Source organism: Micrococcus sp. iso_229, assembly GCF_058072725.1.
Window position 1 is genome coordinate 1,648,818 of sequence record NZ_CM176514.1, and the last position, 447,884, is coordinate 2,096,701.

419 protein-coding genes, 6 tRNA genes, 5 pseudogenes and 2 riboswitches (2 of these 432 cut by a window edge) are annotated in these 447,884 nt (G+C 73.4%); of the genes and pseudogenes, 164 read left to right on the forward strand and 266 right to left on the reverse strand.

Features of this window, described 5'->3' with window-relative positions; all coding sequences use genetic code 11:
* The 4 genes from AC3RKA_RS07555 to AC3RKA_RS07570 all read right to left on the reverse strand — a co-directional run.
* A protein-coding gene (locus tag AC3RKA_RS07555; protein ID WP_144824875.1) for an ABC transporter permease crosses the window boundary here: on the reverse strand, positions 1-1,076 show its 5' portion. It extends 76 nt beyond the left edge of the window; the window shows 1,076 of its 1,152 coding nt (coding positions 1-1,076); it begins with the start codon at positions 1,074-1,076; its stop codon lies beyond the left edge, outside the window.
* A gap of 5 nt (positions 1,077-1,081) precedes the next feature.
* Positions 1,082-2,602, reverse strand: a complete 1,521-nt coding sequence (locus AC3RKA_RS07560) for an ABC transporter permease (protein WP_002855168.1) — start codon at positions 2,600-2,602, stop codon at positions 1,082-1,084.
* A 162-nt stretch (positions 2,603-2,764) separates the two neighbouring features.
* Positions 2,765-4,624, reverse strand: a complete 1,860-nt coding sequence (locus AC3RKA_RS07565) for an ABC transporter family substrate-binding protein (RefSeq protein WP_144824827.1) — start codon at positions 4,622-4,624, stop codon at positions 2,765-2,767.
* A gap of 251 nt (positions 4,625-4,875) precedes the next feature.
* On the reverse strand, positions 4,876-6,354 hold the full coding sequence (locus tag AC3RKA_RS07570) for a phytoene desaturase family protein (RefSeq protein ID WP_144824826.1): 1,479 nt from the start codon (positions 6,352-6,354) through the stop codon (positions 4,876-4,878).
* Positions 6,355-6,419: 65 nt separating this feature from the next.
* Between AC3RKA_RS07570 and zupT the strand changes: the two genes are divergently transcribed.
* Positions 6,420-7,208, forward strand: a complete 789-nt coding sequence (gene zupT, locus AC3RKA_RS07575) for a zinc transporter ZupT (protein ID WP_063190250.1) — start codon at positions 6,420-6,422, stop codon at positions 7,206-7,208.
* Positions 7,209-7,223: 15 nt separating this feature from the next.
* On the opposite strand, the gene AC3RKA_RS07580 is transcribed toward zupT, so the two are convergent.
* Together AC3RKA_RS07580 and tpx are read right to left on the reverse strand one after the other, a co-directional pair.
* Positions 7,224-8,405 carry a S1C family serine protease gene (locus AC3RKA_RS07580; protein ID WP_489727052.1) on the reverse strand — a complete coding sequence of 394 codons (1,182 nt, stop codon included), beginning with the start codon at positions 8,403-8,405 and terminating at the stop codon, positions 7,224-7,226.
* A 2-nt stretch (positions 8,406-8,407) separates the two neighbouring features.
* Positions 8,408-8,908, reverse strand: a complete 501-nt coding sequence (gene tpx, locus AC3RKA_RS07585) for a thiol peroxidase (protein ID WP_489727053.1) — start codon at positions 8,906-8,908, stop codon at positions 8,408-8,410.
* 81 nt (positions 8,909-8,989) lie between these two features.
* Between tpx and AC3RKA_RS07590 the strand changes: the two genes are divergently transcribed.
* Complete coding sequence (locus tag AC3RKA_RS07590) at positions 8,990-9,892, forward strand: patatin-like phospholipase family protein (protein ID WP_489727054.1); 903 nt, start codon at positions 8,990-8,992, stop codon at positions 9,890-9,892.
* A gap of 24 nt (positions 9,893-9,916) precedes the next feature.
* Here the strand turns inward: AC3RKA_RS07590 and AC3RKA_RS07595 are convergent, their stop codons facing one another.
* A complete protein-coding gene (locus tag AC3RKA_RS07595; RefSeq protein ID WP_430753767.1) occupies positions 9,917-10,456 on the reverse strand; it encodes a PACE efflux transporter in 540 nt (179 codons plus the stop codon).
* Between the two features lie 129 nt (positions 10,457-10,585).
* Between AC3RKA_RS07595 and AC3RKA_RS07600 the strand changes: the two genes are divergently transcribed.
* Complete coding sequence (locus AC3RKA_RS07600) at positions 10,586-11,104, forward strand: ferritin (protein ID WP_489727055.1); 519 nt, start codon at positions 10,586-10,588, stop codon at positions 11,102-11,104.
* A gap of 146 nt (positions 11,105-11,250) precedes the next feature.
* On the forward strand, positions 11,251-12,198 hold the full coding sequence (locus AC3RKA_RS07605; protein WP_489727056.1) for a DUF808 domain-containing protein: 948 nt from the start codon (positions 11,251-11,253) through the stop codon (positions 12,196-12,198).
* A gap of 126 nt (positions 12,199-12,324) precedes the next feature.
* Here AC3RKA_RS07605 and AC3RKA_RS07610 read toward each other — a convergent pair whose 3' ends face one another.
* On the reverse strand, positions 12,325-13,158 hold the full coding sequence (locus AC3RKA_RS07610; RefSeq protein WP_489727057.1) for an alpha/beta fold hydrolase: 834 nt from the start codon (positions 13,156-13,158) through the stop codon (positions 12,325-12,327).
* Between the two features lie 126 nt (positions 13,159-13,284).
* On the opposite strand from AC3RKA_RS07610, the gene AC3RKA_RS07615 reads away from it, so the two are divergent.
* The 5 genes from AC3RKA_RS07615 (at position 13,285) to AC3RKA_RS07635 (ending at position 19,209) form a co-directional block, all read left to right on the forward strand.
* Positions 13,285-14,019: an NUDIX hydrolase gene (locus AC3RKA_RS07615; RefSeq protein ID WP_489727058.1), complete on the forward strand. Its 735-nt coding sequence runs from the start codon at positions 13,285-13,287 to the stop codon at positions 14,017-14,019.
* Between the two features lie 27 nt (positions 14,020-14,046).
* Positions 14,047-15,375: a quinolinate synthase NadA gene (nadA, locus tag AC3RKA_RS07620; protein WP_363739412.1), complete on the forward strand. Its 1,329-nt coding sequence runs from the start codon at positions 14,047-14,049 to the stop codon at positions 15,373-15,375.
* Positions 15,372-16,292, forward strand: a complete 921-nt coding sequence (gene nadC, locus AC3RKA_RS07625; protein WP_002855186.1) for a carboxylating nicotinate-nucleotide diphosphorylase — start codon at positions 15,372-15,374, stop codon at positions 16,290-16,292. Before nadA ends, nadC begins: the two co-directional genes overlap by 4 nt.
* Complete coding sequence (locus AC3RKA_RS07630; protein ID WP_489727059.1) at positions 16,289-17,461, forward strand: cysteine desulfurase family protein; 1,173 nt, start codon at positions 16,289-16,291, stop codon at positions 17,459-17,461. The genes nadC and AC3RKA_RS07630 overlap by 4 nt, the downstream gene beginning before the upstream one ends.
* 110 nt (positions 17,462-17,571) lie before the next feature.
* The gene (locus AC3RKA_RS07635; RefSeq protein ID WP_489727060.1) at positions 17,572-19,209 is read left to right on the forward strand and encodes an alkaline phosphatase D family protein; all 1,638 of its coding nucleotides are present in this window, start codon (positions 17,572-17,574) and stop codon (positions 19,207-19,209) included.
* Between the two features lie 92 nt (positions 19,210-19,301).
* Here AC3RKA_RS07635 and AC3RKA_RS07640 read toward each other — a convergent pair whose 3' ends face one another.
* From AC3RKA_RS07640 to AC3RKA_RS07655, 4 genes are read right to left on the reverse strand one after another with little or no spacing between them, the layout of a single operon-like run.
* Positions 19,302-20,309 carry a glycine betaine ABC transporter substrate-binding protein gene (locus AC3RKA_RS07640; protein WP_136940294.1) on the reverse strand — a complete coding sequence of 336 codons (1,008 nt, stop codon included), beginning with the start codon at positions 20,307-20,309 and terminating at the stop codon, positions 19,302-19,304.
* Positions 20,306-21,058 carry an ABC transporter permease gene (locus AC3RKA_RS07645; RefSeq protein ID WP_036316433.1) on the reverse strand — a complete coding sequence of 251 codons (753 nt, stop codon included), beginning with the start codon at positions 21,056-21,058 and terminating at the stop codon, positions 20,306-20,308. Before AC3RKA_RS07645 ends, AC3RKA_RS07640 begins: the two co-directional genes overlap by 4 nt.
* Positions 21,055-22,062: an ABC transporter ATP-binding protein gene (locus tag AC3RKA_RS07650; RefSeq protein WP_206480922.1), complete on the reverse strand. Its 1,008-nt coding sequence runs from the start codon at positions 22,060-22,062 to the stop codon at positions 21,055-21,057. The genes AC3RKA_RS07645 and AC3RKA_RS07650 overlap by 4 nt, the downstream gene beginning before the upstream one ends.
* Positions 22,059-22,700: an ABC transporter permease gene (locus AC3RKA_RS07655; protein WP_002855197.1), complete on the reverse strand. Its 642-nt coding sequence runs from the start codon at positions 22,698-22,700 to the stop codon at positions 22,059-22,061. Before AC3RKA_RS07655 ends, AC3RKA_RS07650 begins: the two co-directional genes overlap by 4 nt.
* Before the next feature lie 228 nt (positions 22,701-22,928).
* On the opposite strand from AC3RKA_RS07655, the gene AC3RKA_RS07660 reads away from it, so the two are divergent.
* Positions 22,929-24,230 carry a dicarboxylate/amino acid:cation symporter gene (locus tag AC3RKA_RS07660; protein WP_489727061.1) on the forward strand — a complete coding sequence of 434 codons (1,302 nt, stop codon included), beginning with the start codon at positions 22,929-22,931 and terminating at the stop codon, positions 24,228-24,230.
* Between the two features lie 73 nt (positions 24,231-24,303).
* Here AC3RKA_RS07660 and AC3RKA_RS07665 read toward each other — a convergent pair whose 3' ends face one another.
* Complete coding sequence (locus tag AC3RKA_RS07665) at positions 24,304-25,785, reverse strand: sugar porter family MFS transporter (RefSeq protein ID WP_489727062.1); 1,482 nt, start codon at positions 25,783-25,785, stop codon at positions 24,304-24,306.
* Positions 25,786-26,023: 238 nt separating this feature from the next.
* Here AC3RKA_RS07665 and AC3RKA_RS07670 point away from each other — a divergent pair, with 238 nt between their 5' ends.
* From AC3RKA_RS07670 to arfB, 3 genes are all read left to right on the forward strand, one after another.
* Positions 26,024-27,766 carry a bifunctional 3'-5' exonuclease/DNA polymerase gene (locus AC3RKA_RS07670; protein WP_489727063.1) on the forward strand — a complete coding sequence of 581 codons (1,743 nt, stop codon included), beginning with the start codon at positions 26,024-26,026 and terminating at the stop codon, positions 27,764-27,766.
* A gap of 137 nt (positions 27,767-27,903) precedes the next feature.
* Complete coding sequence (locus tag AC3RKA_RS07675) at positions 27,904-29,349, forward strand: MFS transporter (protein ID WP_489727064.1); 1,446 nt, start codon at positions 27,904-27,906, stop codon at positions 29,347-29,349.
* Entirely contained in the window at positions 29,342-29,797 is a 456-nt protein-coding gene (gene arfB, locus AC3RKA_RS07680) for an alternative ribosome rescue aminoacyl-tRNA hydrolase ArfB (protein ID WP_036316421.1), read from the forward strand. Before AC3RKA_RS07675 ends, arfB begins: the two co-directional genes overlap by 8 nt.
* 24 nt (positions 29,798-29,821) lie before the next feature.
* Here arfB and AC3RKA_RS07685 read toward each other — a convergent pair whose 3' ends face one another.
* The 3 genes from AC3RKA_RS07685 to AC3RKA_RS07695 form a co-directional block, all read right to left on the reverse strand.
* On the reverse strand, positions 29,822-31,288 hold the full coding sequence (locus AC3RKA_RS07685) for a serine hydrolase domain-containing protein (protein ID WP_489727065.1): 1,467 nt from the start codon (positions 31,286-31,288) through the stop codon (positions 29,822-29,824).
* A 33-nt stretch (positions 31,289-31,321) separates the two neighbouring features.
* Positions 31,322-32,329, reverse strand: coding sequence for a cation diffusion facilitator family transporter (locus tag AC3RKA_RS07690; protein WP_489727066.1), 1,008 nt, complete (start codon positions 32,327-32,329; stop codon positions 31,322-31,324).
* A 130-nt stretch (positions 32,330-32,459) separates the two neighbouring features.
* Positions 32,460-33,467, reverse strand: a complete 1,008-nt coding sequence (locus tag AC3RKA_RS07695) for an IS481 family transposase (RefSeq protein ID WP_489727067.1) — start codon at positions 33,465-33,467, stop codon at positions 32,460-32,462.
* Between the two features lie 127 nt (positions 33,468-33,594).
* On the opposite strand from AC3RKA_RS07695, the gene AC3RKA_RS07700 reads away from it, so the two are divergent.
* Positions 33,595-34,725, forward strand: coding sequence for a saccharopine dehydrogenase family protein (locus AC3RKA_RS07700; protein ID WP_063190259.1), 1,131 nt, complete (start codon positions 33,595-33,597; stop codon positions 34,723-34,725).
* Positions 34,726-34,753: 28 nt separating this feature from the next.
* Here the strand turns inward: AC3RKA_RS07700 and AC3RKA_RS07705 are convergent, their stop codons facing one another.
* From AC3RKA_RS07705 to AC3RKA_RS07715, 3 genes are all read right to left on the reverse strand, one after another.
* Positions 34,754-36,406, reverse strand: a complete 1,653-nt coding sequence (locus AC3RKA_RS07705; RefSeq protein ID WP_269600507.1) for an ABC1 kinase family protein — start codon at positions 36,404-36,406, stop codon at positions 34,754-34,756.
* A 43-nt stretch (positions 36,407-36,449) separates the two neighbouring features.
* The gene (locus tag AC3RKA_RS07710) at positions 36,450-37,772 is read right to left on the reverse strand and encodes a DUF4921 family protein (RefSeq protein ID WP_269600512.1); all 1,323 of its coding nucleotides are present in this window, start codon (positions 37,770-37,772) and stop codon (positions 36,450-36,452) included.
* A 70-nt stretch (positions 37,773-37,842) separates the two neighbouring features.
* Positions 37,843-38,853, reverse strand: a complete 1,011-nt coding sequence (locus tag AC3RKA_RS07715; protein WP_049160996.1) for an NADP-dependent oxidoreductase — start codon at positions 38,851-38,853, stop codon at positions 37,843-37,845.
* A 187-nt stretch (positions 38,854-39,040) separates the two neighbouring features.
* On the opposite strand from AC3RKA_RS07715, the gene scpC reads away from it, so the two are divergent.
* Positions 39,041-40,555, forward strand: coding sequence for a succinyl-CoA:acetate CoA-transferase ScpC (gene scpC / locus AC3RKA_RS07720; protein WP_489727068.1), 1,515 nt, complete (start codon positions 39,041-39,043; stop codon positions 40,553-40,555).
* 139 nt (positions 40,556-40,694) lie between these two features.
* Here scpC and AC3RKA_RS07725 read toward each other — a convergent pair whose 3' ends face one another.
* Both AC3RKA_RS07725 and AC3RKA_RS07730 read right to left on the reverse strand, forming a co-directional pair.
* Entirely contained in the window at positions 40,695-41,120 is a 426-nt protein-coding gene (locus AC3RKA_RS07725) for a DoxX family protein (RefSeq protein ID WP_002855230.1), read from the reverse strand.
* Entirely contained in the window at positions 41,120-41,539 is a 420-nt protein-coding gene (locus AC3RKA_RS07730; protein ID WP_002855232.1) for an organic hydroperoxide resistance protein, read from the reverse strand. The genes AC3RKA_RS07725 and AC3RKA_RS07730 overlap by 1 nt, the downstream gene beginning before the upstream one ends.
* A gap of 111 nt (positions 41,540-41,650) precedes the next feature.
* On the opposite strand from AC3RKA_RS07730, the gene AC3RKA_RS07735 reads away from it, so the two are divergent.
* Entirely contained in the window at positions 41,651-42,139 is a 489-nt protein-coding gene (locus AC3RKA_RS07735; protein WP_098470631.1) for a MarR family winged helix-turn-helix transcriptional regulator, read from the forward strand.
* Positions 42,140-42,171: 32 nt separating this feature from the next.
* Here the strand turns inward: AC3RKA_RS07735 and AC3RKA_RS07740 are convergent, their stop codons facing one another.
* The 4 genes from AC3RKA_RS07740 to AC3RKA_RS07755 form a co-directional block, all read right to left on the reverse strand.
* Positions 42,172-42,978: an alpha/beta fold hydrolase gene (locus AC3RKA_RS07740; protein ID WP_489727069.1), complete on the reverse strand. Its 807-nt coding sequence runs from the start codon at positions 42,976-42,978 to the stop codon at positions 42,172-42,174.
* Positions 42,979-43,004: 26 nt separating this feature from the next.
* Positions 43,005-44,015 (reverse strand): NADP-dependent oxidoreductase, encoded by a 1,011-nt coding sequence (locus AC3RKA_RS07745; RefSeq protein WP_002855256.1) that lies wholly within the window; start codon positions 44,013-44,015, stop codon positions 43,005-43,007.
* Between the two features lie 44 nt (positions 44,016-44,059).
* Positions 44,060-44,743, reverse strand: coding sequence for a type 1 glutamine amidotransferase domain-containing protein (locus tag AC3RKA_RS07750; RefSeq protein WP_049145882.1), 684 nt, complete (start codon positions 44,741-44,743; stop codon positions 44,060-44,062).
* Positions 44,744-44,857: 114 nt separating this feature from the next.
* On the reverse strand, positions 44,858-46,510 hold the full coding sequence (locus AC3RKA_RS07755) for an ABC-F family ATP-binding cassette domain-containing protein (RefSeq protein WP_095694799.1): 1,653 nt from the start codon (positions 46,508-46,510) through the stop codon (positions 44,858-44,860).
* Positions 46,511-46,720: 210 nt separating this feature from the next.
* Here AC3RKA_RS07755 and AC3RKA_RS07760 point away from each other — a divergent pair, with 210 nt between their 5' ends.
* From AC3RKA_RS07760 to AC3RKA_RS07790, 7 genes are read left to right on the forward strand one after another with little or no spacing between them, the layout of a single operon-like run.
* Entirely contained in the window at positions 46,721-47,809 is a 1,089-nt protein-coding gene (locus tag AC3RKA_RS07760) for a catalase family protein (protein WP_489727070.1), read from the forward strand.
* A gap of 53 nt (positions 47,810-47,862) precedes the next feature.
* The gene (locus AC3RKA_RS07765) at positions 47,863-48,558 is read left to right on the forward strand and encodes a hypothetical protein (RefSeq protein WP_002855262.1); all 696 of its coding nucleotides are present in this window, start codon (positions 47,863-47,865) and stop codon (positions 48,556-48,558) included.
* A gap of 1 nt (position 48,559) precedes the next feature.
* The gene (locus AC3RKA_RS07770) at positions 48,560-49,966 is read left to right on the forward strand and encodes a Dyp-type peroxidase (RefSeq protein WP_489727071.1); all 1,407 of its coding nucleotides are present in this window, start codon (positions 48,560-48,562) and stop codon (positions 49,964-49,966) included.
* Positions 49,966-50,352 (forward strand): hypothetical protein, encoded by a 387-nt coding sequence (locus tag AC3RKA_RS07775; protein WP_406905382.1) that lies wholly within the window; start codon positions 49,966-49,968, stop codon positions 50,350-50,352. The genes AC3RKA_RS07770 and AC3RKA_RS07775 overlap by 1 nt, the downstream gene beginning before the upstream one ends.
* A 30-nt stretch (positions 50,353-50,382) precedes the next feature.
* Positions 50,383-51,108: a histidine phosphatase family protein gene (locus AC3RKA_RS07780; protein ID WP_489727072.1), complete on the forward strand. Its 726-nt coding sequence runs from the start codon at positions 50,383-50,385 to the stop codon at positions 51,106-51,108.
* The gene (locus AC3RKA_RS07785; RefSeq protein ID WP_098470638.1) at positions 51,105-51,647 is read left to right on the forward strand and encodes a DUF3090 domain-containing protein; all 543 of its coding nucleotides are present in this window, start codon (positions 51,105-51,107) and stop codon (positions 51,645-51,647) included. Before AC3RKA_RS07780 ends, AC3RKA_RS07785 begins: the two co-directional genes overlap by 4 nt.
* On the forward strand, positions 51,647-52,429 hold the full coding sequence (locus AC3RKA_RS07790) for an SCO1664 family protein (protein WP_489727073.1): 783 nt from the start codon (positions 51,647-51,649) through the stop codon (positions 52,427-52,429). Before AC3RKA_RS07785 ends, AC3RKA_RS07790 begins: the two co-directional genes overlap by 1 nt.
* Positions 52,430-52,452: 23 nt before the next feature.
* Here AC3RKA_RS07790 and nhaA read toward each other — a convergent pair whose 3' ends face one another.
* The 4 genes from nhaA to AC3RKA_RS07810 all read right to left on the reverse strand — a co-directional run bounded on the left by nhaA (position 52,453) and on the right by AC3RKA_RS07810 (position 55,467).
* On the reverse strand, positions 52,453-54,297 hold the full coding sequence (nhaA, locus tag AC3RKA_RS07795; RefSeq protein WP_489727074.1) for a Na+/H+ antiporter NhaA: 1,845 nt from the start codon (positions 54,295-54,297) through the stop codon (positions 52,453-52,455).
* Positions 54,298-54,383: 86 nt separating this feature from the next.
* Positions 54,384-54,950 (reverse strand): mismatch-specific DNA-glycosylase, encoded by a 567-nt coding sequence (locus AC3RKA_RS07800; RefSeq protein ID WP_206397003.1) that lies wholly within the window; start codon positions 54,948-54,950, stop codon positions 54,384-54,386.
* A gap of 1 nt (position 54,951) precedes the next feature.
* A complete protein-coding gene (locus AC3RKA_RS07805; RefSeq protein WP_049159304.1) occupies positions 54,952-55,206 on the reverse strand; it encodes a Txe/YoeB family addiction module toxin in 255 nt (84 codons plus the stop codon).
* Positions 55,207-55,467: a type II toxin-antitoxin system Phd/YefM family antitoxin gene (locus AC3RKA_RS07810; protein WP_489727075.1), complete on the reverse strand. Its 261-nt coding sequence runs from the start codon at positions 55,465-55,467 to the stop codon at positions 55,207-55,209.
* Positions 55,468-55,793: 326 nt separating this feature from the next.
* Between AC3RKA_RS07810 and AC3RKA_RS07815 the strand changes: the two genes are divergently transcribed.
* The 3 genes from AC3RKA_RS07815 to AC3RKA_RS07825 all read left to right on the forward strand — a co-directional run bounded on the left by AC3RKA_RS07815 (position 55,794) and on the right by AC3RKA_RS07825 (position 58,432).
* Positions 55,794-56,718, forward strand: a protein-coding gene (locus AC3RKA_RS07815) for an IS5 family transposase (protein ID WP_489727076.1) whose coding sequence is annotated in 2 segments (ribosomal slippage) — positions 55,794-56,168 and positions 56,170-56,718 — 924 coding nt in all. Because the reading frame shifts where the segments join, the coding sequence is not laid out codon by codon here.
* Entirely contained in the window at positions 56,715-57,125 is a 411-nt protein-coding gene (locus AC3RKA_RS07820; RefSeq protein ID WP_060775243.1) for an NAD(P)/FAD-dependent oxidoreductase, read from the forward strand. Before AC3RKA_RS07815 ends, AC3RKA_RS07820 begins: the two co-directional genes overlap by 4 nt.
* A 185-nt stretch (positions 57,126-57,310) precedes the next feature.
* A complete protein-coding gene (locus AC3RKA_RS07825; RefSeq protein WP_489727077.1) occupies positions 57,311-58,432 on the forward strand; it encodes an L-dopachrome tautomerase-related protein in 1,122 nt (373 codons plus the stop codon).
* A gap of 226 nt (positions 58,433-58,658) precedes the next feature.
* On the opposite strand, the gene AC3RKA_RS07830 is transcribed toward AC3RKA_RS07825, so the two are convergent.
* Entirely contained in the window at positions 58,659-59,069 is a 411-nt protein-coding gene (locus AC3RKA_RS07830) for a four-helix bundle copper-binding protein (RefSeq protein WP_002855901.1), read from the reverse strand.
* Between the two features lie 286 nt (positions 59,070-59,355).
* Between AC3RKA_RS07830 and AC3RKA_RS07835 the strand changes: the two are divergent.
* Positions 59,356-60,361: pseudogene (locus tag AC3RKA_RS07835) on the forward strand (IS481 family transposase); the annotation flags it as partial.
* A 183-nt stretch (positions 60,362-60,544) separates the two neighbouring features.
* On the forward strand, positions 60,545-62,623 hold the full coding sequence (locus tag AC3RKA_RS07840) for an ATP-dependent nuclease (protein ID WP_136940313.1): 2,079 nt from the start codon (positions 60,545-60,547) through the stop codon (positions 62,621-62,623).
* Positions 62,624-63,137: 514 nt separating this feature from the next.
* On the opposite strand, the gene ychF is transcribed toward AC3RKA_RS07840, so the two are convergent.
* Positions 63,138-64,223, reverse strand: coding sequence for a redox-regulated ATPase YchF (gene ychF, locus AC3RKA_RS07845; RefSeq protein ID WP_136940314.1), 1,086 nt, complete (start codon positions 64,221-64,223; stop codon positions 63,138-63,140).
* A gap of 288 nt (positions 64,224-64,511) precedes the next feature.
* A complete protein-coding gene (locus AC3RKA_RS07850) occupies positions 64,512-64,994 on the reverse strand; it encodes an Hsp20/alpha crystallin family protein (protein ID WP_049160546.1) in 483 nt (160 codons plus the stop codon).
* Positions 64,995-65,221: 227 nt separating this feature from the next.
* On the opposite strand from AC3RKA_RS07850, the gene AC3RKA_RS07855 reads away from it, so the two are divergent.
* From AC3RKA_RS07855 to AC3RKA_RS07870, 4 genes are read left to right on the forward strand one after another with little or no spacing between them, the layout of a single operon-like run.
* A complete protein-coding gene (locus tag AC3RKA_RS07855) occupies positions 65,222-66,193 on the forward strand; it encodes an ABC transporter ATP-binding protein (protein WP_489727078.1) in 972 nt (323 codons plus the stop codon).
* On the forward strand, positions 66,190-66,984 hold the full coding sequence (locus AC3RKA_RS07860) for an ABC transporter permease (RefSeq protein ID WP_489727079.1): 795 nt from the start codon (positions 66,190-66,192) through the stop codon (positions 66,982-66,984). Before AC3RKA_RS07855 ends, AC3RKA_RS07860 begins: the two co-directional genes overlap by 4 nt.
* Positions 66,981-68,207 carry a sensor histidine kinase gene (locus AC3RKA_RS07865; RefSeq protein ID WP_489727080.1) on the forward strand — a complete coding sequence of 409 codons (1,227 nt, stop codon included), beginning with the start codon at positions 66,981-66,983 and terminating at the stop codon, positions 68,205-68,207. The genes AC3RKA_RS07860 and AC3RKA_RS07865 overlap by 4 nt, the downstream gene beginning before the upstream one ends.
* Positions 68,204-68,878 carry a response regulator gene (locus tag AC3RKA_RS07870; protein ID WP_489727081.1) on the forward strand — a complete coding sequence of 225 codons (675 nt, stop codon included), beginning with the start codon at positions 68,204-68,206 and terminating at the stop codon, positions 68,876-68,878. Before AC3RKA_RS07865 ends, AC3RKA_RS07870 begins: the two co-directional genes overlap by 4 nt.
* A gap of 20 nt (positions 68,879-68,898) precedes the next feature.
* Here AC3RKA_RS07870 and AC3RKA_RS07875 read toward each other — a convergent pair whose 3' ends face one another.
* The gene (locus AC3RKA_RS07875; protein WP_010080466.1) at positions 68,899-69,426 is read right to left on the reverse strand and encodes an O-acetyl-ADP-ribose deacetylase; all 528 of its coding nucleotides are present in this window, start codon (positions 69,424-69,426) and stop codon (positions 68,899-68,901) included.
* Between the two features lie 55 nt (positions 69,427-69,481).
* Between AC3RKA_RS07875 and AC3RKA_RS07880 the strand changes: the two genes are divergently transcribed.
* From AC3RKA_RS07880 to AC3RKA_RS07890, 3 genes are all read left to right on the forward strand, one after another.
* Complete coding sequence (locus AC3RKA_RS07880) at positions 69,482-69,919, forward strand: hypothetical protein (protein ID WP_095694819.1); 438 nt, start codon at positions 69,482-69,484, stop codon at positions 69,917-69,919.
* A gap of 65 nt (positions 69,920-69,984) precedes the next feature.
* On the forward strand, positions 69,985-71,244 hold the full coding sequence (locus tag AC3RKA_RS07885) for a DNA recombination protein RmuC (protein WP_336638955.1): 1,260 nt from the start codon (positions 69,985-69,987) through the stop codon (positions 71,242-71,244).
* A 139-nt stretch (positions 71,245-71,383) separates the two neighbouring features.
* Positions 71,384-73,084 carry an SLC13 family permease gene (locus tag AC3RKA_RS07890; RefSeq protein ID WP_489727082.1) on the forward strand — a complete coding sequence of 567 codons (1,701 nt, stop codon included), beginning with the start codon at positions 71,384-71,386 and terminating at the stop codon, positions 73,082-73,084.
* Between the two features lie 123 nt (positions 73,085-73,207).
* Here the strand turns inward: AC3RKA_RS07890 and AC3RKA_RS07895 are convergent, their stop codons facing one another.
* The gene (locus tag AC3RKA_RS07895) at positions 73,208-74,314 is read right to left on the reverse strand and encodes a 4-hydroxy-3-methylbut-2-enyl diphosphate reductase (RefSeq protein WP_489727083.1); all 1,107 of its coding nucleotides are present in this window, start codon (positions 74,312-74,314) and stop codon (positions 73,208-73,210) included.
* Between the two features lie 53 nt (positions 74,315-74,367).
* Complete coding sequence (locus tag AC3RKA_RS07900; RefSeq protein ID WP_489727084.1) at positions 74,368-75,456, reverse strand: hypothetical protein; 1,089 nt, start codon at positions 75,454-75,456, stop codon at positions 74,368-74,370.
* Positions 75,457-75,644: 188 nt separating this feature from the next.
* Here AC3RKA_RS07900 and xseA point away from each other — a divergent pair, with 188 nt between their 5' ends.
* Positions 75,645-76,958, forward strand: a complete 1,314-nt coding sequence (gene xseA, locus AC3RKA_RS07905; RefSeq protein WP_489727085.1) for an exodeoxyribonuclease VII large subunit — start codon at positions 75,645-75,647, stop codon at positions 76,956-76,958.
* Positions 76,955-77,242, forward strand: a complete 288-nt coding sequence (locus tag AC3RKA_RS07910; protein ID WP_036316619.1) for an exodeoxyribonuclease VII small subunit — start codon at positions 76,955-76,957, stop codon at positions 77,240-77,242. Before xseA ends, AC3RKA_RS07910 begins: the two co-directional genes overlap by 4 nt.
* A 146-nt stretch (positions 77,243-77,388) precedes the next feature.
* Here the strand turns inward: AC3RKA_RS07910 and AC3RKA_RS07915 are convergent, their stop codons facing one another.
* From AC3RKA_RS07915 to AC3RKA_RS07935, 5 genes are all read right to left on the reverse strand, one after another.
* Entirely contained in the window at positions 77,389-77,973 is a 585-nt protein-coding gene (locus tag AC3RKA_RS07915) for a type 1 glutamine amidotransferase domain-containing protein (protein WP_036383850.1), read from the reverse strand.
* Positions 77,974-78,101: 128 nt separating this feature from the next.
* Positions 78,102-79,019, reverse strand: coding sequence for a PPK2 family polyphosphate kinase (locus AC3RKA_RS07920; protein WP_489727086.1), 918 nt, complete (start codon positions 79,017-79,019; stop codon positions 78,102-78,104).
* Complete coding sequence (locus tag AC3RKA_RS07925) at positions 79,012-80,250, reverse strand: pyridoxal phosphate-dependent aminotransferase (protein ID WP_489727087.1); 1,239 nt, start codon at positions 80,248-80,250, stop codon at positions 79,012-79,014. Before AC3RKA_RS07925 ends, AC3RKA_RS07920 begins: the two co-directional genes overlap by 8 nt.
* Before the next feature lie 83 nt (positions 80,251-80,333).
* Positions 80,334-81,482 carry a glycine betaine ABC transporter substrate-binding protein gene (locus AC3RKA_RS07930; protein ID WP_489727088.1) on the reverse strand — a complete coding sequence of 383 codons (1,149 nt, stop codon included), beginning with the start codon at positions 81,480-81,482 and terminating at the stop codon, positions 80,334-80,336.
* On the reverse strand, positions 81,479-81,955 hold the full coding sequence (locus AC3RKA_RS07935; protein WP_036381048.1) for an NUDIX hydrolase: 477 nt from the start codon (positions 81,953-81,955) through the stop codon (positions 81,479-81,481). Before AC3RKA_RS07935 ends, AC3RKA_RS07930 begins: the two co-directional genes overlap by 4 nt.
* Positions 81,956-82,114: 159 nt before the next feature.
* Here AC3RKA_RS07935 and AC3RKA_RS07940 point away from each other — a divergent pair, with 159 nt between their 5' ends.
* Positions 82,115-83,950, forward strand: a complete 1,836-nt coding sequence (locus AC3RKA_RS07940) for a hypothetical protein (protein WP_489727089.1) — start codon at positions 82,115-82,117, stop codon at positions 83,948-83,950.
* A 64-nt stretch (positions 83,951-84,014) separates the two neighbouring features.
* On the opposite strand, the gene AC3RKA_RS07945 is transcribed toward AC3RKA_RS07940, so the two are convergent.
* The 3 genes from AC3RKA_RS07945 to AC3RKA_RS07955 form a co-directional block, all read right to left on the reverse strand.
* Positions 84,015-85,238, reverse strand: a complete 1,224-nt coding sequence (locus AC3RKA_RS07945; RefSeq protein WP_363677975.1) for a phosphotransferase — start codon at positions 85,236-85,238, stop codon at positions 84,015-84,017.
* Positions 85,239-85,260: 22 nt separating this feature from the next.
* The gene (locus tag AC3RKA_RS07950) at positions 85,261-86,172 is read right to left on the reverse strand and encodes a hypothetical protein (RefSeq protein WP_144825267.1); all 912 of its coding nucleotides are present in this window, start codon (positions 86,170-86,172) and stop codon (positions 85,261-85,263) included.
* Between the two features lie 77 nt (positions 86,173-86,249).
* Complete coding sequence (locus AC3RKA_RS07955) at positions 86,250-86,876, reverse strand: GNAT family N-acetyltransferase (protein WP_044659461.1); 627 nt, start codon at positions 86,874-86,876, stop codon at positions 86,250-86,252.
* Between the two features lie 57 nt (positions 86,877-86,933).
* Between AC3RKA_RS07955 and AC3RKA_RS07960 the strand changes: the two genes are divergently transcribed.
* Positions 86,934-87,599 carry a 5-formyltetrahydrofolate cyclo-ligase gene (locus tag AC3RKA_RS07960; protein ID WP_231862062.1) on the forward strand — a complete coding sequence of 222 codons (666 nt, stop codon included), beginning with the start codon at positions 86,934-86,936 and terminating at the stop codon, positions 87,597-87,599.
* 88 nt (positions 87,600-87,687) lie between these two features.
* Entirely contained in the window at positions 87,688-87,957 is a 270-nt protein-coding gene (locus AC3RKA_RS07965; RefSeq protein ID WP_095353601.1) for an FmdB family zinc ribbon protein, read from the forward strand.
* A 20-nt stretch (positions 87,958-87,977) separates the two neighbouring features.
* Here the strand turns inward: AC3RKA_RS07965 and AC3RKA_RS07970 are convergent, their stop codons facing one another.
* The 7 genes from AC3RKA_RS07970 to guaB all read right to left on the reverse strand — a co-directional run bounded on the left by AC3RKA_RS07970 (position 87,978) and on the right by guaB (position 98,039).
* Positions 87,978-88,211 carry a hypothetical protein gene (locus AC3RKA_RS07970; RefSeq protein WP_155932677.1) on the reverse strand — a complete coding sequence of 78 codons (234 nt, stop codon included), beginning with the start codon at positions 88,209-88,211 and terminating at the stop codon, positions 87,978-87,980.
* On the reverse strand, positions 88,201-91,965 hold the full coding sequence (locus AC3RKA_RS07975; RefSeq protein WP_489727090.1) for a DUF4011 domain-containing protein: 3,765 nt from the start codon (positions 91,963-91,965) through the stop codon (positions 88,201-88,203). The genes AC3RKA_RS07970 and AC3RKA_RS07975 overlap by 11 nt, the downstream gene beginning before the upstream one ends.
* A gap of 98 nt (positions 91,966-92,063) precedes the next feature.
* On the reverse strand, positions 92,064-93,683 hold the full coding sequence (guaA, locus tag AC3RKA_RS07980) for a glutamine-hydrolyzing GMP synthase (protein WP_153236572.1): 1,620 nt from the start codon (positions 93,681-93,683) through the stop codon (positions 92,064-92,066).
* Positions 93,684-93,705: 22 nt separating this feature from the next.
* Positions 93,706-94,254 carry a DUF3817 domain-containing protein gene (locus tag AC3RKA_RS07985; protein ID WP_141844125.1) on the reverse strand — a complete coding sequence of 183 codons (549 nt, stop codon included), beginning with the start codon at positions 94,252-94,254 and terminating at the stop codon, positions 93,706-93,708.
* Positions 94,251-95,216 carry an SURF1 family protein gene (locus tag AC3RKA_RS07990; protein WP_159833389.1) on the reverse strand — a complete coding sequence of 322 codons (966 nt, stop codon included), beginning with the start codon at positions 95,214-95,216 and terminating at the stop codon, positions 94,251-94,253. The genes AC3RKA_RS07985 and AC3RKA_RS07990 overlap by 4 nt, the downstream gene beginning before the upstream one ends.
* Positions 95,217-95,264: 48 nt before the next feature.
* The gene (locus AC3RKA_RS07995; RefSeq protein WP_002857600.1) at positions 95,265-96,401 is read right to left on the reverse strand and encodes a GuaB3 family IMP dehydrogenase-related protein; all 1,137 of its coding nucleotides are present in this window, start codon (positions 96,399-96,401) and stop codon (positions 95,265-95,267) included.
* 93 nt (positions 96,402-96,494) lie between these two features.
* Positions 96,495-98,039, reverse strand: a complete 1,545-nt coding sequence (gene guaB, locus AC3RKA_RS08000) for an IMP dehydrogenase (RefSeq protein WP_063190103.1) — start codon at positions 98,037-98,039, stop codon at positions 96,495-96,497.
* Between the two features lie 185 nt (positions 98,040-98,224).
* Between guaB and AC3RKA_RS08005 the strand changes: the two genes are divergently transcribed.
* On the forward strand, positions 98,225-99,658 hold the full coding sequence (locus AC3RKA_RS08005) for a dicarboxylate/amino acid:cation symporter (protein WP_061867093.1): 1,434 nt from the start codon (positions 98,225-98,227) through the stop codon (positions 99,656-99,658).
* A gap of 1 nt (position 99,659) precedes the next feature.
* Here the strand turns inward: AC3RKA_RS08005 and AC3RKA_RS08010 are convergent, their stop codons facing one another.
* From AC3RKA_RS08010 to groES, 3 genes are all read right to left on the reverse strand, one after another.
* Entirely contained in the window at positions 99,660-101,615 is a 1,956-nt protein-coding gene (locus AC3RKA_RS08010) for a BCCT family transporter (protein ID WP_185194416.1), read from the reverse strand.
* Positions 101,616-101,736: 121 nt separating this feature from the next.
* A complete protein-coding gene (groL, locus tag AC3RKA_RS08015; protein WP_489727091.1) occupies positions 101,737-103,344 on the reverse strand; it encodes a chaperonin GroEL in 1,608 nt (535 codons plus the stop codon).
* A 108-nt stretch (positions 103,345-103,452) separates the two neighbouring features.
* Positions 103,453-103,749, reverse strand: coding sequence for a co-chaperone GroES (gene groES / locus AC3RKA_RS08020; RefSeq protein ID WP_002857590.1), 297 nt, complete (start codon positions 103,747-103,749; stop codon positions 103,453-103,455).
* Positions 103,750-104,389: 640 nt separating this feature from the next.
* Here groES and AC3RKA_RS08025 point away from each other — a divergent pair.
* Positions 104,390-105,367 carry a hypothetical protein gene (locus AC3RKA_RS08025; protein WP_489727092.1) on the forward strand — a complete coding sequence of 326 codons (978 nt, stop codon included), beginning with the start codon at positions 104,390-104,392 and terminating at the stop codon, positions 105,365-105,367.
* A gap of 250 nt (positions 105,368-105,617) precedes the next feature.
* On the opposite strand, the gene AC3RKA_RS08030 is transcribed toward AC3RKA_RS08025, so the two are convergent.
* From AC3RKA_RS08030 to AC3RKA_RS08050, 5 genes are all read right to left on the reverse strand, one after another.
* The gene (locus AC3RKA_RS08030; RefSeq protein WP_002857584.1) at positions 105,618-106,373 is read right to left on the reverse strand and encodes an iron ABC transporter ATP-binding protein; all 756 of its coding nucleotides are present in this window, start codon (positions 106,371-106,373) and stop codon (positions 105,618-105,620) included.
* A complete protein-coding gene (locus AC3RKA_RS08035) occupies positions 106,370-107,458 on the reverse strand; it encodes an iron chelate uptake ABC transporter family permease subunit (protein ID WP_489727093.1) in 1,089 nt (362 codons plus the stop codon). Before AC3RKA_RS08035 ends, AC3RKA_RS08030 begins: the two co-directional genes overlap by 4 nt.
* A complete protein-coding gene (locus AC3RKA_RS08040) occupies positions 107,451-108,509 on the reverse strand; it encodes an ABC transporter permease (RefSeq protein ID WP_144824769.1) in 1,059 nt (352 codons plus the stop codon). Before AC3RKA_RS08040 ends, AC3RKA_RS08035 begins: the two co-directional genes overlap by 8 nt.
* Positions 108,506-109,570, reverse strand: coding sequence for a siderophore ABC transporter substrate-binding protein (locus AC3RKA_RS08045; RefSeq protein WP_144824768.1), 1,065 nt, complete (start codon positions 109,568-109,570; stop codon positions 108,506-108,508). Before AC3RKA_RS08045 ends, AC3RKA_RS08040 begins: the two co-directional genes overlap by 4 nt.
* 170 nt (positions 109,571-109,740) lie before the next feature.
* On the reverse strand, positions 109,741-111,072 hold the full coding sequence (locus AC3RKA_RS08050; RefSeq protein ID WP_489727094.1) for a THUMP-like domain-containing protein: 1,332 nt from the start codon (positions 111,070-111,072) through the stop codon (positions 109,741-109,743).
* Positions 111,073-111,132: 60 nt separating this feature from the next.
* On the opposite strand from AC3RKA_RS08050, the gene AC3RKA_RS08055 reads away from it, so the two are divergent.
* The 6 genes from AC3RKA_RS08055 (at position 111,133) to AC3RKA_RS08080 (ending at position 117,093) form a co-directional block, all read left to right on the forward strand.
* Positions 111,133-112,027, forward strand: a protein-coding gene (locus tag AC3RKA_RS08055; protein ID WP_489727095.1) for an IS5 family transposase whose coding sequence is annotated in 2 segments (ribosomal slippage) — positions 111,133-111,489 and positions 111,491-112,027 — 894 coding nt in all. Because the reading frame shifts where the segments join, the coding sequence is not laid out codon by codon here.
* Positions 112,028-112,082: 55 nt separating this feature from the next.
* The gene (locus tag AC3RKA_RS08060; protein WP_489727096.1) at positions 112,083-113,279 is read left to right on the forward strand and encodes a glutamate--cysteine ligase; all 1,197 of its coding nucleotides are present in this window, start codon (positions 112,083-112,085) and stop codon (positions 113,277-113,279) included.
* Between the two features lie 82 nt (positions 113,280-113,361).
* Entirely contained in the window at positions 113,362-114,537 is a 1,176-nt protein-coding gene (locus AC3RKA_RS08065) for a zinc-dependent alcohol dehydrogenase (RefSeq protein ID WP_098470683.1), read from the forward strand.
* Positions 114,534-115,565 (forward strand): NAD-dependent epimerase/dehydratase family protein, encoded by a 1,032-nt coding sequence (locus tag AC3RKA_RS08070; RefSeq protein ID WP_060775392.1) that lies wholly within the window; start codon positions 114,534-114,536, stop codon positions 115,563-115,565. Before AC3RKA_RS08065 ends, AC3RKA_RS08070 begins: the two co-directional genes overlap by 4 nt.
* Before the next feature lie 5 nt (positions 115,566-115,570).
* Positions 115,571-116,065: an ABC transporter substrate-binding protein gene (locus AC3RKA_RS08075; protein ID WP_489727097.1), complete on the forward strand. Its 495-nt coding sequence runs from the start codon at positions 115,571-115,573 to the stop codon at positions 116,063-116,065.
* A complete protein-coding gene (locus tag AC3RKA_RS08080) occupies positions 116,062-117,093 on the forward strand; it encodes a cation diffusion facilitator family transporter (RefSeq protein WP_489727098.1) in 1,032 nt (343 codons plus the stop codon). The genes AC3RKA_RS08075 and AC3RKA_RS08080 overlap by 4 nt, the downstream gene beginning before the upstream one ends.
* 8 nt (positions 117,094-117,101) lie before the next feature.
* On the opposite strand, the gene AC3RKA_RS08085 is transcribed toward AC3RKA_RS08080, so the two are convergent.
* From AC3RKA_RS08085 to galE, 13 genes are all read right to left on the reverse strand, one after another.
* Positions 117,102-117,632 carry a hypothetical protein gene (locus AC3RKA_RS08085; protein WP_489727099.1) on the reverse strand — a complete coding sequence of 177 codons (531 nt, stop codon included), beginning with the start codon at positions 117,630-117,632 and terminating at the stop codon, positions 117,102-117,104.
* 50 nt (positions 117,633-117,682) lie between these two features.
* Positions 117,683-118,774, reverse strand: a complete 1,092-nt coding sequence (gene tsaD, locus AC3RKA_RS08090) for a tRNA (adenosine(37)-N6)-threonylcarbamoyltransferase complex transferase subunit TsaD (RefSeq protein ID WP_136939909.1) — start codon at positions 118,772-118,774, stop codon at positions 117,683-117,685.
* A gap of 26 nt (positions 118,775-118,800) precedes the next feature.
* The gene (locus tag AC3RKA_RS08095) at positions 118,801-119,388 is read right to left on the reverse strand and encodes a GNAT family N-acetyltransferase (RefSeq protein WP_489727100.1); all 588 of its coding nucleotides are present in this window, start codon (positions 119,386-119,388) and stop codon (positions 118,801-118,803) included.
* On the reverse strand, positions 119,385-120,056 hold the full coding sequence (gene tsaB, locus AC3RKA_RS08100; RefSeq protein ID WP_206397556.1) for a tRNA (adenosine(37)-N6)-threonylcarbamoyltransferase complex dimerization subunit type 1 TsaB: 672 nt from the start codon (positions 120,054-120,056) through the stop codon (positions 119,385-119,387). Before tsaB ends, AC3RKA_RS08095 begins: the two co-directional genes overlap by 4 nt.
* Positions 120,057-120,066: 10 nt before the next feature.
* The gene (gene tsaE, locus AC3RKA_RS08105; protein WP_049160271.1) at positions 120,067-120,693 is read right to left on the reverse strand and encodes a tRNA (adenosine(37)-N6)-threonylcarbamoyltransferase complex ATPase subunit type 1 TsaE; all 627 of its coding nucleotides are present in this window, start codon (positions 120,691-120,693) and stop codon (positions 120,067-120,069) included.
* Complete coding sequence (gene alr / locus AC3RKA_RS08110; protein WP_489727101.1) at positions 120,690-121,895, reverse strand: alanine racemase; 1,206 nt, start codon at positions 121,893-121,895, stop codon at positions 120,690-120,692. Before alr ends, tsaE begins: the two co-directional genes overlap by 4 nt.
* The gene (locus AC3RKA_RS08115) at positions 121,892-123,469 is read right to left on the reverse strand and encodes an NAD(P)H-hydrate dehydratase (RefSeq protein WP_489727102.1); all 1,578 of its coding nucleotides are present in this window, start codon (positions 123,467-123,469) and stop codon (positions 121,892-121,894) included. The genes alr and AC3RKA_RS08115 overlap by 4 nt, the downstream gene beginning before the upstream one ends.
* Entirely contained in the window at positions 123,466-123,846 is a 381-nt protein-coding gene (locus AC3RKA_RS08120; protein WP_049160506.1) for a holo-ACP synthase, read from the reverse strand. Before AC3RKA_RS08120 ends, AC3RKA_RS08115 begins: the two co-directional genes overlap by 4 nt.
* A complete protein-coding gene (locus AC3RKA_RS08125) occupies positions 123,843-124,574 on the reverse strand; it encodes a hypothetical protein (protein WP_489727103.1) in 732 nt (243 codons plus the stop codon). The genes AC3RKA_RS08120 and AC3RKA_RS08125 overlap by 4 nt, the downstream gene beginning before the upstream one ends.
* Positions 124,571-126,700 carry a glycogen debranching protein GlgX gene (gene glgX / locus AC3RKA_RS08130; protein WP_222958480.1) on the reverse strand — a complete coding sequence of 710 codons (2,130 nt, stop codon included), beginning with the start codon at positions 126,698-126,700 and terminating at the stop codon, positions 124,571-124,573. Before glgX ends, AC3RKA_RS08125 begins: the two co-directional genes overlap by 4 nt.
* Before the next feature lie 98 nt (positions 126,701-126,798).
* Positions 126,799-128,094 carry a serine hydrolase domain-containing protein gene (locus tag AC3RKA_RS08135; protein WP_489727104.1) on the reverse strand — a complete coding sequence of 432 codons (1,296 nt, stop codon included), beginning with the start codon at positions 128,092-128,094 and terminating at the stop codon, positions 126,799-126,801.
* Between the two features lie 170 nt (positions 128,095-128,264).
* A complete protein-coding gene (gene glmS, locus AC3RKA_RS08140) occupies positions 128,265-130,136 on the reverse strand; it encodes a glutamine--fructose-6-phosphate transaminase (isomerizing) (protein WP_036335094.1) in 1,872 nt (623 codons plus the stop codon).
* A gap of 50 nt (positions 130,137-130,186) precedes the next feature.
* Positions 130,187-131,242, reverse strand: a complete 1,056-nt coding sequence (gene galE, locus AC3RKA_RS08145; RefSeq protein WP_002857537.1) for a UDP-glucose 4-epimerase GalE — start codon at positions 131,240-131,242, stop codon at positions 130,187-130,189.
* A 74-nt stretch (positions 131,243-131,316) separates the two neighbouring features.
* Between galE and coaA the strand changes: the two genes are divergently transcribed.
* The 3 genes from coaA to mscL are packed head-to-tail and all read left to right on the forward strand — an operon-like array spanning position 131,317 to position 133,556.
* Positions 131,317-132,327 carry a type I pantothenate kinase gene (gene coaA / locus AC3RKA_RS08150; RefSeq protein WP_002857535.1) on the forward strand — a complete coding sequence of 337 codons (1,011 nt, stop codon included), beginning with the start codon at positions 131,317-131,319 and terminating at the stop codon, positions 132,325-132,327.
* 3 nt (positions 132,328-132,330) lie between these two features.
* Entirely contained in the window at positions 132,331-133,074 is a 744-nt protein-coding gene (locus tag AC3RKA_RS08155; RefSeq protein WP_489727105.1) for a M15 family metallopeptidase, read from the forward strand.
* Positions 133,075-133,133: 59 nt separating this feature from the next.
* Complete coding sequence (gene mscL, locus AC3RKA_RS08160; protein ID WP_489727106.1) at positions 133,134-133,556, forward strand: large conductance mechanosensitive channel protein MscL; 423 nt, start codon at positions 133,134-133,136, stop codon at positions 133,554-133,556.
* Between the two features lie 94 nt (positions 133,557-133,650).
* On the opposite strand, the gene AC3RKA_RS08165 is transcribed toward mscL, so the two are convergent.
* On the reverse strand, positions 133,651-133,878 hold the full coding sequence (locus AC3RKA_RS08165; protein ID WP_489727107.1) for a hypothetical protein: 228 nt from the start codon (positions 133,876-133,878) through the stop codon (positions 133,651-133,653).
* An 8-nt stretch (positions 133,879-133,886) separates the two neighbouring features.
* Positions 133,887-135,242 carry a phosphoglucosamine mutase gene (glmM, locus tag AC3RKA_RS08170; protein WP_489727108.1) on the reverse strand — a complete coding sequence of 452 codons (1,356 nt, stop codon included), beginning with the start codon at positions 135,240-135,242 and terminating at the stop codon, positions 133,887-133,889.
* A 162-nt stretch (positions 135,243-135,404) separates the two neighbouring features.
* On the opposite strand from glmM, the gene AC3RKA_RS08175 reads away from it, so the two are divergent.
* Positions 135,405-136,205, forward strand: a complete 801-nt coding sequence (locus AC3RKA_RS08175; protein WP_065573558.1) for a peptidoglycan recognition protein family protein — start codon at positions 135,405-135,407, stop codon at positions 136,203-136,205.
* 65 nt (positions 136,206-136,270) lie between these two features.
* Here AC3RKA_RS08175 and AC3RKA_RS08180 read toward each other — a convergent pair.
* From AC3RKA_RS08180 to AC3RKA_RS08415, 48 genes and pseudogenes are all read right to left on the reverse strand, one after another.
* Positions 136,271-136,967 (reverse strand): annotated as a pseudogene (locus tag AC3RKA_RS08180) (polyphosphate kinase 2 family protein).
* Positions 136,968-137,107: 140 nt separating this feature from the next.
* On the reverse strand, positions 137,108-137,596 hold the full coding sequence (rpsI, locus tag AC3RKA_RS08185; RefSeq protein WP_002857521.1) for a 30S ribosomal protein S9: 489 nt from the start codon (positions 137,594-137,596) through the stop codon (positions 137,108-137,110).
* A gap of 41 nt (positions 137,597-137,637) precedes the next feature.
* Entirely contained in the window at positions 137,638-138,081 is a 444-nt protein-coding gene (gene rplM, locus AC3RKA_RS08190; protein WP_002857519.1) for a 50S ribosomal protein L13, read from the reverse strand.
* Positions 138,082-138,358: 277 nt separating this feature from the next.
* Entirely contained in the window at positions 138,359-139,252 is an 894-nt protein-coding gene (locus AC3RKA_RS08195) for a tRNA pseudouridine synthase A (RefSeq protein ID WP_489727109.1), read from the reverse strand.
* A 113-nt stretch (positions 139,253-139,365) separates the two neighbouring features.
* Positions 139,366-140,094, reverse strand: coding sequence for a 50S ribosomal protein L17, sunset domain variant (rplQ, locus tag AC3RKA_RS08200; RefSeq protein ID WP_002857517.1), 729 nt, complete (start codon positions 140,092-140,094; stop codon positions 139,366-139,368).
* 75 nt (positions 140,095-140,169) lie between these two features.
* Positions 140,170-141,168: a DNA-directed RNA polymerase subunit alpha gene (locus tag AC3RKA_RS08205; protein ID WP_002857515.1), complete on the reverse strand. Its 999-nt coding sequence runs from the start codon at positions 141,166-141,168 to the stop codon at positions 140,170-140,172.
* 132 nt (positions 141,169-141,300) lie between these two features.
* Positions 141,301-141,705 carry a 30S ribosomal protein S11 gene (rpsK, locus tag AC3RKA_RS08210; RefSeq protein ID WP_002857513.1) on the reverse strand — a complete coding sequence of 135 codons (405 nt, stop codon included), beginning with the start codon at positions 141,703-141,705 and terminating at the stop codon, positions 141,301-141,303.
* A gap of 83 nt (positions 141,706-141,788) precedes the next feature.
* Positions 141,789-142,157, reverse strand: a complete 369-nt coding sequence (gene rpsM / locus AC3RKA_RS08215) for a 30S ribosomal protein S13 (RefSeq protein WP_002857511.1) — start codon at positions 142,155-142,157, stop codon at positions 141,789-141,791.
* A gap of 274 nt (positions 142,158-142,431) precedes the next feature.
* Complete coding sequence (rpmJ, locus tag AC3RKA_RS08220; protein WP_002857509.1) at positions 142,432-142,545, reverse strand: 50S ribosomal protein L36; 114 nt, start codon at positions 142,543-142,545, stop codon at positions 142,432-142,434.
* A gap of 35 nt (positions 142,546-142,580) precedes the next feature.
* Complete coding sequence (gene infA / locus AC3RKA_RS08225; RefSeq protein ID WP_010080397.1) at positions 142,581-142,802, reverse strand: translation initiation factor IF-1; 222 nt, start codon at positions 142,800-142,802, stop codon at positions 142,581-142,583.
* Between the two features lie 202 nt (positions 142,803-143,004).
* A complete protein-coding gene (gene map / locus AC3RKA_RS08230; protein ID WP_081091271.1) occupies positions 143,005-143,847 on the reverse strand; it encodes a type I methionyl aminopeptidase in 843 nt (280 codons plus the stop codon).
* A 4-nt stretch (positions 143,848-143,851) separates the two neighbouring features.
* Positions 143,852-144,469, reverse strand: a complete 618-nt coding sequence (locus AC3RKA_RS08235; protein ID WP_049160468.1) for an adenylate kinase — start codon at positions 144,467-144,469, stop codon at positions 143,852-143,854.
* Between the two features lie 51 nt (positions 144,470-144,520).
* Positions 144,521-145,828 (reverse strand): preprotein translocase subunit SecY, encoded by a 1,308-nt coding sequence (secY, locus tag AC3RKA_RS08240; protein ID WP_489727110.1) that lies wholly within the window; start codon positions 145,826-145,828, stop codon positions 144,521-144,523.
* 165 nt (positions 145,829-145,993) lie between these two features.
* Positions 145,994-146,446, reverse strand: coding sequence for a 50S ribosomal protein L15 (rplO, locus tag AC3RKA_RS08245; RefSeq protein WP_012751036.1), 453 nt, complete (start codon positions 146,444-146,446; stop codon positions 145,994-145,996).
* Positions 146,439-146,663 carry a 50S ribosomal protein L30 gene (gene rpmD, locus AC3RKA_RS08250; protein WP_002857502.1) on the reverse strand — a complete coding sequence of 75 codons (225 nt, stop codon included), beginning with the start codon at positions 146,661-146,663 and terminating at the stop codon, positions 146,439-146,441. The genes rplO and rpmD overlap by 8 nt, the downstream gene beginning before the upstream one ends.
* A gap of 3 nt (positions 146,664-146,666) precedes the next feature.
* The gene (gene rpsE / locus AC3RKA_RS08255; protein WP_002857500.1) at positions 146,667-147,416 is read right to left on the reverse strand and encodes a 30S ribosomal protein S5; all 750 of its coding nucleotides are present in this window, start codon (positions 147,414-147,416) and stop codon (positions 146,667-146,669) included.
* Positions 147,413-147,787 carry a 50S ribosomal protein L18 gene (rplR, locus tag AC3RKA_RS08260; protein ID WP_002857498.1) on the reverse strand — a complete coding sequence of 125 codons (375 nt, stop codon included), beginning with the start codon at positions 147,785-147,787 and terminating at the stop codon, positions 147,413-147,415. The genes rpsE and rplR overlap by 4 nt, the downstream gene beginning before the upstream one ends.
* On the reverse strand, positions 147,787-148,320 hold the full coding sequence (rplF, locus tag AC3RKA_RS08265; protein WP_002857496.1) for a 50S ribosomal protein L6: 534 nt from the start codon (positions 148,318-148,320) through the stop codon (positions 147,787-147,789). The genes rplR and rplF overlap by 1 nt, the downstream gene beginning before the upstream one ends.
* Positions 148,321-148,350: 30 nt before the next feature.
* Positions 148,351-148,749, reverse strand: a complete 399-nt coding sequence (gene rpsH / locus AC3RKA_RS08270) for a 30S ribosomal protein S8 (protein WP_002857494.1) — start codon at positions 148,747-148,749, stop codon at positions 148,351-148,353.
* A 73-nt stretch (positions 148,750-148,822) separates the two neighbouring features.
* Complete coding sequence (gene rplE / locus AC3RKA_RS08275; RefSeq protein WP_002857492.1) at positions 148,823-149,398, reverse strand: 50S ribosomal protein L5; 576 nt, start codon at positions 149,396-149,398, stop codon at positions 148,823-148,825.
* Positions 149,398-149,739: a 50S ribosomal protein L24 gene (rplX, locus tag AC3RKA_RS08280; protein ID WP_002857489.1), complete on the reverse strand. Its 342-nt coding sequence runs from the start codon at positions 149,737-149,739 to the stop codon at positions 149,398-149,400. The genes rplE and rplX overlap by 1 nt, the downstream gene beginning before the upstream one ends.
* A 4-nt stretch (positions 149,740-149,743) precedes the next feature.
* Positions 149,744-150,112 carry a 50S ribosomal protein L14 gene (rplN, locus tag AC3RKA_RS08285; RefSeq protein WP_002857487.1) on the reverse strand — a complete coding sequence of 123 codons (369 nt, stop codon included), beginning with the start codon at positions 150,110-150,112 and terminating at the stop codon, positions 149,744-149,746.
* Positions 150,113-150,454: 342 nt separating this feature from the next.
* Positions 150,455-150,736: a 30S ribosomal protein S17 gene (gene rpsQ, locus AC3RKA_RS08290; protein ID WP_002857485.1), complete on the reverse strand. Its 282-nt coding sequence runs from the start codon at positions 150,734-150,736 to the stop codon at positions 150,455-150,457.
* A complete protein-coding gene (gene rpmC, locus AC3RKA_RS08295) occupies positions 150,733-151,002 on the reverse strand; it encodes a 50S ribosomal protein L29 (protein WP_002857484.1) in 270 nt (89 codons plus the stop codon). Before rpmC ends, rpsQ begins: the two co-directional genes overlap by 4 nt.
* Positions 151,003-151,006: 4 nt before the next feature.
* Complete coding sequence (gene rplP, locus AC3RKA_RS08300) at positions 151,007-151,423, reverse strand: 50S ribosomal protein L16 (RefSeq protein ID WP_002857481.1); 417 nt, start codon at positions 151,421-151,423, stop codon at positions 151,007-151,009.
* Positions 151,423-152,241, reverse strand: coding sequence for a 30S ribosomal protein S3 (rpsC, locus tag AC3RKA_RS08305; RefSeq protein ID WP_002857479.1), 819 nt, complete (start codon positions 152,239-152,241; stop codon positions 151,423-151,425). The genes rplP and rpsC overlap by 1 nt, the downstream gene beginning before the upstream one ends.
* Positions 152,242-152,243: 2 nt before the next feature.
* Positions 152,244-152,609 (reverse strand): 50S ribosomal protein L22, encoded by a 366-nt coding sequence (rplV, locus tag AC3RKA_RS08310; RefSeq protein WP_002857477.1) that lies wholly within the window; start codon positions 152,607-152,609, stop codon positions 152,244-152,246.
* A gap of 51 nt (positions 152,610-152,660) precedes the next feature.
* Positions 152,661-152,942, reverse strand: a complete 282-nt coding sequence (gene rpsS, locus AC3RKA_RS08315) for a 30S ribosomal protein S19 (protein ID WP_002857475.1) — start codon at positions 152,940-152,942, stop codon at positions 152,661-152,663.
* Positions 152,943-152,957: 15 nt separating this feature from the next.
* Complete coding sequence (gene rplB, locus AC3RKA_RS08320) at positions 152,958-153,797, reverse strand: 50S ribosomal protein L2 (protein WP_002857473.1); 840 nt, start codon at positions 153,795-153,797, stop codon at positions 152,958-152,960.
* A 37-nt stretch (positions 153,798-153,834) separates the two neighbouring features.
* Complete coding sequence (rplW, locus tag AC3RKA_RS08325; protein WP_002857471.1) at positions 153,835-154,140, reverse strand: 50S ribosomal protein L23; 306 nt, start codon at positions 154,138-154,140, stop codon at positions 153,835-153,837.
* Positions 154,137-154,772, reverse strand: a complete 636-nt coding sequence (gene rplD, locus AC3RKA_RS08330; RefSeq protein ID WP_002857469.1) for a 50S ribosomal protein L4 — start codon at positions 154,770-154,772, stop codon at positions 154,137-154,139. The genes rplW and rplD overlap by 4 nt, the downstream gene beginning before the upstream one ends.
* A gap of 4 nt (positions 154,773-154,776) precedes the next feature.
* On the reverse strand, positions 154,777-155,427 hold the full coding sequence (gene rplC, locus AC3RKA_RS08335; protein WP_049160459.1) for a 50S ribosomal protein L3: 651 nt from the start codon (positions 155,425-155,427) through the stop codon (positions 154,777-154,779).
* A gap of 20 nt (positions 155,428-155,447) precedes the next feature.
* Complete coding sequence (gene rpsJ / locus AC3RKA_RS08340) at positions 155,448-155,756, reverse strand: 30S ribosomal protein S10 (protein ID WP_002857463.1); 309 nt, start codon at positions 155,754-155,756, stop codon at positions 155,448-155,450.
* Positions 155,757-156,081: 325 nt separating this feature from the next.
* Positions 156,082-156,549 carry a DUF3817 domain-containing protein gene (locus tag AC3RKA_RS08345; RefSeq protein WP_269599407.1) on the reverse strand — a complete coding sequence of 156 codons (468 nt, stop codon included), beginning with the start codon at positions 156,547-156,549 and terminating at the stop codon, positions 156,082-156,084.
* Positions 156,546-156,686, reverse strand: a complete 141-nt coding sequence (locus AC3RKA_RS08350; protein WP_162838057.1) for a hypothetical protein — start codon at positions 156,684-156,686, stop codon at positions 156,546-156,548. Before AC3RKA_RS08350 ends, AC3RKA_RS08345 begins: the two co-directional genes overlap by 4 nt.
* A 127-nt stretch (positions 156,687-156,813) precedes the next feature.
* The gene (gene tuf / locus AC3RKA_RS08355; RefSeq protein ID WP_002857459.1) at positions 156,814-158,004 is read right to left on the reverse strand and encodes an elongation factor Tu; all 1,191 of its coding nucleotides are present in this window, start codon (positions 158,002-158,004) and stop codon (positions 156,814-156,816) included.
* 281 nt (positions 158,005-158,285) lie between these two features.
* Positions 158,286-160,400, reverse strand: coding sequence for an elongation factor G (fusA, locus tag AC3RKA_RS08360; RefSeq protein WP_049161600.1), 2,115 nt, complete (start codon positions 160,398-160,400; stop codon positions 158,286-158,288).
* Between the two features lie 118 nt (positions 160,401-160,518).
* Positions 160,519-160,989 carry a 30S ribosomal protein S7 gene (rpsG, locus tag AC3RKA_RS08365; protein ID WP_002854788.1) on the reverse strand — a complete coding sequence of 157 codons (471 nt, stop codon included), beginning with the start codon at positions 160,987-160,989 and terminating at the stop codon, positions 160,519-160,521.
* The gene (gene rpsL / locus AC3RKA_RS08370) at positions 160,989-161,363 is read right to left on the reverse strand and encodes a 30S ribosomal protein S12 (RefSeq protein ID WP_002854787.1); all 375 of its coding nucleotides are present in this window, start codon (positions 161,361-161,363) and stop codon (positions 160,989-160,991) included. The genes rpsG and rpsL overlap by 1 nt, the downstream gene beginning before the upstream one ends.
* Before the next feature lie 310 nt (positions 161,364-161,673).
* Positions 161,674-165,570, reverse strand: coding sequence for a DNA-directed RNA polymerase subunit beta' (locus AC3RKA_RS08375; protein ID WP_036334316.1), 3,897 nt, complete (start codon positions 165,568-165,570; stop codon positions 161,674-161,676).
* Between the two features lie 83 nt (positions 165,571-165,653).
* Complete coding sequence (gene rpoB, locus AC3RKA_RS08380; RefSeq protein WP_489727111.1) at positions 165,654-169,160, reverse strand: DNA-directed RNA polymerase subunit beta; 3,507 nt, start codon at positions 169,158-169,160, stop codon at positions 165,654-165,656.
* Positions 169,161-169,445: 285 nt separating this feature from the next.
* On the reverse strand, positions 169,446-169,832 hold the full coding sequence (gene rplL, locus AC3RKA_RS08385) for a 50S ribosomal protein L7/L12 (protein WP_002854784.1): 387 nt from the start codon (positions 169,830-169,832) through the stop codon (positions 169,446-169,448).
* A gap of 69 nt (positions 169,833-169,901) precedes the next feature.
* Entirely contained in the window at positions 169,902-170,423 is a 522-nt protein-coding gene (gene rplJ, locus AC3RKA_RS08390) for a 50S ribosomal protein L10 (RefSeq protein WP_002854782.1), read from the reverse strand.
* A 344-nt stretch (positions 170,424-170,767) separates the two neighbouring features.
* Entirely contained in the window at positions 170,768-171,475 is a 708-nt protein-coding gene (gene rplA / locus AC3RKA_RS08395; RefSeq protein ID WP_049161605.1) for a 50S ribosomal protein L1, read from the reverse strand.
* Positions 171,476-171,552: 77 nt separating this feature from the next.
* Positions 171,553-171,984 (reverse strand): 50S ribosomal protein L11, encoded by a 432-nt coding sequence (gene rplK, locus AC3RKA_RS08400; RefSeq protein ID WP_002854778.1) that lies wholly within the window; start codon positions 171,982-171,984, stop codon positions 171,553-171,555.
* A 132-nt stretch (positions 171,985-172,116) separates the two neighbouring features.
* Positions 172,117-173,001: a transcription termination/antitermination protein NusG gene (nusG, locus tag AC3RKA_RS08405; RefSeq protein WP_049161607.1), complete on the reverse strand. Its 885-nt coding sequence runs from the start codon at positions 172,999-173,001 to the stop codon at positions 172,117-172,119.
* A gap of 104 nt (positions 173,002-173,105) precedes the next feature.
* On the reverse strand, positions 173,106-173,357 hold the full coding sequence (gene secE, locus AC3RKA_RS08410; RefSeq protein ID WP_002854774.1) for a preprotein translocase subunit SecE: 252 nt from the start codon (positions 173,355-173,357) through the stop codon (positions 173,106-173,108).
* Positions 173,358-173,437: 80 nt separating this feature from the next.
* A tRNA-Trp gene (locus AC3RKA_RS08415) sits at positions 173,438-173,510 on the reverse strand.
* A 173-nt stretch (positions 173,511-173,683) separates the two neighbouring features.
* On the opposite strand from AC3RKA_RS08415, the gene AC3RKA_RS08420 reads away from it, so the two are divergent.
* Positions 173,684-174,892 (forward strand): pyridoxal phosphate-dependent aminotransferase, encoded by a 1,209-nt coding sequence (locus tag AC3RKA_RS08420; protein ID WP_049161610.1) that lies wholly within the window; start codon positions 173,684-173,686, stop codon positions 174,890-174,892.
* A 48-nt stretch (positions 174,893-174,940) separates the two neighbouring features.
* Here AC3RKA_RS08420 and AC3RKA_RS08425 read toward each other — a convergent pair whose 3' ends face one another.
* Complete coding sequence (locus AC3RKA_RS08425; RefSeq protein ID WP_049161611.1) at positions 174,941-175,639, reverse strand: LuxR C-terminal-related transcriptional regulator; 699 nt, start codon at positions 175,637-175,639, stop codon at positions 174,941-174,943.
* Positions 175,636-176,895: an ATP-binding protein gene (locus AC3RKA_RS08430; protein ID WP_002854768.1), complete on the reverse strand. Its 1,260-nt coding sequence runs from the start codon at positions 176,893-176,895 to the stop codon at positions 175,636-175,638. The genes AC3RKA_RS08425 and AC3RKA_RS08430 overlap by 4 nt, the downstream gene beginning before the upstream one ends.
* Before the next feature lie 96 nt (positions 176,896-176,991).
* On the opposite strand from AC3RKA_RS08430, the gene AC3RKA_RS08435 reads away from it, so the two are divergent.
* From AC3RKA_RS08435 to AC3RKA_RS08445, 3 genes are all read left to right on the forward strand, one after another.
* A complete protein-coding gene (locus AC3RKA_RS08435) occupies positions 176,992-178,056 on the forward strand; it encodes a PspC domain-containing protein (RefSeq protein ID WP_049161613.1) in 1,065 nt (354 codons plus the stop codon).
* 88 nt (positions 178,057-178,144) lie between these two features.
* Positions 178,145-179,176 carry a 6-phosphofructokinase gene (locus AC3RKA_RS08440; protein WP_049161616.1) on the forward strand — a complete coding sequence of 344 codons (1,032 nt, stop codon included), beginning with the start codon at positions 178,145-178,147 and terminating at the stop codon, positions 179,174-179,176.
* Positions 179,173-179,928, forward strand: coding sequence for a GNAT family N-acetyltransferase (locus tag AC3RKA_RS08445; protein WP_065573566.1), 756 nt, complete (start codon positions 179,173-179,175; stop codon positions 179,926-179,928). Before AC3RKA_RS08440 ends, AC3RKA_RS08445 begins: the two co-directional genes overlap by 4 nt.
* Before the next feature lie 13 nt (positions 179,929-179,941).
* Here the strand turns inward: AC3RKA_RS08445 and ygfZ are convergent, their stop codons facing one another.
* The 3 genes from ygfZ to AC3RKA_RS08460 all read right to left on the reverse strand — a co-directional run bounded on the left by ygfZ (position 179,942) and on the right by AC3RKA_RS08460 (position 182,809).
* Positions 179,942-181,138: a CAF17-like 4Fe-4S cluster assembly/insertion protein YgfZ gene (ygfZ, locus tag AC3RKA_RS08450; protein ID WP_489727112.1), complete on the reverse strand. Its 1,197-nt coding sequence runs from the start codon at positions 181,136-181,138 to the stop codon at positions 179,942-179,944.
* On the reverse strand, positions 181,135-181,815 hold the full coding sequence (locus AC3RKA_RS08455; RefSeq protein WP_049161620.1) for a nitrobindin family protein: 681 nt from the start codon (positions 181,813-181,815) through the stop codon (positions 181,135-181,137). Before AC3RKA_RS08455 ends, ygfZ begins: the two co-directional genes overlap by 4 nt.
* 187 nt (positions 181,816-182,002) lie before the next feature.
* Complete coding sequence (locus tag AC3RKA_RS08460) at positions 182,003-182,809, reverse strand: hypothetical protein (RefSeq protein ID WP_223246442.1); 807 nt, start codon at positions 182,807-182,809, stop codon at positions 182,003-182,005.
* Positions 182,810-182,910: 101 nt separating this feature from the next.
* Here AC3RKA_RS08460 and mshD point away from each other — a divergent pair, with 101 nt between their 5' ends.
* The 9 genes from mshD to asd all read left to right on the forward strand — a co-directional run bounded on the left by mshD (position 182,911) and on the right by asd (position 189,809).
* Positions 182,911-183,864, forward strand: a complete 954-nt coding sequence (mshD, locus tag AC3RKA_RS08465; RefSeq protein ID WP_049161623.1) for a mycothiol synthase — start codon at positions 182,911-182,913, stop codon at positions 183,862-183,864.
* Positions 183,865-184,001: 137 nt separating this feature from the next.
* Complete coding sequence (locus AC3RKA_RS08470; RefSeq protein ID WP_049161625.1) at positions 184,002-185,012, forward strand: NUDIX hydrolase; 1,011 nt, start codon at positions 184,002-184,004, stop codon at positions 185,010-185,012.
* Positions 185,013-185,087: 75 nt separating this feature from the next.
* Positions 185,088-185,444: a GNAT family N-acetyltransferase gene (locus AC3RKA_RS08475; RefSeq protein WP_002854752.1), complete on the forward strand. Its 357-nt coding sequence runs from the start codon at positions 185,088-185,090 to the stop codon at positions 185,442-185,444.
* Between the two features lie 91 nt (positions 185,445-185,535).
* Positions 185,536-186,606, forward strand: coding sequence for a hypothetical protein (locus tag AC3RKA_RS08480; RefSeq protein WP_489727113.1), 1,071 nt, complete (start codon positions 185,536-185,538; stop codon positions 186,604-186,606).
* Positions 186,599-186,979 carry a GntR family transcriptional regulator gene (locus AC3RKA_RS08485; RefSeq protein ID WP_216879512.1) on the forward strand — a complete coding sequence of 127 codons (381 nt, stop codon included), beginning with the start codon at positions 186,599-186,601 and terminating at the stop codon, positions 186,977-186,979. The genes AC3RKA_RS08480 and AC3RKA_RS08485 overlap by 8 nt, the downstream gene beginning before the upstream one ends.
* A 1-nt stretch (position 186,980) precedes the next feature.
* Positions 186,981-187,811, forward strand: coding sequence for a thymidylate synthase (locus tag AC3RKA_RS08490; protein WP_063188680.1), 831 nt, complete (start codon positions 186,981-186,983; stop codon positions 187,809-187,811).
* A 22-nt stretch (positions 187,812-187,833) separates the two neighbouring features.
* Complete coding sequence (locus tag AC3RKA_RS08495) at positions 187,834-188,394, forward strand: dihydrofolate reductase (RefSeq protein ID WP_036334313.1); 561 nt, start codon at positions 187,834-187,836, stop codon at positions 188,392-188,394.
* 1 nt (position 188,395) lies between these two features.
* On the forward strand, positions 188,396-188,626 hold the full coding sequence (locus tag AC3RKA_RS08500; RefSeq protein ID WP_002854749.1) for an NF038396 family protein: 231 nt from the start codon (positions 188,396-188,398) through the stop codon (positions 188,624-188,626).
* A gap of 10 nt (positions 188,627-188,636) precedes the next feature.
* Positions 188,637-189,809 (forward strand): aspartate-semialdehyde dehydrogenase, encoded by a 1,173-nt coding sequence (gene asd, locus AC3RKA_RS08505; protein ID WP_489727114.1) that lies wholly within the window; start codon positions 188,637-188,639, stop codon positions 189,807-189,809.
* Positions 189,810-189,975: 166 nt separating this feature from the next.
* Here asd and AC3RKA_RS08510 read toward each other — a convergent pair whose 3' ends face one another.
* From AC3RKA_RS08510 to AC3RKA_RS08540, 7 genes are all read right to left on the reverse strand, one after another.
* A complete protein-coding gene (locus AC3RKA_RS08510) occupies positions 189,976-191,175 on the reverse strand; it encodes a UDP-N-acetylmuramate dehydrogenase (protein WP_216879511.1) in 1,200 nt (399 codons plus the stop codon).
* Positions 191,172-191,663 carry a MaoC/PaaZ C-terminal domain-containing protein gene (locus AC3RKA_RS08515; RefSeq protein ID WP_216879510.1) on the reverse strand — a complete coding sequence of 164 codons (492 nt, stop codon included), beginning with the start codon at positions 191,661-191,663 and terminating at the stop codon, positions 191,172-191,174. The genes AC3RKA_RS08510 and AC3RKA_RS08515 overlap by 4 nt, the downstream gene beginning before the upstream one ends.
* On the reverse strand, positions 191,663-192,112 hold the full coding sequence (locus AC3RKA_RS08520; RefSeq protein ID WP_002854745.1) for an FAS1-like dehydratase domain-containing protein: 450 nt from the start codon (positions 192,110-192,112) through the stop codon (positions 191,663-191,665). Before AC3RKA_RS08520 ends, AC3RKA_RS08515 begins: the two co-directional genes overlap by 1 nt.
* A 40-nt stretch (positions 192,113-192,152) precedes the next feature.
* The gene (locus AC3RKA_RS08525) at positions 192,153-192,446 is read right to left on the reverse strand and encodes a hypothetical protein (RefSeq protein WP_049161645.1); all 294 of its coding nucleotides are present in this window, start codon (positions 192,444-192,446) and stop codon (positions 192,153-192,155) included.
* An 89-nt stretch (positions 192,447-192,535) separates the two neighbouring features.
* Positions 192,536-192,609 (reverse strand) — tRNA-Met (locus tag AC3RKA_RS08530).
* 60 nt (positions 192,610-192,669) lie between these two features.
* Positions 192,670-192,741: transfer RNA gene (locus AC3RKA_RS08535), tRNA-Thr, on the reverse strand.
* A gap of 87 nt (positions 192,742-192,828) precedes the next feature.
* A complete protein-coding gene (locus tag AC3RKA_RS08540) occupies positions 192,829-194,976 on the reverse strand; it encodes a DEAD/DEAH box helicase (RefSeq protein WP_489727115.1) in 2,148 nt (715 codons plus the stop codon).
* Between the two features lie 309 nt (positions 194,977-195,285).
* Here AC3RKA_RS08540 and AC3RKA_RS08545 point away from each other — a divergent pair, with 309 nt between their 5' ends.
* On the forward strand, positions 195,286-195,915 hold the full coding sequence (locus AC3RKA_RS08545; protein WP_269600825.1) for a hypothetical protein: 630 nt from the start codon (positions 195,286-195,288) through the stop codon (positions 195,913-195,915).
* A gap of 39 nt (positions 195,916-195,954) precedes the next feature.
* Here AC3RKA_RS08545 and AC3RKA_RS08550 read toward each other — a convergent pair whose 3' ends face one another.
* From AC3RKA_RS08550 to AC3RKA_RS08560, 3 genes are all read right to left on the reverse strand, one after another.
* Positions 195,955-197,163, reverse strand: a complete 1,209-nt coding sequence (locus AC3RKA_RS08550) for an amidohydrolase (RefSeq protein WP_489727116.1) — start codon at positions 197,161-197,163, stop codon at positions 195,955-195,957.
* A 67-nt stretch (positions 197,164-197,230) separates the two neighbouring features.
* Entirely contained in the window at positions 197,231-198,490 is a 1,260-nt protein-coding gene (locus AC3RKA_RS08555) for a cystathionine gamma-synthase (RefSeq protein WP_406905301.1), read from the reverse strand.
* A gap of 61 nt (positions 198,491-198,551) precedes the next feature.
* Complete coding sequence (locus AC3RKA_RS08560; RefSeq protein ID WP_060775021.1) at positions 198,552-200,117, reverse strand: pyridoxal-phosphate dependent enzyme; 1,566 nt, start codon at positions 200,115-200,117, stop codon at positions 198,552-198,554.
* Between the two features lie 162 nt (positions 200,118-200,279).
* Between AC3RKA_RS08560 and AC3RKA_RS08565 the strand changes: the two genes are divergently transcribed.
* Together AC3RKA_RS08565 and AC3RKA_RS08570 are read left to right on the forward strand one after the other, a co-directional pair.
* On the forward strand, positions 200,280-201,308 hold the full coding sequence (locus tag AC3RKA_RS08565) for a DNA-3-methyladenine glycosylase family protein (protein WP_396831560.1): 1,029 nt from the start codon (positions 200,280-200,282) through the stop codon (positions 201,306-201,308).
* Between the two features lie 203 nt (positions 201,309-201,511).
* Complete coding sequence (locus tag AC3RKA_RS08570) at positions 201,512-201,973, forward strand: hypothetical protein (protein WP_396831561.1); 462 nt, start codon at positions 201,512-201,514, stop codon at positions 201,971-201,973.
* Positions 201,974-201,988: 15 nt separating this feature from the next.
* Here AC3RKA_RS08570 and AC3RKA_RS08575 read toward each other — a convergent pair whose 3' ends face one another.
* Positions 201,989-203,767: an AMP-binding protein gene (locus AC3RKA_RS08575; RefSeq protein ID WP_489727117.1), complete on the reverse strand. Its 1,779-nt coding sequence runs from the start codon at positions 203,765-203,767 to the stop codon at positions 201,989-201,991.
* A gap of 232 nt (positions 203,768-203,999) precedes the next feature.
* A tRNA-Tyr gene (locus AC3RKA_RS08580) sits at positions 204,000-204,081 on the reverse strand.
* Between the two features lie 209 nt (positions 204,082-204,290).
* Between AC3RKA_RS08580 and AC3RKA_RS08585 the strand changes: the two genes are divergently transcribed.
* Both AC3RKA_RS08585 and AC3RKA_RS08590 read left to right on the forward strand, forming a co-directional pair.
* Positions 204,291-204,779, forward strand: coding sequence for a YajQ family cyclic di-GMP-binding protein (locus tag AC3RKA_RS08585; protein ID WP_002856881.1), 489 nt, complete (start codon positions 204,291-204,293; stop codon positions 204,777-204,779).
* Between the two features lie 40 nt (positions 204,780-204,819).
* Positions 204,820-205,323, forward strand: coding sequence for a hypothetical protein (locus tag AC3RKA_RS08590; protein ID WP_489727118.1), 504 nt, complete (start codon positions 204,820-204,822; stop codon positions 205,321-205,323).
* Positions 205,324-205,511: 188 nt separating this feature from the next.
* On the opposite strand, the gene AC3RKA_RS08595 is transcribed toward AC3RKA_RS08590, so the two are convergent.
* Positions 205,512-206,807 carry an MFS transporter gene (locus AC3RKA_RS08595; RefSeq protein ID WP_489727119.1) on the reverse strand — a complete coding sequence of 432 codons (1,296 nt, stop codon included), beginning with the start codon at positions 206,805-206,807 and terminating at the stop codon, positions 205,512-205,514.
* Positions 206,808-206,848: 41 nt separating this feature from the next.
* Positions 206,849-208,267, reverse strand: a complete 1,419-nt coding sequence (locus AC3RKA_RS08600) for an FAD-dependent oxidoreductase (RefSeq protein ID WP_489727120.1) — start codon at positions 208,265-208,267, stop codon at positions 206,849-206,851.
* A gap of 142 nt (positions 208,268-208,409) precedes the next feature.
* On the opposite strand from AC3RKA_RS08600, the gene rarD reads away from it, so the two are divergent.
* From rarD to AC3RKA_RS08615, 3 genes are read left to right on the forward strand one after another with little or no spacing between them, the layout of a single operon-like run.
* Entirely contained in the window at positions 208,410-209,429 is a 1,020-nt protein-coding gene (gene rarD, locus AC3RKA_RS08605) for an EamA family transporter RarD (RefSeq protein ID WP_060775015.1), read from the forward strand.
* A 9-nt stretch (positions 209,430-209,438) separates the two neighbouring features.
* Positions 209,439-209,930: a hypothetical protein gene (locus AC3RKA_RS08610; protein WP_489727121.1), complete on the forward strand. Its 492-nt coding sequence runs from the start codon at positions 209,439-209,441 to the stop codon at positions 209,928-209,930.
* A complete protein-coding gene (locus tag AC3RKA_RS08615; protein WP_136940352.1) occupies positions 209,927-210,424 on the forward strand; it encodes an HIT family protein in 498 nt (165 codons plus the stop codon). The genes AC3RKA_RS08610 and AC3RKA_RS08615 overlap by 4 nt, the downstream gene beginning before the upstream one ends.
* 43 nt (positions 210,425-210,467) lie before the next feature.
* Here AC3RKA_RS08615 and AC3RKA_RS08620 read toward each other — a convergent pair whose 3' ends face one another.
* From AC3RKA_RS08620 to AC3RKA_RS08645, 6 genes are all read right to left on the reverse strand, one after another.
* Positions 210,468-211,532 carry a polyprenyl synthetase family protein gene (locus AC3RKA_RS08620; protein ID WP_144824435.1) on the reverse strand — a complete coding sequence of 355 codons (1,065 nt, stop codon included), beginning with the start codon at positions 211,530-211,532 and terminating at the stop codon, positions 210,468-210,470.
* On the reverse strand, positions 211,529-212,929 hold the full coding sequence (locus AC3RKA_RS08625; protein WP_227448730.1) for a geranylgeranyl reductase family protein: 1,401 nt from the start codon (positions 212,927-212,929) through the stop codon (positions 211,529-211,531). Before AC3RKA_RS08625 ends, AC3RKA_RS08620 begins: the two co-directional genes overlap by 4 nt.
* Positions 212,926-214,866: a 2-succinyl-5-enolpyruvyl-6-hydroxy-3-cyclohexene-1-carboxylic-acid synthase gene (gene menD / locus AC3RKA_RS08630; protein ID WP_489727122.1), complete on the reverse strand. Its 1,941-nt coding sequence runs from the start codon at positions 214,864-214,866 to the stop codon at positions 212,926-212,928. Before menD ends, AC3RKA_RS08625 begins: the two co-directional genes overlap by 4 nt.
* Before the next feature lie 116 nt (positions 214,867-214,982).
* Entirely contained in the window at positions 214,983-217,118 is a 2,136-nt protein-coding gene (locus AC3RKA_RS08635) for a PhoX family protein (protein WP_489727123.1), read from the reverse strand.
* Positions 217,119-217,346: 228 nt separating this feature from the next.
* Positions 217,347-218,420: an o-succinylbenzoate synthase gene (locus AC3RKA_RS08640; RefSeq protein ID WP_489727124.1), complete on the reverse strand. Its 1,074-nt coding sequence runs from the start codon at positions 218,418-218,420 to the stop codon at positions 217,347-217,349.
* Positions 218,421-218,500: 80 nt separating this feature from the next.
* Positions 218,501-219,187, reverse strand: coding sequence for a hypothetical protein (locus AC3RKA_RS08645; protein ID WP_060775673.1), 687 nt, complete (start codon positions 219,185-219,187; stop codon positions 218,501-218,503).
* A 110-nt stretch (positions 219,188-219,297) separates the two neighbouring features.
* Between AC3RKA_RS08645 and AC3RKA_RS08650 the strand changes: the two genes are divergently transcribed.
* Positions 219,298-220,158 (forward strand): phosphatase PAP2 family protein, encoded by an 861-nt coding sequence (locus tag AC3RKA_RS08650; RefSeq protein ID WP_060775672.1) that lies wholly within the window; start codon positions 219,298-219,300, stop codon positions 220,156-220,158.
* A gap of 127 nt (positions 220,159-220,285) precedes the next feature.
* Here AC3RKA_RS08650 and AC3RKA_RS08655 read toward each other — a convergent pair whose 3' ends face one another.
* From AC3RKA_RS08655 to AC3RKA_RS08665, 3 genes are read right to left on the reverse strand one after another with little or no spacing between them, the layout of a single operon-like run.
* Complete coding sequence (locus AC3RKA_RS08655) at positions 220,286-221,776, reverse strand: dihydrolipoamide acetyltransferase family protein (protein ID WP_489727125.1); 1,491 nt, start codon at positions 221,774-221,776, stop codon at positions 220,286-220,288.
* Entirely contained in the window at positions 221,773-222,822 is a 1,050-nt protein-coding gene (locus AC3RKA_RS08660) for an alpha-ketoacid dehydrogenase subunit beta (protein WP_049159054.1), read from the reverse strand. Before AC3RKA_RS08660 ends, AC3RKA_RS08655 begins: the two co-directional genes overlap by 4 nt.
* Positions 222,823-222,824: 2 nt before the next feature.
* Positions 222,825-224,027, reverse strand: coding sequence for a thiamine pyrophosphate-dependent enzyme (locus tag AC3RKA_RS08665; protein ID WP_489727126.1), 1,203 nt, complete (start codon positions 224,025-224,027; stop codon positions 222,825-222,827).
* Between the two features lie 189 nt (positions 224,028-224,216).
* On the opposite strand from AC3RKA_RS08665, the gene AC3RKA_RS08670 reads away from it, so the two are divergent.
* Entirely contained in the window at positions 224,217-224,690 is a 474-nt protein-coding gene (locus tag AC3RKA_RS08670) for an Lrp/AsnC family transcriptional regulator (protein ID WP_036316705.1), read from the forward strand.
* Positions 224,691-224,712: 22 nt separating this feature from the next.
* Here the strand turns inward: AC3RKA_RS08670 and AC3RKA_RS08675 are convergent, their stop codons facing one another.
* Positions 224,713-226,011 carry an MFS transporter gene (locus AC3RKA_RS08675; RefSeq protein WP_454179769.1) on the reverse strand — a complete coding sequence of 433 codons (1,299 nt, stop codon included), beginning with the start codon at positions 226,009-226,011 and terminating at the stop codon, positions 224,713-224,715.
* A gap of 65 nt (positions 226,012-226,076) precedes the next feature.
* Here AC3RKA_RS08675 and AC3RKA_RS08680 point away from each other — a divergent pair, with 65 nt between their 5' ends.
* The 7 genes from AC3RKA_RS08680 to AC3RKA_RS08710 all read left to right on the forward strand — a co-directional run bounded on the left by AC3RKA_RS08680 (position 226,077) and on the right by AC3RKA_RS08710 (position 236,024).
* A complete protein-coding gene (locus AC3RKA_RS08680; protein ID WP_148408350.1) occupies positions 226,077-227,567 on the forward strand; it encodes an NCS2 family permease in 1,491 nt (496 codons plus the stop codon).
* Positions 227,568-227,669: 102 nt separating this feature from the next.
* Positions 227,670-229,916, forward strand: coding sequence for a S9 family peptidase (locus tag AC3RKA_RS08685; protein WP_454179767.1), 2,247 nt, complete (start codon positions 227,670-227,672; stop codon positions 229,914-229,916).
* Between the two features lie 255 nt (positions 229,917-230,171).
* Entirely contained in the window at positions 230,172-230,792 is a 621-nt protein-coding gene (locus AC3RKA_RS08690) for a hypothetical protein (RefSeq protein ID WP_206452070.1), read from the forward strand.
* Positions 230,793-231,201: 409 nt separating this feature from the next.
* Positions 231,202-232,179, forward strand: a complete 978-nt coding sequence (locus AC3RKA_RS08695; protein WP_206452071.1) for a 1,4-dihydroxy-2-naphthoyl-CoA synthase — start codon at positions 231,202-231,204, stop codon at positions 232,177-232,179.
* Between the two features lie 31 nt (positions 232,180-232,210).
* Positions 232,211-233,776 (forward strand): aspartate-alanine antiporter-like transporter, encoded by a 1,566-nt coding sequence (locus AC3RKA_RS08700; RefSeq protein WP_206452072.1) that lies wholly within the window; start codon positions 232,211-232,213, stop codon positions 233,774-233,776.
* A 66-nt stretch (positions 233,777-233,842) separates the two neighbouring features.
* A complete protein-coding gene (locus AC3RKA_RS08705) occupies positions 233,843-235,024 on the forward strand; it encodes an AMP-binding protein (RefSeq protein ID WP_206452073.1) in 1,182 nt (393 codons plus the stop codon).
* Between the two features lie 127 nt (positions 235,025-235,151).
* Positions 235,152-236,024, forward strand: a complete 873-nt coding sequence (locus AC3RKA_RS08710) for a 1,4-dihydroxy-2-naphthoate polyprenyltransferase (protein ID WP_206452074.1) — start codon at positions 235,152-235,154, stop codon at positions 236,022-236,024.
* A 57-nt stretch (positions 236,025-236,081) separates the two neighbouring features.
* Here the strand turns inward: AC3RKA_RS08710 and AC3RKA_RS08715 are convergent, their stop codons facing one another.
* The gene (locus tag AC3RKA_RS08715; protein WP_010080315.1) at positions 236,082-236,357 is read right to left on the reverse strand and encodes a DUF4229 domain-containing protein; all 276 of its coding nucleotides are present in this window, start codon (positions 236,355-236,357) and stop codon (positions 236,082-236,084) included.
* Between the two features lie 56 nt (positions 236,358-236,413).
* A complete protein-coding gene (locus tag AC3RKA_RS08720; protein WP_311795207.1) occupies positions 236,414-237,421 on the reverse strand; it encodes an IS481 family transposase in 1,008 nt (335 codons plus the stop codon).
* Between the two features lie 124 nt (positions 237,422-237,545).
* Between AC3RKA_RS08720 and AC3RKA_RS08725 the strand changes: the two genes are divergently transcribed.
* The gene (locus AC3RKA_RS08725; protein ID WP_206452075.1) at positions 237,546-237,950 is read left to right on the forward strand and encodes a PLDc N-terminal domain-containing protein; all 405 of its coding nucleotides are present in this window, start codon (positions 237,546-237,548) and stop codon (positions 237,948-237,950) included.
* Between the two features lie 15 nt (positions 237,951-237,965).
* On the opposite strand, the gene ccsB is transcribed toward AC3RKA_RS08725, so the two are convergent.
* The 5 genes from ccsB to AC3RKA_RS08750 form a co-directional block, all read right to left on the reverse strand.
* Entirely contained in the window at positions 237,966-239,066 is a 1,101-nt protein-coding gene (gene ccsB, locus AC3RKA_RS08730) for a c-type cytochrome biogenesis protein CcsB (protein ID WP_060973988.1), read from the reverse strand.
* Between the two features lie 2 nt (positions 239,067-239,068).
* Positions 239,069-240,766, reverse strand: coding sequence for a cytochrome c biogenesis protein ResB (resB, locus tag AC3RKA_RS08735; protein ID WP_216880282.1), 1,698 nt, complete (start codon positions 240,764-240,766; stop codon positions 239,069-239,071).
* Positions 240,763-241,518 (reverse strand): cytochrome c biogenesis CcdA family protein, encoded by a 756-nt coding sequence (locus AC3RKA_RS08740; protein ID WP_206452077.1) that lies wholly within the window; start codon positions 241,516-241,518, stop codon positions 240,763-240,765. The genes resB and AC3RKA_RS08740 overlap by 4 nt, the downstream gene beginning before the upstream one ends.
* Positions 241,519-241,534: 16 nt before the next feature.
* Positions 241,535-242,146, reverse strand: a complete 612-nt coding sequence (locus tag AC3RKA_RS08745; protein ID WP_002856341.1) for a TlpA family protein disulfide reductase — start codon at positions 242,144-242,146, stop codon at positions 241,535-241,537.
* A gap of 153 nt (positions 242,147-242,299) precedes the next feature.
* Positions 242,300-242,974 carry a histidine phosphatase family protein gene (locus AC3RKA_RS08750; RefSeq protein ID WP_044658894.1) on the reverse strand — a complete coding sequence of 225 codons (675 nt, stop codon included), beginning with the start codon at positions 242,972-242,974 and terminating at the stop codon, positions 242,300-242,302.
* A gap of 125 nt (positions 242,975-243,099) precedes the next feature.
* Here AC3RKA_RS08750 and AC3RKA_RS08755 point away from each other — a divergent pair, with 125 nt between their 5' ends.
* Positions 243,100-243,840 carry a hypothetical protein gene (locus AC3RKA_RS08755; protein ID WP_311795206.1) on the forward strand — a complete coding sequence of 247 codons (741 nt, stop codon included), beginning with the start codon at positions 243,100-243,102 and terminating at the stop codon, positions 243,838-243,840.
* Positions 243,841-243,846: 6 nt separating this feature from the next.
* On the opposite strand, the gene AC3RKA_RS08760 is transcribed toward AC3RKA_RS08755, so the two are convergent.
* From AC3RKA_RS08760 to AC3RKA_RS08770, 3 genes are all read right to left on the reverse strand, one after another.
* Positions 243,847-244,116: a glutaredoxin family protein gene (locus AC3RKA_RS08760; RefSeq protein ID WP_222958517.1), complete on the reverse strand. Its 270-nt coding sequence runs from the start codon at positions 244,114-244,116 to the stop codon at positions 243,847-243,849.
* 95 nt (positions 244,117-244,211) lie between these two features.
* Positions 244,212-244,310, reverse strand: coding sequence for a 30S ribosomal protein bS22 (locus tag AC3RKA_RS08765; RefSeq protein ID WP_005504750.1), 99 nt, complete (start codon positions 244,308-244,310; stop codon positions 244,212-244,214).
* A gap of 163 nt (positions 244,311-244,473) precedes the next feature.
* Positions 244,474-245,727 (reverse strand): acetoin utilization protein AcuC, encoded by a 1,254-nt coding sequence (locus AC3RKA_RS08770; RefSeq protein ID WP_002856333.1) that lies wholly within the window; start codon positions 245,725-245,727, stop codon positions 244,474-244,476.
* A 136-nt stretch (positions 245,728-245,863) separates the two neighbouring features.
* On the opposite strand from AC3RKA_RS08770, the gene AC3RKA_RS08775 reads away from it, so the two are divergent.
* Positions 245,864-247,339, forward strand: coding sequence for a TrkH family potassium uptake protein (locus AC3RKA_RS08775; protein WP_002856331.1), 1,476 nt, complete (start codon positions 245,864-245,866; stop codon positions 247,337-247,339).
* Entirely contained in the window at positions 247,332-248,009 is a 678-nt protein-coding gene (locus AC3RKA_RS08780) for a potassium channel family protein (protein ID WP_002856329.1), read from the forward strand. The genes AC3RKA_RS08775 and AC3RKA_RS08780 overlap by 8 nt, the downstream gene beginning before the upstream one ends.
* A gap of 15 nt (positions 248,010-248,024) precedes the next feature.
* Here AC3RKA_RS08780 and proC read toward each other — a convergent pair whose 3' ends face one another.
* The 4 genes from proC to topA are packed head-to-tail and all read right to left on the reverse strand — an operon-like array spanning position 248,025 to position 253,604.
* The gene (gene proC, locus AC3RKA_RS08785; protein ID WP_002856327.1) at positions 248,025-248,855 is read right to left on the reverse strand and encodes a pyrroline-5-carboxylate reductase; all 831 of its coding nucleotides are present in this window, start codon (positions 248,853-248,855) and stop codon (positions 248,025-248,027) included.
* Positions 248,852-249,739, reverse strand: coding sequence for a sugar phosphate isomerase/epimerase family protein (locus AC3RKA_RS08790; protein ID WP_489727127.1), 888 nt, complete (start codon positions 249,737-249,739; stop codon positions 248,852-248,854). The genes proC and AC3RKA_RS08790 overlap by 4 nt, the downstream gene beginning before the upstream one ends.
* Before the next feature lie 2 nt (positions 249,740-249,741).
* Positions 249,742-250,764, reverse strand: a complete 1,023-nt coding sequence (locus AC3RKA_RS08795; protein WP_002856323.1) for a Ppx/GppA family phosphatase — start codon at positions 250,762-250,764, stop codon at positions 249,742-249,744.
* Between the two features lie 5 nt (positions 250,765-250,769).
* A complete protein-coding gene (gene topA, locus AC3RKA_RS08800) occupies positions 250,770-253,604 on the reverse strand; it encodes a type I DNA topoisomerase (protein ID WP_002856321.1) in 2,835 nt (944 codons plus the stop codon).
* 380 nt (positions 253,605-253,984) lie between these two features.
* Between topA and AC3RKA_RS08805 the strand changes: the two genes are divergently transcribed.
* Entirely contained in the window at positions 253,985-254,632 is a 648-nt protein-coding gene (locus AC3RKA_RS08805) for a hypothetical protein (RefSeq protein ID WP_002856316.1), read from the forward strand.
* Positions 254,633-254,653: 21 nt separating this feature from the next.
* Here AC3RKA_RS08805 and AC3RKA_RS08810 read toward each other — a convergent pair whose 3' ends face one another.
* Together AC3RKA_RS08810 and trhO are read right to left on the reverse strand one after the other, a co-directional pair.
* Positions 254,654-256,330 carry a DUF7059 domain-containing protein gene (locus AC3RKA_RS08810; RefSeq protein ID WP_206480324.1) on the reverse strand — a complete coding sequence of 559 codons (1,677 nt, stop codon included), beginning with the start codon at positions 256,328-256,330 and terminating at the stop codon, positions 254,654-254,656.
* Positions 256,327-257,256 (reverse strand): oxygen-dependent tRNA uridine(34) hydroxylase TrhO, encoded by a 930-nt coding sequence (gene trhO / locus AC3RKA_RS08815; RefSeq protein WP_002856992.1) that lies wholly within the window; start codon positions 257,254-257,256, stop codon positions 256,327-256,329. Before trhO ends, AC3RKA_RS08810 begins: the two co-directional genes overlap by 4 nt.
* 93 nt (positions 257,257-257,349) lie before the next feature.
* Between trhO and AC3RKA_RS08820 the strand changes: the two genes are divergently transcribed.
* Together AC3RKA_RS08820 and AC3RKA_RS08825 are read left to right on the forward strand one after the other, a co-directional pair.
* Positions 257,350-258,123 (forward strand): GNAT family N-acetyltransferase, encoded by a 774-nt coding sequence (locus tag AC3RKA_RS08820; protein WP_036334901.1) that lies wholly within the window; start codon positions 257,350-257,352, stop codon positions 258,121-258,123.
* Positions 258,120-260,717, forward strand: coding sequence for a DEAD/DEAH box helicase (locus AC3RKA_RS08825; RefSeq protein ID WP_489727128.1), 2,598 nt, complete (start codon positions 258,120-258,122; stop codon positions 260,715-260,717). Before AC3RKA_RS08820 ends, AC3RKA_RS08825 begins: the two co-directional genes overlap by 4 nt.
* Here the strand turns inward: AC3RKA_RS08825 and AC3RKA_RS08830 are convergent.
* The 6 genes from AC3RKA_RS08830 to AC3RKA_RS08855 form a co-directional block, all read right to left on the reverse strand.
* Complete coding sequence (locus AC3RKA_RS08830) at positions 260,636-261,076, reverse strand: Rv3654c family TadE-like protein (RefSeq protein WP_489727129.1); 441 nt, start codon at positions 261,074-261,076, stop codon at positions 260,636-260,638. The two genes, AC3RKA_RS08825 and AC3RKA_RS08830, sit on opposite strands and share 82 nt — an antisense overlap.
* Positions 261,073-261,525, reverse strand: coding sequence for a TadE family type IV pilus minor pilin (locus AC3RKA_RS08835; protein WP_065572459.1), 453 nt, complete (start codon positions 261,523-261,525; stop codon positions 261,073-261,075). Before AC3RKA_RS08835 ends, AC3RKA_RS08830 begins: the two co-directional genes overlap by 4 nt.
* Entirely contained in the window at positions 261,518-261,751 is a 234-nt protein-coding gene (locus tag AC3RKA_RS08840) for a DUF4244 domain-containing protein (RefSeq protein ID WP_475464513.1), read from the reverse strand. Before AC3RKA_RS08840 ends, AC3RKA_RS08835 begins: the two co-directional genes overlap by 8 nt.
* A gap of 176 nt (positions 261,752-261,927) precedes the next feature.
* Complete coding sequence (locus AC3RKA_RS08845; protein WP_475464512.1) at positions 261,928-263,055, reverse strand: type II secretion system F family protein; 1,128 nt, start codon at positions 263,053-263,055, stop codon at positions 261,928-261,930.
* The gene (locus tag AC3RKA_RS08850; RefSeq protein WP_489727130.1) at positions 263,052-264,377 is read right to left on the reverse strand and encodes a TadA family conjugal transfer-associated ATPase; all 1,326 of its coding nucleotides are present in this window, start codon (positions 264,375-264,377) and stop codon (positions 263,052-263,054) included. Before AC3RKA_RS08850 ends, AC3RKA_RS08845 begins: the two co-directional genes overlap by 4 nt.
* Before the next feature lie 165 nt (positions 264,378-264,542).
* Entirely contained in the window at positions 264,543-265,352 is an 810-nt protein-coding gene (locus AC3RKA_RS08855; protein WP_336264788.1) for an NUDIX hydrolase, read from the reverse strand.
* A 36-nt stretch (positions 265,353-265,388) separates the two neighbouring features.
* Between AC3RKA_RS08855 and AC3RKA_RS08860 the strand changes: the two genes are divergently transcribed.
* Positions 265,389-266,594 (forward strand): NAD(P)-binding domain-containing protein, encoded by a 1,206-nt coding sequence (locus AC3RKA_RS08860; RefSeq protein WP_227448749.1) that lies wholly within the window; start codon positions 265,389-265,391, stop codon positions 266,592-266,594.
* 21 nt (positions 266,595-266,615) lie between these two features.
* Here the strand turns inward: AC3RKA_RS08860 and nth are convergent, their stop codons facing one another.
* Complete coding sequence (gene nth / locus AC3RKA_RS08865; RefSeq protein WP_098470750.1) at positions 266,616-267,422, reverse strand: endonuclease III; 807 nt, start codon at positions 267,420-267,422, stop codon at positions 266,616-266,618.
* A gap of 234 nt (positions 267,423-267,656) precedes the next feature.
* Here nth and acs point away from each other — a divergent pair, with 234 nt between their 5' ends.
* The gene (gene acs / locus AC3RKA_RS08870) at positions 267,657-269,597 is read left to right on the forward strand and encodes an acetate--CoA ligase (protein ID WP_227448750.1); all 1,941 of its coding nucleotides are present in this window, start codon (positions 267,657-267,659) and stop codon (positions 269,595-269,597) included.
* Between the two features lie 75 nt (positions 269,598-269,672).
* Here the strand turns inward: acs and AC3RKA_RS08875 are convergent, their stop codons facing one another.
* From AC3RKA_RS08875 to AC3RKA_RS08890, 4 genes are all read right to left on the reverse strand, one after another.
* Complete coding sequence (locus AC3RKA_RS08875; protein WP_489727131.1) at positions 269,673-270,155, reverse strand: GntR family transcriptional regulator; 483 nt, start codon at positions 270,153-270,155, stop codon at positions 269,673-269,675.
* Positions 270,127-270,312 carry a methionine/alanine import family NSS transporter small subunit gene (locus AC3RKA_RS08880; RefSeq protein ID WP_002854027.1) on the reverse strand — a complete coding sequence of 62 codons (186 nt, stop codon included), beginning with the start codon at positions 270,310-270,312 and terminating at the stop codon, positions 270,127-270,129. The genes AC3RKA_RS08875 and AC3RKA_RS08880 overlap by 29 nt, the downstream gene beginning before the upstream one ends.
* A 3-nt stretch (positions 270,313-270,315) precedes the next feature.
* Entirely contained in the window at positions 270,316-271,965 is a 1,650-nt protein-coding gene (locus AC3RKA_RS08885) for a sodium-dependent transporter (protein ID WP_060973804.1), read from the reverse strand.
* A gap of 119 nt (positions 271,966-272,084) precedes the next feature.
* On the reverse strand, positions 272,085-273,470 hold the full coding sequence (locus AC3RKA_RS08890) for a MarP family serine protease (RefSeq protein WP_336264790.1): 1,386 nt from the start codon (positions 273,468-273,470) through the stop codon (positions 272,085-272,087).
* Positions 273,471-273,644: 174 nt separating this feature from the next.
* Here AC3RKA_RS08890 and AC3RKA_RS08895 point away from each other — a divergent pair, with 174 nt between their 5' ends.
* Entirely contained in the window at positions 273,645-274,322 is a 678-nt protein-coding gene (locus AC3RKA_RS08895; protein ID WP_002854021.1) for a Crp/Fnr family transcriptional regulator, read from the forward strand.
* A gap of 35 nt (positions 274,323-274,357) precedes the next feature.
* Here AC3RKA_RS08895 and AC3RKA_RS08900 read toward each other — a convergent pair whose 3' ends face one another.
* Genes AC3RKA_RS08900 through sp36 form a run of 3 tightly spaced genes read right to left on the reverse strand, consistent with a single transcriptional unit; the run spans position 274,358 to position 275,914 of the window.
* Entirely contained in the window at positions 274,358-275,260 is a 903-nt protein-coding gene (locus AC3RKA_RS08900) for an NUDIX hydrolase (protein ID WP_489727132.1), read from the reverse strand.
* The gene (locus tag AC3RKA_RS08905; protein WP_060775056.1) at positions 275,250-275,750 is read right to left on the reverse strand and encodes a RidA family protein; all 501 of its coding nucleotides are present in this window, start codon (positions 275,748-275,750) and stop codon (positions 275,250-275,252) included. The genes AC3RKA_RS08900 and AC3RKA_RS08905 overlap by 11 nt, the downstream gene beginning before the upstream one ends.
* Positions 275,747-275,914, reverse strand: coding sequence for a Sp36 family protein (gene sp36, locus AC3RKA_RS08910; RefSeq protein ID WP_010080276.1), 168 nt, complete (start codon positions 275,912-275,914; stop codon positions 275,747-275,749). The genes AC3RKA_RS08905 and sp36 overlap by 4 nt, the downstream gene beginning before the upstream one ends.
* A 68-nt stretch (positions 275,915-275,982) precedes the next feature.
* Here sp36 and AC3RKA_RS08915 point away from each other — a divergent pair, with 68 nt between their 5' ends.
* The 4 genes from AC3RKA_RS08915 to AC3RKA_RS08930 are packed head-to-tail and all read left to right on the forward strand — an operon-like array spanning position 275,983 to position 282,882.
* On the forward strand, positions 275,983-278,166 hold the full coding sequence (locus AC3RKA_RS08915; protein WP_489727133.1) for a transglycosylase domain-containing protein: 2,184 nt from the start codon (positions 275,983-275,985) through the stop codon (positions 278,164-278,166).
* A gap of 5 nt (positions 278,167-278,171) precedes the next feature.
* Positions 278,172-279,140 carry a metallophosphoesterase gene (locus AC3RKA_RS08920; protein ID WP_489727134.1) on the forward strand — a complete coding sequence of 323 codons (969 nt, stop codon included), beginning with the start codon at positions 278,172-278,174 and terminating at the stop codon, positions 279,138-279,140.
* Between the two features lie 41 nt (positions 279,141-279,181).
* On the forward strand, positions 279,182-281,020 hold the full coding sequence (locus tag AC3RKA_RS08925; RefSeq protein ID WP_002854014.1) for an ABC transporter ATP-binding protein: 1,839 nt from the start codon (positions 279,182-279,184) through the stop codon (positions 281,018-281,020).
* Positions 281,017-282,882, forward strand: a complete 1,866-nt coding sequence (locus tag AC3RKA_RS08930) for an ABC transporter ATP-binding protein (protein ID WP_210078996.1) — start codon at positions 281,017-281,019, stop codon at positions 282,880-282,882. The genes AC3RKA_RS08925 and AC3RKA_RS08930 overlap by 4 nt, the downstream gene beginning before the upstream one ends.
* A gap of 39 nt (positions 282,883-282,921) precedes the next feature.
* Here AC3RKA_RS08930 and AC3RKA_RS08935 read toward each other — a convergent pair whose 3' ends face one another.
* From AC3RKA_RS08935 to purD, 3 genes are all read right to left on the reverse strand, one after another.
* Complete coding sequence (locus AC3RKA_RS08935; RefSeq protein WP_002854012.1) at positions 282,922-283,971, reverse strand: hypothetical protein; 1,050 nt, start codon at positions 283,969-283,971, stop codon at positions 282,922-282,924.
* 178 nt (positions 283,972-284,149) lie between these two features.
* A complete protein-coding gene (locus AC3RKA_RS08940; protein WP_002854011.1) occupies positions 284,150-285,097 on the reverse strand; it encodes a phosphoribosylaminoimidazolesuccinocarboxamide synthase in 948 nt (315 codons plus the stop codon).
* Positions 285,094-286,383 (reverse strand): phosphoribosylamine--glycine ligase, encoded by a 1,290-nt coding sequence (gene purD, locus AC3RKA_RS08945; RefSeq protein WP_206480327.1) that lies wholly within the window; start codon positions 286,381-286,383, stop codon positions 285,094-285,096. The genes AC3RKA_RS08940 and purD overlap by 4 nt, the downstream gene beginning before the upstream one ends.
* Positions 286,384-286,445: 62 nt before the next feature.
* Here purD and AC3RKA_RS08950 point away from each other — a divergent pair, with 62 nt between their 5' ends.
* Positions 286,446-286,715: a hypothetical protein gene (locus AC3RKA_RS08950; protein ID WP_002854007.1), complete on the forward strand. Its 270-nt coding sequence runs from the start codon at positions 286,446-286,448 to the stop codon at positions 286,713-286,715.
* 41 nt (positions 286,716-286,756) lie between these two features.
* Here the strand turns inward: AC3RKA_RS08950 and AC3RKA_RS08955 are convergent, their stop codons facing one another.
* Positions 286,757-287,386: a response regulator gene (locus AC3RKA_RS08955; protein ID WP_049158448.1), complete on the reverse strand. Its 630-nt coding sequence runs from the start codon at positions 287,384-287,386 to the stop codon at positions 286,757-286,759.
* Positions 287,383-288,759 carry a sensor histidine kinase gene (locus tag AC3RKA_RS08960; protein WP_044658865.1) on the reverse strand — a complete coding sequence of 459 codons (1,377 nt, stop codon included), beginning with the start codon at positions 288,757-288,759 and terminating at the stop codon, positions 287,383-287,385. The genes AC3RKA_RS08955 and AC3RKA_RS08960 overlap by 4 nt, the downstream gene beginning before the upstream one ends.
* A gap of 187 nt (positions 288,760-288,946) precedes the next feature.
* Between AC3RKA_RS08960 and AC3RKA_RS08965 the strand changes: the two genes are divergently transcribed.
* The 11 genes from AC3RKA_RS08965 to purM all read left to right on the forward strand — a co-directional run bounded on the left by AC3RKA_RS08965 (position 288,947) and on the right by purM (position 300,445).
* Positions 288,947-290,098: an ABC transporter permease gene (locus tag AC3RKA_RS08965; RefSeq protein WP_002854002.1), complete on the forward strand. Its 1,152-nt coding sequence runs from the start codon at positions 288,947-288,949 to the stop codon at positions 290,096-290,098.
* A gap of 80 nt (positions 290,099-290,178) precedes the next feature.
* Positions 290,179-290,976, forward strand: coding sequence for an ABC transporter ATP-binding protein (locus AC3RKA_RS08970; RefSeq protein ID WP_002854000.1), 798 nt, complete (start codon positions 290,179-290,181; stop codon positions 290,974-290,976).
* An 81-nt stretch (positions 290,977-291,057) separates the two neighbouring features.
* Positions 291,058-292,131: an asparaginase gene (locus tag AC3RKA_RS08975; protein WP_489727135.1), complete on the forward strand. Its 1,074-nt coding sequence runs from the start codon at positions 291,058-291,060 to the stop codon at positions 292,129-292,131.
* The gene (locus tag AC3RKA_RS08980; protein WP_489727136.1) at positions 292,128-292,529 is read left to right on the forward strand and encodes a sterol carrier family protein; all 402 of its coding nucleotides are present in this window, start codon (positions 292,128-292,130) and stop codon (positions 292,527-292,529) included. The genes AC3RKA_RS08975 and AC3RKA_RS08980 overlap by 4 nt, the downstream gene beginning before the upstream one ends.
* A 245-nt stretch (positions 292,530-292,774) precedes the next feature.
* Entirely contained in the window at positions 292,775-293,128 is a 354-nt protein-coding gene (locus AC3RKA_RS08985) for a peptidase inhibitor family I36 protein (RefSeq protein ID WP_489727137.1), read from the forward strand.
* A 68-nt stretch (positions 293,129-293,196) separates the two neighbouring features.
* A complete protein-coding gene (locus tag AC3RKA_RS08990) occupies positions 293,197-294,060 on the forward strand; it encodes a hypothetical protein (RefSeq protein ID WP_002853991.1) in 864 nt (287 codons plus the stop codon).
* Entirely contained in the window at positions 294,057-295,193 is a 1,137-nt protein-coding gene (locus AC3RKA_RS08995) for an efflux RND transporter periplasmic adaptor subunit (RefSeq protein WP_002853990.1), read from the forward strand. The genes AC3RKA_RS08990 and AC3RKA_RS08995 overlap by 4 nt, the downstream gene beginning before the upstream one ends.
* Positions 295,190-297,199, forward strand: a complete 2,010-nt coding sequence (locus AC3RKA_RS09000) for an ABC transporter ATP-binding protein/permease (RefSeq protein WP_002853987.1) — start codon at positions 295,190-295,192, stop codon at positions 297,197-297,199. Before AC3RKA_RS08995 ends, AC3RKA_RS09000 begins: the two co-directional genes overlap by 4 nt.
* A 74-nt stretch (positions 297,200-297,273) precedes the next feature.
* The gene (locus tag AC3RKA_RS09005) at positions 297,274-297,681 is read left to right on the forward strand and encodes a hypothetical protein (protein ID WP_002853986.1); all 408 of its coding nucleotides are present in this window, start codon (positions 297,274-297,276) and stop codon (positions 297,679-297,681) included.
* The gene (gene purF / locus AC3RKA_RS09010) at positions 297,678-299,291 is read left to right on the forward strand and encodes an amidophosphoribosyltransferase (RefSeq protein WP_489727138.1); all 1,614 of its coding nucleotides are present in this window, start codon (positions 297,678-297,680) and stop codon (positions 299,289-299,291) included. Before AC3RKA_RS09005 ends, purF begins: the two co-directional genes overlap by 4 nt.
* The gene (gene purM / locus AC3RKA_RS09015; protein ID WP_049159556.1) at positions 299,288-300,445 is read left to right on the forward strand and encodes a phosphoribosylformylglycinamidine cyclo-ligase; all 1,158 of its coding nucleotides are present in this window, start codon (positions 299,288-299,290) and stop codon (positions 300,443-300,445) included. Before purF ends, purM begins: the two co-directional genes overlap by 4 nt.
* A 98-nt stretch (positions 300,446-300,543) precedes the next feature.
* On the opposite strand, the gene AC3RKA_RS09020 is transcribed toward purM, so the two are convergent.
* The 3 genes from AC3RKA_RS09020 to AC3RKA_RS09030 form a co-directional block, all read right to left on the reverse strand.
* A complete protein-coding gene (locus tag AC3RKA_RS09020; RefSeq protein WP_489727139.1) occupies positions 300,544-301,533 on the reverse strand; it encodes a hypothetical protein in 990 nt (329 codons plus the stop codon).
* A 183-nt stretch (positions 301,534-301,716) separates the two neighbouring features.
* Positions 301,717-302,661 carry a Sir2 family NAD-dependent protein deacetylase gene (locus tag AC3RKA_RS09025; RefSeq protein ID WP_060775372.1) on the reverse strand — a complete coding sequence of 315 codons (945 nt, stop codon included), beginning with the start codon at positions 302,659-302,661 and terminating at the stop codon, positions 301,717-301,719.
* The gene (locus AC3RKA_RS09030) at positions 302,658-302,864 is read right to left on the reverse strand and encodes a DUF3073 domain-containing protein (RefSeq protein WP_002853979.1); all 207 of its coding nucleotides are present in this window, start codon (positions 302,862-302,864) and stop codon (positions 302,658-302,660) included. Before AC3RKA_RS09030 ends, AC3RKA_RS09025 begins: the two co-directional genes overlap by 4 nt.
* Before the next feature lie 294 nt (positions 302,865-303,158).
* Here AC3RKA_RS09030 and AC3RKA_RS09035 point away from each other — a divergent pair, with 294 nt between their 5' ends.
* The gene (locus tag AC3RKA_RS09035) at positions 303,159-304,577 is read left to right on the forward strand and encodes a M20/M25/M40 family metallo-hydrolase (RefSeq protein WP_489727140.1); all 1,419 of its coding nucleotides are present in this window, start codon (positions 303,159-303,161) and stop codon (positions 304,575-304,577) included.
* A 113-nt stretch (positions 304,578-304,690) separates the two neighbouring features.
* Here the strand turns inward: AC3RKA_RS09035 and AC3RKA_RS09040 are convergent, their stop codons facing one another.
* Positions 304,691-305,311, reverse strand: a complete 621-nt coding sequence (locus AC3RKA_RS09040; protein WP_363739942.1) for a response regulator — start codon at positions 305,309-305,311, stop codon at positions 304,691-304,693.
* The gene (locus tag AC3RKA_RS09045; RefSeq protein ID WP_489727141.1) at positions 305,308-306,660 is read right to left on the reverse strand and encodes a sensor histidine kinase; all 1,353 of its coding nucleotides are present in this window, start codon (positions 306,658-306,660) and stop codon (positions 305,308-305,310) included. Before AC3RKA_RS09045 ends, AC3RKA_RS09040 begins: the two co-directional genes overlap by 4 nt.
* A gap of 212 nt (positions 306,661-306,872) precedes the next feature.
* On the opposite strand from AC3RKA_RS09045, the gene AC3RKA_RS09050 reads away from it, so the two are divergent.
* Positions 306,873-307,409, forward strand: a complete 537-nt coding sequence (locus AC3RKA_RS09050; protein ID WP_489727142.1) for a hypothetical protein — start codon at positions 306,873-306,875, stop codon at positions 307,407-307,409.
* 82 nt (positions 307,410-307,491) lie between these two features.
* On the opposite strand, the gene clpB is transcribed toward AC3RKA_RS09050, so the two are convergent.
* Positions 307,492-310,086 (reverse strand): ATP-dependent chaperone ClpB, encoded by a 2,595-nt coding sequence (clpB, locus tag AC3RKA_RS09055; RefSeq protein WP_002853975.1) that lies wholly within the window; start codon positions 310,084-310,086, stop codon positions 307,492-307,494.
* 151 nt (positions 310,087-310,237) lie between these two features.
* On the opposite strand from clpB, the gene AC3RKA_RS09060 reads away from it, so the two are divergent.
* Positions 310,238-311,419 (forward strand): YihY/virulence factor BrkB family protein, encoded by a 1,182-nt coding sequence (locus AC3RKA_RS09060; RefSeq protein WP_036334112.1) that lies wholly within the window; start codon positions 310,238-310,240, stop codon positions 311,417-311,419.
* Between the two features lie 4 nt (positions 311,420-311,423).
* Here the strand turns inward: AC3RKA_RS09060 and AC3RKA_RS09065 are convergent, their stop codons facing one another.
* Entirely contained in the window at positions 311,424-312,311 is an 888-nt protein-coding gene (locus AC3RKA_RS09065) for a hypothetical protein (RefSeq protein WP_241179199.1), read from the reverse strand.
* 260 nt (positions 312,312-312,571) lie between these two features.
* Between AC3RKA_RS09065 and AC3RKA_RS09070 the strand changes: the two genes are divergently transcribed.
* The 3 genes from AC3RKA_RS09070 to AC3RKA_RS09080 are packed head-to-tail and all read left to right on the forward strand — an operon-like array spanning position 312,572 to position 315,025.
* Positions 312,572-313,393 carry an ABC transporter substrate-binding protein gene (locus tag AC3RKA_RS09070; RefSeq protein ID WP_002853969.1) on the forward strand — a complete coding sequence of 274 codons (822 nt, stop codon included), beginning with the start codon at positions 312,572-312,574 and terminating at the stop codon, positions 313,391-313,393.
* Positions 313,390-314,220 carry an amino acid ABC transporter permease gene (locus tag AC3RKA_RS09075; RefSeq protein ID WP_002853968.1) on the forward strand — a complete coding sequence of 277 codons (831 nt, stop codon included), beginning with the start codon at positions 313,390-313,392 and terminating at the stop codon, positions 314,218-314,220. Before AC3RKA_RS09070 ends, AC3RKA_RS09075 begins: the two co-directional genes overlap by 4 nt.
* Position 314,221: 1 nt before the next feature.
* The gene (locus AC3RKA_RS09080; RefSeq protein WP_002853962.1) at positions 314,222-315,025 is read left to right on the forward strand and encodes an amino acid ABC transporter ATP-binding protein; all 804 of its coding nucleotides are present in this window, start codon (positions 314,222-314,224) and stop codon (positions 315,023-315,025) included.
* Between the two features lie 89 nt (positions 315,026-315,114).
* Here AC3RKA_RS09080 and AC3RKA_RS09085 read toward each other — a convergent pair whose 3' ends face one another.
* Positions 315,115-315,708: a hypothetical protein gene (locus AC3RKA_RS09085; protein ID WP_002853955.1), complete on the reverse strand. Its 594-nt coding sequence runs from the start codon at positions 315,706-315,708 to the stop codon at positions 315,115-315,117.
* Between the two features lie 200 nt (positions 315,709-315,908).
* On the opposite strand from AC3RKA_RS09085, the gene AC3RKA_RS09090 reads away from it, so the two are divergent.
* The 3 genes from AC3RKA_RS09090 to trmB all read left to right on the forward strand — a co-directional run bounded on the left by AC3RKA_RS09090 (position 315,909) and on the right by trmB (position 319,061).
* On the forward strand, positions 315,909-316,655 hold the full coding sequence (locus tag AC3RKA_RS09090) for a DedA family protein (protein ID WP_044658857.1): 747 nt from the start codon (positions 315,909-315,911) through the stop codon (positions 316,653-316,655).
* A 5-nt stretch (positions 316,656-316,660) separates the two neighbouring features.
* A complete protein-coding gene (locus AC3RKA_RS09095) occupies positions 316,661-317,995 on the forward strand; it encodes a hypothetical protein (protein ID WP_002853952.1) in 1,335 nt (444 codons plus the stop codon).
* A 70-nt stretch (positions 317,996-318,065) separates the two neighbouring features.
* Positions 318,066-319,061 carry a tRNA (guanosine(46)-N7)-methyltransferase TrmB gene (gene trmB / locus AC3RKA_RS09100; protein ID WP_060775362.1) on the forward strand — a complete coding sequence of 332 codons (996 nt, stop codon included), beginning with the start codon at positions 318,066-318,068 and terminating at the stop codon, positions 319,059-319,061.
* 22 nt (positions 319,062-319,083) lie between these two features.
* Here trmB and AC3RKA_RS09105 read toward each other — a convergent pair whose 3' ends face one another.
* The 5 genes from AC3RKA_RS09105 to dnaK form a co-directional block, all read right to left on the reverse strand.
* Positions 319,084-320,151, reverse strand: a complete 1,068-nt coding sequence (locus AC3RKA_RS09105) for an alpha/beta hydrolase (protein WP_489727143.1) — start codon at positions 320,149-320,151, stop codon at positions 319,084-319,086.
* The gene (locus tag AC3RKA_RS09110; RefSeq protein WP_002853945.1) at positions 320,130-320,681 is read right to left on the reverse strand and encodes a heat shock protein transcriptional repressor HspR; all 552 of its coding nucleotides are present in this window, start codon (positions 320,679-320,681) and stop codon (positions 320,130-320,132) included. Before AC3RKA_RS09110 ends, AC3RKA_RS09105 begins: the two co-directional genes overlap by 22 nt.
* Complete coding sequence (locus tag AC3RKA_RS09115; protein WP_044658851.1) at positions 320,678-321,670, reverse strand: DnaJ C-terminal domain-containing protein; 993 nt, start codon at positions 321,668-321,670, stop codon at positions 320,678-320,680. The genes AC3RKA_RS09110 and AC3RKA_RS09115 overlap by 4 nt, the downstream gene beginning before the upstream one ends.
* A 68-nt stretch (positions 321,671-321,738) precedes the next feature.
* Positions 321,739-322,389: a nucleotide exchange factor GrpE gene (locus AC3RKA_RS09120; protein WP_044658850.1), complete on the reverse strand. Its 651-nt coding sequence runs from the start codon at positions 322,387-322,389 to the stop codon at positions 321,739-321,741.
* 158 nt (positions 322,390-322,547) lie between these two features.
* The gene (gene dnaK, locus AC3RKA_RS09125; protein ID WP_065572494.1) at positions 322,548-324,407 is read right to left on the reverse strand and encodes a molecular chaperone DnaK; all 1,860 of its coding nucleotides are present in this window, start codon (positions 324,405-324,407) and stop codon (positions 322,548-322,550) included.
* Positions 324,408-324,732: 325 nt separating this feature from the next.
* Here dnaK and AC3RKA_RS09130 point away from each other — a divergent pair, with 325 nt between their 5' ends.
* Positions 324,733-325,383, forward strand: a complete 651-nt coding sequence (locus AC3RKA_RS09130; RefSeq protein WP_002858398.1) for a Dps family protein — start codon at positions 324,733-324,735, stop codon at positions 325,381-325,383.
* A 77-nt stretch (positions 325,384-325,460) separates the two neighbouring features.
* Here the strand turns inward: AC3RKA_RS09130 and AC3RKA_RS09135 are convergent, their stop codons facing one another.
* Positions 325,461-327,755, reverse strand: coding sequence for an MMPL family transporter (locus AC3RKA_RS09135; protein ID WP_489727144.1), 2,295 nt, complete (start codon positions 327,753-327,755; stop codon positions 325,461-325,463).
* Between the two features lie 64 nt (positions 327,756-327,819).
* On the opposite strand from AC3RKA_RS09135, the gene AC3RKA_RS09140 reads away from it, so the two are divergent.
* The 5 genes from AC3RKA_RS09140 (at position 327,820) to AC3RKA_RS09160 (ending at position 333,615) form a co-directional block, all read left to right on the forward strand.
* Positions 327,820-328,296, forward strand: a complete 477-nt coding sequence (locus AC3RKA_RS09140; protein WP_489727145.1) for a MarR family winged helix-turn-helix transcriptional regulator — start codon at positions 327,820-327,822, stop codon at positions 328,294-328,296.
* Positions 328,293-328,805: a nucleoside/nucleotide kinase family protein gene (locus tag AC3RKA_RS09145; RefSeq protein WP_363739906.1), complete on the forward strand. Its 513-nt coding sequence runs from the start codon at positions 328,293-328,295 to the stop codon at positions 328,803-328,805. Before AC3RKA_RS09140 ends, AC3RKA_RS09145 begins: the two co-directional genes overlap by 4 nt.
* A 110-nt stretch (positions 328,806-328,915) precedes the next feature.
* The gene (locus AC3RKA_RS09150) at positions 328,916-332,194 is read left to right on the forward strand and encodes an MMPL family transporter (RefSeq protein WP_489727146.1); all 3,279 of its coding nucleotides are present in this window, start codon (positions 328,916-328,918) and stop codon (positions 332,192-332,194) included.
* Between the two features lie 63 nt (positions 332,195-332,257).
* On the forward strand, positions 332,258-333,259 hold the full coding sequence (locus tag AC3RKA_RS09155) for an aminotransferase class IV (RefSeq protein ID WP_489727147.1): 1,002 nt from the start codon (positions 332,258-332,260) through the stop codon (positions 333,257-333,259).
* A 77-nt stretch (positions 333,260-333,336) separates the two neighbouring features.
* Positions 333,337-333,615 (forward strand): DUF4235 domain-containing protein, encoded by a 279-nt coding sequence (locus AC3RKA_RS09160; protein WP_036317169.1) that lies wholly within the window; start codon positions 333,337-333,339, stop codon positions 333,613-333,615.
* A gap of 77 nt (positions 333,616-333,692) precedes the next feature.
* On the opposite strand, the gene mnhG is transcribed toward AC3RKA_RS09160, so the two are convergent.
* The 9 genes and pseudogenes from mnhG to AC3RKA_RS09205 all read right to left on the reverse strand — a co-directional run bounded on the left by mnhG (position 333,693) and on the right by AC3RKA_RS09205 (position 343,866).
* Positions 333,693-334,100: a monovalent cation/H(+) antiporter subunit G gene (gene mnhG / locus AC3RKA_RS09165; protein WP_363739900.1), complete on the reverse strand. Its 408-nt coding sequence runs from the start codon at positions 334,098-334,100 to the stop codon at positions 333,693-333,695.
* The gene (locus AC3RKA_RS09170; protein WP_002858379.1) at positions 334,097-334,435 is read right to left on the reverse strand and encodes an MrpF/PhaF family protein; all 339 of its coding nucleotides are present in this window, start codon (positions 334,433-334,435) and stop codon (positions 334,097-334,099) included. Before AC3RKA_RS09170 ends, mnhG begins: the two co-directional genes overlap by 4 nt.
* Positions 334,435-335,094, reverse strand: a complete 660-nt coding sequence (locus tag AC3RKA_RS09175; protein WP_126860396.1) for a Na+/H+ antiporter subunit E — start codon at positions 335,092-335,094, stop codon at positions 334,435-334,437. Before AC3RKA_RS09175 ends, AC3RKA_RS09170 begins: the two co-directional genes overlap by 1 nt.
* Complete coding sequence (locus AC3RKA_RS09180) at positions 335,081-336,712, reverse strand: Na+/H+ antiporter subunit D (RefSeq protein WP_126860395.1); 1,632 nt, start codon at positions 336,710-336,712, stop codon at positions 335,081-335,083. The genes AC3RKA_RS09175 and AC3RKA_RS09180 overlap by 14 nt, the downstream gene beginning before the upstream one ends.
* On the reverse strand, positions 336,709-337,269 hold the full coding sequence (locus AC3RKA_RS09185) for an NADH-quinone oxidoreductase subunit K (protein WP_126860394.1): 561 nt from the start codon (positions 337,267-337,269) through the stop codon (positions 336,709-336,711). Before AC3RKA_RS09185 ends, AC3RKA_RS09180 begins: the two co-directional genes overlap by 4 nt.
* The gene (locus AC3RKA_RS09190; RefSeq protein ID WP_126860393.1) at positions 337,266-340,364 is read right to left on the reverse strand and encodes a Na+/H+ antiporter subunit A; all 3,099 of its coding nucleotides are present in this window, start codon (positions 340,362-340,364) and stop codon (positions 337,266-337,268) included. The genes AC3RKA_RS09185 and AC3RKA_RS09190 overlap by 4 nt, the downstream gene beginning before the upstream one ends.
* Before the next feature lie 68 nt (positions 340,365-340,432).
* A pseudogene (locus tag AC3RKA_RS09195) lies at positions 340,433-341,794 on the reverse strand (MFS transporter); the annotation flags it as partial.
* Positions 341,752-342,333 (reverse strand): dCTP deaminase, encoded by a 582-nt coding sequence (gene dcd, locus AC3RKA_RS09200; RefSeq protein WP_002858370.1) that lies wholly within the window; start codon positions 342,331-342,333, stop codon positions 341,752-341,754. The gene dcd and the pseudogene AC3RKA_RS09195, both read right to left, overlap by 43 nt.
* A gap of 3 nt (positions 342,334-342,336) precedes the next feature.
* Positions 342,337-343,866 (reverse strand): hypothetical protein, encoded by a 1,530-nt coding sequence (locus AC3RKA_RS09205; protein WP_489727148.1) that lies wholly within the window; start codon positions 343,864-343,866, stop codon positions 342,337-342,339.
* A gap of 240 nt (positions 343,867-344,106) precedes the next feature.
* Here AC3RKA_RS09205 and AC3RKA_RS09210 point away from each other — a divergent pair.
* Both AC3RKA_RS09210 and AC3RKA_RS09215 read left to right on the forward strand, forming a co-directional pair.
* Positions 344,107-344,368 (forward strand): annotated as a pseudogene (locus AC3RKA_RS09210) (cation:proton antiporter); the annotation flags it as partial.
* A gap of 99 nt (positions 344,369-344,467) precedes the next feature.
* Positions 344,468-344,541 (forward strand) — tRNA-Gly (locus AC3RKA_RS09215).
* 73 nt (positions 344,542-344,614) lie between these two features.
* Here AC3RKA_RS09215 and AC3RKA_RS09220 read toward each other — a convergent pair.
* Positions 344,615-345,061 (reverse strand): DUF2087 domain-containing protein, encoded by a 447-nt coding sequence (locus AC3RKA_RS09220; protein ID WP_489727149.1) that lies wholly within the window; start codon positions 345,059-345,061, stop codon positions 344,615-344,617.
* A 260-nt stretch (positions 345,062-345,321) separates the two neighbouring features.
* Between AC3RKA_RS09220 and AC3RKA_RS09225 the strand changes: the two genes are divergently transcribed.
* Positions 345,322-346,302 (forward strand): AEC family transporter, encoded by a 981-nt coding sequence (locus AC3RKA_RS09225; RefSeq protein WP_049161209.1) that lies wholly within the window; start codon positions 345,322-345,324, stop codon positions 346,300-346,302.
* A 176-nt stretch (positions 346,303-346,478) separates the two neighbouring features.
* Here AC3RKA_RS09225 and AC3RKA_RS09230 read toward each other — a convergent pair.
* Positions 346,479-346,685 (reverse strand): annotated as a pseudogene (locus tag AC3RKA_RS09230) (diaminopimelate dehydrogenase); the annotation flags it as partial.
* Between the two features lie 156 nt (positions 346,686-346,841).
* Between AC3RKA_RS09230 and AC3RKA_RS09235 the strand changes: the two are divergent.
* Entirely contained in the window at positions 346,842-347,852 is a 1,011-nt protein-coding gene (locus tag AC3RKA_RS09235; RefSeq protein WP_324701571.1) for an IS481 family transposase, read from the forward strand.
* On the opposite strand, the gene AC3RKA_RS09240 is transcribed toward AC3RKA_RS09235, so the two are convergent.
* From AC3RKA_RS09240 to AC3RKA_RS09305, 14 genes are all read right to left on the reverse strand, one after another.
* Positions 347,849-348,442, reverse strand: a complete 594-nt coding sequence (locus tag AC3RKA_RS09240) for a hypothetical protein (RefSeq protein ID WP_136940393.1) — start codon at positions 348,440-348,442, stop codon at positions 347,849-347,851. The genes AC3RKA_RS09235 and AC3RKA_RS09240 overlap by 4 nt on opposite strands.
* A gap of 122 nt (positions 348,443-348,564) precedes the next feature.
* Entirely contained in the window at positions 348,565-349,044 is a 480-nt protein-coding gene (locus AC3RKA_RS09245; RefSeq protein WP_002858354.1) for a flavodoxin domain-containing protein, read from the reverse strand.
* A gap of 40 nt (positions 349,045-349,084) precedes the next feature.
* Entirely contained in the window at positions 349,085-351,184 is a 2,100-nt protein-coding gene (locus AC3RKA_RS09250) for an NHL domain-containing thioredoxin family protein (RefSeq protein WP_036335321.1), read from the reverse strand.
* A 94-nt stretch (positions 351,185-351,278) separates the two neighbouring features.
* Entirely contained in the window at positions 351,279-352,067 is a 789-nt protein-coding gene (locus tag AC3RKA_RS09255; protein WP_036335326.1) for a hypothetical protein, read from the reverse strand.
* 55 nt (positions 352,068-352,122) lie between these two features.
* On the reverse strand, positions 352,123-354,381 hold the full coding sequence (locus AC3RKA_RS09260) for a bifunctional copper resistance protein CopD/cytochrome c oxidase assembly protein (RefSeq protein ID WP_336265293.1): 2,259 nt from the start codon (positions 354,379-354,381) through the stop codon (positions 352,123-352,125).
* Positions 354,382-354,454: 73 nt separating this feature from the next.
* On the reverse strand, positions 354,455-355,867 hold the full coding sequence (locus AC3RKA_RS09265) for a Dyp-type peroxidase (RefSeq protein ID WP_002858348.1): 1,413 nt from the start codon (positions 355,865-355,867) through the stop codon (positions 354,455-354,457).
* Positions 355,854-356,465, reverse strand: coding sequence for a copper chaperone PCu(A)C (locus tag AC3RKA_RS09270; protein WP_206480348.1), 612 nt, complete (start codon positions 356,463-356,465; stop codon positions 355,854-355,856). The genes AC3RKA_RS09265 and AC3RKA_RS09270 overlap by 14 nt, the downstream gene beginning before the upstream one ends.
* A gap of 102 nt (positions 356,466-356,567) precedes the next feature.
* Positions 356,568-357,251, reverse strand: coding sequence for a copper resistance CopC family protein (locus AC3RKA_RS09275; protein ID WP_336265294.1), 684 nt, complete (start codon positions 357,249-357,251; stop codon positions 356,568-356,570).
* 110 nt (positions 357,252-357,361) lie between these two features.
* Positions 357,362-358,057, reverse strand: coding sequence for a hypothetical protein (locus tag AC3RKA_RS09280; protein WP_336265295.1), 696 nt, complete (start codon positions 358,055-358,057; stop codon positions 357,362-357,364).
* A 157-nt stretch (positions 358,058-358,214) separates the two neighbouring features.
* Positions 358,215-358,496 (reverse strand): HU family DNA-binding protein, encoded by a 282-nt coding sequence (locus AC3RKA_RS09285; protein ID WP_002858339.1) that lies wholly within the window; start codon positions 358,494-358,496, stop codon positions 358,215-358,217.
* A gap of 229 nt (positions 358,497-358,725) precedes the next feature.
* A complete protein-coding gene (gene rpsN / locus AC3RKA_RS09290; protein ID WP_002858338.1) occupies positions 358,726-359,031 on the reverse strand; it encodes a 30S ribosomal protein S14 in 306 nt (101 codons plus the stop codon).
* A gap of 1 nt (position 359,032) precedes the next feature.
* Positions 359,033-359,200: a 50S ribosomal protein L33 gene (gene rpmG / locus AC3RKA_RS09295; RefSeq protein WP_002858336.1), complete on the reverse strand. Its 168-nt coding sequence runs from the start codon at positions 359,198-359,200 to the stop codon at positions 359,033-359,035.
* A 1-nt stretch (position 359,201) separates the two neighbouring features.
* Positions 359,202-359,438 (reverse strand): 50S ribosomal protein L28, encoded by a 237-nt coding sequence (gene rpmB, locus AC3RKA_RS09300; RefSeq protein WP_002858335.1) that lies wholly within the window; start codon positions 359,436-359,438, stop codon positions 359,202-359,204.
* 468 nt (positions 359,439-359,906) lie between these two features.
* Positions 359,907-360,662: a VIT1/CCC1 transporter family protein gene (locus tag AC3RKA_RS09305; RefSeq protein ID WP_336265297.1), complete on the reverse strand. Its 756-nt coding sequence runs from the start codon at positions 360,660-360,662 to the stop codon at positions 359,907-359,909.
* A 168-nt stretch (positions 360,663-360,830) separates the two neighbouring features.
* Here AC3RKA_RS09305 and AC3RKA_RS09310 point away from each other — a divergent pair, with 168 nt between their 5' ends.
* Both AC3RKA_RS09310 and AC3RKA_RS09315 read left to right on the forward strand, forming a co-directional pair.
* On the forward strand, positions 360,831-362,114 hold the full coding sequence (locus tag AC3RKA_RS09310; RefSeq protein WP_489727150.1) for an NRAMP family divalent metal transporter: 1,284 nt from the start codon (positions 360,831-360,833) through the stop codon (positions 362,112-362,114).
* Positions 362,107-362,919 (forward strand): putative hydro-lyase, encoded by an 813-nt coding sequence (locus AC3RKA_RS09315; protein WP_336265300.1) that lies wholly within the window; start codon positions 362,107-362,109, stop codon positions 362,917-362,919. The genes AC3RKA_RS09310 and AC3RKA_RS09315 overlap by 8 nt, the downstream gene beginning before the upstream one ends.
* A gap of 22 nt (positions 362,920-362,941) precedes the next feature.
* On the opposite strand, the gene AC3RKA_RS09320 is transcribed toward AC3RKA_RS09315, so the two are convergent.
* The 5 genes from AC3RKA_RS09320 to AC3RKA_RS09340 form a co-directional block, all read right to left on the reverse strand.
* The gene (locus AC3RKA_RS09320; protein ID WP_489727151.1) at positions 362,942-363,649 is read right to left on the reverse strand and encodes a GntR family transcriptional regulator; all 708 of its coding nucleotides are present in this window, start codon (positions 363,647-363,649) and stop codon (positions 362,942-362,944) included.
* Positions 363,646-365,421, reverse strand: coding sequence for an acetyl/propionyl/methylcrotonyl-CoA carboxylase subunit alpha (locus AC3RKA_RS09325; protein WP_489727152.1), 1,776 nt, complete (start codon positions 365,419-365,421; stop codon positions 363,646-363,648). Before AC3RKA_RS09325 ends, AC3RKA_RS09320 begins: the two co-directional genes overlap by 4 nt.
* The gene (locus AC3RKA_RS09330) at positions 365,418-367,178 is read right to left on the reverse strand and encodes a 5-oxoprolinase subunit B/C family protein (protein WP_489727153.1); all 1,761 of its coding nucleotides are present in this window, start codon (positions 367,176-367,178) and stop codon (positions 365,418-365,420) included. The genes AC3RKA_RS09325 and AC3RKA_RS09330 overlap by 4 nt, the downstream gene beginning before the upstream one ends.
* A complete protein-coding gene (locus tag AC3RKA_RS09335) occupies positions 367,175-367,942 on the reverse strand; it encodes a LamB/YcsF family protein (protein WP_155934298.1) in 768 nt (255 codons plus the stop codon). The genes AC3RKA_RS09330 and AC3RKA_RS09335 overlap by 4 nt, the downstream gene beginning before the upstream one ends.
* 200 nt (positions 367,943-368,142) lie before the next feature.
* Positions 368,143-369,294, reverse strand: a complete 1,152-nt coding sequence (locus AC3RKA_RS09340; RefSeq protein WP_002855816.1) for a glutathione S-transferase family protein — start codon at positions 369,292-369,294, stop codon at positions 368,143-368,145.
* 12 nt (positions 369,295-369,306) lie between these two features.
* On the opposite strand from AC3RKA_RS09340, the gene AC3RKA_RS09345 reads away from it, so the two are divergent.
* Both AC3RKA_RS09345 and AC3RKA_RS09350 read left to right on the forward strand, forming a co-directional pair.
* A complete protein-coding gene (locus tag AC3RKA_RS09345) occupies positions 369,307-370,122 on the forward strand; it encodes an MBL fold metallo-hydrolase (RefSeq protein ID WP_136940401.1) in 816 nt (271 codons plus the stop codon).
* Positions 370,123-370,195: 73 nt separating this feature from the next.
* Positions 370,196-370,732: a universal stress protein gene (locus AC3RKA_RS09350; RefSeq protein WP_002855803.1), complete on the forward strand. Its 537-nt coding sequence runs from the start codon at positions 370,196-370,198 to the stop codon at positions 370,730-370,732.
* Between the two features lie 16 nt (positions 370,733-370,748).
* On the opposite strand, the gene AC3RKA_RS09355 is transcribed toward AC3RKA_RS09350, so the two are convergent.
* Positions 370,749-372,326, reverse strand: a complete 1,578-nt coding sequence (locus AC3RKA_RS09355) for a mechanosensitive ion channel family protein (RefSeq protein WP_065572513.1) — start codon at positions 372,324-372,326, stop codon at positions 370,749-370,751.
* A gap of 134 nt (positions 372,327-372,460) precedes the next feature.
* On the opposite strand from AC3RKA_RS09355, the gene hisD reads away from it, so the two are divergent.
* Both hisD and AC3RKA_RS09365 read left to right on the forward strand, forming a co-directional pair.
* On the forward strand, positions 372,461-373,777 hold the full coding sequence (gene hisD / locus AC3RKA_RS09360; RefSeq protein WP_002855799.1) for a histidinol dehydrogenase: 1,317 nt from the start codon (positions 372,461-372,463) through the stop codon (positions 373,775-373,777).
* Positions 373,778-373,787: 10 nt separating this feature from the next.
* Positions 373,788-374,156 carry an RNA-binding S4 domain-containing protein gene (locus AC3RKA_RS09365; RefSeq protein WP_002855797.1) on the forward strand — a complete coding sequence of 123 codons (369 nt, stop codon included), beginning with the start codon at positions 373,788-373,790 and terminating at the stop codon, positions 374,154-374,156.
* Positions 374,157-374,232: 76 nt separating this feature from the next.
* Here the strand turns inward: AC3RKA_RS09365 and AC3RKA_RS09370 are convergent, their stop codons facing one another.
* A complete protein-coding gene (locus AC3RKA_RS09370; protein WP_036334575.1) occupies positions 374,233-374,598 on the reverse strand; it encodes a hypothetical protein in 366 nt (121 codons plus the stop codon).
* On the opposite strand from AC3RKA_RS09370, the gene AC3RKA_RS09375 reads away from it, so the two are divergent.
* The 3 genes from AC3RKA_RS09375 (at position 374,597) to AC3RKA_RS09385 (ending at position 376,196) form a co-directional block, all read left to right on the forward strand.
* A complete protein-coding gene (locus AC3RKA_RS09375) occupies positions 374,597-374,854 on the forward strand; it encodes a hypothetical protein (protein ID WP_050773821.1) in 258 nt (85 codons plus the stop codon). The genes AC3RKA_RS09370 and AC3RKA_RS09375 overlap by 2 nt on opposite strands.
* Before the next feature lie 182 nt (positions 374,855-375,036).
* Positions 375,037-375,156: riboswitch (SAM riboswitch) on the forward strand.
* A gap of 73 nt (positions 375,157-375,229) precedes the next feature.
* Positions 375,230-375,754 (forward strand): flavin reductase family protein, encoded by a 525-nt coding sequence (locus tag AC3RKA_RS09380; protein WP_002855792.1) that lies wholly within the window; start codon positions 375,230-375,232, stop codon positions 375,752-375,754.
* A gap of 238 nt (positions 375,755-375,992) precedes the next feature.
* Positions 375,993-376,196, forward strand: coding sequence for a cold-shock protein (locus AC3RKA_RS09385; protein ID WP_002855790.1), 204 nt, complete (start codon positions 375,993-375,995; stop codon positions 376,194-376,196).
* Positions 376,197-376,400: 204 nt separating this feature from the next.
* Here the strand turns inward: AC3RKA_RS09385 and AC3RKA_RS09390 are convergent, their stop codons facing one another.
* From AC3RKA_RS09390 to AC3RKA_RS09405, 4 genes are all read right to left on the reverse strand, one after another.
* Positions 376,401-376,700 carry a hypothetical protein gene (locus AC3RKA_RS09390; RefSeq protein ID WP_060774867.1) on the reverse strand — a complete coding sequence of 100 codons (300 nt, stop codon included), beginning with the start codon at positions 376,698-376,700 and terminating at the stop codon, positions 376,401-376,403.
* Positions 376,701-376,830: 130 nt separating this feature from the next.
* Positions 376,831-378,825 carry an FMN-binding glutamate synthase family protein gene (locus AC3RKA_RS09395; protein ID WP_489727154.1) on the reverse strand — a complete coding sequence of 665 codons (1,995 nt, stop codon included), beginning with the start codon at positions 378,823-378,825 and terminating at the stop codon, positions 376,831-376,833.
* A 31-nt stretch (positions 378,826-378,856) separates the two neighbouring features.
* Complete coding sequence (locus AC3RKA_RS09400) at positions 378,857-379,438, reverse strand: acyl-CoA thioesterase (RefSeq protein WP_002858008.1); 582 nt, start codon at positions 379,436-379,438, stop codon at positions 378,857-378,859.
* Between the two features lie 19 nt (positions 379,439-379,457).
* Positions 379,458-383,102, reverse strand: a complete 3,645-nt coding sequence (locus AC3RKA_RS09405) for a bifunctional proline dehydrogenase/L-glutamate gamma-semialdehyde dehydrogenase (RefSeq protein ID WP_489727155.1) — start codon at positions 383,100-383,102, stop codon at positions 379,458-379,460.
* A gap of 131 nt (positions 383,103-383,233) precedes the next feature.
* Here AC3RKA_RS09405 and AC3RKA_RS09410 point away from each other — a divergent pair, with 131 nt between their 5' ends.
* Entirely contained in the window at positions 383,234-384,283 is a 1,050-nt protein-coding gene (locus AC3RKA_RS09410; RefSeq protein WP_002858004.1) for an agmatine deiminase family protein, read from the forward strand.
* Here AC3RKA_RS09410 and AC3RKA_RS09415 read toward each other — a convergent pair.
* A complete protein-coding gene (locus AC3RKA_RS09415; protein ID WP_216879477.1) occupies positions 384,249-385,535 on the reverse strand; it encodes an AI-2E family transporter in 1,287 nt (428 codons plus the stop codon). The genes AC3RKA_RS09410 and AC3RKA_RS09415 overlap by 35 nt on opposite strands.
* Before the next feature lie 46 nt (positions 385,536-385,581).
* Positions 385,582-385,686, forward strand: a riboswitch (TPP riboswitch).
* Between the two features lie 66 nt (positions 385,687-385,752).
* On the opposite strand from AC3RKA_RS09415, the gene AC3RKA_RS09420 reads away from it, so the two are divergent.
* The 7 genes from AC3RKA_RS09420 to AC3RKA_RS09450 all read left to right on the forward strand — a co-directional run bounded on the left by AC3RKA_RS09420 (position 385,753) and on the right by AC3RKA_RS09450 (position 393,405).
* Positions 385,753-386,820, forward strand: coding sequence for a thiamine ABC transporter substrate-binding protein (locus tag AC3RKA_RS09420; RefSeq protein WP_002858002.1), 1,068 nt, complete (start codon positions 385,753-385,755; stop codon positions 386,818-386,820).
* Positions 386,820-388,550 (forward strand): ABC transporter permease, encoded by a 1,731-nt coding sequence (locus tag AC3RKA_RS09425; RefSeq protein WP_002858000.1) that lies wholly within the window; start codon positions 386,820-386,822, stop codon positions 388,548-388,550. Before AC3RKA_RS09420 ends, AC3RKA_RS09425 begins: the two co-directional genes overlap by 1 nt.
* Positions 388,550-389,251, forward strand: coding sequence for an ABC transporter ATP-binding protein (locus AC3RKA_RS09430; protein WP_002857999.1), 702 nt, complete (start codon positions 388,550-388,552; stop codon positions 389,249-389,251). The genes AC3RKA_RS09425 and AC3RKA_RS09430 overlap by 1 nt, the downstream gene beginning before the upstream one ends.
* Positions 389,248-389,754 carry a TetR family transcriptional regulator gene (locus tag AC3RKA_RS09435; RefSeq protein WP_002857997.1) on the forward strand — a complete coding sequence of 169 codons (507 nt, stop codon included), beginning with the start codon at positions 389,248-389,250 and terminating at the stop codon, positions 389,752-389,754. Before AC3RKA_RS09430 ends, AC3RKA_RS09435 begins: the two co-directional genes overlap by 4 nt.
* A gap of 212 nt (positions 389,755-389,966) precedes the next feature.
* Positions 389,967-391,319: an RNase H family protein gene (locus tag AC3RKA_RS09440; protein ID WP_489727156.1), complete on the forward strand. Its 1,353-nt coding sequence runs from the start codon at positions 389,967-389,969 to the stop codon at positions 391,317-391,319.
* Positions 391,320-391,380: 61 nt separating this feature from the next.
* Positions 391,381-392,823 carry an alanine/glycine:cation symporter family protein gene (locus tag AC3RKA_RS09445; protein ID WP_489727157.1) on the forward strand — a complete coding sequence of 481 codons (1,443 nt, stop codon included), beginning with the start codon at positions 391,381-391,383 and terminating at the stop codon, positions 392,821-392,823.
* 189 nt (positions 392,824-393,012) lie between these two features.
* The gene (locus AC3RKA_RS09450; RefSeq protein ID WP_002857992.1) at positions 393,013-393,405 is read left to right on the forward strand and encodes a hypothetical protein; all 393 of its coding nucleotides are present in this window, start codon (positions 393,013-393,015) and stop codon (positions 393,403-393,405) included.
* Between the two features lie 138 nt (positions 393,406-393,543).
* On the opposite strand, the gene AC3RKA_RS09455 is transcribed toward AC3RKA_RS09450, so the two are convergent.
* Positions 393,544-393,798, reverse strand: a complete 255-nt coding sequence (locus AC3RKA_RS09455) for a DUF6480 family protein (protein WP_073116645.1) — start codon at positions 393,796-393,798, stop codon at positions 393,544-393,546.
* 258 nt (positions 393,799-394,056) lie between these two features.
* Here AC3RKA_RS09455 and AC3RKA_RS09460 point away from each other — a divergent pair, with 258 nt between their 5' ends.
* The 3 genes from AC3RKA_RS09460 to AC3RKA_RS09470 are packed head-to-tail and all read left to right on the forward strand — an operon-like array spanning position 394,057 to position 398,026.
* A complete protein-coding gene (locus AC3RKA_RS09460; RefSeq protein WP_098470813.1) occupies positions 394,057-395,205 on the forward strand; it encodes an acetyl-CoA C-acetyltransferase in 1,149 nt (382 codons plus the stop codon).
* 20 nt (positions 395,206-395,225) lie between these two features.
* The gene (locus tag AC3RKA_RS09465) at positions 395,226-396,827 is read left to right on the forward strand and encodes a fatty acyl-CoA synthetase (protein ID WP_489727158.1); all 1,602 of its coding nucleotides are present in this window, start codon (positions 395,226-395,228) and stop codon (positions 396,825-396,827) included.
* Complete coding sequence (locus AC3RKA_RS09470) at positions 396,824-398,026, forward strand: acyl-CoA dehydrogenase family protein (RefSeq protein WP_159833489.1); 1,203 nt, start codon at positions 396,824-396,826, stop codon at positions 398,024-398,026. The genes AC3RKA_RS09465 and AC3RKA_RS09470 overlap by 4 nt, the downstream gene beginning before the upstream one ends.
* A 9-nt stretch (positions 398,027-398,035) precedes the next feature.
* Here the strand turns inward: AC3RKA_RS09470 and AC3RKA_RS09475 are convergent, their stop codons facing one another.
* The gene (locus AC3RKA_RS09475; RefSeq protein ID WP_063188905.1) at positions 398,036-398,422 is read right to left on the reverse strand and encodes a hypothetical protein; all 387 of its coding nucleotides are present in this window, start codon (positions 398,420-398,422) and stop codon (positions 398,036-398,038) included.
* A 132-nt stretch (positions 398,423-398,554) separates the two neighbouring features.
* Between AC3RKA_RS09475 and AC3RKA_RS09480 the strand changes: the two genes are divergently transcribed.
* Positions 398,555-399,097 (forward strand): MarR family winged helix-turn-helix transcriptional regulator, encoded by a 543-nt coding sequence (locus AC3RKA_RS09480; protein WP_159833494.1) that lies wholly within the window; start codon positions 398,555-398,557, stop codon positions 399,095-399,097.
* Between the two features lie 9 nt (positions 399,098-399,106).
* Here AC3RKA_RS09480 and AC3RKA_RS09485 read toward each other — a convergent pair whose 3' ends face one another.
* Positions 399,107-399,235, reverse strand: coding sequence for a hypothetical protein (locus AC3RKA_RS09485; RefSeq protein WP_255351296.1), 129 nt, complete (start codon positions 399,233-399,235; stop codon positions 399,107-399,109).
* Positions 399,236-399,256: 21 nt separating this feature from the next.
* Between AC3RKA_RS09485 and AC3RKA_RS09490 the strand changes: the two genes are divergently transcribed.
* The gene (locus tag AC3RKA_RS09490) at positions 399,257-400,057 is read left to right on the forward strand and encodes an enoyl-CoA hydratase/isomerase family protein (protein ID WP_489727159.1); all 801 of its coding nucleotides are present in this window, start codon (positions 399,257-399,259) and stop codon (positions 400,055-400,057) included.
* 57 nt (positions 400,058-400,114) lie between these two features.
* Here AC3RKA_RS09490 and AC3RKA_RS09495 read toward each other — a convergent pair whose 3' ends face one another.
* The 5 genes from AC3RKA_RS09495 to AC3RKA_RS09515 form a co-directional block, all read right to left on the reverse strand.
* The gene (locus AC3RKA_RS09495; protein ID WP_489727160.1) at positions 400,115-400,804 is read right to left on the reverse strand and encodes a DUF2238 domain-containing protein; all 690 of its coding nucleotides are present in this window, start codon (positions 400,802-400,804) and stop codon (positions 400,115-400,117) included.
* A 10-nt stretch (positions 400,805-400,814) separates the two neighbouring features.
* Positions 400,815-401,555: a 4a-hydroxytetrahydrobiopterin dehydratase gene (locus tag AC3RKA_RS09500; RefSeq protein ID WP_489727161.1), complete on the reverse strand. Its 741-nt coding sequence runs from the start codon at positions 401,553-401,555 to the stop codon at positions 400,815-400,817.
* A gap of 49 nt (positions 401,556-401,604) precedes the next feature.
* Positions 401,605-402,801, reverse strand: coding sequence for a homing endonuclease associated repeat-containing protein (locus AC3RKA_RS09505; RefSeq protein WP_489727162.1), 1,197 nt, complete (start codon positions 402,799-402,801; stop codon positions 401,605-401,607).
* Between the two features lie 187 nt (positions 402,802-402,988).
* Entirely contained in the window at positions 402,989-403,549 is a 561-nt protein-coding gene (locus tag AC3RKA_RS09510; RefSeq protein ID WP_363738673.1) for a hypothetical protein, read from the reverse strand.
* Complete coding sequence (locus AC3RKA_RS09515) at positions 403,546-403,755, reverse strand: hypothetical protein (protein ID WP_363738675.1); 210 nt, start codon at positions 403,753-403,755, stop codon at positions 403,546-403,548. The genes AC3RKA_RS09510 and AC3RKA_RS09515 overlap by 4 nt, the downstream gene beginning before the upstream one ends.
* Before the next feature lie 74 nt (positions 403,756-403,829).
* On the opposite strand from AC3RKA_RS09515, the gene AC3RKA_RS09520 reads away from it, so the two are divergent.
* From AC3RKA_RS09520 to AC3RKA_RS09530, 3 genes are read left to right on the forward strand one after another with little or no spacing between them, the layout of a single operon-like run.
* Positions 403,830-405,059, forward strand: coding sequence for a DUF6361 family protein (locus tag AC3RKA_RS09520; protein ID WP_206480367.1), 1,230 nt, complete (start codon positions 403,830-403,832; stop codon positions 405,057-405,059).
* Positions 405,059-406,948, forward strand: a complete 1,890-nt coding sequence (locus AC3RKA_RS09525; RefSeq protein WP_206480368.1) for a phospholipase D family protein — start codon at positions 405,059-405,061, stop codon at positions 406,946-406,948. The genes AC3RKA_RS09520 and AC3RKA_RS09525 overlap by 1 nt, the downstream gene beginning before the upstream one ends.
* Positions 406,945-410,205, forward strand: a complete 3,261-nt coding sequence (locus AC3RKA_RS09530) for a helicase-related protein (protein ID WP_489727163.1) — start codon at positions 406,945-406,947, stop codon at positions 410,203-410,205. Before AC3RKA_RS09525 ends, AC3RKA_RS09530 begins: the two co-directional genes overlap by 4 nt.
* A 22-nt stretch (positions 410,206-410,227) precedes the next feature.
* On the opposite strand, the gene AC3RKA_RS09535 is transcribed toward AC3RKA_RS09530, so the two are convergent.
* The 4 genes from AC3RKA_RS09535 to AC3RKA_RS09550 form a co-directional block, all read right to left on the reverse strand.
* Positions 410,228-411,151, reverse strand: a complete 924-nt coding sequence (locus AC3RKA_RS09535; RefSeq protein WP_489727164.1) for a GIY-YIG nuclease family protein — start codon at positions 411,149-411,151, stop codon at positions 410,228-410,230.
* A 1-nt stretch (position 411,152) separates the two neighbouring features.
* Positions 411,153-414,434, reverse strand: a complete 3,282-nt coding sequence (locus AC3RKA_RS09540) for a type I restriction endonuclease subunit R (RefSeq protein ID WP_489727165.1) — start codon at positions 414,432-414,434, stop codon at positions 411,153-411,155.
* Between the two features lie 5 nt (positions 414,435-414,439).
* Complete coding sequence (locus AC3RKA_RS09545) at positions 414,440-415,537, reverse strand: restriction endonuclease subunit S (RefSeq protein WP_489727166.1); 1,098 nt, start codon at positions 415,535-415,537, stop codon at positions 414,440-414,442.
* Positions 415,538-415,641: 104 nt separating this feature from the next.
* A complete protein-coding gene (locus tag AC3RKA_RS09550) occupies positions 415,642-417,603 on the reverse strand; it encodes a type I restriction-modification system subunit M (RefSeq protein ID WP_489727167.1) in 1,962 nt (653 codons plus the stop codon).
* A 259-nt stretch (positions 417,604-417,862) separates the two neighbouring features.
* Here AC3RKA_RS09550 and AC3RKA_RS09555 point away from each other — a divergent pair, with 259 nt between their 5' ends.
* The 3 genes from AC3RKA_RS09555 to AC3RKA_RS09565 all read left to right on the forward strand — a co-directional run bounded on the left by AC3RKA_RS09555 (position 417,863) and on the right by AC3RKA_RS09565 (position 420,745).
* Complete coding sequence (locus AC3RKA_RS09555; RefSeq protein ID WP_223247472.1) at positions 417,863-418,090, forward strand: helix-turn-helix domain-containing protein; 228 nt, start codon at positions 417,863-417,865, stop codon at positions 418,088-418,090.
* A complete protein-coding gene (locus tag AC3RKA_RS09560; protein WP_363738693.1) occupies positions 418,087-419,274 on the forward strand; it encodes a type II toxin-antitoxin system HipA family toxin in 1,188 nt (395 codons plus the stop codon). Before AC3RKA_RS09555 ends, AC3RKA_RS09560 begins: the two co-directional genes overlap by 4 nt.
* Before the next feature lie 643 nt (positions 419,275-419,917).
* Positions 419,918-420,745 carry a hypothetical protein gene (locus AC3RKA_RS09565; protein ID WP_489727168.1) on the forward strand — a complete coding sequence of 276 codons (828 nt, stop codon included), beginning with the start codon at positions 419,918-419,920 and terminating at the stop codon, positions 420,743-420,745.
* A gap of 9 nt (positions 420,746-420,754) precedes the next feature.
* Here the strand turns inward: AC3RKA_RS09565 and AC3RKA_RS09570 are convergent, their stop codons facing one another.
* Complete coding sequence (locus AC3RKA_RS09570; RefSeq protein ID WP_002857957.1) at positions 420,755-421,030, reverse strand: DUF1540 domain-containing protein; 276 nt, start codon at positions 421,028-421,030, stop codon at positions 420,755-420,757.
* 236 nt (positions 421,031-421,266) lie between these two features.
* On the opposite strand from AC3RKA_RS09570, the gene AC3RKA_RS09575 reads away from it, so the two are divergent.
* Together AC3RKA_RS09575 and AC3RKA_RS09580 are read left to right on the forward strand one after the other, a co-directional pair.
* A complete protein-coding gene (locus tag AC3RKA_RS09575; RefSeq protein WP_489727169.1) occupies positions 421,267-422,850 on the forward strand; it encodes an alkaline phosphatase D family protein in 1,584 nt (527 codons plus the stop codon).
* 88 nt (positions 422,851-422,938) lie between these two features.
* A complete protein-coding gene (locus AC3RKA_RS09580; RefSeq protein ID WP_489727170.1) occupies positions 422,939-423,562 on the forward strand; it encodes a DUF1264 domain-containing protein in 624 nt (207 codons plus the stop codon).
* 170 nt (positions 423,563-423,732) lie between these two features.
* Here AC3RKA_RS09580 and AC3RKA_RS09585 read toward each other — a convergent pair whose 3' ends face one another.
* From AC3RKA_RS09585 to AC3RKA_RS09605, 5 genes are all read right to left on the reverse strand, one after another.
* Complete coding sequence (locus AC3RKA_RS09585; protein ID WP_489727171.1) at positions 423,733-424,914, reverse strand: NAD(P)/FAD-dependent oxidoreductase; 1,182 nt, start codon at positions 424,912-424,914, stop codon at positions 423,733-423,735.
* 112 nt (positions 424,915-425,026) lie between these two features.
* Positions 425,027-425,980: a WcbI family polysaccharide biosynthesis putative acetyltransferase gene (locus AC3RKA_RS09590; RefSeq protein WP_489727172.1), complete on the reverse strand. Its 954-nt coding sequence runs from the start codon at positions 425,978-425,980 to the stop codon at positions 425,027-425,029.
* 17 nt (positions 425,981-425,997) lie between these two features.
* Positions 425,998-426,924: a 3'-5' exonuclease family protein gene (locus tag AC3RKA_RS09595; RefSeq protein WP_489727173.1), complete on the reverse strand. Its 927-nt coding sequence runs from the start codon at positions 426,922-426,924 to the stop codon at positions 425,998-426,000.
* A 64-nt stretch (positions 426,925-426,988) separates the two neighbouring features.
* A complete protein-coding gene (locus tag AC3RKA_RS09600) occupies positions 426,989-428,368 on the reverse strand; it encodes a glycosyltransferase (protein WP_489727174.1) in 1,380 nt (459 codons plus the stop codon).
* Positions 428,365-429,477 (reverse strand): glycosyltransferase family protein, encoded by a 1,113-nt coding sequence (locus tag AC3RKA_RS09605; RefSeq protein WP_489727175.1) that lies wholly within the window; start codon positions 429,475-429,477, stop codon positions 428,365-428,367. The genes AC3RKA_RS09600 and AC3RKA_RS09605 overlap by 4 nt, the downstream gene beginning before the upstream one ends.
* Positions 429,478-429,642: 165 nt before the next feature.
* Between AC3RKA_RS09605 and AC3RKA_RS09610 the strand changes: the two genes are divergently transcribed.
* Positions 429,643-431,649, forward strand: a complete 2,007-nt coding sequence (locus AC3RKA_RS09610) for a glycosyltransferase (protein ID WP_489727176.1) — start codon at positions 429,643-429,645, stop codon at positions 431,647-431,649.
* Between the two features lie 35 nt (positions 431,650-431,684).
* Here AC3RKA_RS09610 and AC3RKA_RS09615 read toward each other — a convergent pair whose 3' ends face one another.
* The 4 genes from AC3RKA_RS09615 to AC3RKA_RS09630 all read right to left on the reverse strand — a co-directional run bounded on the left by AC3RKA_RS09615 (position 431,685) and on the right by AC3RKA_RS09630 (position 434,666).
* Positions 431,685-432,776 (reverse strand): glycosyl transferase, encoded by a 1,092-nt coding sequence (locus AC3RKA_RS09615; RefSeq protein WP_269601266.1) that lies wholly within the window; start codon positions 432,774-432,776, stop codon positions 431,685-431,687.
* Entirely contained in the window at positions 432,776-433,903 is a 1,128-nt protein-coding gene (locus AC3RKA_RS09620; protein WP_126860244.1) for a glycosyltransferase, read from the reverse strand. The genes AC3RKA_RS09615 and AC3RKA_RS09620 overlap by 1 nt, the downstream gene beginning before the upstream one ends.
* A 245-nt stretch (positions 433,904-434,148) precedes the next feature.
* A tRNA-Ala gene (locus AC3RKA_RS09625) sits at positions 434,149-434,221 on the reverse strand.
* A 34-nt stretch (positions 434,222-434,255) separates the two neighbouring features.
* Complete coding sequence (locus AC3RKA_RS09630; RefSeq protein WP_489727177.1) at positions 434,256-434,666, reverse strand: VanZ family protein; 411 nt, start codon at positions 434,664-434,666, stop codon at positions 434,256-434,258.
* 352 nt (positions 434,667-435,018) lie between these two features.
* Between AC3RKA_RS09630 and AC3RKA_RS09635 the strand changes: the two genes are divergently transcribed.
* The 3 genes from AC3RKA_RS09635 to AC3RKA_RS09645 all read left to right on the forward strand — a co-directional run bounded on the left by AC3RKA_RS09635 (position 435,019) and on the right by AC3RKA_RS09645 (position 437,310).
* The gene (locus AC3RKA_RS09635; RefSeq protein ID WP_489727178.1) at positions 435,019-436,716 is read left to right on the forward strand and encodes a sodium:solute symporter family protein; all 1,698 of its coding nucleotides are present in this window, start codon (positions 435,019-435,021) and stop codon (positions 436,714-436,716) included.
* Positions 436,717-436,750: 34 nt separating this feature from the next.
* A complete protein-coding gene (locus AC3RKA_RS09640; protein ID WP_020624128.1) occupies positions 436,751-436,879 on the forward strand; it encodes a putative transporter small subunit in 129 nt (42 codons plus the stop codon).
* A gap of 92 nt (positions 436,880-436,971) precedes the next feature.
* Complete coding sequence (locus tag AC3RKA_RS09645; RefSeq protein ID WP_489727179.1) at positions 436,972-437,310, forward strand: DUF2871 family protein; 339 nt, start codon at positions 436,972-436,974, stop codon at positions 437,308-437,310.
* Positions 437,311-437,341: 31 nt separating this feature from the next.
* Here AC3RKA_RS09645 and AC3RKA_RS09650 read toward each other — a convergent pair whose 3' ends face one another.
* The 3 genes from AC3RKA_RS09650 to AC3RKA_RS09660 are packed head-to-tail and all read right to left on the reverse strand — an operon-like array spanning position 437,342 to position 440,534.
* Positions 437,342-438,037, reverse strand: coding sequence for a LutC/YkgG family protein (locus tag AC3RKA_RS09650; RefSeq protein ID WP_489727180.1), 696 nt, complete (start codon positions 438,035-438,037; stop codon positions 437,342-437,344).
* Complete coding sequence (locus AC3RKA_RS09655) at positions 438,034-439,674, reverse strand: lactate utilization protein B (RefSeq protein WP_489727181.1); 1,641 nt, start codon at positions 439,672-439,674, stop codon at positions 438,034-438,036. Before AC3RKA_RS09655 ends, AC3RKA_RS09650 begins: the two co-directional genes overlap by 4 nt.
* Positions 439,671-440,534, reverse strand: a complete 864-nt coding sequence (locus tag AC3RKA_RS09660) for a (Fe-S)-binding protein (RefSeq protein ID WP_406906196.1) — start codon at positions 440,532-440,534, stop codon at positions 439,671-439,673. Before AC3RKA_RS09660 ends, AC3RKA_RS09655 begins: the two co-directional genes overlap by 4 nt.
* A gap of 201 nt (positions 440,535-440,735) precedes the next feature.
* Here AC3RKA_RS09660 and AC3RKA_RS09665 point away from each other — a divergent pair, with 201 nt between their 5' ends.
* A complete protein-coding gene (locus AC3RKA_RS09665) occupies positions 440,736-442,397 on the forward strand; it encodes an L-lactate permease (protein WP_489727182.1) in 1,662 nt (553 codons plus the stop codon).
* Between the two features lie 100 nt (positions 442,398-442,497).
* Complete coding sequence (locus AC3RKA_RS09670; protein ID WP_002857917.1) at positions 442,498-443,226, forward strand: FadR/GntR family transcriptional regulator; 729 nt, start codon at positions 442,498-442,500, stop codon at positions 443,224-443,226.
* Between the two features lie 55 nt (positions 443,227-443,281).
* Here the strand turns inward: AC3RKA_RS09670 and AC3RKA_RS09675 are convergent, their stop codons facing one another.
* Positions 443,282-443,779 (reverse strand): DUF456 domain-containing protein, encoded by a 498-nt coding sequence (locus tag AC3RKA_RS09675; RefSeq protein ID WP_185194500.1) that lies wholly within the window; start codon positions 443,777-443,779, stop codon positions 443,282-443,284.
* 44 nt (positions 443,780-443,823) lie between these two features.
* Between AC3RKA_RS09675 and ald the strand changes: the two genes are divergently transcribed.
* Positions 443,824-444,966 carry an alanine dehydrogenase gene (gene ald / locus AC3RKA_RS09680; protein WP_410992600.1) on the forward strand — a complete coding sequence of 381 codons (1,143 nt, stop codon included), beginning with the start codon at positions 443,824-443,826 and terminating at the stop codon, positions 444,964-444,966.
* 36 nt (positions 444,967-445,002) lie between these two features.
* On the opposite strand, the gene pdxT is transcribed toward ald, so the two are convergent.
* The 4 genes from pdxT to AC3RKA_RS09700 all read right to left on the reverse strand — a co-directional run.
* Complete coding sequence (gene pdxT, locus AC3RKA_RS09685; RefSeq protein WP_489727183.1) at positions 445,003-445,635, reverse strand: pyridoxal 5'-phosphate synthase glutaminase subunit PdxT; 633 nt, start codon at positions 445,633-445,635, stop codon at positions 445,003-445,005.
* Positions 445,632-446,576: a pyridoxal 5'-phosphate synthase lyase subunit PdxS gene (gene pdxS, locus AC3RKA_RS09690; RefSeq protein WP_044658791.1), complete on the reverse strand. Its 945-nt coding sequence runs from the start codon at positions 446,574-446,576 to the stop codon at positions 445,632-445,634. The genes pdxT and pdxS overlap by 4 nt, the downstream gene beginning before the upstream one ends.
* Positions 446,577-446,691: 115 nt before the next feature.
* Entirely contained in the window at positions 446,692-447,177 is a 486-nt protein-coding gene (locus tag AC3RKA_RS09695; protein WP_041102620.1) for a DedA family protein, read from the reverse strand.
* A 51-nt stretch (positions 447,178-447,228) separates the two neighbouring features.
* Positions 447,229-447,884: the 3' portion of an HpcH/HpaI aldolase/citrate lyase family protein gene (locus tag AC3RKA_RS09700; protein WP_363677691.1), read on the reverse strand. 190 nt of this gene lie beyond the right edge of the window; 656 of the gene's 846 nt are visible here — the last part of the coding sequence; its start codon lies off the right edge, out of view — the gene reads right to left on this strand; it ends in the stop codon at positions 447,229-447,231.

Here is a 447,884-nt window from a genome sequence, read left to right on the forward strand (position 1 = left end):
GCGCCGGCCTCGGTGACGGCGGCACGTCGGCCGAAGAAGCGGGGCTTGCGACGGGCGCCCGCACCCTGGCGCGGGTCGAAGGCGTCGCGCAGACCGTCGCCGAGGAAGTTCACGGACAGGGCGATCGCGAGGATGATCATGCCGGGCCACCAGAACAGCCACGGACGGGTGGTGAACGCGTTCTGGTAGTCGGAGATGAGCAGGCCCAGGGACGAGTCCGGCGCCTTCACGCCGAAGCCGAGGAAGGACAGCGAGGTCTCCAGCAGCACCGCGCCCGCGATCGCGAACGTCGCGTTCACGACGATCACGCCGATCGTGTTGGGCAGCAGGTGCTTGAAGATCAGGCGGCCCGGCTTGGCGCCCATGGCGACGGCGGCCGCCACGAACTCCTTCTCGCGCAGGGACAGGACCTCGCCGCGCACGAGGCGGGCCAGGGACGTCCAGGACACGAGGCCGAGCACCACCGCGAGCGGGAGGATGCCCATCTTCATGCCGCTGGCCATCTGGCCGAGCACCGCGGCGAGCACGAGCAGCGGGATGACGATGATCAGGTCGGTCAGGCGCATCAGCACGGAGTCGACCCAACCGCCGAAGTAGCCGGACACGGCGCCGACGATCGCGCCGATCACGGTGGAGAGCAGGCCCACGATGGCCGCGATGATCATGGACTGCTGGGTCCCGCGCATCACGAGGGCGAAGTAGTCCTTGCCCGTGGTGTCCTGGCCGAAGGGGTGCTCGCCCCAGCGGATGCCGTCGCCGCCGAGGAACTGGGGCACGACCGACAGCGTCGGGCGGCCGCCGTTCACCACGGAGGCCGCGGCCGTGTAGGACTTGTCCCACCAGCCGGGGATGCCGGCGAAGCCGATGGAGGAGAACGCCATCAGCGTGATGAAGACCAGCACGATCAGGGAGATCATCGCCGCCTTGTGGCGGAAGAACCGCTTGCGGACCAGGGCGCCCTGGGAGTAGGACTTCCCGGCCTTGGCGCGGAGCTTGGCGTCCTCCGCCTCCGCGAGGTCGAAGATCTGCTTCTCGTCGAGCTGTGCGCCCGTCGTCGAGGAGTTGTTGGTGGTCATCTGGCTCACACTCGAATCCGGGGGTCGAGGACGGCGTAGAGCACGTCCGCCACGAGGTTCATCAGCACGGCGGCGGTGCCCGTCACGAGGAAGAACGCCATCACGGGCATGGGGTCCACGTCGCGCAGGCCGGTGGCGAACAGCTCGCCCATCCCCTTCCAGCCGAACACCTGCTCCGTGATCACGGCACCGCCGATCAGGCCGGCGAAGTCGAAGGCCATGATCGTGGTGATGGGGATCAGGGAGTTGCGGAACGCGTGCTTCAGGATCACCTGGCGCTCCGGCAGGCCCTTGGCGCGCGCGGTGCGGATGTAGTCCTGGCGCGAGACCTCGAGCATGGAGGAGCGCGTGTACCGCGAATACGTGGCCACCGAGATGATGGTCAGCAGGATGGTGGGCAGCAGCAGCTGCGCACCGCGGTCCAGGAACACCACCCAGAAGTGGGCGTCCAGGTTCGGGGTGCCCGAGCCGATCGTGGAGATCGGGCGCGGCTTGACCTTCAGGAAGGTCGGCCAGTAGTTCATCAGGTGTTCCGCCACGATCGCCACGCCCATGATCAGGGCGGTCACCAGCGAGGCGGACACGGCCGAGCCCTTGGAGAAGCCGCCGAGCAGGCGGCCCACCAGGATGGCCACCAGCACGAGGATGACGCCGAGGCCGGCCAGCAGCAGCGCGGACGGCGTCCGCCACAGCAGGCCGTAGGTGGCGTAGTAGGCGACGAGGCCGATCGCGGCCGTGACCAGGGCGGCCTTGAGGACCGATCGGTTGCGCAGACCGGAGATCACCGCGGTGGCGCCGACGGCGGCGGCCAGGCCGATGACCAGCTGCACGACCGGGCCCATCTGCGGGTTCCGCCAGAAGTCGACCGCGAACAGCACCCAGCCGGCGAGCAGGATGAACGCGGCGGTGGCGCCGAACGTGAACGCGCGCCGCCTGAGGTCCCCGGCCATCACGGCCTGGAGGACGAGGCCGGCGATCACCGCGAACCCGATGAGGAGGGGCCAGTTCAGCTCGGGGCTGCGGATCCAGTCGTTGAACCGGATTCCCATGTACTCCTTCAGGAGCACAGCCGCCCAGAACACGGGCAGCGAGAAGAAGAGGAAGATCAGGAACGTGACCACGTAGTCGAGGCCGGAGTACTGGCGGATCGCGGTGACGATGCCGATCGCGATGCCGATGATGATCGCCAGGACGGTCGCGAGCACCACGAGGCGCAGCGTGGAGGCCGCGGCGTTGCTCAGCAGGTCTGCGACGGACTGACCGTTCCGGCTGAGGCCGAGGTCGCACTGACCGGTGACGCAGCCGCCGATGCCCTGGAGCCAGTCCCAGTACCGGGCGTACCAGGGCTGGTCCAGCCCCATGAACGCGGTGCGGGCGGCGATGAGGGTCTCGCGGTTGGGGTTCTGTGACTCTCGCAGGTCCTGGAGGGGGTCACCCGAGTGGGCCACGAGGAAGAAGAGCAGGATCGACGCGCCGAACAGCACCAGGAGGGAGCTGCCGAGGCGCTTGAGGATGAATTTCAGCACAACAGGGGGTGACCTTCCGTGCGAGTGCAAGGGAAAGGGAGGGGTGCGGGTTCGCCGCGGTTCACGGCCAGAGCCCGGCCGGTGCCCGGCCGGGCTCTGTCCTCGATCCCGACACCGGCGGTCCGCGGGAGGCGGACCGCCGGGTCAGAGGTCAGCGGGGTGTCACTCCTGGACGCGGACCCACTGCTCCACGTTCCACAGCGCACCCGACTGGGCGGCGGTGTCGCGCACGTTGGCGACGTCGGCCTTGTGGCCGACCAGACCCGGGTGAGCGTACAGCGGGATGGCCTGGAAGTCCTCCCACAGCAGCTTCTCGATGGTCTTGGTCTGCTCCAGCTGCTCGTTCTCGTCCAGCGAGGTGGCGAGCTTGTCCCAGGCAGCGTCCACCTCGGGGTTGTTGTAGCTCTGCTGGTTCTGGGCGCCGTCCGACTGGTAGATGTTCGCGCCGGAGGCCTTCTGGCCCGAGCCGGCCCAGGCGTAGAGGGCGGCGTCGTAGTCACCGGCCGGCATGACCTCCTTGAAGAACACCGGCGAGTTGGCGTCCTGCACGTCGAAGCCGGCCTGGTCGCAGGAGCTCTTGATGAGCGCGACGGTCTCGGTGCGACGCTGGTTGCCGGCCTGGTAGCCGAGGCGGACCGTGGGCTTGGAGACGCCCGACTTCTCGACGAGCTCCTTCGCCTTCTCGATGTTCGGCTCGTCCATCTCCTTCGGGTAGGCCTCGTCCACGACCTCCTGGTACTTGTCCTGGAAGGGGAAGACCTCGCGCAGGTTCATGACCTCGGCGTCCGCGTAGATCGGCTTGATCAGGTTGTCCACGATCTGCTGACGGGGCAGGCAGAGGGCGAAGGCCTCGCGCAGCTCCGGGGAGTCGGCGAAGACCGAGCCCTCGCCGCGGTTGTAGTCCACGTGCTCCCAGGTCAGCTGGTCACCGGTCTGGACGTTGACGTCGTCGCCGAGGCCCTCGAGCTGCTGGAGGGTGTCCACGGTGGCCTGCGGCTCGATGACGTCGAGGTCGCCGTTCTGCAGGGCCTGCACGTGGGTCTTGGGGTCGGCGAAGCGGAGGACGAGCTCCTTGGTGGCCACCGGGGTGCCCCAGTACTCGGGGTTGGCCTCGAGGGTGATGGACTGGCCGGCCTGCCAGCCGCCGTCCTTGAACTTGTAGGGGCCCATGGAGGGCACCAGCGAGGCGTCCGGCAGCTCGCCGGGGCTGAAGTCCCAGCCGTCGTTCCAGAACTCGGCCGCCGGGGTGAGCGCCTCGACGTCCTTCTCCTTCGCGGCGGTGACGAGCTCCTCGAAGCTCATGCCCGCCTCCTTGGCGACGATGTGCGCCGGCAGTGCGGTGCTGATGAGGATCTCCCAGTCCGCGTAGGGCTTCGGGTAGGTGACGGTGAACTCCTTGCCGTCGGCCTCGCCCTCGGGCGCCTCCGGGATGTACTTGCCCTGCTCGAAGGAGATCGAGTCGAACAGCGGGGTCTCGGAACCCTCCGCCTTGACCGTGTCATTGTTCGCGGCCCAGTGGACGATGAAGTCGCCCGCGGTGACGGGGGTGCCGTCGGACCACTTGGCGTCGTCGCTGATGGTGTACTTCACGGTCAGCGGGTCGTCCGAGGTCTTCTCGTACGTGCCGAAGTCCTTGTTCGGGATTATCGAGCCGTCGGTGCCGAAGTACCAGAAGGACGAGAACATGCGGTCCACGACGGCCGAGTTGTACGTGGTGTACGTGTTCGACTGCAGGCCGTTGTAGGACAGGAAGTCATCGGCGCCCACCGAGTAGGCGATGGAGCCGTCCTGGGTCTCGACGTCGCCCAGGTCGGCCAGCTCCGGCCCGGAGGCCTCGGCGGTGAGCTTCTGGCCCTTGTCCCCTTCGATGACGTTGCCGGCGCCCGAGTCGCCGCCCTGGCCGGCGCCGGAGCCGTTGCTGCTGGAGTCGCCTGCATTGCCGCCGCCCGGGGCGCACGCGGAGAGGATGAGGGCCGAGCCGGCGGCCAGGGCCGCGGCAGCGGAGAGCTTCGTGTACTTCATGGAAGGTGCTTCCGTTCATGAGAGGTGCAAGGACGTCGCGCGCCCGCATCCCTGTTGGGATCTGGTGGTGCGAGACGACCCCCGGGCCGTTCCGCCGAGACGGGACGTTCCGTGAGATGGAGCACACTGTAGTGGACACATTCCGATTCGCGAAAGTCCGGATCTGGATCAGTCTCAGCCGTGTCGCACAGCGGTCGCCGACACCCCGGCAGGCCCCGGCCCGGCGCCGCTCCGCCCGGGCGCCGGCGCGGTCAGCGACGACGGTCCGCCAGCAGAGTCCGCACGGCCCACGCCCCGCCCATGCCGTGGACGCCGGCCCCCGGCGGGGTGGAGGCGGAGGCCAGATACAGCCCGGTCCGACCCGCCCGGTGCGGCCGGGGCGACGCGGTGGGGCGCAGGAGCGCGCGTGCTCCCGCGAGCGATCCCCCCGCGATGTCGCCGCCCACGAGGTTCGGGTTCCACGCCTCCAGATCGGCCGGGCGCATCGCGACCGCGGCCTCGATCCGGTCCCGGAAGCCGGGTGCGTGCCGCTCCACCTCCGCCTCGATCAGCGGACGGACGTCGCCGGGGTGCCCGTGGGGCACATGGGCGTAGGACCAGACGACCGTGTGCCCCCGGGCGGGCCCGGTGGCCCGTGAGGGGTCTGCCGCCTGCTGCTGACAGAGCATGACGAAGGGCCGCGCCGGCATCCGGCCGGCCGCGACGTCGTCCTCGGCCCGCCGGATCTCGGTGGCGGTCCCGCCCAGGTGCACCGTCCCCGCGCCCGCGAGCCGGGCGTCGCGCCACGGGATCGGTCCGTCGAGCAGGAAGTCGACCTTGGACACGGACGGCCCGGGGCGCCACCGGCGCAGGGCCGTGGCGTATCGCGGCGGCAGGCCCGTGCCGGCGAGGCGCAGCACCTGGCGCGGGGTCAGGTCCAGCACGACGGCGTCCGCGGCGGGCAGCGCGCGCAGGTCCGTGACCTCCTGACCCAGGTGCAGCCGCCCGCCGTGCGCCCGCAGCACCGCCACGAGCGCGTCGACGATCGCCCCCGACCCGCCGCGCGCCACCGGCCAGCCCGAGCTCATCCCGAGCGCGCCGAAGAGCGCACCGAACGCCGCCGTCAGGGGCCGGCTCGAGGGCAGGATCGCGTGGGCCGCCGAGCCCGTGAACAGGGCGCGGGCGGCCTCCGTGCGGAACATCGCCCGGCCCAGCAGATCGGCCGGCCAGGGGGCGCGCAGGCCGAAGCGGGCCATCGTCACCGGATGGGGCGGGGGTCGCAGCACCGGGCCGAGCGCGCCCGCCAGGATCTCGTCGACGTGTTCGACCAGGGCCCCGTGCACGGCCCGCCAGGCCCGCGCGTCGACGCCGAGACCCGCGGCGGTGGCCTCGAGGTCCCGGTGCAGGAGGGCGGCCGGCCCGTCCGGCAGCGGATGTCCCATCGGCACGGCCGGGTGCAGCCAGGCGAGCCCGTGGTCCGTCAGCCCCAGCTCCCGGAACACGGGGCTGGCGACGCCGAACGGATGGCCCGCCGCCCCCAGGTCCACCACGGTCCCCTCCCCCAGCACCGGCGCGGACGCGCACGCACCGCCGGGCACCGGGGCCCGCTCGAACACGTCCACCTCCCAGCCCTCGCGGGCCAGCAGGGCGGCGGCGGTCAGGCCGTTGGGCCCGGCGCCCACGACGACGGCGCGGCCCGGCTCGACGCCCCGGGGCAGCGTGAATCCGGGGCCGGCGGCGGTTTCGGTCATGGTCTCCTCCTGTGGTCCCTAGGATGGTCGCACCCCGCCCGCCGCCCGTCAGGAGGCCCTCCCCCGTGGACCCGTTCTGGACCGCGCTCGCTCTCACGACGTTCGCCGGGCTGGCCACGGTGCTGGGCGGCGTCCTGGCGATCGTCGGACGCGAGCCCTCGGGCCGCGGGCTGGGGGCCGCCCTCGGCCTCGCCGCGGGCGTCATGCTCGCGGTCTCCTTCCTGGAGATGCTGCCGGCCGCCGTCGAGGGGCTGGGCGGGGCGGTCGGCCCCGCGGCGACCGCCGTCGCGGTGGCCGCCCTGACCCTCGGCGCAGGCGCCTACGTGCTGCTCGAGCGCGCCGTCCCCGACCCCGTCTCGGAGATGCCGGGCGACGTCGCCGACCCGGCCGGCCTGGACCGGCGGCGGATGCTGCGCCTGGGCACGGTGACGGCCCTGGCGATCGGCCTGCACAATCTGCCGGAGGGCTTCGTCACCTTCGCCGGCACCCTGCAGGATCCGTCGGTGGGCCTCGCGCTGGCCGTCGCGATGGCCGTGCACAACGTTCCCGAGGGCGTGGCCGTGGCCGTGCCCGTGCGGCAGGCCACCGGATCGCGGCGCAAGGCCTTCGCGTGGGCCGCGTTCACGGGGATCGCGGAGCCGCTGGGCGCGCTGATCGGCTGGCTGCTGCTGGCCCCGTTCCTCACGCCCGCGCTCGTGGCCGCCGTCTTCGCGGCCGTGGCGGGCGTGATGGTGACCGTGAGCCTCGACGCGCTGCTGCCCGCCGCCCGGGCGGCCGGGGGCCGCGCCGCGGCGCTGGGCGGCGTGCTGCTGGGCGTGGCCGCGATGGCCCTCTCGCTGGACCTGCTCTCCTGAGCGCCGGGGGGCCGGTCAGTTCACGAGGGCCGGCTGCAGGACCGCCTCGGCCTCGCGCACCTCGCCGTCGGCGGTGCGCCACTGGACGGTGATCCGGTCCCCCACGTTGTGGTCGTTGACCAGGCGGGACATCCGGGAGGCGTCGTCGCCGACGGGCCGCCCCTCGATCTCGAGGATCACATCGCCCTCGACCAGGCCGATCTGCTCGGCGGCCGAGCCCGCGTCCACCTGCATGACCACGACGCCGACGTCGGGATCCGCGCCGACCATGATGCCCAGGGCGCCGTCCGCGCCGATGCTCACGGTGTCCGTCTCCTCGCCCGAGAGGACCTGGTCCACCACGTCGAAGGCCACCTCCAGCGGGATCGCGAAGCCGTCCACCTCGTCTGCGGTGGTCCCGTCGCTGGCCGCCACGGTCACGCCGACCACCTGGCCGGCGTCGTCCACCACCGGGCCGCCGGAGTAGCCGGGCACGACGTCCGCGTCCGTCTGGATCAGGCCGGACAGGCGCGCGTACTGATCGGTGCCCTCGGCCGCGGCCATGATCGAGCGGTCCGTGCCGAGCACGGTGCCGCGCACGGCCGTCAGATAGCCCTGGCCTCCGCCGTTGCCGACGGCGGCCACCTGGTCCCCGCGCCGCACCGGGTCCAGCGAGACGCTGGCCACCGGCAGGTCTGAGACGCCCTCGACGTCGAGCACCGCGATGTCGTGCTCGGCATCGCGCCCGAGCACCGTGGCCGTGTGCCGCGCGCCGGTGTCCGCGACCACCACGTGCACCTCCGAGGAGTCCTCGACCACGTGGTAGTTGGTCACCGCCAGCCCGTCCGGGGAGAGCACCATGCCCGTCCCCGTGCCGGTGCGGGCGCCGAGGGCGGTCTCCACGAGGAGGATGCCCGGGGCGTCCGCGACCGGCTGGCCCGGGTCCAGGGACGATCCGTCGTGGGCCGATGCGGACCAGTCCACCGCCACGCCGTCGTGGATGTGGGTCAGGCCTGCCGCGAGCTCGCCCGCCTCCCGGGCGGGGGCCTCGGCGGCGGGCACGGTCGGGGCGGAGTCCGCGGCGACGTCGACCACCCGGCCGGCGAGGAGCGCGGTGAGGCCCCCGGCCAGGACCAGCGCACCGAGCACGCCGAACAGCGCGATGACGAACGCCAGGGGCGAGCGTCGTGCGCGCGGCGGCCAGCCCGGCGGCGTCACGCTCAGCCCCGGGCGGCCGCCAGGGCGGCCTCGTAGTCCGGCTCCTCGGAGATCTCGGGGACGAGCTGGGCGTGACGGACCACGCCGTCGGCATCGACCACGACGACGGCGCGGGCCAGCAGGCCCTCGAGCGGGCCGTCGGTCATGCGCACGCCGTAGTCGTCGCCGAAGGACGAGCGGAACACGGAGCCGCTGCGGACGTGGTCGATGCCCTCGACCGAGCAGAAGCGCGCGGCGGCGAACGACAGGTCCGCGGACACGGCCACGACGGTGGTGTCCCCGAGGTCCGCGACGCGGGAGTCGAACTCGCGGACGGAGGCGGCGCACACACCGGTGTCCAGGGACGGGAAGATGTTGAGGATCACGCGGCGGCCGCGCAGCTCCCGCAGGGTCACCGGGGACAGGTCCGCCCCGGTGAGGGTGAAGTCGGGGGCGGGGACGCCCACCGGGGGCAGCTCGCCGACGGTGTGGACGGGGGTGCTCTTCATGTGGGTCGTCGCCATGGGGACAGCCTAGGATGGGCGCGGCCGGACGGGAGCGCTCCGCGCCCGGCTCGGCGGACGGCGAACACGGAGGGACCGACCATGACCGAGCCCATGACGTCCAACGTCACCGACACGGCGCTGCTGTTCGAGGGCGGGGGGATGCGCGCCGCGCTCACCTCGGCCGTGGTGGCGGAGCTGCTGCGCGAGCGGATCCACGTGGACTTCGTGGCCGGCATCTCGGCGGGCTCGTCCAACGCCGTGAACTACCTGTCCCGCGACCCGGCCCGTGCGCGGCGCTCGTTCGTGGACTTCGCCGACGATCCTCGGTTCGGCAACTGGCTGAGCTTCCTGCGCGGCAAGGGCCTGTTCAACGCCGAGTACATCTACGAGCACGCCGGCCTGCCCGAGGCGGACCTGCCCTACGACTTCGCCACGTTCCGCGCGAACCCCGCCCGGCTCGTCCTGGGCGGGTTCGACGCCGCGAGCGGCGAGACCCGCTGGTGGGACCGCTCCGACCTGACCACCCTGACCGACCTGATGGTCCGCGTCCGCGCGTCGTCCACGATGCCGGTCCTCATGCCCCCGGTGCACGCCGAGGGCACCGTGTTCGTGGACGGCGCCCTCGGCGTGGACGGCGGGATCCCGCTGACCGCGGCGGAGGACGCGGGGTTCGAGAAGGTCCTCGTGGTCCTGACCCGGGAGCGCGGGTACGTGAAGCGGCCCGAGCGGTTCCCCTCGTTCTACCAGCGCACCTTCCGGCGCTACCCCGCCGTCGCGGACGCCCTCCTCACGCGCTGGCGCCGGTACAACGCGACCCGCGAGCGCCTGTTCGAGATGGAGCGGCAGGGACGGGCCTATCTGTTCGTGCCCGAGACCATGCCCATCTCCAACGGCGAGCGGTCCGTGGCCAAGCTGGCCGCCGCCCACGAGCTCGGCCTGGACCAGGTGCGCCGCGAGATGCCCGCGATCCGCGCGTTCCTGGGGCTGCCGACGTCCCGCTGAGCCGCGCCTGCCCCGAGCGGCGGGTCAGGCCTCGGCGCGGGCGGCCGAGTCCGGCAGGCCGAACACCGAGTCGAACGCATAGGCGTACACCGCGGCGTAGACGAGGAAGAACACGAGCAGGCCGGCCTCGATGAGGAACGCCTCCCCCAGCCCGATGCCGAGGATCAGCGCCACCGCGGGCACCAGGAACACGATCAGCCCGCCCTCGAAGCCGACGGCGTGGGCCACGCGCACCCACCAGGGCCGGCCCGTGATCCCGAGGCGGCGTTCGAGGGTCTCGAACACCGAGTTGAACACGATGTTCCACAGCAGGGCCACGGTCGAGGACACCACCGCCACGGCGAGCGAGGGCCCGCCGCCGTTGCCGAGCGCCGCCAGGATCACGGTGGTGAAGAGGATGGCGAGCAGCTCGAAGACCACCGCGTAAACCACGCGACGCAGCAGGGGCGTCCGGAACACGCGGCGGCGCACGAGCGCGTCCCGGCCTCCCGGACCCCGCGGCACGTCGGAGGACGGCGTCGACGCGGGGTCAACGCCCGGGCGGGCGCGGCGGGTCTCGGACACGGCGCCCAGCCTAGGGCCGGGGCCGCGGGCCGCCGAATCCGGCGGGACCGGCCGCCCGCCGTCGTCGCTCCTCGATGAGGGGCGGGCGCGCCTTCACCGCGCCCCGGCCGCCTGCCTAGAGTTCGAGGCATGAAGCTCACCGATGACCTGCTGCAGAAGTTCAACGACCAGATCACCCTCGAGTTCGAGGCATCGATGGTCTACCGCCAGCTCGCGATCGCCGCCGACGACCTGGACCTGTCCGGGATGGCCGCGTGGCTGCGGCACCAGGCGGACGAGGAGATCGTCCACGCGAACAAGTTCATCGACCACGTCGCCGACCGGGACAGCTTCCCGACGATCGGCGCCATCCCGGCCCCGCCCGTGCAGGCCGGCATGTCGGCCCTGGAGATCTTCCGGGCCGCGCTCGCGCACGAGCAGAAGGTCTCCGAGGCGATCCGCGAGCTGTACCGGGCCACCGAGTCCGCGGGCGACCTCAACTCGCGCCCGCTGCTGAACTGGTTCCTGGACGAGCAGATCGAGGAGGAGGCCACCGTCTCCGAGATCGTGGGCCAGCTCGAGCTCGTCGGCGACGACGGCTCGGGCCTGCTCCGCATCGACGGCCGCCTGGGCTCCCGTCCCGTGGAGACCACCGAGAACGACGCCTGAGCCCACCGGCGGCCTCGTCGGCCGCGCACGCACCGGCCCGGTCCCCCACGGGACCGGGCCGGTGCCGTGTCCGTCCTCGCCGCTATGCTCGACCTGCGCCCTGCCCGCGCACCGGCGCGCCCGTCGGCCCCACCCCAGGAGGAACCATGGTCGGACTCGTAGCCCTGCTCGACGACGTCGCCGCCCTCGCCCGCCTCGCCGCCGCGAGCGTGGACGACGTGGCCGCCGGAGCGGGACGCGCCGCGGCCAAGGCGGCGGGCGTGGTGGTCGACGACGCCGCGGTGACCCCGCAGTACATGGCCGGCGCGGCCGCGGCCCGCGAGCTGCCGATGATCTGGCGGATCACCAAGGGCTCCCTGCGCAACAAGCTCGTGTTCATCCTGCCCGCGCTGCTGCTGCTCGACTGGCTCGCCCCCTGGATCCTGCCGTGGCTGCTGCTGGCCGGCGGCACCTACCTGTCCTACGAGGGCGCGCACAAGGTGTGGGGCAAACTCACCGGCCACGGGCACGCCGACGGCGAGGAGCCCGCCGTCGAGCGGGGTCCGGAGGCCGAGGACACCGTGGTGCGCGGGGCCATCACCACGGACTTCATCCTGTCCCTGGAGATCATGGTCATCTCCATGAACGAGGTGGCCGACCTGGGCTTCTGGATGAAGGCGGCGATCCTGGCGGTGGTGGCCGTCGTCATCACCGTGGGCGTGTACGGGGTGGTGGGGCTGATCGTGAAGATGGACGACGTCGGCCTGCACCTGCACCAGAACGCCTCGACCTCCGGCGGCCGCTCGTTCGGCGCCGGGCTGGTCAAGGCCATGCCGCACGTGCTGCGCGTGGTGACCGTCATCGGCACCGTGGCGATGCTCTGGGTGGGCGGCCACATCGTCCTCGTGGAGCTGGACGCGCTGGGCGTGCCGTGGCCCTACGCCGTGCAGCACGGGATCGTCGAGCCCGTCACGCACGCTGCCGGCGCGTTCCTCGGCTGGCTCACGGAGACCGCGACGTCGGCCGTGTGGGGCCTGCTCTGGGGCTCGGTCGCGCTCGGGGTGGTCCTGCTCGTGGGACGGCTGCGCGGAAAGAAGGCCGCGCCCGCCCACTGATGCGGCGGCCGACGGGTCCACTCCCACCCGCGCCCGACGCCGAGGCCCGCAGACGCGCCGCTACGCACGGAAGGTAGCGGCGCGTCTGCGGGCCTCGGCGCTGGCTCCGTCTCCCGGCGGGCCCCGTCAGTCAGCGGTGAGGAAGGTGCGCACCGCGGAGACGAAGGCCTCGGGCTGGTCGGCGTGCAGCCAGTGGCCGGCGTCGCGGACGGTCACGCGCACGACGCGCGGGAACAGCTCCTTCATCCGCGGCACGTCCTCGTCCTGGACGTAGTCCGACTCGGCGCCGGCCAGCCACAGCACCGGATGGTCGAACACGCGCTCCGGGTCTTCGGGGACCACCGGGTCCGGGAACGAGCCGATCTCCCGCAGGTGCTCGAAGAGCATGGCCACATTGGGCTGCCACGCGAAGTGGCCGCCCGTGCGCCGCAGGTTCTGCAGCAGGAAGCCGCGCACCCGCGCGTCATGGACGTGCTCGGCCATGGCGGCGTCGGCCTCGGCCCGCGTGTCGTACGCGTCCAGGTCCATGCGCAGCATGGTGCCCAGCAGGTGGACGAACTCGTCCGTGGCCTGCGGCGAGACCCGCGGGGCGATGTCCTCCACGATCAGCCGGTCCACGAGGTCCGGGTGCCGCAGGGCGAGCACCATGGCGACCTTGCCGCCCATCGAGTGGCCCAGCAGATGGACCGGCCCGTCGGCGGCGAGACCGCCCCGCAGGTGGGCGGCCACCCGGTCCGCGATCTCGCGGTAGTCCACCCGGTCCGTCCAGGGCGAGGCGCCGTGGTCCGGCAGATCGATCAGCTCCACCGTGAAGTCGTCGCCCAGCTCCTTGGCTGGGCCGGTGAAGTTCCGGCCGCGGCCCATGAGGCCGTGCAGGAACGCGACGCGGCGCGAGCCCTCCCCGATGCGGGTGGAGGCCAGGGGGGCGTCGGACGGGGCGGAGGCGGCGGTCGTGTTCACCCGACTCAGGCTAGCGCGGGACCGCGCCGGTGCCTCCCCCGCTTACAGTCATATTGACCTTCTGAGATGGGCGGGAACAGTGTCATACTGACCAGAACAGCCCCGCCCGTCCGCCCGGGAGGTCCCATGCCGGTCGCTGAGGCCCGCGTCAGCGTCGCCGTGTCCACGGCCGTCTTCGGCGTGCGCCCGGATGCGCACGGCGTGTCCCGCCTCTGCGTCGCCCTCGTCCCGCGGATGCGCGAGCCGTTCCTGGACCAGTGGGCGCTGCCGGGCGCGTGGCTCGGCGCAGACGAGGAGTTGGCCGACGTCGCCGCACGCGTGGCCGCCGAGTGCGTGCCCGGACCCGTCCGTCGCCTCGAGCAGCTGGCGGCGTTCGGCGCCGTGGACCGCTCCCCCACCGGACGCGTCCTCACGGTGGCCCACTGGGCGCTCAGCCCCGCCCTGGACGACGACGGCGCCACCCCGGCGTCCCGCCCGGACCCGGACGTGACCGGGCTGCCCATCGGGGTCCATGTGCGCTGGCACCGGGCCGACGCCCCGCCCGCGCTGGCGTTCGACCACGCCCAGATCCTGGCGGCGGCCGTGGCGCGCCTGCGCGCGGACCTGCCGCGAGCCGGCGTCGGGCACGCGCTGCTGGGGCCCTCCTTCACCCTCGCCGAGCTGCGCGCCGTGCACGAGGCCGTCCTCGGCCGCGGCCTCGACGCCGCCAACTTCCGCCGCGCCACCCTCGCCGCCGGGACCCTCGAGGAGACCGGTGAGGTCCGCGGCGGCACCCCGCACCGCCCGCCCAAGCTCTACCGCTACCGGCCCGCCGGGCCCGGGACCGACCCCGATCCCGCCGGGCCGGACGCCCGCCGCTGACCACCAGCCCCGACCCAGGAGTCACCCATGACCACCCCGACCGGGACCACCGCCTCGGTGGCCCGCACCCTGACCCTGATCGACAAGGACGCCGCGCGCGGCTCCTCGTGCTCCCCCGACCTGACCCGCGGCCCCTGGGCGTTCGACGCCGGCCTGCCCGCGTACGGCCCCGGCGCATCGCAGGACGACGCCGTCCCGGCCGACGCCCCCGTGCAGGGCCGCATCCCCGAGGAGTACCAGCGGGCCTCGGACGAGGAGCTCCACGCCCGGATCAGCGCGGCGCGGCAGACGCTCGGCGAACGCGTCGTCGTGCTGGGCCACTTCTACCAGCGCGACGAGGTCGTCCAGCACGCCGACTTCGTGGGCGACTCCTTCCAGCTCGCGCGGGCCTCCCAGGGCCGGCCCGAGGCGGAGGCGATCGTGTTCTGCGGCGTGCACTTCATGGCGGAGACCGCGGATCTGCTCTCCACCCCGGACCAGGCCGTCATCCTGCCCAACCTCGCCGCCGGCTGCTCCATGGCGGACATGGCCGACCTGGACTCGGTCGAGGACGCGTGGGAGCAGCTCGAGGCGGTCTACGGCACCGAGCCGGACGACGACGGGCGCGTGGCCCTGCTGCCCGTGACGTACATGAACTCTTCCGCGGCCCTCAAGGGCTTCGTCGGCGAGCGCGGCGGCATCGTGTGCACGTCCTCCAACGCCTCGGCCGTGCTGGACTGGGCGTTCGAGCGTGCCCAGCGCGTCCTGTTCTTCCCGGACCAGCACCTGGGCCGGAACACGGGCCGCGCCAGGGGGATCCCGCTCGAGCAGATGCCGACATGGAACCCCCGCCTGCCCCTGGGCGGGAACTCCGAGGACGCCCTGCGGGACGCGAAGGTCCTGCTGTGGCACGGCTTCTGCTCGGTGCACCGCCGCTTCACCGTGGCGCAGATCGAGCAGGCCCGCGCCGAACACCCGGACGTCCAGGTGATCGTGCATCCCGAGTGCCCCCTGCCCGTGGTGGAGGCCGCGGACTCCTCCGGGTCCACGGACTTCATCGTCAAGGCCATCCAGGCGGCGCCGGCCGGCTCGACCTTCGCGATCGGCACCGAGATCAACCTCGTGCAGCGCCTGGCCGCCCAGCACCCCGAGCACACGATCTTCTGCCTCGATCCCGTGATCTGCCCGTGCTCCACGATGTACCGCATCCACCCCGGCTACCTCGCGTGGGTCCTCGAGGAGCTCGTGGCCGGCCGCGTGGTCAACCGGATCACGGTGCCGGCGTCCGTGGCCGAGCCGGCCCGCACCGCTCTCGAGCGGATGCTGGCCGTCGCGCCGAAGCAGTCGGCCGCGCAGTCCGCCGGGGCCGGGGCGTGAGCCCGGCCGACCGCGCGCCGGCGACGCCGGCCCCGCAGCCGGACGTGGAGCGGATCGTGGCCGCGGCGCTCGCCGAGGACGCGCCCTGGGGTGACGTCTCCTCGGAGGCCTTCGTCCCGGAGCAGGCCCGGATCACCGCGCGTGTGGTGGCCCGCGAGGCCGGGGTGCTCTCCGGCACGAACGCCCTCGAGGCCGCCTTCCGGCTCGTCGACCCGGCCGTGTCCGTCACCCTGCACCTGGCCGACGGCGCCGACCTGTCCCCCGGCGCCGTCGTCGCCGAGGTCGCGGGTCCCGCCCGCTCGGTGCTGCGGGCCGAACGCGTGGCGCTGAACCTCGTCCAGCGCCTGTCCGGGATCGCCACGACGACGGCCGCCCACGTGGCCGCCGTGCGCGCCGGCGGCGGGCACGCGCGGGTGGTGGACACCCGCAAGACCACCCCGGGTCTGCGCGTGCTCGAGCGGCAGGCGGTGCGGGACGGCGGCGGGCACAACCACCGCTCCAGCCTCTCGGATGCCGTGATGCTGAAGGACAACCACCTGGCCGCGCTGGGGTTCGGCGGCCCCGGCGACCCGGGCGAGGACCTCACCGTGGCCCTGCGCACCGGGATGGCACGCCTGCCGCACACCACCCACGTGGAGGTGGAGGTCGACCGGCTCGAGCAGATCCCGGCGGTGCTCGCCGCCGGGGTCGACACGATCATGCTGGACAACTTCTCGCCGGCCGAGCTGCGGGCCGGCGTCGAGCTCGTGGCGGGCCGGGCCGTCGTCGAGGCCTCCGGCGGGGTGAGCCTCGAGACGATCGGGGCGATCGCGGCCACGGGCGTGGACGTGATCTCGGTGGGGGCACTGACCCATACCGTCCGGTCCCTGGACCTGGGCCTGGACGCCGTGGTCGAGGAGGTCTCGCCGCGCCGATGAGCACCACCCTCGACCTGGACCACGCGGCCACCGCGCCCGTCCGGCGCAGCGCGCTGGAGGCGATGTGGCCCGCGCTCACGGGCGTCTACGGCAACCCGTCCTCGGCGCACGAGGCCGGCCGGGCGGCGGCGGCCCTGCTCGAGGACGCCCGCGCGCGGGTGGCCCGCGCGATCGGCGCCCGGGCCGGGCAGGTCGTGTTCACCTCGGGCGGCACGGAGGCCGACGCGCTCGCCGTGCTCGGCACGGTGCGCGCCCGGATCCTCGCCGGCCGCCCGGCGGGCCACGTGCTGACCACGGGGATCGAGCACAGCGCGGTGCGGCAGTCCTGTGACCAGCTGGCCCGGCTGCACGGCGTCGAGGTCGAGCACCTCGCGCTGGACCGTGACGGCCTGACCTCCGCGGACGACCTCGCCGCCCGCCTGCGCCCGGACACCGCGCTGGTCTGCGTGCACCTGGCCCACAACGAGGTGGGCACGGTGCAGCCGGTGGCCGAGCTGGCCGCCGTCGCCCGGGAGGCGGGCGTGCCGCTGCACGTGGACGCGGTGCAGGCCGCGGGGCAGATCCCGGTGGACGTGCGCGCCCTCGGGGCGGATCTCGTGGCGCTGTCCGGGCACAAGGTCGGCGGACCCAAGGGGGTCGGCGCGCTGTGGGTGCGCCCGGGTCACGCCCTGGAACCGCTCGTGCCCGGTGGCGGCCAGGAGCGGGGCCGGCGGTCCGGGACGCAGAACGTGGCCGGCGCGGCCGGGTTCGCGGCCGCCTTCGAGGAGGCCGAGGCGGAGCGCGCCGTGGCCGCGGACGCGTGGTCCGGGCTGCGGGATCGGTTCGCGGCGCGCGTGCTCGACGGCGTCCGGGAGCTCGTGCCCGACGCGCGGCTGACCGGCCATCCCGCGCGGCGGCTGCCGCGTCACGCCTCGTTCGTGCTGCCCGGCGTGAACGGCGAGTCGGTGCTGGAGGAGGCGGCCCGCCGGGGCGTGCTGGCCTCGGCGGGGTCGGCGTGCTCGGCCCACGACGCCGAGCCGTCCCCGGCCCTGCTCGCGCTGGGCCTCAGCGAAGACGAGGCCCGCACGGCCCTGCGCTGCACGTTCGGCCCGGACGCCGACGCCCCGCTGCTCGACGCCGCCGCGGACGCGATCGTCGACGCCGTCCGGACGGTCAGTGCCCTGCGCTGAGCGGCCCCGGGCCGGTCGACCCCGATGCCGCCGGGGGCCGGTGTCGGAAGTTCACCCGGAGGTCAGCCCGACGCCACATGTGCCTCGCCTGCGTGCCCCACCCTGGCCCCGTGAAGCAGACCACCGCACCCCTAACCCACCCCACCTCCCGCCGTTCGGTGCTCGCCGCGGCGTCCGCCGCCGTGCTCGCCCCCGCCGCCCTCGCCGGCCCCGCCGCCGCCCGTCCGGCCCGCCACACCCCCGGTGGCCTGGTCGCGTCCCGCCTGACGCTGCCGTCCGGCGTCGCCACCGGCGATGTCACCTCGAACTCGGCCGTGCTGTGGGCGCGCTCGTCCGGCCGTTCGCGCCTGCACGCCACGCTGCGCGCGGTCGACGAGGACGGGAAGGTGCTGCGCGGCCGCTTCGCTCGCGGGCTGACCCTGCGCTCCGGCTGGGTCGACGGGACCACCGACCACACCGCGAAGATCCTCGCGGACACGCTGCCCTCCGGCACCCGCTTCGAGGTGACGTACGCGTTCGAGGACGAGGCCGGCCGCCTGGGCGAGTCGGCCGTGGCCCGCTTCACGACGGCGCCCGGCGCGCGGTTCGGCCGGAAGACCTCCGCCGCCCAGTCCTTCGTGTGGACCGCGGACACCGCCGGGCAGGGCTACGGCATCAACCCGGAGATCGGCGGCATGCGCGGCTACGCGGCGATGCACGCCACGAAGCCCGACTTCTTCCTGCACTCCGGCGACACGATCTACGCGGACAACCCCATCCCGGAGACCCTCGAGGTGGCCGGCGAGCCCACCTGGCGCAACCTCGTCACGGAGGAGACGTCCAAGGTCGCCGAGACCCTGAACGAGTTCCGCGGCCGCCACCGCTACAACATGATGGACGACAACCTCCGCGCCCTGTACGCGGACGTCCCCGTCATCGCCCAGTGGGACGACCACGAGACGACCAACAACTGGTGGCCGCGCGAGGTCCTCGAAGACCCGCGCTACACCCAGGTCCGTGACGTGGACACGCTGGCCGCCCGCGCCCGCCGCGCGTGGCAGGAGTACATGCCGATCGCCGACTCCACGGCCCTGCGCCGCGGCTCGGGCTTCGAGCCGGCCCGCATCTACCGCAGGATCCCCCGCGGCGCGACGCTCGACGTGTTCGCCCTGGACATGCGCACCCACAAGGGCGAGAACACCCCGGGGCTCGAGACCCACGAGACCCCGATCCTGGGCGAGGAGCAGCTGCAGTGGCTCATCCGCGGGCTGCGCGCGTCGACCGCCACGTGGAAGGTCATCGCCAACGACCTGCCGCTGGGCCTGATCGTCCCCGACGGCACGGGGCAGGAGTCCCTGTCCAACGGCGACGACGGCGCCCCGCTGGGCCGCGAGCTGGAGATCGCCCGCCTCCTGAAGGCGATCAAGGACCACGGCGTGAAGAACGTCGTGTTCCTCACCGGCGACGTCCACTACTGCGCGGCGCACCACTACTCCCCCGACCGCGCGGCGTTCACCGACTTCGAGCCGTTCTGGGAGTTCGTGGCCGGCCCCATCAACGCCGGATCGTTCGGCCCGAACACGCTGGACGGCACCTTCGGCCCGCGCCTGGACTTCGAGGCGCACGGGCCGGTCATGGGCTCGCCGCGCTCCGGCGAGCACCAGTACTTCGGCCACGTCGAGATCCCCGAGGACGGCCGCGAGTTCCGGGTGCGTCTGATCAACGCCGTCGGCCGGACGGTGTACTCGCGCACGCTGACGGCGGCCTGATCCGCCGCGCCGCGCGGCGGGTGACGCCCCCCCCCCCCCCCCCCCCCCCCCAACGGGGCCTCCCCCGCGGCGTCGGCGGCGCCTGCGGACCGTCAGTCGGTGATCAGGCCCTCCTCGCGGAGCCAGTCCCACGCGACCTGGGTGGGCTCCTCGCCGTCGACGTCCACCCGGGCGTTCAGGCGCGCGGCCGTCGCGTTGTCCAGGCGTGCGGTCACGGGCGCCAGCAGGTCGGCGATCTCGGGGTGCTGGGCCAGGACCTCCTCGCGCACGATGGGGGCCGCGTTGTACTTCGGGAAGAAGCCCAGCGGGTCCTGCAGGGTCGTCAGGTCCAGTGCGGCGATCCGCCCGTCCGTGGAGTACGCCTCCCCGAAGGTGCACGACCCGTCCGCCACCGCGGCGAACACCGCCCCGATGTCCATCTGGCGCAGCCGGGATCCGGTGGGCCGTTCGATCCCGTAGGCCTCGAGCATGGGCAGGAACCCGTCGTTGCGGGCGGCGAACTCGGCGCTCACGCAGAAGGACTGGTCCTGGGTGGGGAGGTCCTTGATGTCCGCGAGCGTCTCCACGCCGAGCGCCTCCGCCCGGTCCTGGCGCACGGAGAAGGTGTAGGTGTTGTCGAGTTCGGCCGGCGGCAGCCACACCAGGCCCTGCTGCGCGTCCTCGTCCCGGACCGCGGCCCACTGCGCCTGGGCGTCCGGGATCGGATCGGTGTGGCCCAGGTACGTGATCCAGGCCGTCCCCGTGTAGTCCCACTCGACGTCCACGACGCCGGCCACCTGGGCCTGGCGCGCACTGAGCGAACCCGGCATGTTGGTCAGATCCTCGACGTCGGCCCCCGCGGAGCGCAGCAGGATCGCGGTGATCTTGCCGAGCACGACGCCCTCGTTGAAGTTCTTGGACCCCACCGCCACGTGGGCGCCCTCGAGGTCGATCCCGGCGACGTCGCCGGCCGGCGTGCCCGAGGGCAGGTAGCCGCCGGCGGTGCTCAGCCCGCACCCGGACAGGACCAGGGAGGCCGCCAGGCCGAGCGTGGCGAGCGCGGCACGCGCGGGGGTCCGGCCGCGACGGCGGGACGGGAGGGTCGCGCGCGGGGTGGTCATGCGAGCCCCCTCGGGGTGGCCAGCGTCTCGACGAGGCGGCCGATCCACTCGATCATCAGGGCGAGGGCGGCCACGAGGATCGCCCCCGAGACGAGCAGCGGGAAACGGAACAGGACGATCCCGGTCTGGATGAGCAGGCCGAGGCCGCCGGCGTCGATGAACGTCGCGAACGCCCCGGTGCCCACCAGCAGCACCAGGGCGGTCCGCAGACCCGCCATGATCACGGGCAGGGCCAGGGGGAGCTCCACCCGGAGCAGGGTCTGCAGCGGGGACATGCCCATGCCGCGGGCCGCCTCGACGACGGTGGGGTCGACGCCCCGCAGCCCGGCCAGCGTGTTGGCCAGCACGGGCAGGAACGCGTAGAGGGACAGGGCCAGGACGGCGACCCGGAAGCCGAACCCCCACGCCATGGCGAGCAGGACGATCACACCGATCACGGGAGCGGCCTGGCCGGCGTTGGCCAGCCCCATGGCGACGGGGGTGAACCGCCGGGCCGCGGGGCGGCTCAGCAGCACGCCGAGCGGGACGGCCGTCGCCACGACCAGAACGGTGGACACGCCGACGAGGGCCAGGTGCTCGGCGGTGAGGCGCAGGACGGTGGGCCAGGTCAGCAGCCGGGCCTCGACGTCGTCGAGGGCGGCTCCGCGCACCCAGACGGTCCACCCGATCAGCAGGGCGGCCACCAGCAGCGGCAGGCCGATCAGGAGCAGGCGGTCCTCGGCGGAGGCCGCACGCAGCCGGGCGATCATGGCCGAGCCTGCTCGTCGCCGGCGCGGGCGTGCGCGCGCAGTGTCGGATAGTCGAGCAGACCGATGACCGTGCCATCACGGACCACGGCGATCTCCTCCGTCGGGGCCGTGACCAGCACGGCGAGGGCCTCGCTGATCGGGGTGGCCGCGTCGAGCACGGGCCCGCCCGGCGGCGTGCCCGTCGGGTGCTGTGCGATCGGGCGCAGCGGCAGCGAGTCGACCGACCGCAGCCCCAGCCGCTTGAGCCCCGCCCCCGACCCCACGAAGTCGGCCACGAACTCGGTGGCCGGCCGCGCCAGGACCTCTTCGGGGGTGGCGTACTGGGCCACGTGCGCGCCGGGTTCGAGCACCAGGATCCGGTCGCCCAGGAGCACGGCCTCGTCCACGTCGTGGGTGACCATCACGATGGTCTTGCCCACCCTGGCCTGGATGTCGAGCATCTCCTGCTGCAGGCGCTGGCGGGTGAGGGGGTCCACGGCGCCGAAGGGCTCGTCCATGAGCAGCACGGGAGGATCCGCCGCGAGGCCCCGCGCCACGCCGACGCGCTGCTGCTGTCCACCGGACAGCTCGCGCGGAAAACGGTCTCGATAGATCGCCGGGTCCAGGCCGACGAGGTCGAGCAGCTCGTCCACGCGCTCGGCGATGCGTCGGCGGTCCCACTTGAGCAGGCGCGGCACCAGGCCGACGTTCTCGGCGACGGACAGGTGGGGCATCATCCCGCCACCCTGCACGACGTAGCCGATCTGACGGCGCAGCCGGGTGGGGTCGCGGCGTGTGATGTCCTCCCCACCGATCAGGATCCGCCCGGAGGTGGGCTCGATGAGGCGGTTGATCATCTTCAGCGAGGTGGTCTTGCCGCAGCCGGACGGGCCGACGAACACCACGGTCTCCCCCGCGGGGATGATGAGATCCAGGGCGTCCACGGCGGGACGGTCCTGCCCCGGATAGAGCTTCGTCAGGGACTCGAGACGGATCTCGGCCCCGGCGTCACGGTCGGTGCTCATGCGCGCAGTCCCTTCGAGATGGTGAGCCGGCCGAGCAGCACGAGCAGCCCGTCCAGGACGAGGGCGACGACGACGATGCCGAGGGTGCCCACGAGGGCGTAGTTCAACGCGTTGGCGCCGCCCAGGGAGACCAGCCCCGTGAAGATGTACGAGCCCAGTCCGGGCCCCAGAACGTAGGCCGCGACCGCGGCCACGCCCATGCCGAGCTGACCCGCGACCCGGATGCCGGTGAGGATCACGGGCCAGGCCAGCGGGAGACGCACCCGGGTGAACAGCGCCACCGGCCCCATGCCCATCCCCCGGGCGGCCTCCAGCACCTCCGGGTCCACGCCGCGCAGACCCACGAGCGCGTTGCGGAGGATGGGCAGCAGGGCATAGAAGACCACCACCACGACGGCGGGGACGGTCCCGATGCCCACCAGGGGGATCAGGACGCCGATGAGCGCGAAGGAAGGCAGGGTCAGCCCGACGGCCGTGAAGGCGTTCGCGATCGGGGTCAGGGCCTTGATCCGCGTGGCGATCACGGCCAGCGCGATGGCGAGCACGGTGGCGATGGCCAGCGCCTGCAGCACGAGCCACCCGTGCTGCCACGCCCGGAAGAGGATGTCCGGCCAGCGTGAGGCGAGGAACTCGCTCATGCGGCCTCCACGCCGGCAGCGCGCCCCTGGGCGGCCCGGGCGTCTGCGGGGCGGGGCAGGACCGTCATCGTCGTCTCCTTCGGTCCGGGTGGGGCGGGCGTGCTCTTGCACGTTACCCGAGACGGTGGCGCTCCCTGTGTTCTGCATCACGACGGGGGTCACCGGCACCGCCACGGATGGCCTGCCGACCGGGCGACGGGCAGGACGGCCTGCGCTAGCGTGTCGGCCATGTCTCGCTCCCACTCCGACGCCCTCGACGCGTCCGGCCCCGACTCCGGGGGCGCCGTCGCCGCGCCCCGCCGCCGCTTCGGCCTGCTGCCCCGCATCCTCGTCGCGATCGTGGCCGGCGTCCTCGTCGGCCTGGTCGCGCCGACCTGGCTCGTGCAGGCCTTCGCCACCTTCAACGGGCTGTTCTCGAACTTCCTGGGCTTCATCGTCCCGGTGCTGATCCTGGCGCTCGTCGCCCCCGCCATCGGCGACATCGGCCGGGGTGCGGGGAAGCTGCTGGCCCTGACCGGCGGCATCGCCTACGGCTCCACCCTGTTCGGCGGCTTCGGCGCCCTGCTGGTCTGCCTGCTCGTCTTCCCGCTGATCCTCACGCCCGGGTCCTTCGAGGCGATGGCCAACCCCGAGGACGCGCTGCTCGGCCCGCTGTTCGAGGTGCAGATGGACCCGCCCTTCGGCGTGATGACGGCCCTGCTGCTCGCGTTCGTGCTCGGCATCGGCCTGACGACGCTGCCGCGCGGTGCCCTGCACGAAGGCTTCGACCAGCTGCGATCGATCATCGAGCGGGTCGTCATGGGCCTGATCGTGCCGCTGCTGCCCGTCTACATCTTCGGCGTGTTCCTGAACATGACCGCCGCCGGCGAGGTCTTCAAGGTCATCACCACGTTCCTCGGCGTGATCCTGCTGGTCTTCGGCCTCACCGTGGTGCTGCTGCTCGTCCAGTACGTCGTCGCCGGCGCGATCGCGGGCCGCAACCCGTTCACGGCCCTGAAGACGATGCTGCCGGCCTACGCGACGGCCCTGGGCACCTCGTCCTCGGCGGCGACCATCCCGGTGACCCTGCGCCAGACCCTGCTGCTCGGCGTGCGCCGGCCGATCGCCTCGTTCGTCGTCCCGCTGTGCGCGACGATCCACCTGGCCGGCTCCACGGTGAAGATCGTCTCGTTCTCCATCGCGGTGCTGTTCCTCTCGGGCCAGTCGATCGACGTCCCGGTGTTCGTGGGCTTCATCTTCATGCTGGGCGTCACCATGGTCGCGGCGCCCGGCGTGCCCGGCGGCGCGATCGTGGCGGCCTCGGGCCTGCTGTCCTCGATGCTCGGCTTCACCGAGCCGCAGGTCGCGCTCATGGTCGCCACGTACATCGCCATCGACTCCTTCGGCACCGCCACCAACGTGACCGGCGACGCCGCCATCGCGCTGATCGTCGACAAGATCGCCGGAGGCCGTCTCATCGAGGACTCCGAGGACGAGGGTCTGGAGCGCCGCGACGACGAGGAGGTCGCCACCGGCGCCGACACCGGCTGACCCGCCCCGCACACACCACGGCCCCCTCCCTGTCTGCAGCTCAGGGAGGGGGCCGTCGTCGGGACGGGCGGTGTCAGCCGCGCAGGTCCCGCTCCGCCTCGGCGCGCACCGCGCGCCGCTGCCCCGGGGAGCGCACGACGACGTCGCTCATCTCCTCGAGCGTCTTGCCCTTGGTCTCGGGCACGAAGGCCGCCACGAAGGCCAGGGACAGCGCCGCCATGACCGCGTACAGGCCGTAGGCGAGGGTCAGGCCGATGTCCGCCAGCCACGGGAACGTGGTGGAGACGGTGAAGTTCGCCGCCCACTGCGCGGCGGCGGCCACGGCGAGCGCGCCGGCGCGGATGCGGTTCGGGAACATCTCGCCCAGCAGCACCCAGACCAGCGGCCCCCAGGTGGCGCCGAAGAACACCACGAAGGCGTTCGCGGCCACCAGCGCCACCGTGGACCACGGCTGCGGCAGGGACACGGACTCGGCGCCGCCCGTCTGCGCGAAGGAGAAGGCCAGTGCCATCAGGCCGAGGCTGACCGTCATGCCGGCGGAGCCGGCGATCAGCATGGGGCGACGGCCGACGCGGTCCACCAGGGCGATCGCGATGAAGGTCACGGCGATGTTCGTGACCGAGGTGATCACGGTGACCGTGAGGGCGTCCGACTCCCCGAAGCCCACCGAGCGCCACAGGGTGGTGGAGTAGTAGAAGATCACGTTGATGCCCACGGCCTGCTGGAAGACGGAGAGCAGGATGCCGATCCACACGATCGGCTGCAGGCCCGCCGACGGTCCACGCAGGTCCGCCAGCGACTCGCGGCGCTCCGAGTCCAGCGAGCGCCGGATGTCCTCGATCATCAGGTTCACCCGGTCCACGCCGGTGAACTCGTGCAGGACCTCGGCCGCCTCGTCCGTGCGACCGCGGGCGACCAGGTAGCGCGGGGACTCCGGCAGCTTCAGGGCGAACAGGCCGTACAGCACCGCCGGGACGGCCTCGGCCATGAACATCCAGCGCCAGGCGTCGACACCGAGCCAGAACGGCTGCGCCGCTCCCCCGGCCATCGTCGCGAAGAGCGCGTCCGTGAGCAGCGCCGCGAAGATGCCGAGGACGATCGCCAGCTGCTGGAGCGAGCCGAGGCGCCCGCGCACATGGGCCGGGCTGACCTCCGCGATGTACGCCGGAGCGATCACGGACGCGGCGCCCACGCCCAGGCCGCCGACCATGCGCCAGAAGATCAGGTCGACCACGCCGAACGCCAGGCCCGAGCCGATGGCGGAGACCAGGAACAGGATCGCGGCGATCACCATCACGGGCACGCGGCCGCGGCGGTTGGCGATCGGCCCGGCGAACCAGGCGCCGAGTGCACAGCCGATCAGCGCCGAGGAGACGGCGAAGCCCGTGAGACCGGCGCCGAGGCCGAACTCCCCGGCGAGGGCGTCCACGGCGCCGTTGATGACAGAGGTGTCGAAGCCGAACAGGAAGCCGCCGAGCGCGGCGGCGACCGAGATGCCGACCACCTTGACGTTGAGGCGAGACGTCGCGCCGCCGCCGGACCGGGTCGCTGTCATGGTGGGTCCTCTCTGGGTGGCGCCCGACGGCCCGCTGCGCGCCGGTGCGTCCGCACAGTGTGTTCTTCGCTCGGCGAGCGTGCAAGTCGCACAGCCCCTCGCCCCGCCCACGGCGAGGCGACGGGGGGTCAGGAGGGGAAACCGTGGTCGCCGTGGTCGCGACCGGGCCCGGTCCCACGCCGGGCAGACGCCGGACGCGCCTCGGGTCACGGCCCGGCCACGGGGCAGAATGAGGGCCATGTTCGTCGTCCTGGGCCCCGCCCCCGCCTCCGTCGGCAGCCCCGGCACCTGGTGGGCCCTGGACGCGGAGGGCGAAGACGCCGCTCCCCTGGGCTCCTGCCCCGCCGGGTCCGTGGCCGGGCTCGTGGCCGGTCTGCCCTCCCGATTGGGCGTGGACCCGAGCAGGGTCCGCTGGGTGCTCGCCGACGTCGGGACGGAGTACGCCGCCTGGCTGGCGGCGGGGGTGCGGGTGGATCGGTGCTGGGACCTGGCCCTCGTCCAGCGGATCCTGCGGCACGCGGCAACGGCGCCGGGCAGCGGGGTGCGTTACACGCCCGTGGCGCAGCTCGAGGTCGCCGACCCGACGGAGCCCGAGCGCCCGGCGCGGGTGCCCGCCGGTCAGGAGTCCTTCTTCGACCTGCCGGACGAGGCCGGCCCCGCTCCGGACGTCACCGTGCTCGCGGCGGAGCTGGCCGCGCAGCGGGCGGCCGTCGAGGGCTCGGCCCACCCCCACCGGCTGCGGCTGCTCGCGGCGGCGGAGTCGCAGGGCGCACTCGTGGCCGCAGAGATCCGGGCGGCGGGTCTGCCGTGGGACCGGGGCGTGCACGAGGCGCTCCTCGCCGAGCAGCTCGGCCCCCGGCCTGCACCGGGCGAGCGTCCCGCCCGCCTGCAGGCCCTGGCCGAACGCATCGCCGACGTCCTGGGCTCCCCCGGGCTGAGCCCCGACTCGCAGCCCAGCCTGCTGCGGGCGCTGCAGACGACGGGCGTGGCCGTGGAGTCCACGCGGCAGTGGGACCTGAAGCACTGGATCGACGCCGGCGGCGCGGAACGCGAGGCGCGGGCCGCGCTGCTCGCGCCGCTGCTGGAGTACAAGGCCCTGGCCCGGCTGTGGACGGCCAACGGCTGGCACTGGCTGGACCAGTGGATCGGCGACGACGGCCGGTTCCACGCCGCCTACCTGGTCGGCGGCGTGGTGACCGGGCGGTGGGCCGCCCACGGCGGTGGGGCCATGCAGGTCCCGGCCGGGGTGCGCGACGCCGTCCGCGCAGACCCCGGGTGGACGCTGACCGTGGCCGACGCCTCCCAGGTGGAGCCGCGCATCCTCGCCGCGATGGCCGCCGACGAGGCGCTGGCCCGTGCCGGGACCACGCCCGACCTGTACCGGGAGGTGGCGGAGCAGGGCCGGGCGGCCGGCACCGCGCTGGCCGACCGCGGGCGCGCGAAGATCGCCCTGCTGGGTGCGATGTACGGCTCGACGACGGGCGACTCCGCGGCGCTCATGCCGCACCTGCGCCGGCTCTACCCCCGAGCGATCGGCCTGCTCGAGCGGGCGGCCTCCGTCGGCGAGGGAGGCGGCCAGGTGTCCACGTGGCTGGGCCGCTGGTCCCCCGCGCCGGGGCGGAAGTGGCAGGAGTCCGTGTCCGACGTCGGCACCCAGGCCGCCGAGTCCGCGGCCCGGCGACGGCGGCGCTCCCAGGGCCGCTTCACCCGGAACTTCGTGGTGCAGGGCACCGCGGCCGAGTGGGCGCTGTGCTGGATGGGCGAGATCCGCCGTCGACTGCGCTCGGCCGGCATGCGCACGGAACTCGTGTTCTTCGTCCACGACGAGGTCGTCCTGCACGGCCCGGCCACGGAGGCCGAGGCCGTGCGGACGGTCGTGGCGGAGTCCGCGAGCGCCGCCGGCCGCCTGCTGTTCGGTCCCGCCCCCGTGGACTTCCCGCTCACCGTCTCCAGCGTGGGGTCGTACGCGGACGCGAAGTGAGCGACGGGGCGGCAGGGCGACGGTCGCGGTCATGGCCTCCGTGCGCCGCACCGGGCCGAGGACCCTCGGACCTGGCACGATGCGGGACGAGGGCCGATCCTGGAGAGCGCCCGAGACACCCTTGTGAAGGAGACCGCATGCCCGTCGCCCCGCGTCCGTCCGACGGCGCCGCGTCCTCGGTCTTCACCCCGCACCAGCAGCGCATCCTCGCGGTGCTCCTCATCCCGATCTTCATGTCCCTGCTGGCCGTGTCCAGCATCAACGTGGCCCTGCCCGCCCTGCAGCGGGGCCTGGACGCCAGTGACGCGGAGCTGCAGTGGGCCATCTCCGGCTACACCCTCGTGTTCGGCATGGTGCTCGTGCCGGCGGGCCGGGCGGGTGACCTCTTCGGACGACGCCGGCTGTTCATGGTGGGCCTCGGCGTGTTCGCGCTCGGTGCGCTCCTGTCCGGCCTGGCGCCCACGGGCGTCCTGCTCGTGCTCGCGCGCCTGGTCATGGGCGTGGGCGCGGGCCTGCTCAACCCGCAGGTCACCGGCTTCATCCAGGGCGAGTTCTCCGGCGCCTCCCGCGCCCGGGCGTTCGGGGCGCTCGGCGCCGTCGTCGGGGTGTCCGTGGCGGTGGGGCCGCTGCTCAGCGGCGGGCTCATCGCGTGGCTCGGCGGCGACCTCGGCTGGCGCGCGACCTTTCTGGTGAACGTGCCCATCGCCCTCGGCGCCCTGATCGTGGCCCGCCAGTGGCTGCCGCGCACCGTCCCCGAGCGGGCGCGGCGTCCGGACCTGGACCCGGTCGGCGTCGTCCTGCTGGCCGGCGCCCTCGTGGCCGTCATGCTCCCGTTCCTGGACCGGGGGCTCGGGCCGTGGCGGTTCGTGCTCGTGCCCGTCGGCATCGGCCTGGCCGCCCTCTGGACGCGGTGGGAGGCCCGCTACGCACGACGGGGCCGCGCCCCGATGGTGGACCTGCGCCTGTTCCAGACCCGCAGCTTCGCGTGCGGCGCCCTGCTGATCGCCATCTACTTCACCGGCTCGACCAGCATGTTCGTCGTGATCGCCATGTTCATGCAGAACGGGCTGGGCTACCCGGCGCTGCACGCCGCGCTCATCGGCCTGCCTTCGGCGGTCATGTCGAGCGTGATGTCCACCGTGGCCGGGCGCGTGGTGCTGCGCACGGGCCGGAAGATCGTCGTCCTCGGCATCGCGCTGGCGCTGCTCGCCGTCGTGGGCTCCATCGGGGTGGCGTGGGCCAACCGGGAGTTCGGCCTGAGTCCGTGGTGGCTGCTGCTCACCCTCGCCATCGTGGGTGCCGGGCAGGGGCTGGTGGTCTCCCCCAACCAGACCCTCAGCCTGGCCGAGGTCCCGCCGCGGCACTCCGGCACGGCCGGCGGCGTCCTGCAGACCGGCCAGCGCGTCGGCACGGCCGTCGGCACCGCCGTGATCGTGGGGGTGTTCCTGGGCGTCGCCTCCAGTGCCGACTGGGACGGGGCGTTCATGGCCGCCTTCGCGCTGGTGGCCGGGTGCATGGCCCTCGCGCTCCTCGTCGCACTCGCGGACCTGCGCGGACCACGGACGGCGGCCCCCCGTGGCTGAGCCCCGCCCCGGCGACGTGCGCGTCACCCCCGGCCCCGGCGCACCCCGCGGGCTGATCATCCCCGCGGGCGAACTCGTCGAACGCTTCTCCCACGCCTCCGGCCCGGGCGGTCAGGGCGTGAACACGGCGGACTCGCGGGTCCAGCTCAGCCTGGACCTGGCGGCCACCTCCGCCCTCGACGACGTCCAGCGCGCCCGCGTCCTCGCGCGGCTGGCGCCCCGGCTGGCCGGCACGGTCCTCACCGTCAGCGTGGCGGAGCACCGGGCCCAGTGGCGCAACCGGGTGGCCGCCCGCGAGCGGCTCGCGGCGCTGCTGCGCGAGGCCCTGGCCCCGCCGACGCCGCGGCGGGCCACGACGCCGACGCGCGGCTCCCGGCGGCGCCGCCTGGAGGCCAAACGCCGTCGCTCCGAGGTGAAGCGCACGCGCCGCCGCCCCGGCCTCGACTGAGGCCGCTCGCCCGCAGGCGGCGGCTCAGTCCTGCCCGGTCACCCCACGGCCGGCGGCCGAGCGGTGACCCCACGCGTCGCCACGCCGGGCGAGGTAATCCTCTTCGGGCCAGCTGCTCACCCCGGACACGCGCATCCTCACCACCCGGCCGTCGTCGCCGAGGTCGAACGGGATGCGCTCCCCCGACGCGCCGAAGCCGTCCTCGTCCTCGGGCAGGAACGTGGTGGCGTCCAGCGCTCGCAGCTCGTGCATCCCATCGCGGGGGCCGGGCGTGCCGGGGTCGATCAGCACGAGGCGCTCACCGGCGCGAATCACGTCCGTCTCGCCCCACAGGGAGACGTAGCGGCCGGTCAGCCGGTCGAGGTCGTCGGTCGTGACGCCGGCGGGCAGCGCCTGCCCGTCGGCGGCGTCATGGGCGAGCAGATCGATGAGCTCGACGAGGCCCACCGCGAGCGCGTCCGCCGGACCGTCCACGGCGTTGGTGAGCACGCTGACGGTCAGACCGGTCACCGGGTCCACCAGGGTCCGGGTGATCTGCCCGGGGAAGCCGCCGGAGTGGCCCACGAGCCGTCGTCCGCCCACGCTGATCCCGATCAGGCCGAGCCCGTAGGTGCCGGTCCCGGTCCCCCGCGGGAAGGAGGCCTCGGCCCGGTGCATCAGGCGCAGCGCGTGCTCGTCCAGCAGCTCACGCCGATCCAGTGCGAGAGCGGAGAAGAAGCGGCTGAGCTCCTCCGCCGTGGACACGAAGCCGGTGGCCGCGGCCAGCGCGCCGGTGGCGGTCGGTGCCACGCTCACCCGATGCCCACGGCCGTGGGCCCGGGTGTGGCCGACGACGGCCCGGCCCGCCGCGTCGTCGTCGATCTCGGGACGGGTGTCGGTGAGGCCGAGCGGGACGAGGATGTCCTCCGTGACGTGCTCGGCGTAGCCGCGGCCCGTGACTGCCTCGATGATCGCCCCGAGCAGGCCGTACCCGATGTTCGAATACTTGAACCGCTCCTGCGGGGCGTAGGTGGCGCCGTGCTCCCGGACGATCGCGCGCAGGGCGTCGGCGTCCGGGAAGGGGCCCTCGAGCTGCCAGTGGTCCGCGTCCACCCCGTCGCGGATGGCGCCGGAGGTGTGCGAGAGCAGCTCGCGGACGGTGACCCGGGCCAGCGGGGTGTCGGCACAGTCGGGCAGTCGTTCGGCCACGGTGTCGTCCAGGCGCAGACGACCGGCGGCGACCAGACGCAGCACGGCGACGGCCGTGAAGGTCTTGGAATGGCTGGCCACGCGGAACAGGTGGCCGGTGGTCAGCTCCGCCCCGGTGGCCTCGTCGGCCACCCCGAACGCGGCGGAGAGCACCAGCTCGTCGCCGAGCCGCACGGCCACCTGGGCGCCGGGCACGTGCCGCGTCTCCACCTGGGTGGCCAGCCACCGGGACAGGTACGGGGCCACCTCCCGGAGGCGGTCGAGGGACGGAGCGGGCGGCGGGGCGGGGGTGGTCTGGGTCACGAGAGACCACTGTACGATGGCGGCCACCCGGGCTCAGGCGCGGGCGTTCTGCGATTCCGGGGCCAGGGGCGCGTGGGCGGGGTTGGACAGGGAGAGCACGACGGCGGCCACGCGCGGGTGCTCGAGGAGGGCGTCCTCCACGCGCTGGAGCAGGACCGCGGCCTCGCTCTCCCGCTCGTCCCCGGCCAGGTCCACGGCCCCGACGACGAAGAGCTTCTCCGGGCCGACGTACTCCAGGTGCAGGTAGCTCACGGAGAGCACCTCGGGCCGCTCCAGCAGCCAGCGCAGCACCCGGGTCCGGACCACCGGGTCGGCGACCTCGCCGACGAGGAACGCCATGTTCCGCGAGAGCAGGAAGATCGCGACGACCCCGAGCAGCACGCCCACGAGGATCGAGCCGGCGGCGTCCCACCGGGGGTCCCCGGTGAGCTGGTGCAGGGCGAGGGCGCCCGCCGCGATGGCCAGGCCGATCAGGGCCGAGGCGTCCTCCACCCACACGGCGCGCAGGGTGGGGTCCGAGGTCTGGCGCAGGAACGTGGCATCGCTGATGTGCCGCCGCTCCGCGTCGCGGCGGACGCGCCGGTGCGCGTTCAGGAAGGAGATGCCCTCGAGCACGAACGCGACGGCGAGCACGATGTACGCGATCGTGTACTCCGCCTCCTCCTCGGGGGCGGACCAGGCCGTGATCCCGTGCCAGACCGAGACCGCCGAGCCCACCGCGAACAGGCCGAAGGCCGCGACCATCGACCACACGTAGGCCGCGCGCCCGTAGCCCAGCGGGTGCCGCGCGTCGGGGGCTCGGCCGGCCCGACGCTCCGCCAGGAGCAGGAAGACCTCATTGCCGGCGTCGGCCCAGGAGTGCGCGGCCTCCGCCACCATCGCGGCTGAGCCGGTGACCGCGCCCACGATCGACTTGACGACGGCGATCACCGTGTTCACGCCGAGGGCGATCAGGACGGTCAGCAGGCTCTCGCCGCCGGTCTCGGCGGCGGGCGAGGCGGAGTGGGCGGGCGGGGCGACGGCGGGCGGGGTACGGGTCATCCTCCGAGTCTGCCCCTGCAGGCGGGTGCCGGACCAGGCTCGCCTTGTCCGGGTCCGCCGGTCCAGGCGCGCGAGATGGGGCCCACGCGGATCGGCGTCGCCGAGCCCGTGAGGTCTCCGCGTGCCCGGCCTAGCTGTAGGAGGGCATGACGTTGTTGACTCGGGCCGGTGCCAACGAGGCCGGAGGAGCGTCTCCGCAGGAGGTATGAGGCCGATGGTAGTTGTAGTGGTTCACCCACACCGCCAGGGCCTCACGCCGAGCTTGCTCTGAGGTGTAGGGGCGGGCGTAGATGACCTCATCGACCATCAGCCGGTTGTACCTCTCCACCTTCCCGTTGTGGCGCGGGGTGTAGGGTCGGATCCGGTGATGCCGGCCCCCGAGCGAGACCACCTTCGCGGTGAAGTCCGCAGCCCGATAGTTGTTCCCGTTGTCCGTGATCACCCGGTCCACGGTGATGCCGTGGGCGGCGAAGAACGCCCGCGCCCGGCAGTAGAAGCTCACGGTCGTGGCCGCCCGCTCGTCCTCCAACGCTTCGGTGTAGGCCAGGCGGGTGTACCCGTCGATCGCCGAGTGCAGGTAGGTGTAGCCGACCCGCCGGCCTGCACCACGCTTGGAAGCACGGCCTGCTTCACTTTCACGTCCGTGGGTGCGCCAGCCGCCGCCGTCTGGGATCTTCCCGATCTTCTTCACATCCAGGTGCACCATGTGCCCCGGCCCTCTCGCGGTGATCTTCTGGGGTCGTTGGCGCAGGTCTTCTCCGGCCGGGGTCAGGTCCCGTAGGCGGGAGATCCCGAGTCGGTGCAGCCACCGTCCCACGGTACGAAGACACACCCGGTGGCCCTCGGAGACGAGGTGGTGATGGATGCGCCGTGCGGACCACTTGCGCTCCCGCCGCAGGGTGAGGATCTGGGTGACCAGGGCCGGGTCGAGCTGGGCGGGAGAGCGTCGTGGCCGGCAGGAGCGGTCTTGCAGTCCTGCCTCGCCTTCGGCACGGTAGCGGGCCACCCAGGTGGCCACCGTGGGGCGGCTGACGCGGAACTCGGCGGCGACATGGGCTTGCGGGATGCCCTCGTTCAGGTGGCGGTGGACCATGCGCAGACGGCCGGTGGGGGTCAGGGGTGCGTTAGCGTGGGTCATGAGCGGGCTCTTTCCAGCGGATGGGTTGTTGAGGAACTTCCATCCTGCCGGGCGGGGCCCGCTCGTCTCATCTCAGCCCGGGCCTCGTGCCAAGAACCTCATGACCCACAACACCTAGCGTGGGGCCATGACGGATTCTCCCCTGCACCTCGACCACCCCGACGCCCCCCGCATCATCGTGCTCGGCGCGACGGGCTACGCCGGATCCCTCGTCGTGGACGCCCTCGTGGCCCAGGGCGCACGGCCCGTGCTGGCGGGCCGGAACCGGGACTCGCTCCAGCACGCGGCGAGGCGGCACGACGGGCTGGAGGTCGCCGTCGCCGACGCCGGGGACCCCGCCTCGCTGAGGGCCCTGGTCACGGAGGGCGATGTGCTGGTCTCCACGGTCGGCCCCTTCGAACGCTACGGCCGACCGGTCGCCCGCGCCGCCGCGGAGCGGGGCGCGCACTACGTGGACTCGACCGGTGAGGTCGGCTTCGTGAAGGACCTCAAGGCGGACCTGGACGCCACCGCCCGACGCACGGGCGCCACCCTGCTGCCCGCCCTCGGCTTCGACTACGCGCCGGGCATGCTCGCGGGCGGGCTCGCGCTGGCGGAGGCCGGTGGACGCGCACGGTCCCTGCAGATCGGCTACTTCGCCGACGGCGAGCTGGACCCGCGCGTCGACCTCAGCCACGGGACGCGCCAGACGATGGTGGGCGCCCTCACCGAGCGGACGATCACGTGGCGCGGCGGGCGGCTGGCGACCACGGGCCCGGCCAGCCGGTCGGCCGTCTTCCGGGTCGACGGGCAGGACCGCCGCGGCGTGCTGTTCGGCGGCACGGAGTCCCTGTTCCTGCCGCGGATGCAGCCCGGCCTGGACGAGGTCGAGGTCTTCAACGGCTGGTTCCCGGCCCGGCCCACGCAGATCGGCGCCGCCGCCCTCGGCGCGGTGGGGTGGCTCCCCGGCGTCGCCCGCGGCGTGCAGGCCCTGCTGCGGCCCCTGGCCGGCGACCCGGGTGGCCCCGACGCCGCAGACCGGGCCCGCACGGGCTCCCGGGTCGGGGCGATCGCGCGCGACGCGGCCGGCCGCATCGTGGCGGACGTGCACCTGCGCGGCCCCAACGCCTACACGTTGACCGGGGACCTCATGGCCTGGGGCGCCCGGCAGCTCGCCGCAGGCCGGGCCCGCGAGGCCGGCGTCGTCAGCCCGATCCAGGCGTTCGGCCTCGACGACTTCGAGACGGCCTGCACCGCGGCCGGTCTGGTGCGGGCATGATCCCGACGACTGACCCCGCCCACGGCCCTCAGCGGGGGCGACGCCGGGGGCGGCTGATCCAGGCCAGATAGGCGCTGCCGCCGGTCAGGGCGGCGCCGCCGGCGGCCACCACCGGCCCGGCGAAGCGGCCGAGCCGGTCCTTGTACGCCACGAGCACGTTCGTGCCGCCGGTGATCATCGCGGCCACCACCATGGCGGCCACCACCCGGTCGCCCGTCCGCTCGAGGCGCGTCACGAGCGGCTCGAGCTCGCTCGCGCGGACGGTGACGTCGATCCCGCCGTCGTCGATGCGTTCCATCACCTTGCGGGCGTACTCCGGCAGGTCGATGCCGAGCTCGGCCGCCGCGATCGTGGCCCGGCCGATCCGGCCCGCCACCCGCCGGGGGTCGAGGTGCTCCCCCACGAGGCGCAGGGCGAAGGGGTCGAGCACGCGGGTGTAGTCGAAGCCGGGGTGCAGGCGGCGGCCGATGCCGTCCACGATGATCAGCATCCGCAGCAGCTGCACGAGCTCGGGCGGCAGGGACAGCCGGTGACGCCGCACGAGGGCGAAGATCTCCGAGACCAGCTGCGCCACGCGGATGTCCTCGAGCTCGCGCCCCTCGAGGCGGCCGATGATCCGGGCCACCTCCAGCCGGAGCCGACGGCGGTCCACCGGGCCGCGCGGCGGGGCGATGTCCAGCAGGGCCCGCACCAGCCCGTCGGTGTCCTGCCGGGCCAGCGCCATGGCCAGGCCCGCGAACCGGCGCCGGAGGGACGGGGAGATCCGCCCGACGGAGCCGAAGTCGATGAACCCGACGGTCCCGTCCGGCTCGATGAACAGGTTGCCCGGGTGCGGGTCCGCGTGGAACACGCCGTGCTCGAACACCATGGCCAGCAGCACCTCGGCGGCCCGGTACGCCAGCTCCTCCCGGTCGATGCCGGCGGCGTCGAGTCCGGCCAGATCGTCCACGCGCAGCCCGGAGAGCTCCTGCATGGTCAGCACGCGCGAGGTGGTCAGGTCCCACTCGATCCAAGGGAACCGCACGCCCGGGGTGTCCCGGAAGCCGGCGGCGATCTCCTCGCAGGCCCGCGCCTCCACCACGTAGTCGAGCTCGGCGCGCAGGGAGCGGTCGAACTCGTCCACCATGGTCGGTACGTCCAGGTCGGCGACGGTCCGTGAGGCCCGCGACCATGTGGCCGCCAGCGTCCGCAGGATCTCCAGGTCCGCCTGGACCTGCTCCACCACACCTGGCTTGCGGACCTTCACGACGACGGCGCGCCCGTCATGCAGGCGCGCACGGTGGGCCTGCCCGATGGAGGCGGTGGCCAGGGGTGCCCGGTCGAACCAGGCGAACAGGGTGTCGACGTCGGCGCCGAGGTCCTCCTCGACCGTCCGTGCGACGGCCTCGAAGGGCACCGCCGTCGTGCTGTCTGTGAGACGGGCGAATGCCGCGCAGTAGGCCTCGGGGAACAGGTCCGGGCGCGCCGAGATCAGCTGCCCGAGCTTGACGAAGGTGACGCCCAGCTCCTCGAACGTGCGCACGAACAGCTCGGGGCGGGCCTCGGCGTCGATGCCCAGGTGCGGCTCCCCCTCCTCGAGGGGCAGCCACCGGGAGAGCCCGGCCTGCACGGCCGTGGCCATGAGGCCGTTGCGGGCCATGACGTGGGCGATCTCGCGGTAGCGCTGCAGGTGGAGGGCCATGGCGCCCACGCTACCGACCGCGCGGAGGGGTGAGCCTCGCCGTTCAGTCGGCGTACCGCAGGGCGCCCGGCCGGACCCGTGCGTCGGCCCCGATCCGCATTCCGTCCGCGAGCGCGCCCGCCGTCCGCAGCTCCCGCAGCCGCGCCAGCACCCGGTCCCGCACGTCCCACGGGCTGAGGGTGTTGACGTTGATCTTGGTGGCGCCCTCGAAGCCGGCGAGTGTGGAGACGCGCCACTTGAGCATCACGCGCCAGGGCATCGGGGACGCGGCGCCGGGCGGGCGGGTGTGCCATTCCTCGTTGGAGGGGACGTCGGGCCCGGTGGCCGCGTGGGCGGCGTGCAGCAGGTCGGACACGGCGCGCAGCTCGGCCGCGGACTGCCGCCACGGCTGCCCCACCGGGCTCGTGGAGTAGACCTCGACCGTCGGGTACCGGTGGCCGAAGCCGGCGAACATCACGGCGTGCTCGTTGGCGGCGATCACGAGGTCGTGCGCCACGGCCACGTCCAGCGCGGCGTGGTTGAACACCTGCGGGTCCTCGCGCAGCCGGTCCAGGGCGGCGGCGTTCTGCGCGCCGACCTCGTCGATGGCCACGAGCTGCTTGTGCAGGTGGTCGAAGGAGGCGCCGGCGGGCTTGAGCCAGTTCTGGAACACGGAGACGTACCGCACGGCGGGCGTGGTCGCGTAGAGGTCCCGCATCGCGTCCGCGGTCAGGGCCAGGAACGCGTGGTGCTCGTCCGGGGTGAGGGTGCCCGAGGAGGCCAGCTGGTGGTCGTCCACGGCGCCGTCGACGAAGTGCCGCCGGGCGATCACCACGTCGTGCGTGCCGCCGAAGAATGCGGCCGACGCCGCGATCAGCTCCGCGTCGGACATCGCCGCCGCCTCCTCGGCGGAGCGGCCGGCGGCGCGCAGCTTCGCGGCGACGACGGCGTGCACGTGGGAGCGGCCGGCCTCGGTGGCCAGGTACTCGTCACGGCGGCGGCGCGCGTCCGGGGGGAGTTCGTAGCCGTGGTTGAGACGCCAGTAGTCGTAGCTGAGGATCTCGAAGAGGTTGGGGACCCGGCGAAAGGCCGGGGTCGTCTCCCCGAGCCGCTCCGCGGCCGGGTGCCGCAGGATCTGCCAGGCCGGGGCGCCGTCGTCGGCCCTCATGGAGACGATGCGTGACTTCTCCGGCGGCGTCTCCAGCATCCGGTGCTCGCAGAAGGCGCAGTGCCGGCCGTGCTGGGCGGGGTCGAGCGGCTGCGGGGCGGGCCGGACGAGGCCGAGCGGGCGGTGGCCGCGGCCGGGCACGGTCCAGACCTCGGTGCCGGTGAAGGGGTTGCGCTGCTTGACGGTGCCGTCCGGCAGTCGGGTGAGGGGCTCGCTCAGAGACGGGTGCACGAGGCCAGAGTACGAGGCGGTGCCGGCCCGGGCAGGCCGGCGCCGACGCGCCTGCCGGTCAGAACTCGAGCAGCACTTTGCCCTTCGCATGGTGGGACTCGAGACGCTCGAACGCCTGTTCCCAATCGGCCAGGGGGTAGCGGCTGTCCACGGTCACGGCCAGCTCGCCGGCGTCCACGAGCCGGACGAGCTCGGCCAGGCCTGCCCCGTCCGGATGCATGAGGAAGAACTCGTAGGTCACCCCGGCCTTCTTCGCGGCCCGACGCACCTTCGCACTGGCCACCCGGGAGACGACGGCGGCCAGCGGCCGACGCGACGGGCGCGCGGTCTCACGAAGGCTGCCGGGGCTCGGCGGGCCCGCGATGGTCACCAGCCGGCCGCCGGGCTCGATCGAGCCGAGCAGCTCGGCCATCTGATCACCGCCGATGAGGTCGAACACCTTGTCGAAGCGCTCGCCCCCCTCTGCGACGGTGCGGGCGCGATAGTCGATCACCGCGTCGGCGCCGGCCTCGCGGACGTACGGCTCACCCGCCGCGGAGGCGGTCACGGTCACGTGCGCGCCGCGCAGGTGTGCCAGGCGCGTGGCGATCAGCCCGACGCCGCCGGCGGCCCCGGTGATCAGCAGCCGCTCCCCGGGCTGCAGGTCCAGGTGCTCCGGGCCAAGTGCCTGCTGGGCGGTCAGGCCGGCGAGCGGCAGGCCGGCCGCGTCCGTCAGGGGCATGCGGGCGGGCGCGGCGGCCACCCAGTCCGCGCGCACCGCAGCCAGCTCGGCGAACGCCCCGTGGCCGGATGGGTCCACGCGGGTGATGACCGCGTCACCCGGGGCGAACGCGGTCACCCCGGCGCCCACGGTCTCGACGGTGCCGCTGAGCTCGTTGCCGGCGACCGTGGGGAAGTCGTCGGGGGCGATGGCCTTGAAATCGCCTTCGCGATGCATCGCGTCGACGGGGTTGAGGCCGACCGCGCGGGTGCGGATCAGCACCTCTCCGGCGCCGGCCGTGGGGGCGGGGACGTCGGTGAGGGCCATAGCCTCACGGCCGCCGTAGGACTGGAGGACGAGTGCTCGCATGCCGCCGAGCCTAGGCGCGCCGACCCGGAGTGCCGAGCCCTGTTCGCCGTCGTCGATCACGCAGGGCGGGCTCGGTGACCTCCGGCGTGATCATCCCCACGGCCACCCGTGACGCGGGTACGCTGATCGCTGTTCCACGTCACAGCGCTCTCGCTCGACTCGTCTCACCCGCACGGAGGCCTCACCCATGTCGTCCCGCATCCACCACCCCGGCCTCCGGTCGAAGGTGATGTCCGCCGCGGAGGCGGCGGCGTTCATCCAGCACGGCACCACCGTGGGCATGAGCGGGTTCACGGGGTCCGGCTACCCGAAGGCCGTGCCGATGGCGCTGGCCGAGCGCGCGAAGGCGCTGCACGCGCGCGGCGAGGAGTTCCGCATCAACCTCCACACGGGGGCGTCCACCTCCGCAGAGATGGACGGCGCTCTGGCCGAGGCGGACGCCGTCGCGCTGCGCACCCCGTTCCAGTCGGACCCGACGATGCGCGCCAAGATCAACGCGGGCGCCATCGAGTACATCGACACGCACCTGTCCCACCTGGCGCAGGCCGTGTGGAACGGCTTCTACGGGCCCATGACCACCGCGGTGATCGAGGTGTCCGGGATCCGCGAGGACGGCCGTCTCGTCCCCAGCTCCTCCGTGGGCAACAACAAGTCCTGGATCGACCTGGCGGATCAGGTGATCCTCGAGGTCAACTCGTGGCAGAGCGAGGACCTCGAGGGTCTGCATGACGTCTACTACGGCACCGCGCTGCCCCCGCACCGCTCGCCGATCATGCTCACCCACCCGGCGGACCGCATCGGTGAGACGTACCTGCGGTGCGATCCGGCCAAGGTGGTGGCCGTCGTCGAGACCCACGCCCCGGACCGCAACTCCGCCTTCAAGCCCGCCGACGCGGACTCGATCGCGATCGCCCAGCACCTCGTGGAGTTCTTCGAGCACGAGGTGGCCCAGGGCCGGTACGACGAGCGGCTGCTGCCGCTGCAGTCGGGCGTGGGCAACATCGCGAACGCGGTGATGTCCGAGCTGGTGAAGTCCCGGTTCACGGGCCTGTCCGCGTTCACCGAGGTGGTGCAGGACGGCATGCTCGACGCCCTGGACTCCGGCACGCTGGCGACCGCGTCCGCGACCGCGTTCTCGCTGTCCACCGAGGCCGCCGAACGGTTCAACGACAACGCCGCGAAGTATCGGGACAAGCTGATCCTGCGCACCCAGGAGATCTCCAACCACCCCGAGCTCGTGCGCCGGCTCGGCATCCTCGCCATGAACGGCATGCTCGAGGCCGACCTGTACGGCAACGTGAACTCCACGCACCTGATGGGCACGAAGATGATGAACGGTCTCGGCGGCTCCGGCGACTTCGCCCGCAACGCGTTCACCTCGTTCTTCCTCACCCCGTCCACGGCCAAGGGCGGGGACATCTCCTGCATCGTGCCGATGGTCTCGCACGTGGACCACACCGAGCACGACGTGCACGTGGTGGTCACCGAGCAGGGGCTGGCCGACCTGCGCGGCCTCTCCCCCAAGCAGCGCGCCCGCACGATCATCGACACGTGCGCGCACCCGGACTACAGGGAGCAGCTGCGGGACTACTTCGACCGCGCGATGCGTGAGTCGGACGGCCTGCACACCCCGCACCTGTTGGGCGAGGCCCTGTCCTGGCACCAGCGCTTCCTCGAGACCGGGACGATGCGTCAGGGCTGACGGCCCGCAAGACCGGACACCTGCGGGACACCTGCGACGGGGCACCCTACAGTGGGCCGCGCCTCGCGGCGGGGTGAGATCACGCCGGCTCCGGGCACGCGCCCGGAGCCGGCCCGGGACCGCAGGACCGGCGACGGCGTCAGCGGCGCCCGCCCTGCTCCCGCTCGGGGATTCCGGCAGCCCACAGGGCGGCCGCGATGAGGGCGGGCTGGCCGAACAGCCGCGCCAGGCGGCGGCCGTCGGTGTCCAGCCCGAAGCCGTCCTTGCGCTCGGCGTACTGCCCGATGTTCCCGGGGTAGATCGCGGTGTAGAAGGCCGCCAGGGCGGTGCCGGTCAGGCGGCGCTGCCCGGGGAGCGCCAGCAGAGCGGCCCCGAGGCCGATCTCGGCCACGCCGGATCCGAGCACCACGAGGTCCGCCGGGAGCGGGACCCACGAGGGCACCTGGGCGCGGAACTCACGGCGCGCCACGGTGAGGTGGGACAGCCCCGCGGCGGTCATGAACCCGCCGAGGCCGAGGCGGGCGGCGGTCTGGGAGAGGGGGGCGGACTGCCGGCGCTTCGTCATCACGCCTCCCCGAGCTCGAGGACGACGTCGATGTTGCCCCGGGTGGCGTTCGAATAGGGGCACACCTGATGCGCCTGCTCCATGAGGGCGCGGGCCTGGTCCGCGGGGACATTGGGGAGCACGACCTCGAGGGTGACCTCCAGGCCGAAGCCCTCACCCTGGCGGCCGATGCCCACGCGCGCGCCGACGGAGGAGTCGGTGATGTCGGCACGGGAGGCACGGGCGACCATCTGCAGGGCCGAGTGGAAGCACGCGGCGTAGCCGGCGGCGAACAGCTGCTCGGGGTTGGTGCCCTGGCCGGAGCCGCCCATTTCGGTGGGCACGGCGAGGTCGAGGTCGACCCGCCCGTCGGTGGTGCGGACATGGCCGTCGCGGCCGGCGCCGGTGCTGAGCGCCTCGGCGGTGTAGATGGTCTCCATGGGAGGTCCTTTCATCCGCCCGCCCCGTGCGGGACGAGTCGGCTCCAGCCTGCCACCCTGTTAGGTCGCGCGCAACCAAGTCGCTCCCCAGCGACCACTAGAATCGCTCCCATGGATGCCGCGCCGACCCCCAGCCTCGCCCTCGAGGACCAGCTCTGCTTCGCCCTGCACCGGGCGGCGCGCGCCGTCACGCGCGGCTACGGCCCCCTGCTGTCCCGCCTCGGCCTCACCTACCCGCAGTACCTCGTGATGCTCACCCTGTGGCAGGCGGAGAGTGATGCCTCGGCCGAGACGGATGCGTCGACACCGGACGCCGGGGCGCTGGGGGTCGGCGCGCTGCGGGACAGGCTCGGCATGGACAACGGCACCATCACGCCTCTGGTGCGGCGCCTGGCCGGCATGGGGCTCGTCACGCGGGAGCGCGACGTCCGCGACGAGAGGCGCGTGCTGGTGCGGCTGACGGACGAGGGGCGGGCGCTGCGGGCGTCCGCCCGGACGGTCCCGGCGGACGCCCTCACCCGGATCCCCCTCGACGTCGCCGAGCGCCAGGTCCTCATGGACCAGCTGAACCGGATCACCGAGGCCGTCGGGCCGCGCTGAGACGGCGGGAGCGGCCCGCGCGCGGAGCGCGGTCAGCGCACCCGGTCCAGGATCGCCCGGGCGACGGCGTCCGCCTCGCGCTCGGGCAGCCAGTGGTCCGCGTCGAGCTTCACGAACCGGTACTCCCCCGCCACCTGCCCGGCCGTGAGCTCGGCGGCCCGCGGCCCCAGGGCCGCGTCCCGGGTGCCCCACACGTACGTGGTGGGGACCGACACGGGCGAGCTGCTCGTGGTGGTCACCAGATCCGGGTTCGCCCGATACCAGTTCACCGGGCCGCGCAGGCTCTGCGGGGTGGAGAACCGGCGGGCGTAGTGCTCCGCCCCGGGGACCTGCCCCCGCTGCAGCAGGGAGCCCAGCCGTCGCGCGAGGATCCGTTCGGGGAGGGACGGTGCCTGGAAGGCGGCGATGTACCAGCTGCGGCGCAGCTGGTCAGGGCCGCGCAAGGCGCGAGCCAGGGCGGCCGGGTGCGGCGTGGACAGGACGGTCAGGGACGCGACGCGCTCGGGGTGGGCGGTGGCCAGCGCCCAGGCGACGGCGCCGCCCCAGTCATGGCCGACGACGTGGACGCGCCGCGCCCCCACCGCGTCCGCCAGCGCGACGGCGTCCCCCACGAGCGCCGGGAGGCGGTAGGCCGCCGTCGCCCGCGGAGCGGCTCCCGGGGAGTAGCCGCGCTGGTCCGGGGCGAGCGTGCGCAGCCCCGCGGCGTGCAGCAGCGGCTCGACGTGCCTCCAGGACGTGGCGTCCTGCGGGAAGCCGTGCAGCAGCAGGACCACCTCCCCCTCGGCCGGCCCGCCGTCGCGGACGTCGAAGGTCAGGCCCTGATGCCGGAAGGCGGCCATGCCGCCCCCGAGTGCGCCGTCGCTCGTCACAGCCGCACGACCATCTTCCCCGTGTTGGCGCCCTCGAGCAGGTCGATGAACGCCTGGGGCGCGTTCTCCAGACCCTCCCGGACGGTCTCGTCCCACTGGATCTTCCCGTCGGCGACCCACGGGCCCACGCGCTCGAGGAACTCGGGACGGACCTGCGCCGCGTACTTCTGCAGGACGAAGCCGCGCAGGGTCAGCCGCTTGCCGATCGCCAGGGCGAGGTTGCGCGGGGCGGCCGGCGGCTCCGTCGAGTTGTACTGGGCGATCGCACCGCACATCGCCACGCGGCCGTCGACCCGCATCGCGGCGATGGCGGCCTCGAGGTGGTCGCCGCCCACGTTGTCGAAGTAGACGTCGATCCCCTCCGGCGCGGCCTCGGCCAGCAGGTCCGTGGGCGAGCCGTCGTGGTAGTTGAACGCGGCGTCGAAGCCCAGCTCCTTCACCCACGCCACCTTCTCGGGCGTGCCGGCCGAGCCGACGACGCGCGAGGCGCCCAGGAGGCGGGCGATCTGGCCGGCGACCGAGCCGACGGCCCCCGCGGCGCCCGAGATGAACACGGCGTCGCCCTCCTGCATCTCGGCCACGTGCACGAGGCCCGTGTAGGCGGTCAGACCCGTCATGCCCAGCACGCCCAGGTAGGTGCTGTCCGAGAACTGGGAGGTGTCCACGGCCTGGACGGTGTCGCCGTCGAGGACGGCGTGCTCGCGCCAGCCGAGGCCGTGGAGCACGGACGTGCCCTCCGGCACGTCCGCGTGGCGCGAGGCGATCACGGTGCCCACCGCGCCGCCGTCGAGGGGGGCGTCGAGCTGGAACGGGGGCACGTAGGACTCGACGTCGTTCATGCGGCCGCGCATGTACGGGTCCACGGACATCACGGTGTTGCGCACGAGGACCTGGCCTTCGGCGAGCTCGGGGAGCTCGACCTCCGTGAGGCGGAAGTTCTCCGGCGTCGGGGCGCCGTGGGGGCGGGAGGCGAGGTGGATCTCGCGCGTGCGGGTGGGGGTGCTCATCGAGTGGTCTCCTCGGGGTCGAAGTGGTGGGCTCGGCGGGGGGGTCAGCGCGCGAGCAGGTCGAGGACGCGGCGGGCGGCGTCGGCGGAGGAGGCCGGGTTCTGACCGGTCACCAGGGTGCCGTCCGTGACCACGAAGCTCTCCTGATCCGGGCCCTTGCGGTAGTCCGCGCCGGCGGCGATCAGCGAGTCCTCGACGAGGAACGGGACGACGTCCGTCAGCTGGGCGGCCTCCTCCTCGCCGTTGGTGAACCCGGCGACCTGACGGCCGCGTACGAACGGGGTGCCGTCGGCGGCGGTGATCGGGTGCAGGATCCCGGGCGCGTGGCAGACGAGGCCGAGCGGGCGCCCGGCCGCGTCGCTGTCGAGGATGATCCGCGTGGAGTCGGCGTCGGACACCAGGTCCCACAGCGGGCCGTGACCGCCCGGGTAGAAGACGGCGTCGAACCCGTCCACGTCCACCTGGGCCAGGGGCGTGGTGTGGGCCAGGGCGGCCTTGGCCTCCTCGTCCTGGTCGAACCGGCGGGTGGCGTCGGTCTGCATCTCCGGCTGCGAGCTCGTCGGGTCGATGGGCGGCTGGCCGCCGCGGGGCGAGGCCAGGGTGACCTCGTGGCCGGCGTCCGTGAAGACGTAGTAGGGCGAGGCGAACTCCTCGAGCCAGAACCCGGTCTTGCGGCCGGTGTCTCCCAGCTGGTCGTGCGAAGTGAGGATCATCAGGATGCGGGACATGTCTGGGGCCCTTTCGTCGGTGGGGACTGAACTCTCATGGTCGTACACAACCGAATCTCGGGCAAGGGTGACGGCGCCCACCAACCTCACGCCGCGGCCGCCGCGCCCGGGGCATCAGCGCTCCGTCACCCGCCCGTCCTGGACCTGCCAGCGGCGGTCGGTGCGGACGGTGTCCAGCATGCGGCGGTCGTGGGTGACGAGCAGCAGGGCGCCCTCATAGGTCTCCAGCGCCTGCTCGAGCTGCTCGATGGCCTCCAGATCCAGGTGGTTGGTGGGCTCGTCGAGCACGAGGACGTTCACCCCGCGGGCCTGGAGCAGGGCCAGGGATGCCCGGGTGCGCTCGCCGGGCGAGAGCTCGTCCACGGGGCGGTTCACGTGGTCGGCCCTGAGGCCGAACTTGGCCAGCAGGGTGCGCACCTCCCCGGAGGCCATCTCGGGCACGAGCGCCTCGACGGCCGCGGCGAGCGGGACGGTCCCGGCCAGCAGCGAGCGCGCCTGGTCGATCTCCCCGATCTGCACGCTGGATCCCAGGGCGGCCATGCCCTCGTCCGGGGCCTGGCGGCCCAGCAGCCCGCGCAGCAGGGTGGACTTGCCGGCCCCGTTGGGCCCGGTGATGCCGATCCGCTCCCCCGCGTTCACCTGGAGGGACACCGGGCCGAGCGTGAAGCCGCCCTGCCGGAACACGGCGTCGTTGAGGGTGGCGACCACCGAGCTGGAGCGCGGCGCCGCACCGATGGTGAACTCCAGCCTCCACTCCTTGCGCGGCTCCTCCACCTCCTCCAGGCGCGCGATGCGGCTCTCCATCTGCCGGACCTTCTGGGCCTGCTTCTCGCTCGACTCACTGTTGGCCTTGCGGCGCAGCTTGTCGTTGTCCGGGGACTTCTTCATCGCGTTGCGCACGCCCTGGCTGGACCACTCCCGCTGGGTGCGGGCGCGGGAGACGAGGTCCTGCTTCTGCTCGGCGAACTCCTCGTACCTCTCCCGGGCCTGGCGGCGGAGGGTGGCCCGCTCCTCGAGGTAGGCCTCGTAGCCGCCGCCGTAGACGCGGTTGGTGCGCTGGGCGAGGTCGAGCTCCAGGACGCGGGTGACGCAGCGGGCCAGGAACTCGCGGTCGTGGCTCACCAGCACGACGCCGCCGCGCAGCTCCTGCACAAAGGCCTCCAGGCGGGTCAGGCCGTCGAGGTCGAGGTCGTTGGTGGGCTCGTCCAGGAGCACGACGTCGAAGCGGGAGAGCAGCAGCGCTGCGAGGCCGACGCGGGCGGCCTGCCCACCGGAGAGGGAGGTCATGAGGACCTGTTCCGGGGAGGCGGAGAGGTCCAGACCGAGGTCGGCCAGGACGGCGGGGATGCGCTCCTCCAGGTCCGCGGCGCCGGAGGCCAGCCAGCGGGTGAGGGCGGTGTTGTAGCGGTCCGCGGCGGCGTCGGTGACGTCCGGGTCGGCCAGTGCCTCGGCAGAGGCGTCCATCTCGCGGGTGGACTCGGCGCAGCCGGTGCGGCGGGCGATGTACCCGGCCACCGTCTCCCCCGACACGCGCTCGTGCTCCTGCGGGAGCCAGCCGACGAAGGCGTCCGAGGGGGCGAGGGACACGGTGCCGGCCTGCGGGGCCAGGTCCCCGCCGAGGATGCGCAGCAGCGTGGACTTGCCCGCGCCGTTGGCCCCCACGACGCCGACGACGTCCCCCGGCGCGACGGTGAGGTCGAGCGCGTCGAACAGCGTGCGATGGCCGTGGCCGCCGGCCAGGCCGGAGGCGACGAGGGTGGCGGTCATGCTTCTCCTGGCTCGGGTGCGCTTCCCTGGGGCGGGTCACCGCCACACTGTCACAGATCCCCCGGGGCACCGCCCCCGGGCCCCGACTCCCGGATCTGCGGCGCGCTTCCTTCCTTGCCCTGACAGGGGGAGAGTCATAGCGTCGCCAGGGTCAGGTGCGCGGCTCCGCGCGGCGCACACGGCGCTCCAGAGAGGGAAGGCAGAGCACTGATGACTGAACCGGTGAAGTACACGCCCGACATCGAGCATTCGGTCGACCGCGAGGAGGACCTGACCCGCGAGATCCTGGCCCAGATGGGCGCGGCACAGCGCCGCGCGGCGGGAGAGCACAAGCACGCCCACCGCGACGCCCACGCCAAAAGCCACGCCGTCCTCAAGGCCACGCTGGAGGTGCACGAGGGCCTGGCTCCCGAGCTGGCGCAGGGCATCTTCGCCCGTCCGGGCACCTACGAGGCGGTGGCGCGGCTCTCCTCCGCACCCGGGGACATCCACACCGACCGCACTCCCGCCCCGCGGGGCTGGGCCTTGAAGGTGCTGGGGATGGAGGGCAAGCGGCTGCTGCCGGATCTGGACAGCCACAATCAGGACTTCCTCATGGTGAACTTCCCGACGCTCGCCTTCGGCACCGTGGCCCGCTACAAGGAGATGCTGAGCCTGCTGGAGAAGAACTCCCAGTCCCCCGAGCTGCTGCAGCGCCTGACGACGGGCGCCGCGCGCGTGGTCCGGGGTGCGGTGGAGACCGTCGGGGGGACCCCCAGCGCCACCCTGGAGGGCCTGGGGCGGGACAACGCCCACGTCCTCGGCGAGACGTACTTCACCCAGGGCGCCCTGCGCTACGGGGACCACGTCGCGAAGATCTCGCTGGCCCCGGCGTCCGAGAACGTGCGCGCCCTGACCGGTCAGGACATGAAGGTGGAGGACTTCTCCTCGATCAGCGAGATCGTCGCCGACTTCTTCTCGCGTGAGAGCGCAGAGTACGTCCTGCGGGCGCAGCTGGCGACCGACCCGGAGTGCATGCCGGTGGAGGACGCCTCCGTCCTGTGGGACGAGGAGGAGGCCCCGCACCAGCCCGTCGCCACCCTGCGCATCGAGGCGCAGGAGAGCTACAGCCATCCCCGCCGCGTCTACGGCGACGACGCCCTCACCTTCAACCCCTGGAACGGCGTGGTCGAGCACCAGCCGTTGGGCTCCATCATGCGCGTCCGCAAGCGCGCCTATGAGCAGTCCACCCGCTACCGCCACGAGTTCAACGACCGCCCGGCCCCCGAGCCGGCGACGCTGGACGAGATCCCGGACTGATCCCGGCCTCGCCCCTCACCATTCATCCCGAAGGATTCTCGAAGGAGGACCTCATGAACGACCGCCCCGACCCCCGACTGCAGGACGAGAGCCGCCTCGACGCCGTCAAGCGCGCCGTCGAGGACGTCGCCCAGGACGCCCCCACACTGGCCAAGATCGCCCTCGAGGCGATGATCCGTGAGCACAACCCGGACCTGTCCGGCACGGCCGACTCCGCCGGCCGCGTGGGGATGCGCTCGGGCAAGGTCTCGGAGCTGACCGCGATCGCCCGCCTCAAGCCGGGCGGCGCCGAACGGCTGCAGCGCATCTTCGACCTGACCCGCGGCAACATGGACGGCGCCCAGCGCGTGTCCACGCTCCACGACATGCGCTTCGTCTTCTTCGACGACAACACCCGCATCCTCTTCGCCACGGCCTACGACGGCGACTGGGACGCGTACATCAACGACTTCGCCACCAAGATCCCCGAGCTGATGGACCTCCTCTTCCAGAACGTGGAGGGGTGGCCGGGCATCGACAGCCCGACCGTGAAGGACTTCATCGCCGACCACCAGATCACCGCCTCCGGGTGGTTCGTGGCGAACCCGCAGGTCACCGTGGTGGACACGCGTCGACTGCAGCGCACCGAGGACGCGGTGAACACCTTCCTGGATCAGATGGCCGGGCGCACCGACCTGGACGAGGACACCGCGGCCGCCCTGAAGCAGCTCACCGACACGATCTCCACGCCCGAGGCGGTGGACTACTGAGATGGGCGTGCTCAAGGATCTGAAGGAACGTTTCGATCGGGAGCGGGTCGAGCTGGACCTGGACGACATCCAGGGCCTGGTGCTGCGGTCGCGGCCTGAGCCCTACGTCGGCGCCCACGCCATGTTGACCGTGGAGGAGGCCGAAGGCGGCCGGGACTTCGTCCGCCGCCTGGCCGAGCACGTCACCTCCGCGCAGGACTGGGCCGATGACCTGCAGTCCTGGACCGGCGTGGCGATCAGCTACGCCGGCCTGCGCGCCCTGGGGCTGCCCGAGGACTCCCTGGCCAGCTTCCCGCTGCCCTACCAGCAGGGGATGGCCGCCCGCGCTCAGCAGCTCATGGACACCGGGCCGAACGCCCCGGAGCACTGGGACGAGGCGTTCACCCAGGACGCCTGCCACATCGCGCTGACGATCTACGCGGCCGACGCCGACGCCCTGGACGCCGCCCTGGACCAGGCGGAGAAGGTGCTGGAGCACTCCACCGGAGTGACCCTGGTGGCCACCCACCGGTTCGGGGTCGACGAGCTGAACAAGAACCCCTTCGGCTTCCGGGACTCCATCTCGCAGCCGACGGTGGCCGGCAGCGGGGTGCGGCCACAGCCGGGCCAGGAGCGCTCCATCTCCGCCGGCGAGTTCATCCTGGGCGAGAACAGCGAGACCGGTTCCCCGCTGGCCGTGCCGCAGCCGGATGTGCTGGGCCGCAACGGGACCTACGTGGTGCTGCGCAAGTTCGCCAGTCGGGTGGGCGCCTTCAACGAGTACCTGGCCTCGCAGAGCCCGGACCCGGAGGAGCAGCACCGGATCGCCGCGAAGATGTTCGGCCGGTGGCGCAGCGGCGCCCCGCTGGTGCTCTCCCCGGACCACGACGACGAGGAGCTGGGCAACGACCCGGAGCGGCGGAACGACTTCACCTTCGAGGACGACCCGAAGGGCCTGATGTGCCCGCATTCCAGCCACATGCGTCGCCTCAACCCGCGGGACAGCGACCTGTCGATCATGACGGACGTGAACATCAAGCGGATCATCCGGCGCTCCTCGACCTTCGGTCCCGGGTGGTCGCCGGAGGTGAGCTCGGCCGACGACGCGAAGGAGGACCGCGGGATCTACTTCATCTTCATCAGCGCCCGGGCCTTCGACACGATCGAGTTCATGCAGCAGGAGTGGATCAACGGAGGCAACTTCGTCGACCTCGGCTCCGAGCGGGATCCGATCGTCGGTCTGCATGAGGACGACCCGACGCAGGGACGGTTCACCATCCCCGCCGAGCCGGCCCGCAAGCGCATCAACGGCATCACCACCTTCAACCGGATGGCCGGGGGCGAGTACCTCTTCATGCCCTCGCTCAGCGCACTGCGGTGGATCGGTGAGGCGGGCTGGACCTCGGACCAGTCGGACGCCGAGGCGTGATGCAGCCTCCGTCCCCGGGCGGCCCCGCGGGCGCCCAGCCGTGGCAGGTGGACCTCGACTGGCTGTGGGGCACCCCGCCGGGCAACGACGGCTCCCCCGCGACCCTGCGGCTGGACGTCGTCGGCCCCGGGGCGGCCCGGGCGGCCGCCGCGTGGCTGGGCTCCCTGCCCGGGGACGAGAACGGCGTGCGGGGCAGGGGCGGCTGGCGCGCCGACCCGGGCGAGCAGCCCGACGCGGACGACCACGCGGTCCTGCTGCTCACCTCGGCGGGTGAAGACGTGGCGGACGGGCTGGAGGACGCCGCCGACGACGCCCACGCGGCGCTGGTCGCCGTCGGGGGCCTCACCCTGCGGTGGACTCCCCTGCCCCGTGACCCGTCCCTCTGAGGCGCTCCGCCGCGTGAGTAGGCTGAAGTGATGGCGACGGTACTTCTCGTGCGGCACGGCCGCACCACGGCCAACGCGTCCGGACTGCTGGCGGGCCGCACCCCCGGGGTCAGCCTGGACGATCACGGACGGGAGCAGGCGGCCCGCACCGCGGATCGCATCGCGGCCGTGCCCGTGGCCGCGGTGGTGGCCAGCCCCCTGGAGCGGTGCGCGCAGACGGCCCGCGCCCTCCTCGATCGCCAGCCGGGGACGGTGCCCTCGCTGGTCGACGACGACCTCACCGAGTGCGACTACGGCCAGTGGCAGGGGCGCGCGCTCAGCGACCTGGCCACCGAACCCCTGTGGGCGACGGTGCAGACCCAGCCGTCCGCCGTCGTCTTCCCCGGCGGGGAGTCCATGGCGGGCATGCAGGCCCGCGCGGTGGCGGCGATCCGCCGGCACGACGCCGCCGTCGAGGCCGAGCACGGGCCCGGGGCGGTGTGGGTGGCGGTGAGCCACGGGGACGTCATCAAGTCGATCCTGGCCGACGCGCTCGGCACGCACCTGGATCTGTTCCAGCGGATCGAGGTGGGGCCCGCCTCCGTGTCCATCGTGAGCTACGGGCCGAGCCGACCGCGGGTCTGGGCGACCAATACCGACGCCGGGGACCTGTCCTGGCTCTCGGCCCTCGGCCCGTCCGACGACGCCCCGGTGGGCGGCGGTGCGGGCACCGGGCCCGGCGCGGTGGACGAGCGGACGCCTAGGATCGTGACATGACTGATGCACCTGCCCCCGCCCATGAGTTCGACTGGCCGGATCGGGTCGTGATCGGAACGCTCGGGCGTCCCGGAGCCCGCACGTTCTACCTGCAGGTGCGCACCGGGCCCCGGCTGGTGAGCCTGGCCCTCGAGAAGCAGCAGTCGGCCCTGATGGCGGAGATGATCGACGAGATCCTCGACGATCTCATGGCGCTGGAGGGCAATCCGCACAGCGTCCCGGCCAGCACGCCCGTGGAACTCGTGGACAACGATCCGCTGGACCCGGTGCAGGAGTGGTTCCGGGTGGGGGCCATCGGCCTGGGCTGGGACCCCACCACCGCGCAGGTACTCGTCGACGCGCACCCGCTGACCGACGACGACGCCGACCCGGCGCTCGAGGCGGACGCCGAGGCCGTGCGCGTGCGGATGCCCGTCGGCGCCGCCCGGGCGTTCGCCCGGCGCACCCGGGAGGTCGTGGACGCCGGGCGTCCGATCTGCTCCGACTGCGGCCAGCCCATCGACCCCGACGGTCACGACTGCACTCTCCCCGACTCCTGATGGGCGCCGCGGACGTGCCCGCCGGCGAGCTGACGGCCGGAGAGCTGACGCTCACCGGCCGCATCACGACGGCGTCCAACGCCACGTTCTTCGGCGCGATCGGTGACACCCCGGTGGTCTACAAGCCGGTGGCCGGCGAGGCCCCGCTCTGGGACTTTCCCGCCGGAACTCTGGCCCGCCGCGAGGTGGCCGCGCACCTGGTGTCCGAGGCGCTGGGGTGGGACGTCGTGCCGCGCACGTGGCTGCGCGACGGCCCCTTCGGCGAGGGCATGGTGCAGCTCTGGCAGGAGCAGGATCCTGAGCAGGACGCCGTGGACCTGTTCCCGGCGGACGAGGTGCCGGCCTCGGGGTGGCTCACGATCCTGGAGGGTGAGGACGAGGGCGGGAATCGGCTGGTCCTGGCCCACGAGGACACGCCGGCACTGCGCCGCATGGCGGTGTTCGACGTGATCGTCAACAACGCCGACCGCAAGGGCGCCCACATCCTCGCCATGCCCGGCGGGCACCGACACGGCGTGGACCACGGGCTCACCTTCCATATGCAGGACAAGCTGCGCACCGTGCTCTGGGGGTGGCTCGGCGAGGAGCTGAGCGAGGAGGAGCGCGACGGCGTCGGCCGGGTTCTCGAGGGGCTCGACGGCACGCTGGGGCGGGGGCTGGTGCAGCTGCTCAGTGCCGAGGAGATCGGCGCCCTTGCCGAACGCTGTGCCCAGTTGCTCGACGACGGGATCTTCCCTGCCCCGAGCGGCCGGACGCCGGCCGTGCCCTGGCCGCTCTTCTGACGGGCCCCGCGACGCCCGACGACTCAGGAGCGCACTTCCTGGGTTCGTGTGCCTCGGCGGCTGGCTTCGAGGGCTGACGTGAGCGTTCGAGCGTCGTAGCTGCCCAGCAACCGTCGGCCGTCCACGAAGAACGTCGGGGTGGCGTGCGCCCCGCTTGCATCAGCGCTTTCGAGATCCCGCTCCACACGGGCACGTACGGCGGCGCTGTCGAGGTCAGCCGTGAACTGGGCGACATCCAGGCCCAGCTCTTCGGCGTAGCGGATCAGATCTTCGCGCTCGAGCGCATCTTGCCGCGTGAAGACGAAGTCCAGCCACGGCCAGAACATCCCCTGATTCGATGCCGCCTCCGACGCTCGTGCGGCGAGGGGGCCGTGAGGGTGATGTGGCAGCTGGCGAACGACATACCGGAGATCGTCCCCGAACCGGCTGCGAAGGTCCTCCCAGGAACCCGTTGCGTGCGCGCAATAGGGGCATTCGAAGTCGATGTACTCGACGAGCGTGAGCTGGGCGTCCTCGGGTCCGCGGATGTGGTCGACTTCAGGATCAACGGGTGGTGTGAGCACCATCGGCAGATCTGCCGTCTCCTCTCCCCAGCGTTTCGCAGCAACCCGGAAGATCAGCCAACCAAGCGCGGTCGCGAGCACCATCGCGACCAACACGCCGACGGTCGCCTGCCGACCCAGGTCGGACGTCGAGCCGAACGCGAGGCCGATCACCAGGAGCGACACGGTGAACCCGATCCCCGAAAGCGCCGCGCCGCCGAACACGCTGCCCATCCCGACACCCTCGGGCAGCCGACCGGCTCCAAGCTTCACAGCGACGAAGGTGGCGAGACCGATGCCGAGAAGTTTGCCGAGCACGAGACCCACGATGACTCCCCACGTCACGGAGGACTGGAAGGAATCGACGAGCACGCCGCCGCGCAGGTCGACGCCGGCGTTCGCGAGCGCGAAGATCGGGACGATGACGAGCGCGGTGGGCATGCGCAAGACCTCGTGCATGCGTTCATTGACCGAGATGCCTTGCGCCAAGCCTCGATCGACTGCGCGGGCCGATGCCGCGCTCGGCGACTGCCAGAAGTCGCGGAACAGCTGACGAGCCTCGACCACCTGTTGCCGGCGCGTCGGGTAGGCGGGGATGAGGAGTCCTGCGACCATGCCCGCGAGGGAGGCGTGGACTCCGGATTCAACGGTCGCGAACCAGAGCACAATGACAATCAGCACGTACGGTGTGCCGCTCCATTGCCGCGAACGACCCAGAAGCCACAACCCGGCGAGGCAGGCGACTGCGACCAGCAGCGGAACGAGCCGGATCTCGTCGCTGTAGACGATGCCGATGATGGAGACGGCGAGGAAGTCATCGACGACGGTGAGGGTGAGGAGGAACACCCGCAACTGGCCGGAGAGTTTCGGGCCGACGAGCGCGAGGGCACCCAACAGGAATGCGGTGTCGGTACCGACCACCGCGCCCCATCCACCGAGCCCGTCGCCGCCCGCGGCGGCCACGATCAGGATGTAGAGAATTGCGGGCAGGGCCACGCCAGCGACGCCAGCGATCAATGCGAGACGCGCGCGGCTGGCGTCTCGGAGCGTCCCATGCGCGAACTCCTGTCGAACCTCAAGGCCAACGACGAGGAAGAAGACCACCATGAGGCCGTCGTTGATCCAGTGGTGCAGGTTCATGTGCAGTCCGAACCCGCCGACATCGAACCCGATCTCGACATCCCACAGCCCGAAATAGGCCTCGGAGAGTGGCGAGTTCGCCCAGAGCAGGGCGACCGCTGTGACGACGACCAGGAGCACAGCCGAACCCGCCTCCGTGCGAATCGCTCGCCAACTCATGCGCCGTTCCGTCTGCCCGCTCGTCATGCGGGAAGCATATCGGGGCCCAAGGGCAGCGCCCGGCGGCGAGCCTTGTCGACCGTGCAGCGCGGCCGCAGGGACGGCGGGTGCACTCAGTCCACGAGCCCCGCCGCGGCACCGGCCGCGCGGTAATCCGCGGCGAGCGAGTCCAGAGTGGCGTGAGCGTTGAGCCCGCTGGGGTTCGGCGCCACGAACAGCCGCGTGCCCGGCCACGGCGTCTGCTGCTCCCCCAGCGCCGCCTTCGGGTGTCCGAATGCCTGACGGTAGGCCGTCACCCCCAACACGGCGACGACGGCCGGTGCATGCGCTGCCACGAGCGCGTCCAGGCGGGCGGGGGCGGCGGCGAGCTCCTCCGCGGTGAGCTCGTCGGCGCGGGCGGAGGCCCGCGGGACGAGGTTGGAGATCCCGATGCCGCGGGCGTGCAGCTCGGCGAGGTCATCGGCCTTGTAGCCGTCGGAGGCGTCGATCAGGTGTCGGGTGAGCCCGGCACGGTACAGGGCAGGGTAGAAGCGGTTGCCGCGGCGGGCGAAGTGCGCACCGGTGGCGGCGGTCCACAGGCCGGGGTTGATGCCGATGAACAGCAGCCGCAGCGGGTCCGGCAGCAGGTCGGGGACGGTGCGGTCGCGGAACTGTTGGAGCTCGGCCTGGGTGAAGCGCATGTCAGTAGTGATACCTCGCCTGGAGGATGATCAGGTCCTCGCCGTCGACGAGGTAGACGAGCCTGTGCTCCTCCGTGATGCGCCGGGACCATGCCCCGGCCGCGCCGTACTTCAGCTGCTCGGGCTTGCCGATCCCCTCGAAGGGATCACGCAGGGCCGCGTCGATGAGGGTGTTGATCCGTTTGAGGACCTTGCGGTCCGTGGTCTGCCAGTGCGTGTAGTCCTCCCAGGCGGAGCGGTCCCACACGAGGCGCACTCAGGCGTCCCCGTCCAGGCGGTCCAGAGCGTGCTCCTCAACGCTCCCTGCGCGGGCTCGCTCGTAGGCGTCCAGCAGCCGTCGGGCGTTGGCCGGGGAGCGGAACAGGTAGGCGGTCTCCCGCCAGGCGGCGTACTCGTCCGCGGGCATGAGGACGGCGTTCCCCTTGCGGGAAACGATCTCGACGGCGTCGCGGTCCGCATTCACTCGCTCGATGAGCGGGAACAGGGTCTTGCGGGCTTCACTGGCGCTGATGGACATGCTGGCCTCCTCGGGTGCGATGTGGTACTTGCTTATGGTACCAGTTGGGGCTGTCGAACTCGGGGGGTGCCGTGCGGGATGCAGATCTCCTTGCCCTCGTGGTCCGTGGGCGCGGCGACGGCGTCCCCTGCTCTCTCAGCAGCGCCTTGGGCTTCCCGAAGATGTCCACACCCGCTCTCCTGACGCAGGCCCCCGCGGGCCGTTCTATTGTCCTGAGGACCATCGAGACGGCCGAACCCTGTTCGCCACAACATCGCCGTTGAAGTCCCATCTGCCCTAGGGCGTGTCTCCCTTATCGGTGGTGAGGCTCGCGGCAGGCTGGTCGGGTGAGGTCGACAGGGTCGCGGTATCAGGTATTCACGGACGCGCAGTGGGAGCGGATCGAGCCGTTGCTGCCCTCGAATCAGGGCCGGCGTGGGCATCCCTTCGGGGAGCACCGCAGGGTGGTGGAGGGCATCGCCTACCGGTATCGGACCGGGGTCCCGTGGCGGGATCTGCCCCGGGAGCAGTTCGGGCCCTGGCAGACGGTGTGGAAGCGCCACCGTCGCTACGCCGCGGATGGGACCTGGGATCGGGTGCTGACCCAGGTGCTGGCCGAGGCCGATGCGGCCGGGATGATTGACTGGGCCGTCTCGGTCGATGCGACCATCGCCCGGGCCCATCAGCACGCCACGAACACCACTCGTCCGGACCAGGACACAGGGGGCCGGGGCGAATCACAAGAAACTGCCGCTGGATGAGGTTGAGCCGCCCGGGCACGGCATCGGGCGTTCCCGCGGCGGGCTGACGACCAAGATTCGCCACGCCGTCGATGGCCGCGGCCGGCCGCTGGCCGCGATCGTCACCGGCGGGCAGCGCAACGACGGGGCCGTGCTGGCGCAGGTGCTGGCCGAAATCCAGATTCCCCGACTCGGCGCCGGCGCCGCCCGAGCCCGCCCGGAGGCGGTGATCGCCGACCGGGCCTATGCCACCGGAGTGATTCGCAACGAGCTGCGCCGCCGCCGAATCACCGCGGTAATTCCGGAGAAACGGGACCAGATCGCGGCCCGAGCCCGTCGCGGCAGCCGCGGCGGGCGGCCGCCGGCCTTCGACGCCCAGGCCTACCGCGGGCGCAACGTCGTGGAACGCCACTTCGCCCTAGCCAAGCAATGGCGCGGTGACTGCGGGCTTACACAGCCCGCTGGCGTCGTGGCAGCGGCCCTTCTCCTGCGGCGTATCGCTCATCACCAACAGATCGAGGAACCACGATGACAGGAACTGACGACGGCGTTGCCACGACGCGTTCACCCGAGGTAGCAGTGATCGGGGGTGGGATCGTTGGTCTGTCGACGGCGTACGCGCTGCGGGAGCAGGGCGTGCCGGTGCGCTTGTACGAGGCTGGTCTGCCCGGGACGGGTCAGTCCGGAGGCGAGTCGCGGATCTTCCGACATGCCCACGACGACCCGCGACTCGTTGCTTTCGCGCGCGAAAGCCGCGGCGTCTGGGATGAGTGGGCCGAACACTTCGACGTCGAGCTGGTCTCATCAGACGGTGTCCTGGCGATCGGAGACAGCGTCCTGGCGCGGCTGCGGGTGCTCAACCAGGTCGGCGGCGTGGAAGCGCACGAGATCGACGCGGTCGCGGTCACCCTGCTCAGCGCCGTGGCCCGGACCAGCTGACCGGCGCACCACTCCCCTTACGTGACTTGGACGGGGGCTCTCCATGCACCGGGGTCCTGGGCACCGCACACCGCAACCCACTGGGATTGCCGGGCAGAACTGGTCCTGCCCGAAGGCTCCCGCCCCGGCGGCCGGGAACCCGGTGTACCGTTTCGAGCACGAGCCCGACCGACAGGAGCGATGTGATGGAGAATCGATCGGAAAGCCTGCCCGCGGAGCAGCCGGTGGGCGAGCTGGAGGAGGTGGCCCATTTCCACGGCCCCATGCTCACCGGCGTCACGGTCTCGCACCGGGGGCGGATCTTCGTCAATTACCCGAAGTGGGGCGATGACGTCGCCTTCACGGTGGCCGAAATTCGCGACGGCGAGGCGGTGGCCTACCCGAACGAGGCCATCAATCGCGCCGATTCCGACGACCTGGCGAACACCCTGGTCTCGGTGCAGAGCGTGGTGGTGGACCCTGCCGATCGGCTGTGGATCCTGGACACCGGAAGCCCGCTATTCAAGCCCACGACCTACGGCGGGCCCAAGCTCGTCTGCGTCGACCTGACCAGCGACACAGTGGTCAAGACCATCCTGTTCCCCCAGGATGTCGCGTTGCCCACCAGCTACCTCAACGACGTGCGCTTCGACCTGCGCCGCGGAGCCGAGGGCGTCGCCTACCTCACCGACTCCTCCGACCAGGGACCCAACGCGCTGGTGGTGGTGGACCTGGCCACCGGTCAGAGCTGGCGGCGGCTGCACGAGCACCCCTCCACGAAGGCCGAGCCGCTCACAGACTTCATGCCGGTTGTCGAGGGCCGCCCGATGGTCGCCCGCCAGGAGGACGGGACCGTGGCGCCGGCGATCGCGGTGGGCGCGGACGGAATCGCCATCGGCGCCGACGGCGCCCGCCTCTACTACTGCCCGCTGGCATCCCGGCGGCTCTACAGTGTGGCTACCGACGCGCTGGTGGACCGAGCCCTGGATGAGGCGGCGGTGGCCGCGACCGTGCGTGATGAAGGCGACAAGGGCGGGGCCGGCGACGGCCTGGAGTCCGACGCACAGGGCAACGTGTATGCGACGAACTACGAGCACAACGCGGTGTTGCGGCGTCGGGTCGACACCGTCGGGGCGTGGGAGACCGTGGTCAGCGACCCTCGTTTGCTGTGGCCGGACACGCTCTCGGTCGCGGCCGACGGCTACCTCTACATCACCGCGAACCAGCTCCACCGCCAGGCCGACTACCGGCAGGGGCAGGATGAACGGGTTAAGCCCTACACCCTCTTCCGCACCCGCATCGATGCCCGACCCGTCCTGCTGCGCTGACCACAGCGAGACGGAACTGGATGCAGCCATGCACAAGTGAAGCGCCTGGGTTTCGTTCCGAGGTCAGGACGCAACGGGCGCTACAGGTCACTGCTGTGCTCTGTCTTTGACACGTCGAGTTCTCCTCCTGCGGGGTGTTCTTGTACCGCCGGGCCAGTCAGGGACAGCAGCACATGTTCCACGCCTGCTGGCCCTGACCGGCATTACGGCATGGGCCTGGCTCCGCTCAGCCCAGGGAGGCGAGCAACTCGGCGCAGGCCCGCTCGCAGCGCCGGCAGGCCTCAGCGCAGATCTTGCAGTGCTCGTGCATTTCAGCGTGGGAGGCGCACTCGTCCCCGCACGTCTTGCAGGCGGTCCGGCAGGCCTCCAGCAGGGCACGAGTGGTCTCGACGTTGTTGCCGGTCTGCCTGGACAGCACCGCCCCGGTGGTGGCGCAGATGTCGGCGCAATCCAAATTGAACCGGATGCACTGCCTCAGTTCTGCGACCATGTCCTCGGCCAGGCACGCGTCCGCGCAGGCCGTACAGGTCTGAGCGCACTCGAAACAGGCCTCGATGCACTCGGCCAGCTTCTGCCGGTCGATGTCCCCCAAGTCTTTCGGGTAGGTCTCCAGCATCGAGCTCACGTGATGGGTCATGGCTTACTCCTTCATCGGTGCGGTTCGGAAAACGAACCGGCCGGAACCGGCCCGCCATGCAACCGACCATAGACCCCCCGCCCGGCCCGGAAAAGGGGCTCAACTTTGAAGATTCCGTGAAGATCCCAGCCGGCCACGGGCTCCGCCCGAGCCGTTCGAGCGGGCGGCTAGGTGTTGTGGGTCATGAGGTTCTTGCCACGGGGTACGGGCTGAGATGAGACGAGCGGGCTCCGCCCCGCAGGATGGGAATTGCGACATCCACTCATCCGCGGAAGGAAGCCCGCTCGTGACTCACGCTAACGCACCTCTGACCCCCACCGGCCGGCTGCGCATGGTCCACCGCCACCTGAACGACGGGATCCCGCAGTCCCACGTGGCCGCGGAGTTCCGCGTCAGTCGGCCCACGGTGGCCACCTGGGTCGCCCGCTACCGTGCCGAAGGCGAGGCAGGATCGCAGGACCGCTCCTGCCGGTCACGACGCTCTCCCGCCCAGCTTGGCCCGGCCCTGGTCACCCAGATCCTCACCCTGCGCCGGGAGTGCAAGTGGTCAGCCCGCCGCATCCATCACCGCCTGGTCTCTCAAGGCCACCGGGTGTGCCTCCGAACGGTGGGCAGGTGGATGCACCGGCTGGGCATCTCCCGACTACGAGACCTCGCGCCCACGGGTGAGGACCTGCGCCAACGAATCTAGAAGATCACCGCCCGGGCTCCGGGGCACATAGTGCACCTGGACGTGAAGAAGACCGGGCGCATCCCTGAAGGGGGCGGCTGGCGTGCTCACGGCCGGGACTCCGAGAACGCGCGGGCGGCCAAGCGCGGGCCTGGCTGCCGGGTCGGGTACACCTACCTGCACTCGGCGATCGACAGGTACACCCGGCTGGCGTACACCGAGGCGTTGGAGGACGAGAAGGCGGTGACCACGATCGGGTTCTTCTGCCGGGCGAGGGCGTTCTTCGTCGCCCACGGCATCACCGTGGACCGGGTGGTCACAGACAACGGGAACAACTACCGGGCCGTGGAGTTCACCGCGAAGGTGGTCTCTCTCGGGGGCCGGCACCGACTCGATCCGCCCCTACGCCCCGCGTCACAACGGGAAGGTCGACCGGTACAACCGGCTGATGGTGGACGAGGTCCTCTACGCCCGCCCGTACTCCTCAGAGACGGCCCGGCGTGAGGCGTTGGCAGTGTGGGTGAACCACTACAACTGCCATCGGCCTCATACCTCCTGCGGGAACGCCCCGCCGGCCTCGCTGGCCCCGGTACGAGTCAACAACGTCATGCCCTCCTACACCAGGCCGCGTCGGCCAGCTGTTCGCCCCCGCCAGCCGAATGGGGTGCGAGGCGTCGGTGCCTGATCGTCGCTCCCCTCGCTTGGTAGGCTGAATTACTCCCAGTCATTGATGATGCGGCTGAAGACGCGAGCCGGACGCATATCTTTTCGATACCGCCAGCAGACCCGAAATTAGGAGCTTCCCGTGCGCCTTACCCATGTCAGAATCAAGAATTTCCGCGCCCACAGTAACACCGAGCTCCCCCTAACCCAGCTCGGGTGCCTCATTGGCGAGAATAACGCAGGGAAGTCGTCCGTGCTCCATGCGATCCAGTACGTCCTAGAAGACAAGAAGCTCAGCGCCGAGGATTTCCGGAACCCAGAACTTCCGGCGAGCGTCGAACTACGCATCGAGGGGATCGACGAGGAAGATCTTCGAAGGGTGAACGAGACCCATCGAGACCGGGTACGCGAAATGCTCAGGGACGGCGTGCTCACGATCGTTCGCACGCAGGAAATCGACGGGAAAGCCGAATCTAGGTACTTGAAGCTTGGCCCAAGCGACCCGTCATGGAGCCAAGAATCACTGGCCTCGACAATCAAAGGAAAGAAGGGCGCTCAGCTCCGTCAAGCGGTCGTCGAATTACTGCCCCCGATGGAAGGCGCACTACCCGCAGCGCCGAATCAGCAGCAGGTCAAAGACGCGTGGACTGAACTGGTCGGGCAGCTTCCGCCCGAGGAACTAGAAGAGACACCCACCGCATACCCCACGGGCATCGCACAGTCCGTCAAGCCGCTCCTCCCGTCCGTGATCTACATCGAAGCCGTGAAGGATGCCTCCGTGGAGGCGAAGTCCACCGGGACGTCAGCCTTTAGCAAGCTTCTCGAACTGCTCTTCGATGAAGTAGCGGACCACTTCAGCGACATCAACGATCAGTTCCGCTCCGTGTATCAGAAACTCAACCGTTCTCTGAATGACGACGGATTGGAAGTCGACGCTCGACTTGAGGCCGTCCAGCGCATTGAATCGACGATCGAAGAGTTCGTCCGCGCGAGCTTTCCCGGCGTCTCACTCCGCATGGACGTGCCCGCACCGACGCTATCCATGCTGCTATCCGGTGCCGAACTACGCGTCGACGACGGGCACGAGGGCTCCATTTCCAGCAAGGGCGATGGCCTCAAACGGACTGTCCTGTTTGCCCTGCTCCGAGCGTACGCAAGCATTCGGAGCACCGGCCTGAGCGACGATACGCGATCAGAATCGCCGCGCCCCTCTTATGTACTGCTCTTCGAAGAGCCAGAGCTCTACCTGCACCCCCGTGCTCAGCGCCAGCTTATGGCAGCCCTGGGCACCTTCTCGAACGAGCACCAGGTGCTGGTCACGACCCATTCTCCAGGGTTCTTCCGCCCTGGGACGGAGGGCTTCGCCCGGCTCCAGAAGACCGATGATGGGGTAACCGCGCACCCCGTTGACCTCACGATCGGTCATCGGGACGCCTACCAGATCGTGCAACACGAGAACAACGAAGCCGCATTCTTTGCGCAGCGCGTCGTCCTGGTCGAAGGTGACAGCGACACTTTCACCTATCCACACCTGGCCCGATTGATCAATCAGGACTGGGACGACATCGACAAGAACATCATGTTCGTGAAGATCGACGGCAAGGGGAACATCAACCGCTACAGGGAGTTCTTCTCCAGCTTCAAGATCCCGATCCATGTCATCACCGACTTGGATGCCCTCGTGCGCGGCTTTGAGCAACTGACCCGAGATGCGGAGACCCGAGCCGCGCACTCAAGGCTGATGGGACTGATCAGCGAAAGGATCTCTGATAATAGCGAGTCTAATAGCAAGACAGTGCGGAGCATCACCAGTCGCCGAAATGCCAGGGAGCTGTGGTCTGCCGCGCAGTCCCACCTGTCTAACTGGCGCGACGCTCCTAGCGATAACGTTGCCCGACTCCTGGATGAGACACTGAGCGAGCTCTTCGACGCTGGCAATGGTGATGCCAAGCTGAACGAACTCGCAAATCCGTCCTCGGAGGAGATCGCTTCTGCACGCGACACCGTAATCTCGTCTCTCGCCGAAGAGAATGTATTCGTCCTGCGCCGGGGCGACCTCGAGACCTACTGCCGGACGGACGCGGGCAGAGACAAGGTCGCGACGGCAATTGAGTTCTGCGAGAGAATCACAAATCTTGAAGCTCTACGCGAACTCCATGCTGAATATGCTGACGATGTGGTGCAGGAACTCCAAGGCATATTCTCTAAGATATACAACTGATGCGACACCCAGAAACTTCATTGTTTGGCTCCTCACTTCGAGATGTTAGGCGGCGATTCGAAAGCTCAGCACATCCATAACCGAATAGGCTTCGGGACAGACCAGCGACCAGACGCGCACCGCCATGAGACCGCCGTCGTCGCATCCAGCCTTCACGAACCGCATAAATTACTGGGTGATCGCGGTCACGTGCCCCGCAGCAATCGGAATCTCTGGGCCATCGGCTACTAGCTACCCGGCTCTCCCCCCAACAACAGAGTCCACATCCTCCATCGTGCCGTGAAGATGATCGTTCGTCACAGTGCTGGAAACTCCACCTTGCGCAACTCGAACGCACTCACTCTAAGGATTTCGCTGATACACTTGTCGAAAGGACTGGCAGCGGGATGATGCCCATGGGTGGCCACCTGATCAATATAATGAAGCATGGATCAATTCACACCACCACGATACAAATCACCTGGTCTCGGACACAGTGATCACCGACCGCGGCAGTTCGTCGACAAGGCCTCGACTACACGTTGAACCGGAACTCCACCACGTCGCCGTCCTTCATGACGTAGTCCTTGCCCTCCATACGCACCTTGCCGGCGGCCTTGGCGTCGGACATGGAGCCGGCGGCGATCAGGTCCTCGAAGCTCACGATCTCTGCCTTGATGAAGCCGCGCTGGAAGTCGGTGTGGATCACGCCGGCAGCCTCGGGCGCCGTCGCGCCGACCGGAATGGTCCACGCGCGCGTCTCCTTCGGCCCCGCCGTCAGGTAGGTCTGCAGGCCGAGGGTGGAGAATCCGACGCGGGCCAGCTGGTCCAGCCCGGACTCGTCCTGCCCGGCCATCTCCAGCATCTCGGCGGCCTCCTCCTCAGAGAGCTCCACCAGGTCGGACTCGAGCTTGGCGTCCAGGAACACGGCGTCGGCGGGGGCCACCAGATCGCGCAGCTCCTGCTGCTTGGCCTCGTCCCCCAGCACACCCTCGTCCGAGTTGAACACATAGATGAACGGCTTGGCGGTGAGCAGGCTCAGCTCCCGCAGCCGGTCCATGTCCAGCTTGTCCTTGTCCTTCGCGGCGAAGATCGTCTCGCCCCGCTCCAGCACCGCGAGCGCGGCCTTGAGCGCCTCGAGGTCGGCGGGCTCCTTCTTCTTGCCCTTGACCTCCTTCTCGACGCGCGGGATCGCCTTCTCCACGGTCTGCATGTCCGCGATGATCAGCTCGGTGTTGATGGTCTCCATGTCCGAGGCCGGGTCCACCTTGCCGTCCACGTGGACGACGTCGCCGTCGTCGAACGCGCGCACCACCTGGGCAATCGCGTGGGCCTCACGGATGTTCGCCAGGAACTGGTTGCCCAGGCCCTCCCCCTCGGAGGCGCCCTTCACGATGCCGGCGATGTCCACGAAGGACACCGTGGCCGGCAGGATGCGCTCGGAGCCGAAGATCTCGGCCAGCTGCGGCAGGCGCTCGTCCGGCAGGTTCACCACGCCCACGTTCGGCTCGATCGTCGCGAACGGGTAGTTCGCGGCGAGCACGGTCTGGCGCGTCAGCGCGTTGAACAGGGTCGACTTGCCCACGTTGGGCAGTCCCACGAATCCGATAGTCAAAGCCACAGTCCGGCAGTCTACCGGCGGGTCCGCCGCGGCGGAGGCGTCCCGCACCGGCCCCGTTCCGTGGCGGAGTGGGCCGGCCGGGAGCTCGCCCCGGGCGTGAACGTGCAGACCGACGAGAAAGTCGCCGACTACGTGTGCGGGTGAGAAGGCCGCGCAGCTGGTCCTGGCCGATCGCGCCTGACCATCACGCAGATGCGGCGGGCCCCCGGTGGGGGCCCGCCGCATCTGCGTTCGGGGGGACGGGCCGCGGGCCGGTCACGCCGGCCGCGCGGCTCCGTCAGAGGGCGATCACTCGCCGGAGGCCTCGGCGGTCTCGCCCTCCACGGTCTGCCCGGCCACGGGGGCGGCGCCGCCGTGGGTGACGGAGATCTTGCGGGGCTTGGCCTGCTCCGCCACCGGGATGGTGAGGGTCAGGACGCCGTCGCTGTAGTCGGCCTGGATGCGGTCGAGGGCCAGGCCCTCGCCCAGGGTGAGCTGGCGGGCGAAGGTGCCGGCGGAACGCTCACGGGTGAGCCAGCGGCGGTCCTCGCGGGCCGGGTCCTCCTTGCGCTCGGCGCGGACGGTGAGCGTGCGCTCCTCCACGTCCACGTCGATGGAGGCCGGGTCGACGCCGGGCAGCTCGACCTCGGCGACGAAGGCGTCGCCCTCGCGGTACAGGTTCATGGGCATGGACGCGGTGCCGGTCGCGCGGGTCGTCAGACCGTTCACCAGGCGCTCCATCTCACGGAAGGGACGCTCCATCTCGCGGAACGGATCGATGGGACGGGCCATGTCGGTTCACTCTCCTCGGGAGTCGGGTGGGCGCCGCTGACACCGCGGCGTCTGATCACCACAACAGCACGCCCGGCGAACCTATTCCAGAAATCTGCGTGAACTCCGCTCAACTTTCTGGAGGACGGCCCGCCCGCCTCGGCGTGGCCCCACCCATGACATCCGTCATGGCGCATTCCTGACGTCTGCCGCTCCCGCGGGGCGCGCCCCGCGGCGAGGCTGGACCCATGAGCAACGCACCCGCACTCGCAACCCGGGGACTCACCCGCCGCTTCGGACCCGTCCGGGCCGTGGACGGGGTGGACCTCACCGTCCCTGCCGGCGAAGTCCTCGCCCTCCTCGGGCCCAACGGCGCCGGCAAGACCACCCTGCTGGACATGGCCCTGGGCTTCAGCCCGCCCTCGGACGGCACGGTCCGCGTCCTCGGCTCCGACCCCGTCGCCGCCGTCCGCCAGGGCCGGGTGGGCGCGGTGCTGCAGACGGGCGGCCTGCTGGAGGACCTGAGCGTCCGCGAGACCGTGGCCATGGTGGCCGGCTGCCACCGCCGCCACATCGGCGTGCCCGCCGCCCTCGAGCGCGCCGGCCTCACCGGGCTGGCCGGCCGCCGTGTGAAGAAGTGCTCCGGAGGCGAGCGCCAGCGGCTGCGCTTCGCCCTGGCCCTGCTCACCGACCCCGAGCTGCTGATCCTGGACGAGCCCACCGCGGGCATGGACGTCCGCGCCCGCCACGACTTCTGGGACACCATGCACGCCGAGGCGGACCGGGGCCGCACCATCGTGTTCGCCACCCACTTCCTCCCCGAGGCCGAGGACTTCGCGGACCGGATCGTCCTGATGCGCGAAGGCTGGATCCACGCGGACGGCACGCCCGCCGAGCTCGCCACCGGCGGGTCCGTCACCCTCACGGGCCGCTGGACCGGCGGCGGAGACGATCCGGACGCGCCCGCCCGCCTCGCCGCCGCCCTGGACCTGCCGCAGGACGCCGTCCAGCTCGAACCACAGCACCTCTCCCCCAGCCGCCTGCGCGTGCGCGTCCCCGCCGGGGGCTCGGTCACCGGCGACGACGTCGCCCGCCACCTGCTGAACGATCACCTCGTCGAGGACCTGGCGATCACCCACGCCTCCCTCGACGACGTGTTCCTCTCCCTGACCGACGCCGGCCAGCCGGCACCCTCCGAGCCGCAGGAGGCCCTCGCATGAGCACGACCACCACCGCCCCCGGCCGCCTGGTCGGCTACGCACGCCGCGAGTTCGTCCGCAACGTGCGGATGATCGAGAGCTCGTTCTTCATCGTCGTCCTCCCCGTGGCGCTCTACCTCATGTTCGGCGCGCTCTCCGACTGGGGTGACCTCCCCGTCGGCCACGGGAACGTGTCCGCGTACACCATGACCGGCATGGCCGTGTACGGGGCGGTCATGGCCACCACCTCGATCGCCGGCTCGGCCGCCGTCGAGCGCCAGTCCGGCTGGGGCCGCCAGCTCTCCCTGACCGCGCTCACCCCGGGCGCCTACCTCGCCGGCAAGTGCCTCGTGGCCCTGGCCATCGCCGCCCTGCCCGTGCTCGCCGTGCTCGCCGCGGGCGCGCTCACGGGCGCCGAGCTCGACGGCCCGCTGCGCTGGCTCACGACGGGCGCCCTCGCCCTGGTGTCCTCGCTGCCGTTCGCGCTGTTCGGCCTGGCGGCCGCCCTGCTCTTCCGTTCGGAGGCCGCCGTGTCCGCGGCGTCGGGCACCCTGGTGGTGTTCGGCTTCCTCGGGAACCTCTTCGTCCCGCTCTCGGGGATCATGCTGGACATCGGGCGCTTCACTCCGGTGTACGGGGCCGGCGTCCTCGCCCGGTGGCCGCAGATGGAGGGAGAGAGGGCACCGATGGGAACGGAACCCGCCGCCGCCGCGGACCCGCTGTGGCTGCCGCTCGTGAACCTGCTGGCCTGGACGGCCGTGTTCGCAGTGGTCTGCCTGCTCGCCTCCCGCTCCCGGACGGCCCGCGCATGAGCCCCGACGGAGGATCCCCGGCGCCGGCCCGCCCGGCGGTCGGCACGGCGGAGCACGACCCCGCCGTCCTGCCGCTGCACCTGTGGCCGTCCACGCTGGGGTTCGCCGGGGTGTGGCTCATCAGCTTCGGCTTCGTCCTCGTCGAGCTCCTCCGCCGGGCGTTCACGCCCGGGGACGGGCGGGGCGAGGCGATCCTGGGGGTGGCGGCCATCGCGGTCTTCGTCCTCGTCTACCTGGCCGCGTTCGTGGTGCCGCGCCCGGTGCGCGCGTGGCCTGCCTGGGCCAACACGATCCTCACCTGGCTCGTGCTCGCCGCGTGCGTGGCCGTGCTGACCCGGATCCTGGGCGTCCACGCCCTGCTCTACTCCCCCTTCCTCGTGGCCGCATGGCTCTTCCCCCACCGGCTCCGCGTGGGCCTGATCGGCGCCGGTGTCACGGTGGCCGCGGTGCTGGCGGCCGGGCTGCTGTTCTTCCCCGGCGATCCGGCGCTGCCCGTCGTGCTGGGCAACCTCGCCGTCGTCCTGGTGGTGCTGGTGGGCATGCGCCTGGCCATCGGCCGGGACGACCGGGTCGTGGAGATGACGCATGAACTCGACCTCGCCGGTCAGCGGGAACGGCTCGGCCGGGATCTGCACGACATCCTGGGGCACTCCCTGACCACCATCAACGTCAAGACCCAGCTCGTGCACCGGCTGATCGACACGGACCCCGCCCGGGCCAAGGAGGAGGCCGCCGAGGTGATCGCCCTGTCCCGCACGGCCCTGGCCGAGGCGCGGGCCGCCGTCGCCGAGCTCGCCGCCCCGGAGCTGGGCGGGCAGCTCTCCCTCTCGGTGGGGGCGCTGCGGGACGCCGGGATGGCCGTCGAGGCCCCGCCGCCCGGCGCCGTCACCGAGGTGCCGGAGCGTCACCGCGCCCTGGCCGCCTGGATCGTGCGCGAGGCCGTGACCAACGTGCTCCGCCACGCCGGGGCCCGCCGGGTCCGCATCAGCCTGGACGCCCACCACGTGGCGGTGCTCGACGACGGCGCCGGGCTGCCGGCCTCCGTCGCCGCCGGCGTGGGCCCCCGCACCCTCGCCGAGCGGGCGGCGGCGGAGGGCGCGCGCCTCGAGGTGGGGCCAGGGCTGGGCGGGGCCGGCACCGGCGTGGCCGTGCACTGGGGCGGGGCCACGACGGAGGCCGCGCGCGGGGTGCTGCCCGCCGCCGAGGGCAGGATGGACGCATGAGAGAGTCAGCCGACCCGGCCCCGTCCCCGGCGTCGCCGCCCTCGGCCGGTCGCGGGCCCGGGGCTCCGCTGCGCCTGCTGCTGGCCGACGACCAGGCGCTCGTGCGCGGCGCCCTGGCCGCCCTCCTGGACACCGAGCCGGACCTGACCGTCGTCGCCCAGGCGGCCTCCGGGGACGAGGTGGCGGAGGCGGTCGAGGCCCATGACGTGGACGTCGCCCTGCTGGACATCGAGATGCCCGGCGTGGACGGGCTCGAGGCCCTGCGCCGGATCCGGGACCGCGGCCTGGACTGCGCCGTGCTGATGGTGACGACCTTCGGCCGCCCCGGTTACCTGGAGCGGGCCCTGGCCGCCGGGGCCCGGGGATTCGTGGTCAAGGACACCCCGGCCGAGCAGCTCGCCGACGCCGTGCGCGCGGTGGCCCGCGGGGAGCGCGTGGTGGATCCCTCGCTCGCGGTGGACACCCTCGCGGCGGGGCCCAGCCCGCTGACCCCGCGGGAGGTCGACGTGCTGCGCGAAGCGCTCACGGGGGCCTCCGTCCGGGCGATCGCCGGGCGCCTGCACCTCTCGGCGGGCACGGTGCGCAACCATCTGAGCGCGGCGATCGGCAAGACGGCCACCAGCACGCGCGGCGAGGCCGCGGCGGTCGCGCGCGACCGCGGGTGGCTGTAGGGGCGGGTCAGCGGAGGCGCTCAGGTGAGGTGCTCGAGCGCCGCACGGAACGCGGCCTCCGCCGTCTCGCCGTACGGCACGAACAGCACCTCGTCCACGGTGCCGCCCACCTCGTCCGCCATCGCGTGGCAGGTCTCGACGGCGATCCGCGCCGCGTCCTCCATGGGCCAGCCGTAGATCCCCGCGGAGATCGCCGGGAACGCGACTGTCCGGGCGCCGAGCCCGGCCGCCACCTTCAGGGACTCGCGGTAGCATGAGGCGAGGGTGTCGGACTTGTCGATCGTCTTGGCCCACACCGGGCCCACCGTGTGGATGACCCAGCGCGCGGGCAGGCGCCCCGCCGTCGTCGCCACGGCCTGGCCGGCGGGCAGCCCCTCCGGCAGGTCGGTCTCGCGCAGGCGGCGGCACTCGGCCAGGATCTCGGGGCCGCCGCGCCGGTGGATGGCGCCGTCCACGCCTCCGCCGCCGAGCAGGGTGGAGTTGGCGGCGTTGACGACGGCGTCTGCGTGCGTGGCCGTGATGTCCCCGGGGGCGATGGTGAGCTGCATGGGTTCACGCTAGGCGCGGGTGGGCGCCGTCGGACAGGGCCGGTAGCCTCGGCCCATGAGCACCCCGACGCCCACCGGACCGACCCCCACGCCTCCCGGCGGCGAGCTGCTGCCGCTGATCAGCCTCGCGGTGGAGCACGTGTTCGACACGCTCGGCCGGCAGCCCGTGTTCGCCCCGACGATCCTCGCCGTCGCCGCCGACGGCCAGCGCGGGATGTGGGAGCACCCGGACCTCGAGCCCGAGCAGGCGGCCGCCACCGTCGCGAAGATCAGCCCGCGCCCCACGCGGGCGGTGGCCGTGTTCGACGGCGAGATCGAGACGGCCGACGGGCCCCGCCCGGCCGTCGCGGTGGAGGCCTTCGACGCCGCCGCCCTGGCCTCGACCCGCATGGTCTTCCCGTATCTGCCCGGCGTGGCCGCGGCGGGCATCGCTGCCCGCGTCGACGGCGACCCGCAGGTCGTGGCCAACGGCCCCAACCCGCTCTTCGGCTGAGCCGCCCGCCACGACGACGGCGCGCCGCGGCCTACCGTGTCCGTGCGGCCTGCGAGGGTGGGGGCATGGAGATCCTCAGCCTGCTGCTCGCCCTCATCCTCGGACTCGTGCTGGGCGCCCTGGTGGGCGCGTGGCTCATGTGGCGCCGGGCGGCCGGCGGCGGTGAGGAGGCCCGCCGGGCCCAGGCCGAGCTGGCCGCGCTGCGCACCGAGCACCAGGGGGTGCGAGAAGAGCTCGCGGCCGCCCGGGCGGAGCAGCGCGCGCTCACGGCCGCGCGCGCCGAGGATGCCGAACGCCAACGCGCGGAGTCCCAGGTGATGTCCACGCTCGCCCCGCTGGGCCAGCGGCTGGCGGCGCTCCAGGAGCAGGTGAGCGTGCTGGAACGGGATCGGGCCTCCCAGTTCGGCCGACTCGGGGAGCAGCTCCGCGCCGCCGCGGCCACGGACCGGGACCTGCTGAACCAGACCACGTCGCTCATGGCCACGCTCAAGTCCACCTCCGCGCGGGGTCACTGGGGCGAGGCGCAGCTGCGGCGGGTCGTCGAGGCGGCGGGCATGCTCCACCACGTGGACTTCACGGAGCAGGCCACGCTGTCCGGCAGGGACGGCGAGCGCCTCCGCCCGGACCTCGTGGTGTCCCTGCCCGGCGGCAAGGCCATGGCCGTGGACGCCAAGGCCCCCATCGGGGACGCGCTGGCCGCCGAGGCCCTTGCGGACGAGCCCGGCGAGGAGGCGTACGAGCGGCGCCAGGCGCTGGCCGCCCAGCACGCCGCGGCCGTGCGCCGCCACGTGGACCAGCTCTCCGCGAAGTCCTACTGGGCCGGCCTCGAGCACTCCCCCGAGCTGGTCCTGTGCTTCCTGCCCGCCGAGTCGCTCCTGGCCGCGGCGCTGGACGCGGACCCCGGACTGCTGGACCACGCGTTCTCCCGGAACGTCGCGCTCGTCGCCCCCGTCTCCCTCCTGACCGCCCTGAAGTCCGTGGCCTACGCGTGGCGGCAGGACACCCTGGCCGAGAACGCCCACACCGTGGTGGCCAGCGCGAAGGACCTCTACGAGCGCCTCGGCACGCTCGGCACCCACCTGGACCGCATGGGCGGCTCCCTCAAGACCGCCGTGGACCGCTACAACCAGCTCGTCGGCAACGTCGAGTCGCGCGTGCTCCCCGCCGCCCGGCGCCTCCGCGACGCCGACCCGGGCCTGGCCCCCACGCCGGACATCCGCACACTCGAGTCCGCGCCCCGGCCCCTGGCCGCCCCGGAACTGGTCGCGGGCGTGGAGGAGGACGAGCTGCGCCGTCGTCGGGCGGAGTCGGCGCGGGAGGCGTGAGCGGGGCCGGGCGGGGACCAGGCGGGTGGGCGGGCGCAGCCCCGACGTCGTCTTTCCGTGTCCCAGGTCACTTGCTACCGTGAAACTCACAGAGAATTGCCAGGCCGCGCCAAGGGCCTGACCTGAGGAGGAGGCCCCCATGGAGTCCCGTCCACTCCCCCCGCCGCGCAACGTCAACGAGCATGTCTCCCGCTTCGACCCCCGGGCGGCCGCCCAGGAGTTCGAACACGAGCTCTCCCCGGGCATGCGTGACGAGCCGCTGACCGGCGGCGAGAACGTCAAGCGCATCATCGGCCTCGTGGCCGGCCCCCTGCTCGCCGTCGCCCTGTTCCTGCTGATGCCGGGCGACCTCGGCGTCTGGCCCCGCCTCGTCGCCGCCACCGCCGCGCTCATGGCCGTGTGGTGGATGACCGAGGCCCTGCCCATCCCCGCCACCGCCCTGCTGCCGCTCGTCATCTTCCCGCTCGGCGTGCCCGCCGAGGAGTCCGACGGCGGCGTCACCTTCGACTCCATCGGCGCGAGCTACGGCAACAACATCATCTTCCTGTTCATGGGCGGCTTCATGCTCGCCCTGGCCATGCAGCGCTGGAACCTGCACCGGCGCATCGCGCTCGGCGTCCTGACGTTCATGGGAGCCAGGACCGTGAACCTCGTCCTGGGCTTCATGATCGCCACCGGGTTCATCTCCATGTGGGTGTCCAACACCGCCACCGCCGTGATGATGCTCCCCATCGGCGTGTCCATCCTCGTGCTCGTCCAGCGCTACGGCACGGACGACGCCCTGACCGCGGACGAGACAGCAGACCGGGCCGACCGCCCCGCCGCGCCCGCCTCCGCGCCCGGCGAGGCCCCCACGCAGGCCGAGATCCGCTCCCTCACCAAGACGAACTTCGGCACCGCGCTCATGCTCGGCATCGCCTACGCCGCGTCCATCGGCTCGCTCGGCACCATCATCGGCACCCCGCCCAACACCCTGCTCGCGGGCCACATGGCCGCCGAGCACGGCGTGGAGATCGGCTTCGGCCAGTGGATGCTGGTCGGCGTGCCCATCGCCGTCGTGCTGCTCTTCGCGTGCTGGTTCCTGCTCACCCGCGTGCTGTTCCGCCCGGAGATCGACGAGGTCCCCGGCGGCCGCGACCTGATCGCCACCGAGCTGGCCCGCCTCGGCCGCATGAGCGCCCCCGAGGCCAAGGTCCTCGCCGTCTTCGTCCTCGCCGCGCTGGCCTGGATCACCGTGCCGCTGATCTCCGAATACGTCCTGGACCTGAAGTCCCCGCTGCTCTCGGACGCGGCCATCGCCATGGTCGTCGGGCTCATCCTGTTCCTCCTGCCGGCCGGCGGCGGGGCCGGGCGCGGCGTGCGCCTGCTCGACTGGGAGGCCGCGAAGGAGCTGCCGTGGGGCGTGCTCCTGCTGTTCGGCGGCGGCCTGGCCCTGTCCGGTCAGTTCTCGAAGTCGGGCCTGTCCACGTGGCTCGGTGAGCAGGTCAAGGGCCTCGGCGACATCCCCGTGTGGGTGCTCGTGGTGATCGCCGCCGTCGGCATCCTGCTGCTGACCGAGATGACCTCGAACACGGCCACCGCGGCCACGTTCCTGCCCGTCGCCTCCGGCGTGGCCCTGGGCACCGGCGTCGCCCCGCTCATGCTGGCCGCGCCCGTCGCCCTCGCCGCGACCTGCGCGTTCATGCTGCCCGTGGCCACCCCGCCGAACGCCATCGCATACGGCTCCGGCTACGTGACCATCGGCCAGATGGTGAAGGGCGGCGTGTGGCTGAACATCATCGCCGCCGTGCTGATCTCCATCGCGTCGATGACCCTGCTCGTCTGGGTCTTCGGACTCTGAGTCTCTGACCACCCGTCGGCCCGGCACGCTGAGGCCCGGGCACACCGAGGCCCGCAGACTCGCCGCTTCGCCGACGTCGTGACGGCGAGTCTGCGGGCCTCGGCGAGGAAACGAGGGGCGCGCTCAGGCCTCGGCGTCGCGGCGGCGTCCACCGAGCGAGCGGGACTCGTCGCCCACCCGCTTGAGTTCGGCGCGCAGCTCCTTGGGCAGGGAGAAGATGATGTCCTCCTCGGCGGTCACCACCTCGTCCACCTGCCCGTAGCCGTACTCGGCCAGCAGCGCGAGCACCTCCTGGACCAGCACCTCGGGCACGGACGCGCCGGAGGACAGGCCCACGGTGGCCACGCCCTCGAACCAGGACTCGTCCACCTGGTTGGCGAAGTCCACGCGTTCGGCGCGGGTGGCCCCGTACTCCGCGGCGACCTCCTTGAGGCGCACCGAGTTCGAGGAGTTCGCCGAGCCCACGATGATCACCAGGTCGCACTCCGGCGAGATCGACTTGATGGCCGCCTGCCGGTTGGAGGTGGCGTAGCAGATGTCGTCCGAGGGCGGGTCCTGCAGGTGAGGGAACCGCTCGCGCAGCACGGAGACGATCTCGAGGGTCTCGTCCACGGAGAGCGTGGTCTGGGAGAGCCAGATCAGGTTGTCCGGGTCCTCCACCTGGACGGTGCGGGCCTCCGCGACGTCGTTGATCACCGTGGTGTGCTCGGGCGCCTCGCCGAACGTGCCCTCGACCTCCTCGTGACCGTCGTGGCCGATCAACAGGATCCGCTTGTCCTGCTTGGCGAAGCGCACGGCCTCGCGGTGCACCTTGGTCACGAGCGGGCACGTGGCGTCGATGGTGCGCAGGTTGCGCTGGGCGGCCTCCTCCACGACGGCCGGGGACACGCCGTGGGCGGAGAACACGGTCAGGGCGCCCTCGGGCACCTCGTCCAGCTCGTCGACGAACACCACGCCGCGCTCGGTCAGGGTGTCCACGACGTGCCGGTTGTGGACGATCTCCTTGCGCACGTACACGGGGGCGCCGTGGTGCTCGAGGGCCTTCTCGACGGCGACGACGGCGCGGTCCACGCCGGCGCAGTAGCCACGGGGGGCGGCCAGCAGCACGCGCTTCTCACCGGACACGGGCGCGGCCGCTTCGACCTCCTCACGGGGACGACGGACGCGCGGGACCTGCGGCATCCCGAGGCCGACGGCGGACGGACGGGCGGAGACGGAGGGAGCGGACATGCCCTCCATGCTATCGTCCGGGACGCCGACCGGGCCCGGGCTTCGCCGCGGGCTCAGCGCGACGTGACGTCGGCCGCGGTGTGGGAGCGGCCCACCACGGGGGAACCGTCCGCCCGGGCCGCGCGGACCCGGCCACGCCGAGCGACCCCGAGCTCCGCCAGGGCCAGCAGCAGGCCCGCGGCCAGCACGATCCAGCCCAGGGTGGTCAGGGTCTGGGGGTAGGGGGCGACGGCGGCCGCGAACGCCGGGCCTGAGGCGTCCTCCATCTGCTGGACGAACGCGGCCACCCCGGGGGAGGCCCCCTCGGGCGCCGTGAGGTGGACCGCGTCCGGACCCAGGCGGGCGCCGCCGATCAGCCCGCCGGCCAGGGCGACCGCACCCGCCACGGCCACGGCGAGGCCCCGCCGTCGTCGGGGGGCGAGCAGCAGGGCGCCCACGAGCGCCAGCACGGAGGCGGGGGCGGCCCAGCGCCAGTGCGCGGAGGCGTCCACCCAGCGGTGCACGGTGGCCCGGTCCGTGCCGGCCAGGGCGTCGATGCGCGCGTCCATGCGCAGCGCGGTGCTGTCCCGCAGCTCCGCGGCGCGGTCGTACAGGGGCGCCAGCAGGGTGTCCGCGGCCCAGTCGCCGACGTCCGCGCCCACGATCGTCTCCAGCAGCGCCTGCCCGGGCAGGTCGAACCGGTCCTCGCGCAGGTCACGTTCGATGTCGCCCAGGGCGGCGGTGATCCCGGACTGCGCGACGGGACCGAACGGGATGGTCACGTCCGCGCCCGAGCCGGGCTCGTCCGCGCCCTGCGGGTCCTCGAGCTGGGCGAGCCAGGCGCGCCGGGCCTCGTCGGCGGTGTCGGACCAGCCCTGCACCACCTGCGGGTCGTCCGCCACGCGCTGGGCCAGCGGGCGCAGCAGGTCCTCGGCCGCCTGGGCCAGCGGGTCCGGCACCTGCTCGGGGACGGCGTCGTGCACGACGTCGTCGATCACCCCCGGCACGGCGGCGCGGACCTCGGGGTCCACGGCGACCTGCTCCGTCACCCCGCGCAGCAGCTCCGGGCGGTGCGTCGCCTCGTCGACGAGGGCGCCGGCCGTCGCGAGCACCGCCAGCAGGCCCGCCAGGGCCGCGACGAGGAGGCTGAGGGTGGTGCGCATGGGGTCCTTTCCGTTCCGTTCCGACCCCGTCGAGCGTACCGATCCTGGCCGGAGGTTCCCCGGTCTGAGCGCCCCGACCGGGTCGGCGGCGGCCTCGGGGGACACCGGGGCGCCGTCTTGCGCGTCCGGCGAGGGCGGTACGGTGGGCCCGTGCCCGGGCGGACCGGGCGCGGACAGGAGGGACCGGGATGGACCAGCCCGTGACCGAGGGCGCCTCGGCGGCGTCGGACGTGCCCGTCTCGGCACCCGCCCGCGCGGGCGAGACCTCCGCCGAGCGGCCGTGGCCCCTGCGCCGGCTCTCCGAGAACCTCAAGGCCCACATCGAGCGCGCCCCCGCCACGTGGATCGAGGGCCAGCTGATCGAGTTCAAGAACAACCGCGGCAACGTCTACATGACCATGCGGGACCTCGAGGAGGAGGTCTCCCTGCCGCTCACCGCCTGGCGGAACGTCGCCATGACCCTGGACGGGACCGTCCAGCAGGGCTCCCGCGTGGTGGCGCGCGTGAAGCCGAACTTCTGGCTCAAGGCCGGGCGCCTGTCCATGAACGTGCAGGAGATGCGCCCGGTCGGCCTCGGCGATCTGCTGGCCCGCGTGGAGCTGCTGCGCCGGGCCCTCGCCGAGGAGGGGCTGACCTCCCCCGCGCGCAAACGGCCGCTGCCCCTGCTCCCCCGCCGGATCGGGCTCATCACCGGCCGTGACTCGGACGCGAAGAAGGACGTGCTGCGCAACACGCTGCTGCGTTGGCCTGCGGCCGAGTTCGAGATCCGTGAGGTCGCCGTGCAGGGAGCCGAGGCCCCTCGGCAGGTGGCCGCCGCGCTCGCCGAGCTCGACGCCGACCCGGCCGTGGACGTCATCGTCATCGCCCGCGGCGGCGGCGCGCTCGAGGAGGTCGTGCTCCCCTTCTCGGACGAGGCGCTGGTGCGCGCCGTGGCGGCGGCGCGCACGCCCGTCGTCTCGGCGATCGGCCACGAGGCGGACCGTCCGGTCCTCGACGACGTCGCTGACCTGCGCGCCTCCACGCCCACGGACGCGGCCAAGCGGATCGTGCCGGACGCGGCCCAGGAGGCCGCGGGACTCGCCGACGCGCGCCTGCGGCTGGCCTCGGCCGTCGAGCGCCGCGTGCGCGCCGAGGCCGAGGGGCTCGCGGCCCTGCGCTCCCGGCCCGTGCTGGCCCGCCCGCACGTGATGGTGGACACGCGGCAGGAGGAGACGGACCGGTGGCGCGAGCGCGGCCGGTCCGCCCTGGGCCACCGGCTCGTCCGCGAGGAGGACGCCCTCACGCAGCTGCGCGCCCGCGTCCGCGCCCTGTCCCCGCAGCGCACTCTCGACCGCGGCTACGCCGTGGTCCAGCACGCCGGACAGGTCGTGCGCGACGCGGACCAGGTCGCCCCGGTCGACCGGCTCGACATCCTCGTGGCGGCCGGGCGGATCGCCGCGGACGTCGTCGCGACGCATCGGACTACCCCGACCCCATCCCACGAGAGGACACGACAGGCATGAGTGAACAGGGCATGGAGCAGACGCAGGACGCGGGCCGCCCCAGCGGTGTGGAGGGCTTCACCTCCGCGGACGTCTCGGACGTGGCCCGCATGAGCTACGAGCAGGCGCGCGCCGAGCTGGTGGAGACCGTGGGGAGGCTGGAGGCCGGTGGCGCCGGCCTCGAGGAGTCCCTGGCCCTGTGGGAGCGCGGGGAGGCGCTGGCCGACCGCTGCCAGGCCTGGCTCGACGGCGCCCGCGCCCGCCTCGACCAGGTGCGCGGCGAGGCCGCCCCCGACGCCGACTGATCCCGCCCCCCACTTTCGTTCGGGAAACGGCGGCCTCCGCGGCGCTTTCGTTCGAGAAACGGCGGCCTCCGCGGCGCTTTCGTTCGAGAAACGGCGGGGGCGGGGGCCAACGGCCCCCGCCCCACGCGGCTTGCTCCCGACGTCGGTCAGGCGGTCTGATCCTCGTGCTTGCCCTCGCCCAGCTCCTCCACGAGCTTGGCGTTGAAGGCGTCGAGGTCGTCCGGGGTGCGCGAGGTGGTCAGCCCGCTGTCCACGACGACCTCCTCGTCCACCCACTGGGCGCCCGCGTTCTTCAGGTCAGACTCCAGGGACGCGTAGCTGGTCAGACGGCGGCCGTCCACGACGCCGGCCTCGATCAGGGTCCACGGGGCGTGGCAGATGGCCGCCACCGGCTTGTGCTGCTCGAAGAAGGCACGCACGAATGCCTGGGCGTCCGTGTCGATGCGCAGGGCGTCCGCGTTCAGGGTGCCGCCCGGCATCACGAGGCCGTGGAAGTCCTCGGCCTTGGCGTCCTTCACCGTGGTGTTCACCTCGAAGGACTCGCCGTGCTCCCAGTCGGACTTCATCGCGGTGATGGTGCCGGACTTCGGGGAGACGAGCACGGGGGTCGCACCCGCGGCGATCACGGCCTCCCACGGGGAGGTCAGCTCGACCTGCTCGACACCGTCGGTCGCGAGGAACGCGACGGTCTTGCCGGACAGCGGGGCGTTCTGGACAGCGTTCTCAGTCATGAGTGCACCTTTCGGATCGGGTCCGGCGCGCCTCTGCGGCGCCCGGTGTTCCTCCATCCACTCACCGCGGCCCCGGGCTTGGCAAGGTCCGACCACCACTGCCCCGCCCACCGCGACGACGGCGGCGCTCAGCCCGCCAGCAGGCGACGGCGGGCCGCCGCGACGTCGAAGTCGGCCTCCGGCCAGTCCAGCCCCATCCCCTGCAGGGTCTCGATGATCAGCTGCTGCACCGCCAGCCGCGCGAACCACTTGCGGTCCGCCGGCACGATGAACCACGGCGCGTCCTCGGTGTCCGTCCGCTCGATCGCGATCCGGTACGCGTCCGTGTACTGGTCCCAGTACGCGCGGTCGTCGAGGTCGCCCTCGCTGAACTTCCAGTGCTTCGTGGGGTCGTCCAGGCGGGCCAGCAGGCGCTCGGCCTGCTCCTCCGGCGAGATCCGCAGCATCACCTTGACGATCCGCGTCCCCGCGGCGCGCACGGCCGCCTCGAACTCGCGGATCGCCCCGTAGCGCTCCTCCACCTCGGCCAGCGGGGAGAGCCCGCGCACGCGGTGCACGAGCACGTCCTCGTAGTGCGAGCGGTCGAACACGGAGACCAGGCCGGGCCGCGGCAGGTGCGGTCGGATGCGCCACAGGAAGTCGTGGGCGCGCTCCTCCGGGGTCGGCGCCTTGAACGCGTGCAGGTGGACGCCCTGCGGGTCCATCGCCCCGATCACGTGGCGCATGATCCCGCCCTTGCCGGCGGTGTCCATGCCCTGCAGGATCACCAGCAGGGACGGCACCTCTCCCACGGGCGCGTCGCGCACCGACTGGGCGAACAGCAGCTCCTGCAGGTCGGCGAGCGCCCGGCCGCGCGCGGCCAGGTCCTTCTTGCCCTTCGCCTTGTCCCCGCCGTAGCCGGGCGTCGCGGCGGCGTCGACGTCGGCCGGGTCCCGGACCTCGTCTCCACGGCGGGCGGCGAACAGCTCCCGGGCGGGGGCGTCGAAGACGCCGTCGTCGGTGGGGCGGGCGGGTCGGCCCGCCTCGGCGGCCGGGGTGTCAGCCATGGCGCTCCCTCCAGTCCTCGAGGAAGTCCTCGAGGCGGTCCAAGGCCACGTCCAGGTCCTTCACGCTGGGCAGCGTGACGAGCCGGAAGTGGTCGGTGTGCGGGTAGTTGAACGCCCCGCCGTGCGAGACGAGGATCTTCTTCGCCCGCAGCAGCTCGATGACGAACGCCTCGTCGTCGTCGATCGCGTAGACCTCCGGGTCCAGCCGCGGAAACAGGTAGAGGGCGCCGTGGGCCGGCTGCACGGACACGCCGGGGATGGCGTTCAGTCGGTCCTGGGCGAGGTTGCGCTGCTCGAGCAGCCGACCGCCGGGCAGGACGAGGTCGTCGATGGACTGGTAGCCGCCCAGTGCCACCTGGATGGCGTGCTGCGCGGGCACGTTGGCGCACATCCGCATGTTGGCCAGCAGGGTCAGGCCCTCGAGGAAGTCGGCGGCCCGCTGCTTCGGTCCGGACACGGCCACCCAGCCGGAGCGGTAGCCCGCCACCCGGTAGGCCTTGGACAGGCCGGAGAACGTCAGGGTGAGCACGTCGTCGGACAGGCCGGCGGCGTTGATGTGGCGGGCGCCGTCGTAGGTGATCTTCTCGTAGATCTCATCCGCCATGAGGACGAGGTGGTGGCGGCGGGCCACGTCCACGATGCCCTGCAGCACGGCGCGGGAGTAGACCGCGCCGGTGGGGTTGTTCGGGTTGATCAGGACGATGCCCTTGGTGCGCTCCGTGACGAGGGACTCGATGTGCTCGAGGTCGGGCTCCCAGCCCTCCTCCTCGACGCAGCGGTAGTGCACCGCCCGGCCTCCGGCCAGGGTGGTGGCGCCGGTCCACAGCGGGTAGTCGGGCGAGGGGACGAGGATCTCGTCGCCGTCGTCGACCAGGGCCGTGAGGACCATCGTGATCATCTCGGAGACGCCGTTGCCGATGAACACGTCGTCCACGCCGATGTCCCGGATGCCCCGGGACTCGTAGTACTGCGAGACAGCGGTGCGCGCCGAGTAGATGCCCTTGGAGTCCGAGTAGCCCTGCGCGTGCGGCAGGTGCTGGTGCATCGCCGCCAGGACGGCGTCCGGCGCCTCGAAGCCGAACGGGGCCGGGTTGCCGATGTTCAGCTTCATGATCCGGTGGCCCGCGGCCTCCATCCGCTGCGCCTCCTCCAGGATGGGGCCGCGCACGTCGTAGCGGACGTTCAGCAGCTTGGCGGACTGGCGGATCTGGCGGGGATTCGGGGTCGGCATGCCCCCATCATGGCACCCCCCGGGCGGTGTGCGTCACAGTCGCGTTCGTGCGACGCGGGCCGGCACCCCGACCCCGTGCGAGCTCAGAACCAGGGGTCGCGGGGCACGAACCAGTCCTCGGGCGCGTCCTCCAGGCCCTGGTCCACCAGCCAGTACTGAGCGGCCTCGGCGACCGGAAGCGGGTCGGCGCCCGTGGTGAGCCGTTCGAGCTCCCGCAGGCCGTCGCCGTCGAGGGCGGACATCACCTCGGCGATGCGCTGTTCGGCGTCGTCGTCCAGCGTCGCGGCGGAGCCGACGGCGGTCAGGCGCCCCTCCGGGAGCACGCGGCCGTCGTCCTCGAGCGGGACGAGCGTGTTCGCGTCGATCTCCGGATCCGTTCCGGTCAGCAGCGCGACCTGGGCCTCGTCCGCGACGACGGCGGCGGTCGGGTCCTCGGTGTCGGCCAGCCAGGTCTCGGGTCGGCAGCCGGCGAGCCGGTCCAGGCGGGCGCGCAGGGCCGTGGCCGCGTCCGGGTCTGCCGCGGCGGTCAGGGCCGGGGGTGCGACGGCGGTGAGCGACTCGCACCAGCCGTTGAGGTCCGTGATCGACTCGAGCTCGAGCCGGGCCGCGGTGGTCTGGGTGACGACCGCGGTCAGGCGCAGCACGCCCGCCGACGAGGACAGCACCGCCGGGGCCTCGGCCTGCGGTGTCCCCGCCGCGGCCGTCTCCTCGGCGAGCAGCGTCTCCAGGACGCGCCCGGCCGCCGGGGCGTCGGCCGCAGGGTCGCCGACGGGCAGCGCGGTGGGGCTCGGGGCGGTGGCCGAGGGGGTGGGCACGGCGTCCGCGGACGCGCCGGCCTCCGGCCCGGTCGGCGTCGACGACGGGGTCGACGTCGGCGTCGACGTCGGCGACGGCGGGGACGGCAGCGCCGCTGCGGGGTCGGCGGCGGCGGCCAGGGCCAGGGTGTCCACGACGGCGACCGTGTCCCCGCCGGCGGCGGACCACGCGGGCTGCTCCACGGCGACGCCGTCCTCGTCCGCCACGGCGTGGCCGTGCAGGCGCAGGTGACGGGCCAGGACCGCCGCGACGGCGCCCTCCAGGCCCTCGCCGCCGTGCACGACCGTGATCGGCGCGCCTGACGCGGAGGGCGTCGGCGGGGCGTCCGCCTGCCGCCCGCACGCCCCCAGGGCCAGCGACAGCACGAGGGCCGAGGCGGCGAGGGCCGCGGGGCGGCGGTGGGCGGGGCGGCTCACGCGGCCACCCCGGCACGGGCGAGCGCCTCGGTGACCCAGGAGGCGGTGCGCAGCCCGCTGAGCTCCGCGAGGTCGAACCAGCGCGCGTCCGTCGAGGATCCGCCGACCTCAGGGCGCAGGACGCCGCCCGTGATGCGGGCGGTGTAGAGGACCTGCACGGTGAGCAGCGGCAGCGGCTCGCCCCGCAGGCGCTTCTCCACCGGGATCGTCCCGGTCGTGACGCCCAGCAGGCCCGTGAGCTCGGCGGTGTGGCCGGTCTCCTCCCACACCTCGCGCAGGCACGCCTCCTCCGGGCTCTCGCCGAGCTCGATGCCGCCGCCGGGCAGCGTCCACTGCAGGAACTCGGGCCCCTGCCACGAGCTGAGCAGGACGCGGCCGCCGTCCACGATCAGGGCGTAGGCGCCGGCGCGCGTCTGGAACGGGCCGGCGGGGTGCGCTCCGGCGGCGTCCGGGGCGGCGGGGGTGGTGCTCATGGCTGCGGGCTCCTGGCGGCGGTGGGACGGCCCGCGGCGGGCGACGCTGCGGGCCCGGCCAGTCTACGAGCACCGCCCACCGCGAACAGCGGCACGGCCCACCGACCCGCGCCCTAGGCTGGATGACCACCCGTCCCACCCCCGGAAGGAGCAGCGCCCGTGGACACCCCGCAGGACCCGCCCCACCGGGACGACCCCTCCGGCGGCCCCGTGGAGCCGGCCGTCGACGCCGCCCTGGACCGGGTGCGCGCCCTGCTCCGGCAGGCCCGCGGCACCGCGGCGCCCGACGCCCCGACCACCCTGGACGCCCGCGGCTGGTGGGAGCTCTCCCTCGAGGCCGCGCTGCGCGACGAGCCCCGGGAGTCCGCCCGCCTCGCCGACTCCGGTCTCGCCGCGCTCGGGCCCGGCCAGGACGACGTCCGCCTCGCCCTGCTGCGGGCGCTCGCCGTCGCCGCGGGCCAGGTCGGGGACGAGGCCGCCCTGACCCGCTGGGTGGAGGCCCGGGCGGCGCTGCTGCGCCACCTCGGCCGGCCCCGGCAGGCCGAGCTCGAGTCCCAGCTCGGCGCCGCCCTCGTGCGCGACCCGGACACGGTCGAGGCGGCGGTGCTGGCCGGCGTCGTGGAGGACGAGCCGGGCGCTCCCGGCGAGGACCCCGGGGACACCGTCCTGCCCGAGGCCGCCCTGGCCCTGGCCGTGCACCGCGTGCACACCGGGGACCTGGACGCCGCGCTCGAGCTGGCCCGCCGCGTCATCGGCGTCCTGGGCGGACTGCGCGCGACCGGTGCCCTGCTGCCCACCGGCTCGTGGTCCAGCGCGCATCTGCTGCTCGCCCGCCTGCACCTGTGGCGGGGCGAGCACGCCGAGGCGGACGCGGCGGCCGCCGTCGTCACCGCGCTGCCCGCCGCCCGGGCCGTCCTCGCCTCCGCCACCACGGTGCGGGCGATCGCCGCCCACGAGCTGGACCGTCCGACGGCGGCCCTCGACCTGGCGCTCGAGGCGGCGGAGCGGATGGCCTCGGTCGGGCTGCGGCGCGGCGCCGCCTCCGCGGCGGCTCTGGCCGGGCGCGTGGCCGGCGACCTCGGCGGGTACGAGGAGGTCGCCGTGGCCGCGTGGGAGCTGGCCTCCGTGCACGCGGAGAAGGCCGAGGCGCCGGAGGCCTCGAGCCTGAGCTACTGGTGGGCGCACCAGCTCGTGCTCGCCGGCCGCGCCGACGAGGCCGAGCCCCTGCTCGCCCGGCTGGTGCGCCGCGAGGCCACCCACGGCCGGGACGTCGAGCAGGCCCGTGCCCTCGTGGACCTCGGCCACGCCCACCACGACCAGGACCGCGCCGAGAACGCGCTGCCCCTGTGGCGGGAGGCGGCCGGCCTGTTCGAGGCCCACGGCCAGTGGGAGGACGCCGCGCGCACGCTCCTGGCCGCCGGCGCCCTCGTGAACCGCGAGCGCGACGAACGCACCCGGCCCTCGGCCCTCGACCTGTTCGAGCGGGCGGTCGCGGCCGCGCGCCAGGCGGTGGACGAGGACCCGGCGGTGCTGCCGGCCGCGCTGCACGCGCACGGGTACCTGCTGTGCGAGTCCGGCCAGGCGGAGGGCCTCGACCTCCTCGAGGAGGCGCTCGTCCTCGTGCGGGACGCCGGCGCCGACTGGCAGGTGGCCGACTACACGGACACCCGCGCCCGGGCCCTGTGGTCGCTCGAGCGGGGGCCGGAGGCGATCGCCACCGCGCTGCAGGCCGCCGACCTGTTCACGGCCGCCGGGGACCGCGAGGGCGCCGCGCAGGCCGAGCTCTTCGCCGCCTACGTGGTGGCCGAGGACGGCAGCCCCGAGCAGGCCGCGACGCTCTTCCGCCTGGTGTGCGACTCCACCGACTCCACGCTCGTGCGCCTCGGCGCGCTCACGGGCCTGCACCAGTGCCTGTCCGCCCTCGGGGACCACGACGGCGCCGCGCGCGTCCGGGACGAGCTCGACGCGCTCCGGGAGGGGCTCGGCGCGGACTGACCGCCGCTCGAGGCGGCGGCCCAGCCCGGCGGCCCGGCCCGACGGTGGCGGCCGCCGTCGCGGGTCAGAGGCCGACGCGGGCCAGGGCGGCGTCGGCGGCGGCCCGGCGGGCGGCCCGCACGGCGCGGGGTGCGGTCGGCTGCGCCGCGAGGGCGGCGAGGACGATCGCGACGCGGGCGGCCAGCGCCACCTCGTCGACCTCGGTGCGGGCGTGGCGCCGGAACCGTGCGGCCACGGCGTGCAGCGCGGCGCCGCCGGCGCCGAGGTCCACGGCGCCCGCCTCGAGATGGGCGATCAGGACGGCCCAGTCGTCCACGCGGTGTCCCATGCCCAGGTCGTCGGCGTCCAGCACGCCGGTGATCCGCTCCCCCGCCGCGTCCACGTGCAGGTTCCCCGGGTGCAGGTCGCCGTGCACGGGCACGCGCGGGCCGGGGTCCCCGGCCGCGAGCGCCGCGCGGAGCCGGTCCGCCCGGGCGGCGGCCTCGTCCTGGGCCTCGGGGTCCAGCACGACGGCGGCCCACGTGGCGTGCTCGAGCAGGACGGCGGGTCCGCCGTCGTCCGCGGCCGCCCCGGCCGTGGGGCCCGCCGGGCCGGGGGGCTCCTCGGGCACCGGCGGCAGCCGGTCCAGCAGCGCGGCGACCCGCGCGGGGTCGAGCGCGGCGGCCTCGGGCCCGGCCAGCAGCGCCCGCCAGGGCAGGCCCGGCACGCTCGCGAGCGGGAGCACCCCGCGCTCCGGCGCCGCGCGGACGGCGGGCACCGGCACCCCGGCCGCCCCCGCCGCGGCCATGCGCCGGGCGACCCGTGCGGCGCGCGCCGGCGGGAGCACCTTCAGGAACGTGCGGGCCACGACGCCGTCGTCGCCGGTCGCCTCGACGGCCAGGACCGCGCGGTCCCGCGGCCGGTAGCCGCGCCACGTGAGGCGGGCCCGGCCCGGCGCCGTGCCGATCAGGGCCGCGAGCGCGTCCGGATCGGCGGTCAGCGTGAGGCCCGGCAGGACGGGGTCGGCGGGGGCCCACCACCACAGGGTGCCGTCCTCCAGGATCCCGCGCTCGCCCGGGACGGGCGGGCACGCCGCGCCGGGGGCGGCGGGGTGTCGGGGGTCGCGGGCGAGGACGAGGGTGCGGGAGCGGACGCGGGCGTCGCCCGCGCGTCCGGTCATCACGTCCAGGTCCAGGACGCGCGCGAGCCGACGTCCCCGCTGCAGGTGCAGGGCGTCGGCTCGGGTGCGCAGCCAGCGCTCGCCCGACGCGCGGACGGCCTGGCGCGCGGCGGCTCGGTCGATGCTCACGGGCGCGCCCGCCCGGCGGGGCTCAGCAGGCCCGGCGCCGCGCCAGGACGTTGTCCAGGTCCAGGGCGGCGATGTCCTGCTCGGCGGCGGCGCTGATCTGATCGTCCGCCGTGCGCGCGGCGTCCTGGGGCCGGGTGTCCGCGCCGGTGGGGGCGGGGGTCTCGAGCGGCGCCGGCAGGGGGCGGGCCATCTCCGGGGCGTCCAGGTAGGTGGGGCGCGGCACCGCGGGGATGGTCACGGCGCGGTCCGCTGCGGGGGCGGCGGCGGAGGCGGTCACCACCACGGGCTCGGCCCGGGACGCGGCGGGCGCGGCGGCCGGACGCGGCGCCTCGGTCTCGAAGGCCAGCACGGTCTCCAGCACGCGGCGGTCCCGCTCGGGGTCCGCGGGCGGGGCCTGCCGCTCCTCGGCCGCCGGGGCGGTGGGGCGCTCCGGGACGACGACGGCGGCGGGCCGGGCGCGACGGGTGCGGTCGCGGACCGCGAGGGCCCGCAGGCCGGCCAGCCCGGCCACGGCGAACAGGAGCGACCAGCCTGCCAGGGCGAGCGTGCCCGCGCCGAACGCCGCGGCGAGCCCGGCCACGAGGAACACGAGCAGGGCCACGAGGACGGCGAGGAACAGCGCCGTGCGCCCCCACCGGATGTGCAGGCCGGTCCGGCCGCGGGCGGCGCGCGCCGCGTCGGCGGCGGCGCTCAGGCGGCCCGAGAACCGGGCGGTCAGGGCACGGACGGCGGGCGAGCTCTGCAGGCGGTGCATGAAGGACCTCGGCATCGACGGGCGGGCGGGGGCGGACGCGAGACGATGGCGGCGCAGCACGAGCCGCCAGGCCAGGAAGGCCACGAGGGCCACGATGACCAGCGACGCGCTCACCCGGGCGTCGGCCAGCGCGTCGAGCGCGGCCTGCACGGCCCTCGTCGGCGCGGTGGTCTCGTCCATGCCGTCAGCCTAGCGCCGGAGGCGGACCGGCCCGGCCATCGCGGCGTGTCCGCACGCGGCGTGTCCCGCCGGACCGCTCAGGGGCGCGGCCGGGTGGCCAGCCACCGGGCCAGCAGGCCGTCGGGGACCTCCTCGGCGGTCACCGCGAACGTCCGGTGGTCCCGCCAGGCGCCGTCCACGTGCAGGTACGCGCGCCGCAGGCCCTCGTCGCGCAGGCCGAGCTTCGCCACGACCCGCAGGCTGGCCGCGTTCTCCGGGCGGATGTTGACCTCGACCCGGTGCAGACCGGCGCTGCGGAACGCCCAGTCCGTCGCCATGGCCACGGCCGTCGGCGTCAGCCCCCGGCCGGCCTCGCGACGGTCGATCCAGTAGCCGATCGAGCCGGAGAGCACCGAGCCGTACTGGATCCCGCCCAGGGACAGCAGCCCCACCAGACGGTCCCGGTCCGGGCGGTCGTCGTCGAGGACCATGCCCCACGTGTAGGCGCTGCCGTCCCGGCCCTGGCGGCCGTGCCAGCGGACCATCTGCCCGAACGACGCCGGGCCCGCGCCCGGCACGGGGCTCGTGGCATCCCACGGCGTCAGCCACTCCCGGTTGTGCGCCCGCTGCTCCTCCCACGCCTCCCGGTCCCGCCGCCGCAGCGGCCGCAGGGCGAGGGTGCTGTGCCGCAGGGTCACGGGCCAGGGGGAACGCTGCCAGGACATGGCGTCGATCCTATGCGCGGCCGGGCGCGGCACCGGTGCGGCGGGCATCATGGGGACATGCGCACTCCCCCTCCCGTGCCCGAGCCCGCCGCCACGGGCCCCGTCGCCGGCGTCGACGACGTCGTGGACGCCAAGGCCGCCCTGCGTGCGCGCCTGCGCACCGCCCGCCGCGACCGCTCCCCCGCGCGCCGCGCCGCCGAGTCCGCGGCCGCCGTCGAGCACCTGTGGGCGTGGCTGGGTCCGCGCGTGGCCGCGGCGACCGCGGACGGGACCGCCCCGGTGGTGGCCACCGTGCTGCCGATGGCCACCGAGCCGGACACCGGTGGGCTGCGCACCCGCCTGCTGGCCGCGGGGGCGCGGGTGCTCGTCCCCGTGATCGAGCCGGAACGCCGCCTGAGCTGGGCTCCGTGGCACCCGGACGTCGCAACGGCGCGCGCGGCGAACGCCCCCGTGGACGAGCCCGTGGGCGAACGACTCGGGACCGACGCGCTGGCGGCGGCGACCGCGGTGGTCATGCCGGCGCTCGCGGTGGCCGAGGACGGGATGCGCCTGGGCCAGGGCGGGGGCTACTACGATCGCTTCCTCGCCGAGCTGCCGCGGAGCGTGCCGACCGTGGCCCTCGTGTTCGAGGACGAGCTGCTGCCGGCGGGCGCCATCCCCGCCGAGCCCACGGACCGGCCCGTGGACGGCGTCGTCACCGCGGCCGGGCTGCGCTGGGTCTGAGCCCGGCCCGCGGCGCGGAGTAGCATCGGGGGTCAGATCCCCCCAGAACCGCGCGCCCCGGCGCGCCCCGAGCGAGCTGGAGCTGAGCATGCCCACCTACGCCTACCGCTGCAAGGACTGCGGCCACGCCTTCGACGTCGTCCAGGCCTTCACCGACGACGCCCTCACCGAGTGCCCCGCGTGCGGCGGCGTCCTGCGCAAGCAGTACGGCTCGGTCGGCGTGAGCTTCAAGGGCTCCGGGTTCTACCGGACCGACTCGCGCTCCGGCACCGGCTCGGCCGGCGGATCGACCTCGGACTCGGCCGCCGGGTCCTCGACGTCCTCGACGTCGTCCTCGTCCTCCGCCGCCGCGGACTGACCCGGCCGGATCGGGCCGGCTCAGCCCCAGTGGGGCGGGCGCTGCTCGCGCAGCCAGCGGTCGCGCTCGGCCTCGGCCGGGCCGGACTCGACCCCGGCCCCGGTCGGCGCGGTCGCCGGCGACGTCCCGGCCTGCCCGATCAGCCGGGGCACCCCGGGCAGGCGCGGCTCGCGACCGTCGGCGGTGGCCGGGCCGGTGCCCGGGGCGTCCGCCCGGCGCGGGCCGCGGCGGCGCGGCGCGCCGTCAGCGGGCATCGTCGTCGGTCTCGTCCGTCTCGTCCGCCGGCTCCACGCCCAGCCGGTCGGCCAGCTCGCGGGCCACGGACTCCGGGTCCGCGAACACGTCGATCGACCACAGGGTCCGGGGCTCCCAGCCGCGGGCCTCGAGCCCCTCGGGCAGGGTCCGCGAGCGCTGCCGCACCGTGAGGGCGCGGTACACCTCGCCACCGTCGCCGGCCAGGGCCAGCGGACGGGGCGCCTCGTCCCGGTCCGCGCGCGGATCGAGCACGGCCAGGTCCATGACGCCGGCGTAGCGGGGCAGGACCCGGGCGCCGTGCTCCTCGAGCCGGTCGCGCAGATCGGCCAGCAGCGGATCGCCCACCATGCACACGGGGTCCGCGGCGTCCTCGCCGAGGTAGGCCTCGAGCAGCCGCAGGAACCAGAGGGCGCCGCCGTCGAGCCGGTCCTCGTCCAGGTCCGCGGCGCGCAGCGCGGAGACGAGGTGCAGGCGCCGGCGGGCGCGGGTGAGCGCGACCGTGACCATGCGCTCGCCGTCCGGGTCGGAGAAGGCGCCGAAGTGGTGCACCACGCGGCCGTGCGGGGTGCGGCCGTAGCCGGGGGTGAGGATCACGGCGTCGCGCACCACGGAGGCGGCGCGCACGACCGGCACGATCACGAACGGCTCGGCCTCGGCGGCGTCCTCGCCGCGGCCGCGGGCGAGGAACTCGTGGGCCCACGGCGCCTGCGCGGCCGTGGCCTGCACGGCGGCGGCCACGCGGCGGGCGTGCTGCTCGGACACCGTGACCACGGCCAGGGACTGCTCGGGCCGGTCGCGGATGTGCTCGAACACGCGCTCCACGGTGCGGGCGACCTCGGCGTTCGTGGACTCGACCACGTCGCCGCCGGTCATCGGGATGCCGGTGCCCTCGGGCAGGTACTCGGCCGTGACGGCACGATCCCGGCCGGTGGCCTCGCCCGCGGTGGGCAGCGCGTCCAGGGCGCCGTCATAGGCGAGCGCGGAGAGCAGGCGCACGAGGCGCCGCTCGAGGGGGCGGTGCACGGTGCGCAGCGGCAGGGTGGGCAGCACCTCGTCCAGCGCGTCGTGGGCCGAGCGCAGCGGGCGCAGGGGCCCGGCGGTCGCCGTCGGGTCCACGGACACCTGGAACGACTGCGGGCGCCCGATGACCGGGTCGCCGAGGGCCACCACCTGGGGGGCGCGGGTGAGCGCGCCCATCGCGGTGGCCAGGGCGGTCGCGTCGGCCTCCAGCAGCACGACGACGTCGGCGCGCCACTCCGAGGGGAACTCGGACAGGGCCATGGGCGAGGTGGTGACCACCGGCACGAGCGGCTGCAGGAGCTCGGGGGTGATCGTGGCCAGGGACTCGACCGTGGGGCTGCCCTGCTTGAGCAGGGTGCGCAGCACGGCCGCGTCCGCGCGATAGGTGCGCAGCGCCTCCCGCCAGCGCGCGGCCAGCGCGGCGGAGAGCCGGGCGCCGCCGCGCTCGAGATGGGCGCGGTCCAGGTCGCGGAACCCGCGCTCGACCTCCGCCAGGTCCGTGCCGCTCATCATGGCCAGGAAGTCGTCCCCGGAGATCATCGCCTCGAGCGCGGACTGCCACCACGCCAACTCGAGCTCGGCGGTCAGGGCCTCGGTGGGCACCTCGCGGTCGCGCAGGTCCTCGAGCAGCTCCGCCAGGCCGTGGCCGCGCAGGCTGTCCAGCACGAGGGTGCGCTCGGGCAGCGTGGCCAGGGTGTCGCGGTCCGCCACGAGCCCGTCGACGGCGGCCACGAGGTCGTCCACGTCCCGCTCCTCCAAGGGCGCCTCGGCCACGGCCTCCGGGGCGAGGACGTCCTCGAGCCGGCGCAGGCGCTCGCGCACCTGGCCGACCTGGCCCATCACGTGCTCGCCCTGGTCCGGCACCTGCGGGGGCGTGCCCAGCTCGGCGGCGTGGCGGTTCCAGTCCTCCAGGACGGCGGCGGCGTCCACGAGGGCGCCGTGCAGGTCCGTGGGCTGCACGCCCGGGCGGACCGCGTCCTTCGCCGCGCGGCGCAGGCGGGACCGGGTCACCGAGGACATCTCGACCAGGTGGAGGCGCCGCCACGAGCTGGTGGCGGTCGCCGCGACCAGCTGGGGCACGTCGAGGGAGAACACCTCGGGGGTGAACTCGGTGAGGGTGCGGGCCACACGGCGGTAGAGGTCCGCCTGCTCCGCCCAGCCGGCCACCGTGCGCTCAGGGCGCAGGCCGGCCTGGGCGGCGGCGGTGTCCACGGCACGCCGGGTGGTGTGCAGGGCGGCCGCCAGCTCGTCGGCCAGCTCCGAGGCGGCCTCGGTCTCCTGCACGTTGCGCACGCGGGCGCCGAACCAGCGGCTCTCGGTGGCGGCGGCCGAGAACGCGCCGAGCTCCCCGGCGCGCACGAGCTGCTCGCCCACGGCCTGCCGGTTCACGGTGGAGTCCAGCACGGAGCGCTTGAGGCGCACGGTGGTGGCCGGCGGCGTCTCGAGCCCGGTCAGGGCGGCCAGGGCCTGCATCGCCTGGAACGGCGAGCAGCCCCAGCGGGGGCGGACGTGGTGCAGTGAGCCGACGTGCTCCTGCAGCCGGCGCCGTCGTTCGGTCAGGGCGGCCTCGTCCCGGGCGGTGTCGGGGTCCACGGCCCGCTCGGAGCGCAGGACGGCCTGCACGAGCTGGCGGCGGAGCAGCTCGGGGTCCGCGTTGGCGGGCACATCCAGCGCGATCGAGCGCAGGTCCGCCTCCTCGAGGCGGTCGAGCACGTCGGCCAGGGCGGCGGAGCGCTCGGCCACGACCAGCACGCGCCGACCCTCCCAGGCCAGGCGCGCGGCCAGGGCGGCGGCGGTCTGGGTCTGCCCGGTGCCGGGGGCGGCCGCCACCACGAGGGACTCCCCCGCCGCGGCGTGCTCGAGCACGCGCGCCTGGGCGGCGTCGACGTCCAGGACGAGGCGCTCGTCGGCCGGGGCGACGTCGTCCTCCGTGGCCGCGCCCGTGGGCTGCAGCGCCGCCGGGCGCGGCACCATGCCGGTGCCGGCGTCGTACAGGGCCTGCACGACCGGCAGATCCTCGAGGGAGGCGGGCAGCGAGGCGGTCTCGCCGAGGTCAGCGAACGTGGAGACGAGCAGGCAGTCCTCGACGTGCAGGTCCGCGATCGCGGCGGCCTCCTCGCGCAGGCGGGCGAACGCGGGGGCGGGCTCGAGGCGTGCCGTGGCGTAGGCGGCCTGCCGGTACGCCTCGGGGTCCAGGGCGATGCCGTGGTGCCGGCGCAGGTTCCGCACGAGCGCCGGGTTCAGGCGGGCCGGCTCGGTGATCTGGACCTCCAGCTCGTCCCGGCCCCGGGCGCCGCGGCGCACCGTCAGGGCCACGCGGGCCAGCAGCACGGGGGCCGAGCGGCGCTCCCGCCGGCCGTCCTCCTCGGCCGTCCACGTGGCCACGCCCACGGCGAGCGCACCGACGTCGATGCCGCGTTCCTCCGCCAGTTCGCGGACCTTGGCGCGCAGGCCGAGGGAGACCTCGTGCGCCGCGTCCAGCTCCGGGCCGGCCGGCAGCAGGGTGGACAGGCGGGTGCGCCGCCCCAGCAGCAGCTGCGAGACGCCGGAGGAGTTCGCCTCCGTGAGGTCGATGCTGTTGGCCGCCGAGGGCGCGAACCGCAGCATCGTGTCGTTCTCGGCGCCCGAGCCCAGGGAGGACACCCAGGCGGCCGGGTCGGGGCGGGTCTGCCCCTCGTCGGGGCGTGCGGCGGCGCGGGCGCGGGCCAGGCGCGGGAACTCCTGCTCGGTCACGTGCGTGCGGTCCTTCCTCCGTCGCCTGGGTCCAGGCGGTCTTCGTGCGGACGGCCGCCCCGGTCAGGGGCGGCCGGATGCGGCGCCGGACGCGCCGCTCACTCCCACTCGATGGTGCCCGGCGGCTTGCTGGTCACGTCGAGCACGACGCGGTTGACGCCGTCGACCTCGTTGGTGATGCGGTTCGAGATGCGGGACAGGACGTCGTCCGGGATCCGCGCCCAGTCCGCCGTCATGGCGTCCTCGCTGGTGACGGGGCGCAGGACGACCGGGTGGCCGTAGGTGCGGCCGTCACCCTGCACGCCCACGGAGCGCACGTCCGCGAGCAGCACCACCGGGCACTGCCAGATCTGGCGGTCCAGCCCGGCCGCGGTGAGCTCGGCGCGCACGATCGCGTCCGCGCGGCGCAGCAGGTCCAGGCGCTCCTGGGTGACCTCGCCGATGATGCGGATGCCCAGACCCGGGCCCGGGAACGGCTGGCGGTGCACGATGCCCTCGGGCAGGCCGAGCTCGGCGCCCACGGCGCGGACCTCGTCCTTGAACAGCTCGCGCAGCGGCTCGCACAGCTCGAACTCGATGTCGTCCGGCAGCCCGCCCACGTTGTGGTGGGACTTGATGTTGGCCGCCCCGTCCCCGCCGCCGGACTCGACGACGTCCGGGTAGAGCGTGCCCTGCACGAGGAAGCGGACCTCGGTGGCGTCCGGGTCGTGCTCGGACTCGAGGACGATGTCCGCCTGCGCCTTCTCGAAGGTGCGGATGAACCGCTCGCCGATGATCTTGCGCTTGGTCTCGGGGTCGGTGACGCCGGCCAGTGCGGACAGGAAGTCCTCGCGCGCGTCCACCATCACGAGGCGGGCGCCGCCGTGGGCCTCGCCGAAGGCCTGCTCGATCTCGGCGGACTCGCCCTCGCGCATGAGGCCGTGGTCCACGTAGACGCAGGTGAGGCGGTCGCCGATGGCGCGCTGCACGAGGGCCGCGGCCACGGCGGAGTCCACGCCGCCGGACAGGCCGCAGATGGCCCGCTTGTCCCCGATCTGCTCGCGGATGCGCTCGACCTGCTCCTCGATCACGCCGCTGGCCGTCCAGTCCGAGCCCAGGCCCGCACCCACGTGCAGGAACTGCTCGAGCACCCGCTGGCCGCGGGAGGAGTGGCCCACCTCGGGATGCCACTGCACGCCGTAGATGCGGCGCTCGCGGTCCTCGAACGCGGCGACGGGGGCGCCCGCGGTGGAGGCCGTCACGGCGAAGCCCTCGGGCGCCTGCGTCACGGCGTCGCCGTGGGACATCCACACGACCTGATCGAGGTCCTGGTCCGCGAACAGCACGGAGTCGGCATCCACCGAGTCCAGGCGGGTGGAGCCGTACTCCCGGGTGCCGGTCTTGGCCACGGTGCCGCCGAGGGCGTGCGCGATCGACTGGAAGCCATAGCACAAGCCCAGCACGGGCACCCCGGCCTCGAGCAGCGCCGGATCCAGCTGCGGGGCGCCGGGCTCGTACACCGACGACGGCCCGCCCGAGAGGATCAGCGCCGCGGGCTTACGCTCCAGGATCTGCGCCGCCGGGGTGGAGGCGGGCACGACCTCGGAGTAGACGTTGGCCTCGCGCACACGACGCGCGATGAGCTGCGCGTACTGGGCGCCGAAGTCCAGCACCAGCACCGTGGGCATCACGTCGCTGAGCGGGGCGGGGGTGTCGGGGTGGGGGGCGTTCTGCGTCACCCGTCCAGGATAGTCGAGGCGCTCAGTAGCGCCGCGCGGCGTCCGGGAAGCGGTGCAGCTCGTCCCGGACCACGCGGGTCATGCGCTTCTCCACCACGAAGGACAGGAACGGCACGACGCCGCCGCCGGCCATCGCCAGCAGACGCAGCGGCTCCCAGCGCATCAGGGACCACAGGCGGAACGAGGCGAGCAGGTACACCACGTACATCCAGCCGTGGGCGATGAGGATCAACAGGGACAGGTTCACTCCCCCGGTCACGCTGTCCGTGGGGTGCAGCCCCAGGCCGTTGGCGTCCCCGTCCACGGTGGTGCCGCCCGCGTAGAGCTCCACGTGCATGCCGTACTTCAGCACCATCTCCGCCACGAGCAGCAGGAGCATGATGCCGGTGATCCACGCGCACACCACGTAGAGGCGGGTGGCGGAGCGGATCTGCTGCTGGGTGCCGGCGAAACGGCGCTGCTCCCGGCCCGGCCGCGGGGGCGGCTCGGGCAGGTCGGCCTCCGTGATGTCCTCGGGATCCGGCAGGCTCGCCGGGTCCACCGGCTGGGGGCCGGGGCGCTGGGTGCTCATCGGCTCTGCTCCTCTCGGGGCCCACGGGGGCCCGGGTCGCGGGGGTCGGGGCGCGCGGCCCCGTCGTCGTCGTGGTCCTGGCGTGGGTGCGCCGCGGCCTGCGCCGCGACGGCCCGCTCCTTGGCCTCGCGCGCGGCCGCCCGGCGCCGCTCGAGCTCCTCGGCGCGCCACTGCGTGGCCCACTCCTCGTCGAGCCGGCGCTCGTGCTCGTCCCGGAGGTGGTCGTCGCGGACGAACCGCCACCACAGGAACAGGGCGAAGCCGGCGAACAGTATCCACTCCACGGCGTAGAAGACGTTGAGCCAGATGATCTGGGTCTCCTCCGGCTGCGGGGCCACCCACACCGGCTCGAGCCCGCCGGGGCCGGCCGCGCCCGTCTCGGCGCCCGCGGCGTCGACCATCTGGAACGCCGCGACGTACGCCGCGTAGGACGGCTCGTCCCACACGTTCACCAGCTGGGCCGGGGCCAGGCTGCGGTACAGGAGCCGGTCGGCCGTGTCCTCGGCCGCGGCCTCGCGCGGCAGCGGCCCGTCCGGGGGCAGCAGGCGCCCGGTGACGGTGACCTGCCCGGCGGGCGCGGGGTCCACGACGTCGGCGTCGGCCGACCAGCCGCGGACCACCGGGACGACCTCGCCGTCCGGGGCGCCGGCCACCCGCAGGGCCGTGACCGTCCAGTAGCCGTCGCGGCCGTTCAGCAGGCGCGGGCCGACCAGGACGTCCGTGCCGGGCACGAACTCCCCCTCGACCGTGACGACCTGGTCGGCCTGCGAGCCGAGCAGGGCCTCGTAGGGGCGCACGTGCTCCAGGAACGGCACGGCGTGCTCGGTCTGGGTGCGCGGCGGCGGTGCGTTCGTCTCCGCGGACTCGAACTGCCACTTGGACAGCGCCACGAAGACCGCGGCCGCCACGAGGGCCAGCACCAGGGTGGCCAGCCAGACGGGCTTGAGGGCGGTGCGCAGCACGCCGTATCAACTCTTCCGGTCGGGGGTGCCGCCATGCGGCGGCGGGGATCAGACGGTCTGGGTGGGGGTCACGAGGACCTCCACCTTCTGGAAGTCCTTGAGCTCGGTGTAGCCGCAGGTGGCCATGGCGCGCTTCAGGCCGCCCATCAGGTTGGACGTGCCGTCCGCGTGGCGGCCGGGCCCCCACAGGACCTCCTCGAGCGGAGCCACCTGGCCCACGTGGGTGCGGTGCCCGCGCGGCAGCTCCGGGTGGGCGGCCTCGAGGCCCCAGTGCCAGCCGCCGCCGGGGGCGTCGGTGGCGCGGGCCAGGGCGGCGCCCAGGACGACCGCGTCCGCGCCCATGGCGATCGCCTTGACGATCTCCCCCGAGGTGGAGACGCCGCCGTCGGCGATCACGTGCACGTAGCGGCCGCCGGACTCGTCCATGTAGTCGCGGCGCGCCTCGGCGATGTCCGAGATGGCCGTGGCCATCGGCACGCGGATGCCCATGGCGCGGCGCGTGGTGGTGGACGCGCCGCCGCCGAAGCCGACGAGCACGCCGGCCGCGCCGGTGCGCATCAGGTGCAGGGCCGGCGTGTAGCCGGCCGCCCCGCCCACGATCACGGGCACGTCCAGCTCGTAGATGAACTGCTTGAGGTCCAGCGGCTCCTGGGTGGAGGAGACGTGCTCGGCCGAGACGGTGGTGCCGCGGATGACGAACAGGTCCACGCCCGCCGCCACGACGGTGCGGTAGAACTCCTGCGTGTTCTGCGGGGTGAGCGAGCCCGCGACGACGACGCCGGCCTCGCGGATCTGCGCGAGGCGCTCGGTGATCAGATCGGGGCGGATGGGGGCCGCGTAGGCCTCCTGCAGCTTGCGGGTGGCCTCGGTCCCGGCCGGGCCGGCCTCGAGGGCGGCGATCTCCTCGAGCAGCGGGCGCGGGTCCTCGTGGCGGGTCCACAGGCCCTCGAGGTTGAGGACGCCGAGACCGCCCAGCCGCCCCATCGCGATGGCGGTCTCGGGGCTCATCACGGAGTCCATGGGCGCACCGATCACGGGCATGTCGAACGTGTAGGCGTCGATGCGCCACGTGAGGCTGACGTCCTGGGGATCCCGGGTGCGCCGCGCGGGCACCACGGACACGTCGTCGAGGGAGAAGGCCCGGCGGCCGCGCTTGCCGCGGCCGATCTCAATCTGGTTCGTCACCGGGCCAGCCTAGCCCAGGCGCCACGGGGGCGGCGCCGACCGTGTCGTCGGCGCCGCCCCGTCCGGGGGCTCCCCCCGGACCCGACGTGCGGGTCAGCGCGAACGGTAGTTCGGGGCCTCGACGGTCATCATGATGTCGTGCGGGTGGGACTCCTTCAGGCCCGCCGCGGTGATGCGCACGAAGCGGCCGTTCTCCTTGAGATCGGCCACCGTGGACGCGCCCGTGTAGAACATCGTCTGGCGCAGGCCGCCCACGAGCTGGTGGACCACCGAGGCGACCGGGCCCCGGAAGGGCACCTGGCCCTCGATGCCCTCGGGGATCAGCTTGTCCTCGTCCGGCACGTCCGCCTGGAAGTAGCGGTCCTTGGAGAAGGAGCGCGTGCCGTTGCGGGTCTGCATGGCGCCCAGGGAGCCCATGCCGCGGTAGGTCTTGAACTGCTTGCCCTGGTAGAACACGAGGTCGCCCGGGGACTCGGCCGTGCCGGCCAGCAGGGAGCCGAGCATCACCGAGTCGGCGCCGGCCACGAGGGCCTTGCCGATGTCACCGGAGTGCTGCAGACCGCCGTCGGCGATCAGCGGGACGCCCGCGGGGCGCGTGGCCTTGGCCGCCTCGTAGATGGCGGTGATCTGCGGGACGCCGACGCCGGCCACCACACGGGTCGTGCAGATCGAGCCCGGGCCCACGCCCACCTTCACGGCGTCCGCGCCGGCGTCGACGATCGCCTTGGCGCCCGCGTAGGTCGCGGCCTGACCGCCGATGACGTCGACGTGCGCGGCCGCCTTGTCCTTCTTCAGGCGCGCGATCATGTCCAGCACGCCGTGCGTGTGGCCGTTCGCGGTGTCCACCACGAGGGCGTCCACACCCGCCTCGACGAGCGCCATGGCGCGCTCCCAGCCGTCGCCGAAGAAGCCGACGGCGCCGCCGACGCGCAGGCGGCCCTCGTCGTCCTTCGCGGCGTCCGGGTACTGCTCCGCCTTGTCGAAGTCCTTGATGGTGATCAGGCCGGTCAGGCGGCCCGCATCGTCCACGAGCGGCAGCTTCTCCACGCGGTTCTGGGAGAACAGGCGGATGGTCTCGGCGCGCGAGACGCCCTCCTGCGCGGTGATCAGCGGCATGCGGGTCATGGCGGTGTCCACCGTGCGGGTGGCCCACTCCTCGCGCGGGATGAAGCGGGTGTCGCGGTTGGTGATGATGCCCAGCAGCGTCATGTCCTCGGCCACCACCGGCAGGCCCGAGACGCGGTACTGGGCGCACAGCTCGTCCAGGTCGGCGAGCGTGGCGTCGGGGCCGATGGTCACGGGGTCCTTGATCATCCCCGACTCGGAGCGCTTCACGGTGTCCACGTGGCGGACCTGGTCCTCGATGGACAGATTGCGGTGGATGATGCCCATGCCGCCCTGGCGGGCCATGGCGATGGCCAGCGGGGCCTCGGTCACGGTGTCCATCGCCGCGGAGACGATGGGGATGTTCAAGCGGATGTTGCGGGTCAGCCGGGTGCCCGGGTCCGCGTCCGCGGGGATCACGTCCGTGGCGTTGGGCAGCAGCAGGACGTCGTCATAGGTGAGGCCGAAGAAGCCGAAGGGATCCGAGGAGGAGTGGACGGGCTCGGGGCTGGGACCGGTGCTGGTGTTGGTCACGAAGGCGCCTTTCGGGACGGGTGTTTCCGCGATTCTATGCCCGGGGGTCAAACCGGCGACCCGGGTGCGGGCCACATCACAGGACCCCCGCGCTGGGCCACGCGGGGGCGAGACGGACGTCACCACGACGTCACATGGAGCAATCCGTTTCGGCGTCATGGTATTAGACCGCCTAACCTCCCCGGATGAGCACCGCACAGTCCTCCCCCGCACCGGCGCCCCGACGCCGGCTCCCCGCCTGGACGTCGAACTTCGGCTGGCAGATCGCCGCCGCCCTCGTCCTCGGCCTCGTCCTGGGCCTGATCGCCCGCGCGACGGGGCACACCTCCGAGCACCCGACCTGGCTCGGCGAGACGCTGGCCACCGTCGGCAGCATCTACATCAGCCTGCTGAAGGCCACGGTCGTCCCGCTGGTCTTCTTCGCCGTCGTCGCCTCCATCGCCAACCTGGCCCAGGTGACCAACGCGGCCCGCCTGGCCGCCAAGACCCTGCTGTGGTTCGCCATCACGAGCCTCATCGCGGTGCTCATCGGCCTCGCCGTCGGCGTCGTGCTGCAGCCGGGCGTGGGCACCGGCCAGACCGCGCCGGCGTCGTACCAGGCCAAGGACGTCGGCTGGCTCGACTTCCTGACCTCCCTGGTGCCGGCGAACTTCCTCGGCCTGACCGTCAAGACCACGGCGGGCGAGGACGGCGCGCTCGCCTCCTCCCCCACGTTCAACGTGCTGCAGATCCTCGTGATCGCGATCGTCGTGGGCGTGGCCGCGCTCAAGGTCGGCGAGAAGGCCGCCCCGTTCCTCACGTTCTCCCGCTCGGTGCTCGCGATCATCCAGAAGCTGCTGTGGTGGATCATCCGCCTGGCCCCGATCGGCACCATCGGCCTGCTGGGCAACGCCGTGGCCTCGTACGGCTGGTCCACGATGGGCACGCTGGCCAAGTTCGTGGTGGCGATCTACGTGGGCCTGGCCCTCGTGATGCTCGTGGTGTACCCGGTGCTGGCGCGCTTGCACGGGCTCTCCGTCAAGCAGTTCTTCACCGGCGTGTGGCCGGCGTTCCAGCTCGGCTTCGTCTCCCGCTCCTCCCTCGGCACGCTGCCCGTCACCCAGCGGGTGGCCGAGCGCAACTTCGGCGTGCCCACCGGCTACGCCTCCTTCGCCGTCCCGCTGGGCGCCACCACCAAGATGGACGGCTGCGCCGCGATCTACCCGGCCGTGGCCGCGGTGTTCATCGCCCAGTTCTACGGGATCGACATGAGCCTGAGCCAGTACGCCCTCGTGGCACTCGTGTCCGTGCTGGGCTCGGCCGCGACCGCCGGCACCACCGGCGCCACCGTGATGCTCACGCTCACGCTGTCCACCGCCGGGCTGCCCCTCGAGGGCATGGCCCTGCTCCTGGCCGTCGACCCGATCGTGGACATGGGCCGCACCGCCCTCAACGTGTCCGGCCAGGCCCTCATCCCCGCGCTCGTGGCCTCCCAGGAGGGCATCCTCGACCGGGACCGCTACGACGCCCCACGCGGCGACATCTTCGGCGAGGACGAGGAGGAGATCGTCGAAGCCCGCGCCCACGCGACCGCCGACTCCCGCGCCCAGCTCGTCGGCACCCCGGAGCCGCGCGCCTGAGTCAGCGGCCGGACGGGCCTGCTCCGGCGGGCCCGTCCGCGCCGTCCCCGTCCCCCTCGTCCAGGTACTCGCCCAGCACGTAGTCGTAGTCCACGGGGTTCCCGTCCTCGTCCGTGCGGCGGTACCAGTCGGTGATCTCCGCGGCGGTGGAGTCGAACCCCTCGCCGGCCGCGTACCAGCTGCCCGGCGGGGTGCGCTCCACCGTGAACGCGAAGTCGTCCCCGTACTCCACCAGGCCCCGCACCGTCGCCTTCTCGACGGCGGCCCGCTGGTACCGGTCACGGATCGCGAAGGGGTCGTTGGCCAGTTCGCGCTGGAGCGCGACCGCCATGAGGACGAGCACCACGGTGAACGGCAGCGCCGTGATGGTGATGAGGTTCTGCAGGCCGGTGAGCGCGGTGTCGCCGCCGGTCAGCAGCATCACGACCGCGATGCCCGCCATGCACAGCGCCCAGAACACCGTGATCGTGCGGCGCGGGGCCGGGGCGCCGCGCTGCGAGAGCTGCGAGTTCACGATCGAGGCGGAGTCCGCCGTCGTGATGAAGAAGACCGCCAGCATGACGATCACGACCGGGGCCACCAGCCCGCCGCCGGGCAGCTGGTCCAGGACCACCCAGAAGATCTCCGCCGGCGCGGGCAGCGAGGCGGCCGTGCCGTCCAGCGCCACGGAGCCCTGCGTCCGCTGCAGCCAGATGGTGGTGCCGCCGATGATCGTGAACGCGCCGACGATCACCGCGGCCGGGATGAACAGGGCGCCGAGGACGTACTGGCGGATGGTCCGGCCCTTCGAGATCTTCGCCATGAACACGCCCACGAACGGGGCCCAGCTGACCCACCACGCCCAGTAGAAGATCGTCCAGCTGGAGAGGAACTCCTGCATGTCCTCCCCCTCGGCCATCGAGGCGCCGAGGGCGTCCGGGGCGGAGGAGACGTAGTCCATCAGGACGCCGGGCACGATGTTCAGCAGGAACGCCGTCGGGCCGACGACGAAGAAGAACAGCGCCAGCCCGAGGGCGAGCAGCATGTTGATGTTGGACAGCCACCGGATGCCGCGGGCCACACCGGACACCGCCGAGAAGATGGTGCCGATCGTGAGCACCACGATGATCCCCAGCGCCACCGTGTTCCCCGGCGCCGACCACCCCGAGACGATCTCCACGCCGCGGCCGATCTGCAGGGCGCCGATGCCCAGCGAGGCCGCCGTGCCGAACAATGTGGCGATGATCGCGAGCCCGTCGATCAGGCGCGCGCCGACCGAGTCGCTGCGCTGGGAGTCGCCGAACAGCGGCGCGATGATCAAGCTCATCAGCGGCACCCGGCCCCGGCGGTAGGACACGTAGCCGACCGACAGGCCGACGATCGCGTAGATCGCCCACGCGTTCACGCCCCAGTGCAGCGCGGCCTGGGCCAGCGCGCCCGTCACCGCCTCCTCGCTCCCCGCCTCGTACGCCCCCGGGCGCGGGGCCAGGTAGTAGGTCAGCGGCTCGTACGGGCCGAAGAAGATGATGCCGATGCCGATGCCGGCCGCGAAGAGCATGGCCGACCAGCTCGCCGTGGAGTACTCGGGCTTCTCCCCGTCCAGGCCCAGCGGGATCTCGCCGTACCGGGAGAACGCCAGGACCAGCAGGAACACCACCATCCCGATGGCCAGCAGGACGAACAGCCAGCCGGCGTGGACCATCACCCAGTCGAGGGCCGCGCTCGAGACGGCCAGCACGGCGTCCGGCTGCAGCACACCCCACACCACGAAGCCGACCACCAGCAGGCCGACGACGGCGAGGATCACCCGGTCCACGCCGTAGCGCACCCGGCGGTCCTCCACGGACACGCCCGGCACGAGGGCCGGGTGGATGCCGTGCGGATAGGAGAACTCGCGGACGAAGCGGCGCAGCCGTGGCCGGGCCGGGGTGTGGGTCGTGTGGGACCCGGACAGATGGGGCGGCGTGGGTGTGTCCATGGGCACACCATAGGGGGCGCCGCGGACGGCGGTCGTCTCCCGCCCGCACGACGACGGCCCCTCACCCGGGCGGGCGAGGGGCCGTCGTCGTCGGCCGGCCGCGTCAGGGCCGACTCAGGGGTCAGTGCTGGTGGTCGGCCTCGTCCTCCTCGGCGGGCTTGTCCGCCACGAGGGTCTCGGTGGTCAGCACGAGGGCCGCGATGGAGGCGGCGTTGGCCAGCGCGGAGCGGGTCACCTTGACCGGGTCGATCACGCCGTCGGCGATCAGGTCGCCGTAGACGCCGGTCTTCGCGTTGAAGCCGTGGTTCGGCTCCAGCTCGGCGACCTTGGAGACCACCACGTAGCCGTCCTCGCCCGCGTTCTGGGCGATCCAGCGCAGCGGCTGCTTCAGGGCCTTGCGGACGATGTCCACGCCCACGGCGGCGTCGCCGGTCAGGGCCTGGACGTCGGCGTCGGTGTCGAGCGCGGTCAGCGCCTTGATGAGCGCGGTGCCGCCGCCGGCCACGATGCCCTCCTCGAGGGCGGCGCGGGTCGAGGACACGGCGTCCTCGATGCGGTGCTTGCGCTCCTTGAGCTCCACCTCGGTGGCGGCGCCCACGCGGATCACGCCGATGCCGCCGGAGAGCTTGGCGAGGCGCTCCTGGAGCTTCTCGCGGTCCCAGTCGGAGTCGGTCGCGGCGGACTCGGCCTTGATCTGGGCGACCCGGGCCTCGACGTCCTCGGCCGCACCGCCGCCGTCGACGATGGTGGTCTCGTCCTTGGTGACGGTGATGCGGCGGGCGGAGCCGAGCAGGTCCAGGTCGGCCTGCTCGAGCTTCATGCCGAGGTCCGGGGAGACGACCTGGGCGCCGGTGAGGATCGCGATGTCCTGCATCATGGCCTTGCGGCGGTCGCCGAAGCCCGGAGCCTTGACGGCCACGACGTTCAGGGTGCCGCGGATCTTGTTCACCACGAGGGTGGACAGGGCCTCGCCCTCGACGTCCTCGGCGATCACGAACAGCGGCTTGTTGGCCTGCAGGACCTTCTCCAGCAGGGGCAGCAGCTCCTGCACGTTGGAGATCTTGCCCGAGTTGATCAGGACGTAGGCGTCCTCGAGCACGGCCTCCTGACGCTCGGCGTCGGTGACCATGTACGGGGACAGGAAGCCCTTGTCGAACTGCATGCCCTCGGTGACGTCCAGCTCGGTGGAGGTCGTGGAGGACTCCTCGATGGTGATGACGCCGTCGGTGCCGACCGTGTCGAACGCGCGGGCCAGCAGCTCGCCGACCTCGTCGTTCTGGGCCGAGATGGCGGCCACGTGGGCCACCTCCTGGCCCTCGACCGGGCGGGCGTTCTCCTGCAGGCGCTGCTCGACGGCGGCCACGGCCACCTCGATGCCCTTCTTGACCTCGCCCGGCGCGGCGCCGGCGGCGACCTGGCGCATGCCCTCGTTCACGAGCGCCTGGGCCAGCACGGTGGCGGTGGTGGTGCCGTCGCCCGCGATGTCGTTGGTCTTGGTGGCGACCTCCTTGGCGAGCTGGGCGCCCATGTTCTCGTACGGGTCCTCCAGCTCCACCTCACGGGCGATCGTGACGCCGTCGTTGGTGATGGTGGGGGCGCCCCACGCCTTGTCGAGCACCACGTTGCGGCCCTTGGGGCCGAGGGTGACCTTGACGGTGTCGGCGAGCTTGTCGATGCCGGCCTGGAGGGCGCGGCGTGCGTCGTCGTTGAAAGCCAGCTGCTTGGCCATGACGGACGCTCCTTTCGTTCAGGGAGTCAGGGGGTGCGGGGACGCGAGGGGCCCGGGGCGCGCGCACCGGTGCGGTGCGCGCCGCTCACCGGGCCCGTCGCGGCGGGGTCACTTGGTGACGACGGCCAGCACGTCGCGGGCGGAGAGCACCAGGTACTCCTCGCCGCCGACCTTGACCTCGGTGCCGCCGTACTTGGAGTACAGCACCACGTCACCCTCGGCGACGTCGACCGGCACGCGGTTGCCGTTCTCGGCGACCCGGCCCGGGCCCACGGCCACGACCTGGCCCTCCTGCGGCTTCTCCTTGGCGGTGTCCGGGATCACGAGGCCCGACGCGGTGGTCTGCTCGGCCTCCAGGGGGCGGACAACGATGCGATCCTCGAGGGGCTTGATGGAGACAGACATGCTGCACACTCCTTCTTCGTCGACGTGCGGCTCCGGCGGGCTCGCCGGTCCGCTGATGCTGTGGTCTGCGGGTGCGCCACGGGCGTCAGACCCTCCGTCGTCGCGGTGCCGGACGGTCCACCTCGGGCATTGGCACCCGGTACCCCCGAGTGCCAGTGCCGACTCTACTCCGGGTTCTGGCACTCCTTCAACATGAGTGCCAGCCGTGTCCCCGCCGTCCGCCGTGGGCGGAGGGCGCGGGGCGCGGTGCGGTGGGATGCCGTGGGGCGGCGGGCGGGGCGGGTTCCGGGCCCGGGAGCACACGGAGTGGTCACGACTGCCGCCGGGATCCTGTCCCTCCCCCACTCCCCACCCCCCTCGCCACCCGCCACCCTCCGTGGGCAGAAACCGCACCCCCGCCCATCGCGTGGGCAGCATCCGCAGGTTTTCGATCTCCGTGGGCAGAAGCGCCCTCTCTTCCGCCCACGGATGTTGCGTGGGCGGAACTCTTCGCAGTTCTGCCCACCGAGCCACGACGACGTCGTCCCGGCGGGACAACCGGCCGCCGCCCAGTCCTGCACAGCCGGCCCACCCCGCGCCGGTGTGCACAGACACGCGGCCCGCCCGGCCGCCGTCGGGCCGACCGCGTCAGGGTCGACCCATGCCCTTCGCCCCCGACCTCCCCCTCGTCCCCGTCTTCACCACCCGCGACGTGCTCGAACGCGGTCTGCCGCCCAGCCGGGTGCGGCGGTCCGACGTCCTCCGCCTCGCCCGCGGCATCCACCGCCGACGTGACATGCCGCTGCGCACCTGGGAGTCGGCCGGGCTCCCGCCGCCGCACCACGGGGTCGGCCTCGACCTGCTGACCGCCCTCCTGCGGTCCCGTCCCGACGCCGTCCTCTCCCACGAGACGGCGGCGCACCTCCACGGCCTCCCGCTTCCCCCGGGCGGGGCCACGCGACGCGCCGCCGTCGAGATCACGTTGCACCGCGGCACCGCACGGGCGCGGATCCCCGGCGTCATGGAGCACCGCAGACCCCTGCCCGCCGGCCACGTCACCTCCGTGCTCGGGCTACGGGTGACGACGCCGGAACGGACCTGGCTCGATCTGTGCTCGATCGGCCACCCCTGGGACGAGGCATCCCTCGTGTCGGCGGGTGACCACCTGGTCCGTCACCCCTGGTCCCCGCGCGGCCGGCGGCCTCCCGTCACCACGGTCACCGCGGTGCACGAGGCGATGCGGCCGCTCGGGCGGTTCGTCAGAAGACCGCGGGCGACGGCGGCGCTCGAGCGCGTACGGGTGGGTGCCGACTCGCCGCAGGAGACCCGGCTGAGGCTGGCGCTCGTCGAGGCGGGGCTGGGCGAGCCGACGCTGCAGCACGTGTTCGACCCCGGGCGGCGGGACGCCCCCGAGGCCGATCTGTGGTTCGAGGACTGCCGGCTCGTCCTCCAGTACGACGGCGAGGTGCACCGGAGTGCCGAGCAACACGCCCGGGACGCCCGGCGAGACCAGTACTACGCGGAACGTGGGCAGATGACCCTGCACGTCACGGGCCGGGACGTCGGCGAGGGATACGCGCGGGTGATCGAGGCCGTCCTCAGACGACGGGCACAGGTCTCGAACGGCTGGGATGCCTGACGTCGTCGTCGCGTATGGCCCTGCCGTCTGTGCGCAGGGGTTCCGTGGGCAGAAGCGAGGGCGTTTCTGCCCACGGAACCTGGAAACACGCGGGTTCTGCCCCCGGAAGGCGAGACCCGGCGGGTTCTGCCCCCGGAAGGCGAGACTCGGCGGGTTCTGCCCACGGAACACTCGCGCCGACCGGGCACCCGGCCCCCGCCCGGACCGGGCTGGCCCCGCCCGACTCGGGCCGGCCTCACCGTCGCCCCGCTCAGTAGTACACGGCCAGCGGCCCGTGCGGTCCGTCCACCACGCTGCAGGGGGTCTTGAAGATCCGCTCCAGCACCTCAGGGCGCAGGATCTCGGCCGGGGTGCCGGTCTCCACCACCTGACCGTCCCCCATGGCCACGATCCGGTCGGCGTAGTGGGCGGCGAAGTTGATGTCGTGCAGCACGATCACCACGGTCCGGCCCAGCTCGTCGGCGGCCCGGCGCAGCTGCTGCATCATCTGCACCGAGTGCTGCATGTCCAGGTTGTTCAGCGGCTCGTCCAGCAGCACGTACTCGGTGTTCTGCGCCAGCACCATCGCCACGTACGCGCGCTGCCGCTGGCCGCCCGAGAGCTGGTCGAGGTACCGGTTCTCGAACGGGCCGAGGTTGAGGAAGTCGATCGCGTCGGACACGTGCCGCTCATCCTCCAGGGTCAGCCGCCCGCGCGTGTACGGGTAGCGCCCGAAGCCCACGAGCTGCCGCACGGTCAGCCGCGTCACGAAGTGGTTCTCCTGCCGCAGGATGGACAGGGTCTGCGCGATCTTCCGGGACGGCGTCGTGGTGATGTCGTGCCCGCCCACGGCGATCGTCCCGGCGTCGGCGTCCTGCAGTCGGCCGATCATCGTCAGCAGCGTGGACTTGCCCGCCCCGTTGGGCCCCACGAGCGCGGTCACTCCCCCGGCCTGGATGTCCAGGTCCACGGGTCCGATGCACACCTCGTCGCTGTGGCGCTTCACCACGCCGCGCAGCTCGATCACAGACGTCCCTTTCTCATCACGACGACCAGGAAGGTGATGCCGCCGATCAGCTCGATGACCACCGTGACCGCACCTCCCGCGTAGAACACGTGCCGCAGCACGAAGTAGGCGCTCGTGAGCACCGCGTACCCGGCCAGCGCCGCCACCGGGAGGATGAACCGGTGGTCGTGGGTGTCGACGAGGCTGTACGCCAGCGTCGCCACGAGGAAGCCGAGGAACGTCATCGGGCCCACGAGCGCGGTGGTCATGGCCATCAGCACGGAGACAAGCAGCAGCGTCACCATGAGCTCGCGCCGGTGGTGCAGGCCCAGGTTGGTCGCGGCGTCGGCGCCGAGCGCCACCGTGTTCAGGCGGCGGGAGCGCAGCCACAGCAGCGCGCACACGACGAGGGCGATGGGCGCGGCGATCGCCACGTACTCGGTCCGGGCGTTGGAGATGTTGCCGAAGAGCCGCGCGCTCAGCAGGTCGAACGAGTTCGGGTCCAGCAGTCGCTGCATGAACGTGCTCAGCGCGGCCAGCCCGCCGCCCAGCACCACGCCCACGAGCAGCATCAGATGGACGCTGCCGTAGGGCCGGGAGAGCAGCCACGAGTAGAGGGCCGTCGCCAGCACCACCATGAGCGCGGCCTGGGCGAGGAACGGCCCCACCCCGGTCAGCACCGCGACGCCGGCGGCCCCCAGCACGTACACGGCGGCGGTCGACACGGCGGTGTAGAGCGCCTCGAACCCCATGATCGAGGGGGTGATGATGCGGTTGCCCGTCACCGTGTGGAAGCTGACGGTCGCGAAGGAGTGGCACAGCGCCACGATCCCGATCACGCCCAGGGACTCCACGCGCATCCGCGCGATCATCCAGAACGCGCGCGAGCCGGGTTCGGCCTCGTTGCCCCACAGCAGGACCCCGGCGGTGGAGAGCACGGCGACGGCGGCCAGCACCGCGACGACGACCGCATACCTCCGGCGGTCGGCGGCGGTGACGAACGCGCCGGACCGGCGCGGGGCGTCGGCGTCGACGGGCCCGGCCGCGGTGGCGCCGCCGGGCGGGGCGGGGAGGCGACCCGGGGCGGTCGCGAGCGGCTCAGCCATGCTTGGCCTGCCTCAGCAGCAGGGCGAGGAACACGATCGCGCCGACGAGGCCCAGGATCAGCGAGATGGGCACCTCGAACGGGGCGATCACGGTGCGCCCGATCAGGTCGCAGACGATCACGATCCACACGCCGACCATGACCACCCAGGGCAGGTTCGTGCGCAGGTTGTCGCCGCGGACCATGGACACGAGGTTGGGGACCACGAGCCCCAGGAACGGGAGGGCCCCGATCACCACGGTGACCACCCCGGTGGCCACGGCCACCATGGCCACGCCGGTGAGGATCACGGCGTCGTAGTTGAGGCCGACGTTCGTGGCGACGTCCTTGCCGAGGCCGGCCACGGTGAAGCGGTCCGCGATGACGAAGACCGCCACGCACACGATCAGCACGAGGAAGAGCAGCTCATACCGGCCGCGGACCACGGAGGTGAACGAGCCGGCGAACCACGCGCCCACCTGCTGCAGCATGTCCGTCTGGAGGGCGAGGAACGTCGAGGCGGCGCCCACGACGGCGCCGAGCATGATGCCCACGATCGGCACGATGAGGGAGGACTGCAGGCGCACGCGCCGCAGGAAGAGGAAGAACACGAGGGTGCCGACGAAGGCGAAGAGGATGGCCCCGACCATGCGGGTCACCAGGCCCGCCCCCGGCATGAGCACCATGGTGACCAGCAGGCCGAGCCCGGCCCACTCGGTGGTGCCCGTGGTGCTCGGCTCCACGAAGCGGTTCTGCGTCATGAGCTGCATGATCAGCCCGCACATCGCCATCGAGGCGCCGGCCAGCACGAGGGCGACCGTGCGCGGCACGCGCGTGATGGCGAACATCTCGCGTCCGCCCTCCGCGCCGACGTCGTACACGCCCACGAACAGCGAGACCACGACGAGGACCGCGGTCACCACGACGCCGCCCAGCAGCGGCCAGGTGCGCTGCCAGCGGGTGCGCTCGGGCCGCAGGACGGCGGGCGGGACCCAGCACACGCGGTCGCCCCGCCCCGGCTCCTCGAGCCGGGGCGGGGCGTCGGCGACGTGGTGACGCACGTCGACGATCACTGCGCGCCTTCGAAGGCCTTCGCGAGGTCCTCCATGACGGTGGTGTGGTTCTGGATGTCCTCGGCGACGTAGAAGTCGGCGGGCAGGTACACGATGTTGCCCTCCTTCACCGCGGTCACGTCCTGGAGGGCCTCGGAACGCTCGATCAGCTCGGCGGCGGTGGCGTTCTCCTCGCCGACGGCGGCGTCGCGGTCCATGACGATCAGCCAGTCCGGGTTCGACTTCGCGATGGCCTCGACGGAGATGTCGTCGCCCTGGTGGTTGTCGGTGCCCGACTGCTCGAGGGCCGGGGTCAGGTCCAGCATGTCGAAGAACGGGCCGATGGCGCGGCCGGTGCTGGGCGCGACGTACGAGAGCTCGCCGCCCGAGGCGATGAGGCCCATGACGGTCTGCTCAGGGTCGTAGGCGTCCTTGGCGCGCTGGGTGGCGGCGTCGAAGTCGGCGATGAGCTTCTCGGCATCGGCCTCGTGGCCGGTGGCCTCGCCCAGCAGGGTGGTCAGCTTCTTCAGGCCTTCGTCCATGGGGGTCTGCGTGACGTCGAAGTTCGTGTCCACGACGGCGGCGTCGCCGGTCAGCTCGTCGATCTCCGCCTTGCGCTCGTTGAACCGCTGGCCATTGAACACGACGTCCGGCTCGGCGGTGACGAACAGCTCCATGTCCGGCTCCCGGTGGTTGCCGATGTCGGCGACCGAGTCGTCCTGGAGATAGGAGGGCCCGCCCTCGCCCTTGTACATGATCTGCTTCGGTGCGGCCGTCAGCTCGACGCCCCAGTCGTCCAGGGTGCGGAAGATGCGGTTGTCCGTGGCGATGACGGAGTCGACCTCCTCCGGGAGGGTGACCTCGGTGCCGGACATGTCGGTGACGGTGACCCCGGTCGCGATGCCGCCCGAGGCGGCCGAGGAGCTGTCCGAGGCGCTCGTGGAGGCCGAGGACTCGCCGGCGGCGGTCGCGGAGGACGAGCCCGTGGCCGCGCCGCCGGCGGAGCAGCCGACGAGGGCGAGGGCCGCCACCGAGGTCAGGGCGAGACGGGTGAGGCGGGGGGCGCGGACGGAACGCGGCATGGTTCTCCTTCTGGGCGGCGGGGCTGCCCCGGGATGAGCAGTCGGGGTGGTGGGCGCGCTCCCGTGGAGGTGAGCCTTGCCTCAGTCGATTACCGTACACGAGGGTGCCGTAATCCCCCAACGGGGGCTTCGACGGTCCCGCCGCCCGGAGCCCGCGGCCGCGAGCCCCATCAGTCCAACGGCGTCACCTCGAGGGCGAACCGCGACCGACCCACGCGCGCCAGCACGAGGGTGGCGTGCCGTCCAGCCCCGCCACGCCGGCCCGGCTTCGCCCCGCCGAGGACGGCGCGCCGCACCTCTTCGGGCGTCTCGCGGATGCCCCGCTTCTTCACGTCCAGCCGGCCCACCCCGGTCTCCTTCGCCCAGCGCCGCAGGGAGGCCAGGTGGAAGCCGTGCACCGCCTCGATCCGATGGGCGCGGGCCAGGCCGTCCCGCACGGGCTCGGGCGCGACGAGGTAGGCCAGGTGGGGGTCCAGCTGCCGCGTCGGCACGGGCCAGGACGCGGCCAGATCCGTCACGAGTCCGGCCCGGATGACGGCGCCGTCCGGCTCGTGCAGGACCGCGCCGACGAGCCCCGCCATGCCCGCCTCCCCCACGGCCTCGACCTCGGGCGAGTCGCCGAAGTCCGCGCCGGAGACGAGCTGCGCCGTCGTCGTCTCCCCGCCCCGGACGGTCATGACGCGCGCCGCCCGCCGCACCCCGGGGCGGGCCGCCGCGTTGAACCACAGGGCGGCCTCCACGACGTCGCCGTCGAGGCTCACCCACTCGGCCTCGGCGCCCGCCGGCACGGCCTCGTGCGGGAGCCCCGGGCCGAGCTTGACCCCGACCGGGACGCCCGTCGCGGCGATGTCCGTCACGACGCTCAGGGGCGGGGAGAACGCCTCGGGGTCGAACACGCGCGTGGACCCGCCCCCGCCGACCTGACGGCGGGCGGGGTCCAGCCACACCGCGTCCGCCTCGGCGGGCACGTGGGCGCGGGCCCAGGCCACGGCGTCGCCGTGCACCACCCGCGCGCCGCGGTGGCCGGCGAGGTTCACCTCGGCGGCCGCGGCGACGACGGCGTCCCGCTCCACCGCCACGACGTCCAGGCCCCGGTCGGCAAAGGCGCGCGCGTCCAGGCCGAGACCGCAGCCGAGGTCGGCGACGCGCCGGGCCCCCGCGGCCGCCAGCCGGTCCGCGTGCAGGCCCGCGACCTGCGGGCGGGTGGCCTGCTCCAGGCCGTCGCGGGTGAACAGCATCCGGCGCGCCTCCGGCCCGAGGCGGGCCTCCGCCCGGGACCGCAGCGCGGCCTGGGTCAGCGCGGCGGCCACGCGCTCCGGAGGATGCCCGGCCGCACGCAGGCGGGAGGAGACCGCGAGCGCGTCGGCCTCGCGGTACCCGGCGAGGGAGTCGAGCAGCGCGCGGCCCTCCGGCTCGAGGACGGGGGCCAGGGCGGTGGCGTCCGCCTCCGAGGCGGCGGCCGTGGGGCGCGGCGGGCGGGAGGCGGGGCGGGGGCGGGCCATGCGCCCCACCCTAGGGCGTGTCTGAGAATAGATGCACGAGTCAGCTGAGACCCTGGGGACATGTCCCGGTTCCAGATGCTCTCCGACGCCCAATGGGAGTTGATCGCCCCGATGCTCCCGACCCGGACCGGCCGCGCCGGCAGGCCGTTCGCCGACGCCCGCACCATGGTGGAGGCGATCATCTACCGGTACCGGTGCGGAATCGCTTGGAGGGATCTGCCCGAGGTCTACGGGCCCTGGCAGACCGTGTGGACCTGGCATCGGCGCTTGGCTGAAGAGGGCACCTGGGACACGGTGCTGGCCACGCTGACCGCCGCCGCTGACGCCGAAGGCCTGATCGATTGGTCGGTCTCGGTGGACTCCACGATCGCCCGCGCCCACCAGCACGCGACGAACATCACCCGCCACACAGGGGGATGGATCGAACTACAAGAATCCGCGTGAGGAGCCGGCCGATCACGGCATCGGGCGCTCCCGTGGCGGGCTGAGCACGAAGATCCATCAGCTCGTCGATGGGACCGGGCTGCCGCTGGTCAGCCTGATCACCCCCGGCCAGGCAGGGGACTCCCCGATGCTGCTTCCTCTTCTGGAGCAGCTGCGCGTGACCCGGCCAGTAGGGCGGCCCCGGACCCGCCCCGAGGCCGTGCTGGGCGATAAGGCGTACTCCTCCCGGGCGATCCGCACCCACCTACGTGCCCGTGGGATCAAAGCGGTCATCCCCGAACCGGCCGACCAGCAGGGCCACCGCAGACGGCGCGGTGCCCGCGGCGGGCGCCCCGTCAGCCTCGACGCGGACGCCTACAAGGGCCGCAACGTCATCGAGCGTCAGTACGCTCACCTGAAGCAGTGGCGGGGTCTGGCGACCCGGTATGACAAGTACGCGATCATCTACAGGGCCGCTCTGGTCCTGAATGCTGTGCTCGCATGGTCAAAACGATTGTCAGACATGCCCTAGGTCCGAAGCGTGGACACCAGGCGCAGACCCGGCAGGGGCTTCTAGGATGGGCGGCATGACTCTGCCCTTCGCCGACTCCGCGCAGTCCACTCTCGGAATCGAGTGGGAGCTCGCTCTCGTGGACGCCGTGTCCGGCGAGCTGCGCTCCGAGGCCCCGGACCTGCTGCGCGCCCTGCATGTGGCCGAGGGCCTGGCCGACGACGACGTGAACCCGCACATGACCAGCGAGCTCCTGCAGAACACGGTGGAGCTCGTCACGGGCGTGCACGAGCGCGTCGACGCCGCGACGGCGGACCTCGGCCGGATCGCCGCGCGCGTGGCCGACGCCGCGGCCGCGCGGGGCATCTCCCTGTTCTGCCAGGGCACGCACCCGTTCGCGGACGCGATCGCGCAGCCCTCGACACCCAGTGAGCGCTACGACCGCATGCTGGATCTCACCCAGTACTGGGGTCGGCAGCTGCTGATCTTCGGCGTGCACGTGCACGTGGGCCTGGACGACGTCTCCAAGGCCATGCCGGTGGTGAACGGCCTGGTCAACCGCGTGCCGCACCTGCTCGCGCTCTCGGCCTCCTCCCCCTTCTGGGCGGGCACGGACACGGGCTACCAGTCCCAGCGCACCCTCCTGTTCCAGCAGCTGCCCACGGCCGGCCTGCCGTTCCAGTTCCAGGAGTGGGAGGACTTCGAGCGCTGCGTGGCCCAGATGGAGCAGGTGGGCATGATCGCGGACGTCACCGAGTGCCGCTGGGACGTGCGGGCCGTGCCGCGCCTGGGCACGGTGGAGATGCGCGCGTGCGACGGCCTGGCCACGCTCGAGGAGATCGCCGCCGTGACCGCCTACACGCAGTGCCTCGTGGACGACCTGTCCGCGAGCCTGGAGCGCGGTGAGACGGTCGAGGTCCTGCCGCCGTGGCACGTGCAGGAGAACAAGTGGCGCGCCGCCCGGTACGGCATGGACGCCACCGTGATCGTGGACGCCCGGGGCACCCAGGTCCCGCTGGCGGAGCACCTGCCGGCGGAGATCGAGCGACTGACCCCGGTCGCCGAGCGGCTGGGCTGCGCGGCGGAGCTCGCCGGCGTCCAGGCGATGATCGACGACGGCGGCGCCGCGCGTCAGCGTCGCGTGGAGGCGCAGGCCCTGGCCGGCCCGCCGGCCGCGGGTGAGGACACGGATGACGCGGTGGCCCCGCTGCGCGCGGTCGTGCTGGACGCCGCCGCCCGCACCCGCGCGTCGCTGGAGGGCCGCGGCGGCTGAGCGGCCGCTCCCCCGACGAGGTGGCGGTCCCGCCGCGCCTGCACGCTTCCGCCGGCGCGCCCGGCGCGGTTACGGTCGCACCATGCGAGCACTCACATGGCAGGGAAAGCGCAACGTCGCCGTCGAGGACGTCCCGGATCCTCGGATCCAGGAGCCGACGGACGCGATCATCGAGGTCACCTCGACCGGCATCTGCGGTTCGGACCTGCATCTGTACGAGGTCCTGGGGCCGTTCATGGACGCGGGGGACGTGATCGGCCACGAGCCGATGGGCATCGTCCGCGAGGTCGGGTCCGAGGTCACCCACATCCGGCCCGGTGACCGGGTGGTCGTGCCCTTCACCATCTCCTGCGGCCGGTGCTGGATGTGTCAGCGCGGGCTGCAGTCCCAGTGCGAGACCACCCAGGTGCGGGAGCAGGGCTCCGGCGCCGCACTCTTCGGCTACTCCCGGCTCTACGGCTCCGTCCCCGGCGGACAGGCCGAGCTCCTGCGTGTGCCCCACGCGGACTACGGCCCCGTGAAGGTGCCGCACACCGGCCCGGATGAGCAGTGGCTGTTCCTCTCGGACGTGGTCCCCACCGCCTGGCAGGGGGTCCAGTACGCGAACGTCCCCGACGGCGGCACGCTCGCGGTGCTCGGCCTCGGCCCCATCGGTCAGCTGGCGGCGCGCATCGGCGTGCACCTGGGATACCGGGTGTTCGGCGTCGACCCGGTCCCCGAGCGCCGCGCGATGGCGGCCCGGCACGGCATCGAGGTCCTGGACGCCGACGGCGGCGAGGCCGAGGTGCTCCGCGAGCGCACCGGCGGCCGCGGCCCCGACGCGGTCCTGGACGCGGTCGGCATGGAGGCGCACGCCTCCCCGGTGGGGCACGCGGCCCACACCGCCGTGGGCCTGCTGCCCGACGCGCTCGGCCGGGCGGCCATGAAGACCGCCGGCGTCGACCGCCTGAGCGCCCTCCACACCGCGATCGACGCGGTCCGCCGCGGCGGCACGGTGTCGCTCTCCGGGGTCTACGGCGGCATGAAGGACCCGATGCCGATGCTCACCCTGTTCGACAAGCAGATCACCCTGACGATGGGCCAGTGCAACGTCCGTCGCTGGGTGGACGACCTGCTGCCCCTGCTCGACGACCCGTCCGACCCCCTCGGCGTGCTCGACCTGGCCACGCACACCGCCCCGCTCGAGGACGCGCCCGCCCTCTACGAGACGTTCCAGAAGAAGGAGGACGGCTGCGTGAAGGTGGTCTTGAAGCCGTGAGGATCGTCGTCCTGGGCGCGACGGGCAACGTCGGCACCGCTGTCCTGCGCCGCCTCCAGGCCGCGGACGAGGTGAGCTCGATCGTGGGCGTGAGCCGTCGCGGCCCGGACCGGGCCGGAGCGCCCTACGACGGCGTCGAGTGGCACCGCCTGGACGTCGCGGAGCCCACGGCGGCGGGGCGGCTGCGCGAGATCGTCGCCGGCGCGGACGCCGTCGTCGACCTGGTGTGGGTGATCCGCCCCAACCGCGACCGCGACCACCTGCGCGCCGTCAACGTGGCCGGCAACGAGCGGGTGTTCCGGGGCGTGGCCGAGGCGGGCGTGCCGCACCTGGTCTACGCGTCCTCGGTGGGCGCGTACGGGCCCGGGCCGAAGGGCCGCGCCGTGGCCGAGTCCCATCCCACCACCGGGGTCCCCACCTCGCACTACGCCGCACAGAAGGCCGAGGTCGAGTCGATCCTCGACCGCGTGCAGGCCGAGCACCCCGAGCTGCTCGTGACCCGGCTGCGCCCCGGGCTGATCTTCCAGTCCGCCGCCGGGCCCGAGATCAAGGACTACTTCCTGGGGGACCTCGTCCCCGCCCGGCTGGTCGCCCGCCTGCGCACCCCGGTGCTGCCGTTCCCGCGGGGCCTGCGGTTCCAGGCGCTCACGGCCCAGGACGTGGCGGACGCGTACTGGCGCGTGATCGCCCACCGCGCGGGCGGGGCCTTCAATGTGGCCGCCGACCCCGTGCTGGACGCGCACACCATGGGCACCGTCCTCGGGGCGCGCCGCATCCTGGAGCTGCCCGTGGGCCTGTTCCGAGCGGCCGCGGCGCTGACCTACCGGGCACGGCTGCAGCCCACCGACCCGGGGTGGGTGGACATGGCCGCGGCGGTGCCCATCATGGACACCACGGCCCTGCGCGCCGCGACCGGCTGGTCCGAGACCACCGACGCCCGGGAGGCGGTCCGCCTCGTGCTCGACCATCTCGACGGCGCCGAAGGCCTCGGCAACGCCGGGCACCGCTCGCACTCGCCCACGGAATGAGGACGATGACCCTCACCCGCCGGACCGCCCTGACGGGCCTGCTCGGGAGCGCCGCCCTCGGGTTCACCGCCTGCACCTCCTCCGGCTACCCCGCCGACCCGGAGGGCACCCTGGACCGCGTCACGGGCGGGGTGCTGCGCGCCGGCGTCGTGCACCACCCGCCCCACGTGGACGCCTCGGGCGCCGAGCCCGTCGGCCCCGAGCCCGACCTGATCCGCGGCTTCGCGGCGGCGCACGACGCACGCGTCGAGTGGACCGTGGCCGGGGAGGAGGCGCTCATGACCGCGCTGGAGAAGGGCGACATGGACCTGGTGGCCGGCGGCCTGACCTCGGCGTCCCCGTGGACGTCGCACGCGAGCATCACCCGCCACTACGCCGAGGCGCAGGGTCCGGACGGCGAGCCGGTGAAGCTCGTGATGGCCGTGCCCCTGGGTGAGAATCAGATGCTCACGGCCCTCGAGTCGTACTTCGACCAGCGCGCAGCGGAGGCTGCCCGATGACGCGGCAGGACACCCGCGAGAAGGGGCCGAGCGGGCGCCGGTTCGGCGCCACGGAGCTGCCCCCGGAGATCGAGCGCGTGGTCCAGCAGGCCAAGCGGCTCGAATGGGCGACGCTGGGGGTGATCGTGGTCACGATCGTCCTCGTGGCGATCGTGATGGGCTCCTCGCAGGCCATGCGGGCCGCGTGGATCGAGGACCTGCTCTCCCTGATTCCGCCGATCGCGTTCCTCATCGCCCTGCGCGTGGCCCGCATGGCCCCGACGCGGGCCCGGCCCTACGGCTCTCACCGGTCCGTCGGGGTGGGGCACCTCGTGGCCGCCGTCGCCCTGTCCGTGATGGGCGTGGTCCTCGTCGGCGACTCCATCCTGGGCCTGGTGACGGCGGAGCACCCGCCCATCGGCACGTTCGACCTGTTCGGGCACACCGTGTGGCAGGGCTGGTTCATGATGGCCGTGATGGCCCTGTCCGTGCCGGGGCCCATGATCCTCGGCCACAAGAAGCTCAGGCTGGCCGAGCAGCTCCACGACCGCGTGCTGTACGCGGACGCGGACATGAACAAGGCGGACTGGCAGACGGGCGTGGCGACCATCGTCGGCGTGGCCGGCATCGGCCTGGGCTGGTGGTGGGCGGACTCCGCTGCGGCGATCTTCGTGGGCGTGAGCATCCTGCTGGACGGCTGGAAGAACCTGAAGGAGGCCGTCACGAACCTGGCGGATCGCCGCGCCGCCACGATCGACGGCGCCCGGCCACACCCGCTCATCGACCGTGCCGAGCGGGTCGCCTGGGCGGAGCCGTGGGTGCGCCATGCGGGCGCCCGCGTCCGGGACGAGGGCCACGTGTTCCACGTCGAGATGTTCGTGGTGCCGCACGAGGGGGCGGACGTGACGGTGGCCCGCTGCTGCGCGCTGCGGGACGCGGTCACCGCCCTGGACTGGAAGCTGCAGGACGTCGTCGTCGCCCCGGTGGCCGAGCTGCCCGCCGAGGTGCACGGCGGCGGCCCCGAGGAGCACCAGACGGGCGAGGAGTAGCCCGGGCCTCAGCCGGCCAGGAACCGTCCCTCGAGGGTGGCAGAGGTGATGCGCTGGACCTCGCGCTGCTGGTCGGCGGCCCTCTGGCGCAGGGCATGCATCTCGGCGGCGTCGACCGCCGGCAGGTGCGGCGCGAGCTGTTCGAGGACGTCCCACATCGCGGACTTGGCCTGGAGCATGCCCTGCAGCAGGTCCAGTTCGATCTGCGTCCAGCCGGAGCCGCGCGTGCGCAGCGCGTTCACGGGGTTGAGGCGTCCACCGACCTCGGCCGCCGCGCCGGCGGCCCGGTCCACCAGCGGGGTGCGGAGGCCCAGCTCGCCGATGAGCGCCTCGAGGCGGTCCTGGTCGTCCTGGACGGCGTCGCCGAGGCGGCGCAGCGCGGCCTCCTGCGGGGTGCCGGCCCAGGTCTGCTCGGCGGCGCGGAACGCCTTCACACCCGAGCGTGAGCCGAGCAGGTGCTGATTGAGGAAGTCCTCCAGCATCTGCTCGTCCACGGCGGCGGAGGTGGACCCGGGGCGAGGGTGCTCATGGCCGGTCATGGGCCCTGTCTACGGAACGCGCGGGCGTGGCGGCAAGAGGCCGGGCGCGGTCAGACGCTGACGACCTCGACCGGCTGTCCCGGGTCCGCGCCGAACCACGCGTCGGAGGGGGCGACGCCGTCGCGCACCAGGCGTGCGCCGAGCGCGGCGACCATCGCCCCGTTGTCGGTGCACAGGTTCACGGGCGGGACGGTCAGCTCGATGCCGGCGGAGCGGCACCGGTCGGCGAGCAGGGCGCGCAGGCGCGAGTTCGCCGCGACGCCGCCGCCGAGCATCAGGTGGGTGAGCCCGTGCTCGCGGCAGGCGCGGACGGCCTTGGCGGTGATCACGTCCGCGACGGCCTCCTGGAAGGAGGCGGCGATGTCCGCGCGCGGCACCTCGAGGCCGCGGGCCTCGAACTGCTCCACGGCGCGGGAGACGGCGGTCTTCAGCCCGGAGAAGGACCAGTCGTGCCGGTGCGGGCCGGGCTCCTCGGCGCTGCCGACGAACTTGCCCGCGGTGAGCCCGCGCGGGAAGCGGAAGGCCGTCGGATCGCCCTCGGCGGCGAGCCGGTCGATCACGGGGCCCCCGGGGTAGCCCGCCCCGATGAGCCGGGCGACCTTGTCGTACGCCTCGCCGGCCGCGTCGTCGATGGTCGAGCCCAGCAGCTCGACCTCGGAGCTGATCCGGCCCACGCGCAGGATCTCGGTGTGCCCACCGGAGACGAGCAGCGCGCCCAGGTCCGCGGGCAGGTCGTCCCACGCCGCGGGCCGCACGCCGTCCAGCATCCCGACGCCCACGTGCGCCACGAGGTGGTTGATGCCGTAGAGGGGCGTGCCGAGGGCCGTGGCCAACGCCTTGGCCCCCGCGACCCCCACCATGAGGGCGCCCGCCAGACCCGGACCGGAGGTGACGGCGATCGCGTCGAGGTCCGCGAGGGTGACGTCGGCGGTGTCCAGGGCGCGGCGGATCGTGGGCACGAGGGCCTCGAGGTGCGCGCGGGCGGCGATCTCCGGGATCACGCCGCCGAAGCGCACGTGCTCCTCCACGGAGGAGGCGACCTCGTGGGCCAGCAGGGCGGTGCCGCGGACGACGCCGACGCCGGTCTCGTCGCAGGAGGACTCGATGCCGAGCACGAGGGGGGCTGCGGTGGCGGTGGGCATGGGCTCCAGTCTAGTGAGCGGCCCGGTCACAGGGCCTTGCGCATGATCACGGCGTCCTCGCCGCCCGGGTAGTAGCGGCGACGCACGTGCAGCTCCTCGAATCCGTGGCGCGCGTAGAGTCGCCGGGCGACGGCGTTGGAGGCCCGGACCTCGAGCATGAGGGCGCTCGCGCCGCGCGCCGCGGCCTCCGCGGCCATCCAGCGCAGCTGGGCCGCCCCGATCCCCCGCCCCTGCGCCGCCGCGACCGTGCCCACGGTCTGCACGTCGGCGACGTCGCCGACCACCATGATCCCGCCGTAGCCGACGATCTCGCCGGGGGCGGGGCCGTCGTCGTCCGCGGCGCCGGGCGCGGCCACGTCGCGGACGACCACGCGGTAGTCCCGGGTGGGCGGGCGGCCGTGCGCGTCCCGCCCGCCGGCGGGGCCGGTCTGGGCGAGCTCCTCCTCGTAGAAGTGCGCGGGCCAGGCGTCGAGCGGGAAGAGCGTGGCCTCGTGGGCGAGCACCTCGGGGACGTCCCACACGGTCATGGGGCGCAGCAGGTACCCGGGCGGCAGCCCGTGCCCGTCCTCGGCGGGGCGCCCGTCACCGGTCGGGGCCGGCTCGGCCGGACTCACGCGCCCGCCCGCTTGCGGGGGCCGGGGACCTTGGCATCGGACTCGCGCAGGTAGAGCGGCTCGGCCGGCACGAGGCCGCGGCCGCGCCGCAGGGCGAGCTCGGCCACCTGCCCCACCCCGACGGCGGACGGCGTGGCCGCCTCCCAGCCCGGCACCGCGCGCAGCGCCTCGGGGTAGAGCCCGGCCCCCGCGCCGTAGACGGGCAGCGGGGTGACCTCGTCCGCCGGCGAGACGAAGGGGCCGTGCAGCAGCGTCGGCTGCCCGCCGACCTGCGCGTAGTGGGCCCAGTAGACCTCGCGGCGGCGGGCGTCCGTGGCGACCACGAACTCCTCGATCCCGTGACGGAAGGCGTCGACGCCGGCCGTGTGGGCGAGCGCGTCGAGGCTGCGGACCCCGTGCACGGGCACGTCCCACGCCAGGCCGAGGGCGGCCGCCGTCGCCAGGCCCGCGCGCAGTCCCGTGAAGGGTCCGGGGCCGACGCCGACCGCGAGCGCATCCAGCGCGGTGCCGGTGACGCCGGCCTCACCGAGCACGGTCTGCACCGCGGGGGCGAGCACCTCGGCGTGGGCGTGGGTGTCGTCCGTGGCCCAGCGCGCGAGCTCCTCACCGTCCCGCAGGACGGCGACGGAGGCGGCGGCGGAGGAGTCGATCGCGAGGAGCAGGGCCATGGCGGCCAGTCTACGGAAGCACGACGCCGGCCCAGCGCGGGCCGCGGCCGGTCACGACGGCCGAACGCAGCTCCTCGGCCTGGCCCCCGTCCTCGTCGGAGAAGTCGGTGACGATGCCGTCCTCACCCTCCCCCGCCGAGGCCGCGGGGGCGTCCTCACCCCCGCGGGCCCGGACGATCTCGATGTCCAGCCACGAGGCGTCCGGGTCCTCGGGGAACCCGGCGAGGGACTCGGCCATGCCCCGGCCCCACTCGACGACGGTCACGGAGCGGTCCACGCTCGCGTCCAGGTCGAGGTCCGTGAGCTCCCCCGCCGAGCGCAGCCGGTACGCGTCCACGTGCACGAGGTCCGGGGTGCCCGCCGGGGCGTCGGCCGGGGCGGGGTGGACGCGGGAGAGGACGAACGTCGGCGAGACCACGCCGGAGGCCACGCCGAATCCGCTGGCCAGCCCCTGGGTGAAGGTCGTCTTGCCCGCGCCGAGGTCGCCCGTGAGGATCAGCACGTCGCCGGCGCGGAGCACCCCGGCGAGGGCGCGGCCGAACGCCCGGGTGCCGTCGGCGCCCTCGAGCGGGACCGTCGCCGTGAGCACGGGCTCCGGCAGGGTCGGGCCGGGGGCGGGGATCGCGTGGTCGCTCATGGGCGGGCCTCCTGGGTCGGCGTGGGGTCAACATGCTGCCGGTCCACGCGGCCTCCGATGCGGGTCACCAGCTCGTAGTTGATCGTCCCGGCGGCCGCGGCCCACTCCTCCACCGGGATGCCGGAGGCCGGTCCGAACAGCTCGACGGCGTCGCCGGGCGCGTCCGCGGCGTCCGGGCCGAGGTCCACCACGAACTGGTCCATCGCGATGCGGCCCACCACGGGGACGGTCCGGCCGCCGACGTGGACGCGCGTGCCCTCGACGACGCGCGGGACGCCGTCGGCGTAGCCGACGGGCACGAGCCCGAGGGTGGTGGGCTCCGCCGTGACATGGCGGAACCCGTAGGACACGCCCTGCCCGGCAGGGACGGCCTTGACGTTGGCCAGGACGGTGACGAGGGACATGGCCGGGCGCAGCCCGAGCTCGGCGGCGGTGACGTCCGCGAACGGGGAGAGCCCGTACAGGCCCAGGCCGACGCGCACCATGTCCAGGTGCGTGTCCGGCCGGGCGAGGGTGGCGGGCGTGTTGGCCAGGTGCCGCAGCAGCGGGTGGCCGAGCGTCTCGGCGGCCTCGGCGGCCATCCGTTCGAACCGCAGCAGCTGCGCCGTGGTCTCGGCGGCCCGGTCCGGCTCGTCCGCCACGCCGAGGTGGGAGAACACGCCCTCCACCCGCACGAGGCCCGCGGCCTCGAGCTCGGCGGCACGCGCGACGAACGCGGGCCACCGCTCGGGCGTGCAGCCGTGGCGGCCCAGGCCGGTGTCCGCCTTCAGGTGCAGGACGGCGCGGGCCTCGGGTCCGGCCCCGCCGCGGGCCCGCAGCCCGCGGACGGCGTCGGCGACGGCGTCCAGGTCCCAGCCCGAGACGCCGAGGGTCACCTCCGCCTCCACCGCGGCGGCGAAGTCCGTGGCCCCGGTGTGCAGCCACGCGAGCACGGGCAGGCGCACCCCCGCCGCGCGCAGGGCCAGGGCCTCGCGCACGTGGGCCACGCCGAGCCGGTCCGCGCCGGCGGCCGCGGCGGCGCGGGCGACGGCCACCGCGCCGTGGCCGTAGGCGTCGGCCTTGACGACGGCGGTCAGCAGCGGCCGGCTGCCGTCGGGACGGCGGATCCGCTCCTGCAGCACGCCCACGTTGTGCCGGACGGCCGCCAGGTCGATGCGTGCGGCGCGCTCGGTGTCCGCCGGGCTGACGTCGGCGCGGCTCATCGGACGGCCTCCGGCTCGGCGTCGTCCGGCCACCACAGGTGCGCGACGCGCACGCCCAGCGCGGCCGGCAGCGTGGCCGTGGTGATCCGCCCGGCGCGGGCCTGGTCGGCCCCGGCCCGGGCGTGCAGCCAGGCGGCCGCCGCCGCGAGCCGAGCCGTGGGCGCCGGGCCCGGATCCTCCCCGGCCCGGCGCGCCCGCGAGCGCCGCGCCACGTCCGCGGCCAGGACGGCGCCGATCACCCCGGAGAGCACGTCGCCGGTCCCGCCCATCGCGAGTTCGGGCCCGCCGCCGGTCACGACCCATGCCTCGCCGTCCGGGGCGACCACGAGGGTGCGCGGGCCCTTGAGCAGGACGGTGGCCCCGTGCGCAGCGGTCCACGCCCGCAGCGCCGCGAGCGGGTCGGCGGCGTCCGCGCCGTCCGCGGGGACGCGCTCGCGCAGGCGGGACCACTCCCCGGCGTGCGGCGTCAGGACCACGGGCGTGCCGGCCGCGCGCAGCGACCGCAGCTCGGCGGCGGTGACCAGGTCCAGGGCGGAGGCGTCGGCGAGCAGGGCCGCCTCCGGCCGCTCCTCGAGTGCGGCGAGGACGCCGGCCCAGCGCCGCCGCGCGTCGTGCTCGGTGTCCAGGCCGGGACCGGCCACCCAGGCGTCCGCGCGCGACGGCTCGGGCCCCTCCGCCGAGACCAGCGCCTCGGGGTGGGCGGCGAGCACCAGGTCCCGGGTGGTCTGCGGGCCGGAATGGTGCACCATGCCCGCGCCCGTCTGCAGCGCGCCCGCGCTCGCGAGCACGGCGGCCCCCGGGTAGCGCTCCGATCCGGCGACGACGACCACCACGCCGCGCGTGTACTTGTGGGCCTCGGCTGCGGGCGCCGGGTGGGCGGCACGTGCGGCGGCCTCGTCCATCACGCCCAGCCGCGCGGCCGGCGACGTCGGCAGGTGGGGTCCCAGCCCGATGTCCACCACGTGCACGGTGCCCGCGCGCGCCGCCCCCTCCCCGAGGACGAGGCCGGACTTGAGGGCGCCGAACGTCACGGTCGCGTCCGCGCGGAGGGCCTCCCCCCGCACCTCGCCGGTGTCCGCGTCCACGCCGGAGGGCACGTCGCACGCCAGCACGAGCGCGTCCGCCGGCAGGGCGCGCGCCGCGGCGGGCAGCTCATACTCGCCGGTGCAGCCCGTGCCGAGCACGCCGTCCACCACGAGCGCGGCCTCGGGCGGCACCGCGTCGGCGCGGCGTCCCCCGGCCGCTCGCAGCGCAGCCCAGCCCTCGGCGTGCCAGCGCGGGGCGCCGTCGTCGTCCCGGCGGACGGGCACGGCGACCGCGGCCACGCCCCGGCGGCGCAGGAAGGCCAGGGCGAACAGCGCATCCCCGCCGTTGTTGCCGGGGCCGACGAGGGCGGCCACGATCGTCCCGGCCACCGGGCCGCGCTCACGCAGCAGGGCGGCGGCGTGCTCGGCCAGGGCCCAGGCGGCGGCGCGCATCAGCTCCGGGCCGCGGCCGGCCGTGAGCAGGGGCTCCTCGGCCGTGCGCACGGCCGAGCCGGTCAGGGCGATGTGGGTCAGGTCATCGGCGGTCATGCGGGCTCCTCCTCGGCCGCGCGGCGTTCGGCGACCACGTAGGCGGTGGCGACGTCCCCGTCATGACTGAGGGAGAGGTGCCAGTGGGTGATGCCCAGGGCCTCGGCCTGGGCCTGGACGGTGCCGGTCAGGTGCACGGTGGGGCGGCCGTCGCCGTGGTCCGGGCGCGGGATCCAGCAGTGGTGCCACATCATCCCGGGCGGGGCGCCCATGGCCTTGGCGATCGCCTCCTTGGCGGCGAAGCGCGCGGCCAGCGAGCGCAGCGGCAGGTCCCGCTCCTCCGCGGTGAACAGGCGGGCGCGCAGCGCCGGCGTGCGCTCGAGCTGCGCCCGGAACCGCGGGACGTCCACCACGTCCACCCCCACGCCGACGATCATGCCGCCCCCGCCCGCCGGGCGCCCACGACGACGGCGCCGGCCTCGTCCCCGACGGGCTGCCCGCGCAGTCGCTTGGCCAGGTCCAGCGGCCACTGCAGCACGCCGGGCAGCTGCTGGTCGCAGCCCGGCGTGAGCATCGCCTTCCCGTTGGCCAGCACGCCGTAGACGCCGTGCCGCAGGCGGCCGAGCCGGTCGAAACCGGCGTCGAACGCGTACAGGGACACACGGCCCTCCTCGGGCGTGAAGCACCGCTCCGCCAGCAGCCGCGCGCGCTCCACGTGCTGGTGGAAGGTGAGCACGCCCAGGTGGTGCAGATCCAGTTCGCGCATGCGGTCGGCCGCGTGGATGACCTCGCCCTGGGTGGTCACCGGATCGGGCGCGAAGCACTCGACGGTGACGCCGGCCAACCGCGGGTCGCGCTCCTCCGGGCCGCCGCACAGCTTCTCGTGCCCGTCCGGCCCCAGGTACGCGGAGACGAAGAGCCGGTCGGTGACGCCGGACGCGGCGAGCTCGATCGCGGCGTCATAGACGCGGGGCTGGCTGTAGAGGACGAGGAGGGCGTCCACGCGCGGTGCGTCGTCCGGGTGCGGGTCCGTCACGGCGTGCGTGGCCCACCCCGCGCCGAAGGCCAGTCCCAGCGCCGCCAGCGTCGCCACGGTGGCGCAGAGGGCCCGCGCCCACCGCGGCAGGCCACGGCGGACGCGCCCCCGGTCGGCCTGCGCGCTCATGCGCCCTCGGGGACCTGCCGCAGCACGACGGTGGAGCGGGCCTGGACCTCGAGCACGTCCCCGGCGCGCACGCGGGGGTGCGAGCCGCTCGGGGCGACGTGGGACGAGGTGTCCACGACGACCTCCCACTCGGCCGGGAACGTGGGCCCGGGCAGGGTGTACGGCACGGGCTCCCACCACGCGTTCATGAGGACGTAGAAGTCCCGGTAGGGCTCCTCCCCGTCCTCGTCCCCGCGGGTGAGCATGTGCCCGTTGAGGTAGAAGCCGATCGACCGGGCCTCGGCGCCCCAGTCGTCCTCCGTCTTGGGGGTCGCGTCCGGCTCGAGCCACACGATGTCCGGCAGGGGCGCCTCGACGTCGCGGGCCGCGGGGCGACCGTCGAAGTGGTGGCGACGGCGGAACACCGCGTGGTCACGGCGCAGCGCGATCAGGTCGCGGGTGAACGCCACGAGCGAGTCGTCCATGGTGGACCAGTCGATCCACGAGATCTCGTTGTCCTGGCAGTAGGCGTTGTTGTTGCCGCCCTGGGTGCGGCCCAGCTCGTCGCCGTGGCTGATCATGGGCACGCCCTGGCTGATCAGCAGGGTGGCCAGGAAGTTGCGGCGCTGGCGGGCGCGCAGCGTCACGATCTCGGGGTCGTCGGTCTCCCCCTCGACGCCGCAGTTCCACGAGCGGTTGTGTGCCTCGCCGTCGTTGTTGTCCTCGCCGTTGGCGTCGTTGTGCTTCTCGTTGTAGGAGACGAGGTCACGCAGGGTGAAGCCGTCGTGGGCTGTGACGAAGTTCACGGATGCGCCGGGGCTGCGTCCGTCCCCCTCGTAGAGGTCGGCCGAGCCGGTCAGGCGGGTGGCGAACTCGCCGAGGGTGCCGGGCTCGCCCCGCCAGAAGTCGCGCACCGTGTCCCGGTACATGCCGTTCCACTCGGACCACAGGCCGGGGAAGTTGCCCACCTGGTAGCCGCCCCAGCCCACGTCCCATGGCTCGGCGATGAGCTTGACGGTGCGCAGCACCGGGTCCTGGCGGACCACGTCGAAGAACCCGGAGAACATGTCCGGGCCCTGCTCCCCCTCCACCCGGGTGAGGGTGGTGGCCAGGTCGAACCGGAAGCCGTCCACGTGCATCTCGGTGACCCAGTGGCGCAGGGAGTCCATGACCAGCTGGAGGGCCTTGGGGCTGGAGAGGTCCACCGAGTTCCCCGTGCCGGTGTAGTCCATGTAGTGCCGCTCGTCGCCCTCGACGAGGTGGTAGTAGCCGGCGTTGTCCAGCCCGCGCAGGCTGAGCATGGGGCCCTTGTCGTTGCCCTCGGCCGTGTGGTTGTAGACCACGTCGAGGATCACCTCGAGACCGGCGGCGTGCAGGTCCTTCACCATCTGCTTGAACTCGCGGACCTGGCCGCCCACCTCGGAGGAGGAGGCGTAGGCGGCATGCGGGGCGAAGAAGCCGAGCGTGTTGTAGCCCCAGTAGTTGCTCAGCCCCTTCTCCTGCAGGGTGGCGTCGTTGACGAACTGGTGCACGGGCATCAGCTCGACGGCGGTCACCCCGAGCTCGGTCAGGTGGCGGACCACCTCCGGGTGGGCCATGCCCGCGTAGGTGCCGCGCAGCTCCTCCGGGACGGCGGGGTGCAGCTTGGTCATGCCCTTGACGTGGGTCTCGTAGATCACCGTGTCCGTGAGCTCGACGGCGGGTGGGGCGTCATCGCCCCAGTCGAAGTCCTCGGCGACGACGACGCCGAGCATGCTCGTGCCCAGGTTGTCCGAGGTGTCGATGCGGTCCGGCTCGTCGAAGTCGTACGAGTGGTGCTGCTGGCCCCACTCGTAGTCGCCGGTGAACGCCCGCGCGTACGGGTCCACGAGGATCTTGGCCCGGTTGTGCCACAGGCCGCGGGCGGGGTCCCAGGGGCCGTGCACGCGGTAGCCGTAGCGCTGCCCGTGCCCGATGCCCGCCACGTGGGCGTGCCATGTGGTGCCGTGCCGCTCCTCGAGGGGGATGCGCGTCTCCGTGCCGTCGTCGGCGACGAGGCACAGCTCGACCGCCTCCACCTCGCGGGAGACCGCGAGGGCGAAGTTGGTGCCGGTCTCGTCCACGGTGGCCCCGAGGGGGTACGGCTGGCCGATCTCCACTGTGTGCATGACTCTCCGGGGTCTCGTCGTGCGGCCCGCCGGGTGTGGCGGGCCTCCTCGGGGAGTCTACTGGCGCGGGCGGACACCGTCCCGGGACGTCGATCCGCTCAGACGAGTCGGGCGCCCCGGGCGGCCATGTCCGCCACGGCACGGCGCGAGGCGGCGGCACCGCCGCGGACCAGGCGGTCGCGGGAGGCCGGGGCGTCCGCGGCGTTGACCACGAATGCGGTGCGCATCAGCGCCAGTTCCTTCGAGAACACCTCGTCCCAGCCGTCCTGCCAGTAGGGCCGGCCGATGTAGGTGAACGCGAACACGCGCTCGCCGTCGCGGGAGCACAGGGCCAGGGAGACGGAGCCGAAGCCGGCGCCGTCATGGCCGACCAGCACCTCGCCGGCGTGCTCCGGCGCGGGGTCCGCGACCAGGAACAGGCCGTAGCCGTAGCCGGCCTGGGCGGCCGGGCCGACAGGGGTGACCATGAGGTCCACGGTCTGCTGCGAGACCAGCTCGCCGCGCATGAGGGCCTGATAGAAGCGGGTGACGTCCGCGGCGGTGGTGTTCACCGCGGCGGCCGAGGCGAAGATCGACTGGTCGATCGTTTCGAGGGCCTTGGCCTCGTGCGGACGCACGGCCGCGTCCTGCATCTCGGCGCCGCGGACGAGGGTGCCGTGCTCGAGGCGGGTGCGGTGCATGCCGGCGGGGCGGAAGACGCGCTCCCGGATGAGCTCGGGCATCCGGCGGCCGGTGACGGCCTCGACCATCATCTCCACCACCACGTAGCCCGTGTTGGAGTAGCCGTAGTCGGTGCCGGGCTCGAACCACCAGTCGGCCTGCTTCGCCAGCTCGACGAGCTCACGCTGGCCGTAGGAGCGGGAGACGACGTCCGCGAGCTCGTCGAAGTCCAGCTCGAAGAGGGACTGGCCGCGCATGATCACCCAGATGGCGTCCGGCATGCCGGAGGTGTGGTTCAGGAGCATCGAGAGGGTGACCCGGTCCTCGACGTCGGGCCACAGGCCCGGGAGGACGTCACCGATCGTGGAGTCCAGGGACAGGGTGCCGCGCTCGACCTCCTGCAGGGCGACGGTGGCGACCATGCCCTTGGTGACCGAGGCGATCCGGGCCACCGAGTTCGCCCGCGCCGGCGCGTTCGCGTGCAGGCCGCGGGTGCCGGAGGCGGTGTCGAAGCGGCCGGCCGGGCCCACCACGGAACAGACGGCACCGACGGCGGGCCACTGCACGACGGCGTCGAGGGCGGTCTGGATCGCCCGCTCGTCCAGGCCGCGGCCGGAGCGCGGGTTCGGACCCTGCGGGGCGGCGACGGCGGAGGAGGCGACGGCGGAGGGCAGCGCGAGGCCGGCGAGACCGGCGGCCATGCCCTGGGCGAACTGGCGGCGGGTGGGGCGCATCGAGGCGTCCTTTCGGAGGATGTGACATCGATCACCCAATCGGGTGTGGTCACACTCTAGCCCGCGACGCCGCTGCGACGGGGACCCGGGCGCCGGCCACAGGAGACCGGAAAGCCGACGGCGCCCGCCCCCGGAGAGAGGGGCGGGCGCCGTCATCGCTCAGCGGCGGATCACTCCACCGTGACGGACTTGGCGAGGTTGCGCGGCTGGTCCACGTCGTAGCCCTTCGCCGTGGCGAGCTCGAGGGCGAAGATCTGCAGCGGAACCGTGGTCAGCAGCGGCATGAGCATGGGCTGGGTCTCGGGGACCTCGAAGACGACCTCGGCCTGGCCGCGCACGGCCGCGTCGCCGCGCTCGGCGACGGCGAAGGTGCGGGCGCCGCGGGCGCGGACCTCCTGGATGTTCGAGACCACCTTGGCGTGCAGCGAGTGACGGTCCAGGGGCGAGGGCATGACCACGAAGACCGGCTGACCGTCGTCGATCAGGGCGATCGGGCCGTGCTTGAGCTCGCCCGCGGCGAAGCCCTCTGCGTGGATGTACGCGAGCTCCTTGAGCTTGAGCGCGCCCTCCATGGCCACCGGGTAGCCGACGTTGCGGCCGAGGAACAGGACGGAGGTGGCGTCGGCCATGGAGCGGGCGAGCTCCTTGACCTGGTCCTTGCCGGCGAGGATCTCCTCGATCTTGCCGGGGATCGCCCCGAGGTCCGCCAGGATGTCCTTGATCTGGCCGCTGAACAGCTTCTTGTTCAGCTGGGCCAGGTACAGGCCCAGCAGGTAGGCGGCGGTGATCTGCGCCAGGAACGCCTTGGTGGAGGCGACGGCGATCTCGGGGCCGGCGTGCGTGTAGAGCACGGCGTCCGACTCGCGCGGAATCGTGGAGCCGTTGGTGTTGCAGATGGACACGGTGCGGGCGCCCTGCTCCTTGGCGTAGCGGACCGCCATGAGGGTGTCCATGGTCTCGCCGGACTGGGAGATGGACACCACGAGGGTGTGCGGGTCGATGATCGGGTCGCGGTAGCGGAACTCGTGGGAGAGCTCCACCTCCACGGGGATCCGGCACCAGTGCTCGATGGCGTACTTGGCCACCGTGCCCGCGTAGGCGGACGTGCCGCACGCCAGGACGATGATCTTGTCGACGGCCTTGAGCTCCTCGGGGTCGATCCGCAGCTCGTCCAGCATCAGGGCGCCGGCGGCGTCCGTGCGGCCCAGCAGGGTGTCCTGCACGGCCTGGGGCTGGTCGTGGATCTCCTTCTCCATGAAGGTCTCGAAGCCGCCCTTCTCCGCGGCCGAAGCGTCCCAGTCCACGGTGAAGCGCTTGCCCTCGGCGGGGCCGCCCCGGAAGTCCGAGATCTCGACGGCGTCGGCCGTGATCGTCACGACCTGGTCCTGCTCGAGCTCGATGGCCTCGCGGGTGAAGTCGATGAAGCCGGAGACGTCCGAGCCGAGGAAGTTCTCCCCCTCGCCCAGGCCGACGACGAGCGGCGAGTTGCGGCGCGAGGCCACCACGCGGTCGGGGTGGTCCACGTGCACGGCCAGCAGGGTGAAGGCACCCTCGAGGCGCTGGGAGGCCAGCTGCATGGCGCGGGTCAGGTCCTGGCCGGCCGCGTGCCGGTAGACGTCGGCGAGGAGGTGGGCGGCCACCTCGGTGTCCGTCTCGGAGAGGAACTCGACGCCCTTGGCGAGCAGCTCCTCGCGCAGCTCGGCGTAGTTCTCGATGATGCCGTTGTGGATCAGCGCCAGCCGGCCCTCGTCCGCCACATGCGGGTGGGCGTTGCGGTCGGTCGGGCCGCCGTGGGTGGCCCACCGGGTGTGGCCGATGCCGACGAGGCCGGTGGGGATGGGGTGCTCGGCGAGCTCCCCGGCGAGGTTGGCGAGCTTGCCCGCCTTCTTCCGGTGGTACAGCTGACCGCCGTCCACCACGGCCACACCGGCGGAGTCGTATCCGCGGTATTCAAGACGGCGCAGGCCCTCCATCAGGACGTCGAGAGCGCCGTGCTCACGATCCGATTGGGGCTGGCCGATGTATCCGACGATTCCGCACATGCGCACGAGAATACCGGGCCGGACCCGACTTCGGCGCACGGCGGGCCGTCTCACTCCGTCCGGGACGAGAACCCCGCGGGGTTGGCCTCCTGCCAGGCCCAGAGGTCCCGCACCATCGCGGTCACATCGCGTCGGGCGTGCCAGCCCACCTCGGCGCCGATCGCGTCCACGGCGGCGCACGACTCGGCGATGTCCCCGGGCCGGCGCTCGACCACGCGGTAGGGGATGCGGCCGCCCGTGACCGCCTCGAAGGCGCGCACCATCTCGAACACGGTGACGCCCTCGCCCCGGCCGATGTTCCAGACCCGGGTCGTCGTGCCGCCCCCGTTCGCAACCCGGGCCGCGAGCCATTCGAGCCCGGCCACGTGCGCCTCCGCGAGGTCCATCACGTGGATGAAGTCGCGCACGGCGCTGCCGTCGCGCGTGTCGAAGTCCGCGCCGAACACCCGCAGCTCGGGGTACGCGCCGGAGGCCACCCGCGCCACGAAGGGCATGAGGTTCGCCGGCACCCCGCTCGGGTCCTCGCCCAGCCGCCCGGAGGGATGCGCGCCGACCGGGTTGAAGTAGCGCAGCATCGCCAGCCCGCCGCCGTCGACCGTGGCGCAGACGTCGCGCAGCACCTGCTCCGCCATGAGCTTGGAGTGCCCGTAGGGCGAGACCGGGTCTGTGGCGGCGTCCTCGGCGACCGGCACCGGCGCGCGGTCGCCGTACACGGTCGCGGAGGAGGAGAACAGGACCGTGCGGGCGCCGGCCGCGAGCGCGGCCTCTGCGACGGCGGCCGTGCCGCCCACGTTCACGTCGTAGTAGGCGGCGGGGCGGGTCATCGACTCGGTGGGCGACTTCAGCCCGGCGAAGTGCACGAGTGCGGCCGGACCGAAGTCCGCGAGCGCCCCGCGATAGTCCTCGGGGCGGCGGATGTCGGCCACGTGCAGGCGCAGCCGCGACCCGCCCAGGCGCGTTCCGGCGAGCTCGGCGACGCGCTCGAGCGACGTCGTCGTCGCTGTGACCAGGCTGTCCAGGACGAGGACGTCGTGGCCCGCCTCGAGCAGCGTGAGCACGGTATGGGATCCCAGGTATCCGGCGCCGCCGGTCACGAGAACGCGCATGGGCCGATCCTATCCGGGCCCTGTGACGTCACGCGGGGGCCCGCTCCGGGCGGGCCGCGGCCATAATGGATCGGGTGACCTACACCCCCCCGACCTCCGAGCTGCCCCTCGTGGGCCCCGACGAGTCCGCGGACGCCGTGCCGGACGGCCACCAGCGCTCCCCCTTCGTGGAGCTGGACCGCCAGACCTGGGCCCGTCTCGCCTCGGAGATGGCGCAGCCCTTCGACCAGGCGGACGTGGAGCGTCTGCGCGGCCTCGGCGAGCACCTGTCCCTGCGGGAGGTCGCCGAGGTCTACCTTCCGCTCTCGCGCCTGCTGAGCATCAACGTGGAGGCCTCCGCGGCCCTGCGCAGCGCGACCAACGCGTTCCTCGGCGAGCGGACGGAGCGCACCCCGTACGTGATCGGGGTGGCCGGGTCGGTCGCCGTCGGCAAGTCGACGACGGCGCGCGTGCTCCAGGAGATGCTGCGCCGCTGGCCGACGACGCCCCGCGTCGAGCTGGTCACCACGGACGGTTTCCTGCACCCCAACGCGGTGCTGCAGGAGCGCGGCATCATGTCCCGCAAGGGCTTCCCCGAGTCCTACGACCGCCGCGCGCTGCTGCGCTTCATGGCGGACGTCAAGTCCGGCGCGCAGGAGGTGCGCGCGCCCGTGTACTCGCACATCACCTACGACATCGTGCCGGGCGAGGAGCAGGTGGTGCACCGTCCCGACGTGCTGATCGTGGAGGGGCTCAACGTGCTGGCCCCGCCGCGCACGCGGGCGGACGGCACCGCCGGGCTCTCCGTCTCCGACTTCTTCGACTTCTCGGTGTACGTGGACGCTCGCACGTCCTGGATCCGGTCCTGGTACATCGACCGGTTCATGGGTCTGCGCTCGGGGGCCTTCGCCGACCCGCGCAGCTACTTCCACCGGTACTCCTCCCTGTCGGACGCCGAGGCTCAGGCGACGGCCGAGTCCATCTGGGACTCCATCAACGGCCCGAACCTCGAGCAGAACGTGCGCCCGACCCGCGGGCGCGCCCGGCTGGTGCTCACGAAGAACGCGCAGCACGAGGTGACCCGCGTGCTGCTGAGGAAGGTCTGATCCATGCGTCGCCCCCTCCCCCTCGCCGCGCTGGCCGCGCTCGCGCTGCTCGCGGCCGGCTGCGGCACGCCCGCCGCAGGCCCGTCCTCGGCGACGCCGGCTGCCGGCTCCTCGAGCGCGGCCGCGTCGTCCGGCGCCGCCTCGAGCGCGGCGCCGTCGTCGAACACGCACGCCGACCCGGCCGCCCTCGACGTCGTCGTGAACAAGACCCGCCCCGTGGCCCCGCCCGACTGGGCGCCCTCGGATCTGGTGGCCGTGCCCGGCAGCGAGCTGCCCCTGCGGGCGGAGGCCGCGACGGCGGCCGGTGACCTGCTGGATGCGGCCGCGGCGGCGGGCCACGACCTCACCACCCTGAGCGCCTACCGCTCGTACGACTACCAGGTCCGGACGTACGGCCACTGGGTCGACGAGCTGGGCCGCGCCGAGGCCGACCGCGTCTCGGCGCGTCCGGGGTACTCCGAGCACCAGACCGGCCTGGCCTGGGACGTGGGCGACGCCGCGACCCCCGCGTGTGACCTGGAGGCGTGCTTCGGCGACACCGCCGCGGGCCGCTGGGTGGCCGCGCACGCCGCCGAGTACGGGTTCGTCATCCGCTATCCCGCCGGGGCCGAGGACGTGACGGGCTTCGACCACGAGCCCTGGCACCTGCGCTACGTCGGGTCCGCGGAGGCGGCCCGGGTCGAGGCGGCCGGCGGCGTCCTCGAGACCGCGTGGGGTCTGCCTCCGGCGCCCGACTATGCGGACTGAGACGCACGACTCGCTCGACCCTGTACCGCGCCGCCTCCGTCACCCGTAGGATTCTCCCCATGCTCCAGGGATTCAAAGACTTCATCATGAAGGGCAACGTCATCGACCTTGCCGTCGCCGTCATCATCGGCGCCGCCTTCGGCAAGATCGTGAACGCGCTCGTCGAGGCGGTCCTCATGCCGCTCATCGCCGCCGCCGTGGGCTCGCCGAACTTCGACTCGTTCGCCGTGCTGACCCTCAACGGCAACGACGTGAAGTTCGGTGTGCTGCTCACCGCCATCGTCAACTTCCTGCTCATCGCCGCGGCCGTGTACTTCGCCATCGTGATGCCCATGAACAAGATGAGCGAGGCCCGCAACCGCCGCCTCGGCATCGACCCCGCCGAGGAGGAGGTGGCCGCTGACGTCGCCGTGCTCACCGAGATCCGCGACCTGCTCGCCGAGCGCCGCGGCGGCCCCACCTCCGGGACCACCGCCCTCTGACCTCCCCCTGTCCGACGCCGAAGGGCCCGGGACGACTCACGCGAGTCGCCCCGGGCCCTTCCTTCATGCCCTCGGCGGCGCGGGGGCCGTGCCCTCAGGGGCGCGACGTCGTCCGGTGCGCGCTGGACCCGGCGTCCGGGGCGACCTCCGAGTCCTGCCGGTCCGGATCCAGGCACGGCAACCACTCCACGGGGGCGCTCTGCCGCGCGCACACGGGCGCGTCCACGGCGAGGAACGCGGCCGACCACACCACCGCCAGCCCTGCGAGCAGCCCCGCGAACAGGGTCCAGCGGCGGGGCCGGGGGGACGCGTCCGACGTCATCGGTCCGGTCAGTCGTGCAGGCGCAGCTCGCGCTGCACGACGTCGGCCAGCACCTGGGCCTCCCGGCCGGCGGTCTCCTCGTCCGGGGCCTCGACCATGACGCGCACGACCGGCTCCGTGCCCGACGGGCGCAGCAGCACGCGGCCGGTCTCGCCGAGGCGGGCCTCCGCCTCGGCCACCGCCGCCTGGACGGCCTCGTCCTCGGCGGCGCGGGACTTGTCCACGCCGCGCACGTTCACGAGGACCTGGGGCAGCCGGTCCATCACCGCGGCCAGCTCGGAGAGCGGGGCGCCGGTCTCCGCGACGCGGGAGGCGAGCTGCAGGCCGGTGAGGACCCCATCGCCGGTGGTGGCGTGGTCCGAGAAGATCACGTGGCCGGACTGCTCGCCGCCGAGCGAGTAGTCGCCGAGCTTCATGCCGGCCAGGACGTAGCGGTCGCCCACCTGGGTCTCGACGAGCTGGACGCCCTCCCGGCCCATGGCCAGCTTCAGGCCCAGGTTGGACATGACGGTCACGACCAGGGTGTCGTCGCGCAGGACGCCGCGGTCCTTGAGTGCCACGGCCATGACGCCCATGATCTGGTCGCCGTCGACGACCTCGCCGCGCTCGTCCACGGCGAGGCACCGGTCGGCGTCGCCGTCGTGCGCGATGCCGAGGTCCGCGCCGTGCTCGCGCACGGCCGCCTGGAGCTTCTCGAGGTGGGTGGAGCCGTAGCCGTCGTTGATGTTGAGCCCGTCCGGGGACGCGCCGATCACGACGACCTCCGCGCCGGCGGCGCGGAACGCCTCGGGCGAGCAGCCGGCGGCCGCACCGTGTGCGCAGTCCAAGACGACCTTGAGCCCGTTCAGCCGGTGCGGGAGGGTCTGCAGGAGGTGGACGACGTAGCGGTCCTCGGCGTCCGCGAAGACGCGCACGCGGCCCACGTCCGCGCCCTGGGGCCGCCGCGGCGTCACACCCTCGAGGTGACGGATGATCTCGTCCTCCTGCGCGTCGGTCAGCTTCTCGCCGCCGCGCGCGAGGAACTTGATGCCGTTGTCCGGGGCCGGGTTGTGGGAGGCGGAGATCATCACGCCGAAGTCGGCGTCCAGGTCCCCCACGAGATAGGCGGCGGCGGGGGTCGGCAGCACGCCCGCATCCCACACGTCCACGCCGGAGGACGCCAGGCCCGCCTGCACGGCGGCCGCGATGAACTCACCGCTGATGCGCGGGTCCCGGGCCACGACGGCGACCGGGCGTCGGCCGGCGTCGAATGCCTCCGCGCCGAGGACGGGCGAGGCGGCCTGGGCCAGCTGGACGGACAACTCCACGGTGAGGGTCTCGTTGGCCAGGCCACGGACGCCATCGGTTCCGAACAATCTCGACATGATCAGTCAGTGTAAGGGCCGCCACTGGGGCCTGCATCACGGGAGGGTCACGAAACGGGCCGGGGGGCGGTAGCATCGGACCGGTCGAGCCCCCGCGGCCGCGCGCCCGTCCGCTCACATCCGCCCGGGAGGCCCCGCCCCGAACCCGAAGGACCTCGATCCATGCCCGACGTGACCCCGCCCCCGCCCTCCCGTTCCTGGACGCGCCGCAGCGTGCTGGGCGGCACGGGCCTGGCGATCGCCGCCGGCGTGGCCGGCTGCGGGCGTGATGAGCAGGCCGAGCAGAGCTCGGAGGGCGACGAGCAGGCCACCCGCCTGCCCGCCCCGGACATCGTCACCACCGCGCAGTGGGGCGCCATGCAGCCCAACTACTACCTGCAGACCCTGAATGAGCGCCCCTCCTACCTGGTGATCCACCACACCACCACTCCGAACGTCACGGACGGCTCCCGGGAGGCGGCGGAGAGCATCGCGCAGGTGGTCCAGAACGCGCACATGAGCCCCGCGAACGACTGGGGCGACACCGGGCAGCACTTCACCGTCTCCCGCGGCGGCTTCGCGATGGAGGGCCGCCACGGCTCCCGGCACGCGCTCGAGGGCGGACAGACGTTCATGCTCGGCGTCCACGCGCTCGGTTTCAACGCGTATGCGCTCGGCATCGAGTGCGAGGGGCTGTACATGCTGAACCCGCCGCCGCAGAGCCTCTACGCCGGCCTGGTGCCGCTCGTCGCCTACATCTGCCAGCAGTACGAGCTGCCGCCGTCCCGCATCATCGGCCACCGCGACGTCACCGCCACCAGCTGCTGCGGCGACGCGTTCTACGCCAAGCTGCCGATCCTGCGCGAGGACGTCCGCCTCTCCCTGGCCTCGGGTGAGTACCACGTCTCGGAGGACTTCGGGGCGGACAACCTCTTCGACGACGCGCACGTCACCCCGGAGTACCTGGAGGAGGAGCGCGGCTGAACCCGCCCCCGCACACGACGGCGCCCCTCACCGTCCGGTGAGGGGCGCCGTCGTGTGCGGCCCGGTCAGCGCACGCGCGGGAACGATCCGCCGGAGACCTCGCCGTACTCGGCCAGCTCGTTGGCCGGGCTGCAGATCTGCGGGTCGGGGCGGTGGACGATGCGCTCGTCCTTGTCCGGGTAGGGCAGCGTGTGCGGCACATGGCGGATGGCCTCGAGACGGGCGCACTTCTTGTCGTTGGACTTCACGACGGCCCACGGGGCGTCGGCCGTGTGCGTGGAGAAGAACATGGCCTCCTTCGCGTTCGTGTAGTCGTCCCACTTGTCGAGGGAGGCCAGGTCGGTGGGCGAGAGCTTCCAGCGACGCACGGGGTCGGTCTCCCGCGCGGCGAAGCGGTTGAGCTGCTCACGCTGGGCCACTGATGGCGCCGCCCTTGCCGGCGGCGTCGCGGCCCTCGAAGATGATCAGGACCTTCTGGCCGGTCTCCTTGACCCAGAGCTGCATCTTCAGCAGCTCGATCTGCAGCTCACGCTTGCGTCGCTCGTCGCTCGTGCGGCTGAGCTTGGTCTTGTACGGGTAGCCCTCACGCCAGGCCCGCGGGTCCGGGGTGGGGGTCTTCTTCTCCCCGCCGAGCGTGCGGCCGAGCTCCCGGATCTCGTCCACCTCGGCGGCGTCGTCACGGGTCACGGCGAAGGGGGCCTGCGCGGCGTGCTCCGTGCCGTGCTCGCCACGGGTGCGGGGGACGGGCGAGCGGCCCGTCAGGGCGTCGTCGCCATGCGTCGTCGTATTGCCTCTGGGTCAGGTGCCGCCGGCCCACGGAGACGGCGGACGCCCCGCCCCGCTCGTGAGGAGCGGGACGGGGCGTCGGCGGGGGCACGGTGGGGACACCGTGCGGCGCAGGATCAGCGCTTCGAGAACTGCGAGGCCTTGCGGGCCTTCTTGAGGCCGGCCTTCTTGCGCTCGATGACGCGCGCGTCGCGGGTCAGGAAGCCGGCCTTCTTGAGCGCCGGGCGGTTGTGCTCGCGGTCGATCTCGTTGAGGGCGCGGGAGATGCCCAGGCGCAGCGCACCGGCCTGGCCGGAGGGGCCGCCGCCGTGGATGCGGGCGATCACGTCGTAGGCGCCGGTCAGCTCCAGCAGCGTGAAGGGGTCGGAGACCTCCTGCTGGTGCAGCTTGTTCGGGAAGTAGTTCTCCAGGGCGCGACCGTTGATGGTCCACTGGCCGGAGCCGGGGACGAGGCGCACGCGGGCCACGGCCTCCTTGCGGCGGCCGACGGCGGAGCCGGGCACGGTCAGGGCCGGGCGCTCGGAGGCGACGGGGGCCTCGGCGGTGGCGGTGGACTCAGAGGTGTAGCTCGTCAGCTCCACGTCGTCGTTCTCGTTGATGCTCATGGTTCTCCTCAGGGAAGGTCTGCGTCAGTGGCCCGCCGGGGTCACTGGGCGACCTGGCCGATCTCGAAGGTCTGGGGCTGCTGGGCGGTGTGCGGGTGCTCGGCGCCCTTGTACACCTTCAGCTTGGAGAGCTGCTGGGCGGCCAGCGAGTTCTTCGGGAGCATGCCCTTGACGGCCTTCTCCACGGCGCGGACCGGGTTGGTCTCGAGCAGCTCGGCGTAGGACTGCGACTTCAGGCCGCCCGGGTAGCCCGAGTGGCGGTAGGCGCGCTTCTTCTCGAGCTTGGCGCCGGTCAGGGCGACCTTCTCGGCGTTCACGATGATGACGTAGTCGCCCATGTCCATGTGGGGGGCGAACGTCGGCTTGTGCTTGCCACGCAGGAGGGTGGCGGTGTGGGAGGCCAGGCGGCCGAGGACGACGTCGGTGGCATCGATGATGTGCCACTGACGGTCGGCGTCACCAGGCTTGGGAGAGTACGTACGCACGTTGTCTGCCTTCAGGGTCGGTGGTGGTCCACAGCACCTGCCCGCCGGGTCGTGATTCCGGCGCGCTCGCGCTGTCAGTTCTCCGTGCGCGCCGGTCCCCCAGGTGAGGGCTGGAAGGCGTCCGGGCCCGATGCCCCGGGGGTGCGGCGCGAGCTGAAGGCCATGCAACTGAGCCACTCGCGGCACGACGCATCCGGGTGCGGGCATGCGCAACGTCCCCCCATCCTACCGAACGCGGGCCCCGGAGCCAAAAGCCGCCACCGCGGGCCACCCCGGCTCACAGGGTCCGCTTCGCCCGGGTGCCCTCGGCGCGCCGGCGCAGCTCCTCCGCCTCGTCGGGATAGCCGACGGCGAGCAGCGTCAGCCCCCCGGGCGGGGCGAGGCGCACCTCGGAGTCGCGGGCCGGCCTCGCCACCCGGCGCGCGAGCCAACCGGGCTCGCGTGCCCCCTCCCCCACCTGGAGCAGCGCCCCGACGATCGCCCGGACCATGTTGTGGCAGAACGCGTCGGCCCGGATCCGGACGCGCACGACGCCGTCCTCATCGCGTCGCACCTCCAGGTGCTGGACCTCGCGGATGGTCGTGGCGCCCGCGCGGGGCCGGCAGAAGGACAGGAAGTCGTGCAGTCCGAGAACGGCGTCGGCCTCCAGCGCCATGAGGCGATCGTCCAGGGCGGCGCCGCGCCAGTGGGTGAAGCCCCGCGTGCGCGGATCACGCGCGGCGGGTGCGTCGTCGATCCGGTACTCGTACTCGCGCCACAGCGCGCTGAACCGCGCGTCGAAGCCCGCGGGGGCCCGCCCCGCCCCGTGCACGACGACGGCCCCGCCCCACCCGGAGAGCACCCCGCCGAGGCGTCGGGTGAGGGAGGCGGCCGGCTCCAGGCCGGGCCGGCCGCGGGTCAGGCCCGCCCACTCCGTCTCGGTCAGGTCCAGGTGGGCGACCTGGCCGCGCGCGTGCACCCCCGCGTCGGTGCGGCCGGCGACCACCGTGCGCACGGGCCGGCGCAGGATCCGCTCGAGCCCGTCCTCCAGCGCACCCTGGACCGAGTCGAGACCGGGCTGGCGGGCCCAGCCGTGGAAGGCGCCGCCGTCGTAGGCCAGGTCCAGGCGGACTCGCACGGACGCGGTTTCCCCGGGCGCCGGCGGGGCGTCCGGGCGGTGCTGCTCGCTCATGCTGCTCCTCTCAGCGGGGCGGGGCCGGGGACGGCGAAGGGCCGCCCACCGAGTGGTGGACGGCCCTCGCCGATGCGCCGTCACGGGGACGGACGCGGACTCAGGCGATGGCGTCAGGCCATCTTCTGGGCGGCCTCGCCACCGGCGGGCTCGAAGCCCGCGGCCTTGGCCTCCTCGACGGTGGAGAACCAGACCTCGGCGGTGGTCTGGTCATACCAGCGCGAGCCGGGGACGTGGTACTTCTTCGAGCTGGCGTTGCCCTTGATGGTCGCCTCGGCCGGAGCCGAGCCGTCCTCGTTGGTGGGCACGGCGCCGTCGATCTCGGCGGCGGCCTCCTGCGACTCGGCCACGGTGACCTCCTCGGTGGCGGCCGGGTCGACGGCCTCCACCGGGGCGGACTCGGCCGGGGCGGCCGGCGCGGACGCGGCGGCCTGCTCGGCCTCACGCACCACGGCCTGCTTGCCGGAGATCGGGTCCATGATCAGCTCGATCACGGCCATGGGCGCGTTGTCGCCATGGCGGTTGCCGATCTTGGTGATGCGGGTGTAGCCGCCGTTGCGCTCGGCCATCGCGGGGCCGATCACGGTGAACAGCTCGTGCACGACCGCCTTGTTGGTGCGGTTCTTGGCGGCGATGAGACCCTGCACCTTGCGGCGGGCCGGCAGATCACCCTTCTTGGCGAAGGTGATCAGGCGCTCGGCGTACGGGCGCAGTCGCTTGGCGCGGGTGAGCGTCGTGGTGATCGACTTGTGCTCGAACAGCTGGGCGGACATGTTCGCCAGCATGATGCGCTCGTGGGCCGGGCTGCCGCCCAGACGCGGACCCTTGGTGGGGGTAGGCATGGTGTTTCTCCTCGGGTGGGACCCTTCAGCCGGCTGCGGCGTCGGGTCGAAGATGTCAGGTGGTGCGGAATCGGCTCAGAAGTCCGAGAACGGGTCGTCGTCCATCTGGCGCGCGTGCGCCTGCGGGTCGTAGCCGGCCGGCGAGTCCTTGAGGGACAGGCCCAGCTCCTGGAGCTTCTCCTTGACCTCGTCGATGGACTTCGCACCGAAGTTGCGGATGTCCATCAGGTCGGCCTCGGAACGGCCCACGAGCTCGCCCACGGTGTGGATGCCCTCGCGCTTGAGGCAGTTGTACGAGCGCACGGTGAGCTCGAGCTCCTCGATCGGCTGAGCCAGGTCGGCGGAGCCCTCGACGACCTCGGGCTCGTCGCCCAGGTCGATGCCCTCGGCCTCGACGTTGAGCGAGCGGGCCAGGCCGAACAGCTCGACCAGGGTGGAGCCGGCAGAGGCCACCGCGTCACGCGGCAGCATGTTCTCCTTGGTCTCCACGTCCAGGATCAGACGGTCGAAGTCGGTGCGCTGCTCCACACGGGTGGCCTCGACCTTGAAGGTCACCTTGAGGACCGGGGAGTAGATGGAGTCGACCGGGATGCGGCCGATCTCCGCATCCGCGGACTTGTTCTGGGCGGCGGTCACGTAGCCGCGACCGCGCTCGATGGTCAGCTCCATGTCGAACTTGCCCTTCGCGTTCAGGGTCGCGATGTGCAGGTCCGGGTTGTGGATCTCGACGCCGGCCGGCGCGGTGATGTCCGCGGCGGTGACGACGCCGGCCCCCTGCTTGCGCAGGTAGGCCACCACGGGCTCGTCGTTCTCCGAGGAGACGGAGAGCTTCTTGATGTTGAGGATGATCTCGGTGACATCCTCCTTGACTCCGTTGACGGTGCTGAACTCGTGCAGCACGCCGTCCACGCGGATGCTGGTCACGGCAGCACCGGGGATCGACGAGAGCAGAGTGCGGCGCAGGGAGTTGCCGAGGGTGTAGCCGAAGCCGGGCTCCAGGGGCTCGATGACGAACCGGGAACGATGGTCGGAGACGACCTCTTCGGTCAGCGTGGGGCGCTGTGCAATGAGCACGGACATTTCCTTTCGGCGAGCGTCCGCCATATGACGCACGCGGTGGGTGGAAACGAGGACGGGGTGGGGGCAGGTCCGCAGACCTGTCCGCGCCCGCCCCGGGCGGGGGCGGACGCGGACACAGCGCTCAGGTCAGACGCGGCGGCGCTTCGCCGGGCGAGCGCCGTTGTGGGCCATGGGGGTGACGTCCTGGATGGACCCCACCTCGAGGCCGGCGGCCTGCAGGGAGCGGATGGCGGTCTCGCGGCCCGAGCCCGGACCCTTCACGAAGACGTCCACCTTCTTCATGCCGTGCTCCTGCGCACGCTTGGCGGCCTGCTCGGCGGCCATCTGCGCGGCGTAGGGGGTCGACTTGCGCGACCCCTTGAAGCCGACCTCGCCGGACGAGGCCCAGGAGATGACGGCACCCGTGGTGTCCGTGATGGACACGATGGTGTTGTTGAACGTGCTCTTGATGTGGGCCTGGCCCACGGTGATGTTCTTGTTGGCCTTGCGACGCGGCTTGCGGGCAGCCGATGCGCGAGTCTTGGGGGGCATGTGATTCTCCTCCGGGAAAGCTGCTGGTGCTGATGCTGCGGGCGGGGCGTCCGGACGCGGACGCGGTCACCGCCGGTGCAGGATCACTTCTTCTTGCCGGCGACCGTCTTCTTGGGGCCCTTGCGGGTACGGGCGTTGGTCTTCGTGCGCTGGCCGCGCACCGGCAGGCCGCGGCGGTGGCGCAGGCCCTCGTAGGAGCCGATCTCCACCTTGCGACGGATGTCGGCGGCCACCTCGCGGCGGAGGTCGCCCTCCACCTTGTAGCTGCCCTCGATGTGGTCGCGCAGCTGCACCAGCTGCTCGTCGGAGAGGTCCTTCACGCGGATGTTCGGGTCGATGCCCGTGGCGGAGAGGGTCTCCTCAGCGCGGGTCTTGCCCACACCGTAGATGTACGTGAGTGCGATGATCACGCGCTTCTCGCGCGGAATGTCAACGCCTGCAAGACGAGCCATGTGGCCGTCCTCCTGTTCTTCTGCAGCAGGGGTCTGCACCAGGGACGTCCCGTACGACGCGGCACTCGGCCACGCGGACCCGTCGTCGCGGCGCCGGGGAAGATCCGGCGTGCTCCGCGGCGGGCGTCCGCCGTCGTCGGTCTCCGGCCCCTGCGGCCGGAGGTGGGGGCCCTCCCCTCACGGGGTGGACCGCTGTCCCTGCTGTTCGGCCCGATGGCCGGTGGGTGGTGTGGTCAACGCGACGGCGTCGCTCCCCGGGCTCCCGGGGAGGCGATCAGCCCTGGCGCTGCTTGTGGCGCGGGTTCGAGCAGATCACCAGCACGCGGCCCTTACGGCGCACGACCTGGCACTTGTCACAAATCCGCTTCACGCTCGGCTGAACCTTCACGGCTCTTCCTCCTGCGCTCGCTTGGACGGGGGTTCTTACTTGTATCGGTACACGATCCGACCCCGGTTGAGGTCGTACGGGCTAAGCTCCACCACGACGCGATCCTCGGGGAGGATGCGGATGTAGTGCTGACGCATCTTTCCGGAGATCGTGGCGAGCACGACGTGCTCGTTCTGCAGACGGACCCGGAACATCGCGTTCGGCAATGCCTCCGACACCGTGCCCTCGACCTCGATGACACCTTCCTTCTTAGCCATGTCCTCCACAATCGTCATGCCCCGGACACGGCCGCGGAGGGCCGGATGACGGGGCGGGAACGGGTCTGCTCGCGGGCACACGAGTGCGCGCACACGAACAACGTTCGATGATACCGCATTTTCGGCCTGCGAACCAGCACAGACGACGACGGCCGCCCGGTCCGCCGGACGGGCGGGACGGACGGCCGACAGCTCGGGCCCCTCACTCCCCCGGCGGGACCGGGACCACGCCGAACCGAGCGAGCTCGGAGGCGCCGCCGTCGGGCGCGGTGAGCACCCACAGGCCGCCGTCGTGCCGGCAGACCGAGTGCTCCCACTGGCTCGCGCGGGCGCCGTCGAGGGTCACCACGGTCCAGTCGTCCGCGAGCACCTTCGTGTCGATGGAGCCGCGCACCAGCATCGGCTCGATGGCGAGTGCCAGCCCGGGGCGGATCGTGGGCCCCCGGTGGCCGGTGCGGTAGTTGAACACGTCCGGCGGCAGGTGCATGGCCGAGCCGATGCCGTGCCCCACGTACTCCTCGAGGATGCCGAGCTCCTCGCCCGGCTGCGCGGAGACGAAGTCGTCGATGGCGTCCCCGATGTCCCCGACGTGGGTGGCGGAGGCGAAGGCCGCGATGCCGACCCAGAGCGCCTCCCGCGTGATCGCCGAGAGGCGCTCGTCGGCCGGGTCCGCGGTGCCGGCCGCGGAGGAGCCCAGGATCACCGTGCGGGCCGAGTCGGCGTGCCAGCCGTCCACGATCGCACCCCCGTCGACCTTCAGCACGTCGCCGGTCTGCAGGACCCGGTCCCCGGGGATGCCGTGCACGACCTCGTCGTTGACCGAGGTGCAGATCGAGGCCGGGAAGTCGTAGTAGCCCAGGAAGTTGGAGGTCGCACCGCGTTCGGCCAGCACACCTGCGAACACGGCGTCCAGCTCCGCGGTGGTGACGCCCGGCGCGGCCGCGGCCAGCGTGGCGTCCAGGGCCTCGGACAGGACCACCCCCGCGCGCTGCATGGCCTGCAGCTGGGGGGCGGTCTTGAGCTCGAGCGAGCGGCGGCCGATCACGGGGTCAGGACTCCGCACCCGGCTGGATCACGGGCAGGGAGCCCGTGGCGGAGCGCACGGAGTACACGGCCTGCAGCAGGCGCTCGGTGACGTCGTCGATCTGGCCGGTGCCGTCCACGCGGGCGACGATGCCGCGCTCCACGTACTCCTGGATGACGGACTCGGTCTCGCGGTGGTACAGGTCCAGGCGGTGCTCGATGACCTCCTGGGTGTCGTCCGCGCGGCCCTCGATCTCGGCACGCTTGAGCAGGCGCTCCACGAGCTCCTCGTCGGGCACCTCCAGCTCGACGACGGCGGACAGCGACTGGCCCGCCTCCGCGAGCATGGCGTCCAGCGCCTCGACCTGGCCCTTCGTGCGCGGGTAGCCGTCCAGCAGGAAGCCGTGCTCCGCGTCGGCCTGGGCGATGCGGTCCGCGACCATGCGGTTCGTGACCTCATCGGGGACGAAGTCGCCGTTGTCGATGTACTTCTTGGCCTCGACGCCGAGCGGCGTCATCGACTTCACGTTGTGGCGGAAGATGTCACCGGTGGAGATCGGGACGATCCCGAGCTTGTCGGCGATCCGGGTGGCCTGGGTGCCCTTGCCGGAACCGGGAGGGCCCATGAGCAGCATGCGGGTCATCGTGTGTTCCTCACTGTCGATACGGACGGCGTTGCGGGATCGGGTCGCGGCTCAGCGCAGCAGGCCCTCGTAGTGGCGCTGCTCCATCTGTGCGCTGACCTGCTTCACGGTCTGGAGGCCGACGCCCACCATGATGAGGATGGACGTGCCGCCGAGCGGGAAGTTCTGGCTGGTGCCGATCACCGCGAAGGCGATCAGCGGGATCATGGCCACGATACCGAGGTAGAGGGCGCCGACGAGCGTGATGCGGCTGATGACGTACTGCAGGTAACGCTCAGTGGGCCGGCCGGCGCGGACGCCGGGGATGAACCCGCCGTAGCGCTTCATGTTGTCCGAGATCTCCACCGGGTTGAACGTGATGGACACGTAGAAGTACGTGAAGCCGATGATGAGCAGGAAGTACAGGGCCATGTACACCGGGTGGTCGCCGGTGCCGAAGTACCGGCTCAGCCACGTGATCCACGGGGCCGGCGCACTGCCGTCCTGCGGCGTGTTGAACTGGATGAGGATGCCCGGGAGCATCAGCACGGAGGAGGCGAAGATGACCGGGATGACGTTGGCCATGTTCACCTTGACCGGGATGTAGGTGCTCGACCCGCCCACGGTCCGCGAGCCGATCTGCCGCTTGGCGTACTGGACCGGGATCCGGCGCTGCGACTCCTCCACGAAGACGATGGCCAGCATGGTGAGCAGGCCGATCCCCATGACGATCGCGAAGACGCGCCAGCCCTGCGTCTGGACCACCTGGCCGAGGCCGGCCGGGAAGCCCGCCGCGATGGAGGTGAAGATCAGCAGGGACATGCCGTTGCCCACGCCGTTCTCGGTGATCCGCTCGCCGAACCACATGACGATGAGACATCCGGTGGTCAGGGCGATGACCACGAGCAGCACCGTGAGGATGGAGCCGTCCCGCAGCAGCGGCAGGCTGCATCCGAGCAGGGCCCCGGTGCGGGCCAGCGAGGCCATCGTGGTCGCCTGCAGCAGGGCGAGGGCGAGGGTCAGGTAGCGGGTGTACTGCGTCAGCGTCGCCTGGCCCTGCGGGCCCTCCTGGTGGAGCTGCTCGAAGCGCGGGATCACCACGCGCAGCAGCTGCACGATGATCGACGCCGTGATGTAGGGCATGATGCCGAGCGCGAAGACGGACACCTGCAGGAGCGCCCCGCCCGAGAACATGTTCACGAAGGAGTAGAGGCCGCCCTGGGCGTTGCCCGCCGCCAGGCACTGCTGCACCGCCGGGTAGTCCACCCCGGGGGCCGGCACGAAGGTGCCCATCCGGTAGACGGCGATGAGCCCGAGCGTGAAGGCGATCTTCCGCAACAGGTCAGGCGTCCGGACGATCCGGGCGATGGCCTTGAGCACGAGTCCTCCTGCGGTGGTCCTGTGGGGCGCGCGCCGGCCGCGGGGCGGGGCACGAGACGGCGGCCACACCGGGGCGGCCGCTGTGCGAGTCTACACGGACGGACCGAGGGCCCTGGTCCGGAGCGGCTGCTCCGGGCCAGGGCCCTCGGTCGATGGGTCGGCGTGTCAGAGGGTCTCGGTGGACCCGCCGGCGGCCTGGATCTTCTCCACGGCGGACGCGGAGAAGGCGTTCGCCTTCACCTGCACGGCCGCGGTGATCTCCCCCGTGCCCAGCACCTTCACGGGCTGGCCGCGACGGACGAGGCCCTTGGACACGAGCGCGTCCACGGTGACCTCACCGCCCTCGGGGAAGTGCGCGGAGAGCTTGTCCAGGTTCACGACCTGGTACTCCGTGCGGAACGGGTTCTTGAAGCCGCGGAGCTTCGGCAGACGCATCTGCAGGGGCAGCTGGCCGCCCTCGAAGCCCGCACGGACCTGGTAACGGGCCTTGGTGCCCTTGGTGCCGCGACCGGCGGTCTTGCCCTTCGACGCCTCACCGCGACCCACGCGGGTCTTGGCGGTCTTGGCACCGGGGGCCGGACGCAGGTCGTGGACCTTGATGGCGTCGTTGTCAGCCATTGTTGACCTCCTCCACGGACACCAGGTGCGGCACGGTGTTGACCATGCCGACCGTCACCGCGTCGGCCTTGCGGGTGACCTGGTGGCCGATCCGCTTCAGGCCCAGCGAGCGCAGGGTGTCCCGATGGTTCTGCTTGGAGCCCGTGACGCCGCGGGTCTGGGTGATGACCAGGGTGGCGTCCGAGGGCTGGATGTTCTTGCGAGTGGGCTCAAACACGGCTCACGCACCTGCCTTCGCGCTCTTCTGGGCGCGATCGTTCTCCATGGTGCGCAGCATCGCATGGGGGGCGATCTCGTCCAGGGCCTTGCCGCGGCGGGCGGCGACGGCCTGGGGCTCTTCCAGCTTCTTGAGGGCGTCCACGGTGCCGCGCACGATGTTGATCGCGTTCACGGAGCCCATGGACTTGGAGAGCACGTCGTGGATGCCGGCGCACTCGAGCACGGCGCGCACCGGACCGCCGGCGATCACGCCGGTACCCGGGGAGGCCGGGCGGAGCAGCACGACGCCGGCGGCGTCCTCACCCTGCACCAGGTGCGGGATGGTGGAGCCGACGCGGGGGACGCGGAAGAAGGACTTCTTGGCCTCCTCCACGGCCTTCTGGATCGCAGCGGGGACCTCCTTCGCCTTGCCGTAGCCGACGCCGACGGTGCCGTCGCCGTCACCCACCACCACGAGGGCGGTGAAGGAGAAGCGGCGGCCGCCCTTGACGACCTTGGAGACGCGGTTGATGCCCACGACGCGCTCGAGGAACTGGTCCTTCTCGTCGTCCTGGGCGCCACGACGGTTGCGGTCGTCGCGACGGCCGCCACGACGATCGCCGTCACGGCCACCGCGGCCGCCGTCACGACCGCCGCGGCCACCGGTGGCGCGCTCGGTGGTCTGGCTCGCCGAGCCCGACCCGGTCTCGGAGACGGTGGTCTCGGTGCTCTCGGTCACCTGAGTGTCCTTCTGGTTGATGTTCTCGGTCACAGCTGCAGCCCACCCTCTCGCGCACCGTCGGCCACGGCCGCGACTCGCCCGTGGTACTTGTTGCCGCCGCGGTCGAAGACCACGGCCTCGATGCCGGCCGCCTTGGCACGCTCGGCGACGAGCTCGCCCACGCGCTTGGCCTTGGCCGTCTTGTCACCCTCGAGCGCACGCACGTCGGCCTCCATGGTGGAGGCGTACGCCAGCGTACGGCTCTGCGTGTCGTCCACGACCTGCACGAACATGTGCCGTGCAGAGCGGTTGACGACGAGGCGGGGACGGACGGTGGTGCCGGAGATCCGCTTGCGCACCCGGAGGTGGCGGCGGGTGCGGGCGTTGAACTTGCCCTTGCCCTTCACCTTCAGAGTAGACATCACTTACCTGCCTTTCCGGCCTTGCGGCGGATCTGCTCGCCCGCGTAGCGCACGCCCTTGCCCTTGTACGGGTCGGGGCGGCGCAGCTTGCGGATGTTGGCGGCGGTCTCGCCGACCTGCTGCTTGTCGATACCGGCGACGGTGACCCTGTTGCCCTCCACCGTGAAGGTGATGCCCTGGGGCGCCTTCACCGGAACGGGGTGGGAGTAGCCCAGGGCGAACTCGAGGTCCTGGCCCTTGGCCTGCACGCGGTAGCCGGTGCCGACGACCTCGAGCTGCTTGGAGAAGCCGTTGGTCACGCCCTCCACCATGTTGCTGATGAGGGTACGGGTCAGACCGTGCAGGGAGCGGGACTCACGCTCGTCGTCGGGGCGGGCCACGGTGACCTGCCCCTCCTCGAGGGTGGCCGTGATGGGCGTGGGCAGCGAGTGCTCGAGCTGGCCCTTGGGGCCCTTCACGGAGACGCGGTCGCCGTCGATGGTCACATCGACGCCGGCGGGGATGGTGATCGGGAGACGTCCGATTCGAGACATGTCAGTTCAGCCTTTCTTCCGTCTTGCCCGTCACCAGACGTAGGCGAGGACTTCTCCGCCCACGCCCTTCTTGGCGGCCTGCTGGTTCGTGAGGAGACCAGAGGAGGTGGACAGGATGGCGATGCCGAGGCCGCCCAGCACGTGGGGCAGGTTCGTGGACTTCGCGTACACGCGCAGGCCCGGCTTGGAGATGCGGCGCAGGCCGGCGATCGCACGCTCACGCTGCGGGCCGAACTTCAGGTCGATGGTCAGCTTCTTGCCGACCTCGGCCTCCTCCTCGCGCCAGTCCTGGATGTAGCCCTCGGCCTTGAGGATCTCGGCGACGCGAGTCTTCAGCTTCGAGGACGGCATGGACACGGTGTCGTGGTAGGCCGAGTTTGCGTTGCGCAGACGGGTCAGCATGTCTGCGACGGGATCGGTCATGGTCATGTGGGCTTCACGCCCTTTCTCGCCGTGGTTTCCGCCACCGGTTCACCGGTGGAGGACCTGTGGCGTGGAGGTCTTACTGGTCGGTCTTGAACGGGAAGCCCAGCGCCTTCAGCAGCGCGCGGCCCTCGTCGTCGTTCTTGGCGGTCGTCACCACGGTGATGTCCATGCCGCGCACGCGGTCGATCTTGTCCTGATCGATCTCGTGGAACACGGTCTGCTCGGACAGGCCGAAGGTGTAGTTGCCGTTGCCGTCGAACTGGCGGTCGGACAGGCCGCGGAAGTCACGGATGCGCGGCAGCGCGAGCGTGACCAGGCGGTCCAGGAACTCCCACATGCGATCGCCACGGAGGGTGGCGTGCGTGCCGATGGGCATGCCCTCACGCAGCTTGAACTGCGCGATGGACTTGCGGGCCTTGGTGATCATCGGCTTCTGGCCGGTGATGGCGGTGAGGTCGGTGACCGCGCCGTCGATGATCTTGGAGTCCTTGGCGGCCTCGCCGACGCCCATGTTGACGACGACCTTCACGAGGCCCGGCACCTGCATGACGTTCCCGTACTGGAACTGCTCCTGCAGGGCGCCGCGGATCTCCTCGCGGTACTTGGTCTTCAGACGCGGGGTGACCTTCTCGGTCTGCTGCACCTCGGTCATCACAGCTCCTTCCCCGAGGCCTTGGCGAAGCGGACCTTCACGGTCTTGCTCACGCCGTCCTTCTCGACGGTCTCGAAGCGGTAGCCCACACGGGTCGGCTTCTTGGTCTCCGGGTCCACCACGGCCACGTTCGAGATGTGGATCGGGGCCTCGACGACCTGCAGGCCGCCCTCGGTGGAACCGTTGTTGTCCTGGCCGGCGCGCAGGTGCTTGGTCACGCGGTTCACGCCCTCGACGAGCACACGCTCATCCGTCGGGAACACGCGCAGGACCTTGCCCTGCTTGCCCTTGTCCTTGCCACTGATGACCTGGACGAGGTCGTCCTTCTTGATCTTGGCCATGAGGTCAGATCACCTCCGGGGCGAGCGACACGATCTTCATGAACTTCTTGTCACGCAGCTCGCGACCCACGGGGCCGAAGATGCGCGTGCCACGGGGCTCGCCGTCGGTCTTCAGGATGACCGCCGCGTTCTCGTCGAACTTGATGTACGAGCCGTCGGGACGGCGGGACTGCTTGCGGGTGCGGACCACCACGGCCTTGACGACGTCGCCCTTCTTGACGTTGCCGCCGGGGATGGCGTCCTTCACGGTGGCGACGATGGTGTCGCCGATGCCTGCGTAGCGGCGTCCGGAACCGCCGAGAACACGGATGGTCAGGATTTCCTTCGCACCGGTGTTGTCGGCGACCTTGAGCCGCGACTCCTGCTGGATCACTTGTCTCTCCTAGCGTCGCGCCGGTTCTCCCCCACGATGGGCGAGCCTTGCGGAACGGTTGAACGGGCATCCCGGGACGCTTACCCCTCCCCCGAGGCGGGCCACCCACCGTCGTCCCCCGGCGACGCGTGTTCAGACAGCGTCGGGGAGGTCGAGAGCGGAGGGGCGCGCAGGGCAGGGCCGAGGCGGATCCGGGATCGGTGTGCGCGGCCCTCGGCACACAGGATGGATGGTCCTGCCAACGAGAGGGCGCACGAATATCAGAGTCTAACGCACAAGGCCGCCCCGTGCCAGTGCACGGGGCGGCCCTCTGCGTCGCCGACCCTCAGGGGGCCGGGTCGATCACTTGGCGCGCTCGACGACCTCCACCAGGCGCCACCGCTTGGAGGCGGACAGCGGGCGGGTCTCGGCGATGCGGACGCGGTCGCCCACGCCGGCGGTGTTGTCCTCGTCGTGCGCCTTCACGCGCTTCGAGGTCTTCATCACCTTGCCGTAGAGCGAGTGCTTCTTGCGGTCCTGGACCTCGACGACGATGGTCTTGTCCATCTTGTCGGACACGACGATGCCACGGAGGGCCTTGCGGTAGCCGCGCTCCTCGGAGACGGCCGGGGTCTGCTCGGTCACTTGGCAGCCTCCTCGTTCTTCTCGGCCTGCGCCTCGGCGGCGACATCGCCGCGGATGCCCAGCTCGCGCTCGCGCAGGATCGTGTAGATGCGCGCGATGTCACGCTTGACGGACTTCAGCCGGCTGGCGTTGTCCAGCTGGCCGGTGGCGGCCTGGAAGCGCAGGTTGAACAGCTCCTCCTTGGAGGACTTCAGGGCCTCCAGCAGGCGGGCGTTGTCCATCCCGTCCAGGGACTCGACGTTCAGATCCTTGGTGCCGATCGCCATGGGATCACTCACCACCCTCTCGACGGATGATACGGGCCTTCAGCGGCAGCTTGTGGATGGCCAGGCGGAGCGCCTCACGGGCGACGTCCTCCGTGACACCCGACAGCTCGAAGAGCACGCGTCCGGGCTTGACGTTGGCGACCCACCACTCCGGCGAGCCCTTGCCGGAGCCCATGCGGGTCTCGGCGGGCTTCTTGGTGATGGGACGGTCCGGGTAGATGTTGATCCAGACCTTGCCGCCACGCTTGATGTAGCGGGTCATGGCGATACGGGCGGCCTCGATCTGACGGTTGGTCACATAGGCCGGCGTGAGCGCCTGGATGCCCCACTCGCCGAACGTCACGGTGGTGCCGCCCTTGGCGGCGCCGGAACGCTTGGGGTGGTGCTGCTTGCGGTGCTTGACGCGACGGGGGATCAGCATCAGGCGTTGCCTCCTTCAGCGGGAGCGGCGGCCGGGGTCTCGGCGCCGGCGCCGGCGTTCTCCTGGCGGGGAGCACGCTCGGCGCGATCGTTGCGACGACGACGCTCGCCGCCGCCACGGCGCTCGCCGCCGCGGCCACGGCCGGAGGGCTGAGCGGCCTCCTTGGCCGCGAGCTCCTTGGCGGTCAGGTCGCCCTTGTAGATCCAGACCTTCACGCCGATGCGGCCGAAGGTGGTCTTGGCCTCGAACTTGCCGAAGTCGATGTTCGCGCGGAGGGTGTGCAGCGGCACGCGACCCTCGCGGTAGAACTCCGAGCGGCTCATCTCGGCGCCGCCGAGGCGGCCGGAGCACTGGATGCGGATGCCCTGCGCGCCGGCGCGCATGGCGGACTGGATCGCCTTCTTCATCGCACGGCGGAACGCCACGCGGGAGGCGAGCTGCTCGGCCACACCCTGCGCCACCAGCTGGGCATCGGTCTCGGGGTTCTTGACCTCGAGGATGTTCAGCTGGATCTGCTTGCCGGTGAGCTTCTCGAGCTCACCGCGGATGCGGTCGGCCTCGGCGCCGCGGCGGCCGATCACGATGCCCGGACGCGCGGTGTGGATGTCCACGCGCACGCGGTCACGGGTGCGCTCGATCTCCACCTTGGAGATGCCGGCGCGCTCCATGCCGGTGGTCATCAGCTCGCGGATCTTGACGTCCTCCTTGAGGAAGTCAGCGTAGCGCTGGCCCTCCTTGTGGGAGTCCGCGAACCAGTGCGAGACGTGGTCGGTGGTGATGCCGAGGCGGAACCCGTTGGGGTTGATCTTCTGTCCCATTGTCAGTTCCCACCCTTCTCGTCCTTGGACGCGACGACCACGGTCACGTGGCTCGTGCGCTTGTTGATGCGGTACGCGCGGCCCTGAGCACGGGGCTGGAACCGCTTCATGGTCGGGCCCTCGTCCACGAAGGCCTCGGTGATGTAGAGGGCGTCCTCGTCGAAGGCCTGGCCCTCGCGGTCCGCCTTGACACGGGCGTTCGCCACCGCGGAGGTCACCAGCTTGTACACCGGCTCCGAAGCACCCTGCTGGGCGAACTTCAGGATGGCCAGTGCTTCGGTGGCCTGCTTGCCACGGACCAGGTCGACGACGCGCCGGGCCTTCATCGGCGTCACGCGCAGGTGGCGCGCAATTGCCTTGGCTTCCATTGCTTCTCTCTTTCGATTCTCGAGAAGGTCAAGCGTGCTGTGCCCTCAGGCTCAGCGACGCTTGCCCTTCTTGTCGTCCTTCACGTGGCCGCGGTAGGTCCGGGTCGGGGCGAACTCGCCCAGCTTGTGACCCACCATGGACTCGGTGACGAACACCGGGACGTGCTTGCGTCCGTCGTGGACCGCGATGGTGTGACCCAGCATGTCCGGGATGATCATCGACCGGCGGGACCAGGTCTTGATGACGTTCTTGCTGCCCTTCTCGTTCTCGGCCAGAACCTTCAGGTAGAGGTGCTGATCGACGAAGGGGCCCTTCTTCAGGCTGCGAGGCATGTCTTCCCTGCTCCCTTATCGCTTGTTCTTGCCGGTACGACGGCGACGCACGATGAGCTTGTCGCTTTCCTTGTTCGGACGACGCGTGCGGCCCTCGGGCTTGCCGTTCCGGTTGACGGGGTGACGACCGCCGGAGGTCTTGCCCTCGCCACCGCCGTGCGGGTGGTCGACCGGGTTCATGACGACACCGCGGACGGTCGGGCGCACGCCCTTCCAGCGCATGCGGCCGGCCTTGCCCCAGTTGATGTTCGACTGCTCGGCGTTGCCGACCTCGCCGATCGTGGCGCGGCAGCGCACGTCGACGTTGCGGATCTCCCCGGAGGGCAGGCGCAGCTGGGCGTACTTGCCCTCGCGGGCGACCAGCTGCACGGAGGCGCCGGCGGAGCGGGCCATCTTGGCGCCGCCGCCGGGGCGCAGCTCCACCGCGTGGATGGTGGTGCCCACGGGGATGTTGCGCAGCGGCAGGTTGTTGCCGGGCTTGATGTCGGCGTTCGGGCCGGCCTCGACCACGTCGCCCTGCTTCAGCTTGGCCGGGGCCAGGATGTAGCGCTTGGCGCCGTCCGCGTAGTGCAGCAGCGCGATGCGGGCGGTGCGGTTCGGGTCGTACTCGATGTGCGCGACGGTGGCGGGCACGCCGTCCTTGTCGTGGCGACGGAAGTCGACCAGGCGGTACTGGCGCTTGTGGCCGCCGCCCTTGTGACGAGTGGTGATGCGGCCGGTGTTGTTGCGGCCGCCGGTCTTGTGCAGCGGACGGAGAAGGGACTTCTCCGGCGTGGACCGGGTGATCTCTGCGAAGTCGGCCACGGACGAGCCGCGCAGGCCCGGGGTGGTCGGCTTGTACTTACGGATAGCCATGTGTCAGTTCCTCGATTAAGTGGTCTCCGCACGCCGATCAGGCGAGCGGACCTCCGAAGATGTCGATGGTCCCGTCCTTGAGCGTGACGATGGCACGCTTGGTGGACTTGCGCTGGCCCCACCCGAAGCGGGTGCGACGGCGCTTGCCGGAACGGTTCAGGGTGTTGACCGAGGCCACGTCGACGTTGAAGATGCGCTCCACCGCCTGCTTGATCTCGGACTTGTTGGAGCGGGGGTCGACCAGGAAGGTGTACTTGCCCTCGTCGATCAGACCGTAGCTCTTCTCCGACACGACGGGAGCGATGATCACGTCGCGGGGATCCTTGTTGATGGAGCCGCTCACTGGGCATCCTCCTTCTTGGCGCCGGAAGCCTGGGCCACGTACGCCTCGTAGGCCGCCTGGGTGAACACGACGTCGTCGGAGACGAGCACGTCGTAGGTGTTCAGCTGGTCGGCGTACAGGGTGTGGACCGCAGGCAGGTTGCGGGCGGACAGGGCGGCGACGTCGTCGGCCCGGTCGATCACCAGCAGCACGTTCTTGCGGCCGGTGTTCAGGGACGCGAGGCCCGCCTTGGCGGCCTTGGTGGACGGGGTGGTCCCGGACACGAGGGCCTCGATGACGTGGACGCGGCCGTTGCGGGCGCGGTCCGACAGGGCGCCGCGCAGGGCGGCGGCCTTCATCTTCTTGGGGGTCCGCTGCGAGTAGTCGCGCGGGGTGGGGCCGTGGACGACGCCACCGCCGGTCATGTGCGGGGCCCGGATGGAGCCCTGACGGGCGCGGCCGGTGCCCTTCTGCTTGAACGGCTTGCGACCGGCACCGGACACCTCGCCGCGGCGCTTCGTCTTGTGCGTGCCCTGGCGGGCGGCGGCGAGCTGGGCGACGACGACCTGGTGCATGAGCGGCACGTTGGACTGCACGTCGAAGAGCTCGACGGGCAGATCGACCTGGATGGTCTTCACGGAGTTCTCAGCCATGGTCTCAGGCTCCCTTCACGGCGCTGCGGACGAGCACGACCTGGCCCTTGGAGCCGGGCACCGCGCCCTTGATCAGCAGGAGGTTGTTCTCCACGTCGATGCCGTGGAGGGTCAGGTTCATGGTGGTCTGGCGCACGGCGCCCATGCGACCGGGCATGCGCTGGCCCTTGAACACGCGGCCGGGGGTGGACGCGCCGCCCACGGAGCCGGGCTTGCGGTGGTTCTTGTGCGCACCGTGCGAGGCGCCCACACCGGCGAAGCCGTGGCGCTTCATGGCGCCGGCGAAGCCCTTGCCCTTGGTGGTGCCCACGACGTCGACCTTCTGGCCGGCCTCGAAGACCTCCACGGTCACGTCCTGGCCGAGCGCGTACTCGGCGGCGTCGGCGGTGCGCAGCTCGACGAGGTGGCGACGCGGGGTCACGCCGGCCTTCTCGAAGTGACCGGCCAGGGGCTTGGTCACGCGGCGGGGATCGATCTGGCCGTAGGCGATCTGCACGGCGGTGTAGCCGTCGGTCTCCTCGGAGCGCAGCTGGGTGACGACGTTCGGGTCTGCCTTGACCACGGTCACGGGGATGAGCTTGTTGTCCTCATCCCAGACCTGGGTCATGCCGAGCTTCGTGCCCAGCAGGCCCTTGATGTTCTGGGTGTTGGTCATAGTCTCTCAGCACCTCCCTCTCAGAGCTTGATCTCGATGTTGACGTCCGCGGGCAGGTCCAGTCGCATGAGCGAGTCGACGGCCTTCGGAGTCGGGTCGATGATGTCGATGAGCCGCTTGTGGGTGCGCATCTCGAAATGCTCGCGGCTGTCCTTGTACTTGTGGGGAGAACGGATAACGCAGTACACGTTCTTCTCCGTCGGCAGCGGCACGGGGCCGACCACCGTCGCGCCTGCGCGCGTGACCGTGTCAACGATCTTGCGGGCCGACACGTCGATGACCTCGTGGTCGTACGACTTCAGCCGGATGCGGATCTTCTGTCCCGCCATGGCGTCACGCCTCTCTCGTCGGGTGTGCTGTTCCTGTCCCTGTGCGGCGGATCGGGTCCGCCTTCTTGTCCTCCACCCGCGCGGGGCGAATCCGGTCGGACCGGGTTCCTCGCCGCCGCCGGACTCCGGTCCACGCGGTCGGGCGTGTCGCATTCCTGGGAGGGCACACGCCTGCGGCGGATCGGAGTGGTGACGTCACATCTGGGCCGAGCTGCCGCCGCGAGACACACGACGACAGCGCAATGGCGCTTGAGCAACCGAATCAGTATAGACAGAACCGGGCCCGGTCCGCCAATCGGCGGACCGGGCCCGGCGGTCCCCGGGCTCAGCGGCCCCACTCGGTGGGCGGGCCGGCGTTGAGCAGCAGCATGAAGACGACGGCGACCACGGCGACCGCAACCAGCGCGCTGACCACCGGATGACGCAGCACCACGACGAGGAGCCGTTCCAGGGGCCTCCGCTCCCCCGGCGCACGGTCCACGACCTGCCACCGCGGGGCCGGCTCGCCGCGCCGCCGCTGGGCCCGCTCGAACGGGACCGTCATGAACGGGACGATCGTCGAGCCGAGGCCGAGGAGCCCGCGGGTCACCGACCATCGCCCGTCGATCCACACGGCGACCGTCACCACGAGGTAGCAGAGGAACACGAAGCCGTGGACGCCGCCGGCGACCGGCACCACCCGCTCCGTGACTCCGCCGTACTTGAGGCCCATGGCGATCAGCAGGCCGGCCCAGGTGAACATCTCGGCCATCGCCGTGACGGCGAACAGGCGGCGCGGGCTGGGCAGGCTCATCGCTCCAGCTCCCCACCGCGGTTCGCGCGCCGGATGCGCCGGGCGCGGTCGATCTCGGGACGGAAGGTCCGCAGCGCCCAGCGCACGGCCACGGCGGCCACGGCGAGCACCACGATGAGGATGAGCAGTTCAGGCATGTCCTCAGCCTAGCGGCCGCCGCCGCGCCGTCGTCGGACACGGCGACGCCCCCACCTCCGGGAGACCCGGAGACGGGGGCGTCGCGCGTCAGCGGCTCAACGGAGCCACGAGACGGGATGCGTCAGATCACTTGGTGATCTTGGTGACGCGGCCGGAGCCCACGGTGCGGCCACCCTCGCGGATGGCGAAGCCGAGGCCCTCCTCCATGGCGATCGGCTGGATGAGCTCGACCGACATCTCGGTGGTGTCGCCGGGCATGACCATCTCGGTGCCCTCGGGCAGCGTGATGACGCCGGTGACGTCGGTGGTGCGGAAGTAGAACTGCGGGCGGTAGTTCGAGTAGAACGGGTTGTGACGCCCACCCTCGTCCTTGGACAGGATGTAGACGTTCGCCTCGAAGTTGGTGTGCGGGGTGATGGAACCCGGCGCCACCACGACCTGGCCGCGCTCGACGTCGTCGCGCTTCAGACCGCGCAGCAGCAGACCGCAGTTCTCGCCGGCCCAGGCCTCGTCGAGCTGCTTGTGGAACATCTCGATGCCGGTGACGGTGGTCTTCTGCACGTCGCGGATGCCGACGATCTCGACCTCGGAGTTGATCTTCAGGGTGCCGCGCTCGGCGCGACCGGTCACCACGGTGCCACGGCCGGTGATGGTGAAGACGTCCTCGATCGGCATCAGGAACGGCTTGTCCTTGTCGCGGACCGGGTCCGGGATGAACTCGTCCACGGCATCCATGAGGTCCTCGACGGACTTGACCCACTGGGGATCGCCCTCGAGGGCCTTCAGACCGGAGGTGCGGATGACCGGGGCGTCGTCGCCGTCGAACTCCTGCGAGGACAGCAGCTCGCGGACCTCCATCTCGACGAGCTCGAGGAGCTCCTCGTCCTCGACCATGTCCGACTTGTTCAGGGCCACGAGCAGGGCCGGCACGCCGACCTGGCGGGCCAGGAGCACGTGCTCACGGGTCTGGGCCATCGGGCCGTCGGTGGCGGCGACCACGAGGATCGCACCGTCCATCTGAGCGGCGCCGGTGATCATGTTCTTGATGTAGTCGGCGTGACCGGGGGCGTCCACGTGGGCGTAGTGACGCTTCTCGGTCTGGTACTCCACGTGGGAGATGTTGATGGTGATGCCGCGCTGACGCTCCTCGGGGGCGGAGTCGATCGTCGCGAAGTCACGGGCCTCATTCAGGTCCGGGTACTTGTCGTACAGGACCTTCGAGATGGCGGCGGTCAGCGTGGTCTTGCCGTGGTCAACGTGGCCGATGGTGCCGATGTTGACGTGCGGCTTCGTCCGCTCGAACTTTGCCTTTGCCACTAGTTCCTCCTAAGAACTGGTTCATCGTCAAGAAGACTGCTCAGCCGCCTGGGACGTGCTGACAACTTGACTGAGTCTACTCGGATGGTACGGGGTTGGGGAAATCCCGGCCTCACGAGGGCCAGTCCGGTTCCAGGCCGTCGGGACCGCCGAGAGCGGACCGGACCTGACCCGTCCTGATCGCGGACCGCCGCGCCGGGGAGGGCGGTCCGGTCGCCCCGGGTCGGCCGCCGCTGCGGCGGCCGACCCGGGGCAGGTCGTTCAGAGCAGGTGACCTGCGGTCACTCGCCCTGGGACTTCTGGACGATCTCGTCCGCCACGGCCTTGGGGACCTCGGCGTAGGAGTGGAAGGTCATCGAGTACACCGCGCGACCCTGCGTCTTGGAGCGCAGGTCGCCGATGTAGCCGAACATCTCCGAGAGCGGCACGAGGGCGTTGACCACCTTCACGCCGGTCGCGTCCTCCATGGACTGGATCTGGCCGCGGCGGGAGTTCAGGTCGCCGATGACGTCGCCCATGAACTCCTCGGGGGTGCGGACCTCCACGGCCATCAGCGGCTCGAGGATGATCGGGTTGGCCTTGCGGACACCCTCCTTGAAGGCCTGGGAGCCGGCGATCTTGAACGCCATCTCCGAGGAGTCGACGTCGTGGTACGCACCGTCGAGCAGGGTGGCCTTCACGCCGACCATCGGGTAGCCGGCCAGCACGCCGAACTGCATGGCGTCCTGGATGCCCGCGTCCACCGAGGGGATGTACTCGCGGGGCACGCGACCGCCGGTGACGGCGTTCTCGAACTCGTAGACCTCGCCCTCAGCGGTGTCCAGGGGCTCGAAGGACAGCTGCACCTTGGCGAACTGGCCGGAGCCGCCGGTCTGCTTCTTGTGCGTGTAGTCGACCTTGTCGACCTTGCGCTTGATGGTCTCGCGGTACGCGACCTGGGGCTTGCCCACGTTGGCCTCGACCTTGAACTCGCGCTTCATGCGGTCCACGAACACGTCCAGGTGGAGCTCGCCCATGCCGCCGATCTCGGTCTGACCGGTCTCCTCGTTGAGGTTCACGCGGAACGTGGGGTCCTCGGCGACGAGCTTCTGGATGGCGGTGGACAGCTTCTCCTGGTCACCCTTGGTCTTCGGCTCGATGGCCACGGAGATCACGGGCTCCGGGAAGGTCATCGACTCGAGGATGATCGGGTTCGCGGGATCGCACAGGGTGTCGCCCGTGGTGGTGTCCTTGAGGCCGATCACGGCGTAGATGTGGCCGGCGACCACCTCGTCCACCGGGTTCTCCTTGTTGGCGTGCATCTGGAACAGCTTGCCGATGCGCTCCTTCTTGCCCTTGGTGGCGTTGAGGATCTGCGCGCCGGACTCCAGGCGGCCGGAGTACACGCGGATGAAGGTCAGCGTGCCGAAGAAGGGGTGCGTGGCGATCTTGAAGGCCAGGGCCGAGAACGGGGCCTCCTTCGACGCCTCGCGCTCCAGCACCTGCTCCTCGTCGTTCACGGCGTGGCCCTTGACGGCGCCGGCGTCCAGCGGGTTCGGCAGGTAGGCGACCACGGCGTCCAGCATCGGCTGCACGCCACGGTTCTTGAACGCGGAGCCGCAGAACACCGGGTAGGCCTCGGCGTTCACGGTCAGCTGGCGCACGCCGGCCTGGATCTCCTCGACGGTGAGCTCCTCGCCCTCGAGGTACTTCTCCATGAGCTCCTCGGAGCTCTCGGCGACGGCCTCGACGAGCTGGTTGCGGTACTCCTCGGCCTTCTCCTGGAGCTCGGCGGGGATCTCGCGGGTCTCGTAGGAGGCGCCCATGGTGACGTCGCCCTTGGCGTCGCCCGGCCACACGAAGGCCTTCATGGAGATCAGGTCGACGACGCCCACGAAGTCGTTCTCGGCGCCGATCGGCAGCTGCATCACGAGCGGACGCGCGCCGAGGCGCTTCACGATGGTGTCGACGGTGAAGTAGAAGTCCGCGCCCAGCTTGTCCATCTTGTTGACGAAGCAGATGCGGGGGACGTCGTACTTGTCCGCCTGGCGCCACACGGTCTCCGACTGGGGCTCCACGCCCTCCTTGCCGTCGAACACGGCGACGGCGCCGTCGAGCACGCGCAGCGAGCGCTCCACCTCGACCGTGAAGTCCACGTGGCCGGGGGTGTCGATGATGTTGATCTGGTGGTCGTTCCAGAAGCAGGTCACCGCGGCGGAGGTGATGGTGATGCCGCGCTCCTTCTCCTGCTCCATCCAGTCCGTCGTCGCGCCGCCGTCGTGGGTCTCGCCCAGCTTGTGGTTGACACCCGTGTAGAACAGGATGCGCTCGGTGGTGGTGGTCTTGCCGGCATCGATGTGGGCCATGATGCCGATGTTGCGGACCTTGTGCAGGTCGGTCAGCACGTCCTGTGCCACGGTGTCTCCCTTGGTCGGGTGGAATGGGGGGCTCGTGAGGTGGATGCGGTGGGTGGCCCGTCCGAAGAGGACGCACCTGCGGCCCGAGGCGCGGATCGCGCGCCCCGGGCCACACGGATCACCAGCGGTAGTGGGCGAAGGCCTTGTTGGCCTCGGCCATCTTGTGGGTGTCCTCGCGACGCTTCACGGCGCCGCCCAGGCCGTTCGAGGCGTCCAGGATCTCGTTCATCAGACGCTCGGTCATGGTCTTCTCACGGCGCGCCTTGGAGAAGCCGACCAGCCAGCGCAGGGCCAGGGCCGTGGAGCGGCCCGGCTTGACCTCGACGGGCACCTGGTAGGTGGCGCCGCCGACGCGGCGGGAGCGCACCTCGAGGGCCGGCTTGATGTTGTCCATGGCCTTCTTGAGGGTGGCCACGGGATCGGCGCCGTTCTTGGCACGGGCGCCCTCGAGCGCACCGTACACGATGCGCTCGGCGGTGGACTTCTTGCCGTCGATGAGCACCTTGTTGATCAGCTGCGTGACCAGCGGGGAGCCGTAGACGGGATCGACGACGAGGGGGCGCTTCGGCGCAGGACCCTTACGAGGCATTACTTCTTCTCCTTCTTGGCGCCGTAGCGGGAGCGGGCCTGGCCGCGGTTCTTCACGCCCTGGGTGTCGAGGGCGCCGCGCACGATCTTGTAGCGCACGCCGGGCAGGTCCTTCACACGACCGCCGCGGACGAGCACGATCGAGTGCTCCTGCAGGTTGTGGCCCTCGCCGGGGATGTAGGCGGTGACCTCGATGCCGCCGTTCAGGCGCACACGGGCGACCTTGCGCAGCGCCGAGTTCGGCTTCTTGGGCGTGGTGGTGTACACGCGGGTGCACACGCCACGACGCATGGGGTTCCCCTGCAGCGCAGGGGCCTTCGTATTGACGACCTTGGGTGAGCGGCCCTTGCGGACCAGCTGCTGAATCGTAGGCACTCTTCAGCCTTCCTGTGTTTCGGTGATCGCTGACGTGATCGACCGGCGCCCGGGGCGCCGGCTGCTCGTTCCTCTGCTCTGCCTCTCCCTGGGGGGCTCGCAACGAGCAGACGTCCGCAGGCGTGCAAAAGTGTGGCATCTGCCGCGCAATGACCCCGCGACCCGGACAGCGTCCAATTTGCCACACGAAAAACAATCCTTGACAGCATAGCACGCCCCGGCGTCATCGACGAGCCGGCCCCGCACGGCCAAGGGGCCCGCCCCTCCCCCGCGTGAGCGGAGGAGCAGCGGGCCCCCTGGGGGACGCGGATCAGGCGCGGAAGTCGCCCCCGCGGCCGTAGTCGTCCAGCGAGACGGCGTGGAAGTCGTTCTCGCCGAGCGACTGGTCCAGGCCCGGGTAGTCGAAGTCCGCGAACCCGGCCGGCGAGGCGAACAGGTTGGCCTTCGCCTCCTCCGTCGGCTCCACGACGGTCTTCGTGTAGCGATCCAGGCCCGTGCCGGCCGGGATCAGCTTGCCGATGATCACGTTCTCCTTCAGGCCCAGCAGCGGGTCGGACTTGCCCTCCATGGCCGCCTGCGTCAGGACGCGGGTCGTCTCCTGGAAGGACGCGGCCGACAGCCACGAGTCCGTGGCCAGCGAGGCCTTCGTGATGCCCATCAGCTCGTCGCGGCCGGAGGCCGGCTGGCGGCCCTCGGCGACGGCGGCGCGATTGGCGGCCACGAAGCGCGCCCGGTCCGTGAGCTCACCCGGCAGCAGGTCGGTGTCACCGGACTCGATGACGGTGATGCGACGCAGCATCTGCCGGACGATGACCTCCACGTGCTTGTCGTGGATGCCCACGCCCTGGGACTGATACACGTTCTGCACCTCGTCCACGAGGAACCGCTGCGCGGCCCGCGGGCCGAGCACGCGCAGGACCTGCTTCGGGTCCACGGCGCCGGCCACGAGCTGCGTGCCCACCGGCACGTGCTCGCCGTCCGCCACGAGGATGCGTGCACGGCGCAGCACCGGGTAGGCGATCTCCTCGGATCCGTCGTCCGGGGTGAGCAGCAGGCGCACGGACGCCTCGGTGTCCTCGATGGTCACGCGGCCGGCGACCTCGGAGATCGGGGCGACGCCCTTCGGGGTGCGGGCCTCGAAGAGCTCCTGGATGCGGGGCAGACCCTGCGTGATGTCGTCGGCCGAGGCCACACCGCCGGTGTGGAACGTGCGCATGGTGAGCTGGGTGCCCGGCTCACCGATCGACTGGGCCGCGATGATGCCGACGGCCTCGCCGATGTCCACCAGCTGGCCGGTGGCCATCGAGCGGCCGTAGCACTTCGCGCAGGTGCCCACGGCGGACTCGCAGGTCAGGACCGAGCGGACCTTGATCTCCGTGACGCCGGCAGCCACCAGCTCGCCGATCAGCACGTCGCCCACGTCCGCGCCGGCCGAGGCCAGCACCGTGCCGTCCTCGCCCGTGACGTCCTGGGCCAGCGTGCGGGCGAAGGCCGAGTTCTCGACCTGCTCGTGGGCCACCAGCTCGCCGTCGGCGTTCGGCGCGGCGATCGTCACGGACAGGCCGCGCTCGGTGCCGCAGTCATCCTCGCGGACGATGACGTCCTGGGACACATCGACGAGACGACGGGTCAGGTAGCCCGAGTTCGCGGTCTTCAGCGCGGTGTCCGCGAGGCCCTTGCGGGCGCCGTGGGTGGCGGAGAAGTACTCGAGCACGGACAGGCCCTCGCGGTACGAGGACTTGATCGGACGCGGGATGATCTCACCCTTCGGGTTGGCCACCAGGCCGCGGATGCCCGCGATCTGGCGCACCTGGAGCCAGTTGCCTCGCGCACCGGAGGACACCATGCGGTTGATGGTGTTGAGCTCCGGCAGGCCGTCCTTCATGGCCGCGGCGACCTCGTCGGTGGCCTTGTTCCAGATGTCGATCAGCTCGGAGCGACGCTCGTCGTCCGCGATCAGGCCCTTGTCGTACTGCTGCTGCACGCGCTGGGCCTGCTCCTCGTAGCCCTCCATGATGGCGGCCTTGTCGAAGTCGGAGGTGATGTCCGAGATCGCCACGGTCACACCCGACCAGGTGCCCCAGTGGAAGCCGGCGTCCTTGAGGTTGTCCAGCGTCTGCGCCGTGACGACCATCGGGTAGCGCTCGGCCAGGTCGTTGACCAGCTGACCGAGGGTGCCCTTGGTCGCCTGCTTGTCCAGCCACGGGTAGTCGTCCGGCAGCAGCTCGTTGAACAGCACCTTGCCCAGGGTGGTCTCGATGAGGGCGATCTCGCCCTCGGACCAGCCCTCGGGGGCAGGCACGGCCGCCGACGGCACGAAGCCCTCGACGCCGATCCGTGCGGGCGCGTTCAGGTGCAGGTCGCCGCCGTCGAACGCCATGATGGCCTCGGCGACGGTCGCGTACAGGTTGCCCGCGCCGACCTCGTCCGGACGCACCGTGGTGAGGTGGTTCAGGCCGATGATCATGTCCTGGGCCGGCACGGCGACCGCGCGGCCGTCCGAGGGCTTCAGGATGTTGTGGCTCGAGAGCATGAGCAGGCGCGCCTCGGCCTGGGCCTCCGGCGACAGGGGCAGGTGGACCGCCATCTGGTCGCCGTCGAAGTCCGCGTTGAACGCTGAGCAGACCAGCGGGTGCAGCTGCAGGGCCTTGCCCTCCACGAGCTGCGGCTCGAAGGCCTGGATGCCCAGACGGTGCAGGGTGGGGGCGCGGTTCAGCAGGACCGGGTGCTCGGTGATGACCTCCTCGAGCACGTCCCAGACCTGCGGGCGGAAGCGCTCCACCATGCGCTTGGCGGACTTGATGTTCTGCGCGTGGTTCAGGTCCACGAGACGCTTCATCACGAACGGCTTGAACAGCTCCAGCGCCATCTGCTTGGGCAGGCCGCACTGGTGCAGCTTGAGCTGGGGACCCACCACGATGACCGAGCGGCCCGAGTAGTCCACGCGCTTGCCGAGCAGGTTCTGACGGAAGCGGCCCTGCTTGCCCTTGAGCATGTCGGAGAGCGACTTGAGCGGGCGGTTGCCCGGGCCGGTCACCGGCCGGCCGCGGCGGCCGTTGTCGAACAGCGAGTCCACGGCCTCCTGCAGCATGCGCTTCTCGTTGTTGACGATGATCTCGGGCGCGCCGAGGTCGAGCAGCCGCTTCAGGCGGTTGTTGCGGTTGATCACGCGACGGTACAGGTCGTTGAGGTCGGAGGTCGCGAAGCGGCCGCCGTCCAGCTGCACCATCGGACGCAGCTCCGGCGGGATCACCGGGACGGCGTCCAGGACCATGCCCTCGGGCGAGTTGTCCGTGGTCAGGAACGCGTTGACGACCTTCAGGCGCTTCAGGGCGCGGGTCTTGCGCTGGCCCTTGCCCGTCTTGATGGTCTCACGCAGCATCTCGGACTCGGCCTCGAGGTCGAAGGTCTGCAGGCGACGCTGGATCGCCTCCGCGCCCATCGAGCCCTCGAAGTACTGGCCGTACTTGTCCCGCATGGCCCGGTACAGGCCCTCGTCACCCTCGAGGTCGGCGACCTTGAGGTTCTTGAAGCGGTCCCAGACCTGCTCCTTGCGGTCCAGCTCCGCGTCCGCGCGCTTGCGGATCTGCCCCATGGTCTTGTCCGCGGCGTCGCGGGCCTTCTTCTTCTCGGCGGCCTTGGCGCCCTCGGACTCCAGCTTGGCCAGGTCCTTCTCGAGGTCGGCGGCCACCGCGGCGATGTCGGAGTCGCGCTGGTCGGCCAGGACACGGGTCTCCTGGTCGTACTCGGCCTGGAGGTTGGCCAGGTCGCGGTGCCGGGCCTCCTCGTCCACCGAGGTGATCATGTAGGCCGCGAAGTAGATGACCTTCTCGAGGTCCTTCGGCGCCAGGTCCAGCAGGTAGCCCAGGCGCGAGGGCACGCCCTTGAAGTACCAGATGTGGGTGACCGGCGCGGCGAGCTCGATGTGGCCCATGCGGTCGCGGCGCACCTTCGAGCGGGTCACCTCGACGCCGCAGCGCTCGCAGATGATGCCCTTGAAGCGCACGCGCTTGTACTTGCCGCACGCGCACTCCCAGTCGCGGGTGGGGCCGAAGATCTTCTCGCAGAAGAGTCCGTCCTTCTCCGGCTTCAGGGTGCGGTAGTTGATGGTCTCCGGCTTCTTGACCTCGCCGTAGGACCAGCGGCGGATGTCCTCCGCCGTGGCCAGGCCGATGCGCATCAGGCCGAAAGAGTTGTCAGTGGACATGCTGTTCACGCTCATGCTCCGGTGAACTCCCTTGGTTCAGTGGTTCTCAGGTGACGTCTTGTGGATGCGGGATCGGGCCCGGCTCAGACTTCCTCCACCGAGCTCGGCTCGGCGTGGGAGAGGTCGATGCCCAGCTCCTCGGCGGCGCGGTAGACCTCGTCCTCCGCGTCACGCATCTCGATGGCCTGGCCGTCGGCGGAGAGGACCTCCACGTTCAGGCAGAGGGACTGCATCTCCTTGATGAGCACCTTGAAGGACTCGGGAACACCCGGCTCCGGGATGTTCTCGCCCTTGACGATGGCCTCGTAGACCTTCACGCGGCCGTGGATGTCGTCCGACTTGATGGTCAGCAGCTCCTGGAGGGTGAACGCCGCGCCGTACGCCTCGAGCGCCCACACCTCCATCTCGCCGAAGCGCTGGCCGCCGAACTGGGCCTTACCGCCCAGCGGCTGCTGCGTGATCATCGAGTACGGGCCCGTGGAACGGGCGTGGATCTTGTCGTCCACCAGGTGGTGCAGCTTGAGCATGTACATGTAGCCCACGGACACCGGGTCCGGGAACGGCTCGCCGGTGCGGCCGTCGAACAGCTGCGCCTTGCCGCTGTCGCTCATGAGACGGTCGCCGTCGCGGGTCACGTTCACGTGGCCGAGCAGGCCCGTGATCTCGTACGCCTCGGCGCCGTCGAACACCGGGGTGGCCACGTTGACCGGACCGGACTGGCGCGGGAAGTTCGGCAGGTCCTTGATCCACTCCGGCTCGCCCTGGATGTCCCAGCCGCGCGAGGCGGCCCAGCCCAGGTGCAGCTCCATGACCTGGCCGAGGTTCATGCGGCCGGGGACGCCGAGCGGGTTCAGCACGATGTCCACCGGGGTGCCGTCCGCCAGGAACGGCATGTCCTCCAGCGGCAGGATCTTCGAGATGACGCCCTTGTTGCCGTGGCGGCCGGCCATCTTGTCGCCGTCGGTGATCTTGCGCTTCTGCGCCACGTAGACGCGCACCAGCTGGTTCACGCCCGGGGGCAGGTCGTCGTCCTCGTCGCGGTCGAAGATGCGCACGCCGATGACGGTGCCGGACTCGCCGTGCGGCACCTTCAGGGACGTGTCGCGGACCTCGCGGGACTTCTCGCCGAAGATCGCGCGCAGCAGGCGCTCCTCCGGGGTCAGCTCGGTCTCGCCCTTCGGCGTCACGCGGCCGACCAGGATGTCACCGGCCTCCACCTCCGCACCGATGTGGATGATGCCGCGCTCGTCGAGCTGCGACAGCACCTCCTCGGACACGTTGGGGATGTCGCGCGTGATCTCCTCGGCGCCCAGCTTGGTGTCGCGGGCGTCGACCTCGTGCTCCTCGATGTGGATCGAGGTGAGGACGTCCTCCGAGACCATGCGCTGGGACAGGATGATCGCGTCCTCGTAGTTCAGGCCCTCCCAGGGCATGAACGCGACGAGGAGGTTCTTGCCGAGCGCGAGCTCGCCGTTGTCCGTGGCGGGACCGTCGGCGATGATGCTCAGCGGCTCCACCCGCTCGCCCTCGGACACGCGCACGCGCTGGTTGTAGGCGTTGCCCTGGTTCGAGCGGGCGAACTTCATGATCGGGTAGTGCGTGGTGGTGCCGTCGTCGTTCATGACGGTCACCAGGTCCGCGGCCACCTCGGTCACGACGCCGCCCTGCGTGGCCGTCACGGAGTCGCCCGCGTCCACGGCCACGTACTTCTCCATGCCGGTGCCCACGTAGGGGGCCTCGGAGCGGAGCAGCGGCACGGCCTGACGCTGCATGTTCGCGCCCATGAGCGCGCGGTTGGCGTCGTCGTGCTCGAGGAACGGGATGAGGGCGGTGGCCGCCGACACCATCTGGCGCGGGGACACGTCCATGTAGTCGATCTCGTCCACGGTCGAGAGCACGGGCTCGCCGTCGCCGCCGCGCTGGCGGCAGAGCACGAGCTCCTCCACGAACCGGCCGTCCTCGTCCACCGGGGCGTTCGCCTGGGCGATCTGGAAGGCCAGCTCGTCGTCGGCGGTCAGGTAGTCCACGGTGTCCGTGACCCGGCCGTCGACCACGCGGCGGTACGGGGTCTCGATGAAGCCGAAGGAGTTGATCCGGCCGAAGGTCGCCAGCGAGCCGATGAGGCCGATGTTCGGGCCTTCCGGGGTCTCGATGGGGCACATGCGGCCGTAGTGCGACGGGTGGACGTCACGGACCTCCATGCCGGCACGGTCGCGGGACAGGCCGCCCGGGCCGAGCGCGGACAGGCGGCGCTTGTGCGTCAGGCCCGCCAGCGGGTTGTTCTGGTCCATGAACTGGGACAGCTGCGAAGTGCCGAAGAACTCCTTGATCGCCGCCACCACGGGACGGATGTTGATCAGGGTCTGCGGGGTGATCGCCTCGACGTCCTGGGTGGTCATGCGCTCGCGCACGACGCGCTCCATGCGGGACAGGCCGGTGCGGATCTGGTTCTCGATCAGCTCGCCCACCGCGCGGATGCGACGGTTGCCGAAGTGGTCGATGTCGTCGATCTCCACGCGCACGTCCACCGGCGCGCCGTCGCGCGTGCCCTTGATGGCGGTCTCGCCGGCGTGCAGCGCGGCGATGAAGTGCACCATCTGGACGATGTCGTCCTCGGTGAGCACGGACGCGTTGGGGTCGCCGAGGTGCACGTCCACGCCGAGCTTGCGGTTGAGCTTGTAGCGGCCCACCTTGGCGAGGTCGTAGCGCTTCGGGGTGAAGTACAGGTTGTTCAGCAGCGACTGCGCGGCGTCGACGGCGGCCGGCTCGCCCGGGCGCAGCTTGCGGTAGATGTCGAGCAGGGCCTCGTCCTGGTCCGCGGTGCCGTCCTTCTCGAGGGTGGCGCGGATGGAGTCGTAGTGTCCGAACTCCTCCAGGATGCGGGACTCGGTCCAGCCCATGGCCTTGAGCAGCACCGTCACGGGCTGCTTGCGCTTGCGGTCGAGGCGGACGCCGACCTGGTCGCGCTTGTCCACCTCGAGCTCGAACCAGGCGCCGCGCGAGGGGATGATCTTCGCCGAGAAGATCTCCTTGTCCGAGGTCTTGTCCGGAGTGCGCTCGAAGTAGGCGCCCGGGGAGCGGACCAGCTGGGAGACGACGACGCGCTCGGTGCCGTTGATGATGAACGTGCCGTTGCGGGTCATCAGCGGGAAGTCGCCCATGAAGACGGTCTGCTGCTTGATCTCGCCGGTCGTGTTGTTCATGAACTCGGCCTTGACGTACAGCGGGGCGGAGAAGGTCGCGTCGCGATCCTTGCACTCCTCCTCCGTCATCTTCGCGTCGGCGAACTCCGGCTCGGCGAAGGACAGGGACATGGTGCCCTGGAAGTCCTCGATCGGGGAGATCTCCTCGAAGATGTCCGTCAGTCCCGAGGTGACGGGCACGGAGTGGTCGTCGGCGGCCAGGGCGGCGTCGACGCGCGCGGCCCACCGCTCATTGCCGATCAGGCGGTCGAACGACTCGGTCTGCAGCGCCAGCAGGTCCGGCACGTCCAGCGGCTCGGAGATCTTGGCGAAGGAGACGCGTCCGGCGGAGGCGCCGGATCGCGGGGAGACGGTAGCGGTTTCGTTGGAGGTGCTCGAGGCGACCACGTAGGATCCTTCCACAGGCCTTCTGGGTTCCGTTCGCTCCCCTGCCGCGAGACGGCGGCGCCGGCCCACCGCTATATGAAGGCCGTGCGGAACCGTGCGGGCCACGGCGGGACGCGGGGTCCTGCGGGCGGCACGGAACAGGGGAGATGCAAAGATCCATCCTATCCGCGCCCGTCGCCCCTGTCCAGCCGCGGGTGCGTGACCTGGGACGCCACGAGGCCCCCGGTCCGCAGTGCGGGTCCGGGGGCCTCGTGAGGAAGCGTGATGCGGCTCAGGCCGCGATCATCACTTGAGGGTGACGGTGGCGCCGGCGCCCTCGAGCTGCTCCTTGGCCTTCTCGGCGGCCTCCTTGTTGACGCCCTCGAGGACGGGCTTGGGGGCGCCGTCCACCAGGTCCTTGGCCTCCTTCAGGCCGAGGGAGGTGAGGGCGCGCACCTCCTTGATGACGCCGATCTTCTTGTCGCCGGCGGCCTCGAGGATGACGTCGAACTCGTCCTTCTCCTCGGCGGCGGCCTCGGCACCACCGGCGGCACCGCCGGCGGCGGCCACGGCCACGGGGGCGGCGGCGGTGACGTCGAACTTCTCCTCGAACGCCTTGATGAACTCGGACAGCTCGATGAGGGTCAGCTCCTCGAACGCGGCGAGCAGCTCTTCGGTGGTCAGCTTGGCCATGATGGCTCCTTTACGGGTACGTCTTGACTACGTGTGAAGTGGTGGGCCGTGCAGCCCGGGGCGGACTGCTCAGGCAGCCTCGCCCTGCGCGGCGCGCAGCGCCTCGACCGTGCGGACGGTCTTGGACAGCGGCGCCTGGAACAGGGCGGCAGCCTTGGACATGCTGCCCTTCATCGCGCCGGCGAACTTGGCCAGCAGCACCTCGCGGGACTCGAGGTCCGCGAGCTTCTTGATGCCGGCCTCGTCCAGGGGCTGGCCATCCATGTAGCCGCCCTTGAGCACGAGCTTCTCGTGATCCTTGGCAAAGTCACGCAGGGCCTTCGCGACGTTGACCGGGTCCCCGGTCACGAACGCGATCGCGGTGGGACCGGACAGGTGAGCCTCGAGGCCCTCCAGACCGGCGTCCTTGGCCGCGATCTCGGCCAGCGTGTTCTTCGCCACGGCGTAGGTCGCGTCCTGACGGATGGAGTCACGCAGCTGCTTGAGCTCCGTCACCGTCAGGCCACGGTATTCCGTCAGAACAGCAGCGCTGGACTCACGGAACAGGTCCGTGAGCTCAGCCACCGCCGACTCCTTCGCGGACGTCGCCATGGCACTCCTCTCGATGATGCGTGGGAACCGCCACCCCGAGACGAGAAAACGCCCCGTGCAGATGCACGGGGCGCGGCAGGAGCATCGACGCGATCGGACCCGGAGGGGCGACGAGCGGATGCGAGCGTGGCTCACGTTCACCTGCGCGGGCCGTCTCCGTCAGGGAGATCCTTCGGTGGGCTCTGCCCGGAGGCAGGGCACCACGACCGGCGGTCTTCGGTAGGCACCAGCGTACACGTCCGGGGCGGGCCCGCAAAATCGACCCGGGACGACGTCGGCCGGCCGCCCCCGCTGCGGGGACGACCGGCCGGCGTCGTGGGCCCCGGTCACCGGGGCCGCGTGGCTCAGAGCTCCGAGGAGTCCACCGAGGTCACGTTCGGGTCCATGGGCACGCCCGGGCCGAAGGTGGTGGCCACGGTGGCCTTGGAGATGTAGCGGCCCTTGGAGGAGGACGGCTTCAGACGAAGGACCTCCTCGAGGGCCGCGGCGTAGTTCTCCACCAGGGCCTTGGCCTCGAAGGAGGTCTTGCCGATGATGAAGTGCAGGTTGGAGTGCTTGTCGACGCGGAAGTCGATCTTGCCGCCCTTGATGTCGGCCACGGCCTTGGCCACGTCCGGGGTCACGGTGCCGGTCTTGGGGTTCGGCATCAGGTTGCGGGGGCCGAGCACCTTGCCCAGACGGCCGACCTTGCCCATGAGCTCCGGGGAGGCCACGGCGGCGTCGAAGTCCACCCAGCCCTCGGCGATCCGGGCGATCAGGTCGTCGTCGCCCACGACGTCCGCGCCGGCGGCGCGGGCGGCCTCGGCGCGGTCACCGGTGGCGAACACGACGACGCGGGCGGTCTTGCCGGTGCCGTGGGGCAGGCTCACGGAGCCGCGGACCATCTGGTCGGCCTTGCGGGGGTCGACCGAGAGGCGGAGGGCCACCTCCACGGTGGCGTCGGTCTTGGAGGGGTTGGTCTCCTTGGCGAGGCGGATCGCCTCCACCGGCGAGTACAGATCCTCGCCGATCGCGGCCTTGGCCGCCTTGTATGCCTTGCTGCGCTGTGCCATCTGCGTTCTTCTCCTTGTGCAGTCGTGGTCTGCGGACCGCGCTCGGCCCTGCCACTGGAAGGGGGTGGGGGTGGGCGTCAGCCCTCGACGGTGATGCCCATCGAGCGGGCGGTGCCCGCGATGATCTTGGCGGCGGCCTGCACGTCGTTGGCGTTCAGGTCCTCCATCTTGGTCTGGGCGATCTCCTCGCACTGGGCCTGGGTCAGCGTGCCGACCTTGGCCGTGTGCGGGGTGGCGGAGCCCTTGGCGACGCCGGCGGCCTTCTTGATGAGCTCGGCGGCCGGCGGGGTCTTGGTCACGAAGGTGAACGAGCGGTCCTCGTACACGGTGATCTCGACCGGGATCACGTTGCCGCGCTGCGACTCGGTGGCGGCGTTGTACGCCTTGCAGAACTCCATGATGTTCACGCCGTGCTGACCCAGGGCGGGGCCGATGGGCGGGGCCGGGTTGGCGGCGCCGGCCTGGATCTGAAGCTTGATCAGACCGGTGACCTTCTTCTTGGGAGCCATGAGTGGATCCTTCTCTCACTGGGGGACCCTCGGCGCAGGAGCGCACCGGGGGCGGTGGCCGCCGTGGCGCGGCGGCCGGTGCCGCGTCCGGGCCGGCAGGCGGCCGACCCGGTGCGGAAGCGTCGGGTGTCCTCAGATGGCCTTGGTCACCTGGTTGAAGGACAGCGTCACGGGGGTCTCGCGCTCGAAGATCGAGACGAGCACCACGAGCTGCTGGGCCTCCGGCTTGATCTCGGAGATCGTGGCCGGGAGGGTCTCGAACGGGCCGTCGTTGACGGTGACCGACTCGCCGACCTCGAAGTCCACGTGGATCGCGGGGGCGGCGGGCGCACCGGACTCGGCCGAGGCGGGGACGGCAAGGCCGGCCTTCTCGGCGGCGCGGGCGGCCTCCTGGATCACGGACGGGGCGAGCATGTCGTACACCTCGTCCAGGCTGAGCGGCTGCGGGTGGTGGGCGTCGTTGCCCACGAAGCCCGTGACGCCCGGGGTGTGCCGCACGACGCCCCACGAGGCGTCGTCGAGGTCCATGCGGACGAGCACGTAGCCCGGGATGCGCACGCGCGAGACGATCTTGCGCGTGGTGTTCTTGATCTCCACGACCTCCTCCATGGGGACCTCGATCTCGTAGATCGAGTCCTCCATGTCCTGGGTCAGGATGCGGGCCTCGAGGTTCGTCTTCACGCGCTTCTCGTAGCCGGCGTAGGTGTGGACCACGTACCAGTCGCCGGGCTGGCGGCGCAGGCGGGTGCGCAGCTCCTCGGCGGGGTCCACGACGGGCTCGTCGTCGGCCTGCTCCTCGACGGGGGTCGGCGCGTCCTCGCCCTCGGCGACGGCCAGGTCGGCCTCCTGCACGGTGGCCTCGGCGGTCTCGTCACCGCTGCCGGCGGCCTCGTCCAGGGCGTCCTCGACGGGCGTCCCGGCGTCCTGCGCGGTCTCGGCGGTCTCCTCGGCCACGGCGTCCTCCGACATCGGGACGGACTCCTCGGCGGGCTGACGATCCAGTTCCTGCTCGGACACGGTTCCTGCTTTCTGCTGACGGACGGCGGGCCCTGCCGTCGGGGAGGGCCCTCACGGGCGTGCGGGGGACGCGTCCTGCGACGTCGGGACCGTCCGCGCCGGGCTCAGAGGCCGCCGGCGCCGAACAGGAGACCCGCCACGGTGCCGAACACCCAGTCCAGCCCCATGACCAGCAGGATCATGAACGCCACGAAGGCGAGCACCACTCCGGTCGTGCGCAGCAGCTCCTCGCTCGTGGGGGTGACGACCTTGCGGAGCTCGTCCACCACCTGGCGCAGGAACAGCGCGATCCGCGCGAACAGCCCGCGACGCTGCCTGCTCGGCGTGGGGGTGGGCCCCCCGCCGTTCGCCGCCATCTCAGTCACGTGGCCTCACTCGTCGGATCGCCGAATCGCTTTCTACACGTCCGATGCCGAGCACGAGGCCCGGCATCGAGCAGGGCAGACAGGACTCGAACCTGCAACCTGCGGTTTTGGAGACCGCTGCGCTACCAATTGCGCCACTACCCTTCGGACCGACGGAGCCAGCCGAACCCTCGCGGGCTCGACCGTGATCGCGGTACCGGAGATCCAGGATACGCCATCGGGCGGCGGGAGTCGAACGGGCCCCGGGCAGTCAGTACCCTGGCAGGACGGAGTCCCGCTCCGCCCCGCCCTCCCCGTCGAGCTCGAAGAAGGTCCCCATGGCCGCGCCCGCCCGCCGCGTCTCCGCCCGTCTGTCCGCCATCGCGCCCTCCGCCACCCTCGCCGTCGACGCCCGCGCCAAGGAGCTCAAGGCCGCCGGGCGCCCGGTGATCGGCTTCGGCGCCGGCGAGCCCGACTTCCCCACCCCGGACTACGTCGTGGAGGCCGCCGTCGCCGCGGCCCGGGACCCGAAGAACCACCGCTACTCCCCCGCCGCCGGCCTGCCCGAGCTGCGCGAGGCGATCGCGGCCAAGACGCTGCGCGACTCCGGCGTGTCCCTCGAGGCCGCCCAGGTGCTCGTGACCAACGGCGGGAAGCAGGCCGTGTACAACGCCTTCGCCGCCCTGCTGGACCCGCAGGACGAGGTGCTCGTCCCCGCCCCCTACTGGACCACCTACCCGGAGGCGATCCGCCTGGCCGGCGGCGTGCCGGTGGAGGTGTTCGCCGGCCCCGAGCAGGGCTACAAGGTCACCGTGGACCAGCTCGACGGGGCTGTCACGGACCGCACCAAGGTGCTCCTGTTCGTCTCCCCCTCCAACCCCACCGGCGCCGTGTACTCCCCCGAGGAGACGGCGGCGATCGGCCAGTGGGCAGGGGAGCGGGGGCTGTGGGTGGTCACCGACGAGATCTACGAGCACCTGACCTACGACGGCATGCCGTTCACCTCGATCGTCCGCGCCGTGCCCGAGCTGGCGGAGCAGTCCGTGATCCTCAACGGCGTCGCCAAGACCTACGCCATGACGGGCTGGCGCGTCGGCTGGATGGCCGGCCCGCTGGACGTGGTCAAGGCCGCCACGAACCTGCAGTCCCACGCCACCTCGAACGTGGCCAACGTGTCGCAGCGGGCCGCGCTGGCCGCCGTCGCCGGCCCGTTGGACGCCGTGGCGGAGATGAAGACGGCGTTCGACCGCCGGCGCCGGGCCATGGTCGAGGCCATGAACGCCGTGCCGGGCTTCCACTGCCCCACCCCGCAGGGCGCGTTCTACGCGTACGTGGACGTGCGGGAGGCGCTCGGGAAGACCTACCGCGGCGGCGTCACCCCCACGACGTCGGCCGAGCTGGCCGCCTTCATCCTCGACGAGGCGGAGGTCGCCGTGGTCCCGGGCGAGGCGTTCGGCCCGTCCGGCTATCTGCGACTGTCCTACGCGCTGGGCGATGCGGACCTCGCCGAGGGCGTCGAGCGCATCCGCGCCCTGCTCAGCGCCTGAGCCGCACAACCCCGCCCCTGAGCCCCGCGACGCCGCGTGCCGCGGGGCTCAGGCGTATCCGCGGCGCGCGGCCCAGCGGGTCAGCTCGTGGCGGTTGGAGAGCTGGAGCTTGCGCAGCACGGAGGACACGTGGGTCTCGACCGTGCGGTCCGAGATGAACAGCTCCGCCCCGGCCTCCCGGTAGGTGTAGCCGCGGGCGATCAGCCGCATGACCTCCCGCTCCCGTGCCGAGAGCCGGTCGAGGTCCTCGTCGGGGGCCGCAGCCCCGCTCGTCGCCGCGGCGGGGACGGGCGGGGGCGCGGGCGCCGTGCCGCGGAAGGCGTCGAGGACGAACCCGGCCAGTCGGGGCGAGAACACGGCATCGCCGTCGGCCACGCGGACCGCCGCGTCCGCCACCTCCGCGCCGGAGGCCGTCTTGGTGATGTAGCCGCGGGCCCCCGCACGGATCACGGCGACGACGTCCTCGGCCGCGTCCGAGACGGACAGGGCCAGGAACCGCTGCGCGGGTCGGCGCGCGAGGACGCGTTCGGCCACCTCCGCTCCCCCGCCGCCGGCCCCGCCGGGCAGGTGCACGTCCAGCAGCACCACATCCGGCGCCAGCTCCAGCACGGTGCGGACGGCCTCGTCCACGTCCCCGGCCTCGCCGACGATGGCCAGTCGGTCCGGGTCCAGGTCGGCGCGCAGGCCGGAGCGGAAGATCGCGTGGTCGTCCACGATGACGGCCGTGCGCGGGGCGGGGTCGGTCATGGGTGCTCCTGTCCGGTGCGCGCTCGCGCTCCCTCGGGCTCGGTCAGCGTCAGGTGGACCTCGGTGCCGCCCGGGCCGGACCGGATGCGGGCGGCCCCGCCGGCACGCTCCATGCGGCCGAGGATCGACTCCCGCACGCCGAGCCGGTCGGCCGGGACCGTGTGCAGGTCGAAGCCGGGGCCGCGGTCCCGGACGAACACCTCCGCGACGGTGCGGCCGTGGTCGTCCTCGCCGGCCTCCGCGAAGACCTGCGCGTCGCCGGCGTGCCGGGCCGCGTTCTGCATGGCCTCGCGTGCCGCGGCCGCGAGCGGCTCGAGCCACGCCCCCGCGGCCCGGCCCACGGCCACGACCTCCACCCGGGACCCGTGCGCGTCCTCGACCGCGGCGGCGTGCTCTTCGAGCGCCTCCGCCAGGGAGCGCGGGCCGCCACGGGAGTCCAGGGCGAGGAACTGACGCAGCTCACGCTCCTGGGCGCGGGCCACCCGGGCCACCGCGTCCGCGTCATGGGCGCGCCGCTGGATGAGGGCGAGGGACTGCAGCACCGAGTCGTGCAGGTGCGCCGCGATCTCGGCGCGCTGGGCCTGCACCGCGAACGCGGTCCGCTCCGCGTCGCGTCGGCGCAGCCAGGCCAGGACGTAGGGCATGGCCACCAGCGCCGCGCCGGCGAGCATCGCGACGGCGGCCAGCAGGGCCCGCCACAGCTCGCCCGAGCTCACGGCGCCCAGGACGATGGACAGCACCGCCAGCAGCACGAGGGCCGTACCGAGCACGAGGCGGACCAGTCGTCCGCTCCGCCCGGCCCGGGGCCCGCCCGCCAGGTCGAGCTGCATCCAGGCCAGGCCGAGGCCGATCACGAGGACGGCCACCGGGCCCACGAGCGCCCAGTCGACGGCGAGGCCGAGGCCGTCCGCGACGGTCAGCACGCCCACGCCGAGCACCACGGCGGCCAACAGGACCGGCCAGCCGCCCTCGCGCACCCGCTCGAGCACCTCGGGGGCGCGACCACGGAGGGTGGGGGCGTCGGCGGCGGGAGCGCCGTCCGGGCCCTCCTCCGGCATGAGCAGCCAGAGCCACACGTACAGGGCCAGGCCCGCGCCCCCCACCAGGCTCAGCAGCGCCAGGGCCGCGCGGACGCGGCCGACGGGCACCCCGAGATGCCGGGCGAGCCCCGCGGCGACGCCGGACACCGGGCGGTCGGCCCCGTGCCGCATCAACGGCGGACGCGGGGCCTGCGCGGGCGCGGACGGGGTGGGCATGCCCCCATCCTGCCGCGTCGGACGGTGCGGCACATCCGGGGAGGATTCCGGGAGTTCCCGGATGGGCGGGGGCCGCGGGCGGACGAGGATGGAGACATGACGAGCACACACGACCCGTTCACCGGCCCCGGCCCCCACGTCGCCCCCGACGGAGCCGCCGCGGGCGAGACCGGCCCCGACGGGCTGGACGCCCTGCCGGGCTGGCTGCGCCGCGCCGTCCTGGGCTGGGGCGTGCGCCGCTCGCCGGCCTCGTGGGTCGGCGGGGTGCTCGGCGGCGTGGCCGAGCGCTACCGCATCGACCCGCTGCTCGCCCGCGGCGTGTTCGTCGCCGTGTGCATGGTCTCCGCGGGCCTGGGCCTGCTGGCCTACGCGGCCGCCTGGGCCGTGCTCCCCGACGCCGACGGACGTGTGCAGTTCGGCCGCCTGCGCCGCGGGGAGTGGCAGGACGCCACCGTGGCCATCGGCGTGATCGGGGCGATCGGCGCCCTCAACCTGCTGCTCGGCGCCGGGTTCACCCTCATCGCCCCGGCCGTGGGCGGCCCCGGCTCCCTGGTGGGCCTGGGTGCGCTGGCCGTGCTCGTCTGGTGGCTCGTGACCCGTTGGGACGGCCGGGCGCAGGCCCGCGTGGCCCCGGGCCGGGCCCCCGACGCCGAGCAGCCCACCCACGCCGTGCCGCGCCCGGCCTGGTACGTCGGCGGAGGTCCGGGCGAGCGGGCAGCCGAGGTCGCCGACCCGCACGGCTTCCGCCCCGAATGGATCGACCCCGCGACCGGCACGTGGCGCGACCACCTCCACTCCCGCGAGCGGCGGGCCGCGGCGCGCCTGGCCGACGAGGCCCCGCGGGCGGCCACCGCCCCGACCGGCTCGGGGTCCGCAGCCACGGCCGCGAAGCCGCGCCTCGGGCCGATCGCGCAGGCCGCCGCCTACGCCGGGGCCGTCCTCGCCGCGCTCGCCGCCCTCGGGACAAGCCTGCTGCTCGGCGTCGGTCCGACCCCCACGCTGCTGGCCGTGCCGATGCTCGTGGCCGCGCTCGCGGTGATCGCCCCCGTCATGCTGGGCGCTCTGCTCAGCGGCCGTCGTCCCGGCACCCTCGGCCCGGCGAGCGGCATCCTCGTGGGTGCGACGGCCCTCCAGGTCGCCGTCCTCGTGGCCCTCGGCTGACCCGCCGCCCGTCGCCCGTCCCCTGACGCGACGCGGCGGGCACGCCTAGGGTGGTGCCGACCCCCACGAGAACGCCCGAGAGGACCCCATGCGCGTCGGAATGCTCACCTCCGGAGGCGACTGCCCCGGCCTGAACGCCGTCATCCGCTCCGCCGTCCTGCACGGCATCAAGTCCTACGACATGGAGATGGTGGGCATCCGCAACGGATGGTCCGGCCTGATCGAGAAGGACGTCGAGGACCTGCCCCGCTCCCGCGTGCGCGGCCTGGCCCGCACCGGCGGGACCATCCTCGGCACCTCGCGCACGCACCCCTACGACGCGGAGGGCGGCGGCCCGGAGAACATGCTCCGCAACCTGCGCGAGCTGGACATCGACGCCGTCATCGCCATCGGCGGCGAGGGCACCCTGGCCGGCGCGAACCGCCTGGCCGCGGACGGTCTGCCGATCGTGGGCGTGCCCAAGACGATCGACAACGACCTGCAGGGCACCGACTACACGTTCGGCTTCGACACGGCCGTGCAGATCGCCACGGACGCCATGGACCGGCTGCGCACCACGGGCGAGTCCCACCACCGGTGCATGGTCGCCGAGGTCATGGGCCGCCACGTCGGCTGGATCGCCCTGCACTCGGGCATGGCCGCCGGCGCCCACGCGATCCTCATCCCCGAGGTCCGCACCCCCATGTCCCAGGTCGCCGAATGGGTGCAGCAGGTCCACGACCGCGGTCGCTCCCCGCTCGTCGTGGTGGCGGAGGGCTTCATCCCCGAGGGCCACGACGACCCGCTGGCCGAGGCCGGCGTCGAGGCGTCCGGCCGGCCGCGTCTGGGCGGCATCGGCGAGTGGGTGACCCGCGAGATCGAGGAGATGACGGGCATCGAGACGCGCAGCACCATCCTGGGCCACATCCAGCGCGGCGGCGCCCCCACCGCCACGGACCGCGTGCTCTCCACGCGCTTCGGCATGGGCGCCGTCGACCTCGTCGCCCAGCGTCGCTGGGGACAGATGGTGGCGGCCAACGGCACGGAGATCATCTCCATCCCCATGAGCGCCGCCCTCAAGGGCCTCAAGCAGGTGCCGGTCTCCCGCTACGACGAGGCGAAGATCCTGTTCGGCCGGTGAGACACGACCACCCCTCCGTCGGCGTGCTGGCCCTGGGGCTGGCGCGTCGGCTCGGCCTGCCCGACGACACCGCGCTCCTGCCCGACGACGCCCCGGCGGCGGGCGCCGAGCCGCGCCGCCTCGAGGTGGCCCGGCAGGGGGTGGCCGAGGCGGAGGTGCTCGCCCTGCCCTGGGCCACCGTCGTGGCGGGGCCGGCGTGGTTCACGCGTGCCTGCCGCGGCGTGCCCGCCGAGGCGCTGGGCGTGGAGTCGGCCCTGCTGCGGACGGCGGTGCGGGCGGCCGCCGGGGAGGCCGTGCGCTCGCGCGGCGAGTTCACGCTCTACGCGGCCGAGGAACCGCCGCCGGCCGACCCCTCGCGCACCGTCGCCGTGTCCGACGACCCCGCCCACGTCCACGCCGTGGCCGCGCAGGCCCCCGCGGACGACGTGGCCGAGGCGGGTGTCCTCTCCTGGGAGTCCTCGGCCGCGCTCGTTCCCGACGACGGCGCGGGACGGGCGATCGAGGCCCCGGTGGCGGCCGCGGGGTATCGCGTGACGGGCGGCGTGCTGGCCTCGCTGGGCACCCTCACCCCACCGCTGCTGCGCGGTCGTGGGCTCGGCCGCTACGCGGTGGCCGTGGCGATGGACAGGGCGGCGCTGGAGGGGCTGCTGCCGTTCGCCGAGGTGCCGGCGGGCCACACGGCCGCGCACCACGTGGCGATCGCCGTCGGGCTGGAGGCGGCGGGCACGCGGACCGTGCTCGCACTGGACTGAGCGGGAGAGTCGGTCAGCGCAGGCGGCCCACGCCGCGCGGTCGGCCGACGACCTGCCCGGCGTCCGGGGACACGAGCGGCTCCTGGCGCGCGGCGATCCAGCCGCCCTCGGCGACACCGTCCTCGCCGGGAGCGTCCTCGCGGACCAGCAGCTCGGCGTCCACGGGCACGGTGCGCTTGAGCAGCGCCAGGGCGACGGCACCCGCCTCATGGTGCTGGGCCGCAGCGGTGACCGTCCCCACCGGACGGGCGGCGGCGCGGGCCTCGGGCGTGCCCTCGGCCGGCCGGAGGATCACGGGGGCACCGTGCTCGGGGAGCGCGTGGACGGAGCCGTCCAGGAGCAGGCGGGTGAGGCGGCGGGGCGGGCGTCCCAGGTTGTGCACGCGCGCCACGGTCTCCTGACCGCGGTAGCAGCCCTTCTCGAGGTGCACGGCGGTGCGCAGCAGGTCCAGCTCGTGCGGGATCGCGCGGTCGTCCACGTCGAGGGCCCGGCGGGGGCGGCCGGCCTCGATGCGCAGCGCCTCAGCCGCCGTCGTGCCCGCCAGGGACCAGCCCGCGAGCGCGCCCGTGCCGAGTGCGCGGGCGGTGGCCTCGAGGTCGGCCCGGGTGACGAGGTACTCGCGCCAGGCCCAATCCGCCCCCGGGTGGGCCTCGGGATCCGGATCGGCCGTGTAGGCCCAGCCGCCCGCCCCGACGCGGGGCCACGGGTCCAGCCACACGGTGCGGTCCTCCCAGCCGGGCACGGGCGCGGTGGCACCCACGACGGCGACCGCCCCGGTGTGGTCCCGCAGCGTGACGTCGTGGGAGAAGCGCATCGAGGTGAGCCACGCGGCCAGGCCCGGGCCGTCCTCGCGGTCCGTCACGAGCCAGGCCGCTGCGCCGTCCTCGAGGAGGTGGGCGGCGTGCTCGATCCGCCCCTGCACGTCGAGGAAGAGGATCTCGGTGCTCGTGCCGGGGGGCAGCGTCTCGACGTGCTGCGTGCCGAGCGTGTGCAGCCAGCTCAGCCGGTCCGGGCCGGACACGGAGAGCACGGCCCGGTGGGAGAGGTCGACCAGGGCGCGGCCCCGGGCGAGGGCGCGCTGCTCGGGCAGGGGGCGACCGTAGTGCGCGGCGACGCCGGCGTCCGGGCCGCGGCCCTCGACGGCGCCGCCGGCCGGCCCCTGCGGCTCGGCCACGGCCAGGTCCAGCAGCGGGCTGCGGGAGGCCGTCACGACTGCTCCCCCTGCTTCCGCCCGCCGGCGCCGCGAGGACGCTCGGCCCCCGGGGCGAGCCGGCCCTCGGCCGCGCTCGGCATGCGGTCCAGGATGGCGGAGGCGTGCGCCTCGAGCTCGGCACCCGCGGCGTCCGCGACGTCCCAGCGCCAGAACAGCTGCCCGTTCACGAGACCGGCCATGCGTGTGGCCCGGTGGTACGGGCCGGCGGCGGAGCCGCGCAGGATCGCGTCCGTGGCCAGCTGCAGCTGCGGGCCCTTGATGCGGCCGTAGTACAGCTCGGACAACGAGCCCGGATGCGTGATGGTGGCGGTCAGGCCGAAGCCCTCGTCACCGGCGCGCAGCCGCTCGACGTCCTCGGCGGAGCGGAACGCGGGGACGATGTCCGCCGGGCGCATGCCGGGGCCGACGTCGCCGTCGCGCCGCTCCCGGTCCACCTGCCAGAAGCCGGACTCCACGGTCAGCGGACGCAGCAGCGTGCCGTCCGCCTCGCACAGCCACGATTCCGCGCGGTACTCCACGAACGGCAGACCGTGTTCGGTGAAGTCCACCCGCTGGTAGAAGATCTCGGTGTCGGCGGAGCCGTCGCCGAGGCGGCCCTGGCCCTCCCAGCTGCCGATGAGCCAGGACAGGGGGGCGAGCTCGGGGGTGAGGTCGTACGGGAGTTCAGTCGCCATGGCAGATCACGGCGCGGCCCGCCAGCGGGCCGCGCGTCCTCAGCGCTGGCCCTTGAAGAGGCCGCTGATGACGACCGCGGCGACGGCGGCCATGCCCAGGCCGGCCAGGACCACGAGGGCCAGGAAGAAGATCTCGAGCGCAAGAAGGGTATCCATGCGGGACATCCTACCGAGCGGGCCCGACCTGTCAGGCCAGGAAGCCCACCATGACGTGCGCCACGACGCCGGCCGCCCCCACGGGCGCCAACGCGAGGGCGTAGCCCGCCCGCCGCGGGCGCAGGGTGGTGCCCACCGGCCGGTCCTCGGGCCGCGGCCGCGAGGACGGTGCCGTGGTGGCGGTCAGGGACACCAGCACGGCCACCGCGAGCGCCGCGGCCATGACGGCCGGCCGGTCCCGGGCGCCCACGCCGGCCAGCGCGGAGACGGGCCACGCGAGCACCGTGCCGAGGGGGATGACGACGAGCGCCAGGACTCCCGGCCGGCCCTGCATCCACGGGGTGAGGCCGACGAGGGAGACCGCGGCCACCGTGACCGCCAGGGTGATGACCAGCCCGGCGACCGCGGGGGTGTCGCTCCAGCGTGAGACGGCCACCCAGCACGCCGTCACGACGGCCATGAACGCACCGCCCATCGTGGCGACGGTGGACTCGAGGCGCAGCGGCCGGCCGGTCCCGCGCACCAGCTGGACGACGAACGAGGCCATGGTGCTCCAGGCGACGACGACGGCGAGCGGTTCGAAGAGCGTCCAGGCCCCGCTGCGCCCGTCCTCGGGCGGCGGCCACAGCAGCATGAGCAGCACCGCGACGGCTCCGGCGACGGCCAGGGTGACGCTGAGCGAGAGGCGCGCGGGCGCCCCCATCTGCCGCGGCCAGCCCCAGGCGATGACCAGGATCACGACGGCGGCGGCGAGGGCGGCGGGGACCGGGCCCAGCAACGCGGCACCGCCCAGGACGAGGGCGGCGACGGCCGCACTCAGGGCCATGGACAAGCGCATCACCTGCCCCATCCTGCCAGGTGCGCACCGGCTCGGCCCTGGGCGGGCGACGGCGGGGCGCACCTCGCGGGCCACCGCCCTCCTTCCGTAGGGTGGCCGGCATGGCCGAACACCCCACCCCCACGACCTCCGACGCCGACGAAACGCCGCGCGTCGTCACCCCGCGCCCGGAGCAGGCGTCCGCCGTCCTGGACCTGGCCGACCGCGCCGGGGCGGCGGACGGTCATCCCCCGCTCTCGGACCAGACGCGCGTGCTGCTCGCCCGCGGCGGCCAGCTCTGGTGGGGGGCCACCCAGGGTCCGGACGGGGCGATCGACGGGGCGGCCGTGCTCGTGCCCGAGGGCGCGGCGGCCGTGCTCGAGCTCGTCGTCGACCCGGCGGCACGCCGCACCGGCCGGGGGACGGCCCTGGCCGACGCCGCGGCCGCCGCGGTCCGAGACCTGGCGCGGGAGGACACCACGAGCGTCTGGGCCCACGGCATGCTCCCGGGCGCGGTCCGGCTCGCCCGGCGGCACGGCCTCGAGCCCGTCCGCGAGCTGCGCCGGATGCGCCTGTCGCACGCGGCGCTCGCCGCCCTGCCGGAGGTGCGGCTCGCCGACGGGGTGGCCCTGCGCGGCTTCGTCCCCGGCCAGGACGAGCAGGCCTGGCTGGACGTGAACGCCGCCGCCTTCGCGGACCACCCCGAACAGGGCAGCCTGACCCGCGCCGACCTCGAGGACCGCATGGCGGAGGACTGGTTCGACCCCGACGGCCTCCTGCTCGCCGCCCGCGAGGCGGACGGGCGGCTGCTCGGCTTCCACTGGACGAAGGTGGAGCCGGATGTCGGAGCCGACGGCCCGCGCGTCGGGGAGGTGTACGCCGTGGGCGTCTCCCCCGAGGCCCAGGGCCTCGGCCTCGGCCGGGCCCTGACCCTGGCGGGGCTGCACCGGATGGCGGAGCAGGGGGTCGACGTCGTGGACCTGTACGTGGACGCGGACAACACGGCCGCCGTCGCGCTCTACACGTCCCTCGGCTTCGAGCTGTTCGCCGCCGACGCCCAGTACCGCCGCCCCTGAGACCCTCGGGCGGGGACCGGCCGGGCACATCCCGGCGGCCTCGTATCCTGGTGGGGCCGGCCCCCGTGGGGCCGACCACGCCCCGTGTCCTGCCCCAGCAGTCGTCGCGGCCGCCGCACCCGAGAGGAACCCGCCCCATGCCCTCGTCCCACGCCGACCGCGTCGCCCGCTGGTCCACGGAGGACCGCGTCTCGGAAGGCCCCCGCGCCGAGGTGCTGGCCGCCGGCATGCTGCCGTGGCGCCGCGTGCCCGGCGGCCTCGAGGTGATGGTGATCCACCGGCCCCGCTACGACGACTGGTCGTGGCCCAAGGGCAAGCTCGATCCGGGTGAGACGCTGCCGGAGTGCGCGGTGCGCGAGCTGCGCGAGGAGGTCGGCCTCGAGCTGAGGCCGGGCATCCCGCTGTGCGTGACCGAGTACGAGGTGCCCGGCAAGCGGGGCGCCCGTCGGAGCAAGGAGGTCTGGTACTGGGCTGCCGAGGTCGACGGCCAGCGCGCCCGCCCCGACGGCGACGAGGTGGACGAGGTCCGCTGGGTCGGTCCGGACGAGGCCCGGCGGCTGCTGACGAACGACTCGGATCGCGAACCGCTCGACCTGCTGCTGCGTGCCGCCTCCCGGGGGCGCCTGCGGACCGTGCCGCTGCTGGTGCTGCGCCACGCCAAGGCCAAGCCCCGCTCCTCGTGGTCGCGCGCCGAGCAGGAGCGTCCGCTGGCGGCGACGGGCCGGCGGCAGGCGCTCGCCGTCGAGGGCCTCGTGGCGGCCTGGCGGCCGGAGCGGCTGGTCTCCTCCCCGTGGCGCCGCTGCGTGGAGACGCTGGCCCCGCTCGTGAAGTCCAGCAGGCTGCCGCTGAAGACCAAGGGCGCCTTCACGGAGACCACGGCCCGGGAGAAGCCCAAGAAGACCCGCAAGGTGATGGCCGAGCTCATGGGCCGCTCCCGGCCCCTGGTCGTGTGCACGCACCGGCCGGTGCTGCCGACGCTGTTCGAGGTGGTCGAGGACGCGGCCGCCGGCCAGGCGGACCGCGTGCTGCGGGCCCTGCCGACCGAGGATCCGTGGCTGCGGCCCGGCGCCGTGCTCGTGGCGCACCGCGCCCTCGACCTCGACGGCGACGTGGTGGCCGTCGAGGTCTACGACCCCTGGGACGACTGAGCCGCCCGCACCGGCCTCGGCCCACACGACCGGGCCACCGTTGAGCAGGCCCGCCCCCGGCCCTAGGCTCGGGTCATGGAGAACACCGCCGCCCAGAGCCAGCCCGAGAAGATCGTCCACGAGCGCCTCACGGTGACCCGGGACCCGGACCGACAGCGCTTCGAGCTGCGCCAGGACGGGACGTTCATCGGGTTCCTCGGCTACGACCAGGAGACCGTGCGCGGCGAGGACGGCGAGGACACCGTGGTCCTGCGCCTGCAGCACACCATCATCGACGAGCAGTTCGGCCGCCGCGGCTTTGCCCGCGCCCTCGTGACCATGGTCCTGGACCGGCTGCGCGCAGAGGGTGACCGGATCGTGCCCGAGTGCTCCTACGTGGAGGACTACCTGCGCCGCTACCCCGAGTACCAGGACATGGTGTTCCACGGCTGACCGGGGGCAGGGGGCCTGCCCTGCCGTATCAACCGCCTGATACAGTGCGGCCGTGCGCGGCCGTCGCGCACCCCGTCGGAAGAAGCGCGCCATGCCCGCCCTGCCCCTCGAGGTCCTCTGGACCGTCAGCCTCCTGACCTTCCTCATCGGCCTGATCCTCTACGGGACGGGCCGCCGCTCCCGCTGGACGGCCGCCGGGGTCGCGGCCCGCGGCCACCTCACGGCCGCCTCCGCCCTGACGGTCCTGGCCACCGGCGTGTGGGCAGGCCCCGCACCACTGGCCGGAGCCTGGCTCGGCGACTCCCGGGGCGGATGGCACCTGGCCGGTGGCGTCCCCGCCTCCGGGCGGTGGAGCACGGAGGCCCTCGACGCCGCCCCCGTGGACGCCACGGCCACGGCCCTCGCCGTCCTCCTGCCGGCGTTGTGGCTGGTCCTCGTTCCCGCCCTGGCCCAGGTGACGTGGCCGCGCGTCACCGCGCCGCGCCGCACGGCCGGCCTCGTCGCCCGCCGCTGGCCCGACCTGTTCCCGGTCCGCCTGCGGATCCTCCTCGTCGCAGGCCTGGGGTTCGCGCTCGCCGGCGCCGCGGCGGTCATGACCGGCCCCGGGGTCCAGGGGGCCCGGTACCGTCTGCACGTGGGAGCGGACGCGGTCCCCTTCGGCGCCGACTTCCTCGGCGCCCCGGCCGGGTCCGCCGTCGCCGGGTGGTATGCCCTGGGCGCGGCGGCGGTCGTCCTCGCGTGCGCCGCCGTCGTCGTGGCCGTGCACCACCGGCCCATGCTCAGCGGGCTGAGCCCCGCAGCGGACCTGGCGGCGCGTCGGGTCGCCGTGGACCGCACCGTCCGCATCGGCGTCGCCCAGCTGTGCTGGATCGGCCTCGCTGCGGTGGCCGGGCGCCTCGAGGTCGCCGCACGCGCCACGGCCGCCGACGCCGCCGCCGCGGTCTTCGAGGCACAGCAGGCCGGGGCGATCAGCACACCGGAGCTCGTGGACCGGCTGCGCGAGCTGGACCCCGCCTCACCCGCCACGGCCCTGCTCCTGGGCGGCACCGTCGCGGTGATCCTCGTCCTGGCCCTGCTCAAGCCCTACCGCGACCTCCGGACGCTGCGCGCCGACGACGCCGTCCCGCGCCCCGACACACCGGTGGCGGCGGGCCGTGGCTGAGCCCGCGGTCGAGATTGACCTCCGCTCTCCCGTCCCGCCCTTCGAGCAGATCCGGGCGCGGATCGCAGACCTCGTCGCCGCCGGCGAACTGCCCGCCGGCACCCGCCTCCCCTCCGTCCGGGCCCTCGCGGGCGACCTCGGCATCGCCCCCAACACCGTGGTGCGCGCCTACCGCGAGCTCGAGGCGGCCGGCGTCGTGCGCACGGCGCGAGGCAAGGGCACCGTGGTGGCCGACGCCCCGCCCGCCCCGGACGACGCCGCGGTGGGCGCCGCCGTCGAGCGCGCCGTGGCCCTGGCCCGGGCCGCGGGCTGGGATGCGGCCCGCCTGCGCCGGGCCGTCGACGACGCTCAGCGCGTCCGCTCGGATCGCTAGAGTGGGCCGGGTGAGCATCCCCACCCCCTACGAGGACCTCCTCGCCGACGTGATGGCCCACGGGGCCGTCAAGACGGACCGGACCGGCACGGGCACGCGCAGCGTGTTCGGCCGCCAACTGCGCTTCGACCTGGCCGAGTCCTTCCCGCTGATCACCACCAAGCGCGTGCACTTCAAGTCGGTCGCGCTCGAGCTGCTGTGGTTCCTGCGCGGGGACTCGAACGTGCGGTGGCTCCAGGAGCGCGGCGTGCGGATCTGGAACGAGTGGGCGGACGAGGACGGCGAGCTCGGCCCCGTCTACGGCGTGCAGTGGCGCTCATGGCCCACCCCGGACGGGGGCCACATCGACCAGATCGCCAAGGTCGTGGAGCAGATCCGGACGAACCCCGACTCGCGCCGGCACATCGTCACCGCGTGGAACCCAGCCGAGGTGGACGAGATGGCGCTGCCGCCCTGCCACGCGCTGTTCCAGTTCTACGTCTCCCCCGGTCAGGACGGCGCCCCCGGGCAGCTCTCGTGCCAGCTCTACCAGCGCTCCGCGGACCTGTTCCTCGGCGTGCCGTTCAACATCGCCTCGTATGCGCTGCTCACGGTGATGGTCGCGCAGCAGACCGGGCTGACTCCCGGCGAGTTCGTGTGGACCGGCGGGGACGTGCACATCTACGCGAACCACGAGGAGCAGGTGCGCGAGCAGCTCTCCCGCGAGCCGTACCCGTACCCGCGGCTGCGGCTGCGGCGCACCCCCGCGTCGATCTTCGACTATGACTACGAGGACTTCGAGGTCCTCGACTACCGTCACCACCCCACCATCACGGCGCCGATCGCCGTCTGAGCCGAGGATGCGCAGCGACCCCATGAGCCGGGCCACCCGTCCCACCGAGCCCGTGATCGCCATGATCTGGGCCCAGACCCCCGAGCGCGTCATCGGCCGCGACGGCACCATGCCGTGGCACGTCCCGGAGGACCTCGCCCACTTCCGGGCCCACACGCACGGCCACCCCGTGATCATGGGCCGGCGCACGTGGGAGTCGTTCCCGGCGCGGTTCCGCCCGCTGCCCGGGCGCACGAACATCGTGGTCTCCCGCACCCTGACGGCCACCGAGGAGGCCGGTGCGGAGCTGCGGGCCGCGGGCGCCGTCGTCGTGCCGGACTTCGGGGCGGCCCTGGCCGCCGCGGCCGAGGCCGACGGTTGTGACACCGTGTGGGTGATCGGCGGGGCGACGCTGTACGAGCAGGCCCTCGACGTGGCCTCGCGCGCCGAGGTGACCGTGATCGACGCGGACGTCGACGGCGACACGCACGCCCCGCCGCTCGACGCCCGCTGGCGGCGCACCGCCGTCGACCCCGCCCCCGACGCGTGGCTGGACTCCGCCTCCGGCCCGCGCCACCGCTTCGAACGATGGGAACGCGACTGACATGGCCCCGACCGACTCCGACCAGCGTTTGCTCTCCCCGCAGGCGGTCACGTTCCTCGCGCTCGTCGCCCTGCCCGTGCTGGCGTTCGTGTGCGCCGTGTTCGGGCTGATCCTCGTGCTGCAGGGCAAGACCATCGCCGGCCTGGTGTTCCTGCTCGTGCTGACCCAGGTGTTCGCCGTGGGCGGTCTCATCGCGTGGAACAAGCGGAAGCGCGCGCAGCAGGACCGCTAGCCTGGAGGGCATGACTTCCGCTGCCCCCGCATCTGTGAACGCCCCCGACGCGGCCGCCGTGCCCACCGTGGGCCTGGTCGGCTGGCGCGGCATGGTGGGGTCCGTCCTCCTGCAGCGCATGGTCGAGGAGGGTGACTTCGCCCGCGTCCATCCGGTCTTCTTCTCCACGTCCAACGCCGGCGGCCCCGCGCCCGTGCTCGAGGGCATGGCCGGCGACCCGGGCGTGCTCCAGGACGCGTACGACGTGGACGCGCTCACGGCCCTGCCCGTGATCCTCACCGCGCAGGGCGGGGACTACACGCAGGCCGTGTACCCGAAGCTGCGCGCCGCCGGCTGGGACGGCATCTGGATCGACGCCGCCTCCACCCTGCGCATGGCGGACACCTCCGTGATCGCGCTGGACCCCGTGAACCGCGACGTGATCGACGCCGCCCTGGCGAACGGGACGAAGGACTTCATCGGCGGCAACTGCACCGTGTCCTGCATGCTCATGGGCCTGGGGGGCCTGTTCAAGGCGGGCCTGGTCGAGTGGGGCACCGCCATGACCTATCAGGCGGCCTCCGGCGGCGGCGCCCGGCACATGCGCGAGCTGCTCACCCAGTACGCGGAGCTGGGCGGCGCGGTGCGCGCCGAGCTGGCCGATCCGGCGTCGGCGATCCTCGAGATCGACCGGAAGGTGATCGAGCTGCAGCGCGGCGGCCTGGACTCGACGCAGTTCGGCGTGCCGCTGGGCGGCTCGCTGATCCCCTGGATCGACTCCGACCTGGGCGACGGCGTCTCCCGCGAGGAGCGCAAGGCCTACGACGAGACCAACAAGGTGCTCGGGCTGACCGGGGCGGACCGGATCCCGTTCGACTCGCTGTGCGTGCGGATCGGCGCCATGCGCTCCCACTCGCAGGCCCTCACCCTCAAGCTCACCCAGGACGTGCCGTTGGACGAGGTCGAGCAGATCATCGCCGCGGACAACGAGTGGGTGCATGTGGTGCCGAACACCAAGGAGGCCACGGTCACCGACCTGACCCCGATCGCCGCGACCGGCACCCTGCAGATCCCCGTCGGCCGGCTGCGCAAGCTCAACATGGGTCCCGAGTACCTCTCCGCGTTCACCGTCGGCGACCAGCTGCTGTGGGGTGCGGCCGAGCCCGTGCGCCGCATGCTGATGATCGCCACCGGCAACCTCTGAGCCGCGACGCCGGCGCGGAGGCGCGCACCCGGCCCCCGTTTTCGTTCGGGAAACGGCGGGTGTTCGGGCGTCGTCGTTCGGGAAACGGCGCCCGTCCCGCTGGCGGGCGCCGTTTCCCGAACGAAAGCACTCCTGGGGGCGTCGTTTCCCGAACGAAAGTGAGGGGTCAGAGGCTGGTGCCGATGATCATCGGCTCGGGGTGCAGCTCGACGCCGAAGCGTTCGCGCACGCCGTCGCGCACGGTGCGCGCGATCGTCAGGACGTCCTCGGTGGTCGCGTCGCCGCGGTTGGTCATGGCGAGGGTGTGCTTCGTGGACACCGACGCGCGGCCTCCGGCCAGGCCGGTGCCGTCGGCTCCGCGGCCGTCCGGCCCGCCCTCGCGGGGGGCGACCTCGGGCAGCCCGAAGCCCTTCGCGAAGCCCGCGCGATCGATCAGCCAGGCCGCCGAGAGCTTCACGAGCGGCGTCCCGTCCTCGGCCTCCCCGGCCGCGAACGCCGGGGCGCCCTCGGGCAGGGCGGCCCGCACGGACGCGGGCACGATCGGGTTCGTGAAGTAGCTGCCCGTGGACCATGTGTCCGGGTCCGCCGGGTCGGACACCATCCCCTTGGCGGCGCGCAGGGCCAGCACCTCGCGGCGGACCACCGCGAGCGGGGCACGGGCGCCCTCCTCGACGTCGAGCGCGGCCGCCAGCTGCCCGTAGCGGACCGGCGCCGTCGGCTCGGCGTCGGAGGAGGCGCGGCGCAGCCGCAGGTCGATCGAGAGCACGATCCACCGGGGACTCGGCGCGCCGGTCTCCAGCATGGAGCGCTTGATGACGGAGTCGCGGTAGCCGAAGCGCAGGTCCGCCGGCGTCAGCTCGACGACGTCGCCCGCCTCCCGGTCCCACGCGCGCAGGGCGACGAGCACCTGCGAGACGTCCGCGCCGTAGGCGCCGACGTTCTGCACGGGCGTCGCGCCGGCCGAGCCCGGGATGCCCGAGAGCGCCTCGATCCCGCCGAGCCCGTGCGCCACGGTCCATGCGACGGCGCCGTCCCAGGGGTGGCCCGCCGCGATCCGCACGAGGACGGCCTCCCCCTCGTGGCCCGCGGGCCGGGCCCCGTCGCCGGCAGGCGGCGTCTCGCCCTCGCCGGGCACCGGCCCGTCCAGCAGGCGGATGCCCTCGTAGGCCAGCCGCACGACGGTGCCGGGGAAGCCGGCGTCCGCCATGAGGGTGTTGGAGCCGCCGCCGAGCACGAACACCGACTCGCCCGCCGCGTCGGCGGCGCGCACGGCCTCGATCGCCTCGGCCTCGGTGCGCGCGGTGACCCACGCGCGCGCGGGGCCGCCGACGCGGGTGGTGGTGTGGTCCGCCAGCCGCTCGTTCACGCGTTCTCCCCCGCGGGGTCGGCCAGGCGGACCACGGCCTGCGCCTTGGTCAGCACGCGCGGCTTCGCCGCGTCCGGGTTGGTGACGTTCAGGTCGATCCGCACGGTCCCGGCGGCCTCGTCCACGGCGCCGACCGTGCCGACGACCTCGAGCGTGGCGCCGGGGACGGGCGCGCCGTCGTCGTCCGTGCGCCCCGTGGTGTCCGCGACGGGCACCATGCCGGTGAAGCGGGTCTGGTAGTCGACGACGGCGCCCGGGTCGCCCGCCCAGTCCGAGACGAGCTGCACGGCCGCGCCCATGGTGAGCATCCCGTGGGCGATGACGCCGGGCAGGCCGACGTGCTCGGCGAACGTCGGGGACCAGTGGATCGGGTTGCGGTCGCCGGAGGCGCCCGCGTAGGCGACGAGGTCGGCGCGGGTGAACGTGACGGTGCGCGTGCCGACCACCTCGCCCCGGGCGAGGTCGGACAGGCGGCGGGCGGTGCTCATCAGGACTCCTCTCCCCGGACCAGCAGGGTGGACGTGACGGTGGAGACGGGTGCGCCGTCCAGATCCGCGATCTCGGTGACGGTGGTGACCATGCGGTTGCCGCCGAGGGACTTCACGGCTTCGACCCGCACGGTCGCCACGACCTCGTCCCCGGCCACCAGCGGGCGGTGGTGGACGAAGCGCTCGTCCGCGTGGACCACGCGCGAGAAGTCGATCCCCAGCTCGGGATCGGCGACGACGGCGGCCTCGGCGCGCTGGGCGATGACGACGGCGAAGGTCGGTGGGGCGACCAGGTCGGCGTGTCCCAGGGCCCGGGCGGCCGCGACGTCGTGGTGCGCGGGATGCTGGGCCTGCACGGCCTCGGCGAAGCCGCGGACCGCCTCACGACCGACCTGGAAGGGGGGCGCGGGCGGATAGCTCCGCCCGGCGACGTCGGGGTTCACGCTCAACTCGGGCCTCCTGCGGGACGGTTCTCGACTGCCGTCCAGCCTAACGGCCGGGGCGCCGCTCCCCCTGCCGGCGGGCGGCCTGGCGGAAGCGCACGAGCTGGGCGGACAGGTGCACGGCGACGCCCGCGCCGAGCACGCCCAGGGCGGTCCCGGAGACGGCGAGGCGTCCGGTGGTCCCGCCGACGACCGCCAGCACGATGCCCACGAGGAACAGTGCGGAGCCGGTCAGCACGAGCGTCCGGTACAGCCGGGAGCCGTGCTCCCACGGGGAGACGAAGCCGCGGGGCGCGGCGGTGCCGCGGGCGGGCTGGTGAGCGGGGCGACGCGTGGACATGCCCGCCAGGCTACCGGCGCGACGGACGGGCCCCGGAACGCGAAAGGACCCGGCCCCTCCGAGGAGGTGACCGGGTCCGTCCGATTCCGTAGCGGCGGGGGGACTCGATCCCCCGACCTCACGATTATGAGTCGTGCGCTCTAACCAGCTGAGCTACGCCGCCACGACACGAGAACGCCCGCACTCACGGTTTTCACGCCGCGAGGGCGGGCTCTCATGTCAGAGCCCCGACCGGGAATCGATCCCGGGACCTCCATCTTACCAAGATGGCGCTCTACCACTGAGCTATCGGGGCAACGAGGTGAGACTCTACCAGGGCCCCGGGGCCGATGCAAAATCGGCCCCGGCCACGGCCTCCGGCGGGGTCCGCACCCCGGCCGGATCAGCGGCGGGCGCCCCGATCCGAGCGCTCCTGGGCGCCCCAACGGGGCTTGCGGCCGCCGGGGCGTCCCCCGCGGTCGCCACGGAAGCCGCGGTCGTCCCGGTCCTTGCGGAACCCGCCGCGATCCTCGCGGGAGCCGCGGTCGTCCCGGTCCTTGCGGAAGCCGCCGCGATCGCCCCGGTCGTCCCGGTCCTTGCGGAACCCGCCGCGCTGGCCGCCGTCGCGGTCCCCGCGGAAGCCGCCGCGTTCGCCGCGGTCCTTGCGGAAGCCGCCCCGGTGCTCGCCGTCGCGCTCGGCGCGGGTCGGGCGACCGGTGTCCATGCGCAGGCCGAGGCGACGGCCGTTGATCTCCGCGTTGGCCGCGGCCTCGAGCTGGGCCGAGGTCAGGTCCGCCGGCAGCTCGACGAGCGAGTGGTTGCCGCGCAGGTCGATCGCGCCGATGGCGGAGGCGGGCAGACCCACCTCGTTCGCCAGCGCGCCCACGATGTTGCCCGGCCGCACGCGGTCCTGGTGCCCGACGGCGATCCAGTACGTCGCGTTGCCGGCCGCGGGTTCCCGGGCCGGGCCACGCGAGCCGCGGCCGTCACCGGTGCCGCGCTCACGGCCGCCGTCGCGCCCGCCCTCGCGGCCGCCGTCGCGGTCCTTGCGGCCCCGGCCGCCGCCGAACGGGATCTCCTGTTCGCGGGCCAGCAGCGGGCGACCGCCCTGGGCCATCATGCCCAGTGCGGCGGCCACGCGCGCCGGCTCGGCCTCGTGCTCGTCGACATATGCGGCGACGATCTCGCCGAACACCGCCAGCTCCTCCTCCGAGGCGCGCTCGAGGGTGCGGGCGATGCCGTCGGCGAAGCGACGCTTGCGGGCCGCGTTGACGTCGGCGACGGAGGGCACGGCCATCTCCTCGACCTGCTGGCGGGTGGTCCGCTCGATCTGCTTGAGCAGGAAGCGCTCACGCGGGGTCATGAAGAGCACGGCGTCGCCCTGCCGGCCGGCGCGGCCGGTGCGGCCGATGCGGTGCACGTAGGACTCGGCGTCCTGCGGGATGTCGTAGTTGACCACGTGCGAGATGCGCTCGACGTCCAGGCCGCGGGCGGCGACGTCGGTGGCCACGAGGATGTCCACGCGGCCGGCCTTCAGGTCCTCGACGGTCTTCTCGCGCTGCTTCTGGGCGATGTCGCCGGAGATGGCCACGGCCTTGAACCCGGCGCGCGTGAGCTTCTGGGCGAGCTCCTCGGTGCCGGCACGGGTGCGCACGAAGGCGATGACGCCGTCGTGCTCCTCGGTCTCGAGGATCCGGCTCAGGGCCTCGAACTTCCACTGGTGGCCCACCTGCAGGTAGCGCTGGCGGATGGTGGCGGACGTCGTCGACTGACGGGCGACGGCCACCTCCTCCGGGGCGTTCAGGTACTGGGCGGAGATGCGGCGGATGGCCGGGGGCATGGTGGCGGAGAACAGCGCGGTCTGCTTCGTGTCCGGGGTGGAGGCGAGGATGCGGTCCACCTCCTCCGCGAAGCCCATGCGCAGCATCTCGTCCGCCTCGTCCAGCACGAGGGTCTGCAGGTCGGAGAGGTCCAGCGAGCCGCGCTCGAGGTGGTCGATCACGCGGCCCGGCGTGCCGACGACGACCTGCGCGCCCCGGCGCAGGCCCGCCAGCTGCGGGCCGTACGGGGAGCCGCCGTACACGGCCAGCACGGAGACGTCGTCGAGGTGCTTGGCGTAGCTGTCGAAGGCGTCGGCCACCTGGAGGGCGAGCTCGCGGGTCGGGGCGAGGACGAGCACCTGCGGGGTGTCCGCGCGCCCGTTCACGTCCGTGGTCTCGGCGAGCCGGGACAGCGCCGGCAGCGCGAACGCGCCGGTCTTGCCGGTGCCGGTCTGGGCCAGGCCCACGACGTCGCGGCCGTCCAGCAGCAGCGGGATGGTCGCCTCCTGGATCGGCGAGGGGCGGGTGTAGCCCAGCTCCTCGACGGCGGCCAGCACGCGGGCGTCCAGGCCGAGGTCCAGGAAGGTGGGGCCGGCGGGCTCGGCGGGGGCCTCGGGGGCGGCGGGCTCGGCGGCGTCGACCTGCGGGACGGTCCCGGTGGCCTCCTGCTGCGCCTCGGCGAGCTCGGGGGCAGCCTCGGCGGTGGTCTGGGGATCGAGGATGTCGGACATGGGTCCTCCTGTGGGGATGCGCGGGCGCACGCCCGAGGACGTCGGTCGCGGGTCGACGTCGTGGGGCGCAGGGGCCAGCTGGGTCAGATGATTCCGTCCACCCGGCAGCCCCCGAGGGCCACGACGTTCGTGGCCCGCACACACATCTGCACAGACATCTGCAGTCCGGCGTGGCACACGCGTCCACGCTCACTCATCACAGGGGGAGAGACCGGATCCGGTCAGCCCAGTCTACGCCACCGGACCCCGGGCCGGGCTGTGCCCTCGGACACCCCGGCCGCGCACCGGCCGGGACGATAGGCTCGGCACGTGCCCCAGAACAGCGAAGACCGCCCCCTCGCCCGCGGGCTCGGCCGGGCCGCCGGCCGCGCCGCCCAGTCCTTCCGGGAGAATCAGCGGGCCGACGACGCACGGCTGCGCGCCGAGCGCGCCCGCCTCACCGCCGAGGACGAGGAGCGCCTGGAACGGCGCCGCGCGGACCGCGAGCGCGACCTGGCCGCGCGGGACGCGGCCGAGTCCGACGCCGGCCTCGTCCACCCGCTCCTGAAGGTCGCGCGCCTCTACTGGCTCGCGGTCACCGTGGTGCTGATCGGCATCGCGGGCGCGTTCCTCTGGAACGGGGCCCGCGCACAGGACAGCGGCGAGCCCGTCATCGATCCACTCACCGGCATGGAGTCGGTGGGCGTGCTCGGCGGCGCGACGGGGCAGTTCACGATGGGCACCGCCGTCGCCCTGCTGGCCGCGGCGTCCCTGTGGGGCTGGATCGGTCTGCTGCGCCGCCGTCGTTCGGCGATCGGGACCCTGACGTTCATCGCCGTCCTGCTGGCCGCCCCCGCGTTCCTGCGGGCCAACGGCCTGCTGATCATCCTCGCCGTCGTGATGCTCCTGGGCGCCGCGCTCGTCTGGCTGCCGCCCGTGCGCTCGCGCCTGCGGCGCTGAACCCGCGCGTCCCGCCCCGCCGACGGGCGGCGGCGCCGCTCAGTCCTCCACGGGACGGGCGGAGACGACGACGGGCCGGGCCGTGGCGAGGTCGTACTCCATGACCTGACGGCCACCGATCCACACGCGCAGGGCCCGCTGCATGACATCGAGCGGGTCGCCGGACCAGAGCACCAGGTCGGCGTCCTTGCCCACCTCGAGGGAGCCGATGCGGTCGTCCAGCCCGAGCACGCGCGCGGGATGCAGGGTGATGGCGCGCAGGGCGGTCTCCCGGTCCAGGCCCTCCTTCACCGACAGCGCGGCCTGGTAGACGAGGAAGTCGATGGGCACCACCGGGTGGTCGGTGATGATGCTGATCTCGACGCCGGCCCGCGCCAGACGCCCCGGATTGCGCATCGAGCGGCCCCGCAGCTCCGGCTTGGACTTGGTGGTGAACAGCGGGCCGATCAGCACTGGCACGCCGCGGGCCGCGAGCTGGTCGGCCAGCGGGTGCGCCTCGGTGCCGTGGTCCAGGACGAGGTCGTAGCCGAACTCGTCGGCCAGGCGCAGGGCGGTGGCGACGTCGTCGGTGCGGTGGCAGTGCTGGCGCCAGGGGATCGTGCGCTCCAGGACGAGGGCGAGGGCGTCGAGGTGGGGGTCGCGGGTGAAGGGCTTGCCCTCGCGCTCGGCCTCCGCGCGGCGGGCCATGTAGCCCTGGGCCTCCATGAAGGCCTTGCGGATCACGAGAGCGGTGCCCAGCCGCGTGGACGGGGTGCGGCCCTTCTCCTTGTAGACGTTCTTGGGGTTCTCGCCGAGGGCGGACTTCACGCCCGAGGGGCTGCGCAGCACCATCTCGTCCACGGTGCGTCCGTGGGTGTGCAACGCCACCGCCTGGCCGCCGATCGGGTTGCCCGAGCCGGGGTTCACGTTCACGGTGGTCACGCCGCCGGCCAGGGCGTCCTTCCAGCCCGGCTCGTTCGGGTCGACGGCGTCGATCGCCCGCACCCCGGCCATCACGGGGTCCGTCATCTCGTTGACGTCCGCGGTCGCACCGACCTCGCCCTCGGCGTGCATGCCCAGGTGGACGTGCGCGTCCACGAAGCCGGGCAGCAGCCAGCGTCCCTCGCAGTCCACCACCTCGGCGCCGTCGGGCGCCTCGACGTCGGGGCCGAGCGCGGTGATCCGGCCGTCCTCGACGAGCAGGGTGCCGTCGAACGGCTCGGCGGCGACGGGGACGACATGGGCGTTGACGAAGGCGGTGAGGGTCATGCCCATCACACTACGCCGCCCGGTGCTCCCCACCCGTGCGCAAACCTCTGGCACGGACGTCGGCGGGTCAGAGGCTGTCCAGGGCCCGCTCCAGGTCCGCCACGAGGTCGTCGGCGTCCTCGATGCCCACCGACAGGCGCAGCAGGTCGTCCGGGACGGCCAGCTCGGTGCCGGCCACGGAGGCGTGGGTCATCTCCGCCGGGTAGTTCATCAGCGACTCGATGCCGCCCAGGGACTCGGCGAGCTGGAACAGGCGGGTCGACTCGGCCACGCGGCGGGCCGCCGCGGCGCCGCCGGCCAGGCGCATCGAGACCATGCCGCCGAAACCGCGCATCTGGCGCTGCGCGAGCTCATGGCCGGGGTGGTCCGGCAGCCCCGGGTAGAGCACCTGGGAGACCTCGGCGCGGCCGGTGAGCCACTCGGCGACGGCCTGTGCGTTGGCCTGGTGGCGGTCCATGCGCACCCCGAGCGTCTTGAGGCCGCGCGTGGTCAGGTACGCGTCCAGGGGCCCGTTCACGGCCCCCGCCGCGAACTGCTGGAACTTCACCTGCTCGGCGAGTGCGGCGTCCGGGATCACGAGCGCCCCGCCGATCACGTCCGAGTGGCCGCCGATGTACTTCGTGGTGGAGTGCACCACCACGTCCGCGCCGAGGGCGATCGGGGACTGCAGGTACGGCGTCGCGAAGGTGTTGTCCACCACGAGCAGGGCGCCGTGCGCGTGGGCCGCCTCGGCGACCGCGGCGACGTCGGAGATCTTCATCATCGGGTTGGACGGGGTCTCCAGCCACACCATGACCGGCCCCGCGGCGGCGGCGCGCTCGACGGCGGCGGCAACCTGCTCGGCGTCCCCCATGTCCACGACGACGTGCTCCACGCCCCACGGGGCGAGCACGCGGGAGATGAGGCGGTAGGAGCCGCCGTACACGTCGTTGCCGAGCACGATCGTCATGCCCGGCCGGCCCGCGCCCATGATCAGCGCGGTCTCCGCGGCCAGGCCGGAGGCGAACGTGAGGCCGGTGGCCCGGGGCGCGCCGGACTCGTCGACGCCCGCCTCGAGCGCGGCCAGCTGCTCCTGCAGCGCGTCCCGGGTGGGATTGGTGCCGCGGCCGTAGTCGTAGCCGCGCCGCAGCTCGCCGACGGCCGTCGGCGCGTACGTGCTCGAGAGGTGGATCGGCGGGACGACGGCGCCGAACACCTCATCCAGGTGCTGGCCCGCGTGCACGGCGCGCGTGCCGAAGCCTCCCCCTCGGGGGTGGGCGGGGGCGTCTTCGGCGCCGGTGTCGGGGGTGGTGGCGTGCGGGTCCTCGTGGACGTTCTGCTCGGTCATCTCGGGAGCCTCCTCGGAGAGATCGGGTCGGGTGGGGCGGGCGCGGCCGGTGCGGCCGGCCTCAGGCGGTGACGTGGGCGAGGACGTCGTGCAGGGTGACGACGCCTTGGACGCGGCCGGCCTCGAGCACCAGCAGCACGGGGTCCTGGGCGAGGCGGCGGGCGACGGCGCGCAGCGGGGTGCGCGCCCCCAGGCTGGGCAGCACGGGGCCCATGACGTCGGCCACGGGGGTCTGCGCGGTGGCCCGCCCCGCGGCGAGGGCGTCCGCGAGCGCGGCCGCGGAGACGGTGCCGCGGACCTCACCGATCCGCAGGTCGTGTCGGGGCTCGAGGACCACGGGCAGGGCGTCGACGCCGTACCGGTTCATGGTCGCGACGGCGTCCGCCACCGAGGTGGTCGGGGCCGCGGTGACGAGGGTGGGCACGGAGCCGGGGAACAGGTCGGCCTTCTCGGCCAGCAGCTCCCCCGCCGTCGCGGACCAGCGGTCGGCCTCGGCGGGGGCGCCCGCGCGGGTCGCCGGCTCGGCGTCGGCGTGCTCGAGCGCCTCGACGGGCGTGCCGGCCCCGCCGGCGGCCCCCGTGGCGCCGTCGTCGTCCGTCTGCGGGACCGCCGAGCGGGTGCGCCCGCGCGCCCACGCCGGCAGCACGGTCTCGCGGACGTCGTAGTCGAAGCCGCGCTCGTCCATCCACGGGTCGTTGAAGATCTTGGCGAGGTAGCCGCGGCCCGAGTCGGGCAGCACGATCACCATGACGTCCTCCGGGCCGAGCTCGCGCGCGGCGCGCAGGCCGGCGACGACGGCCAGGCCGGAGGAGCCGCCCACGAGCAGGCCCTCCTCGGCGGCGAGACGGCGGGTCATGGCCAGGGCGTCGGCGTCCTCGACGGCGATGACCTCGTCCGGGACCGCGGGGTCGTAGTTGTCCACCCACATGTCCTCGCCGACGCCCTCGACGAAGTAGGGCCGGCCGGCGCCGCCGGAGTACACCGAGCCGCTGGGGTCCGCGCCGATCACGCGGACGGGACCGGACGGGCGGTCCGCCGAGACCTCCTTGAGATAGCGGCCGGTGCCCGTGATGGTGCCGCCCGTGCCGGCGCCCATCACGACGTGGGTGACGCGTCCGGCCGTGTCCTCCCAGATCTCCGGGCCGGTGGTCTCGTAGTGGGAGGCCGGGGCGGCGGGGTTGAAGAACTGGTTGGGCTGATAGGCCCCGGGGATCTCCCGCACGAGGCGGTCGGCGACCCCGTAGTAGGACTCCTCGGACGTCGGGTCCACGGCGGTGGGCGTGACGACGAGCTCGGCGCCGTACGCGCTGAGCACGTCCCGCTTCTCCTGACCCACCTTGTCCGGGGTGACGAACACGGTGCGGTAGCCCTTGAGCTGCGAGACCAGGGCCAGCCCCACGCCCGTGTTGCCCGAGGTGGGCTCCACGACGGTGCCGCCCGGGCCGAGCAGGCCCTCGCGCTCGGCCTCCTCGATCATCTTCAGCGCGATGCGGTCCTTCACGGAGCCGCCGGGGTTCAGGTACTCGACCTTCACCAGGACGGTGGCCTCGATGCCCTCCGTCACGGAGTGCAGCTTCACGAGCGGGGTGCGCCCGATCAGCTCGAGGACGTTCTCGGCATACTGCATGGGCTGCGCAGGGGTGGGCGCGGGGGTCTGTTCAGTCACGCACCCCACGCTACGCCAGCGGCCGGACGCTGGAGGAGGGCTCCGGACACGCGGGGCAACGCCCGGCGTGGGTGCCGTCACGGCCGGCGTCGTCCTGTCCGGGCCCGGGTGTACGGTGCGGGCATGACCGCCCCGGACGCCGTGCGCCGCGTGCGCGTGCCCGCCCCCGTGGACGTCGCGCTCACCCTGCGCCCCCTGCAGCGCGGCGCGGCCGACCCCACGGTCCGCGCCACACCGCAGGGCGTCTGGCTCACTCTGCGCTCCCCTGCCCCGGACGCGGCGCCGGGCGGGCCGGGCCGGCCGACGTCATTGCTGGTCTCCGGTGCCCGGGAGGCCGCAGGGGGCGGCACCGCGGTGACGGCCCGCGCGTGGGGCGCGGGCGCGAGCGCCGCCGTCGCCGGAGTGGAACGCCTGCTCGGCCTGCACGACGACGGCTGGGGCGCCTTCGACGCCCTGCTGCGGCCGGACTCCGGCGCGCCCGCGCTGCCGCGGCACGTGCGCGAGGCGCGGCGGACGCGGGTCGGACTGCGGCTGCCGGCAGCGGGCGCGCTGTCCCGGCAGCTGCTCACCGTCGTGCTCGAGCAGAAGGTCACCCACGACCAGGCGCGGCACGGCTGGCGTACCCTCGTGCGGCTGGCCGCCCGGATCGACGACGACGGGCCCGCCCCCGGCCCGGTGCCGCCGGGGATGCTGCCGCCGCCGACCCCGGCCGCCGTCCTGCGGATCCCCTCGTGGGACTGGCATGCGCGGGCCTGGGTGCAGCCCTCCCAGTCGCGGACCGTGCTGGAGGTCGCCCGGCGGGCCGCGAGCATCGACCGGCTCGGCGACGCGGTCGCCCCCGGGGACACGGCCGGGCTGGCCGCGCTGGCCCGGCGTCTGGAGTCGGTGCCGGGGATCGGACCGTGGACCACGGCCGAGGCGCTGCAGCGCAGCCACGGGGCGGCGGACCTCGTCTCCGTGGGCGACTACCACCTGGCGCAGTTCGTGGGGCAGGTCCTCACGGGACGCCGGACCGACGACGCCGGGATGCTCCGCCTGCTCGCGCCGTGGGCCGGGCACCGGCAGCGGGTGGTGCGGATGATCGGGCTCTCCGGAGAGCGCAAGCAGGCGTTCGGGCCCAAGCTCGCCCCGGCCGACCACCGCGCCCACTGACGCGACGCCGGGTGGCCGAGGCCGTGCCGGCGCGTCCGCGCGGCCCGTCCGCTCCTGCACAGGCCGCTGCTCCCGGCGTGTCCTCCCCAGCCCGGCCGGGCCCGACCGGCCGCCCGCCCCGGGTTCCTAGCGTGGGCGATGCCGCCCCGACCGGTGCGGCGCCGCCGGGACCCTGATGCGTCCCCACCCGGGAGGAGACCGCCATGACCACCGCCTTCGAGCCCCGCCCGCACACCGCCGCCCCGCGCGAGCCCGACCCGCACGGCCCCGGCACGCCCGGCTCCCTGCGTCCGGGCGCGCGTGGCTCCGTGCTCATCGTGACCCGCCATCCCGACCCGGACGAGGCCATGCGGCACGCGATGGCCTGGATCACCGCCTTCGAGGAGGACTGCGGCCTCGTGCTGGACACGGACGAGACCGCGCTCTACGCCGTCGGCCGGGCGGGCGACCTGGGCGAGGCCCTGCGTCGCGGCCCCCTGGTCCACGAGGACGGCAGCCCCGCCGACACCTCCGCGTTCGTGGACGCGGTGCTCACCGACGGCACGTGGCGCCTGCGCGACGCCGACCCGAGGGCGTGGTCGACCACCTACCGTGCCGCCATCCTGGGCGCCGCCCCCGAGGCGGTCTGCACCATCTGGGACGTGTTCCCGCTGCCCGCCGCCTGAGGGTGACGGCCGCCGTCAGCCCACGCTCTGGGCCTGGGCCTGGGCCTGGGCCTGGGCCTGGGCCTGGGCCTGGACGACCTTCGCGCCCTCCTCGCGCAGCTCGACCTTGCGGACCTTGCCGGAGACGGTCATGGGGAAGGCGTCGAGCACGCGGACGTGGGCCGGGATCTTGAAGTGTGCGATCCGGCCCGCGGCGAACTCGCGGACGGCGTCCACCGTGAGCGGCTCGACGCCGTCCTTCATGATCACGCAGGCCATGAGCTGCTCGCCGTACTTCTCGTCCGGCACGCCCACCACCTGGACGTCCTGGATGTCCGGGTGGGTGTAGAGGAACTCCTCCACCTCGCGCGGGGAGATGTTCTCGCCACCGCGGATCACGAGGTCCTTGATGCGGCCCTCGATGCGCACGGAGCCGTCCTCGTCCATGGAGGCGAGGTCGCCGGAGTGCATCCAGCCCTCGGCGTCCAGCACCTCGGCGGTCTTCTCGGGGGCGTCCCAGTAGCCGAGCATCACGGAGTAGCCGCGAGTGCACAGCTCGCCCGTGGCCCCGCGGGGCACGATGTCGCCGGTGACGGGGTCCACGATCTTCGTCTCCACGTGCGGCATGGTCCGGCCGACCGTCTGGGTGCGCACCTCCAGGGAGTCGTCGCGGCGGGTCATGGTGGACACGGGCGCGGTCTCCGTCATGCCGTAGCAGATGGCGACCTCGGACATGTGGAACCGGTCGATGACCTTCTTCATCACCTCGACGGGGCACGTGGAGCCGGCCATCACGCCGGTGCGCAGCGTGGACAGGTCCAACGCGTCGGCCTCAGGCCGGGCGAGCATGGCGATGAACATCGCCGGCACGCCGTACAGGCTCGTCGCACCGGTGGCGGCCACCGCCCGCAGCGCCGAGACCGGCTCGAAGCTGCGCGCCGGGATGACGGCGAGCGAGCCGTGGGAGACGGTGGCGATCACGCCGATCACCATGCCGAAGCAGTGGAAGAAGGGCACCGGGATCACCACGGTGTCCTCCTCCGTGTAGCCCAGCAGCTCACCGATGTGGAAGCCGTTGTTCAGCACGTTGCGATGCGTCAGCGTGACGCCCTTGGGGAAGCCGGTGGTGCCCGAGGTGTACTGCAGGTTCACGGGGTCCGCCGGCCGGGTGGCGGCCTCGCGCACGGCCAGGTCCTCGTCCGAGACCCGCGCGGCCCCGGCCAGGAAGTCGGCCCACGTGCCCTCGGCCACGGGATCTGCGGCGTGCCGGCCGGCCACGTCGCCGGCCTGCACGTGCGCGTAGGCGTCCTCGCCGCTCCCGGCCGGCAGCATGATCAGCTGCCGCAGGTGCGGCGCCGACTCACGGGCCACGGCGCGTGCGGTGGCGGGCGGGTCCATGCGTGCGTCCGCACAGGCCACCACCAGCCCGCGCATGTCGCACTGCTCGACCACGTAGGTCAGCTCGTGGGCGCGGTACGCCGGGTTGAGGTTCACGAGGATGACGCCGGCACGCGCCGCGCCGTAGAGCAGCGAGACCCACTCGGCGACGTTGGGGCTCCACATGCCGATCCGGTCCCCCGCCTCGTAGCCCGCGGCCATGAGCGCCTTGGCCACCGTCACGGACTCCTCACGCAGCTGCCTGTAGGTCCAGGTGCGGCCGGTGGCCGGGTCCCCGTCCGGTCCACACTCCAGGAGCGCGGCGCGGTCGGCGAACCGGCGGGCGGTGTCGTCGAGGTTGTGGGCCAGAGTCTGCTCGAGCAGCTCGACGTCGGTCGGTCCCTGGGTGAAGGACTCGGGGGCGGTGGACTCGGTCATCGGGCGCTCCTCGCGGACGTTCGGGCGGCGCCGCACGGCGTCACGATGCACGGCCGTGCCGCCGCCGGACCGCAGAGGGCATCGGATGTGACACGGACCACAGGCAGGCTACGTCGCCGGGCGGGAGGCCGCCACCTCCCGGGGCGGGGACACGGGGGGCGCCCCGGCCCCGGCCCGGGCCCCGGACGGCAGAAGACCCCGGGACCGTGTGGTCCCGGGGTCTTCGTTCCGGTGGCAGATACTGGATTCGAACCAGTGAAGGCAGTGCCAGCTGATTTACAGTCAGCCCCCTTTGGCCGCTCGGGAAATCTGCCGTGCCACCCGGCGGCTGCTGGGCGTCTCGAGGACGACCGCACCGGTCGGGCGAGAGTCGACTGTACAGCATCCCCGCGCCACGCCGCCAATCGGCCCGGGACCGCGTCCGCCGTCCCCGGTAGGCTGGCCCGCAGAGCGCCCCGCGCGGCCCCGCAGTGGCCGTCGTCGAGGGGCGCACCCCGTCCGCAGACCCTGAAGGAGAGCACCCGTGGCCAGCGATTCCACGTTCGACGTCGTCAGCAAGGTGGACAGCCAGGAGGTGTCCAACGCCCTGAACCAGGCGCAGAAGGAGATCGCCCAGCGCTACGACTTCAAGGGCGTCGGCGCCGAGATCGACTTCTCCGGCGAGAAGATCCTCATGAAGGCCTCCTCCGAGGAGCGCGTCAAGGCCGTCAAGGACGTGTTCGAGTCCAAGCTCGTCAAGCGCGGCATCTCCCTCAAGTCCCTCGACGCCGGCGCCCCGTTCGCCTCCGGCAAGGAGTACCGCATCGAGGCGACCATGAAGGAGGGCATCGACCAGCCCACCGCGAAGAAGATCACGAAGCTGATCCGCGACGAGGGCCCCAAGTCCGTCAAGGCCCAGATCCAGGGGGACGAGCTGCGCGTGTCCTCCAAGTCCCGCGACGACCTGCAGTCGGTCATCGCGATGCTCAAGGACTTCGAGGACGCGGACCTGCAGTTCGTGAACTTCCGCTGATCCGCACGCCGCCTCCCCTCCGATCCCACCAGGAGTCCCCATGCTGTACCTGATCGACCCTCGCGGGGCCGTGTGGTCCGCCGACACCACGATCGGCCGGGCGCGGGCCCGGGCCCGCGTGGACGGCCGCCCGGTCGACGACCTGAAGTTCACCAAGGCCGCCATGCTCCTGACCTTCGACGACCATGTGGACCTCGCGCTGCGTCACGGCCTCGCCGCCCCGCGCGGCCTCCTCCTCGACCACGGGTTCGTGGCCCAGGTGCTCGCCCCCGCGAACCTGAAGGCCCAGCGCGCCAACCAGGACGCGATCGCCGAGCAGCTCGCGGTGGTGGAACGTCGCACGGAGGACGTCGGATCGCTGCGCTCCCACCGGCACGCGGCCGCCTACGAGGGCGCGGACCAGAGTCTGGAGCGCCGCATCAAGAAGGCGGAGGAGGCGGCCCGCGAGACGCTCCAGGCGGCCCCGGACGAGGACCTCGTCCGCCACTGGACGCGCCTGGGTGGCGCGGTCCCGGCCACGATCCAGGCCGACCGCGACCGCTGACCCGCCGGCCGCCGTCGTCGTGGTGGCTCCCGTAGACGGCGGCTCAGGCCGACGCGAGCCAGACGATTCGGCGGTTTCGCGGCCCGATCTGCAGCAGAATCATCTGGCTCACGGGCAGAGACGTCCGGCTCGGCGCTCGCTGGCTCGCAGCCTCCCGCCTCGCCACCGTCACGGAACCCCACGCCCGCTCAGGGCGTGGGGTTCCGTGCGTCGTAGCGCAGGAAGCCGGGCTGCCACCGCATCAGCGCGCTCACGCCGAGCATGCACAGCACGCCGCCGGCCAGCAGGGTCGGCCCCTCCCCCAGGCCCACGGACGCACCGCCGGTGATCAGCTCGCCCAGCCGCGGCCCGCCCGCCACCACCACGACGAACACGCCCTGCAGCCGGCCGCGCAGATGGTCCGGGGTCGCGGACTGCAGGATCGAGCCGCGGAAGACGCCGGAGAGCGAGTCCGCGGCCCCGCCCGCCCCCATGCACAGCGCGGCGAGGGCGAACGCGAGCGTGAGGCGGGGATCGCCGTCGGGCAGGGACCGCGCCCACCACACCACGCCGCCGAACGCGGCCACCGCCCCGCCCCACACGAGGATCGAGACGTACACGCCCCAGCCCTGCGCGTGCAGGCGGGTGAAGGGGGCGGAGAACAGCCCCGCGAGGAACGCGCCCGCCGCCATCGCGGCCAGCAGCACCCCGACGGCGGCCTCACCGCCGCCGAGCACCACGGCGCCGATGGCGGGCAGCAGGGCGCGCGGGAACGCCGTCGTCATGGCCACGATGTCCGCCAGGAAGGTCATCCGCAGGTTCGGTCGCGAGCCGAGGAAGCGCAGGCCCTCGACCACCGACGCCAGGCCCCCGCGCGCGCCCGAGGCGGCCGCGGCCTCGGCCTGCTGCGGCGGCAGGGACGGCAGCCGCCACACGGCGTACAGGGCGGCCAGGAAGGTGACGACGTCGATCGAGTAGGTCCACGCGTAGCCGACCGCCCCCACGAGCACGCCGCCCAGCATGGGGCCGACCATGAGGGCCACGGAGAACGTCATCATGTTCAGCGCGTTCGCCGCCGGCACGAGCGGCAGGCCCACGAGCGCGGGGATGATCGCGCCGCGGGTGGGCTGGTTGATGCCGGACGCGCCGGAGTGCAGGGCCACGAGGGCGTACAGCACCGGCACCGACTCCAGCCCGGCCCAGGCCTGCGCGGCGATGCCGACCGTGGTCAGCCACATGACGGCCGACGAGGTCAGCGCGACGCGGCGGCGGTGGTGCCGGTCTGCGATCGCGCCGCCGTACAGGCCCGCGACCACGAGCGGCACGAGCGCGGCGAGGCCGAGCAGGCCCACCGCGAACGACGAGCCGGTCAGGGCGAACACCTCGAGGGACACCGCCACGAGCGTGAGCTGCGTGCCCACGTACGAGAGCGTGTTGCCGAGCCACAGCCGCCGGTAGGCGGGTGAGACCCGCAGCGGGGTGATGTCGACGAGGAGGCGGGCCACCCCGGAAGCCTAGCGCCGGGGCGGCCAGGGCCCGCCCCGGATCAGACGGACGGGACGGAGGCCCCGTCGCGGGAGATGCGGGTCATCTCCTCCCGGTCCACGACCTTCACCCGCTCCCGCGCCACCGGACCGGCCTGCGTGGCCTGCGCACCCAAGGACTTCTCATGCTCATCCAGGGCATGCCAGCCGGCCCACGTCGTGTACGGCACCTCACGGGACTCGAGCAGCTCGATCACGGACTCCTCCGACGGCTCCTGGGCCGTCCACAGCCCCGGCTCGTCCTCGATCAGATGCGTGATCGTCTCCAGAGAGTCACCCTTGGTGTGCCCGATCAACCCCACCGGGCCCCGCTTGATCCACCCCGAGGCGTACAGGCCCGGCACCGGGGCACCGTCCGCGTCCAGCACCCGGCCCTCCGCGTTCGGGATCACCCCGCGCACCTCATCGAACTCCACCCCCTCCACCGGGGACCCGAAATAGCCCACCGCCCGGTACACCGCCTGCACCGGATAGTCCACGGTCTCCTGGCTCGGGCGGACCCCACCGGAACCGTCCAACTCCATGCGGCGCATCCGCAGACCGTCCACCCGGCCGTCGCCGTCCTCGTCCAGGAACTCCTCCGGGGCCTGCAGGAAATGCAGGTGCAGCCGACGCGAGGCGCTCTGCTGACGGTCCTCCTGCTCCATGAGCCAGTTCGTCAGCGTCCCCACCATGGTGCGGACCTGGTTGTTCTCCTCGATCGCCTGCTCCGAGGCCTCATCGAAGTCGAAGTCCTCCTCGTACAGCACGATGTCCACATCCCGGGAATGCGCCAGCTCCCGCAGCTCCAACGGGGTGAACTTCACCTGCGCCGGCCCACGCCGACCGAACACATGCACATCCGTGACCGGGGAGGCGGCCAGGTCCCGGTACACGTTGTCCGGGATCTCGGTGGGCAGCAGGTCCTCGGCATGCTTGGACAGGATCCGGGCCACATCCAGGGCCACGTTCCCGTTGCCGATCACCGCCACCTGCGTGGCCTCCAACGGCCAATGCCGCGGCACATCCGGGTGCCCGTCATACCAGGACGCGAAGTCCGCGCCACCGAACGAGCCGGCCAACTCCACCCCCGGCACGTCCAGGACAGCGTCCCGCACCGCACCGGTGGAGAACACGATCGCGTCGTAATGCCGACGCAGATCCGCCAGGCTCAGGTCCGTGCCGTAGTCCACGTTGCCCAGGAAACGGATGTCCCCGCGGTCCATGACCTTGTGCAGGGCGGTCACGATGCCCTTGATGCGCGGATGGTCCGGGGCCACCCCGTAGCGGATCAGACCGAACGGGGCCGGGTACCGGTCGAACAGGTCGATGCTGACCCGGAAGTCCCGTTCCTCCTTGGTCAGGATGTCCGCCGTGTACACCCCGGCGGGTCCGGCACCGATGATGGCGATGCGCAACGGGCGGTCAGGGCGAACGGTCACGGCGGGTGGGTCCTTTTCGACGACGGCGGGGCACGCCGGCGGAGCGCGGGGCGAGGCCCGGCACCGGCGCGCGGGATCGACCCCCCAGTCTACCGGCGCAACCGGGAGGAACCTGGGTGAGAGTGCTCACCCGGACCGTACAGTGGTCCGCGTGAGCCCCTCCTCCCCCTCTGCCCGGCTCGGCGCGACCCCCGACGGCGCCGCCCCCGACACCGGTGCCCTGCCCACCGTCTCCCCCGCCCCGGCCGACGACCCGCGCGGGCTGGCCCTGGGCTTCACCGCCTACTTCGTGTGGGGCCTGCTGCCGCTCTACATGGCGGTGCTCGCGCCCGCCGGGGCCCTGGAGATCGTGGTGGTGCGCATCGGCTTCGCCCTGATCTTCTGCCTGCTGCTGCTGACCGTGATGCGCCGCCTGCAGGAGCTGCGCGCGGCCCTGGGCACACCGGGCCGGTGGGGCACCACGGGTCTGGCCGCCGGGATCATCGCGGTGAACTGGCTGCTGTACGCGGTCTCGGTCACCACGGGCAACGTGCTGCAGGCCTCGCTCGGCTACTTCATGAACCCGCTGGTGAACGTCCTGCTCGGCGTGCTGTTCCTCGGTGAGCGGCTGCGGCGGGGCCAGTGGGTGGCCGTCGGGATCGCGGTGGCCGCCGTCGTCGTCATGTCCGCGGCGATGGGGCAGGTGCCGTGGATCGCGCTCGGGCTGGCCACCTCGTTCGGGCTCTACGGCTTCGTGAAGAAGCGCTTCCCCTCCCCCGTGCACGCGGTGACCGCGATGACCGCCGAGACCGTGGTGCTGATCCCCGTGTTCGTGGTGGGCAGCGCGCTGCTGGCGCAGGCCGGGCTGCTCACGACCGTCACCGAGGGCCCCGGCCACTTCTGGCTCATGGCCGGGCTCGGCGTGGCCACCGCCGTTCCACTCATCCTGTTCTCGGCGGCGGCCCGCTCCCTGACGCTGACCACGCTCGGGATGCTGCAGTACACGGCGCCCATCCTGCAGTTCCTCGTGGCGGTCACGGTGCTCGGCGAGCAGATGCCCGCGGCCCGCTGGGCGGGCTTCGGGCTCATCTGGCTCTCGCTGGCGGTGTTCACCCTCGACCAGCTGAACGCCTCCCGCCTGCAGCGTCGGGCGGTCCGGGCCGGGGACGGCGCTCGGGCCTAGACTGGCCGCATGCCCGCCAAGCCCCCCGCCCCCGTGTACCTCCCGGCCTTCCAGCGGCTCGTCCCGGACCTGCTGGGTGACGCCTGGGCCGAGGACGACGGCCTCTCCCCGGCCGACGTCGATGCCCGGCTGGCCCAGTCCCCCGCGGCGGAGCAGCTCGGCGCCGGGCTCATGATCCCGGCCGCCCTGCGCGAGTTCTACCTCGCCCTGGGCAACTGCGGGGACCTCATGGAGACGGACCACTACGTGTGGGACCCCGAGGACCTCGAGGTGCGGGACGGCTTCCTCATGTTCCTGGAGGACGCGGACGAGACGGTCGTCTGGGGTCTGCCGGTGGACAACCTGGCGTTGCCGGACCCACTGGTGTGGCGGCGCTCCGCCGGCGCCGACGCCCCCGAGGGCGAGTGGCAGGACGAGGGCGGCACCTTCAGCGAGTTCCTCACGGACCTGCTCGCGTGGACCTTCGAGGACCCCGAGGACGACGAGGGTCCGGACCGGTGACCGCGCCCGCCCCGGTCTCCCACGCCCCGGACGGCTACGTCTGCCCGTTCTGCGGGCTCGTGGCCGGCGACGTCTCCGACCCGGGCAACCGCTGCGAGCTCGGGGACACCGTCTACCAGGACGAGGACCTGCTCGTGCTGATCGCGGTGGACGGGTTCGGCGAGCACGAGGGTCACGCCATGGTCTGCCCGGCCGAGCACTACGAGAACCTCTACGACCTGCCCCCGCGCGTGCTGCAGCGCATCGCCCTGATGGCCCAGCAGGTGGCGCTGGCCATGAAGCGTGCGTGGGCCCCGGAGGGAATCTCCACGCGCCAGCACAACGAACCCGCCGGCAACCAGCACGTGTGGCACTACCACCTGCACGTCTTCCCGCGCTTCGAGGGGGACCTGCTCTACCGGCAGCTGCGCCACCCGGTGGCCCCGGAGGTCCGCGCCCTCAAGGCCCGGGAGCTCGCGGCCGCGCTGGACCCCGCCCCGACCCGCCTGGACTGAGCGGCCGCCCCGGATCGAGGCGGCGACGCCGCGGACCGCGGCGTCAGGCCGAGCGACCCACCACGTAGTCGGCGAACGCCTCGAGCGCCGTCTTCACGGCGGAGTCCGGCAACGGGGCGAGCGCCTGCTTGGCCTGCTCCGCCCAGCCGCGGGTGATCGCCCACGCCTCGTCGATGGCGGGGTGGCCCGTGAGCGCGGCGACGGCGGCGGCCAGCTGCTCGTCGGTGTCGAGCGGCCCGTCCACGAGCGCGCGCACCCGGCGGGCGTCCTCCGCCTCCGGCCCCTCGCCCTGCGCCGCGCGGGCCAGCAGCAGCGTGGTCAGGGTGGGCACGCGCTCGCGCAGGTCCGTGCCGGGGACCTTGCCGATCCGCTCGGCGTCGCCGGTGAGGTCGATCAGGTCGTCGGCGAGCTGGAAGGCCAGGCCCACCTTCTCGCCGTAGGCGCGCATCACCTGGACGGCTGCCTCGTCGGCCCCGCCCAGCAGCGCGCCGAGCATGCCGGCCGCGGCGATCAGCGAGCCGGTCTTGCCGGAGAGCACCGCGTAGTAGTGCTCGATCGGGTCCGCGCCCTCGGCCGGACCGCGGGTCTCCCACAGCTGGCCCTGCACGAGGCGTTCGAAGGTGTCCGCCTGGATCTGCACGGGCCGCGGGCCGAGCTCGGCCATGAGCTGGGACGCGCGGGCGAAGATCAGGTCGCCGGCCAGGATCGCCGCCGAGTTGCCCCACAGCCGGTGGGCGGCGGGGGCGCCGCGGCGCACGGGGGCCTCGTCCATCACGTCGTCGTGGTACAGCGTGGCCAGGTGCGTCAGCTCCATCACGACGGCGGCCTGGCGGGCGGGCGCGTCCACGTCGGCGACCTCGCCGGAGGCCAGGGCGGGGTCGCCCAGGAGGGAGGCGAGCACCGTCAGGACCGGACGGACCCGCTTGCCGCCGGCGGCCATCAGGTGGTGGGCGGCGGTGTCGGAGAACAGGTCGTCGAAGCCGAGGGCGGTGTCCAGCTGCTCCTCGACCTGCTCGAGCGCGGTCAGCACGACCTCCAGGACACGGCCGTGCTCGGCGAGGGGTTCGAAGCCGGAGGGCAGGGCGAAGCCGGGGTCTGCGGTGGTCACCGGGCAAGCCTACCCAACGGCGCGCCGCCCGCGGTCGTCAGCGCGGGGGTGAGCGCCTCGAGCACGCGGACGGCCCGGTCGACGGCGTCGCCGCCCCGCGCGTCCACCGTGTTGCCCATGACCTTCACCGCGGCCCGCAGCAGCGGGGGTGCGGCCATCCCGGCGCCCAGTGCCGCCTTCATCACGCGCGGATCGCCGATCAGGCGGGCGAACCGGGCGCCGAGGGCGAAGTGGCGGCCCCACAGGTGCTGGGTGATCACCGGGTAACGGGACAGGATCGCGTCCGCGGCGCCGTCGGTCCCGGCCGCGTGCGCCTGCACCGCCAGGTCCGCGGCGAGGCGGGCCGCCTCCATCGCGAACCCGATGCCCTCGCCGTTGAACGGGGACACCATGCCGGCCGCGTCGCCCACCAGGAGCATGCCCGGCACGTGCTGCGGGGTGCGGTTGAACGCCATCGGCAGGGCCGCGCCGAGGATCCGCGAGGTGCGCGTCTGCTCGGCGATCCCCCAGTCCGCGGTGAGCGCCCCGGTCCAGGACTTCAGCAGCCCGCGGTAGTCCAGCTTCCCGAACTGCGGGGAGGTGTCCAGGATGCCCAGGCCCACGTTCACGGTGCCGTCCGCCAGCGGGAAGAGCCAGCCGTAGCCGGGCAGCGGGTTGCCCTCGGCGTCCGGCAGGCGCAGCCAGGACTCCATCCACTCCCCCCGGTCACCGGGCGGGGCGGGGATCGCCCCGTCGACGGCGGCACCGGCGGTGTAGTAGGCCCGCACGGCCACGCCCATGGGCCGGTCCTCGCGGCGGTGCAGGCCCGCGGAGACGGCGGCGCGGGCCGAGACGCCGTCGCACGCGAGCACGATCGGCGCGGTGAAGCGGGCGGTCTGGCCGGTCTTGCGTCCGTTCGGCGCGATCAGCTCCGCGTCCAGCCCGACCACGCGTCCGGCCTCGTCCTGCACGACGCCGGTGACGGCGTGCCGCTCGCGGACCTCGGCGCCGCGGGTGCGCGCCAGGTCCGCCAGGAGGGCGTCGAAATCGCGGCGGGTGCGCGTGAGCGCGTAGTCCGGCCAGGTCTGGGTGGGCGCCCACGGCACGTCCACGCTGCGCTCGCCCGCGCGCAGCCGCAGGCCGCGGATGACGCGCCAGCCGCCGTCGTCGCCGGGCTCGCCCCGGTGGGGCACGCCGAGCAGCTGCAGCTCCCGGACCGCCTGCGGGGTCAGCCCGTCGCCGCAGACCTTCTCACGCGGGTGCGCGGTCTTCTCGAGCACCACCACGTCCAGCCCCGCCGCGGCGAGGTGGGCGGCGGCGGTGGCGCCGGCGGGGCCGCAGCCGGAGATCAGCACGTCGGCACGGCGCACGACGGCGGGGGTCGAGTCGGGCGCGGGCGACGTCGGCGTGTCGGTCACTGGGGGGCCTCCTCGGCGGCGAGCTCGGCGGTGGGCGGGGCGGGGGCCGGGCCGGCGTCCGGCGCGGGGTCCGGGACGGGGCACGCGGGCGGGAACGTGGCGCGCACCGCCGCGGCCAGGGCGGCGGCGACGCGCGGACGGTCGGCGCGGTCGCAGCGGACCTCGAGCAGACGCCGGCCGCGCACCGGGTCGGACAGGGCCCGGACGAGGTCGACGCGGTCGGTGACCCGCGTGTACGGGAGGCCGTACGCGGCGGCCAGGGCGGCCAGGTCCACGCCGTGCGGGGTGCCGAAGAGCCGTTCGACGGGGTCCGCCATGCCGGGCGCCTCGGCCACGGCCCCGTGTTCGAGGCTCGCGAAGATCGCCCCGCCGTCGTCGTTGACGACCACGAGGTCGAGGTCCGGCTCGGTCTCGGTGGGGCCCACGAGCAGGCCGCCCGCCTCGTGCAGGGCGGTGAGGTCGCCGAGCAGGGCCACGGTCCGCCGTCCGCGCGCCAGTGCGACGCCCGCGGCCGTGGAGACGGTCCCGTCGATCCCGGCGAGCCCGCGGTTGGCGTACACCTCCGCGTCCGGCGCCGAGGGGGGCCGCCAGGTCAGGTCCACGTCCCGGATCACCGAGGACGAGCCCAGCACGAGCGGGCCCCGGACCATGGCGGCGCTCACGTGCGCCACCGTCTGCGGGCTGAGCCGGTCGCCGGCGTCGGTGGTGACGAGCACGTCCTCCACGGCGGCCTGGGCGCGCATCGAGGCGTGCTGCCACGCGGCGAGCCAGCCGGGCTCGCCCTGCCCGGCGAAGGCGGCGAGCTCCTCGAGGGTCTCCACGGGCGTCTCCCGGCGCCGGCCCGGCTCGAACCACGGTGCGGGCTCGGGGGCGTGCAGGGCCGTGGCGACGTCGGGGCGGGCCAGCAGCGCGTTGACCGTCCGGGTGAGCGTGGGCCGGCCGAACAGCACGACCCGTTCGATGCGGGAGGCCAGGGGGTGCGCGTCCGCGTCGCGGCCGCCGGCCGCGCCCAGCAGGAGCGGATAGGCGGCGATGGCGTTGGCGGAGAACCGCGCGTTCGAGGACGGCTCGGCCAGCAGGGGCAGGCCCAGGGACAGCGCGAAGGCCGCGGCCGCGGGGCCGGCACCGTGGCAGGCCAGCACGACGGTGCGCCGCTGGTCCAGGCGGGCGACGTCCAGCTCGGGCAGTCCCGAGAGCACCGCCCCGGGCGCCCGGTAGGCCGACGCGGCGGCGGCCGGGCTCGCGCCGGTCGGGGCGACGGCCGGAGCAGGGGTGTGCGGCGCCGCGGCGGCGGCGCCCATGGCGGCCGCCTCCTCAGGGCTCGGCACGAGCGGGTCGCGGAAGTGCAGGTTCAGGTGGACGGGTCCGGCCGGGGCCTCTGCCATCGTCACCGGACCGGGCCCGCCGTCGTCGGGGCCGGTCTCGGCCACGACCCCCTCGGCCGCCAGCAGGGCCCGGCGCACGGTGGCCCGCACGTGGCGCAGATGCTGCTCGGCGTCCACGCCGTCGGCCCCGTCGCAGCCGAGGGAGGCGGCATGGCGGACGTGCGTGCCGAACACGTCCCTCTGGTCCGTGGTCTGGTTCGCACCGGTGCCGTGCAGCTCGGGCGGACGATCCGCGGTCAGCGCGATCACGCGCGTGCCGGCGTGGAAGGACTCCATCAGGGCGGGCAGCAGGTTCCCGACGGCGGTGCCCGACGTGGTCAGCACGCCCACCGGGCGCCCCGAGGCCAGCGAGAGCCCGTGGGCGAGGAAGCCGGCCGAGCGCTCGTCCACCCGCACGTGCAGGCGGACCTCGCCGGCGCGCTCGAGGACCGCGAGCGCGTAGGCCAGCGGGGCGGAGCGGGAGCCGGGGCAGACCACCGCGTCCCGCATGCCGGCGTCGATCAGGGCGGTGGCGACGGCGCGCGCCACGGAGAGGGAGTCGACGGAGGTCATGGTGGCCACCAGTCTAGGCCCGGGCGCGGACGGGCCCCGGACGCGGAGAGGCCGCCACGGTGACGCGGTGGCGCCGGCCGTGACGGCCTCGTCGAGGGTCCTGGCGGAGGCGGGGGTCAGCCCTTCGGGCCCTTGCCGTTGCCCTTGCCCTTGCCGTTGTCGCCCTTGCCCTTGTTGCCCTTCTCCTTGCCGGCGCCCTTGCCGATGCCGTTGTTCCCGGTGGCGTTGAACACCTGGACGACGCACGGACGCGGGGCCGCGACCTTGTCACCCACCTGGACCGGGCCGGTCGGGCTCAGGAAGTCCGGGAAGGAGGAGGTGTGCGCGCCCCAGGTGCCGTCCTCGCCCGGGTGCTGGACGTTGACGAACACGGAGTTGTCGCGGTCGTGGATCACGGGGCCGCAGGTCTCGGCGTCGCGCGGGACGGCGAGGAACTGCTGGACGCGGCCGCGCTCGGCGCCGTCGAGGGTGACCTTGTGCAGCGCGTCGGCGTAGCCGATGGTGCCGGGCTGGCCGTCGGTGGAGATCCAGAGGTTGCCCTCGGAGTCGAACGCCAGGTTGTCCGGGCAGGAGATCGGGGAGACCTTCTCCTTCGGGTAGCCGGCGAAGTAGGCCGAGGAGGAGACCGCCGGGTCGCCGGCGAGCAGCAGGATGACCCAGGTGAAGGCGGTGGAGGTGTGGTCCCCGCCCCGCTCGGTGATCTCGATGACGTGGCCGTCGCGGTTGCCGATGACCGGGTTGGCCTCGTCCACGGCGGTGCGCTTGGTGTTGTTGGTCAGGGCCGCGTAGACCTTGCCGGTGACCGGGTTGGTCTCGACGTCCTCCGGGCGGTCCATCTTGGTGGCGCCCATCTTGTCGGCCGCGAGGCGGGTGTAGACGAGGACCTCGGCCAGGGACATGCCCGGGACGAAGGACGTCTTCTCGTCGGCCAGGGCGATCCACTCGCCGGAGCCGTCGAAGGCGCCGTCCGAGGGCAGGGTGCCCCTGCCGTCGATCTGGGCGGCCGGGGAGTCGCCGGAGAACCTGGCCACGTAGAGGGTGCCCTTGTCCATCAGGCGCATGTTGTGCTTCTTGTCGCCCTCCCGGACCTTCTCGGCGGAGACGAACTTGTACAGGTAGTCGTGGCGCTCGTCGTCGCCGGAGTAGACCACGGCGTGGCCGGACGGCGAGATCACGGCGGTGCCGGCCTCGTGCTTGAAGCGACCCAGGAGGGTGTGCTTCACGGGCGTGGAGGTCGGGTCCTCGGGGTCGATCTCGACGACCCAGCCGAAGCGGTTGGCCTCGTTCTCGTAGCCGGGCTTGGTCAGGTCGAACCGGTCGTGGACCTTCTCCCAGCCGCGGCTGGTGGCGGAGGCGGAGATGCCGTAGCGCTTCTCCTCGGCGGTGCCGCGACCCTTGAAGTACTGGTTGAAGTTCTCCTCGCCGGAGAGCACGGTGCCCCACGGGGTGGTGCCGCCGGCGCAGTTGTTCAGGGTGCCCAGCACGCGGGTGCCGGTCGGGTCCTCGACGGTCCTGAGCAGCGCGTGGCCGGCGGCCGGGCCACGGACCTCGAACTCGGTGGTGCCGGTGATGCGGCGGTTGCGGCGGCCGCCGCGGACGTACTCCCACGGGGCGCCGCGCTTGGCGCGCTGGAGGTCCACGATCGACAGGCCGTGGGCCTGGAGGCCGACGTTGACGACGTCCTCGAAGTTCGAGGCGATGTACTCCGGGGAGAACATGATGTTCTCGTTGGTGTACTCGTGGTTGGAGACGAGGTAGCCGGAGCGGTCGTTGCCGCCGTCGGAGATGATGTTCAGGTAGTCGTTGTTGTAGCCGAACTGGGCAGCCTGCGACGCACCGGTCTGGTGCTCGATGTCGAACTCCGGGGAGTCGGCGAACAGCGGGTCGCCCCAGCGGATCACGGTGCCCCAGTCGTAGCCCTCCGGCACGGTCATGGTGTCCACGGTGCGGCTCACCGGCGCGATGGGCTCGAAGGGGAGCTTGCCGCCGCCGGTCGGACGCCGGCCGTTGTCCGCGAGCGCCTCGGGGGCCTGGGCCACCTGGGAGCCGATGACGACGGCGGCGGCGAGGCCGGTGCCGCCGACCAGGGCGGAGCGGCGCGAGATGGCGGTCTCCGCGATCTGCTGGAAGGTCGGGTTCGCCGAGGTGTTGGGCACCGGGTGGGCGCACGCGTTGCCGCACTTGAGCTCGCACGTGACGGCGGAGCGGTTGCCACGGGTGTGGCCGGCCATGGGGAGGAGGCGCTTCAGCATGACGGGGTCCTTCGCGTCGTGGGGATGGTTCGGGGTCCGGTGCCGGGCCGGAGGTGACCCCGGGGGTGAGACCGGCCGGGGCCGCCATCACCCTGGCCTCCCGCCACGAGCGGCGAGCCACGCCCAGGTGGCCGCGAGTTGAACTTCTCCCGGCCGCCGGATTTCGTCCCGTCGACGTGCTGTAATCCGGCTCACATTCCCCGCGCGGACGGGGACCGGGCGGGCCCGTCAGCCCTGCGCGGCCAGCACCGCGTGGGCCGCGCGCACGCGGTCGGCCCACCACGCCTGCCGTGCCCCGTCCGCCCGGACGCGGTCGAGCAGGTCCGGGTCGGGGGCGGGTGCCCGCTCCCCCGGTGCCGGGAGGGCCCCCGCGCGGGGGCGCCAGGCCGGGGCGACGACGTCGTGCTCGAAGAGCGCCGCGGTGCCGAGCCCGCACGCGTGCGGCAGGGACGGCAGGCAGGCGGCCAGCGCGGCGCCGCCGGCGATGCCCACGGAGGTGTCCAGCGCGGAGGAGACCACCGCGGGCAGCCCCGCGGCCGCCACGATCGCCGCGGCGCGGCGCACGCCCCCGAGCGGCTGGACCTTCACCACGATCAGGTCCGCGGCCCCGGCGGCCGCGACGGCGAGCGGGTCCTCGGCCTTGCGGACCGCCTCGTCCGCGGCGATCGGGGTGGGGACGCCCCGGGCGCGCAGCTCCGCGCGGACCTCCGCGAGGTCGGTGATGCCGGGCACGGGCTGCTCCGCGTACTCGAGGCCCACGTCGGCCAGCGCGGTGAGCACGTCCACGGCCTCGGTGGGCGTCCAGCCGGCGTTGGCGTCGACGCGGACCTGCGCGTGGGGCAGCAGCGCGCGCACCCGCCGTACGCGGGCCAGGTCGGCCTCGCGGCTGCCGGGGACGAGCCCGCCCTCGGGGCCGTGTTCCGCCACCTTGACCTTGACCGCGGTGATGCCGTCGCCGTAGCGGGCCAGGACGGCCTCGACGTCGTCCGCGGCCACCGCGGGCACGGTGGCGTTGACGGGGACCGTCTCGCGGACCGGGGCGGGCCAGCCCTGCCAGCCGGCCTCGATCGCGGCGGCCAGCCACGCGGCGCACTCGTGCGGACCGTACTCCGGGAACGGGGAGAACTCGGCCCAGCCCGCCGGGCCGCGCAGCAGCAGGGCGTGGCGCAGGTCCGTGCCGCGGAACCTCACGCGCATCGGCAGGGCGACCGCGACGGCGTCGGCCAGCAGCTCCTCGACGCTCGGCAGGGCGGGACCGCCCGGCGCGCCGGGCAGCGGGGGCAGGGCGGGGGCGGTGCTCATGCGGTCAGTCTAGGAAGGGCGCTCGGCTCCCGTTCCGACGGGGCGCCGGCAGCGTGGGGCGCCCGGGACGGCGCCGAGGCTCAGACGGCGCGGAGGTAGCCGAGGGCGCGGGCCAGGTCCACGGCGCGGTCGTGGGCGCCGAGCACCTCCTCCAGGCCGGCGACGACGGCGGCCGTCACCTCCTCGGTGAGATGCCAGTCGGCGGTGAACGGGTCGTCGAAGCGCGCCCACGCCGTGCCCACGGCCGCGAGCGCGCGGGTCATCTCGGTGAGGTCGCGGAAGACCGGTCGCGGCTCGTCCAGGCGGTCCTCCCAGCCCTCGTCTCCCGGGGCCATGAGCACCTGGCCGCTGGAGGCCGCGTGGATGAACGGGTCGGCGCCCTGCTTGGCCACCACCGTCCAGTCGTCGTTCCAGTCCACCAGCAGGGCACCGGTGCGGTGGTTCCACCGGTAGCCGGCCTGCTCGTCCCACAGGCGGTCCAGCGGGAAGAACATCACGGGCAGGCCGAGGGTGTCGATCTCCAGCCACTCCGGCCCCACGTAGCGGTAGAAGTCGGCCAGGTCCGGGGCGAGGGGCTCCTCGGCGGCCCACTCGATGGGCTCCTGCCGGCTCAGCCGCCCGAACGGGGCCAGGGCGTCCCGGGCGGCCAGCAGGTCCTCGGCCGAGAGACGGGGCCGGGCGCCCGGCTCGACGCCCGGGCCGGGGACCGTCCCGGTGGAGTCGCGGAGGGCCGGGCGATGTCCGTGGGCGGGGGGCACGCGGGTCATGGCCCCAGGCTAGGCAGGCGGCTCAGCGGCGCGGAGGACGGGACGGCGACGGGGGCGTGACCGTCCGATGAAGCCTGCATGACGGCTGCGCGTCCGACACAATGGAACCCATGCCCCCCACCGCCCGCGCCCCGCGCCGCCTCCCCTCGTGGACGTGGTGGCTGGCGCTGGCCGCGTGTGTGGCCGGCGTCGTGCTGGTCTACGCCGCCCTGGTGTGGTCCTCCGCCGGCCAGGTGCTCGAGTACCAGGTGTTCCGCGCCGTCGAGGAGCGCTACGCGGACACCGTGCCAGACGTGGCCTCCCAGGTGGTGCGGATCCTGCCGCTCGGGCTGGCGGTCGGCATGGCACTGGCCTCGCTCGGCGCGCTCGCCGTGGCCCGGTGGCGGCGGCGGGGGCTGCTCGCCCTCCTCGTGCTGGCCGGGTCCAACCTCACCACGCAGCTGCTCAAGGCGGCGCTTCCACGGCCCGAACACGCCGACGGGGTCCCGTGGTCCGGCGGCAACTCCCTGCCCTCGGGCCACATGACGCTCGCGACGGGCGCCGCTGTGGCCGCGCTGCTGCTCGTGCCCGCCCGGTGGCGACCGCTCACCACCGTCCTCGGCGCCGTGGTCAGCGCCTGCACCGGCGCCGTCGCCTACACGGAGGCCTGGCACCGGCCGTCGGACATGGCCGCCGCGGCCCTCGTGTCCGCCGCCTGGGGGCTGCTCGCCGTGCCGTTCGCCCGGTACGACGGCGCACCGCGGCCCGCACCGCGCGGCGCCCGCGGCGTGGAGGCCACGCTCTGGTCCCTGGGCGTCGCGGGCCTGGCGGCCGGGCTGGTGCTGCTGGCCCTCACCCTCGACACCCCCGCGACCAGCGGCGCCGGCCCCCACCCGGCGGCCGAGCCGGCCGGGATCCTGCTCAGCGCCTCCCCCGCGGTCCTGCTGTGGGGCGCGCTCGGCACGGCCTTCCGCCGCGGCCGCGCGGACTGACCCCCCTCCCCGCACGCTCACCGCCCCCCACCAGACGACGAGCCCTGCGATGTGGCGGCCATCCGCGAGGAATGGCCGCCACATCGCAGGGCTCGTCAGGGGTCGGGGCGGGCCGGGATCGTGCGGATCAGATCCGGGCGAGGGCCGCCGTCGGATCGTGGAGGCAGTCCGCCACGAACGTGAGGAACGCGCTCGCGGTGGCGCCGTCGGTGACGCGGTGGTCGAAGGTCACGGTCATCTCGGTGACCTTGCGGACCACGATCTCCCCATCCACGACCCACGGGCGGTCGATGATCCGGCCGATGCCGAGCATCCCGACCTCGGGCACGTTGATGATCGGCGTGGCGCCGTCCGTGCCCAGCGGGCCGTAGTTGTTCAGCGTGAACGTGCCGCGGGTGAGCTCGGCCGGGGCGGCCCTGCCCGCGCGGGCACGGCTGACGGTGTTGTTGATCGCGGCGGTGAGCTCGTCCGCGGACAGCTTCTCCGCGTGCTCGACGGAGGGCACCATGAGGCCGCGGTCGGTCTGCACGGCCAGGCCGAGGTGGACGCCGTCGACCTCCACGATCTCGTCCTTGCCGTCCGCCCCCGCCTCGATGCGCGCGTTCATCACCGGGTACCGGCGCAGGCCGGCCAGGGTGAAGCGGGCGATCAGGCCGAGCAGCGAGGGCGCGTTCTCCGGGTCCTTCGCCTTGAGCGCGGCCCGCAGCTCGAGCAGGGCGGTGACGTCCACGTCCAGCCACGCCGTGACCTCCGGGACCTCGCGGCGCGAGCGGGAGAGCTGGTCCGCGATCACCTTGCGCACCCCCGAGATCGGGGTGCGGGCGACGACGGCCAGGCCGGTCCGCCCGTCCACGGCGCCCGGCTGCGCGGCGGCCTCGGCTGCCGGGGCGGCGGCGGCCGACGGGGCCGGGGTCGGGGCGGCCTGCGGGGCGAAGCCCTCGGCCGCGGTGAGCACGTCGGCGCGGGTGATCAGGCCGTGAGGGCCCGTGCCGGTCAGCGCGGCCACGTCCACGCCCTTCTCGCGGGCGAGCTTGCGGACGATCGGGGAGGTCACGCGCGGGGCGCCGGCCCCGGCCGTGGGGGCCGGCGTCGGGCGGGCGGCGCTGCGGCCGCGCTTGGACGGACGGCTGCGGGAGGTGGCCTTGTGGCCGGAGGTGCCGTAGCCGATGAGCACGGCGCCGGAGGCCTCGTCGTCGGAGCCGGCGACGTCGCCGTCGCCGCCGCGGGCCTTGTCCGGCTTCGGCTGGACGCCGGCCATCTCCTCCTCGCGGTAGCTCAGCGCGCCGGGGCGGGCGGCCTCGGCCGCGGCCGCACCGGTGGACGGCGGGACGGCGAGGGTCTCGGTGCCGGCGACGGGCGCGGAGCCCTCACCGGACTCGCCGGCCTCGCCGATGGTGATCAGCGGGCTGCCGACGTCCATGGTCTCGCCCTCGGCGCCGTGCAGGGTCAGCACGGTGCCGGCGTACGGGCTCGGCACCTCGACGAGGGCCTTGGCGGTCTCGACCTCGACCATGGGCTGATCGACGGCCACGGTGTCGCCCTCGGCGACGAGCCAGCGGACGATGTCGGCCTCGGTCAGGCCTTCGCCCAGGTCGGGCAGCAGGAAGGTGTTGCTCATGCGCGGGCCTCCTCGGCGTCCAGGTCCCAGTTCAGGTCGTCGATCGCGTCCAGGATGCGGTCGATGTTCGGCAGGTGGTGCTCCTCGAGCTTCGGCGCGGGGAACGGGATGTCGAAGCCGGTCACGCGACCCACGGGCGCCGCCAGCGAGTGGAAGCAGCGCTGCTGGATCCGGGCCACCAGCTCGGAGGCCACGGACGCGAAGCCCTGCGGCTCGGCGACGACGACGGCGCGGCCGGTCTTGGCGACCGAGGCGGTCATCGTGTCCTCGTCCAGCGGGTTCACGGTGCGCAGGTCCACGACCTCCACCGAGAGCCCCTCCTCCGCGGCCGCGTGGGCGGCGGCGAGGCAGGTGGGCACGGAGGGGCCGTAGGAGACGAGGGTGACGTCCGTGCCCTCGCGGACGACGGCGGCGCGCGCCCAGGCCTCGCCGTGCTCCTTCTTGTCCTCGACGCGGGCCCAGCCCTCCTCGAACTCGGCGCGCAGCTGGTCGAGGTCGAGCTCGGCCTTGGTCCAGTACATCTTCTTGGGCTCCATGAAGACCACCGGGTCGTCCAGGCGGATGGCCGAGCGCAGCATCATGTACGCGTCCTTCACCGAGGCCGGGGTGTACACCTTCAGGCCCGGGGTGTGCGCGTAGTAGGACTCGGAGGAGTCGCAGTGGTGCTCCACGCCGCCGATGCCGCCGCCGTAGGGGATGCGGATGGTGATCGGCATGGGCGTGGCGCCCTTGGTGCGGTTGCGCATCTTGGCCACGTGCGAGGCGATCTGCTCGAAGGCCGGGTACGCGAACGCGTCGAACTGCATCTCGATCACGGGGCGGGCGCCGCCGAGGGCCATGCCCACTGCCATGCCCGCGATGCCGGACTCGGCCAGCGGGGTGTCGAAGCAGCGCTCCTCGCCGAAGCGCGCGGTCAGCCCGTCCGTGATGCGGAAGACGCCGCCGAGGGTGCCGACGTCCTCGCCGAACACCACCACCATGTCGTCGGCGGCCATCTCGTCGGCCAGCGCCGCGTTGAGCGCGGCGGCGAAGGTCAGGGTCGCCATGCTCAGGCCTCCTGGTTCTCGGAACGGGACAGCTCCTCGGCCAGCTGCGCGCGCTGGGCGGCGAGCTGCGGGGTCTGCACGGAGTAGACGTGGTCGAACAGCTCGAGCGGATCGAGATCCGTCTCGGCGTTCATGGCGTCACGCAGCTGCTGCGCGACGTCCTCGGCGTCGCGGGCGATCTTGGCCGAGACCTCCTCGGTGAGGGCGCCGGTGGACTCGAGGTAGGCGGTCATGCGGCGCAGCGGGTCGCGCGCCTCCCACTCCTTCACCTCGGCGTCGTCGCGGTAGCGCGAGGGGTCGTCCGTGTTGGTGTGCGCCTGCATGCGGTAGGTGTCCGCCTCCACGAGGAAGGGGCCCTGGCCCTGCCGGCACAGCTCCACGGCGCGGCCCAGCACGGCCAGCAGGGCGCCGAGGTCGTTGCCGTCCACGCGCTCGCCGGCCAGGCCGTAGCCCACGGCCTTGTGGGCCAGGGACGGGGCGGCCGACTGCTTGGCGAACGGCACGGAGATGGCGAACTTGTTGTTCTGCACGAAGAAGATCACCGGCAGCTTGAACACGGCCGCGAAGTTCAGCGCCTCGTGGAAGTCGCCCTCGGAGGTGCCGCCGTCGCCGACCATGGCCAGGCACACGACCTCCTCGCCGCGCAGGCGGGCGGCCTTGGCCATCCCGACGGCGTGCAGCATCTGGGTGGTCAGGGGCGTGGACTGGATGGAGACGTGGTGCTTCCGGGGGTCGTAGCCCTGATGCCAGGTGCCCTGGTAGGCCACCATCACCTCGAGCGGCGGGACGCCGCGGGCGATCACGGCCACGGTGTCGCGGTAGGTCGGGAACAGCCAGTCGTCCTCGCCCAGGCAGACGGCGGCGGCGACCTCGGAGGCCTCCTGGCCGTGCGAGGACGGATAGACGGCCATGCGGCCCTGGCGCACCAGGGCGTAGGCCTGGTCGTTGACGCGGCGGCCGATGACGAGGTGGCGGTAGGCGGCCAGCAGCTCCTCGTCGGAGGGCAGCGGATACTCGTGGCCGGGCTCGGTGCCCTGCTCCTCCGGGGCCAGCAGAGTGCCGTCCTCGCCGATCAGCTGGATGCGGCGGGCGGCGGGAAGTAGGTACTCCTCGAGGGAGATGCCGAAGGCGGCGCCGGCGTTCGGGCGGGTCTCGGCCTCGTCGGTCCGGGCGGCCCCGGGCACGGCGGGGGTGGGGTCACTCATGGCGGGTCCTCTCGATCTGTGGCCTTCAGTGTGCCCAAGAGGGTCAATGTGTCGCGCGCCCGCCCGCGATCACGAGACGATCTGGTGCAAATCAGGCACTCCATCGGACGAACTGCTATTGTGACTCGTGCCACGGAGACGGTCCGCCGCCGCGTGGCCGACCCCGTCCGCCCCGCCCCAGGAGGAGCCATGGCCGCCGAGCCGCTGGACCGCGTGGACCGCGCGATCGTCCGCGAACTGACGCAGGACGGGCGGATGTCCGTCGCGGCCCTGGCCGAGCGCGTGCACATCTCCCGCGCGCACTGCTACTCACGCCTGAACCGCCTGCAGGACGCGGGCGTGATCACAGGCTTCACCGTGCGGGTCGACCCCGTCAAGGTCGGCTTCGGGGCCTCCGCCCACGTGACCATGAAGCTGCGTCAGCACGACTGGCGCGAGCTGCGCGCCACGCTCCTGGCCATCCCCGAGGTCTCCCACGTCTCCCTCGTGGGCGGGAACATGGATGTGATCCTGCTGGTCCGCGCGCGGGACACCGCCGACCTGCGCCGCGTGATCTTCGACGAACTGCAGACCCTGCCGAGCGTCGTCGACACGCAGACGTACATGGTCTTCGACGACCAGGCCTCCGGGCAGACCATCCCCCCGGACGAGACCGCCGACTGAGCCGACGGTCCGGCGCCCCCGGTCAGCGGGAGCGCCCGACGACGGGCGGCGGGTCCGCCACGGCCCCCGGCCCGCGCGGCAGCACCGCGGCGAACACGACCGCTCCGACCCCGCAGACGACCGCGAGGGAGCCGACGCCGACGGCCAGCCCGGCCGCGGCGGTCGCCCCGGAGAGCAGCAGCGGCCCGGCGAGCATCCCCGCGTCGGACATCGAGCGCCACAGACCGAGGAACTGGGCGCGCGCGTTCGGCGGCGAGTGGTCCGCCCCGAGGGTCATCACGATCCCCGCGCCGAAGCCGTTGCCGATGCCCAGCAGCACCGCCGCCGCCGCGAACGCCGTCGGATCCCGGGTGAGGCTGATCGCCAGGAATCCCGCCCCCAGCAGGGTCAGGCACGGCACCGCCACGGCGCGCCGGCCGAAGCGGTCCATGAGCCGGCCCGAGGGGTAGAAGAGCAGCAGGTCCGCCGCGCCGGCCAGGCCGAAGACGAGCGACGCCGTCGCCGCGTCCAGGCCCAGGTGCGTGGCCCACAGCGGGATGACGGCGTTGCGCGCCGCGCGGGCGGCGGAGACGGCCACGACACCGAAGCCGGCCGTGAGCAGCGCCCCGCGCCGGGCGCGCGCCACGTCCAGCAGCCGGGGTCGACCGGCCGGGCCGGGCTCCTCCCCCGCCGCCGGACCGGACGCCGGCACCGGCAGATCCCGGATCCGCAGGCACAGCAGGGCGCCGACGGCCATGGCCGCGGCGGCCGCGGCGAACGCGCCGTCCAGCCCGAGCGGGGCCTGCGCGGCGGCACCCAGGAACGGGCCCAGGAACGTCCCGATCCGCACGGTCCCGCCGAGCGTGGACATCGCGCGGGCCCGGTGCGTGGCCGGCACCGCCACCGCCAGGTACGCCTGCCGGGCCAGGTTGAACCCGGCCCCGGCCATGCCCACGGCGAGCACCGCGGCCAGGAACAGCGCCAGCCGCCCCGGCTCGGCCACCCCCGCCGCCGACGGCCCGGAGGACACCCCGGCCGTCGTCGCCCAGGCCAGGCCCGCGCCGGCCGTGCCGAGCACGGCGGAGACGACCATGGTGACCCGCTCCCCCGCCCGGGCCGCGAGCGCCGAGGCCGGCCCGTTGGCCACGAGCGAGCCGAGCCCCACCAGCAGCACGACGGCGGCCGCCCGCGCCGCGTCCAGGCCGAGGGCCAGCGCCGCCACCGCGAGCGCGGGCGTCATGGCGCCCAGGCCGACGGCGTAGACGGTGGAGGGGGCGTAGATCTGCACGGCGCCGCGCAGCGCCTCCCGGGTGCGGGCGGCGGAGGCGGAGCGGGGACGCATGCCCGCGAGCGTAGCGGGACGGCACGCGCGCGATCGTCGTGGGACCGGGTCACTACGCTGGTGCCATGGCCTCCCGCACCGCCTCTCCACCGCCCTCGCCCGCCCCGTCGCCCGCCGCTCCCCGCGGCGCCCTGGACCGGTATTTCCGCATCACCGAGCGCGGCTCGTCGGTGGGCCAGGAGTTCCGCGGCGGCCTCGCCACGTTCCTGGCGATGAGCTACATCGTGGTGCTGAACCCGCTGATCCTGTCCGGGCCCGACTCGGCCGGGAACACCCTGGGCATCCCCGCCGTGGCCGCCGTGACTGCGCTCGTGGCGGGCGTCATGACCATCGTCATGGGCGTGTGGGCGCGGCACCCGTTCGCGGTGGCCGCGGGCCTGGGCGTCTCCGCGTTCGTCTCCATCACCATCGCCACGACGCCGGGACTCACCTGGCCCCAGCTGATGGGCCTCGTCACCCTCGCCGGTCTCGTGATGCTGGTGCTCGTGGTGACCGGCTTCCGCCGCGCCGTGTTCGACGCGGTCCCGGAGGCGCTGAAGTCCGGCATCGTGGTGGGCATCGGCCTGTTCATCGCGCTGATCGGCCTCGTCAACGCCGGGTTCGTGCGTCGGCTGCCGGACGCCGCCGACACCACGGTCCCGGTGGGCCTGGGCACGGGCGGCGAGCTCGAGGGCTGGCCCGTGCTGGTCTTCGTCGTCGGGCTGCTGCTGACCGCGGTCCTCGTGATCCGCAAGGTGCGCGGCGCCATCCTGATCGGCATCGTCGTGGCGACGATCCTCGCCAACGTGCTGGAGGCCGTGTTCCACATCGGCCCCTCCGTGGACGCCGACGGGAACGCCGTGCCCACCGGCTGGTCCCTGATCGCCCCCTCCCTGCCCGAGTGGACCGCCCCGGACCTGCACCTGCTCGGCAGCGTGGACCTGTTCGGCGCCTTCACCTCCGTGGGCGGGCTGATGGCCTCCCTGCTCGTGTTCGCGATCCTGCTCTCCGTGTTCTTCGACGCGATGGGCGTCTCCGTGGGCCTGGCCCGCGAGGCCGGCACCGTGAACCCGGACGGCTCCATCCCCGACCTGAACCGGGTGCTCGCCGCGGACGCGCTCGCGGTCGCCGTGGGCGGCGGCGCCTCCGGCTCGGCGCACCAGATCTTCGTGGAGTCCGGCACCGGCATCGGCGAGGGCGCCCGGACCGGCCTGGCCTCCGTGTTCACGGGCCTGTTCTTCCTCGCGGCCGTGTTCCTCTCCCCGCTCATCCACCTCGTGCCGTTCGAGGCCGTGGCCCCCGCGCTCGTGGTGGTCGGGTTCATGATGTGCCAGCACGTGGTGCAGATCGACTGGTCCGACCCGGGCGCGGCCTTCCCGGCGTTCCTCACGTTCATCCTCATGCCGTTCACCTACTCGATCGTCAACGGCATCGGCGCCGGCGTGGTGGCCTACGCGGTGATCCGCACGGGCCAGGGCCGCGGCCGCGAGGTGCACCCGCTGCTGTGGTTCGTGGCGCTCGCGTTCGTCGCGTACTTCGGGCTCGGCGTGGTCCGGGCGGCCCTCGGCCTGAACTGACCCGCCACCCCCGACGGCGGCGCACCGGCCCGGTGCGCCGCCGTCGTCGTGTGCGGCGCGGGGTGTCGGCCCCGCCCCGCGCGGCGTGATGGGATGGGCCGCATGCCCCAGACCACTTCGCACGCCCCCGTCCCGCCGCCCGTCTCCGCCGAGCCCGTGACCCGCCGCCACCACGGCCACACGTTCCAGGACGACTTCGAGTGGCTGCGCGGCAAGGCGGAGCCCCGCGTGCTCGAGCACCTGGCCGCCGAGAACGCGTACACCGAGGCCGTGACCGCGGAGCAGGCGCCGCTGCGCGAGGCGATCGTCGGCGAGATCAAGGCCCGCACGGTGGAGACGGACCGCTCCGTGCCCGCCCGCCGGGACGGCTGGTGGTACTTCGTGCGCACCCGCGAGGGCGCCGAGTACCCGATCCACTGCCGCGTGCCCGCACGCGACACCGGCGACCTCGAGGCCGACTGGACCCCGCCCGTCATCACCCCGGACGCCGCCCTGCCGGGCGAGCAGGTGATTCTGGACGGCAACGCCGAGGCCGAGGGTCACCCGTTCTTCGCGCTCGGCGGCCTGCACATCAGCCCGGACGCCACCCGGGTGGCCTACGCCGTGGACCACACCGGCGACGAGCGCTTCACCCTGCGCGTGCGTGAGATCGCCACGGGCGAGGACCTGCCGGACGCGGTCGAGAACGTGGCCCACGGCGTCCGCTTCGACCGCTCGGGCACCCGCGTGTTCTACACCGTGTGGGACGACTCGTGGCGGCCGTACCAGGTCAAGGCCCACGTGCTCGGCGCCGACCCGGCCGAGGACGTGCTCCTGCACGAGGAGGCCGATCCGGGCATGTGGACCGGCTTCGAGGGCGTCGCCGACCGCACCCAGCTGCTGATCGGCGTCGGCAACTCGGAGGTCTCCGAGACCCTCGTGGTCGACCTGCCGGAGGACCCTGCCACGCCCCTGCCCGCCCCGCGTGTGCTGATCCCCCGCGCGTGGCGGATGCTCGCCGACGTCGAGCCCGTCACCGACGCCGACGGCGTCCGCCGGCTGCTCGTGGTCCACGACCGCGCCCTGGACGACGACGGCGCCCCCGTCTCCGCGCCCAACGGGATGCTCTCGGTGGTCGCCGAGGCGGACGTCGCCGACCGGGGCGCCTGGCGCACCGTCGTGCCGCACCGCGAGGACGTGAAGGTCGACGGCGTCATGGTCACCCTGACCCACGCCGCCCTGGCCGTGCGCCGGGAGACGACCCCGCGCGTCGTCGTCGCCGGGCTGGACGCCGTGCTGGCCGGGCAGGCCGCGCACTGGCGCGAGCCCGCGTTCGACGAGGAGCTCTACGCGTGCCACCTGTCCGCGACGGCGGCCGAGTCCCCGTTCCTGCGGCTGGCCTACACGTCCTGGATCACGCCCGCGCGCGTGCTGGACGTCTCGGCGGCGACCGGCGAGGTGCACCGGCGCCGCGAGACGGAGGTGCCCGGCTACGACCCGGCCGACTACGTGGCCGAGCGCGTGTGGGCGCCGGCGTCCGAGCCGTCGTCGGTGACCGGGGAGGACGTGCGGATCCCCGTCACCGTGATCCGGCGCCGCGACGTGAAGCCGGACGGGACGGCCCCGTGCGTGGTGTACGGCTACGGCTCCTACGAGATGTCCATGGACCCCGTGCTGGGTGTGGCCCGGCTGTCCATGCTGGACCGGGGCGTGGTGTTCGCGGTCGCGCACGTGCGCGGCGGCGGCGAACTGGGCCGGCGCTGGTACGAGGACGGCAAGAAGCTGGCCAAGCGGCACTCCTTCACAGACTTCGTGGACGCCACCCGGCACCTCGTGGACCTCGGCTGGGCGGACCCGGCGCGCGTGGCCTGCATGGGCGGCTCGGCCGGCGGCCTGCTCATGGGCGCGGTGCTGAACCTCGCGCCGGAGCTGTACCGGGCGTGCCTGGCGGTGGTGCCGTTCGTGGATGCGCTCACCACGATCCTCGACCCGGAGCTGCCGCTGTCCGCGCTCGAGTGGGAGGAGTGGGGCAACCCGATCGAGGACGCGGCCGTGTATGAGGCCATGCGCGCCTACACCCCGTACGAGAACGTGCGGGCGGTGGACTACCCGGCGATCGCGGCCGTGACGAGCCTGAACGACACCCGCGTGCACTACGTGGAGCCGGCCAAGTGGGTGGCCCAGCTGCGGCGGACGGTGACGAGCGACCAGGCCACGCCCCTGGCCGAGGGCGGCGCCCCGATCCTGCTGCGCACCGAGATGGACGGCGGCCACGGCGGCGCGTCCGGCCGGTACCAGGGCTGGGAGGACACCGCGTGGGAGTACGCGTTCCTTCTGACGGCGCTGGGGGCGACGGCGCGGGTGGACTGACCGGCCCGCCCGGCGATCCGGCCCCTCTCTCCGGGGAGCTGCAGCCCTCACCGATTATCGAGGATGCCAGCGATACCCCTATGCTTTGAAGCACCGTGAATCGAACGCTGCGCTGACGCTGGGCAACCTGCCCGCCGGGCGGCTCCCCTACCATCGGAGAAACCCATGTCCTTCACGGACCCTCAGTCACCCGCCTCGCCCCCTTCCCTGTCCCGCCGTACCGTGGCCCACGGACTGGCCTGGACTGTTCCGGCCGTGGCAGCCGCCGCCGCAGCCCCGGCTTTCGCCGTCTCATGCGCGAACCCGGCCGCGTTCACGGGCAGGTTCACCCAGGCCAACGTTTATGGGACGCCCCCGTCCACCTACACGTGGTCAGCCGCAGGCCGCACTCCCATCACCCTGTCCCTGAACACCGTCGCCGACAGCGGCAAGTCTCTGACGCCCAACAACCTCACCTCGGCCGGCGGCATCAACCAGGGCTACAACGGACTCGGAGACCTGAGGGCGGACGGTCTGCTGCTCCAGCAGTCCGGCTCTGGCGGGCAGAGACTCACGATCACGTTCAGCCGCCCCGTGACCAACCTCCAGTTCACGATTGCCGACGTCGACTGGCTGCGCAGTCGGTACCGTGACGCCATCGTGCTCGACCCCGAACCCACCAGCGTGACCAACGGCCCCCCCCTGCAGGGCAACGGGACGACCGGATCGCCCGTGAGCGCCGTGTCAGCCGGTGAGGTCACGTCCGACACCGTGGCGAACCGGTCCAGGGTCACCTACGCCGGCCCGATCAACTCCTTCACTCTGTACTTCGCGTCCACCGATGGAACGACGGCCCAGCAGATCTTCCTCACCGGCCTGACCTTTTTTGCCTGCTGAGGTCGTCCGATTCAGGGAGGAGACCCCAGCCGCCCTCGCGCCTCTGGTACACAAGCTGGCCGATTGCCTGTTGCCACACGAGCACTTGGTCGGCTTCGCGCACCCGGGCGCTTAGTCAATTTCCCCTCGAGCCCCGATTCTATTTGGGAACTGGGAATTTCCCAGAACACTTTCATTCGGGAAACGGGTGCTTTAAAGGGCAGGTTGAAGTGGTGGATGCGACAGGATTTGATGAAATAATATGGAAAAGCATGCTGCGTTTCTCTCCTGAGTTCGCCCAGACGTTTTGAGCGAGGAGCCCACGGCGGCGCCCGCCCGCGTTCGGGCACCGTCGCCGGCCCCCGTCCCCCACGGTGACACACATCACCTCGAGCGGTGGGGGTCCGGGGGGACACCTAGACTCGATGCCATGACCCCACACAGCCCCGAGCACCCGGACCGCGACCGGCTTCCGGACAAGGTCTCCGACATCTTCGACCCCACGCGCTGGCGCGTGGTCGAGGGCTTCGACTTCGAGGACCTGACCTACCACCGCCAGGTGGAGCGCGACGCCGACGGCCGCTGGGTGGGCGACCTGCCGACGGTGCGCATCGCCTTCGACCGCCCCGAGGTCCGCAACGCGTTCCGCCCCGGCACCGTGGACGAGCTCTACCGCGCCCTCGACCACGCCCGCATGACCCCGGACGTCGGCACGGTGCTGCTCACCGGCAACGGCCCCTCCCCCAAGGACGGCGGCCACGCGTTCTGCTCGGGCGGGGACCAGCGCATCCGCGGCCGCGACGGCTACCGCTACGCCGAGGGGGAGACGGCCGAGACCATCGACCCGGCCCGCGCCGGACGCCTCCACATCCTCGAGGTCCAGCGCCTGATGCGCACCTCCCCCAAGGCGATCATCGCCGTCGTGAACGGCTGGGCGGCCGGCGGCGGTCATTCGCTCCACGTGGTCGCGGACCTCACCCTGGCCTCCCGCGAGCACGGGAAGTTCAAGCAGACGGACGCCACCGTGGGCTCCTTCGACGCCGGCTACGGCTCGGCCCTGCTCGCCCGGCAGGTGGGCCAGAAGCGCGCCCGGGAGATCTTCTTCACGGCGCGCGAGTACTCGGCCGAGGAGATGGTGGCCATGGGCGCGGTGAATGAGGCGGTGGACCACGAGCGCCTCGAGGAGGTCGCCCTCGAGTACGCCGCGGACATCAACCGTCAGTCCCCGCAGGCCCTGCGCATGCTCAAGTTCGCGTTCAACCTTCCCGACGACGGCATGGCCGGCCAGCAGGTCTTCGCCGGCGAGGCCACGCGCATGGCCTACATGACGGACGAGGCCGTGGAGGGCCGGGACGCGTTCCTGCAGAAGCGCGACCCGGACTGGTCCGCCTTCCCGTACCACTTCTGACCGACCACCACGGCAGGACGGAGACCCGCCCATGCTCGCGCTGCTCAACGACCAGCCCATCCTCGTCCTCATGGCCACCGTCGCCCTGGGCGCCGCCGTCGGCACCATCCCCCTGGGCAAGATCCGCCTCGGCGCCTCGGGAGCACTGTTCGTGGGCCTGCTCGTCGGGGCGGTGCTGCCCGACGTCGGCGACCGGCTGGCCCTGTTCCAGAGCTTCGGCCTGGCCCTGTTCGCCTACCTGATCGGGCTCGGCGCCGGCAAGGTGTTCTTCCGGGACCTGCGCCGCAACCTGCCCCTGATGCTGGCCGCCGTCGTCGTGGTGGTCCTCACCGCCTTCACGGTGCACCCGCTGGCCGCGCTGCTGCACATGGACCTGCCGACGGCGATCGGCGTGTGGACGGGTTCGCTCACCGCGACGCCGGCGATGGCGCTGGCGAACCAGCTCACCGGCGGGCAGGCCCCGGCCGTGGGCTACGGGCTGTCCTACCTGGTGGGCGTGGTCGGCACCATCATCGCGATCACCCTGCTCGCCGCCCGCCCGTGGGGCAGCTCCCCGCGCGATCCGGCGCCGGTGACCGACGGCAAGCTGCGCTTCACCGCCGCGGCCGCCACCTCCGCCCTCGCCGTGCGGGAGATCCCGGGGATCTCCGACGGGCTGGTGCGCGTGGTGGCGCTGCGCCACGGCGGCGTGGCCCGGATCGCCGGCTCCGCCGACCGGATCGAACCCGGGGACGAGGTCGTCCTGGACGGCACGGAGAAGAACATCGACGCGGCCGTGGAGGCCTTCGGCCGCCGCACCGACGCCGACCCGGCGCAGGTGATGAACCCGCTGCAGACCTCCATGGTCATCGTCACGGCCCGCGCCCTGGCCGATCGCCGCCTGGGCACGCTGTCCCTGCGCGAGCGCTTCGGCACCGACGTCGCCCGGCTGCGGCGCGACGACGTCGAGTCGCTGGCCACCCCGCAGACCGAGCTCAAGGTCGGCGACCGGGTGCTCATCGTGACCACCGCGCCGCGGATGGAGGCGGTGCGCGACTTCTTCGGCAACTCGACCCGGGGGCTCTCGAACCTGGACTGGATCTCCCTGGGCACGGGCATGGCGCTGGGCTACCTGCTGGGCATGGTGACGATCCCGCTTCCGGGCGGGGCCTCCTTCTCCCTCGGCCCGGCGGCCGGGTGCATCCTCGTCGGCCTCGCCCTCGGGGCGATCGGCCGAACGGGACCCACGGTGTGGGAGCCGTCCACGGAGATCGCGCTGACGCTGCGGCAGTTCGGCCTCATGCTCTTCCTGGGCGTGGTGGGCCTGGCCGCCGGCCCGGCGTTCCTCGAGACGGTGTTCACCCGGGTCGGCGGGCTGGCCATCCTGATGTCCGCCGTGCTCACCGCGCTGACCGCGGCCCTGCTCATCGCCGCGGCACGGCTGCTGGGGCAGTCCGTGGATCGCACGTTCGGGGCGCTGGCGGGCATCACGGGCCAGCCGGCGATCCTGGACTACGCGCTCTCCCGGTCCACCGACGCCCGCGTGACCGAGGGGTACGCCCAGCTGTTCGCGCTGATCATGGTGGTCAAGATCGCCACCGTGCCGTTCCTGCTCTGACCGGGCGGGCGGATCCGGTCCGCCGGGCGGGTCCGTTCGACCGCCGGGCCTCCTACACTCGGGGCCATGCCCGCCACCGCCGACGCCCTCGCCCGCGCCACGGACGCCCTCGCCGCGGCCTTCGACGGCGGCGCCCCCGTCGAGCTGACCGCCGACGGCGCCGCGCTCCCCCGGCCCGAGGCCCGCGACCCGCGCCGCTGCGGGGACCCGGACGCTGTCGCCGTGGTGCGCACCTCCGGGTCCACGGGCACGCCGAAGCAGATCGTCCTGACCGGCGCGGCCCTGCGCGCCTCGGCCGCGGCCACGGCCCGGCGGCTCGGGGGCGAGGGGGCGTGGCTGCTGGCCCTCGGCGTGCACTACGTGGCCGGGCTCGCCGTGCTCTCCCGCTCGATCGCGGCCGGGACCGCACCCGTGGCCCTGCCACCGGGCCCCTTCACGCCCGCGGCGTTCGCCACCGGGGCGGCCGCCCTGCCCGACGACGCCGGCCCCCGACTCGTCTCGCTCGTCCCCACCCAGCTCGCCCGCCTCCTCGCGGCCGACGCCGACCCGGCCGGGCGGGCGGCCCTGCGCTCCTTCGACCGTGTGCTCGTGGGCGGCGCCCGGCTCGATCCCGCGCTGCGGGCCGCGGCCGAGGCGGCGGGGGTGCGTCTCACCGCCACCTACGGCATGGCCGAGACGTGCGGCGGCTGCGTCTACGACGGCGTGCCGCTGCCCGGCGTCGCCGTCGCGGTGGCCCCGGACGACCCCGACGCCCCGCCGCGCGTGCGCCTGGCCGGGCCCATGGTGGCGGCCGGCTACCTCGACGACCCCGCCCGCACCGCCGCCCACTTCGTCCCCGCCGCGGACGGCGCCCGCGCCTTCCTGACCGAGGACACGGGCGTGCTCTCCCTCACCGACGACGGCGGCGTGCGGCTGGCCGTGACCGGCCGCCTGGACGACGTCGTCATCACGGGCGGGGTGAAGGTGTCCGCGGCGGCGGTGACCGCGGTGCTCGAGGCGCACCCGGGCGTCGCGGCGGCCCACGTGGCCGGCGTGCCGGATCCCGAGTGGGGCGCGCGGCTGTGCGCCGCCGTCGTGCCCGCCCACCCGGCCGCGGCCCCCGACGAGGCCGTCCTGCGCGCCCACGTGCGCGCGGCGCTGGGTGCGGCCGCGGTGCCCAAGACGTGGCTCGTCCTCGACGCCCTGCCCCTGCTCTCGACCGGCAAGACGGACCGGCAGGCCCTGGCCGCCCGGTTCACCGCCAGCTGAGCGACGCCCCGCCCGCGTGGGAGAATGACCCGGGCCCGGCCGACGTCGGGCCCCGGCCGCGCGCCGCCGTCGACCCGGCCCGCCGCGCGCCGCTGCCCACCCCGCTCCCCAGGAGGAACCCCCGCCCATGGCCGCCACGCTCTCCCACTGGGTCGCCGCCGCGCGCCTGCGCACGCTGCCCATGGCGATCGCCCCCGTGATCGTCGGCTCGGCCGCCGCCGCGGAGCTCGGCTCCTTCCACCTCGGTGCGGCGCTGCTGGCCCTCGTGGTGTCGCTCGCGCTGCAGATCGGCGTGAACTACGCCAACGACTACTCGGACGGCATCCGCGGCACCGACGACGAGCGCGTCGGCCCCTTCCGGCTCACCGTCTCCGGGCTCGTGCCCGCGGTCCGGGTGAAGCAGGCGGCCTTCGCGTTCTTCGGCCTCGCCGGGCTGGCCGGCCTGGGGCTCATCCTGCTCTCGGGGCACTGGTGGTTCCTGCTGGTCGGCGTCGCCTGCGTGCTGGCCGCGTGGTTCTATACCGGCGGGAAGCGGCCGTACGGGTACCTCGGCCTCGGTGAGGTGTTCGTGTTCGTGTTCTTCGGGCTGGTGGCCGTCCTCGGCACCACGTACACCCAGGCCGACGCCGTCAGCGGCCTGGCCTGGGCCGGCGCGATCGGCTGCGGGCTGATCTCCACGGCCCTGCTCATGGTCAACAACATCCGGGACATCCCCACGGACCGCGAGGTCGGGAAGATGACGCTGGCCGCCCGTCTGGGCGACGGACCCGCGCGGGCGTCCTACGGCGTCATGCTGGCCGTCGCCCTGCTGCTGCCGCTGTTCTGGGTGGCGGTGCACCCGGGGCTGCTGCTCGTGCCGATCGGCGGCCTGCTCGCGATCCGGCCGATCCGCACGGTGCTGCGCGCACAGGATCGCCGGGCGCTGATCCCGGTGCTGCGGGCGACCGGCGTGATCGGGATCGTCTACGCGATCACGTTCACCCTCGGCGCGCTGCTCTGAGCCGTACGGGATGACCGCGGCGTCGGCGGCGGGGTCCGCGCCGTCGCCCCGCGGGGCTCACTCCCGGAAGCGGCCCTCGGTGTAGGCGTCCTCGGCGTCCGCGTCGGCGGTCTCGGTGCGGCCCCGGCGGCCCGGACGGCCCTCCCACGCGGCGGACAGGTCCTCGGTGGCCCCCGTGCGCAGGCGGCCGAGGAAGAGGTAGCTGACCGCGAACGTCAGGATCGTGGCCGCGATCACTCCGAAGATCATCCCGAGGTCCATCACGTAGTAGAACAGTGCCCACAGGGCGACGAAGACGACCACGCGGACCAGACCGTAGAAGAAGATGCGCACCGGTCCATCCTACGAGGACGGACGCCCCGCCCGCCCGCCGACCCCACAGCCCACGCCTAGATGTAGGAGGGCATGACGTTGTTGACTCGCGCCGGGGCCAGCGAGGCCGGCGGGATGTTCCCGCAGGAGGTATGAGGCCGATGGTAGTTGTAGTGGTTCACCCACACTGCCAACGCCTCACGCCGGGCCGTCTCTGAGGAGTACGGGCGGGCATAGAGGACCTCGTCCACCATCAGCCGGTTGTACCTCTCGACCTTCCCGTTGTGACGAGGCGTGTACGGGCGGATCCGGTGGTGCCGGCCCCCGAGCGAGACCACCTTCGCGGTGAAGTCCACGGCCCGGTAGTTGTTCCCTTTGTCCGTGACCACCCGGTTCACGGTGATGCCGTGGGCGGCGAAGAACGCCCTCGCCCGGCAGAAGAACCCGATCGTGGTCACCGCCTTCTCGTCCTCCAACGCCTCCGTGTACGCCAGCCGGGTGAACCCGTCGATCGCCGAGTGCAGGTAGGTGTACCCGACCCGGCAGCCAGGCCCGCGCTTGGCCGCTCGCGCGTTCTCGGAGTCCCGGCCGTGAGCACGCCAGCCTCCCCCCTCGGGGATGCGCCCGATCTTCTTCACGTCCAGGTGCACCATGTGCCCCGGGCCGCGGGCGGTGATCTTCTGGGGTCGTTGGCGCAGGTCCTCACCCGTGGGCGCGAGGTCTCGCAACCGGGAGATGCCCAGCCGGTGCAGCCACCTCCCCACGGTGCGAAGACACAGCTGGTGGCCCTCGGAGACGAGGTGGTGATGGATGCGCCGTGCGGACCACTTGCGCTCCCGCCGCAGGGCGTGGATCTGGGCGACCAGGACCGGATCGAGCTGGGCGGGAGAGCGTCGTGGCCGGCAGGAGCGGTCTTGCAGTCCTGCCTCGCCTTCGGCGCGGTAGCGGGCCACCCAGGTGGCCACCGTGGGGCGGCTGACGCGGAACTCGGCGGCCACGTGCGCTTGGGGGATGCCGTCGTGCAGGTGTCGTTGGACCATCCTGAGACGGCCGGTGGGAGTCAGGGGTGCGTTAGCGTGAGTCATGAGTGGGTCTCTTTACGCGGATGGGTTGTGTAGGAACTTCCATCCTGCGGGAGAGGCCCACTCGTCTCATCTCAGCCCGGCCCGTGCCAAGAACCTCATGACCCACAACACCTAGACTGGAGGGATGGGCCGCTTCATCATCCCCGCCGCGATCATCCTCGCGGGCCTGACCCTCTACGCGCTGTTCGAGGCGCTGCTGACCCCCGCCCGCGAGGTGCGCAGCCTGCCGAAGACGGCGTGGGTGGCGGTCATCGTGCTCGTGCCGCTCGTGGGGCCGCTGCTGTGGCTGCTGCTCGGCCGCGCCCGCCCGGCCGGCGCGGGCAGCCGCCCCGCGCCCCGGCCCACCGGGGCCCCGGACGACGACGAGGCCTTCCTGCGCAGCCTGCGCGTGCAGCGCCGCCAGGACGCCCGCGAGCAGGACCTGGACCGCCGCGAGGCCGAGCTGCGCGCCCGCGAGGAGGAGCTGCGCCGTCGTCGGGAGCAGGGCGACGACGACGCCGACCCGGAGGGCGACGGGCCGCGCGCCTGAGGGGCCCCGCCGGACTCAGCCGGGCAGACCCGCGTACGAGTGCAGGCCCGGGAAGTACGTGTTGACGATCGTGTAGTTGAACACGATGCACAGGAAGCCCACGATGCTCAGCCAGGCCGCGCGGGCACCGGTCCAGCCGCGGGTGGCCCGGGCGTGCAGGTACGCCGCGTAGACCACCCAGATCACGAAGGACCAGACCTCCTTGGTGTCCCAGTTCCAGTAGCGGCCCCACGCGGCCTCGGCCCAGATGGCGCCGGCGATCACGGTGAACGTCCACATCACGAAGGCGATCGCGTTGAGGCGGTAGGACCAGTTCTCGAGCCCCTGCGCGGCCGGCACGAGGCGCAGGAACGCCCACGAGCGCTCGCCCGCCGCAGCGCGCTTCTCCGCGCGGTCCTGCAGCAGCTGCAGCACGGACATCGCGGCGGTCAGCGCGAACAGCGAGCTGGCAAGCACGGCGATGGACACGTGGATGACGAGCCACGGCGTCTGCAGCGGCGGCTGGAGGTGGCCCACCGGCGTCGGGAAGCCCATGGTGGCCGCGCACATCATCGCCACGACGATGCCGGTGACGAACGTGCCCACGAAGCGCAGATCCTTGCGCAAGAGGAACAGCAGGTAGACGGTCGTGATCACGAGCGCGCCCGTGGTCATGAACTCGTACAGGTTGCCCCACGGCACGCGGGAGGCGGCGAGGCCGCGGGCGACGACGGCGAACGCGTGCAGCGCCCAGCCGACGGCCAGCACGGCCACCGCCACGTTGGCGACCGGGCGGCGGCCGCCGCCCGTGTAGTCCATGTCCTCGTCCACGAGGGCGCCGTCCGCGTCGACGCCGCGCTCGGCGGCGCCGGTCGGACGGGCCGCGTCGGAGGCGCTCGCGCCGACCGCCGTGGACCCGCCGACGGCGACCCCCACGGTCTCGCGGGCCGGAGCGGTGCGCACCTGCCCGCGCTGGGCCGCGAGGTCGGCCTCGAGGCGGCGGATGGTGGCCGAGGCGGTGGCCATGTCGATGGTGAACAGGATGAACGCCGCCGCGTACACGAGCGCGGCGATGAGCATGAAGAGGTCGCTGTACAGCGCCAGCTGCTCGTTCACGGGGGCCGTGGGGTTGAACACTGTCAGTCTCCTGATCGGGCGTCGGCGGGGCCGGCGGGGGTCTCGGGGGCGGTGGGGGTGGACTGGGGGGCGGCACCGGCCGCGGCGTCGTCGGCCGTCTCGGTGGCGGCGACGATGGGCCACCACTTCTCCATGGCGGCGCGCAGGGCCACGTGCTCCTCGTGGAGACCGAACTCCTCGCCGCGGGCGAGCAGCGCGTACTCCACGCGGGTGCGGCCGTCGTCGTCGGTGCGGGCACGCACCCACACGCGGCGACGGCGGACGAACAGACTGATCGCCAGGCCGAGCAGGGCGGTGCCGGCGAACACGCCGACGCCCCACTTGCCCGGGTCGTAGTGGATGTCCAGGCCGACGTAGCGGCGGACGCCGTCGAAGCTGATGGAGCCCTTGCCCTCGGGCAGCTCATACGTCTGGCCCGGGCTGAGCACGATGCCGCCGTTCTCGTTGGTGCGGCTGTTGAGCTCGGTGAGGGATGCGGTGTCCAGCACGTACACGTTCTGCGGGCGGCCGGTGTCCAGGCCGAGGTCCCCGTAGTACGAGTTCAGCTGCAGCTCCGGGTTGAGCAGCTCGGGGTCGGCCGAGAAGGCGGCGCCCTTCTCGTCCTCCACCGCCGTGGGCAGGAAGAAGCCGACGAAGCCCAGCTGATCCGGCCGCGCGTCGGGGACCTTGATGGTGGCCTGCGAGCCGTAGTTCTGGTCGAACACGCGGGTGACCACGGGGCCCTGGAAGGCCACGTCCCCGGCGCCGTCGCGGATGGTCACCACGGGCGCGTAGCCGTTGCCCACGAGGTAGACGCGCACGCCGTCGATGTCCAGCGGCTGGTTGACCTTGAGGATCTGGCGCTGGAGCTCGCCGCCGGAGCCCTCGCGGACGTCCATGACGGCGGTGTAGTCCAGCGGCTGGCCGTAGTGGGTCTCGGACTCGCGGTCGAACACGGCGTCGAAGGAGTCGAGGGTGAGGGAGAACGGCTGGAGGTCGTCCGCGCTGAAGTAGGTGCCGGGGGTGAAGGAGTCGTAGGCCACGAGGTTGTTGGCGAAGCCCTCGCCCTCCACGATGATCTTCTGCCCGCCGTACTTGGTCATGCCGCCGTAGGCCATGAACACGAGCACGCCGATCAGCGAGACGTGGAACAGGATGTTGCCGATCTCGCGCAGGTAGCCGCGCTCGGCGCCCACGGAGGCGCCGCCGTCCTCGAGGCGCCGCTCCACGCGGTAGCGGCGCTTGCGCAGCCACGCCTGGGCTCTGGCCACGGCCTCCTCGGGGCTCGGGCCGCCCTCCTCGAGGACGACGACGCCGGAGGCCGGCAGGCGCGTCAGGTTGCGGGGGGTGCGGGCCGGGGGCTGGCGCAGGGCCTTGGCGTGCTGGATGGCGCGCGGCCACACGCAGCCCACGAGGGAGACGAACAGCAGCAGGTAGATGGCCGAGAACCAGACGGAGTTGTAGACGTCGAAGAACTGCAGGGCGTCCAGGACGGGGCCCCACACGGGGTTGTCCTCGATCCACTGGTCCACGATCTCGGGGCCGGCACGGCGCTGGGGCACGAGGGAGCCGGGCACGGCGGCGACGGCGAGCAGGAGCAGCAGCATGAGCGCGGTGCTCATGCTGGTCAGCTGGGTCCAGATCCAGCGCAGGGTGCCCGCCAGGCCGAGGCGCGGCAGGGTGACGGGCTCGGAGCGCGTCCGGGCGGCCTTGGAGCTCACAGGGGCATCTCCCATTCGTTGGCGAACCACAGCTGCAGCTGCGTGGTCCAGGCGGTCCAGACGCCGGTGACCATGAGCAGGCCCAGCGCGATCAGCAGGGCGCCGCCGAGGCGCATGATCAGCACGCGGTGCCGCGTGAAGAACCCGAGGGCCCGCATGCCGCGCTCCATGCCGAGGGCCATGAGCACGAACGGCAGGCCCAGGCCGAGGCAGTAGAGGAAGGCGAGCAGGGCGCCGCGGCCCACGGAGCCGGAGCTGGCCGTGGACATGGCCAGGACGGCGGCCATGGTGGGGCCGATGCACGGCGCCCAGCCCAGGCCGAAGGTCATGCCCAGCAGGGGCGCGCCGACCAGGCCGGCGGCGGGCTTGAAGTGGACGCGGCGCTCCTGCTGAAGCCGGCCGCCGCCGCCGAGGAACACGAGGCCCATGAGCATCACGAGCACGCCGAGCACGGGGGTGACCCAGGCGCCGTCGCGCCGCAGCCAGACCATGGCCTGGGTGAACACCACGGTGATGCCCACGAACACCACGGCGAACCCGAGCACGAACAGCACGGAGCCGAGCACGAGGCGCCCGCGGCGGCGGCTGGTGAGCACGTCCCCGCCGAGGCCGGTGACGTACCCGAGGTAGCCGGGCACGAGCGGCAGCACGCACGGGGAGAGGAAGGAGATCAGGCCGGCCAGCACGGCGATCGGCGCGGCCAGCAGCAGGGAGCCGTCGAGGGCGATCTCGGCGAAGGGGTTGCTCTGCATGGACACGGCGGCCGGGTCAGGCCGCGGCCTCGTCCACCACGGTGGTGAGCAGGGCGCGCAGGGTGGACTCCTCCACGGCGCCGAGCACGCGGGCGGCCACGCGGCCCTCGACGTCCAGGACGAGGGTGGAGGGCACGGCCTGCGGGGGCACGTAGTCGGTCATGTTCAGGAGCACGTCCCCGCGGGCGTCCTCGATGGACGGGTAGGGGATCTCGAAGGTGCGCTCGAAGGCCTGCGCGGTGGTGGCGGTGTCCCGGACGTTCACGCCGAGGAACCGCACCCCCTGCGGGGCGAACTGCTCGTGCAGGGCCACGAGGTGGGGGGCCTCCACGCGGCACGGGGCGCATGCGGCGTACCAGAAGTTCAGCAGGGCCGGGGCGCCGCGCAGGCTCGCGCCGGTCACGGGGGTGCCGTCGAAGAGCTCGGCGGCGAACTCCACGGGGGCGCCGCGCTCGGCGGGGGCGATCTCCAGGACGGAGCCGTCTCCGGCGATGTAGTTCTTGCCGTCCGCGTTGCCGGCCTGCTGCGTCAGCGAGTCGTCCCCCGAGCACGCCGCGAGGACGGGCGCGAGGCCGAGCAGCGAGAGGCCGGTCAGCACGGTGCGACGGGACGGACGGGGGGTCTGCATGGCGGGCTGCCCTCCAGGGGACGCGCGGGGCTGGATTCCGGGGACCTGGGGAGTCTACTGCCCGCCCCGCATTCTGACTGAACCCTGGACGTCACACCCCCACCCCGTGGGAGGCCGCGGACGGCGCCGTCGACGCCGGCCGCCGTCGGGGCCTCAGGCGCCCGGCAGGGAGGAGGCGTCCTTCAGCAGGGCCTGGTTCGGCTCGTGGTACTCGACGCGCGGCACCCTGCGCCCTTCCTCGTACACGAGCGAGGTCACGGAGGTCAGCGAGCACTCACGGCGGCGCGGGTCGTGCCACAGCGGACGGCCCTCGACGGCCAGGCGCGTCACCCAGATCGGCAGCTGGTGCGAGACGAGCACGGACTCGGCGCCGGGCCCCTCGGCGGCCACGGCCTCGCCGCGGAGCCGGTCGACGACGGCCAGCATCCGGGCGGCCTGCGCGCGGTACGGCTCGCCCCAGGACGGGCGCAGGGGATTGCGCAGCCGGGGCCACAGCCGCGGGTTGCGCTTCAGCGACGCCGCCACCTGGGACATGCCCTCGAAGGCGTTCTCCGCCTCGATCAGGTCCGGCTCGGTGACCAGCGGCAGGTCGAACGCGGCCGCGATGGGCACGGCGGTCTGCTGTGCGCGGGTCAACGGGGAGGCGGCGACGACGGCGGGCGCACGGCCGGTCTGCGCGGCGCGCTCCGCGAACCACGCGGCCACGCCCCGGGCCATCTCGTGGCCGAGCTCCGAGAGCCCGAACTCCGGCAGGCGGCCGTAGAGGACACGATCGGGGTTGTGGACTTCTCCGTGGCGGACCAGGTGGACGGTGGCGAGCGTCTGCATGGGGCCAGTCTGGCAGAGGCGGACCGGTGGCCCCGGCGGTAGCGTGGGGCACACCTCGGCGCGACCGCGCCGCCACCCCCGTCCGCACCGAGACGCCGCGAGCGTCGGCGTCGCTAGGAGGCCCCATGTCCGGCACCTCGCCCACCGATCCCCACGGCAGCCAGAACCCGTACGGCACCGACCCGTACGGCGCCGCCCCGCAGGGGCCGACCCCGGGCTCCCCCGACCCGGCGGGCGCGAGCCCGTACGGCCAGAACCCCTACGGCGCACCGCCGGCGGCTCCGTACGGCGCCCCGGGCCAGGCGGGGATGCCCCAGGCCCCCTCCCCCCACGGCCCGGCCGGCTGGCAGTCTCCCGGCCCGGTCGAGCTGCCCCCGCGGCCGCGTTCCCTGACGGCCGCGTTCTGGCTGATCGTCTCGGGCGGCCTCCTGCTGCTGGCGACGACCCTGCTGGCGGCCTTCGCCATCACCCAGCCGGAAGGCCAGGCCGCGATCCAGCAGGAGCTGGACCGGTCCGTCGAGCAGATGGATCTGCCCGCCGACCAGGCGGAGCAGATGCGCGCCATGACGGACGGGATGCTTCCGGCCCTCGCCACGACGGCGGCCGTGTTCGGCGTGCTCGCGTTCCTCGTCTACCTGTGGGTGGCTTTCGCGATCCGCGGCGGCTCGCGCGCCGCGCGCATCGTCGGAACGGTGCTGGCGTCCCTGTCCGTGCTGGTGCTGGTCTCCAACGCCGTGATGGGGGCGTTCAGCCCGCTGGACCTCGTGTGGGTGGGTCTCGGCGTCGCCGGCATCGTGCTCGCCTACCGCCCGGACGCCACGGAGTACATGCGGCTGAAGGCCTGGCAGCGCTTCGCGCGCCGCTGAGCCCGCTCAGGCCCGCGGGGCGTCCAGGAGCCGGACCAGGCGGGCCGGGTCCACGCGCCAGAAGTCGCGCTGGACGCCGTCGACGAACAGCACCGGCACCTCGTCCGCGAACCGCTCGAGCAGGGCCGGGTGCGCGGCGCCGTCGACGGCCTCCCAGGCCTCGCCCCGCGCGACGCACACCTGCGCCACCGTGGCCTCGGCCTCGGCGCACAGGTGACAGCCGGGCTTCACGAGCAGCTGGACGCGGGCGGTGGCGGCGGGCAGGTCGGCGGTCATGGACCCACTCTACGGATCGCCGTCCACGACGAAGCCGCCGTCCTCTCGGAAGGGGACGACGGCTTCGTCTCGTCAGCGCCCGGAGGGCGCGGGCGTCACTTCTTGTTGCGACGCTGGTGACGGGTCTTGCGAAGCAGCTTGCGGTGCTTCTTCTTCGACATGCGCTTGCGGCGCTTCTTGATCACAGATCCCATGGGGACTCCTTGAATCGGGGCGAGGGTCGGCGGTCGTGGGACCGCAGGCATCCGGGGCGCCGGACACGCCGACCCGCATTCCACCGGATGTGGAACGCCTGGAAACGTTCTCGGCCACAATACCGGCCGCACGGGCCGCGGTCGAACCGGGACGCGGGCCGTCTCAGTCGAACCAGGGGTCCAGCCCGTGCAGCGGGAACACCTCGCGGCGCGTGGCCATGATCGACTGGTCCACCGGGTCGGCCGGGTCGTAGCCCACCTCCCACGAGCGCCACCACACATCCGCGTCCTCGCCCATCACGGTGGGGATCCGCTCGGCGTCGTCCCCCTCGTGCACGGACATGTCCCCGGTCAGCTCGTCCGCGGTGAGGGTCCGGACGTGCTCGATCCAGGCGGCGGGGATCTCGCTCTTCACCGGGATCGGGGTCTGCAGGACGGCGGCGGTCAGGTGGGCCCACGCGCGCGGCACCACCCGCAGCGGGTTGTAGCCGCCGCCCCCGGTGGCCAGCCACCGGCCGTGCGCGAACCGGTCGGCCCAGTCGCCGACGTCGAACGCGAGCTGGCGCTGGCCGTCCACGCTCAGCCGCAGGTCGGCGAGCGGGTCCGTGCGGTGACCGTCGCAGCCGTGCTGGCTGACCAGCACGTCCGGGGCGAACGCCTGCAGCAGCGGGGGGACCACGGCGTGGGCGGCGCGCAGGAAGCCGGCGTCGCCGGTGCGCGGGGGCAGCGCGACGTTCACCGCTGTGCCCTGAGCGGCCGAGCCGCCGATCTCGTTGGCGAAGCCCGTGCCCGGGAACAGGCTGATGCCCGTCTCGTGCAGGGAGATGGTGAGCACGCGGGGGTCGTCGTAGAAGATCGACTGCGTGCCGTCGCCGTGGTGCGCGTCCACGTCGACGTAGGCGACGCGCTCCGCGCCGAGGTCCAGCAGGCGCTGGATGGCCACGGCGCAGTCGTTGTAGATGCAGAACCCGGACGCCGAGGACCGGGCGGCGTGGTGCATGCCGCCGGCGAAGTTCACGGCGCGGTCCACCTCGCCGGACCAGATCGCCTCCGCGGCGACGAGGGAGCCGCCCGCGATCCGGGCGGCGGACTCGTGCAGGTCCGGGAACACGGGACAGTCCTCGGTGCCCAGGCCGAAGCAGCCGTCCTCGTCCGACGACGTCGCCGCGGCCCGGCGCACGGCGGCGACGTACTCGGGATCGTGGACGAGGGCGAGCTGCTCGTCCGTGGCCACGGGCGGCTCCACGATCCGCACGTGGGGCGCGTCCAGCAGGCCGAACGCCTCCACGAGCCGGTGCGTGAGGTCCAGCCGCAGGGGCGCCATCGGGTGCTCCGCGCTGAACCGGTAGCGGAGCAGGCTGGAGTCCCACACCACAGCGGCGGGGGTGGGAGCGGGAGGGGTGGACGTGGTGCTCATCACGGTCCAGCCTAGGGCTCCGGGCGGCACGGTGGCGACGAGCGCCTCGGATGTCTCACCCACGTGACGCGCGGGCCTCAGGGGCGCGCGATACTGGGAGCCGGTCCGTTCCCCGTCCCCGTGCAGGAGGTGCCCCGTGGCAGGTCCCCGTCCGACCCCGCACGCCCGCCGCCACGGCGGGGTGCGCCGGCCCGGCGGACTCCCCCGGCCCGGCCAGGCCTCCACGCTGGAGTCCTCGACCGACCTGCGCACGGCGCTGCGGCGCTCGGGCCGTGCCGTCAGCTCGGTGGTGGGCGGCTCCCCGGCCCGCGCCGCCCTCTCCGCCTTCGCCCTCATGGCCCTGGTGTTCACCGGGCTCCTCGCCCTGCCGTGGGCCGCGGCGGACGGCCACGCCACCCCCCTGCACGACGCCATGTTCACCGCGGTCTCCGCCTTCTCCGTGACCGGTCTGACCACCGTCAACACGGCCGAGCACTGGTCCCCCGCGGGCCAGGTGATCATCCTCGTGGCCATCCAGATCGGCGGCCTGGGCATCCTCTCGATGGCCTCGCTGCTCACGTTGGCCGTCTCCCGGCATCTGGGCCTGAGGTCGAAGCTGGCGACGCAGCAGGCGGGCATGACCTCCGGCAGTCTCGGCGAGGTCGGCCAGCTGCTGCGCGTCGTCGTCGTGACGGTGCTGACCGCCGAGGCCGCGCTGGCGCTCGTCCTCGTGCCGCGGTTCGCGGCCATCTCCGGCTCGTGGCTCACCGGCCTGTGGCACGGTGTCTTCTACTCGGTCAGCGCCTTCAACAACGCGGGGTTCACCCTGCACGTGGACGGCCTGCCGGAGATCATGCACGACCCGGTGGTCATCACGGTGCTCGGCGTCGGCGTGTTCCTCGGCGCGCTCGGCTTCCCCGTGGTCATGGTGCTGCTGGAGAAGGGGTGGCGGTTCCGGGAGTGGAACCTGCACACCAAGCTCACGGTCGAGGTGACGCTGGCCCTGCTGGTGCTCGGCGCCGTCGCCCTCTTCTTCTTCGAGGCGGGCAACCCGGCGACCCAGGCCGGCATGGGCTTCTGGCAGCGGGTCGGGCACTCCCTGTTCGGCTCCGTGATGACCCGCTCCGGAGGCTTCGCGATCGACGACACGAACGCGCACCAGCCCGAGTCCCTGCTGCTCATGGACGCGCTGATGTTCGTGGGCGGTGGGTCCGCCTCCACCGCGGGCGGCATCAAGGTGACCACGCTGGCGATCATGTTCCTCGCGATCGTGGCGGAGGCGCGCGGCGACCGCGAGGTGACGGCGCACGGCCGCACGATCGCCCCCGAGTCCCTGCGCGTGGCCATCGCGGTGCTCGCACTCGGGGCCACCCTCGTGCTCGTGGCCACTCTGGCGCTGGTGCACATCACCGACGAGTCCCTCCAGCGGCCCCTGTTCGAGGTGATCTCCGCGTTCGGCACGTGCGGACTCTCCGTGGGCGTCTCCGCGGAGAGCCCACCGGCCGGCAAGTACGTCCTGACGGCCATGATGTTCGCGGGCCGCGTTGGTACGATCACGTTCGCCGCCGCCCTGGCCCTGCGCCAGCGGCGCGTGCTCTACCGCTACCCCGTCGAGAGGCCGGTCATTGGCTGACACCCCGCAGCGCACCGATCCCAACGCCCCCGTGCTCGTCGTGGGTCTGGGCCGCTTCGGCGCCGCCACGGCCGAGGAGCTCGTCGCACAGGGGCGCGAGGTGCTCGCCGTCGAGCGGGACCCCGTCCTCGTGCAGCGCTACGCCCCCTCGCTGACCCACGTGGTGGAGGCGGACGCCACCGACTCCGAGGCCCTGCGCCAGCTCGGTGCGCAGGACTTCTCGACGGCGGTGGTCGGCGTGGGCACCTCCATCGAGGCATCGGTGCTGATCACCGTGAACCTCGTGGACCTGGAGATCCCGCACATCTGGGTGAAGGCGATCAGCGAGGCGCACGGCACGATCCTCAAGCGGATCGGGGCGAACCATGTGATCTTCCCGGAGCACGACGCCGGCGTGCGCGCCGCCCACCTCGTGAACGGGCGCATGCTCGACTTCATCGAGTTCGACGACGACTTCGCGATCGTGAAGATGTACCCGCCGGCCGAGTGCGTGGGCTTCACGCTCGCCGAGTCCCACGTGCGCTCCAAGTACGGCGTGACCGTGGTGGGCGTGAAGACCCCGGGCGAGGACTTCACCTACGCCCAGCCGGACACCCGGGTGGGCCCGCGCGACACCCTCATCGTCTCCGGGCACACGGACCTCATCGACCGGTTCGCCGCCCGGCCCTGAGGCACGCCGGAGCCGTCAGGCCCCGAACTCCTCGGCCATCTCCTTGTCGCGCTGCGCGGCCGCGTCCATGGCACGGTTCACGAGGTCGCCCATGCCGCCGTCCAGGAACGCCTCCACGGCCTTCTCGGTGGTGCCGTTCGGGCTCATCACGGCCTTGCGCAGAGCCTCGGCCCTGGCCCCCTCCTGCTGGAGCATGATGCCGGCGCCCTTGACGGTGGCCGCGGCCATGGCCTCGGCGGAGGCGGCGTCCAGTCCCATCTCCGCACCGTGGGCGGCGATCAGCTCGGCCAGCAGGAACACGTAGGCCGGGGCGGAGCCGGCGGTGGCCACCACGGCGGAGAGCTGCTCCTCGGCCACCGGCACCACCAGGCCGGAGCCCTCGAAGAGAGCGCGCACGGCGGTGGTCTGCTCCTCGGTGACGCCCGGCCCGGGGGCCACGCCCACGACGCCGGAGCCCACCGTCAGGGGCGTGTTCGGCATGGTCCGCACGATCGGCTGCCCCGCCGGCAGCACGGCGGCCATGGTCGCGGCGGTGACGCCGGCTGCCACGGACACCACCACGGTCTCGGGGCGCAGCGACGGCGCCAGGTCCGTGAGGGTGGCGACCATGTCCTTCGGCTTCACGCCCACCAGGACGATGTCCGCCTCAGCGACCGCGGCATGGTTGGTGCGTTCGTCCCGCTCCTGGGAGGTCACCGTGACGCCGTGCTGCGCGGCCGCCTTCTCGGCGGAGGCGGCGGAGCGGGTGGTGGCGGTGACGTCCTCGGCGCGCACGGCGCCGGCGTCGAGGGCCCCGGCGAGGATCGCGCCGGTCATGGTGCCCAGGCCCAGGATGGTCAGCTTCATGGTCGGTCCGTCTCCTTCGTGGTCGGGCGCGGAACGCCGTCGTCGTCGTGGTGGTCGGTCCCGCCGGCGGCCAGGTGCTCGCGCGCGAACGCGAGCGAGGCGGCCAGCTTCTCCTCGCGCTGGCCCGCGTACTCCACGCCGCGCGTGCCCACCTCCACGCACACCGCGCCGGCCAGGCCCTCGGTCGCCAGGTGGCGCAGGGTCTCGGCCACGCGCTGCGTGCCCTCGCCGGGGACCAGGTGGTCGTCCTTGCCGGAGTCGTTGCCGTCGGTGAGGTGGACGTGCCGCAGCCGCGGGCCGAGCTCGCGGACGGCCGCCAGAGAGTCCGCCCGCGCGATGGCCGCGTGGGAGAAGTCCCAGCAGATGTGCTCGTACGGCTCGGGCAGCGGGTTCCAGTGCGGCAGGTACATCTTGGCCTCGCGGCCGTAGGCCCGCCACGGGTACATGTTCTCCACCGCGATCACCACACCGGTCTCCGCCATGAGCTCGTGGATGCCCTCGGCGAAGCGCACCGCGTACGTGCCCTGCCAGCGGAACGGCGGGTGGGCGACCACGGTGGCCGCACCCACGGCCTGCGCCAGCTCCACGGAGCGGCGGATCTTGGACCACGCGGAGCCCCAGACCTGCTGCGTGAACAGCAGGGTGGGGGCGTGGATGGAGTCGATGGGCATCCCGTGCCGCTCGGACAGCCGCATCAGCCGCCGCGCGTCCTGGCTCCACGCGTTGTGCGTGACCATGACCTCCACGCCGTCGTAGCCGAGGTCCTCGGCGGTGGCGAACACGTCCTGGGTGCCCAGGGGGAACACGGACGAGGAGGACAGGGGCACGGGGATGTCCGCGCCGAAGCGCGCCGCGGGGGCCAGGTGCGCGGTGGCGTCCACCATGCTCAGCGCACCCCCAGGCTCAGTCCCGGCAGGAGGGTGTCCGGGTTGAGGTTCACGTGGCCGACGCCGGGCAGGCCGTCCCGGGTGAGGTGGCCCTCGAGCATGAGCGCGTCGAGGCGGTTGAGGATCAGGCCCTCGCGCAGCGCCCACGGGCAGATCTCGAGCTGGGCGATGCCGAACGTGCGCATGGCCGTCAGCGCGACGATCGCCCCCGCGAATACCTGGTGCGCGCGCACGTCCGAGACGCCGGGCAGCTCCGCCCGCTCCGCGATGGTCATCGCCGCGAGGCGGTTCACCCACAGGTGCAGGTCGTCCGCGCGCAGGTGCCGCTTCACGAAGGGCCCCGCCGCCGACGGCGCCGCCCCGGTGATCCGGGCGAGGGAGCGGAACGTCTTCGAGGTGGCGGTGACCACCACGGGCGACTCGATGCGCGGGAAGACCGTGTACGCCTCCTCGAGTCGCTTCTCCACGTGCTTGCGGAGCTTCTTCACCGCCTTGGGGCTGGGCGGGTCCTCGGGCACCCAGTCGCGGGTGAGGCGGCCGGCGCCCAGCGGCAGGGACAGGGCGTGCGAGGGCAGCTCGTCCTGGCCGTAGGCGATCTCGAAGGAGCCGCCGCCGATGTCGAAGTTCAGGATGGAGCCGGCGTCCCAGCCCTGCCAGCGGCGCACGGCGAAGTACGTCATGGCCGACTCCTGGTCCCCCGTGAGCTCGGAGAGGTGCACACCGGTCTCGGCCTGCACGCGGGCCAGCACGGCGGCGCCGTTCGCGGACTCGCGGATCGCCGAGGTGCAGAACGAGATCATGTCCTCCGCCCGGTGCTCCTCCGCGAACGCGGCGGCCTCACGGACGAAGTCCACGAGCTCCCGCTGACCCTCCTCCGTGATCGCCCCGTCGGCGTCCTGGTAGCGGATCAGCGGGAGGGAGCGCTTGTGCTCCGCGTAGGCGACGGGGCGGGCCCCCGGGTGGGCGTCCACGAGCAGCAGGTGAACGGTGTTGGAGCCGATGTCCAGGACGCCGAGGCGCATGGCGCTCAGGCCTTCTTCCGCGCGGTGGTCTTCTTGGCCGGGGCCTTGCGCGCCGCCGGCTTCTTGGCACCGCCGCGGGTGGCCGGGCCCTTGGCGCGCTTGTCCGCGAGCAGCTGGTAGGCCTCCTCCGCCGTGAGCTCCTCGGGCTGGCGGCCGCGCGGGACGGTGATGTTGGTGACGCCGTCCGTGATGTACGGGCCGAAGCGGCCCTCCTTCACAGTGACCTTCTTGCCGGAGACCGGGTCCTCGCCGAACTCGGCCAGCGGCGGCTTGGCGGCCCCGCGGCCACGCTGCTTCGGCTGGGCGTAGATCTCGAGGGCCTGCTCCTGCGTGATGCTGAAGATCTGGTCCTCGGACTCGAGCGAGCGCGAGTCCGAGCCCTTCTTCAGGTAGGGCCCGAAGCGGCCGTTCTGGGCGGTGATGACCTCGCCCTCGGCGTCCGCGCCCACGACGCGCGGCAGGGACATCAGCTGCAGCGCCTGCTCGAGGGTCACGGTGTCCACGGACATGCTCGTGAAGAGGGAGCCGGTGCGGGGCTTCTCCTTGGCCGGCTTCTTCTTCGGCTTGGGCTTGCCGTTCTTGTAGTACTCGGTGGGCTGGGCGTCGAGCCAGGCCTGCAGCTCCTCCTCGGTCATCTCGGGGATGACCTCGGTGACGTAGGGCCCGTAGCGCCCGTCCTTGGCGACGATGGTCCGGCCCGTCTCCGGGTCCGTGCCGAGCTCGCGCTCGGAGGGCTGGGCGGTGGCGAACAGCTCCTCGGCCTTGGCCGGGGTGAGCTCGTCCGGGGCCAGGTCCTCGGGGACGTTGGCGCGCGGCGGGGTGGCGCCCGCCTCCGCGTCGGCCGGCAGCGACCGCTCCAGGTACGGACCGTACTGGCCCACCCGCAGGGTGATGTCCTCGGTGATCGGCAGCGAGTTCACGGCCCGCGCGTCGATCTCGCCGAGGTTGTCCACCACGTGCTTGAGGCCCTCGACGCCCTTCTCCGTCTCCGCGGCGGGGGCCCCGAAGTAGAAGGTCTGCAGCCAGGCCTCGCGGCCGAGTTCGCCCGCGGCGATCCGGTCGAGGTCGTCCTCCATGCGGGCCGTGAAGTCGTAGTCCACGTACTTCGCGAAGTAGTCCTCGAGCAGGCCGATCACCGCGAACGCGGTCCACGACGGGACGAGCGCGGTGCCGCGCTTGGACACGTAGCCGCGGTCCATGATCGTGGAGATCGTCGGGGCGTACGTGGAGGGACGCCCGATCTCGCGGCGCTCCAGCTCGGCGACGATCGACGCCTCGGTGTAGCGGGCCGGCGGGGAGGTCTCGTGCCCGGTGGCCTCGATCGGGTCACCGGTGAGGCGCTCGCCCTGGGCCACCTGCGGCAGTCGGCGGTCCTTGGCCTCCGCGTTCTCGCCATCGACCTCGGCGTCCCGACCCTCCTCGTACGCGTCGAGGAAGCCCTTGAACGTGATGACGGTGCCCGAGGCGCTGAACTGCGCGAGGCGGCCGTCCTGCGCGGCGGCCGAGAGCCGCAGCGTGGCGGTGTAGCCCTTGGCGTCGGCCATCTGCGAGGCCACGGTGCGCTTCCAGATCAGCTCGTACAGGCGGAACTCGTCCGGGCGCAGCTCGGCCTCGACCTGGGCCGGGGTCCGGAAGGAGTCCCCCGCGGGCCGGATGGCCTCGTGGGCCTCCTGCGCGGTCTCGTTGCGCTTGGCGTAGACGCGCGGCTGGGCCGGCACGGCGTCCGCCCCGGAGAGCTCGGTGGCCTGGCGCCGGGCGGCCTGCACGGCCTCCTGCGAGAGGTTCACCGAGTCCGTGCGCATGTACGTGATGTAGCCGTTCTCGTACAGGCGCTGGGCCACCTGCATGGAGACGCGGGAGCTCATGCGGAGCTTGCGGGCGGCCTCCTGCTGCAGCGTGGAGGTGGTGAAGGGGGCGGCCGGGCGGCGGGTGTACGGCTTGTCCTCCACCGAGTCGACCGTGAAGTCCGCCCCGCGCAGACCCTCGGCCAGCGAGCGGGCGCCGGCCTCGTCCAGGTGGGTCACCTTCTTGCCGGCGGAGGCCTTGAGCCGCCCGGCGTCGTCGAAGTCGCGGCCCGTGGCCACACGCTCGCCGTCCACGGTGCTCAGACGTGCGGTGAAGGAGCTGCCCACGGCCTCGGCGGCCTGGGCGCCCTCGGCGACGGTGAACGTGCCCTCCACGCCCCAGTACTGCGCGGAGACGAAGGCCATGCGCTCGCGCTCGCGCTCGACGACGAGGCGGGTGGCCACGGACTGCACACGGCCCGCGGAGAGGCCGCGGGAGACCTTGCGCCACAGCACCGGGGAGAGCTCGTAGCCGAAGAGCCGGTCGAGGATGCGGCGCGTCTCCTGGGCGTCCACGAGGGCCGTGTCCAGCTCACGGATGTTCTCCAGGCCTCGGCGCACGCCCTCCTTGGTGATCTCGCCGAAGGTCATCCGGTACACCGGCACCGTGGGCTTGAGGGTGTCCAGCAGGTGCCAGGCGATGGCCTCGCCCTCGCGGTCCGCATCCGTGGCGAGGTAGAGGGCCTCGGCGTCCTTGAGCTCGCGCTTGAGCTCCGTGACCTTCTTCTTCTTGTCCGGGTGCACCACGTAGTACGGGGTGAAGCCGTGCTCCGTGTCCACGGCGAACTTGCCGAACGGGCCCTTCTTCATGTCCGCCGGCAGGTCCGAGGGCTTGGGCAGGTCGCGGATGTGCCCCACGGAGGAGTCCACCACCCAGCCGGAGCCCACCGCGTTGAGGTACTTCGCGATGGACTTGCTCTTGGCCGGGGACTCCACGATGACCAGCTTCTTGCCCTCGGGCACGGAAGCGGTCACGGAAGCGGGGGTAGTGGACAACGGGTCCTCCTGGGACGGGATGGCTGCGGGTCCGGGGCCGACGCGAGCCGACCCGTGTCCGCCGGGGGCGGACGTCCCCACATCGTAGGGCGCGCTGACCACGATAACGCCCGGAGCCTGACAGGCCCCTGGGCGGGCCCCGTCCGCCGGACACGGGCTCGGGTCCTCCTGCCCGCCTCCGGACACTCAGCCTATGCTCAGGCCATGCATCCCCGTCGGTCCCGGGTTGCTGCCCGGCGGTGGCGGCCCGGAGGCTCCGGCCTCAGGCCCGTGGGTCCGGAGAAGGACACGTCGGGCTCGGGCACGTACTGCCACCACCACGGCGACAACCGCAAGCCCGAAGGCATCCACGCGTTCGACGGCGTGGCCGGGCAGGGGACGTGTTGACCGCCCCGGGGTCGACGGCGGACCTCGTCCGCCGCTGGGAGTCCGCGGCCCGGCCGAACCCCACGGCGACGGACGTGGGCTCCCTGCTGGAGAAGTGCTACCGCGCGAGACCTCTGGCACGCGAGATCCTCTCGGGCGGCCATCTGCAGCACGACGAGGAGCTGCGCAACCACACGGAGAAGGTCCTGTGGACGGTCACGGACACCGTCACCCTGCTGCACTTCGCCCGGCACGCCTTCGGCTCCCTCGATGCGTATCTCCTGCACCTCGAGTCGGAGCGGGAGGACGCGGACGCGGCAGCCGAGTGGGACGAGGGCGCCGAGCGTGCCGACGTCGCCTACTGGACAGGGCTGGAGAGTCAGGTCCCCCAGGAGGACCACCCCTACGGGCTGGTCCTCACCCAGCACGCACTGGGTCAGCGCGTCACCGCGATCCTCGAGGTCGAGGACGGGGCGGTGACCGGCTTCACGGTGGAGGGCGTGCTCGGGCAGATGGTGGACGAGCACCTCGAGGGACTCGTGGGCTTCCCCGAGCCGGACCCGGACTTCGGCGAGGCCGTGCCGGTGATGCGCCGCGGGGATCCCGACGACGAGATGTTCGTGCGTCATCTGCGCCACGCTGCGCGGCTCGGCTTGATCTGAGATGTGGGCCGGGCCGTCCGCTCAGCCCTCCACGAGGAACCCGTCCTCGTGCAGCTCCCGCAGCGCGGCCAGCAGGCCGGCCCGGCCCGCTTCGTCCAGCTCCAGCAGCGCGGCGACCGCGCCCACCAGCTGCCCCACGGACAGCTCGCCGTCGCTGGCCGAGAGGACGCCCGCCGTCGCGGTGTCCAGGCGCGCCACACGCCGGAACCCGGAGCCCTGGCGGGCCAGGATCACCTCGGGGTGCTCCGCCCCGAAGCGCTGGTGCCGCTCCTCCGTGACGTCCGCGGCCACGCGCAGGTGCAGGCCCCGCAGCGCGGCCAGGGCCGGGTCTCCCACGGCGTCCCCCGCCCCGGGGCCCGCCGCGAGCCGGTCCCGGCGGGCGACGGCGGCGGCCCACGCCCCGCCGAGGGCCTCGTCGACCGGCTGGGTCAGCTCCTCGGCGACCACCCACCCCCGGCCCTGGGAGCCGTCCGCGGCGGGCCGACGCAGCCACACGTGGCCGAAGCCCACGCCCGCGACCCCGCGCGCGGCGAAGTCGTCCAGGTACCCGCGGTAGGCGGCCTCGTAGGCGGGCGGGTCGAGCTCGAGCGAGGAGTCCTGCAGCCACGTCTCCGCGTAGCCCGCGGGGTCCTGCCGGTCGCGCTGGATGAACCAGGCCTGCATCCCCGGCGCCACCCACGAGCGCGGGCGCGCGTCCCACGGTGCGGTGTCGGCGTCGGCGGTGTCTCCCGCCGGGATCTCCCAGTTGGCGAGCAGCTGCGCGGTGCCCCCCTCGGCGAGCACGTCCGGCAGGGCCGCGATCAGCTCCGCGACGATCCGGTCGCCCTCGCGGCCGCCGTCGCGGTAGGTCAGCACGGGCGCGTCCGGATCCGTGCGCGGGGTGATCACGAACGGCGGGTTCGAGACCACGAGGTCGAACCGCTCCCCCGCCACCGGCGCCAGCAGATCGCCGGCCGCCAGCCGGACCCGGTCCTCGAGCCGCTCCCGGTCGAGGCCGAGCACGTCCGCGTTGAGCAGCAGGTTGAACCGGGTGAAGGCGAGGGCGCGCTCGGACAGGTCCGTGGCGGTGACGTGGTCGGCGTGGGCGAGCAGGTGCAGGGTCTGGATCCCGCAGCCCACCCCCACGTCGAGGGCGCGGGCCACGGGACGGCGCTGCGTGGCGCCGGCGAGCGTGAGGGAGGCCCGACCGACGCCGAGCACGTGCTCGGGAGGCAGCGGGCCACGCCGCTGCAGGGCCGTCAGGTCCGAGGCGATCCACATCCGGCCCGGCTCGTCCGCCTCATACGGCGAGAGGTCCACCGCGCCGCGCACGCGCCCGTCCGGTCCCTCGACGACGAGCCCGGCCGCCACGGCCCCGGCCAGGCCGAGGCTGGGCAGCGCTGCGTCGAGGTCGACGGCGGGGACGGGGTCGCCGAGCAGCCAGGCCCCGACGGCGGCGGCGAGGCCCCGCGTGCCGTGCCGGTCGTCGGAGCCGGCTGCGTCGTCGTGCCGGCCGGGGCTCGCCAGGTGGCCGGCGACGACGCGGCGGGCGGCCTCGGCGTGCTCGCGGTCCAGGGCGAGCGTGGCCACGGGTCCGAGCAGCCCCTCGACGGCGGCGGTGGTGAACGGCAGGGCCGCCAGGTCCGCGGCGAGGGCCACGGCCGTGGCCGGGGTCAGCCGCGGGGCGGGGGGCGACGGAGGTGTCGGGACGGGACTCATGCCTCGGTCCTCTCAGCGGGGTGGGGGCGGTGGGCGCAGACGGGGCAGCGGTGCTCGGGGTCGTCGACGGCGCAGGCCGCGCAGCGGACCTCGAGCGTGGTGCAGGCCGGGTCGGCGCAGTTGCGCAGCGCCGAGGTCGGGGCCTGGCACGTGACGCACCGGCCGATGGTCTCGGCGTCGGCGGTGAAGCGGGTGGACAGGCGTCGGTCGAACACGGCCAGCTCGCCCCGCCACAGTCCGGCGTCGCCGCGGGCCTCGCCGTAGCGGACGATGCCGCCGTCGAGCTGGTAGACCTCGGCGAAGCCGCGGTCCTTGAGCAGGGCGGAGAGGACCTCGCAGCGCACGCCGCCCGTGCAGTAGGTGATCAGCGGCGCGTCCTTGAGGTGGTCCAGGGCCCCGGAGTCGACGGCGGCGAGCAGGTCGCGGGTGGTGTGCGCGTCCGGGACCACGGCCCCGTCGAAGCGGCCGATGGCCGCCTCCACCGTGTTGCGGCCGTCGAGGAAGCGCACGGGGTTCGCGGTGCCGGCGCGCTCGGCGACGAGCGCGTCCACCTGGGCGGGGGTGAGCCGCTCCCCCGTGCCGACGACGCCGTCCGCGTCCACGGTGACGCGCTCGGGGGCCCCGAACGCGACGAGCTCGGGCTTGACCTTGACGGAGAGGCGGGGGAAGTCCGCCGCCGAGCCGTCCGACCACTTCACCTCGAGGTCCCGGAACGCCGGATGCTCCCGCGTGCCGCGCACGTAGCGCTTGACCGCGTCGACCGGTCCGCCGACGGTCCCGTTGATCCCCTGCGGCGACACGATGATCCGGCCGGTCAGGCCGAGGGACGCCGCGAGCGTGCGCTGCCACAGCCGCACCGCCTCGGGGTCGGCGAGCGGGGTGAACCGGTAGTACAGCGCGATGCGGGAGAGGGGGGCGGTGCTCATCGAGGTCCAGGCTAGTGCGCGACCCCGGACGTGACGGCCGTGCGGGACGGGCGGGACCTGGCCCGCACCGGCCTCACGCCTTACCCTTCAGACATGACTGAGCATCTGGATCCGGCACTGGTCGACACCTGGTTCGCGGCCTGGTCGCGATCGCGCGGCTACCGCATCAGCCGGGAGGCGGGGCGACGCGCGGCCCTGCGCACCCCTCGCCCCGCCCGCATGATCCCCGGCGGCTCCGGTCGCGCCACGGTGGACGTGCCGGCCACGTGGGAGCACGTGGTGGTGAACCCCTCCCGCGCGGAGCTCGAGGACCTGCGCGAGGCGCTGCGCGACCAGGAGCAGATCCTCCTCACCGTGTTCGGCGACGCCGGCGAGGACCCGAAGGCCATGGGTCTGAAGGCCCAGGCCGAGCCGGAGCGCTTCATGACCATGGACATGGACCCCGAGCTGCAGGACGTGGAGCCCCCGCTGCTGCCCGAGGGCTATGAGGCCCGCGTGGACCAGCCGATGGAGGGCAGCCGTCGCCTGCGCATCCTGGCCGTCGGCGCCTCGACCGCGCCGGAGGGCGAGGAGGAGCTCGCCGCCCTCGGCTGGGTCACCGAGGAGGACGGCACCGCCGTCTACGACCGGATCTGGACGTCCCCGAACCACCGCCGCCGCGGCCTCGGCTCCCTCGTGATGCGCTACCTGACCTCCGAGGTCATGAGCGAGGGTGAGATCAGCCGCGGCCTGCTCGTCGCCTCCCCGGACGGGCAGAAGCTGTACCGCCACCTCGCCTGGACCGACCTCGGCCCCGTGTCCATCTGGGGTCGCGGCCTGGCCGAGGACAACCCCACCGCCGAGCACACCGGCACCATGGGGGCGTGACCGGCCACCTCCCGGAGCACGACCCCTGGGCGGATCCCGCAGGCGGCTGGGGCCCGCCCGGCACGGCGGACGCCGCGCCGGGCGTCGACGACGCCGCCCCGGACTTCTCCGGACCGGAGCCGCAGCCCGTCGGTGAGGTGGTGGCCGACGTCGTGGCCGGGCTGTCCGTCACGGCACCCGGCGACCTGCGCCCGGACACCCCGGCGGGGGCCGGACTCCGTGCGGCGCTGGGCCGGGCCGGGCTTCCCGAGCAGATCCGCCACGTCACCGAGCTGCCCGCACGGCAGGCCCGGCACACGGACTGGCCCGCGGACGCTCCGGAGGGCCTGGTCAGGGCGTTCGCGGCGCGCGGCGTCGAGCGGCCGTGGCTGCACCAGGTGCGCGCCGCGACCCTGGCCGGTTCGGGCACGCACACCGTGCTCGCCACGGGCACGGCGTCGGGCAAGTCGCTGGGCTACCAGCTGGCGGTCGGCACCCGGCTCGCCGCCGACCCCCGGGCCACCGCGCTCTACCTCGCCCCCACCAAGGCCCTCGCGGCGGACCAGCTGACCTCCTGGCGCGCCCTCGAGCGGGACGGTGCCCCGGGGCTGCGCGCGGCCCCCTACGACGGCGACACCGCACCGCAGGACCGGATCTGGGCTCGCGAGCACGCCACCGTGCTCATGACCAACCCGGACATGCTCCACGTGGGGATCCTGCCGCATCACGAGCGGTGGGCCGCGTTCTTCCGGAACCTGGCGTTCGTGGTGGTGGACGAGTCGCACACGTACCGGGGCGTCTTCGGCTCGCAGGTGGGCATCCTGCTGCGCCGGCTGCGGCGCATCGCCGCCCACTACCGCGGGGACCGTCCGGAGACCGTGTTCATCGGAGCGTCCGCGACGTCGGCGGATCCGGCCGGGCACTTCGCCCGACTGATCGGGGCGCCGGCCACGGCCGTCACCGAGGACACGTCCCCGCACGGGGCGGTCACGGTGGCGTTCTGGGAGCCGGAGCTGACGGACCGTCGGGGCGAGAACGGCGCGCCCGTCCGCCGCTCGGCGATGGCCGCCGCCGCCGACCTGGTCACGGACCTGGCCCTGCAGCAGGTGCGCACGCTGGCGTTCATCCGCTCGCGGCGCGGGGCCGAGGCCATCGCCAGCGCGGCCAAGCGGCAGCTCGAGGAGGTCGAGCCGGGGCTCGGCACGCGGATCGCGGCCTACCGCTCGGGCTACCTGCCCGAGGAGCGGCGGGAGCTGGAGGCGGACCTGCGCTCGGGTCGGCTGCTGGGCATGGCCTCGACGCCGGCGCTGGAGATGGGCATCGACGTCGCGGGGCTGGACGCGGTGGTGGTGGCCGGCTGGCCGGGCACCCGCGCGTCGTTCTTCCAGCAGATCGGCCGCGCCGGGCGCGGTGGCCAGGATGCGCTCGCGTTCTTCGTGGCCTCGGACGACCCCCTGGACACGTTCGTGGTGGACCACCCGGAGGCCGTGTTCGACCTGGGCGTGGAGGACACCGTGGTGGACCCGGAGAACCCGCACCTGCTCGGCCCGCAGCTGTGCGCGGCCGCTGCGGAGCTGCCGATCACGCCCGAGGCGTTCGGCTGGTTCGGGGAGCCGGAGCGGGTGCGCGCCCTGCTGGATGTGCTGGTCGAGCAGGGGCTGCTGCGCCGTCGGCCGGCCGGCTGGTTCTGGACGCACCCCGAGCACGCCGCCGGCATGGTCTCCCTGCGGGACGACGGCGGCGGGCCCATGGACATCATCGACGCCGAGTCCGGTGCCCTGCTGGGCACGATGGACTCGCCCCAGACCCACTACCAGGCGCATCCCGGCGCGGTGTACGTGCACCAGGACCGCACGTACCTCGTGGCGGAGCTGGACGAGGACGCGCACGCCGTGGTGGTCACGCGCGCCTGGCCGGACTTCACCACGCAGGCCCGGGACGTCACGGAGATCGAGATCGTCGCGGTGCACCGTCGCCTGGACGCGCGCGAGAGCACCCTGCGCTGGTGCCTCGGGGAGGTGCAGGTCCGCACCCAGGTGGTGTCCTTCCAGCGCAAGGCCCTGGCCTCCGGGGAGGTGCTCGGCGAGGAGCCCCTCGACCTGCCGGCGCGGGACCTGTTCACCTCGGCGGTGTGGTTCCAGGCGGCCTCGGACGAGCTCATCGCCGCGGGTCTGACCACGGATCGCCTGCCCGGCGCCCTCCACGCGGCGGAACACGCGATGATCGGCATGATGCCGCTCGTCGCCTCGAACGACCGCTGGGACATCGGCGGCGTCTCGATGGTCCTGCACCCGGACACGGGCTCCCCCGCCGTGTTCGTCTACGACGGCCGGCCCGGCGGGGCGGGCTTCGCCGAACGCGGCTTCGAGCAGGCGCGACGCTGGGTCGAGGCGACGGCGGGGGCCATCGCGGCCTGCGAGTGCGCGGAGGGCTGCCCGTCCTGCGTGCAGTCCCCCAAGTGCGGCAACCGCAACAGCCCCCTGGACAAGGCCGGCGCGCTGACCGTCCTGCGGTTCCTGATGGACCACGCCGATCACCTCGTCCCGGCGGACGCCTCGGCCGACGGCTCGGGCGGCGCCCCCGGCGGGTCCGAGGACGCGGCGCCCGGGGCCTGAGACCGCGGCGGACCCGCGACGGCGTCGGCCGTGGCCGCCGGCAGCGGGGCGCGGGCGAGCTCGACCGCGACGCGCACGGTCCCGTCCTCGCGCACCTCGCACGCCACGACGACGGCCCCGTTGCGTTCGGCGGTCCGCCCGGCCAGCACGCACGGCTCGTGGTCGGAGAGCCCGCGCCGGGCGTCGGAGGCGGCGAGCGCCGCCAGGTCGGCGGCCCCGGCCGCCCGGGAGCCGGTGACCGAGGCCTGCCCCAGCGCCGCGACCGCCAGCAGCAGACCCGCCCCCAGGGCGGCCGTGCCCAGGACGGACACGGTGCCCGAGCCGCGTTCGCCCCGCGCGGGCGCCCTCCCGCGGGTCATGACCGGTCCTCCGGTGAGGCGGCGGGCGTTCCGGGCCGCTGGTCGGGGGCGGCGGCGTGCGCGGTGAGGGTGAGCACCTCGGCCCAGGCGAGCGGCCCGGGGCCGGGCTGGACGACCTCGACGGTCACCCACCCGCCCTCGACGGTGTGCGAGAGCGAGGCGTCGTCGCCGGCCATGCGCGCCACCGCGTCCCGGGCCGCCGCCTCGTCGTCGCCCCGGGCGAGGATGCGGGCGGCCGACGCCGCGGCGTCCTGACCCCGCACCTGCTGCACCGCGGCGGCGCCGGCCAGCAGGACGGACACGAGCACGAACGCGATCACGGGAAGCAGCACCGCGTACTCGGCCGTGACGGCCCCGGTCTCGCCGCCCCGGAGCGCCCGGGGCCACCCCGCCGTCCGGGCGCCCGTGCGGCGCGCGGACGGCGGGGCGGAGGTCGGGTGCTCAGTCACGCTGGAGCGCCCCGGAGACGAGGTCCACGAGCAGCGACTGCACGTCCGGGCTGGTGAGCACGACGGCCAGCACGCCCGCGAAGCCCACGGCGGCGAGCGTGAGGATGCCGTACTCGGCCGTGATCGCGCCGGTCTCCTCGCCCGCGGCTTCGACGACGCGGGCGAGGCGGTCGCGATCGCTCGGGCGGGTGGCGGCGGGCTGGGCGGTGTGGGAGCGGTGGGTCATGGTGGTCCTCCTGGAGTGGGCCCCGCGGTGCGGGGCGGTGGTGACGGCCCGGCCGGGCCGCTGGTCCCAGGCTGGCCCGGTGCAGGCCCCGCGCGCCGGGGGCGGTGCGGATCCGGGGATGGGGCGGGGCGAACGGGGCCCTGTGCAGGACCGGACGCCCCGGTGTCGCCGCCGCCTCAGCCCGGTCCCGCCCCGAGCAGGGCCATGACGACGGGCACCACGCCCCAGCACACGAAGGCGGGCAGCAGGCACAGCCCCAGCGGCATCACCAGGCGCACGGCGAGCTCCTCGGCCGCCCGTTCATCGGTCCGCCGGGTCTGCTGACGGACGGCGGCGGCGGTCTCGGCCAGCGTGCGGGCGCCGGCCATCCCGGACTGGTGCAGCGGACGCAGTCGGGCGGCGGTCTCGGCCCACACCGGGTCCGTGTCGAGGCCCACCCACGCCTCGTCCCAGTCCCGGCCCCAGAGCAGCAGCGCCGCCGTGGCCCGCAGGCCGCGGGCGCCCGGCAGGGTCCGAGCGAGGTCGTCCAGCGCGGCGGGCAGGGATCGGCCTGCGCTGAGCAGCGCCGCCAGCACGTCCAGCACGACGGCGGAGCCCACCGCCGCCGGCTCGCGCGCGGCCGCACGCAGCAGCAGGCGCGTCCAGGACCGCCCGGCCAGCCAGAACAGCAGCCCCACCGCGGCGACCACGGCACCGAAGGGCGAGCGGACCAGGTCCCACGGGGAGGTGCCGAGCAGCCACGCGAGGCCGAGGCCGCCCAGGGGCAGCCACTGCAGCAGTCGGGACGTCGCGCCCGGCCCCGCCGCGGCCGAGCGGCGGGCCCGGGCCGCGTCCACGTCCGCCTCGAGGCCGTGGGCCAGCCGCCGGGCCACGGCTGCGGGAGCGGCACCCGCCCGGGCCCCGGCCGCGAGCGCCGCATCGACCAACGCCCAGCCCGGGTCCTGTGCGGGGGTCCGCCAGGGCGGGGTCCCACCGCGGCGCGCCGCCTCCCCGGTCGGCGCATGCGCCGCCGGCGCATCCCAGGCCAGCGCCTCGGCCCGGCGTCGGGCGTGGTGATGGGCGCAGCATGCGACACCCGCCTCGCCCGGGCCCGACCCGCAGGCGGGCAGGGTGCCCGCGGTCTCCCGCCAGGCCTGCTCCTCGGTCAGACCGGCCGCGACGAGGGCGGCCCAGCGGCGCAGCACGTCGATGAGCACCTCCGTCTCCTCCTCCGGCCTCGCCCGCCCCGCCCGCCAGGGCAGCAGCGCCGCGGCACGCCCGGCGCGCGACCGTCGTGCCTGCCCGGCCGCCGTCGTCGTGCTCACCGGCCGCTCCGCCCCGCCAGCCGGGCCGCGAGCGCGGGCACGCCGGGTCCCTCGACGGTCCGCCCGCCCGTCGCCTCCGTCCCGGGCCGCCATGTGAGGGCGGGCAGCAGGGCGAACCCGTCGGCGCGCGGGTCCGGGACGGCGAGCTCGACGGGGTGCCGCCCGTGGCCGTCCCGGGCGACGTGCAGCACGGCGTCCACGCCGGCGCGGGCCTGCGCGGCCACCGTCTCGGGCCGCCAGCCGGCCAGGGAGGCCATGGCCGTCAGCCGGGCGGGCACCTCGGCGGCGGCGTTGGCGTGCAGGGTGCCCCACGCGCCCTGGTGTCCCGTGTTCAGGGCGGTGAGGACGTCGGCCACCTCGGCGCCGCGGCACTCGCCGACCACGAGCCGGTCCGGCCGCATCCGCAGCGCGTGGCGGATGAGCTCGGCCAGTCCGACCTCGCCGGCGCCCTCCGCGTTGGCGGCGCGGCACTGCAGTGCGACCACGTGCGGGTGATCGGGCGCGGCCTCGGCCGTGTCCTCCACGACGACGATCCGTTCGTCCCCCGGCACCCGGCCGAGGGCTGCGGAGAGCAGCGTGGTCTTGCCCGCCCCGGTCGCGCCGCTGACCAGGACGGTGGCGCGGTCGCGCACGAGCGCCTCGAGGGCGTCGGCCCAGAGGGCGCCGTCCGGCCAGCCGTCGGCCAGCGCGGCCAGCGACGGCGTCGTCGCGGCCGGGATCCGCAGGCTCAGCAGGGTGCCGCCGCCACTGACCGGGGGCAGGACCGCGTGGACGCGCACGCCGCCCACGCGGGCGTCGGCCAGCGGCACCGCCGCGTCGAGACGGCGGCCGGCCCGGTGCAGCAGCCGCACCGCGAGCGCCCGGGCGGTCTCGGGGTCGAGCCGACCGGGGCGGCGGACGAGGCCTTCGTCCCCGTCGGTCCACACCGCGCCCGCGCCGTCCACGAGCACGTCGGTCACGCCCGGGGTCCGCACCCAGGGTGCGAGCGGGCCGAAGCCGTCGAGCTCATCGACCAGCGCCGCCACGCGCGGGTCGTCGATCGGCGCGTCGAGGGCCTCGGCGATCAGCGGGGCCAGCGGCGGCTCCGCACCGTCCGCGGCCGACGCACGGGCCTCGGCCACGCGCCGGCGCACGACGGCGGCGTCCAGCCCGCCGGGGCCCGCTGCGGGTGTGGCCAGCGGCGGCGCGGCGACCTGCGTGCGTTCCGGCTCGGCCGGGTCAGTGCGGGGCCACGGGAACCGTCGGCTGCCCTCGGGCGGGGCGGGGCGGCGTCGTCGGCCCCGGGGCGGGCGGGCCGGGGCGGCGGGGACGAACGGGCGCATGGCGGGCCTCCTGCGGGTCGGGGCGGCCGCCGCGGTCCGCGGCCGCCGGCCCGTCCAGTCCACCGTCCCGCCTGGGTGCCCGCACCCCCGGCCCCGCCGCTGGGGACACGGGCCCGCCCTCCGGCGCCTGTGCAGGAGCGGACGGCGGCGCCCAGCCGTCAGCCGTCAGCCGCGCAGGATCCGGTGGGTCCGCGCGTCACGCACGCGGGAGTCGTCCCACGGCACGTCCCAGCCCAGCAGCGCCAACACACGGTCCAGCAGCGCCGCCGTGAACCCCCACACCAGGCGCTCGCCCACGAGGAAGCCCGGCGTCTCGCCGCGGCGGCCGCCGGGCCGGGCCACGCGGCACCGGTTCGCGGGGTCCACCAGGTCCGCGACCGGCATCCGGAACACGGCCGCGGCCTCGGCGTGGTCGACCACCGCCACGCGACTGGGGTCCCGCCACCACCCGAGCACCGGGTGCACCACGTGCCCGGAGACCACCACGGGCACCGCCGGCAGCACGCCCAGGACCTCCACACCGGCCGGGTCCAGGCCGGTCTCCTCCTGCGCCTCGCGCAGGGCCGTGGCCACGACGTCGGCGTCCTCGGGGTCGACGCGACCGCCGGGGAACGCGATCTGCCCGGCGTGCTGGCGCAGGGTGGCGGCGCGCTGGGTCAGCAGCACGTCCACGTGCGGGTGCACACGCTCGGCGTCGTGACGGGCGGGGACGTCGTCGAGGGCGCCGAACAGGATCAGCACGGCGGAGGGGCGCGGATCGCCGGACCGGGGCCAGTCGAAGCCCCACATCGGCACGGCCTCGGGCGGGATGGTGGTGAGCGAGGCCGGGTCGTGGCGACCGGGCGCGTCCGCAGGGGCCGTGCCCCAGCGGGCCACGAGGTCCGCCAGCTGGTCCCGCGCACCCGTCAGCGACGCCTCAGACGTCCCGGCGGCGTCGCGGGAGGTCGGGCGGGGGTTCGCGGGGGTCTCAGGCATGGCCCCCACGCTAGCCGCCGGTCGTAGCCTCGGGGCATGACGGCTCCCCTGACCTCGCCCCCGGCGGCCACCGCGTCCCCGGATCCGGTGGACGTCGCGGTGATCGGCGCCGGCCAGGCCGGACTGGCGGCAGGCTACTTCCTGGCGCGGGCCGCGCGGGACGTCGACCGCGGACGCCGGCCGGGCCCGCCGCCGTCGTTCGTCCTGCTCGACGCGTCCGCCCAGCCCGGCGGCGCGTGGCCGCACCACTGGGACTCCCTGCGCCTGTTCTCCCCCGCCGAGCACTCCTCCCTGCCGGGCCGACCCATGCCGCCGTCGCCCGGCCCCGGCACCCCGGACGCCGGGCACGTCGTCGCGTACCTGGCCGACTACGAGGACCGCCACGGGCTGCCGGTGCACCGGGGTGTGCGCGTCACGGCGGTGACGCACGACGCCGCCGCGTCCCCTCCGTTCACCCTGCGGCTCGAGGACGGCACGGCCCTGAGAGCCCGCGCGGTGGTCTCGGCGACCGGCTCGTTCACCCGCCCGTTCGTGCCGGCCCTCCCGGGCGCCGACCGCTTCGGCGGCACGCAGCGGCACTCCGCCGCATACCGCTCCCCCGACGCGTTCACCGGGCGGCGCGTCCTCGTGGTGGGCGGCGGCAACTCGGGCGCCCAGATCGCGGCGGACCTGCTGCTGGCGGGTGTCGCCACCACGTGGGCCACCCGGCGTCCGGCCCGGTTCATGCCGGACGACGTGGACGGGCGGGTGCTCTTCGATCGAGCCTCGGCGCGCGTGCTGGGCCGCTCCGAGGCGCGCGTGGGCGACCTCGGGGACATCGTCATGGTGCCCTCGGTGATCCGCGCCCGCGACGAGGCCGGGCTCCACGCGGTCCCCGCGCCCACGGCGCTCACGCCGGAGGGCGTCCGTTGGGACCACGACGCCGGCGCAAGCCACGGCTGGCCCGCCGCCAGCCGCGCCGCGGCCCAGGTGCGCGGGGCCGAGCACCCGGTGGATGACGTCGTCTGGTGCACGGGCTTCCGGGCGGACCTGCGCCATCTGCGGAGCCTCGAGCTGACCCGTCGCCCCTCCGGGGAGCCGGCGACGGAGCGTGCGCTGCCGACCGCCTCGGTGGACGTGCCGAGGCTGCACCTGCTCGGCTACGACGACTGGTGCGGGGCCGCCTCGGCCACGCTCGCGGGCGTGGGGGTGCACGCGCGCCGGGCCGTCGACGCGATCCTCGCGGGCCTCACCGCCGGCTGAGCAGGCAGGAAGGCTGGGCGCTCAGGCCTCCAGCCCGTGGCCGAGGGCGCGCAGCTCCCGGCGCGTCCTCCCCGCGCGCAGGAGCTCGAGCAGCTCCTCCCGGCCGGGCTTGAGCTCGTAGGCGAGCAGGGCGCGCGCCCGCTCGGGGTCGGTCTCCCCCGCGCCGTAGGACGGGCACCAGCGGGCGATCGGGCACGCCCCGCACGCCGGGCGGCGCGCGTGGCACACGCGGCGGCCGTGGAAGATCAGCCGGTGGGAGAGCATCGTCCAGTCCCGGCGGGGGAACAGGGCGCCCACGGCGTGCTCGACCTTCACCGGGTCGGTCTCGTCCGTGAACCCCAGGCGCCGGGCGAGCCGGCCGAAGTGCGTGTCCACGGTGATCCCGGGCTGGCCGAAGGCGTTGCCGAGCACCACGAACGCGGTCTTGCGCCCCACCCCGGGCAGCGCCACGAGGTCCTCGAGACGGGCGGGGACCTCGCCGTCGTGCCGGGCCACGAGCTCCTGGGACAGCCGCAGGATCGCGGAGGCCTTGTTCCGGTAGAACCCCGTGGAGCGCACGAGCTCCTGCAGCTCCGGCTCGGTGGCCGCGGCCATCGCGTGGGCGTCCGGGAAGCGGGCGAACAGCGCCGGCGTGGCCGCGTTGACCCGCACGTCGGTGGTCTGGGCGGACAGCACCGTGGCCACGAGCAGCTCGAACGGCGTCTCGAAGTCCAGCTCGGCGACGGCGTACGGGTACGTCTCGGCCAGGATCCGGTTGATCCGCCGCGCCCGGCGCACCAGGGCCAGCCGGGTCTCCCCGGTCGGCGTGCCCGTCGGCTCCGTCTCCATCCGCGCGTCCTCCCGCCCTCGTGCGATCCGCTCAGGTCCGACCATCCTAGGGAGCGGGGCGCGTGCCGACATCCACACCGGGTCCGGCCCCCGCTTTCGGGCGCGATGCGACACACAGGACCCGAGGATTTGTGACGACGCCGCCGTGCGCGGCATGCTGAGGCGGGAGACTAGTGTGGGACGCGTCACATCCGCGCCACGCACCGACCGCACCACCTCGAAAGGACCCCGTCGATGGACGAGCAGATCCCCACGTTCCCGCCCCCGGCCGAATTCGCCGCCCAGGCGGTGGCCGGAGCCGACCTGTACGAGGAGGCCGCCGAGGACCGCCTGGCCTACTGGGCCCGCCGCGCCCGCGAGCTCCTGCACTGGGAGCAGGACTTCACCGACGTCCTGGACTGGTCCGACGCACCCTTCGCGAAGTGGTTCGTCGGCGGCACCACCAACGCCGCGTACAACGCCCTGGACCGCCACGTCGAGGCCGGCCACGGCGACCGCGTGGCCATCCACTTCGAGGGCGAGCCCGGCGACACCCGGACCTACACCTACGCCGACCTGGCCGCCGAGGTCCGGCGCGCCGCCAACGCGTTCGAGTCCCTCGGCGTGACCAAGGGCGACCGCGTGGCCGTCTACCTGCCGATGATCCCCGAGGCCGTCATCACGATGCTCGCGTGCGCGCGCATCGGCGCGGTCCACTCCGTGGTGTTCGGCGGCTTCTCCTCCGACGCCCTGCGCTCACGCGTGGACGACGCCGAGGCCAAGCTCGTCGTCACGGCGGACGGCTCCTTCCGCCGCGGCAAGCCCTCCATGCTCAAGCCCGCCGTGGACCAGGCCCTCTCCGCGCCGGGCCACACCGCCGAGCACGTGCTCGTGGTCCGCCGCAACGAGGCCGAGGTCGAGATGACCGAGGGCCGCGACCTGTGGTGGCACGACGTCGTGGACGGCCAGTCCGACGAGCACGAGCTCGTGTGGCACGACGCCGAGCACCCGCTCTACATCCTGTACACCTCCGGCACCACCGGGAAGCCGAAGGGCATCCTGCACACCACCGGCGGCTACCTCGTGCAGGCCGCGGCCACCCACCACGACACCTTCGACCTGCACCCGGAGTCGGACGTCTTCTGGTGCACCGCCGACGTCGGCTGGGTCACCGGGCACTCCTACGTCGCCTACGCACCGCTGGTCAACGGCGCCACCCAGGTGATCTACGAGGGCACCCCGGACTCCCCGCACCAGGGCCGCTGGTGGGAGATCGTGCAGAAGTACGGCGTGAGCATCCTCTACACGGCGCCGACGGCGATCCGCACGTTCATGAAGTGGGGCCGGCACATCCCGGACGAGTACGACCTCTCCAGCCTGCGCGTGCTCGGCTCCGTGGGCGAGGCCATCAACCCGGAGGCCTGGCGCTGGTACCACGAGGTCATCGGCGCCGGCCGCTGCCCCATCGTGGACACCTGGTGGCAGACCGAGACGGGCGCCCACATGCTCACCCCGCTGCCCGGCGTGACCACCCTCAAGCCCGGTTCCGCCCAGAGGCCGGTGCCCGGCGTCGTGCTGGAGGTCGTGGACGAGCTCGGCGAGCCCATGACGGACACGAGCGCAGGCTTCCTCGTGGTGCGCGAGCCGTGGCCGTCCATGCTGCGCGGCATCTGGGGCGACCGGGAGCGCTTCAAGGAGACCTACTGGTCCCGCTTCCCCGGCATGTACTTCGCCGGCGACGGCGCCCGCTACGACGAGGACGGCGACATCTGGCTGCTGGGCCGCGTGGACGACGTCATGAACGTCTCCGGCCACCGCCTGTCCACCACCGAGATCGAGTCCTCCCTCGTGTCGCACCCGTCCGTGGCCGAGTCCGCGGTGGTCGGTGCGAAGGACGAGACCACGGGCGAGGCGGTCGTCGCGTTCGTCCTGCTCACCGAGGTCGCCGCCGCGGCCGACCGCGACGTCGCCGAGGTCGAGGAGGAGCTGCGGCAGCACGTGGGCAAGGACATCGGCCCCATCGCCAAGCCCAAGCGCGTGCTCGTGGTCCCCGAGCTGCCCAAGACGCGCTCCGGCAAGATCATGCGCCGCCTGCTCAAGGACGTGGCCGAGGGCCGCGACCCGGGCGACTCCACCACGCTGGCCGACCCCACGGTCATGCAGCGCATCGTGGAGACGCTCGCGCCGAAGGCCTGAGCCGGCACGACGACGCCGCCCCGGTCCGCACGCTGCGTGCGGTCCGGGGCGGCGTCGTCGGTGGGCGGGCCCGGCTCAGGCGCGGGCGGCCGCGTCCCGGCGGACCAGCTCCACGGCCTCGTCGGGTGTGTAGCCGAGGCGCTCGAGCAGGGTGTCGAGACAGCGGCGCACGGCCTGGTGCGCGGCGTCCGCGCGGGCGTCCGCCGAGGCGGCCACGAACGTGCCCGCGCGGCCCCGGGTGCGGATGGTGCCGTGCGCCTCGAGCTCCTTGTAGGCCCGGGCCACGGTGCCCGGTGCCACGCCGAGCTCGGCGGCGAGCGCGCGCACGGGCGGCAGTCGGTCACCGCGGGCCAGGGATCCGGAGGCGACGCCGGCCAGGACCGCGTCCACGATCTGCCGGTAGGGCGGGGTCGGCAGGCTCGCGTCCACCGCCACGACCGGCAGGGAGTCGGAGACCACGCCCGCAGCCCCGCCGGCGACCGGGGCCGCGGACGGGGTCGCCGCGGACGGACCGGGGGCCCGCATCGTCTCACCGGTGCTGCGCGTCGAGACGGCCATCCTCGCGCTCCCACACGGCGGGGGCCAGTTCGCCCCCGATGGCGAGATCGCCCGAGGAGTCGTCCGGGTGGCGGAGCAGGTGGACGGCGGAGACCGCGAGGCCGCCCCACACCAGGAGGATGGCCAGGGACATCATGACGATCGCTGCGGTGCTCATCGGTCAGAGCTCCTTCCGGGTGGTGGCCGCGGGCATCACCGGCAGGGCGCCGGTGGGGACGGTGCCCTGGGGCACGGCGTTGTGCGGGATGAGGTCGCCGTGGATCTCGCTGTCCAGGTCCTCCGCGTAGAGGTTGGACTTGCGGGACCACGGGATCAGGGAGAGCAGGACGGCCAGGGCGACGGAGCCGAGCGCGATGCCCCAGCCGAAGACGCCGAGGAAGTCGCCCGGGTAGCCCTCATAGCCCTCCGCGATCACCTTCATGATCCAGGAGAGCCAGATGTAGGCGAGCACGATCGGCATGAGCACGCCGATCAGCAGCACGTACCCGCGGCCGACCTTGAAGGAGGAGACGGCGTTGAGGTGCGCCGTGATGCGACGGGCCGAGCCCAGCGCGCCGGTGACCAGGAGCACCGACAGGAGCGCCGCGCCCACGATGCCGAAGTTGTTGGCGAACGCGTCCATGGTGTCCAGCATCTGCAGGCCCGTGGTGGTGGAGAACAGGGCGAGGGAGACCACCCCGGACAGGCCGATCACCACGATCGTGGCCGTCCAGCGGCCCCAGCCGAGCTTGTCCTTCACGGCGGAGATGACGACCTCGAGGATCGAGATCAGCGAGGTGAAGCCGGCGACCACGAGCGAGCCGAAGAACAGCACGCCGATCAGGGCGCCGAGCGGGGCCTGCGAGATCAGGGTGGGGAAGGCGATGAACGCCAGGCCGATGCCGCTGCCGGCCACCTCGGACACGGACACGCCGGAGGCCTGCGCCATGAAGCCCAGGGCGGAGAACACGCCGATGCCGGCCAGGATCTCGAAGCCCGAGTTGGAGAAGCCGACCACCAGGCCGGAGCCGGTGAGGTTCGTGCGGCGGTTGAGGTAGGAGGCGTAGGTGATCATGATGCCGAAGCCGACGGACAGCGAGAAGAAGATCTGACCGTAGGCGGCGATCCAGACGCCCGGGTCCGCGAGCGCGGACCAGTTCGGCGTGAACAGCGCGTCCAGGCCCTGGGCGGCGCCCGGCAGGGTGAGGGCGATGCCGACGAGGATCAGGAACATCACGACGAGCAGCGGGATGCCGACCATCGAGGCCAGGGCCACGCCCCGGCGCACGCCGAAGCCCATGATGAGCAGCGTGATCACCCAGACGGCGAGCATGGGCCAGAAGACGCCCGAGACGAAGTCGAAGGACGGGGACGGGTCGTCGGCGACCTGCAGGTAGTCGCCCATGAGGAAGGTCTCCGGGTCGTCGCCCCACCGCTGGTCCACGGAGAACCAGGTGTACATGATCGCCCAGCCGATGATCGCGGCGTAGTAGATCCCGATGACGACGCAGATGAGCACCTGCCACCAGCCGACGGTCTCGGTCCACCGGGACAGGCGTCGGAATGCCAGAGGCGCGGAGCCGCGGAAGCGGTGGCCGATCGCGTAGTCGAAGAACAGCAGCGGGATGCCCGCGGTGAGCAGCGCGATCAGGTAGGGGATGACGAACGCGCCGCCGCCGTTCTCATAGGCGACGTAGGGGAAGCGCCAGATGTTGCCGAGGCCCACGGCGGAGCCGATGGCCGCCAGGATGAAGGCCCACCGGCCGGTGAACTCCTCCCGGGTGCGCTGTGGCGCCGGCGCGGGCGCCGGCGCGGAGACGGTGCTGGACATGCAGGACCTCCGAGGGTCGGGAAAACTCGAGTGTGACGGCGGCCACAATAGTCGACGCGGGCCGTTGCCGGACAGTCCGGTCCGGAATGCGGGCGTCAGGCGCGTGGCGCGGCGCCGGCTCAGCCGCCCGGGACGCAGTCCCCCGAGGGGACCGTGGCCGTCATCTGCGGGGCCGCGGCGACGACGGGGGCGATGGTGTCCGCCGTCAGGGCGTAGCCGACGGCGTCCGAGCCCGGGGCCCGGGCGAACACCAGACCGGCCAGGTTCCCGGCGGCGTCCACCACCGGGCCGCCCGAGTAGCCGTGGCGGATGTCCGCCGCGAGGGTGTAGACGTCCACCATGCTCGCGGCCCCGGTCAGGACGTCGCCGAGCGGCACCTCGCCGACGGCCTGCACGGCCGCGGGGGTGGAGGCGAACGGGCCGCCGTCGGGGTACCCCAGGACGGAGGCCGACGCGCCGCCCGTCAGCTCGGCCCCGACCGGCATGACGGGCAGGTCCGCGTCGTCGACCGCCAGGACGGCGAGGTCGTGCGCCGTGTCCAGGTGGACGATCCGCGCCGCGTGCACGCCGCGGGCGCGGTCCGTCACGGTGGGGGCGTCCACGCCGAGGACCACGTGCGCGTTCGTGAGCACGCGGTCCGGGGCCACGGCCACGCCCGAGCCGCTCTGCACCTGGTTGCACTGCGCGGCCGTCCCGGTCAGCCGGACGACGGCGGCCGACGCCGAGGAGGCGGCGGGAGTCGAGGGGGCGGCCGTCGACGCCGACGAGGCGGGGGCGGTCGTCGTGGCCGACGGCGCGGCGGACGTGGACGACGAGGCCGCGGCGTCGTCGGGCTCCTCGAGGGTCGCCGCGGCGGACGTCGCGGGCGGGACGGACGTGGCGGTGTCGGACGGGGAGGAGGCGGCCGAGGGCAGACCCGGCGTCACGGCCGGGGCCGGGGCGGCGCGGACGCCGTCGTCGGTCTCCGGGACGGGGGCGGGCAGCTCGAGCTCCGGCAGCACGTCCAGGTCGGCGACGGCGGAGCGCGAGCGGGCGGCCCAGGCCAGGAGCGAGTCGGGCATCACGGTGTCCAGCGCTGTGATCACCCGCGAGCGGGTCACCTCACGGGTGACCGCGGTGGAGCCGGAGGCCGCGATGGAGAACGCCACGAGCCAGAGGACGAGGGCGCCCGCGAGACCGGCGGCGAGCGCGCCGAGGAGGCGGTCGACGAGTCGCAGGGCCGGCAGGTTCACGCGCAGCCGGATCGCCTCGCCGATGGCGGCGCCCACGTACTGGCCCGCCGCCACGAGCAGGACGAGGGTGGCGATCAGCGCGGCCCACCGCCACTGCGGCGCGGTGACGACCTTCGCCACCTCAGGCAGGGCGTAGAACGCGATCGCGGCGCCGCCGACCAGGCCGACGAGGTTGCCCAGCACCACCCACAGGCCGCGACGGTGACCCTGGACCAGGAGCATCGCGAGCCCGATGATGAGCAGGACGTCCAGCCACGTCAGACCCAGCGGCATGGGCGACCTCCTTCGGATGCGACGGCACCGGCCACGCACGGGGACCGCCCGCGCGCCCGGTGGGGGATCCAGGGTATCGGCCCGCACTGGGGTATGGGGCACAATGGACGCCAGTGAACCGGGCGGCTCCTCCGCCGCGGTGTGAGGAACTGGCCACAGAGAGGACACGCACACATGGATCTCGAGGTTCTGCGGAAGGCTCCGCTGTTCACCAACCTGGACGACGAGGTGTTCGCCATCCTCACCTCGGAGCTGACCGAGGTGGAGCTCTCCCGCGGCGCGTCCGCGTTCCACGAGGGCGACCAGGGCGATCAGCTGTACGTGATCATGTCCGGCAAGATCAAGCTCGGCCGCACCGCTTCGGACGGCCGCGAGAACCTCGTGGCCGTGCTCGGCCCCGGCGAGATCTTCGGCGAGATGGCCCTGTTCAACCCCGCCCCGCGCAACGCCACCGCCACCGCGGTGTCCGCCACGCGCCTGGCCGGTCTGCGCCACGAGAACCTGCGCCGCGCCATCGCCTCGTCGCCGGATGTGTCGGTCCAGCTGCTCCAGGCCCTGGCCCAGCGCCTGTCCAAGACCAACGAGTCCCTGGCGGACCTGGTGTTCTCGGACGTGCCGGGCCGCGTGGCCAAGGCGCTCCTGGACCTCGCGGACCGCTTCGGCCGCCCGGCCGCGGACGGCCTGCTGGTGGCGCACGACCTCACGCAGGAGGAGCTCGCCCAGCTGGTGGGCGCGTCCCGCGAGACCGTGAACAAGGCCCTGGCCGAGTTCGTCCAGCGCGGCTGGATCCGCCTGGAGAACCGCGCCGTGGTCATCCTGGACCTGCAGCGTCTGCGCCAGCGTTCACGCTGACGCCCCTCGCCCTGCCGTGGAGCGGGCCACCCCGGTCAGTCCCGGGGGGCCCGCTCCACGCGCATCCGGGGGGTGCCGTCGTCGCCGGCCTCGGTGACCAGGTGGTATTCCGGCACCGGGCCGCGCCGGGCACAGGGCGTGGCGGAGAGCAGGAAGGCGGCGGCCGTCCGGTGCGCCGCGACCCGACGCACGATCACCTGCGTCAGCGGGGTCGCCACCTGGTCGAAGGGTGCCATGCCCTCCGCCCCGGCGGGTCCGGGCAGCCGCAGCGGGCCGGCCAGTGCGCGACACGCGGGCACCCACGCCTGGAGTTCGGGACCGGGTTCCTCGGATGTCGGCGTGGACTGCACCGGTGGGGTCGTCGTGGCGAACACGGCCGTGTCGAAGCGTCGGTGGACGTGGGGCGCGGAATGCCAGCGCATGACGGGGCGCAGCAGGTCGGCGCGCACCCCGAGGCCGCGCGCGGCCAGCAGATGGGGCAGGCTCTCCGAGCCCTCCTCGAGGGAGCTGTGGCCCCCACCCCAGGTCTCGATGCGCGCCGTGGACACGACGTCCGTGTCGGAGCGACCGGCGAGGAGCACTCCGGCCTCGTCGTGGAGCTGACGGACGGCGGCCACCACGTGCTGCCGCGCACGCCGCCGGTCCGTTGTCCCGAACGTGTGGGCCCACTGGGAGGGCTCGTGCCCGTACCACGGGCACGAGTCGGCGTCGGACTCGAGGAGCGCGCCGCCCGGCAGGCCCACGCGGCCGAGCGGGGTGCGTCCCGCGCGGTGTCGGAGGAAGACCTCCGGGCCGTCGTCGCCGTCGCGTACGAGCACGACGGCCGACCCGGGCCGGGCCGGGCGTACCTGGCTGAAGCGGCGGTCCAACCACTGGCGGGTGAGGTCCTCCTCCTGCTCCGGGACCGGCAGCAGCAGGCCGGCCGGATCAGCGGACACGGACGGTGATCTCCACCTCGACGGGAGCGTCCATGGGCAGCACGGCCACGCCGACGGCGGAGCGCGCGTGGCGGCCGACCTCGCCGAAGATCTCGGCCAGCACGTCCGAGGCGCCGTTCACCACGCCGGGCTGACCGGTGAACGCGGGGTCGGAGGCCACGAAGCCGACGACCTTGACGACCTGGGCGACCCGGTCCAGGTCGCCCAGCAGCTCGTGCACCGCGGCCACCGCGTTCACGGCGCACGTCCGCGCGAGCTCCTGGGCGCGTTCGGGGGTGACCTCCGCGCCCACCTTGCCGGTGGCGGGCAGGGCGCCGGCCACGAAGGGGAGCTGGCCGGAGGTCAGCACGAGGTCGCCGTCCCGCAGGGCCGGGACGTAGGAGCCGACCGGCGCCGCGACGGCGGGTCGGTCGATGCCGAGCTCCGCGAGGCGGGCCGCGACGGCGCCGTCGCCCCAGGTGGGGGCCGAGGACTGCTCCGTCACGTTCACGCCGCCTTCGGACGCTTGAGGTAGGCCACGGGGTTGTTCCCCTCGGGGCCCGGGATCACCGTGACGAGCTCCCAGCCGTCCTCGCCCCACTGGTCGAGGATCTGCTTGGTCGCGTGGATGAGGAGGGGGATCGTGGCGTACTCCCACTGCGTCTGCTGAGTCATGGGACCCACCCTAGCCACCGGCGCGGACGCCGGAAGAGGTCCCAGGTGCCCGCGCTACACTCGCGCCCATGGCCTCCCGCACGACCCGCTTCCCCGCGCCCTCGAGCGCTCTCGGCCGCCTCCTCGCCTTCGTGGGCCTCTCGGCGGTGGCCGGCCTGCTCGTGGCGGCCCTCCTGCTGCCCGTCGCGGGCCTGGCCGGTGTCGCCGCCGCGTCGGGCCGGGAGATGCTGGACGAGCTGCCGGACGAGCTGCCCGCGGAGCCGGTCTCCGTCCCGTCGCGCATCCTCTCGGAGGACGGTGAGGAGATCGCCGTCTTCTACGAGGAGAACCGCACCCCGGTCCCGCTGGACGAGATCTCGGAGCACATGCAGCACGCGATCGTGGCCATCGAGGACGAGCGCTTCTACGATCACGACGGCGTGGACGCGCGCGGCCTCATCCGCGCGACCGTGAACAACGCCACCTCCGACTCCACGCAGGGCGCCTCCACCCTCACCCAGCAGTTCGTGAACAACATGCTGGTGAACGTGCAGCAGATCCGCGGCGACTCCCGCCTCACGCTCTCCGGCTCCAAGAACATCGCGGACAAGGTCAAGGAGATCAAGCTCGCGGTCGCCGTCGAGAAGCAGATGTCGAAGGACGAGATCCTCGAGGGCTACCTCAACATCGTGCTGTTCTCCGGCCGTGCCTACGGGGTCGAGGCCGCCTCGCAGTACGTGTTCGGCAAGTCCGCCGCCGACCTGGAGAGCTGGGAGGCCGCCACGCTGGCCGGCATGGTCCAGTCCCCCACCCGGTTCAACCCGGCCCGCAACCCGGAGGAGGCCACGGAGCGGCGCAACCTCGTGCTGAACGCGATGAGGGAGAACGGCTACCTCTCCCAGGAGGAGTACGACCACGCCGTCGCCCAGCCGATGGAGGTGGTCATGGAGTCCCGCCCCTCGGGCTGCCTCTACGCCAAGTTCGGCACCTACTTCTGTGACTACGTGGAGCGGCAGATCCTCGCCGACCCCACGTTCGGCCCGGACGTCCAGTCCCGCCAGGCCCTGCTGGACCGCGGCGGACTCACCATCCGCACGACGATCGACTCGACGCTCCAGAAGGAGACCGAGAAGAACCTGCGCGCCTCGGTGCCCAACAACGAGTCGCTGGGCGCCGGCCACGCGCTCACCTCGGTGGAGGCCGGCACCGGCAACATCCGCACCATGGCCCAGAACACCGAGTACGCCATCCAGGACGAGCTCGGCCACACCTCGCTGAACTTCAACGTGGACAAGCAGTGGGGCGGCGGCCAGGGCTTCCAGGCCGGCTCCACGCTCAAGCCCTTCGTGGCCCTGACGTGGCTGCGCAACGGCAACCGCCTGGTCGACTCCGTGGACGCCTCCCGGAACGTCTACCCCACGGGCACGCGCTTCGCGGCCTCGTGCCGCCCGGGCGGCTACACCACGGTCGGCGGCACCTGGCAGTTCAAGAACGTGATCCCCGGCATGCTGCGGCAGGTGCGCGTGGACGAGGGTCTCTTCTGGTCCGTGAACACCCCGACCGTCGCCACCGCGTACCAGCTGGACCTGTGCGACATCACGAGCCTCACCACCCAGCTGGGCATCACCCGCGCCCTGGACAGCTCCCCGCTGCAGCCGGACGACCCGTCCTTCCTGCTCGGCAAGGACTCGGTGGCCCCGCTGTCCCTGGCCGGGGCGTACGCCGCCATCGCCGCGAACGGCCTGTACTGCGAGCCGCGCGCCATCCTGGAGGTCACGGACACCGCCGGCAACCAGTACGACGTCGCCGACCCGCAGTGCGACCAGGTCATCGACCCGGACCACGTCCGGGAGCTGATGCCGGTCCTGCGCCACATCGGCGGCTTCAACATCGCCGAGGAGGGCGCCGGCTACGAGTTCGGCGGCAAGACGGGCACGAACGACAACGTGTCCTCCACGTGGTTCGTCGGGTTCACCAGCAAGCTGGCCACCGCCGTGTGGACCGGCCGCTACAACAACCTGAAGTCCATGACGGGCGAGACCGTCAACGGCGAGGTCCGCAACCCGTTCTACTCGACCTCCATCAACGGCCCGTCCTGGCTCGAGTACAACCAGATGGCCAAGGAGAAGTTCCCGCCGGGTGAACTGCCCGAGTGGGACGGCCCGCAGTCGGAGGACCCGGGCGAGGCCGGCGAGCACCCGGACGGACGCCAGTTCCACATCGACGACCTGGACCGGGGCGGGCCGCAGCCCCAGGCGGTCCCGGGCTTCTGACCGCGATGCGCCCCGCCGCCTCCCCCGCCCGCCGCATGCTCCGCGCCGCAGCGCCTGCCGCCGCCGGGCTGGCCACGACGGCGGGCCTCGGCCTGGCCTGGGGCCTTGCCGAGGCGGAGGCGCGGACCGTGCGCACACACCGACTGGCCGTGCTGCCGGCCGGGTCGGCGCCGCTGCGGGTGCTGCACCTCTCGGACATCCACCTGCTGCCCCGGCACCGGGCCAAGCGGGCGTGGCTGCACGGGCTGGATGCACTCGAGCCTGACCTCGTGGTCAACACGGGCGACAACGTGTCCGCCGCGGCATCGGTGCCGCTCGTGCTTGCCGCTCTCGGGCCGCTGCTGGCGCGGCCCGGCGTGTTCGTGCCCGGCTCCAACGACTACTACGCGCCCAAGGCGGCCAACCCCCTGCGGTACTTCGCGGGCCCCTCGCGCATGGACGAGGACCGGCCCCGGCTTCCCTCCGACGTCCTGTTCGGCGCGTTCCGCGCTGCCGGCTGGGCCGACCTGACGAACCGGGGCGTCGCCCTGGCCGTGCCGACCCGCGCCGGGACCACGCTCGAGGTGCTCGCCGCCGGCACCGACGACCCGCACCTCGGTCTGGACGCCTGGGCCGGCTTCCCCGGCGCCGCACCCGACGAGGGCGCCGGGCGGGCCGGCGGCGACGGGCGGTTCCGGCTGGGCGTCACCCACGCCCCGTACCGCCGCGTGCTGGACGCCATGACCGCCGACGGCGCCGACCTGCTGCTCGCCGGCCACACCCACGGCGGGCAGGTGTGCGTGCCGTTCCTCGGTGCGCTCGTCACCAACTGCGACCTGCCGCGCCGTCAGGCCTCCGGGGTCTCGACGTGGACGGCCGCGGGGCGGACCGTCCCCCTCGAGGTGTCGGCCGGCCTGGGGACCGCGCCGTCCGCCCCCGTGCGGTTCGCGTGCCGGCCCGAGGCCGTGGTGCTGGACCTGGTCCCGCGGGGCTGAGCCGCCTGTCCCGTCCGGGGCCGCGGGTACAGTGGAGCCCCGTGACCCGCACCACCTCTCCCGACGCCTCGTCCCTGCGTGACGCCCTGGGCGGGATCGCACCGTACCTCGAGGGCGTGCGGGCGCGCTGGGTGCTCGGGCTCGCCTCGGCCATGGCGGCGGGCCTCGTGGCCCTGGCCATCCCGCAGGTCATCCACTTGCTCGTGGACACCGTGTTCACGGAGACCGTGCTCGCCCGGCCCTCCTCCCCCGACTCCCGCGCGGACGTGTGGCGGGCCGCCGGCCTGCTCACCGTGCTCGGCCTCGCCGAGGCCGCGTTCATCGGCCTGCGCCGGTACTTCATCCTCCCGCCGGCCGCCGGGGTGGAGAACCGGGCGCGCATCGCCCTGTTCGAACGGCTCCAGCGCCTGCCGGTGGCCTTCCACGACGCGTGGCCCTCGGGGCAGCTGCTCTCCCGGGCCCAGGGCGACCTCTCGCTGCTGCGGCGGTGGATCGCGTTCGGCTCGGTCATGCTCGTGGTGGACGTGGTGACCATCACCGTCGGCCTCGTCCTTCTGTTCCTGCTGTCCTGGCAGCTGGCCCTGCTCTACCTCGCCGCGGCCGTGCCGATCATGTGGGCGTCGTTCGGGTTCCGCAACGACTTCCGCGCCGCGTCCCGGCTCTCCCAGGACCAGGCCGGGGACCTCGCCACGTCCGTCGAGGAGTCGGTGCACGGCATCCGCGTCCTCAAGGCGTTCGGCCGCGGCGCGCACGCCCTCGACGGCTTCCGCGGGCGCGCTCGCACGCTGCAGGGCACCGAGGTGCACAAGGCGTCCGTGCTGGCTCGGTTCATCGCGCTGATCGTGGCCCTGCCGGAGACGGTGCTGGGCCTGGGCCTCGCCCTGGGCCTGTGGCTCGTGGCGACCGGGGAGCTGACGGTGGGCGCGCTCGCCGCCTACTTCGCCACCGCGGCCGTGCTGGCCGGGCCGGTCGAGTCGGTGGGCCAGCTGATGGGCATGACGCTCTCAGCCCGCACAGCGATCGACCGCCACGTGGACGTGCTTGCCACGCCCGTGGACATCGCCTCGCCCACCGGGGAGGCCGCCGTCGTGCCCCCGGCCACCGGCGCGCTCGCGTTCCGCGGGGTGCGCTTCCGCTGGCCGGACGCGGACCCGGGGCGCGGGGAGCGCGACCTGCTCGACGGCGTCGACCTCGAGCTGGTGCCCGGCGAGACGATGGCCCTGGTCGGCGCGACCGGCGCCGGCAAGTCGACGCTGCTGCAGCTGGTCCCCCGGCTGCTCGACGTCACGGCGGGCTCCGTCTGCGTGGACGGGGTGGACGTGCGCCGGATGCCGCTCGAGGAGCTGCGCCGGCGGGTGTCCGTGGCGTTCGAGGACGCCACGCTGTTCTCCGCGACCATCCGGCAGAACGTGCTGCTCGGCGCCCCGGCGGACGTGCTCGCGGACGGCCTCCACTCCCCCGCGGCGGACGCCCTGCTCGACCTCGCGCTCGAGACCGCGCAGGCGGGCTTCGTGGCGGACCTGGCGGACGGCGTCGAGACCGAGATCGGCGAGGAGGGCCTCAGCCTCTCCGGCGGACAGCGCCAGCGGATCGCCCTCGCCCGCGCGATCGCGGCGCGCCCGGACGTGCTCGTGCTGGACGACCCCCTCTCCGCCCTCGACGTGCGCACCGAGGAGGCCGTGACCGCGCGCCTGCGCGAGGTCCTCGACGGGACGACCACCCTGATCGTGGCGCATCGTCCCTCCACCGTGGCCCTGGCGGACCGGGTCGCGGTGCTGGCGGACGGGCGGATCGAGGACGTGGGGACGCACCCCGAACTGCTGGCCCGCAGCGCCGTGTACCGGCACATCATCTCGAGCCGACCGGAGGAGCAGGCATGAGCGCCGCCGACGTGAGCCGCGTGCGCGGCGTGGGGGCCGAAGAGGACCTCGACTACACCCGCGCGGAGCGCCGCCACATCCGGCGCCGGTCCTTCCGGCTGCTCGGCGAGCTCGCGCGGCCGGTCCGGGGGACGCTGCTGCTCACCGTGGTCTTCGTGCTCGTGTCCAACGCGGCGCGGGCGGCCGGGCCGCTGATCATCGCCTGGGCGATCGACGCGGAGCTGCCGCGCGTCGTCGAGGCCGTGCGGGCCGACGAATCCGTCTGGCCCATCCTCGTCCCCGTGGGCGGGGCGTACGTGGCGGCGGCCCTCATCTCCGGCGGCCTCCTGGGGGCGTACACGTGGCTCACCGCGCGGGCGAGCCAGGCCATGCTGCTGAGCCTGCGGCTGCGCGTGTTCCGGCACACGCAGCGGCTGAGCCTCGGCTTCCACGAGCGGTACACGTCCGGGCGGGTGATCTCGCGGCAGACCTCGGACCTGGAGGCGCTGCGGGAGCTGCTGGACCAGGGCGTGTCCTCGCTCGTGTCCGGGCTGATGTTCATGTCGTTCACCGCGGCGTCCATCCTGCTGCTGGACCCGCCGTCGTTCCTCGTGCTGCTGGGTGCGGCCGTGCCGGTGGCGATCGTGACGCGCTGGTACCAGGTGCGGTCCGAGGAGGCGTACCGGCGGTCGCGGGTGTCCTCGGCGCGGTCGATCGTGCACTTCGTGGAGACCATGACCGGCATCCGCGCGGTCCAGGCCTTCCGGCGGGAACGGGACAACGACGCGCGGTACCGCGACTTGGCCACGGCCTACCGGGACGACATGGTGGCCACGCTCAACCTGTTCGGCATCCTGCAGCCGGTGCTCGTGGCGACGGGCAACCTGACGGTGGCGGCGCTGCTCGTGACCGGGGGCCTGCGCGTCCTCGACGGCGACCTCGAGGTGGGGGTGCTCGTGGCGCTCCTGCTGGCCGGACGGCGCGTGTTCCAGCCCATGGAGATGGTGGCGATGTTCTACTCGTCGCTGCAGTCCGCGACGGCGGCGCTCGAGAAGGTCTCCGGCCTGCTCGAGGAGGAGCCCACCGTGGTGGAGGCCGCCGAGCCCACGCCGCTGCCCGGGGCCGACGCTCCGGGGACGGGCGTGGCGTCCGGGCGGGTGGAGTTCCGGGACGCGGTGTTCAGCTACGGACCGGACCGGGTGGTGCTGCCGGAGTTCGACCTCGTGATCCCGGCCGGGCAGACCGTGGCCGTGGTGGGCCAGACGGGTGCGGGCAAGTCGACGCTGGCCAAGCTCATCGCCCGGTTCTACGACGTCTCCACCGGCTCGCTGACGCTGGACGGGGTGGAGCTGCGCGAGCTCAGCCAGGCGGATCTGCGGCGCAACGTGGTGATGGTGACCCAGGAGGCGTTCCTGTTCTCCGGGTCGATCGCGGAGAACATCGCCCTCGGCCGGCCCGACGCCACCGAGGCCGAGATCCAGGCGGCCGCCCGGGCGGTGGGGGCGCACGACTTCATCCTGGGGCTGCCCGAGGGCTACGCGACCGACGTCGCCAAGCGCGGCGGGCGGCTGAGCGCGGGGCAGCGGCAGCTCGTGTCCTTCGCTCGGGCGTTCCTCGCGGACCCCGCCGTGCTGATCCTGGACGAGGCGACGTCGTCGCTGGACCTGCCGAGCGAGCGCCTCGTGCAGGCCGGGCTGGAGCGGCTGCTGGGGAACCGGACGGCGCTGATCATCGCCCACCGGCTCAGCACCGTCGAGACCGCCGACCGGGTGCTCGTGATGCACGACGGCCGGATCGTCGAGGACGGCAGCCCCGCCGAGCTGGTGGCGGCCGACGGCCGGTTCGCGGCGCTGCACCGGGCCTGGGAGGATTCGCTCGCCTGATGGGCCCCGGGCCGGGCACTTTCGAACGTGAGAGAGGGCCTATCCCACGTTCGAAAGTGCCCATTCGCCCGATTTCACGTTCGAAAGTCCTGCGGCGGGGGCGGGGCCGGAGGTGGTGGAGGTCGCCCGCACGGCCCGGTCGTGGCGGACGACGGCGGCCACCACGGTCCGGAAGTCCTCGGCCAGGTCGGCGCCCATCACCGTGATGGACAGGTGGCCGGCCTCCTGCCAGAGACGGTCCCGCCGTGCGTCGCGTCGCTGCTGCTCCGGCGTGCGATGGTGGCCGCCGTCGTAGTGGAGGGCCACGCGGGATCGTTCGACCACCATGTCCGCGTCGGTCCGCTCCCCCGCCGGTGAGACCAGCCTCGCCTGCAGGCGAGGCTCGGGGAGGCCGGCGTCGAGGAGGGCCAGCCGCAGCCGCGTCTCCGGAGGCGAGTCCGCCCCCACCCGGATCAGCGCCAGCGCGGCCCGGGCCACCCGCACGCCCTTGAACCGGCCCGCCCGCTCCAGCGCCGCGGAGAGCCGCGCCGGCGTCGTGCGTGGCGGGAGTCGGGTCCCGTCCACCCACGGACGGTTCACCAGCGCGTCCCCCGCGACGACGGCGTCCGCCACCTGATCCGGCCGCAGCAGGGAACAGAGGTCCACCCACGTCCGCTCGAGCGAGGTGGCCGGGACCCCGTGCACCTCCACGCGGTCCTCGGCCGGCACCGTGCGTCCGTGGCAGGCGACGCCCGCGCGCCCCGTCCGACCCGTGCGGTGCGGCCGGCTCACGTGCACCCGTGTGTCCTCCTCGGCCCACCACGGCAGGACGAGCCCGTGCAGCCGCGCCGCCGTCAGATGCGAGGCGACCCCACGGGTCAGAGCCACCACGACGGCGGCCTCCTCCGGCGGCAGGGCCGCCACGGGGCGGGGGTATCCGAGCGCGGCCCACGACCCCGGCACGTCGACGACCGCGCGGTGTGCCCCGTGGGTCACCCGGCGCAGGTCGAGGCTGCGCAGCCGGTCGGAGGAGAGGCGGTCCAGGGCTTCGCGCCGGGTGAAGACGCGGCCGGCGAGGGCTGGCGGGAGGGGTGCGGGGCGGCGTGGCATGCGGCCAGGATGCGGGCGCCGTCGTCGCGGGCGGGCGTCCGGCCCCCTCCTGTGCGGGGCCGGGCCCCTGTGCAGGAGCCGCCCCGCCCCACCCCACCCCGGACTTTCGAACGTGAAATCGGGCGAATGGGCACTTTCGAACGTGGGATAGGGCCTATCCCACGTTCGAAAGTGCGGGTCAGGCGTCGAAGGGGCGGCCCGTCAGGCGCTCGTACGCCTCCACGTAGCGGTCGCGGGTCTTGGCCACGACGTCGGCGGGCAGCGCCGGCGGGGCCTCCCCGCTCGCCTTGTCCCAGCCGGAGTCGGGGCCCGTGAGCCAGTCGCGGACGAACTGCTTGTCGAAGCTCGCCTGGGTGCGGCCGGGCTCGTAGTCCTCGGCGTCCCAGAACCGGGAGGAGTCGGGCGTGAGCACCTCGTCGCCCAGCACCACCTGGCCGGTGGCCGGGTCCACGCCGAACTCGACCTTCGTGTCCGCCAGGATGATGCCGGCCTCGCGGGCGATCGCCTCGGCGCGCGCGTACAGGTCCAGGGTGAGGAACCGCAGGCGCTCGGCGGCCTCGGTGCCCACGCGCTCGACCATCTGCTCGAACGTGATGTTCTCGTCGTGCTCGCCGACCTCGGCCTTCGCGGACGGCGTGAAGATCGGCGGGTCGAGCCGCGAGCCGTCCACGAGCCCGGCGGGCAGCGGCAGGCCGGCCACCGTGCCCGACGCGCGGTACTCGGCCAGGCCGGAGCCGGTCAGGTAGCCGCGGGCGATGCACTCCACGGGGAACATGTCCAGGCGCTTGACGACCATCGCCCGCCCGGCCACGGCCGCGGGCACGTCCGTGCTCACCACATGGTGCTCGACCGGCTCGGCGTGGGCCCCGTTGTAGCCCTCGGCCAGCTTCTCGAACCACCACAGGGTCAGCCGGGTGAGGATGGCGCCCTTGTCCGGGATCGGCGGCTCCAGCACGTGGTCGTAGGCGCTGATCCGGTCGGAGGCCACCACGAGCAGCGTCGCGGACCGTCCCGGCTCGGCGTCGGCGGGCTCGTACAGGTCCCGCACCTTGCCCGAGTAGACGTGCCGCCAGCCCGGCAGCTCGAGGGCCTCGGCCCCCGTGAACCCCACGCGCTCCCCGCTCACTTCGCTCCCTCCGTCCCGGGCACGGTGATCTCGCCGCGCTCGGCCTTGAGTCCGATGTCCGTGCGCCACTGGGCGCCGTCGAACCGGATCCGCTCGACGCCCGCGTAGGCGCGCTCGCGCGCTTGGGCCAGGTCCGCCCCGCGCCCGACGACGGCCAGCACCCGGCCGCCCGCCGTCACCACGTCCTCACCGGACGCCGCGGTGCCGGCGTGGATCACGTGCACGCCCTCGAGGGCGGCCGCGTCGGCCAGCCCGCTGATCACGTCGCCCGTCGAGGAGGAGGCCGGGTAGCCGGCCGAGGCCATGACCACGTCCACGGCGACGTCGTCGCTCCACTCGAGCCGGCGGTCCGCGCCGAGCCGGCCGGCCGCGGCGTCGGCGAGCAGCCCGCCCAGGGGTGTCTCGAGGCGGGCGAGCACGGCCTGGGTCTCGGGGTCGCCGAAGCGCACGTTGAACTCGATGACCTCCACGCCCTTGGCGGTGACGGCCAGGCCGCAGAACAGCACGCCCGTGAACGGGGTGCCGCGGCGGGCCATCTCGGCGAGCACGGGGCGGGCCACCCGGTCCATCACCTCGTCCGTGAAGCCCTCGGGCAGCCACGGCAGCGGTGTGTACGCGCCCATGCCGCCGGTGTTGGGGCCGGCGTCGCCGTCGTGGATGCGCTTGAAGTCCTGCGCGGGGGTGAGGGCGACGGCGTCCTCGCCGTCGCAGATCACGAAGAGGGAGACCTCGGGGCCGTCCAGGAAGTCCTCGATCACCACGGTGCCGCCGGCGGCGAAGCAGGCCTCGGCGTGGGCGAGGGCCTCGGCGCGGTCGGAGGTGACCACGACGCCCTTGCCCGCGGCCAGGCCGTCGTCCTTGACGACGTGCGGGGCGCCGAACTCGTCGAGGGCGGCGGCGGCCTCCGCGGCGGTGGTGCACACGCGGGAGCCGGCGGTGGGCACGCCCGCGGCGGCCATGACCTCCTTGGCGAAGGCCTTGGACGCCTCGAGCTGCGCGGCGGCCTGCGAGGGGCCGAACACGGCGAACCCGGCCTCGCGCAGGGCGTCGGAGACGCCGGCGGCCAGCGGGGCCTCGGGACCGACGACGACGAGGTCGGCCCCCAGCTCGCGCGCGAGCTCCACGACGGCGGCCGGGTCGGTGGCCTCGACGGCGTGGAGGGTGGCCAGGTCGGCCATGCCGGCGTTGCCGGGCGCCGCGTGGAGGGCGCTGACCTGCGGATCACGGGAGAGGGCGGTGAGCAGCGCGTGTTCGCGGCCGCCGTTGCCGAGCACAAGGGTCTTCACGAGCCTCAAGCCTACGCGGTGGCCCTGGCCCGGCCCGGCCCGTGGCCCCTACGGTGGAGCGCATGACGATGCCTCCCCTCCACCACGGTCAGCCCGGCGACGACGGTGACCCCCGTGACCCCCGCCATCGGCCCGGTGCGGGACTGGGCCCCGGGCTGCGCACGGTCTGGACGTTCGTCGGCGTGATGTTCACGTGCGCCCTGATCGTCTTCTGGACGCTGCGGGGGTTCGGCGTCCAGCGCGGCGACCTCAGCCTGCCCGCCGCGCTCGGCGTGCTGGCGCTGGCCGCCGTCGCCGCGGCGGTGATCACCCGGTACGTGCGGCGCCGCTGAGCGGGGCCGGGTCCGCGGGGCCGGCCGCCCCGGCCTGCCCGTCAGCGGATGATGCGCCGTCGCCGGGCCTCGTCGACGGCGCGGGTGCGGTTGTCCACGCCGAGCTTCTGGAAGATGTGCACCAGGTGCGTCTTCACGGTGGCCTCGGAGATGAACAGCTCTTTCGCAGCCATCTTGTTCGTGGCGCCCCGCGCGATCAGCTCGAGCAGCTCGATCTCCCGCTCGGACAGCACCTCGGAGCCGCCGGACATGCGCCCCATCAGCGTGGCCGCGACCTGCGGGGCCAGGGCCTTGCGCCCCGCAGCCGCCTGCCGCACCGCCGAGGCGATCTCCTCGCTCGGGGCGTCCTTGAGCAGGTAGCCGGCGGCGCCCGCGTTCACGGCCGCGAGGATGTCCGCCTCCGTGTCGAAGGTCGTCAGGATGAGCACCTGCACCCCCGGCCACCGCTCCCGCACGGCGCGGGTGGCGGTCACGCCGTCCATGCCCGCGCCCATCTGCAGGTCCATCAGCACGACGTCCACCGCGGGCTCGCCCGCCTCCAGGACGCCGATCGCCTCCGCCCCGTCGGCGGCCTCGGCCACCACGGTCAGGTCCGGGTGCGCCTCGACGACGGCCCGCACCCCCGCCCGCACCACGGGGTGGTCGTCCACCAGCATCACGCGCACGCTCATGCGGTCTCCTCACTCTCGGTCTCCTCGGGATCCGCGCCCCGGCCGGCCCCGGCGGCGGCCAGCGGCACCCGCAGCGCCACCACGGTGCCCTCGCCGGGGGCGGACTCGACGGTGGCCTCGCCGCCCACCGCCGCGAGGCGCTCGCGCACGCTCGCCAGTCCCACGCCGGTCCCCGCCCCCGGGTCGGCACCGGAGGCTCCGGCCCGGGCGCGGGCCACGACGACGGCCGGGTCGAACCCCGCGCCGTCGTCGGCCACGTCCACCGTGAGCTCGTCGCCGAGGTAGCCCAGCGTGACGCGGGCGCGCCGGGCGCCCGCGTGGGCGCCGACGTTCGCCAGGGACGCCTGCACGGCCCGCAGCACGGCGGTCTCCACGGCCTCGGCGACCGCGACCGGCTCCCCCACGACCTCGACGTCCGCGGCCACGGGCGTCCCGGCGGCGGCCTGCCGGTCGGCGAACCCGGCGACCGCGCGCTCGAGCGCCTCGACGAGGGACGGCGCCCCGGTGCCGCGCAGGTCGCGGACGAAGCGGCGGGACTCGGCGAGGTTCTCGACGGCCGTGGCGCGCACGGTCTCCATGCGCTGCCGGGCCAGGGCGGGGTCGGCGGCGTCGAGCGCGTCCTGGGCCGCGCGCGAGACCAGCACGATCGAGGCCAGCCCCTGGGTGAGGGTGTCGTGGATCTCGCGGGCGAGCCGCTCCCGCTCGGCGCTCACCCCCGCCCGGTGCTCCGTGCGCGCGAGCTCCGCCTGCGCGGCGCGCAGCTGCTCGGCCACGGCACGCTGGCGTTCGGACTCGGCGTGCAGGGCGCGGTACGCCTCGGAGAGCACCACGGCCACGGCGGCGCCCACCAGCGGGCCGATCACGGCCGGCACCCGCACGCCGCCGGCGCCCGACGCCATCCCGGCCACCACGACGACGGCCATCGCCACGACCATCACGGGCCCGACCACGTGGCGCACCCACGCCTGCCGGGTCACCCGGCCGACCACGTGCAGGACGACGAAGAAGAGGGGGAAGGCGACCCACGCGAAGTCGCCGTGGTGGGCCACGAGCAGGCCCCACAGCAGCAGCACCAGGGCCAGCCAGGCGACCGCCGGACCGCGCCCGACGTCGTCGCCCCGGGCCCACCGGCGCCGCTCCAGCACGGTCCCGGCCAGGTAGACGCCCGCCAGCGCGGCGGTCAGCAGCACCAGGGTGGTGGCCGGGAACGGACCGGACGCCTCCGGGGACCGGTCCGCGAGCGCGCGCGCCAGCCCCACGGTGAGCAGCGCGGCGAACGTGACGTGCAGGGCCACGCGCAGGCCGGCGAGCACGGCGGTGGTGCCGGTCTCGGTGGCCGCCGGGGGCACGGCGGCGCGGGGGGCGACGGACATGGCTCCACCCTAGGGCGCGCCCCAGACGCGACAACGGCCCGCGGCCCCGGGGCCGCGCCGCTGCGCCGCCGGGATCAACCATTCGGTTGACCGGGTCCAGCCGCCGCGGGCGATGTGCCGACCCCTCCCCGCGCGAGACCGTGGAGGCAACCTCAGGACAGACCTCTTCCAGGAAAGGACGCGCCCCGTGTTCCTCGCACTCCGCGACCTCCGCTTCGCCACCGGACGGTTCGCCCTCATGGGTTCCGTGGTGGCCCTCATCAGCCTGCTGCTCGTCATGCTCTCCGGCCTCACGGCCGGCCTGGGCGGGCAGAACACCGCCGCGATCGACCGCCTCGGCGAGCAGGGCGTGCAGCGTCTGGTCTTCGGCGGCGCGGCGGGCCAGGAGCCCACCGCGTCGTTCACCCAGTCCGAGTTCACCGTGGCCCAGCGCGACGCGTGGGCGGCCACGGACGGCGTGGCCTCCGTCGAGCCGCTCGGGGTGAGCCAGGGTCGGGCCGTCGGGCTCGAGCACCCCGTGGACACGGACCCGCAGCGCCGCGCGGACGTGTCCGGCGAGCCCACCACCGGCGTGGCCACCACCGCGTTCATCGGCCTCACCCCGGGCGGCTCCGACGCGCCGGCCGGCGTCGAGCCCGGGCAGATCGTGCTCAGCCAGGACGTGGCCGACTCCCTCCACGCCCAGGCGGGTGACGCCGTCGCGGTCTCCGGCTTCGTGTACACCGTGGCCGACGTGGTGTCGACCGAGTACTACTCCCACTCCCCCGTGACGTGGCTGGCGCTCGAGGACTGGAACGCCATCTCGCACACCGCCGACGACGCGGTGCTCGGCACCGCCGGCCTCGTGCGCTTCGACGCCGGCGCCGACGTCGACGCCGTGGCCGACGCCGGCGACGACGCCGCGGGCACCGTCGCCGAGACCGTGAAGGGCTCCTACGCCGCCCTGCCCAGCTACCGGTCGGAGAACGGCTCCCTGATGACCATGCAGGGCTTCCTGTACGGCATCTCGGCGCTCGTGGTGATCGCGTTCCTGTCCATCTGGACGGTGCAGCGCACCCGCGACATCGCGGTGCTCAAGGCCCTCGGCGGCTCGAACGGCTGGGTGCTGAAGGACTCGCTCGCGCAGGCCGCGTTCGTGCTCGTCGGCGGCGTGGCCGTGGGCACCGGGCTGGCCGCCGCGATCGGCGCGTTCGCGGGGCGGGCCGTCCCGTTCGAGCTCTCGTGGGCCACCACCGCGGTGCCCGCCGCCGGGGTCCTCGTGCTCGGCATGCTCGCCGCCGTCGTCGCGGTCTTCCGCGTCACCCGGATCGACCCGCTGGTCGCCCTCGGCGGCAACTGACCGCCTCTGACGACGGCGCCGCCCGGCGCCGTCGTCCCCCTCGGCTCCGCCTCGCCCCCGCTTGGAGAAAGGACCTCCCCATGACCGCCCTCACCGCCCCGCAGGCCGACCTCGACACCCTCCGCACCCCGGCCGCCGCGGCCGCCCACCGCGTCGCCGCCGAGCGCCCCGCCGCCGCGGCCGACGCCACCCCCGCGCTGTCCGTGCGCGACCTCGTCCTGGAGTACCCGGACGGCGAGCGCGGCGTGCTGCGTGCCCTGGACGAGGTCAGCCTGGACCTGCTCCCCGGCACCTTCACCGCGATGGTCGGCCCGTCCGGCTCGGGCAAGTCCTCCCTGCTGGCGGTGGCCGCGGGCCTCGTGACGCCCACCTCCGGCAGCGTGTCCGTGGCCGGCCGCGAGATGGCCGGGCTGTCCCGGAAGGAGCGCACCGCGCTGCGCGGCCAGGAGATCGGCATGATCTTCCAGCAGCCCAACCTCATCCCGTCCCTCACCGCCGCCGAGCAGCTCGAGCTGACCGTGCACCTGGACCGCGACGCCACCCGCGCGGACCGCAAAGCTGCCAGGGCGCGGGCCCTGGAGCTGCTCGAGCGAGTGGACCTGGCCGACCAGGCCCGCAAGCGCCCGCACCAGCTCTCGGGCGGCCAGCGGCAGCGCGTGAACATCGTGCGCGCGCTCATGGCCTCCCCGACGCTGCTGCTCGTGGACGAGCCCACCTCCGCGCTGGACCGCGAGCGCTCGGCCGCCGTCGTGGACCTGCTGGGCACGCTGACCCGCGAGGAGCAGGTGGCGACGCTCATGGTCACGCACGACCACGAGTTCCTCTCCGCCACGGACCGCACCCTGACCATGGTGGACGGGCGGCTCTCCGCGGAGTGAGCCGGTGACGTCGCCGGACCCGACCCGGCCCACCGGCCCCGGACGCCCGGCGCGTCCGGAGCCCTCGCTACCCTGGACCGCATGACCCACGCCACCATCGCCCCCGCGGGCGAGACCTTCGCCCTGTCCGACGCCGTCGAGCTCGTGGAGACCGTCCGCAACGGCTTCGTCGAGTCCCGGACGGCGGGCGCCGCCGTCGTGACCAGCCCGGACGGGCGGGTGCTGGCCGGGCTCGGCCCCGCGGACGCGCTGATCTATCCGCGCTCCACGCTGAAACCGTTCCAGGCCGTCGCATCGCTGCGCCACGGGGCGGCGCTGGAGGGCGAGGCCCTGTCCATCGCGTGCGGCTCGCACCGGGGCACGCTCCGGCACCAGGCGCTGGCCGAGCGCATGCTCGCCGACGCCGGCCTCGACGCGTCCGCCCTGCGGTGCCCGCCGGCCTGGCCCGCGGACACCTCCGAGGTCGTGGCCCAGGTCCGCCGCGACGGCGAGGCCGCCGCCGCCACCCCGCTGGCCTTCAACTGCTCCGGCAAGCACGCCGGCTTCCTCGCGGCGTGCGCGGCGTCCGGGCACGACGTCGCCACGTACCTCGACCCGGCGCACCCGCTGCAGCGGGAGGTGGACGCGGTGATCGCCGAGTACTGCGGGGAGCCGGTGGCCCACACCGGTGTGGACGGCTGCGGCGCCCCGGCCGCCGTCGTCTCGCTGGCGGGCCTGGCCCGCGGCATCGGGCGGGTCGCCGCGGCGCCCGGCCGGGCCGACGCGGATCCGCACGCGGCCGCCGTCGCCACGGCGATGCTCGAGCACCCGTGGGCCGTCCACGGGGAGACGAGCTCCAACACCGTGGTGATGCGCGAGCTCGGCCTGCTCGCCAAGGCGGGCGCGGACGGCGTGCTCGTCATGGCCGCGCCGGACGGCACGGCCGTGGCCGTCAAGGCGCTCGACGGCAGCACGCGGGCCGGCGACCTGGTCGCGCTCGCGCTGCTGGCCCGGTTCGCCCCGGACCACGTGGACCGGGCGACGCTGCCGGGCGTGCTGGCCGCCGTCGTGCCCCCGGTGCTCGGCCGGGGCGAGCCCGTCGGCGAGATCCGCCTGGCCGCGCCGGTGCGGGACCTCGTGGGGGACGTCCTGCCGGCCTTCGAGGCGCGGGCGTGACCACCGGCTCCGTGCCCCGCCGCCGGGTGCCCGTCGTCGAGGGCCATGCGGCGCTGCTGGCGTGGGCGCGCGCCCACGCGGAGGACCCCGCGGCGGCCGCCGCGCTGCCGCGCTCCACGCGGGCGACGGCGGTGCGCTTCGCGCTCGAGGAGCTGGCGACCCGCGTGCCCGGGAACTCGGTGGAGGTGCGCGTGCCGCCCTTCGGCGTCGCCCAGTGCCTCCCCGGGCCCCGGCACACCCGCGGCACCCCGCCCAACGTGGTGGAGATGGACGCCGTGACATGGCTGTCCCTGGCGACAGGTCTGACGTCCTGGGCGGACGCGACGGCGGCCGGCGGCGTGCGCGCCTCGGGCGTGCGAGCGGACCTCGCCGCGCACCTGCCGCTCGTGCGGCCGTGAGCGAGGGGTGGACGCGGCGGATTCCCAGCTACTCGGGTGCTCGTCGGCTGTGGACCATTCCAGCCAACCCATTGTGATGTCGATCACACACGCGGCCATCAACCTGCACAAAAGTACAGTTGCGACACTCCCAGCGGTCGCATAGGTTCGCCTCAGCTGTTCCGCAGTCCAGGCGGGGGGGGGCCTGAAAGCGTTCGCACCCTCACTCGTATCGCCCCCGCCGGGGCGTCACACCAAGGATGTGCATGATGCGCACGGCTCTGAAACTTGCCTCCACCGCCCTCGCCGGGCTCGCTCTCGCCGGATCGTTGGCTGCGCCTGCCCAGGCCGTGTCCGCCTATCCCCACATGAACTACTCCGGCAATCCCCTCGGCGGCACCGACCGTTCGAACGTCGGCACCATGAACGATCAGATCTCCTCGATCCGCACCTATGGCAGTTACGTCAAGTTCTGGGAGGACAACGGCTATTCCGGCCGGAACTTCATCACTCGCATGGACCGGAACGATCTCCGCGACACGGCAACGAACCTCCACTGGGGTGAGACATGGAACGACCGGATCAGTAGCTGGGACACGTCCCCCTACCGGACCTACTGATCTGCTCCGTCGGCACCGTTCCGTCCCTCCGGACGGGACGGTGCCGGCTCGACACGAAGGTGCACCGCATGAAGAAGCTGATGGCCCTTGCGCCGATGATCGCAGCAACGCTCCTCGTCACGGGATGCAGCTCTGCCGATCCCGTCCCGGACACCGCGGCGAAGGCACAGCTCGACCGTGCCCGCGGACAGGTCGTGCTCCCGTTGGAGGAGTACCAGGCCACGGTCGACGAGCTCAATGTCACGCAACGCGCCAGCCAGAGCGTGCTCCGGGAGTGCCTCAACGGCCGCGGGCACGCGGGACTGGCCCCAGCGGCCGACTCGACCGGCCCCGGCCTGGACCGCCCCTACGGCCTGTGGCTGCCCGAGCAAGCCGCGCAGGAGGGGTTCATCCCCGCGGTCGATCAGTCGGCCCCTCCTCCCGGAGAGTGGAGTGATGAGTCCGATCCGTCCTTCAACGCGGCCTACGATGCGTGCCGAGGAGAGGTCGGTGCGCAGATGGACGCGGTGAGCATCCCAGAGGCGGCCCTCTCCGGAGGCCTGCCCGGTGAGCTCGCCACGAAGGCGTACAACTCCGCGTCCGCGACCGATGCGTGGAAGACAGCCCGCGAGGAATGGACGACCTGCCTCCGTGACCACGGCCTCACCCCGCGCGATGACGAGAGCGCCTGGACCAGTGCAGAAGCCCAACAGATCCTCGAGGCCAGCGAGGAGGGCTCGGCCGATCCGGCGCGCAAGAAGGAGGAGATCCGGATCGCGAGCATCGAGGCCGACTGCAACGAGAAGACGCAGCTGACCCAGCGTCTCGGGGACATCGAGGCGAGCTATCAGGCGCCCTTGATCAAGCAGAACGAGGCAGCACTCCAGGACGTCAAGGCCGAGACCGCGAAGCACGTCGACGCAGCCCGCGCCTACCTCGCGAGCCACCAGTGAGCCCGGCCGGGCCTCACCGGGCCGGGCGTCGCCTGGCCCGCCCCGGTCGTCTCGCCATCGTCGGCCTGCTCGTCCTGGCGCTCCTCGCCGCGTCGTTCGTGGCCGGCCGCTTCTTCCAGCCACCCCGGACGGCGGACCCCGCCGCGGTGTCCCAGCCGATCGACGTGTGGGCCGCCGTCGAGCAGCGCGTCGTGGACACGAGCGCCTCCTTCGCCGGGACCGTCGCCGCAGGGAAGACGCGCAGCGTGGCCGTCACGGCGGAGGGGCCGGCCGTCGTGCTGCGCCAGACCGTCAAACCTGGGCAGACGGTGCGGCCCGGTGACGTGGCCGGAGAGGTCTCCGGCGTCACCTACGTGTTCCTGCCGGAGCCTCTCGCCCTCTACCGGGACCTCACCGAGGGTGACACGGGCGAGGACGTGTCCTCCCTTCAGCGCGCGCTGGAGAAGGTGGGCCACACGGCCGGGAAGGACGGCGTCCTCGACGCCCGCACCGCGCGAGCTCTGCGCGAGCTCTTCCAGGAGGCCGGGGCCCCGTTGCCCCAGGACACCCCGGTCTCCGTCGGGTGGCGCCAGTTCATCCCGCTGGGCTCGGGCGGCGCGCAGGTGGTCTCCGCCGCCGGCTATGGCGCCACCCTCACGGACGACCAGCCGTTGCTGCGCCTGCAGACCAGCCCCCCGAGCGTGCAGTTCACCGCCGACGTCACGCAGGCCGCCGCGCTGCGCAAGGGCCAGCCCGTGCGGGTGGCCGCCGGGAGCGCCGCCCTCGAGGGCACGGTCGCCGCCATCGGCGACTTCCAGGCCGCCCAGGGTGAGGGCCGCGCCGGCCACACGATCACGGTCGCCCTCGGCGAGGGCGCGGAGGTGCCGCCGGTGGGCCAGTCCGTCTCCGTCAGCACCGCACCCGAGACGACGGCGGAGCCCGGCCTCGCCGTGCCCCTCACCGCCGTCCGCGGGATGGGCTCCGACGCCTACGTGATCCTCCGCGACGACGCCGCGACAGCCACGGGCTCCGGTGCCGGCGCCTCTGCCCGGCCCGACGAACGGCGCGTCCCCGTGACCGTCGGGGTCACGGGTGGCGGCTACGCGGCGGTCACCGGCGAGCTCGAGGCCGGCGACCGGGTGAAGGTCTCGTGAGCACGGTCCCGCACGCCGCGGTCGATCCGGGCCGTCGTTCCGACGCTCCCCCGGCCCTGCTCGAACTGCGCGGCGTGGGAAAGCATTTCGCCGGCGCGGACCGCCCTGCACTGGACGGGGCGGACCTCACGGTGCATGAGGGCGACTTCATCGCCATCGTGGGCCCCTCCGGTTCCGGCAAGTCCACCCTGCTGAACGTCCTCGGTCTGCTGGACCGCCCGGACGCCGGCGCCTACCTCGTGGACGGCAAGGACACCACGGCCATGGGCGAGGCCGAGCGGGACCGGCTACGCTCGCGCGTGTTCGGCTTCGTCTTCCAGTCCAGCCACGTGCTCGGGGACGAGGCCGTGAGCACCAACGCCGCCCTCGGCCTGCGCATCCAGCGCGTTCCGTGGGACGAACGGGACGTCCGGGCGGGCGAGGCCCTCGACCTCCTGGGCCTCGGCCACCGCCTGGGCACCCGCGCGAAGCTGCTCTCCGGCGGCGAGCGTCAGCGTCTGGCCATCGCCCGCGCCGTGGCGACCCGCCCGCGCGTCATCCTCGCGGACGAGCCCACCGGCAACCTGGACTCGGCGAACAGTCGCATCGTGATCGAGCACCTGCGCGAACTACACGCCCGCGGCACCACCGTCCTGCTCATCACCCACGACCCGGCGATCGCCGCCCAGGCCGACCGGCACGTGCGCATCGAGGACGGCGTGCTCACCGAATCGCGGTCCGCACCCACGCCCTCCGCCGCCGCGGGGCCAGGGTCACGGGGCGTCGCGGCGAAGGAGGCGCGGCCGCCGTCGCCGCCCGCGTCCGGTCACCGGGCCTCGGCCCTGCTGGACGACGCGGTCGACGCCCTCTCCTCGCTCTCCTCCCGCTTCCTACGCACGGTGCTGCTCATGGCCGCCTTCGCCGTGGGCATCGGCGGACTGGTCGCCTCCGTGGGCCTCTCTCAGACGGCCACGGCCCAGGTCAGCGCGCGGCTCACGGCCGCCGCGCTGGACGAGGTGGTGGTGAACCTCCCCGCCGACGACGGCCTGCTCGACCCCGACGACGATCGCCTCACCCGCTGGAGCACCGACCTGGCCGCGCTCCCCCACGTGCAGGCGGCCGGGCACCTGGCCGAGATCAGCCCGGCCGACGCGCGGATCACCCGGTCCGCCCCGGACGAGCCCGAGCCCGCGGCCGCGCTAACGCTGGCGTCGGCGTCGGCGTCCTACGCGGCCGCCGCGGACCTGCGCTTCCCCGCCGGGTCGGAGGCGGTCCTCGAGTCCGCCGCCGAGCGCGCCGCCTGGGTGACCCCCGACGCCGCCCGCGCCCTCCACCTGCCCGCGCCGGATTCAGGCGTCCTCTCCCCCGGATACCGGATCTGGGTGGAGGGGCAGTCCGTGCCCGTCCTCGGCCTGGTGCGGGTGTCCGAGCGGACGCCGCAGCTCGGCGCCGCCGTGTTCGTGACCCGACCCGTGATGGCCGGTGCCCGACAGCCCTCGCTCACGCTGACCGTCCGCACCGAGACCGGGTTCCCCTACCCGGTGTCGCAGGCGGCCCCGCTCGTGATCGACCCGGCCAACCCCGGCCGCGTAACAACGCGCACCGTCGCGGACCTGCGGAACCTGCGTGCCGGCGTCTCGGACGACCTCGGCGCGTTCGTGGGCGTCCTCTCCGCCGTCCTGCTGGCCCTCGCGGTGATCAGCGCGTCCACCGCAATGTACCTCTCCGTCCAGTCCCGTACCGCGGAGATCGCGCTGCGCAGAGCCATCGGCTCCGGGCGGGGGCTGATCGCGCGGCTGTTCCTGCTCGAGGGCGCCCTCATCGGCCTGGCCGGCGGGGCCGTGGGCGCGGCGGCCGGAACGGCCGCGGTCCTCGCCGTCGCCCACGCACGGGGCTGGGCCGCCGTCCTGCCGACCACCGCCGCGCCGCTGTCGCTCGCCCTCGGGCTGACGGCCGGCGTCGTGAGCGCCCTGTACCCGGCGTGGGTGGCCAGCCGGCAGCGCCCGGCGGACGCCCTGCGCGGCTGACCGCTCCGGCCCCCGACGCCGGGGTGCGAAACCCGGGTCCTGGGGCGTCCGCCCGGCTCGATAGACTGGCGCGCATGACCTCCGCCCCCGAGCCGACCCCCGATCAGCGCGCCTACACCGTCCGTCGCGCCCCGCGGCTGACCGCGGTGCTCGCGGTGGCGCTCGCGCTCGGCCTGCTGATCGCCCTCGTGATCACCACCGCGGTCCATGCCTCCCCCACCCCGCCCGCGGACCCGTACTCCGGCATCCCGCTCTCCTTCTCGGAGACGTTCGGCTTCGCGGCCCTGCTGAGCATGCTCGGCACGAGTGTGCTCGGACTGCTCGTATGGCTGCTGCTGGACCGCCGCTCCCGGTCGACCGCGCGCACCGTGGTCCTCGAGCGCACCGACGACCCGGCCGTGGCGGACGTCCGCCTGGACCGCGTGGACGCGGGTGCCCCGCCCGCCCGCACCACCCCCACCGAAAGGACCCCCGAGCAGTGATCGCACCGCGCACCCGACGAGGCGACGGCCGCCTGACCGCCGCCCTCGACCCCCAGGACCAGGGGCCGCAGGACGAATGCGGCGTGTTCGGCGTGTGGGCGCCGGGCGAGGAGGTCGCGAAGCTGGCCTACTACGGCCTGTACGCGCTCCAGCACCGCGGCCAGGAGTCCGCGGGCATCGCCGTCTCGGACGGCGGGCGCATCGCCGTCTACAAGGACATCGGCCTGGTCTCCCAGGTGTTCGACGAGGCCACGCTCACCGCGCTGAGCGGACACATCGCCGTCGGCCACTGCCGCTACTCCACCACCGGCGTGAACAAGTGGGCCAACGCCCAGCCCACCCTGGGCGCCACCGCCGACGACGGCACGGTCGCCCTGGCGCACAACGGCAACCTCGTGAACTCCGCCGAGCTGCTGCGCATGGTGCACGCCGCGGACGGCCGCCACACCCACGGTGAGATGAAGCAGGGCAACACCACGGACACCGCCCTGGTCACGGCCCTGTTGCACGGGGCCCCCGGGGACCGCCTCGAGGAGACCGCCCTCGAGCTGCTGCCGAAGATCCGCGGCGCCTACTGCTTCGTGTTCATGGACGAGCGCACCCTCTACGCCGCCCGCGACCCGCAGGGCGTGCGCCCACTCGTGCTCGGCCGCCTCGAGCGCGGCTGGGTGGTGGCCTCCGAGCAGTCGGCCCTCGCCACCGTCGGCGCCTCGTTCATCCGGGAGGTCGAGCCCGGCGAGATGATCGCGATCGACGACGAGGGCATCCGCTCCACCCGCTTCGCCGACTCGAAGCCGGCCGGCTGCGTGTTCGAGTACGTGTACCTGGCCCGGCCGGACGCCACGATCGCCGGGCGCTCCGTGTACGAGTCCCGCGTGGAGATGGGCCGCCGCCTCGCGCTCGAGCAGCCGGTCGAAGCCGACGTCGTGATCCCCGTGCCCGAGTCCGGCACGCCCGCCGCCGTGGGCTACGCGGACGCCTCGGGCCTGCCGTTCCGCCAGGGCTTCGTGAAGAACGCCTACGTGGGCCGCACCTTCATCCAGCCGTCCCAGACGCTGCGCCAGCTCGGCATCCGCCTCAAGCTCAACGTCCAGTCCACCGTGGTGGCCGGCAAGCGCGTCGTGGTGGTGGACGACTCGATCGTGCGCGGCAACACCCAGCGCGCCGTCGTGCGGATGCTCAAGGAGGCCGGCGCCGCCGAGGTGCACGTGAAGATCTCCTCCCCGCCCGTGAAGTGGCCCTGCTTCTACGGCATCGACTTCGCCACCCGCGCCGAGCTCATCGCCAACGGCGCCGCGGTGGACCAGATCGCCGCGTCCATCGGCGCCGACTCGCTGGCCTACATCAGCGAGGAGGGCATGATCGAGGCCACCGGGCAGCCGCGCGAGCGCCTGTGCACCGCCTGCTTCACCGGCGATTACCCGATCCCGCTGGCCGACGAGGGCGAGCGCGGCAAGGGCCTGCTGGAGCCGGTCGCCGTGTCGCCCGCGTCCACCGTGGTGCTGGACGAGGACGGCGCGACCACCACCGTGACCGCCACGGGCTGCGAGCCCGGCCCGGACGCCGACGACGAGAAGCTGCTCACCGAGACGGACAGGACCCCGCTGTGACCCCGAACCAGACCCCCTCCTCCGCCGCCCCGATCACCTACGCCTCGGCCGGCGTCGACGTGGAGGCCGGCGACCGCGCCGTCGAGCTGATGAAGGACGCCGTGAAGGCCACCCACAGCCCCGAGGTCCTGGGCGGCATCGGCGGCTTCGCCGGCATGTGGGACGCCTCCGCGCTGCTGCAGTACCGCAAGCCGCTGCTGACCACGTCCACGGACGGCGTCGGCACCAAGGTGGCGATCGCGCAGGCGATGGACAAGCACGACACCATCGGCCAGGACCTCGTGGGCATGGTCGTGGACGACATCGTGGTGGTCGGCGCCCAGCCCCTGTTCATGACCGACTACATCGCGTGCGGCAAGGTCGTGCCCGAGCGCATCGCGGACATCGTGCGCGGCGTGGCCGAGGGCTGCCGCCTGGCCGACACCGCGCTCGTGGGCGGCGAGACCGCCGAGCACCCGGGCCTGCTGGCCGTGGACGAGTACGACGTGGCGGGCGCGGCCACCGGCGTGGTCGAGGCGGACATGGTCCTGGGTGCGGAGCGGGTGCAGTCCGGCGACGTCGTGATCGGCATGGCCTCCTCCGGCATCCACTCGAACGGCTACTCGCTCGTGCGCCGCGTGGTGAACGCCGCGGGCTGGTCCCTGGACCGCGAGGTCACCGAGCTCGGCTGCACCCTCGGCGAGGAGCTGCTCGTGCCGACCCGCATCTACTCCCGCGCCTGCCTCGACCTGGTGCAGCGCCTCAACGGCCATGAGGGCGGCTCGGACCTGCCGGTGCGCGCGTTCAGCCACGTGACCGGCGGCGGCCTGGCCGCGAACCTGGCGCGCGTGCTCCCGCAGGGCCTCATGGCGACCGTCGAGCGCGACACCTGGTCCCTGCCGCCCGTGTTCCGCCTGGTGGGCGAGCTCGGCCGCGTTCCGCAGTCCGACCTCGAGCGCACCCTCAACCTCGGCGTGGGCATGGTGGCCGTGGTGGACCCGGAGGTGGCCGCGACGTCGATCTCCGTGCTCGTGGACGCCGGCATCGACGCGTGGGAGATGGGCACCATCGGCGCCCTCACCGACGACGCGGCGGCCGCGGGCCTGGACTTCGTGCAGGGCGCCAAGGGCGTCGACGGCGGCGCCGTGCTGATGCGCGGCCAGTACGCCGCCTGACCCCACGGGGCGTTTTCGTTCGGGAAACGGCGGGCACCGGGGCGTTTTCGTTCGGGAAACGGCGGGCACCGGGGCGTTTTCGTTCGGGAAACGGCGGTTCACGACGCGAAGATCCGCCCGCCGAGCCGAGCCCGGTGCGCCTGCACCTCGGCGACGACGCGCCGGAAGTCGTCCCGTGCGTCGTCCACCGTGACCCAGATCTGCGTCCAGCCCGCGCGCGCCCACCCCTCGTCCCGCCACGCGTCCACGGTGAGCTGTGCCGGGTCGAGGTGGTGGCCGCCGTCGTAGTGGACCACCAAGCGCCACTGCCGCCACCCCAGATCCGCGTCCGGCGACCGCGACCGGCCCGGGTGCAGCACCAGCTGGAGCTCCGGCTCGGGCAGGCCGGCGTGGGCGAGGGCCAGTCGCAGGGCTGTCTCCTGTGGGGAGTCCGCGCCCATCCGCACCAGCTCGAGGGCGGCACGGGCGGTGCGCACTCCCTTGAACCGCCCGGCACGCAGGAGCGCGGACCGCAGGGCCGCCGCCGTGGTCCGTGGTGAGCGGCGCCCCTCCGGCGACCACGGCCGATGGACGAGGGCGTCCCCGGCCGCCACGACGGGCTCGAGCATGCCTGAACGGACGAGTGCGGCCAGATCCGCCCAGGATCGCTCCAGGCTCGTCAGGCGGATCCCGTGGAGGACGGTCACATCCGCGGCTGGGACCAGGCGGGCATGCGAAGTGATCTCTGGGCGGACGCTCGCCCCGCGCGGGTGTGGCCGGGACACGTGCACGGTGCCGTCCTCCGCCAGGAACGGCGGCAGCGGCACGCGGTGCAGAAGCAACGCTGTGAGGTGGGAGGCCACTCCCCCGCTCGCCGCCACGATCGCGGCCGTCTCCTCCGGTGCGAAGGGAGCGGGGGCCTCGGCGTAGCCGAGCTCCGCCCACGAGCCGAGGTGGTCAGACCGGAGCCGATGGACCCCATGCGTCACGCGCCGCGCGTCACCGCCGCGGACCAGTCGCTCCGAGACCCCGGCCGCGCGCAGGTCGCCACGGGTGAACGGCCGGCCGGCCTCGACGATGTCCGACAAGGGCTGGGATGACGTGGCCATGCCCGTGACGATGGCTCAACCCGGCCGGCCCCGCCCGCTCAGGAGCAGCCACCGTGGACGACGACGTCGGCGGCGCCACCTGTGCAGGAGTCGTGCGTGGCCCCGGGCGCGGCGCCCGCCGTTTCCCGCACGAAAGCGCCCCGGCGCCCGCCGTTTCCCGCACGAAAACGTGGGCGGGGGGGATCAGAGGCGGGCGTCGAGCCAGGCCAGCGCGTCGGCGACCGGCGCGCGCCAGCGCCAGCGGGCTTTGGCGTCGGCGCGGGTGGGGCCGAGGTTGATCAGCCCCGTCTCATGCCCGGCCCGCTCGGCCCGCAGCACGAACCGGTAGCCGCTCATCACGGCCAGCGAGGTGCCGACGGCGAGCACCGCGCCGCCGTCGTCGGCCATCGCCTCCGCGGCCGCGCGCCGCGCCGCGGGCACGGACTCGCCGAAGTACACGACGTCCGGCTTGAGCTTCACGGAGCCGCACACCCGGCAGCCGACCATCCTGAACTCCTCCACCCAGTGCTGGTCGAGGGAGACGTCGCCGTCGGGGTTCACGGCGTCCGGGTCGATCGCCACCCGCTCGAGGTAGCCCGGATTGGCGGCCTCGAGCCGCAGGTCCAGGTCACGGCGGGACTCGGTGGCCCCGCAGTTCAGGCAGGCCACGCGCGCCAGGTCCCCGTGGAGCTCGATCAGCCGGTCCTCCGGCATGCCCGCCGCGCGTCCGGCCTCGGCGTGCAGCCCGTCCACGTTCTGGGTCAGGATGCCGGCGATCCGCCCCTCGGCCGCCCAGCGTGCGAGGATGCGGTGCGCCTCGTTCGGCCGGGCCTGGTCCATACGGCGCCAGCCCACGAACGAGCGCGCCCAGTAGCGGTGGCGGGCGGCGGGGTCGTCCCGGAACTCCTGGTACGTCATCGGCCGGTGGCGGTGCAGGGACCCGTTCGGCCCCCGGTAGTCCGGGATGCCGGAGTCCGTGGACACGCCGGCCCCGGTGATCACGAGCGGGCGGGACTCCTCCATCAGACGCAGCAGACCCCGAGACGCCGTCTCGGGGTCCTGCAGCGGTGCTGTCTCATCCACCACCCTGGCGATCGACCGCAGGGCGGCCTGATGCCCGTCCAGGGCCGGATGCCGTGCGGGCGTCATCGCGCCCGCGCGTCGTCGTCCTCGTCCTCCGCGTAGAGGTCCGCGTAGGGATCCTCGTACTCGGGCTCCTGGTCCGGCTCCGGGCTGGGCGTGCGCCCGCCCGTGAGCTCTCGCTCCAGTGCCGAGAGGTCTGTTCCGGGAGAGAAGTACTTCATCTCCCGTGCCTGCTTCGTGGCCTTAGCCTTCTGACGGCCGCGCCCCATGAGCGTGACCCCCTTCGCATCTCTCGCCGCCTCGGATCTGTGGCGCACAGGGGCCCGCCGAGGTACTCACTGGTCAATATGGTTCGTGCGGACAAGGATACATGACCGGCTGGACGGCCCGAGGACGACGACGGCCGACCCGGTCCGGCGGGGCGTGCGGCGGCGCCGGGTGCGGCGCGGGCGGCCGCAGCACGTGCGGCACCCGGCTGGACGGGCGTGACACACACCCTGCACGGTCGCTGGACGATGGGCTATGTTGCATACGTCACATCCACCCCCACGATGAGGATGCCCATGCGCCGCACCCCCACCCTGCTGGCCGCCGCCACCCTGGCCGCCACGCTGACCGCCGCCCCCGTCTCACTCGCCGCACCAGCGGCCCCGGCCGCCCCCGCGAAGGCCCCCGCGGCCACCACGCAGACCGCCGACCGCGGCCTGGGCCCCGGCCTGAACCGCGCCGGCGGCAACCCGAACTCCCCGGAGAAGCTGGTCCGGTCCATCTCCTCGAACCACCTGCGCCAGGACATCGCGGCGTTCGCGGCCATCGCGGACGAGCACGGCAACCGCGCCGCGGGCACGCCGGGCTTCCAGGCCTCCCTCGACTACGCCGTGGGCGAGCTCGAGGAGGCCGGCTACGACGTCGAGCTCCAGGAGTTCGAGATCACCTACACCGAGACCCTGCGGGACCGGCTCGCGCAGACCGGACCCGTCCAGCGTGACCTCGAGCACACCGTCTTCACGTCCTCGCCCTCGGCGCAGGTCACCGACGCCCCGCTCTCCGCCCCCTCCGGTGCTGCCACCGGCTGCGCCGACGCGGACTGGGCCGGCGCGGACCTGACCGGCAGCGTCGCCCTGGTCTCCCGGGGCGACTGCACCTTCGCCCAGAAGTCCCAGGTCGCGGCCGCCTCCGGCGCCGAGGCCGTCATCATCTACAACAACGCCGAGGGCGCACTGAACGGCACCCTGGGCGCCGAGCCGGGCGACGTCGTCGGGACCGTGGGCGTGACCCGCGAGCTGGGCGCCGACCTGCTGGCCCAGACCCGCGGCGGCGGCGCCACCGTCACCCTGGACCTCGAGCAGCTCGTGGAGCAGCGGCCCACCTGGAACGTGCTGGCGGAGACGCGCACGGGCAGCGACGACGACGTCGTGATGCTCGGCGCCCACCTGGACGGCGTGCCGGAGGGCCCGGGCATCCACGACAACGCCTCGGGCGTCGCGGCGACCCTCGAGGTCGCGCGCCAGGCCGCCAAGGCCAACAAGGCCGAGAGCAAGGTCCGCTTCGCCCTGTGGGGCGCCGAGGAGATCGGCCTGCTGGGCTCGCACCACTACGTGGACACCCTGACCGCCGCGGAGCGCGAGGACATCATCCTCTACACCAACCTGGACATGGTGGCCCCGCTGGACCACCAGAACACGCTCGGCGTGCTCACGGCCGACTGGTCGATCGGTGCTGAGTCCCTGCTCGGCGCGCAGCTCGACCGCGACGGCCACGCGCACCAGCCCGAGGGCAGCAACGGCCGCTCGGACTACGCGCCGTTCGTGGACGCGGGCATCGCCTCGACGGGCCTGCTGTCGATCCACGACGACAACTACCACACGCCCCAGGACGACATCGCCAACGTCTCCATCACCACGCTGACCCACACGGCCCGCGCGGTGGCCAACCTGATCGGCACCCTCCAGCAGGACGCCGACGCCCTCGGCACCCGCTGACCCGAGCGGCTCCGTCCGACCCGCAGATGCGGTCGGGGGCGGTTTCGGGTGGTATCCAGGCCGGATACCACCCGAAACCGCCCCCGACGCGTCTCCTGCAGGGCCGGCCGCGCTCAGATCCAGCCGGCCTCCCACGCGGCCCGTTCGGCCTCCTGGCGGGTCCGCACACCGAGCTTGCCGATCGCGTTCGAGATGTGGTTCCGCACGGTCCCCGGGGCCAGGTGCAGGGCGGCGGCGATGTCCTCCGCGCGGGCGGCGTCCCGCCCGACCCGCAGCACGTCCAGCTCGCGCTCGGTCAGGGGGCTGTGCTCGGCCGTCAGCGCAGAGGCGGCGATCTCGGGGTCCACGTAGCGCCGGCCCGCCACGACCTGCCGCAGGACGACGGCCAGCTCCTCGGCCGGCGTCGACTTCGGGACGAACCCGGACACCTGCTCCGCGAGCGCCCGGCGCAGCACGCCGGGGCGGGCGTGCCGGGTGAAGATGACGACCTTCGTGGGCACCGAGCGCAGGATCTGCCGGGCGGCCTCCACGCCGTCCAGCCCGGGCATCTCCAGGTCCAGCAGGCAGACGTCCGGGCGGTGCTCCTGCGCGGCGGCCACGGCGGCGATGCCGTCGGAGATGCCGGGCAGCACCTCCAGGTCCTCCTCCAGGGCGAGCAGCGCCTCCACAGCGCCACGGATGAGGACCTCGTCGTCGGCGACGAGCACGCGGATCCTCTCGGTCGGGGCACTCATGCGGTCTCCTTCTCGGTGCGGGGCACGGTCAGGGTCAGGGTGAACTCCCCGCCGGCCTGGGCGGCGGTCAGGGACCCGCCGGCGGCTTCGGCACGCTCGGCCAGGGCCGCCAGCCCGGTGCCGCCGGTGCCGGCGTCTGCCGTGGGAGCGCCGTCGTTGACGATGACCAGGCGCACGGCGTCCGGGCCGGCCGCGGTGAGCTCGATGCGGGCGTGGCCGGCCGAGGCGTGGCGCAGGATGTTCGTGGTGGCCTCGCGGACGGCCAGACCGACCAGGCGGCCGGCGGCCGTGCCGAGCGGGCCCAGGTGCGGGTCGGCGCCGACCTCGGTGGCGGTGCCGGCGGCGGTGAGCACCTCCTTCGCGTTGACAAGCTCGCGCTCGGCGGAGACCTCGCGGAGGTCGCGGACGAGAGCCCGGGTCTCGGCGAGCGCCTCCCGGGCCTGCTCACGCACCTCGTGCAGCGAGGCTTCGGCGTCCTCGGTCCGGCCCTTGGCCAGCAGGCGCTCGGCGAGCTCGGCCTTGAGTGCGATGACCTGCAGGTGGTGGCCCTGGACGTCGTGCAGGTCGGCGGCGAAGCGCAGCCGCTCGCGGGTGACGGCGAGGTCCGCGGCCTGCCGCCGGGCGTTGTCGAGGCGCTGCATCAGCCTCCAGAACCAGACCGTGGGGACGATCATGCAGGCGGTGATCACGGACCAGACGAGGAAGCCGACGGCCGTGTCGGCGGGCCCCGCAGGATCCTGGAGGACCGCCGCCGCCCCGAGGACGAGTGAGGCCGCCACGCCGCCCCAGAGGACGGGACGTCGCCGGCACGGGTGCATCAGCAGGGCGAGGACGAGGGAAGACAGCCAGAGGGGCAGGGCCCACCACGTGCCCGTCTCCGTGAGCCCCAGCGCCGGAAAGACGGCACCGGCGAGCGCGAGCGGGACGGTGGGGCCGAACAGCCAGGCCAGGTCATGCCGGCCGAACACCGGCCCCTCCGTCTCCTCGGGCGGCGGGGCCTGGAAGTGGCGGGCGACATGCAGCTGGCCGACGACTCCGAGGACGTGGAGCAGGAGCAGGAGCGCCAGTGCGACGACCTGCTCGGTGCGGCCGGCCTCCAGGTGCTCCCGCAGGTGGGACAGCGGGCCGAACGCGGAGAACCCGGCGATCACCAGGACGCAGAGCAGGAGGCCGGTCCAGGTGTACCACCACGCGCCGGTGAGGTCGTCGGAGTAGGGGCCGGGCCCGGTGGGCCCGGCCGACCCCATGCCCGCGGGGCTGGCCGTGGGCAGGGAGCCGGTCGGACGGCGCCCCGGTGCGACGGCCGGCGGGGCCGGGCGGCCGTCGTCGTGGTTCCCCTCGATCCTCATGGGCCTCACCCTACGGGCGTGACAACTGTCATGGCCCGCCGTGTGGAATTGCCCGGGCGGAGGTGACCGCACGGCACTTCTGCGAACCGGCGGCGGCCGGAAGGCTGGAGTCAGAGCTCGGGAGCCCGACCGGATCCCGGACGACGACACCGGGGAACACGACGGTTGCCCGAACGAGAGCGCTGGAGAGGATCGTGGTCACGATGGACCTGATGAACACCGCACGCGAGTTCGTGATGGGGCTGCCCGACGGCCTGCAGGGCCTCGGCGTCTTCCTCGTCTCCTTCATCCCGTTCGTGGAGGGCGAGGGCGCCGGGCTGATCGGCGTCGTCGTCGGGGTGCACCCGTGGGTGGCCATCCCCGCCGCCGTGCTGGGCAACCTCCTCGCCGTCGCGCTCCTGGTCTACGCGGCCCACGGCGTGCGCTCCGCCGTCACGGCGCGCCGTGGGATGGCCGCCGACGCCGCGGTTCCGGCGACCGGCCACGGCACCCCGATGGCCGAACGCCACGTCCACCTGCACCGCCGCTTCGAGGCGTGGGGCGTGCCCGGACTGAGCCTGCTCGGCCCCTGGTTCTTCATCCCCGGGCACGTCGCGGCCCCGGCCATGGTGTCCTTCGGGGCGAACCGGCACCGCGTGATGGCATGGCAGGCCGTCGCCATCGTCCTCTACACGGCGCTGACGGCGTGCGTGGCCTTCGGCCTCGTGAGCTGGAGCGGCGTGCGGGAGGCGATGCCGGGCACCTTCTGAACCTCGCCCGTGGACGGACCGAGGGCCGTGCCCGCCCCCGAGCACGGGGGTGGGCACGGCCCTCGGTCCGTCGGTCCCGGCGTCAGCCCTTGCGGGTCACGGTGAGGCCGTTCTCGCCCTCGACGCGGTCCACGACCACGGTGTCCCCGTCCGCGATCTCCCCGGCGAGGATGCCGCGGGCCAGGCGGTCGCCGATCTCGCGCTGCACCAGGCGGCGCAGGGGCCGGGCGCCGTAGGCCGGGTCGAACCCGGTCTCGGCGAGCCACGCCTTGGCGGCGTCGGACACCTCGAGGGTGAGGCGGCGGTCCGTCAGGCGCGCCTGCAGGGACTCGACCTGCAGGTCCACGATCCGCGTCAGCTCGTCCACGGTGAGCGCGTCGAACTGCACGATCTCGTCCAGGCGGTTGAGGAACTCGGGCTTGAACGCCGCGCGCACCACGGACATCACGGACTCGCGCTTGGCGGCCTCGTCCAGGGTCGGGTCCACGAGGAACTGCGAGCCCAGGTTCGAGGTGAGGATCAGGATCACGTTGCGGAAGTCCACGGTGCGGCCCTGGCCGTCGGTGAGGCGGCCGTCGTCGAGCACCTGGAGCAGGATGTCGAAGACCTCGGGATGGGCCTTCTCCACCTCGTCCAGCAGCACCACCGAGTAGGGGCGACGCCGCACGGCCTCCGTGAGCTGGCCGCCCTCGTCGTAGCCGACGTAGCCCGGAGGGGCGCCGACCAGGCGGGAGACGGAGTGCTTCTCCGCGTACTCGGACATGTCGATCCGCACCATGGCGCGCTCGTCGTCGAAGAGGAACTCCGCGAGCGCCTTGGCGAGCTCGGTCTTGCCCACGCCCGTGGGGCCCAGGAACAGGAACGAGCCGGTGGGCCGGTTCGGGTCCGCGATGCCGGCCCGCGAGCGGCGCACCGCGTCCGCGACGGCGACGACGGCGTCCCGCTGCCCGATCAGCCGCTCGCCGAGGTGCTCCTCCATGGTGAGCAGCTTCTCGGACTCGGCGGTGAGCATGCGGCCGGCGGGGATGCCGGTCCACGCGGAGACCACCTCGGCGATGTCGTCCGCCGTGACCTCCTCGGAGACCATCGGCTCGGTGGTCGAGCGGTCGGCCTCGCGGGCGGCGCGGTCCGCCTCCTCGAGCTGCTTCTCCAGCGCGGGGATCTCGCCGTACAGCAGGCGGGAGGCCTCGGCGAGGTCGCCGTCGCGCTGGGCCTTCTCGGCCAGCGAGCGCAGCTCGTCCACCTTGGCGCGCAGGTCACCGGCCTCGTTGAGGGTCGCCTTCTCCGCGTCCCAGCGGGCGGTGAGGGCGGTGAGCTCCTCCTCGCGGTCCGCCTTCTCGGCGCGCAGGGCCTCGAGCCGCTCGACGGATGCCGGGTCCGTCTCGCCCTCGAGGGCGAGCTCCTCCATGGTCAGGCGGTCCACCTGGCGGCGCAGGACGTCGATCTCCTCCGGGGCGGAGTCGATCTCCATGCGCAGGCGCGAGGCGGCCTCGTCCACGAGGTCGATGGCCTTGTCGGGCAGCTGGCGGCCGGTGATGTACCGGTGGGACAGCGTGGCCGCGGCCACGAGCGCGGAGTCGGCGATGGCCACCTTGTGGTGGGCCTCGTAGCGCTCCTTGAGCCCGCGCAGGATGGCGATCGTGTCGTCCACGCTGGGCTCGCCCACGTAGACCTGCTGGAAGCGGCGCTCCAGGGCGGGGTCCTTCTCGATGTTCTCGCGGTACTCGTCCAGGGTGGTCGCGCCGATCAGGCGCAGCTCGCCGCGGGCCAGCATGGGCTTGAGCATGTTGCCCGCGTCCATGGCGCCCTCGGACGCGCCCGCGCCCACGACGGTGTGGATCTCGTCGATGAACGTGACGACCTGACCCTCGGCGGCCTTGATCTCCTCGAGGACGGCCTTCAGGCGCTCCTCGAACTCGCCGCGGTACTTGGCGCCGGCGACCATGGCACCCAGGTCCAGGCTGATCAGCGTCTTGCCGCGCAGGGACTCGGGGACGTCCCCGGCCACCATCCGCTGGGCCAGGCCCTCGACGACGGCGGTCTTGCCGACGCCGGGCTCGCCGATGAGCACGGGGTTGTTCTTGGTGCGGCGCGAGAGCACCTGCACCACGCGGCGGATCTCGGCGTCGCGGCCGATCACCGGGTCGAGCTTGCCGGAGCGGGCGACCTCGGTGAGGTCCGTGCCGTACTTCTCCAGGGACTGGAAGGTGTTCTCCGGGTCCTGGGTGGTGACGCGCGAGTCGCCGCGCACCTGGGTCAGGGCGGCGGCGAGCGCCTCGAGGCTCGCCCCGTTCGAGCGCAGTGCCTCACCGGCATCGCCCGGATCCGCGGCCACGCCGAGCAGCAGGTGCTCGGTGGAGACGAACTGGTCCGAGCGCTGCTCGGCCTGGGTGCGCGCGTTCTGCACGACCTGCAGGGCGGCGCGCGAGAGCTGCGCCTGGGCCACCGTGCTGCCCTGGGTGGAGGGCAGGCGCCGGATGGCCGAGGAGGCCGCCGTGGAGACGGCGTCGGGGTCGGCCCCGGCGGCCTTGAGGACGGCCACGGCGACGGACTCCCGCTGGTCCATCAGGGCCTTCAGCAGGTGGGCCGGCTCGATCTGGGGGTTGCCGGCGGTGGAGGCGTTCATGGCCGCGGCCGAGAGCGCCTCCTGGCTCTTGGTGGTGAACTTGGCATCCATGTGCGCCTCGCTCCTTCTCTCCCCCGTGTCCCGGGGGTGTCGGACAACCGTCGACGGCGGGCCGTTCCCACCGCCGAGACAAAGTTGAGTCTATGTAGCTCAACCCCCCTCGTGCCAGGGCTATTCCCCCGCGCGCCGGTACGTTGGTGCCATGGCCGGCTCCACAGCAGCGCCCCGGCGCCTCCGCACGTACACCCGACCGCGGGTGTCCCTGCTGTACGTCCTGCGCCGCACCCTGCACCGGCTCTTCGAGCTGCAGGTCTGGGACGTGGCCGCCGCCATGACCTTCTTCGGGGCGCTGTCCCTGCTGCCCACCGTCATCGCCCTGCTCTCCGTGGTCTCGCTGCTGGGCGTCGAGGAGGAGACCGTGGACGCCGCGGCCCACCTGGCCGCCGAGATCTGGCCGTCGCTGACGCCCGACGTCGTCCGCGAGTGGATCCTGACCCTCGGCTCGGCCGGGCCCGGCACCGGCGCCGTCGTCCTGGGGGCCGTCGGCACCGTGGTGTCCGCCTCGGGCGCCGTCGGCGCGTTCCACCGGGCCATGCACCGCATCCACGACACCCGCGAGGGCCGGCCCTTCCTCCACTTCCGCCTCGTGGTCTTCGTCGAGACGCTCGCCCTCATGCTCGGCGCCGTGCTGATCACGATCCTGGTGGTCGTCGGCGGGGACCTCTCCCAGCGCCTCGGCCAGGCCGTCGGCCTGCCGGAGGAGACGGTCCAGACGTGGAACGTGGTGAAGTGGCCGGTCATCCTCGTGGTGATCGCCCTCATCGTGACCCTCGCCTACCGCCTGGGTCCCAACGTCCGGCAGCCCCGTTACCGCCCGCTCTCGCTCGGCGCCGTGGCCGTGGTGGTCCTGCTCTTCGGCGCCACCGTGGCCCTGGGCTGGATCACGGACCGGTTCGGCCAGTTCGCCGTGGTCGGGCGGATCAACTCCGCGATCGGCGTGCTCGCCCTCGCGTGGGTGGCGTGCATCGTGCTGTTGGCCGGGGCCGCCTTCGACGCGGAGGTGCTGCGTGCCCGCCAGCTGGCCGTCGGCATCGACGCCTCCGTCGAGATCCAGCTGGCGACGCGGCACACCGCGGTGCTCGAGGACTCCGAACGGTACGAGGCCCGCAACCGCCGCCTGGCCCGGCTCGTGGCCGACGCCGTACGCGCCGGCGAGAGCCTCACGATCGAGGCCACACCCCTGCTCTCCGAGGAGGGGCGCCTCCTCGCGGTCGAGTCGGGGCAGCGGGGCCCGGAGGACGTCAGCTCGGGCAGCCCGTTCCACGCGGATCCGGTGTCCGACGACGGCGCCCGCCTCGAGCCGACGCCCCGGCCCGACGACTGACGGGTCAGCGCTCCCGCTTCTCGAACGCCTCGACCTGGGCACGCAGCGTCTCGGCCGCGATCTCCTCGTCGAGGCCCACCATGCCGAGGTACACGAGCTCGTCCCCGTCCGTGACGCCTCCGACGGTCATGGTGAACACGGGTGTGTCCATGCCCGAGTTCCCCAGGGAGATGTGGACCGCGTCCGGCACGCCGGGCACCGTCGTGAAGGCCGCCTCGACGCCGTTCGGGTCGCCGAACGTGCCGCACGTGTCGGCCAGCTCGCCGAAGGGCTCCAGCAGATCGGTGCCGTCCTCGGTGACCGCGACCATGCCGAACGCCCCGGCCTGGGAACCGGCCAGGCCGGTGACCGCGGCCGGGTCCACCTCGTATTGGGCCAGCGCACCGCCGAGCCCGGGCGCCTGCTGCGTGTTGATCTGCTCGATGAGGTCCGCGCAGGCGCCCGTGGGGGTGACGCCCGTCAGGCTCAGACTCGTGCTGATCGGCTCACCCCCGCCGCCGACCTGGGTCTCCATGTCCATGAACACGCCGTCGGGCGCGGTCTGAGGCGTGAGCAGGACGTCCTCGAGCGCCTCCACGCGCTCCTCCTGCTCGTCCGTGAGGTCCGAGCCGGCCCCCATCGAGGCGGACTCCGACGCGTCGGCCGACGCGGACGCCGCCACCGAGGACGCGGCGGAGGACGAGGCCGTGGACACCGCCGTCGAGGGAGCCGCGGAGGACGACGTGGACGCGTCCTGCGTGGGGCTCGCGGTCGCGCTGACGGTCGCCGGGGAGGCCGACGACGCGTCGGAGGAGGGAGAGGAGGACGAGGCCTCGCCGCCTCTCCCACCGCAGCCGACGAGCGCGAGGGCGCCCACGGCGAGCAGGGACAGGGGGGCGGCGGTGCGGAGCATGACAGACCTCTCAGACCGGGTGACGACGATGTGACCAGTCTGACAATCCCCACAGCGCACGGCCAGTCTTCCTCTGCCGAGGCGGGCCGCGGCAGGGCCACCGGTCGATCGGCTCGCTCCGCGGGGACGAGTCGTCTCCCGGCGCCCGCCACGGCGCCCGACGCACTACGATGACCACCAATCACGGTGGAACACGTCACTCTGCCGGCTCCCTCCGACCCGCACGCCCGTCCTCCCGACGGCGGCACAGAAGGCACTCCATGACCCGCATCCACCCCCGCCTCCTCGGCGCCGTGGGGCTCACCGCGTCGGCGGCGCTGCTCACCGGCTGCGCGGTCCTCGGCGGCGACGCCGGATCCGCCGGCATCGTGTCCGACGACGACCTGAGCACCTCGTACGGCCTCGTCCAGCCCGGCGTCCTGACGGTCTGCTCCGACATCCCCTACCCGCCCTTCGAGTTCGAGGAGAAGGGCGAGCTGACCGGCTACGACATCCAGCTGGTCGAGGCGGTGGCGGAGAAGCTGGGTCTCGGGGTGAACGTGATCGACTCCTCGTTCGAGGCCATCGAGTCGGGTGCCTCGCTCACCGGCTGCGACGTGAACGCCTCGTCGATCTCCATCACCGAGGCCCGCCAGCGCGTCATGGCCTTCACCCTCCCCTACCTCGACGACGACCTCGTCCTGGTCGCGAAGAAGGGCTCCGGCATCACCGACGTCGAGTCCGCGAAGGGCCGCCGGATCGGCGTGCAGGCCGCGACCACCGGCGACGAGTACGCCCAGCAGAACGGCCTGAGCCCCGTGCAGTTCGAGGACGGCGGCATGCAGATCCAGGCCATCCAGGCCGGCACCGTGGACGCCGCCCTGGGCAACCAGTCCGTGCTGCTCTACTCGCTCAAGGACGACGATCGCTTCGAGGTGGTCGAGTCGCTGCCCACGGGCGAGCAGCTCGGCATGGCGGTCGGCCCGCAGAAGGCGCAACTCGGCTCCGCCGTGAACCGCGCGCTGCAGGAGCTGCGCAACGACGGCACCGTGGCCGAGCTCCAGGAGCGCTGGTTCGGTCAGGCACAGGAGGACTACCGATGAGCACGCAGGCCCCCGTCTCGCCCGCACCGGCCATGAAGCCCGGCCGTGCGCGCCGCCGTCGCCGGCTGTCCCTGATCATCCAGGCGGCCGTCTTCGTCCTCGCCCTCGTCGTCCTGGCCGTCCTCATCGACTGGGGCACGCTCGCCGAGAACGTCCTGAACTTCCCCGCCGTGGCCCCGATGTTCCCCAACGTGATCCTCGTGGGCCTGGGCAACACGCTGTTCTACACGGTCACCTCGTTCGTCGTCGGCCTGCTGGGCGGCATCGTGCTCGCGCTCATGCGCCTGAGCTCGTTCGGCCCGTACCGGTGGCTGGCCACCGCCTACGTCGAGTTCTTCCGCGGCGTCCCCGCGCTGCTGGTGTTCCTCGCCTTCGGCTACGGGGTGCCCTTCGCGTTCGGGGTGTCCTGGCCGATCCCCGTCGTCGTGATGGCGGCCCTGGGCATGGTCTCGGCCGCGTACATCGCCGAGACCCTGCGTGCCGGCCTGCAGGCCGTGCCCCGCGGCCAGATGGAGGCGGCCCGGTCCCTCGGCATGCCGACGTGGCGGGCCATGGTCACCATCGTGATCCCCCAGGCGTTCCGCATCGTGCTGCCGCCGCTCACCAACGAGGTCATCCTCCTGACCAAGGACTCCTCGCTGGTCTACGTGCTCGGCCTGGCCGCGCACGAGTACGAGCTCACCAAGTTCGGCCGCGACGGCATCTCCGCCCTCGACGCCGGCATGACGCCGATCCTCGTGGCCGGCCTGTTCTACCTCGTGATCACCGTGCCGCTGTCCCTGCTGGCCCGCCGGTTCGAGGCCCGTTCGACCAAGAAGGGGCACTGAGATGGCCCAGCAGAACCCCATCACCGGATCCTTCGGCGCGGTGGCCGCCGCGGACGCCGCCGGCGTGCACGTGGCCGGCCTCAACAAGTCCTTCGGCGCCAACCACGTGCTGCGCGGCATCGACCTCGACGTCGCCCCCGGCGAGGTCGTGTGCCTTATCGGCCCGTCCGGCTCGGGCAAGTCCACCCTCCTGCGCTGCGTGAACCTGCTGGAGAAGCCCGACTCGGGCGTCGTCACGGTCGGTGAGTTCACGGTCACGGACGAGGACGTGGACCTGGACGTGCTGCGCCGCCACGTGGGCATGGTGTTCCAGCAGTTCAACCTGTTCCCGCACCTGTCCGTGCTGGAGAACTGCACCGTGGCCCAGCTCAAGGTGCTCAAGCGGGGCAAGGCCGAGGCGGCGGACATCGCCCGTCGGCAGCTGGCCCGCGTGGGCCTGGCCGAGCTCGAGGACCGCTACCCGGACCAGCTCTCCGGCGGCCAGCAGCAGCGCGTGGCGATCGCCCGTGCGCTGGCCATGGACCCGCAGCTGATGCTCTTCGACGAGCCCACCTCGGCCCTCGACCCCGAGACCGTCGGCGACGTCCTGGCGATCATGCGCCAGCTGGCCCGCGACGGCATGACCATGCTCGTGGTCACCCACGAGATGGGCTTCGCCCGCGAGGTGGCCGACCGGGTCGTGTTCATGGACGGCGGCGTCGTGGTGGAGGCCGGCCCGGCCGCCGCGGTGATCTCCGACCCCCAGCAGCCGCGCACCCAGGACTTCCTGCGCCGCGTGCTGCACCCCACCGAGATCGACCTCTGAGCCTGCCCGCCCGGTGGGCGGGCACATGCGTGAGGGGCCCCGCCCGGACCATGGTCCGGGCGGGGCCCCTCACGCGTGCGGCGGAGGCGTCAGGCCTTCTTGCGCAGCTTCTTCAGCTCGTCACGGGCCTCGCGCAGCGCGGCGACCTGCTCCTCACGGGCGGCGTGGATCGCGGCGACCTTCTCGTCCTGGGCGTCGCGGATGGCCTGCACCTTGGCGTCGCGGGCGCCCTCGATGCGGGCGGCGCGCTTCTTGGCGGCCTTGCGGCGCTTGCCGGGGCGGTTGGCCACGGAGTCGGCGGTGATGGCCAGGCCGGAGCCGACCAGGAAGATGTCCTTGGCGACGCCGGTGCCCTCCTGGGACGGACGCACGCCGTCGGCCTCGGTCATCTCCGGGGTGTTCAGGTACATGGAGAACAGGCCGCCGGAGAACGCGGTCAGGGCGGAGCCGGCGAGCCAGCCCGGGACGAACGGGGCCAGCAGGGCCGAGCCCACGCCGATCTCGGTGCCCACGAGGAACTTCTTGAACTGCTCCGGCGACAGGTTGGCCAGCGCGGGCAGGCCGCGGGCGCCCATGTCGCGCAGGCCCTGGGCCTGCTCCGCGGAGATGCCGCGCTTGTTCAGGCCGGAGTTCAGGATGAACGCGCCGGAGGCCAGGCGCAGCGGAATCTGGACGATGCTCATGGAGTCTTCCTTCCAGTAGGGCCCGCGGCACGCACGTGGAGTGGGGTGTGGCGCGAACGGTCGGTGAGCGGTCAGCACCTCTGACACTACCAACGGCAGCCCGCTCCCGCCCGCCCGGAGGCGCGACTGTGCGCGCAGAGCGGACGACGTCGGCGCCTCCACCACGTCGCGGAGGCGGTCGATGATGGACAATGGGGCGCATGCTCCCCCTCGTCACACCCCTGACCGTGGCCGCCGCCGCGCCCACCGACTACGGCTGGCTCGGCAACATCGTCGTGGACATCATGGAGGCGGTCGGCCCGATCGGCGTCGGCCTGGCCGTCTTCGCGGAGAACATCTTCCCGCCCATCCCGTCCGAGGTGATCCTGCCCCTGGCCGGCTTCACCGCGGCCGGCGGCGCCTTCAGCCCGCATGCCGCGCTGGTCTGGGCGACGGTCGGCTCGATCGTCGGCGCACTGGCCCTCTACGGCATCGGCGCGTGGCTCGGCCGCCGCCGCATGTACCGCATCGCGGACCGCATGCCGCTGGTGGACATGGAGGACGTGGCCAAGACCGAGCGCTGGTTCATCCGCTACGGCTACTGGACCGTGTTCCTGGGCCGCATGGTCCCCGTGTTCCGCTCCCTGATCTCCATCCCCGCGGGCATCGAGCGGATGAACCTCGCGAAGTTCACCCTGTTCACGGCGCTGGGCTCCCTCATCTGGAACGCGATCTTCGTCTACGGCGGCTACGCGCTCGGGGAGCGGTTCCACGTCATCTCCGAGTACGCGGACGTCTTCTCCAACATCGTCCTGGTCCTGATCCTGGCCTTCCTCGCGACCTGGGTGGTCCTGCGCCTGCGCCGCGACGCCCGCCGCCGGAACGACCCGGACTGGCGCCCGCCGACCGCGGATGAGATGGCCGCCCGCGTCGAGGCCATCCTGGAGTCCTCCGGCCACCGGAAGTGAATCGCATGCGTCCCGTCCTGCCTTCCCCCCGCCGTGGCCGCGCGACCCTCGGCCTGGCCGCCGTCGCCCTGGTGGCGCTGAGCGCCTGTGCTCGCACCGAGCCGCAGCCCGAGCCTGCGCCCGACACGACGGCGGCCTCCGCCCTGCCGTCCATGGACATGGCCCCGTTCACGGTCGAGGTCCCCTCGCACGACCTCGAGCGGGTGCCGGAGGCGAGCGTCGCCGTGCTCGAGGGCGAGGACCCGGACCACCACGGGGCGTGGCTGCAGGTGCCCGGGGCGCCGGCCTGGTCGGAGGCCATGGCCGGGGCCGTGCGCGCCCAGATCGACCAGTACCGCCGGGACACCGACCCCAGCGCGGACCCGCGCCTGGAGATCCAGCCGCAGCTCGCCGTCGTGGCCGAGGACATCGCCGCGGCCCGCCTGCTCGCCACGGAACGGCGCGGCACGGACTCCGTGTCCACCTCGCACGTGATCTGGTACTCGGCCCGCGAGGACCGCGTGCTTGAGACCGCCGATCTCTTCACCCCCGACGGCTGGGACGCGTTCCGCGCCGAGGTGCGCCAGCGCATGGCCAACGACCCGGACGTGATCGGCTCGCGCCTGGACTCGGCGGTCGACGCGCCGGAGCAGGTGGAGAACCGTCGCGTCTGGGACGCGGTGGTCTTCCTCCCGGACGGCAGCCTGTTGCTCGAGGCGGACCAGGCGTCCATGGCGCCGGCCGCCGCGGGTGTGCTGACGGTGCGGATCCCCCGGGACACGGCAGCCCCCTGGCTGTCCGACCTGGGCCACGTCGCCGCGGACGCCGCCTCCGCCCCCGCCGACCTGCGTCTGCCGGACCGCTCCACCCCGACCCCCGAGGAGCAGCAGCCGGAGCCCGCCCCCGAGCCGGAGCCCGAGACGTCCTCGTGGACGGAGGAGGCCACCGGCGCACCCGTGCCGCCCCCGTCCGCGCCCGCCGACACGGCGGCCCCGACGCCCAGCGCGACCACTCCGGTGCCGAGCAGCACGGCCCCGTCCTCCTCGACCCCCGCGCCCACCCGCTCGGCCACGCCGTCCTCCCCGACGTCTCCCCCCACCTCGTCCTCCCCGACGTCTCCCCCCACCTCGTCCTCGCCGTCGGGCACGGGATCCGGCAGTCCGACGCCGAGCACCCCCGACCCGACGCCGACCTCCGCGACGCCGACCCCCACGTCCCCGAGCCCGTCCGGTCCGTCCACGAGCGCGCCGGCCACGGACCCCGCGCCGGACCCGACCGAGTCCGCGCCCGAGCCGACCGCCACGACGGCCTCGGCGCCCGCGTCGCCCACGTCGGGAGACCGCTCCAGCGGCACCCCCTGACCCCGGCGCCGGGCGCCGTCGTCGACCGCGGTCTGCGCCGTCGACGCACGGCCGTGGCAGGATCGGGGCGATGACTGAGCACCTCCCCCGCCCCCGCCCGGACGCACCCGGCCCCGACGCCGTCCCGCCGCCCGCCGAGCGCGTCCACGCGCACGACCACAATCGGGACAAGGACCCCGCCCTCGTCCGACGGGAGCCGGTCTCCTTCGTCCGGCGCGGTGCGCGCCTGAACGCGGGGCGGCAGGCCGTGTGGGACCGCCAGGCGGAGCGGGTCCTCGTGGACGTGCCCCGCGGCCGCGGCGCCACCTCGGTGGACACCCAGGCCCGACTGGACTGGGCGGGGGTGTTCGGCCGCGAGGCCCCCCTGCTGGTCGACATCGGCTCGGGGCTGGGCGAGTCCACGGCGCAGGCCGCCGCCGACCGGCCGGACTGGAACGTGCTCGCCGTCGAGGTCTACGTGCCCGGCCTGGCCGCGCTCATGACGCGCGTGGAGCAGCAGGGCCTGGAGAACGTCCGCGCCGTGGAGGCCAACGCCCCCGAGCTGCTGGACGCCCTGCTCACGCCCGGCTCCGTGTCCGAGGTGTGGGTGTTCTTCCCGGACCCGTGGCACAAGAAGCGGCACCACAAGCGCCGCCTGGTCTCCCCCGCCTTCGCGGACCGCGTGGCGCGGGTGCTCGCCCCCGGCGGGGTGCTGCGGCTGGCGACGGACTGGTCGGGCTACGCCGTGCAGATGCGCGAGGTGCTCGAGGCGCACCCGGAGTTCGAGAACCTCTTCCCCGGGCGCGCCGCGGGCGAGGACTCCCCGCTCACGCGGGTGCGCCGCGAGGGCAGGGAGACCGAGGTGGGTGCCCAGCCGTTGCCCGCGGGCTGGGAGCGCGCGGCCGAGGAGGAGCGGCCGCTGCGGGCCGGCCTGGGTGAGGCGCGGGCCGGCGCGGCAGCCGCGGACCCCGTGGACCACGAGGGCGGCTGGGCGCCCCGGTTCGAGGGTCGACCGATCACGAGCTTCGAGGCGAAGTCCCAGCGGGCCGGGCGTCTCGTGTTCGACCTGGCGTACCGCCGCCGCTGAGCAGGGGGCCCGACGGGACGGCTCAGGCCGGGGCGACCGGCCCGGCCGGGTCGGCGCCGTCCGAGACGGGCGGCAGCGGCAGGCCGGCGGTCACCCGCGCGGTCGCCGCGAGCGTCACGGACCCGGCGTCCCGGTAGCCCCTCGGGGCGTCCCCGGGGGCCGTCGGCGACCAGCGGGCCGTGTGGTGGCCGCGGACGGCGGCCCCCGCCAGGCCGGGCCGCGGGGCCACCGGCAGCACGGCGGCGTCCGTCCAGTCCCGACGACGGCCCACCGCACGGCCGACCCGGGCGAGGAGGTCGCCCGGGGCCAGGGCGCGGAACACCCGTCCGGACCGCAGGCCGAGGTGCGCGGCCCGGGCTGCCAGGGCGGCGGGCAGCCCGACCGCGCCCGAGACCACGAGGGCCTCGACGGGACGCTCGGCCGGCCACGGGGCCTCGGCGTCGTCGGGCTGCAGGCCCCGGTCCGCGAGCAGGCGCAGGGCGTGCGCGGCCACGAGCGAGCCGTACGAGTGGGCCTCCACGGCCCCGTGCACGGCGGTCCCGCGGGCGCGCAGGGCCGGGGCGGCGTCGTCGTCCTCCCCCGGCCCGTGGCGCAGGAACTCCCACCAGGCCCGCACATCCGCGGCGAGCATCGCGCCGCCGCGCCGGCCGGGGCCGTCGAGCACCACCCGCCAGGGCGAGGGCGCGGGGTAGCCGAGCCACGCGATGACGACGGGACGGGGTGCGCCGGCGGCACGCTGGGCGGCGGCGAGGTGGGCGGCCTCCCGGGCCGTCCCCCACATGGCCGTCTGGGGGCGGATGCCCATGCCGGAGACGAGCCAGGTCAGGTGGGTGGCGGTCGCGGGGTCCCCCGCGGCGACCACGGCGCGCGGACCGTCCGGTCCGTCGAGGACGTAGTCCAGCAGATGCCGGGCGGGCAGCTGCGGGTCCATGCCCTCCGGCTTGAGGGCGTGGACGATCCCGTCCAGGGCGCTGCGGGCCCGCCGGCCCAGGCCGTCGCGCCGGGCCATGTCGGTGCGCAGCCGCTCTCGGACGCGGGACCGTGCGGCCGCCCCGAACGACGCCCGGCTCAGTCCTGCTCGGGCTGCCACGTGAGCACCCGTCGGGGGACCGCGACGCCGGAGGGCAGCGTCCGCAGGACACCCGGGGAGGCCTGGCCCGCGGCGTCGGCCTCGGTCCGTGCCGCGGCCTGGCGGCGGGCGGCCATCCGGTCGGCGTACCGGGCCGAGACGTCGCCGCCGGAGCCCACGGTGAAGACGCGGGCCAGGCGGGAGGCGTGGTGGAGGCGGTCCACCTGGGCCGACAGTTCGACCACGGTGTCCTGCAGCTGCTCGACCTCGCGCTGCAGCGCGATCACGCGGCGGATGCCCTCCAGCGAGATGCCCTCGCCGCTCAGGGCCTGCACGGTCTGGAGCCGCTCGACGTCGGCCAGGGAGTAGCGGCGGTGCCGTCCGCCCTGGCGGGCGGGGACCACGAGGCCGAGCCGGTCGTACTGGCGCAGGGTCTGCGGGTGCATGCCCGCCATCTCGGCGGCCACGGAGATCACGAAGACGGGGGCGTTCCGGTCAGGACCCCGCTCGCGGCCGCGGTCCGCGCGGGCGGCGCCGTCGCGGGCGCTCACCAGGCGGCCTTCCGGGCCAGCTCCCGCCGCGGATCGTCGCCGGCCAGGGCGGACTGCAGGGCCTCGACGGCGGCGCGGGCGTCGTCGTTGAGCTCGGTGGGCACGGTGACGCGCAGCTCCACGAGCAGGTCACCCGTCCTGTTCCCGCGCTCGACACCGCGGCCCTTCAGGCGCAGCACGCGGCCGGACTGGGAGCCCGCCGGCACCTTCACCTTCACGGGGCGCTCCAGCGTGGGCACCTCGATCGTGGCGCCGAGGGCGGCCTCGGGGAAGGTGACGGGCACGGTGATGCGCAGGTCGTCCCCGTCCCGGTGGAAGAACTCGTGCTCGCGCACGCGCACGGTGACCAGCAGGTCGCCGCGGCCGGCCGCACCGGGCGCGCCCTTGCCGCGGGCACGGACCTTCTGGCCGTCACGGATGCCCTTCGGGATCTTCACCTCGATCGTCTCGCCGTCCGGGGCGCGCAGGGACACCGTGGTGCCCTGGATCGAGCCGCGGAAGGAGATCGTGGTGGTGGCGGTGCGGTCCGCGCCCTTCGTGGGGCGCGGCCGCGCGTAGCCGGCGTCGCCGAAGCCGCCGGGGCCGAAGCCGCCGGTCTGGCCTGCGGCGCCGCCGAACATCCCGCTGAACAGGTCCGACAGGTCGGGCCCGGACTGCGTGGTGCGGGGGCCGCCCCCGCCGCCGAACATGCCGCCGAAGACGTCCTCGAAGCCGCCGCCGTCGGCACCGCCCGGGGCGGAGAACCGGGCGCCGCCGCCCATCGCGCGGATCGCGTCGTACTCCTGGCGCTCCTGGGGGTCGCTCAGGACGGCGTACGCCTCCGAGATCTCCTTGAACTTCTTCTCGGCCGCCTCATCCCCGGGGTTCTGGTCCGGGTGGTGGGTGCGGGCGAGCTTGCGGTAGGCCTTCTTCACATCCGCATCGGAGGCGTCCTTGGACACCCCCAGGGTCGCGTAGAAGTCCTTGTCCATCCAATCCTGCGAGGCCATGGTGCCTCCTCTCGTGTGTATCGGTCAGGGGGTCGGCCGGCGACGGGGTGGGCCGCCGGCCGACGGGGTCACTCGTCTCCGGCGGAGACCATCACCTGGGCGGCGCGCAGCACGCGGCCGTCCCGGAGGTAGCCGTTGCGGAAGACCTGGACCACGTGGTCCGCGGGCACCTCTGCGTGCGGCTGGCGCATCACGGCCTCGTGCACGGCCGGGTCGAACTCGACGCCGGCCAGGGCCTCCTGGTCGTGACGCTCGAGGCCGAGGCCGGCCAGGGCGGTGTCGAGCTTGGTCGCGATGGCGGCGAACGGACCGTCCGTCAGGTCGCCGGCGGCGCGGGCGGCGTCGATGTCGTCGAGCACCGGCAGCAGCGCGGTGACGGCCTTGAGCACGCCGGCGTCCCTGGCCAGGTCGCGGTCGCGGTCCACGCGGCGCTTGTAGTTCACGTACTCGGCCTGCAGACGGCGCAGGTCGGTCTCGAGCTCGGCCTCGCGATCCGAGGCCGCGGGCTGCGGCGCCTCGGCCCCGGCCTCGTCGAGGATGCGCTCGGCCTGGGCGAGGGCGTCGCCGTCCTCGGCCTGCTCGGCCGCGCTCTCGGCGGAGACGCGGGGCTCACCGGTCTCGGGGTCGATGCGGCGACGGTCGTTGAACACGATGGGCTCCTCCTCGGAGCCGCGCTCGGCGTCGGAGGAGCCGTGCGGACGCTGCTGGTCGGCGCTCATGGTGTGTCCTTTCGAAGCGGGTGGGCGCGGCGGGTCCGCCGCGCGGGGGGGTGGGAAGGCCGGCGGGCCGGCCTGGCAGGGGCGCTGCCGGGCCGGCCCGCCGGCGTCGTGGGCCTCCGGGCGGGGCGGGCGTGGACGCCCGCCCCGGCACCGGGGTGTCAGGCCTTCTTCTCGTCGTCCTCGTCGACCACCTCGGCGTCGACGATGTCCTCGTCGTCGCCCTGCGGGGCGGCGGACTCGGCGCCGGCGTCGGCCGACTCCGCGCCCTGCTGGGCGTAGAGGGCCTCGCCGATCTTGACCTGGGAGGCCTGGAGCTTCTCGAACGCGGCGGCGACCTCGTCGTCGTTGTCCTGCTTCTCCAGGGCGGCCTTCAGAGCGTCGACGTCGGCCTGCACCTCGGTCTTGACGTCCTCGGGCAGCTTGTCCGCGTTGTCCTGCAGGAGCTTGTCCACGGAGTACGCGGACTGCTCCGCCTGGTTGCGGCGGTCGGCGGCCTCACGGCGCTTCCTGTCCTCGTCGGCGTGAGCCTCGGCGTCCTTGACCATGCGGTCGATGTCCTCCTTGGACAGCGAGGAGCCGCCCGTGATGGTCATCGACTGCTCGGTGCCGGTGCCCTTGTCCTTCGCGGAGACGTGCACGATGCCGTTCGCGTCGATGTCGAAGGTGACCTCGATCTGGGGCATGCCGCGCGGGGCCGGGGCGATGCCGGTCAGCTCGAAGGTGCCCAGCGCCTTGTTGTCCCGGGTGAACTCGCGCTCGCCCTGGAAGACCTGGATGGACACGGAGGGCTGGTTGTCCTCGGCCGTGGTGAACGTCTCGGAGCGCTTGGTCGGGATGGCCGTGTTGCGCTCGATGAGCTTGGCCATCACGCCGCCCTTGGTCTCGATGCCCAGCGACAGCGGGGTCACGTCGATCAGGAGCACGTCCTTGCGCTCGCCGGCGAGCACGCCGGCCTGCACCGCGGCGCCGATGGCGACGACCTCGTCCGGGTTCACGCTCTTGTTGGGCTCCTTGCCGCCGGTCAGCTCCTTCACCAGGTCGGAGACGGCGGGCATGCGGGTCGAGCCGCCGACGAGGACCACGTGGTCGATGTCGGAGACCTTGACGCCGGCCTCCTTGATGACGTCCTCGAACGGCTTGCGGGTGCGCTCGAGCAGGTCCTTGGTGAGGTCCTGGAACTTGGCGCGGGAGAGGTGCTCGTCCAGGTGCACCGGGCCCTCGGGGGTCACGGACAGGTACTGCAGCGAGATGTTGGTGGAGGTGGCCGAGGAGAGCTCCTTCTTGGCCTGCTCCGCGGCCTCCTTCAGTCGCTGCAGGGCGATCTTGTCCTTGGACAGGTCCGCGCCCTTGGACTTGGCCTGCTGGAGCAGCCAGTCCACGATCCGCTGGTCCCAGTCGTCGCCGCCGAGGCGGTTGTCGCCTGCGGTGGCGCGCACCTGGATGGTGGCGAAGTCGTCCTCGTCCTTGGCGACCTCGAGCAGGGACACGTCGAAGGTGCCGCCGCCCAGGTCGAAGACCAGGATGAGCTCGTCCTCCTTGCCCTTCTCCAGGCCGTAGGCCAGGGCGGCCGCGGTGGGCTCGTTGATGATGCGCTTGACGTTCAGGCCCGCGATCTCGCCGGCCTCCTTGGTGGCCTGGCGCTCGGCGTCGTTGAAGTAGGCGGGCACGGTGATCACCGCGTCGGTGACCTTCTCGCCCAGGTACTCCTCGGCGTCGTGCTTGAGCTTCATCAGCGTGCGGGCCGAGATCTCCTGCGGGGTGTACTTCTTGCCGTCCACCTCGGTGGTCCAGTCGGTGCCCATGTGGCGCTTGATGGACGCGAAGGTGCGCTCCGGGTTGTTGACGGCCTGGCGCTTGGCGACCTCGCCGACCAGGACGTCCCCGCCCTTGGAGAACGCGACGACGGACGGGGTGGTGCGGGCGCCCTCGGCGTTCGCGATGACGACCGGGTCGCCACCCTCGAGGACGGCGACGACGGAGTTGGTGGTGCCGAGGTCGATGCCGACTGCACGGGACATGGTGGGGTCCTTCCTGTCTGACGGTGAAGCGGGGGCCGGACCCGCGGGCCGGGGGCGCCGGCGCCGCAGGGACTTGAGCCTTCATGACTCAGGTTGCCACCGGGGTGGTGGACTGTCAAGTGAACCTGAGTCGACTTCACTCACTTCTGCTTCTGCGGGGGTCAACGCGGGCCGTCCGCGATCCATTCCCGGGCCCCGGGTCCATCCCTGATCCGTCCCGGTGCAGGCGCCCGGCCCTGGAAGCGCGGGGGTCTCGCGCGGTTGGATGGCAGATCACGGGGCGTCGCCGACGGCGCGCCCGTCCCGACAGAGAAGGAGCACCACCATGGCCGAGAAGAACGCCGCCGAGTACACCGTCCCGGGCCTGTCCCTGAGCACGGGCCGCCGCACCGCCGAGATCCTCCAGGGTCGCCTGCACGCCCTCAACGACCTGCAGCTCACCCTGAAGCACGCCCACTGGAACGTGGTGGGCCCCGGCTTCATCGGCGTGCACGAGATGCTCGACCCCCAGATCGAGCTGGTCCGCGGGATGGTGGACGTCCTCGCGGAGCGCATCGCCACCCTGGGCGTCTCCCCCGCCGGCACCCCGGGCGCGCTCGTGGCCGCCCGTGCGTGGGACGACTACACGCTGGGCCGCGCGACGACCCTGGAGCACCTGGCCGCGCTGGACCTCGTCTACGACGGCGTCGTGACGGACCACCGGGCCGCGATCGACGCCACCGAGGACCTCGACCCGGTCACCCAGGACATCCTCATCGACCAGGTGGCCCAGCTCGAGCTGTTCCAGTGGTTCATGCGCTCCTTCCTGACCACGGACGACGGCCGCCTGAGCAGCGCGGGCGCGGCCACGGAGGCCGCCGCCGCGGGCCGGGTGAAGGACGACCAGGCCGCGCCCGCCCCGCAGGGCGCGCGCTCGAAGAAGTCGGATGCCAAGAAGGCCACGGCCTCGAACGCGAAGAAGTCCAAGAAGAAGTGACCGCGCGCCCCTGAGGCGCCCGCATGCACGGAGGGCCCGACTGCACCGCCGGTCGGGCCCTCCGTCGCCGTCCGGGCTCAGGCGGCCCGCGCCGGCCACCAGACGCGCGGGCCGATGTCCCGCACGAGCGCCGGGATCAGCAGCGTGCGCACCACCAGTGTGTCCAGCAGCACGCCGAAGGCCACGATGAACGCCAGCTGCACCATGAACATCAGCGGGATCACCGCGAGCGCGGCGAAGGTGGCCGCCAGCACGACGCCGGCCGAGGTGATGACCCCGCCCGTGACGGTGAGGGCGCGCAGCACGCCCGCCCGCGTGCCGTGCCGCGGCGTCTCCTCCCGCGCCCGGGTCATCAGGAAGATCGTGTAGTCGATCCCGAGGGCCACGAGGAAGACGAAGCCGTACAGCGGCACGGTGGGGTCGGCGTCCTCGAAGCCGAACACGTGCCGGAACACGAGGGCCGAGACGCCCAGGGCCGCACCGAAGCTGACCACGGTGGCCGCCACGAGCAGCACGGGCGCCAGGAGCGAGCGCAGCAGCACCGCGAGGATGGCCAGCAGCATCGCGAGGATCAGCGGGATGACGACCCGCAGGTCGCGCTGCGTGGTGACGTTCGTGTCCAGCGCCTGGGCCGCCGGGCCGCCCACGAGGATCTCGCCCGAGGTGGGGAGATCCGCGAGCCGGTCGCGCAGGCGGGCCACGGTCTGCTGCGCGGCGAGGGACTCGCCCGGGTCCGCCAGGGTGGCCGAGACCAGCACGCGGCCGTCCACCACGCGAGGCTGCGGCTCCGGCGCGGACGCGGCGCCCGTCCCGCCCTCCGCCTCGAGCGCGCCCGGGGGCGGGCCCGCGGCGGTCCCGGGGGCGTCCGCGGTGACCTCCGCCTCGGCCACGCCGGGGTCCTCCGCGACGGCGGCGAGCACCGCCTCGGCGTCCCCGGCCGGGGCGAGGATCTGGGCGGGGGCGCCCGCGCCGGCGTCGAAGTGCTCGCTCAGCAGCGCCTGGGCCTGCCGGGCGTCGGAGTCGCCGAGCAGCACGTCCTCCTGGGCGACGCCGCCTGCGCGCAGCTGCAGCAGACCGCCGCAGAGGGCGAGGAGCACGACCGTCGTGGCGACCCAGACGAGACGGGGCCGGCGCGCGACGACGGCGCCCACCCGCGTCCACACCCCGTGGTCCTCCTCGAGGCCGGCGACGGGTCGGCCCGCGCCGTCGAGCGGCGGGGTGAAGGCCCGGCCCCGGGCGGCACGGCGCTCCGCGCGACGGCGCGCGCGCTCGGGGGACGGGATCGTGGGCCAGAAGGCGGCACGCCCGGTCAGCCGCAGCAGCGCCGGCAGCAGGGTCAGGGCGGCGAGCCACGCGAACGCCACACCCGTGGCGGCCACGGGGCCGAGGGAACGCGTCGAGTTGAGGTCCGAGGCCATCAGGATCAGCAGGGCGAGGGCCACGGTCGAGGCGGACGCGGTGATCGCGCCGAAGGACCCGCGCACGGCGGCCCGCAGCGCCTCCCCGACGTCCGCCCGGACCAGCAGCTCCTCGCGGTGCCGGGCCACGAGCAGGAGGCAGTAGTCGGTGGCCGCGCCGATCACGAGGATCGAGAGGATGCCCTGGGCCTGGCCGTTGAGCTGGATCCAGCCCGCCAGGGCCATCCCGTAGACGGCCACGATCGCGCCGCAGAGCGCGGCCACGGCCGTCAGGAGCACGAGGACCGGCAGCAGCACGGAGCGGTAGACCGCCACGAGGATCACGAACACCACGACGAGCGCCACGAGCAGCAGCAGCCCGTCGATCCCCGCGAATGCGCCGCCCAGCTCCGCGACCAGGCCCGCCGGACCGCCCACGTGCCACTCGGTGTCTGCGGCCACGGTGCCGGCAAGGGCGGGGTCGGCGCCCGCCGGGTCCGCCACGACCTCCCGCAGGTCGGCCACCACGTCGGCCACGGGCCGCTCAGCCCCGGCCGAGGAGTCGACGAAGGCCAGGAACTGCACCGCCGCGCCGTCGTCGGAGGGGATCGGGCCGGCGACGTCGGTCACGCCCGGCACCTCGCCCAGCCGGCCCGCGAGGTCCGCGAGCGCGGGGAAGGCGGTCGCGGGGTCCGCGGTGCTCGCCGAGCCCACGACGACGGCGGGCACGGCCTCGCCGTCCTGGAACGCCGCCGCCTCCTCCCCCGCGCGGGTGGACTCGGCCGACGCCGGCAGGAAGGTGGCCTGGTCGTTCGAGGAGACGTCGCCGATCCTGCCGAACACGGGGCCGCCCAGGCCGAGCACGGCGAACCAGACCACGGCGAGCGCCGCGGCCAGGCCCAGCCGCAGCCCCCGGGGGGAGCGCCCCGGCGCGGCGGGGGTGCGGTAGGCGGAGAGGTCAGGCGGGGTGGGCATGCCACCGAGCGTAGGGGATGGTTCGATGATCAAACAACCATGGGGGCTGGCTAGACTCCCGGCCATGACCACGCAGCCCCCCTCCGCCCCCGCGGAGCACCTCGCCGTGGTCCACGCGCTGCGCGTCTTCAGCGAGAGCGCGGAGCACGCCGTCGACGAGGCCGGCCGCGGCGTCGGCCTGCACCGCACGGACCTCAGAGCCCTCGCGTACCTGATGGCCCGCGCGGAGGCCGGTGAGCCCGTCACGGCCTCGGACCTCGGCGCCCACCTGCACCTCACCCGGGCCTCGGCCACCGCCCTCGTGGACCGCCTGGCCGCCGCGGGCCACGTCCGCCGCCGCCGGGACGAGGGCGACCGGCGGCGCGTGCTGGTGGAGCACACGGACACGGCCCGCCGCGACGGACAGCGCGCGTTCGAACCGATGTCCCAGCGGCTGAGCGCCGCCCTCGAGGGATTCTCCGCCGCGGAGCTGCGGGCTGCGGTGCGGGTGCTCGAGGCGGCCACCGTCGCACTGACGGACCCCGCACCGGAGGACCCGTGACCCGACCGGCGCTCATCGGCCTGGACGGCCGCTCGGGGTCGGGCAAGACCGTCCTCGCCGCCGCGCTCGCGACTCGGATCGCACCGTTCGCGCGTGTCGAGGTGATCGAGATCGAGTCCATGTACCGGGGCTGGGACGGACTGGCCGCGGCGGTGGGCGACGACGGCCCCTATCCGGCCGTCGTGCGCGCGCTGCGGGAGCGGGGCACGGCGACCTGGACCACGTGGGACTGGCACCGCGCCGCACCCGGCCCGCCGCGGGGGACCGCGCCGGCCGACGTCGTGGTGTGCGAGGGCGTGGGCGCGCTCAGCACCGCCGCCCGACCGCTGCTCGACCTGGCGGTGTGGCTCGAGCTCGAGACCCCCGCGCGACGCACGCGGGCGCTGGCCCGGGACGGCGACACCTTCGCCCCCCACTGGGACCGCTGGGCCGCACAGGAGGAGGACTACCTGGCCCGGCACGCCCCGCGCGCCGCGGCGGACCTGATCCTGCGCCTGCCCTCCACCTGACGGCGGCGCCGCCCGGACCGGAGCGGTGCGCTCCGCTTAGGTGTAGCATCGGAGGCGGCGCGCCGCGTCCGGCCGCGTCCCACCCCAGCGCACGGAGACCTCCCCTTCCCATGGCGACACTGCTCTACCGTCTCGGCCTCGGCGCCGCCCGCCGCCCCCTCCTCGTGATCCTCGCCTGGGTGCTCGCCCTGGCCCTCGCCGTCGGCGGATTCCTCGCCTTCGGCGGCACGCTCTCCTCCACCGTCACCATCCCCGGCACGCCCACCGCCCAGGTCACGGACCGCCTCAAGGAGGAGTTCCCCGAGGCCTCCCGCGGCAGGGGCCAGGTCGTGTTCACCACCGAGGACGGCTCCCCCCTGACCGACGCCCAGCGCGAGCAGATCACCGCCCTGCTGGACGACGTCGCCGAACAGGAGGCCGTGGAGGGCGTCGTGGACCCGTTCGAGGCCCAGGCCCAGCAGGACGACGCCCGCACCCGGCTCGACGAGGGCCGCACCGAGCTGGCCGACGGCGAGCAGCGCCTCGCGGACGGTCGCCAGGAGATCGAGGACGGCCGGGCCGAGCTCGAGCGGCGCACGGCCGAGGCCGACGCGGGCGAGCAGCGCCTCGCCGAGGCCGCCGCCCAGCTGGAGGAGGGGCAGGCCAAGCTCGACGCCGCGCGCGCCGACCTCGAGGAGCGTGGCCTGGAGGCCCTGCCGGCCGACGCCCTGGCCCCGCTCCGGGAGGCCGAGCAGCAGGTGGCCGAGGGCCAGGAGCAGCTCGACGCCGGCCGCGCCGAGCTCGAGGAGCAGGCGGAGCGTCTCGAGGCCGGCCAGGCCGAGATCGACGCGCAGCGTCAGGAGCTCGAGGCCGGGCAGGCCGAGCTCGGCGACCGGTGGACCGAGCTCGAGGCCGGGCAGGCCGAGCTCGACGCCCAGGCCGAGCAGCTGGCCGCGGGCCGCGCCGAGCTCGAGCAGGCCCGGGACGCCGCCCTGGCCGAGGCCGAGGCCGCCGGCATCCCGGCGGAGCAGGTCGCCGCGCAGTTCGCCGACCAGGAGGCGCAGCTCGCCGCCGGCGAGGCAGAGCTGGCGGCCGGTCAGGACCGGGCCGACGCCGCCCGCGCCCAGCTGGAGGCCGCCCAGGCCGAGGCCGACGACGGCGCCGAACAGCTCGCGGCGGCCCAGGCCGAGGCCGACGACGGCGCCGCCCGACTCGCCGCCGGCCGGCAGCAGCTGCAGGAGTCCGAGGCCGAGCTCGAGGCCGGCCGCGAGCAGGTGGCCGCGGGACGGCAGCAGGCCCTGGACGCGGCCGAGGCCGAGCTGGACGCGCAGCAGCAGAAGATCGACGAGGGCCGGGCCGAGTACGAGCAGGGCGTCGCCGAGCTCGAGGACGGCCGGGCCCAGCTGGCCGCCGGCGCGGAGCGCCTGGACCAGGCCGAGGCGGACCTCGCCGACGGCCGCACCGAGCTGGACGAGGGCCGCGTCGAGGCCGAGCGCGGCGAGCGCACCCTGGCCCTCGCGGAGGACTTCCGCACCGTGTCCGAGGACGGCAGCACCGCCGTCGGGATCGTCACCTTCACGACGCCGACCCTGGACGTGACCGCCGAGGACAAGGAGGCGGTCACCGGCACCCTCACCGGCGCGGACATCGACGGCGTGGCGGTGCATCCGTCCCAGGAGCTCAACGCCACCGTGCCCTCCCTGCTCGGCCCGGGCGAGGTCGTGGGCCTCGTGGTCGCCGCGATCGTGCTGGTGGTCATGCTCGGCACCCTCGTGGGCGCGGGTCTGCCGCTGGTCAACGCGCTGGTGGGCGTGGGCGTGGGCGCCGCCGGGGCGCTCGCGTTCTCCTCCGCCGTGGAGATGATCTCCGTGACCCCGGTGCTCGGGGTGATGCTGGGCCTGGCCGTGGGCATCGACTACGCGCTGTTCATCGTCAACCGGCACCGCCATGAGCTGCGGCGCGGCACGGGCCTGCACGAGTCGATCGCGCTGGCCACCGGCACCTCCGGCAACGCCGTGGTGTTCGCCGGCGTGACCGTGGTGATCGCCCTCGCGGCCCTGAACGTCACCGGCATCGGCTTCCTGGGCCTGATGGGCACGGTGGGCGCGGTCTGCGTGGCCGTCGCCGTGCTCGTGGCGATCACCCTGACCCCGGCCCTGCTGGCCCTGGCCGGCCCGCGCGTGCTCTCCCGCCGGGAGCGCGACCGGCTCACCGCCACCTCCCCGGCCGTCGGCGAGGGCGCCCACGCCGTGCGCCGCGCCCACCGCCGCGCCACGCTGTCCACGCCGACCGCCCTCGCCACGGCGCTCGCCTCCGTGGCCCTGCTCGTCCTCGTGGCCGTGCCGTTCTGGTCCATGCGCCTGGGCCTGCCGGACGGCGGCTCCGAGCCCGAGGGCTCGGACTCCCAGCTCGCCTACGAGCTCACGGCCGAGAAGTTCGGCGAGGGCTACAACGGCCCGCTCGTGGTCACCGTGGACCTGCCCGCCGGCCTCGACGAGGGGCGCGCCACGGACGCCCAGCTCGACGTCGGCGAGCAGCTGGCCGCCCTCGACCACGCGCACGCCGTGGTGCCGGCGGGCTTCAACGAGGACCGCACGGTCGCGATGTACCAGGTGCTGCCCGAGGAGGGGCCCAACGCGGTCTCCACGGAGGAGCTCGTGCGCGAGCTGCGGTCCCTGGACCCGGCCGGCGACGCCTCGAACCCGGGCGTGGCGGGGGTGACCAGCGGCTTCATCGACGTCTCGGACACCCTGGCAGAGGCCCTGCCGCTCTACCTCGGCGTGGTGGTGGGCCTGTCCCTGCTGATCATGATCCTGGTGTTCCGCTCCATCCTGGTGCCCCTGATCGCCACCGGCGGCTTCATGCTCTCGGTGTTCGCGGCGATGGGCGGGGTGGTGGCCATCTACCAGTGGGGCTGGCTGGGCGCCCTGTTCGGCGTCCACAACCCGGGCCCGGTGCTCAGCTTCCTGCCGACCATCATGGTCGGCGTGCTGTTCGGGCTGGCCATGGACTACCAGCTGTTCATCGCCTCCGGCATGCGCGAGGCCTACGCACACGGCCTGCCGGCCCGCCAGGCGGTGCTGTCCGGCCTGCGCTCGGGCCGCGCGGTGGTGATGGCCGCGGCGATCATCATGATCTCCGTGTTCGGCGGCTTCATCTTCGCCGAGGACGCGATGATCCGCCCGATCGGCTTCGGCCTGGCCTTCGGCGTGCTGCTGGACGCGTTCGTCGTCCGGCTGCTGCTGATGCCGGCCCTGATGCACCTGCTCGGGGACGCGGCGTGGTGGCTACCCCGGTGGCTGGACCGCATCATGCCGGACGTGGACGTGGAGGGCGCCCAGCTCGAGCGCGCCCACACCCCGGGGCAGCCCTCCGGCCCCGCCCCGGACGGCGGCGCCCACCGGGCCTGACCGTCCCTCCTGACGCCCGCCCCCGGCCCCGATCGGCCGGGGGCGGGCGTCTATCCTGGGCGGATGCGTCCCACTTCCTTCTCCCCCGCTGCCGGCTCGCCCGTCCTCGTCCTGCTCGAGACGGACGCGGACGGCGCCCCCGCCCCGCGGCTCGCGGACCCGGCCGTCCCGCACCTGAGCGTCACGGACCAGGGGGTCACGCGCGGCGACGGCATCTTCGAGACGGCGCTCGCCGTCGCCGACGGGCTCGGGACCCTGCGCATGCGCAAGCTCGGGGCCCACCTCGGCCGGCTGGCCGCGTCCGCCGCCGCCCTGCAGCTGGCCGCCCCCGAGGCGGCGGCGTGGGAGGCCGCCGTCGCGCTGGGTCTGCGTGCGTTCTCCGAGGCCAACGACGTCGCCCCCGGGGACCGCCTCGCCGTGCGCCTGACCGTCACCCGCGGCCCGGACGCGGCCGCGGGCGGCGGGCCCGCGCCCACCGCGTGGGCGCTGCTGAGCCCGGCCCCGGCGATCCAGGACGAGGAGCGGCGGCGGGGGCTGCGGGTGCTGCTGCTGGACCGCGGCATCGACTCGCAGGCCCCCGAGCGCTCCCCGTGGCTGCTCACCGGTGCGAAGACCCTCTCCTACGCCGTGAACATGGCCGCCCTGCGCTACGCCCGCGACCACGGCGCCGACGACGTCGTCTTCACCAGCGCGGACGGCTACCTGCTCGAGGGCCCCACCTCCACGGTGCTGATCGTGCGCACCGGGGAGGACGGCGTCCGCCGCCTCCTCACCCCACTGCGCCAGAAGGGCATCCTCGCCGGGACGTCGCAGGCCGTGATCTTCGCGGCCGCCCACGCGGACGGCTGGGAGCTCGGCTACGGCCCGCTCGTCCCGGCCGACCTTCAGGGCGCCGACGGCGTCTGGCTCGTCTCCTCGGTGCGCGGCGTCCTGCCGGTGCGCGCCGTCGACGGCGTCGAGATCCCCGTGGACCACGAGCTCACCGGCATGCTGCAGGCCCATCTGGACGCCGACGGCGACCCCGGCCGGCACGTCGCCGGCGACCCGGTGCCCACCGCGGGCTAGGCTGGGGACCGGCCCGTCCGGCGTCGTCGGCCGCGGCCACAACCGCACGTGAGATCCCCGACCACGGAAGGCGCACCATGAACACGCTCGTCCAGAAGGCCCTGTCCGCCGGCATCACGCTGGTCGGCGGCATCGTCGGCTCCCGCGTGGTCGCGGGCGGCTGGCGGCTCGTCACCGGCCACAGCGCCCCGGACGACGCGGCCGACGAGACGCTGCCGCTCGTCGAGGCCCTGTCCTTCGCGTTCATCTCCGCGGGCGTCGCGGCGCTGCTGAAGGTCGCCGGCCAGCGCGGCGCCGGCGCCGCGATCCGCAAGGTGTCCGAGTCCACCGCGCACCGCGTGGACCACGAGGTCTGAGCCGCCCCGCCGCCCCACGACGACGGCCGCCGCCCGGAGGGATCCGGACGGCGGCCGTCGTGCTGTGCGGGGTGGTGTCAGCCGCGGCCGCGCGGCCGGGCGCCGGCGCGGCGCGGCCCGGGGTCCGCCGGGGGCTCGGCCCGACGGACGACGGCGGCCAGCTCGTCCCGGTGCAGCAGCTCACGGCGGGCGTGCTTGGTGCGGTAGCCCGTGCGGCCCACCAGGTGGGAGGCCACCGGGGCCGTGACCATCTGGGTGACCCACGCCAGGAACAGCACGGGCAGCCACACCCACGAGCGCCACTCGATCGCCAGCCCGGCGAGCATGAGCAGCAGGCCGAGGACCTGCGGCTTGGCGGAGGCGTGCATGCGGGCCAGCAGGTCCGGCAGCACGAGCAGGCCCACGCCGGCCACCAGGGAGAAGAAGGCGCCGCTCACGAGCAGGAACGCAGCCAGCCAGTCCAGGAGCGTGGCGGTCTCGGTCATCGGTCCTCCTCCCCGCCCGGCACGTCCGTGGTGCCGGGCACGCGCGCCTGGTCCTCGAGCGAGTGGTCCGGGCGCCGGTCCTCCGCGAAGCGCGCCACCGTCACCGAGCCGACGAAGCCGACGGCGGCGGCCAGCACCACGAGGACCACGTGGTGCGTGTGGCGGTGCACGGCCATCTCCAGGACGAGCATCCCGGAGAACACCACGAGCAGCACGTCCGTGGCGATCGCCCGGTCCAGCAGCGAGGGGCCGCGCACGATCCGGTAGAGCGCACCGAGGGCGCCGACCACGAGCAGCGCCCCGCCGGCCCACGTGGCCAGGTCCATCGGGTCCATCAGGCCTCCTCCTTCGGGGGGCGGGCGGCGGACGGGTCCGCAGGGCCGCGGCGGTCCTCGCTCCGGGGGGCGGGGGGCGCCGAACTCGGGAAGCGGCGGACCAGCTCGAGGTCCTCACGTGTGCCGACGGCGCGGATGATGCCCGCCTCCACGTCGAGGGCCGTGGCGCGGAAGCCCTCCACGTCCTCGTCCGTGGTCGCGTCGAGCACGTGCAGGTACAGGACGGAGCGGACCCGGTCCACGTCCAGCACGATCGAGCCCGGCACCAGGGCCAGGGCGTGGCTGACGAGCGTGATGATGAGGTCGTCGTGGCTGCGCAGCGGGACGCCCACGATCGAGCCGCGGGCGCGGCGGCCGCGCAGCAGCACCACCCCGGTCACGTTGACCGAGGCGCGCACGACGTCGACGAGGAACCGCACCGTGAACACGAGGGACCACCAGGGGTTCAGGCGGCCGCTGAACGGGATGTCCGGCATCGGGAAGAGCGCGAGGATCAGCAGCGCGAAGGCGAGGCCGGTCAGGGCCACGTGCGGGGCGAAGTCCTGCCACAGGGCGCACCACACGGCCACCATCACGAGGATCAGCGGCCACTGGGCCACGATGCCCCGGATCCGGTCGGGGCGCACCGCGTCGCGGCGGGCGGAGTCACTTCCGGGCATCGTGCACCTCCGTCGGGTCGACGCTGAGGGTGGCCGCGGCCCGCTCGGCCGCGGCATCGTCGAGCACCGCCGCGATGTAGGGCGAGCGGTCGAGCATGTCCGTGGCGGCCTCGTCGGCCAGGGCGAACAGCGGGCCGGCGGCCACCGTGAACACCAGCGTCAGGCCCACGAGCGCCGTGGTGGGCAGCACGAGGCCCGGCTCGAGCGGGCGGGGTCGCTCGCCACGGGCCACGGCCCGCTCGTAGGCGGCCACGAGCTGGGCGGGCGGGTGCTCCACGTCCTCGACGCGGCGCCAGAACGCGCGGGTCCACACGCGCACCACCACGAGCAGGGTCAGCAGGGACACGAGCAGGGACACGCCCACCAGCGTGTACGCCAGGGGCGTGGCCTGCTCGACGCCGCCGCGCAGCAGGCCGACCTTGCCGAGGAAGCCGGAGAACGGCGGGATGCCGCCGAGGTTGAGCGCGGGCACGAGGAACAGGACGCCCACGAACGGGGAGACCTTCGCCAGGGACCCGAGGCGGTCGATGTTCGCGGTCCCGGCGCGGTTCTCGATCAGGCCTATGACGAGGAAGAGCGCGGTCTGCACGGTGATGTGGTGGGCCACGTAGTACACGGTGGCCGCCAGCCCCGCCTGCGTGGCCAGGCCCAGGCCGAAGATCATGTAGCCGATGTGCGAGACGAGGATGAAGGACAGGATGCGCTTGATGTCCGTCTGGGCCAGCGCGCCGAGGATGCCCACCACCATGGTCAGTGCGGCCACCACGAGCAGGAGCGCGTTGACGTGCTCCCCGGGGAAGAGCAGCGTCTCGGTGCGGATCATCGCGTACACGCCCACCTTGGTGAGCAGGCCCGCGAACACCGCGGTCACCGGGGCGGGCGCGGTGGGGTACGAGTCCGGCAGCCAGAAGGACAGCGGGAACACGGCCGCCTTGATGCCGAAGCCCACCAGGAGCAGCACGTGCAGGACCATCTGCACGTCGGTGGGCAGCTCGCCCAGCTTCACGGCCAGGTCCGCCATGTTCACGGTGCCGGTGGCCGCGTAGATCATCGCGATCGCGATCAGGAACACCACCGAGGAGATCACGGAGACCACCACGTAGGTGATGCCCGCGCGGATGCGCTGGGCGGTGCCCCCCATGGTCAGCAGCACGTAGGAGGACGTCAGGAGGATCTCGAAGCCCACGTAGAGGTTGAACAGGTCGCCGGCGAGGAACGCGTTGGACACCCCCGCCACGAGGATCAGGAACGTGGGGTGGAAGATCGAGACCGGCCCGCCCTCGTCCCGGTTGATCAGCCCCTGCGCCGAGGCGTACAGCAGCACCGCCAGGGTGATCAGCGCGGACACGACGAGCATGAGGGCCGAGAGCCGGTCCACCACGAGGGCGATGCCCAGCGGGGCGGGCCAGCCGCCGAGGTGGACGGCCGCGACCCCGGTGTCCCAGACCGAGGCCAGCAGCAGCGCGTCCAGCACGAGGGTGAGCACGAGCGCGGAGACCGTGACGGTGATCTGCGCGCGGGGGCGGCGCACGAGCATGAAGGTCACGGCCGCGCCCAGCACGGGCAGCATGACGGCCAGCGGGGCCAGGTCGGTCAGGGGGAGGGTGCCGATGCTCACGGGCGCGGCCCCCCGTCGGAACGGTGGGCACGGACGGCGGACGCCGCACCGGGACGGGCGGGCGGCGTGGGTGAGGCGTGGCGCACGTGGGGTCGGGACTCCGTGGCGTGCTCGTAGTGGGCGTTGGGGTCCGCGGCGTCGTCCAGGAACTCGGAGGACTCCGCCACGAGCTCCGCGTCGTCCTCCGCGTCCCAGGCGGGCATCCGGGCGATCTTGACGTCCTCCGCGTCCACCTCGACCTCGTCCTCGCGGACGAGCAGCCACGAGCGGTAGATCATGGCGGTCAGGAACGCGATCACGGCGAAGCCGATCACGATCGCGGTGAGGATCAGCGCCTGCGGCAGGGTGTCCGCGTACTCCCGCGGATCGCGGCCCGGCACGAACAGGGGGGCCGCACCCGTGCCGCCGGCCGCGAGGAACAGCAGCAGGACGGCGGCGTTGTTGATCAGCATGACGCCGATCAGGATCCGGGTCAGGTTGCGCTCGAGCACGAGGTGGATGCCGCCGGCGAACATCACGCCCATCGCGGCGAGCAGGGCCAGGTCGACGGTCGTCACGGTGCGGCCTCCTCGGGCTTGGGCGTGGACGGGGTGGCCATGCGGGGATGGCGACGGCGGGACGCGGCGCGCGCCCGCGCACGGCGGGCCTCCTCGCCCCGGCGGTCCACTTCGCCGCCGAGCGAGCGCAGCACGTCCATCACGAGGCCCACGACCACGAAGTACACGCCGATGTCGAACGCGGTGGCCGAGACGAGCTTCAGGGAGTCCCCGAACAGCGGCAGGTCGGTGAACTCGACGACGGCGGACTGCAGCACCTGACCGCCGAAGAACAACGGCGCCAGGCCGGTGGCCGTGGCGATCGCCAGGCCCAGGCCGAGCATGGCGCCGGCCGGGATGAGCGAGGCCTCCTGCAGCTCGAAGCGGCCGCCGGCCAGGAACCGCAGCGTCAGGGCCAGCCCGGCCAGCAGGCCGCCCGCGAAGCCGCCGCCCGGCGTGTTGTGACCGGCCAGCAGCAGGTACACGGACAGCAGCATCATGATCGGGAACAGGAAGCGGGTGACCACCTCCAGGATGATCGAGCGCCGCTCGGGGGCCATCGTGTGCCCCGCCACGAGCCACTGGCCCTTCCGGTCGTCCACGGCGAAGCTGCGCACGACGGACAGCTCGCGGGCGCCGAGCGAGGAGTCGGCGCCGAAGTCGCCGACGGAGCCGGGGGCGACGTCGTCGATGCTGCGGGTGAGACCGTCCCGGTGCTGCAGGAAGATCAGCGAGGCCACCCCCGTGGCCGCGGCCGCGAGCACCGTGATCTCGCCCCACGTGTCCCACCCGCGCAGGTCCACGAGGGTCACGTTGACCGCGTTCAGGCCGTGGCCGTGGACGTAGGCCTGCTCCGGGATGGCCAGGGAGATGGGCTCGGCGGTGCGGGCGGTCAGGGCGGTGGCGGCGATCCACATCATGGACACGGCGAAGCCGACGGCGACGGTCAGCCGCCCGAGCCGTCGCGACCCGGTGCGGCGGGTGTGCCAGTCCGGAGGCAGCACGCGCAGGCCCAGGACCACGGTGACCAGGATGATCGACTCCACGAGCACCTGGGTGATCGCCAGGTCCGGGGCGCCGCGCAGGGCGAACAGGGCGGCCAAGCTGTAGCCGGTCACGGACACCAGCATGATCGCCATGAAGCGGCGGCGGGCGCGGACGGCGAACACGGTGGCCACGGCGATCATGAGGGCGATGACCAGCTGCGCCGGACTCTCCGCCCCGATGATGTCCCCGTCGAGGAACGCGGTGGCCAGGACGCGGTCCTCCCGCCCGACGGGGAACAGGAGGAAGGCGACGGGCAGGCCGGCCGCCGTCGTGAGGATGATGGCCAGGTAGCGGCGCAGGGAGCCGGTCTGGGTGCGCCCCGTGACCCAGACGGCGGCCTCGTCGAGGGCGCCGGTGATCTTCCGGTACGTCCGCAGGGCGTCGACCGGGAACTCGACGCGGCGCTGGAACGCCTCGACTCCCGGCCGGCCGAGGGCGAGCAGGGCGCCGAGCAGCCACACGGCGGCGGAGACGGCGAGGGCGGGCGTCCAGCCGTGCCAGAGGGCCAGGTGCGCCGGTGACGCGGCCGGGTCCAGAGCCGGGATCGCGGCCGTGTGGGCGGCCAGCAGGTGCTCGAGGGGCCCGGGCATGACCGCGAGCACCAGACCGGTGAGCGCCAGCAGCCCGGCGGGGGCCAGCTCGAGGAAGGTCACGCGCGTGTGGAAGCGGGTGGCGGGCACGGGGGCGCCCTCGGGGGTGCGCTTGGTGGCGAAGGCGCCCCAGAGGAAGCGCCACGTGTAGGCCACGGTGAGCACGGACCCCGCGGCCATCAGCACGAGGGGCGCCCACGCCAGCAGGCCGCCGTGGGCCTCGCCGTGGTCCGTCAGGCTCTGCAGGACCGCCTCCTTGGCCACGAACCCGAACAGCGGGGGCAGGCCGGCCATGGAGGCGGCCGCCAGGACGGCGACGGCGGCGAGGACGGGGTGGCGGCGGCCGATGCCGGAGAGCTCGCGCAGGTCGCGGGTGCCGGCCTCGTGGTCGATGATGCCGACCACCATGAACAGCGGGGCCTTGAACAGTGCGTGCGCCAGGAGCATCCCGAGGCCGGCCAGCGCCGCGTCGCGGACGCCCAGCCCGTTGGCCACCATGAGGAAGCCGAGCTGGGAGACCGTGCCGTAGGCGAGCACGAGCTTGATGTCGGTCTGCCGCAGGGCCCGCCAGCCGCCCAGCATGAGGGTCCACAGGCCCAGGCCGAGCACGAGCACCTGCCACGTCGCCAGCTCGTGGAAGGCGGGGGCCAGACGGGCCACGAGAAAGACACCGGCCTTCACCATCGCGGCCGCGTGCAGGTAGGCCGAGACCGGGGTCGGGGCGGCCATCGCGCCCGGCAGCCAGAAGTGGAACGGCGCCTGGGCGGACTTGGTCAGCGCACCGATCAGCACGAGGCCGACGCCGACCTCGAGCAGGACGCGCCCGCCGTCGTCCGCGAGGAGGCCGGGGGCTGCGGCCAGCACGCCGGAGATCCGCCAGGAGCCGGCCATCTGGGCCAGCATGATCAGGCCCGCCAGCATGGCCAGGCCGCCGACCGTGGTGACGATCAGCGCGGTGATGGCCGAGCGGCGCGCGAAGATGCGGTGGCCGGAGTAGCCGATCAGCAGGAAGGACAGGACGGAGGTGACCTCCCAGAAGGTGTAGAGCACCATGAGGTCGTCCGTGGTGACGAGGCCGAACATCGCGCCGGCGAAGGCCAGCAGCTGGCCCCCGAACACGGCGTTCTTCGCCTCGTGCTCCCGGAAGTAGCGGGCGCAGTACACCAGCACCAGCGCACCGACGCCGAGCACGATCAGGGACATGAACGCGGCCAGCGCGTCCATGCGGAACGCGAGCGTGATGTCCAGGGACGGCACCCAGGGCACGGCCCGGTCCAGATGCGCCGCCGAGGCCGGGACCGGCCGGCCGGCGTCGAGCGCCTCCTGCAGCGCGAACACTTGCGGCAGCTGGGTGAGCAGCCAGACGAAACCCGCCGCGGGAGCGGCGGCGAGCAGATAGAACCCCTGACGTCCCGTCCACCGGAAGAGCACCGGGGCGGCGAGCGCGACGACGAAGAGCGCGGTCAGGGTGACGAGCATGCGGTCCCTTCGTCAGGCACGGGCGAGGGTTCGGTCCAGACTAGCGGAGGGATGCGCCCCGCCCGGGGTCAGCGCACCGATTCCGCGCTCCGCGTGATCGGTTCCGTGACCCGGGCGAACAGCAGCCCGCCGGCCACGAGCACGACGACGATCACGGGGATGACCACCCGGTTGTCCGGGTGCAGGGCGAGCGCGAGCGTCACGAGGGCGGGCGTGATGAACCCGACCGCGCGGCCCGTGGTGGCGTACAGCCCGAACACCTCGCCGGCCGTGCGCGGCGTGGTGAGCCGACCCAGGAACGCGCGCGAGGCCGACTGCACCGGGCCCACGAACAGGCACAGCGCCAGCCCGCCGACCCAGAACGCGAGGGTGCCCGAGGCGAAGAACAGCGCCCCGGCCACGAGGACCATCGCGGCGAGCGAGCCCAGGATCACCCGGCGCGGACCGACCGCGTCGTCGAGCCGCCCGCCCACGAAGGCGCCCAGGGCGGCCACCACGTTGGCCGCGATCGCGAACAGGATCACGTCCGAGGCCGCCAGCCCGTAGACCGTGGTGCCCAGGATGGCGCCGTAGACGAACACCGCGCCCACGCCGTCCCGGAACACCGCCGAGGCCACGAGGAACCACAGCGTGTTCCGGTCCTCGCGCCACATCCGGGCCAGCGTGGCCCCCAGCTCGCGGTAGGAGCCCAGCAGCGACTCACGGCGCGGCCCGCCGTCCGCCGCCGGGGCGGGGGCCGGGTCCGGCACGGCCACCAGCACGGGGATCGCGAACACGAGGAACCACGCGGCGGCCACGAGCGCGACCACCCGGATGTTCAGCGCCGCGTCCTCCGTGACGCCGAACCAGTGCGCGTCCCCCGAGACGAAGCCCACGAACACGATCAGGAGCAGCAGGATGCCGCCGAGATAGCCCGCGCCCCAGCCGATGCCCGAGATCCGGCCGATCGTGGCCGGCGTCGAGATGTGCACGAGGATCGCGTTGACCTGCACCTCCGCGAACTCGAAGAACACCGTGCCCAGGGCGATCAGGGTGACGCCCAGCAGCAGCGAGGACTCCTCCGGGGTGACCCAGAAGCAGGCCGCGGTGCACGCGATCACGGCGCCCGTGGTCAGGCCCAGCCCCCGCCGGCGTCGCCCCGCGCCGTCCGCCCGACGCCCCAGCACGGGCGCGGTGACCGCGATGACGACGCCGGCCACCGCCATCGCCGTCGAGAGCCAGGCCGTGCCGCGCTCGTCCGGCCCGAACGCGTCCGAGGCCAGGTAGGTGCCGAACACGAAGGTGACCATGACCGCGTTGAACGCGGCCGAGCCCCAGTCCCACAGCGCCCATGCGGCCACCTGGCGGCGCGGGGCGGCGGAGGCGACCGGCGGGAGCGCGACGTCGGTCATCGCTCGATGCGGGTGAGATGGAAGTCGCGGTGCGCCCGGGAGGCCGTCGGCCCGCGCTGACCCTGGTACCGGTTCTGGTTGGCCCCGGTGCCGTACGGCGACTGGGCCGACGAGGAGAGCCGGAAGAAGCACAGCTGGCCGATCTTCATCCCCGGCCACAGCGTGATGGGCAGCGTGGCCACGTTCGACAGCTCGAGCGTGACGTGCCCGGAGAACCCGGGGTCGATGAACCCGGCGGTCGAGTGCGTCAGCAGGCCCAGCCGCCCCAGCGAGGACTTGCCCTCGAGGCGGGCGGCGAGGTCGTCCGGCAGCGTGACCTGCTCATAGGTGGAGCCGAGCACGAACTCCCCCGGGTGCAGGATGAACGCCTCGTCCGGATCCACCTCCACCAGCCGGGTCAGCTCGTCCTGCTCCTGGCGCGGGTCGATGTGCGCGTACCGGTGGTTGTCGAAGAGCCGGAAGAACCGGTCCAGGCGCACGTCCACGGACGCGGGCTGGACCATCGCCGGGTCGAGGGGGTCCAGGCCCACGCGGCCGGAGTCGAGCTCGGCGCGGATGTCGCGGTCGGAGAGCAGCACGGCTCAGTCCATCCGCACGACGACGGCCAGCGGGGTGCGCTCGCGGCCCTGGCCCAGCGGGTTGTCCGCGAAGGCGGCCTCGAGGACGGCGGCCGACGCGGCGGTGTCCTTGCCGAGGGCGTTGCGGCCGATGTCGTTGGCGTCCATCACGACGGTGCCGGCGAAGGAGGCCTTCGCCCAGGCCGGGATGTCCGCCGCCCGGATCATCGCCGAGACCTCGGCGGCCACCCGGTCCGGCTCGGCCGGGGGCAGCTTGGCCGAGACGTTGGCCGGGAACGTGGAGTAGGTGGTGGGCCCGTCGATCGCGCGGACGTTGCCGCCCACCACGTTGTAGAACACACCGCGCTTGCCGGCGACCTTGCCGGCGGCGCCGGCGGCCGCGGAGAGCACGATGCGCGGCAGGCCGGCCTCCTGGATGGCCAGCTGCATGGTGGTGGGGTCGCCCAGGCCGATGCCCGCGGGCGTGCGGGTGACCAGGCGGGAGAGGGCGCGGGCGACCACGGAGGGGCGGACCTCCCAGGTGTAGTAGGAGCGGCCCTGGGTGATGGCCACGATCTTCTCGGACACGGAGAAGTGCCACGGGGCGTCCTGCGGCATCGCCTCCGCGGGCAGGTCGCGGAAGAAGTCCTCGATCTCGCCGCGCAGGTAGGCCTGCAGGTCCGTGTCCCGGTCCACCAGGCCGGTCTGCACGGGGAAGCGGCGGTAGCGGCGGCCGTCCTCGGCCGAGACCAGGTCGAGCTCCTTGCCCGGGTTCGGCTCGTGGTCCGGCTTGGCCGGCGCCGGGGCGGCCGCGGCCTCGTCGACCGCGGCGGCGGGGCTGGCCGGGGCGGCGTCGGGGTCCACGGCGTCGCGCAGCCACAGCTCGAGGTTCAGCAGACGCCAGAAGCGCTCGGGGTCGTGCCGGCGCGGGTGGGCGAGGAAGTCCTCGAACAGCGCGCGGACGGTGGGCGCGTCGGCGTACGGGCGGGCGGCGAACGAGTCGGAGGCGAACACCTCCCGGGCAGGCTCGCGCAGGGCGAGCAGCAGGCCGGCCGCGGCGTCGTCGTCCGCGGGACGGGCCGGCGGGAGGACGGCGTCCACGAGGCCGGCGAGACGCCCGCGCGGCACGCCGCGCTCGGCGGGGCGCTCGTCGGCGTGGGCGTCGACGAAGGCGGAGTTCAGCAGCGCCTCGACGGGCACGTCGGCGCGCTCGCGGGAGTCGGCCAGGCGGGCGGCGACGTCGCGGCGGGTCGCGGTCAGGGTGCGCGCGGCGCCGCGCAGGCCACGGGACGCGTGGGCGGCCGGCGGCGTCGGGGCGGGGCGGCCGCGCATGTGCGCGGTCGAGGCCAGGGGGCCGCCGTGGGCGCGGATCGCGGCGCGGACCGACTCGAGGTCGGCGACCGGGGACGGCGTCGCGGCGGGGGCCAGCGGTGCGGGCCGGGGACCGCCCACGAGGAAGGGGCGGTCTGCCTCCCCGAACGCGAGGTAGCGGTACACCGCCGCGTCGTCGGGGCGGGCGGGGACCTGGGCCGCGTCGGCCGTGGTGTCGCGCATGGGACGTCCTTCCGGGACGGGGGCTTCCGGACGCGTCCGGCCGCGGCCGGGCGCGGTTCGGACTCTACCAGCGGCCCCTGGCGCGCTTTCGTTCGGGAAACGGCGGCCCCTGGCGCGCTTTCGTTCGGGAAACGGCGGCCCCTGGCGCACTTTCGTTCGGGAAACGGCGGCCCCTGGCGCGCTTTCGTTCGGGAAACGGCGGCCAGGACGTCGACGACCCAGCCACGACCTACGAGGTGCGGCATGAGCGTGGATCCTCGCACCCTGCCGCCCGTGCTGACGGCCGCGCTGGCCCTGGCCCTCGTCACGGCCGCCACGAAGGTGGCCACCGGCTACCTCGCCGCGAGCGGGTGCGGCCCTGACGATCCGCGGGGAGTTCTCCATCGTGATCGCCGGGCCGGTGCTCACGCGGTACGCGGACGCGTTCGGTCGCTCGCGGGCCCGGGCGGCGACGCGGCGGGTGCGGTCGCACGAGGTCGCGGCGGCAGACCCGGTGCACTGACGCACGGGCCCGCGGGGCTCGATGACGACGCGGGGCCGGGCCACCGGCCGGGCTGGTGTATGGTGGTGCCTGCGCCGCAGGCGGAAGCCGAGCGGTTGCGCGGGCGTAGCTCAATGGTAGAGCGCTTGCTTCCCAAGCAAGATACGCGGGTTCGATTCCCGTCGCCCGCTCCACACCACGACGACGGCCCCGGGCCCCTCACGCGAGGGACCCGGGGCCGTGTCGGTCCACGCCGTCCCGCTCCCCTCACCGGCCCGCGCGGATCTCGCGCAGCCAACGTTCCAGGTCGACCGGCAGGTCCGCGGCGAAGCGCGGGTCGAGGTCGGGCCCGGCGTCCGCCAGCCGGTAGACACCGTCGGCGCGGTCGAGGAACCCGTAGTCCACGAGTTCGCGACGCAGCGTGGCCACGTCCTCGTGGGCGGGGCGCAGCAGGTCGTTGACCTCGGCCTCCGCGTAGGCGCGGCCCGCTCTGAAGCGACGCAGCAGCTCGAGAAGGACGGCCACCCGCGGCTTGCGGCGCGCAGGGATGGAGCGCAGCCGGTCCCCGTCGAAGAAGCGGGCGAGCACGGTCGCGTGGTAGCGCTCGGCGGACTGCCACTCGTCGGCGAGGGCCGCCGCCGCGGCGGTGTACCGCTCACCGGTGACGGCCATGCGGGCGCGGATCAGGGTCTTGAGGTCGGACTGACGGGTCATGGTGCATCCTCGCAGGCGCGCTCCCGGCCATGCCGCGCCGCGGGTCGGGGACGACGTCCGTCGCGTGCGGGTGAGCCCGAGGATCCGCTCCCCTTCGCGCCGGGCTGCAGGGCCCTGCCGCGCGGGGCCGGGCCGCGTGGCGCGCTCGGCGGTGGGCGCCGCCGTCGTGATCCAGGCTAGCCGACGCCCGCGGCGTAGGATCCCGCCATGCCCCTGACCCCGCCGCGGACCGCCCCACCCCGACCCGTGGAGGCCCGTCCGTGACCCAGGTGCTCTCCGGCTTCGCGGTCGTGTGGGTGATCATCCTCGTGGGCGTCCTGGTGGGGCGCACGGGGGTGCTCGGCGAGCACGGCCGCACCGTGCTCTCCCGCGCGGCGTTCTTCATCGGCAACCCGGCGCTGCTGTTCGTCACGCTCTCCCGCGCGGACGTGGGCGCCGTGCTGGGCCCCCAGCTGTGGGTGGCCTCGCTGTCCGCGTTCGCGGCGGCCGCGCTGTACCTCGCAGTGACGATCCCGCTGTTGAAGGGCCGGCCGGCCTCGGAGCGGATCATGTCCGCGCTCAGCGCCTCGCTCGTGAACTCGGCGAACCTCGGCATCCCCATCGCGGCCTACGTCCTCGGCGACGCCGCCCTGGCCGCCCCGGCGCTCATCTTCCAGCTGGCGATCTACACGCCGCTCTACGTGGCCGCGATGGACGCCGCCACCGCGCGCGAGGCCCGGCGACGCACGACGGCGGGCCGGCGTCGTGCGGTGCGCCGCTCCCCCGGGCGTGCCGTGGCCGACCAGGTCCGCCACACGGTCGCCAACCCCCTGATCCTGGGCTCGGTGGCCGGCCTGGTCTTCTCTCTCACCGGCTGGTCGTTGCCGGGCCCCCTCATGGAGTCCGTGGAGCTCATCGGCGGGCTGTCCATCCCGGCGATGCTCCTGGCGTTCGGCATGTCCCTGGTCGGCTCGCGCCCGCTCGAGCGGTCCGGCGGGCGACGCGCGGACGTGCTGCTCGCCTCGGCGGTGAAACTGGTGGTCCATCCGCTGCTGGCCTGGCTGCTCGCGCAGTTCGTGTTCGGCCTGGACGCGCGGCACGTGTTCGTCGCCGTCGTCCTGGCCTCCCTGCCCACCGCACAGAACGTGTTCGTCACCGCCGTGCGCTACGACACGGGCCTGCGCGTCTCGAAGGACACGATCCTGGTCACCACGATCGTCGCGATCCCAGCCATGATCGCCGTCGCCCTGCTGCTGGCCTGACGCCGACGACGACGGCGCCCGGCCCGGTGCCACGCGCCGGACGCCTCGCCGCGGCTCAGACGTCCCGGCGGATCAGCTCGTCCAGCCCCGTGGGCGAGAGCAGGTACGGGGCGACCTCGAGCACGGTGCGCGCCCCCGTCTCCCCCTGGGCCCTCAGACGCGCGGCGGCACAGCCGTCGCCGGACGGCGTCGGAATGGCCCTGCGAGAGGCCCTTGCCCCAGAACGTGTTCTGCTGCGGCTGCGGGAACAGCGCCGCACCCAGCACCCGGTTCAGCGAGAACAGGCCCGGGTCCCAGCCGGTGGAGATCATCGCCACGTGCCCGCCCTCCCGGGCCGCGGCGTCCATCTCGGCGCGGTGCCGCGGGATGAGCTGGTGGTTGTCGTCCTGGTGGGGTCGTGGTCAGGTCGGTCCCGCCGGCCTAGGTGTTGTGGGTCATGAGGTTCTTGACACGAGGCACGGGCTGAGATGAGACGAGCGGGCTCCGCCCCGCAGGATGGGAATTGCGACATCCACTCATCCGCGGAAGGAAGCCCGCTCGTGACTCACGCTAACGCACCTCTGACCCCCACCGGCCGGCTGCGCATGGTCCACCGCCACCTGAACGACGGGATCCCGCAGTCCCACGTGGCCGCGGAGTTCCGCGTCAGTCGGCCCACGGTGGCCACCTGGGTCGCCCGCTACCGTGCCGAAGGCGAGGCAGGACTGCAAGACCGGTCGAGCCGGCCCCATCGCTCACCTGCCCGGCTCGACCCCGCGATCGTGGCCGAGCTGGAGGCCCTGCGCCGGGCCGAGAAGTGGTCCGCCCGGCGCATCCATCACCATCTGGTCGGCGAGGGCCACCAGGTGTGTCTTCGCACCGTGGGGCGGTGGCTGCACCGGGCCGGGATCTCCCGCCTACGGGACCTGACCCCAGCCGGAGAAGACCTCCGCCGGCAGCCGGCCCGGAGGATCACCGCGAGGGGGCCAGGGCACATGGTGCACCTGGACGTGAAGAAGATCGGACGCATCCCTGAAGGGGGAGGCTGGCGCGCCCACGGAAGAGACAGTGAGGCGGGGCGTGCTTCCAAGCGGGGGTCTGGCCAGCGGGTCGGCTACACCTACCTACACTCGGCGATCGACGGGTTCACCCGCCTGGCGTACACGGAGGCGCTGGAGGATGAGCGGGCGGTGACCACGATCGGGTTCTACTGCCGGGCCCGCGCGTTCTTCGCCGCTCACGGCATCACCGCGGACCGGGTGGTCACGGACAACGGGAACAACTACCGGGCCGTGGACTTCACCGCGAAGGTGGTCTCTCTCGGGGGCCGGCATCACCGGATCCGCCCCTACACGCCAAAGCACAACGGGAAGGTCGAGCGGTACAACCGGCTGATGGTCGATGAGGTCCTCTACGCCCGCCCCTACACCTCAGAGCGGGCTCGGCGTGAGGCCCTTCAGGTGTGGGTGAATCACTACAACTACCATCGGCCGCATACCTCCTGCGGAGATGCTCCACCGGCCTCGTTGGCCCCGGTGCGTGTCAACAACGTCATGCCCTCCTACACCTAGGCTCGGCGCCGCGGGGCGCCGAGTCCGCCCGCGGGGCCGCGCAGCAGGAGCACGACGACGGCGACCAGCCCCGCCGACGCCAGCGCGCTGACCACGTAGATCGGCCAGGCCCACGGGCTGTGGTCGCCCCCGCCGATGCCGTAGGTGTCCGCGAGCGCCATGCCCGGCCCGAACGAGGCCATGAAGTAGGCCGGGGACGCGGCGACGAGCGAGGCGAGGCCCAGGGCGAGGACCGCCAGGGGGTCGACCTCCTCGCGACGCCACGTGAGAAACCACAGGATCGCGGCCACACCGAGCCCGGCCGCCAGGATCACGGCCGGAAGGACGAAGGGGACGCCGAGCTGGCCCGCCGCGCTCAGGTCCGCGTAGATCCGCCCGAGGCCGCGGTCGCCGGGCGCGGCGGCCAACGGGTTGAGGACGAACACCTGCAGGGCCGCGAGCGCCGCGACGGCCGCGACGACGCCCGGGACCACCGCCCCCGCGGCGAGCCGCACCCAGCCGGGCCGGTCGGGCAGGGCGAGGGGCGCCGTCGTCGGGCGGGGCCGGGCGGGGCGGGAGGACGCGGCGGGGCGACGGGCGGAAGGGGACATGCGGCCAGGCTAACCGCTCACCTCCGCTGCGGACACGAGAGCCTCCGGCGCCGTTTCGTCAACGAAAGCGTCTGCGGAGGCTCCGCCGCCCCCGCCGTCTCGTCGACGACAGCGGTGGGGCGTCAGCGCACGCCGGCGCCGGAGAGGGTCTTGGCCCAGGCCTCGATGGCGTCCCAGTCGCGGAAGTCGCCGTAGTGCTCGTTGCGGGAGAGCTTGAGCTTGAGCTTCTCCAGTCGGCCCAGGCGCTCCTCGACGAGCGCCCCGCGGAAGTACGCCACCTCGCGCGGGCCGTAGGACTCGAGCTTCTCCCGGACCGGCCGGGCCAGCTCGGGCGCGCCGCCCGAGGCCAGGATCACGAGCGGCAGGTCCGCCAGCTCGGCCCGACGGGTGTCGAGGAACGCCCGGGCGTCGGCGGCGAACGAGCCCGTGTAGACCGGGGCCGCGACGATCACCGCGTCCGCCGTGGCCAGCCACGCGGCGGCGCCCTCGACGTCCTCCACCACGGTCGGGACGGCCTGCGACGTGCGCAGCACCTCCGCGACCCGCTCGGCGATCTCTCGCGTGGATCCGTGGGCGGACGAGGTGACGATGAGCGTGGTCATGGTGGGGCGCAGCCTTCGGGGTCGGGGGCGGACGACGCGCTCAGTGTATCCCGCGCAGATCCAGGTCCAGGCGGGTCTCGGCGCCCTCCGGGGCCCGGTCCGGGGTGTGCACCGTGACCGGGATGCCCCAGTCCTGCTGGTACAGGTGGCAGGCGGCGTGGTCCGGGATCGGCTGCCCCTTCTCCCCGTCGCACGCGGCGGCCCGGGCGGTGATGTGCAGGACGCCCTCCTCGACCTCGGGGTTCAGCCGCAGCGTCCGGTGCAGCCCCGTCGACGTGCCGGCGCCCTCGAGCAGCAGCTCCTCCGGGGAGGAGGAGATCTTCAGCTGCGTGGGGTCGCCCCAGCGGTCGTCCAGCTTCTGCCCCGTGGGTGCGGCGAAGCCGATCGTCAGGTCCAGGTCCCCGGCCACCACCGGGGTGCGGGGACGCTGCGTCTGCCGCGCGCCCTCGTCCACGGTGAGGAACTCCTCCGGCACCGCCAGCCGCGTGAGCCGGTGGGCGTTGGACTCGACCACCACGATCGCGGTGTCGTTCCCGTCCGCGTCGTGCTCCACGAGCACGTCCGAGGGCTCGAGCAGCCCGCGCGCCACCGTGCTCACCGTGGCCGGGACCGCCCGGCCCGCGGCGTCCTCGCCGGCCGGGGCGTACCGGCGGATCGCCCCGTTGTACGTGTCCGCGATCAGCACGGAGCCGTCCGGCAGGGCCGTGACGCCCAGCGGGTGCTGCAGGCGCGCGCGGTCCGCCTCCCCGTCCACGTGGCCGAAGTCGAACAGGCCCGCCCCGACGGCGGTCCCGACCTCGCGGCGCCCGTCCTCCCCGGTCCGCACCCAGCGCACCGCGGAGGTCTCCGAGTCCGCGACCCACAGCGCACCGTCCGCGCCCACGGACAGCCCCGAGGGCTGCGCGAACCAGGCCCGTCCGGCGTCACCGTCCAGCAGGCCCTCGAGCGCCGTGCCCGCGTGCACCGCGAGCGCGCCCGTGACGGGGTCGAAGTCGAAGAGCTGGTGCGTGCCGGCCATCGCGATCACCACACGCCCCAGGGCGGGGTGCCACACGACGTCCCACGGGGAGGACAGCGAGATCGCGGTCGGCTCCCCGGGCAGGTCCGCGAGGTCGACGGCGACGTCCTCCTCGTCCTCGACGGCGGCGGCCTCCTTGGCGCGCTCGGAGTCGATGAGCTTCTGCACGCCGTTGCCGGCGAGGGTGCTGACGTGCCCGTCCGACAGGCGCAGGCCCCGCAGCCGGTGGTTGACGGAGTCTGCCACGACCACGTCGTAGCCGACGCGCTCCGCGACGTCCTCGGGCAGCAGCGCCAGGCCCTGGGGCTCGTTGAACAGCGCCTCGTCCGGCCCGCCGTCCGCGTGGCCCTTCTCCCCGGGCGTGGGGAATGCGAGCTCGGCCTGGCCCGCGTCCGCCGTGGCGGGGTCCCCGCCGCCGAACGCGCGGAGCACCGTGGTCAGGTCCTCGGCGACCTCCAGGAGGCGGTGGTGGCCGGTGTCCGAGACGAGGAACGAGCCCGGGCGGGAGCCGCGGCCGCCGAGGGACACGGCCTTGCCGGGGAACGACAGGTCCCGGGCCACGGGCGCGGGCGGGACGTAGGGGCCGGAGCCGCGGTGCAGCGTGCCCTTGGCCTCGTGCTCGGCCACGAGCTCGCGCACGAGGCCGTAGAGCCCGGCCACGTGCCCCTCGCCGGACAGGTGCGCGGCGATGTAGCCCTCCGGGTCCACCACCACGAGGGTGGGCCACGCGCGCGCCGAGTACGCCTGCCACGTGGTCAGCTCGGGGTCGTCCAGCACGGGGTGCTCGATGGCGTAGCGCTCGACGGCGGCCGCGAGCGCGTCCGGGTCCGCCTCGTGCTCGAACTTGGGCGAGTGCACGCCCACCGTGACGAGCACGTCCGCGAACTCCTCCTCGAGCGGGTGCAGCTCGTCCAGGACGTGCAGGCAGTTGATGCAGCAGAACGTCCAGAAGTCGAGGAGGACGACCTTGCCGCGCAGGTCCTCGAGTGTCACCTGCTCGCCGCCGGTGTTCAGCCAGCCGCGGCCCACGAGCTCGGACGCGCGCACCCGGGTGGCCGCGCGCGGCACGGCGGCGGGGGCGTCAGCGGACGGGGCGGGGTTCGGGGTCTGCGGTGCGGTCATGCCCACCATCATGGCGCACGTCCCGGACGCGTCAGCCGTGAGCGGACGCCGGGGCGTCACAGGGGGAAAGACGACGCCGCCGGGCGGGTCCGGCTCAGTCGGCTGCCAGGGCGGCGGCCAGCATCTCCTCGGCGATGAGGGTGAACTCCTTGCGCCCGGCCTCGGGTCGGCCCACGAAGGAGACCATCACCACGGCGTCGGAGGTGACGGCGGTGAGCACCTGGGCCGTGAGCTGGGGCTCGGACTCCGAGGCCAGGGTCCGCTCCCACACGAGGGCGGACTGCGCGGGGGTGCCGTCGGACAGCGGCGCGTCGGAGACCTCGAGGCGGTAGTCGACGGTCGCGTCCCCCTCCTGCACGGTCATGGTCATCTCGCGGCAGTCGGCGCGCAGGGCGTTGACGGTCTGGATGTGCCGCTCGACGTCCTGGCGGCCCTGGCCCGTGAGCCGGGCGACCTCCACGGTGCCCGTGCCCGTGAAGGTGTCGGCGCCGACGTCCACGCGCGTGGCCTCGGCCCCGTCGAGGGCGATCGGCGAGAAGTCCAGGGCGGTCAGCGGCGCCTTGCACTGCGCCGGCTGCACGGTGGTCCGGTCCGCGTCCGCGCGCCGGTCCCGGGAGTCCTCGCGGGCCGCGTCGATCTCCTCTGCCGTGGCGGCCCGCTGCCGGACGAAGCCGAACGTGGCCGCACGCTCGGCCGCGGCCTCCGCCATGCGCTCGTCCTGACGGTCGCCCAGGCCGAGCCCCTCCGGGGCCGCCGACTCCGTGGGCGCCGCGGTGCCGGCGTCGTCGTGGACTCCGTCCGCGGGCGCGGACGCGGCGGCCGGATCGTTGTCCCCGGCCGCGCAGCCCGTCAGGGCCAGCAGGCCGGCGGCGACGGCGGCCACGAGGCGTGGCCGACCACGCCGGGGCGCGGCCGGGCGAGCGAGGGGACGTACACGGTCAGCGGACATCACGGGCCTCCTCGGGGCCGGTGGAGGAGTCACGGGCCACGGGCTCGGCGTCGCTCGGGGCGTCGGTGACCGGGGTGCCGCGCATGTGGGCGTACATCTCGTTCCAACGGCGCAGCTCCGCGTCGCCGTCGCGGTCGGCCTGCCGGTCCAGCCGGTCCGCGTTCTTGCGGTCGCTGCGATACCAGAGCACGGCCACCATCACCGCCATCATCACGGTGGGGAACTCGCCGATGCCCCACATCACCGCGCCGCCGATGCGCTGGTCCTCCAGGGCGGTGGGGCCCCAGTCGCGGCCCATGTTGCCGAACCAGGACGCCTGCATCAGGCCGGTGGAGGTGGTCATGGCGACGCCGATGAAGGCGTGGAAGACCATCGTGGCCATCAGCAGCACGAGCCGCAGGGCGTACGGGGGCCGGCGCGGCAGCGGATCCGAGCCGATCATGACCAGGGCGAACAGGAACCCGGTCAGCAGGAAGTGGACGTTCATGAACTCGTGGCCCACGTGGGTCTGCAGCGAGAACCGGAAGAAGTCCGTGTAGTAGAACACCAGGATCGAGCCTGCGAAGTTGACCCCCGCCACGATCGGGTTCGTGATGAACCGACCCCACGGGGAGTGCACGATCCACAGGATCCACTCGCGGGGGCCGCGCGTCCCGTCCGTGCGGGCCGGCAGGGCCCGCAGCGCCAGGGTGATGGGTGCGCCCAGGACGAGGAAGACGGGGCTGAGCATCGTCAGCGTCATGTGGCCCACCATGTGCGCGCTGAACAGGACGCGGCCGTACACGGCCGGGGACCCGGAGGTCGCCCACAGCAGCACGGCCAGCCCCACGCACCACGCGACGGTGCGCAGCACGGGCCAGCGGTCGCCGCGGCGGCGCAGCTGCCACACGGAGCGCAGGTACCAGAGGGACAGGAACGCGATGATCGCGACCCACAGCCAGTCGAACCGCCACATCGTGATCCACCGGGCGCCCTCGAGGGCCGGCGGCAGCTCGTAGCCGGTGAGGATGCGGGCCGGGGTGGCGTCCGGCGCGATCTCCTCCGGCACGGGCGGGGCCGTCCGGGAGAGCACGGAGGAGACACCCATGACGGCGCCCATGATCACGGCCTCCACGGCGATGAGCTGCCACAGCAGGCGACGCGCGGGGGCGGGGCTGGGACGGTCCGGGCCGGCGTCGAGGCGGGGGATCACCCACCGGCGGTGCAGCAGACCGATCAGGCCGAGGCCCAGGGCCGCCAGGAACTTGGCCGACACGAGGATGCCGTAGGGGCTCAGCAGCTGGGCCGGATCGTCCATGCGGATCGACGCGTTGACCACGCCGGACAGCGCCACCGTGACCAGGCCCAGCCCGGCGAGCACGGAGTAGCGGGTCAGGACCGTGTGCAGCAGGGGCGCCGGGCCCTGCCGGCGCAGGCTGCGGCCCCGCCCCTGCGCCCCGTTGGGCCCCACGAGGGTGTCCGAGATCGCGACGAGCACGAGCAGTCCGCCCACCCACACGACGACGCCGAGCAGGTGCAGGCCGATCGAGTTCACGGCGCCGGTGTGGTCGTCACCGCCCGCCGCGTGCCCGATCAGGGCCAGGGGCACGAGGGCGAGCATCGCCAGGATGCCGGTCCAGAACAGGCCGTTGTGGGAGCGGACGGCGATCGCCAACGTGGTCACGACGGCGGCGATCACGGTGACCCAGAACCACGCCTGGCCCACCGAGATGCCGACCACGTAGGCCGCCAGGCCGTCCGTGAAGCCCTGCCCCGCCGTGACGGGGATGCCGGCCAGATCCGAGTAGGACAGCACGCCGACGGACAGCGCGGCCACCGTCCACACGCCGGCGCTGAGGGCGGCGATCCGCATCACGCGGGTGAACGCGGGGTGCTCGGGCAGCGGTGCGGCGTCCGTGTCCTCGCGCCGCTGCCGGGCGGAGCGGTGCCACCGTTCCGTGCCCGCCGCGTGCGGCGGCAGGACCCCGGCCGCGAAGATCAGCGCGGCGATGGTCAGGGACATCGCCAGGTTGGAGACGAGCTCCCCCACGGGCACGCCCCAGCGGGTGATCCACCCCGGGTCGGAGAGCTGGCGCGCGGCGGTGACGCCGGTCAGCCAGCCGGCGGCGGCGAGGCCGGCGGCTCCCGCGGCGGCCACGAGCACCCAGATCCACCGGGGCACACCGACCGGCCCCGACGGACCAGGGCGGGCGGCGTCGTCGTTCTCAGCGGGGTGGCTGCCCCGGGCGGGGGCGGTGGCGGCGGACATGGGGTCCATCCTCTCAAAGCGTGCGGACGCCCGACGACGACGGGGGCGGCCCCGCCGTCGTCGGGCCCCTGGGTCAGGCGAACAGGGCGTCGCCCACGAACCCGCCCTCGGCGCAGCCGGGCGGGATCGCGAAGACCGCCGAACCGACGGGCACGGTCCACAGGTTCAGGTGGTCCGACTCGGCGAGCCGGGCCTGGACGGGGACGAACTGTCGGTCCACGTCCGCCTGGTAGGCGGCGAAGATCAGGCCGGAGCCCACCTCCAGCGCCCCGCGCGGGTCGTCGTAGTTGTAGCCGCGACGCAGCATCCCGTACTCGGGCTCCTCCCCGCGGGCCCGCCGCAGGTGCGCGATGTCCGAGATGACCGGGAAGCCCGTGGGGCCGACGGCGTCGAAGTCCGGCTCGTCGTGCTCCTGCTCCCCCGTGAGGGGGGCGCCGGTGCCGAGGCGACGGCCGATGACCTTCTCCTTGGCCGGGCGGTCGAGCTCGTCCCACGTGTCCATGAGCATCTCGATGCGCCGGATCACCACGGACGTGCCGTCCGCGATCCACGGGGTGACGCCCACCTGCTCGGCGCCCACGCCCCACACCACGCGGTCGAGGTGCGGGGAGTCCGCGGCCGGGTTGCCGGTGCCGTCCACCTGCCCGAAGAGGTTGCGCATCGTGGTGCCGGTGGGGTGGGCGCCGCGGGCGGAGCGGAAGCCCTCCTGCACCCAGCGCTCGGTGGCGAACGGCCGGGCCGCCTTGAGGAGCATGCGCCGGGCGTGGGCCACGGACATCCGGTCGTCGCCGCAGATCTGCAGCAGCAGGTCGCCGTCGCTGAACGCGGGGTCCAGGCGGTCGATCTGCTCGAACGCCGGCAGCGGGCGCAGCCAGGCCGGGGCCCGGTCCGGGGCCACGCGGCGGACGAGCTCCGGGCCGAAGCCGAACGTCACGGTGAGCCGCGCGGGGGCGGCGGCGAGCTCCGGCTCGGTGTCGGCGATCGTGGCGCGGCCCTGGGTCAGGCGCGCCGCGTCGTCGGTGAGCAGGCGCAGCATCCGCTCGATGCGCACCCGGTCCGCGTCCTCGCGCAGGTCGAGGGCGAGGAAGACGGCGTGGGCCTGGGCGGGGGTGTCGACGCCGGCCTGGCGCGGCCCGTGGAACGGCACGGTGTCCGTGCCCACGGGCGAGCTGACGGCCACCCGGGCGGCCTGGCCGCCGGGCTCGGCCCAGCCGGCCCGGCCGACGTCGCCCTCGATGCCGGTGTCGCCCATGACCTCGGAGGGCGAGGCACCCGCCCCGGGCGCGGCGGACGCGCCCGGGGCGGTGGAGGCCGACGCGTGACCGGCGCCGTAGCCGAGTGCCGTGCCCAGCAGGCCGCCGCCCACCGCGCCCGCCCCGAGGAGCAGGCCGCGGCGGGAGGGGCCCCCCGGGGCCGGGCGGGCGTCCTCGCGCCCGTCCGGCCCGTGGTGGTCGTCCGACCGGACGGCGGGGTCAGTGGTCGGCATGGTCCTCCGATTCGTGGGAGTCGCCGCCGTGGTATGACTCGTTGGCGCCGGTGAAGGGCCGGACCACGGAGGTGACCTCGAGGGTGGAGCCGTCCTCCAGCTCGAGGTCGTAGGTCACGTCCTCGCCCGGCTCGATCGGGTCGGTCAGGCCCATGAACATCACGTGGTTGCCGCCCGGGGCGAGCTCGAAGCTCCCGCCGGCGGGCACGGTGAAGCCGTCGGGGCTCTGCTGCATCACCATCTGGCCGTCCTCGCCGGAGACCATCTCGTGGAGCTCGACCGTCTCGCCCAGCTCCGAGCGGACGCCGACGATGTGCAGGTCCTGGTCCGAGGAGTTCTCGAGCATGCCGAAGGAGCCGGTCATGCCCTCCTCGGTGGCCTTCGTCCAGGGGTCGGTGATCGTGAGGCCGGCGGCCTGGCCGTCCGCGGTGGACGCGGCCGACGAGGCGTCCGTGGCCGGCGCGACGCTCGAGGCGTCCGACGCGCTCGGGGCGGAGCCGGCGTCGTCTCCGGCGCAGGCCGTCAGGCCGAGGGCGGCGACGGCGAGCACGGCGGCGGCGCCGAGGCGGCGAGGGGCGCGGGGGGAGGTGGTGGTCATGTCTGTGGGGTTCCTTGTCATGCGGGCGCGCGACGACGCGCGGGGCGTGCGGGCGCGCGAGGGCGGGGCCGGTCCCCTCAGGGGCCGGCCGGGGGTCAGAGGTCAGCGGCCGTCGTCGAGGTGGCCGAGTGCGCGGGCGCGGCGGCCCATCAGGAGGAAGGCGACCACGAGCACGGCCAGGCCGGCGATGCCGACGACCCACACCCAGGCGGGCAGCGCGTCGGTGTCCGCGGGCTGTGCGGCGTCGGAGGCGTCCGCCTGCGGGGTCGCCTCGGCCGAGGCGGCGTCGCCCTGGCCTGCCGTGGCCTCCGGGGAGGCGGCGGTCGAGGCCCCGGCGACGGCGGTGCCGCAGCCCTGGGGCGCGGTGCCGGCGGCCGGTGCGGCCGGGTCGTCCACCGCGAAGTCGAACGAGCGCTCCTCGGAGTGTCCGTCCGAGTAGACGACGCGGTAGGCGACCTCGTAGTCGCCGTTGGGCAGGCCCTCGCACAGCGGCGCGGAGAAGGTGGAGCCGTCCACGGTGCCGGCGGCGGACTGCCACTGATTGCCGTCGGCATCGCGGACCTGCATGAGGTTCTGGATGCCCTCGCCGTCGATCAGCTCGCCACTGAAGGTCAGTGAGACCTCCGACGGCGCCGTCGTGGCCGTCTCGCCGACCGCGGGGGCGGTGCGGATGAGCTCGTCGTGCGCGGCCGCGGGGGCGGCTCCGGCGACGACGAGGGCGGGCAGCAGGGTGAGTCCGACGGCGGCGCGAGCGGCGCGGCGGACAGGGGTGGTCTGGTGATGCATGGTGGTGTCCTCACGGGTCTGCCGCGGTCCCGGACGGGAGTCGCGGGCGGACCGTTCCGAAGGGTCGTCGGGCGCGGTCGGGCCTCGAGACGCGGACGGAGCCGGCGTCCTCAGGCCGCGAGGGCGAACGGCGGGCCGCGCCGCCCCGGAGAGCTGAGGAGGGCGAGGGACGTCGCCGGCCGGAGCACCGGCGGGACGGGGACACGGAGGCGGGCCGGCGTCGGCAGGGGGCCGTGCGCGGCCGGTGGCGGGCAGACGGCGGCCACCACGCGTTCGGCGATGGTGAGCACGAGGGCCTCACCGCGCCGCAGCACCAGCACGGTGAGGGCCGCGGCGATCACGTGGGCCGCGAGCATGCGCAGGTCGGTCAGGTGGCCGGCGGGGGCGCCGGACAGGGCCTCCCCCGGTGCCAGGAGGGCCCCGGCGCCGGGGCGGGCGTGGCCGAGGTGGGCGGGGTCGACGCCGGCGGCCGGCGCCACGGCGTGGCCGCCGGCGGCGAGCCCGTAGAACACGTGGAACAGCCCCTGGGCGATCGCGACGGCGGCGGCGGTGCGCCACAGCGAGAGGGCGCGGCCCGCCAGGGCGGTGCAGAGCGGGGCGGCGAGGACGGCCGCGAAGGCGACGACGCCGACCTCGGGGAACCCGTGGCCGGGCTCGGCGGCGGTGTGGAACAGCGCGGCCAGGGCGGTCATCGCCAGGGCCCCGGCCCAGCCCCGGGCCAGACGGGCCGGTCCACGCACGACGCGCGGACCGGGGTCCTCGAGGTCGGACGGGGCCCAGGGAGCGGCGGCGACGGCGCTGCGCATGCCACGACTCCTCTCCTGACGGCCCCGGTCCACGTCGGCCGGACGATCGTCCGCCCATCCTACGCGGCCGGGGACGACGACGGGCGCCCCACCCGAGGGTGGGACGCCCGTCCTGCGGCGTACGGCGTGGGTCCGGGGACCCGCGCCGCGACCGGGATCACTCGGAGGCGGCGGCCTTGAGCTTGGAGCCGGCGGTCACCTTCACGGAGTGGCCGGCCGGGATGGTGATCTCCTCGCCGGTGCGCGGGTTGCGGCCGGTGCGCTCCTTGCGCTCGGTGCGCTCCACGGCCAGCCAGCCCGGGATCGAGACCTTCTCGCCCTTCTTGACCTGGGCGGTGAACACCTCGAAGAGGGCGTCCAGCACATCGCTGACGGCGGCCTGGGTGTTGCCGGAGCGCTCGGCGACGGCGGCGACGAGTTCCTTGCGGTTCATGGCCATGGGTCCTCCCTATGGGACGTCGGTTACGGTTCCCGGGCCGTTCGGACCGGGCTGCCAGTTGTGAACGTACCATCTCTCCGCGGGCGAATCGCCCCCTGAACCGCGAGAATCCGCGATTTCCCGTGACCCGGGCGGCCCTGATCCCCGAGGCACGACGACGGCGGCGCCCCTCCTCAGGAGGGACGCCGCCGTCGCGGTGGTGCCGAGCGCCCGGAGACCGGGCCTCAGGTCACCAGGAGGACTTGGTCACGCCGGGCAGCTCGCCACGGTGCGCCATGTCGCGGAAGCGCACACGGGAGATGCCGAAGCGCTGGAAGGTGCCGCGGGGGCGACCGTCGATGGCGTCGCGGTTGCGCACGCGGACCGGGGAGGCGTCGCGGGGCAGCTTCTGCAGGCCCAGGCGGGCGGCCTCGCGGGCCTCGTCCGACGCGTTCGGGTCCACGAGGGTCTTGCGCAGCTCGAGACGCTTCTCGGCGTAACGGGCCACGATGGCCTTGCGCTGCTCGTTCTTGGCGATCTTGGACTTCTTGGCCATCTCAGCGCTCCTCTCGGAAGTCGACGTGCTTGCGGACCACCGGGTCGTACTTCTTCAGGGTGATGCGGTCCGGGTTGTTCCGGCGGTTCTTGCGGGTCACGTAGGTGAACCCGGTGCCGGCGGTGGACTTCAGCTTGATGATCGGACGAACGTCCTTGTCCTTGGCCATGTCAGAGCTTCACTCCCTTCGCGATCAGGTCCGCCACGACGGCGTCGATACCGCGCACGTCGATGGTCTTGATGCCCTTGGCGGACAGCGTCAGGGTGACGTTGCGGCGCAGGGAGGGGACCCAGTAGGTCTTCTTCTGGATGTTGGGGTCGAACCGGCGCTTGGTGCGACGGTGCGAGTGGGAGATGCTGTGGCCGAATCCCGGCCCAGCCCCGGTTACCTGGCAGTGAGCTGCCATGATCACTCCTCGTGGCAAGTAGTAGTAAAAGGACGGGCGGAACCCGCATGGCGGCGAGCCGCGGACCTGTCCGCGGACACCTGTTGTGAGCCCCGCCCCGGGTGTGGACACCGCACTCTTACTGCGACTTCTCGAAAAGGGGGACCAGGCTGGGTGAGAGCCAACCGAAGTTCCTTATGGGATCGCTGGTGTGGACGGTGAGCCCCGGTCCGCCCTGAGGACGTCCCGGGATCCGGTCTGCGGGAGCGCGTTGCTTTTCCGACCCGCCGTCCGCCCGGTCACCTGACCGATGGAACGACGAGAACAACGCGGCGTGCGCCGTCCTATCTTACGCGAACCGTGGGCGTCGCTTCAACTCGACGGGGGGCGCCTGTGGTATGCGCACGGTCCTCGGCCCCCAGGGCCGCTCCGCGCGCCACGGCTCGGCGCGGCCACGGGCGCTGGGCCGGCCCACCCCTGCGGCGCGGATCAGGCGACCGACGCCCCCAGCAGCGAGCCCACCGCGAAGGTCAGGCCGAGCGCCAGGGCGCCGCCGAGGACGACACGCACGGCCGCCCGCAGCGCGGGCGCGTCGCCGAGCCGGGCCCCGACCCAGCCGGTGACGGCGAGGGCCAGGAGGGTGACGCCGAACGTGAACGGGACGCGGAGGCCCACCGGCGCCAGGACGACCGTCAGGAAGGGCAGCAGCGCGCCCACGAGGAACGAGAGGAAGGAGGCCCCGGCGGCGGCCCAGGGGCTGACGACGTCCTCCTCCGCCATGCCCAGCTCCATGCGCAGATGCGCGGCGAGCGCGTCCTTCTCGGTGAGCTCCCGCGCGGCGGCCTCGGCCGTGGCCCGGCTCAGGCCGTCCGCCTCGTAGAGCTGCACGAGCTCCTCCAGCTCGCCCTCGGGATCCTCCTCGAGCTCGCGGCGCTCCTTGGCGATCAGCGACTTCTGCGAGTCGGAGGACGAGGAGACGGACACGTACTCGCCCAGCGCCATGGAGAAGGCGCCGCCGACCACGGCGGCGGCACCGGCCAGCAGGATCGGGGTGAGCGCCGTCGTCGCGCCGGCGACACCGACGACGGTGGCGGCGACGGACACGATGCCGTCGTTGGCGCCGAGCACGCCCGCGCGGAGCCAGTTGAGGCGGGCATGCACGCCGCCGGTGGCGTGCGGCTCGTCGGGACCGCCCGGCTGGAGCTGATCGGCCAGGGGTGAGGACTGTTCAGACGTGTGCGACATGTCTCCATGGTCGCGGCGCGGGGCGGGGCGCGCCAGACAGGTGAGGCGTTCCTTCGGACGGGGATGCCACGACACTCGCTCTTCCTGTTGCCAGGATTGTTCAACAACAGCTACCGTCTCCCCAGCGCCTCGTGACGCCCGTCACCTCGCCTGGCGCCCTCGACGAAGGTGACCACCGTGTCCCACGCAGACATCCCCCACGCCGGACCGGACGGCTCGACCCCCTCGGGCACCGCGCCGAAGACCGACTCCCGCGCCGCGAGCGCCACCCGGCGCACCGCACTGCTCGGCGCCATGTTCCTCATGGCCACCTCGGCCATCGGCCCCGGCTTCATCACGCAGACCGCCACGTTCACCGTCCAGATGGGCGCCGCGTTCGCGTTCGCCATCCTGGTCTCGATCCTCATCGACATCGCCGTCCAGATGAACGTGTGGCGTGTCATCGGCGTTTCCGGCATGCGCGCCCAGGAGCTGGCGAACCGCGTCCTGCCCGGCCTCGGCTGGGTCCTCGCCGCGCTCGTGTTCCTCGGCGGCATGGTCTTCAACATCGGCAACATCGCCGGCACCGGCCTCGGCGCGAACGCCATGCTCGGCGTCGACCCCCTGATCGGCGGCGCCGTCTCCGCGCTCATCGCGCTGCTGATCTTCCTCTCCAAGCGCGCCGGTGTGGCCCTGGACCGGATCGTGGTGGTGCTCGGCGCCGTCATGATCCTGCTGATGCTGTACGTGGCCATCACCTCCGCCCCGCCCGTGGGCGAGGCCCTGCGCCAGTCCGTGATGCCGGAGAAGGTCGACTTCTTCGTGATCGTCACCCTCGTGGGCGGCACCATCGGCGGCTACATCACCTACGCCGGCGCCCACCGCATGATCGACTCCGGAGTGAAGGGCGTGGACGACGTCCAGGACATCACCCGCAGCTCCGTGGCCTCGATCCTCGTGACCGGCCTGATGCGTGCCCTCCTGTTCCTGGCGATCCTCGGCGTCGTCGCCTCGGGCGCGGTCCTGGCCAAGGACAGCCTGGCCGCCTCCGCCTTCCAGGCCGCCGCCGGCGACATCGGGCTGCGCATGTTCGGCATCGTCCTGTGGGCCGCCGCCGTGACCTCCGTGATCGGCGCGTCGTACACCTCGATCAGCTTCATCACCCGCTCCACCACCAGCGCCCGCACCCGCAACCTGCTGACGGTCGCCTTCATCGTGGTCTGCACCGCCCTCTACCTGGCCCTGCGCCAGGCGCCGCAGACGCTGCTCGTGTTCGCCGGCGCGTTCAACGGCATGATCCTGCCGGTCGGCTTCGCGGCCCTCCTGTACGTGGCCTGGCGCCGCCGCGACCTGCTGCACGGCTACCGCTACCCGGCGTGGCTGCTCGTGATGGGCGCGCTCGCGTGGATCGTGTCCGTGTTCATCGCGGTGCGCGGGTTCATCCCCATGGTCACGATGATCACCGGTGGCTGAGATGACCACGACGACGCCGCTGCCGCCGCTGGACGGCGCCACGACCCCCGCGCAGGCCCGCGAGCGCTTCCGTGCGGGGCTCGTGCGGCCGACCTCGGGGATCGCCGACGGCTACGCGCAGGCGAACCTCGTCTCGATCCCGCAGGACCACGCCTACGACGTCCTGCTCTTCGCCCAGCGCAACCCCAAGGCCCTGCCGCTGCTCGGCGTGTTCGAGGCCGGCGAGGTCAACGGCCCCGCACTGGACGGCGACGTCCGCACGGACGTGCCGCAGTACGTGGTGTACCGCGACGGCGTGGAGACGGGCCGCCCCACGGATCTGCTCGACGTGTGGCGGGACGACCTCGTGACGTTCGTGATCGGCTGCTCGTTCACCTTCGAGTCCGCCCTGGTGGCCGAGGGCATCCGGATGGCCCACCAGGACGCCGGCGTGAACGTGCCGATGTACCGCACCACGCGGCGCTGCGCCTCGGCGGGCCGCCTCTCGGGCCCGCTCGTGGTCTCGATGCGCCCCCTCCCCGCCGACCGCGTGGCCGACGCCGTGCGCATCACCTCCCGCTACCCCGCGGTGCACGGCGCGCCCGTGCACGTGGGCGACCCGGCCGGCCTCGGGATCACGGACCTGTCGGCACCGGACTTCGGCGACGCCGTCGAGGTCCCGCAGGGCCACCTGCCCGTGTTCTGGGCGTGCGGGGTGACGCCGCAGGCGGCGATCATGGAGTCCCGCCCGCCGCTGGCCATCACGCACGCGCCCGGGCACATGCTCATCACGGACCTGCCGGACCGGATGTTCCAGGTCCCGTGACCGTCCGGGCCCGGGGAGGCGGTCAGTCCCCCGCGGCGGCGAGGTGCGCCAGGACGAACTGCTCCGCCTCGTCCAGGTAGTCGCCGAACATGGCGTGCACCGCGGGCAGGTCGCCGGCCAGCAGCCGCTCCACGATCCACCGGTTGCGGTCCGCGAACTGCACGTGCAGGTGCGTCTGCTCGTCCATGGGGTGGAACGCCAGGCGCACGCGGGCCTGCACCGATGCCATGAGCCGCGTGAGCTCGGGGGCGCCGGCCAGGTCCACGATGCCGACGTGGACGCGATGGTTGGCGTCGCCCAGGATCCGCGCGGGGGTGTCCGGGCCGCCCGAGAGCAGGTCCTGGGCACAGCGCAGGTGGCGCGCCGCGCCGGGGGTGAGCTCTCCGTGCTCGAGGGCGCCGAGCTGGATCACCCGACGCGTGCGGTACAGCCCGCGCACGTCCTCCGGACCCGGCGCCGCCACGAACACCCCGCGGTGCGGCCGGCGCTCCACGAGGCCCTCGGCAGCCAGCATGGTGAACGCCTCGCGCAGGCTGTTGCGGCTGACCTGGAGCTCGCCGGCCAGCGCCACCTCTCCCAGCCGCTCCCCCGGCACGAGCCCGGCCGCCGCGATCCGCTGCCGCAGCTGCGCGGCCGCGGCCACGGGAGCCGGCGCCGGGGCGGACTCCCCGTCACCGGCGCCGGGCGCGAGGTCCGCCCCGGTGACACCGTCGCGCGCCGGCACCCTCACGCCCCCAGCCGGGCGATCGCCTGGCCGCGCGTCACCGAGGCCGGGGTCTCGGCCACGAGGAGCTGGATCCGGCCCGCACGCGGGGCACGGATCGGCGTCTCCATCTTCATCGCCTCGACGATCGCGACCGTGTCACCCTCGGCCACCTCGGCGCCGTCCTCGACCTTCCACGAGGCCAGGGTGCCGGTGACCGGCGAGGCCACGGCGCCGTCGTCGTCGGGCTTCCCGGCGCCCGCGGCGTCGGCCGGGGCCGCGGCACCCGCGCCGCCGCCTCCGAGGAGGGCCGCGTAGAGATCGGCGGGCAGGCCCAGTCGCACGGCGCGGCCGTCCAGCTCGACGGTGACGGCGGTGCGGCCGCCCGCGGGAACCTCGGCGCCCAGGTAGGGGGACTCGGCCAGCGGCTCGGCGAACTCGGACTCGATCCACGTGGTGTAGACGCCGAGGCGGTCCCCCGAGGTGAAGGCGTCCTGCTCGAGCACGGCGCGGTGGAACGGCACCACGGTGGGCACGCCGTCGATGCGCAGCTCGGCCAGGGCGTCGCGGGCGCGGGCGATGGCCTGGGCGCGGTCCTCGCCCCACACGATGAGCTTGGCGAGCAGGGAGTCGTACTCGCCCGGCACCACGGAGCCGGTGCGGACGCCCGAGTCCATGCGGACCCCGGGGCCGGTGGGGGCCTCGAACGCGTCGATCGGGCCGGGCACGGGCAGGAAGCCGTACGCCGGGTCCTCGGCGTTGAGGCGGAACTCGAGGGCGTGGCCGCGCGGGGTCGGGTCCTCGGGGATGCTCAGCGGCTCGCCGGCGGCGATGCGGAACTGCTCGCGCACCAGGTCCACGCCGAAGACCTCCTCGGTGACGGGATGCTCCACCTGCAGGCGGGTGTTGACCTCCAGGAAGCTGATGAGGCCGTCCGGGGCCACGAGGTACTCGACCGTGCCGGCCCCGGTGTACCCGGCGGCGCGGCAGATCTCGCGGGCGGAGGTGTGGATGCGCTCGCGCTGCTCGTCCGTGAGGAACGGCGCCGGGGCCTCCTCCACGAGCTTCTGGTTGCGGCGCTGCAGGGAGCAGTCGCGGGTGCCGAGCACGGCCACGTGGCCGTGCTCGTCGGCGAGGACCTGGGCCTCCACGTGGCGGGGGCGGTCCAGGAAGCGCTCCACGAAGCACTCGCCGCGGCCGAACGCGGCCACGGCCTCGCGGACGGTCGCCTCGAACGCGTCCTCGACGTCGCCGAGCTCACGCACCACGCGGATGCCGCGGCCGCCGCCGCCGAAGGCCGCCTTGATGGCGATCGGCAGGCCGTGCTCCTCGGCGAACGCGCGCGCGGCGGCGGCGTCCGGCACGGGGCCGTCCGAGCCCGGCACGAGCGGGGCGCCCGCCTGCTGGGCGAGGGAGCGGGCGGTGATCTTGTCCCCGAGGGCGCGGATCGCGTCCGGCGACGGGCCGATCCAGGTCATCCCGGCGTCGATCACGGCCTGCGCGAAGTCGGCGTTCTCGGAGAGGAAGCCGTAGCCCGGGTGCACGGCGTCGGCGCCGGCGCGGCGGGCGACGTCGAGGACCGCGTCGATCTTCAGGTAGGTGTCCGCCGAGGACGCGCCCGGCAGGTGGAAGGCCTCGTCCGCGACGGCCACGTGCATGGCGTCGGCGTCCGGATCCGAGTAGACGGCGATCGAGGCGATGCCGTGGTCGCGGGCGGCGCGGGCCACGCGCACGGCGATCTCGCCGCGGTTGGCGATGAGCACCCGCGTCACGGGGCGGGCGGCGGGGGTGGTGGTCATGCGGGGGTCTCCTCGGAGGGCGATGCGGAGTCGACGACGGTCTCGGCGCCGGGGCGGGGATGGGGGACGAAGCGGACGCGGGCGCCCGGCGGCAGCTGGGCCGCCAGGCTGAGGTCCGCGCGGGCCACGACGCCGATCACCGGGTAGCCGCCGGTGACCGGATGGTCGGAGAGGAACAGGACGGGCTCACCCGAGGGCGGCACCTGCAGCGCGCCGCGCACGGCGCCCTCGGACTTCAGCTCGCCCTCGCGCACGCGCTCGAGCGGTGCGCCGTCGTCGGGGGCCGTGAGGCGCACCCCGATCCGGTCGTTCTGCTGGCTCACGTCCCAGTCCTGCGTGAACAGGCGCTCCAGGCCCGCCTCGCCGAACCAGTCGTCGCGCGGGCCGGGGACCACGCGCAGCACGGCCACCTGGCCGGGCGCGGGCATGGGGCGCAGCGAGGTCTCCGGGTCCCCCACCATCACGACGCCGGCCTCCTCCGAGGCGGGGGCGCCGGCGGCGGTCGGGCTCGCGGCCGAGGCGCCGGCGGCGCCCCTCGCATCCGGGCCGACGCGACGGGCGAGGCGGTCCCCCGCCGCTAGCGCGGCGGGGCCGAGCCCGGACAGGGTGTCGGTCGAGCGGCTGCCGAGCACGGGCGGCACGTCGAGCCCGCCCCGGAGGCCCACGTACACGCGCAGGCCGCCGGCCGGCTCGTCCACCGTCAGCGTCTGGCCGTCCAGCACGACGAACGGGGCGCGGGCGGGCACCCGTCGCGTGGCGCCGTCGGCCGCGGTGATCGTCCCGCCGGCCTCGGCGCCGGCCAGGGCCATCACCTGATGGCCGTGCGCGGTGAGGGTGAGGCCGCCCAGGACGGTCTCCAGCACCGCCTCGCGTGAGCGGTTGCCCACGAGGCGGTTCGCCTGGCGCGCCGCGTCCCGGTCGGCTGCGCCGGACGCGACGACGCCGAGGTCGCCCAGGCCCGGGCGGCCCAGATCCTGGACCAGGGTCAGGAGCCCCGGGTCGACGACGGTGACGCCGCGGCGGCCGGCCGCGGACGGGAGGCCGGCCGCGGCGTCGGCGGGCGGGGTGGCGTCGACCGCCGCGTCCGTGCCGGAGGTGACGGACGCCGTCGGGCGCACGGGGACGTAGCGGACACGGTCGCCGGGCTGCAGCAGGGCGGGCTGCTCGCGGCCGAGGTCCCATAGGGCTGCGGTGGTGTGGCCCAGCAGCTGCCAGCCGCCGGGCGAGGTGCGCGGGTAGACGGCGGAGAAGGCCCCGGCGACGGCGACGGCGCCCGCGGGGACGGCCGTGCGGGGCGAGTTGCGGCGGGGCGCCTCGAACGGGGCCGCCTCGGAGGCGCAGTACATGAACCCCGGCGCGAAGCCGCCGAACGCGGCGAACCAGTCGGCCTCGCTGTGGGCCCGGATGACGCCGTCGACGCCGAGCCCGGTGAGCCGGCCGACCTCGGCGAGGTCCTCGCCGTCGTAGACCACGGGGATCTCGACGATCCGACCCCCCGTCAGCTCACCGGCGTCCGGGGTGAGGGTGCTGACCCGCGGTGCGGCGTGCTCGGCGGCGGCCTGCGAGGTGAAGGTCACCAGGACGGTCGCGGCGGCGGCCATGACCTGGCGCTGGCCGCGCTCCGGGTGGGCCGTGAGGTGGGCGTGGACGGCCATGACGTCCTCGAGCGAGGCGCACTCGACGAGGAAGCCCTGGGTGCCGACCCAGCGGATCGGGCGGGCCGGCGGCTCGGCGGCGGGGTGATGTGGGGCGCTCATGCGAAGGCCTTGATGGCCACGCCCGCGCCCTCGAGCGCGCGGCGCACGGCCGCGGCCATGGCCACGGCGCCGGGCGTGTCGCCGTGCAGGCAGATGCTCTCGGCGTCGACGCGCACGTCCGTGCCGTCCACCGCCGCAACGACGCCCTCGGTGGCCAGGCGCACCATGCGGGCGGCGACGTCGTCCTCGTCGTGGAGGACCGCGCCGGGCTCGCGGCGGGAGACGAGCGTGCCGTCCGGGTTGTAGCCGCGGTCCGCGAAGGCCTCGGCGACGCCGCGCAGCCCCGCGGCGGCCGCCTTGTCCAGGGCGACGGAGCCGGGCAGGAGCAGCAGCGGGAGGTCGGAGCCGAACGCCCTGACGCCGTCGACGACGGCCTGGGCGTGCGCCTCGTGACGGACGATCGTGTTGTAGAGGGCGCCGTGCGGCTTCACGTAGCGGACCCGGCCGCCGGCCGCGCGGGCGAGCGCGTCGAGGGCGCCGATCTGGTAGAGGACGTCGTCGGCCAGCTCGGTGGGCGTGCAGTCCAGGAAGCGGCGGCCGAAGCCGGCGAGGTCGCGGTAGCCCACGTGCGCGCCGATCGTGACGCCTGCGGCGACCGCGTCACGGCAGGTCTGGGCGATCCCCGAGGGATCGCCCGCGTGGAAGCCGCACGCGACGTTGGCAGAGGAGACGGAGGGCATGATGGCGGCGTCGTCCCCCATCGTCCACGAGCCGAAGGACTCGCCGACGTCGGAGTTCAGGTCGATCTGCGGCGCGTGAGACACGGTGCAGTCCTCTCGGATCGGGCCCGGCTGAGGTGCCGGTCACACAATCTTGAGGCATGAAGGATGATTGTTCAACAATCCCCGGCGCGTCCTCGTGGCGCTCACCCGGTGCGCATACCAACGCGGGTTGAGTTATCGCGGGTGTTCAGCCGCGCCACCCGCGATAACTCAACCCGCGTTGCGGGCCGGGCCGGGCGACGTCACCGCAGCGGCGTGTGCTCCGGGTCCACGCGCTCGCCCTCGCGCACGGGCCCGGGTTCGGTGCCGCCACCCCAGGGGTCCCCGCCGAACTCCTCGCGCCCGTGCTCGCTCAGCCAGCTCCCCAGCTCCGGGCCGGCGGGCACGATGCTCGTCGGGTTGATGTCCTCGTGCACCACGTAGTAGTGCTCCTTGATCTGGGCGAAGTCGATCGTGTCCCCGAAGCCCGGGGTCTGGAACAGGTCGCGCGCGTAACCCCACAGCGCCGGCATCTCGGTCAGCTTGTTCCGGTTGCACTTGAAATGCCCGTGGTACACGGGGTCGAACCGCACCAGCGTGGTGAACAGCCGCACGTCGGCCTCGGTGATCCGCTCCCCCATCAGGAACCGGCGCGTCGTCAGGCGCTCCTCGAGCCAGTCCATCGCGGTCCACAGCCGCTCGTACGCAGCGTCGTACGCCTCCTGCGAGCCCGCGAAGCCGCACCGGTACACGCCGTTGTTCACCTCGGTGAACACGCGCTCGATCACCTCGAACATCTCGTCCCGCTCCGGCCCGGCGTCGGGGATCAGCTGCGGGGCGCCGTCGCGGTGGAACGCGGTCCACTCCGTCGAGAGGTCGAGGGTGATCTGCGGGTAGTCGTTGGTCACGACGCCGCCCGTGGGCACGTCGACGATCGCCGGCACCGTGATGCCCCGCGGGTAGTCGGGGAACCGCGTGAAGTAGTTCTCCTGGAGCCGCTCGGTGCCGAGCACGGGGTCCTTCCCGCCCTCGTCGAGGTCGAAGGTCCAGGAGCGCTCGTCGTGGGTCGGCCCCGGGGTGCCCAGCGAGATCGCGTCCTCCAGGCCGAGCAGGCGCCGCACGATGATCGTCCGGTTCGCCCACGGGCACGCCCGCGCCGCCACGAGCCGGTAGCGGCCCGCCTCGACGGGCCACGCCTCGGCCCCCTGGGTGAGCCCGCCGCCCACGCGGCCGACCGTGGACGGCTCGGCCACGGGCAGGGCCCGCACGGCCTCCGGGTCCGCCACGATCCGGTCCGCGATGTAGTTCGTGTCCCGCGTGAACTCCGCCCCGGACTGCACGTAGTTGCCCGTGAGCCCCTCGCGCGTGTCGATGGTGCCGCGGTCCGCGGCCTGGCCGGTCTGCTGGTTCTCCATACACTCGAGCCTATGACGACGACCCCCGCCACGCCCGGCCCCACGCCCGCCCCGCTGGTGCGCTGCGTGACCGCCCAGAACCCCTCCCCGATGACCCTCGCGGGCACCAACACGTACGTGGTCGCCGCACCGGACTCGGATGCGGCCGTCGTGGTGGACCCGGGCCCGGAGGACGACGTCGCCGCCCACCTCGAGCGCGTCCGCGCGGCGGCCGAGGGCCGCCGGATCGCGCTCATCCTGGTGACGCACCGGCACGCCGACCACACCGGCGGGGTGGATGCGTTCCACGCGGCCACCGGCGCGCCCGTGCGCGCCGCCGACCCGGACTGGTGCCGCGGCGGGGCCGCCGTCCTGACGCCGGACGAGCGGATCGACGTCGCCGGCACCCCGGTGCTGGCGTGGCACACCCCGGGCCACACCTCGGACTCCTACTCGTTCGCCGTCCCGGACGCGGGCGTGCACGGCGCAGTCATCACGGGCGACACCATCCTCGGCTCGGGCACCACCATGCTCGACCACCCGGACGGCACCCTCACCGACTACCTGGCCAGCCTGCGCCGCCTCGAGGCGGCGGGTCCGCTCACGGTGCTGCCCGCGCACGGGCCCGTGCCGGAGCCGCTGGACGTCGTCGCCCGCGACTACCGGCACCACCGCGAGGGCCGCCTGGAGCAGATCCGCGCCGCCCTGGCCGCACTGCCCGAGACCGAGGCGGCGACGATCACGCCCGAGGACCTGGCCCCGCGCATCTATCCCGGCCTCACCGGCACCGTGGCCCGCGTGGCCGTCCAGACGGTGGCCGCGCACCTGCGCCACCTGCGCGAGGGCTGAGCCCCTCCGCCGCGGGCCCGGCCCGCACTACGCTGGCCTCAGACCCGACCCCTCGACCCCGCGGAGGCACCCCATGACCATCCTCGTCGGCTACGCCCCCTCGAAGGCCGCGGACGCCGCGCTGGACACCGCCCTGGACATCGCCCGCTCCACCGGCGAGCGCGTGGTGGTGGTCAATGCGGGCCCCGGCGGCGAGCACCGCACCAAGTCCCTCGTCACGGAGGAGCAGCAGCGCGGCGTGCAGGCCCGGTTGGACGCCTCCGGCGTGACGGCCGAGTTCCGCCAGTACGCGCGCGGCCGGTCCACGGTGGAGGAGATGAAGGACGTGGCCGCGGAGCTGGACCCGTCCATCGTGGTCATCGGCGTGCGCCGCCGCGGCGGCTTCGGCCGGTTCGTCATGGGATCGGTCTCGGACGAGCTGCTGCAGGAGATCGATCAGCCCGTGCTGTGCGTGAAGGAGTACCGGCAGTACGGGGACCACACGCCCGAGGCCGTGAGCCACGTGGCCGAGACGGACCCGGCCGCCCACGGCCTGCCCGCGTCCGAGCCGATGGCCGAGCGGCGTCGGCTCACGCCCGTCGACCCCGGGGACCCGACGCTCGAGCGCTGAGCGCTCCCGCCGGGCCTCAGTCCTCGTCGTCCTGACGGCGGCGGGTGACGGCGTCGTCGAGGAGGCCGTCCACGTGGGAGCCGGCGCCGCTGCGCCGTCCGGCCTCGTCCGCCGCCGCGGCCTCCGCCGCCTGCTTGGCCTGCTGGGCGCGCCGCTCGGCGAACGCCTCCTCGCCCGGGCCGGCGAGTTCGCGGTTGCGCTGCACCGCCGTCATCGAGCCGGTGTACAGACCGGAGTGGTCGCCCACGCGGGTCAGCGGCGTGGTGAGGGTGTCCGGGCGCGGATCGGCGCCGTCGACGCGCGGCAGCGGCGCGGTGCGCGGGCGCGGCTCGCGGGCCGCCACCCCGGAGCCGTCCGGGCCCGGCTCGCCCGTCGGGTCGCCATCGCGGGCCCCCGCGTCGGAGCCCTCGGAGGCGGGGGCCGCGTCGTCGTGGGCGGGGTGCCCGTCCACCATGCGCTGCACCACGATGCCCTCGGGGTGCTCGTGGCGCAGGAAGGTCACGAGGTCCTCGCGCACGAGGCAGCGCAGGTCCCAGAGGTCGCCGGAGTTGCGGGCGGAGACCACGGCGCGGATGCGCACGACCCCGCCGGTCGCGTCGGTCACCTGCAGCGCGTGCTCGCGTCCGTCCCACAGGTCCGTGGACTCGAGCAGCTGGGTGAGTCGCGCGCGCAGCGCGTCCATGGGAACGCGCCAGTCCACGTCCAGCTCCACGACGCCGGAGACCTCGGAGCCCACCCGCGTCCAGTTCTCGAACGGCTGGGTGGTGAAGTGCGAGGACGGGTAGACCATGCGGCGACCGTCCCAAAGCTTGAGCACCACGTTGGACAGGGTGATCTCCTCGACGGTGCCGAACACGCCCTCCATGTCCACCACGTCGCCCACCCGGATCGCGTCCGTGAAGGCGAGCTGGAAGCCGGCGAACACGTTGGTCAGTGTGGACTGCACGGCCAGGCCGGCAATCACGGAGATCACACCGGCGGAGGCGAGCAGGCCGGCCCCGAGCGAGCGCACCTCGGGCACCCCCAGCAGGACCACGGCGACGGCCACCACCACGATCACCGCGTTGAGGATGCGCCGGATCAGGATGGTCTGCGTGCGGATGCGTCGCTCGCGGCGGTGCTCGACGCCGGTCTCCTGGTAGCGGCCGAGGATCCCCGCCTCGATCACGCCGACCAGGCGCCACGCGGCCCACGCGCCCGCGGCGGCCACGGCGATGAGCATCAGGAACGACGCCGGCCGGTACCAGGTCTGCTCCTCGGCCATGACCCCGAGCCAGATCCGGGAGGCCAGCAGGCCGGCGGCGACGGCGGCCGGCAGGCTCAGCCGCGCGGCGCCGTGCTGGAACGCGGGGCGGCGCACGAGCACGACGCGAGCCACCTGCAGGGCCAGGTACACGACCGCCGCGCCGACCGCGAACGCCATCAGCACGGTCAGCAGCGTCCCCCACTCCACGCCGAAGGCCCGCGTGGTGGCGGCCGCCCCGTCCTGGAAGTCCCCCTCCACCCCGGACGGCACGGTCTCGCCCGCCAACAGGCGGTCCAGGGCGGTCAGCAGGGGCGGGGGCGCGAGGGCGGACAGGGCGGGGAGGACCATGACGACAGTCTGACACCCGCCCCCGGACGCACCCCGGAGAAGAGCACAATGGAGCCTGACCGTCCGCGCGGTCCGGGCCCGGCCGTCGTCGCGCCCCGTCCCGCCGGCCCGCCACCGCCCCTCTGGAGGAATCCGTGCTCTCCGTCACCGACCTGCGCCCGCTCGACACCGCCACCGCGGACCTGTCCCGCATCATCCCGCGGGCGAACGTGGACGTGTCCTCCGTGGTGCCGGTGGTCGCCCCGATCCTCGAGCAGGTCCGCCACGGCGACGAGCAGACCCTGCTGGAGCTGGCCGAGCGGTTCGACGGCGTCCGCCCGCCGGCCCTGCGCGTGCCCGCGGAGGCGCTCGAGGCCGCCCTGACCGGGCTCGACCCGCAGGTGCGCGCGGCGCTGGAGGAGTCGATCCGCCGGGCCCGGCTCGTGCACGCCGCCCAGCACCCCCAGGACTCGACGGTCGAGCTCGGCGAGGGCGCCGTCGTCGAGAACCACTGGCTCCCCGTGGGCCGTGTGGGCCTCTACGTGCCCGGCGGCCGCGCCGTGTACCCCTCCTCGGTGGTGATGAACGTGGTGCCCGCGCAGGCGGCCGGCGTCGGGAGCCTCGCGGTGACCTCGCCCCCGCAGCGGGACCACGGCGGCCTGCCCCACCCCACCGTGCTCGCCGCGTGCGCGCTGCTGGGCGTGGACGAGGTCTACGCGGCCGGCGGCGCCCAGGCCGTCGCCATGCTGGCGCACGGCGTGAAGGACGACGACGGCGGGTGGCTCTGCGCGCCCGTCGACCTGGTGACGGGGCCCGGCAACGTGTACGTGGCCGCCGCGAAGCGCGCGCTGCAGGGCGTGATCGGCGTGGACGCCGAGGCCGGGCCCAGCGAGATCGCCGTGATCGCCGACGGCACCGCCCGCGCCGACTGGGTGGCCGCGGACCTGATCAGCCAGGCCGAGCACGACCCGCTGGCCGCCTCCGTGCTCATCACGGACTCCGAGGACCTGCTCCGGGACGTGCAGGCGGCGATCGAGGCGCAGGTGCCCGGGCAGCTCCACGAGGAGCAGCTGCGTGAGGCGCTCACCGGACCGCAGTCCGGCGTGCTGCTGGTGCGGGACATGGACCAGGCCGTGGAGGTCTCCGACCGGTACGCCACCGAGCACCTCGAGATCCAGACCCGCGACCCCGAGGCCCTCGTGGGGCGCCTCCGCAACGCCGGCGCCGTGTTCGTGGGCCCGCACGCCCCCGTGCCGCTGGGCGACTACTCGGCCGGGTCCAACCACGTGCTCCCCACCTCCGGGACGGCCCGTTTCTCATCGGGGCTGAACACCGTGACGTTCCTGCGCCTGCAGCAGCGCATCCGCTACACGGAGACCGGGCTCAAGGAGGTCGCGGACGGAATCGGCGTGCTGGCCGAGGACGAGCGCCTGCCCGCCCACGGCGCCGCGATCCGCGCCCGCTTCGCGTGAGGGAGCGGGAGTGAGCGGCGTCCGCATCGACGCGTGGCTGTGGGCCGTGCGGCTGTACAAGACCCGGTCGGCGGCCACGGCGGCCGTGCGCGCGGGCCACGTGCGCATCGACGGCGAGCCCGTGAAGGCGGCGACGCCCGTCGTCGTCGGGAACCGGGTGCGGGTGCGCCAGGACGGACGTGAGCGGATCCTCGAGGTCACCGGGCTGATCGCCAAGCGGGTGGGCGCCCCCGTGGCCCGGCAGCAGTACGTGGACCACTCCCCGCCGCCCGTGCCGCGTGAACTGCTCGCCGTGCCGTACCGCGAGCGCGGCGCGGGCCGGCCCACCAAGCGGGACCGCCGGCAGCTGGACGCGCTGCGCGGCCGCGACAGACGCTGAGCGTCTCAGTCCTCCCCGATCCGAACGGCCCGGGCGGGCCACCGCCGGAGCCGACGGTGGGCCGACGCCCGCGCCGTCATCCGCCGAGAAGTTTCGTGACGGCCACCCGGAACGGGCGATCGTTCTCCACCTGCACCGTGACGGTGAAAGGCCCGTCCTTCTGGCGGGGAGGCAGGCCTGCCGACCAGTCACCGCACATGGCCTCGGACCCCGCCTGCCACTGCCCCTTCGACGTGGGCGAGTCGGAGACGTACACGTCGCTCTTCCCCGTCGCATCGGACGGGCACACGAGCTGCACGCGATAGCGCTCCCCACGGCGCGCATCGTCCAGGGTCACCTGATACTCCCCCGTGCCGACCCCCTCCTTGACGACGGTTTCGGACGCCGTGTCGATGTACTGCGTCCCGGGCTGATCCGACGTGCTGTACTCACTCAGAGTCATGCCGCCGTCCTGGAAGAGCTCGTCCGGAAGCGGCACCGGCCCCTCGTCGGCCCACGTGGTGTCGGACGGGACCGGCGCCGTGGCACGGGCAGGGGAAGACGGTGCCACCGAAGGGCTGGACGCACCAGTCGCGCTGGAGGAGACGCTGCTCTGGGAAGCGGAGCATCCCGAAATGGCGGTACTGAGGAGAGCGGCGGCGACCACGGCGGCCGACAATGCCGCACGCCTCGTCGTGATGTCCATCCGCATGATCTGATCCCTCTCGGCGAACCGTCTGCGGGGGCCGCGGGCCGCGATCTCGAGCCTCCCCCCTCGAGTGACTCGATCCTGGCCGGGGATGCCCGGTGTGTCAAGCGTCACATCGGAGGAGCTCGCATGACGCCGGGCGACCGCCGTGCTTTGACCGCCCCACGGACCCGTCCGTAGGCTGGTCCCCAGAATCACGAGTTCCCGTCATTCACGGCCCTGGCCGGCGGGACGGCAACCCTCTCACGCAGTAGTGGGGTGCTCCAGGTGATGATTCGGCCCCTCGGACACCCCGACGGGCAAGTACCGCGCCTCTGCGGATCCGGGCGATCCGCGTTCCCGCCGTCTGCGGAGCCGCGTCAGTCATCGGAAGAGGACGCGCGCCATGACCCTGACCCACGAACCCCACACCGCCGCGTGGGACACCGACCTGTCCCTCGGCAACCTCCGCTCCGGCCTCTCGGCCTTCCCCACCGGGGTCGTCGCGCTGGCGGGCCTCGCCGACGACACCCCCGAGGTGATGGTGTCCTCCTCCTTCGGCGTGGGCATCTCCTGGGAGCCGGCCCTCGTGTCCTTCTCCGCGCAGAACAGCTCCCGCACCTGGCCGCGCCTGCGCCGGGCCGGGGCGATCGGCGTCTCCCTGCTCGCAGCGGACCAGACGCCGCTGTGCCGTCAGCTGGCCTCCCGCGAGGGCGACCGCTTCGCCGGTCTCGACGTGCACCACAGCCCGCACGACGCCCTGCTGATCGGGGGCTCCTCGCTCTGGCTCGAGACGCGGGTGCACGCCGAGGTCCCGGCGGGCGACCACACGGTGGTGCTGCTGGAGGTGACGGCCTTCGCGGATCACACGGACGCCGCTCCCCCGGCCGCCCTGCACCGCAATCTCTTCCACGGCCTGCGCGCGCTCTGAGCGAACTCCAGGTGAACAATCGGGCCCCTGGTTCCCGGTCGGCGAGATCCGTGCAATGATGGAGCCTGAAGTTGATCAAGCTGTATCCCGCCATCTTCACTGCTCGTCAGCCCGGCATAGCCGGCGTCGATGAGTGTTGGGCAAGCGGTTCAGTCTCGCCGCTTCACCCGCGTCCCACATCCGGGCCGCGGTCCAACACCGCCACCGCACCGCGGGGGCGCATCGAAAGGACACCATCATGGCTGTCGGTACTGTCAAGTGGTTCAACGCTGAGAAGGGCTACGGCTTCATCGCCCCCGAGGACAACTCTGCGGACGTGTTCGTGCACTTCTCCGCCATCCAGGGCTCGGGCTTCAAGGAGCTCCAGGAGAACGACCGCGTCGAGTTCGAGACCCAGGACGGCCCCAAGGGCCTCCAGGCCGCCAACGTGACGAAGCTCTGATCTTCGCCTGACGCACAGCTTCCGACGCCCCCGGTCCGCACGGACCGGGGGCGTCGTCGTGTGCGCTTCCGTGCGCCCCGCACACCCCCGCACTCCGCCGCACGCCCGTTCGACCGCGGCGCTGCGACATCACCGCAGGGCAGCACTGCGGTGATGTCGCTGAAGCGCGGTCCTCTGCGGTGGGTCTGATCCTGGCCCTGCGCGTCAGGCCGCGCCCCGCCGGCCCACGTGGCGACCCAGCAGCAGCACCACGCCCAGGGCGAGCAGATACCCGCCCGCGACGACGGCGAAGCCGGCCCGGTAGTCACCCGCGACGGCGGCCGCCGCGAACACGACCGTCATCACGGTGCCGAGCTGGCCCGAGGTGACGTCGAGCCGCTCCATCACGACCGTGGCGGAGGCGGAGACGCCGTAGTTGAACAGGGGCCCGGCGCCCATCGCCGCCAGCAGCACCCACAGCAGGGCCGCGGAGGGGCGGCGCGCGGCGGGGGCGGGAGGGGTCACGGCCCCAGGCTAGCCCGGGCGCCCGGGCCGCCCCGCCGAGACGACCGACGCCCTGCGACATCACCGCCGGTCAGAACGGCGGTGATGTCGCAGGGCGTCGGTCACATAGGGTCAGCCGGGCGGGGGCGGGTCAGCCGACGCGGCCCTCGCCGCGGGGCTCGCCCTCCACGCGGCCGGTGGTCCCCCGCTGGGTGACCTCCGCGCCGTCCTGGCGCTCGGGCCGCTCGCCGGCCTCCGCCGGCAGGCCCTCGTTCTCGTCGGTGGGCGTCTCGCCGGCGGTGGCGGCGGGTGCCGGGTCCTGCGGGGCCCCACGACGGCCGCCGTGCGGGGACAGCGACTCACCCTCACCCAGCGAGCTGACGCGCGGCATCGGCGACGTCGTCAGCGGCACGGACTCGGTCCGTCGGGCGTCGACGAGCGTGGAGCCCGTCCCGGAGATGGGGGAGCCCTGCACGGGGGCGCCGGCCGCCTCGCGGCCCGGGATCAGCAGCTCGGAGCGCCACTCGGGGTCGCGCTCGGTGAGGTAGTCCACGCGGGCGTGCTCGCCGAAGTGGTCCGCGTCCGCCTCCTCCCAGTCCATGGCCCAGCCGGCGGGCGGGTCGTTGAGCAGCTCGTCCGTGCGCAGCCAGTGGTAGATGGACGCGTACGAGCGGGTGCTCAGGTGGTCCACGCGGCGGCGCAGCATGCGGGTGTTCAGCTGGGACGGATGCGTCAGGCCCATGGACGCCATGATCTGCACGGCCTCGCGCACGGTCAGGCGGTGGTAGTTGAAGACGCGGTTGCCCTTGTCCTCCACGTCGAGGGCGCGCATCAGACGCGGGTCCTGCGTGGCCACCCCCACGGGGCACTCGTTCGTGTGGCACTTCTGCGCCTGGATGCACCCGGTGGCCATCATCATCGCGCGGGCGGACATGGTGAAGTCCGCGCCCTGGATCAGACGCTTGACGATGTCCGAACCGGTGGCGACCTTGCCGGCCGCGCCGAGCTTGATCATGTGGCGCAGGCCGGTGCCCACGAGCGCGTTGTGCACGAGCATGAGGCCCTCGGTCAGCGGGGTGCCCACGCGGTCCGAGTACTCGAGCGGGGCGGCGCCGGTGCCGCCCTCGGAGCCGTCCACGATGATGAAGTCGGGGGCGATCCGCTCCTCCCAGATGGCCTTGGTCATGGCCAGCACGTCCACGCGGGAGCCCACGCAGAACTTGATGCCGATCGGCTTGCCGTCCGAGAGCTCACGGAGCTGCTCGATGAACCTGACCATCTCGCGCGGGGTGCGGAACGCGGAGTGGGACGCCGGGGAGAGGCAGTCTCTGTCCATCGGGATCTCGCGGGCCTCGGCGATCTCGGGGGAGATCTTCTCCTTGGGCAGCATGCCGCCCAGGCCGGGCTTCGCGCCCTGGGAGATCTTGATGGTGATGCCCTTGACCTCCGGCAGCAGCGCCTTCTCGGCGAACTTCTCCGGGCTGAAGGTGCCGTCCTCGTTGCGGCAGCCGAAGTAGCCGGAGCCGATCTCCCAGAACAGGTCCGCGCCGTTGCCGCGGTGGTACTTGGTGAGGCCGCCCTCGCCGGTCTCGTGGATGAACCCGCCCAGGCCGGCGCCCTTGTTCATGGCGGTCACGGCGTTGGCGGAGAGGGAGCCGAAGGACATGGAGGAGATGTTCATCAGCGAGATGTCCACGGGCCGGCGGCAGTCCGGGCCGCCGATCCGCACCGTGGGGGGCTCCTCCGGCGGGTTGACCGGGGCGGTGGAGTGCAACAGGAACTCGTAGCCGATCTCCGAGGTGTCCCGCTCGGTGCCGAACGCCTTGTGGCTGTCCAGTCCCTTCGCACGGGCGTAGACGATCGAGCGGGTGTCCCGGTCGAACGGCTTGCCGTCGAAGTTGCGCTCGATGAAGTACTGCTGGATCTCGGGGCGGATCGACTCCAGCAGGTACCGCATGTGGCCGAGCACGGGGTAGTTGCGGAGGATCGCGTGCCGCTTCTGGGTCATGTCCCACACGGCGAGCACGAGCAGCGCCACCAGGAGGACCGCCAGCACCCACCACGCGCCGCCGCCGATGGCGGCCACCAGCACGACGACGAGCGCGGCCAGCGAGAGGGTCGCGACGATCAGGAGTCTGTTGTTCACCCGACCATCGTGCCCTATATCACTCGAACGTTCATCCTCGCTGCACTGTGTCGAAGTCCCACGTGTGGGGCAGGGGCGTCCGGGCCGACGGCAGGGCCACGCTGCGCCGCCACTCGTGCAGCCACTCCGGCAGCGTCGGCTCCCCCGCGAGGTCGTGGCCGGCCGCCGCCGCGATCGCCCGGACCTCGTCGTTCTCTACGGGGCGGCCGTCCTTCTTGCGCAGGCGCGTGCAGATGTACGCGCGCACCGCGACGTCGCCGTCGACCACCACGCGCTGCTCGAACCACACCGCGCGCTCATCCAGGCCGATCATCCGCGTCTCCACGTCGAACCGCTGCCCCAGGGTCACCGAGCGGCGGAACGCGATCTGCTCGGCCTGCACCACGGGCGTCCAGCCGCGACGGCGGATCTCGTCCCACAGGCCGGTGCGGACCATCGCGTCGAAGCGGCCGAGGTCGAACAGCCCGAAGTACTGGCCGTTGTTGACGTGCAGGGCCATGTCCACGTCCGTGGGCAGGGCGCGCATCGGCAACGTCGTCGGCTCCCAGAGTCCGGCGCGCGGGCGGCGGCGGGCGCGGGCGACGACCCAGATCGTGCGGGGGATCAGATGCATCAGAGGTTCCTCCTCGGGGTCACAGGACCCCCTCGGTCAGATGGTCCGGCGTGCCGAACCGGTGGGCGGTCACGGACACGGCCTGTTCGTGCAGGAACGGCAGCAGCTCCACCTCGCCGGCGCTCACCACGGGGCCAGCGTAGACCGCCACGTCGGGGGTGTCGCCGAGCGCCGCGTGGAGCGCGCGCCGCGCCGCCTCGGCCGCCTCCCGGTCGCCGGCCCAGTCGGCGACGAGCCGGATCCGTGCGTCGCCGCCGCCCTCCGCTGCGGGCGGGACCAGGGCCAGCCGCCGGGCGCGGTCGTGGAACGCGGCGTCATCCTCGACGACGACGTCCACCGGCGCGGCCGTGCCGGCACCCTCCGTGCGGACGGACCGGACCAACTCCTCCACCCGGCCGCGCACGGCCTCGGCCGAGAGCCCGTCCGCGTCGGGCCCCTCCGCGGTGGGGGTCGGGCGCAGGCTCACGGTCATGGGCGCCCCGGCGCGCAGGCCGGCGGAGACGATGCGCAGCAGGTGGTCGGCGGGCCCCGAGTGCCGGCGCACGAGGACCGGGGTGGGGACGTGACGCAGCACGTTCCGCTCGGCCTCGAGCGCGGAGACGTCCGCGGCCACCCCGAACACGGTGGTCCACGCGTGGGTGTCGAGGGCGCGGGCGGTCTCGAGCCAGGACGCACCCGCGCCGTCGGCCTCGGCCCCGGGCCGTCCCTCTCCGCCGGCCCACGTGCGCGCGTCCTCCCAGTCCACGAGGCCGTGCAGGTAGTGCGGCCCACCGGCCTTCGTGGTGGGGCCGACGACGGAACGCTTCCAGCCGCCGAAGGGCTGGCGGCGCACGATGGCCCCGGTGATGCCGCGGTTCACGTAGAGGTTGCCGGCGCGCACGCCGCGCAGCCACACGTCGATCTCCTCCCGGTCCAGCGAGTGCAGCCCGGAGGTGAGGCCGTAGTCCACGGCGTTCACGATCCCGATGGCCTCCTCGAGCGTCTCGGCCGTCATCACGGCCAGCACGGGGCCGAAGTACTCGGTGAGGTGGGCGTCGGCGCCGGGGCGTACGCCGGTGCGGATGCCCGGGCTCCACAGGCGACCCGTCTCGTCCAGCTGCCGCGGGCGCAGGGCCCACCGCTCCCCCGGGCCGAGCTCGGTGAGCCCGCGGCGCAGCTTCTCGCCGGGGGCCTCGATCACGGGGCCCATCTCGGCGCGCGGGTCCGCGGGGTGCGCCACGTGCAGGGACGAGGCGGCGTCCAGCAGCTGCCGGTGGAAGCGCTCGGAGGTGCCCACGGAGCCGACGAGCACCACGAGGGAGGACGCCGAGCACTTCTGGCCGGCGTGACCGAACGCGGACTGGACCACGTCCTTCGTGGCCAGGTCCAGATCCGCGGACGGGGTCACGATCACGGCGTTCTTGCCGGAGGTCTCGGCGAGCAGGTGCAGGTCGGGGCGCATCCCCTTGAACAGCCGTGCGGTGTCCCAGCTGCCGGTGAGGATGAGTCGCTCGACGGCCGGGTCGGTCACGAGCGCCGCGCCGACCTCCGCCTCGTCCTCGTCCGCCAGCGTCACCAGGCGCACGAGGTCCGCGGGGTCGTGCCCGGCGAGCGGGCCGCCGTCGTCGAACAGGCCCGAGTCCCGCAGCCCGGCCACGATCAGCTCCCACGCGACCGCGCCCGTCCGCTCGGACTGCGGGGCCGGCTTGAACACCACGGGCGAGCCGGCGCCGAGCGCGGCAAGGACGCCCCCGACCGGGATGGCCACGGGGAAGTTCCACGGCGGGATCACCAGGGTCAGGCGGACGGGCACGGCGCGGGCGCCCTCCACCGCGTCCAGGCCGCGGGCCAGGCGCGCGTAGTAGTGCGCGAAGTCCACGGCCTCGGAGACCTCGGGGTCGCCCTGGTCCAGGGTCTTGCCGGTCTCGGCGGCGGCCACCTCCAGCAGGCGGGCCCGGCCGGCGTGCAGGGCCCGTCCGACGGCGTCTAGCGCGTCGGCGCGCTCGTGGCCGGTGAGCGCGCCCCAGCGGGCGCCGGGGTCGGCGGTGGCGGCGATGGCGGCACGGGCGTCGTCGGCCGTGGTGGCGCGGTGGGCGCGGACGGTGTCCGCCCCGAGGGCCGAGCCCGGGACGGCCGCGAGGATCCGGCGGGCCCACTCCCGGTTGCCGGGCAGCGCGGGGTCCGTGTCCGGGGTGTTGGCGAAGCCGTCCACGGGGGCGGGGGTCGGCCCGTCCTCCCCGCGGGACCGGTCCTGGAGGCGGTTCGGACGGGGCACGGCCGCGTCCAGGTGGCGCAGCGAGGCGCGGAAGCGCTCCTCCTCGCGGGCGAACAGGTCCGCGTCCGCGTCCAGGTCGAACACGGCGGACATGAAGTTCTCCGGGGAGGCGCCCTCCTCGAGGCGGCGCACGAGGTAGGAGATCGCCACGTCGAACTCCTCGGGCCGCACCACGGGCGTGTAGAGCAGCAGGGCGCCGACGTCGGCCCGGACGGCGGCGGCCTGGCCGGTGGCCATGCCGAGCAGCATCTCGAACTCCACCGCGGCCGGGTCGAGGCCGCGGCGCTCGATCAGCCGGTGGGCCAGGGCCACGTCGAAGAGGTTGTGCCCGGCCACGCCGATGCGCACGTGGGCCAGATGCTCCGGGGTGAGCGCGTAGTTGAGCACGCGCTTGTAGTTGGTGTCCGCCTCCTGCTTCGAGCCCACCGTGGCCAGCGGCCAGCCCGTCAGGGAGGCCTGCATCCGCTCCATGGGCAGGTTGGCGCCCTTGACCACGCGCACCTTGACCGGGGCGCCGCCGGCGGCGACGCGGCGCGCGGCCCACTCCTGCAGGCGCACCATGGCCGCGAGCGCGTCCGGCAGGTAGGCCTGCAGCACGATGCCGGCCTCGTAGTCGCGCAGGCCCGGCTGCTCGAGCAGGGCGGTGAACACGTGGAGCGTGAGGTCGAGGTCGCGGTACTCCTCCATATCCAGGTTGATGAAGGTGTCCCGATCCCGGGCGAGCTCGAACAGCGGGGTGAGCCGCTCGGTGATGTCCGCGACGGCCTCGTCGAACGCGTAGGGCGCGTGCGGGGCGGTGGCGGCGGAGACCTTGACGGACACGTAGTCGACGTCGTCGCGGCGGATCAGCGCGGCGATGCCCTCGAGTCGGCGGTCCGCCTCGCCCTGACCGAGGATCGCCTCGCCCAGCAGGTTGATGTTCAGCCGGGTGTGCTCGTCGCGCAGGGCCGCGATGGCCTTGCCGAGCTGCCGGTCCCGCGCGTCGACGATCAGGTGGGAGACCATGCGCCGCAGCACGCGGCGGGCCGTGGGGACGGCGATGCGCGGCACGAGCGGGGCGGCGCGGCCGCCGACGCCGAGGACGGCGCGCAGGGCCGGGGGCAGGAAGCCGGGGGCGCGGCCGGCGAGCTCCCGCAGCGCCCGGGCGGCGATCGCGGGGTCCTCGGGGCGGACCACGTGGTCCACGAAGCGCACGATGAAGTCGAGGCCGCCCGGCTCCTTCAGGGCGCCCGCCAGCTGGCGGGCCGCGAAGTCGGCCTCATGGTCGCGGGACTCGGCGAGCCAACGCCGCACCTGCGCGACGGCGTCGTCGGCGAGGGCGTGCAGGTCGGCGGGGTCGGGGATCCCGCCGGTCGCGCCGAGGACCCGGTCGAGATCGTCGTGGTCCTGGGCGGAGAACATCGCGGTCATGGCCGCACTCTGCACGTGTGCCGGGTCACAGGTCAAACCGCCGCGGCTTCCTGTCAGACGCCTATGCTCGATGGACATCCCCTCGCCGCGCGCCCGCGCGTCGCCGCCGTCTTCCCAGGAGCCCGTCCGCCATGGCCGCCGCCGACCCCGTCCCCACCGACGCGCGGGAGCGCCGGGACGTCGTCGTGCCCGTGCCCGGACCCGAGGATCCGCCCGAGCGGGCCTGGCTCGTCCTGCCCCACCGCCACCCGGTGCCGACGCTGCTAGACGAGACGCGGGACGCCGTCGTGGGCCTGGCCGAGACGCTCGCCGCCGTGCTGCCGGTCACCGTGCTCGCCCACCCGCGCGACGCCGGGGCGGCGCGGCTGGTGCCCCCGGAGGTGGACCTGCTGCGCGCGCCCGTGGGCTCACCGCTGCTGGGCCGCACCGGGCCGAGCTTCATCCGCCGCCCCGAGGGCCTGGCCGCCGTCGCCTGGCGCAGCGCCGCGGGACTGACCGGGACCGGACCGCTCGACGGCGCGGCCGCGACGGCCGTGGCGGAGGCGGCGGGACTGCCGCTGCTCACGCCCCTGCTGTGCGCCCCGCGCGGGGCCTGGGTGACCGACGGCGAGGGGACGGCCGTGGTGGCCGCGGACCCCGTGCTGGACGGGCGGATCAACGGCGCGTGGACCCCCGGCCAGGTGGCCGCCGAGTTCGCCGCCCTGCTGGGGATCACCCGGGTGCTGTGGGTGCCGCCGGCACCGCGGCCGGACACCGGGCCGTGGGGCGGGCCCGGTCACCTGGCCTCGTGGGTGCGCCTGCAGGGCGACGGCGAGGCCGCCGTGCACTGGCGCGGCGACCGGTTCCACCCCGAGCACCCGTACGCCGCGGCGGCGCTGCGCTTCCTGCAGGGCGCCGACGACGCCGCCGGCCGGCCCCTGCGCGTGCGCACGGTGACCGGGGCGGCGCAGCCCGCCGAGTACGACCCGGCCGAGCGGGGCCCCCGCTCCCTCCTGGACACGCTGCCGCTGGGCGCGGCGGTGCTGCGGCCGGCGTTCGAGGACGCCGCGGGCGAGGAGGCCGCGGCCGCCGCGTGCACGGCACTGCACCCGGGGCTGCCCCAGCTGTCGTTCCCCGCCCCGCCGCTGCTGCGGCTGGCCGGCGCGCTCAACGACCTGGTGCTGCTCCAGCCCCGCCCGTGACCTCGTCCGCCGCGGGGCCGTCGTCGTCCCCGCCGTCCTCCGGGGTGGGGTGCTCGTCCTTCCCGTGCGCGTCGGACCGCCAGGCCGCCGGGCGCAGCCGTTCCAGGAGCGAGGACTGACGGCGCTCCATCCCCTTCAGGTCCGAGGCGATGAGCGCGTTGATCCAGCGGGCGTTCGGGTCGGCGTCGATCAGCACGGCCTTGGCCAGCAGCGTGCAGGGCAGCGCGAGGATCGCGCCGAGCGGCCCGAGGACCCAGGCCCAGAAGAGCAGGGAGAGGAAGCTGACGGTGGGGATCACGCCGATCGCGTCGCCGGCCACCTTGGGCTGGATCACGGACTGCAGCACGAAGTTCAGCACCGAGTAGCTGACCACCACCCACAGGAAGTCGGACCAGCCGCCCGCCGCCAGGCCCAGGACGGCCGGCGGCAGCAGGCCGATGATGAAGCCGACGTTCGGGATGTAGTTGGTGAGGAAGCTGAGCACGCCCCACACGAGCGCGAGCGGGACGCCGATCAGCATGAGGGCGATCACGTCCAGCACCGCCACGATCAGGCCGAACACCGTGGTGACCACCCAGTAGCGGCGCACGCCCTGGGCGAACTCGACCAGGGCGTGGCCGAACTCGTGGCGGGCGGTGCTGAGCAGGCGGACGCGGCGTTCGACGTCCATCGAGTCCATCGCCAGGAAGAACATGCCCATGATCACGGTGACGAGCAGGCCGAAGACCGCGTAGACATTCGTGGCGATCTTCGTGATGGCGCTGACGGCCGTCCCGGTCACGGTGCTCATGTCGATCGAGGCCAGCTGCTGGGACACCATGTCCGGGGTCACGCCGCGCTCGTTGAGCCAGTGCGAGACGTCCAGGACGATCTGCTGGAAGCGGTCCGTGTACTTCGGCAGCTCCGCCACCAGCTCGAGGCCGGACCACACCATCATGCCCGCGAACACGGCCATCACCGCGACGACCAGCAGGACGGTGGTGGTGGCCCCGAGCACGGGGTGCAGGCCTCGGCGGATGAGCCAGGCCTGCAGCGGGTAGGCCACGATCACGAGGTTCAGCCCCAGGAAGACGGGGGCCGCGATGGAGGCGATCCCCTGGAAGAACTGCACCACCAGCACCAGACCCGCGAGCGTCAGGACGATCACCAGCATGCGCGGCCACATGCGGTGGGGGCGGCGGATGTCCCAGTCGGAGGCGGGACTCGACGAGGCGGAGGGCGGGGTCACCCCCGCGGGCTGTGCGGCGCTCACGCGGGCAGTCTATGCGCGGGCCGGACGGGGTAGGGTCGGGACCAGTCCACATCGACAGGGGAGCGCCGCGCGGCGCTGAGAGTGCGGTCCGCCGCAGACCCTCGAACCTGCTCCGGTCCGCACCGGCGAAGGAAGTCGAGTCTCCCGGTCGACGTCGTCCCGGGATTTCGGTGGCGGCCTCGTCCCGGCCCCTCTGCCGTCCCAGAGGAGAACCGCCATGTCCCGCACCCCGCACCGCGCCCTCGCCGCCCTCTCGGTGGCCGCCCTCGCCCTCACCGGCTGTTCGGTGTCCGGCTCGTCCGGCGACGGGGCGTCGTCGTCCGCCTCCGGGGCCGGCGGCGGCGAGCCGACGACGGTGACGATCATGACGCACGACTCGTTCAACCTGCCCCAGGAGCTCGTCCAGAAGTTCGAGCAGGAGTCCGGCTACACCCTGAAGACCACGGCCCCCGGCGACGCCGGCAGCGTGGTGAACCAGCTCATGCTGGCCAAGGACGAGCCCACCGTGGACGGCGTCTACGGCGTGGAGGACCACTCGGCGCACCGCCTCGTCCGCGAGGGCGTCGTCGCCGCCTACACCCCGAAGGACCTGCCCGCCTCCGCGCAGGACCGGATGGTCGAGGACCGCATGACCCCGGTGGACCAGGGCCAGGTGTGCTTCAACACGGATCCGGCGTGGTTCACCGCCCACGACGTCGAGGCCCCCACCTCGATCGACCAGCTCGACGACCCCGAGTACGCGAAGCTGACGGTCGCCACCTCCCCCGTGGCCTCCTCCCCCGGCCTGGCGCTGCTCGCGGCCACCACCGAGAAGTACGGCGACGACGGCTGGCAGGACTGGTGGCAGGGCCTGATGGAGAACGGCGGCAAGGTCGCCGACAGCTGGTCCGACGCCTACAACTCGGACTTCTCCGGCGGCGAGGGCAAGGGTCAGTTCCCGGTGGTGCTCTCCTACTCCTCCTCCCCCGCGTTCGCCCCCGAGACCGAGGTGATCGAGGACTCCTGCACCCCGCAGGTCGAGTACGCCGGCGTGCTCGAGGGCGCGAAGAACCCCGAGGGCGCGCAGGCGTTCGTGGACTTCCTGCTCACCGAGGAGGTCCAGTCCGCCCTGCCCGAGTCGATGTACATGTACCCGATCGACGAGTCGGTGCAGCTGCCCGAGGAGTGGGCGCAGAACGCGCCGCTCGTCGAGGACGCCATCACCCCGGACCCCGCCCGCATCGACGAGCGCCGCGAGGACCTGCTGAAGGAGTGGACCGCCCTGTTCGAGGCCTCCCGGCGCTGATGTCCGCGCTCACCGAGGTCTCGGCCCCCGGCACGGACCTGCCGCGCCGGCGGGCCCGCGGCCGGGGGGACGGGCTCGGCCCGTGGTGGCTGGTGGCCGCCGTCCTGCCGGTCGCCTTCCTGCTCGTCTTCTTCGCGTGGCCCGTGGCGGCCATGCTCTGGCGCGGGATCGGCGGCGACGCCGACGCGTTCACCGGCGCCGTGGACCTCGCCGCCTTCGGGGAGACCCTCGCCCGCGAGCGCACGTGGCGCATCCTCGGCCAGACGCTCGGCATGGCCGCCGCCGGCACGGTGGTCTCGGTGGCGCTCGGCCTGCCGACCGCGTTCGTGCTGCACCGGCGTCGCGTCCCGGGGCGGGCCGTGCTCCGCGCCCTCGTGCTCGTGCCGTTCGTGCTGCCCACGGTGGTGGTCGGCGTCGCGTTCCGCGCCCTGCTCGCCCCCGGCGGACCGCTCGGCTTCACCGGGCTGGACCAGACGACCACCGCCGTCGTGCTGGCCATGGTCTTCTTCAACGTGTCCGTGGTGGTGCGCCAGGTGGGCGCGCTGTGGAACGCGCTGGATCCGCGCCAGACCGAGGCCGCCCGCACCCTGGGCGCCTCGCCGTGGCGGGCGTTCCGCACCGTGACGCTGCCCCAGCTCGCCCCCGCGATCGCCGCGAGCGCGGCGCTGGTGTTCCTGTTCTGCGCGTCCGCGTTCGGCATCGTCCAGACGCTCGGCCGGCCCGGCTACGGCACGCTCGAGTCGGAGATCTGGGTGCAGACCTCCGTCTACCTGGACCTGCGGACCGCGGCGGTGTTCTCCGTGCTGCAGTTCGCGGTGGTGCTGGCCGCCGTCGTGGTCTCCGGCGTGACGGCGGCGCGCACCCAGCGGGCGCTGCGGCTGCGGGAGACGCCGCCGGCCCGGCTCACGCGGGCGGACGCGGTCCCGATGGCCGTGATGCTCGCGGTGGTGGCGCTCGTGGTGGCCCCGATCCTGACGCTCGTGGTGCGCTCCTTCCACACCCGCCACGGCTGGGGACTGGGCAACTATCGGCTGCTGTCCACGAGCGCGGGCAGCGGGTTCGTGGGCGGGTCGACGCCGGCCCAGGCGCTCGAACAGTCCCTGCGGGTGGCCGTGGACGCCACGCTCGTGACGCTCGTGGTGGCCGTGCCGCTGGCCCTGCTGCTGACCCGGCCCTTCCGCTCACGCGCGGCACGGGCGGCCCAGCGGGCCCTCGACGGCGCCCTGCTCCTGCCGCTCGGGGTGTCCGCGGTGACCGTGGGCTTCGGCTTCGTCGTGTCCCTGCGGGCCGCGTTCCCGGAGCTGGCGGCCTCGGGCGTGCTCGTGCCGCTGGCCCAGGCGGTGGTGGCGCTGCCGCTCGCGGTGCGGGCGCTCGTGCCCGTGCTCGCGGCGGTGGACCCCCGGCTGCGGGAGGCCGCGCGCACCCTCGGGGCGGGCCCGTGGCGGGTGCTGGCCACGGTGGACGGCCCGTTCCTCGCGCGCGGCGTGGGCGTGGCCGCGGGCTTCGCGTTCGCGGTGTCCCTGGGCGAGTTCGGGGCCACGAGCTTCCTGGCGAGCCCGTCCGCGCCCACCCTGCCGGTGCTGATCGCCCGGCTGCTGGGCCGGCCGGGCGCGGACAACTACGGGATGGCGCTCGCGGCGGCCACGGTGCTGGCCGTGCTGAGTGCCGGGATCATGCTGGTGTGCGAGCGGCTGCGCCCCCGGGGCCCGGCCGGGGCGGGAGGTCTCTGATGACGCCGACGACGACGGGGGCCTCCCTCCGGCTGCGGGACGTGGCGATCCGCTACCCGGACGGCTCCACCCCTGTGCGGGGGACGGACCTGGACGTGGCCGCCGGGGAGATCGTGGCGCTCGTGGGCGCCTCCGGCTCGGGCAAGTCCACGATCCTGCGCGGGATCGCCGGGCTCGAGGACGTCGTGGCGGGCACGGTGGAGCTCGACGGGCGGGACGTGGCCGCGGTGCCGACGCACCGTCGGGGCGTGGGGATGGTGTTCCAGGACGGGCAGCTGTTCCCGCACCGGACCGTGGGCCGGAACGTGGCGTACGGCCTCGAGTCCGCCGGCTGGGACCGGGCCCGGCGGCGGGCACGCGTGGCCGAGCTGCTGGACCTGGTGGGCCTGACCGAGCTCACGGACCGGCCCGTGCAGCGGCTCTCCGGCGGGCAGGCCCAGCGCGTGGCACTGGCCCGGTCGCTGGCCCCCGCCCCGCGGGTGCTCCTGCTGGACGAGCCGCTGTCCGCGCTCGACGCGGACCTGCGCCGGCGCCTGGCCGAGGACATCCGGACGGTGCTGCGGGCGGCGGGGACGACCGGCGTCGTCGTCACCCACGACCTCGCGGAGGCCGCGGTGATGGCCGACCGCACCGTGCGCCTGGGCGCGGGGGGACGCATCGCGGCGGAGGAGGACGGCCCGGCGGTAGCCTCTCAGGCATGACCCCGCCTGCACCCCGCCCCCGGCTGACCGCCCAGGACGTGGTGGACGCCGCCGTCGGGATCCTGCAGGACTTCGGCATGGGCGACCTGTCCATGCGGCGCGTGGCCGGGGTGCTGGGCGTGCAGGCCTCCGCGCTGTACTGGCACGTGCCAGACAAGCAGTCGCTGCTGGCGCGGGTGGCGGACCGGATCGTCGCCGAGGCGGAGGAGACCGTGCGCGCCCGCCGCGTCACGGACCTGGCGGGCCGTGCCGAGGCCGCGGAGGCCGCCCTGCTGCGGCACCGGGACGGGGCGGACGTGGTGCTCTCCGCCCTCGCGCTCGGGCTGGGCGGCCTCGGCCTGCACCGTCTGCTCACCGAGGCGGCGGACACCCCGGAGGACGGGGAGCGGGCCCTGGCGCTGCTGCTGGGCACCGTGTCCCTGCGGCAGCAGCGCGCGCAGGCGCAGGCGCTCGGCGTGCCGACCGGCCCGGACGTGCAGCGGCACCGCACGGACCCGCTCTGACGCCTCGTCCGACGCGGCCGCGCGGGAGGCCGAGGAGAGGAGACCTGCCTCCTCACAGGTGCACTCGGTAAGGTCGCCCAGAGCAGAACAGGTCGGGACGGGTCGTCCCCTTCGTCCACGGCGATCCCGCCCGACCGCCGCAGGACCAGCATGGCCCGCCGGACCCGGCTCACAGTTCCGGCGCGGTCCCCTTCGACACAGCCGGCGAAGCCATGGGAGCACGGATCAACCACCCGCGGACGGTCGTGGACCGGACGCTGCATCACGACGTCGAGGCCGCACACCCCGCGGCGCTCGTCGACGTGGGCTGGGACTTCCGTGGCCCGGGCGCCAAGGCGGAGGAGCAGCACCGCCCGCTGCGCGTGGTCCGTGCCCGCCGGCCTCGGGGCACCCCGCGGGACCGGAACGGCGTCGACCTCACGCGCACCGGCCCCGTCGTCCCCCGCCCCTCCCCGCCGCGCACCCGGATCCGCCGGGACGGCGTCCGCGTGGTGGCCAGCCCGCTGGCCATGCTGCCCGGCGTGGACCACGGCCCCGCCCTCCGCCTGGACCTGCATCCGACGACGGGGGGCATCGTCTACGTGGCCCGCGAGCTCGAGCTGCGCGAGCTCGGCGACGACGTCCGCGGCCACGTCTACACCGGGATGGTCGGCACGGCGCATCTGAGCGCCTTCTGGTCCACCGTCACCGTCGACCTGCCACCGGAGCGCCCGGTGATCGTGCGGCTGCGCTCGGACCGGGACGCCGAGCTGCTCTCCCTGCTCGAGGTCCTCGCCCCCGTGGACACGCGCGTGGTCTCCTACCGGCTCGACGAGTCCCCCGTGGGCACGCAGCGCTCCAGCTACCTGCTGCCGGACGTGGACCCGGAGACGGTCGCCCAGACGGGCGCGGCCCGGATCCCGCTCGAGGCCGTCGAGGCCGCCCAGGAGGAGGAGGACGCGCTGCGCCGCTCCTCCGGCGTCTTCCTCTCCCGCCGCCGCACGGACCGCTTCCTGCGCCGCAACCTGCCCGGGGTGACCCACAGCCTCACGTTCGCGGACGAGGCGGACGTGACGGACGTGTACGTGGACGGCTCCGTGCTGCGCGGCTCCCGCATCGGCGGGGCGGCCGCCGTCGCCGGACCGAGCATGTGGGCCGTGCAGGCCGTGGCCGGGGCCACGATGCCGCTCGAGGTGGAACTCGAGGCTCTCGTGCTGGGGCACGTGATCTGCGCGTGGGCGGGCACCCCCGGCGGCCGGGTCACCATCCACTCGGACTCGCGCGCCGCGCTGGCCATGCTCAACGCCGCCCGCCGCGAGCGGCTCACCCTCGGCGGCGCCCGGGGCGAGCGCATCCGCCGCACCCTGCGGCGCCTGCTGGCCGCCCTCGACCTGGCGCAGGCCGCGGACGTCCAGGTGGACACCACGTGGGTCAAGGGCCACGTGGGGGTGCACGGCAACGAACTGGCCGACGACCTCGCCCGGGCCGCCGCCCGCCACGCCAGCGTCGGCACCCCCGAGGGGGACCTGCCCGAACGGATGGGGCAGCTGATCCAGCTCCGCGTCGAGGACGACGCCGCCGGCTGACCCCGGCCCCCGATTCCCCGTCCTCCGCCCCGGCCTCTATGGTGGGGCTGTGGAAGCGACAGTGGAACAGATCACAGCGGCCGTCACGGCCCTCAACGACAAGTACTGGTACGTCGTGATGGCGCTGCTCTTCGTGGCCGGGGTGTGGTTCACCATCCGGACCGTGGGCGTGCAGGTGCGCATGCTCCCGGAGATGCTGCGGTCGGTGACGGCCAAGTCCCAGACCGGGTTCGAGAACGACGGCGTGAGCCCGTTCCGCGCCTTCACCATCTCGGCGGCCTCGCGCGTGGGCACCGGCAACGTGGCCGGCGTGGCGATCGCGATCGTGATCGGCGGCCCGGGCGCCGTGTTCTGGATGTGGCTGCTGGCGATCATCGGCGGTGCCACCGCGTTCGTCGAGTCCACGCTGGCCCAGCTGTACAAGCAGAAGGGCGCGGACGGCTACTTCGGCGGGCCCGCGTACTACATCCGCGACGGTCTGGGCGCGAAGTGGCTGGCGGCCGTGTTCGCCGTCGCCATCACCGTGACCTACGGCTTCGTGTTCAACGCCGTGCAGTCCAACTCGATCTCCGAGTCCGTGCAGGCCAACTGGGGCGCGTCCTCCACCACCGCGTGGATCGTGGGCCTGGGCCTGGCCGCCCTCACCGGCCTCGTGATCTTCGGCGGCGTGCGCCGGCTCTCGGCCGTGACCAACGTGCTGGTCCCCGTGATGGCCACGTTCTACATCTTCCTGGCCCTGATCGTGATGGTCGTCAACATCACCGAGGTCCCGGGCATGATCGCGCTGATCGTGGGCCACGCGTTCGGCCTGCGCGAGGTCGCGGGCGCCGCCGTCGGCATGACGATGGTGATGCAGGGCGTGCGCCGCGGCATGTTCTCCAACGAGGCCGGCATGGGCTCCGCCCCGAACGCCGCCGCCACCGCGGCCGTCTCCCACCCGGCCAAGCAGGGCTTCGTGCAGTCCCTGGGCGTCTACTTCGACACCCTGATCGTGTGCTCGGCCACCGCGTTCGTCATCCTGCTCTCCAACCCGGCCTACGGACGCGGGGAGGCGATCGGCATGCAGGTGACCCAGGGTGCGCTCCAGCAGGCCGTGGGCGCGTGGGCCGGCCCGGCGCTGACCGTCATCATCTTCTTCCTGGCCTGGTCCTCCGTGCTGGGCAACACCTACTACGGCGAGGCCAACATCCGGTACCTGGCCGGCCGCCACGCGGGTCGGGCCATCAGCGTGTTCCGCGTGCTCGTGCTGGTGTGCGTGGTCGGCGGCGCGCTCGGCTCCGTGGCGCTGGTGTGGAACCTCGCGGACACGTTCGCGGCCCTCATGGCGACCATCAACCTCGTGGCGATCATCCCGCTGGGCGGGCTGGCCGTGAAGCTGCTCCGGGACTACGAGCGCAAGCTCAAGGCGGGCATGGATCCGGGCTTCCACATCTCCGACCTGCCCGAGGCGCGGAACGTGGCCCTCTGGAGGGACGAGCCGAAGACCTCCCCGCTCCAGGACTGACGCCCCCGCCCGCGCGTTTCGAGGCGGGATATCGACCTCATCCGGCTGCCGCGGGCGGCCGTGGGGTGGATATCCCGCCTCGATGCATGAGGAGGCCCGGTCTGGACACCGCGCGGGGGTCGGCGCCTAGGTTGAGGCGCACCCGACCGGCCACGCCCGAGCGGCCGGCACGACGTCCGAGGAGGACACATGGGCATCCTCTCCAGCCTCACCCGCACTCTCGGCGGCGGCCGCCGCTCCAGCCGACCCACCATCGGTGCACACGTCGGCCGGTCCCCCGGCTTCGGCCGGCAGGCCCGCTCTCAGCGACGCCGCTCCAGCGGCCTGGGCGGTGCCCTCCTGGGCACGCTCGGCGGTCTGGCGCTGCGTGAGCTCTCGCGCCGCGGCGCCGGGGGCACGACGCGCGGACGCGGCTCCGGTGCGTACCGCGGCGGCTTCGGGCCCTCGGCCCGGTCCACGGGCGGCCTCGGTACCGGCCTGCTGGGCGGGCTGCTCGGCGGGGCCCTCGCCTCCCGCGGCCGGTCCGGTGCCGCCGGCCGACGCGCGGCGGGTGGCCGCCGGACCGTGGGCGGCGGCTTCTGACCGCTGCGACGGTGCGGAGTCGCCGCTGAACAGCATCACCGCGGAGCGGACACGACCACGGGGCGGGCACCGACGGATCGGTGCCCGCCCCGTGGTCGTGATGGGCCGGTGGCGTGCCCGAGGCGTCTGCGCCGCGGCTCAGCCGAGACCGGCGACGCGGCCCAGGATGAACAGCAGGACACCGATGACCACGAGGGCGATGATCAGCCCGAGCACGATCTTGCCGGCCGAGCGCTCGCCGGTCTGCTCCACGTCCATGCCCGGGTTGTTCGGGCCGACGCCTGCACCCTCGGCTGGGGGCGTGTCGCCGTCGAACGCGACGCCGGAGGTCTCGTCCGTCGCCTCGCGTGCGCGCCGGGCGTCCTGGGGGTCGGGGGTGTGCGGGGTGGCCATGGCCGGTTCCTCTCGTCTCGGCGGCACGGGTGCGTGCCGCTGGCCCTCACGCTAGGCCCGGGGCAGGGGGTCCTGACCAGGGCGAGGCGACGCCCGCCCCAGCGCTTTCGTGGCCGAAACGGCGCGCCCCGAGCCGCTTTCGTTGACGAAACGGCGCTCCTCCACGCCGCCGCGACGGATCCCGTCACACTCTTGATCGTTGGACGTCCAAGCAATAGCGTGATCGGCGTCACGTCCCCGCCGTCCGGAGGAGCCCCCATGCCCGAGGCCTACATCATCGACGCCGTCCGCACCCCCGTGGGTCGCCGAGGGAAGGGGCTCGCCGGCGTGCATCCCCTCGATCTGGCGGCCGCGCCGTTGCGCGAGCTCGTCGGCCGCCAGAACATCGACTCAGCCGAATACGACGAGGTCATCCTCGGCTGCATCGACCAGCTCGGCCCGCAGGCCATGGACGTGGCACGCAACGCCTGGCTCGCGGCCGGGCTCTCCGAGGACGTCCCCGGCACCACGGTCGAACGCCAGTGCGGCTCCGGCCAGCAGGCGGTCCACTACGCCGCGCAGGCCGTCATGAGCGAGACGGCGGACCTCGTCGTCGCCGGCGGCGTGCAGTCCATGAGCGCGATCCCGCTCACCCGGTCCAACACGGCCGCCCGCGAGCTCGGCTTCCCCGACCCGTTCACCGGCTCCGAGTCCTGGGCCGCCCGCTACGGGGACGAGGAGATCTCCCAGTTCCGCGGGGCCGAGATGATGGCCCGGCACTGGAACCTGGACCGTGACGCCCTGGAGGAGTTCGCGGTGCGCTCCCACGAGCGCGCGCTCGCCGCCCAGGCCGACGGTCGCTTCGACCGCGAGATCCTGCCCCTCGCCGGCCTCACCGCGGACGAGGGCCCCCGCACCCCGGACGCCGCGAAGATCGCCTCGCTCGACCCGATCGTCCCCGGCGGGCTGCACACCGCGGCCACCGCGTCCCAGATGTCCGACGGCGCGGCCGCCCTCCTGCTCGCCTCCGAGGAGGCCGTGCGCCGCCACGGCCTCACCCCGCGAGCCCGCATCCACCACCTCTCCGCCCGTGGCGCCGACCCCGTCATGATGCTCTCCGCCCCGATCCCGGCGACGGCGTACGCGCTCGACCGCATGGGCCTGACCATCGACGACATGGACCTCGTGGAGATCAACGAGGCGTTCGCCGCCGTCGTGCTGGCCTGGCTGACCGAGACCGGCGCGGACCCGGCGAAGGTCAACGTCAACGGCGGGGCGATCGCCCTGGGCCACCCCATCGGCGCCACCGGCGCCCGGCTGATGACCTCCCTGCTGCACGAGCTCGAGCGCAGCGGCGGCCGCTACGGCCTGCAGACCATGTGCGAGGGCGGCGGCCAGGCCAACGTCACCGTGATCGAACGTCTCTGACCCATCCCCCGGAGGTTCCCATGCCCGACCAGATCACCCACCCCACCGACGCCGCCGCCCACCTCTCCCCCGCCCCGGAGGACACGATCGGCCGCGTGTTCGCGCGCGCGGTCGCCCGCTCTCCGCAGGCCGTCGCCCTGCGCTTCGAGGACCGCGACTGGACCTACGCCCAGCTCCGGGACGGAGCGCACCGCGTGGCCCGCCGCCTCCAGGACACCGGCCTGCCGGCCGGCACCCGGGTGGCCGCCTACGCCACCAACTCGGACGCCTATGCGCTGCTCTTCCTGGCCTGCGTCACGGCCGGCTACGTGCACGTGCCCGTGAACTTCGCGCTCAAGGGCGGCGAGCTCGCGCACGCCCTCGAGGACTCCGGCGCGGAGCTGCTCGTGGCCGACGCCGGCATGCTCGAGCGCGTCGACCAGGTCCGGGCCGAGGGCCGCGCGTCGGCTCTGCGGCACGTGTGGACCATGCTGCCCGCCGGCCACGCCGAGCCCTCCGTGCTTCAGACCGCCCAGGACGAGACGCTGGACGCCGCCGCCCCGGAGACGGAGGTGTCGGCCACCGACCTGGCCCAGCTGCTCTACACCTCCGGCACCACCTCCACCCCCAAGGGCGCCATGATGTCCCACCGGGCGCTCGTGGCGGAGTACCTCTCCTCGATCATCGCGCTGGACTTCACGGCCGAGGACCGCCCCCTCGTGGCCATGCCGCTGTACCACTCGGCCGCGATGCACGTGTTCCTGCTCCCCTACCTGAGCCTCGGCGCCACGGTGCGCCTGCTGGCCGCCCCGGACATCCCCCGGATGCTCGAGCTGGTGGAGACCGAGCACATCGGCTCCCTGTTCCTGGCGCCCACCGTCTGGGTGCCGCTGGCGAACCACCCGGACCTCGCCACGCGCGACCTCTCCTCGCTGCGCAAGGCCCAGTACGGCGCCTCGATCATGCCGGTGACCGTGCTGCAGCGCCTGCGTCAGAGCCAGCCGGGCATCGGCTTCTACAACTGCTTCGGCCAGTCCGAGCTGGGCCCGCTGTGCACCGTGCTGCGCCCCGAGGAGCACGACGCGCGGCCGGCCTCGTGCGGCCGCCCCGTGTTCCACGTGGAGGCGCGGGTGATGACGGCCGACGGCGCCCCCGCCGCGCCCGGAGAGCCCGGCGAGATCCAGTACCGCTCGCCGCAGCTGCTCTCCGGCTACTGGAACCGCCCGGACGCCACCGCGGACGCGTTCACCGACGACGGCTGGTTCCGCTCCGGCGACCAGGTCACCCAGGACGCCGCCGGCTACATCCAGGTGGTGGACCGCATCAAGGACGTCATCAACACGGGCGGCGTGCTGGTCGCGCCGCGCGAGGTCGAGGACGCGATCTACGAGCTCGACGAGGTGGCCGAGGTCGCCGTCATCGGCCTGCCGGACGAGCGCTGGATCGAGGCGGTGACCGCCGTCGTCGTGCTCAAGGAGGGCGCCGAGCTGACCGCGGAGACCGTGCGCGCCCACGTGAAGGAGCGGCTGGCGGGCTTCAAGGTGCCCAAGCGCGTGGACTTCGTGGCGGAGCTGCCGCGGAACCAGTCGGGCAAGCTCCTCAAGCGCGCGCTGCGCACCGAGCGGACGCAGGAGGCCCGGTGACGCGCAGGCAGAAGCCGACCTACGACGTCGTCACGCCCCTGGACGTGGACTACCTGGACGCGTTCGGGGAGGCCACGGACGAGGACCGCGCGCACTGGGACCGCGCCCGCGCCTACGGCCGCGAGGTGCTCGAGCGGATCGACGGGCACTGGGACCGGGCGGAGTACCCGTTGGACCTGGTGGCGCGGGCGGGCGAGCTGGACCTGCTCACCGACGGGCTGGAGGTGCCGGGGCACCCGGTGATGTCCCCGTTGGCCGCGGGCCTGGTGGCGATGGAGATCTCCCGGGCGGACGGGTCGATGGCGGCCGCGGCGGCGGTGCAGGGCGGGCTCGTGCTGCGCGCCCTGGTGCACTGCGCGAGCCCGGAGCAGAAGGAGCGGTACCTCGAACCGGTGGCGCGCGGCACGCTGCCGGGCGGGTTCGCACTCACGGAGCCGCTGCACGGCTCGGACTCGGTGTCCCTCGAGACGTCCGCGCGGCCCGACGGCGCCGGCGGCTGGGTGCTGAACGGCGCCAAGAAGTGGATCGGCAACGGGGCCGCCGGGGGCATCACGATCGTGTGGGCGCGCGACACCGAGGACGGCCAGGTCAAGGGGTTCGTGGTGGAGCAGTCCACGCCCGGCTACGAGGCCGAGGTGATCACGGGCAAGGGCGCGCTGCGGGCCATCCACCAGGCCGAGATCACGCTGACCGACGTGCGGGTCGGCGACGACGCGCGGCTGCCGGACGTGGCGACGTTCAAGGACGCCGCGCGCGTGCTGGTGGCCACCCGCGTGAACGTGGGCTGGTCCGCGCTGGGCCACGCGACCGCCATGTTCGAGGCCGCGCTGGCCTACGCCCGGCAGCGGGAGCAGTTCGGCAAGCCGCTGGGAGCGCACCAGATGGTGCAGGAACGGCTCGCGCAGATGCTGGACGAGGTGACCGCGATGCAGACCCGCTGCGTGGCCGTGGCCCGCCTGCAGGCGGCCGGGCGGCTGCGTGACGAGCAGGCCTCCCTGCTGAAGTACGCCTGCACCCGGGGCGCGCGCCGGGTGGCGCAGATCGCCCGGGACATGCTCGGCGGCAACGGCATCCTGCTGGAGCACCGGGTGATGCGGCACTTCGCCGACGTCGAGGCGCTGCACACCTACGAGGGCACCGAGTCCGTGCAGGCGTTGATCCTCGGCCGGGACCTGACCGGGATGAGCGCGTTCGCGTGAGCGCCTCCCTCAGGGCGCGGAGACGACCCCCACGCCCACCCGGGGCAGGCTGCGGTCCACGACCAGCTCCAGCCGACGTTCGTGGAACCGTGCGCCGAGCAGCTCCTCGAGGTCCTCGACGAGGTGCACCGTGATGGTCTCGATGACCGCCGCGGTGTCCTCTCCGTCCCGCAGGATGCAGTCCACCTCCAGCGCGGGGGCGGAGGGGGTGCCGGTGATGGCGAACCTGGCCTCAGCGACCTCGGGGAACACGGTGACGGCCCGCGCGGCACTCATGGCCAGGCGGGCGCAGCGCTGACGGAAGGCGGCGGGCTGCGGCGCCGGGGACTCGAGTATGGGCGGGACGGCGGACAGGGTCCGCCCCATGGCCTGGGGGGCCTCCAGCGTTGCTGTCATGACATTCCTCTCGCCGCGGCCCGGGCGCCCCCTCACAGAGATCGCCGTGACCTGGAAAATGTTAGTCTAACTATGCGTTAGGAAGACTAACCAAATTTTCGGTGTGACGTGAACAGGGAGGTTCAAGAGCGCATGGGTGAGGAGCACTCCACGCTGACCAGCACGGATGGCGAACCGACGTCGGGCTACTGGTACACCCGCGGCGCCCGCGAGATCGAACCTGTGGACGTGCTCAACCTGCTGCGACGCTACCGGGAGGCCGAACGGCGCATGCGCGCCCGCACCCGGGACAGCATGGGGATGGGAGAGACCCACCTGTCAGCCCTGCGTTACCTGCTGCGGGCCGACCGACGCGGCCACAAGGTCCGTCAGCGGGATCTGGCCAGCGCCCTGGAGATCACCCCGGCCTCCGCCAGCGCCCTGGTGGACCGACTGGTCCGAGACGGCTACGCCCGACGGGCGCCCCACCCACAGGACCGCCGATCCGTGGTGGTGGAGCCGACGGCCAAGACGGACCACGAGGTCCGCGCCACCCTGGGCGCCATGCACCGCAGTATGCTCGCCGCGGTGGAGGGCCTCACCCCGGCCGAGCTCGCCGGCGCGGCCGCGTTCCTGCGGGCCCTGATCCGCAGCGTGGAGGAGCATGACGAGGACGAGGCGGACCAGCCCGCGTGAGGAACAGACTCAGCGGAACAGGTCCCAGACGCTGAACGTGGTGCGCTTGTAGACCGCGTTGTAGGCGGCGCGCTTCGGATCGCGCACCCACCCCATGCCCGGCCGGCCGTCCTCGCGGCCGGCACCCGTGCACCGCACCCGCCAACCCCAGGAGCTGACATGACCACCGCACCCACCCCTTCTTCCTCCGACGACGCCCCCGCCGTCCTCGTCGAGACGCGGCCCGGCGTCGTGCGGCTGACGCTGAACCGGCCCGCGAAGGGCAACGCGCTCGGACTGACGATGGCGCGCGAGGTGCTCGCGGCGATCGCCGCGGCCGAGGCGGACGACTCCGTGCACGTGCTCACGCTGACCGGCGCGGGACGGATCTTCTGCGGCGGCGGGGACGTCCAGGCCATGGCCGCCTCCCCCGCCGGGCCGGAGCGGCGCGCGATGATCCAGGAGCTCGGCGAGGCGGCGGGCGAGGTCGCGGTGGCGCTGACGGGCTCTCGCCTGCTGGTGCTGGCCGGCGTCAACGGGACGGCCGCCGGGGCGGGGCTCGGGCTCATGCTGGGCGGCGATGTCGTGCTGGTGCGCGAGGACGCGCAGCTGGTGACGGCGTTCTCCTCGCTCGGGATGACGCCGGACACGGGCGTGTCCTACTGGCTGCCGCGGGTGCTGGGGCCGGTGCGCGCGACGCAGCTGCTGCTCGGCGGGCGGCGCCTGAACGGGGCCGAGGCCGTCGCGTGGGGCCTGGCGACCGAGGCGGTGGCCGGGGACGCGTTCGCGGCGCGTCTGGCGGAGCTCGAGGACGAGCTGGTGGCCGGTCCGGCGCACACCTATGGGCCGACGAAGGCGCTGGCGCGCGGGGCCGACGTCGAGGCGCTGCGCGCGCATGTGCGGCAGGAGGCGGCGTCGATCGCGGCGGCGTCCGAGCACCCGGAGGCCGTGCGGCGGGTGGAGGCGTTCGCGGGCCGGTGAGGGGCGGCGGCGGCCCAGGCCGGCGGCGTCGCCCACTGAGGCGACGCCGCCGCGGGCTCAGGCCGGCGGCGGCTGCGCCGGCCCCCCGGCGAGGTCCGTCCGAGCCCCGGCGAAGCGGGCCATCCAGGGGAACCATCCCCGGGTGCGGTGCGCGTACAGGGCGAACGCCACGATCAGGGCCCCGAGCGTGCCGACGATCATGTCCGTCATGGTGTCCGTGTTGCCCTTCTGCGTCTGCGCGTCGAGCGCCTGGTCGGCGGTGAACTCGGCGATCTCCCACGCCAGGGCCACGAGCGAGTGCAGGGCCATCACGAGGAGCGCCTCGAGCCCGGGCGGCAGGACCAGCCCACGGCGCGCGGCCGCGACGCCCAGCAGGAAGACGCACCCGAGCGCGATCGGCACGCCGGAGTAGAAGTGCACGAGGGCATCCCACCACGGCCAGGCGTCGTAGCCGCCGAGCGCGGCACCCACCCACGGGGCGGCGAGCAGCAGGGCCGCGTACATCACATGCAGCGCGGTGGGCAGGCGGACCCGGTGGGCGCGTTCGAGGGCGATCGGCACGGGGACCACCGTGACGATCTGCAGGCTGAGGCCGGCCGCCTCGCGGTGTCCCTGGGCGGCGAGGACGGCGGCTCCGGCCAGGAGGACGACGGCCGCGAGGATCAGGGGCGAGCGCCGGACGAGGGCCCGCTGGCGGGAGCCGGGGTCGGGGCGGGCGTCGGGGTGGGTGTCGAGGTGCGGTGTCATGGCGGGGGGCTCAGGCGGACGGGGGGACGGCATCGGGCACCAGCTCGTAGACGAAGGCGGGGCGGACGGCGTCGTCGTCCTCCAGGGCGACGACGGCGGGCACCCGCCGGTAGCCGGCGCCCTCGAAGGCGTCGAGGCGGTCCCAGTGGTCCGGGAGGTCGGCGGACACGAGCACCTGGGCGGGGACGTCGGTGGTCGCGTGCGCGGGCGCGGTGCCCGCGAGGACGATCCCCGGGTAGCCGGTGGCCGCATCGGTGCCGCTGGCGTGGAGCGTGCCGCGGAGGGTGCCGGGGATCCAGGTGCCGCGCACACCGTCCATGACGTGCGCGTTCGAGCGGCCGGGCGCCAGGGTGCCGTACGCGGCGAGGGCGTGGGGGGCGAGGACCTCACTCGCGAGGCGGGCGACGGTGCGGGCCAGGCGGACGTCGCGGGAGGTGAGGGCGCGGACGTCGTGGCTGTGCATGCCCACGGTGAGCCGGCCGTAGGAGACGGTCAGGTCCGGGTGGTGGTCGGCGGCCTCGGCCGCCTCCCCGATCCGGTTCGCCAGGGCCAGGGCCGAGGCGAAGTCGCCGGTGGCGTACGTGACGGTGAGCTCGGGTGGGGTGGTGTCGGCGGGTGTCGACGACGGCGTGACGCGCCAACCCCCGAGCTCTGGCACCCCCGTGAGGGCCACAGCAAGCTCGGCTGGGTCGATCGCGGTGTGAGGTGGGAGGGCGGCGAGATGCTCGAGGCGGTTGAGAGCGGACGTCATGGGGCCATGATGCCCGGGGGACAAACTTCACGGGGCGCTCATCGCCGGTTCAGCCCTCTCGTTGGCCCCCGCCGAGATTTTCGAGGACCTCTCGCCATGGGCCAAGACGGGTGGTGATCGTCTGAGCCGAAGGGCCACCGTGGGCCAGGCGCCACTCCTCGTGAGCGGACTGGCTGTGGGTGGCCGACTCTGTCATGAACCGCTCCATCCACACCCGGAGTTCCTCGGTAGTGAAGGGGTTGGCGGGCTTCGGCGGGTTGGGGGTACCGCCGGCCGCCTCCACGAGCTGGACCCAATTAGTGCCAGCGCGGCGCAGGACCGTCGGCGTGGCGGGGACTCCGTGTTCCGCCGCCCAGCTGTTGTAGGCGGCGACGGTCAGGCGCGGCCCTCGGTCCTCGATCGCCCGGCGCACCAGGGTCAGCGGGTCGTCCCCCGGATCGAGCTTGCCCTTCCAGTCGACCCGGGTCCGCTTCCGCCCCGGGAAGCCCATCGACTGACCGGCCACGACGCGCAGGGCGCGCGCTCGCATCTCTTCGAACCCCACGCCGAGACGATTGCGGATCAGGGCCGCCGACGGCATGCCCGGGCGCGCGGAGAGCCAGTCCGAGAGTTCGAGGTAGGTGCGGGGCGGCGTCGCTGAGGACCACGCGTCCACCAGTGCTTCGACCAATTCTGCGTCGGAGTACTTGGATCGACTCCGACGCCGGTCCGTGACCGCGATGCCCGCGCGTTCGAGAGCGGCGTTCCATCCACCAAACCGGTTGGCCACTGTCTGGTGAGTGGGCACTCCGTGGCTCCGGGACCACTGGGTGAACGACTGCGCCGCCGTCTCTCCCGTCTCCTCGTAGAACTCGCGGAGAGCAGAGAGCAGAACCTCGTCCGGGGTAGCCGAGGACGTCTTGCGCGGCTTGGCTTCTCCCAGATGGAACTTGACGCGCTTGCCCAGCAACCGCCGCAGCTCCTGCTGGGACAGACTCAGATCCTGCGATGCCACGGAGATCGGCACGCCCACGTGTCGCTCCGACCAGGACACGGCGGCCGCCCGCTTCATGCGGAACTCCTCGTCAGCGAGGAGTTCGCGGTACGCCTTCAATTCCTTGGTCGAGTACCCCGCTTCATCACGGATGAGCTGCCGGACCCGTTCCCGGGTGCGGCCGAACCGCTCCCCGATCTCGGCCAGTGTGCTGCCCTCGAAGTACTCCCGGGCCATCCTCACAGCGCGCGGGGTCGACGGCAGGATGGTCATGCTGGCCAGCGCATCGAGCTCACGGCGTCGCTTCGAGGTGAACGGGGCGTTAGGAGACTCCGAGCCGGGTGACACGGAAGGGACCTCGAACTCCACTGTGCTCCTTCATCATCGGAATTGCATGACGCTTATCACACCATACGGTCGGCACTGCACCGCGCCCGGGAACATTCGCGCCCCTAGAGCGTCACGAGTCGAACCCGAGCCCCGGGTCCGGCGGGTTGCCGTAGGTGCGCAGGGCCGCCCCGTAGGGCAGTGGGAGACCATGGCCCTGTGCCCAGCTGACGAGGACCTCGATGGTCTCGGCGGCGGTGAGCTCCTGCAGGGGCTGGACGAGGTCCTGGGGGTCGTTGGCGGCCTCGTCCGCAGCCCGGCCCCGGCCGATCCGCCAGTTGTAGGCCCCGAGCCCCTCGAACCGCTTGGCGATCTCCACCATGAAGAGCCCGTCGCCCAGCAGCATGATCTGCGCGTACCGAGTGGGCGGCTCGTCCTCGAGGATCAGCTTGTCCCGCGGGTCGGTGAGGGCGTTAACCAGGTCCGCGATCTGGGCGGCGCTCTCCAGCCGGTGCCAGCCCGGGTCCTCCTCGCCACAGACGGTGGCGGTCCACCAGAGGTCGGTCGCGGGGGCGGGTGAAGCCATCCACTCCACAGCTTCGCGGGGCGGCTCGACGAGCTCGACGGCGCCGGGGGCGCGGTGTGTGGCGAGGCCGCGAGCGCCGTCGGCGGTGATGCTGCCGGGCGCGCTCATCGGAACATCCGCAGGACGTCGCCGAGGCCGAACGTGGTGCGCTTGTAGACCGCGTTGCGGGCGGCGCGCTTCGAATTGCGCAGCCAGCCCATCCCCTTGCGGCCGTAGCCGGGGATGACCTGGCGCTTGATCGCGCGCGTGGCGCGGCCCGTGGTGCGGGCCCTGAGGGACTTCGTGAAGGAGGGTGTGCGGAAACCGATCTTCATGGTGGGGAGGCTAGTGGGTGGGGTGGACGGGGTAACGACTGCGGCGCCAGCGGGTGATACGGCAGGATCTCTCCATGTCCTCCTTCACCTGGCTGGCCGTGGATCGGCGTCAGCACCGCCGGATGATGGAGCTGGTGGACCAGTTCCGGGACGCGTCCACGGTGGATGATCTCGGGTTCGGTCCGATCCGTGACGCCTGGGCGGACCGGTTGTTCCCCGGCACCTCGACCCTGCACACACGCGTCCGATACGCCCTGTTCATCGCCTGGTTGCTCCGCCGTGCGGAACGAAAGGAGACCGTGGAGGGGATCCTGGCGGACTTCCGGGAGGGCGAGTTCCAGCTCATGGGGGCGCTGCGCGCCGGGCTTGGGGAGGATCTCACCGGTCTGATCGGGCGCGACGCGGGGAGGTCCCTGAAGCGTCTGCCCTCGGTGGTCTACTGGGGGATGCTCGTGGAATGGGGCATCGTGCAGCGCGGACACAGCGCACGGGAGCACGCGGAACGGGTGTTGCTGGATCGTGAGGCGGCCCGTCGTGCCCCCGTGGGCGACGACGAGGGTCACTCGTCGCTCAGTCTCGGCCACCTAGACCCACGGCTCCCCCCGGCGCCCCCGGGTCTGCTGCGGGAGACCGATTTCGTCCTCACGCACGTCGAAGCCGACTACCTGCGCACCATGATCGGCGCCCACAGTCCACATTCCCTGCTGGCCCACCTCATCGAGAACCCGCCCCGCGGATGGGCCGCCGAAGGGGCCCTCCCGAACAGCCTCGACGAACTGATGACTGAAGAGCTGCCGGAACAGCTGCATCGCACGCTCGCTGCGGCGGTCCGCTTCTCACGCCTGGCCCATGTGGCGAACCTGATCTACAACGTCTTGCTCGCGGAGGCATCCGACCGCACGGACGACGACGGCGCGCCCCTGGCGGCGCGCCACCGGGAGAGCCTGGGCTCGGCGTGGGAGGTGTACCGGTCGGGCGACTCCTTCCGGCTCGACGATCTCGAGCTGATCCACACTCCTGGACGTGCCCCTCGGCCGATACGCGCTTCTGACCTCGAGTTCCTCTCCCGCTGGGCGGAGACGGTGGCCGTCGCGGACTCCCCCGCAGCCCTGGCGGATGACCGCACCGCGCGGCGGCTGATCGAGGAGCGGGAGCTGAGGAAGAAGGGCCGCCTGGCCCGGTTGCGGAACCATTCCCGTCTGGACCAGTGGAACGGCGGGTCCGGACTGGGCCGCATGGAGTTCCGCTGGGCCGACACCCGAACGCACCTGCAGGATCTCTACACCGCACTGGAGGCGGACTGATGCTCGATCCCGGGATCCAGACCGTGCTCGGCTCGGCCCTGCGCCCGCCCGGCGGCATGCAGGTGGACCAGGCGGTGGTCACCACGTATTCCCTGAACCTGACGGCGATGCTCCTGGCGCCGTTGACATTCGCGCTGGCGGAGCCGGACGCCGTCGGGGCCGTGGACGCGGACCCGCTGCGCATCCTCGACGCCGTGCAGCGCCACATCGGCCATACGACGGCGTTCGTCCAGGCCGGCGGCATCGGGGTGCCGACGAGCCACTCCCGCATCCACACCTTCCTGGAGGACTCCGTGGTCCAGGTGGAGCCGCCCCACCCGCAGGGGCTGTTCCACCCCAAGGTGTGGGCCGTCCGATTCACCGGTTCCGGCGGCGCGTTTCATCATCGGCTGCTGATCGGCTCCCGCAACCTCACCCTGGACGAGTCGTGGGACACGCTGCTGGTCCTGGACGAGTCCTCCGACGGTCAGATCGACGGGGAGCCCGCTGCAGACTTCTTGGCCGCCCTGCCGGATATGGCGGTCGTCGGGATGGACCCGTCCCGACAGGCCGCAGTGATGGACCTGGCCGCAACGGTGGGGGCTGCGCGGTTCTCTGCCCCGGATCCGTTCCTCAGCGGGGAGCTCCTCCCCCTGGGACTGGCCGGACAGGCCGGGCACTGGCCGTTCCCCGAGCCGTCACGAGTCCGGCGCACCCTGGCCATCTCCCCATTTGTCACCGCCGGTCTGATGCGGCGGTTGCAGGGCGGCTCCGATCCGGTTCTCGTCTCCCGTCCGGAGCAGCTGGATCTTCTGGGAGCGCACGTCCAGGACTGGTCCTGCCGCGTGCTGCATGACGAGCTCGTCGGGGGCCTCGATCATGTCGCCGAGACCGACCCCGGGGGTGGCGACGCAGGCACGGCCGCTGCCCCGGACACAGAGACCGGCCTGAGGACGTCCGGGCTGCACGCCAAGACCGTGGTCCAGGACGTCATCGGGGTCAAGGAACGTTCCCGCGTGGTGACCGGCAGCGCGAATCTCACGGATGCCGCCTGGGAGCGGAACGTCGAGTTCGGAGCGGTCCTGGAGGGCCGCACCCGCGAGGTGGGTGTGGAGGCGACGCTCGGACCCCTCGGCGGCGGGATGGGACTGGAACAGGTGCTGACCCGCTACGACCCGGTCCCGCCTGCCCCGGAGCAGGAGGAGCAGATCGCGAACTCCTACGCCCTGGAGGCATTCCACCGGGCCGTGGCGGCCGCCCTCCCCGTCCTGGCCGTACGCGCCACCGGCGAGGAGCAGGCGGAGGCACACCTCGCCGTCGCGGTGCCGGCGGCTCCGGACGGATCCACGACGAGGGCGAGGCTGCTGACGATGCCCGCCGATACGCGGTCCGAGCTAAGGGACGGATTGGCCTGGACCCTGGCTCCGCGCAACGTCACACCGTTCCTGGTGCTGGAGAGCACGGTCGGCGCCGGAGACGCCCGGGTCACCCGACGATGCATGGTGATGATGCATCTGACCGGCGACCTCCTGGACCGCCGGCAGGCCTACCTGGAGGAGGTGCTGGACTCGGAGAATGCGGTGCTGCGCTACCTGGCCCTGCTCCTGGGGCTGGACGAGACGCACGCCGCCGGGCTCGACCATCAGGACGACGTGGTCGAGCGGCTGGAGGGCCTCGGGGAGGACGGCTCCGGCAGGAGCTGGGAGGACGTGGTTCTGTTCGAGCCGCTGATGCGAGCGAGCACCGGGGACGTCGACTCGCTGGCCATGGTGGCGGCGCAAGTGGCGCGGCTACGCCGATCCGAGAAGGTGCGGACGCTGATCCCCGCGGACTTCGAACAGATGTGGGACACCGTGCTGGGCGTGGTGGCGCCCGAGGTTCTCCGGCAGGTCCAGGAGGTGGACGAGTGAGCGGGCTGCCGGACGTGGACGGGTTGCTCGCTTCGCTCAAGCCGTTCCAGCGGGCGACCGTGGAGCACGCCGTCGAGCGACTCTGGGGCGCGGACCCGACCGACCGGTTCCTGGTGGCGGACGAGGTCGGGCTGGGCAAGACGATGATCGCCAAGGGCGTGGCGGCTCGGACCATCGAGCGGTTGTGGGACCGAGACCCGGCCGAGGGCCCGATCACCCTGGTGTACATCTGTTCCAACGGGCAGATCGCACGGCAGAACCTGGCCCGGCTGCGCGACCTCACCGGCGGCGGGGTACAGGCCAATGCGGACCGCCTCACCCTGCTGCCACTGACGATGGGGCGGCAGGACTCGCAAGCGCGGGTCCAGCTGCTGGCGTTCACCCCGGGGACCTCCCTACGCCTCGGAGACACTGCAGGCAAGGCCGCAGAACGCTGCCTGGAAGTGCTGATGCTCGAGCAGGTGATGGCCCGCCGACTGGATGACGACGGCTGGATCGCCTTCTTCCGGGCGGGCTCACACGCCGAGAACTTCCGACAGGAGCTCGCCTGGATGCGCGACGACGCCCCGGGCGCCTTTCCTTCGGAGGTGATCGGCCGGTTCCGCGAAGCGATCACTCGGGTCGGGGCCGACGGGAGCTCTCTGCTCCACTTGGTGGAGGCCGCCCACACCCGGTTCTGGCACGCCGTGGACCCGGAGGCCGGCATCGACGGGGAGGAGCATTGGCACCGCCGCTGGCTGATCGGCCGGCTCCGGATGGCCATGGCCCACGCCGCGGTGGACTCCTTGGCACCGGACCTGGTGATCCTGGACGAGTTCCAGCGGTTCAAGGACTTGTTCGACGAGCAGGCCGCGGGTCTGCCGGCGGAGACGAAGCGGCTCGCCCAGCGCGTCCTGGCGAGCAAGCGGACGAAGACGTTGGTCCTGAGCGCGACCCCGTACAAGATGTACACGCTCCCCGCCGAGCCCGACGGGGACGACCACTACCAGGACTTCCAGTCCACCGTGCGATTTCTGGCCGGGGCCGACGAGGCCGAGCGGATCCAGTCGGACCTGAGCCGGATCCGGCAAGGCATGCTCACTCGCACGCCGGAGGGGCTGGCGGAGGCTGTGACGGCGAAGGACGACGCCGGAACCCGGCTGCGGCGGGTGATGTGCCGGACCGAGCGGGTGAGCTTCACCGAGGGACGGGACGGGATGGTCGAGGCACGGGCGCTCGGTGCCATGACCGTGGCACCGGAGGACGTCGCGTCCTGGCGATCCGCGCACGCGATGAGCCGGGCCGTGGGCGGCTACGACATGTTCGAGCTGTGGCGCTCAGCCGCGTATTTGCCGAACCTGATGGACCGCAGCTACCAGGTGCAGCGGACGTTCCTCGAGGCCCTCACGCCGGGCGAGGACGGCACACGGCCTGCCGCGGCGGACCGAGCCGCTGCCGTGGTGATGGAGGCCGGGGACGGCCTGTTGGACTGGGAATCCGTGGAGCGGTTCGAGGAGATCGCCCTGCCCAACGCCAAGCTGCGTGCGCTGGTCGATGACCTGAAGCGCCACCGGGCGTGGGAGCTGGCGTGGGTGCCGCCGTCGTTGCCCTACCTGACGCCGAGCGGGGTGTTCGCGGACGCGGCGGCCCAGGCGTTCACGAAGCGGCTCGTGTTCTCGTCCTGGTCCGTGGCGCCCAAGGCGCTGTCCGCGCTGGTCAGCTACGAGGCCGAACGCAGGATCGTCGAGAACTCCCGCGCATTGCGTGACGAGCGACGCCGGTATTCGGACAAGCGTCGGATGCAGACCCTGGCCTTCGGCATGGACCGCGTGAACAACGCCCCGAGGAACCTCCCGAACCTCACGACCGTCTACCCCTCCCCCACGCTGGCGCGGCTGGGGGACCCGCTGGAGCTGGCGCGGGCCGCACGCGAGCCCATGGACGCGGCGGACGCGGTGCGACTCGTGGCAGAGCGGGTGCAGGCCACGCTGGCGGAGATCGGTGTGGTGCCGACCGCCGGCGACCCGTCGGACCGCCGGCGGCGGCGCTGGTACGGAGTGGCCCCGGTGTTGCTGGACCTGAAGCACGGCGGCCTGCGGCCCGCCGACCTCTCGAGCGTCGAGCGGGTGTTCGCGGCCAGGCGGACTGAACCCGACGGAGAGGAATCGTCGGAGCAGAGCTCGGCTCTGGCGGAACACCTGCACTGGGCGATGAACGCCTCCCTCGACCAGCTGGGCGACCCGCCGGAGGACCTGCCCGAGGTCCTGGCGGAGATGGCCCTGGCCGGTTCGGGCGTGTGCGCCCTGCGCGCCCTGGCCCGGTCCGAGGAAGCCGTGGACCTGATGGACCACCGCCTGCTGCGATCAGGGGCGGAGGTCGCGGTGCACGGTCTGCGCGCCATGTTCCGCGGGCCCGAGGTATCCGCCGTGGTGGGCGCGGCCGGCACCGGGGGCCGCGGTGAGGACGCCTACTGGCGGCAGGTGCTGCAGTACTCGATGGCCGGCAACCTGCAGGCGGTGCTGGACGAGTACGTGCACCTGCTCGTGGAGTCCGAGGGCCTCAGGGCGGCCGAGTCGGCCGAGCGGTGGGAGGCACTGGCCCAGCGCATCAGTGGCGTGGCCGGACTGACCGCCGCGTCGGCCCGGGTGGAGGACATCCGCGTCGGCGACGACGGCGTGGACGTGGCGGAGCGCTCGTTCCGCACGCACCTGGCAGTGCGCTTTGGCACCGCAAAGTCGGCCACGGACAAGTCGGAACAGCGCGAGGGCTCGGCCCGTGAGGCCTACACGTCACCGTTTTGGCCGTTCGTGCTGGCGTCCACCTCCGTGGGCCAGGAGGGTCTGGACTTCCACACCTACTCGCACGCGGTGGTGCACTGGAACCTGCCGTCCAATCCTGTGGACCTGGAGCAGCGGGAAGGCCGTGTACACCGGTACAAGGGCCATGCCGTGCGCAAGAACGTGGCCGCGCGATTCGGGGGCGCCGCGTTCGTCGGTCGGCAGACCGATGTGTGGGCGGACCTGTTCGACGCCGCCGACGCCGCCGAGCCGAAAGACTCGGTGGGGCTGTCCCCGTTCTGGATCTACCCCGGCGAGGCGAAGGTGTGGCGCTACGTGCCGGCCATGCCGCTGAGCACGGAACGGCGCCGGCTCGGCAGCCTGCAGCGGACCCTCGGGGCCTACCGGATGGTGCTCGGCCAGCCGCGCCAGGAGGAGCTGGTCAAATACGCCGGCGAGGTGGACGTGGACCTGACAATTGACCTGCGGCCGCCGCGGTGATCCGCGGCGGCCGCAGGAGCGGTCATACCGACGCGACGCCGTCGGCCAGATCGCCCGCTTCCGCCGCGGCAGCCTCGTGCACACCCAGTGTGCGGCCGTCAGGCGCGATCCACGAGCGCGGACCGCTCATGCTTCCTCCGGCGATGAAACTAGCCGCCGCGGATGAGCTGCTGAACAGGGCATCCGCGGTCAGCACTCCGTCCATGGTCAGCACTGCTTGGTGTTTCTCACGGTTGGCACGCACCCCGGCGGGTGCACTATCCCTGAGGCCCTTGGCCACGCGGCTCCCGGCGAAGATCACGAAGCCCTCGGATGTCGGACGCCCCGTGGCATTGCCGTCGTTGATCGACATCGAGTAGACAGCGTCGTCCGGCTTCTGACCGGGCTGGGGTGCTGAGGATGGGTCCCGCTGATCGTCGACTTCTTCGAAGACGCGGTGTCCGAGCGCACTGATGACCAGTTGGCCCTTGTCTGCATATTCATGCAGTTCGGCTCGCTTCTCTTCGGTCACATTGCCCTCGGGGGGTGTGCTCGCGTTGTCCACGCGATAGCGGCCAGTCGCCTTTGCCAGCTCGAAGAAGAGGTTCTCCAGGAAGGTGACTTCAGTGGGACCGAACGAATCACCCAGGGTGGTGAGCAGAATGGCGCGGTTCCAGAAATCATGCCGACCATTGGCAACGTGTTCTTGGATGCGGCCCACCAACCCGTTGCCGTTGACGCGGCCCACGGCCTGGCCCACGTAAACCGCGTCCTCGCCAGAGTCTGCGTCCTGACCCAGCAGGAGGTACACACCGGTCGACTCGAACGCTTCTGGCCGAGGCCGCACATTCAGGCTGGTCCGCGGCACCACGTAGACGAGGCCCGTCCAGTTGTCGAGGGTGCACTTCAGTCGCCCGGTCGGAGAGCCGTCCATCAGGAAGACCTGCAGGGTCTTGGGATGCGCCATGTCACTGCCCCTTTCGGACGGTCGATGCTGTTCTGTCCGCCGAGCCGTCAGCAAAAACGCTTCCAGCCGCGCGTGTCTCGTCAGCGAAAACGTCGGAGGGTCCGTGCGCGACGTCGACCGGCCCCGGCTCGCCGCTGGCAGCACCACCACTCCGCACCTTCCAGTACAAGTACTCCCCGATCGCAGCGACGATCATCTTGGACGGGTCCCCGCCCCTGCCCACGATGTCCGTCATCTTCGCGAAGGCGTCCTCGTTCGCGTACACGGCGCCCATCGCCGACCGTTCCAGGTTCGGGCTCGCCAGGAACTGTTCCAGCGAGTTCGCTCCGGCCTGCCCGAGCAGCTTCTCGTCCTCCATGAGCGGCGCCACGAGGGCACTGACCCACGCCTCCTGCTGGGACGGGGAGGCATCCACGCCTTCGCCGGCGAAGATCTCGTTGATCTTCTCGATCACTTCCTCCAACGGCCCGCGCTGTTTCTCACGCACCTGCCCGCCTCCCACAGCGGTGGTCCCCTTCAGCGCGACCCCACCGGTCAACGCGATGTCCCCCGAGGACGTCTTCTTCTGCCGGATGCTCACCAGCTGCACATCGCTCAGGTCGATCAGCTCCTCACCGCCGGGCTGATCGCCCACGAGCTGCACCAGATGCCGCAGGAACAGCGCCCGCTTGTAGTGCTCGGTGTCCCCGAACTCGTAGATCTGGGAGAGGAAGTCGTAGAGGCTGACGAAGGACCGCATGTCCTTGCGCATCATCACGAGCTCGTTCACGCGCGTCTCGTCCTGGTTCATCCGCGCATGCGCCAGCTCCTTGCGGAACCGGTACGCCACGGGCTCCAGCGCGGCCTGCAGGCCCTCCTGCCCGCTCCCCGGCTTCCACGCCACCCACACGTCGGCGAACGCGTCGACCTCGGCCCAGTCGTACATGCCCGCGGCGTCGAGCTTCGTCCCCAGGTCGTGGATCAGGTTCGGGTCCGTCACCGTCTCCAGCTTCGCGCCGGCGTAGTACGGCTCGAAGGCGGCCTGGATGTCATCTTCGGAGTTCACGAAGTCCAGCACGTAGGTGGTGTCCTTGCCGGGTGCCGCGCGGTTCAGCCGGGAGAGCGTCTGCACGGCGAGCACGCCGGAGAGCTTCTTGTCCACGTACAGGGCGCAGAGCTTCGGCTGGTCGAAGCCGGTCTGGTACTTGTTGGCCACGATCATCACCTGGTAGCCGTCCCCGTCGAACGCCTTCGCCAGGTTGCCGGTCACGGACGGGTTCATGGACCGCTCGGTGACCTTCTCGAGCCCGAAGTCGTCGTCGGTGATCTCGCCGGAGAAGGCCACCAGGGTGCCCACGTCCGTGTACCCCATGTCCTGGATGTACTGGTCCATCTGGCGCTTGTACCGGACGGCGGCGGCGCGGGAGTCGGTGACCACCATGGCCTTGGCCTGCCCGTCGAGCAGTCCGGCCACGTTGGCGCGGAAGTGCTCCACGATGATCTTCACCTTCTGCGCGATGTTCGTCGGGTGCAGCTTGACCCACCGCATGAGCTTCTTGCTCGCCTCGGTCTGGTCCACTTCGGTGGTCGGCTTTCCGACGGCGGCCCGGTCGCCTTCCGGACGGAACTCGCCCTGCTGTCCGGCCAGGGCCAGTTTGAAGGCGGTGCCGTAGTTGGTGAAGTTCTTCAGCACGTCGAGGATGAACTCCTCCTCGATGGCCTGCTGCATGGTGTACCGATGGAAGGAGGCCGGGATCTCCTGGCCCTTCTCGTCGTATTCGCCGGAGGGGCGGCCGAACATCTGCAGGGTCTTGTCCTTCGGGGTGGCGGTGAAGGCGAAGAAGCTGATGTTCTGGGGGCGTCCGGTGGCGGCGACCTCGGCGGCGAGGATGGACTCGGTGTCCGCCTTTCCGCCGTCTTCGAGGTCGGCCTGCTCGTCGGGGGTGAGCACGCGCTTGAGCTTGGCTGCGGCGGAGCCGGTCTGGGAGGAGTGCGCCTCGTCCGCGATCACCGCGTAGGTGCGGCCGGCGAGCGTCGAGTCACCTTTGAGGAGTTCGAGCACGGCGGGGAAGGTCTGCAGTGTCACCACGATGATCCGGTTGCCCTGCAGCAGCGTCTGCTTGACCAGGGCGGACTTGCTGGTGGCCTCGCCGCCGAGGTTCTTGCGGTCCACGGCCACCACGGTGCCGGAGGTCCGTTCGATCTGCCGGACGGCCTCCTGGAGCTGGTCGTCCAGCACGGTGCGGTCGGTGACCACGATGACCGAGTCGAACACCCGCTGCTCGTCCGCGCCGTAGGTGGAGAGCAGCCGGTGGGCGGTCCAGGCGATGGTGTTGGTCTTGCCGGAGCCCGCGGAGTGCTCGATCAGGTAGGACTTGCCGGCGCCCTCCTCACGGACGGCGGCGAGCATTTGCGTGACGGCCTCCCACTGGTGGAAGCGCGGGAAGATCAGCGTGGACTTCCGGCGCGAGCGGCCGTGCTCGTCCTCCACGGTCTCCTTCTTGAGGAAGACGAACTTCTGGAGGATCTCAAGCCAGGTGTCCCGCTGGAGAATCCGCTCCCACAGGTAGGCGGTAGAGGAGCCGTTGGGGTTGAGCGGGTTGCCGGCGTGGCCGTCGTCGCCCTGGTTGAACGGCAGGAAGAAGGTGTCCTTCCCGGCCAGCTTGGTGGTCATCCAGACCTCGCGGTTGGAGACGGCGAAGTGGACCACGGCGCGGGTGCCGAACCCGAACAACGGCGTGGCCTTCGGGTTGCGCTCGCGGTACTGCTTCTTCGCGTGGCCGATGGACTGGGTGGAGTCGGTCTTCAGCTCGATCGTCGCCACGGGCAGGCCGTTGACGAACAGCACCAGGTCCACGGACTCGGTTTCGTGCGCCCCGGTGAAGTGGACCTGACGCATCACGCGCAGCCGCATGCGCTCGTAGGAGGCGACGGCGGCCGGGTTGAGGTTCGTGGCCGGCCGCGGTTCGGCCATGCGCAGGGTGGCGGAGGTGCCGACCTTGAAGCCCTTGCGGAGCACGTTGAGGGTGCCGCCGACGCCGGTGTCCTGCGGCTTGTTCAGCACGTCGATCAGGCGGGTGGTGATCTGGTCCCGCTGCGCCTGCTGGGCAGAGGCCGGGGCATCGGCCTTCACGAGACGCCCGTAGTCCTCCGGCTGGTTCTCGGCTAGCCAGGCGTGGACGTCCTCGGGGAAGATCGCGTTCTTGCGGTCGTAGCCGTCATCGTCGGGCGAGTAGAGCCAGCCGTGGGCCTGGAGGTACTCGCAGAGGTAGGTCTCGAGCTCGCTCTCGTTGTGGATGGCCATGGCGGTCAGTCCTCCGTGGGAATCTCGATCTGGCCTGTGACGGCGGCAGTGATCAACGCAGCGCGACGCTCCTGGGCGAGCTCGATGAACCGCTCCGCCTTGGCGATGAGCGCGTCGATCTTGGCGGTCTCGCGGGTCATTACCTCGACGATTCGAGCCATGTCATCTGGGTTCTCAGGCCATGAGATACGTAACGCCATGAGCGCATCTGCCGTGAGCTTCGGCTGTGCCGAACCAGACACGACAGGACTCACATCAAGGGCTTCAATTCTGGCCGCCCAGAACTCCACTGGGCCGAACTTCGGACGTAAGACGTGGGCATGGTTGTTGACCCAGTACTGCCCATACGCAACAAAGGCGAGAGGTGTTGACCGGTTGAGCAGATTCGCCCCGTCTTCGCCAACTAGCACCAGATCCCCATCGAACAGATAGTCGTCAACGCTGTCGATAACACCAGAAGCCCCGTAGTACGGAAAAGATCCCTGGCGAGCACCGCGCTCGTCGGCGTTCAAGGGCACGCGGCGTGAGTCCAGCGATTCGAGAACTCGTTTGATTGGTCCGCTAGTCCATCCGACGGGAACCTGCTCACCGTCAATCAGGTCAGAGTCGAGGTCCAGGCCCATGACAGCCCTGTTCTGAGCGGCAAGTCGCCTCTCACGCAAGAGTCCAACGTGAGCTGTCTGCTTGTCGATCAGGGCGTCGATCGTGGCGGTCTCGCGGTCGAGGTAGTCCGCGATACGCCGTTGCATGATTGGCTGCGGAACCGGGAGGTCCATCGCGGCAAGTGTCTGCGGGTCGAAAGAGGTGGATCGTTCACGGATGCCCTTGGCGAGCGACGTCACGAATCCAGCACGGGCTGCTTCTCGCAGCGCATAGGCGAAGAACCGCGCGTCGCCAAGACCGGCGTCGTAGAGATGCACCACCGGACTGACCTTGCCATCTGAGTCGCTCACGCCAATGGCACCCGCGAAGCCGTCCATCGCGTGGATCGCCAGATCTCCCTCGCGCACTCCGTGGTATCCGAACTCGGCAAACGCCTCAGTGAACCCTTCCGTCCGCCTATTCGAGCGGAGCGTCACTTCTCCGTCCCTGAACGCGGTCACCGTCTGATCGTCCGTCCTTACCGGCCGCTTTACCCGGCGTAAGACTCTGCGCGCCTGCTCAACTTTCCAATCCGCTGGCAGTTCTGGGCTCCATTCGAGAGCTGTCACCGCTCAACCTCCTGCAGCAGCTCGATGATCTCGGCCGTGAGCTGCTTGAGCTCGGCGTCGATCTCCTCGAGCGGGCGTGGCGGCACGTACTTATAGAACAGCCGGGTGAAGGGGATCTCGTAGCCGATCTTCGTCTTGGACTCGTCGATCCAGGCGCCGGGCACGTGGGGGGCCACCTCGGCTTCGAAGTACTCGTGGATGTCCCGGCCAAAGGGCACGAGTTCCGTGTCCCGCAGCGAGGTGTCCGGCTCCGGCTCGCCCTTCTTGTTCGTCACCACCTCCGCCTCGGGATCGTGCACGCCGATCGCCCCGGTCAGGGCCTTCACCAGTGGAGCGCCGGCGGTCACGCCGTGCTCCTTCAACGCCTTCTTCAGGTCCAGCACGAAGGTGGGCTGGTGGTCCCAGACTCGGCCACGCAGGGAGGCGAGGGCGGTCTCGAGAGCTGACCGGCCGTCGTCGGGAAGCTTGTCCACCGGCTTGGTGGCGAGCGCCGCCGCGATGGTGGCGTCCTCCACCTCGAAGCGCAGCTGCAGCGGGCGCTCCACGGTGATCTCCCGGTAGCCGAAGTCCTGCGCGGTGAGGACCTTGGAGAACTCGGCGTTGTCCTCGGATTGGGCGTCGAAGTCTCGGTAGATGTCCAGCACGCGCTGGCGGTCCGCCTTGGACAGCTCCTTGTTCTTCGAGCCCACGTTGCGGCGCAGCTTGGTGAAGAACGTGCGGGCGTCGATCAGCTGCACCTTGCCGCGGCGGTCTGCCGGCTTGTTGTTGTCCAGCACCCACACATAGGTAGCGATGCCGGTGTTGTAGAACATGTCCGTGGGCAGCGCGACGATCGCGTCCACCAGGTCCGACTCCAACAGCCAGCGGCGGATCTCGGACGGGCCTGAGCCCGCCCCGCCCGTGAACAGCGGGGAGCCGTTGAGGACGATGCCGGCCCGTCCCCCGCCCTCCGAGACCGGGCGGAGCTTCGAGGCGACGAGCTGGAGGAACAGCATCTGCCCGTCGCTGATGGCGGGGGTGCCGCCCGGGAAGCGGTTCGTGGCGCCGCCGGCGGCGATCTCCTTCTCCACCGCGGTGCGGGAGGCCTTCCAATCACCGCCGTAGGGCGGGTTGGAGAGGACGTAGTCGAAGCGCTCGGTCAGGTGGGCGTCGTTCTTGAGGGTGTCCCCGCGGGCGATGCCGTCCGCGTCCTGGCCCTTGCCGAGCAGCTCGGACTTGCAGATCGCATAGGACTGATCGTTGAGCTCCTGCCCGAACAGGCGGACCTCCGCGTTCGGGTTCATGGCGCGCAGGCGCTCGTCCAACAGGGACAGCATGCCGCCGGTGCCGGCCGTGGGGTCATAGACGGTGCGGACCGGGTAGCCGGTGAGGACGTCGTCGTCGTTGGCGGTGAGCAGGTCCACGAGGAGCTTCACCGCGTCGCGCGGGGTGAAGTGCTCACCGGCGGTCTCGTTGGAGGCGGCAGCGAAGCGGCGGATCAGGTCTTCGAAGAGGGTGCCCATCTCCGCGTTGCTGACGGTCTCCGGGGAGAGGTCGATGGAGGCGAACTGCTGCAGGACCAGGAAGAGACGGTCGTGCTCGTCCAGCTTGGCGACCGTCTTGTCGAACTCGTAATAGGTGAACAGGTCCGCCACGTTCTGGGAGAACCCGTCCACGTAGGCCAGCAGGTTGGTGCGGAGCAGGTCCGGTTCCTGCAGGATGCGGTCCAGGGTGAAGGGGCTGAGGTTGTAGAACGTCAAGCCCGTGCGGGACTGCACCAGGTTGTCCAGGACGAAGTCCGGATGCCCCTTGGCCGCCAGCTCCGCGAAGAACTCCCGGTGCGGGGCCATCACCGCCTCCATGCGGCGCAGGATGGTGAGCGGAAGGACGAGCGTGCCGTACTGGTTCGGCTTGAACACGCCCCGGAGCTGGTCCGCGATCCCCCACACGAAGTTCGAGAGGTTCTGGGGAGAGGGCATGGTGGCGGAGCCTTTCGGAGCACGGCGGTGTGGCAGTCGGCCTCATTCTGGCACTGAAGAGTCGCACGCCTGATGCCTGAGGGCCAGGCTCCGAAGATTTCTTCGGATGCGGGGGGCGACAACTCTCCGACCGACCCCCGGAGCCCCGAATCCGAAGTTTTCTTCGGCTTCGCGTGTCGACGCGCGACCGCAGCAGTCGAACATCACAGATTCCGAAAAATCCTTCGGATTTCAGCTGCTCATCTGCCACGATGGAGCCGTGGCTACCACACGCGCAGTCTCCTCCGCCGCGGCCCTGATGAAGATCAGCGACCGCGTCCGCGCTATGCGTAAAGAACTCCTGCTGACCCAGCAGCAGCTCGCAGACCTGGCGGGAGTCTCGGATGCGACCGTCCGTCAGATCGAGCGCGGCACCGGCAAGAGCACCCTGAAGTCGGTGCTCTCCGTCATGGAGGTGCTCGGCCTCGAGCTCGAGGTCACCGGTTGACGACTCCTGCACTCGAGGACCTGAAGCGCGTCACCGCCGCGGACGTCTACAAGGGCGGCGTCCCAGCGGGGACACTCACCCGTGACGAACAGGGAACCATCACCTTCCGCTACCTCGAGGGGTACGCCGGCGACCCTGTGGCCTCCACGCTGCCGGTCGCTCAGGACCCCGTCACCGCCGCCGGAGGCGGACTCCCACCGTTCTTCTCAGGGCTCCTGCCAGAGGGGCACCGCCTCACCGTTCTGCGCACGGCGGCCAAGACCTCGGCCGACGACGAGCTCACCCTGCTCCTGGCCGTCGGCACGGACGCGCCCGGCGATGTGCAGGTCGTCCCAGCCGGCGACCGACTGCGCACGGAGGCCCCCGTCGCCACGAACGATCCGCAGAAGCTAGACTTCGCCGTCCTCGCGGGAGTGCCTGACCGCAACGCCCTCCCCGGCGTCCAGGCGAAGGCTTCGGCCTCCATGGTCAACGTGCCCGTGCACCTTCAGGAGCACAGCGCCCTGCTGAAGCTGGATCCACCGGACCACCCCCACCTCGTGGTCAACGAAGCACTCCACCTGCGTCATGCCGCGGCACTCGGCATCCCCGTGTCCGAGCACTCGGTGGTCCACGACCGTCACGGACGGGCAGGTCTTCTCGTCCGCCGATTCGACCGCACTGCAGACCGCTCCGGCGAAAGGGCGCGCCTCGCACTCGAAGACGCCGCACAGGCCCTCGGCATCTACCCGGCACAGAAGTACAACGTGACCACGGAAGAGGTCATCGACGTCCTGGCCGGCCTCACTCCGCATCGACTCACCGCCACGCGCAACCTGTACCTGCAGTTCCTCTACGCGTGGTTGACGGGCAACGGCGACCTCCACGCGAAGAACGTCTCGGTGCTGCAGTCTTCGAGCGGCCGATGGAGCATCGCCCCGGTGTACGACGTGCCCTGCACCGCCCTCTACGAGGACATGACCATGGCGCTGCCCGTGGACGGGCGCACGAGGGCCCTGCGTCTGCGCCATTGGGATGCCCTGGCTGCGAATATTGGCCTGCCCCAGCGCGCCGCCCGTTCCGCCATGACGGTGGCCATGACAGCAGCTGCGAAGGTGGACCTGTCAGCCCTGCCCTTCACCGGTTCGCAGCTGAATGGCGCCGAGCGGGAACTGCGCCACCGCCGGTACGAGCTCGAAGGCTGACCGGCGTCGTGGACTGAACATGCCCGTTCCACGTCTCCACCGATGACATCGTCGCCGCTCGCATTCACTACGTCCACGCTCTGCCCCACGGACTCCAGCTGGTGCCAGCCCTGACCGAGAACTGCCGCACATGCTCCTGCCACAACGTGGACACCGGCTGCGACGTCTCCATCAGCTTTACCCCTTCGCGCGGCGGCATGACCGTCACGTCCGGATGGACGTCGCCCACGGTGTGCCCGGGTCGGAGGTCTGACGCCGGCCCCTCACCGTTCGCGTTCAGACCCCTCCACAGCGTCCGCATCGTCAGCTCAAGACGAGCCGGCCAGAGAACGGCCCCCTCTCGGCGGAGTCCAGTTGGCCGCGCCAAAGGCCGCCCCTCCGGCCTCACTCACCCCGGCACGACTCAACTACGACATGCCCTCCTCCACCTACCCTCGGGAATCTTTTGCGCATCTGACCCTTCTGACCCGGCCACGGCCGCCGAGAAGGGTCAGATCCGCAGACGATTCCTGACACACGCCCCCACCGCCCCGCCCCCGCACACGCCCCCACCGCTCCACACGCGACAAATACACAACACTCGCCTTGCGTATCTCACTGAGGTGTGCCTTACTGGTTCACGGACCCCGCCGGAAGGACCCCCATGGCCCACGCCTCCACGCACCCCGCCCATCCGCTGCCGCCCGTGGCGTCCCGTCGTCTGCTGCTGGCCCAGCGGCTGCTCCGCGGCGAGGGCTCCGTCGAGGTCACGGCCTTCCGCGCCGGCGAGACGCTCACGACGGCCGTCCACGGCGTGAGCGCGGACGGCCGCCTCGTGGTCGCCCACGTCCCCAACCTCCTCGGTTCGCTCGGCGCGTTCCACACGCCCGCGCCGCTGGACGTGCGGGTGGACGTCCTGCGCGACGCCCTGGACCTCACGCTCCCCACCCGTCTGGCGTCCGTGCATCTGCTCGGCACCCTGCGCTGGTGCCGGGACACGGCCGAGGTCGCGGAGCTGGGGCTGCGCGGTCGCGTCGCGGACCTCGTGGCCGACGTCGGCCCACGGGTGCGCGTGGGCATCGTCGAGACCCAGCGGATCCTGCTGCACGACGTCGACGGCGTCGCCGTGTTCTGCCGCCACACCCTGCCGCTCACGTCGCGCGGGCTCGTCGACCAGACCGAGCTCGCAGACCTGGCGGACGACGTGCTGGGCACCGCCCCCGAGGTGCTCGCGGACCTGGCCGACGCCGTCGCCCTGGGCCTGCTGCCGGGCGAGAGCACCCCGTTGCAGGTCGACACCGAACCCCTGCCCGAGTCCCCCGCATACGCCCTCGACGCGGACGAAGCCGGGGTGACCCTGCTGCGCGTCCGCGACGGCGAGACCACCGCGGTGCACGTGGCCCTGCCCGGTGCGGGCCGACTCGACCACAGCCCCCGGCACGCCTGGCGGCGACTGCTGGACGCGATCCCCGCGCGCGTCACCCACCCCTGAGGGGCGGCGTCAGTCGATCGTATAGGTGGCGCAGGTGGCCACGTCCGTGACCTCGATGCCCTCGGCGGTGCAGGCGAGGTCCGCGTTGTACGTGCACTCGAGGCGGTGGCAGGCACCGACGGTCGAGGCGCCCTCGGCCACCGGGCGGCGGACGTCCAGCTGGACGAAGGTGCCGCAGCCGGGCGTGCGGTCGGAGCCGGCGACGGTGATGGCCAGGGCGTTGCAGGACGACTCGGCATTGAAGGCGCAGGCGCTGGCGGCGCAGGTGCGGACGGCGGTAGTCATGGCGTGATCCTCCCGGTTCGGGCCCGCCCCGGGCCGGGGCGGTGCTGCTGGAATCGAGATTACTCCGGCCCACGAATAGCACAAGAGGGTCTGGCCTTAGTCGATAGGTGATTAGCGCAAATGCATTTCGCGCATTGTCGCGTGTCGTATGGACCGACGTCGTGCCCGCCGGCCGCCCCACCTCGCCGTCACCGCCCGGTCACGTAAGCGTCACCCGTCTCTGCCACCCTGCACGGGTGACCTCGCACACTGATCCCGCGCAGCCGACCGCCCACCCCGTCTCCCGCCGCACCCTCCTCGGCGGGGCGGGCCTCGTCGTCGCCTCCGCGGCCCTGCTGGCCACGCCGGCCGGCACCGCCCACGCGGCCACTGGCCCCACGCCGTTCACGCTCGGCGTCGCCTCGGGCGACCCGTGGCCCGACGGCGCGGTGATCTGGACCCGCCTGGCCGTGGACCCCCTCGCGCTCGACGGCCTCGGCGGCATGCCGGACCAGGCGTTCCGGGTGGAGTACCAGGTGGCCACGGACGAGGGCTTCCGCAAGGTCGTCCGGTCGGGCGCCGTCACCACGGACCGCACGCAGGGCTACGCGGTGCACGTGACGCTCACCGGCCTCAAGCCCGGCCGCGAGTACTTCTACCGGTTCCGCGCGCTCGGCCACCTCTCACGCGTCGGCCGCACGGTCACCGCGCCCGCCCGCGGCTCGGACCCGGACCGCCTCACCATGACGGTCGCCTCGTGCGCCAACTGGGAGCACGGCTACTTCACCGCCTACGGCCACATGGCCGCCGAGCGTCCCGACCTCATGGTCCATCTGGGCGACTACTACTACGAGATCATGCCGTACGGGTACCCGGTCTCCTCGGGCGTCCCGCGCGCCCACAGGAACGAGGAGTCCCGCACCCTCGCCCAGTACCGGGCCCGCATGGCGCAGTACAAGACGGACCCGCACCTGCAGGACGCGCACGCCGCCGCCCCGTGGCTCGTGATCTTCGACGACCACGAGCTCGAGAACAACTGGGCGGACGAGACCCCGGAGATCTGGGACCCGAACTTCCTCGCGCGCCGCGCCGCCGCGTTCCAGGCGTACTACGAGAACATGCCGCTCCGCGCGTCGTCCGTGCCCCGCGGCATCGACATGCAGCTCTACCGCCGCGTCCACTGGGGCGACCTCGCCACGTTCCACCTCCTGGACACGCGCCAGTACCGCTCGGACCAGGCCAACCTGGACCTGGTGAAGGTCGTCGACGCCGACGCACGGGACCCGCGGCGCACCATCACGGGCGCGGCGCAGGAGGCGTGGCTGCGCGAGGGCTTCGAGACCTCGGTCGCCCGCTGGGACCTCATCACGCAGCAGGTGCCGTTCGTGCAGTACGACCGCACCTCCGGCCCGCTGCTGTGGGGCGACATGGACACGTGGGACGGCTACGTCGCCTCGCGCGACCGCGTGGTCAGCGCGTGGACCGCGGCGGGCGTCCGCAACCCCGTCGTGCTCACCGGCGACATCCACGAGGCCTTCGCCTCGGACATCAAGCGGGACTTCAACGACCTCTCCTCGGAGTCCGTGGGCGTCGAGCTCATCACCACGTCGATCACCTCGGGCGGCGACGGCTCGGACGCCGCCGCGGAGGCGCTCGCGTGGAACCCGCACATCAAGTTCAACAACGACCTGCGCGGCTACCTCCGCGTGGACCTCTCCGCCCAGATGCTCGAGGCCCGCTTCCGCGTGGTCGACTACGTGAGCGAGCTGGGCTCGTCGGTGCGCACGCGCGCGGTCTTCGGCGTCGGCGACGGCGAGCACCGGCTCCACCGGATCGCCTGAGGCGAGGGGCCGCCGTCCCCGCCTCCTGAGCAGCCCCGGCAGCTCCACCACTCTGGCCGAGCCCGCCCCGCGCTCCTAGCGTGGGGCCATGAACACCCATCGCCTGTCCTCCACCGCCCTCGGGTTCGCCGCCGGACTGGGCACCGCGGCCGCTGTCACCGCAGCCCGCAAGATCGCCCTCATGGGCGCCGTCGGGAAGGGCCACCCGCTCAAGCACCGCCTCCTGGACGCGGCATCCGGCCTGGTCCAGCCGAAGTACCCCATGGGCGCGATGAGCACCTATCTCAACGGACTGCACTTCTACGCCGACGACCTCGGCCGACAGGTCGAAGCCAGCCACTTCTGCATCCACCTGCGCCACGACCTGCACCAGTGCGTGATCTTCGACCGCAACGCGCCGGACGCGCGGCTGATCGGCATCGAGTACATCATCAGCGAGGAGCGGTTCCGCAGCCTCCCCGACGAGGAGCGGCGCCTGTGGCACAGCCACCACTACGAGGTGAGCTCCGGTGCCCTCACCGGCGACGGCCAGGTGGACGAGGCCCTCCTGCGCGCCCGCGACGAGCGCGTGGGCGTGGACACCGCGGCCAAGCGGCGCAACCGCGCGGACATCCCGGTCCCGGACGTGGTGCCGGGCGCGAACAGCTGGGAGCGCGGGCGCGTCGTGCAGACCACGCTCGAGGAGCGCCCGGTGCGGGGCCGCGACGACTGAGGGCGGCGTCGTCGGCAGGGCGCCGTTTCCCGAACGACAGCGGTGCGACACGCCGCCGTTTCCCGAACGAAAACGCTCGGCGGGCCGGCGCCGTCATCCGGATCGGGCGGGGGCGCCCCGCGAAAGAAAGCACGTCCGCCGCACGTGTCGCGGCAGCGAGAACGTTGGGCTCAGACCTTGCCCTTGAGCAGTCGGTGCCAGTAGATCCGGGGCTGGCCGAAGCGGTCGAAGGCCGCCGTGCTCTTCCGCGGCGTCGTCAGGTCCACGCCGGGGATCGACCGGTCCTCGGAGCCGTCGCGGACGTGCTCGTCCAGGACCAGCTCGTCCCGGCTGACCATCACGGGGATCACGGTGTAGCCGTCGTACTTCTGGAGCGGCTTCCCCGCGTCCGCGGCCTGGATGTTCTGGGCCAGGATCTTGACCTGCCGGCGCAGGGCACCGCCGGAGGGCCGTGTGCCCAGGGCGGCGGCGTCGCCCAGCGCCCACACGTGCGGGTGCACGGGATGCAGCAGGGTCTCGGGATCCGCCGCCGCCAGGCCGGCCTCGCCGTCGTCCGCCAGGCCCGCCTCGGCGATGAACTCCGGGGCCCGCACCACGGGCGTGATGTACGCGGCCGCGACGTCGGTGATCCGCTCACCGGTGTTGAGCACCACCTCGCGGGCCTCGTGATCCACGGCGTTCACCTCTGCGCCGGCGTGCACATGGATGCCGTACCTTGCCACGGCCTCGGCCAGAGCGGGGTCGATGGTCTGCCGGTCCAGGATCCGGCCGTACGGGGTCACCAGGTGGACATCCACGTCCGGCAGGATCCCCGTGCGCTCCCACGCCGCGCAGGCCAGGAACAGCGCCTTGAGCACGGTGCCGCCGCACGAGGAGGGCTCAGCCGGCACATTCGCCACCACACGGTCCCCCGTGGCCACACGCGACAGCAGCGCCCGGGCGGTGTCCACGTGCTCGGGCACGTGCGCACTCGCCGCCCATCCGGCGGCGTAGGCCTCACGCAGCCCGTCGATCGCACCCCACCACGGGGTCAGCCCCGGGCAGAGCACGAGGTGGCGGAAGCCCACGGTCAGCCCGGTGGTCGTCACCGCGGTCCGTTCCTCGGCGTCCACGGCCACGACGTGGTCCGGGATCCATTCGACCCCGTCCGGGATGACGGCCCGCATCGGCCGTTCGAACCGGGCCATGTCCGCCTGCCCGCCCGCCGCGTAGTTCAGCATCGGCCGGTAGCGGTGCAGCTGTTGGCCGTCGGCGATGGCGACCCGACCCTGCCGCTTCCGCCGCAGTGCGGCGGCCAGGGACACGCCGGCGTTGCCGCCACCGACGATCAGGATGTCGTACTGCTCGGTCACGTGGTCCTCCGTGGGGTGACGGGGTCAAGGGAACGGTACGACCGCCCCCGCAGACGTGCTCCGCGGCAGACGGGACGTGCAGCCCATCCTCCACTGCGGGTCGGAGCCGGCGCTAGCCCGCGAGGCCCAGCAGCCGCAGCTGGTCGGCGTACTTGCGCATCCCGACCTCGACGGCCTGCGGGTTCTGTGCATACCAGTCCAGGTGCACCTCGCGCAGCCGCTCGGCCGGGACGGTCTGTCCGGCTACGGTCCAGTCCTCGGTCGGCTCGGCGTCGAGGTCGAGGGCCTCGACCACGACCGCCTCGAGGGGCGCGCGCACCCCCCCGAGGAGCACGCGGGAGGCGGGCACGGGCTGGACGGCGACGTCGCCCGGCAGGTGCTCGGCCACGCGCTCGGCCACGCGGGTCAGCACCGTGTTGGTCGGGTGGTTCACGGTGTAGAAGCCGACGCCCCGCTCCGCCGCCACGAGGTCCGCCATGGACAGCGTCCCCTTCGCCTCCTCCCGCGCCCGCAGCGCCTGCACGGACGCGGCCGCGGCCTCGCGGATCGCCGCCGGCGCCACCTCCCGACGACGGCCCGTCGCCGCCTCGGCCAGCACGCGCAGGTCGTGGTACGGCACGACGGGCGGGTCCTCCCCCGGCCGCTCGGCCGCCCCGGGCGCGAACTTCCAGTTGCGGAGGGTGACCTGCCAGGGGAAGCGCGAGACGTCGTACACCACGGGGATCCGCACCACGGCGGCGTCCTCGGGCAGCCGGGCCACGAGCTGGTCCGTGCCGATGGGCATGCCCCGGTAGTCGTGCGGGATCGGCTGGGTGACGAGCGCCTTCACGCGCGGCAGCAGCCGCTCCAGGTGCGCGACCTCGTCCGGCTGGACCTCGAAGGCGGGCGGCACGCGCACGCTCACCAGGTCCGCCCCGTGCAGCGGTGTGCCGGGCTCCCCGCCGAGCAGCCGCCGATACGACTCGCCCTGGCAGTTGCCCCACACCAGCAGCAGGTCGCCCTCGGGCAGGTCCTCGAGCCCGTAGAAGTGGCCGTAGTGCCGGCGTCGTCCCTCGTCCTCGTGCACGCCTGCGTCCTCTCTCCTCAGCCGTCCTCGCGCCGGATCCAGTCGACGCCCGTCTTCCCGAACCACCAGGCCAGGAACGCGGAGAGCGCCGCGATGCCCATGCCCACGGTGGCGTCCGAGCCGCGCCCGTCCTCCAGGTACTCCATGATCACCGAGACGCTCGCCACGAAGAACAGTGCGGCGCCCAGCGCGATCCCCACCATGGCCGTGCCCGCGAGCTTCCAGCCCACGCCGCCCCCGCGCGCGGCCGGTGCCGCGGACGCCGGGACGGGTGCCGGTGACGGCGGCGCCCACCGGTGCGCGCCCGCGGGCGGCACGGACGGCTCCGTGCCGTGGCGCCGGCGCAGGGACTCCGGGATGATCGGCCCGTCCGGGGCGGGCGGCGCCGCCTCGCTCCAGAGCCGGCGCACGGTGCCCCGCCCGCTCTGACGCGCGAGCGCCAGCACCACCTCGGCGGTCCGCACCGCCTCGGACCCGGCGCCGGCCGGGTGCCCGCCGTCGGGGATGCCGATGGCCTGGGCCGCGGTCGCGATCCGGGGCGGGTCGACGTCCGGGCGGAGACGGCCCACCAGGGCCAGGGCGTCCCGCCACTCGTGCTCCTGCGGCGTCCCGCCGGTCGCGCGGGTGGCCGCCTCGTACGCGCCCCGGTCCCGGTCCGCCCCGGACGCCACGAACGGCAGGTGTTCCCCCAGCAGGTCGAGCTGGGCGGCCACCTCGGGCCACTCCGGCGCGTCGACGACGGCGGCCTCGTCCACCCCGTGCAGCTGCGTGTGCAGGCGGGAGAACGACGTCGGCCCCGTCGGCGGGCGCACGGGCCACCGTTCAGCGGCGACGATCTCGCCGCCGCGCACGAGGGCCATGTCCACGGCGCACACGGACGCCGGGTCGGCCCCCGCGGTGTGGATCTCCACGGCCACGAAGTCCAGTTCGTCCAGCTCGCTCATCGGCCCTCCCGTGCTCCGTCCTGTCCGCGATTGTGCCAGCCCCGCCCCGCGGGCACCGGCCCGCTCAGCCCCAGCCGCCCCACCACGCCTCGAGGTCCGGCACGGCGGCCACGGGCGCCCAGCCCAGCCGGGAGGCGGGCACCCGCCACACCCGCGCCGTCCCGCCCCGCCGGCGCCGCCACAGCGCCCGTGCGCACGTCAGCACGGCGAGCACGTCGCGCTCGGCCCGCCCGCCCGGCTCGTCCAGCATCTCCACGCGCTCGACGCCGGCCCGTTCCAGTCGCAGCAGCCACGCGGCGACGCCGTCCGCGTCAGGCCGGGCGCCGGCCGCGGCGGGCCGCAGCGGCACGCGCACGTCCACGGACCAGTCGGGCACCGACCGCACGGCGTCGAGGTCGCCGCGCGCCGGCGTCGGCGGCAGGTCCTCGGCCGCCGTCGCGCCGCCGTCGGGCTCGCCCTGCAGCCGCACGCGGGGGTCGTCGAGCGCCCGCGCCGCCGCCTCGTCGAGGCCGCCCACGACGCCGACCCGCGCCCCCGGCGCCGCGCGCAGCACGGCGTCCACCGCCACCACGGCCGCCGCCGCGCCGTCCGTGCCCTCCGGCACCCGCACGCGCGCCTCGGCCCGCAGCGGGCCGGCCAGGGACAGGCCGTGGCCGCGGGCCGTCGTCGCGGGGATGCGGGAGGCCAGCACGAGCGCCTCGCGGGCCTTCACCCGGGCAGCCTCGGCGGCGTCGCCGCGTCCGCCGAAGTCGGCGCCGGCCTGCCACGCCACCGCGTCCGGCGCGTGGCGCAGCGCCGCCCCCACGCGCCACAGCCGGTGCGCCAGCTCCCAGTCCTCCCCGCCGTAGCCCACGAAGGCGGGGTCGAAGCCGCCGGCGTCCTCGTAGACCTCGCGCGCCACCGTGAGCACGGCCGAGATGACGTACCGGTAGCCGGTGGAGTCGGCGCGGCGCAGGCCGTCCGTGGCCCGGTACCCCTCGCGCAGCCAGGCCGGCTCGGCCAGGCGGGCGTCCGCGGGTACCTCGTCCCCGGGCCGCCAGCCGTCCGCCCAGGCCCGCTCCAGCCAGGCCTCGGCGAGGTGCCGCCGCCGGCCCACCACCGCGGCGTCCCGGGGCGCCTCGGCCACCGCCGCCAGCGCCGCGGCGAGGTACCCGGGCTCGGGGAGCATGTCCCCGTCGAGGAAGGCGAGCACGTCCCCGTCGGCCGCCTCCGCCCCGAGCGCCCGAGCCGCCGAGGCGCGGAACCCGCGGTCCTGCTGGCGCACGGTCACCACGTCGAACGGCAGGCCCGGGTCCACGCGGGGCGGGACGGGCGAGCCGTCGTCGGCCACCACGAGCTGCAGCCCCCCGGTCAGGCCGCGCTGGGCCGCGAGCGCGGCCGTGAGCCGGTCGAGGTCCGCCTGGGCCCGGTAGTAGGGCACCACCACGGAGACGGCGGCGCTCACGTCCACCTGTGCACGCGGCGGAGCACGTCGAAGAGCATCCGCGCGCAGTCCTCGGCGCCGGGCGAGAGGTCCACGCCGGGGTCCAGCCACGTGCGCTCGGGGTCCTCGACCGCTTCGGCGATCGCCTCGGCCATCGCGAAGGCCGGCGACCCGTTGGGGTGCACGAGCCGCAGGGTGCCCGGGCGCAGGCGCTCCATCTCCTCCGTGTAGCGGCCGGCGGAGGCGATGGCCCGCCGCCCCACCGAGGTCCACGCCGCCAGGGACCCGGACGCGGACACGTTGCGGTGCGCCGCGAACGGGATGCCCGCCGAGAGCAGGGCCGCGTCCGCGAACTCGTCCGGCACGAACCCGGTGACGCGGAACTCCAGGCCGCGCGCCTCGGCGTCGCGGGTCAGCTCCGCCACGAGGTCGTCATGCCCGATGCTGACGGGTCCGAGCGCCGTCAGCCGACGCGGTGCCCCGGAGTCCGGGCCCCACTGGCGGTGCAGCTCGGTGAGGGCCTCCAGGGCGAGGGCGTGCCCCTTGCCCGGGTAGACGAAGCCGAAGAGCACGACGTCCTGGTCGAGGCCGGCCATGCTCTCCGGCACCACCGGCTCGGCGCGGGCGGCCGCGGCCCGGCGGTCCTCCACGGGCAGCGGGACCACGTCCGCGGTGACGTCCACCAGGTCCGCCAGCAGCGCCCGCTCGTGCTGAGAGGAGACCACGACGCCGGCCACCGCCTGGGCGAGCCGCGCGTACGCCTCGCCGCGGCGGCGGTAGCGGCCGTCGCCCTCGGCGGGCTGCGGGATGTCGTGCAGGGTGAGCGTGGTGCCCGCGGGCAGGACGTCGACGAGCAGGTCCGCGGCGGCGGTCGCGGTGGGGCCGAACAGCGCGTCCGTGACGTCCAGGTGCACGGCGGCGCCCAGCGCGCGCGCCTCCTCCAGCAGGGGCACGAGGCCCCGGAACGCCGCGACGTCCTCCGCCCTGAGCAGCTCCACCTCGGCGCCCACCCGACGGAGGGCGGCGGCGGTCTGCCGGCCGTGGCGCACCACGCCGTGCTCCGGCGAGCCCACGGTCACGTACAGCACACGTCCCTGCGGCTGCGAGTCCACGTCCACGATCCCCTTCACCTGCGGCGGCGCTCCTCGACGCGGCGGCGCGCCGGAACGGACAGGATGCCGCTGCTCCGATTCTCCGATCCTGCCCTGACAGACTAGATTTCGCGACCCCCGACCCGGGACGGGGACACGCCGCCCGCGCGGCATCGCATCCCCCAGGTCAGGAGGCCCTCCCCCGTGAGCATCACCGTCCAGCACGTGCCCGCGCAGCACCCGTACACCCGCGCGATCCGCCCCCTCGACCCGGGCGCCGCGCCGGACGTGGAGTTCCTGCCGGACCCGCCGGTGCCGGGCGCGCCCGCGCACCAGTGGTGGCCGCCCCGGGCCCTGCACGCGGAGTGGCTGGCCGAGCACCGCCCGGACGTGCTGCACGTGCACTTCGGGTTCGAGCACTTCAGCCCCGCCCAGCTGGCCGCCGCCCTGGACGCGCAGCACGCGCACGGCGGCGCCGTCGTCGTGACCGTGCACGACCTCGAGAACCCGCACCTGACGGACCAGGGCCCCCACCGGGACCGCCTGGCCGTGCTGCTGGGCCGCGCGGACGCCGTGCTCACGCTCACCCCCGGCGCCGCGGCGACCCTCGCCCGCGACTACGGCGTGCGCGCCCTCGTGGTCCCCCACCCGCACATCGTCCCGCTCGAGGACCTCGCGGCACGGGACGACGACGACGCCCCCGGTGCGGCGCCCGGTACGCTGCCCTCCGACGCGTCCGACGACGGCGACGGCGCGGCCGCCCCCGCCCGCCTGCTGGTGCACGCCAAGGACCTGCGGGCCCAGGTGGCCCCGGTGGCGCTGCTGCCGGTGCTGGCCGCCGCCGTCGGGACGCTGGCCGACCGCGGTGTCGACGCGCGGGTGACCGTGGAGGTCCAGGACACCGTGCAGGACGAGGACGCCCTGGCCGCGCTGCGCGCAGGCTGCGCCCACCACGGCTTCGAGCTGTGGGAGCACGACCGGCTCGACGACCCCGCCCTGCACGCGCTGCTGCGCGACGTGGACGTGTCCGTGCTGCCGTACCGCATCGGCACCCACTCGGGCTGGGTGGAGATGTGCCGGGACCTGGGGGTGCCGGTGGCCGTCGCGGACATCGGGCACATCGCGGACCAGTCCGGCGCCTGGCTGACCCCCGACTCGCTCGCCGCGTTCGACCCGGAAGACCCCGACTCCCTCGCCGACGCGCTCGAGACGCTGGTGCGCGCCCGCGCGCGCACGGCCCCGGCCGACCCGGCCGCCCGGGCCCGGCAGCGCCGTCGCGTGGCCGCCGCCCACGTGGCCGTCTACCGCGAGGCCCTCGCCCGGGCGCGCGGGGCGCTGCCGAGCGTGTCCGTGCTGGTCATCACGGGGCACCGGGACGAGCACCTGGCCCGCGTGATCGCCGGACTGGAGCGCTCGCACCGCCGCCCGGACCAGGTGGTCGTGGTGTTCATGGGCCAGCCGGACGGGCGCGTCCCGGCCACGGACCTGCCCGTCACGGTGGGGCACGTGGCCGCCGACGCCGGCCTGCCGCTGGCGCAGGCCCGCAACCGCGCCGCCGAGCTCGCCACCGGCGAGATCCTCGTCTTCCTCGACGTGGACTGCATCCCGGCGGCCGAGACCGTCGGCGTGCTGGCCACCGAGGTCGCGGCCCACCCCGGGTCCGTGGTGATGGGCCGGCCCCGCTACCTGCGCCCGGGCTGGACCCGCGACGTCGGGGAGGCCGACCTGACCTGGCACCGCGCCGACGCCCTGCTGCGCCGCCTCTCCGTGCCCCACCGGGCGCGCGCGCACCTGATCGCCGGCCCCTCGGACGAGTGGCACCTCGTGTGGACGCTGATCCTGGCACTGCGGCGCGCGGACCTGGCCCGCATCGGCGGTTTCGACGCGGGCTTCACCGGCTACGGCGCCGAGGACACGGACCTGGCCTTCCGAGCCCGAGCCGCCGGCCTGACGCTGCGGTTCAGCCCCGCCGAGGCGTTCCACCAGCACCACGGCGTGATGACCCCGCCGCTGCACCACCTCGAGGACATCCTGGTCAACGCCCGCCGCTTCCGGCAGGTGCACGGCCGATGGGCCATGGAGGGGTGGCTGCGCGCGTTCGCGGACGCGGGGCTGATCGCGTGGGACCCCGAGGGCGAACGGCTCGAGCTGCTGCGTCACCCCACGGAGGCGGAGCTGACGGCCGCCCGCCGCGACGACGCCGCGTACTGAGTGCCCCGACGGCCGGGGGCGAGCGAGGGCCGGACTCAGCCCAGGGCGCCCTCGATCGCCGCCTCCCAGCGCCGCCGGTACTCGTCCGGCGCCACGAGCAGCAGGCCCGCGAGCCGGTCGGCGGCGGCCGGGTCGGCGAGGGCGCCGCGCACCGCGCCGGCCCAGTCGGCGTCCGGGTCCTCCCACGCGCACCACGGCACGCCCGCGGCCCGGTGGATCTCGCGCACGAACACGCGCTGCTCGTCGAACGGCCGCGGCTCGGGGGCGAGCACCACGGGGCGGCCGGAGCGGGCGGCGTCCACCACGGCGTTGTGCCCGGCCGAGACCACCACGACGTCGGCGTCCGCGGCCCGGCGGGCCGGCTCCTGGACCCAGCCGTGCAGCGTCACGGTGGCGGGCATCGCCTCCGCCGCGAGCCCGCCCGGCGCCTCCGGTTCACCCACCCCGGCGATCGGGCCGTACACCTCCCACGTCGCCTCTGGCACGGCGGACGCCGCCCGGGCCAGGTCCGCGGCCCGCACCCCGCCGCCGCCCGTGCCGGCGATCACGGCGACGCGCGGGGCGGCGCCGGCGGGCGACGTCGTCGTGGCGCGGGTGCCGAGCCGGCCGGTGACGTCCGCGACCCCGAGGTAGGTGACCCGGTCGGCGTGGGCGGCACGCCAGGCGGGGACCTCGAGCTCGGCGGCGTAGTGGGCGAAGAGGCCGTCGGCCTCGGCGTAGACGAGGGCGTGTGCGGGGTCGGTGCGCTCGCCGTGCATGCGGCGATGCAGCACGGGCCAGCCCGCCAGGCGGAGGAACAGGGCGGCCTCCACGGACACGTCCACCACGCACACGTCCGGGTCCACCCGACGCGCCGCCGCGTGGAGGGCGTCGAAGCGCGCCCGGATCTCGGGCCCCACCGGGGACCAGTGCAGGGGCGAGCGGGCCGGCTGCTCGTGGCCGGGCACGAGGTCCGAGGGCAGCGGGATGACGGGGACGTCCGCGGGCAGCAGTTCGGCCGCCCGGGGGTGGGCGGTCACGACCGTCACGTCGAACGCCCCGGTCGACGCCAGGCCGGCGGCGTGCCGCAGGTGTCCCGCCCCGTGCTGGTGGGCGTAGTAGAGGACCCGCCTGCGGGCCGGGGCCATCAGAGGGACTCCAGGTCCGCCGCCTCGGCGGACGGGCGCGGGGCCTCCTGGGGATCCAACCCGTACGCGTCCTCGGCGGCGGCGAGATCGCGGGCGTCCTCGGCGGCCTGCTCGAGCAGGTCCACGTAGCCCTCCACCATGGTCTCCGCGCTGAACCGGCAGGCCCACGCACGCACGCGTCCCCGGTCCTTGCGGCGGGCGTGGCGGATGGAGACCGCGAGCTCCTGCGCCGTGTGGTGCACGGCCAGCGCGCCGGCCTGCGGGGCGACGATCTCCCCCATCGCGCCGCTGAGCAGCGCGGCCACCGGCACGCCGAGCGCCATGGCCTCGACCACGGCGAGCCCGAACGGCTCGGCCCACAGGGGGGTGGCCAGGAAGACCTCGCCCGTGGCGAGCATGTGCGGCAGCGTCTGGTGGTCGAGGTGGCCGTGGTAGACGGTGTCCGGGCCGAGCCGCGGCACGACCTCCCGGGCGTGGTACTCCTCGTCCGAGATCGGCCCGGCGAAGTGCAGCTCCATGCCCGCGATCCGGGCGGCGTCGATCGCCACGTGCAGGCCCTTCTCCGCCGTGATCCGGCCCGACCACACGGCACGGCCGCGCACGGGGACGGCGTCGGAGACCCAGTGGTGCAGCTCGATCCCGTTGGGCACCACGTCCACCCGCGGCAGCCGGTGCTGCCAGGCCAGCGCGTTCGACGCGGACACCGAGGCCCACCGGTGGTGGTGGGGGGCCGTCCAGTCCGGGGCGTCGACGACGGCCAGCACCTCCGCCAGCGTGGCCGGCGTGTGCAGGACGGTGACCATGGGGCGGGCGCGCAGCAACTCGAGCGGCGCCGGGGAGAGGGAGTTGTTCAGGACGGCGTCGGAGTCGTCGTCGAGGATCAGCGCGCAGGCCCGGCGGGCGGCCGCCTCGCGCACGCGGGCGCCCGCGCGGCCCGGGCCGGCGCCCTCGGCGGGCAGCACGGCGACGACGTCGCCCGGCAGCCGGGTGCCCTCCCGCGCGTAGACGGTGACGTCGTGGCCCCGGCGCACGAGGTGCTCCACGGTCATGGCCGTGTGCATCTCCAGCCCGCCCTCGTAGGGCGAACGGATGGGGTGGAGCATGTGGGTGAGCACGCTGATGCGCATCGGCGACCCCTTCCCGGCCCGGGCCGGGCCGAACGGCCCCATGCGGGGCGGCAGAAGCGCGACTGACCTGCGGTGAGACGACCACATCACGTCCGCGCTGACGTACCCCGGCACTGTAGACACCCGGGGGGTCCCCCCGGAAGCACCGGCCCCCCTCCCGGGATGAGGGCAGGGCGGGCGCACACGCCCCCGTCACGAGAAAGTCCCGGCCCGCGACCTCGAGGATCGCGGACCGGGACGGTCCGTGGAGCTAAGGGGAATTGAACCCCTGACCTTTTCATTGCGAACGAAACGCTCTACCAACTGAGCTATAGCCCCAGGTCATGCCCTCCCTCAGGAGCGCACCGGACCATCATACGCCCGCCGCCCCCGATCCTCCAATCCGGCGGCGCCATGCGGTGACCACGCCGAGCACCACACCCGCCAGATCCGCGACGACATCCACCGGGTCCCCCGTCCGCAGCGGCACCCACGCGTGCTGCACGAGCTCGCTCACCGGCGCGTGCACCGCGAACGGCAGCGCCCACCACGCGCTCCGCCCCCGCCCCACGGCGAGGAACGCGGGCAGCGCGAACACGGCCACGTGGATCGCCTTGTCCAGCCCCGGCACGACGAACCCGGCCTGCGGCACCTGCTCGCCCGGCAGGTACAGCACCACCAGCTGCACCACGACGGCGACGGCCAGCGCCGCCGTCAGGGCGCGGCGCCGTCGTCGGGAAGCGGGGGCGGAGGGGGCGGCCGGGGGGCCGGAGGGAACGGTCATCCGCCCATTCTGTCCGGCTTCCATGTCGGGCACTCACAGTCCCCGCCCTGCTGAAAAGGATCTATGTTTTTGCCATTTCTGCGCCGACCATGTGAGGATCAACCCATCCGGGTGGGCTCGTTCCGCCAGGATGCCGGTGTCGACAGCGCCGCCCAGGGCCGAGGGACCGCGATGGCTTGAGCAGAGAGCTCGCCGTTCGTGGACTCGGGACCCGGCGGGATGCCCTCCACCTCCCCGGCCCCCTGGCCGCGACGTGATCGGTACGCCACCCTCCGCCCTGCGGAGCCGTGCCCCGACCGGACCGCGCCGGGGGACCGGGACGTCCACAGTCACTCGTGCGAAAGGAAGTCCGATGCCGCCCTCCCAGGACGCAGCATCCCTGACCCAGCTCGGCGTGATCGGGGTGATCCTGCTCGTCGTGCTGTTCTACGGCGGGACCATGATCATGTCCGTGGCCATCTCCAAGAAGAAGGAGAACGCCGACGCCTACATGACGGCCGGCAACCGGATCGGCTTCGGCGTGTCCGCCGCCTCCATGACGGCCACCTGGATCTGGGCCTCCTCCATGTACGCCTCCGTGACCGCCGGCTACACGTACGGCGTCTCCGGCCCCCTCCACTACGGCCTCTGGGGCGCCCTGATGATCCTGTTCATCTACCCGTTCGGCCGCCGCATCCGCACGGTCGCACCGCGCGCCCACACCCTCGCCGAGGTCATGTACGCCCGGCACGGCCGCTCCTCGCAGCTCATGCTGGCCGGTTCCAACGTGCTCGGCTCCGTCATCTCCCTGACCTCCAACTTCATCGCCGGCGGCGCCCTGATCTCCCTGCTGTCCCCGCTGTCCTTCGGCGCGGGAATCCTGATCGTGGCCGCGGGCGTGCTGCTGTACACCCTGTGGTCCGGCTTCCGCGCCTCCGTGCTCACCGACTTCGCGCAGGTGATGGCCATGCTCGGCGCGACCGTCATCATCATCCCCGCCGTGTTCTTCGCCGCAGGCGGCCCGGACATGTTCCAGACCGGCGTCGAAGCGGGCCACGTTACGGCCCAGCAGCAGAGCTTCTTCTCCTCCGACGCGTTCATGAACCAGGGCGCGCCGTACATCGCCGCGGTGCTGGCCTACGCGATCGGCAACCAGACCATCGCCCAGCGCCTCTTCGCCGTGCGGGAGGACCTCATCAAGCCCACCTTCATCACGGCCACCCTCGGGTACGGCGGCACCGTGATCGGCGTCGGCATGCTCGGCGTCATGGCGCTCTACCTGGGCGTCGAGCCGCTCGACGGCGACGTCAACAACCTCCTGCCCCAGATGGTCGCCGACCACCTGCCGCTGGCGCTCGTGGCCCTGGCGTTCCTGATGATCATCGGCTCGCTGTCCTCCACCGCCGACTCGGACCTGTCCGCCCTCTCCTCGATCGTGATGACGGACGTCTACGGCCAGTCGGTCGGCCGCCAGAACGCCGACCCGAAGACCATGCTGCTGATCGGCCGGATCACCATGATCGTGGCGACGGCGGCGGCCCTGTACTTCGCCACCGCCAAGTTCGACATCCTCGACCTGCTGGTCTTCGTGGGCGCCCTGTGGGGCTGCCTCGTGTTCCCCGTGATCGCGTCCTTCTACTGGGGCAAGATCACCAACGTCGCGTTCACGGTGTCCGTGCTCGCCGCGCTGGCCGTGTTCCTGCCCGTGCGCTTCGAGTGGATCCCGCTCGAGGGAGCCTGGGCGCTCGTGGTGGAGACCCTCGCGATCCTCGGCGTGGGCGTCGTGCTGGGCATCATGTGCTTCGGCTTCTTCGGCCTGCGCCCGGCGATCGTGGTCGGCGCGGTCGCCTCAGCGGTGATGCTGTTCCTCGGCTACGGCTTCCTGCGGGACTACGCCACCCTCACGGGCTCGCTCGTGGCCTACGCCGTGTCCTTCCTCGTCTGCTGGGGGCTGTCCGTCCGCTCCGGCCAGGACTTCGACTTCGACCGGATCGCGCGCGTGACCGGCGACTTCGACCCCGCGACCGAGGACCTGCCGCAGGTCGAGCGCGCCTCGGCCCCCGTGTCCTGATCCCCCCGTCCCCCGACTCGCAAGGAGCATCCGCATGACCGTCGGTCTGACCCTGTACGTCCTGATGTGGCCCGTCCTCGTGCTGGCCGTCCTCGTCGCGATCGCCCGCGGCTTCTTCGCCGACTGGGCCGCGGCCCGCCGCGAGGGCCGCTCGATCATCTGAGGCCTCCGCCGGGGGCGGCCCGGCCACGGGAGCGGCCCGGATCAACCGGTCGGGCGATGTCCCGGCACGGGTCGCTCCCCAGCATGGCGGGCATGATGCGCCACTACGACGCCGCCCTGATGTACACCGTCCTCGGCCTCGACGCGGTCTTCGGCCTGACCGGCCGCGGCGCGTTCACCTGGTTCTTCTGGCTCTTCCACGTCGGCGTCCTGGTCACGTCCGTGATGATGGCCGTGCGCGGCGTCCTCACCGTGGACGGCCTGACCCTCGCCGAGACCTCGGCCGCCATCCCGGGCATCGCCGGGCTCGGCCACATGCTCGTGACCGCCGGTCTCGCGCTGCTGTTCGTGGCCCTGTACGGCGGCGTGCAGGAGCGTCAGGCCCACCTCGAGACGGGCCGCGCCGGGGGCGCCGTCGTCGAGGGGGCCTGACCCGCCCGGCCCCTGCTCGGCCGCGCCCGCGTCAGCGAGCGCGGTCGAGCAGGATCACGTCCAGGCGGCGCGGCCCGTGCACGCCTTCGACGCGCTCGAGCTCGATGTCGCTCGTGGCCGAGGGCCCGGAGACCATGGTGATCGGCGCCGTCGCCTCCACGCGGGCCAGCGCCTCCGGGAAGAGCTCCACCACGGAGTCCAGCGGCACGATGCACACGTGGTGGTCCGGGACCAGGGTGATCGCCCGGCGACCCTCGTCCGGGCGGCCGCTGAGGAAGATCGTCCCGGTCTCCGCGCAGGAGACCGTCGAGGACGTCACCACCGCGTCCACCTCATTGAGCGCGTCCACGCTGAGGGGTTCGCGCTCGCCGTCGTGGGCGCCGCGGACCGCGGCACGCTCCCCCGTATGGCCCACCGCGGGCTCCGTGATGCGCTCCCGGCCGGCCCCGCGGGAGTCCGCGGGGAGCCAGTCAGACTCCAGACCGGCCGGCACCACGTACCGGGCGTCCGGGCCGAGCAGCTCGGCGATGGCCGCGGCCACCGTCTCCTCGGTCTCGTCCCGCACGGAGGCCCGGTAGTCGATCAGCCGATCGCGCAGCATCTCCACCACCTCGGCCCGGTCCCGGGAGGAGGTCCGCCGGTAGGTGCGCTGCACCGGGTCCGCGACCGGGCCGTCCGCCGTCGCCTCGCGGATGCGCCGCAGGATCTCGGCCTTCGCCTCGCTCATCGTCCGTCCTCCTCGACGTGCTCGTCCTCCTGGCGGTCCGACCCGGCGACGCCGTCCAGGGCGGTCCGGTGCTCGGTCTCATCCTTGTGGCGGGCCCACCAGTTGCGGAAGGACTCCCGCGGGGGCGCCGGCACATCACGCTCGTCGGTCCACCCGCCGGCGATGCCCGGCAGCCAGCCGAGCACCCGGTCCGGCCCGGCCGCGACCCGGCCCAACCCCAGGCCCCGCTCGGCCAGCGACATGCGCCGACCCGAGGACATCACCACGGAGGCGCCCTTCATCGCCACGTCCATCTGCGAGGGCGTGACGGACTCCACCGTCGCCTTGGCACGGGCCAGGGGGCCGGCAGCGGCGTCCTCCTCCGTGCGCCGGGCCTTCCGGGCGGCGTGGGTGGCCTGCACGTCCTCGTCCCGGAGGTGGATGAGGATCGAGGGGATGTCGATGGCCACGGGGCACACGTCGTAGCACGCGCCGCACAGCGTGGAGGCGTAGGGCAGGGTGCCGTTCTCCCCCGCGTCCACACCGGTGAGCTGCGGGGAGAGGATCGCGCCGATCGGGCCCGGGTAGACGGAGCCGTAGGCGTGGCCGCCGGTCTGCTCGTACACGGGGCACACGTTCATGCACGCCGAGCAGCGGATGCAGTGCAGCGCGGAACGGCCCTTCGGGTCGGACAGCACTGCGGAGCGGCCGTTGTCCAGCAGGACCAGGTGGAACTCCTGGGGACCGTCGCCCTCGGTGACGCCCGTCCACATGGAGGTGTACGGGTTCATCCGCTCGCCCGTGGACGAGCGCGGCAGCAGCTGCAGGAACACCTCGAGGTCCTCGAAGGTGGGCACGAGCTTCTCGATGCCCATCACGGTGATCAGCGTCTCCGGCAGGGTCAGGCACATGCGGCCGTTGCCCTCCGACTCGACGACGGCGAGCGTGCCCGTCTCGGCGACGCCGAAGTTCGCCCCGGAGATCGCCACCTTCGTGCTCAGGAACTTCTCGCGCAGGTGCCGGCGTGCGGCCTCGGCCAGGTCGGCCGGCTCGGAGGTGAGGCTCTCGTCCGTCTCCGGCATCTCCCGGAGGAAGATGTCCCGGATCTCCCGGCGGTTGCGGTGGATCGCCGGGACGAGGATGTGGCTGGGCCGGTCGTGGCCGAGCTGGACGATGAGCTCGGCCAGGTCCGTCTCGACGGCGGCCACACCGGCATGCTCGAGCGCGGCGTCCAGGCCGATCTCCTGGGTGGCCATGGACTTGACCTTGATCACCTCGTCCACGCCCTTGGCGGTGACGAGCTCCGTGATGATGCGGTTGGCCTCGGCCGCGTCCCGGGCCCAGTGCACGACGCCGCCGCGCGCGGTGACCTCGGACTCGAGCCGCTCGAGGAGCGCGGGCAGGTCCGCCATGACGGACTGCTTCAGCGCGGAGCCGGCGGCGCGCAGCTCCTGCCAGTCCGGCAGCTCCTCGACGACGCCGGCACGCTTGGCACGGATGGTGTGGGTGGCCCGGCGGATGTTGGCGCGCATCTGGTCGTTCCCCAGCTGCTCGCGGGCAGACTCGGGGAACGGGGTCTTCAGCAGGATCTCGCCCTCGCCGTGGACGGGGCGCACGGTGGGCATTCCCAGGCGCACGCGGGTGGGTGCGGTGCTCATCGGCGGGCCTCCTCGACACGGGCGGACGGTCCGCGGCGGGCGCCGGCGGACGCGGGGATGGACAGTTCGACGGGGCCGTCGACCTCGAGCGGGTTCTCCCGGGTGGCCGCGAGGATCTCGGCGAGGTGCACGGTGCGCAGCGGGCGGCCGTCCTGGCCGCGCGCCTCTCGACGGTGCATGGCCCCGTCCAGGTGGAGCAGACAGGAGGCGTCGCCGCCCGTGCAGAGGGAGGCGCCGGACGCGGTGACCTTCTCGATCTTCTCCTCCGCGATGGCGGCGGAGACGTCCGGGTTCTTCAGGGAGAAGGTGCCGCCGAAGCCGCAGCACTCCTCGGCGTCCGGCAGCGGGCGCAGATCGATGTCCGCGACGGTGCGCAGCAGGTCCTCCTGACGCGAGCCCAGGCGCAGCAGGCGCATGCCGTGGCAGGAGGGGTGGTAGGTCACGGTGTGCGGGAACCAGGAGCCGAGCTGGGCTCCGGCGTCCGTCACGCCGAGGACGTCCGTGAGCAGCTGGGACAGCTCGAGGGTGCGGGAGGCGACGACCTCGGCGTCGCGGGCCAGCCCCTCGTCCCCGCCGGAGCGGGCGACGTCCGGCTGCTGGTGGCCGAGCGAGGCCACGCAGGAGGCGGAGGGGGCGACAGCGAGGTCGTAGTCGGCCTTCATGAAGGTGCGGACGTGGTTGCGCACCACGGGCAGGGCGTCCGCCACATACCCGCTGTTGACGTGCATCTGCGAGCAGCAGACCTGGCCGGGCGGGAAGACCACCTCATGGCCGAGCCGCTCGAGGATGCGGACGGTGGCGAGGGCCACCTTGGGGTACATCGCGTCCACGATGCACGTGGCGAACAGGGCGATTCTCATGCCGGTCTCCGTTCCGGACGGGGCGCCTGGGGCGCCGTGCGGTGCGGCAGCACACGGGTGCCGTAGTGGTCAGACCATATCATGCCAGCCCCTTGCAAGGTGACTGCCCTCACAGTACGCTCCTTGGTCTGACCACAGTGGTCCGACCATCACCGGCCCGACCGGATCCCGCCCCGTCCCCTCGCCCACCGGGAGACCCCCGTGCACACCTTCACCCCCACCCCCGATGCCGCCGGCAGCGTCGCGCTCTCCGCCGCGCTCGGCGTCCTGCCCCTGCTGACGTTCTTCGCCACCCTCCTCGGTCTGCGCCTCAAGGCCTGGCAGTCGGGGCTCGCCGCGCTCGTGGTGGCTCTGCTCGTGGCCGTGCTGGGCTTCCACATGCCGGCCCACCTGGCGGCGCTGGCCGCCGCCCAGGGAGCGACCTTCGGCCTGTTCCCGATCGTCTGGATCGTCGTGATGGCGCTGTGGTTCTACCAGGTCACCGTGCTCTCCGGGCGATTCGACGACATGCGCGCGATCTTCGACTCGCTCGGCGGCGGGGACATCCGCATCCAGGCCGTGCTCATCGCGTTCTGCTTCGGCGGCCTGCTCGAGGCCCTCGCCGGCTTCGGCGCCCCCGTGGCCATCACGGCCACCATGGTGTTGGGCCTGGGTGTGCCCCCGCTGCGGGCGGCCACCGCCGTGCTGCTGGCGAACACCGCGCCCGTGGCCTTCGGCGCCGTGGGCACCCCCATCACCACCGCCGGCACGCTCACCGGCATCCCCGCCACGCACATCGGCGCGATCGTCGGCCACCAGGCCCCGTTCGTGGCCGTGTTCGTGCCGTTCCTGCTCGTGTTCATCATCGACGGGCTGCGCGGCGTGCGGCAGACGTGGCCGGCACTGATCGTGATCGGCACGAGCTTCGCCGTCGCCATCTGGCTGGCCTCGACCCACTTCTCCTACGAGCTCACCGACGTCGTGGCCTCCCTGGTTTCCCTCGCCGCCGCCGTCCTGCTGCTGCGCTTCTGGCGGCCGCGCGGCGCCGAGGAGGCCCGCCAGCGTCTCGACGCCCCCGCCCGCGCGGCGGCGCAGGACCTCACCCCCGGCCGGATCTTCATGGCCGTGCTGCCCTACATCGTGGTCGTGGCCGTGTTCGCCCTGGCCAAGCTGGTCCCCCCGATCACCGCGGCCCTGAACTCCGTCACCGCGAAGATCCCGTGGCCCGGGCTCGACGGGCACCTCGTCGACGCCTCCGGCGCGCCCCTGGCGAGCACCGTGTACAAGTTCGAGTGGCTGGCCTCCCCCGGCACGCTGCTGCTGATCGCCGGCCTGATCATGGCCGTGGTCTACTCCCGGTTCGACCACGACGGCCGGTTCCCGCTCTCGGTGGGGAACGCGCTCGCCGAGATCGGCCGCTGCTTCGCCCGCATGCGCTGGTCCGCCCTGACGATCGTGATCGTGCTCTCCCTGGCCTACGTCATGAACTTCTCGGGTCAGACGGTCGCCATGGGCACGTGGGTGGCCGGCCTGGGCGCGGCCTTCGTGTTCCTGTCCCCCGTGCTCGGCTGGCTCGGCACCGCCGTGACCGGCTCGGACACCTCCGCGAACGCCCTGTTCTCCACCCTGCAGCAGACGGCCGCCACGAACATCGGCGCCGATCCGGCCCTGCTGGTGGCCGCCAACACCTCCGGCGGCGTCGTGGGCAAGATGATCTCCCCGCAGTCCCTGGCGATCGCCGCGACGGCGGTCGGCATGGAGGGCCGGGAGTCCGAGATCCTGCGCCGCGTGGTGGTGTGGTCGCTCGTGCTCCTGCTGGCGGTGTGCACGCTCGTGTACCTGCAGTCCAACGTGCTGGCGTGGATGCTGCCGGCGGCGGGCTGACCGCCTGCACCACCCGAGCGGGGCGGCGTCCGTCGGTAGGATGGACGGTCGCCGCCCCGCCCCCTCGGGTCGCCGCCCCGCCCCCTCGGAAGGTCCGTCCATGACCGCTGCCCCCGCCTACACCATCGTGCTCGACTGGCTCGAGGCCGAGCTGCGCTCCGGCGCCGTGGTCGTGGGGGACAAGCTGCCCGGCGAACGCACCCTGGCCGAACGCTTCGGGATCTCCCGGGCGTCCGTGCGGGAGGCCACCCGGATGCTCGAGGCCATGGGCCTGATCCGCGCCAGCGCCGGCTCCGGGCCGAACTCGGGGGCCGTCGTCGTCTCCGAGCCGTCCGCGGCGCTGGGCTGGGCGCTGCGCCTGCACATCGCCACCCGGTCCCTGCCGATGGCCGACGTCGTCGCCGCGCGCGTGCTCCTCGAGACCGATGCGGCGCAGGCGGCCGCCGCCACCTCCGGCGACCCCGAGAGCGTCGCCGTCCTGGCCGAGGTGGAAACCCTGCTGGACCGGATGGACGACCCCGCGCTGCCGGAAGAGGACTTCCACCTGCTCGACACCGAGTTCCATGTGCGGCTGGCCACCCTGGGCGGGAACGTCGTGACGGCGATGATGCTGGACTCCCTGCGCCAGGCGACCATCGGCTACGTGACCGAGACCGTGGCCGGGCTGTCCGACTGGCCCGCCGTGCGCGCCGGCCTGCAGGCCGACCATCGGCGGATCCTCGCCGCCTCCGCCGCCGGGGACGGCCGGGCGGCCGCGCAGGAGCTGCGGGAGCACGTCCTCGGCTTCGCCGCCCTCGCCCAGGCCGGCAGGGTGCCCGCCGGCGGCTGAGCCGGCGAAGGGTCCGGCGCGCGCGGGGTCCCGCCGGACGGACGGCTCCGGCGGTTCAGGCGGTGAGGCCGTGCACCAGGGCGCCCACGCCCACGGCGGTCAGCGAGCCCAGCGCGCAGCAGAACTCCACGAGCATGCCCATGCCCATGGCCGTGAGCGCGCCGATCGAGCTGCTCAGGGCGGCCCGGGCGTCCCGGGTGCGGGCCCACTGGGAGGCGAACAGGCCGACGGCGAAGCCGAGGAACAGACCCACCACCGGGATCACGAAGAACCCGACGGCGGCGCCGGCCACCCCCCACAGGATCGGGCCGCGGGTGACGCGTTCACGCCGCAGCCGCCGGCCGGTCAGCACCGCGGACGCGCTCAGCCCCGCCACGGCGAGGCCGGCCGCGATGACGCCGAACGTCCAGGACGCGGGGGAGCCCAGCAGCGCGGCCCAGCCGAGAGCCGTCACGAGGTTGAGCAGCGAGCCGGGCAGGACGGGGTACACGGTGCCCACCAGCCCCACCAGGAGCAGGAGCACGGCCACGACGGAGATCAGCGCGGGAGTCACCGCACCAGTATGACGGGACGGACCGGATGGGCTAGATTCGCCGCATGTTGGTCGCCGTGCCCACTGAAGTGAAGAACAACGAGTTCCGCGTCGCCCTGACGCAGGGTGGGGTCCAGGAGCTGGTGCGCGCGGGCCACCAGGTCCTCGTGCAGTCGGGGGCCGGCGTCGGCTCCGGCGCCTCGGACCAGGACTACCGCGACGCCGGCGCCGAGCTGGTCGACGACGTCGACGAGCTCTGGGAGCGCGCCGAGCTGGTCCTCAAGGTCAAGGAGCCGCAGCCGGAGGAATACGGCCGCCTGCGCCGCGGCCAGGTCCTCTTCACCTACCTGCACCTGGCCGCCTCCCCCGCGTGCACGCGGGCGATCCTGGACGCCGGCACGACGGCGATCGCCTACGAGACGGTCACCCGCGGTCGCTCCCTGCCGCTGCTGGCCCCCATGAGCCAGGTGGCCGGCCGTCTGGCCCCCGCCGCGGGCGCCTACCACCTCCTCCAGCCGCAGGGCGGCTCGGGCGTGCTGATGGGCGGCGTGCCCGGCACCCGCCGCGCCCGGGTGGCCGTGATCGGCGGAGGTGTGGCCGGCGAGGCGGCGGCCGTGATCGCCGCGGGCATGGGCGCGGACGTGACCGTCCTGGACATCTCCCTCGAGCGGCTCGCGCAGCTGGACGCCGTCCACCAGGGCCGGATCCGCACGCTGGCCTCGTCCCACCTGAACATCGGCGAGACCGTGGCGGACGCGGACCTCGTGATCGGCTCCGTGCTGATCCCCGGTGCCGCGGCCCCGAAGCTGGTGACCGCCGAGATGGTGGAGTCCATGCGGCCCGGCTCCGTGCTGGTGGACATCGCGATCGACCAGGGCGGCTGCTTCGAGAACTCGCGGGCCACCACCCACCAGGATCCGACGTACCTCGTGGGAGACAAGATCTACTACTGCGTCTCCAACATGCCCGGCGCCGTGCCGCAGACCTCCACCGCGGCCCTGACCAACGCGACGCTGCCCTACATCAAGCGCATCGCCGACCTCGGATGGCGCGCAGCGCTGGCCTCGGACGAGGGCTTCGCCGGAGGTCTCAACGCGCACGACGGCGTGCTCACCCTGCCCTCCGTCGCCGCGGCCGTGGCCGACGAGCTCGGCCTGGACCCCCAGAAGGACGTCCGCGTCACCTCCGAGGTGCTCGCGGAGGCCTGAGCCCCGCGCCCGTCGCGCGCGGGGCCGGCCGGCCGCTCAGAGCCCCGCGAGGAACGCCCGGTGGAAGGACCAGTCGCCGGTCACCTCGGGGTGGAAGGCCGTGGCGAGCAGGTGGCCCTGCCGCACGGCCACGGGCAGCCGGGCGTCGCCGTCGAGCCCCGGCTCCGCTGCGGGCACGGACAGGCGCGACGCCGGCACGGTCGCCAGGACCTCGACGCCCTCCCCCGCCTGGACGACCGCGGGGGCGCGGATGAACACGGCGTGCACCGGCTCCGCCGTGACCGCGGGGACGTCCAGGTCCTCCTCGAACGAGTCGACCTGCGCACCGAAGGCGTTGCGCCGCACGGCCACGTCCAGCACGCCGAGCCCGCCCTGATCCGGCGCCGGGTTGCGGATCTCGCGGGCCAGCATGATCAGCCCCGCGCACGTGCCGTAGGCGGGCAGGCCGTCGCGGAGGGCGGCGATGAGCGGGTCCTTCAGCCCCATGATCCGGGCGAGGCGGTCCATCACGGAGGACTCGCCGCCGGGCAGCACGATGCCGTCCAGACCCTCGAGGTCCGCGGGGCGGCGCACCGGGCGCGTGCGCGCGCCGAGGGCCTCGAGCACGTGCACGTGCTCCCGCACGTCGCCCTGGAGGGCGAACACGCCGACGGTCTTCTGTGGACTCACCAGCCGCGCTCGGCCAGGCGGTGCGGGGCGGGCAGGTCGCCCACGTTGATGCCCACCATGGCCTCGCCCAGGCCGCGGGAGGCCTCGGCGACCGCCATCGGGTCGTCGAACTGGGCGGTGGCCTTGACGATGGCGCGGGCGCGCTCGGCCGGGTTGCCGGACTTGAAGATGCCGGAGCCCACGAACACGCCGTCGGCGCCCATCTGCATCATCAGGGCCGCGTCGGCCGGGGTGGCCACACCGCCGGCGGTGAACATCACGACGGGCAGGGTGCCGGTCTCGGCGACCTCGCGCACCAGCTCGTACGGCGCCCGCAGCTCCTTCGCGGCCACGTACAGCTCATCCTGGGCCAGGCCCTGGAGCTGGGCGATCTCCTTGCGGATGGTGCGGATGTGCTTCACGGCCTCGGAGACGTCGCCGGTGCCGGCCTCGCCCTTGGACCGGATCATGGCCGCACCCTCGGTGATGCGGCGCAGGGCCTCGCCGAGGTTGGTGGCGCCGCACACGAAGGGCACGTCGAAGTCCCACTTGTCGATGTGGTTCACGTAATCCGCCGGGGAGAGCACCTCGGACTCGTCGATGAAGTCCACCTTGAGCGCCTGCAGCACCTGGGCCTCCACGAAGTGGCCGATGCGCGCCTTGGCCATCACGGGGATGGACACCGCCTCGACGATGCCGTCGATCAGGTCGGGGTCGGACATGCGGGCCACGCCGCCCTGGGCGCGGATGTCGGCCGGGACCCGCTCGAGCGCCATGACGGCCACGGCGCCGGCATCCTCGGCGATGCGCGCCTGCTCCGCGTTGACGACGTCCATGATCACGCCGCCCTTCATCATGTCCGCCAGGCCGCGCTTGACGCGGGTCGTGCCGGTGCCGCGGGCGCCGTCGTCGGCGGCGGAGGCGGTGGAGGCGGAGAAGCTGCGGGCGCGCTCGTCGCTCATGGTGGTCCTTCCGAAGGGGTGGCGGCCCCGGCCGCGGGGCGGCTGGCCGGGGCGAAGACGCGGTCAACTCTAGTCCCCCGGCGGCGAAGCCCGGCCCGCGTCACGGACGACGACGTCACCCGGCCCCGTGCCGGCGCAGCGTGCGGCGTCGGCGCCACACGACGAACGCAGCCACGGCCGCGAGAATCAGCACGAGGGCGAGGACACCCCGGCCCTCTCCGAGCGCCGCGCCGATGACGGCCCACACCACGGCCATCCCGACGGTCCCGTACACCACGCCCCACAGGAACGTGCCGAGCGCGGCCGCCGGCAGGAACCGGCGCCAGGGCATGCGGGCGACGCCGGCGGAGCCGATCACCGCCGTCTGGATGCCCACCGTGAGGTAGCAGAACGGGATGGCCCACACCCCGTGGCGCTGGATGAAGCGCTGGGCCCGGACATAGACGGGCCCCTCCATCACGCGGGCGAACCAGCGGGTCCGCTCGACGCCGGAGGCCAGCCCCCGCCCGAGCGAGAACACGATCAGGGTGCGCAGGATCGCCAGCATCCAGAAGAACCCGATGGACCACAGCAGCGGCAGCCCGTCGATCCACGCCATCATGGGCGGAGCCACCCGTCGGTGCGGGGACTCATGCGCGCGCCCCGGCCGTGCTCACGCGTTCCAGAGCCCGTACGAGTCCGCGAGGTCCGCGATCTTCTGGGCGCGCAGCACGCGGGGCAGGTACGAACCGTCGCCGACGGCGGCGCCCTGCGCGTGCTTCTCGAGCAGGTCGCGGGCCCACGCAAGCTCGTCCTCGGACGGGGACATCGCCCGGTTGACCCAGTCCACCTGATCCCGGTTCAGGACGAGGCGGCCGGTCATGCCCATCGAGGCGGTGACGACGCTGGACTCGATGACCGCGTCCTCACCGTCCGTGTTGCCGGGCGGTCCGTCGATCGCCCCGGGCAGACCGCCCACGCGGGAGGCGATCACCATGCGGGAGCGGGCGTAGGCCATGGCCAGCGGGTCCTCGCCGACGCCGACGTCCTTGCGGAAGTCGTTCACGCCGAAGGCGAGACGGAACGTGCCCGGCGCCTTGGCCACGGCCGTGGCGTTCTCGATGCCCAGGGCGGACTCCAGCAGGGCGATCACCGGGGTGCCGGCGCGCAGCCGCATGGCGGTGAACGTGACCTGCTCCGGCTCCTCGGTCTCGGCCAGCACGACGCCGCGCACGCCGTCGAGGCCCGCGAGCGCCTCGAGGTCCCGCTGCCAGTGGTCCGTGGAGGTCGCGGAGATGCGCACCCACGCCGTCATGCCGCCGGAGAGGG

Coding starts and splice junctions, on each gene's coding strand:
- AC3RKA_RS07565 (WP_144824827.1), bottom strand. CDS start 4,624: ATGAAGTACACGAAGCTCTCCGCTGCCGCGGCCCTGGCCGCCGGCTCG.
- AC3RKA_RS07570 (WP_144824826.1), bottom strand. CDS start 6,354: ATGACCGAAACCGCCGCCGGCCCCGGATTCACGCTGCCCCGGGGCGTC.
- tpx (WP_489727053.1), bottom strand. CDS start 8,908: ATGGCGACGACCCACATGAAGAGCACCCCCGTCCACACCGTCGGCGAG.
- AC3RKA_RS07590 (WP_489727054.1), top strand. CDS start 8,990: ATGACCGAGCCCATGACGTCCAACGTCACCGACACGGCGCTGCTGTTC.
- AC3RKA_RS07600 (WP_489727055.1), top strand. CDS start 10,586: ATGAAGCTCACCGATGACCTGCTGCAGAAGTTCAACGACCAGATCACC.
- AC3RKA_RS07605 (WP_489727056.1), top strand. CDS start 11,251: ATGGTCGGACTCGTAGCCCTGCTCGACGACGTCGCCGCCCTCGCCCGC.
- AC3RKA_RS07615 (WP_489727058.1), top strand. CDS start 13,285: ATGCCGGTCGCTGAGGCCCGCGTCAGCGTCGCCGTGTCCACGGCCGTC.
- nadA (WP_363739412.1), top strand. CDS start 14,047: ATGACCACCCCGACCGGGACCACCGCCTCGGTGGCCCGCACCCTGACC.
- AC3RKA_RS07630 (WP_489727059.1), top strand. CDS start 16,289: ATGAGCACCACCCTCGACCTGGACCACGCGGCCACCGCGCCCGTCCGG.
- AC3RKA_RS07640 (WP_136940294.1), bottom strand. CDS start 20,309: ATGACCACCCCGCGCGCGACCCTCCCGTCCCGCCGTCGCGGCCGGACC.
- AC3RKA_RS07645 (WP_036316433.1), bottom strand. CDS start 21,058: ATGATCGCCCGGCTGCGTGCGGCCTCCGCCGAGGACCGCCTGCTCCTG.
- AC3RKA_RS07650 (WP_206480922.1), bottom strand. CDS start 22,062: ATGAGCACCGACCGTGACGCCGGGGCCGAGATCCGTCTCGAGTCCCTG.
- AC3RKA_RS07655 (WP_002855197.1), bottom strand. CDS start 22,700: ATGAGCGAGTTCCTCGCCTCACGCTGGCCGGACATCCTCTTCCGGGCG.
- AC3RKA_RS07660 (WP_489727061.1), top strand. CDS start 22,929: ATGTCTCGCTCCCACTCCGACGCCCTCGACGCGTCCGGCCCCGACTCC.
- AC3RKA_RS07665 (WP_489727062.1), bottom strand. CDS start 25,785: ATGACAGCGACCCGGTCCGGCGGCGGCGCGACGTCTCGCCTCAACGTC.
- AC3RKA_RS07670 (WP_489727063.1), top strand. CDS start 26,024: ATGTTCGTCGTCCTGGGCCCCGCCCCCGCCTCCGTCGGCAGCCCCGGC.
- AC3RKA_RS07675 (WP_489727064.1), top strand. CDS start 27,904: ATGCCCGTCGCCCCGCGTCCGTCCGACGGCGCCGCGTCCTCGGTCTTC.
- AC3RKA_RS07690 (WP_489727066.1), bottom strand. CDS start 32,329: ATGACCCGTACCCCGCCCGCCGTCGCCCCGCCCGCCCACTCCGCCTCG.
- AC3RKA_RS07695 (WP_489727067.1), bottom strand. CDS start 33,467: ATGACCCACGCTAACGCACCCCTGACCCCCACCGGCCGTCTGCGCATG.
- AC3RKA_RS07700 (WP_063190259.1), top strand. CDS start 33,595: ATGACGGATTCTCCCCTGCACCTCGACCACCCCGACGCCCCCCGCATC.
- AC3RKA_RS07705 (WP_269600507.1), bottom strand. CDS start 36,406: ATGGCCCTCCACCTGCAGCGCTACCGCGAGATCGCCCACGTCATGGCC.
- AC3RKA_RS07715 (WP_049160996.1), bottom strand. CDS start 38,853: ATGCGAGCACTCGTCCTCCAGTCCTACGGCGGCCGTGAGGCTATGGCC.
- scpC (WP_489727068.1), top strand. CDS start 39,041: ATGTCGTCCCGCATCCACCACCCCGGCCTCCGGTCGAAGGTGATGTCC.
- AC3RKA_RS07725 (WP_002855230.1), bottom strand. CDS start 41,120: ATGACGAAGCGCCGGCAGTCCGCCCCCCTCTCCCAGACCGCCGCCCGC.
- AC3RKA_RS07730 (WP_002855232.1), bottom strand. CDS start 41,539: ATGGAGACCATCTACACCGCCGAGGCGCTCAGCACCGGCGCCGGCCGC.
- AC3RKA_RS07735 (WP_098470631.1), top strand. CDS start 41,651: ATGGATGCCGCGCCGACCCCCAGCCTCGCCCTCGAGGACCAGCTCTGC.
- AC3RKA_RS07740 (WP_489727069.1), bottom strand. CDS start 42,978: ATGGCCGCCTTCCGGCATCAGGGCCTGACCTTCGACGTCCGCGACGGC.
- AC3RKA_RS07745 (WP_002855256.1), bottom strand. CDS start 44,015: ATGAGCACCCCCACCCGCACGCGCGAGATCCACCTCGCCTCCCGCCCC.
- AC3RKA_RS07750 (WP_049145882.1), bottom strand. CDS start 44,743: ATGTCCCGCATCCTGATGATCCTCACTTCGCACGACCAGCTGGGAGAC.
- AC3RKA_RS07755 (WP_095694799.1), bottom strand. CDS start 46,510: ATGACCGCCACCCTCGTCGCCTCCGGCCTGGCCGGCGGCCACGGCCAT.
- AC3RKA_RS07760 (WP_489727070.1), top strand. CDS start 46,721: ATGACTGAACCGGTGAAGTACACGCCCGACATCGAGCATTCGGTCGAC.
- AC3RKA_RS07765 (WP_002855262.1), top strand. CDS start 47,863: ATGAACGACCGCCCCGACCCCCGACTGCAGGACGAGAGCCGCCTCGAC.
- AC3RKA_RS07770 (WP_489727071.1), top strand. CDS start 48,560: ATGGGCGTGCTCAAGGATCTGAAGGAACGTTTCGATCGGGAGCGGGTC.
- AC3RKA_RS07775 (WP_406905382.1), top strand. CDS start 49,966: ATGCAGCCTCCGTCCCCGGGCGGCCCCGCGGGCGCCCAGCCGTGGCAG.
- AC3RKA_RS07780 (WP_489727072.1), top strand. CDS start 50,383: ATGGCGACGGTACTTCTCGTGCGGCACGGCCGCACCACGGCCAACGCG.
- AC3RKA_RS07785 (WP_098470638.1), top strand. CDS start 51,105: ATGACTGATGCACCTGCCCCCGCCCATGAGTTCGACTGGCCGGATCGG.
- AC3RKA_RS07790 (WP_489727073.1), top strand. CDS start 51,647: ATGGGCGCCGCGGACGTGCCCGCCGGCGAGCTGACGGCCGGAGAGCTG.
- nhaA (WP_489727074.1), bottom strand. CDS start 54,297: ATGACGAGCGGGCAGACGGAACGGCGCATGAGTTGGCGAGCGATTCGC.
- AC3RKA_RS07800 (WP_206397003.1), bottom strand. CDS start 54,950: ATGCGCTTCACCCAGGCCGAGCTCCAACAGTTCCGCGACCGCACCGTC.
- AC3RKA_RS07810 (WP_489727075.1), bottom strand. CDS start 55,467: ATGTCCATCAGCGCCAGTGAAGCCCGCAAGACCCTGTTCCCGCTCATC.
- AC3RKA_RS07820 (WP_060775243.1), top strand. CDS start 56,715: ATGACAGGAACTGACGACGGCGTTGCCACGACGCGTTCACCCGAGGTA.
- AC3RKA_RS07825 (WP_489727077.1), top strand. CDS start 57,311: ATGGAGAATCGATCGGAAAGCCTGCCCGCGGAGCAGCCGGTGGGCGAG.
- AC3RKA_RS07830 (WP_002855901.1), bottom strand. CDS start 59,069: ATGACCCATCACGTGAGCTCGATGCTGGAGACCTACCCGAAAGACTTG.
- AC3RKA_RS07850 (WP_049160546.1), bottom strand. CDS start 64,994: ATGGCCCGTCCCATCGATCCGTTCCGCGAGATGGAGCGTCCCTTCCGT.
- AC3RKA_RS07855 (WP_489727078.1), top strand. CDS start 65,222: ATGAGCAACGCACCCGCACTCGCAACCCGGGGACTCACCCGCCGCTTC.
- AC3RKA_RS07860 (WP_489727079.1), top strand. CDS start 66,190: ATGAGCACGACCACCACCGCCCCCGGCCGCCTGGTCGGCTACGCACGC.
- AC3RKA_RS07865 (WP_489727080.1), top strand. CDS start 66,981: ATGAGCCCCGACGGAGGATCCCCGGCGCCGGCCCGCCCGGCGGTCGGC.
- AC3RKA_RS07870 (WP_489727081.1), top strand. CDS start 68,204: ATGAGAGAGTCAGCCGACCCGGCCCCGTCCCCGGCGTCGCCGCCCTCG.
- AC3RKA_RS07875 (WP_010080466.1), bottom strand. CDS start 69,426: ATGCAGCTCACCATCGCCCCCGGGGACATCACGGCCACGCACGCAGAC.
- AC3RKA_RS07880 (WP_095694819.1), top strand. CDS start 69,482: ATGAGCACCCCGACGCCCACCGGACCGACCCCCACGCCTCCCGGCGGC.
- AC3RKA_RS07885 (WP_336638955.1), top strand. CDS start 69,985: ATGGAGATCCTCAGCCTGCTGCTCGCCCTCATCCTCGGACTCGTGCTG.
- AC3RKA_RS07890 (WP_489727082.1), top strand. CDS start 71,384: ATGGAGTCCCGTCCACTCCCCCCGCCGCGCAACGTCAACGAGCATGTC.
- AC3RKA_RS07895 (WP_489727083.1), bottom strand. CDS start 74,314: ATGTCCGCTCCCTCCGTCTCCGCCCGTCCGTCCGCCGTCGGCCTCGGG.
- AC3RKA_RS07900 (WP_489727084.1), bottom strand. CDS start 75,456: ATGCGCACCACCCTCAGCCTCCTCGTCGCGGCCCTGGCGGGCCTGCTG.
- xseA (WP_489727085.1), top strand. CDS start 75,645: ATGGACCAGCCCGTGACCGAGGGCGCCTCGGCGGCGTCGGACGTGCCC.
- AC3RKA_RS07910 (WP_036316619.1), top strand. CDS start 76,955: ATGAGTGAACAGGGCATGGAGCAGACGCAGGACGCGGGCCGCCCCAGC.
- AC3RKA_RS07915 (WP_036383850.1), bottom strand. CDS start 77,973: ATGACTGAGAACGCTGTCCAGAACGCCCCGCTGTCCGGCAAGACCGTC.
- AC3RKA_RS07920 (WP_489727086.1), bottom strand. CDS start 79,019: ATGGCTGACACCCCGGCCGCCGAGGCGGGCCGACCCGCCCGCCCCACC.
- AC3RKA_RS07925 (WP_489727087.1), bottom strand. CDS start 80,250: ATGCCGACCCCGAATCCCCGCCAGATCCGCCAGTCCGCCAAGCTGCTG.
- AC3RKA_RS07935 (WP_036381048.1), bottom strand. CDS start 81,955: ATGAGCACCACCCCCGCCGCCCCGGACGCCGCCGGAGCGCACCCCGCC.
- AC3RKA_RS07950 (WP_144825267.1), bottom strand. CDS start 86,172: ATGGACGAGACCACCGCGCCGACGAGGGCCGTGCAGGCCGCGCTCGAC.
- AC3RKA_RS07955 (WP_044659461.1), bottom strand. CDS start 86,876: ATGTCCTGGCAGCGTTCCCCCTGGCCCGTGACCCTGCGGCACAGCACC.
- AC3RKA_RS07960 (WP_231862062.1), top strand. CDS start 86,934: ATGCGCACTCCCCCTCCCGTGCCCGAGCCCGCCGCCACGGGCCCCGTC.
- AC3RKA_RS07965 (WP_095353601.1), top strand. CDS start 87,688: ATGCCCACCTACGCCTACCGCTGCAAGGACTGCGGCCACGCCTTCGAC.
- AC3RKA_RS07970 (WP_155932677.1), bottom strand. CDS start 88,211: ATGCCCGCTGACGGCGCGCCGCGCCGCCGCGGCCCGCGCCGGGCGGAC.
- AC3RKA_RS07985 (WP_141844125.1), bottom strand. CDS start 94,254: ATGAGCACCCAGCGCCCCGGCCCCCAGCCGGTGGACCCGGCGAGCCTG.
- AC3RKA_RS08005 (WP_061867093.1), top strand. CDS start 98,225: ATGAGCACCGCACAGTCCTCCCCCGCACCGGCGCCCCGACGCCGGCTC.
- AC3RKA_RS08010 (WP_185194416.1), bottom strand. CDS start 101,615: ATGGACACACCCACGCCGCCCCATCTGTCCGGGTCCCACACGACCCAC.
- groL (WP_489727091.1), bottom strand. CDS start 103,344: ATGGCCAAGCAGCTGGCTTTCAACGACGACGCACGCCGCGCCCTCCAG.
- groES (WP_002857590.1), bottom strand. CDS start 103,749: ATGTCTGTCTCCATCAAGCCCCTCGAGGATCGCATCGTTGTCCGCCCC.
- AC3RKA_RS08025 (WP_489727092.1), top strand. CDS start 104,390: ATGCCCTTCGCCCCCGACCTCCCCCTCGTCCCCGTCTTCACCACCCGC.
- AC3RKA_RS08035 (WP_489727093.1), bottom strand. CDS start 107,458: ATGGCTGAGCCGCTCGCGACCGCCCCGGGTCGCCTCCCCGCCCCGCCC.
- AC3RKA_RS08045 (WP_144824768.1), bottom strand. CDS start 109,570: ATGCCGCGTTCCGTCCGCGCCCCCCGCCTCACCCGTCTCGCCCTGACC.
- AC3RKA_RS08050 (WP_489727094.1), bottom strand. CDS start 111,072: ATGGCCCGCCCCCGCCCCGCCTCCCGCCCGCCGCGCCCCACGGCCGCC.
- AC3RKA_RS08060 (WP_489727096.1), top strand. CDS start 112,083: ATGACTCTGCCCTTCGCCGACTCCGCGCAGTCCACTCTCGGAATCGAG.
- AC3RKA_RS08065 (WP_098470683.1), top strand. CDS start 113,362: ATGCGAGCACTCACATGGCAGGGAAAGCGCAACGTCGCCGTCGAGGAC.
- AC3RKA_RS08075 (WP_489727097.1), top strand. CDS start 115,571: ATGACCCTCACCCGCCGGACCGCCCTGACGGGCCTGCTCGGGAGCGCC.
- AC3RKA_RS08080 (WP_489727098.1), top strand. CDS start 116,062: ATGACGCGGCAGGACACCCGCGAGAAGGGGCCGAGCGGGCGCCGGTTC.
- AC3RKA_RS08085 (WP_489727099.1), bottom strand. CDS start 117,632: ATGACCGGCCATGAGCACCCTCGCCCCGGGTCCACCTCCGCCGCCGTG.
- tsaD (WP_136939909.1), bottom strand. CDS start 118,774: ATGCCCACCGCCACCGCAGCCCCCCTCGTGCTCGGCATCGAGTCCTCC.
- tsaB (WP_206397556.1), bottom strand. CDS start 120,056: ATGGCCCTGCTCCTCGCGATCGACTCCTCCGCCGCCGCCTCCGTCGCC.
- tsaE (WP_049160271.1), bottom strand. CDS start 120,693: ATGAGCGACCACGCGATCCCCGCCCCCGGCCCGACCCTGCCGGAGCCC.
- alr (WP_489727101.1), bottom strand. CDS start 121,895: ATGAGCCGCGCCGACGTCAGCCCGGCGGACACCGAGCGCGCCGCACGC.
- AC3RKA_RS08115 (WP_489727102.1), bottom strand. CDS start 123,469: ATGACCGCCGATGACCTGACCCACATCGCCCTGACCGGCTCGGCCGTG.
- AC3RKA_RS08120 (WP_049160506.1), bottom strand. CDS start 123,846: ATGATCGTCGGCGTGGGGGTGGACGTGGTGGACGTCCCGCGGTTCCGG.
- AC3RKA_RS08125 (WP_489727103.1), bottom strand. CDS start 124,574: ATGAGCGCGCAGGCCGACCGGGGGCGCGTCCGCCGTGGCCTGCCGCGG.
- glgX (WP_222958480.1), bottom strand. CDS start 126,700: ATGCACACAGTGGAGATCGGCCAGCCGTACCCCCTCGGGGCCACCGTG.
- AC3RKA_RS08135 (WP_489727104.1), bottom strand. CDS start 128,094: ATGCGCCCCACCCGCCGCCAGTTCGCCCAGGGCATGGCCGCCGGTCTC.
- glmS (WP_036335094.1), bottom strand. CDS start 130,136: ATGTGCGGAATCGTCGGATACATCGGCCAGCCCCAATCGGATCGTGAG.
- galE (WP_002857537.1), bottom strand. CDS start 131,242: ATGCGCGTTCTCGTGACCGGCGGCGCCGGATACCTGGGATCCCATACC.
- AC3RKA_RS08155 (WP_489727105.1), top strand. CDS start 132,331: ATGCGTCGCCCCCTCCCCCTCGCCGCGCTGGCCGCGCTCGCGCTGCTC.
- mscL (WP_489727106.1), top strand. CDS start 133,134: ATGCTCCAGGGATTCAAAGACTTCATCATGAAGGGCAACGTCATCGAC.
- AC3RKA_RS08165 (WP_489727107.1), bottom strand. CDS start 133,878: ATGACGTCGGACGCGTCCCCCCGGCCCCGCCGCTGGACCCTGTTCGCG.
- glmM (WP_489727108.1), bottom strand. CDS start 135,242: ATGTCGAGATTGTTCGGAACCGATGGCGTCCGTGGCCTGGCCAACGAG.
- AC3RKA_RS08175 (WP_065573558.1), top strand. CDS start 135,405: ATGCCCGACGTGACCCCGCCCCCGCCCTCCCGTTCCTGGACGCGCCGC.
- rpsI (WP_002857521.1), bottom strand. CDS start 137,596: ATGAGCATCAACGAGAACGACGACGTGGAGCTGACGAGCTACACCTCT.
- AC3RKA_RS08195 (WP_489727109.1), bottom strand. CDS start 139,252: ATGAGCGAGCAGCACCGCCCGGACGCCCCGCCGGCGCCCGGGGAAACC.
- rplQ (WP_002857517.1), bottom strand. CDS start 140,094: ATGCCTACCCCCACCAAGGGTCCGCGTCTGGGCGGCAGCCCGGCCCAC.
- rpsK (WP_002857513.1), bottom strand. CDS start 141,705: ATGCCCCCCAAGACTCGCGCATCGGCTGCCCGCAAGCCGCGTCGCAAG.
- rpsM (WP_002857511.1), bottom strand. CDS start 142,157: ATGGCTCGTCTTGCAGGCGTTGACATTCCGCGCGAGAAGCGCGTGATC.
- infA (WP_010080397.1), bottom strand. CDS start 142,802: ATGGCTAAGAAGGAAGGTGTCATCGAGGTCGAGGGCACGGTGTCGGAG.
- AC3RKA_RS08235 (WP_049160468.1), bottom strand. CDS start 144,469: ATGACCCGCATGCTGCTCATGGGCCCTCCCGGTTCCGGCAAGGGCACC.
- rplO (WP_012751036.1), bottom strand. CDS start 146,446: ATGGCTGACAACGACGCCATCAAGGTCCACGACCTGCGTCCGGCCCCC.
- rplR (WP_002857498.1), bottom strand. CDS start 147,787: ATGTCTACTCTGAAGGTGAAGGGCAAGGGCAAGTTCAACGCCCGCACC.
- rplF (WP_002857496.1), bottom strand. CDS start 148,320: ATGTCTCGAATCGGACGTCTCCCGATCACCATCCCCGCCGGCGTCGAT.
- rpsH (WP_002857494.1), bottom strand. CDS start 148,749: ATGACCATGACCGATCCCGTCGCAGACATGCTGACCCGTCTGCGCAAC.
- rplE (WP_002857492.1), bottom strand. CDS start 149,398: ATGACCGAGGTGCAGCAGACCGAGAAGGTCACCCCGCGTCTGAAGACC.
- rplX (WP_002857489.1), bottom strand. CDS start 149,739: ATGGCCAAGATCAAGAAGGACGACCTCGTCCAGGTCATCAGTGGCAAG.
- rpmC (WP_002857484.1), bottom strand. CDS start 151,002: ATGGCGATCGGCACCAAGGATCTGAACGTCGAGTCCCTGGACGGGATG.
- rplP (WP_002857481.1), bottom strand. CDS start 151,423: ATGCTGATCCCCCGTCGCGTCAAGCACCGCAAGCAGCACCACCCCAAG.
- rpsC (WP_002857479.1), bottom strand. CDS start 152,241: ATGGGACAGAAGATCAACCCCAACGGGTTCCGCCTCGGCATCACCACC.
- rplV (WP_002857477.1), bottom strand. CDS start 152,609: ATGGAAGCCAAGGCAATTGCGCGCCACCTGCGCGTGACGCCGATGAAG.
- rpsS (WP_002857475.1), bottom strand. CDS start 152,942: ATGCCTCGCAGCCTGAAGAAGGGCCCCTTCGTCGATCAGCACCTCTAC.
- rplB (WP_002857473.1), bottom strand. CDS start 153,797: ATGGCTATCCGTAAGTACAAGCCGACCACCCCGGGCCTGCGCGGCTCG.
- rplD (WP_002857469.1), bottom strand. CDS start 154,772: ATGGCTGAGAACTCCGTGAAGACCATCCAGGTCGATCTGCCCGTCGAG.
- rplC (WP_049160459.1), bottom strand. CDS start 155,427: ATGACCAACACCCAGAACATCAAGGGCCTGCTGGGCACGAAGCTCGGC.
- rpsJ (WP_002857463.1), bottom strand. CDS start 155,756: ATGGCGGGACAGAAGATCCGCATCCGGCTGAAGTCGTACGACCACGAG.
- AC3RKA_RS08345 (WP_269599407.1), bottom strand. CDS start 156,549: ATGAGCCTGCCCAGCCCGCGCCGCCTGTTCGCCGTCACGGCGATGGCC.
- AC3RKA_RS08350 (WP_162838057.1), bottom strand. CDS start 156,686: ATGCCTGAACTGCTCATCCTCATCGTGGTGCTCGCCGTGGCCGCCGTG.
- rpsG (WP_002854788.1), bottom strand. CDS start 160,989: ATGCCTCGTAAGGGTCCTGCGCCGAAGCGCCCCCTCGTCGTCGATCCC.
- AC3RKA_RS08375 (WP_036334316.1), bottom strand. CDS start 165,570: ATGTCCACTGACAACTCTTTCGGCCTGATGCGCATCGGCCTGGCCACG.
- rplL (WP_002854784.1), bottom strand. CDS start 169,832: ATGGCCAAGCTGACCACCGAAGAGCTGCTCGCCGCGTTCGAGGAGCTG.
- rplJ (WP_002854782.1), bottom strand. CDS start 170,423: ATGGCGACGTCCGCGAAGGAGTCGGCGGTGGCTGAGCTCACGGACCTG.
- rplA (WP_049161605.1), bottom strand. CDS start 171,475: ATGGCACAGCGCAGCAAGGCATACAAGGCGGCCAAGGCCGCGATCGGC.
- rplK (WP_002854778.1), bottom strand. CDS start 171,984: ATGGCTCCCAAGAAGAAGGTCACCGGTCTGATCAAGCTTCAGATCCAG.
- secE (WP_002854774.1), bottom strand. CDS start 173,357: ATGGCGGCGAACGGCGGGGGGCCCACCCCCACGCCGAGCAGGCAGCGT.
- AC3RKA_RS08420 (WP_049161610.1), top strand. CDS start 173,684: ATGGCCGCGCCCGCCCGCCGCGTCTCCGCCCGTCTGTCCGCCATCGCG.
- AC3RKA_RS08425 (WP_049161611.1), bottom strand. CDS start 175,639: ATGACCGACCCCGCCCCGCGCACGGCCGTCATCGTGGACGACCACGCG.
- AC3RKA_RS08430 (WP_002854768.1), bottom strand. CDS start 176,895: ATGCCCACCCCGTCCGCGCCCGCGCAGGCCCCGCGTCCGCCGTTGATG.
- AC3RKA_RS08435 (WP_049161613.1), top strand. CDS start 176,992: ATGACGAGCACACACGACCCGTTCACCGGCCCCGGCCCCCACGTCGCC.
- AC3RKA_RS08440 (WP_049161616.1), top strand. CDS start 178,145: ATGCGCGTCGGAATGCTCACCTCCGGAGGCGACTGCCCCGGCCTGAAC.
- AC3RKA_RS08455 (WP_049161620.1), bottom strand. CDS start 181,815: ATGGCGACTGAACTCCCGTACGACCTCACCCCCGAGCTCGCCCCCCTG.
- AC3RKA_RS08460 (WP_223246442.1), bottom strand. CDS start 182,809: ATGCGCTTGTCCATGGCCCTGAGTGCGGCCGTCGCCGCCCTCGTCCTG.
- mshD (WP_049161623.1), top strand. CDS start 182,911: ATGGCCGAACACCCCACCCCCACGACCTCCGACGCCGACGAAACGCCG.
- AC3RKA_RS08470 (WP_049161625.1), top strand. CDS start 184,002: ATGCCCTCGTCCCACGCCGACCGCGTCGCCCGCTGGTCCACGGAGGAC.
- AC3RKA_RS08475 (WP_002854752.1), top strand. CDS start 185,088: ATGGAGAACACCGCCGCCCAGAGCCAGCCCGAGAAGATCGTCCACGAG.
- AC3RKA_RS08480 (WP_489727113.1), top strand. CDS start 185,536: ATGCCCGCCCTGCCCCTCGAGGTCCTCTGGACCGTCAGCCTCCTGACC.
- AC3RKA_RS08495 (WP_036334313.1), top strand. CDS start 187,834: ATGAGCCGGGCCACCCGTCCCACCGAGCCCGTGATCGCCATGATCTGG.
- AC3RKA_RS08500 (WP_002854749.1), top strand. CDS start 188,396: ATGGCCCCGACCGACTCCGACCAGCGTTTGCTCTCCCCGCAGGCGGTC.
- asd (WP_489727114.1), top strand. CDS start 188,637: ATGACTTCCGCTGCCCCCGCATCTGTGAACGCCCCCGACGCGGCCGCC.
- AC3RKA_RS08515 (WP_216879510.1), bottom strand. CDS start 191,663: ATGAGCACCGCCCGCCGCCTGTCCGACCTCGCCCGGGGCGAGGTGGTC.
- AC3RKA_RS08525 (WP_049161645.1), bottom strand. CDS start 192,446: ATGTCCACGCGTCGCCCCGCTCACCAGCCCGCCCGCGGCACCGCCGCG.
- AC3RKA_RS08540 (WP_489727115.1), bottom strand. CDS start 194,976: ATGTCCGACATCCTCGATCCCCAGACCACCGCCGAGGCTGCCCCCGAG.
- AC3RKA_RS08550 (WP_489727116.1), bottom strand. CDS start 197,163: ATGACCCTCACCGCCTTCGTCAACGCCCATGTCGTCCCCGTCGCCGCC.
- AC3RKA_RS08555 (WP_406905301.1), bottom strand. CDS start 198,490: ATGACCGAGCAGAACGTCCACGAGGACCCGCACGCCACCACCCCCGAC.
- AC3RKA_RS08560 (WP_060775021.1), bottom strand. CDS start 200,117: ATGCAGTATGCCGAGAACGTCCTCGAGCTGATCGGGCGCACCCCGCTC.
- AC3RKA_RS08565 (WP_396831560.1), top strand. CDS start 200,280: ATGACCGCCCCGGACGCCGTGCGCCGCGTGCGCGTGCCCGCCCCCGTG.
- AC3RKA_RS08570 (WP_396831561.1), top strand. CDS start 201,512: ATGACCACCGCCTTCGAGCCCCGCCCGCACACCGCCGCCCCGCGCGAG.
- AC3RKA_RS08575 (WP_489727117.1), bottom strand. CDS start 203,767: ATGACCGAGTCCACCGCCCCCGAGTCCTTCACCCAGGGACCGACCGAC.
- AC3RKA_RS08590 (WP_489727118.1), top strand. CDS start 204,820: ATGCTGTACCTGATCGACCCTCGCGGGGCCGTGTGGTCCGCCGACACC.
- AC3RKA_RS08610 (WP_489727121.1), top strand. CDS start 209,439: ATGCCCGCCAAGCCCCCCGCCCCCGTGTACCTCCCGGCCTTCCAGCGG.
- menD (WP_489727122.1), bottom strand. CDS start 214,866: ATGACCTCCGTCGACTCCCTCTCCGTGGCGCGCGCCGTCGCCACCGCC.
- AC3RKA_RS08635 (WP_489727123.1), bottom strand. CDS start 217,118: ATGCTGAAGCGCCTCCTCCCCATGGCCGGCCACACCCGTGGCAACCGC.
- AC3RKA_RS08640 (WP_489727124.1), bottom strand. CDS start 218,420: ATGAGCACCGCCCCCGCCCTGCCCCCGCTGCCCGGCGCGCCGGGCGGT.
- AC3RKA_RS08645 (WP_060775673.1), bottom strand. CDS start 219,187: ATGACCCGCGTGCCCCCCGCCCACGGACATCGCCCGGCCCTCCGCGAC.
- AC3RKA_RS08650 (WP_060775672.1), top strand. CDS start 219,298: ATGCCCCCCACCGCCCGCGCCCCGCGCCGCCTCCCCTCGTGGACGTGG.
- AC3RKA_RS08655 (WP_489727125.1), bottom strand. CDS start 221,776: ATGAGCAACACCTTCCTGCTGCCCGACCTGGGCGAAGGCCTGACCGAG.
- AC3RKA_RS08660 (WP_049159054.1), bottom strand. CDS start 222,822: ATGGCGACCCTGACCTTCGCCGCCGCGCTCAACGCGGCGCTGGCCGAC.
- AC3RKA_RS08665 (WP_489727126.1), bottom strand. CDS start 224,027: ATGAGTGACCCCACCCCCGCCGTGCCCGGGGCCGCCCGGACCGACGAG.
- AC3RKA_RS08670 (WP_036316705.1), top strand. CDS start 224,217: ATGGCCGCCGAGCCGCTGGACCGCGTGGACCGCGCGATCGTCCGCGAA.
- AC3RKA_RS08675 (WP_454179769.1), bottom strand. CDS start 226,011: ATGCGTCCCCGCTCCGCCTCCGCCGCCCGCACCCGGGAGGCGCTGCGC.
- AC3RKA_RS08680 (WP_148408350.1), top strand. CDS start 226,077: ATGGCCTCCCGCACCGCCTCTCCACCGCCCTCGCCCGCCCCGTCGCCC.
- AC3RKA_RS08685 (WP_454179767.1), top strand. CDS start 227,670: ATGCCCCAGACCACTTCGCACGCCCCCGTCCCGCCGCCCGTCTCCGCC.
- AC3RKA_RS08695 (WP_206452071.1), top strand. CDS start 231,202: ATGACCCCACACAGCCCCGAGCACCCGGACCGCGACCGGCTTCCGGAC.
- AC3RKA_RS08700 (WP_206452072.1), top strand. CDS start 232,211: ATGCTCGCGCTGCTCAACGACCAGCCCATCCTCGTCCTCATGGCCACC.
- AC3RKA_RS08705 (WP_206452073.1), top strand. CDS start 233,843: ATGCCCGCCACCGCCGACGCCCTCGCCCGCGCCACGGACGCCCTCGCC.
- AC3RKA_RS08710 (WP_206452074.1), top strand. CDS start 235,152: ATGGCCGCCACGCTCTCCCACTGGGTCGCCGCCGCGCGCCTGCGCACG.
- AC3RKA_RS08720 (WP_311795207.1), bottom strand. CDS start 237,421: ATGACTCACGCTAACGCACCCCTGACTCCCACCGGCCGTCTCAGGATG.
- AC3RKA_RS08725 (WP_206452075.1), top strand. CDS start 237,546: ATGGGCCGCTTCATCATCCCCGCCGCGATCATCCTCGCGGGCCTGACC.
- AC3RKA_RS08740 (WP_206452077.1), bottom strand. CDS start 241,518: ATGCAGAGCAACCCCTTCGCCGAGATCGCCCTCGACGGCTCCCTGCTG.
- AC3RKA_RS08745 (WP_002856341.1), bottom strand. CDS start 242,146: ATGCAGACCCCCCGTCCGTCCCGTCGCACCGTGCTGACCGGCCTCTCG.
- AC3RKA_RS08750 (WP_044658894.1), bottom strand. CDS start 242,974: ATGCAGACGCTCGCCACCGTCCACCTGGTCCGCCACGGAGAAGTCCAC.
- AC3RKA_RS08755 (WP_311795206.1), top strand. CDS start 243,100: ATGTCCGGCACCTCGCCCACCGATCCCCACGGCAGCCAGAACCCGTAC.
- AC3RKA_RS08760 (WP_222958517.1), bottom strand. CDS start 244,116: ATGACCGCCGACCTGCCCGCCGCCACCGCCCGCGTCCAGCTGCTCGTG.
- AC3RKA_RS08765 (WP_005504750.1), bottom strand. CDS start 244,310: ATGGGATCTGTGATCAAGAAGCGCCGCAAGCGCATGTCGAAGAAGAAG.
- AC3RKA_RS08770 (WP_002856333.1), bottom strand. CDS start 245,727: ATGAGCACCACGTCCACCCCTCCCGCTCCCACCCCCGCCGCTGTGGTG.
- proC (WP_002856327.1), bottom strand. CDS start 248,855: ATGAAGCTGACCATCCTGGGCCTGGGCACCATGACCGGCGCGATCCTC.
- AC3RKA_RS08790 (WP_489727127.1), bottom strand. CDS start 249,739: ATGGTGGACGCCACCGCGCACCTGGCCCCCGCGGCGCGCTTCGGCGCG.
- AC3RKA_RS08795 (WP_002856323.1), bottom strand. CDS start 250,764: ATGCGCCTCGGCGTCCTGGACATCGGCTCCAACACCGTTCACCTGCTG.
- AC3RKA_RS08810 (WP_206480324.1), bottom strand. CDS start 256,330: ATGAGTCCCGTCCCGACACCTCCGTCGCCCCCCGCCCCGCGGCTGACC.
- trhO (WP_002856992.1), bottom strand. CDS start 257,256: ATGAGCACCGCCCCCCTCTCCCGCATCGCGCTGTACTACCGGTTCACC.
- AC3RKA_RS08820 (WP_036334901.1), top strand. CDS start 257,350: ATGACTGAGCATCTGGATCCGGCACTGGTCGACACCTGGTTCGCGGCC.
- AC3RKA_RS08830 (WP_489727129.1), bottom strand. CDS start 261,076: ATGACCCGCGGGAGGGCGCCCGCGCGGGGCGAACGCGGCTCGGGCACC.
- AC3RKA_RS08840 (WP_475464513.1), bottom strand. CDS start 261,751: ATGACCCACCGCTCCCACACCGCCCAGCCCGCCGCCACCCGCCCGAGC.
- AC3RKA_RS08850 (WP_489727130.1), bottom strand. CDS start 264,377: ATGCGCCCGTTCGTCCCCGCCGCCCCGGCCCGCCCGCCCCGGGGCCGA.
- AC3RKA_RS08855 (WP_336264788.1), bottom strand. CDS start 265,352: ATGCCTGAGACCCCCGCGAACCCCCGCCCGACCTCCCGCGACGCCGCC.
- AC3RKA_RS08860 (WP_227448749.1), top strand. CDS start 265,389: ATGACGGCTCCCCTGACCTCGCCCCCGGCGGCCACCGCGTCCCCGGAT.
- nth (WP_098470750.1), bottom strand. CDS start 267,422: ATGGAGACGGAGCCGACGGGCACGCCGACCGGGGAGACCCGGCTGGCC.
- acs (WP_227448750.1), top strand. CDS start 267,657: ATGGACGAGCAGATCCCCACGTTCCCGCCCCCGGCCGAATTCGCCGCC.
- AC3RKA_RS08875 (WP_489727131.1), bottom strand. CDS start 270,155: ATGGCCGTCTCGACGCGCAGCACCGGTGAGACGATGCGGGCCCCCGGT.
- AC3RKA_RS08880 (WP_002854027.1), bottom strand. CDS start 270,312: ATGAGCACCGCAGCGATCGTCATGATGTCCCTGGCCATCCTCCTGGTG.
- AC3RKA_RS08885 (WP_060973804.1), bottom strand. CDS start 271,965: ATGTCCAGCACCGTCTCCGCGCCGGCGCCCGCGCCGGCGCCACAGCGC.
- AC3RKA_RS08890 (WP_336264790.1), bottom strand. CDS start 273,470: ATGCCGCTGGGTCTGACGTGGCTGGACGTCCTGCTCATCATCGGGCTC.
- AC3RKA_RS08895 (WP_002854021.1), top strand. CDS start 273,645: ATGGATCTCGAGGTTCTGCGGAAGGCTCCGCTGTTCACCAACCTGGAC.
- sp36 (WP_010080276.1), bottom strand. CDS start 275,914: ATGACTCAGCAGACGCAGTGGGAGTACGCCACGATCCCCCTCCTCATC.
- AC3RKA_RS08915 (WP_489727133.1), top strand. CDS start 275,983: ATGGCCTCCCGCACGACCCGCTTCCCCGCGCCCTCGAGCGCTCTCGGC.
- AC3RKA_RS08920 (WP_489727134.1), top strand. CDS start 278,172: ATGCGCCCCGCCGCCTCCCCCGCCCGCCGCATGCTCCGCGCCGCAGCG.
- AC3RKA_RS08930 (WP_210078996.1), top strand. CDS start 281,017: ATGAGCGCCGCCGACGTGAGCCGCGTGCGCGGCGTGGGGGCCGAAGAG.
- AC3RKA_RS08935 (WP_002854012.1), bottom strand. CDS start 283,971: ATGCCACGCCGCCCCGCACCCCTCCCGCCAGCCCTCGCCGGCCGCGTC.
- AC3RKA_RS08950 (WP_002854007.1), top strand. CDS start 286,446: ATGACGATGCCTCCCCTCCACCACGGTCAGCCCGGCGACGACGGTGAC.
- AC3RKA_RS08955 (WP_049158448.1), bottom strand. CDS start 287,386: ATGAGCGTGCGCGTGATGCTGGTGGACGACCACCCCGTGGTGCGGGCG.
- AC3RKA_RS08960 (WP_044658865.1), bottom strand. CDS start 288,759: ATGTCCGTCGCCCCCCGCGCCGCCGTGCCCCCGGCGGCCACCGAGACC.
- AC3RKA_RS08970 (WP_002854000.1), top strand. CDS start 290,179: ATGACCGCCCTCACCGCCCCGCAGGCCGACCTCGACACCCTCCGCACC.
- AC3RKA_RS08975 (WP_489727135.1), top strand. CDS start 291,058: ATGACCCACGCCACCATCGCCCCCGCGGGCGAGACCTTCGCCCTGTCC.
- AC3RKA_RS08985 (WP_489727137.1), top strand. CDS start 292,775: ATGATGCGCACGGCTCTGAAACTTGCCTCCACCGCCCTCGCCGGGCTC.
- AC3RKA_RS08990 (WP_002853991.1), top strand. CDS start 293,197: ATGAAGAAGCTGATGGCCCTTGCGCCGATGATCGCAGCAACGCTCCTC.
- AC3RKA_RS09005 (WP_002853986.1), top strand. CDS start 297,274: ATGACCTCCGCCCCCGAGCCGACCCCCGATCAGCGCGCCTACACCGTC.
- AC3RKA_RS09020 (WP_489727139.1), bottom strand. CDS start 301,533: ATGGCCACGTCATCCCAGCCCTTGTCGGACATCGTCGAGGCCGGCCGG.
- AC3RKA_RS09025 (WP_060775372.1), bottom strand. CDS start 302,661: ATGACGCCCGCACGGCATCCGGCCCTGGACGGGCATCAGGCCGCCCTG.
- AC3RKA_RS09030 (WP_002853979.1), bottom strand. CDS start 302,864: ATGGGGCGCGGCCGTCAGAAGGCTAAGGCCACGAAGCAGGCACGGGAG.
- AC3RKA_RS09035 (WP_489727140.1), top strand. CDS start 303,159: ATGCGCCGCACCCCCACCCTGCTGGCCGCCGCCACCCTGGCCGCCACG.
- AC3RKA_RS09040 (WP_363739942.1), bottom strand. CDS start 305,311: ATGAGTGCCCCGACCGAGAGGATCCGCGTGCTCGTCGCCGACGACGAG.
- AC3RKA_RS09045 (WP_489727141.1), bottom strand. CDS start 306,660: ATGAGGATCGAGGGGAACCACGACGACGGCCGCCCGGCCCCGCCGGCC.
- AC3RKA_RS09050 (WP_489727142.1), top strand. CDS start 306,873: ATGAACACCGCACGCGAGTTCGTGATGGGGCTGCCCGACGGCCTGCAG.
- clpB (WP_002853975.1), bottom strand. CDS start 310,086: ATGGATGCCAAGTTCACCACCAAGAGCCAGGAGGCGCTCTCGGCCGCG.
- AC3RKA_RS09060 (WP_036334112.1), top strand. CDS start 310,238: ATGGCCGGCTCCACAGCAGCGCCCCGGCGCCTCCGCACGTACACCCGA.
- AC3RKA_RS09065 (WP_241179199.1), bottom strand. CDS start 312,311: ATGCTCCGCACCGCCGCCCCCCTGTCCCTGCTCGCCGTGGGCGCCCTC.
- AC3RKA_RS09070 (WP_002853969.1), top strand. CDS start 312,572: ATGACCCGCATCCACCCCCGCCTCCTCGGCGCCGTGGGGCTCACCGCG.
- AC3RKA_RS09075 (WP_002853968.1), top strand. CDS start 313,390: ATGAGCACGCAGGCCCCCGTCTCGCCCGCACCGGCCATGAAGCCCGGC.
- AC3RKA_RS09080 (WP_002853962.1), top strand. CDS start 314,222: ATGGCCCAGCAGAACCCCATCACCGGATCCTTCGGCGCGGTGGCCGCC.
- AC3RKA_RS09085 (WP_002853955.1), bottom strand. CDS start 315,708: ATGAGCATCGTCCAGATTCCGCTGCGCCTGGCCTCCGGCGCGTTCATC.
- AC3RKA_RS09090 (WP_044658857.1), top strand. CDS start 315,909: ATGCTCCCCCTCGTCACACCCCTGACCGTGGCCGCCGCCGCGCCCACC.
- AC3RKA_RS09095 (WP_002853952.1), top strand. CDS start 316,661: ATGCGTCCCGTCCTGCCTTCCCCCCGCCGTGGCCGCGCGACCCTCGGC.
- trmB (WP_060775362.1), top strand. CDS start 318,066: ATGACTGAGCACCTCCCCCGCCCCCGCCCGGACGCACCCGGCCCCGAC.
- AC3RKA_RS09115 (WP_044658851.1), bottom strand. CDS start 321,670: ATGGCCTCGCAGGATTGGATGGACAAGGACTTCTACGCGACCCTGGGG.
- AC3RKA_RS09120 (WP_044658850.1), bottom strand. CDS start 322,389: ATGAGCGCCGACCAGCAGCGTCCGCACGGCTCCTCCGACGCCGAGCGC.
- dnaK (WP_065572494.1), bottom strand. CDS start 324,407: ATGTCCCGTGCAGTCGGCATCGACCTCGGCACCACCAACTCCGTCGTC.
- AC3RKA_RS09130 (WP_002858398.1), top strand. CDS start 324,733: ATGGCCGAGAAGAACGCCGCCGAGTACACCGTCCCGGGCCTGTCCCTG.
- AC3RKA_RS09135 (WP_489727144.1), bottom strand. CDS start 327,755: ATGCCCACCCCGCCTGACCTCTCCGCCTACCGCACCCCCGCCGCGCCG.
- AC3RKA_RS09140 (WP_489727145.1), top strand. CDS start 327,820: ATGACCACGCAGCCCCCCTCCGCCCCCGCGGAGCACCTCGCCGTGGTC.
- AC3RKA_RS09150 (WP_489727146.1), top strand. CDS start 328,916: ATGGCGACACTGCTCTACCGTCTCGGCCTCGGCGCCGCCCGCCGCCCC.
- AC3RKA_RS09155 (WP_489727147.1), top strand. CDS start 332,258: ATGCGTCCCACTTCCTTCTCCCCCGCTGCCGGCTCGCCCGTCCTCGTC.
- AC3RKA_RS09160 (WP_036317169.1), top strand. CDS start 333,337: ATGAACACGCTCGTCCAGAAGGCCCTGTCCGCCGGCATCACGCTGGTC.
- mnhG (WP_363739900.1), bottom strand. CDS start 334,100: ATGACCGAGACCGCCACGCTCCTGGACTGGCTGGCTGCGTTCCTGCTC.
- AC3RKA_RS09170 (WP_002858379.1), bottom strand. CDS start 334,435: ATGGACCCGATGGACCTGGCCACGTGGGCCGGCGGGGCGCTGCTCGTG.
- AC3RKA_RS09175 (WP_126860396.1), bottom strand. CDS start 335,094: ATGCCCGGAAGTGACTCCGCCCGCCGCGACGCGGTGCGCCCCGACCGG.
- AC3RKA_RS09190 (WP_126860393.1), bottom strand. CDS start 340,364: ATGCTCGTCACCCTGACCGCGCTCTTCGTCGTCGCGCTCGCCGCCCCG.
- AC3RKA_RS09205 (WP_489727148.1), bottom strand. CDS start 343,866: ATGCGCGACACCACGGCCGACGCGGCCCAGGTCCCCGCCCGCCCCGAC.
- AC3RKA_RS09220 (WP_489727149.1), bottom strand. CDS start 345,061: ATGACCCGTCAGTCCGACCTCAAGACCCTGATCCGCGCCCGCATGGCC.
- AC3RKA_RS09240 (WP_136940393.1), bottom strand. CDS start 348,442: ATGTCCCCTTCCGCCCGTCGCCCCGCCGCGTCCTCCCGCCCCGCCCGG.
- AC3RKA_RS09245 (WP_002858354.1), bottom strand. CDS start 349,044: ATGACCACGCTCATCGTCACCTCGTCCGCCCACGGATCCACGCGAGAG.
- AC3RKA_RS09250 (WP_036335321.1), bottom strand. CDS start 351,184: ATGACCGCACCGCAGACCCCGAACCCCGCCCCGTCCGCTGACGCCCCC.
- AC3RKA_RS09260 (WP_336265293.1), bottom strand. CDS start 354,381: ATGTCCGCCGCCACCGCCCCCGCCCGGGGCAGCCACCCCGCTGAGAAC.
- AC3RKA_RS09265 (WP_002858348.1), bottom strand. CDS start 355,867: ATGCCGACCACTGACCCCGCCGTCCGGTCGGACGACCACCACGGGCCG.
- AC3RKA_RS09270 (WP_206480348.1), bottom strand. CDS start 356,465: ATGACCACCACCTCCCCCCGCGCCCCTCGCCGCCTCGGCGCCGCCGCC.
- AC3RKA_RS09275 (WP_336265294.1), bottom strand. CDS start 357,251: ATGCATCACCAGACCACCCCTGTCCGCCGCGCCGCTCGCGCCGCCGTC.
- AC3RKA_RS09280 (WP_336265295.1), bottom strand. CDS start 358,057: ATGCGCAGCGCCGTCGCCGCCGCTCCCTGGGCCCCGTCCGACCTCGAG.
- AC3RKA_RS09285 (WP_002858339.1), bottom strand. CDS start 358,496: ATGGCCATGAACCGCAAGGAACTCGTCGCCGCCGTCGCCGAGCGCTCC.
- rpsN (WP_002858338.1), bottom strand. CDS start 359,031: ATGGCCAAGAAGTCCAAGATCGCCAAGAACGAGCAGCGCAAGGCCATC.
- rpmG (WP_002858336.1), bottom strand. CDS start 359,200: ATGGCCAAGGACAAGGACGTTCGTCCGATCATCAAGCTGAAGTCCACC.
- rpmB (WP_002858335.1), bottom strand. CDS start 359,438: ATGGCAGCTCACTGCCAGGTAACCGGGGCTGGGCCGGGATTCGGCCAC.
- AC3RKA_RS09305 (WP_336265297.1), bottom strand. CDS start 360,662: ATGTCGCACACGTCTGAACAGTCCTCACCCCTGGCCGATCAGCTCCAG.
- AC3RKA_RS09325 (WP_489727152.1), bottom strand. CDS start 365,421: ATGACCACCACCCCCGCCGCCCGCCCCGTGACGCGGGTGCTCATCGCC.
- AC3RKA_RS09330 (WP_489727153.1), bottom strand. CDS start 367,178: ATGAGCGCCCCACATCACCCCGCCGCCGAGCCGCCGGCCCGCCCGATC.
- AC3RKA_RS09340 (WP_002855816.1), bottom strand. CDS start 369,294: ATGGAGAACCAGCAGACCGGCCAGGCCGCGGACCGCGGCACCATCGAC.
- AC3RKA_RS09345 (WP_136940401.1), top strand. CDS start 369,307: ATGACGACGACCCCCGCCACGCCCGGCCCCACGCCCGCCCCGCTGGTG.
- AC3RKA_RS09350 (WP_002855803.1), top strand. CDS start 370,196: ATGACCATCCTCGTCGGCTACGCCCCCTCGAAGGCCGCGGACGCCGCG.
- AC3RKA_RS09355 (WP_065572513.1), bottom strand. CDS start 372,326: ATGGTCCTCCCCGCCCTGTCCGCCCTCGCGCCCCCGCCCCTGCTGACC.
- AC3RKA_RS09375 (WP_050773821.1), top strand. CDS start 374,597: ATGCCGCCGTCCTGGAAGAGCTCGTCCGGAAGCGGCACCGGCCCCTCG.
- AC3RKA_RS09370 (WP_036334575.1), bottom strand. CDS start 374,598: ATGACTCTGAGTGAGTACAGCACGTCGGATCAGCCCGGGACGCAGTAC.
- AC3RKA_RS09380 (WP_002855792.1), top strand. CDS start 375,230: ATGACCCTGACCCACGAACCCCACACCGCCGCGTGGGACACCGACCTG.
- AC3RKA_RS09385 (WP_002855790.1), top strand. CDS start 375,993: ATGGCTGTCGGTACTGTCAAGTGGTTCAACGCTGAGAAGGGCTACGGC.
- AC3RKA_RS09400 (WP_002858008.1), bottom strand. CDS start 379,438: ATGCATCTGATCCCCCGCACGATCTGGGTCGTCGCCCGCGCCCGCCGC.
- AC3RKA_RS09405 (WP_489727155.1), bottom strand. CDS start 383,102: ATGACCGCGATGTTCTCCGCCCAGGACCACGACGATCTCGACCGGGTC.
- AC3RKA_RS09410 (WP_002858004.1), top strand. CDS start 383,234: ATGGCCGCCGCCGACCCCGTCCCCACCGACGCGCGGGAGCGCCGGGAC.
- AC3RKA_RS09420 (WP_002858002.1), top strand. CDS start 385,753: ATGTCCCGCACCCCGCACCGCGCCCTCGCCGCCCTCTCGGTGGCCGCC.
- AC3RKA_RS09425 (WP_002858000.1), top strand. CDS start 386,820: ATGTCCGCGCTCACCGAGGTCTCGGCCCCCGGCACGGACCTGCCGCGC.
- AC3RKA_RS09430 (WP_002857999.1), top strand. CDS start 388,550: ATGACGCCGACGACGACGGGGGCCTCCCTCCGGCTGCGGGACGTGGCG.
- AC3RKA_RS09435 (WP_002857997.1), top strand. CDS start 389,248: ATGACCCCGCCTGCACCCCGCCCCCGGCTGACCGCCCAGGACGTGGTG.
- AC3RKA_RS09440 (WP_489727156.1), top strand. CDS start 389,967: ATGGGAGCACGGATCAACCACCCGCGGACGGTCGTGGACCGGACGCTG.
- AC3RKA_RS09450 (WP_002857992.1), top strand. CDS start 393,013: ATGGGCATCCTCTCCAGCCTCACCCGCACTCTCGGCGGCGGCCGCCGC.
- AC3RKA_RS09455 (WP_073116645.1), bottom strand. CDS start 393,798: ATGGCCACCCCGCACACCCCCGACCCCCAGGACGCCCGGCGCGCACGC.
- AC3RKA_RS09460 (WP_098470813.1), top strand. CDS start 394,057: ATGCCCGAGGCCTACATCATCGACGCCGTCCGCACCCCCGTGGGTCGC.
- AC3RKA_RS09465 (WP_489727158.1), top strand. CDS start 395,226: ATGCCCGACCAGATCACCCACCCCACCGACGCCGCCGCCCACCTCTCC.
- AC3RKA_RS09475 (WP_063188905.1), bottom strand. CDS start 398,422: ATGACAGCAACGCTGGAGGCCCCCCAGGCCATGGGGCGGACCCTGTCC.
- AC3RKA_RS09480 (WP_159833494.1), top strand. CDS start 398,555: ATGGGTGAGGAGCACTCCACGCTGACCAGCACGGATGGCGAACCGACG.
- AC3RKA_RS09490 (WP_489727159.1), top strand. CDS start 399,257: ATGACCACCGCACCCACCCCTTCTTCCTCCGACGACGCCCCCGCCGTC.
- AC3RKA_RS09495 (WP_489727160.1), bottom strand. CDS start 400,804: ATGACACCGCACCTCGACACCCACCCCGACGCCCGCCCCGACCCCGGC.
- AC3RKA_RS09500 (WP_489727161.1), bottom strand. CDS start 401,555: ATGACGTCCGCTCTCAACCGCCTCGAGCATCTCGCCGCCCTCCCACCT.
- AC3RKA_RS09505 (WP_489727162.1), bottom strand. CDS start 402,801: ATGACCATCCTGCCGTCGACCCCGCGCGCTGTGAGGATGGCCCGGGAG.
- AC3RKA_RS09510 (WP_363738673.1), bottom strand. CDS start 403,549: ATGAGCGCGCCCGGCAGCATCACCGCCGACGGCGCTCGCGGCCTCGCC.
- AC3RKA_RS09515 (WP_363738675.1), bottom strand. CDS start 403,755: ATGAAGATCGGTTTCCGCACACCCTCCTTCACGAAGTCCCTCAGGGCC.
- AC3RKA_RS09520 (WP_206480367.1), top strand. CDS start 403,830: ATGTCCTCCTTCACCTGGCTGGCCGTGGATCGGCGTCAGCACCGCCGG.
- AC3RKA_RS09525 (WP_206480368.1), top strand. CDS start 405,059: ATGCTCGATCCCGGGATCCAGACCGTGCTCGGCTCGGCCCTGCGCCCG.
- AC3RKA_RS09535 (WP_489727164.1), bottom strand. CDS start 411,151: ATGGCGCATCCCAAGACCCTGCAGGTCTTCCTGATGGACGGCTCTCCG.
- AC3RKA_RS09540 (WP_489727165.1), bottom strand. CDS start 414,434: ATGGCCATCCACAACGAGAGCGAGCTCGAGACCTACCTCTGCGAGTAC.
- AC3RKA_RS09550 (WP_489727167.1), bottom strand. CDS start 417,603: ATGCCCTCTCCCCAGAACCTCTCGAACTTCGTGTGGGGGATCGCGGAC.
- AC3RKA_RS09565 (WP_489727168.1), top strand. CDS start 419,918: ATGGCCCACGCCTCCACGCACCCCGCCCATCCGCTGCCGCCCGTGGCG.
- AC3RKA_RS09570 (WP_002857957.1), bottom strand. CDS start 421,030: ATGACTACCGCCGTCCGCACCTGCGCCGCCAGCGCCTGCGCCTTCAAT.
- AC3RKA_RS09580 (WP_489727170.1), top strand. CDS start 422,939: ATGAACACCCATCGCCTGTCCTCCACCGCCCTCGGGTTCGCCGCCGGA.
- AC3RKA_RS09595 (WP_489727173.1), bottom strand. CDS start 426,924: ATGAGCGAGCTGGACGAACTGGACTTCGTGGCCGTGGAGATCCACACC.
- AC3RKA_RS09615 (WP_269601266.1), bottom strand. CDS start 432,776: ATGGCCCCGGCCCGCAGGCGGGTCCTCTACTACGCCCACCAGCACGGG.
- AC3RKA_RS09620 (WP_126860244.1), bottom strand. CDS start 433,903: ATGCGCATCAGCGTGCTCACCCACATGCTCCACCCCATCCGTTCGCCC.
- AC3RKA_RS09630 (WP_489727177.1), bottom strand. CDS start 434,666: ATGACCGTTCCCTCCGGCCCCCCGGCCGCCCCCTCCGCCCCCGCTTCC.
- AC3RKA_RS09635 (WP_489727178.1), top strand. CDS start 435,019: ATGCCGCCCTCCCAGGACGCAGCATCCCTGACCCAGCTCGGCGTGATC.
- AC3RKA_RS09640 (WP_020624128.1), top strand. CDS start 436,751: ATGACCGTCGGTCTGACCCTGTACGTCCTGATGTGGCCCGTCCTCGTG.
- AC3RKA_RS09645 (WP_489727179.1), top strand. CDS start 436,972: ATGATGCGCCACTACGACGCCGCCCTGATGTACACCGTCCTCGGCCTC.
- AC3RKA_RS09650 (WP_489727180.1), bottom strand. CDS start 438,037: ATGAGCGAGGCGAAGGCCGAGATCCTGCGGCGCATCCGCGAGGCGACG.
- AC3RKA_RS09655 (WP_489727181.1), bottom strand. CDS start 439,674: ATGAGCACCGCACCCACCCGCGTGCGCCTGGGAATGCCCACCGTGCGC.
- AC3RKA_RS09660 (WP_406906196.1), bottom strand. CDS start 440,534: ATGAGAATCGCCCTGTTCGCCACGTGCATCGTGGACGCGATGTACCCC.
- AC3RKA_RS09670 (WP_002857917.1), top strand. CDS start 442,498: ATGACCGCTGCCCCCGCCTACACCATCGTGCTCGACTGGCTCGAGGCC.
- ald (WP_410992600.1), top strand. CDS start 443,824: ATGTTGGTCGCCGTGCCCACTGAAGTGAAGAACAACGAGTTCCGCGTC.
- pdxS (WP_044658791.1), bottom strand. CDS start 446,576: ATGAGCGACGAGCGCGCCCGCAGCTTCTCCGCCTCCACCGCCTCCGCC.
- AC3RKA_RS09695 (WP_041102620.1), bottom strand. CDS start 447,177: ATGATGGCGTGGATCGACGGGCTGCCGCTGCTGTGGTCCATCGGGTTC.